Source organism: Janthinobacterium sp. FW305-128 (assembly GCF_020858135.1).
Lineage (GTDB): Bacteria > Pseudomonadota > Gammaproteobacteria > Burkholderiales > Burkholderiaceae_D > Janthinobacterium.
Genome location: NZ_JACYMK010000004.1, coordinates 113,008 through 437,435 on the forward strand (window position 1 = coordinate 113,008; position 324,428 = coordinate 437,435).

The following is a 324,428-nucleotide window of genomic DNA, read 5'->3' on the forward strand; positions in this document are numbered from 1 at the left end:
GCGCGCCTGAATGAAAAGGAAACGGGCCTGAATATCTGGATCCGCGCGGCGCAGCAAGACGGACGCATCAAGGCGGGCGAGACGCTGGAAGTGGGACACCTGCTGATGGCTCCATTGAAGACCTTTGCCTTCTGGCCACAGATCACCCTCGGTGAACCGCTGCTGAGCCCGGCACGCCAGCGCGAAGTGACGGCACTGGCCGTCGATATCTTCCTGTGCTATTACGGCGTGGCAAAACAGACGGCATAAACGGGCGGCAAGTGGGCAGACAGCGTCTGCCAATGTTCGCCCTCGTCGCCCGAATACCAGGCGCCGCCCGTCGTCGACGCCATCAATAAACTGCGCCCGTCGTCGGCCAGCGCCAGCCCGTGGCGGTAGATGAGGTCGTAGCAATGCTGCTGCGGCAATCCCGCGCGCAACACTTCAAACGTTTTCCCGCCGTCGCGCGTGCGCGTCACGGCCAGCGCGCCATCGATGGGTATGCGCAGCACGTCCGCCTGCGCCGGCACGAACCAGGCCGTGTCGCCATCGCGCGGATGCACGGCCACGGCAAAGCCGAAATGCGACAGCGGCGCCGTCGTCACTTCCTGCCAGTGCCAGCCCGCGTCAAGCGAGCGCCAGATACCGTTATGGTGCTGGCACCACAACGCGTCCGGCGTGCCGGCGCTGCGCACGATGCGGTGCGGGTCTTGCACGGCCTCGTTTTCATCGAGTTCGGGCGGCATGTAGTCGGCGCGCATGCCCGTCGCGCTCAAGGCCCAGCTGGCGCCGCCATCAGCCGTTTGCCACACACCGCCGCAGGACACGCCGACCAGCACGGTATTGCTGTCGCGCGGGTCGACGCAGATGCTGTGGATGCCGGGCACGTCGTAGCCGCCGCCAAACCACTGCGCCCGCTGCGGCACGTCCCACAACGCTTCCACCAGTTGCCAGCTGTCGCCGCGGTCGCTTGAGCGGAACAGGCCGCCAGGCAGGGTGCCCGCCCACAGCACGCCGGGCTGGTCCGCGCCGCCGGCCGCCAGCGACCAGATCTGCCGCACCGTCCAGTCCACGCTATCGCTGCTGCCCTCGGGCTTGGCGGGATAGGCGGGCACGGCGACTTCCTGCCACGCGCCGGCGCCCGCGTCGAGGCGGTGCAGCTTGGCGCCGAAGTGGCCCAGGTTCAGGGCTGCGTACACGGTGCCGTCGCGGCCATCGTGCAACAGCATGGAAACGGGATCGCCGGCAAACTGCACCAGCGCCAGCTGCCAGGCGCCGGCCGCATCGACATCGAACCGGAACAGCCCCTTGCGGGTGCCGAGATACGCGCGTTGCGCCCTGCCTGGTCCCATGATTAACCTCCGGAAAGTGCCTGCAAGATGTATACCTGGCTGTCGGGCCGCAAGGCGTCGTCCAGCACGCTGCGCTCGCGGCAGCGCACGCCGTCGATGAAGATCACCACATTGGGACGCAACGCGCCCTGTTCGTCGAGCACGTAGCCGCGCAGGCGCGGCTGCCGGGCAAAGACACTGTCCAAGGCGGCGCGCAGGCGTGGCGCGGCCACCTCCACCGTGGGGACGTTCAGGAAGCGTGCCAGTTGTTGGGTAAAATGCAATTGCGCCATGCTGCCTTCGACGTCATCGGCCTGGACTCATTCTAGTCCGATTCGCCGACGATGCAACGGCGATACCGCTAAAATAACGGCAAGCACACAAGGAGGCCAGGCATGACGATTACCCCGGAAGAACTAGCGGTGCTGATGCAGGAAGTGGAAGTGGCCGATCCCATCGATTTTGCCGACCTGCCCTTCAACGAGCAGGAATTGCGCGGACTGATCGCCAACCACCTGTGCGAGATGGCCGACGCCATGGAAAGTTTCAGCCCGGAAGACCGCAACCTGGCCCTGCTGGCCGTGGCGGCCAAGCTGGTGCTGGAAAACCTCGTATTGCACGTGCAGTTGCTGCGCCGCCACGGCTTGCCCGTCAGCGACGGTGTGGAAGCGCTGCTGCAGCGTTTGAAGAACCCGGGCAAGCCCTGACTACGGCGCGGCAAGCCGCTATTGCAGGTTGATGGCGGTCAACACCATGCTGCTGCCAGGTAAATCCGTGCCTTGGCGGATGTACAGCACGCCATGCCGCGACAGCGCCAGGCTGCCGCCCATGCGGTAGGTCCAGACGGTCTTGCGGCTGGCCAGGTCGATCGCATAGGTATTGTTGCGCCCGCCAACAAACAGCAGATTGCCGGTGACGATCAGATCGCCGCCAAAATACCCATCAAGGGCCGTATCCAGGGGCCAGCGCCATAGGAGCGCACCGTCGGCGAGCTGGCGTGCTTCGAGCGCCTGACCGGCCTGGTTGCCCACGTACACGACGCCCCGCGCCACCACTGGCTGCGTGCTGAACTGCCCCTGCACCGTCCAGCGCACGGCGCGGCTATCCACGTCAACCAGGCTCAAGCTGTTATCCGCCGCCTCGCCGGCCAGCGGTCGCTGATTGAGCACCAGCACGCTGCCCGCCTCGGCCAGCACGGGCGCCTGGCGCAGGCTGCTCTTGTTCAAGCCGCCCAGCACCTGGCCCGGCACCGCCACGCTGAAGCGCGTCGTGCCATCGGCGATATTGAACGCCGTCAATGCCCCTGCCGCATGGCTGTACACCGTGCTCGCATTGACGGCGGGTGTCCACTCATCAACATTGCCCAGCTTGGACAAGCCCAGGCTGGCAGACCAGCGTGTCTGGCCCGTCGCCGCACCGATGGCACTCACGTCGTTATTCCCGCCCAGGTAGACATTGCCGTCCAAAAAGGTGGGCGCCGTCGCTAGGGAAACACCCAGCAGTGCGCCATTCGTATTCGGCGGACGCACGCCGAGCGGCACGCCACCAGCAAGCGCGTCAAAGACATACACGGTATCGCTGCCCGCCATGGCCAGCTTGCCGCCCGACACGGCCGGCGCGCCCAGGTAACCGTCCGACGTGAGCGACTGGGTCCAGCGCGCCTGGCTGTCGCTCTCGCTGAGCGCCGTCACCGTCGACGTGGTCACATATTTGCTGCTGCCTTCCGCCGGCGCGGCGGACTGCTGGCTGACATACACGAGGCCGTTGGCCGTCACCACGGGACTGCCGACGACCGCGCGCGGGGAGCTCGCGCCCAGCCAGGTCCAGCGGCGCGTGAAGCGGCGGCTGTCGAAGGTGGCCGGCACCAGGCCCGTATGCGCGGCATTGCCATTCACGCCTTCCCAGTCGTCCACGCCGGGCAGGGCTTGCAAGGCGCCCATGCTGCCGGCGAGCGGCGCGACAATGACCTTGTAATCCATGCTTTCCGTCTTGTACAGGCCTACCGTGGCGGGCAAGGACAGCTCGATCTTGCCCGTGTACTCGCCGGGAAGCAGGCCAGGCACCGTTTTGAACGTCAGCCGCCAGCTGCCATCGGCCTGCTTCTGGCGGTCGGCCGCCTGCAGCACGAGCGCCGTGCCGCTGGCGGGTTTTTCCTGCGGCTGGGGACGCGCATCGCTCACGCCATCGGCCAGGCGCACTGTCACGCGAATATCATCGCAGGTGGCGCCAGGCTGGGCCGTGCAGCTGCCGCTCACCTCCGCCAGCGTCATGCCGGTTTTTTCCTGCAAGCCAGGCGGCACGCCAACGGCGCTGCCGGAACCGCCGCCACAGGCGGACAAGGTAGTCATGATGGCCAACGCCAATGCGGCGGCCTGCCACAACGAAGGGAATAATGTGCGCATGCAATGTCCATGTTGAGGTTTCATTTCCTCCCCAATGGAGGTGTGCTGGAAACCTGGACTGAATGTTATAGCATGAGAAACATTGTTAAAATCTAACAGATACTCACAACAACGCTTTACTTGCGCACGGCGCGCGCCTGGATGGTGATATCGCTTTCGGCCACGGCCACGCAGGGCAGGATGTAGCCGTCGAGCCGTTCATCGGGGCTGATGCCGGGCCAGTCCACCGTGTAGCGGATCTTTCCTTCGGGCATGTGACAAATGCACGTGCGGCACGTGCCGTTGCGGCAGGAACTGAGCAGGCGGATGCCGGCCAGCTCGGCGGCGGCCAGCACGGTGGTGCCCGCCTCGGCCCGGAATTGCCAGCCTTGCGGGACGATGGTGACGGTAAACGTGGTGGTGGTAAAGGGGAGCGCGCTCATGCGCCCAGTTTAACAGTCCGCCAGGGTGGTCCAGGTAGCGCCCTGCGCATGGCTGCGCAGCACGGCCTCCGCAAAGGCCAGACCCGCCACGCCATCGGCCACCGTCGGCAGCCAGCGCGCCGCTTCCGGTATCGGCGTCCCCGCCTGCAGGGCGCGAATGGCCAGGGCCGCATCCAAGTACAACTGGGCGAACGCTTCCAGGTAACCCTCCGGATGGCCGGCCGGCACGCGCGTGGCGTGGCGCGCGGCGGCGCTGTCGACCCGTCCCGGGCGCAGCAGCTGGCGGTTGCCGCCCTGCGGCGTGAACCATAACGCGTTCGGCTGTTCCTGGTCGAAGTCCAGCTGCGCCTTGCTGCCGAACAGGCGCAAGCGCACCGTGTTTTCGCACCCCGTCGCCACCTGGCTGGCCCACAACGTGCCTTTCGCCCCATTCGCATAGCGCAGCATCACCTGCACGTGGTCGTCCAGGGTGCGGTGCGGTACAAAAGTCGACAGTTCCGCCAGCACGTATTGCGGCGTCAGGCCGCTGACGAATTGCGCCAGGTGGTAGGCATGCAGCCCCACGTCGAGCAGGGTGCCGCCCGGTCCCGCCTTCTGCGGGTCGTTGTGCCAGTTGCCTTCGCTCATGCCACCCGCGTGTATCGCGTCGGCCAGCCAGTCCTGTGAATATTCCACCTGCACAAGGCGCAGCTCGCCGATCTCGCCCGCCTCGACCATGGCTTTCGCGTGGCGCAGCAGCGGATAACCACTGTAGGTATGCGTGAGCGCAAACAGCAGATTTTTCTGCTTGGCCAGCGCCGCCAGCGCCTGGCCTTCCGCCAGCGAGATGCCCAGCGGCTTGTCGCAGATCACGTGGATGCCCGCTTCCAGGAACGCCGTGGCGACGGGCGCGTGCAGGTGGTTCGGCGTGACGATGGCCACGGCCTCGATGCCGTCGGGCCGCAGGCTTTCGGCCTGCGCCATGGCGCGGTAATCGCTGTAGCAACGGTCGGGCGCCAGGTGCAGCGCCGCGCCGCTGTCGCGCGCGCGCTGCGGGTCGGACGACAGGGCGCCTGCCACAAGCGCATATTGGTCGTCGATGCGCGCCGCGATGCGGTGCACGGCGCCGATGAATGCGCCCTGCCCGCCCCCTACCATGCCCAGCCGTAAGCGTCGCTGCATGTCAGTCTCCTAGTCCCTGGCCGGGCCTAGGCCAAGCAAGTGATTGATTTGATGTTGATCCACGGTGCTGCCCGCGAAATCGTCGAATGCGCGTTCGGCCACGTGGATGATGTGATCGCGAATAAAACGCGCCCCTTCGGCCGCGCCATCCTCCGGGTGTTTCAGACAGCATTCCCATTCCAGCACGGCCCAGCCGGGGAAGTCATACTGCGCCATCTTCGAGAAAATCGCCTTGAAATCGATCTGCCCGTCACCGAGCGAGCGGAAGCGTCCGGCCCGGTCCTGCCAGTCGCCATAGCCGCCATACACGCCCTGGCGCCCGTTGGGCCGGAACTCCGCGTCCTTGACGTGGAAGGCCTTGATGCGCGCATGATAAATGTCGATGAACGCCAGGTAATCGAGCTGCTGCAGCACGAAGTGGCTGGGGTCGTACAAAATCGATGCGCGCGGATGGTCGTGGACGGCGGCCAGGAAACGCTCGAACGTCACGCCGTCGTGCAAATCCTCGCCCGGATGCAATTCATAGCAAAGGTCCACGCCGGCCGCATCGAACGCGTCGAGGATGGGCAGCCAGCGCCTGGCCAGTTCCGCGAATGCCGTTTCCACCAGTCCGGCCGGGCGCTGCGGCCACGGATACAGATACGGCCAGGCCAGGGCGCCGGAAAACGTCACGTGCGCCTGCAAACCCAGGCGCCGCGAGGCGGTGGCCGCCCACAGCAGTTGCTGCGTGGCCCAGGCCGTGCGCGCGGCAGGATCACCGCGGACTTGTTCTGGCGCAAAGCCATCGAACAGCGCGTCATAGGCCGGATGCACGGCGATCAGCTGGCCCTGCAAATGCGTCGACAATTCCGTCACCTGCAAGCCATGGCGCGCCAGCAGGGCGGCCACGTCGTCGCAGTACTGCTGGCTGACAGCCGCCTGCTCCAGGTCGAACAAACGCGGCGCCGTCGGCAGCTGCAAGCCCTTGTAGCCCAGGCCGGCCGCCCATTGCGCCAGGTGCTCGAGCGAGTCGAACGGCGGCTCGTCGCCGAGAAACTGGGCCAGGAAGATGGCCGGGCCCTGGATGGTTTTCATGTCAATGTCCTGTTGGAGAAAGCCGGGGTCAGACCCTCAATGCCGCTAACGCAAAAGTCATTGCTGGCGGGCGAGGGGGTCTGACCCCAGAATTTAAAAAGGCGAGTTCGGAAAGTAAAACTGCTTGGCGTTCTCGCGCGTGATCAGCACCGAGGGGATGATCGTGTTGGCCGGCAATTTATCACCTTTCAGGCGCGCTTCCGTCGTCAGCTTGATGGCGTCGTACATGAACTTCGGCGAGTAGGACACGTCGGCCACGATCAGCGGGTCGGAACCGTCCATGATCTTTTTTACCGCGCCCTTCGCGCCCGCGCCGCCGAACACCTGCTTGATGTCCGTGCGCTTGGCTTGCGCGATGGCTTTCTGCACGCCGATGGCCATGTCGTCATCGGCGGCCCAGACGGCGTCGATCTGCTTGAAACGGGTCAGGTAATCCTGCATGACCTTGAAGGCATCGTCGCGGTTCCAGTTGCCGTACTTGGCGTCGAGCACCTTGATCTCGGGATGGCCTTTCATCACGGCGGAAAACGCGTCAAAGCGCTCGTTGTCGAGCGTGGTCGGCATGCCGCGCAGCACGACGATATTGCCCTTGCCATTCAGGCTTTTCGCCAGGTATTCGGCCGGCAGCTTGCCGAAGGCCGTGTTGTCGCCCGCTATATAGGCATCCTGCGACTGCGTGTTCGTCAAGCCGCGGTCCACCACCGTCACATACACGCCCTTGTTTTTCACTTGCGCGACGGGCTGCGTCAGCGAGGCCGACTCGATGGGGAAGATCACCAGGGTGTTGATCTTGTTCACCGTCAACATGTCCTGCAACTGGTTCGCCTGCTCGGGCGCCGTGGCGGCCGTCTTGACGATGATTTTCACGCCAGGATGGGCTTTTTCCAGCTCCGCCTTGGCCTGGTTCACCCACCAGACGATGCCCGAGGTAAAACTGTGCGTGGCCGTGGGGATGGCCACGCCGACGACGAGCTTGTCAGCCGCTTGCGCACTCGGCAAGGCCCACGCCTGCATCACCAGCACTGCCATCCCTGCTACCCGTATAAAGCTCTTCATGCTGCTCTCCTCCAAGGTTGTGGGCGCCCGTTGGCCGCCCTTTCAGAACGCCGCTCTTGTTTTATTTGCGGCCTCGCTGCAGGAAGGCGACGGCGATGATCACCACGCCTTGCACTGCGGCATTCAGGTAGACACTGATGATGCTGGTCAAATTCAGGATATTGCTGATCACGGAGAGCAGGATGGCGCCGATCACGGTGCCGACGATGCGCCCTTCTCCCCCTTTCAGGGCCGTGCCGCCCACGACGACGGCGGCGATCGCTTCGAGTTCCCACAGCAAGCCCGTGGTCGGCGTGGCCGAGCCCAGGCGCGGCACGTACAGCACCGTGGCGATGCCCACGCAGATGCCCAGCAGCATGTAGGTGGCGATTTTCACTCTGTCGACATTGATGGCCGCATAGCGCGCCACTTGCTCGTTGGAACCAATCGCCTGCACGTGCCGGCCAAACGTGGTGCGGTTGAGGATGACGGCGCCAGCCGCGGCGACGAACAGAAAGATCCAGATTGGGATCGGTGCGCCCAGCACGCTCGTGTAGTAGACGGGGCTGTACAGCTCGGACAGCGTGGCGTCCAGGGTCAGTGCGCCGCCATCGGCCAGATATGTGAGCACGGCGCGGAAGATGCCCAGAGTGCCCAGAGTGACGATGAACGGTTCGATATTGCCCTTGCTGATCAACAAGCCGTGCATCAGGCCGAAGCCGGCACCGAGGATCAAGGCCATGGCGATGCCCAGCACCAGCATGGTGATCGGTGCCAGGTCGCCGCCCGCGCCTTGCGCCAGCGCATTCATGAAATAAATCATGCAGCCGGCGATCAGCGCCGCCATGGAACCGACCGACAGATCGATGCCGCCCGAGATGATGACGAAGGTCATGCCGACGGCGATGATGCCGATGAAGGCCGTGCGCGTAAGCACGTTCATCAGGTTGTCCACGGTGGCGAAGTCGCCATTGAGCAAGGTGCCCGCGATGCACAGAGATAACAAGCCCAGCACGGGGCCGAAGCCCTTGATGCGCGCGCCGAATCGGGAGATTGGGGATACGGTGGTGTCAGTGCGTGCCGGTTGCATGGGCAATCAACTCCTCTTCGGTCAGGTGGTCAGCAGACAGGGTGGCTTGCAAGGTGCCGGCGCGCATCACGGTGACCCGGTGGCACAGGCCGATCAATTCGATCAATTCCGATGAAATCACGATCACGGCGCGCCCTTCGGCGGCCAGGCGGTGAATCAGGAAGTAAATGTCGCGCTTGGCGCCCACGTCCACGCCGCGGCTCGGTTCATCGAGCACGACGACACGGGGGTCCGAATGCAGGTATTTGGCCAGCGCCAGCTTTTGCTGATTGCCGCCGGACAGCATGCGCGCACGGCTGTCCAGGTCGCCCGTGCGGATATTGAAATCCCCGACGGCCCTGGCCAGCGCCTGCCTCTCGCCCTTCACGTCGAGCCACGGCCGCGCATAGCGCTCCATGGTCATCATGGTGAGGTTTTCCCGCAAGCCCAGGTTTACGTGCAGTCCTTTTCCCTTGCGGTCTTCGCTCAGGTAGGTCATGCCGTGCTGCATCGCTTGCTTGGGGCTACGGATATCCACGGGCTGGCCATTGAGATGGATCGTGCCCGCGCTGCGCGGACGCAAGCCCAGCAGCGCCTCGAACGATTCCGTGCGCCCCGCGCCCACCAGGCCCGCAAAGCCCAGCACTTCGCCCGCGCGCACCTCGAACGACAGCGCTTTCGCCCAGCCGGGCACGCTCAAGCCATCGACCTTCAGCAGGATCGGGGCATCGGGCGCCAGCGCCACTTTCGCGGGGAACATGTCGGACAATTCGCGCCCCACCATCAGGTTCGCCATCTGCTGGCGCGTGAGGCTGGCCGTCGGCTCGCGCGTGACGAAACGCCCGTCGCGCATGACGATGACTTCGTCCGTGTTGCGTTCCACTTCGTCGAGCTTGTGGGAAATGTAGAGGATGGTGACGCCATCGCTTTTCAGCTGGGCCATCACGGCGAACAGGCGCTGGGTTTCCGACGACGTCAGGGTGGCCGTCGGCTCGTCCATGATCAGGAAGCGGGCGCGGCGCGACAGGGCCTTGGCGATTTCCACCAGCTGTTTCTCGGCGACGATCAGGTCGCGTATTTTGGTGTCGGGCGACACGTCCAGCCCCACCTGTTTCAAATAGCGCGACGCTTCCTCGCGCATGGCGGCCTCGTCGAGCAGCCAGCCGCGCGTCTTTTCGTGGCCTAAAAACATGTTCTGCGCCACCGTCAGGTGCTCGGCCAGGTTGAATTCCTGGTGGATCAGCACGATGCCGGCGGCCTCCGCCGCGCGCGAACTGGCGAAGCGCCGGGGCTGGCCATCGATCAGCAGCTGGCCTTCGCTCACGCCCTCGTAGCCGGCGAGGATTTTCATCAGGGTCGACTTGCCGGCGCCGTTTTCGCCCAGCAAGCCATACACGCGCCCGGGCGCCAGGGTAAAACTGACGCCATGCAAGACGCGCACGGGGCCAAAATCCTTGCACACCCCCTCGAAACCGACGGCAACGCTCACTATGCACTCCCTCGCAAGACCAAGTTATGGTTGAGTAACACCCCAGGTACCTGTGCAGCCGGGTCCGCCAAGCGCTGCAGCAATAATCGCGCCGCCGTCTCGCCCAGCTCGCGCATCGGCTGCGCGATGGTGGTCAAGCCCGGATCGATCTGCGCGGCGATGGCGATATCGTCGAAGCCGATCACGGCCACGTCTTCCGGCACGCGCTTGTTCAGCTGGCGCAGCGCGCTCAGCACGCCGATGGCCAGGGTATCGGAGACGGCGAAGATGGCCGTCGGCGCATCGGGCCCCGCCATCATGCGCAACGTGGCGGCCGTGCCCGCTTCATAGTCGAGGCTTTGCACCGTGTGCACCCATTGCGGCTGCACGGGCAAGCCGGCCGCCGCCAGGGTGTCCAGATAGCCTTGCTGGCGTTGCCGCGCGTACAGATAGCGTTCGTCAGAATTGATCAGGCCGATGCGCGTATGGCCGCGCGACAGCAGATGCGCGACGGCATCCGACGCGGCCCGGTGGTTATCGATGCCGACATAGGGCACGGCCACGCCGGGGTCGAATTCGCAGCAGGCCACCCACGGCAGGCTGACGGATTCATGCGACAGCGCATGCTGCACCGTGTCCGGATCCAGGCAGATGGCGCCATCGGCGCGGTGCATGCGCAGCAAGTCGAAGTAGGAACGCTCGCGGCCCGCGTCGGCACCCGTGTCGCACAGCAATACAAAATAGCCGTGTTCGCGCGCCACCGTATCGATGCCGCGCACGATCTGTGCATAGAAAGGGTTGCCCACGTCAGGCACCATGGTCAGCAGCATGCGGCTCTCGGCCGTGCGCAGGCTGCGCGCCAGGTGGTTCATGCGGTAGCCGAGCGCGGCCACGGACGCGAGCACCTTGTCGCGCGTGGGCGCCCGCACGCCTGCCTGCTCATTCATCACGCGCGAGACGGTGGCCACCGACACGCCCGCATGCGCGGCGACGGCGCTGATGGAGACGGTTTCGGTCGGCAAGGAAGACGGGACGGCTGGCGGCATGGGGTTTTTCATATAAATGTAATCGATTACATTTATAGGCCAGTCACGCGCGCGATGCAAACATTATCGATGCTGCAATGCGCAAAAAACAGGCAGGAAAAGAGAAAAAACGGAGACCGAACGGGGACAAAAACGGCCCTGTGCGGGCCGTCTGACGCAGCTACTTCTGGGCTTGGAAGGTGTTCTGCTGCACGGCAAAACCGGCGCGCACGGCGGACATGGCCGCCACCCACAGGATCAGGCCGGCACCGAGGCAGCCGACGGGATGGATGGGGCCATGGCGCACGGTGAACGGATAGCCGATGGCCCACACGCACAAGGCCATGCCGATGGCCACATGGCGGCGCGCCTTGAACAGCCAGGCCAGCGGAAAGAAATGCAGGCCCACGATCAGGATCACGGCGGGGATGAACCACGCCTGCAAGCCCACGTTTTTCAAGACGTTGCCGACGATGAAGATGGCAATCCATTGCCCCGCGTTCACGATATTGAACAGCCGGCCCGCGCGCTTCGCTTCCGGCGTCTGTTCCGCCGCCGCATGCGCTGCCCGGTGACGGCTGAACTGGCGCCACGCCAGCATGAACAGCAGGACGGTGATGGCGGCAATGGGCAGCAAGCTGAGCAGATGCGCGCCATACGTCTGCACGCACCAGGCGGCAACCCACAGGCCGCCAAACACGGAAAAGAACATGGCGCCGATGGCGCTGCGGGCAAGGGCGGCGGCAGGGTCGGTCTGTGCGGTCTGTGTCAGGGTCATGGCAGGGTCTCCCGGTCAATCAAAGTGATTACTTCATCATCGCGCAAAACGTTTCCGGATTGCCGTCAAGGATGACGCCGCTTGGCCAGCGGTGGCTGCGCTGCTGGGCGCGCAGCAGGGACGCGGCCAGGGCCGAGTCGCCATCGACGGCATACACGAAGACGGGCATGTTCAGGCTGGCCGCATCGGCCAGCAAATTCGGATTGGCATCGAGGCTGCGCGCGTCCACGTGCACGCCCGTGGGCATGCCGATCTGCTGCTGCACGCGCTGCAGCCAGGGCTTGTCCAGCTTGGGCGGACGGGCATTTTTCGCGATATAGCGGCTGACCCGGTTGGCGCCGGCCGCCTGCGCATTGCGCGCATCAAACACGAGCAGACCGAGGTAACCGTGCGGATCGGCGCGGCGCGCGCAAGCGAGGTTGTTCGGCACGCCCGACGTCAAAAACCAGTTGCCATGCTTGATGTTGGCGCGCAACTGCGCCACCAGCGTATTGATGGGCGCGCACGACGGCACGACATCCTTGATTTCCGCATTCAGGGTCTTGGCCGGGAACGCGGTGGCCAGGTCGGCCACATCGCTGACGAACGGCGGCGTTTCCGGCGTGGCCACGCCACGGTTCTTCATGCTGGCCGCGCGCCAGTCGTCGGCCGTCAATTGTTTCACGGTGCGGGGCGATCCCGTGTCGACGACCCGGCCCGTCAGCAGATCGTGGTGCACCACCCAGCTGCCGTCACCGAGCAGCTGCAAATCCGTCTCGACGCCGTCCCAGGTGCCGAAATACGTGTTGCGCAGCGCGCTCAGCGAGTTTTCCGGCGCATTGCCGGCGCCACGGTGGGCATGCACCTTCATGCCCTGGCAGTCGGCCTGGACGGCCGTGCTGGCCATGCACAGCAGCAAGGCCAGGGCGGCCGCCTTATTTCTTTTCCGGGTGATAACCATATTCGAGTCCCTGCAAAATATTGATGCGGATCGCTTCGTTGACGGGGTAGCTGTAGCCCTGCCCCACCGCCACGACGTGCGTGATATTGGCCAGCAAGCCCTTGCCGGCGATTTGCCAGCGCGTGCTGTCGCCGTCGGCCTGGCGGTTCCAGTCCAGCATCTGGCGGAACAGCTCGCTCTTCGTGACATTGTTGTCCGACAGGCTGAAGATGCCCCAGGTTCCCAGGAAGGCGCCGGCCAGCACGCCCGTGGCGATCCAGGCGGAACGGCGGCTCAGCTGGCCATCGGCGCCCGCCTGCTCGCCCCGGCGCGCCGCCAGCACCAGCAAGCCCACGGTGGCGATCAGGTACAGCAGTTTCGAAAAGTGGCCGATGGCGCCCAGGAGCGAAAAGAACAGGGCCACGGGCGGCACGATGGCCGCGCGCGCCGCTTCCTTGCCCTCCGCATAATACTTGCCATGCACTTCGAAGTCGCTGCGGCTGGCGCGGTACTCGACCAGCTTTTCCGCCGTCTGGCGCGCGGCGAACTGGTCGAACAGACGGCTGAACTCGGCGGGACTCGCATACGCGTCCTGCACCACGGCGCCCTTCGGCAGCCGCAAGCCCTTGCTCGCCTCGCTGCCGTCGCCGCCGTCCGGCCCGTCGCGCAGCACGGCCTGTATGCCGGGGCGCGCCACGAAGGCGGGGAAGGACAAGCCCGGCGGAATGCGGTCGCCCTTGATAGTCAAGCCCTTGCCGGCCGCTTCCGACGCATAGCGGCGCTTGACGGCCGCGCGGAAGCTCAATTGATCGGCGGGATGCCAGTTGGCCGACACGGGCACCTTCTTGCGCACATTGTTGACGACGGCCGCCTTGCGCCGCGCCGGCACGGAATGCGGCTGCCAGCCGTGGCGCGACAGGCTTTGCCGGTAATCGTTCCACGCCGATTCCTGCTGCTGGCGCAAGCCCGCGTCGTCGTCGGGAATGATACCCGAATACAATTTCCACTTGTCATGCACTTCGCCGATCGCCTGCTGGTACTTGTCGTAGTAGCCGGCCGCGCCGCCGGCGATCTTGCGGACGTTAAAATTGATCAACTGTTCCTTGGCCGGCTCCATGCGCTCGTCGAGGTGGCCCACCGACACGGCCAGAAACGGAAACAGGGCGAGGAAAGCCTTGCCTTCCGGCTTGGCAAACAGGGTGGCATCGTCGACCAGGCCCTGCAATTGCAGGCTGCCGCCCACCAGCGAGCGCTGCATCAGGGTGGTGTTGAAGGCCAGGCGGCGAAATTGCGCATCGCGCGTTTCCACCAGCACCGTGACCGTCGTCTTCAGGATGCCGAATACGACCGCGGCCGTGGCGATGCAGCAGAAGATGATCTTTTTCCAGCTGGGGCCGCTGCCATTGTTCTTCAGCCGGCGGCGCCACATCAGTTGCAGCACCACCAGCGCGGCGGCGATGCCCGACAGGCTGCGGCCATAGAATTCCACGCCCTCCACGTCGTGCGGCTTGACGTCGCCGCCCACCACGTCGAGCAAACGGGCATTGAAGCCCAGCTCGCAGCACAAATAAATGATCGTCAGGACGATCAGGATCAAGGTCTGCCGGATTTGCAGACTGCGCAGACTCGCGGCCATCTTATTTCCTCAGATCGATGACGACGGGCTTGATCTCTTCAGCCTGGAAGATCATCGGCGCGGCCGCCGGCGCGGCACCGCGCGGGGCGGGCACGCTGATGGCGGGTGCCGCCGCCCTGGCCGGAGTTTCCTGGCGGCGCGGCTTGGCGCTGGCGCGGCTGCCCGCTTTCGGCGCGGCGGCCGGGGCCGATGCCGGGGCCGGCGGGGCCGGGATCACGCGCCCGCTGTCGCTGCCGCTGCCAGGCACGGTGGCGATGACGGGGCCGGTAGCGCGCAAGCCGTCGTCGGCAAACGGCTGGGCGCGCGTATCGACGCCGGGCGGCACGGCCACGCTGGCGTTGAGCAGGCGGTTGTCCGTGTAGATCATGCGCGACAGGCGGTTGTAGTTGGGAAAGTCGATATTCAGCGATTTCGCGTCCGCCGCCAGTTCCACGCGGGGGCGGTCCTTGCAATTGCCCACCGTCCACTGCAGCACGTCCGTGCCCTGGAAAGCCAGCACTTCATAGCGGTAGGCGCAGCCGCGCTCCTGGGTTTCGACGATCACCACCGTGCGCTCGCCCACGTTTTCCACGCGCGCCACGCGGGCCGTCATCGCGTTGGCCAGCGGCACGACGCGAAACGCCTGCGACAGCTTGATCGAATACTTGCCTTGCGGATCCTTGCGCAAGGTGCCTTCCGTGCCGTCGCGCAGGCGGAAGGTGGACAGCGGCGTGCCGAACAGCTCGGCCGTATCGAGGCCCATCATCACGCCGCCACGGCCGTTCGGCGTCATGGCGCAACCCGTCAGCAGGATGCCGGCGGCCACGCTCAGGGCCAGCTTGCGCCAGTGCGCGGATGCAAAATTCTTATACGTTGTCATGCTTGATAACTTTCTCTTATTTCAGGATTCAGGGATTGATGACGGCCAGCGGATTGCCCGGGCCTGGCGGCGGCAAGACTTTCTGGCGGTTGCGCGACAGCACGGTGAAGGCGCCCAGGGTGTCCGGTCCGGCGACGATTTCCAGCTGCTCGCGCTGCAGCCAGGTGCGGATCTCCGCCTCCGTCGCCTCGGCGCGGAACAGCACGCGCGTGCGCACGCCCGTCTCGACGCCGCTGCCACTGCCGCTGCGGAATTCCGCATTGCCGACGACTGCCTGATCTTTCGGCAGGAACAGCCACGCCGATTGCACCACCATCACGCTGGCGGCCACGGCGGTGACGATCTTCAGCCAGCGGTTCGCATTGGCCGCCTTGATTGGCGCCGCCTGTGGCGCGGCGGCATCGGCCGAAGCGATCTGCAACTGCTGCAGCCCCTGGCGCAGCAGTTGCCGGTACGCCACGCGGCCATCCTTGCCCAGCTCGCTCGACAGGGGCGTGCCCGTCAGCGCATAGCCGTCGCCAGGCAAGGCCACGCGGGCGATCACGCCGGGCGCCGCCGTGGCCCCATTGGAACGGCCATGCAGCTCCAGCCAGCGCGCCGCCTGCAGGCGCTCCTGGCTGAACACGCCCAGGCAGGCGCCCAGGTCCGTCACGGCCACAGTCACGGGCATGTCGCACAGCACCAGGCCCGCGCGGGGGTCGGCGGGCGCGTCGCGCTCCTCGACCACGAGGCCGCAGGCATCCGCATACGCCGCGTCCGGCGTGACGAGCCAGCCGCGCCAGCGCTGGCGCGTGCTGTCCCAGGCATCGAGCAGCACGGCGCCAAAGCCGGGGCAACGCGCCAGCAGGTGGATTTGTCCGCCCGCGATGGGCCGCCCGGCCAGGGGCGCCGCGTCGCTGCGGCGCGCAAAGCGTTCCATCAAGTGTTCCGGCACGGCAATGCCGCGCCAGTCGGGGGGAGTACCCGCCACGTCCGCGTCCAGCAGCTCGGCGGAAGTCGGCGGCGATGGCAGGCGCGCGGCAACGATGGCCAGCGAGGGCGTCAATGCAGTCATGCCGGTGGCCTTTCATCAGGGTTCGGGTGGGTGGACACGGGGTCCATGTGCAGGGATAACGCGGCCACGCACAGAATATCCAAAACTATTTGCGCCGCCTGCATATCGCGCGCGGTCAGCGCATCGCCCACGCGCAGCTTGAGCAGGGTCAAGACCCAGCTGCCCAGCAAGGTGGCGCGGTGGGCCGGCTCGACGATCTGCCGTCCCGCGCTGGCGGGCTCGCCCTTCTGCCGGTGCACGAGACCTAATTTTCCGCCGTGGTAATGCGCGGAAGCGATCTGCTCGGCCAGTTCCTTGACGGGCATGCCGCCGCAGCCGCAATGACGCAGCAGCAAGATCAAATCGCGGGGCAAGGTGGCGATAAAAACGTCGGCCGCTTCGCGCACCGATGCCGGAGTCAACTGGTAGTCGCGCAGCGGCGCGGCATAGGCGTCGGGCGCCTGCAAGTCGCAGCCCTCCTGCGCATCGGCGTCGTCGTCATCGCGCTGTTTGCGCAGCTGGTCGATGATGAAGCGCTTGAAGTACAGGAACAAGGCGCCGACGTGGTGGGGCGCGGCGTCGCTGTCGCCGTGCAGGACTTTTTCGATGAAGAACTGGTGGCGCAAGTCGGCCAGCGAGTCGCCGAGCGAGGCCGCCTCGCGCGGGCGGCACGGCGTCAGCGCGGCAATGACGCGCTGGTAAAACTCGCCTAGTTCGCCTTGTGTCAGCCGCTGGCGGCGCGTCCAGAAGTCATGAATCCGTTCAAATTGTTCCGATTGCAAAGCCGGTCCGATCGTGTGTTGGGCGGCACGCGCCACTGGCCGGCGGCGATACCCACCGTGCGCTGGCCAGACAAGAGAAACTTGTCAGTAAGGTAAAATGCATTTAGGCAATTTTCTCATATCACAGTCAAAATCGCTAACTTTTGTTACTTTCACGACAATCCCCGAGACCCCGATGCAACGCCTGATTCCCCTGTTTTTCAGCCTGTTCTTTTTACTGCTCAGCAACGTGGCGCTTGCCGCTGCGGCTCCCGGCAAGCGCATCGCCCTGGTGATCGGCAACGCGGCCTATCCGCAGCCGTTGCTGAACCCTGTAAACGATGCGCGCGCCATGGCCGAGCGCCTGCGCCGCCTGGGCTTTGAAGTGCTGTTGCGCACGGACATCAATGCGCAACAGCTGCAAAAGGCCTCGGCCGAGTTTTCCACGCAGGCGCGCGGTGCCGATATCGCCCTCGTGTTTTACGCGGGCCACGGCGCACAGGCGGGCGAAACCAATTATGTGTTGCCGCTGGGCGCCAACATGAATGCGCTCAGTGCGGCGGCCATCGCCGCGCAGGGCGTGTCCGTTTCCAGCCTGGCGGGCGACCTGCAGCGCACGGGCGCGCGCGGCGCCGTGCTGATCCTCGATGCTTGCCGGCAGGAATATACGCGCGGCGGCGCCGTGATGGTCCCTGGCGGCGGCAATGCGGCCAGCCACGGCTTTGCCGACACGCAAGCGCCGCGCGGCGTGGTGATCGCCTATTCGGCGGGACCGGGCGCCCTGGCGCGCGATTTCTGGTCGCCCGATTCGCGCAACAGCCCGTATACCAGCGCCCTGCTCGACGCGCTCGACGCCCCGGGTCTGCCGATGAGCGACGTGTTCTCGCAAGTGGCGGCCAGGGTCGCCACCATGACGCACGACGTGCAAAAACCGCGCGTGTCATTTGGCGAAACGTCGGCGCGCCTCGTGCTGAACATGGGCAGCGGCAAAGGCGTCAGCCAGCCTCCAGCCAGCGTGCTGGCCGGCGCGCAAGGACAGGGCGGCATGCGCGCACCGGTCCCGGCGCCTGCCCCAGCGGTGGAAAAGCCGGCCGCACCGGGCGCCAGGGTGTGGCCAGGCAATGTGCTGCAAGACATCAACTATGAAATCCGCATGCAGATCGCGGCACGGCCGTTTCCCCGCCAGCAGCTGGAAAAGCGCGCACGGGGCGGCGATCTGGTGGCGCTGACGGCGCTCGGCTACGGCATCGGCGGCGGCGATGCGGGAATAAAACAGCCGAAGGCGGGCATGCAATGGCTGGAAAAGGCGGCCGCGAAAGATTTTCCTATCGCCCAAACCTACCTGGCCGAATTGCTGATGGTCAAGGGTGACCCGGCGTCATTGAAACGGGCGGGCGTGCTGCTGGACGCCGCCTCGCAAGCCGGCTACAGCCCCGCCCATGCGTATAAATTCGACCTGGCGCGGCGCACGGGCGCACCGCCGCAGGATGCGGCCCGCCATTTGCAGGACGCTTTCATGGGCTTGATGAAGGATTACCAGGGCGTCGCCAAGGACGTATTACAGCCGCCGAAAAAATAACTCAAAATAATTTTGGATTTCCCTGAACTGCCCCCGTTATCCGTGGGTACATGCAATACAGCATGACAGTGACCAGGGAAATCTTATGCACACATCCAGCCCGGCAGCAACCATTACCACCGGCCAACGGGGCCGTATCCTCGCCTACCAAGCAAGCGGACAGGGTTCCGTCAGCGTGGCCGGCATCCAGCATGCCTTCGACGTGGCCACCCACTGGCGCTCGGACGTGGCGCCCGCCATCAACGCCGTCGTCGACGTGCGCTTCGACGACGCCGGCGGCCTCGCCACCGTCACGGCCATTCCCGCCCAGCAGCTGGCGCAGGAAGACATGGCCGGCGCCGCCAAGCTGGCGCGCGACAAGGGCCAGCAACTGTGGGGCCGGGCCGTCTCGGCGCTCGGCGTCAAGGTGCTGGGGGCTCTTGGCGTGCTGATCGCCGGCGCCTTCATCTTCAACACCATCGGCATCCGTTTGTTCGCCTCCGTCTCGCGCACCTATTGGCAACTGCTGGGCCTGTCTGCGGACAGCCTGGAAAGCTTTGCCCGCGATGGCGGCAGCGGTTTTACCTCGGCCCAATTCTTCTTCCTGCTGGCCATTACCGCCTGCTGCGCCACCATGGCCAGCAGTCACCCGAAAGCGGCGCTGGGCAAGTGCGCGCCGCTGCTGTTCATCATCGTCCACAGCAGCTTGCTGTTCATCAAGATCAAGGGCGCCGTCAGCGACGCGGGCAACGCCATGGGCGGCATCATGGGCAGCCGCGCGGCCCGCATGGCCGAGCAGATGGCCACCGAAATGCTGGGCCAAGTGTGGCAGGGACTGTCGTTCGGCATCGGCTTTTACCTGGTGCTGGCGGCCAGCATTGTCCTGGCCGCTTACGGCATCGGCGAATACAAACGTAAAACCATCGGCTAAGTCACCTCACACATTCACTAAAGGAAATATCATGAACCGTACCCTGCCCGCCCTGCTCGCCATCGCCGTGATCCTGTCCGCCTGCGGCAAGACCGACACCGCCACACCGGCCGCCTCCGCCCCCGTCGCCGCGAATGTCGCCGACATGGCCGCCAAGGCTCAAGTCAAGGCGGCCGCCGCCAGCCTGCCGCAAGCGGATGCTGCCACGCCAAACGCCAGCTATATCGACATCACCAGCGGCAACCAGTTGATGTACAGCTACATCGCCCTGTCCGGCGTGCCGCCCGACTACGCGGCCGTGGCGCAGCGCATCTCGCGCGAATATGCGGGCAGCAACGACGCCTTCCGCAAGCAGGAAGTGCTCGACGCGCTGAAACCGCAGATCGACGCCAAGGTCAATGAAGCCAAGACGAAACGCTACCTGCGCTACCAGATCAACGGCCAGGGCGCGCTGTCGCCGTACGCCATGGACAAGGCCGCCTTCCCCGCCAAGTTCGCCGAAGCGGGCACGTATTACTACATGTACGACAACGGCGACTACAAGCTGGCGTTCAGCAACGGCGACGGCTACGCGCTGCTGAAGGTGGACCAGGAGGCGGCGCGCAAGATCGAGGCGGCCCGCAGCGGCTACAAGGACTTCGCCATCATCGTGTATGCCTACGCCCAGGAAGCGGACATGGCCAGCAACCAGGTCAAGGCGCAGATCGTCAAGGTGGCGATCAAGCTGAACGGACAGGAAATTCCTGTGCAGCAAGCGCTGTAAACCCAAGGGCAGGTACCGGGGTCGGACCTTCAGGGTCCGACCCCAGCCTTCGCTTGGGTTCACGACCTCGCCACTTGCAGTTACACTATTCGCCAACAACATCGAGAGTGAGACATGGGCGAACAGACACTGGCGGAACAACAGCTGGCCAAGGGCCGGCAACTGCAGCAGCAAGGCAAGCTGATCGAAGCGATCAACGCTTACCAGGCTGCTTACAAGCAAGATCCGGCCCTGGCCGAAGCGCAGCATTTCCAGGGCCTGGCGATGCTGGAACTGGGCCAGGGCACCATCGGCCTGGGCCTGTTGAAACTGTCGCTCAGGCAGCAGCCGGAGAACCCTCTGTTCCACTACAACCTCGGCAACGTGCTGCGCGGCACGGACAGCGAGGCGGCGCTGGCCAGCTACGCCACGGCGGCGCGGCTGGCGCCGCACGAGCACGATTTCGCCATCAGCCATGCGGAATTGTTGATGGGAAAACAGCGGCTGATGGAGACCATCGCCGAACTGGAACGTGCCCACGCCCTGCGCCCCCAGCGCTGGCAAACCCTGCAGGGCCTGGCCGAACTGTATTACCGCACGGGACAGCAGGAACTGGCCTTGGCCCGCTATGCGCAAGCCCTGGCGCTGCATCCGGCGCTGGCGCAAACGTGCTGCATCGGCTTTGCCAGTCCGCAAGCGGAACAGGCAGAAACATTGACGCCGCTCAATGTCGCGGACACCCTGCACGATTTTATCCGTGAAACCGACCTGCACATCCTCGACGATTTCCTGCCCGATCCGGCCGCCTGGCGCGCCCAGGCGCTCAAGCTACCGTTCGAGCAGCAGCGCTATGCGGGACAGAATTATCCGGGCAGCCAGACGGCGGGCCAGCCCAGTCAAGCCATCATGGAGCGCATCGCCACGGCGCTGGGCCGCCCCATCCGTTTTATTTCGCCCGACAACGGTTCGTATCGCCTCAGCTATGCGGACGCCATGGCGCGCACGGATATCCACGTGGACAACGAGACGGGCAACAATTTCAATTTCTATGCGGGCGTGCTGTATCTGAACCCGCCCGAACAGTGCCAGGGCGGCACCACGTTCTGGCGCCACCAGCCCAGCGGCTGGTACCGGCGACTGCCCGAGGCGGACGTCAAGGCGGGCGGCTACGCCAGCTTCAAGGATTTCCAGAAACGCTGGCTGCCGAACAGTAAAGTACAGAAATTCAACGACTTACAGGAACAGCGCGACAGTTGGCAAGCCCTGCTGGAAGTGCCGATGCGCCACAACCGGTTGATCGTCTACAAGGGCCACTACTTTCACTCGATCAGCAATGTGTTTGGCGACACGCCGGAAAATGGACGATTGGTGCAGCTGTTTTTCTTTGAGGTGCCGGATTAGGCGTAACGGGCAATTGTCGGATTACGCCCTGCGGGCTAATCCGACCTACCAGTCACCGGACCATGCGTAGGTCGGATTAGCGGAACGCGTAATCCGACACAACCACCGCCTCGGGTCAATACATGTCGGCGGCCGTCGCCCGTACCGCTTTCAACAGCATATCCGCCCCCGGAGACAGCAAATGATCCTGCTGGCGGATGATGCCGAAGGCATCCATCTTGCACGGCAGTTCGATGGGCAGAATGCTCAGCACGTTCAGCGACTCATAGTAATGGGCGACTTCCGTCGGCATCACGTGCAGCGAGTCCGTCTGCTGCAGCAATGACGTGATCAAGAGCAAGGCCGTCGTGTCGACCACGTCGACGGGCGGCTCCAGGCTGGCGCGGCGGAACATCATGTCGAAACGGTGGCGCAGGATGCTGCCTTGCGGCGGCAATATCCACGGCTGGGCCGCCAGGTCCTTCAATTGCAGATTCTTGCGCGACAGCAGCGGGTGGCCATTGCGCGCCACGGCGCTGGCCGGCTCTTCCGTCAATTCTTCATAGATGAGGCCGGCGCTGCTTTCCTTTTCCAGGATGCGCCCGATCATGAAATCCAGGGTGCCGTGCTGCAGCATGTCCATCAGGGTGTTGCTGTGTTCCAAATGCACGCCGATGCGCATCAGTGGCGCCTGCTGCTTGATGCGGGCAATCGCGCGCGGCAGCAAGGCCATGGCCGGCGTCATGATGACGCCCACTTCCACCTGGCCCGTCAGGCCTGATTTCAGGGCGACGATGTCGTCATGCGCCAAGGATAGACTCGTCAGCGCCATGCGCGCGTGGCGTATCATCGTTTCGCCGTAGATGGTCGGCTCCATGCCGCGCGGCAAGCGGTCGAACAGGCGCACGTCCAGCATCTCTTCCAGGTCCTTGATTTGCTTGGACGCGGCCGGCTGCGTCATGTGCAATTCTTCCGCCGCGCGATGGATGTTGCGCTGCTCGTCAAGGGCGATCAACAGCAGCAATTGCCGCGTCTTCAGGCGGGCTCGCAAGAACCAGTTGGGGTTGAGGGTATCCATGAATAAATCATATCATGATCGATATCAGTTTTTCACTGATATCGACCTTATTGATATCGGTGTGTCTCCTTTTTGTGCGTCGTCAACGAGCGGTCACGATGCCTTGCAGGCGGCGCTGGGATTGGGTGCCGGGCCAGCCGTTTGCTGGATGAATTCGATCGTGCCGTCCGGCTTGTATTTCAGCTCTTCCACAGCCACGGAACGCCGGTATTCCCCGCCGCCGGGCAACTTGTCGTTGTGATAGAAGATGTAGGACTTGCCGTTGAACTCGATGATGGCCTGGTGGATGGTTTTCACGACGGCATTCTTGTCCATGATGGTGCCGCGAAAATGCCAGGGGCCCGTGGGCGTGGGTCCCGTCGAATATGCCGTTTCTTCCGGGAAGTTGCGCGAGTACGACAAGTAATACGTGCCCGCATGCTTGTGCATATAGGCCGCTTCCGTAAACGCATCCATGCCGAAGGTCAATATCGGGCCATCGAGCTCCGTCATGTTGGCCTTGAGCTTGGCGTATTTCAAGACCGTGTTGCCCCAATAAATGTAGGCCTGGCCATCCGTATCGATGAAGACGGCCGGGTCGATGTCGTCCCACGGGATCGCCGTCTGCTTCGTCATGTCATTCGTGATCAGGGCACTGCCGCGCGCGTCGACGAAGGGGCCGGTGGGGCTGTCGGAGACGGCCACGCCGATGGCCTTGCCGGGAATGGTCTTGTGGTCGACGGTCGAATAGAAATAGTATTTGCTGCCGCGCTTGACGATGTCGCCCGCCCACGCATCCTTGCCGGCCCAGGCAAAAGTGGAAAAGCGCACGGGCGAGCCGTGGTCGGTCCAATTGGCCATGTCGCACGAGGAATACACGCGCCATTCGTTCATCCGGTAATCCGTATCCGTGGCGCTCGCTTCATCGTGGCCCACGTACAAATATACCCGGCCATTGTCGACCAGCGCGGCCGGATCGCCCGTGTAGATATTTTTCACGATGGGGTTGGCCGCCTGCGCGCCGCATGCCGCACAGGCGAGCACCGCCGCCATGCCAATGGCGGCACGTGTGTGTTGCTTGAACATCAGATTAACTCCCGTTGGTATTTTTCTGGCCCATGGCCATCAGTCTTTGCACGACGCAAAAGACGAACAGCAGTCCTCCGATGACGATCTTGGTCCACCACGAGCTGAGCGTGCCGTCGAAGGCGATCAGGGTCTGGATAGTGCCCAGCACGAGCACGCCGGACAGGGCGCCCGCCACGTAGCCGTAGCCGCCGCTAAGCAGGGTGCCGCCGATGACGACGGCGGCAATCGCGTCCAGTTCCGTGCCTTGCGCATGCAAGCCATAGCCGGACAGCATGTAGAACGAAAACAGCACGCCGCCGAGCGAAGCGCAAAAGCCGCTGAAGGCATAAATGAAGACCTTGGTGCGGCCCACGGGCAAGCCCATCATCAAGGCCGACTGCTCATTTCCGCCGATCGCATACACGGCGCGGCCGAACGGCGTGGCGTGCGCCAGCCAGATGGCCAGCAGCAGGGTCAGCACGGCGATGACGACGCCGGGCGAGACGAAGCCGCCGAGAAAGCCGAGTTGCGTCTGCGACATGGCGACGAACAGCGGATCGTCGATAGTGATGGAATTGATGCTGATCAAATAGCACAAACCGCGCGCCAAAAACATGCCGGCCAGGGTGACGATGAAGGGCTGCAACTTGAAATAATGGATCAGCGCGCCCATGCCGGCGCCAAACACGGTGCCCAGCGCCAGCACGGTGACGATTACCAGGAGCGGCGGCCAGTGCGCCACGTTCAGCAGCCAGGCAGCGATCATGGTCGACAGGGCCAGCACGGAACCGACGGACAGGTCGATGCCGCCGGAAACGATGACGAAGGTCATGCCGACGGCGATCACCAGCAAAAAGGCGTTATCGATCAACAGGTTAAAGATCACTTGCGTCGACAGCAAGCCCGGATAGGCGGCGCCGCCCAGGCCCAGCATCACCACCAGCAGCAGGACCGTGACGAGCGAGGTGAAATACGGGGTGTGCAGCAAGCCCTTCATGCTTTTCTCCGATGCAGCAATTGCTTGAATTCCGACGATTGCGACAGGCAGACGAGGAACACGACGACCGACTTGACGACCATGTTCACTTCGGGCGGCACGCCAAGCGAATAGATCGTGTACGTCAGGGTCTGGATGATGAGCGCGCCTATCATGCTGCCGACCAAGCTGAACTTGCCGCCGGCCAGGGACGTGCCGCCCAGGGTGACGGCCAGGATGGCGTCCAGTTCCAGCATGAGGCCCGCATTGTTCGCGTCCGCGCTCTTGATGTTCGAGCTGATCATCAAGCCCGACAAGCCCGCGCAGGCGGCGCAAAACACGTAGACAAAGAAAATCAATGTCGCCGTCCGGATGCCGGCCAGACGCGCGGCGACCGGGTTGATGCCGACGGCCTGGATGAACAGGCCCAAAGCGGTTTTCCGCATCAGCACGGCGGTGATGATAAACACGGCCGCGACGAGGAACAGGGAAAAGGGCAAGCCGAACAGGTAGCCGCTGCCGATGAAAAAGAACGGTTGATAGTAGACGGTGACGATCTGGCCATCGGTCAGCAATTGCGCCAGGCCGCGGCCCGCCACCATCAGGATCAGGGTGGCGACGATGGGCTGCAAGCCCAGGCCAGCCACCAGCACGCCGTTCCAGGCGCCGCACAGCAGGGCCGCGCCCAGCGCCGCCGTCAGGGCCCAGCCCATGGGGATGTTGCTGACGTAAGTCGGCACGCCATTCTCCATCACCATGGTGCCGCCGATCAGCATGGCGGCCACGGTGCCGGACAGGGCCACGACGGCGCCCACGGAAATGTCGATACCGCGCGTGGCGATGACGAGGGTCATGCCCAGAGCCGCCAGCATCAGCGGTGCGGCGCGGTTGACGATGTCGATCACGCTGCCGTACAGGTGGTCATCGCGCACTTCCAGATGGAAAAAGCCGGGGATGGCAAAGAAATCGACCAGCAGCAGCAAGCACAGCGCGGCCAGGGGCCGGCTCAGGGGGTGGTGTAAAACGGTATGCACAATGGAAGAATCCGTGGTGGCAGCCGCCCGCGCCGCAGGGGCGGCGGGCGACGGTGTGGTCATGCTCATGCTGTCTCTCCGGCAATCACTTGCAGCACGGAACTGTCATCGAGCTCGCCGCGCGCATAGTCGCCGCAGGCCTTACGGTCGCGCATGACCACAATACGGTCGCTGCAGCGCAGCACTTCGGGCAGTTCGGACGAGATGAACAGAATCGCCATGCCCTTGCGGCACAGCTTGCTGACATAGCTCATGATTTCCTGCTTGGCGCGCACGTCGATGCCGCGCGTCGGTTCGTCGAGAATCAGCATGGCGGGCGACGTCACGAGCCAGCGCGCCAGCAAGGCTTTTTGCTGATTGCCGCCCGACAGGCTGCCGATGGGCGTCTCGATGCTGGCCGTCTTGATGCCCAGCGCCTTCACATATTCGTCGGCCAGCGCCTGCTGGCGTTTGAACGGGATGGCGCGCAGCAAGCCCGTGCGGGCTTGCAAGGCCAGGATGATGTTTTCGCGCACGGACAGCGACAAAATCGCCCCCTCGTGCTTGCGGTCTTCCGAGCAGAAACCGATATCGCGGGCAATCGCGTCGCGCGGCACATTGAAGTGGCGCGGCTGGCCCTGCATGGTGATCGTGCCCGAGTCGGCCTTGTCGGCGCCGAACAGCAGGCGCGCCAGTTCCGTGCGGCCCGAACCGAGCAAGCCGGCCAGGCCCAGCAATTCACCCTGGCGGATGTGGAAATCCATGGGCAGCAAGGCGCCCTTGCGGCCCAGTCCTGTTGCTTCCAGCACAGTCGGGCCGAAGCTGGCGGCGCCCGCTTCTTGCGCCAGATCAAGCTCTTGCGCCACGGTATCGGCCGCCACGCCGATCATCTTGTTCACCAGCGCCAGGCGCGACAGTTCGCTGCACGCATACTCTCCTTCGCGCTCGCCATTGCGCATGACCGTGATGCGGTCGGAAATGGCGTAGGTCTGGTCGAGGAAGTGCGTCACGAACAGGATCGCCATGCCCTGCTCGCGCAGACGGCGCAGCACGGAAAACAGCAGATGGACTTCCGCCTCGTCCAGGCTGGACGTGGGTTCGTCGAGGATCAGCACGCGGGCCGAAATATTCAGCGCGCGCGAAATGGCCACCATTTGCTGGATGGCCAAGGGAAAGCTGGACAGTTGCGCCGTGACATCGATATCGATCTGCAATTGCTGCAGCAAGGCACGCGCCTGTTGCTGCATGGAACGCCAATCGATCGGGCCAAAGCGGGCACCGAAGCGGCGCGGGTAGCGGCCGATAAAGATGTTTTCCGCCACCGACAGGTTCGGACACAGATTGACTTCCTGGTACACGGTGCTGATGCCGAGCGCCTGCGCATCCGAGGTGGACGCGGGGACGATGGGCTTGCCGTCAAACAGAATCTGGCCGCTGTCGGGCGTGTAGACGCCCGTCAGCACCTTGATCAGGGTCGATTTCCCGGCGCCGTTTTGCCCCATCAGGGTGTGCACTTCGCCCGGATACAAGCGCAGGGCAACATCGCTGAGGGCTTTGACGCCGGGAAAGGATTTGCTGATGCCGCGCAACTCCAGCAAGGGAGCTGGCGCGGCCGTGTGATGCGCTTGCGTATTCATCATGCGGCAAGCTTAGTACTTACGGTTCGGAAATTCCTTGGCGGCCACCTCGGCAGGGAACACGCCTTCCACCGTCGTGATGCGCGCTGGCACGGGTTTGCCGGCCACCACATCGCGGGCGATGGACATCAGTTGCGGGCCCAGCAGCGGGCTGCACTCGACGGTGACATTCAGCTTGCCGGCGATCATGGCTTCGAACGCGCCTTTGACGCCATCGATGGAGATGATGATGATGTCCTTGCCCGGTTTCATGCCCGCTTCTTCAATGGCCTGGATGGCCCCGATGGCCATGTCGTCATTGTGCGCGTAGAGCACGTTGATCTTCTTGCCTTCCGCCTTGAGGAACGCTTCCATCACTTCCTTGCCCTTGGCGCGCGTAAAGTCGCCCGTTTGCGAACGGATGATCTTCAGCTTGGGATTCTTGCCGATGACTTCCTGGAAGCCTTCCTTGCGGTCGATGGCCGGCGCGGAACCGACCGTACCTTGCAATTCGACGATGTTCAGTTGCGCGTCCGGGGTTTTCTTGGCATAGTCCAGCAGCCATTGACCGGCGCGGCGGCCCTCTTCCACGAAGTCGGAACCGATGAAGGTCACGTACAGCGATTTATCGGCCACGTTGACGGCGCGGTCCGTCAGGATGACGGGAATCTTGGCAGCCTTGGCTTCGCGCAAGACCGTATCCCAGCCCGATTCCACGACGGGCGAGAAGGCGATCACGTCAACCTTTTGCGCGATGAACGAGCGCAGGGCCTTGACCTGGTTTTCCTGTTTTTGCTGCGCATCGGCAAATTTCAGGGTGACACCATCTTTCTTGGCCGCCTCCTTGATGGAGACGGTATTGGCGGTGCGCCACTCGCTCTCGGCGCCTACCTGCGAAAAGCCCATGACGAGGGGCTTGGCGGCAAACGCGGACGAGGTAGCGAAGGTGGTGGCGGAAGCGGCCAGCAGCATGGCGCTGGCGAGGAGTGTACGGCGTGTCAATTTCATTCTTGTCTCCAGTTTTTTTTTGGAATACCATCACAGCCGGATGCCGGATGGGCGGTTTTTTATGAACCCATGGTAGGAGAAAGCAACATAGCCATCCAATCAATTCTTTTTCGCTTGCGATACCGATTTACGTATCACCTGCCGCCCATCCCCTGCTCCGCTTACCGTTTGGCGGCCGGCAATTCGCGGCTCTGGTAGCGGTTCAAGTCGCGCGGGTCCACCTGCGGCCAGCCCTCCTTGTCCCACGTCATGGGCAATATCTTGAGCTTCTGCAAATAGTTGTCCGCCGTTTCGTAGGCGTGCAGCACCAGGTAATCCTTGCCGTCAAACGTGTAGGCGCTGTTGTGGCCCAGTCCCTGCCAATCCTTGTCGCCTTTCAAGACCACCGTGCCGCCGCCCTGCGCCATGTCGCGGCCCTCCTTGTCCAGATACGGCCCCGTCACGCTCTTGGCACGGCCCACGGCCAGGTGATACGTGCTTTTTTCCTTCTGGCAGCACAAGCCCCAGGAGACGAACAGGAAGTATTCATTGCCGCGCTGAAAGATGAACGGCGCCTCGATTTCCTCGGGCGCGGGCTTGAATTCGCCCGGGCGCGGCGGCAGCGGCATGCGGCGCGCCAGCGAGTGCCACTCTTGCGGTTCCGCAATGGTTTTCCAGTCGGCGTTGAGTTTCACCAGCTTGATGCCGTTCCAGAACGAGCCGAAGGCCATCCACGGCGTGCCTTTGGCATCGGTGACGATGTTCGAGTCGATGGCATTCCACTCGTCGCGCTCGGGCACCGATTGCAGCAGCATGCCCTGGTCGACCCAGCGGTAATCGGGCGAGCGGGGATTCAGGGTGGTGTTGACGGTCACGCCGATGCCGGACGTGTTCTTGCCGAAGCCGGACACCGAGTAGTACAGGTAATATTTGCCGTCATGGAACTGGACGTCGGGCGCCCAGATATGGTCGTCAAACGACGGTGCGGCCGTCTTGGCCCAGGTCGGCTGGCCCGCGAAGACGCGCCCTTCCGGCTGCCAGTCGCGCATATTCTTCGAACTGTAGAAAGTGATGCCGGGGCCCGTGCTGTACAGATAATACGTGTCGCCTTCCTTGGCCATCACAGGGTCGTGCACGCTGACCTGGGCCGCCTGGACGGGGCTGAACGCAAGCATGGCCGCCAAGACCATCATTGTCGAAAATTGCATCGTGTTCTCCACATGGCCAGCCGGCCCGTCATGCGGGCCGGCTGGATACCTCAAAATTGGCAGGTTTATTCGACCGCCACCACCACCACCGCCTTGGCGGGCACCGACACGGTCAGCTTGCCGCCCTGCGCCTGGGCATTGAACGCCACCGGCTGCACGGCTTGCGGTTGCGCAAAGCTGTTGACGGCATCCATCTTGCCTGCGGTCAGCACGCGGCCCGTGACCTTGGCCGCCGGCTTGCCGGCCAGCGCCACGCTCACGTCGACGGCCTTGTGCGGGTTGGTGTTGACCAGGGACAAGTACACCTTGCCATCCCTGGCGCGCGCGGCCGAGGCGCTCACTTCGGGAATGCTGACCTTGCCCAGGCTGTACTTGCCATTGCCGCTAATGGCAACCGGCAAGGACGTGGCATCTTGAAACGGCACATACATTTCAAACGCGTGATACGTAGGCGTGAGGAAATATTTATCCTTGTCCGTGATGATCATCGCCTGCAGCACGTTGACCATTTGCGCGATATTCGTCATGCGCACCCTGTCCGCGTGGGCATGGAAGATATTGAAGTTCAGGGCGGCCACCAGCGCATCGCGCAAGCTGTTTTGCTGGAACAGGAAACCCGTGTTGGTGCCCGGCTCCACGTCGTACCAGGTGCCCCATTCATCGACGTACAGGCCCGTCTTTTTCGACGGGTCGTTCTTGTCGATGGCGGCGAGATTGTTCTTGATCAAGCTATCGATGCGCAGGGTACGGCTCAGGGTGGAAATCCACTCATTTTCGCCAAAGCCCGTGGCGGCGCCCTTCTTTTCCCACACACCGGTCGGCACCGTGTAGTAATGGAAACTGATGGCATCCATCATGTTCGGCTTGATCTCGCGGCTCAGGGTGCTGGACCAGCTGATGTCGTCGTCATTGCCGCCGCTGGCGATGAATTTCGGGCGCGCGCTTTCCGGCGTCTTCATGAAGGTGTGATAGTGCTTGTACAGGTCGGCATAGTACTGCGGGCGCATATTGCCGCCGCACCCCCACGCTTCATTGCCGATGCCAAAGTAATCGACCTTGTACGGCTGGGCGCGGCCATTCTTGCGGCGCAGTTCGGCCAGGGTCGATTTGCTGTCCGAGGTCATGTATTCCAGCCATTCGGACATTTCCTGCGGCGTGCCGGAACCGAGGTTGCCGTTGATATAGGTCTGCGCGCCCAGCAACTCGGCCAGGTCAAAGAATTCATGCGTGCCGACGGCGTTCGACTCTTCCACGCCGCCCCAGTTGGTGTTGACCTTGGTCGGGCGCTTGTCGCGCGCGCCGATGCCATCCTTCCAGTGGTATTCATCGGCAAAACAGCCGCCCGGCCAGCGCACCAGCGGCACGTGCAACTGTTTCAGCGCGCCCAGCACGTCATTGCGCCAGCCCTTGGTGTTCGGAATGCTGGACTCCGGCCCCACCCACATGCCTTCGTAGATGCCGGTCCCCAGGTGTTCGGCGAACTGGCCGTAGATGTTCTTGTTGATCACGGAACCGGGCCTGGCCACGTCGATGGTGACGCTGACGGGCGCGGCAAAAGCGCTGCCGACGGCCATGGCCAGGCTGAGGGCCACGATGCTGGTATGGATGAATTTCATGCTGTCTCCTGTTTTTTAGTGAAAAGCAAGGGCCGGGGGTCAACCCCGGCGCAATCTGGATGTGGCGATGCCTCTCCGGCTACGGAGTGGGAGGCATACACGAATGGGGTAAGGCAGGAAGGCCCGCGGCCGACAAAACGTCCAGGGCTAGGCGCCTTGCCGAAGACAGTACGACAGTACGGCTAGGCAAGGCAACAACGCCCTGGACGTTTTGTCAGACCCAGCCGGCATCGACGATGAATTCCTGGGAGGAGCACATCGCGCCGTCGTCCGACGCAAGGAACAGCACCATGGCGGCGATGTCCTGCGGCATCAGTTTATTGGGCAAGCACTGGCTTTTCTTGATCTCCGCTTCCGCCGCGTCGTCGACCCACAGGTCGATCTGGCGCTGCGTCATGACCCAGCCGGGCGTGACCGTGTTGACGCGGATATTGTGAGCGCCATAGTCGCGCGCCAGGCCCCGCGTGAGGCCCACGACGGCCGCCTTGGTGGTGGCGTACACAGGATAGCCGCCCGACTTCATGTGCCAGGAAATCGAGCTGACGTTGATGATGGAACCGCCGCCCCTGCGCTTCATGCCCTCGAACACCGCCTGGCAGGTGAAGAACATGGGACGTTGATTGATCGCAATGCGCTCGTTCCAGTATTCCAGGGTGACGTCCTGCGCCTGGTGGCGCTGGTCGTTGGCGGCATTGTTGACGAGGATATCGAAGTCGCCCAGCTTCTGCGCCAGTTCCGCCATGACGGCTTGCAAGGATGGAATATCCGTGATGTCGCAATAGCGGAACAGGGGCGCCGTCAGGCCCGCTTCAGCCAGGCGGCGGCACAGGGCCTCGCTCGCTTCCACGGCGATGTCGACAAACGCCACCAGCGCGCCCTGGGCGGCAAACTCCGCCACCAGGGATTCGCCGATGCCGCTGCCGCCGCCCGTGATGAACACGCGCTTGCCCTGCAAGCTGCCATATTTCGCCAATTGCTTCATCTTGTCTCCACCTGTTTATTTTTATGTACACGTGCACCACAGCGTACCGCATTCGATATGCGGCTCGCCGTGTTGTTATTCCTTGCCCAACACGCCGTCCTTGCGGCGCCAGATACTGAGCGGATTATCATCGCGCAGCGACTCCGGCAGCAAGTCCTGCGGCAGGTTCTGGTACGACACGGGACGCAGGAAGCGGTTGATGGCCGCCGTGCCCACGGAGGTGCTGCGGCCGTCCGAGGTGGCCGGGAACGGGCCGCCGTGCACCATGGCCGTCGACACTTCCACACCCGTCGGGAAACCGTTGGCCAGGATGCGGCCCACGCGGCGTTCCAGCACGGGCAGCAAACGGCGCGCGTCTTCCAGGTCGCCCGCATCCATCTGCAAGGTGGCCGTCAGCTGGCCTTCCAGGCTTTCCGTGATCGCCAGCAATTGCTCGATGTCGCGGCACGCCACCAGCAAGGACGCCGGGCCGAACACTTCATCGCGCAAATCGTGCCTGGCCAGGAAGGCCTCGCCCGAGGTGACGAACAGGGCGGCGGCGCCCTTGCCTTCCTCGCCCGTGTTTTGCACCAGCGGCGTCACGTCCGCGTGCTGTGCCAGCGCGGCGACGCCCTTGGCATAGCTGCTGGCGATGCCAGCCGTCAGCATGGTGGCGGCAGGGGCCGGCGCCAGCGCTTCAGCGGCGGCGGCGGCAAACGCCGTGAAGTCAGGACCTTCCAGACCCAGCACGAGGCCGGGATTGGTGCAGAACTGGCCCACGCCCATCGTCAGCGACGCGGCAAAACCGTTGGCGATCGCCGCGCCACGGGCAGCCAGGGCTTGCGGCAGCACAAACACGGGGTTGATGCTGCTCATTTCCGCATACACGGGAATCGGCTGCGGACGTTCCGCCGCCACCTTCATCAGGGCGATGCCGCCCGAACGCGAACCCGTAAAGCCCACGGCCTGGATGGCCGGATGGGCCACCAGCGCCTGGCCGATACCGTTGCCCGTGCCCGTCAGCAAGGCGAACACGCCGGCCGGCAGCTTGCAGATGGCAATCGCTTTCACAATCGCGCGCGCCACCAGCTCGGACGTGCCCGGATGGGCCGAATGGGCTTTCAGGACGACGGGGCAGCCGGCAGCCAAGGCCGAGGCCGTATCGCCGCCGGCCACGGAAAAGGCCAGCGGGAAGTTACTGGCCGCAAACACGGCGACGGGGCCCAGGCCGATCATGCGCAAGCGCAAGTCAGGACGGGGCGGCACGCGGTCGGGCAAGGCCGAATCGATGCGTGCATCGGTCCAGGAACCCTCGCGCAGCAAGCCCGCAAACAGTTTTAATTGACCGACGGTGCGGCCGCGTTCGCCTTCCAGGCGCGCGCGAGGCAAGCCGCTTTCCGTCATGGCGCGCACGATCAAGTCATCGCCCAGTTCGCCGATTTGCGCGGCGATGGTGTCGAGGAAGTCGGCGCGCTGCGCATCGCTGGTGGCGCGGAACGGGTCGAACGCGGCTTGCGCCAGACGGCAGGCTTCGTCGATTTGCGCTACGTCAACCATGTGGAAGGCGGGCGCGATGTGTGCGCGCGCGGCCGGGTCCCACGCTTCGAAGGAGCCGCCATTGCCTTTGACGGCGACGCCGCCGATCAATGCATCACCGGTGATATTGAAACTCATAATGTGCTCACTTTCGCAAATTCGGTTGGGAAGACGTCGAGGCGGTTGCGCAAGGCAGGGCCAAAGGCCGGCGCTTCGATTTCAAAGGTTTCGCCCGGCGCCACGCTCACGCCATCGGCAAAGCTCAGGGTGGCCGTGCCGAAGAAGTGCACGTGCACGTCGCCAGGGCGCTTGAACAGCGGATACTTGAAGTGATGGTGCTCGAGGTTGGCGATCGTGTGCGACATATTGTCTTCGCCGCTGACGAACGCTTTTTCCCAGCGCACATTGCCGGCCGCGTCGAGCACGCGCGAGGTGCCGGCGATATGCGCGGGCAATTCGCCCACCAGCAGGGCCGGGCCCACGCTGCAGACGCGCAGCTTCGAGTGGGCCAGGTACAGATAGTTCTGGCGTTCCGTCACGTGGTCCGAGAATTCATTGCCGATGGCGTAGCCGACCCGGTAGGGCTGGCCGTCATCGCCGATCACGTACAGGCCGGCGATTTCCGGCTCTTCGCCGCCATCGAGGGCAAAGTCCGGCATGCGCAGGGGCTGGCCGCCAGCGCGCACGATGGAGCCGTCGCCCTTGTAGAACCACTCGGGCTGGGCGCCGGCCGTGCCGTCGGCCGGCTTGCCGCCTTCCACGCCCAGGCGGAACATTTTCATCGAGTCGCTCAAGGATTCGGCGTCGCCGCCGATCTTCTTGTGCATGGCGTCGCGCGCGCCGGCGCTGCCCAAATGGGTCAGGCCCGTGCCCGTCACGTAGCAGTGCGCCTCGTCCGCATGGTCGAGCGGCGCCAGCAGGCGGCCGCTGGCGGCCACGTCCGCATACGCATGCGTGGCGTTGCCGACGCTGGCATTGACCAGCTCAGCCAGATTGATACGCTTGCGGATGGCGTCTTGCGCCAGCGCATAGGTCGTGTTGTAGCCTTCGATGACGCGGATGACGTCGTCTTGCAGCAGGCCGACGAGGCGGCCGCCGTTTTCATTCGTAAATTGCAGCAACAGCATAATGGTCTCCGCTTAATGTGAGTGGCGCGGCACGGCGGAACCGCGATTGCCGACCAGGAAGTCGAAATCGCAGCCTTCGTCGGCCTGCAACACGTGTTCGATGTACAGCTGCTGGTAGCCGCTCTTCGGTCCGGGCGCGCTGCCCAGTTCGCGCTTCGCCAGGCGCTCGGCGATTTCCGCGTCGCTGATGTCGATGTTCAGGCTGCCGGCGTGGCAGTCGAGGGCGATCATGTCGCCATCCCTGACGATGCCCAGCGGGCCGCCCGCCATGGCTTCCGGCGCCACGTGCAGCACGACGGTGCCGTAGGCGGTGCCGCTCATGCGCGCATCCGAAATGCGCACCATGTCGGTGATGCCTTGCGCCAGCAGTTTCGGCGGCAAGCCCATATTGCCCACTTCCGCCATGCCCGGATAACCTTTCGGGCCGCAATTTTTCATCACCAGCACGGAGTTCGCATCGACGTCGAGGTCCGGATCGAGGATGCGCGATTTATAGTGCTCGAAATCCTCGAACACGACAGCCTTGCCCCGGTGCTGCATCAAATGCGGCGAGGCGGCCGATGGTTTCAGCACGGCGCCGCGCGGTGCCAGGTTGCCGCGCAGCACGCAGATGCCGCCATCGGCCAGCAACGGGTTGTCCAGGGTGCGCACCACTTCATCGTTGTAGATCGGCGCTTCGACGCAGTTGTCCCAGATCGACTTGCCGTTGACGGTCAGCGCATTCTTGTGCGGCAGCAAATCGCCCTCGCCCAGGCGGCGTATCACGGCCGGCAAGCCGCCCGCGTAGTAAAACTCTTCCATCAGGAAACGGCCCGACGGCAGCAAGTCGACGATGGTCGGCGTGCCGCGGCCCGTCTTGGTCCAGTCTTCCAGTTCCAAAGGCACGCCGATCCGGCCGGCAATCGCCTTCAGGTGGATCACGGCATTGGTCGAGCCGCCGATGGCCGCATTGACCTTGATGGCGTTTTCAAATGCCTCGCGCGTCAGCACTTTCGACAGGCGCAGGTCTTCGTGCACCATTTCAACGATGCGGATGCCCGACATGTGCGCCAGCACGTAGCGGCGCGAATCGACGGCTGGGATGGCCGCGTTGTGCGGCAAGGACGTGCCCAGCGCTTCGGCCATGCTGGCCATCGTCGAGGCCGTGCCCATGGTGTTGCAGGTACCGGCCGAGCGCGACATGCCCGATTCGGCCGACATGAACTGGTGCAAGGTGATCGATCCCGCCTTCATCTGCTCGTGCAACTGCCACACGGCCGTGCCGGAACCGATGTCCTTGCCATTGAGTTTGCCGTTCAGCATGGGGCCGCCGCTGACGACGATGGTGGGAATGTCGACGCTGGCCGCGCCCATCAGCAATGCCGGCGTCGTCTTGTCGCAGCCGACCAGCAGCACGACGGCGTCCATCGGGTTGCCGCGGATCGATTCTTCCACGTCCATCGAGGCCAGGTTGCGCGTCAGCATGGCTGTCGGGCGCAGATTCGATTCGCCGTTCGAGAAGACGGGGAATTCCACTGGGAAACCGCCCGCTTCCAGGATGCCGCGCTTGACGTGTTCGGCCAGCTGGCGGAAATGCGCGTTGCAGGGCGTCAGTTCGGACCAGGTATTGCAGATGCCGATGATGGGCTTGCCGTGAAATTCGTGGTCAGGTATGCCCTGGTTTTTCATCCAGCTGCGGTACATGAAGCCGTTCTTGTCCTGCGAGCCGAACCACTCGGCCGAGCGCAGGGCTACCTTCTTTTTTGTCTCAGACATGCCATTCTCCTGGTTGTGCCATGCCGGATCTAAGGTCGTCGGCCCGGGCAGCGATGTTGGAATACTAAAGAATCCTGCCATGCCTTTCCAATCAATTTTTAATGCGTTCCGATATCGAAAACGATATCAGCATGCCCCAATGAAAACGCCCTGCGGGCGCATGGCGGCAGGGCGTGGAAGGTTTTTGGGGTCTGCGACGATTATTCTGCGGAAAACCGATAGACCGTTTCCGTCTGATACACCTCGCCCGGGCGCAAAATGGTGTTCGGGAAATGCGCCTGGTTCGGTGAATCCGGGAAATGCTGGGTTTCCAGGCACAGCGCGCCGCGGTAAAGGATGGGGCCCTGCTTGCCGTGCTGGCTGCCGTCGAGGAAGTTACCGGAATAAAACTGGATGCCCGGCTCCTGCGTGTACACCTGCATCACCCGCCCCGATTGCGGCTCGCGCACCATGGCCGCCAGCGTCAGCGCCTGGCCTAGCTGTTGATTGAGCACAAAGTTATGGTCAAAGCCGCGGCCGATGCGCAGCTGCTCATGCGGCAAGGCGATGCTGTCGCCGATGACAGTGGGCTGGCGCAAGTCGAACGGCGTGTCGGCCACGTCCGCCAGCTCGCCCGTGGGGATAGACCCCGCATCGACGGGCAGGTAGCGGTCCGCGTTGACCGACAGCACATGGCCGAGGATAGTGCCCTGCCCCGCCAGATTGAAATAGCTGTGGTTAGTCAAGTTGATGGGCGTGGCCTGGTCCGTGACAGCGTGGTAGCGCAGGCTCAGCGCATTGTCGTTGTCCAGTTCATAGGTCAAGGTGACGTCGAGCTTTCCCGGGTAGCCGTCTTCGCCGTCCGGGCTGCTGCGCGTGAACGTGATACCGACGGCGTCGTCCCTGGTGAACGGCGCGGCTTGCCACATGGCCTGGTGAAAGCCCTGGTTGCCGCCATGCAAGTGATTGGGCGGGTTATTCACGGCCAGCTGGTATTCCTTGCCGTCGAGACTGAAACGGCCCGCCGCGATGCGGTTGCCGTAACGGCCGATGACGGCGCCCAGGAAAGCGCTGTTGTGCAAATACGGTTCGAGGCGATCGAATCCGAGCACCACGTCGGCAAACGTGCCGTCGCGGTCAGGCACGTGGATTTCGCTGATGATGGCGCCAAAGTCGAGCACTTTCACCTGCATGCCCTGGCGGTTCGTCAGGGTAAAGGCCGTCACTTGTTGGCCATCGGGCAGGATGCCGAACGGCGCTTGCGTCACTGAAACAGAATCAACTGGGGTCATGGCGTCGGGTCCGGAACGTTACAGGGTCGATGAGCGGCCAAACACGGGCATGCCTTGCGCATCCCAGCGCAGCGGCTTGACAAAGGTGTGGCGATCCGGGTTCCACAGCGGGTCGCCGACGATTTCCGTGTACGTGCGGGCATGGTACACCAGCAACACGCCATCGCCATCGGCGGCCGTCGTGAAACTGTTGTGGCCGGGGCCATAGATGCCGTGCTCGTAGCAGGTGGCAAACACGGGATCAGGCGACTTGGTCCAGGAAAACGGGTCGAGCAAGTCGGCGGACTCGTCAGCCCACAGCAGACCCATCGCGTAGTTTTCATCGGTGGCGCTGGCCGAGTAACTGATGAAGATCTTGCCATGGCGTTTCAGCACGGACGGTCCCTCGTTAACCCAGAAGCCACGGATTTCCCAGTCGAATTCCGGCTTGCTCAGCATGACGGGCGGGCCGGCCAACTGCCACGGCGTGGCCATCGGTGCGATGTAGAGGTTCGAGTTGCCCTCGATCGCGACATCCTTCTGCGCCCACAGGTAGTACAGCACGCCGTCGTGTTCGAACGTGGTGGCGTCCAGGCAGAAGGTGTCGATGCCCGTGTCGATCTGTCCCATGAATTCCCACTCGCCTTCCAGCGGGTTGGCGTTCGTGTTACGGATCGCATACATGCGGTGCTGGAACAGTTTATGTTTGATTTCGCGGCTCGGCGCGGCGGCAAAATACACATACCAGGCGCCCTGGTTGAAGTGCAGCTCGGGCGCCCACACCAGCTCGCTGTACGGCCCCGTGTCCGGCTTGTGCCACACATCGACCGTTTGCGCGTCGGCCAGGCCCGCGATGCTGGCGGCGCGGCGCAGTTCGATGCGGTCGTACTGGGGCACGGAAGCCGTAAAGTAATAATAGCCGTCGCTGTGGCGGTAGATATGCGGGTCGGCGCGCTGTTCGATCAGCGGTTTCAAGATGTCTGCCATGTTGCTTGCTCCATTCAATTATTCTTACGCGGAGACAAAACCGCGCTTGTGCATTTCCGACTTCACGCCGCTGTAGTACGTATCGCTGATGCGGTACTTGAACATCAGCAAGCCCATCAACAGGTGGAAGAAGCCGGGGATGATCGACAGCATCAGGGCGATGCCGTTCAGGGCGAATTGCGTTTGCTCATGGTTGGGCTGGTAGTCGAAATACGCGAGCAGCACGCCCACCAGGCCGCCCGCCACCGCCATGCCCGCCTTCTGGCAGACGGAAATGCCGCCAAAGGCGAAGCCGGAGACGCGCTTGCCCGTCTTGACTTGACCGTAATCAATGGTTTCCGCGATGGCCGACCAGAACACGGGCGCATGCAAATCCACGACAAAGGAGAGCAGGAAATACAGGGCGAAGGCCAGCACGGTATCGCTCGATTTGACGAAGAAATAGATGGCCAGGCTGATCAGTGCGACGCCGATCTGCGTGTAGCGGAACAGCTTTACCTTGCAGTAGAACTTGGTGATCCAGGTCGAGGCGATCATGGCCAGGATGGCGGCCACCACGCCCGTGGTCAAAAAGGCGGCCACGGTTTCCGTGCTGCCCCCCAGATAGTATTTCGCGTAATAAATGGCAACGGAGCCGCGCACCACATAACCGATGGTGCCCGTGACGCACACGCCGCACAGCACCAGCCACTGGTCGTTCTGCAGCAGCACTTTCAACTGCGCCAGCAGCGATTGCTTTTCCACCACGTGCACCACGCGCTCGGTGGTGGAGAAATAGCAGAACAGGAACAGGGCCACGCCCATGACGGCCATCACGGCCATGGCCGCCTGATAGCCGACGGCCGGATTGCCGCCGCCCCAGCGCTGCGACAGGATAGGCACGACGATGGTCACCATGAAGGCGCCGATCTTGGCGAAGAACAGGCGGTAGCCGTTGGCCGACAGGCGGTCCTGCGGGTCGCTGGTCAGGCCGCTGATCAGGGAAATATACGGGATGCCCACGCCGGCCGTCATGATGGTCATCAGGATATACGTCGAGTATGCCCAGATCAGCTTGGCGTCATACTGCCACTCGGGCGTGCTGAAGACGAAGAAGACGCTGACGCCGTACGGCACGGCCAGCCACAGCAGATACGGGCGGTAGCGGCCCGAGGCAAAGCTGTAGCGGTCGGTGATCTGGCCCATGACCAGGTCGGCGATGGCGCCGATGACTTTCACGGCCACGAACAGCAGGGCAAGATCCGTGGTTTTCAAGCCATAGATATCGGTATAGAAAAAGGTGATGATCAGCATCATCGACGAGATGACGACATTGAGCGCCATGTCGCCGGCGCCGAAGCCGACCTTTTCAACGGTGGATAATTTTTGCGTCTCCATGCTTTCCGTCCATTCTTTTGATGATGAATCGTGCGTGACTGCCCAACTGACAGGGGCGTTGCCGGCCGAAACCATGGCAACGCCCTTGATTTTTTACGATGTGATCAACTTACATTTTCCAGCGCAGTGATACGCCAACGGTCCGGTCATAGCGCCGCGTATCGCGCGCATACACGCCCGGCTCGTTCCAGTAATCCTTGAACTTGGTGTCGAGCAAGTTATTCCCATCGAGGGTCACGGTGAACTGCTCGTTGATCTTGTATGACAGCGAACCGTCGAGCTGGGCCGTGGCCGCCACTTTCAAGTCCAGGCCGGGGCCGCCCTGGTTGTAGCTGTCGATGAATTTCGAGCGCCAGTTGTAGGCCAGGCGGCCCGACCAGGCATCCTTTTCGTACAGCAGCACCAGGTTGTAGGCATAGCGCGAGACGCCCGTGATGGCATGGCTGCCCGTCTCGTCGTCGGTGGTGCCGCTCATGTAGGTGCCGTTCGCCTGCAGGCCCAGGCCGCTCAGGATACCGGGCAAGCCGTCATAAAACTGCTGGTAGCCGATTTCCAGGCCCTGCAGCTTGCCGGCGGCCGTGTTGTACGGGCGATCCACGTCGTAGGCCTTGCCGCCGATGGTTTCGCTGGCAATGCGTTGCTGGATATAGCCGTCGAACTTGTGGTGGAACACGGTGGCCGTGACGGAACCGGCTGGCGCGAAATACCATTCCAGCGCGGCATCGACATTGTCGCCCGTCACCGGTTTCAAATTCGGATTACCGCCCGCGCCCGTCGCCTTCACCGTTTCCGTCGAGTTGACAAGGGCCACGCCCGGGTTCAACTGTGCAAAGCCGGGGCGGCTGATGATGCGGCCCGCAGCGAAGCGGCCGACCAGGTCGGAGCGCAGCTTGATTTTCAGGGCCACGCTCGGCAGCACGTCGGTGCTGGCCGTGTCGCTGATGACGGGCGTGTAGACGCCATCCTGCGAACTGTTGCCTTGCAGGCTTTGCTCCGTGCGCACGACGCGCACGCCCACGGTGCCATCGACGGGGTAGGCACCCAGCTTGAAGGCGACCTTCGCCTTGGTATAGATCGAATACGTCTTTTCCGTATCCTTGAAGAATGAGCCCGGGTCCATGGCGCGCGCCGCGCTGCTGCCCGTGACGGCCTGGCGGATCGTACCCGTGTTATTGAGCAGGAAGCTGGCGCACGGCGTGTACCATTGCTTCAAGCCATAATCGGGGCCGCCGCCGGACATCGGTTCCGACAGGCAATTGAGGCCCGGAATCGAGGTCACGCTCTGGCGGCTGAACGGAAACGCGGCACCGGACACGTCCGGTGCTTCCGCATTGCCCTCGAAACTCTTGATCGATTCGGCTTCGCGCTTGACGCCGCGCACGCCGACGCTGATTTCCTTGAAGATGCCGCCGGCGCTCGGCGTGTACGCCAGGTCGGCGCGCACATCGTTCGAGCTGCCCTGGTCCTTGCCGTAACGGTCGAAAAAGCCCTTCAGATAGTAGTTCGACGGGTCTTGCAGATCGATGCCCGTGTAGTCGACGTGCAGGGTGCCGTTCTGGTTGGTATTGATGGTGGCGTTCGGCACGACGGTGATGGCGTCGAGAATCGGATTGCGCCACGCATAAGTGCTTTTGGTGCTGGCCACTTCCGACGTGAAACGCCATTCCGGGTTGATATCCCACAAGCCGCCCACGGCAAACTGCTGCGTCTTCGTCTGGTTCTTGTTCGCCTGCGTCGACATGATGGTGTTGACGTTGGTCGACGTCAGGGTTTGCAGCTGGTTGGTGCCAGGAATCTTGGTCGCCGACACGGGCGTGCCCCACCACGGCAAGCCGACAAAGTAATCGGACTCGGCGTCGAGCAGGAAGCGCGTGGCCATGCCTTCGGCATACAGTTCGACGTCGGCGTTCGGACGCCATTGCAGCACGGCATTGGCGGTCGTGCGGCGGCGGTCGCCCTTGATCGGCAACAAGCCCACCTGGTCCGGCCCCGTCAAGCCCGGCGACAGGAAACTTTTATCCACGGGCGCGGTACTGAACGCGCGTTCCTCATGGTAACGATGCTGCTGCTGCGACAGACCCAGCAGCGCACCCACTTCGCCGATGCCCGTCTTCCAGCGGTTCGCCACCATGCCGCTGATGTTCGGGTCCGTGGCTTTCGATTTGTCGCTGTAGACGGCGCGCGTGTTGACGCTGGCCGTGAAATCCTTGAAGTCGAACGGGCGATTCGTACGCACGTCGATGATGCCGGCCACGCCGCCCTCGACCTGGTCGGCGCCTTGCGACTTGTACACGTCGACGCGCTGCAGCATGGTGGCAGGAATGTCGGCCAGGTTGACGTAGCGGCCCGTGGTGGTGAACAGTTCGCGGCCGTTGAGCAGGGTCGTGACATCGCGCAAGCCACGGATCATGACGGCGCTCGCCTCGCCCGAATCGCGGCGGATCTGGATGCCGGAAATGCGCGCCAGGGTCTCGGCCACGTTGTTGTCAGGGAATTTGCCGATGTCGTCGGCGACGATGGAATCGATGACCTGGTCCGAGCGCATCTTGATCTGCTGCGAGTTCTGCGCCGAGCGGCGCACGCCGCTGACGGTCACGACAGCCACTTCCGCGGCAGGCTCGGCACTGGCATCGGCCGCCACCGCCTCCTGCGCCCAGACCGAAGCCGTGCTCAGCAAGCCGATACCGGCCAATGCCGCAACGGCTGCCTTCAACATGAATGGACGAGGGAAAGTGGCCGCGAGCGGGCCGGTGGCGTTGCGCATCATGAATCTCCAGATATTGTATTGATATTTTTTATGCTGCTTGCATGTCGTGCGCATGCTCGGCGTTTATCTTAGGGGCTGGGCGATAATCTCTCCAATCAATTTTTCCACTGTTTTGATATCAATTTCGATATCGGCGGTGGAGGGGCTTTGGAGGGTGTGAAGCGACAACGGCAGGGGCGTCAGGGACATTTCAGGCGTGATCATGCCTAAAAAAACGGCAGTACACGCTCTAGGACGCGGAGGCATGTATTTAAAGGGGAGGTGGAGCGGTGGAGCGGCTATTGCCGGGTTGCTGAAGCAGACGCTAAAGCAAGGCGACCGCGGAACGCAGCAACGTGCCCAGCTGCGGCAAACCTTGCGCTTCGTAAGTGGCAATCAATTCGGTAGCGGATATGAGGGATTCAATAGATCGCGCAAGGGGGCCGGATACAACACACAGGCATCGAGGACGGCAGTGTAACGGTAGTATCCAGCCATCAGTACCCCAGTTCAAGCTCCTGCGCCTGATCTGCCAAGGCCTGCAAGGCCTGTTGCGAACGCCGTTTGCGCTCATCCTTGTACTGCACCACATCCTCAAAGCGCAGCCGCCTGTGCGTACCCACCTTATGATGGGGAATCTTCCCTGCCTCAAGCAGGCGCACCAGGTAGGGACGTGACATATTCAGGTACATGGCCGCTTCCTGTGTCGTCACGTCATGCTCCTTCGGCATGACCGTCACGGCTTTACCTTGGGCCAAGGTACCTAAGACGTCGGCAAACAGGCGCAACACATTCGGCGGCAAACGCAGCAAGGGAACATCACCCAAGTCCTGCGCGCCCTCTTCCAGAACCGCAATCTGCACGGCACGAGAATGATCAAGCGCACTCACCAGGCAGCGCTGCGCCGCCTTCGCCAGTTCCAGGTCTTCTTTATTGTCCAGACGATCAAGCACATTCGACATGGCATCCTCCCTACTTTCCATTGAAGCTTACGAAGCAAACGCAATAAACGCAACCAAATTAGTATAACAATTTGTGCAAGGACAAGTACGACACGTCGTTTTAACGGCAAGGCGAACAGATACAGGCCGACAGAAAGCCAGTGCCATCAACCGCGACATGGTGGAGAAATGATCTGGAAACGATGAGGAAAATCTTGGTGCGGCTGGCGGGGATCGAACCCACGACCCTTGGCTTCGGAGGCCAATACTCTATCCACTGAGCTACAGCCGCGTAGGGGGAATTTCTGAAGTGATGCGAAGGATACCGTTTTTCTTTACCTACGTCTACGGAAACTGTCGTATCGCTGGCAATTGCATGTCACTGCTCAATTTTTGTGCCTATAATTGTGGGTTTCATAAAGGTTTACATACAAGCATGTAAAAATGCTACCTTACACGGCCATCAGTTTCAAATCTGGACTAAGGACATCATGAGCGACGCACATAACGAACAACAATCAGCGATCAAAACGCCTAAACAATTGCTTGCCGCCGTAGCGGGCTTCTTCCTCGTCACCGTCATCGGCATCATCCTGCTGGTGCAGTTCGTCACGGCGCAAAAACTGACGGGCGCCGGCACGGACAGCCAGTCGCCGGAAGCCATCGATGCCCGCTTGAGCCCGGTGGCCAATGAAGGCTTTACCTTCAAGGATGCCAGCGGCCCGAAAGTGCTGCAAAGCGGTGAAGCCGTCTACACGGCCACCTGCGTGGCTTGCCATGGCGCCGGCGTGGCCGGTGCACCGAAATTTGGCGATGCGGGCAGCTGGTCGGCCCGCCTGGCCCAGGGCTACGATACGGTCCTGAAACACGCGATCGAAGGCTTGCGCGCGATGCCGGCCAAGGGCGGCAATCCCGACCTCGACGATGTGGAAGTGGCGCGCGCCGTGGTCTATATCGCCAACGCGTCGGGCGGCAAGTTCAAGGAACCGGAAGTGCCGGCACCGGCCGCAGCCGCTGACGGCGCCAGTGCACCAGCCGCCGAGCCTGCCAAGTAAGCAGCGCAGCACCCGTATCGAGGAACCGCCCGCAGGGGCGGTTTTTTTTCGCCCGGCGTTTGCGTTACATCCGGCCGTAAAAAAGCCGCCCGGCTTGCGCGGGGCGGCTGGCAACTTATGCCTTGAACTAAGTACCCCCCCAATAAATTATTGTGATTTCTGACTTCTATAACCGGCGCTCTGCAAGGTGGCCGACGAGGCTTGCTCGCCGCTAGCAGTGCTCGCACTGCGTCGCAGTGAGCGCCTTGCATAGCATCCGGTTCTATTCGTCATAAATTCACACTAATTTCCCGAGGATTACTTAGCGTCTTACCACATGATGACGCGGTCTTTCGGCGGCAGATACATCTTGTCGCCCGGTTTCACGTCGAAGGCTTGATAGAAACCTGGCTGGTTGCGCATGGTGCCGTTGGCGCGGAACTGGCCTGGCGAGTGCGGGTCCGTTTTCAACAAGACCAGTTGCTGCGCTTCACGCATCTTCATGCGCCATACCTGGGCAAAGCCCGCGTAGAAGCGCTGTTCGCCCGTGAAACCGTCGATGACGGGGGCTTGCTTGCCGTTCAGCGACAATTTGTACGCTTTGTAGGCAATTGCCACGCCGGAATTGTCGGCGATGTTCTCGCCCAGGGTCAGCTCGCCGTTGACGAAGTGGCCTTTGACGGGGCTGAAGCCGTTGTACTGCGCCACCAGCTGCTTGGTTTTCTTGGCGAAGTTTTTATGGTCGGCCTTGGTCCACCAGTCGCGCAGATTGCCGTCGCCGTCGTACTGAGCGCCCTGGTCGTCGAAGCCGTGGCTGATTTCATGGCCGATCACGCCGCCGATGGCGCCGTAGTTGACGGCGTCGTCCGCCTTGGCGTCGAAGAACGGCGCTTGCAGGATGGCGGCCGGGAAGACGATCTCGTTCAGTTCCGGATTGTAATAGGCGTTCACGGTCTGCGGCGTCATGCCCCACTCGTCGCGGTCGATGGGCTGGCCCAGCTTGTTCAATTCGCGGTTGTAATTGAGCAGGTGCGAACGCTGGATGTTGCCGATCAAATCATCGGGCGCCACCGTCAGGCCCGAGTAATCGCGCCATTTGTTCGGGTAGCCGATCTTGGTGGTGAACTTGGCCAGCTTGATTTGCGCCTGTTTCTTGGTGACAGGGCTCATCCAGTCGAGCTTGTCGATGCTTTGCTTGTAGGCCGTCATCAGGTTTTTCACCAGCGCTTCCATGCGCACCTTGCGCTCGGCCGGGAAATATTGCTCGACGTACAGCTGGCCCACGGCTTCGCCCAGCGCGCCTTCGACGGCGCCCACGCCGCGTTTCCAGCGCGGACGCATTTCCGTCACGCCCGTCAGGGTGGTGCCATAGAACGCGAAGTTTTCGTCGACGTACGCTTTCGGCAAGTAACCGGCGTTAGCATGCAACAAGTGCCACTGGAAATAGGCTTTCCACGTTTCCAGCGGCGTCTTGTTGGCGATCTCGGCAAAACCCTTCAGGTAGCTGGGCTGGCTGACGATCACATAATTGACCTTGCCGGCGATGCCCGTGTCCTTCAGGTAGCGGGCCCAGTCATAGCCTGGCGCCACGCTGGCCAGTTTCGCCAGTTCCACCTTGTTGTAGGTCTTGACGGGGTCGCGGTTCTGCACATTGCTCCATTGGGCCTTGGCCAGCTCCGTTTCCAGCGCGAGGATGGCTTTCGCGTTCGCGGCCGCGTTCGCATCGCCGGCCAAGCTCAGCATTTTTTCCACATGGGCCAGGTATTTGGCGCGCGTGTCGGCCTTGCCCTCTTCCAGATAGTAATCGCGGTCAGGCAAGCCCAGGCCGCTTTGCACGATGTCGGCCACGTATTTGGTGGAATCCTTGGCGTCCTGGTGGATGCCGAAGTCGTACGGCGAGGTCACACCCAGCTTGCTGAAGTGGGCGATCACGGCAGGCAACTCCGCCTTGTCCTGCAGCGCGGCGATCTTCGCCAGTTCCGCGTTCAAGGGCGTCAGGCCCAGGCTTTCCAGCTTGGCTTCGTCCATGAAGCTGTTATAGAAATCGCCGATTTTCTGGGCATTCGAACCGGCCGCGCGGGCCTTGTCAGCGGCAGCGCCTTCGACGATGCCGCGCAGCTGCGTTTGCGTATCGTCGGCCAGCTTGGCAAAGCTGCCCCAGCTCGACTTGTCAGCAGGAATCACGGTTTCCGCCAGCCATTTGCCGTTCAGGTGCTGGAACAAATCGTCCTGCGCGCGCACGGCAGGGTCGACGTATTCGATGGCGATGCCGGACGTCAGCGCGGCCGATGCGGCGGCCGTGGCGGGCGCGGCGGCGGCTTTCTTGGCAGAATCAGCGGCGCCAGCCATGCCGGACACGCCAGCCAGCAAACTCAGGGTCAATGCACTTAACAAATAACGATTCACGGTTGTCCTCTATATTGTATTGTGTGAAATATAAGGGTCAGAAGGCCCTAGGCTTCTGGCCCGGTTTTTGACTGTAGCATACCGGCCGAAATGACAGAAAGAACTTTGACAGAAATACAAAAGAGACCACGCGCGGTGGTCTCTTTTGTTGTGACAAGATAACGTTTACATGACGTAGGTCGGCTTAGCCCGGAGGGCGTAAGCCGACAACATGATGAGCGCCATCGGTGTGTCGGATGACGGTTACCAGATGATCACGCGGTTTTCCGGCGCGACATACATCTTGTCGCCCGGTTTCACGCCAAACGCTTCATAGAAGCCAGGCTGGTTGACCATGGTGCCGTTCGCGCGGTACTGGCCCGGCGAATGGGGGTCGGTCTTGATCTGCACGATCTGCTGCGCTTCGCGCATCTTGCTGCGCCACACCTGGCCAAAGCCCATGTAGAAGCGCTGGTCGCCCGTCAGGCCGTCCAGCACAGGCGCCGGCTTGCCGCCCAGCGAAATCTTGTACGCTTTATAGGCGATCGCCACGCCCGAGTTGTCGGCGATGTTTTCGCCCAGGGTCAGCGCGCCGTTGACGTGATAGCCCGGCAACGGGCTGTAGCCATCGTACTGATTGGTCAGCGCATCGGCCTTGGCGGCGAAGTTCTTGCGGTCGGCCGGGGTCCACCAGTCGCGCAGGTTGCCGTCGCCATCGGACTGGCTGCCCTTGTCGTCGAAGCCGTGGCTGATTTCATGGCCGATGACGGCGCCGATGGCGCCATAGTTGACGGCATCGTCCGCGTTGGCGTCAAAAAACGGCGGCTGCAGGATGGAGGCCGGGAAGACGATTTCATTCATCGTCGAGCTGTAATAGGCGTTCACCGTTTGCGGCGTCATGCCCCACTCTTCGCGGTCGATCGGTTTGCCGAGCTTGGCCACCTGGCGCGCGGAACCGAAGTTGGCGGCGCGCATCATGTTGCCCACCAGGTCGCCCTGGACGATTTGCAGCTTCGTGTAATCGCGCCATTTGTTCGGATACGCGATCTTCGGCGTGAACTTGGCCAGCTTGGCTTGCGCTTCCTTCTTGGTCTCCGGGCTCATCCAGTCCAGGGTGTCGATGCTGTCCTTGTAGGCGGCCAGCACGTTTTTCACCAGTTCCTGCATGTGCGCCTTGCGCTCGGCCGGGAAATATTGCGCCACATACAGCTTACCGACGGCTTCACCCAGCACGCCTTCGACGGCGCCCACGCCACGCTTCCAGCGCGGCTGGTTTTCCGTCACGCCGCTCAGTACCGTGCCGTAGAAGGCAAAGCTCTCGTCGACGAAGTTTTTCGACAGGTAGCTGGCATAGCTGCGCAGCAACTGCCATTCGAAATACGCTTTCAGGGTGTCCAGGTCGGTGGCGGCCAGCACCTTGTCGTAGCCGGCCAGGTAGCTCGGCTGGTTGACGATGACGTAATCGACCTTGTTGGCGATGCCCAGGGCGGCCAAGCCCGACTTCAGGTCGTAGCCAGGGGTCAGGTCGTTCAGTTTATTGATGTCGGTCTTGTTGTAGCGTTTCACAGGGTCGCGGTTCTCGACCTTGGTCCATTGCACTTCGGCCAAAGCCGTTTCCAGGGCAACGACGGCCTTGGCACGGGCGGCGGCGTTCTTGTCGCCCGCCATGGCCAGCATTTTTTCCACGTGCGCCTGGTATTTTTCCTTCACGCCCGCCTGCTTGGCTTCCAGGTAGTAGTCGCGGTCGGGCATGCCCAGGCCGCTCTGGCTCACGTAAGCCGCATATTTCGTCGAGGCGCGCGCATCCTGGCCCACGTAGACGGCGTATGGCGTCGACACGCCCGTCTGGCTCAGGTGGGCGATCAGGGCGGGCACGCCCTTCTTGTCGCGCAGCGAGCGGATGCGGTTCAGTTCGCCGGCCAGCGGCTTCGTGCCCAACGCTTCGAGCTTGGCTTCATCCATGTAGCTGGCGTACAGGTCGGCAATCTTCTGCGCTTCGGAACCGGCCTTCTTGTTCTTGTCCTGTTGCGTGGACTCGATGATGCCGCGCAACTGCGGCGTCGTGTCGTCGCGCAGCTTGGCGAACGAACCCCAGCTCGATTTGTCGGCAGGAATCTCGGTCGTGGCCAGCCACTTGCCGTTCAAATGGGTGAAGAAGTCATCCTGCACGCGCACGGCGGGGTCGATGTACTGCACATCGATGCCGGAAACGACGCCGGCCGCGGCAGGCGCGGCGCTCGGGGCTACGGTCGGCGCGGCCACGGCGGATACGGGTTCGGCGGCATGGGCAAACGCAGCCAACAGGGTCAGGGTCAGACTGCTTAAGAGATAGCGATTCACGAATTGTCCTTATGGGGCATGTCAAAAAGACCGGGCAGATAGCTGCGGGCGGATAGCCTGCCGCGCCAGGCGCTGCAGGAATGTAGCACGCGGCCATGCCCTTTGGCCAATATTGCCCCCTGACTACCCTGAGAATCGCCGCTCAGTTCGGCCAGGCTCAAGGGGCTTTCATTGTCCAGGCAGGCGCGCATGGCGTGGGCTGGAGCTTATCCATACAGATACAGCAAGTCGTCGATCAGCGCCAGCTCCTGTTGCGTGAACTGCGTGTCGTTGAACTGTCCGATATCTTCGAGCACACCCCGAATCGGCACTTGCCGTGACGGATCCTGAACGATGTCGATCAGCAGGCCGGCATCGGGATACCGCCCCCGCAGATACTTTTCAATCAGCGCTGTGAGCGCGGCACGTGCCTGCAAATCAGTTAACATTTTTTATCCGCTGCCAAGGAAGAAGCGCCAGTCTAAATGAGCTTGAACCCGCCGACAAAAAAAAACCTGCGTCCGCGGACGCAGGCAAAACCACTTCGGGTCGAGAATGCGAGTCCACTATAGGGCCGCCGCACACGCTTTTTTTCGACTCTTACAAATGCTTACTCCCCTCAAGACCCCCTATACATCGCATACAAAACCGCAACATATGGCAAGCTGGCAGCCCCGTTTTCGCGCGTAGACTGGGCCAAGGCATGCTTTTTCCGCGGCCGGCCCACGCCGGCAGAGATTCAGGTCTATACTTTCAACAAAGCGCCGCTCCAAGGGGACTGGCGCTTGTGCAAGACACGCTAGCTGCAAAGGTGCAATGATGGGCAAACTCAAAAATACCGGCTTGATCGGCCTGGGCGTGGTGGCCGGCGTCGCCGTGTCGCTGCAATTTTCCGCCATGGCGCAAAAAACCGTCGAGCCGCCCCTGCCGCTGGAAGAGCTGCGCCAGCTGGCCGACGTGTTTGGCCTGATCAAGTCCGATTACGTCGAGCCGGTGGAAGACAAGAAACTGCTGGAAGACGCCATTGCCGGCATGGTCGCCTCGCTCGACCCCCATTCCGCCTACCTGGACAAGAAAGCCTATGCCGAGCTGCGCGAAGGCTCCGAAGGCAAGTTCGTCGGCCTGGGCATCGAAATCGGCCTGAGCGAAGACGGCTACATCAGGATCGTCTCGCCCATCGAGGATTCGCCCGCCTACCGCGCCGGCATCAAGGCCGGCGATTTGATCACCCGCCTCGATGGCCAGCCCGTGAAAGGCGTCAGCCTGGACGACAACGTCAAGCGCATGCGCGGCGAACCGGGCACCAAGGTGTCGCTGACCATTGCCCGCAAGGATGAACCGCAGCCGCTGGCGTTCACCATCACGCGCGAGGAAATCCATCAAAAGAGCGTGAAGGCCAAGATGGTCGAACCCGGCTACGCCTGGCTGCGCGTGTCGCAATTCCAGGAACCGACCGTCGACGACATGGCCGCGCAGATCACGGCGCTATACAAGCAAGACCCGAACATCAAGGGCATGGTGCTGGACCTGCGCAACGACCCGGGCGGCGTGCTGCAGGGTGCCATCGGCGTCTCGGCCGCCTTCCTGCCGAAGGACGCGGCCATCGTCTCGACCAACGGCCAGTTGCCGGACTCGAAACAGGTGTTCTACGGCCGCGCCGAATACTATACCTTCCGCTCGGAAGGCGACGCGCTGGCGAAATTGCCGGCCGCCATCAAGAAAGTACCGCTGGTGGTGCTCGTCAACACGGGTTCGGCCTCGGCCTCGGAAATCGTCGCCGGCGCCCTGCAGGACTACAAGCGCGCCACCATCATCGGCACGCAAACCTTCGGCAAGGGTTCCGTGCAAACCATCCGCCAGCTGACGGCCGACACGGCCGTCAAGCTGACGACGGCCCGCTACTACACGCCGAACGGCCGCTCGATCCAGGCCAAGGGCATCGTGCCCGACCTGCTGGTCGATGAGAATGCGGACGGTGACGGCTTGAACGGCTTGCGCATCCGCGAAGCGGACCTGACCAAGCACCTGAGCAACGACCGCGACCAAGAAAGTGCCAAGGCCGCGCCCGTCAACGACGAGATGGAAGAGCAATTGCGCATCATCGCCCTGGAAAAGACCCGCAAGCCGCTGGAATTTGGCAGCCAGGACGATTTTCAATTGCACCAGGCGCTGAACCACCTTAAGGGCTTGCCGGTGCAGCTGGCCAAGGCCGAACCGGTGGTGGTGCAGGCCGACGTCAAGAAAGAACAGAAAAAGTAGGCAGTTTGGGGTCAGACCCGCCGGGTCTGACCCCATCACACGCAATACCCCCAGCACCCGTCCACGCGACAAAAATCAATCTTCCGCCACCCATCCCCCTGCCCCGCAACACGAAACTCTCTACAGTCGAGCCCGTTTGTGTAAAATTTGCTTCACTTATCGGCGCCACGTCGATTGCCAAATTTGAAAGTTTAACCATGAAACAAGTCGTCATCAGCGGTACCGGACTGTATACGCCGCCCTTTTCGATCTCCAACGAAGAGCTGGTCACCTGCTTCAATGCCTACGCGGAAAAGTTCAATGCCGATAACGCCGACGCGATCGCCGCGGGCGAGGTGACGGCGCTGGAACTGTCGAGCGTGGCCTTCATCGAAAAGGCGTCCGGCATCAAGTCGCGCTTCGTGATGGAAAAGGAAGGCATCCTCGACCCGGCCCGCATGGTCTCGCGCATTGCGGAACGGGGCGATGACGAACTGTCCTTGCAGGCGGAAATGGCCGTCGTCGCCGCCAAAGACGCCCTGGCGCGCGCCGGCCGCACGCCGGCCGACATCGACATGGTGCTGGTGGCCTGCAGCAACATGCAGCGCGCCTACCCGGCCATGGCCGTGGAAGTGCAGGATGCGCTCGGCATCGACGGCTATGGTTTTGACATGAACGTGGCGTGCTCGTCCGCCACCTTCGGCATCCAGCAAGCCGTGGCCGCCGTGCAAAGCGGCCAGGCGCGCGCCGTGCTGGTGTTGAATCCGGAAATCACCAGCGGCCACCTGAACTGGCGCGACCGCGACAGCCATTTCATTTTCGGCGACGCCTGCACCGCCATCATCGTCGAAGCGAAGGACACGGCCGTCTCGCAGCACCAGTTCGAGATCATCGGCACGGAACTGAAAACGCGCTTCTCTAACGCCATCCGCAACAATTTCGGCTTCCTCAACCGTTTTGACGAGTCCGGCGTGGGCAAGGCCGATAAATTGTTCCGCCAGCAAGGGCGCAAGGTCTTCAAGGAAGTGTGCCCGATGGCGGCCGAGATGATCAAGGCGACCCTGGCCAAGGCCGGCGTGGAAGTGGCGCAAGTTTCCCGCTACTGGCTGCACCAGGCCAACCTGAACATGAACCTGCTGATCGCCCGCCTGATCCTGGGCCGCGACGCGGAAGCAAATGAAGCGCCCGTGATCCTCGACACCTACGCCAACACCTCGTCGGCCGGTTCCATCATCGCCTTCCATAAATATCAGGATGACATGGCGGCAGGCAGCACCGGCGTCATCTGCTCGTTCGGCGCCGGCTATTCCATCGGCTGCGTGGTCGTGCGCAAGCTCTGAGCGCATGGGTGTAACATCGCCTGATTGCTGAATTAGGCGATGTTCGTGACGGATAGGCATGCGTTCGCGGCCACCTGGACGAAGATATAGCACAGGTTTTTTGCGATAAAGCCGCAGGAACATTCCGGCAAGGGCTTTGATGCGTTTATACTTGGTCGCTGAGCAACATCTTTTTCTACCCGCACGTCTCCATAAGGAACCCCACACGCATGCCCCATGACATCAGCCTGATCACCACCATCGCCGCCGCCCTCGGGTTCGGCCTCATCTTCGGCTTCATCGCCGCGCGCCTGAAACTGCCGGCACTGGTCGGCTATCTGGCCGCCGGCATCATCATCGGACCGGCCACGCCCGGTTTTGTGGCGGACGCGGAAATAGCGGGACAATTGGCGGAAATCGGGGTGATGCTGATGATGTTCGGTGTCGGCCTGCACTTTTCCATCGAAGATTTGTGGGACGTGCGCAAGATCGCGCTGCCTGGCGCCATCCTGCAGATCGGCGTCGCCACGGCGATGGGCATGGGCCTGGCCCACTGGTGGGGCTGGACCCTCGGTGGCGGCCTGATCTTTGGCCTGGCCCTGTCCGTGGCCAGTACCGTGGTGCTGCTGCGCGCGCTGGAAGAACGGGGCATCCTCGACTCGCTCAATGGCCGCATCGCCGTCGGCTGGCTGGTGGTGGAAGATCTGGTCACCGTCTTGGTCCTCGTGCTGCTGCCGGCGTTCGCCAGTGTGCTCGGCGGCAAGGTCGCGCCCGATACCGAAGCCGTCAGCCTGTGGCAAACCCTGGCCGTGACCCTGGGTCAAGTGGCCGGCTTCATCATCTTCATGCTGGTCGTCGGCCGCAAGCTGTTCCCGTGGATACTGTGGCAAGTGGCGCGCACCGGTTCGCGCGAACTGTTCACCCTGTGCGTGATCGCCGCCGCCGTCGGCATCGCCTACGCCTCGACCAAGCTGTTCGGCGTGTCGTTCGCGCTGGGCGCCTTCTTCGCCGGCATGGTGCTGCGCGAATCGGAACTCAGTCACCGCGCCGCGGAAGAGTCCCTGCCCTTGCGCGACGCGTTCGCCGTGCTGTTCTTCGTGTCCGTCGGCATGCTGTTCGAGCCGACCATCCTCATCGACAAGCCCCTGCAAGTGCTGGCCGTGTGCGCCATCATTATCTTCGGCAAGTCGATCGCCGCCTTCTTGCTCGTGATGGCGCTGCGCTATCCGCCGAAAACGGCCATCATCGTCTCGGCCAGCCTGGCGCAGATCGGCGAATTCTCGTTCATCCTGGCCGCCCTGGGCCTGTCCCTGGGCCTGATGCCGCAGGAAGGGCAAAGCCTGATCCTGGCCGGCGCCATCCTGTCGATCGCCCTTAACCCGCTCGTCTTCAGCATGGCCAAGCCGCTGCTGCGCGTGATCGGCAACAGCGAGTTCGCGCGCAAGTTCGAACGCACCACGGACCCGCTGGCCGAGCTGCCGATGACGGTGCCGCAGGAAAAACTGTCGGGCCAGATCGTGCTGGTCGGCTATGGCCGCGTGGGCCGGCGCATCGCCGCCGCCCTGATGGAGCGGGGCATCCACTTTGTCGTGGCAGAGGAAAACCGTGAGATCGTCGATCAGCTGCGCAAACAGGGCATCCCGGCCGTGGCCGGCAATGCGGGCGAACCGGCCGTACTGATCCAGGCGCACATCACGCACGCCACCATGCTCGTCATCGCCACGCCGGACACCTTCCACGTGCGCGCCATGATCGAGACGGCGCGCGCGCTGAACCCGCACATCCTGACGGTGGTGCGCACGCACAGCGAGGAAGAGGCGGAATTGCTGCGCGCAGAAAACGCGGGCAAGGTATTCATCGGCGAGCACGAACTGGCCAATGGCATGGCCGAGCACGTGCTGCAGAGTTTTGAGACGGCCAGCAAGGGGCATGGCCATTAAGGCTCTTTGATGCCGAATCTGTGACCCATGCAAATGCCGGGGTCGGACCCTGAGGGTCCGACCCCGGTTTTTTTTCAGGGTTACAAACGTGCCGCCAGCTCCGCCCCTTCCCGTATCGCCCGCTTGGCGTCGAGCTCCGCCGCCAGCGCGGCGCCGCCGATCTTGTGGAAACGGGGACCGCCCGCGAGCAGCGGCTTGCCATCCTTGTCGACTGGCGGCATGAGTTCCGTCAGGCTGTCCTGACCCGCGCAGATGATGACGTTATCCACCGCCAGCAGACGCTGCTCGCCGCCGACGGTGATGTGCAAGCCTTGCCCGTCGATCTTGTCGTAGGTGACGCCGGCCAGCATGGCCACGCCGTTGCGCGCCAGCGCCGCGCGGTGCACCCAGCCCGAGGTCTTGCCCAGCCCCGCGCCCACTTTCGACGTCTTGCGCTGCAACAGAAAGATTTGCCGCACGGGATGGGGCGCCACGGGCGGCACCAGGCCGCCGCCCGTCGCCGCGTTCAAGTCCACGCCCCACTCGCCCGCCCAGGTCGATACGGGCTGCGGCAGCGGGTGCGCCGGGTCGTGCAGCAGATACTCGCCCACGTCGAAACCGATGCCGCCCGCGCCGATGATGGCCACGCGCGCGCCCACGGGCTTCTTGGCTTGCAGCACATCCAGGTAGGACAGCACTGTCGGATGGTCGATGCCGGGAATGGCCGGCAGGCGCACCTTGATGCCGGTGGCGATGATGACGTCGTCATAACCGCCGGCCAGCAATTGCTCGCGCGTGACGCGCTGGCCCAGGCGCAGCTTGATAGTCGACAAGGCGATGCGGCGGGCAAAATAGCGGATGGTTTCCGTAAACTCTTCCTTGCCCGGTATCTGCATGGCCACCTTGAACTGGCCGCCCACGCTGTCGCTGCTGTCGAACAGGGTCACCTCGTGCCCGCATTCGGCAGCCACGGTGGCGGCCGACAAGCCGGCCGGCCCGGCGCCGACGACGGCCACGCGGCGCGGCACGGCTTTTTTCGCGTACACAAGTTCCGTTTCATGGCAGGCGCGCGGGTTGACCAGGCAGCTGGCGCGCTTATTGGCAAAGGTGTGGTCGAGGCAGGCCTGGTTGCAGCCGATGCAGGTGTTGATCTCGTCCGCGCGGCCCGCGGCCGCCTTGGCGACAAAGTCGGGGTCGGCCAGGAAAGGGCGCGCCATCGACACCAGGTCGCAGTCGCCCCGCTCGAGGATGGCATTGGCCTCGTGCGGCATGTTGATGCGGTTCGACGCCACCACGGGAATGGTGACTTCGCGGCGCAGCCGGCCCGCCACGCTGGCAAACGCGGCGCGCGGCACCGAGGTGACGATGGTGGGGACTCTTGCCTCATGCCAGCCGAAGCCGGTATTCAGAATCGTTACGCCCGCCTGTTCCAGCGCCTTGGCCACCGTCACCACATCGTCCCAGGTATTGCCGCCCTCGACCAGGTCGAGCAGGGAATGGCGGTACATGATGATGAAGTTGGGGCCGACGGCGGCGCGGATGCGGCGCACGATCTCCACGGGCAGGCGCATGCGGTTCTCGATCGTGCCGCCCCAGCGGTCCTGGCGCAGATTCGTGCGCGCGCACAGGAACTGGTTCAGCAGATAGCCTTCGCTGCCCATCACTTCGATGCCGTCGTAGCCCGCCTTTTGCGCCAGGCGCGCGCAGCGCACGTAGTCGCAGATGGTGCGCTCGATACCCCGTTCCGTCAGGGGACGGGGGCGGAACGGCGAGATCGGCGATTTTTTGGCCGATGCCGAGACGACGAACGGTTGATAACCATAGCGGCCCGCGTGCAGGATCTGCATGACGATCTTGCCGCCCTCCTCGTGCACGGCGCGCGTGACCTTGCGGTGGTTGGGCACGTCGCCGAGGAAGTTCAAGGTGCCGCCGAACGGCAGCAGCCAGCCTTGCCGGTTCGGCGAGATGCCGCCCGTGACGATCAGGCCCACGCCGCCGCGTGCCCGTTCGCGGTAAAACGCGGCAAGCTTGCCATAATGATAAAAGCGGTCTTCCAGGCCCGTGTGCATGGACCCCATGATGACGCGGTTGCGCAAGGTGGTAAAACCCAGGTCGAGCGGGGCCAGCAGATGGGGGTAGGCAGTCATGGTGATCGGTCCGGTAAGGTGGTTGCAGGCCGTACGGTAGCAAGCATTGCCGCTCGCCGCAGCGACTTTCTCTAGACCGGGAGTTCTAAATCGCCCCGCGCGCCCGACGGCGGTGCGTACAGCTTGTGCCGGGCGGTACTTTCCCGTAGGCTAGGTGGCATGAAGCGACTCTTCCTCTGCCTGTTGATGCTGTGCGCCGTCCCCGCTACCGCGCCGGCACAGGCGATACGCCTGGACAAGCTGAAGGTCGAGGTCAAGCGCATCGAGGTCGACGGGCAGCGCATGTATGAAGTCGATGCCAGCGGCAGCGTGCAGGCGCCTCCGGCCTCCGTGTGGAAGACCCTGACCACTTACGAGCGCATGAGCGAATTCGTGCCCGACCTCAGTTCCTGCCGCGTGCTGTCGCGCAACGGCAATGAAGTCATCATCGAGCAGCAGGGCATGGCGCGCTTCCTGTTCATGAACCACCCCATCCACCTGGTGGTGCGGGCCACGGAAACGCCGTTGACGGCCATCGACATCGCCCTGATCTCGGGCGACATGCGGCATTACGAATCGCGCTGGAATCTGTCTCCCGTGCCCGAGACGGGCGGCACGCGCATCGTCTTTTCCAGCCGGCTGATGCCGGGCTTCTATGTGCCCGGCATGCTGGGCACGACCATGATACGCGGCGATATCGAACGCATGATGGCGGCCGTACTCACCCGCATCGACAGCCAGTACGCGGAAAAGGCAGGTTAAATCAAGCCAGATAGGTGTCGCGGTCGCGGATTTCCGCGAAGTTTTCCAGGCTGCCCAGTTTTACGGTGACGGGGTTCAGGCTCGCTTGCGGCTGCATCGAGCGCCAGGCGAACAGCCATTCCTGTTCGGGCGCTTCGGCGCGCGTCTTGGTGAAGGCGGCGCCCAGGGCCGCGCGCTGGCCGTATTCGACCAGGCCATCGATGCCGGCCCAGCTGGGCAAGGTGCGCTGCACGGCGCGGTGCAGGCGTTCGCCGAATTCTTCCGTATTGTGGATGATCAAACAAGCGTCGGCCGGGGCAAACAGGTCGAACAGTTGCTTGTCCCACACTTGCGAAAAACTCAGGGTCAAACAATTGCCCGCTGGCGCCAGGCGGAACTGGCCCAGGCTCAGCGCCAGCTCGAGTTCGCTGCGCTGGCCGTAGCGGTGCAGGGTGGGGGGACGTTTGTAATCGTGCATGCTGGACTCGTTTTTCAATAGTAGGGTAAACCGGCGCGCCGCCTAGCGGGGCGGGCGGATATGGCGCCGGATGCGCTGGGCCCTGGCAGCCAGGTAAATTTCGCGCAGTAAATAAATAAAACAGCCGATCAGGCAAATCACGGCCAGCACAAAGAAGGCCGCGATGTATTTGTCCAGGGTCAGGTTCAGAATATCGCCCAAAAACAGCATGGCGATGATGACGCAGACGAAGAAACCGCACGCCGTGCTCAGCGAAATCGAATAATTGATCAGATGGGTACGCCGATACAGGGTATCTAGCTCATCCATATAGAAATCGTTGTAGCCGATGTCGAGCCGGTCTTCCAGCACGCGCGTGCGGTCGATGATGCGGCCCAGGCGGTTGGTCAGTACCACCAGCATGGTGCCGATACCGGTCAACAGGAAAACCGGCGCAATCGCCAGCTGGATGATATGGCCGATGTCGCCGATCTGTATGTTCATGGATAAAAAGTCGTGGGTTCACACCGGCGCCCGACCCTGGCGCCAGCACAGGCCATAGTGTAGCAGGTGGCGCACGCCGGCTGGCCGCTTTGCCAACCGGCGTGTTGCAAGGTCATGCGAAGCCGCGCCCCGGCACAAAGCGCTCGGTGGCGCGCACCAGCGCCGAAGCGATGCCGTGCTCGAGCGCGCCATGGCCCGCGTCGGGAATCATTTCCAACTGGGAACCAGGCCAGGCTTGCTGCAGGCGGTAGGCCGACAGCGGCGGGCAGATGGCGTCGTAGCGTCCCTGCACGATGACGGCCGGCAAATGCGCGATGCGTCCCATGTTGCGGATCAGCTGGTCTTCTTCGAAGAAACCGAGATTGGCCATGTAATGCGATTCGAGCCGGCCCACGCCCAGATCCAGCGCATCGTTCGGCGCGTCTTCCGGCTGCGGCATCAGGTACACGCGGCGGCCTTCGAAGCGGCTCCAGGCGCGCGCGGCCGGCCAGTACACGGCCGGGTCGCTGCTGAGGATGCGTTGCACGTAAGCCGCCAGCAAGTCGCCCCGCTCCTCGAGCGGAATCGGGGCGGCGAATTCCTCGTACAGTTCCGGATAAAACCAGCGCACGCCTTCGATGAACCAGTCGATTTCCGCCTGCGTGCACAGGAAAATACCGCGCAGCACGAAACCGAGACAGGCCGTCGGATGCGCCTGGCCATATGCCAGCGCCAGGGTCGAACCCCAGGAGCCGCCAAACACCAGCCACTGGTCGATGCCGAACTGGGCGCGCAGGCGTTCGATGTCCTCGATCAGCAGCTGCGTCGTGTTGTTGCGCCATTCGCCCAGCGGCGTGGACTTGCCGGCGCCGCGCTGGTCGAACAGGATCACGCGGTAGCGCTGCGGGTCAAAAAAGCGGCGGTGCTGCGGCGACAGGCCCGCGCCCGGGCCGCCATGCAGGAACAGCACGGGAATGCCGTCGGGGTTGCCGCACTCTTCCCAATAAATGGTGTGGATGTCATCGACGGCCAGCATGCCGTGCCGGTTCGGCGTCAGGGCGGGAAACAGGGGTGACAAAGAATCGGGCATGGCGAGCGGTCCTTGGAATGGCGGTCAGGGCGCCAGGCATGAGGCCTGGCAACTGTTCCAATTATAGTGCGCCGCCGCCGGCTCAGGCCAGCAGCAAGGGCAGGCGGTTCGACGACTTGATTTCGCGCATCGACAGGCTGGACTGGATTTCCGCCACGCCAGGCAGGCGGCGCAGCACGGTCGAGACGAATTCGCCATACGCTTCCAGGTCGCGCGCCACCACTTGCAGGAAATAATCGGCTTCGCCCGCCACATTGTGGCATGACAGAATTTCGGGAATCGTGGCGATCGCTTGCTCGAACTGCGACGGCTGCTCGCCGCCATGGTTGGCAAACACGACGCGTACGAACGCCACCAGGCCGATGCCCAGCTTCTTGCGGTTGAGCAAAGCCTGGTAGCCGGTAATAAACCCTTCCTCTTCCAGGCGGCGCAAACGGCGCCAGACGGGGGTTTCGCTCAGCTTCAAGCGCTCGGCCAGGCGCGCGTTGGACAGCCGTCCTTCATCCTGCAGCAGCCTGAGTATCTGCAAATCGGTGGCATCGAGGCTAACTTCTGGAATTTTCATCTAATTTTTGCTTTGATACGAGTGGAATCTACCCGAATACTAGGGCATGCAGGGCAGGAAAAGCAAGCACATTTCATCGCGTCAAGAACATAATGGGGCCCGGCGAGCAGGCTGCAGCGTGCGCATGCTCCCGCTTTTCTTTTCTACTGAGCCATGTCCGATTCTACCTTCCTGATGTACCTGCTGGCACTGGCCGGCGCCTTTTTATTGCCGGGCCCCGACATGGCGCTGGTGCTGGCGACGGGCGCCGCGCGCGGCGTGGCCACGGCGCTGGTGACGGCACTGGGTATCGCCGGCGCGCGCGCCGTGCACGTGGCGCTGTCGGGCGCGGGCCTGGCGGCGCTGATGGTCACGCATCCGCAAGCCTTGCAGTGGGTCAAATGGGCGGGCGCCGCCTACCTGCTGTACCTGGCGCTGCGCCTGCTGCAGTCAGCCCTGTCGGCCAAAACAACGGAGGAAAAAGCCGCCCCCGCCACGGCGCACAGCGCCCGTGCCAGCCTGGTGCGCGGCTTCCTGACGAATCTGCTCAATCCGAAGGCACTGCTGTTTTGCAGCATGTTCCTGCCGCAATTCGTCATGGGCAGCGACAGCGTGGGCCTGCAATACCTGCGCCTGGGCGCCATCCTGGTATTGGTGGGATTGCTGTTCGACGCCATCTACGCCGTGCTGGCCGCGCGCCTGGCGCGCCGCCTGCGCGGCAAACCCTCGCCTTACGGCAAGTTCGTGCTGCCCACCGTCTTCGTCTTGCTGGCGGGACGGCTGGTGCTGGGCTGAACTTTCAGCGGAACCGGCAGCTGAACCGGCGCCCCGCCGGCAAAGAAGGCGGGGTAATCGTTCAGCAGGCTGCGCTCGAGGTCGTTGACCTTGCGAAATTGCCGCAGCGCCGGCGCCATGGCCCGCCCCGCATCCCAGCTGCGCCAGGCGTTCGGCGCATCGAACTGCGCCAGCAAGGCGTCGCCCAGGTCCTGGTACACGGCCGCCATCTGCGGTTTTGCCTGCAGCACTTGCAGATACAAGGCCGTCGCTTGCGGCCATTGCCCCAGCTTGGCGCGCAAATTCCCCTCGAACAAGGCCAGCACGGGCTGCGCCATCCCCGTTTGCGTCCTTAACTCTTGCACGGTGGCCAGCGCGGCCACGATACCCTGCTGGTCCTTGGCCAGCAATCCCCGCGTCAAATCATGGATGGGCTGGCATTCCTGCATGGCCTGCTGCTGCCGGGGCGTGAGCTTTTCCACCAGCGCGCCTGTGGAAAAATGGTCTTCCAGCATGGTCAAGAAAGCCTCGAAGGGCTGGTCGGTGGCAAACAGTTTTTCCGCTTCGGCCCGCAGCGCAGGGTGTGCCTGAGGCGCCTGGGGTCCCGGCGGCGGTAACAGCGCCGCCTGCGCCAGCACGCGCTCGAGCGGGGGCGCATCGGCCGCCAGCGGACGGGGCCGGTAGGCGGACAAGGTATAGGTGGCCGGTGCGCCCGCCGTCATGGCGCTGATGCGGAACTGCCGCGTCACCGCGCCGCCCACCTCCTGGTAGTGCAAGGTGAAGTCGGCGGGAATGCGCTTGCCGTCGGCCAGCATCTTCAGCACCAGCGGGTGGCCGCCCCAGGTGTAGCGCAGGTACTGGGCAAAGGCCGTCGCGTCGTCGCCGCTGACGGGGCTGCCCGCGATGCCCAGGCGCAGCAGGGGCAGCCCGTCGAGCGACCACAGCACGGCGCCGTCGAGCACTTGCGGCTGCAGAGCGCCGCGCCGCTTGTTGTCCAGCACCGACAAAGACTGCTCCTCATACACGCGAGGCGTTGCGTGCTGCTCCAGGCCGCCCGCCTTCAGCATGCCGCCAAGCCCCTGCCGGTGGCGCAGCTCGGCGGCGCGAAAGCCCGCCACGTCAAACAGCGAATACGTGTCGTAGGTGGACGCCGCCGTATCGATGACGTGGCGGCGGCGCGTGGCAAAGTCGAGCACGGACAAGCGCTTGCCATCGCGTACGCTCAGGTAATGCGGTCCCAGCACGACATCGCTGTCCTGCGTCTCGCGCGCGGGCAGGCTGGTTTTCACGCCGGGCTGGTTGACGCGCTCGGTAACCACCGTGATGTGGAACGCGACGCTGGCCTGGGCCGCGCTGGCGCCCAGGAAAAGGATGGCGGCCACGCTGGCGCGGCGCAAGGCGGGAACAAGGGTCATGGAGATGATGCAGTGGAGAAATGCTGATTCTAAGGCAAATCCGGCGATCTCCTTGTTTTGCTGGCAAGCATAAAAAAAGACAGCCGCAGCTGTCTTTTCTGTTTTACTTCAACAACGATTACGACATGTGCTGGCCGCCGTTGATCGAAATATTCGCGCCCGTGACGAACGCCGCTTCATCGGAAGCCAGGTAGGCGACCAGGCCGGCCACTTCTTCCGGCTTGCCCAGGCGCGCCATCGGAATTTGCGGGATGATTTTGCTGTCGAGCACTTCCTGCGGAATCGCCATGACCATCTTGGTGCCGATGTAGCCTGGCGAAATGGTGTTGACGGTGACGTTCTTGCGCGCCACTTCCAGCGCCAGCGACTTGGTGAAGCCATGCATGCCCGCTTTCGCGGCCGCATAGTTGGTCTGGCCGAAAGCGCCCTTCTGGCCGTTCACGGACGAGATATTGATGATGCGGCCCCAGCCGCGTTCCACCATGCCGTCGCAGACGGGCTTGGTCATGTTGAAGACGGAATCGAGGTTGGTGCTCATCACGGCATCCCAGTTCGTCTTGTCCATCTTCTTGAACGTCATGTCGCGCGTGATGCCGGCGTTATTCACCAGCACGTCGACAGGACCGATTTCCGCTTCCACTGCCGCCACGCAGGCAGCGGCCGAATCGTAGTCGGCCACGTCGCACGGATATGCCTTGAAGTCGTAGCCCATGTCCTTGGTCGTCGCCAGCCATTCCTCGACCTTCGGATTGCCTGGGGAATATGTGGTCACCACGCGATAGCCGAGCGCCGCCAGCTTGAAACACACCGCTTCGCCCAGACCACCCATGCCACCAGTTACCAATGCAACTCTTGCCATTTTCATCCCCTCAGTGTCGTTCTATTGCCAAAAAGTTAATTATTTAGTGAAAGCAACCCAGTTCCGCCGAGAATTACAGCGGCGTACCGCCGCGAACCCCGCCGTCACGCACTGCGCGCGACGGCGGGATTCGGTGCCAGCTACTTAATCGCGCTCGATCGCTAAAGCGACACCCATGCCGCCACCGATGCACAGCGCTGCCAGGCCTTTCTTGGCGTCGCGGCGTATCATTTCGTGGATCAGGGTGACCAGGATGCGCGCGCCCGAGGCGCCGATCGGGTGGCCGATGGCGATCGCGCCTCCGTTCACGTTGATCTTGCTGGTATCCCAGCCCATTTCCTTGTTCACGGCAATCGCTTGCGCGGCAAACGCTTCGTTGATTTCCATCAGGTCCAGCTCTTCATGCGTCCAGCCGGCTTTTTTCAGGCACAGACGCGAGGCAGAGACGGGGCCCATGCCCATGACGGCCGGGTCCAGGCCCGACGAGGCGTAAGCCTTGATGCGCGCCAGCGGCTTCAAGCCCAGTTCCTTCGCTTGCGAAGCGGACATCATGATCACGGCGGCGGCGCCGTCGTTCAGGCCCGATGCATTGCCGGCCGTGACGGTGCCGTCCTTGGCGAACGCAGGGCGCAGGCCGGCCAGCGATTCCAGGGTCGAACCGGGCTTGATGTATTCGTCGCTGTCGAAGACGACCGTGCCTTTTTTGTTGGCGATTTCCAGCGGCAAGATTTCATCCTTGAACTTGCCCGCCTTTTGCGCCGCTTCCGCCTTCAGCTGCGACTGCAGCGCGAATTCATCCTGCTCGGCGCGCGTCACTTCGTATTTCTTGGCGACGTTTTCCGCCGTGATGCCCATGTGGTACTGGTTGTACACGTCCCACAGACCATCGACGATCATGGTGTCGATCATCTTGAAGTCGCCCATGCGGAAACCGTCGCGCGAACCGTTCATCGCGTGCGGCGAGGCGCTCATGTTTTCCTGGCCGCCGGCGATGATGATGTTGGCGTCGCCGCACTTGATCGCTTGCGCCGCCAGGTGCGTGGCCTTCAGGCCGCTGCCGCAGACCTTGTTGATGGTGAATGCCGGGATGGAGCTGGGCAGGCCAGCCTTGATGACGGCCTGGCGCGCGGCGTTCTGGCCGACGGCGGCCGTCAGCACCTGGCCCAGGATGGCTTCGCCGATCAGGTTCGGGTCGATGCCGGTTTGTGCCAGCAAGCCCTTGATTACATGCGCGCCCAGTTCGGACGCAGGAATCTTGGCCAGACTGCCACCGAATTTGCCGACTGCGGTACGGCCGGCGGCCACGATTACGACATCATCCATTTATTTCTCCGATATGCTGGCCACGAGGGCCAAGGTCAAGGTGCTAATAGAATCCAATTGGAATCCAGTGAATCCGGGAAGACGCAGCAAGCTGCGTTTTATTCTAGCGCGGCATGCGCCGCAGTTCCAGCGCCGCACCACTGGCGGCGGCGATGACAGCCTGCTTGCGGTGGCGGCTGGCAACCTGGCGCGGCGGATAGCCGCTGCCGGGCCGCAAAACGCTTAGGCCTGGCGAGCAGGACGCGTGTTTTTATTTTTATCATACCCTTCATCGGCACCGCCGAAAGTGGTTTTTAGAAAATTATTGAAGGGAATAATCAGGGGCACGGGTGTTTGCTTTACCACCTGCAACAGCTCGCCAAATTTTTGACGCGATGCAGCAAACTCACCCTTTGTCACGGTATCGAATTTCTCCTGGGTTTCTTGAGCAACATCCTTTGCCTGGCGGCCATATGCACCGATGCGTTCGATGGCCAGTTGCGATTGGGTGCGCGACAGTTGCAGCAGCGCTTGCGTATCCTTCACGGACAGCAGCTGATTGCCCGCCACCGTAGCGGCAGCCAGCGCCGCGCGGGCCGCATCGAGCTGCAACTCCAGCACGTTGGCGCCGCTGTCGACGGCGGCCTGGGCATACGCTTGCGCGCTGATCAATTGCGCTTCCACCACGGCCTTGCCAGCCAATGCCCATTGTTCGGAAAATGAAAACATGTCGTTCCTCCCCAAAGAGTAGGCAGCGCCATGTTGCGCCGCACAGTGCTCAACTGTAAGCGGTGGTTCATTGCTGAACCTTGATATTTATCAAGCTTTGCTGTTGGTTTGTTTCCACCTCAACGTTGATCAAGACAACAACTTGATACCATCGAGCGTAGCCGCGCACTGCTCGCGTATCACGCTGACGAAATCGCGCACATAGGCCTTGTCCTGCAACGGCTCCGGCACGGACACGTACAAATCGCTCCACAAGCCATGCTCGCCCACCGGGCGCGCCACCACATAATCGTAATCGACGTAATTCTTGATGGCCCAGTTCGGCAAGGCGGCGATGCCGCGCCGGCTCGCCACCAGTTGCAGCACGGCCACCGTCAATTCGGCCGTGCGGCGTTCAAACTGGATGCCGGCCGGCCGCAGCACTTCACGGATCAGGTCGATGCGCTCTTCCGGCACGGGATAGGTAATCAAAGTCTCGCCCGTAAAGTCGCTCGCCGCAAGGCGGCGCTGGGCCTGCAGCCGGTGCTTCTGCGCCATCACCACCAGCATTTCAAAGCGGAACAGGGGAAACACGGTGAAATCGGGGCCGTACGGCGAGCCGATCACGAGGTCCGCCTCGCCCGAACGCAGCAAGTCCGCCGGTTCGCTGTGAAAGCCGGAGACAAGATCGATTTCCACTTCCGGCCAGCGCTGGCGGAACGCATCCATCACGGGCATGAGCCAGTCGAAACAGGTATGGCATTCGAGCGCCACGCGCAGCTGCCCCTTGTCGCCCTGCGACAAACGCGCCACGTCGCGCTCGGCCAGCTCGATCTCGGGCAGCAGCTTGTCGGCCAGCTCCAGCAGCCGGCTGCCCGTGGCCGTGAAGGCGATCGGCATCGACTTGCGCTCGAACAAGGGCGCCTTGTAGCGCTCTTCCAGCAAACGGATCTGGTGCGACAGGGCCGACTGGGTCAGGTTGAGCAGCTGCGCGGCGCGCACCAGGCTGCCGGAGGAACGCAGGGCACTCAAGGTGCGCAGGTGGCGAATTTCTAGCATCGGGAAATTGGAGGATATACGTGAATGATTTTCATGTTATTCGGCAAAATGTTTCGTTTTGATTATAGACCAAGTTGCCGCACACTCTAGCGCATTCACATTAAATCTCGATGACATCATGACCATTCGTACGCACATCCTTGGCTTTCCCCGTATCGGCGCCGCGCGCGAACTGACACTGGCGCTGGAAAGCCACTGGCGCGGCGAGCTGTCCGAGGCGGCGCTGGAAGCGACGGGCCAGCAATTGCGCGCGCGCCACTGGGCCGTGCAAAGGGACGCGGGCCTGGCCTACGTCACCGTGGGCGACTTCGCCTTCTACGACCACGTGGCCAGCCATATCCAGCTGCTGGGCTGCGAGCCGGCGCGTTTTGATTTCGGCGCGGAACAATCGCCGCTGTCGCGCTATGTCACGATGGCGCGCGGCGGTGCAAGCCAAGCGGAGCATGCCGGCTGCCGCCACGGCCATGCGCTGGAAGTGAGCAAGTGGTTTGACACCAATTACCATTACCTGGTGCCCGAATTGTCGCCGCACACCCAATTTTCGCTGGCGTGCGAGCGCCTGCTGGCGGAAGTGGCCGAGGCGCAGGCGCTCGGCCACCAGGTCAAGGCGGCCCTGATCGGCCCCCTCACCTTCCTGTGGCTGGGCAAGGAAAAGACACCGGGCTTCGAGCGCCTGGCGCTGCTGGAACAATTGCTGCCCGTCTACGGCGCCCTGCTCGACCGGTTGAAACAGCAGGGCGTGGCGTGGGTGCAGCTCGAGGAACCGATCCTGGGCCTGGACTTGCCCCATGCCTGGCGCAGCGCCTTCGAGAGTGCCTACTGGCAGCTGAACCAGGTCGGGGTGAACATCCTGCTGGCCACGTATTTCTCGCCGCTGGAAGAAAACCTCAGCCTGACATGCCGCCTGCCCGTGGCCGGCCTGCACGTGGACGGCATCCGCGCGCCGCATGAATTGGTCAGTGTCACGGACTGGCTGCCCGCGCATAAAGTCTTGTCGATCGGTATAGTCGATGGCCGCAATATCTGGCGCACCGACCTCGATGCGGCCCTGGCCGTGCTGCAGCCGCTGGCCGCCAAGCGCAAGGGGCACCTGTGGCTGGCACCGTCGTGCTCGCTGCTGCACGTGCCGTTCAGCCTGGAAGCGGAGACGGACCTCGATGGCGACATCAAGAGCTGGCTGGCGTTTGCCACGGAAAAACTCACGGAAATTGCGTTGCTGAAAGACGCACTGGAAGGCCATCCCGACGATACCGCGCTGGCGAGGTCCCGCCGGGCCATCGCCAGCCGCCGCGCCAGCCCCCGCGTGCACCGTGCGCCGGTCGCGCAGCGCCTGCAGACGCTGTCGCCCACCATCGACCGCCGCGATTCCGGCTTCCCGTTGCGCCAGGCCGCGCAGCATGCACGCCTGCGCCTGCCCGACTTCCCGACGACGACCATTGGCGCCTTCCCGCAGACGCCGGCCATCCGCGCCGAAATCGCCCACGCCGTGGGCCGCCAGGAAGCGCTGGGCCTGGACGTGCTCGTGCATGGCGAAGCGGAACGCAATGACATGGTCGACTACTTCGGCGAGCAGCTGGACGGCTTCGTGTTGACCCGTCACGGCTGGGTGCAATCGTGCGGCTCGCGCTGCGTCAAGCCGCCCATCATCTACGGCGACGTGCAGCGTCCGGCCCCCATGACGGTCGCATGGACGGTCCATGCGCAAAGCCTGACGAGCAAACCGATGAAGGGCATGCTGACGGGCCCGGTGACGCTCTTGCAATGGTCGTTCGTGCGCGACGACCAGCCGCGCGCCGCCACGGCGCTGCAGCTGGCCCTGGCCATCCGCGACGAAGTGCAGGACCTGGAAACGGCCGGCATCGGCATCATCCAGATCGACGAGCCGGCCATCCGCGAAGGCTTGCCGCTGCGCCGCGGCCAGCGGGACGCCTATCTGGACTGGGCCACGCGCGCCTTCCGCATCGCCGCGTCCGTCGTCAGCGACACGACGCAGATCCATACCCACATATGCTATGCCGAGTTCAACGACATCCTGCCGCAGATCGCCGCCATGGATGCCGACGTCATCACGATAGAGACGAGCCGCTCGGACATGGAACCGCTGACGGGCTCAGGCCAGTTCCAATACTCGAACGAAATCGGCCCCGGCGTGTACGGCATCCACTCGCCGCGCATCCCCACCACCGTCGACATGGTGACATTACGGCAAAAAGCCAGCGGCTTGAAGACGCGTGGCTGGCTGGAAACGGAAACAGCGTTGCGTCATATGGTCGAGGCGGCACGGCAGATGCGCGCAGCGTAATCGGTCATGGCGCCTGAGGGCGCATGGGCGGCGGCTTTCGGGGCGGCGCACCGGTTTTCCGGGGCGCCGCCCGTTTTTTTTGACATGAAGTAGGTATTGCTCTGCGGAATAGCATGCGCCAGGCCCCTGACGCTGATTTTTTTGCAGTAGAATGCAAGAAATTTACTGCTCCCATTGTTGCCGTACGGAACATCTGGCCTGCCGCAGTTTCACTTTGATAAATGTTTATGTCCAAAAGCCCGTCGCAGAAGCCTATCGAAATCAAGATTTCCACCGTCGTTGCTGTCTCCGCCATCCTGCATAGCGCCGATACGCAGGCACTCGATGCCGCCTTGCGCGACATGACGGGAGGCGTGGCGGACTTTTTCGAGGACGACCTGGCCGTGCTGGACGTGGCGGCCTTACCGCCCGGCAGCGTGCCCATCGACTGGGCCGCCCTCGTGGCCCTGCTGAAAAAATACCGTTTGAATGCCGTGGCCGTGCGCAATGCGCCGGCCGACATGCATGACGCCATCCTGGCGCAAGGCTTGAGCCTCGACAGCGGCAAGACGCGCGACGATGCGCCGCCCAAGGATGGTCCCAAGGATACACCCACGGCGGCGGCCCAGTCGGGCGCCGACGCCCAGGTGATGGTGATCGACACGCCCGTGCGGGCCGGCCAGCGCATCTATGCGCGCGGCTGCGACCTGATCATCACCGCCGTCGTCAACAATGGCGCCGAAATCATCGCCGACGGCAGCATCCACGTGTATTCCTCGCTGTACGGCCGCGCGCTGGCCGGCGCCTCGGGCAATCCCCAGGCGCGCATCTTCGCGCTGGCCATGGAACCGGAACTGGTCTCGATCGCGGGCGTGTACCGCACGTTCGAGGATGGTTTCCCCGCAGAAATGGCGCGCGGACCCGCGCAAATTCGTTTGGCTGGAGACAGAATCGATATACACTCTGTCAATCCGGTCACTCCCGTGAACCGCTCTTAAGCTGCACAATTCAAGAGATATCTGAAAAGGATTATTTGTGGCAAGAATTATTGTTGTGACGTCCGGCAAGGGCGGTGTCGGCAAGACGACCTCTAGCGCCAGTTTTTCCACTGGCCTGGCCATGCGCGGCCACAAGACAGCCGTGCTCGATTTCGACGTGGGCCTGCGTAACCTCGACCTGATCATGGGTTGCGAGCGCCGCGTCGTGTATGACTTGATCAATGTGATCAATAAAGAAGCAACCCTGAACCAGGCCCTGATCAAGGACAAGCACTGCGACAACCTGTTCATCCTGCCCGCCTCGCAGACGCGCGACAAGGATGCCTTGTCGGAAGAAGGCGTGGAGCGCGTGTTGAACGACCTGATCAACATGGGTTTCGAGTTCATCATCTGCGATTCGCCGGCCGGCATCGAGCATGGCGCGCTGATGGCGCTGACGTTCGCCGACGAAGCCATCATCGTCACCAACCCGGAAGTGTCGTCGGTGCGCGATTCGGACCGCATCCTCGGCATCCTGCAAGCCAAGTCGCGCCGTGCGCAGACGGGCGGCGAGCCGGTCAAGGAACATTTGCTGATCACCCGCTACTCGCCGAAACGCGTGGAATCGGATGAAATGCTGTCCTACCAGGACGTGCAGGAAATCCTGCGCATCCCGCTGGTGGGCATCATCCCGGAATCGGAGCAAGTGCTGGCCGCCTCGAACCAGGGCAATCCGGCCATCCATTTCACGGGCACGGACGTGGCGCAAGCCTATGAAGACGTGGTCTCGCGTTTCCTCGGCGAAGAGGTCGAGTTGCGCTTTACCAACTATGAAAAGCCTGGATTACTCCAGCGCATTTTTGGGGCGAAGTGATATGGCCTTGCTTTCTTTCCTCTTCCCCCCCAAGCCGAAGACGGCCACCGCGGCCAAGGAACGCCTGCAGATCATCATCGCCCGCGAACGCAGCGGACGCGATGGTCCGGACTTCCTGCCCGCCCTGCACAAGGAATTGATCGCTGTCATTTCCAAGTACACGAAGGTGAATGCCGACGACATCAAGATCTCGCTGGACCGCCAGGGCAACCTGGAAGTGCTCGACGTCAACGTGGTGCTGCCGGACGCGTAAGGTTTACTCCGGCCTGACCATGAGCAATTCCTGCGCCACCGCGGCGCAGGCGTTCACGTGCTGGTTGCCGATCTGGCGGAACACGGCGTAGCCGATGGCTGCCGCCACCGCCTGGCCGGCGAACGGCACGAAGCGCGCCACCTGCTTGGTGGCAATCTTGACGCCACTGCGCTTGAGCAGGTGGAGGATCAGTTCGCGCGACACCAGCTTTCCTACCAGCATGCCTCCCATGCCCACCGCCGCGCGGTAGGCCATCATCTTGAACTGCGGGTTCAGGCGCTCGATCTGCTCGGGCGTCAGGCCGAATTCGTGGTTGATATCGTTGATCAACATGGAAAACAGACCCACGTCGGACATCAGGTCGATGCCGGGAATGGGAATGGCCGAAGCGCCCGCCGACATCATGGCGCGCCGCTGCACCAGGCGCCGGCAACGCTCGCGCACTTGCTCGATTTCGGCACGACTGGCCGGTATCAGTGTCCAATCGGTAGTGCTCTTGTCTGGCATGGCCGCTTCTCCGCTAGTAGGGGTAGATGAACAAGTGTAACGTAAAGGATCTGCCCTCCGATTTCACTGGACACAGTTGCAATCTCTGTTATATTTCACTTGAGCATTCCTTAACATTACGATAAGCAGAGCAGGCCGTCTGTTTGTTGCTACACACTCCAGCCAATTATGCGAATTGCCGTACTCGATAGCGACCATAGCCAGGCAGAACTGATATGCCAGGTGCTCACCGCCGCCGGCCACGCTTGCCACGAGTTTCAGAGTGGCAAGGAAATGCTGGGGCAGCTGCGCAAGGACAGTTGCGACATGCTCATCCTCGACTGGCATGTGAGCGATCTGGACGGTGCGGAAGTCTTGCGCCGTGCCCGGGAAAAACTGGCGCCGAAGGCGCCCGTGTTGTTTATGACCAACAGTTCCGGCGAAGACGACGTGGTGGCGGGCATGACGGCAGGCGCCGACGACTACATGATCAAGCCCCTGCGGCGCAGCGAACTGACCTTGCGCACCCAGGCGCTGCTGCGCGTGGCGTACCCGGCCCAGAATGGCGCCGAGTACTTGCAATTTGGTCATTACACGTTCGAAACCCGTCCCGGCCGCCTGTTGCGCGATGGCGAAGTGCTGGATGTGACGCACAAGGAATTCGCCCTGGCGCTGCTGTTTTTCCGCAACCTGGGCCGTCCCCTGTCGCGCGCCTACATCCACGAAGCCGTGTGGCAGCGCGACACGGCCCTGCCCTCGCGCACCATGGATACCCACGTCTCGCGCGTGCGCAACAAGCTGCAGCTGAAACCGGAACACGGCTACCGGCTCGTGCCCGTCTACAGTTATGGTTATCGACTGGAAAAACTGGGCGGCTGAACGGCGGCAAACGGCTGACCTGCTCAAAGCGCGGGCACAAAGCGTTATAATGTCGCCATAAGTCATCCAACAGCCCTGAAATGCAACTGCTCGCCGTCGGTCTCAACCATACCACCGCCCCAGTGTCGCTCCGCGAACAGCTGGCGTTTGCGCCTGAGCACTTGGGCCAGGCGGTGATGGCGGCGCGCACCTGGTTCCAGCGCATCGACTTGCGCGACAACGACGAAGCGGCCATCCTGTCGACCTGCAACCGCACCGAGCTGTATGCGGCCAGCCATGTGCCCAATCCGCTCGACGCCGGTGCGCATTTCCTGGCCGACTACCACCAGCTCAACTACAGCGAGCTGCGCCCCCACTTGTATATGCTGCCGCAGCACGATGCCGTGCGCCACACCTTCCGCGTCGCCTCCGGGCTCGATTCGATGGTGCTGGGCGAAACGCAGATTCTGGGGCAGATCAAGGACGCCATCCGCACGGCCGACGAGGCGGGCGGCCTGGGCACGTATCTGCACCAGTTGTTCCAGCGCAGCTTTTCGGTGGCCAAGGAAGTGCGCAGCAGCACGGAAATCGGCGCCCACAGCGTATCCATGGCGGCCGCCGCCGTGCGCCTGTCGCAGCGTATCTTCGACAAGATCGCCGAGCAGAACGTGCTGTTCATCGGCGCCGGCGAAATGATCGAATTGTGCGCCACGCACTTTGCCGCGCAAAACCCGAAAAGCATCACCATTGCCAACCGCACCATGGAACGGGGCGAGGAACTCGCGCACCGTTTCAACGGCAAGGCGATCCGCCTGGCGGATTTGCCCGAGCAGCTGCACCAGTTCGACATCGTCATCTCGTGCACGGCATCGTCCTTGCCGCTGCTGGGCCTGGGCCTGGTCGAGCGCGCCATCAAGGCGCGCCGCCACAAGCCCATGTTCATGGTCGACCTGGCCGTGCCGCGCGACATCGAAGCGGAAGTGGGCCGTTTGAACGACGTCTTCCTGTACACGGTCGACGACCTGGGCAAGGTCGTGCAGACGGGCCTGGAAAGCCGGCAGGCGGCCGTGGCGCAAGCCGAAGCCATCATCGAGACGCGCGTGCAATCGTTCATGAGCTGGGTCGACGACCGCGCCATGGTGCCCGTCATCCAGCATCTGCATGAAAACAGCGAAACCTTGCGCCTGCTGGAAGTGGAACGGGCGCGCAAGATGCTGGCCAAGGGCGCCGACATCGACGCCGTGCTCGAAGCGCTGTCGAAAGGCTTGACGGCCAAGTTCCTGCACGGCCCGCAGCAAGCGCTGCACCATGCGCAAGGCGACGAGCGCAAGCAGCTGGTCACCCTGCTGCCGAAACTGTTCCGCCCCCGCCGTTAGCGCAGCCCCGCTGGCCGCCCGCGCGCGGCTACCCCTGCCCGCCTGCCGGGCTTGCATCATCCCTACACTCTTTTACCGCGAATCGCTATGAAACCATCCATGCTGGCCAAACTCGATCAACTGGCGAACCGCCTGGTCGAACTCGACGAACTGCTGATGCATCCGGACGCCACGTCGAACATGGACAGCTACCGCAAGATGACGCGCGAGCACGCCGAACTGGGCCCGCTGGTGGCCCTGTACCGCTCCTACCAGGAAGCGGGCAACGACATCGCCACGGCGCAAGAGATGCTGGCGGACCCGGACATGAAGGAATTCGCCCAGGAAGAGATCGAGGCGGCCAAGGCCACCATGGCGCGGCTCGAGCGCGAACTGCAAACCATGCTGCTGCCGAAGGACGTCAACGATGAGCGCAATATCTTCCTGGAAATTCGCGCCGGCACGGGCGGCGATGAATCGGCCCTGTTCGCCGGCGACCTGCTGCGCATGTACACGCGCTTTGCCGAGCGCAACCGCTGGCAGGTGGAACTGGTGTCCTCGTCCGATTCCGACCTGGGCGGCTACCGCGAGGTGATCGTGCGCGTGGTCGGCAATGGCGCGTATTCGAAGCTGAAATTCGAGTCGGGCGGCCACCGCGTGCAGCGCGTGCCGGCCACGGAAACGCAGGGCCGCATCCACACCTCGGCCTGCACGGTGGCCGTGATGCCGGAAGCCGATGAAGTGGAGGACGTCAACATCAACCCGGCCGACCTGCGCATCGACACCTACCGCGCCTCGGGCGCGGGCGGACAGCACATCAACAAGACGGATTCGGCCGTGCGCATCACCCACTTACCGACCGGCATCGTCGTCGAGTGCCAGGATGACCGCAGCCAGCACAAGAACAAGGCGCAGGCGATGAAAGTGCTGGCGGCGCGCATCAAGGACGTGCAATTGCGCGAGCAGCAGTCGAAGGAAGCGGCCACGCGCAAGAGCCTGATCGGCTCGGGCGACCGCAGCGAGCGCATCCGCACCTATAATTTCCCGCAAGGCCGCCTGACGGATCACCGCATCAATCTGACCTTGTACAAGCTCGACTTCATCATGGACGGGGATTTGACGGAGCTGACGAATGCGCTGGCGGCGGAGCATCAGGCAGAGTTGCTGGCGGCGCTGGGCGACTAAACGCTGGCTCCGTTGTGTCGGCTTACGCTGCGCTAAGCCGACCTACGCCGACCTACGCCAACCTACGCCGCAATTTGTAGGTCGGCTTGGCGCGCAGCGCGTAAGCCGACAGCTTTAAGTAGCGGCTAAGCAATAAAAATCGGCCCTTGTGCGAAAATGACCAGCTCGATTCCATCCACCTCACCGTGTCGCCCATGAAAAATTCACGCACCGTCCTCCTGTTGACCGCCGCCCTGTGTTTCCTGATGCTGGGCGTGGCCATGTATTTGCAGCATGCCATGAACATGGCGCCGTGCCCGCTGTGCGTGATCCAGCGCTACCTGTTCCTCGCCATCGGCATCGCCTGCCTGGCGGGCGCCGCAGCCAACCGTCCGAAGATCGGCGCCGGCGTCGGCTTGCTGGCGGCCTTGGGCGGCATGGGCGTGGGCGCCAAGCATTTGTACGTGCTGGCCAATCCCGGCTTCTCGTGCGGCATCGATCCGGTGGAAACGGCGCTGAACAAGGTCTTCACGGCCGAACTCATGCCCTTCATGTTCGAATCGTATGGCGCTTGCGAAAACGCCGGCGAGCCGTTTTTCGGCCTGTCGATTCCGCAATGGGCATTCATCTGGTTCGCCATCTTCGCCATCACCATGTTGTGGACATTGCTGCGCCGCAAACAATAATCAATTATCTATGCCAGAAACACTGATCCCCGCCGGCAGCACTGTCGGCGCCCTGCAAATCCGTCCGCTGCTCGATCCGCTCGACAACCGCATCCTGCTCGGTCACGCGCTGGGCCTGTCGCGCGTCAGCTTGATCACGCAATCGGAGCGTGTGCTCACTCCCGATGAGGCCGAACGTTTATCGGGCTTGCTGGCGCGCCGTCTGCAAGGCGAACCGATCGCCTACATCGTCGGCCAGCGTGAATTCTTCGGCTTGCCGTTCGAAGTGAACGAGGCCGTGCTGATTCCCCGCCCCGACACGGAAGTGCTGGTGGAACTGGCGCTCGAGCGCCTGCCGCCCGGCGGACGGGTGCTCGACATGGGCACGGGCAGCGGCGCCATCGCCGTCGCGCTGGCGCATACGCGGCCTGACGCCGTCGTCACGGCCCTGGACGTGAGCAGCACGGCGCTGGCCGTGGCGCGCCGCAACGCCAGCGCCAACGGCGTCAACATCACCTTCATGGCCAGCGACTGGTTCGAAGCGCTGGGCACGGAAAAGTTCGACCTGATCGTCTCCAATCCCCCCTATATCGCCAGCGGCGACCGCCACCTGGCCGAAGGCGATTTGCGCTTCGAGCCGGCGGGCGCGCTGACCGACCATGCCGATGGCCTGTCGGCCCTGCGCACCATCGTTGCCGGTGCCGCGCGCCACCTGGCGTCGGGCGCCTGGCTGCTGATGGAACACGGCTACGACCAGGCGGCATCCGTGCGCGAGCTGCTGGCCGCTGCCGGCTATAACAAGGTGCAAAGCTGGCGCGACCTGGCCGGCATCGAACGGGTCAGCGGCGCCCGCCTGGGCTGACCGTTGCCACCTGCGCAAAGCTTGACCGGGCGGCGCGCCAGATCCCCCCGCAGTTTGTTAAAATATCAAGCGAATTCCTGACCGAAGCGCCGTCCCCGTTGCCCGGGGCGGACGCTGGCGACGCGGCGTTTTTTGGGCCGGCGCCGACGCATTTGCCAAAATTCGGTTAATCTCAGCACAAATTATTTATATGCTGCACAAGAAAGGAAGCTCAAATTGCCCAACCTGTTGACTCGCCGCCTGGCATTGCTGACCGAAGATGCCAACCGCGCGCTGCTGGGCGGCTTGCGCGGCATCGAGCGCGAAACCCTGCGCGTCGACCAAGCCGGCCATCTGGCTTCCACGCCCCACCCCGCCGCCCTGGGCTCGGCGCTGACGCACCCTGAAATCACCACCGACTACGCCGAAGCGCTGCTCGAATTCATCACCCCGGCCGAAGCCGACATCGCCGTCACGCTCGACAAGCTCGATACCGTGCACCGCCACGCCTACAGCCGCCTCGGCGACGAGTTGCTGTGGAGCCAGTCGATGCCGTGCCAGCTGCCGCCCGAGGAGGACATCGAGATCGCCAACTACGGCAGCTCGAACATGGGCATGCTCAAGCATGTCTACCGGCGCGGCCTGGCATTGCGCTACGGCAAGGCCATGCAATGCATCGCCGGCATCCATTACAACTATTCGCTCGACGAGCAGCTGTGGCAAGTGCTGGCCAGCCATCCGGACACCAGCGCCAGCCCCACGCACGCAGCCGCCACGCCAAAAGACGTACAGTCGGAAAGCTACCTGGCGACGATCCGCAATTTCCGCCGCTACAGCTGGCTGTTGATGTACCTGTTCGGCGCCTCGCCGGCCCTGTCCGCCGGCTTCCTGCGCGGCCGCGCACACAAGCTCGACACCTTGTCCGACGACACCCTGTTCCTGCCGTACGCGACCAGCCTGCGCATGAGCGACCTCGGCTACCAGAACGACGCCCAGTCCGGCCTGCGCCCGCACGAAAACAGCCTCGATGATTACGTCAACGCGCTCACGCACGCCGTCAACGACCCGTATCCGCCGTACGAAACGCTGGGCACGAAGAAGGATGGCGAGTGGATCCAATTGTCCACCAACGTGCTGCAGATCGAAAATGAATACTATTCGACCATCCGTCCGAAGCGCGTGATCCGCACGGGCGAGCGCCCCATCCAGGCCCTGTGCCTGCGCGGCGTGCAATACATCGAAGTGCGCTGCATGGATGTCGATCCGTTCGAACCGGTGGGCATCAGCCTGGAAACGGGCCGCTTCCTCGACGCGTTTTTGCTGTTCTGCGCGCTCGACGACAGCGCGCCGATTTCTGCCGAGCAAAGCGCGTGCTACACGAACAATTTCGCCCGCACCGTCAAGGAAGGCCGCAAGCCGGGCCTGAGCCTGCGCCGCGATGGCGAAGACATTACCCTGCAAGCCTGGGGCGAGGAATTGCTGGCGCGTATTGCGCCCGTGGCGGCCCTGCTCGATGCGCGCCAGGGCGGCACGCAGCACGCGCACAGCCTGGCCGCGCAAGCCCGTAAGCTGGCCGACCCGGACACGACGCCATCGGCCAAGGTCTTGGCCGCGCTGCGCGCCAACGGCGGCTCATTCGCCGCCTTCGGCCTGCAGCAAAGCGAACGCCATGCGGCGTTTTTCCGCGCGCAGCCGCCCACCCCCGAGCAAAGCGCGTATTTCGACGAGATGGCCGCCAGCTCGCTGGCCGAGCAGCGCGCCATGGAAGCAGCGCCGGCCGGCAGCTTCGACGACTTCGTCGCCGCCTACCGCGCCAGCACCCTGTGTTCGCACACCTGATCCTGCCTGACTTTTTGCCTGGCACCCCATGCTGACCTTCTACAATGAATTGCACGGCCAGCACCGGGGCCGCTTCGAGATGTTTCGCGGCACCATGGTGCCCTGCTTCGAGACACCGGAGCGGGCCGACATGGTGGTGGCCGAGCTGGGGCGGCGCAACCTGGGCCGCATCGTCACGCCGCACGGCGTGCCGCTGACCTCCTTGGAGCGCATCCACACGCCCCGCTACCTGCATTTTTTACGCCACGCCTGGCACGACTGGCTGGCGCTCGACCCCGACAACGGGGGCAAGGATGCCTTGCCGTCCGTGTGGCCCGTGCGCACCTTGCGCAGCGATATCGAACCGGACGACTTCACGGCCAAGCTGGGCCTGTATTCGATGGACAACGGCACGCCGCTGACGGCCGGCACCTGGACGGCGGCCAAGACGGGCGCCGACTGCGCCGTCAATGCGGCGCACGCATTGCGCCTGGGCGAACGGGCCACGTTCGCCCTGACGCGCCCGCCGGGCCACCATGCGGGCAGCGATTTCTTTGGCGGCTACTGTTTTCTGAACAACGCGGCCCTGGCCGCGCAGCACCTGCTCGACGATGGCGCACGCAAGGTCGCCATCCTCGACATCGATTACCACCACGGCAACGGCACGCAGAGCATTTTTTATGCGCGCGACGACGTGCTGTTCGCCTCGATCCACGCCGACCCGCGCAACGAATATCCGTTTTACCTGGGTCACGCCGACGAAACGGGCAGCGGCGCGGGGCTCGGCTACAACGTCAATCTGCCGCTGCCGGCCGGCACGTCCACGGCCAGCTGGTTCGCCGCGCTGGAAACGGCTTGCCTGCGCATCAATATGTATGCGCCCGACGCGCTGGTGGTGTCGCTCGGTGTGGACACCTTCGTGGGCGACCCGCTGTCGCATTTCTCCCTGCAAAGCGGCGACTACCTGCGCGTGGGCGAACGCCTGGCGCATTTGAACCTGCCCACCGCCTTCATCCTCGAAGGCGGCTATGCGGTCAAGGAAATCGGCATCAATGTGGTGAACGTGCTGGAAGGTTTTGAGACGGCGGAGTAACTAGCGGAGCTAGTGGGGTCAGACCCTCAACACCGCTAACGTCAAGCTCAGTGCCAACACAAACGGGGGTCTGACCCCGGCTTTACATATTCCGGAACAAACTCATGAACGGCTGGCTCACGGCCAGGGTTTCCGGCCGCGTTTTCAGGCGCAGGGCGCCGCGTCCCACCTCGTCGCGCGTCACCGACGCCACCATCTTCATGTTGACGATGGTGGAGCGGTGGATCTGTTTGAAAATGGCCGGGTCGAGCACGTCGAGCAGTTCGCGGATCGGCTTGCGCAGCAGCGCCTCGCCGTCGGCCGTCATGACGGCCGTGTACTTGGTGTCGGACTGAAAATAGGCGATGTCTTCCACCATGATCAGACGCGTATCCTTGCCGCTGCTGGCCGTCAGCCACACCAGCGGCGGCGACTTGGCCGGCGCCGGCAAGGCGCTGCTCAATTGCTGCAGCAGGCCGGCCAGCGCGCCGTCGCCCGCCCGGGCCTTGCCGGCCCGTGCCCGCACGCGCTGCAGGGTCGCCTGCAGGCGCTCGCGGGCGACCGGTTTCAACAAATAATCGACGGCGCCCTTGTCGAAGGCGTCGATCGCGTACTGGTCGTAAGCCGTGACGAACACCACCTGCGTGGCGGGACTCGCTTCGAGCGCGCCGGCCGCCACTTCCAGCCCCGTCAGGCCCGGCATGCGGATATCGAGGAAGGCGACGTCGGGCTTGCGCGTGGCGATGGCCTCGAGCGCCGTGCCGCCGTCGTCGCAGGCGGCGACGATGCGCAGTGCCGGCCACTCTTCGGCCAGCAGGGCCACGAGCGCATCGCGCAGCAGGGTTTCGTCTTCGGCGATGACGCAGGTCATTTCAGGCGGATGCATACGACACTCCTTGCGCCGTGCTGTCCGGCACCGTGATGGTGGCCGTCACGCCGTCGGGGAAGTTGGCGACGATGGCAAACGCGGCGGCATTGCCGTAGGTCAGGCGCAGGCGCTCGCGCACATTGCGCAAGCCGATGCCCGTGCCGGCGCCGTCGTCGCTGAAGCCCTTGCCGTCGTCGGCCACCGTGACGATCACCGTGCCATTGCCGCTGCGCGCCATGATCCAGATGGTGCCGCCGCCGCTTTTCGGCTCCAGGCCATGCTTGATGGCGTTTTCCACCAGGGTTTGCAGCATCATCGGCGGCAGCTCCACCTGGCGCAGGTATTGCGGTACCTCGATCTGCAGGTTCAGACGCTCGCCCATGCGGATTTTCAGGATGTCGAGGTAGGCGCGCGCCCGTTCCAGCTCCGTGCCCAGGGTCGACATGGCTTGCTCCGTGCGCGGCAGCGAGTGGCGCAGGTACAGGATCAGGTTGCCCAGCATCGCGTCGGCGCGCACGGGGTCGCTGCGCGTGAGCAGCTGCGCGCTGGCCAGCGTGTTGTACAGGAAGTGCGGCTCCACCTGCGCATGCAGCAGGCTCAGTTTGGCCACCGTCAGTTCCTTTTCCGTCACCGTCTGGCGCGCCTCGGCCTGCTCGCCGCGGCGGCGCTGCGCCACCCGGCGCGTGATGGCCCGCGTCACCGCCTCCGCGTTTTCCAGGTTGCTGCCATGGTCGACGAGGAACCAGTCGGTCCACGCATTGCGCGCCGGCTCGCAGATCAGGGTCACGCTGCCCGCCTCGCCATTCGGCGTGACGGTGGCGAGGATCTGATTCGGCCGCGGCTCGAGGAAACCCAGCACGCGCATGCGGGGCAAGCCCGTGTGCGTATACGGCGCCGCGCGGCGCACGCGGGCCTGCACCTGCAGGCTGTCGCGCGCGCTTTCGACCACTTCGCTGCCCGGCAGTTCGCGGATGGCCGCGTCGACCATGTCGAACGCCTCGCCCGCCTCGAACGGGATCTCGATCTGGCGCCGCTGGCGGCTCGACAGGGTGGCGGCATTGACGGCGCCGGCGATCAGGCGCACACGGCGCACGTGCGAAAACGCATTCGTGACGACGGTGCAGGCCAGCAAGGCGCCGATGATGACAAAGAAGCCTTCCGTATTCCCAAAGAGATAGCGCAGAAAGTTCTCGACCAGGATCGCCGTGGCGATGATGTACGTGAGCATCGCGGCCAGGGTGAGGCGCAGGATAAAGAAAAGGCTGGTCATGATTTTTCCTTGGGTATTGAAGTGAGGCCAGCATAATCATCGGCCCCGGCAGCGGTGGCCATTATGCGATGGAAGCCCGGTAGTGGCGACAAAGGCATCAAAATAAAGGTTCAAGACACCTGACCAAACCTGCTGCGCGTCGGTATAGGTGGCCTGCGATGCTCAGCGTACTCAAAGTACGGTTCCGCGTCTCGACCACCTCTCCCTTCCGCTCGCAACGGTTTGGTCAGGTGTCGTGACTTCATGAATAAAATCGCTTGCAATTAAATAGTGCGCGATATATATTGCACACATGGACGCCGGAATTGCTTCTTCAGACGGGCATCCTGGGGCCACGGCCCGCGAAACAAGTAGCACACTATTTAGTAGTCACCTATTTATCTACCTAAAGGAAACCATCATGTCGATCAAACAAGTCCTGTACCGCGCGCAAGCCACCGCCACCGGAGGCCGCGAAGGCCGTGCCGTGTCATCCGACAATGTGCTGGACGTCAAGCTGACGACGCCAAAAGAACTGGGCGGCAATGGCGCCGTCGGCACCAATCCGGAACAACTGTTCGCCGCCGGCTACTCGGCCTGCTTCATCGGCGCCATGAAATTCGTCGGCGGCCGCGACAAGATCGCCGTGCCGGCGGACCTGTCGATCGAAGGCAACGTCGGCATCGGCGCCATCGAGACGGGCTTCGGCATCGAAGTGGAACTGAAAATCTCGCTGCCGGGCATGGACCGCGCCGCCGCCGAAGCGCTGGTCGCCGCCGCCCACATCGTGTGCCCATACTCGAACGCCACGCGCGGCAACATCGACGTCACGCTGACGATCGTGTAATCGGACGGCAACACCCGTCATCCGCCCCCCTCCCCGGCCGCGCAAAGCTGCCGGGGATTTTTTTGGCGTGCCAACGCCGGCTGCCTGGATGCAAGACCAACTTGGTCAAATGGAATTTTTACGCCGGCGCAGTCGTGTCAAGTACATGAGCGCCAAGCCCGCAGGCAACATCAGCGCGACCGCTGGTTCGGGGACTGGCGCTGGCGAAATGCTAAAGCTCGTCTGGTCGGACCAATTATATTGATTTAACCACGCTAAGTTCGAGGGTACATTGCCTCCGCCGGTGTGGAAAAAACTGCCGATATCGGCGCGGCTATACCACCAGTAGATACCAAATTCGTCAGCACCGTTCGTGGCGACGGTATAATCAAGATTACCCGTCAGTGCATAATTGAAATTCTCCACTTGGCACCTCAAATAGGGAGTGCCGCATCCGCCAAAGTCCGGTTCTGCCTTGTCAGACAAGAACGTGATGCCCTGAGATTCAAAATAGCTAAGTTCATCAGATGCAATAACACCGTCCAGATTACGGTCTTCCCCGGTGAAACTCCCAGTGAACTTCACCTGCGGATCGAACAAGCCGGTAGCCGCATCGACAAAACCTTGATAAACAAAACTCCACGTCGTCGCTTCGGCATGGGCCGAAGAAATCCCGGCGACAAATAGGACGGCGCATAACAGCTTCTTTTTCATAGCTTCCTCGTATTTTTGCAGAACATTTTCAAGGGAATTCAGGCCGGTGCCCAAATTACAAGTGACAGTCACTTGCCATAATTATATTAGCATATTTATAATATCCATCCAACTGCGGCTTGCTGCAGAGCGTAGGAAAAAGCTTGCAATTCGCTAGTGGCACGTAACACCACACTGCTCTTGTGCGCCAGCGAGTCAACATCCGGGCTCCGAAGCCGGTAAAATCACGGCCACTCTCAATCAAGGATGAACCATGATCAGCTGGCAATGGAACACGTTCGACGAACTCGGCCCCCACGATTTGTACCAGGTGCTGGCCTTGCGCCAGCGCGTGTTCGTCATCGAACAGCAGTGCATTTATCCGGACCTGGACGGCCATGACCAGCAGGCGATGCACTTGCTGGGCTGGCAAACGGTCGATGGCCAGCGCCGGCTGGCCACCTACCTGCGCGTGCTGGCGCCGGGCGCCAAGTATGTGGAAATGTCGCTGGGCCGCGTGCTGACGGCGCCCGAGGCGCGCAGCAGCGGCGCCGGCAAGCAGTTGTTGCTTGAGGGCATCGCGCGGGCCGAGCGCCAGCATCCGGGCCACGCCATCCGCATCGGCGCGCAGCACTATCTGGAACGCTTTTATCAATCGTTCGGCTTTGTCACCGTCAGCGCGCCCTACGATGAAGACGGCATACAGCACGTCGACATGCTGCGCGCGGAGCCAGCGGCATGACGACGGCCTTGATTTCCTGGAGCGGCGGCAAGGATTCCTGCCTGGCCCTGTGGCGCGCGCGCAACGCCGGCATGGACGTGCCGCTGTTGATCACGGCCATGGATGAAGATGGCCGCAAGTCGCGCTCGCACGGCGTGCCGCCGGAGTTGCTCGAAGCGCAGGCGGCCAGCCTGGGCGCGCGCCTGCAGCGCTATCACGCCAGCTGGGCCAGCTATGAAGAACAGTTCGTCGCCACGCTGCGCGCGGCCAAGGCCGAGGGCATCGAGCACGCCATCTTCGGCGACATCGACCTGCAGCCGCACCGCGACTGGGAAGAAAAAGTCTGCGCGGTCGCCGGCCTGACGGCGCAGCTGCCCCTGTGGGGCGAAGCGCGGCGCGCGCTGGTCGACGAATTTCTCGCCGCCGGCTTCAAGGCTATCGTCGTGTGCATCAATGGCCAGCACTTGCCGCGCGCATTTTGCGGGCGCGAGTTCGACGCCGCCTTTTTGGCCGACCTGCCGCCCGACGTCGATGCCTGCGGCGAAAACGGCGAATTCCACACCTTCGTCTACGACGGCCCCGCCTTCAGCGCCCCCGTGGCGCTGCGCCGCACGCAAGTGCTGCAATATGACGCGCCGGCCAAGCTGGGCGGCGCCACGTATTACTTCCAGGAGCTGGCGCCCGCTTAAACCGGGCCGCCAAAGCAAAAAGGGCGATTCCGTGGAATCGCCCTTTTCATGTGCGCTGCGCGTGCTTACTTTTTCGTCACGCTCACCAGCTTGATCTCGAACAGCAAGCCGGCGTAGCCAGGAATCTTCGGCGCGCTGCCGGCCTTGCCATAACCGAGGTCATACGGAATGGCCAGGGTGCGCGTGCCGCCGACCTGCATGCCGACCAGGCCGCGGTCCCAGCCCAGGATGACCCGGCCGACACCCAGAGGGAAAGTAAAACCGCTGCCTGCCGGGCTCGCATCGAACTGCACGCCCTTGTTGCCCGGCTTGCTTGCGTCATACAGCCAGCCCGTGTAAGTCACCAGCAAGGTGTCGCCCGCTGCCGCCGCCGTGCCGGTGCCGGTCACCGTATCGGTAATGGTCAGTTCTTTCACTTGCGTATTCGGGTCGAGCACGACCGGTTTCTCGGTGTTGGCAGCGGCACCGCAAGCGGTCAGGGCCACGGCGCAAACGAGGGTGGCGATCATTTGAAATACCGATTTCATGGTTTCCCTTTAAATATTGGTGTGTGGCTCAGCCCGTACGGTGCGGACCAGTGCGAGCAGCAGTTTAACAGGAGTCGCGCAGCCAATTTGTAAGCAGACGTAAGCACGGCGGAAGATTGCGCAACAATACAACATTGTCACAAAAACCATTCCGCCGCACTGTCGCGTCTAGATTTCCACCTGCGTGCCCAGTTCGATCACCCGGTTGCTCGGGATCTGATAGTAGTCGGCCGCCGTGCGCGCATTGCGCGACATGGTGACGAACAGGTGCTCGCGCCACGGCATCATGCCGGCGCCCGGCGTCGAAATGATGGTCTGGCGCGCAATGAAGAACGACGTTTCCATCATCTCGAAGTCCAGTCCCTGCTCGGCGCACTGCGCCAGCGCAGCCGGAATGTCCGGTTCATCCTTGAAGCCGTAATGCACGTTGACCTGGTAGCACTGGTGGCCCAGTTCCACCACGCGCACGCGCTCCGATGGCGCCACCCACGGCTCTTCATGCATGAAGACGGTGAGGAAAATGACGCGCTCATGCAACACCTTGTTGTGCAGCAAGTTATGCAGCAACGCATGCGGCACGCCATCCGTTTCGCCGCGCAGGAAGATGGCCGTGCCGGGCACGCGCATCGGCGGCGCGATGAACAGCGACGAGAGGAATTCGTTGAGCGGAATCGCATGCTTTTCCAGATTCTGGAATACCAACTGGCGGCCCCGTTTCCAGGTCAGCATGATGATGAACAGGATGGCGCCCAGCAGCAGCGGGAACCAGCCGCCATGGAACAGTTTCAGGGAGCTGGCGGCGAACAAGTTCACATCGATGATCAGGAAGAAGCCCGTGGCAGCCCAGCACAGCAGCAAATTCATCTTCCAGCGGTAGCGGATGACGAAGAAGGTCAGGATCGTGGTCGCCAGCATGGTGGCCGTGACCGCGATGCCGTAGGCGGCGGCCAGCTTTTCAGACGAACCGAAACCGACGACGGCCATCAGCACCACGGCCAGCTGCAGCCAGTTGACGGCGGGGATGTAGATCTGCCCGATTTCGCTTTCCGACGTGTGGCGCACGCGCATGCGCGGCAAAAAGCCCAGCGCGATCGCTTGCTTGGTCATCGAGAAAGTGCCGGAAATGGTGGCCTGCGAAGCGATGACGGTGGCCATCGTCGACAGGATCACCAGCGGATACACGCTCCACGCGCCCAGCTGCTGGTAGAACGGATTGGAAATGGCTTCCGGATGCGCCAGCAGCAGCCCGCCCTGGCCCAGGTAATTCAGCGCCAGCGCGGGGAAGGCGATCAGAAACCAGGCCATGCGGATCGGCTTCTTGCCGAAGTGGCCCATGTCGGCATACAGCGCCTCGGCGCCCGTCAGCGCCAGCACCACAGCGCCCAGCGACAGGAAGGCGATGCGGCCATTATCCAGCAGGAAGGCCACCGCATGCAGCGGATTGATGGCGGCCAGAATGCCCGGCGACTTGATGATGTTGACCACGCCCATGCAGGCCAGCGCGACAAACCAGATCAGCATGATGGGAGCGAAGAAGCGGCCGATACCGGCCGTGCCGTGCGACTGCACCGAATACAGGGCCACCAGCACCACGATCGTCAGCCACACCACATAGGGACTGAAGGCGGGCGTGGCCACTTCCAGGCCCTCGATGGCCGACAGCACGGAAATGGCTGGCGTGATCACGCTGTCGCCATAGAACAGGGTGGCGCCAAAGACGCCGATCACCATCAGCGGTACATGCCAGCGCGACGACTTGCTGACGGACGACAGCACCAGCGCCATCAGGGCCATGATGCCGCCCTCGCCGCGGTTGTCGGCGCGCAGCACCAGGGTCACGTACTTGAGCGAGACGATCAGGGTCAGGCCCCAGAAGATCAGCGAGACGATGCCCAGCAGGTTGTTATGCGTGACCGCCAGGCCGTGGGCAGGATCGAAGACCGTCTTCAGGGTGTACAGCGGACTGGTGCCGATATCGCCGTAAACGATGCCGACGGCCGCCAGCGTCAAGCCGACCAGGCCGCTTTTTTTGTGTTCCGACGTCAAGATTGCACCCGTTTTTGTTTTGTTGCATCGCACAATATGATAGGTATTAGCAAATAGCAAGAGTATTTTTGCATGGTTCCGCAGCTGCCCCAAAGTCGTGGTTTTGTGCCGCTCCGCCTTGCTGCGCGGGCTTGCGGCCATTGATTTGTTGCCATTCTACGCTTCGCCAGCGGCGCCGGGCAGCCCCCGATGTTTTCAGCCATAATGACAGACTGTCTACTCTCCAGCGAAGCCCATCATGAATCCAGGCATGTTGTACGCCTCCCTCGCCTTCCTGTGCTGGGGCCTGTTTCCCCTGTATTTCCACGCCATCGGCGAGATTGCACCACAGGAAATCCTGGCGCACCGCATGGTCTGGTCGCTGTTGTTTCTAGGCATCGTGCTGACCGTGCGCCGCCAGTGGAGCTGGCTGGGCGCCCTGAAAGGCCAGCCGCAGGTCGTGGCCAGCTTCGTCGCCAGTGCGTTCTTGCTGTCCGCCAACTGGTTCATCTATATCTGGGCCGTCAACAACGGCCACGTGGTCGACGCCAGCCTCGGCTACTTCATTACGCCCCTGATCAATGTCATGCTGGGCTTTTTGCTGCTGCACGAACGCCTGCGCCGCCTGCAGTGGCTGGCCATCGGCCTGGCCGCCTGCGGTGTCGCCTGGCTCACTTGGCAGGCGGGGCAAGTACCGTGGATCGCCCTGCTGCTGGCCGCCACCTTCGGCGGCTATGGCTTGCTGCGCAAGACGGCCGCGCTGGGCGCGCTGGAAGGCTTGTCGTTCGAAACCCTGATTTTATTTCCCCTGGCGCTGGCCTACATGCTGTGGCTGGCCTGGCATGGCCAGAGCGGCTTCGTCAATACGGATTCCACCGCCACGCGCGCGCTGCTGCTGGCGTCCGGCCCCATCACGGCCATTCCCCTGCTGCTGTTCGCCGCCGGCGCGCGCCGCCTGCCGCTGGCCGTGCTGGGGCTATTGCAATACATCGCCCCCACGGGCCAGCTCCTGATCGGCGTATGGGTCTTCCACGAATCGTTCACGCCCGAACGCATGCTGGGCTTCCTCGTCATCTGGACGGCGCTGGGCCTGTATGCGGCCGAAGGCCTGTGGAGTAGCCGCCGCGCGCGCCTGGCCGCCTGATCGGTCCGTTCCGGCAGCGCGCAGCGCTGGCCGGAAGCGGGCGTTTACCGTATCCTGTCCGTCTTTGTATATCACCCGAGATTTCTAATGGCAAATTACGTCTACACCATGAATCGCGTGGGCAAAATCGTCCCGCCCAAGCGCCAGATTCTGAAAGATATTTCCCTCTCCTTCTTCCCAGGCGCGAAGATCGGCGTGCTGGGCCTGAACGGCTCCGGCAAATCGACCCTGCTGAAAATCATGGCAGGCATCGACACCGACATCCAGGGCGAAGCCGTGCCGATGCCGGGCCTGAACATCGGCTACCTGCCGCAGGAACCGCAGCTGGACCCGGCAAAAACCGTGCGCCAGGAAGTCGAGTCGGGCCTGGGCGAAGTGTTTGAAGCGCAAGCCAAGCTGGAAGCCGTGTACGCCGCATATGCCGAGGAAGACGCCGATTTCGACGCCCTGGCCACGGAACAGGCACGCCTGGAAGCGATCATCTCGACCTCCGACGGCGGCAATCTGAATCTGCAGCTGGAAATGGCCGCCGACGCGCTGCGCCTGCCGCCGTGGGACGCCACCATCGGCGTGCTGTCCGGCGGTGAAAAGCGCCGCGTGGCGCTGTGCAAGCTGCTGCTGTCGAAACCGGACATGCTGCTGCTCGACGAGCCGACCAACCATCTGGATGCGGAATCGGTCGACTGGCTGGAACAATTCCTGCTGCGCTTCCCCGGCACCGTGGTAGCCATCACCCATGACCGCTACTTCCTCGACAACGCGGCCGAGTGGATCCTGGAGCTGGACCGCGGCCACGGCATTCCATGGAAGGGCAACTACTCGACCTGGCTGGACCAGAAGCAAGCCCGCCTGAAGCAGGAAGAAGCGACGGAATCGGCGCGCCAGAAAGCGCTGCAGAAGGAATTGGAATGGTCGCGCCAGAACCCGAAAGCGCGCCAGGCCAAGTCGAAAGCCCGTCTGGCCCGCTTCAACGAGCTGTCCGAGCACGAATACCAGAAGCGCAACGAAACGCAGGAAATCTTCATTCCCGTGGCAGAGCGCCTGGGCAATGAAGTCATCGAGTTCAAGAACGTGTCGAAAGCGTTCGGCGACCGTTTGCTGATCGATAACCTGAGCTTTACCGTGCCGCCAGGCGCCATCGTCGGCATCATCGGCCCCAACGGCGCCGGTAAGTCGACCCTGTTCAAGATGATCACCGGCAAGGAAACACCGGACAGCGGCGAAGTGGCCATTGGCCAGACGGCGCGCGTGTCCATCGTCGACCAGAACCGCGACAGTCTCGCTGACAACAAATCCGTGTTCGAAGACGTCTCCGGCGGCGCCGACATGCTGACGGTCGGCCGCTTCGAAATGCCGTCGCGCGCCTACCTGGGCCGCTTCAACTTCAAGGGCTCGGACCAGCAAAAGCAAGTGGGCAACCTGTCCGGCGGTGAACGTGGCCGTCTGCACCTGGCGAAAACCCTGCTGATGGGCGGCAACGTCCTGCTGCTCGATGAACCGTCGAACGATCTGGACGTGGAAACCTTGCGCGCGCTGGAAGACGCCCTGCTGGAATTTGCCGGCAGCGTCATGGTCATTTCCCATGATCGCTGGTTCCTCGACCGTATCGCCACGCACATCCTGGCGTTCGAAGGCAATTCGCAGGTCACCTTCTTTGACGGCAACTATCAGGAATATGAAGCCGACAAGAAGAAGCGCCTGGGTGAAGAAGGCGCGAAACCGAAGCGTATCCGCTACAAGCCTTTGACCACGTAATTTAGGTCCGGCAATGCAAAAAGGCAGTTACCTCGCGGTAACTGCCTTTTTTTTCAGCAAACTTCCAGTAAATTAGAAGTTGTAGCGTGCGCCCAGTGCCAAACCGGTGGCCTTGCGGCCCTGGTCGGCGCTCTTGCCGAAGTGTTCCACTTCCGCCGTCAGCGAGACTTTCTCGTTGATCGCGTACTGGGCACCGACGGAAGCGTACACGCCCGTCTTGTCGTTGCCGCTGATGCCGGTCGACAGGCCTGTGCCGCTCAAGCTGTTCTTGACCTTGGCCACGCCGAGCTTGCCGAACACGCCGACTTTGTCGCTCACGGGCATGGTGGCCTTGCCGGCCAGGTAGTAACCGTGCGAATCGCTTTTCACGGAACCGTTGCCGGCGCCGGTGACATAGCTGTAATCCTTGCTGCCGAAATCGGCGTAGCCGCCCTCGACCGCCCAGGTTTTATCGAAATCGTAACCGGCGAAGATCTTGGCGCCGGCCTTGTAGCCGCTGTGATTATCGGCGCTAGTGGCGCCAGGGATATCGAAGTTGTAGCGGTTGCCCGTGACACCGGCGCCCACATAGGCGCCTTCGGCGTGCGCGGCGCTCATGCCGGTCAGTGCAGTAACGGAAGCGATCATTGCAAACAGGATTTTCTTCTTCATCATGTTCTCTCTCTCAATTAGTGAATGGTGCCTGGATTCGCAGTTCAGCGAAGTGCGATGAGTACACAATAACAGCCGAAAAAAGCTACGTCTTTCTCCATTGCGTAAGAACTGTGACAAGATGTAAGCGGAAATTGCAAACTGACAATAACCGTAAAATGCGCACCGTTGAACGAACTTAAGCTAGACTTAAGTACATTAACGATTTTCAGTCCGAAGGAGCAGTGCATGCACAAACGCCAGTTTCTCGCCGCCGCCATGGCGGCGGCCACCCTGCCGGCCATCGGCCGGGCGGCGCCCGCCGGCCTGCGCGGTCCTGCCCTGCTGACCGTCACGGGCAGCGTCGACAAGCCGAACCGGGGCCCGTTCGACGCCGTGCGCGACCAGATGATGCACAAGCAGAAAATCAGTTTTGAGCGGGCGCGGGCATTCGACTTTGCGGCGCTGACGAACTTGCCGGCACACACGATTCGCCCCACCCTGGAATACGACGGCAAGGCGCATGCGCTGCGCGGTCCGCTGCTGGTCGATGTCTTGAAGGCGGCGGGCGCACCCGAGGAAGGCGAGGTCCGCCTGCTGCTGCGCGCCGTGGATGGCTATGCGGCGGCGCTGACCATGGCGCAGGCGCGCGCACAGCGTTTTATTGTCGCCACCCACCTCGATGGGCAGCCGATGGCGCTGGGCGGCCTGGGGCCGCTATGGGCGATCCACGACGCGGACCGCATCGCGGCCGTGGCGGCCCTGCCCCTGGCCGAGCGCTTCGCCAACTGCCCGTGGGCGCTGTATCATATCGGCGTGGAGGCGGGTTGAAGCGGTTGAGATAAATTACGCGTAGGCTTCGGCCATCGACATCACCCGTGGCGCGATGGTAATGCCGTGCTCTTCGAACAGGGCCGTGATGGCCGCCAGGTTGTGCGTGCACTCCTCGGTTTTCCAGCCCTTGAAGATATCCGTGCCATCCTTCTGGAAATGCAGGTCCAGCACCTTGCCCGAATCCTTGTGCAGGTAGGGCGAACTATAGGTGTTCTCGAAACCGAGCGCCTTCAATTGCTCCAGCAAGGCCAGCGGCGGATGGTCGGGATCGGTGGCAAGAAAAATGCCGAAGGTCTTGCCTGGCGGCTTGGCGGCGATGTCGACCTCGTAGATGCCGGGGGCCTTGCTAACGGACGTACTCTTTAAAAATAACATGCAACACTCCCTGCGCGGAATGTCCCGCGCCTGAAACGGGCGGCAAGACAGGGGGCGATGCGCAATGATTCCCCTCATCAAATCTTATTGCTAATTTGCATCTTTGTCGACAAATCGGCACTTTTATTTGGTAAGTCGTGGTTATCTTGTCGCGTTCGCCAGCATAAATTGTCAATAAAACCAGTTATCATTGCGCCAATATCCGCCCTGCTGCATACTTTTAGCTTGCCTCACCATGGCCTTCCCGCCTGCCACTACCTCGTCTCCATGCGTCTTCTGTCGATCAAATACCGCCTGCTCATCCTCCTGACCCTGATCCTGGGGGCGGGCTTCATGGCCACCAGCCTGGCCAGCTACCTGGCTTCGCGCCAGGCCATCGAGCACGGCATCGCCGACCAGACCTTGCCGCTGACGGGCGACAATATTTACTCGGAAATCCAGAAGGACATGCTGCGCCCCGTCTTCATCTCCTCGCTGATGGCGCACGACACCTTCGTGCGCGACTGGATACTGGCCGGCGAAAACAAGCCGGAACAGATCGTGCGCTACCTGGCCGAAGTCAAGAAGAAGTACGGCGCCATCACCAGCTTTCTCGTCTCGGACAAGAGCAGCAAATATTATTACGCGGAAGGCACCTTGAAATCCGTCAGTCCGCAAGCGACGCGCGACATCTGGTACTACCGCGTGCGCGCCATGGACAAGACCGACTATGAAACGAATGTCGACGTGGACATGGCCAACCGCGACAGCATGACCATCTTCATCAACCACCGCGTGGTCGATTACGATGGCCAGTTCATCGGCGCCACCGGCATCGGCCTGACCCTGGCCACCATGAGCCACATCATCGACCGCTACCAGGCGCGCTTCCACCGCAACATCTATTTTGTCGATGCCGCCGGCTCCCTGGTGCTGGCAGGCAAGAGCGTGCGCAACGGGCACGGCAACATCCGCAGCCTGCCCGGCGTGAACGCCATTGCCGAGCAGATCATCAACCACCGCAGCGAGCCGACGCATCTGTCGTACCAGCTGGGCCGCGCGCAAATCCTCGTCAACTCGCGTTTCATTCCCGAACTGGGCTGGTACCTGGTGGTCGAACAAAACGTCAGCGACGAAGTCCAGTCGCTGCAGCGCGTGTTCATCTTCAACCTGGCCATCAGCTTTGGCGTCACCCTGCTGGTACTGCTGCTGACCCTGCTGACGGTGAACCGCTACCAGCGCCGCATCGAGCGCATCGCCTCGACGGATGCGCTGACCGGGCTATTGAACCGCCAGTCGCTGGAATTGCTGTTCCAGCGCGCGATGTTATTGTCCAAACGCAATGAGCAGCCGATGTCGGCCATCCTCTTCGACATCGATTTCTTCAAGCGCGTCAACGATACCCACGGCCACCTGTGGGGCGACAAGGTCATCCGTGGCGTGGCGGACGTGGCGCGCGCCACCGTGCGCGAAAGCGACGTCATCACGCGCTGGGGCGGCGAGGAATACCTGGTGCTGCTGAATGACTGCAGCCTGGCCAAAGCGGCGGAAGTGGCGGAAAACCTGCGCGCGGCCGTCGAGCGGCACGATTTCGGCCTGCCCGAACCGCGCGTCCCCGTGACGATCAGCCTGGGCGTGACCGAGTACCGGCCGGAGGAAAGCGAATCGGCCTTCTTTTCGCGCGCCGACAGCGCCTTGTACCAGGCCAAGGAGCAGGGCCGCAACCGCCTGCACACCGCTTAAAGCGCAGACTTGCGCCGGGCCAGGTCCTGCGTGGGCGCCACCAGCGCCCGGTACAACTCGCCCGTGGCCGCATCCCAGCTTTGCACGGCCAGCTGCTGACGTTGCACGGTGGCCGAATCGCCGCGCGCGATGGGGCCGGACAGCGCGGGCGCGGCCCCCAGGCGAAACACGTTCGCCACCGCTTCCGTCACCAGCGGCTGCGCCAGTTCGCGCGCCACCGGTTCGGGAATGCCGGCCGCCTGGTAGGCGCGCAAGGCCGCGTCGAGCACCGTCACCAGGTAATTGCTGGCGAAGACGGCAGCGGCGTGATACAGGGTCTTGGCGGCCGGATCGATGGGCACGGGGCGCGCGCCGATGGCGATCAAGGCCGGCGTGAGGAAAACCAGCGCCAGCGGGTCGCCTTCCACGCCGCAAAACGTGCCGTCGAAGGTGGCGGCCACCTGCTGCGGGTCGGCAAAGCTGCGGATCGGGTGGGCGCTGGCGACAAAGGCACCGGCCTGCGTGGCCGCCAGCAGCACGTTCGAGGCCAGCGCACCGCTGCAGTGAAACACGATGGCGCCCGCCTGGCGCCCCTCGGCCACCAGCGCCGCGCAGGCCGGGCCGATCTGGTCGTCCGACACGGCCAGCATGGTGACGTCGGCGTGGCGCAAGGCCGCATAACTGTCGACGGGGGTGCCGGCGCCGATAAAGTCCACGGCCGTCTGCGCCGACGCCATCGAGCGCGTCAGCACATCCTGCACCGCAATCCCGTCCACGCCGGCGAACAGACGGCCCAGCACCTTGCCCACGTGGCCGGCGCCGATGATATTCAATGTCACGTTCATGATGATTGTCTAAAAGCTCGATCCCGGCTGGCGCAAAAATTCCACTTCTTCCGGGGTCGAGGGGCGACCGAGGATGGCGTTGCGGTGCGGGAAGCGGCCGAAGCGGGCGATCACTTCCTGGTGGCGCTCGGCGTAGTCGAGCATGCTGTCAAAACCGGGCTGCGCCTGCGACAAGCGCTGGAACAGCTCGACGGCGCGCGCCTGCATGGCCAGGTCTTCCGCGTGTTCGAACGGTAAATACACGAAGGCGCGCAGCATCGGCGGCAGCTGCTGGTCCAGCCCCTGCTGCGTCATGGCGACGGCCAGCGCCAGCGCCCAGGCGTCGCCGGCAAAGGCGCGCGGCGTGCCGCGGTACACATTGCGCGTAAACTGATCGAGCACGATGAGGCGCGCCAGCGCGCCGTGCGGCGTCGCATCCCATTCACCCAAGCCGCCGGCTATGGCGGCATCGATCAGCGCGCCGAAACGCGCGCGTATCAGCAAATCGAAACCGTCATCCTTGCGGAACCATTCCATGCGCGCCTGGCCGTGGCCGGGGTGATCCGGCGGCAGGAACCAGAAATCGAGTACTTTTTGAGCCTGGGGGTCCATGTCCATCCTTTTCAGTTGCGTGCATGCGACAGCTGGAAGCCGGCGATGCCGTCGAAGGCGGCCAGTTCGGCCGACATGGCCGACAGGCTGGCGCCCGTGTTCTTGCCATGCGCGATGGCGACAAAGCGCCATTCCTGCATGCCGTCCGTGCTGCCGATGGTCAGCGAGCCGCCGGCGATGTCGTAGCCGCGCTTGGCGGCCATGCGCCGCAGCGCATCCTCGCGCGGAATGAAGCCTTGCTTGAAGCGCATGGTGATGGCCACCGCGTGGCGCGACGGCAGCCAGTTCTCCAATTTTGACAGAAAAATCATCGCCATCGCGCACAGAAAGGCCAGGCCCATGGCCGACAGATAAAAGCCGATGCCCACCATGATGCCGATCACGGACGAAGCCCAGATCGAGGCGGCCGTCGTCAGGCCGCTGATATTGAAGCCCTCGCGCATGATGACGCCGGCGCCCAGAAAACCCACGCCCGTGACGATGCCCTGGATGACGCGCGTGGGATCGCTGCCGACGATGGCGCCATGGCCGCCGTACCAGAACTCGGGATAGCCGCCCAGCACGGTCAGCGCGGCCGAGGCCATGCACACGAGGCTGTAGGTGCGCATGCCGGCCGCGCGCCCGTGATACGAACGCTCATACCCCACCAGCAAGCCCAGCAGCAGCGCGCCCAGCAGGTTCAGCAGGATTACGCCATTCGTCGCCAGCTCGGCCGGCGACCAGTAGGCGCGCAGGAAGTCGATGGTCGGCATTTAATCCTGGGGTTTTTTGGTCAGCTGCTTTTCAAACGCCACGTCGAGCTTGCTGACGCGGCGCGCCTTTTGCGGTCCCAGGCCATTGACGAAGGCGACGAAGGCGTCGAGTTCCAGCGGCGGGCACAGGGGCGGCAAGCCGGGGCCTTCCGTGAGGAAGAACAGTTCATCGCCCGTGCGCGCCATCGTGTAGAGGCGGTTGCCGGTGCGTTCCTTGAGCCGCTCGATGGCGGACGTGGCGCGGGTCGAACGCATCAGATGGCTCCCGTGCGCTGTTCCAGCCACGCCAGCGCAGGCGCATCGGCCGGCGCCGCAAGGTGCGGCGCCAGGCGCGCACGCACGGTGGCGTGATAGTCGTTGAGCCAGGCCGCCTCGTCGTCGCGCAACAGCGAGCGTTCCACGCAGCGCGTGTCGATCGGGCACAGGGTCAATGTCTCGAAGCGCAGGAATTCGCCGAAGGGCGTCGTCCCTGCGGGAATGTTGAGCACCAGGTTCTCGATGCGGATGCCCCACTGGCCGGGACGGTAGATCCCCGGCTCGATGGAGGTGATCATGCCCGGTTCCATCGCCGTCTGCGGCTCCGGCATGGCGGACTGCGAAATCGATTGCGGCCCTTCGTGCACGTTCAGGAAGAAACCCACGCCATGGCCCGTGCCGTGGCCAAAGTCGATGCCTTCGGCCCACAGGGGCGCGCGGGCAATCGAGTCGAGCATGGGCGACTTCACGCCGCGCGGAAACTGCGCGCGCGACAGGGCGATCATGCTGCGCAAGACGAGGGTGAAATCGCGCCGGTGTTCTGCCGTGATCGTGCCGACGGGGACCACGCGCGTGATGTCCGTGGTGCCGCCCCAATACTGGCCGCCCGAGTCGATCAGCAGCAGGCCGTCGCCTTCGATGGTGGCCTCGCTGCCCGCATGGGCGTGGTAATGCATGATGGCGCCATGCGCATTGAAGCCGGCGATGGTGCCGAAACTGGGGCTGACAAAACCGGCGCGGCGGGCGCGGGCGGCCGTCAGGTGTTCGTCGACACCGATTTCCGTCAATGGCGCGCGTTGCGGGTCGGCCAGGGTGGCGTCCAACCAGCTGAAAAATTCGCACAGGGCGGCGCCGTCCTGCTCCATGGCGGCGCGCACGTGCGCCGCTTCAGCGTCCGTCTTGCGCGACTTGGCCAGGGTGGTCGGGTTGATGGACTCCACCACGCGCACGCCGTCGGCCACGGCCTGGCGCGTGCCGAACGTGATGCGGCGCGGATCGAGCAGCAGGGTGGCGCCGGCCGGCAGGGCGGCCAGCGCGGCGGCCGCGCGGTCATACGCGGCCACGTCCACGCCTTCGCTCTCCAGCGTGGCGCGCAGGGCCGCTGGCAGCTTGCCGTCGGCGACGAACAGGGTGGCGCGCTCGGGGCTCACCAGCGCATGGGCGAGGAAGACGGGGTTGTAGTTGACGTCGGCGCCGCGCAGGTTGAACAAATACGCGATATCGTCGAGGGTGGAAATGACGTGGTGGCTGGCGCCGTGCGCCGCCATGCCGGCACGCAGGGCCGCCAATTTTTCCATGCGCGACAGCGTTGGATACGCGGCCGCATGCTCGTACACCGGCGCGGCGGGCATGGCCGGACGATCCGGCCAGACGGCTTGCAGCACATCGGTATCCGTGCGCAGGGTCACTTGCGCGCCCAGCGCCTGCTGCAGCAGGCGCGCATTGGCCAGGCCCAGCACGGCGCCGTCGACGGCCACCGTCTGCCCCGGCCGCATGGTCTCGCCCAGCCAGTCGATATACAGCACGCTGGCGCCGGACGGGATTTTCTTCAGGACGATGCCGCTGCCGGCCAGTTCGTCTTCCGCCTGCTCCCAGTAGCGGCCATCGGTCCACACGCCGGCGAAATCCTGCGTCACCACCAGGGTGCCGACGGAACCCGTAAAACCCGACAGCCACTCGCGGCCCTGCCAGCGGGCCGGCAGGTACTCGGACAAATGCGGGTCGGCCGATGGCACGATCAGGGCATCGATGTGCTGCGCGCGCATGGCGCCGCGCAGCTGCGACAAACGGGAGGCGGGAGTGGATTGGTCTGGTGTCTGCATGGGAGCGAAAATGGAGCGGTGCTGGGAAGCGTCTATGATACCGCGATTAGCAGCCGGGTTGCACTCGCTGCAACGCCAGCAGCGCCCCGGCGGCGGCGGCGATTTTTTCCAGCAGCGCCTCGTCGTAGGGCAGCCACGGCACGGCGCCCAGCTTGTTCCCCTGCGCTACCGCCTCGATCACCGCCTCGGCGCCATCCTTCGTGACCCTGCCGGTGGTCAGGTGGATCGCATGCCGGCCCACCATCAGGTGGCGCGCTTCGAGCGTCATCCGGCCATCCTCGATCTGGTCCGCGAATACCTGTTCCAGCACGGCGCGCCGCATGCCCGCCATCGGCCCCGGTGCCAGGTTGGCCAGGTAAAACAGGCGCTGTTCGCGCTCCACGCTTTGCTCTTCCTCCACCAGCGCCAAGGCGCTGACGCTGACCAGCAGGTCCACCGCGCGGCACGCTTCCGAATACGCCACCGGCGCCATCGGCATCATCTGCGCGGGCGCCAGCCCGTTTGACGTGCAGGCGCCGCCCGCCCCCGGATACACGTGTCCCTCGATGCGCAGCGACACGCGCCAGGCACCGAACTGGCGCGACAGGCCTTCATCGTGGTCCAGGTGCCAGCCTTCGCGGCGCGCCAGTCCCAGCAAGGTGGGCAGCGACAGCTGGTAGCCGGCAAATGGGGCGCCGCCGTCGCCGGGCGGTGCATATATTTCGCGATAAACCTGGCGCAGCGGCTGGCGCAGGCGCCGCCGCGCGAGCAGCGCTTGCCAGGCGGCGCGCTCTTCCCCGCTGCCATGCAAGGGGTGCCACAGGCCGATCTCGCCTTGCTCCGGCACATCCACCGGCTGCCCCTGCGCGTCGATGGCGCCCTTCCCGTCGAGCATGAAGGCCAGCCCATCGCCCGTGCGCCAGACCAGCGCGCGCGCCACCGCGTCGATATCGGCATCGTCGCGCAGGCCACGCCATTGGTCCAGGCCAAACCACACCTCGCTGGCGTAGCCCGCTTCCAGGCGGCGCGCCAGCATAGTCTGGCGCCGCTTGCCCATGGGACCCGGCATGCCGATCCTCCAGGCGATATCGGGCCGTTCGGCCAGCGCCCGTTCGGCCGGTTTCAGATTGCGTTCCAGTTTCTTGCGGATGCCCGCATGGCGCACCTGGGCCAGCGCCGCGCGCAGGGCTTGCAGGCTTTCGGGCGTGGGAATGGTTTCCACCGCATGGCCCAGCGCCATCGCCAGCGATTGCGACGGCGCGCTTTTGGCCGCGCCAGGCGCCACGCATGCCAACGGCAGCAGGACGGTAATCACGGGCCTGAACCAGGCATCGTCGCGATAGGACGCCACCCGCGCGGCGCGCGCCAGCACCGGAGAATCTGCCGTGGCAAAGGCGGCATCGGCAGCATACGGCACGCTGCCGTCATGGATGGCGGCGATATGGCGCGCCGCCTGCTCCAGTATCGTGCGCGCAAAATCGACATACACCGCATCGTCGGCCAGCACGTCGGCGGGATCGGCCTCGCCGATGCTGTCGCGGTTCCAGTGGCCGCTGTAGCGCGAGCCGGCCAGCGCCAGCAGCGACGTTTTCGCCAGCTGCGGCAGCACGGTGAGTTCCTGCAAGGTCAAGGGCATCGGGTAGCGCGCATGACGCTCATCCATCATCTGCCCGAACTGGGTTAGGGCGTCGCCGCCGGCCAGCTGCGCCAGCAGCCAGGCGGCAAAATGCTGTTCGCCCCAATGCTTCGGTTCATCGAGGATGCGCAGCGCCAGCTGCGCGCTGCCTTCCGGTGGCGCGCCGCGCAGGCAAGCCACGCAGCCGATTGCGTAGTCCCAGTCGTGCACGCGGGCCGCGTCCAGCGCATCGAGGAACATCTCGCCTGCCAGCGCCGGTGCCAGGTTCATGCTGCTCGCTTGCGCCAATAGCGCCAGCGCCAGTTCGCGCCGAGCATAATCGTCATGGCCGAAGCCCGCCGCGCGGTGCAGCGCACCCCAGACGGCGCCCAGTTCTTCCGGTGTCCAGTCGCTGAAATCGACCGGCGGCCCCGCGAAACGCGCATGGTCGACGGCAGCGCCCTCGAGGCGTGCACGCAGCGCTGCGGCACGGCTGGAGATCTCAGTCTCCATCATCGGCCTCGTAGCGGCGCAAGCCTTCCAGGTCCAGCACGCGGATGCCGCCGTAATCGAGGCGCAATAAACCCTTTTTTTCCAGCACCTGCAAGGCCTGGTTGGCGCGCTGGCGCGAGGAACCGGACAGCAGGCCGATTTCTTCCTGCGACAGCTGCACCAGGGTGTCCACGCTCGGGTACAGGTGCGAGTGGAACATCGAGGCCAGGCAGCGCGCCACGCGCGTGTTCAGGTCGAGCAGGCGCTCGTTTTCCATCATGCCGATGAACTGGCCCAGGCGCTCGTTGAGCTGCATCAGCAGAAAGCGCGTGAATGGCAGGCTCGTTTCCAGCAGCCAGTGGAAGGTGGTGGCGGGCAGGCGCGCCACGCGCGTATCGCGCACGGCGATGGTGTCGTATTTGCGCATCTCGCGCTTGAGCAGCGAACCTTCGCCAAACCAGCTGCCCGGTGACAAGCCCGTAAACGTCATGGCCTTGCCGGAAGCGGAAAAATTATTCATCTTGACCATGCCGCTGATGACGCCGATCCAGTTGTCCACCGGCTCGCCCTTGCGGCAGACAAAGCCGCCTTTCGGCACGAAGGTTTCGAACACATCCGCCTCGACCCGGGCCATTTGCACGGGGTCGAGCAGCTGCGCCCAGTGGGCCGCGCGCACGGCATCCTTGAGGCTGATATCAGGATTGATCATTGTGCGATGCACCATCGAAAAGTGGGTAAATGTCCCCGAAAAGACAACTCGGCAAACTAACGCAGGCTACTATCATTGCACAAACGCCTTACACATAAAAAACACAGAGCGCCATCCAACGAGGTGGGGCCTGAGACAAGCAACAGGGAGACACTGGTGCAAACGCATACCACAGCAGCAATGCCGACTTTTCCGCGGCGCTTATTGCAACACGGGACAGTACGATCCGACAAGCCCGCATTTCGCGAAAAACACCTGGGCATCTGGCAAACCTGGACCTGGTCCGAGGTGAACGAGGAAGTGCGCGCGCTGGCCTGCGGCCTGGCCGCCGTCGGCTTCCGGCGCGGCATGAATCTGGCCATCATCGGCGACAACCGTCCCCGCCTGTACTGGGCCATGCTGGCCGCGCAAAGCCTGGGCGGCGTGCCCGTGCCGCTGTACCAGGACGCGCCGGCCGCCGACATGGCCTACGTGCTGCAGGATGCGGAAATCCGCTACGCCATCGTCGAAGACCAGGAGCAGGTCGACAAGCTGCTCGAGCTCAAGGCCCTGTATCCGCACGTCGCCCACATCGCCTATGACGATGAACGCGGCATGCGCCATTACCGCCAGCCGGAGCTGACGTCCTTTGCCGCCCTGCAGGTGCTGGGCCGCGCCTACGACCGCGAACACCCGGGCTTTTTCGACGCCGCCGTGGCAGCGGGCCAGGGCAGCGACTCGGCCGTGATCTTGTACACCTCGGGTACCACGGGCAAGCCGAAGGGCGTGTGCCAGAGCCATACGGCGCTGCTGGCAGCCGGCGAAGGCGGCGTCGCCTTCGACCAGCTCACCGACAATGAAGACATCCTGTCCTACCTGCCCATGGCGTGGGTCGGCGACTGCCTGTTTTCGCTGGCGCAGGCCATGGTGGCCGGCTTTACCGTCAACTGCCCCGAATCGGGCGACACGGTGATGATCGACATGCGCGAAATCGGCCCCACCTGCTACTTTGCGCCGCCGCGCGTGTTCGAAAACATGCTCACCAGCGTGATGATACGCATGGAAGACGCGAGCAGCATCAAGCGCCGCATGTTCAGCCATTTCATGGACGTGGCCAAGCGCTGCGGCGCGCAGATTTTGGACGGCAAACCAGTCTCGCTGACGGACCGTCTCAGCTACAAGCTGGGCGAGCTGCTCGTCTACGGCCCCCTGAAAAACGTGCTGGGACTGTCGCGCGTGCGCGTCGCCTACACGGCCGGTGCCGCCATCGGCCCCGACCTGTTCCGCTTCTACCGCTCGATCGGCGTCAACCTCAAGCAGCTGTACGGCTCCACCGAAACCTGCGCCTATGTGTGTTTGCAACCGGACGGCAATATCAAGTTCGACAGCGTCGGACTGCCGGCGCCAGGCGTGGAAGTCAGGCTGGCGGCCAATGGCGAAGTGCTGGTCAAGTCGCCCGCCACCATGAGCGGCTACTTCAAGCGTCCCGACGCCACGGCCGAAGTGATCGACAACGACGGCTACTTCCACACGGGCGACGCGGGCGTGTTCGACAGCGAAGGCCATTTGAAAATCATCGACCGCGCGGCCGACGTGGGCAAGATGAATTGCGGCGCCATGTTCGCCCCCAACTACATCGAGAACAAGCTCAAGTTCTTCCCCTTCATCAAGGAAGTGGTGGCCTTCGGCCATGCGCGCGACCAGGTGTGCGCCTTCATCAACATCGACATCGAAGCGGTGGGCAACTGGTCCGAGCGGCGCGGCATCGCCTACTCCGGCTACACGGACCTGGCGGGGCGCGCCGAAACCTATGGCCTGATCCGCGACTGCATCGAGCAGGTCAACGCGGAACTGGCGGCCGACCCCTTGATGGACCGCACGCAGGTGCACCGCTTCCTCGTGCTGCACAAGGAACTCGATCCGGACGACGACGAACTGACGCGCACGCGCAAGGTGCGCCGCAAATTCATCGCCGAAAAATACGCGGTGCTGATCTCCGCCCTGTACGAGGGCAAGGCAACGCAATACATCGAGACCCAGGTGAAATTCGAGGATGGTCGCCTTGGCTCGACCAGCGCCAACCTGCAGATCTGGGACAGCAAAACGTACCGGCCCCAGGGCCTGGCCGCATGATGGAGCACAGCACGATGCAAATGAACGAACCCGACGCCCATTTCGGCACGGCCCGCAAGACGGGCCCCGTGATCCTCGACCTGAAGAACATCTCGCTGTCGTTCGGCGGCGTGAAAGCGCTGACCGACATCTCGTTCGACGTGAAGCAGCATGAAATCCGCGCCATCATCGGTCCGAACGGCGCGGGTAAAAGCTCGATGCTGAACGTGATCAATGGCGTGTACCGCCCACAGCAGGGCGAGATCATCTACCGCGGCGAGCACCGGCGCGGCATGGATTGCTACGCGGCCGCCAAGTCCGGCATCGCGCGCACCTTCCAGAACATCGCCCTGTTCAAGGGCATGACGGTGCTGGACAACATCATGACGGGGCGCAACCTCAAAATGAAGTCGAATTTCCTGCTGCAGGCCCTGTACTTGGGACCCGCGCGGCGCGAGGAAATCGAGCACCGCAAGAAGGCCGAGGAGATCATCGACTTCCTGGAAATCCAGGCCATCCGCAAGACGCCCGTGGGGCGCCTGCCCTACGGCTTGCAAAAGCGCGTGGAGCTGGGCCGCGCGCTGGTGGCCGAACCGGAAATTTTGCTGCTCGATGAACCGATGGCCGGCATGAACGTAGAAGAAAAGCAGGACATGTGCCGCTTCATCCTCGACGTCAACGACCAGCTGGGCACGACCATCGTGCTGATCGAGCACGACATGGGCGTGGTGATGGATATCTCCGACCGCGTGGTGGTGCTCGACTACGGCAAGAAGATCGGCGACGGCACGCCCGACGAGGTGCGCAGCAACCAGGACGTGATCAATGCCTATCTCGGCGTGGCGCACTAGACAAGGAATAACAATGAATATCAATTTTTTCTTTGAAGTGCTGATCGGCGGCCTGCTGTCGGGCGTCATGTATGCGCTGGTGGCGATCGGTTTCGTCCTGATCTACAAGGCCTCGGGCGTATTCAACTTCGCGCAGGGCGCGATGGTGTTCTTCGCCGCCCTCACCTGCGTCGGCATCATGGACAAGTTCGGCCTGTCCTTGTGGCTGGCCATCCCGCTGACGATGGTGACGATGATCGTGCTGGGCATGGCGATTGAAAGGGTGGTCTTGCGGCCCCTCGTCAACCAGCCCGAAATCACGCTCTTCATGGCCACCATCGGCCTGACCTTTTTCATCGAGGGCCTGGCGCAGCTGATGTGGGGCTCGCAGGTGCACAAGCTGGACCTGCCCATCGAAGACGTGCCGATGCCCTTCCTGATGGACCATTTCAATATCATCATCTCGCAGTTCGACATGGTGGCGGCCGGCATCTGCGCGCTGCTGGTGATTTGCCTGGCCTTGCTGTTCTCGAAGACCAAGGTGGGCCGCGCCCTGCGCGCCGTCGCCGACGATCACCAGGCGGCGCTGGCGGTCGGCATTCCGCTGCAGCGCATCTGGGCCGTGGTGTGGGGCGTGGCGGGCCTGGTGGCGATGGTGGCCGGCTTGCTGTGGGGCGCGCGCAACGGGGTGCAGTTCGCCCTCACCTTCATCGCCCTGAAAGCGCTGCCCGTGCTGATCCTCGGTGGCTTTACGTCGGTGCCGGGCGCCATCGTCGGCGGCCTGATCATTGGCGCGTCGGAAAAGCTGGCCGAAGTCTACCTCGGCCCCATGGTGGGCGGCGGCATCGAAGGCTGGTTCCCGTATGTGCTGGCGCTGCTGTTCCTGCTCGTGCGCCCGGAAGGCCTGTTCGGCGAGAAGATCATCCGTCGAATATAAGGCCCCAAGAGCATCGTAGGTCGGATTAGCCGAAGGCGTAATCCGACAAACACCCCAACAGTGAGCAAAGGACACGCCATGATTTACCGTGAAGCAGGACAATTCAAGACCAGCTACCAGGCTGACAACCAGATTTTCCCGATCCGGCAAGACCGCCTGGCGCTGACGGCCACACTGCTCGTTGCCGTCTTCCTCCTGCCGTATTTCGCCTCGCCGTACATGCTGTCGGCGATCCTGATCCCCTTCCTGATCTTCGCCCTGGCGGCATTGGGCCTGAACATCCTGACCGGTTACGCGGGCCAGCTGTCGCTGGGCACGGCCGCCTTCATGGCCGTGGGCGCGTTTGCCTCGTATAACTTCATGGCGCGCCTGCCCGGATTGCCGCTGCTCGTGTCGTTCATCCTGGGCGGCCTGTGCGCGGCCATGGTGGGCATCGCCTTCGGCCTGCCCTCCCTGCGCATCCGCGGCTTTTACCTGGCCGCCTCCACCCTGGCGACGCAGTTCTTCGTTGTCTGGTGCCTGACCAAGATACCGTATCTGACCAACTACAGCTCCTCGGGCGTGATCACGGTGCAGAAGATGACCATCCTCGGCTACCAGTTCGACACGCCGCAAAGCAAATACCTGCTGGTGCTGGCCATCGTGGCCGGCATGGCGCTGCTGGCCAAGAACATGATCCGCTCGAACGTGGGCCGCTCGTGGATGGCCGTGCGCGACATGGACATGGCGGCCGAAGTGATCGGTTTTCGCCTGATGCGCACCAAGCTGCTGGCGTTTGCCGTCAGCTCGTTCTACTGCGGCGTGGCCGGCGCCCTGTATGCGTACGCCTACCTGGGCACGGTGGAGCCGGAAGCGTACAACCTGGACCTGTCCTTCCGCATCCTGTTCATGATCATCATCGGCGGTGTCGGTTCGATCCTCGGCTCCTTCCTCGGCGCGGCCTTCATCGTGCTGCTGCCCGTCTTCCTGAACACCATCGCGCATGGCCTGGCATTGCCGACCAGCGTGGCCTCGAACCTGGAACTGATGGTGTTCGGCGCGCTGATCATCTTCTTCCTGATCGTCGAGCCGCACGGCCTGGCCAGGCTGTGGCAGATTGCGAAGGAAAAGTTGCGACTCTGGCCCTTCCCCCATTAAGTTTTTGCAGTCGATGTCGGTTCACTTGAATACCAAATAAAACAAGAGGAGACACACAATGAAACACATCAAATCGCTCATGCTGGCCGCCGCCATCGCCAGTGCCGCACTCACCATGGCCGGCAGCGCCCAGGCGCAGGACAAGGAACAGTACATCGCCCTGCCCTCCTACCGCGTGGGTCCGTACGCGGCCGGCGGTTCCGGTTTCTACGGCGGCATCATCGATTACTTCAACCTGGTCAACCAGGCCGGCGGCGTCAATGGCGTCAAGATCAGCTGGGAAGAATGCGAAACCGAATACAACCCGTCGCGCGGCGTCGAATGCTATGAACGCCTGAAAACCAAGCAGGGCGGCGCCACCCTGGTCGAAACCCTGTCGACGGGCGTCGCCTACGGCATCCTCGACCGCGTGGCGCAGGACAAGATCCCCATGACGATGATCGGCTACGGCCGCTCGGATGCCGCCAACGGCAAGGTCTTCCCGTATGTATATCCGCTGATCTCCAGCTACTGGAGCCAGGCCGCCGCCATGATCAAGTATTTGGGCGACAAGGATGGCGGCATGGACAAGCTGAAAGGCAAGAAGATCGTCCACCTGTACCACGATTCGGCCTTCGGCAAGGAGCCGCTGCCCGTGCTCGAAGCGCTGTCGAAACAGTACGGCTTCGAGCTGATCAAGATTCCCGTCGCGCCGCCCGGCAGCGAACAGCAATCGCAATGGCTGCAAATCCGCCAGGCCAAGCCGGACCACGTGATCCTGTGGGGCTGGGGCGTGATGAACTCCGTGGCCATCAAGACGGCGCAGCGCAACGGCTTCCCGCGCGACAAAATGCTGGGCGTCTGGTGGGCCGGCTCCGAGGAAGACACGATTCCATCGGGCGACGCGGCCAAGGGCTATACGGCGATGACGTTCAATACGCCGGGCAACTACCCCGTGCTCGACGACATCCGCAAAAAACTCTACGCCACCGGCAAGGGCAACCTGTCGGACCAGTCGCGCATCGGCTCCGTCTACCACATGCGCGGCGTGACGGCCGGCATCCTGTGGGTCGAAGCGATCCGCACGGCGCAGGAAAAATTCGGCAAGGGCAAGCCGATCACGGGCGAGCAGATGCGCTGGGGCCTGGAAAACCTGAACGTCGACGATGCGCGCCAGAAGGCCGTGGGCGCGCTGGGCATGTTCCCCACCGTGAAAACCAGCTGCGACGACCATGAAGGCTCGGGCGCCGTGAAGGTGCAGCAGTGGGATGGCAAGAAGTGGACCGCCATCACGCCGAAATGGATCGTCGGCGACAAGGCCCTGGTACGCAAGCTGGTCGAGGAATCGTCCGGCAAGTACGCCGAAGAGAAAAAGATCACGCCGGCGTGCATGAAGTAAGCGGCTCTCGACGTGGCGTCGGGTTACGCGCTACGCGCTAACCCGACCTACGCCGGCCAACGCCGCATTCACGTAGGTCGGATTAGCGTAGCGTAATCCGACAGCATCGCCAACACATATGAAAACGAAGCAGCCATGACACCCACTGCCACGCAAACACCAGACACCGCGCCGCCCTACCTGTCGGTCAACAATATCGAAGTCATCTACGACCATGTGATCCTGGTCCTGAAGGGCGTGTCGCTGCAAGTCCCGCAAGGCAAGATCGTGGCGCTGCTGGGCGCCAACGGCGCCGGCAAGTCGACCACCCTGAAAACCATCTCGACCCTGCTGCGCGGCGAACGCGGCGACGTCACCAAGGGCGAAGTCCAGTTCAAGGGCGAGCGCGTGGATCAATTGACGCCGAATGAGCTGGTCAAGCGGGGCCTGTCGCAAGTGATGGAGGGCCGCCACTGTTTCGGCCACCTCACCATCGAGGAAAACCTGCTGACGGGCGCCTACACGCGCAGCCTGTCGCGCGGCGAACTGAAAGACGCGCTGGACAAGGTCTACCACTACTTTCCGCGCCTGAAAACGCGGCGCAGTAGCCAGGCCGGCTATACCTCGGGCGGCGAGCAGCAGATGTGCGCCATCGGCCGCGCGCTGATGGCCAAGCCGTCGATGATCTTACTGGACGAGCCCTCGATGGGCATCGCGCCGCAGATCGTCGAAGAGATCTTCGGCATCGTCAAGGATTTGAATCACAAGGAAAACGTGTCTTTCCTGCTGGCCGAGCAGAACACCAACGTGGCGCTGCGCTACGCGGACTTCGGCTACATCCTGGAAAACGGCCGCGTCGTGATGGAAGGGCAAGCGCAGGAACTGGCCAGCAACGAAGACGTCAAAGAGTTTTACCTGGGCGTGTCCAGCGCCGGGCGCAAGAGCTTCCGCGACATGAAGTTCTACCGCCGCCGCAAGCGCTGGCTGGCGTGATCCATCAAAAACCTTGGCTGCAACGCGCCCGGCGGTCCTGATGGCCAGGCGTGCGAATCAACATGCAATGACAATTGGAGAATGACTGACATGACCGATACGCTCGACAGTCTGGAAGCACGCGCCCCCGAAGCGCGCGAACGCGAATTGATGGCCGGCCTGCCGCAGCTGATCGCGCGCGCGCAACAGGCGCCGGGCTGGGCCCGCATCCTCGACGGCGTCGATGCGGCCGGCATCACCAGCCGCGCCGCGCTGGCGCAGCTGCCCGTGACGCGCAAGTCCGACCTCAAGCAATTGCAGCACGCGCAGCTGCCGTTCGGCGGCTTGAACACGACACCGAAAAACGCCCTGTCGCGCGTGTTCGTCTCGCCCGGTCCCATCTTCGATCCGGAAGGCCGCGGCCCCGACTGGTGGCGCTTTGCGCGCCCCATGTATGCGGCCGGCGTGCGCGCCGGCGGCCTGCTGCAGAACTGTTTTTCGTATCACTTCACGCCGGCCGCCTTCATGGTCGAAGGAGGTGCCGCGCGCATCGGCTGCACCGTCATCCCGGCCGGCATCGGCCAGACGGAAATGCAGGTGCAGGCGATGGCCGACCTGAAGCCGGACACGTATATCGGCACGCCGTCGTTCCTGAAACTGATCATCGAAAAAGCGCGCGAAATGGGCGCCGACATCAGCAGCGTCACCAAGGCCGTGATGGGCGCGGAAGCGCTGCCCGAATCCTTGCGCAGCTGGTTTGCCGAGAACGGCGTGCCGCACGTGTTCCAGACCTATGCCTCGGCCGATATCGGCAGCATCGCCTATGAAACGGCCAGCCATGGCAAGCTCAATCCCGGCATGGTCGTCGACGAGAACGTGCTGCTCGAGATCGTCCATCCGGGCAGCGGCATTCCCGTCGCGCCGGGCGAGGTGGGCGAAGTCGTCGTCACCGTCTTCAATGCCGACTACCCGCTAATCCGCTTTGCCACCGGCGATCTGTCGGCCGTGCTGATGGACGCGCCGCAGTCGCCGTGCGGGCGCACGAATACGCGCATCAAAGGCTGGATGGGGCGCGCCGATCAAACCACCAAGGTGCGCGCCATGTTCGTGCATCCGTCGCAGGTGCATGAAATCGCGCGCCGCCACCCGCAAATCAGGAAGGCGCGGCTGGTGGTGTCGGGGCGCATGGCCAACGACGAGATGGCCTTGCATTGCGAAGTCGACGATCCGCATGACGCCAGCGGCGTGGAAGCCATCATCGGTTCGATCCGCGAACTGACCAAGTTGCGCGGCGACGTGGTGCTGGTGGCGGTGGGCAGTCTGGCCCAGGATGGGAAAATCATCGACGACATGCGCGATTACAAATAAGGCCGATTTGCGGGATAATACCGGCATTGACCATCAGCCCCTTTCATCGCCATGCAAGAGTCCATGCAAGAATTTCATCACAACCGTGCCCGTGACCTGATCAAGAACGCGGAACTGCTGTTCGACCAAGATACCGTGCAGGCGTCGATCACGCGCATGGCCGATGTGCTCAACACGCGCTTCAACGCCGAGGATTCGAAAGAGTTCCCGCTGGTGCTGGGCGTGATGGGCGGCGCCGTCGTGTTTACGGGCAGCCTGCTGCCGCAACTGAGCTTCCCGCTCGAATTCGACTACATCCACGTCAGCCGCTACGGCGACGATGACAAGGGTGGCGAAGTGGTGTGGAAAGTCATCCCCCGCTCGAACGTGGCGGGCCGCACCGTCATCGTGCTCGACGATATTCTCGACGAAGGCGAAACCCTGGCGCACGTCAAGCAGCGCTTGCTGGACATGGGCGCCTCCGAAGTCATCCTGGCCGTGTTCGCCGACAAGGCCATCGGCAAGAAAAAGCCCGTACAAGCCGACATCGTTGGCCTGGTGATCCCGAACCGCTTCGTCGTCGGCTTCGGCATGGATGCGTACGGCTACTGGCGCAACCTGCCGGGTTTGTGGGCCATCAAGCCTGAGGATTTGAAACAGGAGTGATTGTGGTGTTGTCGGATTACGGCCTTTGGCCTAATCCGACCTACCAGTGCCCGGTGGCGTAGGTCGGATTAGCGCACCGCGCGTAATCCGACAAACCCACCAGCGTTACAGCTTCAACCGCGCGCGCGCCGCATCGTATTCGGCCTTCAGGCGCGCCACCATCTCTGCCACGCTCGGCACGTCATCCATCAAGCCCACGCCCTGGCCCGCGCCCCAGATGTCGCGCCAGGCCTTGGCGCTGCCGGAGCCGAAATTCATCGCGCTCTTGTCCGCTTCGGGCAAGGCTTCCGGATCGAGCCCGGCCGCTTCGATCGATTTCTTCAGGTAATTGCCGTGCACGCCCGTAAACAGGTTCGTGTAGACGATGTCCGCCGCGGCAGACTCCACGATGGCCTCGCGGTAGCCGTCGCTGACGTTCGATTCCTTGGTCGCCAGCCAGCGCGAGCCGATGTAGGCAAAGTCGGCGCCCATCGCTTGCGCGGCCAGCACGGCGTCGCCCGTGGCGATGGAGCCCGACAGCGCCAGCGGACCGTCGAAGAATTTGCGCACTTCGCCCACCAGCGCGAACGGCGACAGGGTGCCCGCGTGGCCGCCGGCTCCGCTGGCGACCAGGATCAAGCCATCGACGCCCGCTTCCAGCGCCTTTTTCGCGTGGCGGATCGAAATCACGTCATGCAGCACGATGCCGCCATAGCTGTGGATGGCGTCGAGCATTTCCTTGGGCGGCGCGCGCAGCGAGGAAATGATGATGGGGACCCGGTGTTTCACGCACACTTCCACGTCATGCGCGAGGCGGTCGTTCGACTGGTGCACGATCTGGTTGACGGCGATCGGCCCGACTTTTTTATCGGGATGGGCGGCCTGGAAGGCGGCCAGCTCGGCCTGCAGGTCGGTCAGCCACGTGTCGAGCAATTCGGCGGGACGCGCGTTCAGGGCCGGGAAGGAACCGACGATGCCGGCCTTGCACTGCGCCGCGACGAGGGCCGGGCCGCTGGCGATGAACATCGGCGAAGCGATAACGGGTAAGGAGAGGTTTTGCAACGCAACAGGCAATGCCATGGCGGACTCGCTGGAAAGTTGATCGGACGTGAAAGACACACTGAACATTGATTATAGTGCAGAAAAAGTACGATCGTGCTGAATTTATCGCAAGGCCGGTTCAACCCTCGTTGAGCAAGTACTCACCCTCGACCCGCGCCGCTGCCGCCCTGCATAGTTGCGACACGGCCCACTCGGCCAGCGCGGCCGCCTCCTGGCGCAGGAAGCGCCGGTTGGCCTCTTCGAAGACGGGCATGCCGCGCAGCAGGGCCGGTATCCCGGTCAGGGCGATGCGCTGGCGCTCGAGCAGCAAAAATTTCAGCAGCACTTTCACCGCATTCTGCGCATTGCGCACGGGGTCGGACGCCAGGTAATCGAGGCGCGAATACGCACGCTGCAGGGCGCCGGCGGCGTCCTGGAACGGCTGCCCGTGGCCGGGAATGACGACGCGCACGTCCAGGCCGGCGATCAGGTCCAGCGTGGCGCGCGCTTCAGGAAAGCCGGAGCCGCCATCGAGTTCGGGAAAGATCACGCCAAAGCCGTTTTCCCACAGGGCGTCGGCGGAAATCAGGATGCCCTCGCCGGCGCAGTAAAAAATCAGCGAGTGCGGGTCGTGGCCCGGCGCGCCCAGCGCCTGCCAGGCCATGCCGGCCAAAGTCAAGGTGTCGCCGGGCGAGACGGTGGCGTCAAAGCGGAAGCGCGGGCATTGCTGGCCCGTGGCCTGGAAACTGAGGGCATCGACATCCCACGCGCGCACCTTGTCCGCTTCCGCCACGGGAATGGCCGTATGGCAGCCGTATGCGGCTTGCAGCAGCGCGTTGCCGCCGCAATGGTCGGAGTGCAGGTGGGTGTTGAACAGGCGGTCCAGCGGCCGGCCGGCCAGGCTGTGGCGCAGCAGGGCCAGGGTTTGCGGCGCATGCGTGACATAGCCGCTGTCGATCAGGGCCGTGTCATCCTTCCCCTGGAACAGGATGTTGTTCGACGACAGCCAGCCGCGTTCGAACACCTGCATGGCATCGGGAAACAGCGCTGGCGATCGCGGCATGGCTTCCTCAGTAGTCGGGCTCGAAATCGAGCAAAGATTCGCGGCCGGGCAATTCGGCCCACACGGCGCGCTTGAAGTCGTCGTCGGCCTTGCTCCAGGCGATGATCTCGTCGAGCGTGCGCAGGCAGCCTTCGCACAAGCCGCTGTTGCGGTTCATCTTGCACAGGCTGACGCAGGGCGACGGCACCGGCGACGGCAAAGAAAGCGGAACGGCTGGCGGAGGTGGGGGAGCGACCATCATGGAGCGGCATCGGTAAACGTGAAGACTTTCATTATGCCGCGAAACGGCGCCGGCGAGTCGATGACATCGCCCTGCAATGTTTCCGTGAATATATTTTCCAGCGAAACAATGCTCAACAACCGCTGTTCCGGAAATATATTTTTCACACATTCTCACTCTGCGGGTGCCCGTCCTACAACACGATCAGCCCAGATCCTGCTTGACTTGAGTCATTTCAGAACTATACTACCATCCATACAGATGGCAAATGGATGCCACGTGGAGTTTATGGAGAGATATGGCCAAGCAAGACAGCAAGCCCAAAATTGGGGAATCCGAGAAAATCACGATCAACCTCGGCTTGATTGACCTGGGGCAGATCGATCTGCTGGTCCAGGAGGGATTTTATTCCAACCGCACGGATCTGATCCGTACGGCCATCCGCAACCAACTGGGTATCCACGCCGACGTGGTGAAACAAACCGTGGCCCGTAAAAGCCTGGTATTGGGCATGCAGCATTACTCGCGCGCCGACCTGGAAGCGATCCAGGCAGCCGGCCAGCGCCTGCAGATACAGGTGCTGGGACTGGCCAGCATCGCCAGCGACGTTTCGGTGGAACTGGCACTGGCCACCATCGAGTCGATTTTCGTATTAGGTGCCCTGCACGCCAGCACCGTCGTCAAGACGGCGCTCGCAGGGCGAATTCACTAGCGTATTGGTTCGCGGCGATGACCCGGCCGATGCGCGGCACCGTTAAGGATGGTCATGAAACTACCTCTCAACATGTTGGCGCAGATGCGCACAGCGACCCGTAATCTGATGGGCAGCGGCCCCGCCGCCGCCACCGAAGCGATCCAGCAGGCGCTGTCTGCGGCCGGACTGACGCCGCAAGCGGCCGCCACGCAAGCGCCGCCACCGCAGCCGATGCGTGATATTAATCCGCCACCTGCGCCGCCACCTGCACCAGCGCAGGCCCGGGCCGGGCAGCCGCAAGCTGACGCCGCGCCGGAAGCGGCATCGGTGCCGCCCACGCCCGCGCAGGCGGCGCAGGAGTTCGCGCAGGATTTCATGGCGCGCCTGGGCGTGCCGGCCGGCCTGGGCCAGCACAGCTTCGACATGCCCAGCTTCGAGCTGCCGAATTTCCACCCGCCCGGCTTCAACGCGCCGGCCGCCACGCCGGTGGAAATCCCCGCCGGCGCGCAGTTCATCGATGGCGTGTACCGCAACCATGCGGGTACGCGTTCGTACAAGCTGTATATCCCCAGCAGCTACCACGGCCAGGCCATGCCGCTGATCGTCATGCTGCACGGCTGCACGCAAAATCCCGACGATTTCGCCGCCGGCACGCAGATGAATGCGCTGGCCGAAGAAAAGGAGTGTTTTGTCGTCTACCCGGCGCAGACGCAGGGCGCCAACAGTTCGCGCTGCTGGAACTGGTTCAACGCCATCGACCAGCAGCGCGACCAGGGCGAACCGTCGCTGATCGCCGGCATCGCCCAGCAAGTCATCGACGACTACCCGGTCAACGAGCGTGAAGTGTTCGTCGCCGGCCTGTCGGCGGGCGGCGCCATGGCCGTCATCGTCGGCACCCTGTACCCCGACCTGTTTGCCGCCGTCGGCGTGCATTCCGGCCTGCCCTTCGCCTCGGCGCAGGACTTGCCGTCGGCGCTGGCAGCCATGAAGGGCGGCGCCATGCCCAATGCCCAGCGCAAGGCGCCAGCCGGCGGCGTGCCCATCATCGTTTTCCACGGCGACCGCGACACCACCGTCAACCCGCGCAATGGCGATGAACTGATCGCGCAGGGCGTGCGCAGCCAGGCGGGCGGCAAGGCGGCCAAGGCCGCATCCGTCGACGGCAGCGTGCCGAACGGCCACCGCTACACGCGCACCACGCACAGCCAGGCCGACGGCTCGCCGCTGGGCGAACACTGGGTCATCCACGGCGCCGGCCACGCGTGGTCCGGCGGCAGCGATAACGGCAGTTATACGGACGGCAAAGGGCCGGACGCCAGCCGGGAAATGCTGCGCTTCTTCAAGACCGTCAGCTGATATTCTCGGTGTAGGGCGCGATCTGCCGCTGCTTGTCGGCGATCTCGCATACGCCGTCGGCATAACGGTTGGAGATGGCGATGAACTGGTCCTGGATCTGCAGGAAGGCGTCGACGATCTCGGCGTCGAAGTGCGAACCGCGTCCCTCGACGATGATCTGCACGGCCTGCGCGTGGTCCATGCCCTGCTTGTAGATGCGCCGGCTGATCAGGGCGTCATACACGTCGGCCAGCGCCATCAGGCGCGCCGAAATCGGGATGGCTTCGCCCGCCAAGCCTTGCGGGTAGCCGCTGCCGTCCCATTTTTCATGGTGGCTGTAGGCGATCTCTTTCGCATACTTGAGGAAATCGACTTCGATGCCCAGTTCGTGCTCGGCCGCCAGGATGGCGTCGCGTCCCAAGGTGGTGTGCGTCTTCATGATGGCCATTTCATGCGGCTCGAAACGTCCCGGCTTGAGCAGGATATGGTCGGGGATGCCCACCTTGCCGATGTCGTGCAGCGGCGCCGTCTTGAACAGCAGTTCGATATTCTTGTCCGTCAAAAAATCGCGGAAACGCGGCAAGTTGCGCACCTTCTCGGCCAGCGCCTTCAGGTAGTGCGAGGTGCGGCGGATATGGTTGCCCGTCTCGCTGTCGCGCGTCTCGGCCAGCGAGGCCATGGCGTGGATGGTGACGTCCTGCAGCGCCGCCACTTCCTGCACGCGGCGCTCCACTTCCGTTTCCAGGTACTGGTTCTGGTCGCGCAGGAAATCCTGCATCTGCTTCATCGCCAGCTGCGTCTTGATGCGCGCCAGCACGATGGGCGCCGAAATCGGCTTGGTGATGTAATCGACGGCGCCCAGGGCCAGGCCCAGCTGCTCGTCGGCCACTTCGCTCATGGCGGTCACGAAAATCACGGGGATGCCTGCCGTGGCGGCATCGGCCTTCAGCGCGCGGCATACATCGTAGCCGCTCATGCCCGGCATCATGATGTCGAGCAGGATCAGGTCGGGCTGGTCGCTGCCGGCGGCAATCTTCAGGGCGCGCTCGCCATTGACGGCGATCTTGGTGCGGTAATCGTCTTCCAGCACCGCGCGCAGCAGATCGATATTGTCTGGCGTGTCGTCGACTACCAGGATGGTTGGCTTGCTTGCCGGCGCTCTCATACCCGTCCTTCGTTCTGCATAGTTATCCTTCTCACAGTGTCAGCTCCAGCGCATCGGCCACTTCGCCCAGCTGCGCCAGCGCACCTTCGAAATCGTATTGTCCCAGCATGCGCTTCAACTGGCGCGCATGTTCCGCCTGCCCCGCCGCGACCAGCACGGGACCGATGCCGTCGAGGTGCTTGACGGCCTGCGCATCGTCCTGCTGCAGCAGCTGCGACAATTCGCGCAAGCCCGCTTCCAGGTATGCCCGGTCCACCGGCGCCACGTGCGCCACCGCCGCGCCGCCCGCTTCGGCAGCATTGCCGCGCGACTGCATGGCCAGCACGATCTTCGGCACCAGCTCGTCGAGCGCCAGGGTACAGGCGGCCAGTGCCTGCGGCAAACCGTCGTGCGAACCCAGGCTGAGCAAGTGCTCGACCCGCGCGGCGCTGTCGGCCAGACCGCCGGCGCCGATATTGCCGGCCAGGCCCTTCAGGGTATGCGCTTCGCGGATCGCCGTCTCGAGCTGGTTGTTCTCGATGGCGGCAACGATGCGCTGCATGGCGTCGAACTGGGTTTCCACAAAACGGTCCAGCAATTTTCGCATCAAAGCGGCATTGCCGCCCACGCGGCGCATGGCGTCCGTCATTTTCAGGCCGGCGATCACGGGCAGCTCCGCTTCCGGCTGCGCCGCTACCGACGTCATTGCCTGCGGCGCGGCCGGCGCGATCCAGCGCGCCAGGGTGCCGAACAGCTGCGCCACGTCGATCGGCTTGGCGATGAAATCGTTCATGCCGGCGTCCAGGCATTTCTCCTTGTCGCCCACCATGGCATTGGCCGTCATGGCGATCACGGGCAAATTCGAATAACGGGGGTCCTGGCGCAGCTTGCGCGTCGCCTGGTAGCCATCCATCACCGGCATCTGACAATCCATCAGTACGCCGTCATAGGCGTTTTCCTCGATCTTCGCCAGCGCGATGGCGCCATTGCCCGCGATGTCGACGCGGATGCCGGCGTCGTTGAGAATATGCTGCGCCACTTCCTGGTTCACTTCATTATCCTCGACCAGCAGCAGCCAGGCGCCGCGCAGGGCGCGCTCGTCGTCGCGGTAGCTGCTCTGGCGCTGCGTCTTGCGGCTCTGTCCCGTCACGCCGCCAAACACGAACGATATCTGGTCGAGCAGGGTCGAGGCGCTGACCGGCTTGTTTAATATCCCGTCGAGCGGCAAATCGCGCTGACGCGCCGCCTCCAGCAGCGCTTCGCGATGGAAGGCCGTGACCATGATGCAGGCCGGCGTCGCATCGATGCCGGCGGCATCGGCACGGATGCCGGCCAGGGTATCGAGGCCGTTCATGCCCGGCATTTTCCAGTCCATCAGCACCAGTCCGTACGGACGCCCCTCGGCGCGCGCCTGCGCCACGGCGCCGATGGCCAGCACGCCGCCAGACACGGCACGCGCCTCGAAGCCCAGCGCCGCCAGCATGCTGACGAAGATTTCACGCGCGCTGGGGTTGTCGTCGACCACCAGCACGCGCAGGCCCTGGAACTGCTGTTGATGTTGCAACTGCGGCAGATTATCGCGCGGCACGGCGGCCAGGCCGAAGCGGGCCGTGAAGAAAAAGGTGCTGCCCACGCCCGCTTCGCTGACCAGGTCGATCTCGCCTTCCATCATTTCCACCAGGCGTTTGCTGATGGTCAGCCCCAGGCCGGTGCCGCCATGGTGGCGCGTGGTGGAGGTGTCGGCCTGGGTAAAGGCCTGGAACAATTTGCTGCGCTGGGGCGGCGTCAGGCCGATGCCCGTGTCGCGCACGTCGACGCGCAGCACGGCCGCATGCTCTTCCAGCTGCTGCAAGCGGATGGTGACGACGATCTCGCCCTTGTCCGTAAATTTGATCGCGTTGTTGGTCAGGTTGATCAGCACCTGGCCCAGGCGCAGCGGGTCGCCCTGCAAGGCGTTCGGCACGTCGGGGGCGATGTCGAACAGCAGTTCAAGCCCCTTGTCCTGCGCGCGCATCACGGACAGGTCGGCGATCTGCGCCAGCACGTCCTCGAGGAAGAAATCGACTTTTTCAAAGGCCATCTTGCCCGCCTCGATCTTCGAGAAATCGAGGATGTCGTCGATGATGGCCAGCAGGTTCTTCGAAGCCGATTCCACCTTCTCCAGGTAGTTGCGCTGGGTCGACGTGAGCTCCGTCTGCAGCGCCAGATGGGTCATGCCGATGATGCCGTTCATCGGCGTACGGATTTCGTGCGACATATTGGCCAGGAAGTCCGACTTCATCTTGGTCGCATCCTCGGCCACTTCGACGGCGTGACGCAGGTCCTGCTCGACGGCCAGGCTGGTGCTCATGTTCTTGAGCGCCTGCAGCAATTCGCCCGTCTCGTCGCGCGACGTCACCTCGATGACGGAACTGAAGTCGCCATTGGCCACGCGCGTGGCGATCGCCACCGCCTCGCCCAGCGGACGCGTGATCGAGCGCGCCGACCAGGCAAAGGCCAGGCCCGTCAGCAGTGCCGCCAGGCCGATGCCGCCCATCAGCAGCAGCGAAGTGTCGATGTCGTTGCGTATCCTGGCCGCGCTGTCGCGGATCAGCTGTTGCTGCAAATCGTCGAGCTGGCCCACGTACAGCAGCACTTTTTCAAGCATCGGCAAGGTCTGCGTCTGCATGGCCTGCTCGGCGCGGGCATCCTCGCCGCGCTCGACCAGTTCGAACATCGTCTTGAGCGAGCCGTAGTACTCGGCGCGCGCCAGGTGCATCTGTTCCAGCAGGCGCCGTTCCTCGGGCCGCGCATCGAGACCGTCGAGAATGCGCACCTGCTCATCGATGCCTTGCTTGATCGCTTCCAGGCGCGCCTGGTTCGCCTGGCGCAGCGCCCGCTCGTGCTGGTTCGGCAGATTGCCGATGCGCGTGGCCGCCTCGCGCGCCAGCCCGTGGATCTTGCTGGTGGCCTTGGCGGCGACCCAGTCGCGCTGCAGGATATCGTCGGTCTCGGCGCGGATGGCGTAGATGCGGCTGCCGGAAAGGACGATGACGACCAGCATCAGCACGATCAACATGGCATAACCGGCATTGATGCGCACGCCGATACTGATATCCCTGAAGCGCATAACTTTCCTATAAGAAATTCTTGAAAATCGAAGTCTGAACGTATTCCCCTACGAAATGCAAGGTTTATTGCAAAGCAATTGCATGCTGAAGCACTTATTTAGCCGACGTTAGGCTTGACAGGAGGTGCCAGGGTGGCGATATGGGCTTGCAGGCAGGCGGGGCACCAGCAGCCCACGGCGGCGCTGCCGGGCACGGGCATGGCGGGCGGCAGGGCCGTGCACCAGCACGGTCCGCTGGCCTGCGGGTCGGTCTGGCCGCATTGGAAGGTGGCGCCGCACAGGCTGCACTGGCTCATGGCTGTGTTTGAATTGGCAAGTGTGTGTCACGCTGCGCCGGGACGCGACGCAGATGTAACGGGCAGTAAAAGGGCTGGCTGGGGAACATATCGGGCCAGACTATAGGATCATCAGGGAAAATACAACAAGATCGCCCTATAATGCCTCCAGGATTTTCTTCTTCCCTGTAAAATCGCACAAATCTATTTTCCGGACTCGCCATGAATCAACTAGCTAACTTGAACCTGGACATGAATGACGACTTGACGGCGGTGTCGCCGCAAATCAAGGCGCAGATTCTGGCCGAGGCCCTCCCTTACATCCGCAATTTCCACGGCAAGACCATCGTCATCAAATACGGTGGCAACGCCATGACGGACGAACGCCTGAAGCACGGCTTCGCGCGCGACGTCATCCTGCTCAAGCTGGTCGGCATGAACCCGGTCGTGGTGCACGGCGGCGGACCGCAGATCGACAACGCGCTGAAAAAAATCGGCAAGCAGGGCACCTTCGTGCAAGGCATGCGCATCACCGATGAAGAAACCATGGAAGTGGTGGAGTGGGTGCTGGGCGGCGAAGTGCAGCAGGATATCGTCATGCTGATCAACCATTACGGCGGCCAGGCTGTCGGCCTGACGGGCAAGGATGGCGGCTTGATCCGCGCGCGCAAGATGCAGATGCCGGACCGCGAACATCCGGGCGAATTCCTCGACATCGGCTTTGTGGGCGAGATCGACGCGATCAACCCGGCCGTCGTCAAGGCGCTGCAGGACGACGCCTTCATTCCCATCATCTCGCCGATCGGTTTCGGCCAGGATGGCCAGGCCTACAATATCAACGCCGATGTGGTGGCGGGCAAGATCGCCGAAATCCTGAAAGCGGAAAAGCTGATCATGATGACCAACATCGCCGGCGTCCAGGACAAGCAGGGCAACCTGGTGACCGACCTGTCCGCGCGTGAAATCGACGAGATGTTCGCCGATGGCACGATCTCGGGCGGCATGCTGCCGAAGATCTCGTCCGCGCTCGACGCCGCCAAGTCCGGCGTGAACACGGTGCACATCATCGACGGCCGCATCGAACACTCATTATTGCTGGAAGTGTTGACCGAGCAGGCTTTTGGTACTATGATCCGTTCGCACTAAAAATAATTCGGCGCAATTCACCCAGCGCCGATTTTTTATGCCCTTGTAGCTCAGTGGTAGAGCACTCCCTTGGTAAGGGAGAGGCCACGTGTTCGATCCACGTCAAGGGCACCAGCTTTATATCCCCGCAGCTGAAAAACTGTCCATGGCGGCGTTGTCCTTCCTCGCCGTACATGCGTACTGTCTTCGTCAGTCCGCCTTGCCCTGAACATTTTTCCATCTGCTCTGCCGTCATCTCCTCATAGTAAAAAATGTCCATGGCTGCGTTGCCTCGCCTCGCCGTACATGCGTACTGTCTTCGTCAGTCCGCCTTGCCCTGAACATTTTTCCATCTGCTCTGCTATCCGTCGCCCGCATCTCCTCCGCGTTTCAATACACCCGCTCGACCTTCAAGCCCTTCTGACGCAGTAAATCCGGCACGCTTTTTTCTCCGACCAGGTGCAGCACGCCGATGGCGGCCAGGCTGTGCTTTTCGCGCGCCAGGAGTTTGGCGATGCCGTCGGCCAGGGCCGGGTTGCGGCCGTCCAGCAACACCTTTTGCACGAACTGCGCGGCGAACGAGGGGTCCGTCGCTGCCTTTGCCGCCAGCTTGTCGAAGGCGGCCGCGTCGGCGTTGCGCCACGCATCGGCGATCTCGCGCGCTTCCTGGCTTTGTTCCTGATCCTCGATCGACGCCACGCCGTCTTCCAGGAAGCGGCACTGCTCAAACGGCGACATGGCGCCAAACAGCGCCATCTGGCCTTCCATCGATTCGAGTTCCACCACGGGGATCTTGCGCGCCTTGGCCTGCTGCGACAGATAATTGTCGACGGCCAGGTCGGAGCGGTAACCGAGGGTGGAAAATTCGCCGATGGCCAGCACGCTGGCGAGCATCCATGGCTTCATCGGCGCCACCGATTCGGCCGGAATGCCGTATTTTTGCAACAGCGGCGCCAGGCGCGGGGCCAGGGTCTGGCGGCAGTCGGCCGGCACTTTGCTGCCCGGCGCCTCCATGCCGTATTTCAGCACGGCGCTCACAGCCTTGCGCGGATCGGCGCCGGGGTCGATCTCCAGCGCCAGCGCCCCGGCCCGGTGCAGCGCCTGCGTTACTGTCGGCTCGAGCGGGTAAAAATCGGGCGCGCCGACATGGATGGTGCCGAACAGATACAGGGTGTGGACCGCGTCCTGCACCTTGAACAGCGCGCCGCGGTTTTGCGCCACGGGCGGCGCTTCGGCGAAGGCCGCCTGCAACGGCAGCAAGAATAATCCGCAAAACATCACTATAATCTGGCGTCGCATGGTTTTCCTGATTATTGAATTTTTCATCTTCTCTCGCTAGCAAAGACTCTCGTGCCTGTGTCCCATCTTAACCGCTCGTCGCCGGTCTGGCTGTTTGACCTCGACAACACGCTGCACAATGCCTCGCACGCCATCTTCCCCACCATCACGGCCAATATGAACACGTATATTGCCCGGGTGCTGGGCGACGGCGTGACGCCGGCCGACGACGCCATCGTCAATGCGGCGCGCGCGGCCTACTGGCGCCGCTATGGCGCCACCTTGCTGGGCATGGTCAAGCACCATCAGGTGCAGGCCGCGCATTTTTTGCACGAGACGCATGCCTTCGACGATTTACGCGCCATGATACGCGCCGAGCGGGGACTGGGGGCTTTACTCAAACGCCTGCCTGGCCGTAAAATTTTACTCACCAACGCGCCGCTGCGCTATTCGAGCGACGTGATGCGCCATCTGGGACTGCGCCGGCACTTTTCACACCACGTCGCCATCGAAGCGATGCAGGTGCACCGCCAGCTGCGGCCCAAGCCATCGACGCTGATGCTGCGCAAACTGATGCGCAAGCACCAGATCCGCCCTGGCCGCTGCATCCTGGTGGAAGACACCCTCGCCAACCTGAAGGGCGCAAAAAGACTGGGCCTGCGCACGGCCTGGGTCACGCAATACCTGAAAATGGTCGACCCGATCGGCGTGGCGAAGTTGCCCAAGGCGTTAAATCGCCCCGCTTACGTCGATGTCAAAGTAAAATCTGTCCGGCATTTGGCACGCCGCCTTCACCGTCTGCGTTGAAGGGGACTCCTGGACTTCCGGCTGACGCCGGAAGCCGCACCGCTAGCGGCGGTGACGGACTTCCCCATCAAGGCAGCATTTTTTTTAACGACAAGAGAAAATATGGCAAGCACACCGCCGGGCCAACGCAGGCTACAAATTCTTCAGGCCCTCGCCGCAATGCTGGAGCAGCCGAAAGGCGAAAAGATCACCACCGCCGCACTGGCGGCCAGACTGGCCGTCTCGGAAGCGGCCCTGTACCGCCATTTCGCCAGCAAGGCGCAAATGTTCGAAGGGCTGATCGAATTCATCGAGTCAAGCGTCTTCGGCCTGATCAACCAGATCGCGGAAAAGCACAGCGACGGGATGACGCAGACGCGCGACATCATCGGCATGCTGCTCAATTTCGCCATCAGCAATCCGGGCATGACGCGCGTGCTGATCGGCGATGCGCTGGTCAATGAGGACGAGCGCCTGCAAGTGCGCATGAACCAGTTCTACGACCGCGTGGAGCTGGCGCTCAAGCAGGCCTTGCGCGTGGCCGCCGCCGAAGGCCATGGCAAGGAAAGCGAAGTGGCGGCGCGCGCCACCCTGATCGTCAGCTTCGTCATCGGACGCTGGCACCGCTACGCCAAGAGCGGCTTCAAGATCAATCCCTCCCAGGAAGCGGCGCTGCAAATCGCCATGCTGCTGGGGTAAGTCACCGCCGCGGCTGTCCCCATGCATACCGACTGTTTCGCCCTGCTCGACGACGCCAGCACGCCCGGCGCCGCATCGCGCCTGTACACGGGCCTGACGGCGGTCTTGCGGTGCAGCGAGGGGGAACAGTGGCCGGCCCTGCTCGAAGGGCTGCAAGCGGCCTTGGAACGCGGCCAGTATGCCGTCAGCGTGTGCAGCTACGAACTGGGCGCGCACTTGCTGGCCATGCCGCCGCGCGCGGCGGATCCCGGCGCACCGCCGCTGGCGCAGGTGCTCGTCTTCGAACATTGCACCCAGCTGTCGCAGGACGAGGTGCTGCAGTGGCTGGCCGCTCGTACGCCGGCGGCGGAAACGCCGGCCGGCATCGCCGGCATCAGCGCCAACGTGGATCAGGCCGAATTCACGCGCGCGCTGCAGCGCATCCACGACTACATCGTGGCCGGCGACACCTATCAGGTCAACTATACGTATCGGCTGCGCTTCGACGCCTTCGGCTCGCCCCTGGCCCTGTATGCGCGGCTGCGCGCCCGCCAGCCCGTGCCGTATGGCGCGCTGGTGATGCTGCCCGATGGCGGCGCCCTGCTGTCGCTGTCGCCGGAACTGTTCGTGCGCCATGCGCAGGGCGAGCTGACGGCGCGCCCGATGAAAGGCACGGCGCCGGCGGCGCCGCCTGAACAAACGGACGAGAACGCGCGCCGCGCGGCCGTCCTGGCCAGCGACCCGAAGAACCGCGCGGAAAACCTGATGATCGTCGACCTGCTGCGCAACGACATCGGCCGCATCGCCGCCACGGGCTCCGTCAAGGTGCCGGCCCTGTTCCAGGTGACGCGCTACAGCAGCGTGCTGCAGATGACGTCCACCGTGCAGGCGCGTTTGCGCGACGATGCCAGCCTGGCCGACATCTTCCAGGCCTTGTATCCGTGCGGCTCGATCACGGGCGCGCCCAAGCGCCGCACCATGGAGATCATCGCCGAACTGGAGCCGGCGCCGCGCGGCATCTACACGGGCGCCATCGGCTGGTTCGATCCGCCAAGCGCCGGTAGTGCTCACGCCGTGGGCGACTTCTGCATGTCCGTGCCGATACGCACCCTGGCCCTGCAGCCGGCTGGCCCTGGCGGCCTGCGGCGCGGCGAAATGGGCGTGGGCGCCGGCATCGTCTTGGACAGCGACCCGCACGAGGAATTTGCGGAATGCCAGCTCAAGGCCCGCTTCCTGACGGGGCTGAGCAACGACTTCGAACTGTTCGAGACCCTGCACGCGAGCCGCGCCGGCGGCTGCCGCCAGCAGGAGCGCCACCTGGCGCGCCTGGCCGCCTCCTGCGCCTACTTCGGTTTTGCCTGGGATGCGGACGCGGCCCGCGCCGCGCTGCAGGCGGCCTGCGCCGCGCGCCCCGACGATGCGCCCTTCCGCCTGCGCCTGGCGCTGCGCCAGGACGGCCAGTTTACGACGCAAAGCGGCGCCCTGTCGCCCTTGCCGGAGACGGTCAACATCCTGCTGGCGCCCGAGGCCACGAATGCCGACGACCTGTTCCTGCGCCACAAGAGCAGCGTGCGCGCGCGCTATGACGCAGCGTGGCGCGCGGCCGAGGCGCAAGGGGGCTTCGACATGCTGTTCTTTAACGAGCGGGGCGAGCTGACGGAGGGCGGGCGCAGCAATGTCTTCGTCCGGCTCGATGGCCGCTGGCACACGCCGCCCCTGTCCTGCGGCCTGCTGCCCGGCGTGCAACGCGCAGCCATGCTGGCCGATCCCGCCTGGGGGGCGCAGGAAACCATCATCACGCGCGCCATGCTGGCGCGCGCCGAGGCCATCGTCGTGTGCAATGCGCTGCGCGGGGCGCTGCCGGCTGCTCTTATTTAAAGATCCACACGCATCTCGTAGCCGCCGTAAATCATCCGCTTGCCATCGAACGGCAGCTTGGCCGGGTCCATCATCTCGGCCAGGCGCGGGTCTTTCATGACCTTGTCGTTGATTTCATCGCGCTTGGCGCGCGACTCATACACAATCCATGAAAACACCACCACTTCGCCATCCTGCAAGTCCACCGCCTGCGGGAACGAAGTCAGCTTGCCCGGCTTGACATCGTCACCCACGCACTCGCGAAATTCCAGCGCGCCATATTCGCGCCAGACGGCGCCGCAACTGCGCGACATGGCCAGGTAAGCATCGAGCTTGGCTTTCGGTACGGGCACCACAAATCCATCGACATATGCCATGATGATCTCCTTTGTTGTGACAAACGCGAACAACCAGCTTAGGATAATGATGGCAAGACGACAAGCACGGCATTAAAAAAAAAGCAGGCGTTCCAGCCTGCTTGGGTGTCGGCAACTTACATCGCCAGCGCTTTTTCCACCGCGCCAACGAGTTTCTTGTCGTCCGGCGTCACCTTGCTGGGGAAGCTTTCCACCACTTTGCCATGGCGGTCGATCAGGTATTTGTGGAAATTCCAGGCCGGCGTCTTGCCCGTCTGCTTGATCAGGTCCACATACAGCGGGTTCGGATTGGGGCCGGAGACGACGGACTTCGAAAACATGGGGAACTTCACGCCATAGGTGTTGTAGCAGAAATCGGCGATTTCCTTGCTGTTGCCCGGCTCCTGCTTGCCGAAATCGTTGGACGGAAAGCCCAGCACCACCAGGCCCTTGCTGCCGTACTTGGCGTACAGCGCCTCAAGCCCTTCATATTGATTGGTAAAACCGCAATAACTGGCCGTATTGACCACCAGCACGACCTTGCCTGCGTACTGGCACAGGTTTTGCGGCGCTTCATCCTGCAGGCGGTTGAAGGTCTGCTTGAGGATGGCGGGGCAGGCGGCCGGAGCTATGGCAGCTGGCGCGGTTTCGGCGGCATGGGCCGGCATGGCCAGGCTGGCGCCGGCGGCAAGGGTGGTGAGCGCAAACAGCTGGGCAAGGGTCTTGGACATGAGGGGCACCATGGTTGAACGAAAAAAAACCATTCTATGTCAAACGCCGCGCGCGCGTACAAGACGGACAACAACAGCGATAGCTTGAGCGACATCAACGACGGTGCAGTACTTGCCCAGCGCACAGTTTTTTTACCTATGCTCGGCCTTCCTGTCCATGCCTTGTGGAGTTGCCATGCCCTACCCGCACCTGACCGCATTACCCACCGCCCTGCTGGCCGCCAGCCTGCTCATCCTGGCGCCAGCCAGCACGCACGCCGCCACGACGGCCAAAGCCGTCAAACCCGCCGCAACCAAGGACGCCCCCGCCCTGCCCGGCTACCAGGCCGATCTGAGCCAGACCACGGTGTCCGGCCTGTCCTCGGGCGGCTTCATGGCGGCGCAGTTTGCCGTCGCCTACTCGGCCACCGTCGCCGGCGCCGGCATCATCGCGGGCGGCCCGTATTTCTGCTCGGGCCAGCCGGGCCGCTTCCCGTATATTCCCTACCTGACGAATGCCCTGACCACCTGCATGAATCCAGGCAGCGCGCAAGTGGCGCCGCCCGTGGCCAGCGAATTGCTGCGCGCGGCGAACGATTTCGCGCAGGCCCGTCTCATCGACGACACGGCCAACCTGAAACGCCAGCGCGTATATCTGTTCAGCGGAACGAAAGACCAGACCGTGACGCGGCCGGTGGTGGAACAGGTGGGGAAATTCTATCAACTGGCAGGCACGCCGGCGGCGCAGATCCGCTTCGTCGACACGCTAGGCGCGGGCCACGCCATTTTGACCGACAGCAATCAGGACAAGCCGTGCGCCGTGACGGAGTCGCCGTTCATCAACGACTGCGACTACGTCCAGGCGCGCGACATCCTGCAGCACCTGTACCCGGACCTGCAACCGTCGTCGACCACCCTGACGGGCAAGCTGATCGCCTTCAACCAGCGCAGCTTCATCCAGAACGCGTATTCGAGCATGAACAATACGGGCTATGCCTACATCCCGAAAGCGTGCGACAGCGAGAGCTGCCGCGTGCACGTGGTGTTCCACGGCTGCCTGCAAACGACGCAGGCGATCGGCGACCGTTTCTATACCAGCACCGGCTATAACCAGGTGGCGGACGCCAACAAGATCATCGTGCTGTATCCGCAGGCCGAACCGAGCCCCGTCTATCCGTACAACCCGAAAGGCTGCTGGGATTTCTGGGGCTACACCAGCATCAACCCGATCGACCCGGATTTCTACCGCAAGAGCGGCACGCAGATGGAAGCGGTCAAGGGCATGCTGGACCGCCTCGCCGCGCGCCGCGGCTCGCGTTAAGCGGCCTTAGATGCCGCCCATGCAGATGTACTTGATGACGAGATAGTCTTCGATACCGTAGGTCGACCCTTCACGGCCCAGGCCCGATTGCTTGACGCCGCCGAAGGGGGCGATCTCGTTCGAGATCAGGCCCGTGTTGACGCCGACCATGCCCGTTTCCAAGCCTTCTGCCACGCGCCAGATGCGGCCGATGTCGCGCGAATAGAAGTAGGCGGCCAGGCCGAATTCCGTGTTGTTGGCCAGGGCGATGACTTCATCGTCCGTCTTGAAGCGGAACAGGGGCGCCAGCGGGCCGAAGGTTTCCTCGGTGGCCACGCGCATGTCGTTCGTCACGTCGGCGATGACGGTCGGCTCGAAGAAGCCGTTGCCCAGCGCATGGCGCTTGCCGCCGGCCAGCAGGCGGCCGCCCTTGCCCAGCGCGTCGGCCACGTGCTCTTCCACCTTGGCGACGGCCTTGGCGTCGATCAGCGGGCCTTGCGTGACGCCCGCCTCGATGCCATTGCCGACTTTCAGCTTGGCCACGGCGGCCACCAGCTTGTCGGCAAACGCGTCATACACGCTGTCCTGCACGTACAGGCGGTTGGCGCATACGCAGGTCTGGCCCGCGTTGCGGTATTTCGAGGCGATGGCGCCTTCCACGGCCGCATCCAGGTCGGCGTCGTCGAAGACGATGAACGGCGCATTGCCGCCCAGTTCCAGCGACAGTTTCTTGATCGTCGGCGCGCACTGTTCCGCCAGCAAACGGCCCACCTGCGTGGAACCTGTAAACGTCAGCTTGCGCACGATGGGGTTCGACGTCATTTCGCCGCCGATGTCTTTCGGCGCGCCCGTGACGATGCTGAACACGCCCGCCGGTACGCCCGCGCGCTCGGCCAGCACGGCCAGCGCCAGCGCGGAAAACGGCGTCGCTTCGGCCGGTTTGAGGACCATCGGGCAGCCGGCGGCCAGGGCCGGGCCGACTTTGCGGGTGATCATGGCGGCGGGGAAATTCCACGGCGTGATGGCGGCGCACACGCCGATCGGCTCCTTGGTGATGACCAGGCGGCGGTCCGGCCACGGCGATTGCAGGGTATCGCCCGCCACGCGCTTGCCTTCTTCGGCAAACCACTCGATGAACGAGGCGCCGAACTGCACTTCGCCCTTCGCTTCCGGCAGGGGCTTGCCCTGCTCGGTGGTCATGATCAGCGCCAGGTCGTCGGCGTTTTCCAGGATCAGGTCATGCCAGCGGCGCAGCACGGCCGCGCGCTCCTTGGCCGTCTTCTTGCGCCAGGCGGGCCAGGCGGCATTGGCCGCCTCGATGGCGCGGCGCGTCTCGGCCGCGCCCATCAGGGGCACCGTGCCGATATGCTCGCCGGTGGCGGGATTGCTCACATTAATCGTCTGGCCACCATCGGCATCCGCCCAGGCTCCATTCACGTAAGCCTGGTGACGCAACAAGGTAGGATCTTTCAACTGCAGCATATGGATCTCCGGTCTGGTTTGAATTATCGACGAGGGATACTATGCCACAGCGCGGCCGATTCCGCAGGCGATGGGCGGAACTACTCGACCTTGAAAGACGACAGTTTCGGGTCCGGCGCTGGGTATTCGAGCTTCATGGCCTGCAGCGTTTCCAGCAGCAGCGAGGCCACCACCAGGTTGCGCTGCGTCTTGGAATTCGATGGCACGACGTACCACGGCGCGTGATCGGCATCGGTCTCGCGGATCGCCGTTTCATAGGCGCGCTGGTAGCCATCCCACTTCTTGCGCTGGGCGATATCGTTGGGATCGAACTTCCACTGGCGGTCGGGATCGTCGAGCCGCTCCTGCAGCCGTCCCCGCTGCTCGTCCTTCGAAATATGCAGGAAGACTTTCAGGATGACGGTGCCCGTCTCGCTCAGCATGCGCTCGAAATCGCGGATCTGCGCGTAGCGGCGCTGGCATTCGGCCTTGTCGATCATGTCCTGCACGCGCGTGATCAGCACATCCTCGTAATGGCTGCGGTTGAAGATGGCGATCTCGCCCTTCACCGGCACGTGCTGGTGCACGCGCCACAGGTAGTCGTGCGCCAGTTCGATATCGGTGGGGCCCTTGAACGCCACGGCGCGGATGCCCATTGGGTTGATATTGCTGAAGATGGCCTTCACAGTGCCATCCTTGCCCGAGGTATCCATGCCCTGCAGGACCAGCAGCACCTTCTTCTTGTGCTGCGCGTACAGCATGCTCTGGCACTCGGCGATCTGCGCCGTCAACGCCACGGTTTCCTCGCGGTCCAGGGCCTTGCACTGGGCTGGCGTCAGCTTCTTGTTGGCCGCCTTGGTGGCCGCACCCAGCAGGCGCTTGCCGGCGAATTCCTCGTTCAGATCAAAACCTTTGCCGGCCCGGAATTGCGTGCGCGCCTTCATACCGCCACCGCCAGCTTGCGGTGCTCGATTTTTGTGCAATGGTCCATCACCACGTCCAGGCCCGCCGCCCGCGCCAGCTGCGCCGCCTCCTCATTGATGACGTCGAGCTGCAGCCACAGGCAGCCCGCCTTGACGGCGATGGCTTCCTCGGCGATGGGCAGGATATCCGCCGGCTTGCGGAAGCAGTCGACGATGTCGATGCGCGCCGGCGCGACGGCAGCCGCAGCCTCCGTCAAGGTGGCGTAAGCGCGCTGGCCCAGCACGTCGCGCCCGGCCAGGGCCGGATTGACGGGCAATACGCGATAGCCATGCCGCAGCAGGTAGTCGGCCACTTCGTGGCTGGCGCGTTCGGGCTTGTCGGACATGCCGACGATGGCGATGATGCGGCTGTCTTGCAGGATGCGGGCGATGTTGGACATATTCTGGTCTATGAGGCGTGCGACATTGCCCGCCTAGCGTAGCAGATTCCCGTCCCGCCGGGAGCTAGCCAGAAGACTTAGAGCCTATCCCGGTAGGGAGCGTCTTCTGCTGGCAACGCATCAGGAGCGCGGACAAGGCGTGAGGAGGACGCGTGGCGAGCCACGCGACGACGATCAACGCAGTCCCCGCTCCTGAGGGGCGTCAGCAGGGGATGTATTCATCTACTGGGATAGGCTCTTAGCCATACGCACGACCGCCATCTGCGCGACAAAAGCCTGCGCGCGCGCCGTCACGGCCGCGTAATCTCCCGTGGCGCCCGGGCCACTCAGGCTGCTGCCGATGCCCACGGCCACGGCGCCGCTGGCAAACCATTCCGGCAGGTTCTCCACCGTCACGCCGCCCGTCGGCATCAGCGGCGCTTGCGGCAACGGGGCGCGCAGGGCCTTGATGTAGGCGGGGCCGAACATCTCGGCGGGGAAAACCTTGACGATGTCGGCGCCCGCCTGCAGGGCCGTGACGATCTCCGTCGGCGTCATCGCCCCCGGCATGGACAGCACCTGGTAGCGCTGGCACAGCGTAATCGTCTCCACGTTCACGCCGGGCGAGATGATGAACTGGGCGCCGGCCAGGATGGCGGCGCGCGCCGTCTCCGTATCGAGCACCGTGCCCGCGCCCAGCAGCACGTCATGGCCGTGGCGTTCGCGCAAGGTGCGCAGCACGCCCAGGGTGTCGGGCGTGGTAAATGCCACTTCCAGGGCCGTGATGCCGCCGGCGATGCACGCCTCGGCGATCTGCAGCGCCGCATCGGACGAGTCGGCACGCACGATACCGACCATGCCCCGCTCGAGGATGCCATTGAAAACCATGTGCTTTTGCATCTGCTCTCTCCTGTCAGGCCGGCAGGGCGCCAAAGCGCACTTCCGGCAAACCGCGCACGCCCACCTGGCGCGCATGAAACAATCCGCCGGCCAGCGGTTCGCCCGCCAGCTGGGCCGGGGTCAAGCTTTCCTGCGCCGTCGTGACGAACAATTCATCGTAGTGCGGGCCGCCCAGGCTCACGCAGCTGGGCTGCGAGACGGGCAAGGCTATCGCCCGCTCGACGCTGCCGTCCGGCGCGAAGCGCAAGACCCTGCCGGCGCCCCACTGCGCGCTCCACAAGTGGTCATCCGCATCGATGGTGGCGCCGTCGGCGGCGCCCGGCCCCGGATCGAGCACGGCAAACACACGTACCCGGCTGGCGTCGCCGCCCAGGTAATCATCCCAGCGGTAGATCGCCTTCTTCATCGAATCGCAAAAATACATGGCCGTGCCATCGACGCTGAAGCAGATGCTGTTCGAGATGGCGATCTGCGGCAGCGGCAGCCGTTCCAGGCTCAAGTCCAGGTTGAGGCGATAGAAGCTGGCGATCGCATCGCGGCACGGGCGTTCATCCAGCGTGCCGAAGACAAAGCGCCCCTGGCGGTCGCAGCGGCCATCGTTCAGGCGCGTCATGGGCAGGTCGCCCTCCACCGTGTGCAAGGGTGTGACGGCCCCGCTGCGCGCGTCGAACCAGGCCAGGCGCGAGGCCAGGCCCAGCAGCAGCACGTCGTCGCGGTCCGTCAGCGCGAAACAGGCCAGGCGCTCGGGCATGTCCCAGCGCTGGCGCTCCCCCGTGCTCAATACCAGCGCATGCAGCTGGCAGCCTTCGATATTCGTCCAGAAAACGCGGCCGCTGCGTTCGCACCAGCGCACGCCCTCGCCCAGGAAGTTCTGCGCATCGACCAGTAATTGGGCCTGTGTCCCCATCATTTCTTTCCTTTAACTCTGTATAACGCATGATAAAACCGTCGCGAGCGGAAGTCAGTTGTGGCCGAGACGCGCAGCAGGTTTGATCGTGCGTTATCAATGTGACTCGCGCGGAACGGCCGAACCACGGCAGCCGACGAGGAAATCGAGGTCCGCGCCTTCGTCGGCCTGCGTCACGTGCTTGATGTACATGGACTGGTAGCCGCCCTTCATGGCCGGCTCGGGGGCGCGCCATTCTGCGCGCCGGCGCGCCAGCTCGGCCTCGTCGACGTCGAGGTGCAAGCGCCGTCCCGCCACGTCCAGTTCAATCATGTCGCCATCGCGCACCAGGGCCAGCGGCCCGCCCACGGCCGCTTCCGGCGCCACGTGCAGCACCACCGTGCCGTAGGCCGTGCCGCTCATGCGCGCGTCCGAGATGCGCACCATGTCGCGCACGCCCTGCTCCAGCAGTTTTTTCGGCAATCCCATATTGCCCACCTCGGCCATGCCAGGGTAGCCCTGCGGGCCGCAATTTTGCAGCACCATCACGCAGCTGGCGTCGATGTCGAGCGCGGGATCGTCGACGCGCTTTTTGTAATGCTCGATGCTGTTGAAGACGACGGCGCGGCCACGGTGCTGCATCAGCTCGGGCGACGCGGCCGAGGGCTTGATGACGGCGCCGCGCGGGGCCAGGTTGCCCTGCAGGACGGCGATGCCGCCCTCGTCCTTGAATGGCTGCGCCAGCGGCGTGATCACTTCGGGATTGAAATTTTCCGCTTCGGCCACGTTGACGGCCATGGTCGCCCCCGTGACGGTGAGCGCCCCGCCATGCAATTTGCCCAGCAGGTCGCGGATGATCACGGGCAGGCCGCCCGCATAATAAAAATCTTCCATCAGGTACTGGCCCGACGGCATCAGGTTGAGCAAACAGGGAATGTCGCGGCCCAGGCGGTCCCAGTCGCCCAGGCGCATGTCCACGCCGATGCGCCCGGCAATGGCCAGCAGGTGGATCACGGCATTGGTCGAGCCGCCGATGGCGCCGTTGACCATGATGGCGTTTTCAAACGCTTCGCGCGTGAGGATCTGCGACAGTTTCAGGTCTTCATGCACCATGTCGACGATGCGCCGGCCCGTCAGCTGCGCCTGCAGCTTGCGGCGCGCATCGACGGCGGGAATGGCCGCGTTGCCGGGCAGGGTCACGCCCAGCGCTTCGACCATGCTGGCCATGGTCGATGCCGTGCCCATGGTCATGCAGTGGCCGGCGGAGCGCGACATGCACGATTCGGCCTGCTTGAATTCGTTTGAGGTCATGCGCCCGGCGCGCACGTCTTCGGAAAACTTCCACACGTCCGTGCCCGAGCCGATCGGCTTGCCCCGGTAGTTCCCGTTCAGCATGGGGCCGCCCGACAGCACGATGGTGGGCAAATCCACGCTGGCCGCGCCCATCAGCAAGGCCGGGGTGGTCTTGTCGCAGCCCGTCAGCAGTACCACGCCGTCGATGGGGTTGGCGCGGATCGATTCCTCCACATCCATGCTGGCCAGGTTACGGAACAGCATGGCCGTCGGGCGCAGATTCGTCTCGCCCAGCGACATGACGGGAAATTCGACGGGAAAGCCGCCCGCTTCGAGCACGCCGCGCTTGACCATCTCGGCCAGGTCGCGGAAATGGCCATTGCAGGGCGTCAGTTCGGACCAGGTATTGCAGATGCCGATGACGGGACGGCCATCGAAAGCGTCGCTGGGATAGCCCTGGTTCTTCATCCAGCTGCGGTGAATGAAACTGTCCTTGTCGTCGCCGCCAAACCACGCTTGCGAACGCAAGGGACGCTTGTTCTTGTTGCTGCTCATACTGTCTCCTGCGGGGAAATCAAGCCGCGCGCGGCGGCGATCAGCAGCGCACCGTGACCGGCCAGATAGTCTTGCTGCTGGTCGTCGACGATGATGCGCTTGCCATAAAAAAATCCGTGTTCTTCGATCAGCAAGCCGAGCGCCTGGCGCAGCATGGGCTTGCCCGTAATGACGAGCGGCGTATCGGGCCGCATCTGGATGGCGGTGCTGTTGCGCAGCGCCAGCAGGTCGCCGCTGAGGACGGCGCCCATCAGGAAATTGGCCCGCTCATTGCATTCGATGGCGCTGAACTGGCCCAGGGTGCGCACGCTGAAACAGGCGCGCGCCAGCCCTGTTTTTTGCGCCGCGGCCGCGCCGGCCAGCAGCATTTTCGGCACCAGGGTCTGGGCAAAACCGCCATCGACCGATTGCTTGATCAGGGTGTGCTGCGTGATCGCCTGCAGCAATTCCCCGGCGATGGTGGTGCTGCAGCCGAGGATGCGGCGCTGCTCGTCCACGCTGATCAATTTGGTATGCGAGCCGGGCATGATCAGGGTCGCCGCGCCGCGCAACTGCAGGCGCTCGAGCAGCGCGACGACTTCCGTCTCTTCGCCGCGCATCATGTCCATCGCTTCGACGTTATGCAGGCCGACGGCGCCATGCTGGTTGCGCACGCCGGGAATCAGCCACAGGGGCTGCGCCAGCACGTCGGGCAAGTCCACCACCTGCATGCCTTGCGCCAGCTGGGCCAGGCCGGCGGGCGCCGGCAAATGCGGCACTTCCCGCACGCCCATGGGCGAACTGATCATGCCCGAAGCGAGCGCCAGGTCCACAGCCGACGGCGCGATGCCGGCGCTGGCCAGCACGCTGGCGATGGTGTCGCGCAGCGCCTGTTTCAGCGCGCCGTTATGGCCATCGATGGCGGTATTGCGCACGCCCGTTTCCAGCTGCGCCTGGGCGACGACAGCGCCGCCGCGCCACAGCAAGGTACGCGTATTGGTGGTGCCGGCATCGATAGTGAGTATGTTCATGGCAGGTTGGCAGCGTCGGTAAGGGCAAAAATAAATGAGGGAAAAACTACCCCATGGTAGAACTGCCCCGCATATCTGACCAATCACTTATTTGACATCATTGATACCGGTTCGGATATGTCAAACGCATCGATATCTTGCACGCCCAAACGGTAGGCGAGCTGGAACCGCCTCACCTGTCCCGGCTGCAATTGCACGCCCTGCGCCAGCAGGGAAAAACAGCGCGCATCGGAATACAGATGACAGCTGTCCTGGGTGCTGGAAAAACGCAGGACGCGGCCGGAAGCGGGGTCGGCAACCTGCGCCGCCTCGCGCAGCTGGCCGCTGCCCGTCCAGTAAAAGTCATGCCGGAATCCCGCCGATTGCGCCAGCGCGGGCCAGGCCAGGCGCGAAGCAAGCGGCGCCGGCTGGCGGAAGTCAAACGCGCTGCCCGCCACATCGAGCGGATCGCTGCAAGAGTGGCCGCCAGGCCAGTAGCGGTCCGCCGCCAGGCGCAGCACATGGTCGCCCACGGCGGCGCGGCCGCCCTGCAGATTGAAGCGGGGCGCGGCAAGCGCAAAACGGGAAACCGTATCGGCCGTGGCGGCGCAGTCGAGGTGCAGGCTGCCATCGTCGTCAAGCCGGTAGGCCAGGCGCACCGACAGGCCGTCGTGCGCCAGGTGCAGCAGCAAGCGGCCGTCGTCCGGCGGCGCGCACTGCCAGACCGTGGACGACCGACACGCAGGGGGCGCGGCGCCCAGCACGTCGGCCAGGCGGCCATAACGGTCGGGCGCCCACCACGCCCGCACGCTGGCATCGTGCGCGTCGATGGCCACGCGCATGCCGCGCGCATTGCGCAGCAGATGCATCATGGCGCCTGCCCGGGGGCTGGCGGTGGCCGGCTGCGCTGCTGGAATTCGCGCGGCGTGCAGCCGAGTTCGCGCTTGAAGACGGCGTGCATGTACTGCACCGTGGTAAAGCCGCAACGCACGGCCACCTCGGCCACCTGTCCCGGACCGCGCGCCAGCAGGGTCTTGGCCGCATCGAGCTTGAAATGCAGGATCTCGTCGTGCACGCTGCGCCCCAGCTCGTGACGGAAGTGCGCTTCGAGCGAGGAGCGCGACACGCCCACGTAATCGGCCACCTGCTCCGTCTTGATGCCCTGGCAGGCGTACTGGCGGATGAAGTGGCGCGCCTGCATCACCTGCGGATGCTGGAAGGGCTGGTGGCGCGTGGACGCGAGCACGTTCAGGCCCGCCGGCGGCACGAGGATGCGCGTGCCGGACAGGCGCGCGCCGTTGAGCATCTGGTGCAGCAAATGCGCGGCCGTGCGGCCCATTTCCTCGGTACCCTGGATCACGGAACTCAAGGGAATGCGCGTGAGCATGCGCGCCAGCGGGTCGTTGTCGATGCCGATCAGGGCCACTTGCTCCGGCACGGCGATGCCCGCATGCATGCACGCTTGCAGCAGCTGGCGCGCGCGCGCGTCGCTCACGGCGATGATGCCGACGGGTTTTTCCAGGCTGTTGAGCCAGGCGATCTGCTGCTCCACCGCTTCGTCCCACGACGGCGCGCTGGTGGCCACGCCCCGGTACACGTCGGCGCGCATGTGGTCGCGCTCCATCAGGGCGCAAAACGCCGTTTCGCGCTCCTGCGCCCAGCGGTTGACATCGGCCTCGGGCAGGCTGAAACAGGCAAAGCGGCTCAGGCCCGCTTCCACCAGGTGTTCATAGGCCAGCTTGACGATCTTGAAGTTGTCGGTCGCCACGTACGGGATGCCGGCCGGGTAATCGTCCTCGCGCGCATACGAGCCGCCCACGGCCACCACGGGCAGGCGGCTGTGCGCCAGCGCCGCGCAGACGGCGGGATCGTCGAAATCGGCGATGATGCCGTCTCCCTGCCAGCGCTCGATGCCGGGCAGGCGGCAACGGAAGTCCTCTTCCAGGAACAGGTCCCACGACACGCGCGTGGTGTTCAGGTAGGCGGCGATGCCCGCGATGATGTCGCGGTCGTAGATTTTATTCCCGTTAAACAGCAGCGCGATCCGGTGCGCGGTCGGCATCTTCATGGTGTCTCCTCCCGTGCCAGATCGTTTCACGGCTATCTACGCCCCGCTCGCGTGCTGACATCGACCCACACGGCGAGGGTGAGGATACTGCCTTTCACGATCATCTGCCAGTAGGTGTCCACGTCCAGCATGGACATGCCGTTATCGAGGCTGGCCATGACCAGCGCGCCGATCAGGGCGCCGTACACGGTGCCCGAGCCGCCGCGCATCGAGGTGCCGCCGATGAAGCAGGCGGCAATGGCGTCGAGTTCGCTGAAGGTGCCGGCGGACGGCGAACCGGCCGCCAGGCGGCCCGTGTTGATCAGGCCGGCGAGCGCGCACATCAGGCCCATGATGCCGAAGATCCACAGCTTGACGGCTTTGACGTTGATGCCGGACAGGCGCGTCGCTTCCATATTGCTGCCGACGGCGTAGATGCGCCGGCCGAACACGGTCTGGCTGGTGATGTAGCTGAACAGCCCCAGCAAGGCCAGCAGCAGCAGCACGGGCAGCGGAATGCCTTCATAACCGTTCAGGGTCCGCACGAAGGCATACAGCACGGCGCCGATGACGGCCAGGCGCAGGCCATCGGCCCAGGACGCCGTCTGCGGCAAGCCATGCTGGGCGCGGCTGGCGCGCGCGCGCCACGTCAGGAAGGCGGCCAGCAGGAACAGGCCGATGCCCAGCACGATGCCGGGCACCGCGGGCAGGTAGCCCTGCCCCAGGTAGACCATCGGCTCGGAGACGGGCGCGATCGTGATGCCGCCCGTGATGCCCAGCAGGATGCCACGGTACGCGAGCATGCCGCCCAGGCCCACGATGAAGGACGGGATGCCCCGGTACGCCGTCAGGTAGCCATTGAGCAGGCCGATCACCAGGCCGCAGCCCAGCACCGCCATCAGGTTCAGCGCCAGCGGCCAGTGCTGCGTGACGTCCAGCACGGCGGCGATGCCGCCGAGCAGCCCCAGCAGGGAGCCGATCGACAGGTCGATCTCGCCGGCGATAATCACCAGCACCATGCCGCAGGCGAGGATGCCGGTGACGGACATCTGGCGCAGCAGATTCGACAGGTTGCGCGGCGTGAGGAAGCTGCCCTCCGTTTTCCACGAAAAAAAGGCCCAGATCAGCGCCACGGCGATCAGCAGGGCCAGCATCTTGTATTGGGTGAACAGCTGTTTGATACTGTGCGGTTTCATGCTGCGGGTTCCTTGTTTGCGGTGTTGGCGGCGGGCGCCGGGCGCTGGTCCAGCGCCGCCGCCAGCACGGTTTCCTGGCTCAGGCCATCGTTGCTAAAGTCGCCGCGCAGGCGGCCTTCGCCCATCACCAGCACGCGGTCGGACACGCCCAGCACTTCAGCCAGTTCCGACGAGACCATGATGATGGCCACGCCACGGTCGGCCAGCGCCAGCATCAGTTTGTAGATTTCATATTTGGCGCCCACGTCCACGCCGCGCGTGGGTTCGTCGAGGATCAGCACGCGCGGGCGCGTCAGCAGCATCTTGGCCAGCACGGCCTTTTGCTGATTGCCGCCCGACAGGCTCGTGATGGACAGCGACGGGCTGGCCGCCTTCAGTTCCAGCTGCGCGATTTCGCCGCGCACGGCCGTCAATTCCGCCTCGCCATCGATGCGCGTGGCGCGCGAAAATTCCTCCAGCACGGCCAGGGTGATGTTCTGCCCCACGTCGAGGTCGGGCACGATGCCGTGATGCTTGCGGTCTTCCGGCACCATGGCCAGGCCCATGGCAATCGCCTTTTGCGGAGACGAAGTGTCGATGCGGCGGCCATCGAGCCACACTTCGGCCTGGCACGGCCCCTGGTAGGCGCCGAACAGGGCAGAGACGAGCTCCGTGCGCCCCGCCCCCACCAAGCCGGCGATGCCGAGGATCTCGCCCTTTCGCAGGGTGAACGACACATCGTCGACCCGCTTGCGCTGCGGGTTGTCGGCGTCGATGCAGCTTACGTGGCGCGCCTCGAACAGCACTTCGCCGATAGGTGCCGGCTGCGCACGCTGCGGATACAGCTGGCTCATTTCGCGGCCCACCATCTGCGCGATGATGCGCTCGACGTTCATCTGCGCCATCGGCGTGGTGGCGATATGCTTGCCGTCGCGGATGACGACGATGGTATCGCAGATGGCCGCCACCTCATCGAGCTTGTGCGAAATATAGATGCAGGTGACGCCCTTGGCCTTCAGCGCGCGCAGGATATCGAGCAGCACGGCGATTTCCGACGCCGTCAGCGACGACGACGGCTCGTCGAGGATCAGCAATCGCGCATTCTTGTTGAGCGCCTTGGCGATTTCCACCAGCTGCTGGTGGCCGCCGCCGTAATTCATCACGGGTTGCGCTACGTTCAGTTCGGGAATTTTCAGTTCGCGCAGCAGCTCGTCGGCGCGCTTGTACATGGCCGCGTAATGCATGCGCCCGCCGGGCAGGGTAAGCTCGCGGCCCATGAAGATATTCTCGGCCACGGACAGCTGCGGCACCAGCATCAGTTCCTGGTGGATGATGATGATGCCCGCGTCTTCCGTGTCGCGGATCGATTGCGCGCGCAGGGGCTGGCCATCCCACAGGATCTCGCCATCCCAGGTGCCGTGCGGGTACACGCCGGACAGCACCTTCATCAGGGTCGACTTGCCGGCGCCATTCTCGCCGCACAAGCCGATGCACTCGCCGGCCCGCACCTGCAGGTCGATGCCGTCGAGCGCGCGGACACCGCCAAACTGTTTGACGATGCCTTTCATTTCAAGCAGATAGTCGGACATGCTCACTCTCGTTGCGGATACGGGGGAAATGTCGGATTACGCGGCGCCCATGGCGCCGCTAATCCGACCTACGGTCGATGCAGACGACCGACACCACCACCGGCGTTTCCGGAGCCGGCGATTGTCGGATAACGGCCGATGCGGGCAATCGTAGGTCGGCTTAGCGCGCAGCGCGTAAGCCGACAGCAAGCGGGTAATCAATTACCCAGCTGCGCCTTGGTATAGAAACCGTCGTCGACGAGAATGTTCACGTTCGCCTTGGTCAAGGGCGTGGGTTTGAGCAGCACCGTGCTGACTTTTTTCAGGCCGTTGTCATAGCTGGAGTTGTAGGCGGGCTTTTCATTGCGCGCCAGTTGCACGGCCAGCTTGGCCGCTTCGGCGGCGATGGTTTTCAGGGGTTTGTAGACGGTCATCGATTGCGTGCCGGCGATGACGCGTTTGACCGCCGCCAGATCGGCGTCCTGGCCCGAGACCGGCACCTTGCCGGCCAGTTTTTGCGCGGCCAGGGCCTGGATGGCGCCGCCGGCCGTGCCGTCGTTCGAGGCGACGATAGCGTCGATCTTGTTGCCGTTGGCCGTCAGCGCGTTTTCCACGATGGACAGCGCTTCGGTGGCGCTCCAGTCCTTCACCCACTGCTGGCCGACGATCTTGATATCGCCCTTGTCGATGAACGGTTTGAGCACCTTCATCTGGCCTTCGCGCAGCATCTTGGCATTGTTGTCGGTGGGCGAGCCGCCCAGCAAATAGTAATTGCCCTTCGGCTGCAGCTTGGTCACGCCTTCGGCCTGCATCTCTCCCACTTTCTCGTTGTCGAACGAGATATACGCATCGATATCGGCGTTCAGGATCAGGCGGTCATACGACAACACCTTGATGCCGGCCTTTTTCGCTTCCTTGACGGTGTTGTTGAGCACCGTGGCATTGAACGGCACGATCACCAGCACATCGACGCCGCGCGAGATCAGGTTTTCGATCTGCGAAATCTGGCGCTGCTCGCTGGCGTCGGCCGACTGCACGAAGACCTTGGCGCCCTGCTTTTCGGCGGCGGCGATGAAGAAATCGCGGTCGCGCGTCCAGCGTTCCACGCGCAAGTCGTCGATGGAAAAGCCGATCTTCGGGTTTTTCGCATCGGCCAGGGCGGCGCTGCTGCTCAATGCCAGCATGGCGGTCATGATGGCTGCACTGATGATCTTGTTCATTGTGTGTCTCCTTGTGGATTTTTTAGCTACATTTTTTAACTGCGGGTACTGCTGAAAATTTTATGTCTGTGGTGGTGTCGGGTTACGCGCGCAGCGCTAACCCGACCTACGTGCTGCGACTGCTAATGGTTGTGGCGCGGCAGGGTCTGGCCCACAGCGCGGTATTTCAGGGCCAGCTCCATGCAGGCGCCCGTTTCCAGCTGGCCCACGCTGGCGCGGTAGATTTCCTGCCACGGCGTGGCGCTGCCGTTGACGGGCGGCGGCAGTTCCTGGGCGCGGCGCGCCAGTTCAGCCGCATCGACCAGCATGTCGCACTGGCCCCCGTTCAGGTCCACGCGGATGATGTCGCCCGTGCGCAGCAGCGCCAGGCCGCCGCCCACGGCGCTTTCCGGCGACGCGTTCAGGATCGAGGGGCTGTCCGAGGTGCCCGACTGGCGCCCATCGCCCAGGGTCGGCAGGTTCAGAATGCCCGCCTTGAGCAAGGCATCGGGCGGCTGCATGTTGACCACCTCGGCCGAACCGGGCCAGCCGACAGGGCCGGCGCCGCGCATGATCAGCATGCAGCTGTCGTCGATATTGAGTGCCGGGTCGTTGATGCGCGCGTGATAGTCGCTTGAACCGTCAAAGACGATGGCGCGCGCCTCGAACACGCCCTCGCTGCCGGGGCGCGACAGGTAGCGCTCGCGGAAGGCGGGCGAGATCACGCTGGTCTTCATGATGGCGAAGTCGAACAGGTTGCCCTGCAAGGCCATGAAACCAGCCTTTTCCTTCAGCGGCGCGGCAAACGGGCGGATCATCTCGCGGTCCGCGCTCTCCCGGCCTTGCAAGTTGGCCGCCATGCTCTGGCCCGTGACCGTCAACCGGTCCGCATGCAGCAGGCCCGCCTGCTGCAGCTCCCACATCACGGCCGGCACGCCGCCGGCGCGGTGGAAGCGCTCGCCCAGATACTTCCCGGCCGGCTGCATGTTCAACAGCAGCGGCACGTCGTAGCCATGTTCCATCCAGTCGCTCGAGTGCAATGCCACACCCGCATGGCGCGCCATGGCCATCAGGTGCGGCTGGGCGTTGGTGGAGCCGCCGATGGCCGCGTTGACGATGATGGCGTCCAGGAAGGCCTCGCGCGTGAGGATGCTCGACGGGCGCACGTCGTCATGCGCCATGCCGACGATGCGGCGCCCCGTTGCATAGGCGATCTGGCCCCGTTCGCGGTACGGCGCGGGGATGGCCGAGCAGCCCGTCAGCGACATGCCCAGCGCTTCGGCCAGCGCATTCATCGTCGATGCGGTGCCCATGGTGTTGCAGTGGCCGGCCGACGGCGCCGAGGCGGCGGCGATCTGCAGGAATTTGTCGTTGTCGATCAAGCCGGCGGACAGCTGGCGGCGGCCCTTCCAGATGGCCGCGCCGGAACCGACCAGTTCGCCGTCCATCCAGCCGTCGAGCATGGGGCCGCCCGACAGCACGATGGCGGGAATGTCCACCGTGGCCGCGGCCATCAATTGCGCCGGCGTGGTCTTGTCGCAGCCCGTCGTCAGCACCACGGCGTCGATCGGATAGCCATGCAGGATCTCCACCAGGCCCAGATACGCGAGGTTGCGGTCCAGCGCGGCCGTGGGACGGCGGCAGTTCTCGAAGATCGGGTGCAGCGGGAATTCCATCGGGATGCCGCCCGCGTCGCGGATGCCGTCGCGCACGCGCTGGGCCAGCTCCAGGTGGATGCGGTTGCAGGGACTGATATCGCTGCCGCTTTGCGCGATGCCGATGATGGGCCGGCCCGAACGCAGTTCCTCGGCCGTGATCCCGTAGTTCATGAAGCGCTCGAGGTACAGCGCCGTCATGTCGATGTGGTCGGGATTGTCGAACCAGTCCTGCGAGCGGAAGCGCCGCGCCTGGCGGTTGCCTGGGGTACTCATGCGCCGTACCAGCCTGCGTCGACATAGTATTCGCGTCCCGCGCACTTGGCCGCGTTGTCGGACGCGAGGAACAGCGCCAGCGCCGCCACGTCTTCCGGCTCCACGCGCAGCTGCAGGCATTGACCCTGCAGGATCACGGCTTCCGCTTCCGGCGTATGCCACAGCCGCTCCTGGCGCGGCGTGCGCACGGCGCCGGGAATGATGCAGTTGACGCGGATGCCGTCGGCACCCAGGTCGCGCGCCAGGCCGCGCGTCAGCCCTTCGATGCCGGCTTTCGCCGTCATGTAGATCGACAGGTTCGCTTGCGCCAGGTGCCAGGAAATCGAGCCCAGGTTGAGGATCACGCCGCTGCCCTTGGCGCGCATGGCCGGCGCCACTGCCTGGGCGCAGAAATACTGGTGGCGCAGGTTGACGGCCATGCGCTCGTCCCAGTAGGCGGGCGTGACGTCCTGCAGCTGGTGGCGGTCGTCATTGGCCGCGTTGTTGACGAGGATATCCGTGGCGCCCGCGCTGTGTGCGATCTCGGCGAAGGTGGCGGCCAGGGCGCCCAGGTCCGTCAGGTCGCAATAGCGGAAAACGGGCGGCTGCGCCAGGTGCGCCAGCTTTTCCTGCAGCGCCAGCGACGCCTCGCGGGCGATGTCGAGAAAGGTGACGTGGGCGCCCTGGCGCGCGAACGCCTCGACGATGGCCACGCCGATGCCGGTGCCGCCGCCCGTGATGACGACGCGCTTGCCGGCCAGGCTGGGGTAAGTTGCATGCTGCATGGTGTCTCTCTTTTTAAAATAATCGGATCAAAGCAAGCCGCGTTGCGCCAGGTTCTGGTACAGCGCGCGCACGCCGAACGTCCAGGGGGCAATCGCATCGCAGCGCTGCACTTCGTTGACCAGCGCACCCAGCGCGGCGCTGGCAATCGTCACGCGGTCGCCCAGGTGGTGCGTAAAGCCGCCGCCCTGCGCGCCGCGGTCCTTTACGGGCGAGAACATGGTCCCGAGGAACAGCATGAAACCGTCCGGATACTGGTGGTACTGGCCTGCCGTCTGGCGCACCAGGTCAAGCGGGTCGCGGCTGATTTCGCGCATGAAGCTGGCGCCTTCGAGCACAAAGCCGTCGTCCGCGCCTTCGATCAGCAGCGACACTTCCGCCTCGCGCACGGTGTCGAGCGTGAAGTGCTCGTCGAACAGGCGGATGAAGGGGCCGATGGCGCAGGAGCCGTTGTTATCCTTGGCCTTGCCCAGCAAGAGGGCGCTGCGCCCTTCGATGTCGCGCAGGTTGACGTCGTTGCCCAAGGTCGCCCCCAGCACCTCGCCACGGCTGTTGACGGCCAGGACGATCTCGGGCTCCGGGTTGTTCCAGGCGGACGATGGCAGCAAGCCCACCTGCGCGCCGCAGCCGACCGACGACATCGGCTGCGCCTTGGTAAACACTTCCGCATCGGGGCCGATGCCCACTTCCATGTATTGCGACCAGGCGCCGCGTTGTTGCAGCTGCTGTTTCAAGCGCTGCGCCGCCTCCGAGCCGGGTTTTAATGCGGACAAGTCGCCGCCCAGCGTCGTTTGCAGCGCGGCGCGCAAGCTTGCCGCGCGCGCCGCGTCGCCGCCCGCCTGTTCCTCGATCACCCGTTCGAGCAGGCTGACGGCGAAGGTCACGCCGCAGGCCTTGACGGCCTGCAGGTCGCACGGCGCCAGTAGCAGCGGCTCGCCGGCCGGCGCGGCCAGCGCCTGCTCCAGCAGCGCCTGCACGGGGCCGAGCGCGATGCCGGGCGCATGGCGGGCGATATCGAGCGCATCGCTGCGTTCGAACAGCTCGGCCACCGTCGCTACCGTTTGCGTGATGTCGACCACCTCGCCGCCGCGCACGGCGACGACGCAGGGGCCGTCACGCCAGATGCGGCCGATGAGGAGAGCCTGCGCCAGGTCGGCGGGCAACAGGGAGGCGGGGGAAATCGGCTGCATGGCAAGCTTTCAAAAGGTCGTGACGGGATGGCTGGTCTTCAAGTTCGGACCGATTCTGCGCGCCGCCCTGTGTCGCCGCAATTACGAAAATCACCAAATTGAATGATGATTATTGGTATTGCAGCGCACCAAAAAAAGCCGCCGCCCGGCCCCCGTTCCCGTCCTTTCCGCAGGCGGGAAAGCATGCAATGGCGCATTGCATCAATTGGCCTATCGATATCGTTTTGGATATCGGCTATGCGAAAAAAGTGATTGGTGAGGGATGGATGGACAAACTAGTATCAGCCGTGGCCCGCAATCGGCCATTCGCACGGAGCCCGCCCGCTGGACGACGGCCCTGGCACATTCAACTATCGAAGACGGTGGAGACCTGAAATGAAAACAACAATGAAAATGCTGACCGCGAGCCTGGCGCTGGCCATCTCCGGCATGGCGGTAATGCCCGTGGCAAGCGCCGCAGACAAGGGCGCGATCGGCATCTCGATGCCGACCAAGTCGTCCATGCGCTGGATCGCCGACGGCGACAACATGGTCAAGGTATTCAAGGAGCGCGGCTACAAGACGGACCTGCAGTTTGCCGACGACGATATCCCGAACCAGCTGGCGCAGGTGGAAAACATGATCACCAAGGGCGCCAAGGTGCTGGTGATCGCCGCCATCGACGGCACCACCTTGTCGAACGTGCTGCAAAAGGCGGCCGACAAGGGCATCAAGGTCATTTCGTATGACCGTCTAATCCGCGGCACGAAAAACATCGATTACTACGCCACCTTCGACAACTTCCAGGTCGGCGTGCTGCAAGCGGGCTATATCGAATCGGCGCTGAAACTCAAGGAAGGCAAGGGTCCGTTCAATATCGAACTGTTCGGCGGCTCGGCCGACGACAACAACGCGCACTTCTTCTACAACGGCGCGCTGTCGGTCCTGAAACCGTACATCGACAGCGGCAAGCTGGTGGTGCGCTCGAAGCAGATGGGCATGGAAAAGGTCGCCACCCTGCGCTGGGACGGCGCCGTGGCGCAAGCGCGCATGGACAACCTGCTCAGCGCCTACTACGGCAATGCGAGAGTCGACGCGGTGCTGTCGCCGTATGACGGCTTGAGCATCGGCATCCTGTCCTCGCTCAAGGGCGTCGGCTACGGCACGCCGAAACAGCCGTTCCCCGTCGTGACGGGCCAGGATGCGGAAATCCCGTCGGTGAAATCGATCATTCGCGGCGAACAGGCATCGACCGTGTTCAAGGACACGCGCGAACTGGCCAAGGTGACGGCCAACATGGTCGACGCGATGATGAGCGGCAAGACGCCGACCGTCAACGATACCAAGACCTATAACAACGGCGTGAAAGTCGTGCCGTCCTACCTGCTGAAACCGGTCACCGTCGACAAGGCGAACTGGAAGCAGGTGCTCGTCACCGGCAGCGGCTACTACACGGAAGCGCAAGTGAAATAAGCATCCAAGGTACTGAAGGCCCGGCACTGCCGGGCCTTTCGCTTCACGCACGATCAAGAACAAGACTGCCGCACGGCCGCTGCCCACCAGCGCGGCCGTGCCAGAGAGGTTATATGACGAACACTATCCTGGAAATGCGCGGGATACGCAAAACATTCCCGGGCGTCGTTGCGCTCGACAATGTCAACCTGCGGGTACGCAGCGGCGAGATCCACGCCATCGTCGGCGAAAACGGCGCCGGCAAATCGACCCTGATGAAAGTGCTGAGCGGCGTCTACGGCCATGGCAGCTATACGGGCGACATCGATTACCTGGGCCAGACGCGGCACTTCCGCGGCATCAAGGACAGCGAAGAAATCGGCATCATCATCATCCACCAGGAACTGGCGCTGGTGCCCCAGCTGTCGATCGCCGAGAATATCTTCCTCGGCAACGAACCGTCCCGCATGGGCGTCATCGACTGGGAATACGCGCAAGCGAAGACGCGCGAACTGCTGCAGAAAGTCGGCCTGAAGGAGTCCCCGGACACCCTGATCACCAATCTGGGCGTGGGCAAGCAGCAGCTGATCGAGATCGCCAAGGCGCTGTGCAAGGACGTCAAGCTGCTGATCCTCGACGAGCCGACGGCCAGCCTGAACGAGAGCGACAGCGCGGCCCTGCTCGACCTGCTGCTGGGCCTGAAAGCCCAGGGCATCGCCTCGATCCTGATTTCGCACAAGCTCAATGAAATTTCACGGGTCGCCGATGCCATCACGGTGCTGCGCGACGGGAACACGGTCGACAGTTTCGACTGCCGCACGGAGCCCGTCAGCGAAGACCGCATCATCGAAAAGATGGTCGGGCGCGAAATGGCCGACCGCTATCCGCCGCGCACGCCCACCATCGGCGAGACCATTTTCGAAGTGCGCGACTGGCGCGTCTTCCATCCCGAGCATGCCGACCGCCCCGTCATCAAGGGCATCAATATGCACGCGAAAAAGGGCGAGATCATCGGCATCGCCGGCCTGATGGGCTCCGGGCGCACGGAACTGGCGATGAGCCTGTTCGGCCGCGCCTACGGCCAGCGCATCAGCGGCACGGTGCTCAAGCACGGCCAGGAGATCGACGTCAGCACCATCGGCAAGGCGATCGCCCATGGCCTCGCGTATGTCACGGAAGACCGCAAGGGCCTGGGCCTGATCCTCGAGGAAGACATCCAGAAGAACACCAGCCTGGCCAACCTGGACGCGATTTCGCGGCACATGGTGATCGACGAGCAGCGTGAATTCGGCGTGGCCGAGGAGTTCCGCCGCAAGCTCAAGACCCGTTGCTCGAGCGTGGCGCAGAAGGTGGTCAACCTGTCCGGCGGCAACCAGCAGAAAGTGGTGCTGGCGAAATGGCTGTTTTCGCGCCCCGACGTGCTGATCCTCGATGAACCGAGCCGCGGCATCGACGTGGGCGCCAAGTACGAGATCTACAGCATCATCAGCGAGCTGGCCGCCGAAGGCAAATGCATCATCATGATTTCCTCGGAAATGCCGGAATTGCTGGGCATGTGCGACCGGATCTATGTCATGAACGAAGGCCGCTTCGCGGCAGAACTGAGCGCGGCAGAAGCATCGCAGGAACGCATCATGCGCGCGATCGTTACACACGGAGAAAACAATGGACAATAAATTGACAGCAGGCGCGCCGACAGCAGCAGCGCCAGCGGCCGCGCCGCAAGCGAAAAGCTATGCCGGCTTCCTGAAAAACAATATGCGCGACTACGGCATGCTGCTCTCGCTGATCGTCATCATGGGCTTTTTCCAGTACATGACGGACGGCACCCTGATGCAGCCGCTGAACCTGACTAACCTGGTGCTGCAAAACAGCTACATCGTCATCATGGCGCTGGGCATGCTGATGGTCATCGTGGCCGGCCATATCGATTTATCCGTCGGCTCGGTGGTCGGCTTCGTCGGCGCGCTGGCCGCCGTCCTGATCGTCAACTACCACATGCATTTTGTCGCCGCCAGCATCCTCTGCCTGCTGGCCGGCGCCGTCATCGGCGGCGCGCAAGGCTATTTCGTCGCCTTCTTTAAAATCCCGTCCTTCATCGTCACCCTGGCCGGCATGCTGGTGTTCAAGGGCCTGACCCTGGCGCTGCTGGCAGGCCAGTCGGTCGGTCCCTTCCCGGAAGGCTTCCAGATGCTCAGCTCCGGCTTCCTGCCCGACCCGTTCGGCGGCGACAACCTGCGCGGCCTGTCGCTGCTGCTGGGCGTGATCGCCGCCGCGGCGCTGATCGTCACCTCGCTGCGCAGCCGCGCCAAGCAACTGAAACACGGCATGGAAAACGAGCCGCGCGCCTTCTTCCTGCTGAAAAATGCCATTTTCGCGGCCGTGATGGTGTATTTCAGCTACCTGCTGGCGTCGTACCGCGGCTTTCCCAACGTGCTGGCCGTGATGTCGCTGCTCATCGTCGCCTACACCTTCATCACCAACCGCACCGTGCTGGGCCGCCGCGTGTACGCCGTGGGCGGCAACGAAAAGGCGGCGCGCCTGTCCGGCATCAAGACGGAACGGGTCAGCTTCTACACCTTCGTCAACATGGGCATGCTGGCCGCGCTGGCCGGCCTGATCTTCGCGGCGCGCCTGAACACGGCCACACCGAAGGCCGGTACGGGTTTCGAGCTGGACGTGATCGCCGCCTGCTTCATCGGCGGCGCCTCCGCCTCGGGCGGCGTGGGCAAGGTGATGGGAGCCGTCATCGGCGCCTTCATCATGGGCGTAATGAACAACGGCATGTCCATCATGGGCATCGGCATCGATTACCAGCAGGTGATCAAGGGCCTGGTGCTGCTGGCGGCCGTGTTCATTGACGTGATTAATAAAAATAAATGAGAAGAACAAGGAAGCACAGGTTCGAGCCTTAGGGGGCTCTGGCCGGCGTTCGCGCCGGCCTTTTTTATGCGGCAGCCAGCCGCGCAGCCCTATCCCCCCACCACGCCGCTTCCTCGAACACGGAAAAGCCCGACAAATCCGCATGCGCGAACAGGATGGCGCCGTCGTGCTCGCGCAAGGCCTTCAAGCCCGCGTTGCTGCGAAATCCCGGCAAGGGCGCCGCCATGGCGTGGCCGCGCACGGTGATGTCGACGCGCTCGACGCAGCTGGCAAAATCGCGTCCATACGCCGTCTTTAAATCGACGCTGGCCAGCGCCAGCAGTTCTTCGGGGCTGGCCACATCTAACCATTTGCGCGCTTGCTGCGGCGTGCGGTCGGACAGGGCCACGTAGGCGCTGAAGACGGTTTTCTCGGGCGGGCGCACGCGGATGTCCTGGTGGGTCGAGACGACGTAGCCGAGGCCCGGTTCCTGGTACACCACGTTGTCCCAGCACAGGGGCGCATGCGGCAGTTCGTCGGGAAAGCGTTTCAGTAAAAAATTCGCCACCAGCCACGGCGCATACGCGGGCGTATCGCGTTTCGCGTCGAAGCCATACTCGGCGATGTTCTTCACCACGCGCGATGCCACGTACAGCGGCATGGCGCAGATGGCCTTGCGCGCCTTGACCAGGTAGGTGCGCGGCTGGCCGTCGACCAGTTCCAGGCACAGCGCTTCCACGCCGTTGACCGTCGTCGTGAGGGAAACCACCGTGCCCGCGTGGCGCCGGACCTTGGACGCCTGTTCCATGGCCGTGGCGACCGGTTGCATGCCGCCCGGCCAGGTCAGCCAGGCGCCATTGCCCGCATTGGCGGCCTGGCCCCAGCGGCTGCAGTAGTAATGCAGGCCGGCCCAGGCCGAGACCTGGTCGTAGCGCGTGCCGTAATCGTCGCGGCAGCAGTAATTCAGATACCAGTGCAGGGTGGGCGAGGTATAGCCTTCGCGCTCCATCCACTGCTTCAAGGTGATGGTGTCGAGCGCCTGCCAGGCCGGATCCTGCGACGACTCCACGGTAGGAAAGACGAAGACGCGCTTGCCATCGTTGCCATGCGCCTGGCGCAAACGCCGCACCTCGGCAAAGAAGCGTTCATGCTGCGCCAGTTCCGCAGGCGGCACGCCTTCGGTGGGAATGAAGCCGTCCTGCCAGTGGCCGTTGAACAGCAATCGCTCTTCCGGAGCGTGCAGGATGTAGCGCTCGTCGTAATATGGCTTTTCCGCCTGCGGATCGTGCTGGATAATCCCCAGGTCGAACAGGATCTCTCGCACATGGGTCGATTCGGGCGACGGCAACGGCAGGTAATGGCCACCGGTCGGATAGGCCAGGTCGCCGAAGTGGCCGCCGGCCGCGTTGCCATACGGCTGCGGGCCATCGATCATGAGAAAATCCCTGTGCCCCAGCTTGTTCAAACGCCAGGCGGCCGTCAGGCCCGCGATGCCGGAGCCGAGGATGGCCACGTCGGTCGTCAAGGTGCGTGCAGGCGGCGGCAGCGCCGTGCCCTCGCGCAGCAGCTTGCGCAAATAATGCCCCTCGCTGCGGCCCGGATACAGCACCTTGGGCGTGATTTCCTGCCAGCGCAGATACGCGGCGATGCTGCCGATGCCGGCCGCCGCCGCCGCGGTGCCGCCGGCGGCCCACAGCATGAAGGAGCGGCGCTGCATCAGCGGATCACCCGGTTCCAGTCCTGCTCGAATTCATGCACGAGCGACTGGGTATTCAAGCGGTTCGGCGCCATGGGCAGCGGCTGCATGTCGGGCGGGAAGATGAACATCTCGCGCGTGGTGTCCGCATTCAGGTAGCGCATCGGCAGGCGGTATTGCGTCGGCGGTGCGTAGTCGAGCTGGGGCGAGGCAAGGATAAAACCCCATTCACCGAACGAGGGCACGTAGGCGTGGTAGGGCCAGGTGCGCATGCCCACTTCGCGCAGGGTCGAATTGATGGTCCAGTAGGCGTGCGGGGCAAAGAACGGCGACGTCGATTGCACCACCATCAAGCCCTTGGCCGCCAGGTGCTTTTTCACCAGGTCGTAGAACGGCACCGAATACAGTTTGCCGAGCGCGAAGCTGGACGGATCGGGGAAATCGACGATGGCCGCGTCGAACATGTCGCCGTTGTTGCGCAGCCAGACGGCGGCATCGGCGTTGACGACGGTGACGCGCTTGTCCGAGAACGCGTTGTTATTTAACTTTGCCAGTTCCGGGCGCGTGGTAAACGCGGCCGTCATGGCAGGATCGAGGTCGACCACGGTGACGTGTTCGATCTGTGGATAACGGAGGATTTCGCGCAGCGCCAGGCCATCGCCGCCGCCCAGCACCAGCACGCGGCGCGCCCACGGCAGCGCTTCGAGCACGGGGTGCACCAGCGCCTCGTGGTAGCGGTACTCGTCGCGCGAGGAAAACTGCAGGTTGCCGTTGATGTAGAGCCGCGTATCGTCCTTCCAGCGCGTGATCACCAGGCGCTGGTAGGGCGTGGTGGTGGAATACACGATCTGGTCGCCGAACAGGCCGTGCTCGCCCCAGGCCACCATGCGGTCGGACATGGCAAAGCCGGCGACCAGCACCAGCATCACGGCGCAGGCGCGCAGGAAGCGCCCCGTGAGGTTCTTCAGCTCCGCGCGGAACACGTAAATCGTCCACAGGCCCACGCCCACGTTGAGCATGCCGAACAAAAAGCCCGTGCGCACCAGGCCCAGGTAGGGCGACAGCACCAGCGGAAACAGCAGGGAGACGGCCAGCGCCCCCAGGTAATCGAAGGTGAGCACGCGGCTGACCAGCTCGGAAAACTCCGTCTGGCGCGAGTTCAGGGCGCGCATCACCAGCGGCACTTCCATGCCGACCAGTGCGCCGATCAGGAACACCATCACATACAATAAGGTCCGAAAGGGCGCGGCCATCCACGAGAACGTCATGAACAGGATGGCGGCCGACAAGCCGCCGATCAGGCCCACGGCCAGCTCGATGTCGACGAAGCGCGAGAGCACGTCGTCGTCCCGCACATACTTGGAAAAGTGGGCGCCCACCCCCATGGCAAACAGGTAGCAGCCGATGATGGTGGAAAACTGCAGGATGGAATCGCCGAGCAGGTAGCTGGACATGGCGCCGGCGATCAGTTCATACGCGAGGCCGCAGGAGGCGACCACGAAGACGGACAAAATCAGAATCTTTTTGTTCATTGGACTTTTTTTTGTTCTAATATGCGTTGACGTTATCAAATACTCATTGCGAGGAAAGCCGTGCCCGCCATCCTAAACTATCTGATCCATCTTATACTGGCCGCCGCGCTGCTGATTGCCTTTTTTATCATCTACACGCGCGTCACGCCGTATAACGAAGTGCTGCTGATCCGACAGGGCAACCAGGCGGCGGCCCTGTCGCTGGGCGGCGCGCTGCTGGGCTTTTCCGCCACCATCGCCTCGTCCCTGATGCACACGGCCAACTACCAGCAATTCTTCGCCTGGGCCTTCGGTGCCATGGTGGTGCAATTGCTCGCCTATGTGGTCACCACGCGCCTGCTGCGCATGTCGAAGGATCAGATCGAATCGAACAACAGCGCCTTCGGCGGCCTGCTGGGCGCCATTTCGCTGTCGATCGGCGCCATCAACGCCGCCTGCATTTCCTGACACCGCTTTATCTTATTCAAGGACATCCATCATGAGCCTCGGCAGCTTTATCAAGAAGCAGTTTATCGACGTACTGCAGTGGAACGAAGAGACGGAAGGCGTGCTGGCCTGGCGCTTCCCCATGCAGGATTTCGAGATCCAGAACGGCGCCATCCTGAATGTGCGCGAATCGCAGGTCGCCGTCTTCGTCAATGAAGGCAAGATCGCCGACGTCTTCGGTCCCGGCACGCACAAGCTGACGACGCAGACCTTGCCGCTGCTGACCAACCTGAAAAACTGGGACAAGCTGTTCGATTCGCCGTTCAAGTCGGACGTGTATTACTTCAGCACGCGCGTGCAGACCGGCCGCAAGTGGGGCACGCCGCAGCCGATCACCATCCGCGACAAGGATTTCGACATGATCCGCGTGCGCGCCTTCGGCATGTATTCGTACCGCATCGCCGACGCCCGCACCTTCTTCACCGAGATCAGCGGCACGCGCGAAGTCTATACGCGCGACGAGGTGGAAGATCAATTGCGCGGCATTCTGATGTCGAGCATGGCCAGCTCGCTGGGTGGCGCGAATGTCCCCTTCCTCGACATGGCGGCCAACCAGGCGCTGATGGCGCAAGAGGTCAAGGATGGCCTGGCGCAGGCGTTTGCCCGCTACGGCGTGGGCCTCGATGAATTCAACGTGGCCAGCATCAGCCTGCCCGAGGAATTGCAGGCGGCGCTCGACGAACGTATTTCCGCCGGCATGAAGGGCGGCCTGGGCGCCGACAAGATGAGCGGCTACACCAAATTCCAGGTGGCCAACGCGATCCCGCTGGCGGCGCAGAACGAAGGCGGCATGGCCGGCATCGGCGCGGGCCTCGGCGCCGGGCTGTCGATCGGCCAGGTGATGGCGCAAAGCATGGGCGGTGCGCTGCAGCAGCCCGCCCCGGCCCCCGCTCCGGCGGCGCCACCGGCACCCGCGGAAGAACCGATCGAGGCGCGCCTGGAAAAACTCAAGGGTTTATTGGACAAGGGACTCATTTCGCCCGCCGACTACGACGGCGCCAAGGCTGAACTGCTGAAAAAACTGATCGGCTGATTAGGGCGAAATACGACTGCATGCAAACTGTTTCCTGTCCCAGCTGCGGCGCGGAAGTGCATTTCCGCTCGCACGCTTCCGTGCTCGCCGTGTGCGAGTACTGCCACAGCACCATCCTCAAGGACGCCGATTCCGTCAGGGACGTGGGCAAGATGTCGGCCGTCCTGGAAGACTATTCGCCGATCCAGATCGGCACGGCCGGCGTACACGACGGCGTGCACTTCACCGTCGTCGGGCGCATCCAGCAGCGCTACAGCGCCGGCACGTGGAACGAGTGGTATCTGCTGTTCGACGACGCCAGCACGGCGTGGCTGGGCGACTCGTCCGGCCTGTACACGCTGACGCGCGAGCGCGGCACGCAGGATGCCTTGCCCGCCTTTGGCGAGCTGGCGCCGGGCAGGCGCTACACGATCTGCGGCGAACCGTACACGGCCGCCGAGATCCGCAGCGCCGAATGCATCGCCGGCCAGGGCGAGCTGCCCTTCAAGGTGGGCGCCGGCTGGCGCATCCAGGTGGCGGACTTCCGCAACTACGCGAGCTTCGTCACGCTCGACTACACGGATGGCCCGCAACCGGTCGTCTACCAGGGCGTCGCCGTCACCCTGGACAGTTTGCAATGCCAGCTGCTGCGCGACGACGAGGCCATCGCCAAAAGCGCCGGCAAGTACCGCGGCAAGCTCGATGCGCTCGACTGCCCCTCCTGCGGCAGCGGCATTCAATATGTGCCGGGTGCGGCGGCGCAGCTGGTGTGTCCCGCCTGCCATGCGCAACTCGACGCCAGCGGCCCGGAAGCGCAGGTGCTGGCCATCGGCAAGCAGGTGCACGAGAACGCCGACATCACGCTGGAACTGGGCGCCAGCGCGAAGATCAGCAATGTGGATTTCACGGTGATCGGCATGATGCGCCGCGCCGACGACGAAGGCAGCGAGTGGAACGAATACCTGCTGTACAACGCGCGCGCCGGCTTCTTCTGGCTGGTGGAGACGGACGAGGGCTGGTCGCGCTCGAACGTGCTGCCGAACTGGCCCAACTGGGCCTCGCTGGACGCCGCCGGCTGCACGCTCGATGGCGCCACCTACCGCAAACTGTATGACTACGGCTCGCAGGTCGTGTACGCAGCGGGCGCCTTCAACTGGAAGGTGGCCGTCGGCGACAGCACGCGCGTCTATGAATTCGAGCAGGGACAGACCAAGCTGGCGGCGGAACTCACGGGCGAGGAAATGACCTGGTCGCGCTCCGTGCCCGTCGCCTACGACCAGATGGCCGCCTGGTTCGGCGCCGCCTTCCATGGCGCCATCAAAACGACGAATATCCAGCTCAGTCACCGCGGCATCGCCAAGGTCTTCATCGTCATCGTGCTGGTCTTGAATGCGATCCCCATGTTCGTGTCGTTCTCCAGCACCTTGATGTGGAGTTTGCTGGGCTGCCTGGCGCTGTTCCTGCCCGCCGCTTTTCTCGACAAGAATGCAAAGAATCCCCATGAGTAAATACGTGATCTACGCCCTGATGGTGACGTTTTCCGTCACGGCCGCCAACTGGGTGCGCATGTTCAAGGTGGCCGGCAGCGGCAGTAGCGGCGGCAGCAGCTGGAGTTCGCGCACGGGCGGCGGCGGCGGCAGCTATGGCGGCGGCTCCAGCGGCGGCAGCCACAAATAAGCATGGCGTCCGCACCGCATCTCCCCCTGGGTACCCATCTGCTGGCCGACCTGTCGGGCATCGCACCGGAACGCCTGCGCGACTGCGCCGCGCTCGAGCGCCTGCTGCGCGACGCTGCCATCGCGGCCGGCGCGCAAGTACTGCACGGCCATTTCCACAGCTTTGGCCCGGGCCAGGGCGTCACGGGAGTGCTGCTGCTGGCCGAGTCGCACATCTCGCTGCATACCTGGCCCGAAGTGGGCTTTGCTGCCGTCGACATCTTCATGTGCGGCGCGGCCCGGCCGCAGCTGGCGCTGGACATCATCCAGGCGGCGCTGCAACCGGCGCATTGCCAGCTGCAGTCCGTGCGGCGCGCCCCGCCCGGGTAGGCCTGGCGTCGCTGGTGGATCGCGCGGGGATCGCTTACACTGTCGGCTGATCCCCCAACCGTGACTCCCATGCGCCGTTCCGCCCTCCTTGCCCTACCCCTGCTGCTGGTTTCCGCCTGCGATGACTACACGGCGCCCAGTCTGTACCAGGCCACCACGCCCGAGTGCAAGACGTGGACGGATGGCTCGCGTTTCGAACTGCCGCGCGGTATCAGCATCTACGCCACGCCACCTGTCACCTTGAAGGAAGGCGGCACGGAGCTGGCGCTGATTTTTACCTTGCCCGTCGGCACCCAAGCCAGTTTTACGCGCCTGTCCTTCCTGCTGGAAGAACCGAAAAAGCCGCCTTTCGCGGAAGCCAAGATACTCACCATTTACCAGCGCGGCATGAACCAGAAGGCGGAGATCGTCGACGTCATCGAGCAGTTGCCCATCATGTTTGCCGCCGTCGGCAACAGCAAGGAAACCCAGTGGCGCTTGCGCCTGCAACTGCCGCGCCAGCTGCCGCAGCGCTTTGATCTGTCCATGCCCGACATGCTCGTCGGCGGCAAGCGCTACCCGGTACGCACGTTTACGTACCGCTATTTCCCCGAACGCCAGGCATACGGCATGTGCAGCTGAGCCACACCATCCATTGACGGCGGCGCATGCCGCTGGCACACTGGCGTTTTCCATCACACAACAGGAGTAGACAACATGCGCCATTCGGATACTGCCGTGCTGTCGGCTGCCTGATCACTGTTTTTCCCTGCTAAGCCCCTTAGCTCGCCATTCCCCATACGCGTGATCGCGTAGCCGACTTCCCTTCTTTCGTGCCAGTCATCGCGACTGGCGGTGCCTGCACGCGCAGGCTATACGTCCGCACGCGGACGACAGAATTTGGAATCACGCTACCATGATCGCATTCGATTTTGCGCAACTACGCCTTATCGGGCTGCAGCAGGCTATCGCCGGCGCAGCCACCCAACTCAACGTATCTTCCCCCGCCGCGCAGCTGATGCGCGTGAGCGCCGTGCACCGCGACAGCATCGGCGTGCACGACGGCAGCCTGGAACAGCCGGCGCAGATCCTGCCGCGCCTGCTGCACGCGCTGCTGGAACACGACACCATCCTTGCTGTCGGCGACTGGATCGCCGCCGAACCCGATCTTCACGGCGCGCTGTGGATAACGGCGCACTTATCCCCAGTCACGCAGATCGCGCGGCGCGGCAATGACGGCCGGCGCCAGGTGCTGGCCAGCAATGTCGACACGGCCCTGCTGGTGATGGGACTCGATGAGGATTTTAATCCGCGCCGCCTGGAGCGTTATCTGGCCATCGTGCTGGCGGCCCAGGTCAGCCCCGTGGTGGTGCTGAGCAAGGCCGACGTGGCCGACGACGTGCCGGGCAAGCTGGCGCTGCTGAAACAGCGCCTGCCGCCCCACGTCCCGCTGTTCGCCATCGATACACGCCATGCGTATGACGTGGCCATCCTGGAACCCTGGCTGGGTGCCGGCCAGACCCTGGTACTGCTCGGCTCATCGGGCGCGGGAAAGTCCAGCCTGACCAATACCTTGTGCGCGGCGGATCAAGCGACCAACGGCGTGCGCCACGGCGACGGCCGCGGCCGGCACACGACAACGGCCCGCTCGCTGCACCTGTGTGCGGATGGCGCCTGCATCATCGACACGCCGGGCTTGCGCAGCTGGCGCGCCGACGCCGATGCGCAGACCCTGGCGGCCACGTTCGACGACATCGCGGCGCTTGCCGCAACGTGCCAGTTCCGCGATTGCCAGCATGCCAGCGAACCCGGTTGCCAGGTGCGTGGCGCCGTCGACGGGGACCGCCTGCGCAACTATCACAAGCTGCTGCGCGACGCGCGCCGCAGCGAGGAGACGCCGCTCGAGCGCATTGCCGCGCGCGCCAAGTGGAAAGTGACGATGAAGGCCTTCAGGCAACGTGACAAGGATGGAATGGCGTGAACAGCCGAGCCGCAGCCAGGATGCTGGAATATATCAAAGTTGCAATTGAGAAATATGCAAGGTATAGTCAAATGCACTACCAACAGAGATGCCCCGCACGCAATGCGCGCGGTCCGCCAACCATGACATGAGGATGCACTGTGTTCAAGGGAAAAACCGTTTTACTACTGAGTACATTGTCAGCTTGCCTGTTCGCCAGCAGCTCGCTGTTCGCGCAGAAGCTGATCGTGCCGCAAGAGATTCACCATGCCGACAAAGTCTACACGCTGGCGTTTACCGCGCCGCAGGGTCGCAACAGCAAACGGGCCTTGTATGAATATACGACGAATGGCGAAGCGGTGGAAAAATGGAGCAGCCTGATTACCATACTCTACGAAGGCAATTCCAAGACCGATCCCTTGGACTTCTCGGCCGCCCTGCTCAAGTCGCTGGCAGCCACCAAGCCGGAACCCATTTCCTCCGTCACTGTCGAGAACGGCCACGTGCTGATGCGGTCGGTATATGAACCGGATGCGGCCAACCCCGTGTATGAATCGAACGTCAGCAAGAGCTTTCATGGCGCTGCCGCCTGTGGTGGCCTGCTGCAGTTTCAATATGCGGTAAAGACACCGGCGGGCGCGGACCAGTCAGCGGCGGGCAGGCAGGCTAGCCTGAAGCTGGTCAATGAGGGCAATGCCAGCCTGGCTGCCCAGTTGCGCGATAGCGCCTGGCAGCCAAGCTGCGAATAAGCCAAGCGGCTGAAGCATAAAAAAGGCAGCCCGCAGGCTGCCTTTTTGTATTACTGCATGCGAGCAAATTAATGCTTGCGCAGCTTCTGGATCGCTGCCAGCTGCGCAATCGCGCTGGCCAGCTCGGCTTGCGCTTGCGCGTAGTCGATGCCCGAATCCTTGTTGTGGATATTTTCTTCCGCCAACTTCTTCGCTTCCAGCGCTTTCGCTTCGTCGAGGTCGTGACCGCGGATCGCGGTATCGGCCAGGACGGTCACGGTATCCGGTTGCACTTCCAGCAGGCCGCCGGCAACGAAGACGAACTCTTCTTCAGCCTGGCCGACTACCTTGATGCGGACCGCGCCCGGACGGATGCGGGTAATCAAAGGCGTGTGGCGTGGGTAGATACCCAGCTCGCCCTGTTCACCCGGCAACGCGACGAATTCTGCTTCGCCTGAAAAAATCAGTTCTTCAGCGGAAACCACGTCAACGTGAATTGTGTGTGCCATGTGTGTCCTATCGGGTTGAAGAACCCCGCCGTCTAACGGGCGGGGTTAGGCCCAGACTTAACTTAGTTAAGTTTCTTGGCTTTTTCGATTGCTTCTTCGATCGTGCCGACCATGTAGAACGCTTGTTCCGGCAGGTGATCGAGTTCGCCCGAAGCGATCATTTTGAAGCCCTTGATCGTGTCTTTGAGCGAAACGTATTTACCAGGCGCGCCGGTAAAGACTTCAGCGACGTGGAAAGGCTGCGACAGGAAACGCTGCATCTTACGTGCACGGGCAACCAGCAGTTTGTCTTCCGGTGCCAGCTCGTCCATACCCAGAATCGCGATAATGTCGCGCAATTCCTTGTAGCGTTGCAGGGTCGTTTGCACGGCACGCGCGGTGTCATAGTGCTCTTGACCAACGATCAACGGATCGAGCTGACGCGAGGTCGAATCCAGCGGGTCCACGGCTGGGTAGATACCCAGGGAAGCGATGTCACGCGACAGCGCAACGGTCGAATCCAAGTGAGCAAACGTGGTAGCAGGCGACGGATCGGTGTAATCATCGGCTGGAACGTAGACGGCCTGGATCGAGGTGATCGAACCGGTCTTGGTCGACGTAATACGCTCTTGCAGACGGCCCATTTCTTCCGCCAGGGTCGGTTGGTAACCCACAGCCGACGGCATACGGCCCAGCAGTGCCGACACTTCGGTACCGGCCAGCGTAAAGCGGTAGATGTTGTCGACGAAGAACAACACGTCCTTGCCTTCATCACGGAACGATTCAGCGATCGTCAGGCCGGTCAGCGCGACGCGCAGACGGTTACCTGGCGGTTCATTCATCTGACCGTAGACCATCGCCACTTTGGAGTTCTCCGGGTTTTCCAGATCAACCACTTTCGCGTCAGCCATCTCGTGGTAGAAGTCGTTACCTTCACGGGTACGCTCACCGACGCCGGCGAACACGGACACGCCGCTGTGCGCCTTGGCGATGTTGTTAATCAGTTCCATCATGTTCACGGTCTTGCCTACGCCAGCGCCGCCGAACAGACCAACTTTACCGCCTTTTGCAAACGGGCACACCAAGTCGATCACCTTGATGCCGGTTTCCAGCAGTTCTTGCGATGGCGACAATTCGTCGTATGCAGGAGCGGTGCGGTGGATCGACGCGATCTGCTCGTGCGACACGGGGCCGCATTCGTCGATCGGGTTGCCCAGCACGTCCATGATGCGACCCAGGGTTGCTTTACCGACTGGCACCATGATAGGTTTGCCGGTATTTTGAATCATCATGCCGCGACGCAGGCCATCGGACGAGCCGAGTGCAATGGTACGGACAATGCCGTCGCCCAACTGCTGTTGTACTTCCAGGGTCAGTTCCGAGCCTGCCATCTTCAAGGCATCAAATACCTTAGGCATCGCGTTGCGGGGAAACTCAACGTCCACCACAGCGCCGATACACTGAACGATTTTGCCATCAGCCATGTTCGTTCCTTCAATATAGTTAAATTCGTTTAAACCGCAGCCGCACCGGCGACGATTTCGGAGAGTTCTTTGGTAATCGCAGCTTGGCGGGTCTTGTTGTAGATCAGCTTCAATTCGCCGATCACACTACCCGCGTTGTCGCTTGCAGCTTTCATCGCGACCATCCGTGCCGATTGCTCGGACGCCAGATTCTCCGCGACTGCCTGGTACACCAGCGCTTCTACATAGCGCTCCAGCAATTCGTCGATGATGCTTTGTGCATCCGGCTCGTAGATGTAATCCCACGAGTGTGCGCTCTTGTCGGCGACCATTTTGTCAGCCGTCAACGGCAGCAACTGTTCGACCACTGGTTCCTGCTTCATCGTGTTGATGAATTTGGTGTAGCACAGGTACACTGCGTCGAGCTTGCCAGCCTGGAATTCTTCGAGCATGACCTTGACAGGTCCGATCAATTTATCCAGGTGCGGCGTATCACCGGTTTGAATGGCAGAGGCGACGATCTTGACGCCGATGCGATTCAAAAAACCCAAACCCTTGTTACCGATGGCAACTGCTTCAATCCGGTTGCCAGCTGCTTCCAGCTCGCGCGACTTCGACGTCACCTGGCGCAGGATGTTGGTGTTCATGCCGCCGCACAGACCTTTGTCGGTCGTGACAACGATGAAACCCACTGCCTTCGCTTGCGTACCCTGGGCAACTGCCAGGAACGGGTGCGTGTATTCCGGATTGGCGTTCGCCAGATTGGCGGCGATATTCCGAATCTTGTCACTGTAGGGACGAGCGGCCCGCATCCGGTCTTGCGCCTTGCGCATTTTGGACGCGGCGACCATTTCCATCGCCTTGGTGATCTTCTTCGTATTCTCTACGCTCTTGATCTTGCCTCGTATCTCTTTGCTTGATGCCATGAGTCCTTACTCCTTCTGCGCGTAGGGCGGCGCCTCACTCGAGGCGGGCGCCGCCTGGCCGCTTAATATGCGCCGGATTTCTTGAAATCAGCAATGGCCGCCGACAGAGTTGCTTCGCTGTCTTTGTCGAGTTGCTTGGTTTCTTCGATCTTGGCCAGCAGAGCAGCTTGCTTGGTCTTCATGTAAGCGTGGACACCAGCTTCGAACGACAGCACTTGCTTGACTGGCACGTCGTCCATGAAGCCTTTGTTCACCGAGAACAGCGATACGGCCATCAGCGAGATCGACAGTGGCGAGTATTGGGCTTGCTTGAGCAATTCCGTTACGCGGGCACCACGGTCCAGCTGCTTGCGGGTCGATTCATCGAGGTCCGAAGCGAACTGCGCAAACGCGGCCAGTTCACGGTACTGCGCCAAGTCGGTACGGATACCGCCGGACAGGTTTTTGATGACCTTGGTCTGGGCGGCGCCACCGACGCGCGATACGGAAATACCGGCGTTAATCGCAGGACGGATACCGGCGTTGAACAGCGAGGTTTCCAGGAAGATCTGACCGTCGGTAATCGAAATCACGTTGGTTGGAACGAATGCGGACACGTCGCCAGCTTGCGTTTCAATGATCGGCAGTGCCGTCAGGGAACCGGTCTTGCCTTTGACGGCGCCGTCGGTGAACTTCTCGACGTAGTCGGCGTTCACGCGTGCTGCGCGTTCCAGCAGGCGGCTGTGCAGGTAGAACACGTCGCCTGGGTACGCTTCGCGACCTGGTGGACGGCGCAGCAGCAGCGAGATTTGACGGTATGCAACAGCTTGTTTGGACAGATCATCGTAGACGATCAGTGCATCTTCACCGCGGTCACGGAAGTATTCGCCCATGGCGCAACCGGAGTACGGCGAGATGTATTGCATGGCGGCCGATTCCGAAGCGGAAGCGGCGACAACGATGGTGTATTCCATCGCGCCGTGCTGTTCCAGCGAGCGCACGATGTTCTTGATCGACGAGGCTTTTTGGCCAATCGCGACGTAGATACATTTCATGCCCTGGCCTTTTTGATTGATGATCGCATCAATCGCCACGGCCGACTTGCCGGTTTGACGGTCGCCGATGATCAGTTCGCGCTGGCCGCGGCCAACGGGAACCATCGCATCGATCGACTTCAGGCCGGTTTGCATTGGTTGCGAAACGGATTCACGGGCGATCACGCCCGGAGCGATTTTTTCAATCGCGGCCGTCAGTTTGGTCTCGATGGCGCCTTTGCCGTCGATCGGCTGGCCCAGCGCGTTGACAACGCGGCCGAGCAGCTCAGGACCGACTGGCACTTCCAGAATGCGGCCGGTGCATTTCACCGTGTCGCCTTCGGAGATGTGCTCGTAGGCACCCAGAATCACGGAACCGACGGAGTCGCGTTCCAGATTCATTGCCAGGCCAAACGTGTTGCCTGGGAATTCCAGCATCTCGCCTTGCATCACGTCCGACAAACCGTGGATGCGGCAGATACCGTCGGCGACGGAAATAACCGTGCCTTGATTACGCACTTCAGCGCCGCCGTCAAGACCTTGGATCCGGCTCTTGATCAACTCGCTGATTTCAGATGGGTTGAGTTGCATACTAACTCCTAAAAGTGTTTCTCTCAGCTTGCGCGAGGGGTAAGGGTCTGTCTAAGCTGGCCTGCCGAAGCGCGTGTCTTACGACACCAGTGCAGCGTGCAGTTGCTGCAGCTTGGCGCGCACCGAGGTATCGAGCACTTGGTCGCCAACAACCACGCGCACGCCGCCGAGCAGCGATGGATCCACTGTGACGGCAGGGTTGAGCTTACGACTGAATTTCTTTTCCAGCGTTGCGACCAGCTCGGCCGTTTGGCCTTCGCTCAGATCGAAAGCGCTCGTGATCTCGGCGTCAGCCGCACCTTCCAGGCCATTTTTCAAGGCATGGAATTGCGCGCCGATTTCCGGCAGCAGGCTGATGCGGCCATTTTCGATCAACATCGTGACGAAGTTTTTCACTTCCTCATTGAGCGGCGATTTCAACAACGACAGGATGGTGGCGGCGACGTCGCTTTCCGAAACCTTCGGATTGCGCGCGTACGCCTGTACCTCGGGGTGGCTACCGATCTGTGCCAGTTCGGACACCAGCTCGGACCACGCCGCGAGGTTGCTTGACTCCTTACCAGCTTGGGCTACGCGGAACAAAGCTTCCGCGTAGGGACGGGCGACGGTTGCGAGTTCTGCCATGATTACAGCTCGACAGCAAGACGCTGCAACATTTCGGCGTGAGCCGTAGCGTTGACTTCACGCTTCAGGATCTGCTCGGCACCCTTGACAGCCAGGTCAGCCACCTGAGCGCGCAATTGTTCGCGTGCTTTCGACAGTTGCTGTTCGGCGTCCGACTGGGCTTGCGCAATGATACGCGCAGCTTCAGCTTGTGCATTTTGCTTGATCTCTTCAGCAACCAGCTGCGCGCGCTTTTCAGCGTCCGCAACGCGTTGCGACGCTTCTTCACGTGCACTGTTCAATGCCTCTTGCGCACGCTTTTCAGCGACTGCCATCGAAGCCTGACCTTGATCGGCCGCAGCCAATCCATCCGCGATTCGTTTGGCACGCTCATCCAGCGCGTTGTTCAGCGCTGGAAATACGAACTTCATCGAGAACCAGACCAACACCGCGAAGGTGATCATCTGGCCGATGAGCGACATATTGATGTCCATACCTTTGCTCCTAACTAAAAGTTTCTCCTAGGGTTGGAGCGAATTACTGAGCAACAGCCGTCAGAGCGGACAGGAACGGGTTAGCGAACGTGTACAGCAGAGCAACACCAACGCCGATCATCGAAATAGCATCCAGCAGACCAGCGATAACGAACAGTTTGGTTTGCAGTTGTGGCATCAGTTCTGGTTGACGTGCCGAAGCTTCCAGGAATTTGCCACCCAAGATAGCGAAGCCCAGAGCGGTGCCGATTGCGGCCAGGCCGATGATGATTGCTGCTGCCAGAACGGTCATGCTTTGTACTTGTGCGATCAGAGCTTGCATAAAATTCTCCTAAATTTAAAAACGAAAGATACTAAAAAAACAAAATATAAAGTTAATGATTAATGTTTCTCAACCGCAAGGCTCAGATACACAACCGTCAACGCCATAAACACAAAAGCTTGCAAAGTTACAATCAAGATATGGAAAATTGCCCATGGACCACCCAACGCCCACTGTGCCCACCAAGGCAACAACGCGATCAAGATGAAAATCAGTTCGCCGGCATACATATTGCCGAACAGTCGCAGCGACAGGGAGATCAGTTTTGCAACCAGCTCAACCATTTGCAGCAAGAAATTGACAGGTGCCAGGGCGATCGTGCCGATCAGGCCGCTCGCATGGAACGGTGCCGTGAACAGTTCCTTGATCCAGCCGCCCAGGCCCTTGGCCTTGATCGAGAAGGCGATCACGCACAGCACGACCGACAGCGACATGGCGAATGTGTGGTTGACGTCGGCGGTCGGCACGGCGCGCAGTTTATGCACGCCAAACCAGCTCAGGATCTTCGGCAACAGGTCAACCGGCAGGAAGTCCATCGCGTTCAACAACCAGACCCACACAAAAATAGTGATGGCCAGCGGCGCGATGACCTTGCTTTTCGCGTGGAAGGCCCCATTAATAGTGTCATTGACGATTTCCATGACCATTTCGACGAAGTTTTGCAACTTGCCAGGGACACCAGCCGTCGCGCGGCGCGACGCCATATAGAAAACAGCCAGGAAAACAAAGCCCAGAATGGCCGAAATCCAGAACGTATCCAGATTGATCATGCCGTCGGCACTTCTCAGGTGGGCCAGATGGTGACTGATGTATTCTGTGGCGTTGGCCGGGGCAGCATGGCCCGCTTCAATAGCGTGTTCTGTGGTCATAATGAATTTAGATTTGTCGTTTCAGAGCTCAACAGGCCCCAAAACCAATGATTAAACAGCGAGCAATGAAAACCAGTATGCTAAGGTTGCCACCGCGAAACCCAAGATCAGCCATAACCAGGCGGCCGACTGAAACAACACCAGTGCCAATATAAACAGCACCGCTGTGATAAATATTTTCACCACTTCTGCGCGCAAATGCGCCCGGAATGCCTTGTTGGCGTCGCTAGAACCGCGAACCACCAACAGGGCATACACCAGGCTACCGATGACTGCGATAGCGCCGCCGTATGCGGCGGACCAGCCTCTGACACTGCCACCGAAAAACAGGGTGACCGTGGCAAAACTGATAGCGATTGCTAGCTGCAATGCAACTACTTTGTAGACTGGCTTGGCAATACTTTGTTGTGAATCACTCAATTGCCAAGTTCCCAGAAAAATCTACACACGCAAAGACACGGGATTATAGTTGGCTTTGATCTATAGAGTCAAACGTTGGTGCACCGCAGCAGGGCAATTGCTGCGTGAAACTGACGCTTTACCGACTATTCGCCGCCATTTGCACCACTATATGGCAAAGTCGCTTGTCTGGCCGCTTCCAGCCGTGTTATCAAGGAATCACGTGGTGCATCTGGAAAGCATGGCCGGATCGGCCACACCCGCATGGCCCCTGTCTTTGCAGCTTGCTATTTAACCACGCAAACGTGTCAACAAGCCATCGAGCACGTCAAGATCGGCAAAATCGATGACCAATTGGCCACGGCCTTTGTTGCCCATCTTGAACACCACGGGCGTGGCCAGCGCATCGGACAGCTCTTCTTCCAGGCGCGCGATGTCGCCGGACTTTTCCTTTTGCCGCGGCTCAACCGGGTTGGCCGCTTCCTCGAGCGTGCGGGTGACGAGCTTTTCCGTTTCGCGCACCGACAGGCGCTTGGCCACGACCTGGTTCGCCAGGGTGATCTGGCTGGCCGCATCGACGGCCAGCAGCGCGCGCGCATGGCCCATGTCGATATCGCCGGCCATCAGCATGGTTTGCACGGGGTTGGCCAGGTTCATCAAACGCAACAGGTTCGACACGGCGCTGCGCGAGCGTCCCAGCGCAGTGGCCGCTTGCTCATGCGTAAAACTGAAGTCGGCGATCAGGCGGTGGATGCCCTGCGCCTCTTCCAAAGGATTGAGGTCTTCGCGCTGGATGTTTTCGATCAGCGCCATCGCGGCGGCGGCCAGATCGTCCACGTCGCGCACCAGCACCGGCACTTCCGTCAGGCCGGCCAGCTGCGAGGCGCGGAAACGGCGTTCACCTGCGATAATTTCATATTTGACAAGTCCGCTCAGGGTGTCCTGCCCGATCGGGCGCACCAGGATCGGCTGCATCAGCCCTTGCGCCTTGATCGAAGCGGCCAGTTCATTCAAGGCCCCCTCGTCCATGCGCGTGCGCGGCTGGTACTTGCCGGCTTGCATTTGTGATACGGGCAAGTTCGACGGTTGTGTCGTGTCCGGACTGGCAAAATCGCTGCCGCCGCCCAACAGGGCGTCGAGTCCGCGACCCAGTCCTTTTAATTTTTTCGTAGCCATGCTGTCCTAATCGTGTTTTCAGAGTAAGCGCTTACATCAAACCGTGCAGGCGCCCGCCTCTTGTTTACATATGTTTGATGCGCTCGACCATCTCGGCGCCGAAGGCGATATACGCCTGGGCACCTTTCGAGCTGGGGTCGAAGGTCACGCCGGGCAAGCCGTACGACGGCGCTTCGGCCAGGCGCACGTTGCGCGGGATGATGGTATTGAAGACCTTGTCGCCGAAGTGCTGTTCCAGCTGCGCCGACACTTGTTGCGATAATGTCATGCGCGGATCGAACATCACGCGCAGCAAGCCGATGATCTTCAAATCCGGGTTCAGGTTCGCATGCACCTTCTTGATGGTGTTGACCAGGTCGGACAAGCCTTCCAGCGCGTAGTACTCGCACTGCATCGGGATGATCACGCCATGCGCGGCGCACAGACCGTTCAGGGTCAGCATCGACAATGCCGGCGGGCAATCTACCAGGATGAAATCGTATTCGCCGTCCACTTCGGCCAGCGCATCCTTCAGGCGGCGTTCGCGGTTGTCGAGTTCGACCATCTCCACTTCGGCGCCGGCCAGCTCGCGGTTCGACGGCAAGACATCGAAGCGCCCCGCTTCCGAACGCTGGCGTGCCGTCTTCACATCGGACTCGCCCAGCATGACTTCATAGGTCGACGCCTTCAGGCCGGCCTTGTTGATGCCGGCGCCCATGGTCGCATTGCCCTGCGGGTCGAGGTCGACCAGCAGCACGCGCTGGTTCAACTTGGCCAGACCGGCGGAGAGGTTGACGCTCGTTGTGGTTTTACCAACACCACCCTTTTGATTTGCTACACAAAAAATTTTGGCCATGTATCTTCTAGTTGTAAAGAGATGCAAACTTCATCGTGCGCCCCGGCATCTGGCCGAAACGATTTATACTGTTTATTTTATTTATACGATATAAATCGTTTATACGGTTTATATTATTTATACCGTATAAACTGTTTATATCATTTATTTCGACTTTTAAATTCTTGCTATAAAGACCAGATGACGCTCTGCATTTAGCCCTGGCACCTGGATCGCCCGTAATTCCGTCACTTTCCAGTCTGCCGGCAGTCGCTCGCGCTCGTCTGGCGGCGCCACCCCTTTCAAGGCGATGAATTGCCCGCCCTCGGCCAGCACGTGGTGCGACCAGTTGACGAAGTCGGACAGGTCGGCAAAGGCGCGCGAGGTGATCACGTCGAATTTTTGCGCCACTTCCAGCTGTTCCACCCGTTTCGTGTACACGGTGACGTTGGCCAGGCCCAGTTCCGCCTTCACTTGCGTCAGAAAAGCCGTCTTTTTATGCACGGTGTCGATCATCGACACCTTCACATCGGGCCGCGCGATGGCCAGGACCATGCCCGGCAAGCCGCCGCCGGCGCCCACGTCGAGCACATGCTTTGCATCCGCGAACGCCGGCACGGCGGCCAGCGAATCGAGCACGTGCAGGGTCAGCATCTGCATCGGATCGCGCACCGACGTCAGGTTGTACACGCTGTTCCATTTGGCCAGCAAGGCTAGGTAATCGAGCAGTTTTTCCGTCTGATCCGCGCTCAGGTCCAGCCCCAGCGCGGCGATGCCTTCATTCAAAATGGGGGCCAATGCGGCCCGGTCAAACTGCTTCATTCAACAACCTCGTCCTTTAAAGTGGTGGTCTGTATTTCGGCTTGCCCTGCGCCAAAACCGCGCTTTTTCAGATGCACCAGCAGCAGCGAAATCGCCGCCGGCGTCACGCCCGATATGCGCGATGCCTGGCCCAGGGTTTCAGGGCGCTGCTTGTCGAGTTTTTGCCGCACTTCGACCGACAGCGCGCCGATATCGAGGTAATTGAAACCTTCCGGCAAGGCCAGGTTTTCATAGTGTTCATGGCGCTCGATTTCCTTGCTCTGGCGCTCGATGTAGCCCGCATATTTGAGCTGGATTTCCACCTGCTCGCGCACGGCGGGGTCTTCCACGCCGGGGCCGGCCAGGGCCTGGCCTTCCATGCCCGTCATGCTCATCAGGGTGTCGTAGGCCACGTTCGGGCGGCACAGCAGGTCCGCCAGCGAGTACTCGCGCTCGATGGCCTGGCCGACGATGCGTTCCGATTCGGCGGCCGCCAGGATGCGCGGATTGACCCAGGTGGAACGCAGGCGTTCGAGTTCGCGCGCCACCGCTTCGCGCTTGGTCTCGAACGCTTGCCATTGGGTGTCGCCCACGCAGCCCAGCGCGCGCCCGATTTCCGTCAGGCGCATGTCGGCATTGTCTTCGCGCAGGCTCAAACGGTACTCGGCGCGGCTGGTGAACATGCGGTACGGTTCCTGCACGCCCTGGGTGATCAGATCGTCGACCAGCACGCCCAGATAGGCCTCGGAGCGGCCCGGTACCCAGGCTTCCTTGTCCTGCGTCAGCAAGGCCGCATTCAGGCCCGCCAGCATGCCTTGCGCGGCCGCTTCCTCGTAGCCCGTGGTGCCGTTGATCTGGCCGGCGAAGAACAGGCCCGCGACGGCCTTCGTTTCCAGCGACGCCTTCAAGCCGCGCGGGTCGAAATAATCGTATTCGATGGCATAGCCGGGGCGCAGGATATGGGCGTTTTCCATGCCCTTCATCGACTGTACCAGGGCGATCTGCACGTCGAACGGCAGGCTGGTGGAGATACCGTTCGGATAGAACTCGTGCGTCGTCAAACCTTCCGGCTCGAGGAAGATCTGGTGCGATTCCTTGCCCGAGAAACGGTGGATCTTGTCTTCGATCGAGGGACAGTAACGCGGGCCCACGCCTTCGATGACGCCCGTGTACATGGGGCTGCGGTCCAGGCCAGCGCGGATGATGTCGTGCGTCTGGCTATTCGTGTGCGTGACCCAGCACGGCACCTGGCGCGGATGCATGGCCGTGTTGCCCATCACCGAAAACACGGGCACGGGATCGAGGTCGCCCGCCTGTTCTTGCATCACGGAAAAGTCAATCGTGCGGCCATCGATGCGCGGCGGCGTGCCCGTTTTCAGGCGCCCTTGCGGCAGTTTCAGCTCTTTCAGGCGGGCCGACAGCGAGATGGCGGGCGGATCGCCGGCGCGGCCGGCCGAATAGTTATTCAAGCCCACGTGGATCTTGCCGTCGAGGAAAGTGCCGGCCGTCAGCACGACGGCGCGCGCGAGGAACTTCAGGCCGATCTGCGTCACGGCGCCGACGACCCGGTCGCCTTCGACGATCAGATCATCGACCGCTTGCTGGAACAGCCACAGATTCGTCTGGTTTTCCAGGCGCGTGCGAATGGCGGCCTTGTACAAAATACGGTCGGCCTGGGCGCGCGTGGCGCGCACTGCCGGGCCTTTCGAGGAATTCAGGATGCGGAACTGGATGCCGGACTCGTCGGTGGCAATCGCCATCGCGCCGCCCATGGCATCGACCTCCTTGACCAGGTGGCCCTTGCCGATGCCGCCGATGGAGGGGTTGCACGACATCTGGCCCAGTGTCTCAATATTATGCGTGAGCAATAGCGTCTTCTGCCCCATGCGGGCCGAAGCGAGGGCCGCCTCGGTACCGGCGTGACCACCACCGACAACGATGACGTCGAATTCTGTAGGAAATAACATGATAAATAGGTAACAGTGCAAGTAAAAATGCGGGAAGAGAGCTCCGATTATAGAGTCTTTTTGCGAACGCAACCTTCCATGGGCCAATTTTTGCTTAATTTTTACTCAGCGAGGGCAAGTCGACAGCGATTTTTGTTTCACGTGGAACACGCAGCGGTGCCAGGACAGGCCCGCGCCGCGCTGCGGGGTCCGGCAATGTTTGCTACAATTGCCGCATCGTTCGCCTCCGTGCTCACGCCAGTGGCCAGCGCGACGATCATCCAGGAGGACGGCCTCCCCCATCATGGGAACACACCGGGACGGCCCGCTCTGTATAGGAGCCGCCATGGCCTGGATACTGTTAATAATTGCCGGCATGTTTGAAGTCGTGTGGGCATACTCGATGAAACTCTCCGAGGGTTTCACCAGACTCACTCCCTCCGTGATTACCGTGCTCATGATGATGGCCAGCTTCGGCTTGCTGTCGCTGGCCATGCGCACCCTGCCCCTGGGCACGGCTTACACCATCTGGACGGGCATCGGTGCCGTCGGCGCCTTTATCGTTGGCATCGTCTTTCTGGGCGAGCAAGTCAATACCATGCGCGTGTTCGCCGCCGTCCTCATCGTGTGCGGCATCGTGCTGATGAAACTGTCATCGAGCCACTGAGAGGAATCCCCATGCTCCTCGAACACTATTTTCCCGTCCTGCTGTTCATTCTGATCGGCATCCTGGTCGGCATCGTGCCCATGCTGCTGGGACGCGTACTGGGGCCGCACAAGCCCGATCCGCAAAAAATGTCACCGTACGAATGCGGCTTCGAGGCGTTCGGCGACGCGCGCATGAAGTTCGACATCCGCTTCTACCTGGTCGCCATCCTGTTCATCCTGTTCGATATCGAGGTGCTCTTCCTGATGCCGTGGGCGGCCAACGTCAACGAACTGGGCTTGCCCGGCTTCTGGGCCGTCATGGGCTTTCTCGGCGTGCTGGCCATTGGCCTGGCCTATGAATGGAAGCGCGGCGCGCTCGAGTGGGAGTAAGCGCCGCTTTTGGTTCCACGTGAAACAGGCACGGGGCAGGAAAGCGGAGTATGCTGGACTTCTGTCCTTACTGTCAGGAGCATGCATGTCCGCCTTCCAGTTCCGTACCGTGCCGCATCTGATCGTTGAACCGGGCGCCGCCGCCCAACTGGGCGCCCATATCGCCCACCACTTCCCCGCCGTGCGCCGCGCCCTGCTCGTCACCGACGCGGGCTTTTTGCGCACGGGTCTGGCCGATGCACCGTTGCGCAGCTTGCAAGCGGCCGGCATCGAGGCGCATGTCTTTTCCGATGTACAAGCCGATCCGCCCGAAGCCGTCGTGCTGGCTGGCGTGGCCCAGGCCCAGATGTTTCACGTGGAACTGATTATCGGCCTTGGAGGCGGCAGCTCACTGGACGTGGCCAAGCTGATCGCCGTGCTGGCGCCCGGTCACCAGGAACTGGCCCAGCTGTACGGCATCGGCAATGTGCACGGTCAGCGCCTGCCGCTGGTGCAATTGCCGACGACGGCCGGCACGGGCTCGGAAGTCACCCACATCGCCATCGTCACCACGGGCGCCACCAGCAAGATGGGCGTCGTCGCGCCGCAACTGTATGCGGACCTGGCCATCCTCGACGCCAGCCTGACCCTGGGTTTGCCGCCCGCAGTGACGGCCGCCACCGGCATCGATGCCATGGTGCATGCGATCGAAGCGTACACCAGCCGCCTGCTGAAAAATCCCTTGTCCGACATGCTGGCCACCCAGGCGCTGTCGCTGCTCTCCAGCAACTTGCTCGCAGCCTGCCGCGATGGCAGCAACTTGCCGGCGCGGCAAGCCATGCTGCTGGGCGCCATGCTGGCCGGCCAGGCGTTTGCCAACGCACCCGTGGCTGCCGTACATGCGCTCGCCTATCCCATCGGCGGCCTGTTCCACGTGCCGCATGGCCTGTCGAACGCGCTGGTGTTGCCGCACGTGCTGCGTTTTAATCTATCCCATGCGGCGCCCCTGTATGCGCAACTGGCGACCGTATTGCAACCCGGCATCACGGGCAGCGAGGAAGCGCGGGCCGAGGCCCTGATCGACGCCATGCAGGACATTGCCGTCGCTACCGGTATCGCGCGCACCTTGCGCGAAGTGGGCATCACGTCCGGCGACCTGGACCGCCTGGCCGATGAAGCCATGCTGCAAACGCGCTTGCTGGGCAACAATCCCCGTCCCCTCATGCGCGCCGATGCGCGCGCCATCTATGCGGCCGCACTGTGAACCAGCAGACGGAATCTGCCAACCCGCCCAGCTACACTGACGCCATGACGCCTCCCGACATCCCCATTCATCCCGACAGCACCCACTTTCCGTACGGTGCCTGTGCCGGCTGCCATGACAGCGCGCCGCTGCCGTTTGCCTTCGAGTATGCCTATCAGCCCATCGTCGACCTGGCCACGCGCAGCATCTATGCGCACGAGGCGCTGGTGCGCGGCCCGAACGGCGAAAGCGCGGCCAGTGTGCTGGCGCAAGTCAACGACGCCAACCGCTACCGCTTCGACCAGGCGTGCCGCGTCAAGGCCGTGGCCGGCGCAGCGCGCCTCGGCATGCAGGGCTTCCTGTCGATCAATTTTTTGCCCAACGCCGTCTACCGCCCGGAAGTGTGCATCCGCAGCACCCTGGAAGCGGCCAGGCTGCACCGCTTCCCTACCGACAAGATCATCTTTGAAGTGACGGAAGGCGAACGGGTGCAAGACCGTCCCCACCTGGTCGAGATCTTCCGCGCCTACCGGCGCTTCGGTTTCCAGACGGCCATCGATGATTTCGGCGCCGGCTATGCGGGCTTGAACCTGCTGGCCGAATATCAGCCCGACATCATCAAGATCGACATGGACCTGGTGCGCGGCATCGATACGCAGGCGCCGCGCCAGGCGATCGTGCGCGCCATCGCCAGCCTGTGCCATGAGCTTGGTATCCGCGTGCTGGCCGAAGGCATCGAGACCCGCGCCGAGCGCGACTTCCTGGCCAGCTGCGGCATTTCCCTGATGCAGGGCTACTGGTTTTCCAAGCCCGTCTTCCAGGGACTGGGGCAGATCGCCGAGTCGGCCTGGGAATAAAAAGGCCACGTGAAACGTGGCCGCAGGTTCCACCAACGATACTGGCTAGTTGGGAATATCGACGACAGTCCCCGTCACGCTGATGGCATTAGCAGGCGCCGGCGTTGCCGCGATCGCCGGCACGTTGACATTCGTGATCAGTGTCGACGCATCGGCGCGCGTCACCGTGCGCACCACCTGCGATGGCGGCAAGGCTTGCTTGGCGTTCAAGTGCGCATACATGGCGTCGAGCGCCCGGTTCAGGTACACGTGCAGCGGTACGATCAGGGTCGGCAAGGCGCTGCTGAAGGAATCGAAATGGTTGGCATTGGTCACCTCGATATAGCGCAGCTGACTATTTGCCCCTTCCACGGCGGCGTTCAGGCCAAGATAGGCGCGCGAGGCGTGATTGACGGGAATCAAGGTGTCGCTGCGGCCATGCACGATGATGGCCGGCTTGCCCTGCAACTTTCCGCTGGCCGCGACTTCGGCCATGCCGGCCCGCACGCGCACGCTCTGCCCGCCCAGGGTGCCCTGCAAGTTGGCGCCGCTGACGGCGTCGCGCCCCGTCGCCAGGCTGCGCAGGCACAGGAAGCCGTCGAGCGACTGGTCCGCCAGGCTGGTCGATGGCGACACGCCGGCCGTGTAGACTTTGGCGCCGCCCACGCTGTTCTCGTACACGACATTGCCGAGGATGCCGTTTTGCGCGGCAAAGCTGGCCGCCTTTTGCGCTGTGGTAAACGCGATCGGATTGCCGCTGCCGTCCGTCTGCGCAAACGTGAAACCGCACACTTTATCGGTCACGGAAAATTTCCCGTAGGCATACGCATACGTGACGGCCACGAGGATGTTCGTGCCCGCGTGCGAAGCCTGCAGCGGATCGGAATCGACCAGCCAGCCATACGCGCGCAAGCGCTGCTTCGCGTCCGCCTGCTGCGCAGCCAGCTCGGCGCCGTTCAATAAGCCCTTGGCAACCAGCGCCGTGCAGCGTCCCGCATTGCCGGCCACGGAAGCGATGCACGGCTGATACAGGGCCGCATAGGTGGCGTAGTCGAACAGCGCGCGGCCCGGATTGGCGACCACTGCCCCGCCCTGGCGCACGCTGTAGGCGTTAGATGCCGCCGGCTGGATTTGCGGTTCGCTGGCCGCCACGCCGCTGATCAAACCTTTCGTATCCTGTTCCGCCGCCAGCAGGGCCGAGCCGGCGCCGTTGGAAATGCTTGAGGCGATCGTGATGGTGTTCTTCGGCGTCAGGCGCACGATGCGCGAACTGCCGTCGCGGGCCAGCACGCCGTAGCGTTCATTCAAGACGTAAAACGCCATCTCGACCGCCTGCAAGGTGACCTTGCCCCAGTCCTTCTCCGGGTTTTGCTGCGAGTGCGCATGCTTGAAGGCGATGCGGTTCGGATAGGCGCCAGACCAGGCCAGCCGGTCCGCGTCGCTCAAGTCGGGCGCGAAGAGCGCGTTCTTGCCGGCGGCGACCCTGCCCGCGCGCACGCCGTTCTGCAGGTTGACGCTGTCGTCCTCGAACACATACAGGCCCGTGCCAGAACCCTTGTCCGCATACGCCACGGCGCAACCTTTTTTCAGGCCCCATTCGCCCGAGCTGCCGATGGCGCCGTAAATGCCGCGCGAGCCGCTGGACGTGCCCGTGACGATGCAGGCGCGGTCCGGGTCGAAGCTGGCCGGCACCTGCACCATCAAGGTGACGTTTTTCTTGCCCGTGCCATCATCGGCATAGGCGATGTATTCGCTGCCCGCGACCAGGCCCTCACCCGCGCCCACGTTGCCGGCCGCATCCACGTTCGGCCCGTACAGGGTGCCGTAGCCGCTGTTGGCGGCGATGTCGAGCACGGCGCGGTAATTGGCATAGATCGCATTGCGGCGCAGCTCGAGCGGCGTCGGCTGTTCCGCATTCGCATACGCGGGGGTGGCGCCCGCCAGCCCCGTCTTGCCCAGCCCTGCCGTCAGCAGATCGTTCGTCTTGCCGTCGTAGTCGGCGCGCGCAATCGTCCCCAGGTAGCTGGGCATCTGGTTCAGTTCTTCCGGCGCATGGTTGCTGCCGCAGGCTGCCAACGCCAGCAGGGTGCACAGGCTCGTGCCAACAGTGCCCGCGCGCGTGATCGTCATTTGCATGGTGGTTCTCTCCGTTGAAGTAACAGTGGACGCACAATGAAAAACGCCGGACGAATCGTCCGGCGTTGCTTGAAAATCAGACAGCGGCTTTGGCCGCCCTGCCGCCGAAACGCGCGATGGCTTCGCCGACGATGCCGCGCCGGAACAGCAGCACGCAGATGACGAAGATCACGCCCGTGACCATGCCCACCGATTCACCCAGGGTGCCGAACCACTCGATGCCCGTGTGCGTGGCCAGGTAGGTGCCGACATCGCCCAGCTTGTTTTCCAGCGCGATGATCAATACGGCGCCGAGGATGGGACCGGACAAAGTGCCCATGCCGCCCACCAGGGTCATCAGCACGACCAGGCCCGACATGCCCCAGTACACGTCGGTCAAGGTCTCAAAGCCCAGCACCAGCGTCTTGGTGGCGCCGGCCAGCGCGGCCAGCGACGCCGACAGAACGATGGCCATTAGCTTGTACTTGTTGACGTCGTAGCCGAGCGAGATGGCGCGCGGTTCGTTTTCCTTGATCGCCTTGAGCACTTGTCCGAACGGCGAATGGATGGTGCGCACGATCAGGGCGAAGCCGGCGACAAAAATGGCCAGCACGACGTAGTACAACACCGTGTCGTTGGCCAGGTCTATCGTGCCCAGCAAGGTTCCACGTGGAACACCCTGCAAGCCATCCTCGCCGCCCGTGAACGGCAGGCGCAAGGCCAGGAAGTACACCATCTGCGCCAGCGCCAGGGTGATCATCGTAAAGTAGATGCCCTGGCGGCGGATCGCCAGGCCGCCGATCACGAGGCCCAGCAAGGCGCCCGTGGCGACGCCGGCCAGCAAGCCCAGTTCCGTCGGCCAGCCCCAGGTGCGCAGCGCGTAACCGGTGACATAGCCGGCGCCGCCGAAGAAGGCCGCGTGGCCGAACGACAGCAAACCCGTGTAGCCGATCAACAAGTTGAACGCGCAGGCAAACAGGGCAAAGCACAGCAACTTCATCAGGAAGACGGGGTAGCCGTAAAACGGGGCCGCCAACGCCAGCAGCAGGGCAATGGCGTAGCCTACATTCTTATTCATCGTGGTAGCTCCAATACATGACTGATGAGGATTACTTTTCTTTGCCGAACAGGCCGGCGGGACGCAGCAGCAGCACGATGACCATCACCACGAACACCACGGTGGCCGAGCCTTCCGGGTAGAACACGCGGGTCAGGCCCTCGATCACGCCCAGGCCCAGGCCCGTCAGGATGGAACCCATGATGGAACCCATGCCGCCGATCACCACCACGGCAAACACGACGATGATCAGGTTCGAGCCCATCAGCGGCGAAACCTGGATGATCGGCGCGGCCAGCACGCCGGCGAAACCGGCCAGCGCCACACCGAAGCCGAAGGTCAAGGTCACCATCAGCGGCACGTTGATGCCGAACGCTTCCACCAGTTTCGGGTTTTCCGTGCCGGCCCGCAGGTAGGCGCCGAGCTTGGTTTTCTCGATGACGAACCAGGTGGCCAGGCAAACGGAAAGCGAGGCGATCACGACCCAGGCGCGGTAGTTCGGCAAGATCATGAAGCCCAGGTCCGTCGCGCCGGCCAGCGCTTCGGGTACGGCATACGGCTGACCCGAGACGCCATAGAACGAGCGGAACACGCCCTCCATGATCAGGGTGATGCCAAAGGTCAGCAGCAAGCCATACAGGTGGTCGAGTTTGTACAGCCAGCGCAGCATGGTTTTTTCGATCAGGATGCCGAGCAGGCCGACGAGGATCGGGGCGATGACCAGCATGGCCCAGTAATTGATGTCGAAATAGCTGAGGCCCATCCAGGCCAGGAAGGCGCCCATCATGTACATGGCGCCGTGCGAGAAATTAATAACGTTGAGCAAGCCGAAGATGACGGCCAGACCGAGGGACAACATGGCATAGAACGAGCCGTTGACGAGACCCAGCAGCAGCTGGCTCATCATCGCTTGTAATGGAACGCCGAAAATTTCCATGGCATCACAGTATAAAAAGCACCGCCGGGTAGCGGTGTGGTATCAAGGGAAACGCGCCACCGCAAACGGGTGCGGCGGCGCAAGGCGAACCCTGCGAGCGAAGCGCATGCAGGACAGAGCGCCCGCGCGGCGGCGGGCGATCCACAGGGATTGCTACAGCGTTACTTCCACAGCGAACACTTCGATTCGGCCTTGGTCACATACGCCTGTGCACCGGGCACGGTGGCGACCACCTTGTAGTAATCCCATGGGTATTTCGACTCGGACGGTTTCTTGACTTCCATCAAATACATATCGTGCACCATGCGGCCATCGGGGCGTACTTCGCCATTCTGGGTGAACATGTCGTTGATCTTGGTCTTTTTCAGGTAGGCCATGACCTTGTCCGTATCATCCGTGCCGACGGCCTTGACGGCTTTCAGGTAGTTCGCCGCGGCCGAATAGTCGGCTGCCTGCAGCATCGACGGTTCCTTCTTCATTTTGGCGAAATAGCGTTTCGACCAGGCACGCGTTTCAGGATTCAAGTCCCAGTACCAGCCGTCCGTCAGGTACATGCCCTGCGTCAGGTTCAGGCCCAGCGAATGGATGTCATTGATGAAGATCAGCAAGCCGGCCAGTTTCATCGATTTCGTCAAACCGAACTCGTTGGCCGCCTTGATGCTGTTGATGGCGTCGCCACCCGCATTGGCCAGACCGAGGATCTGCGGTTTGGCTGCTTGCGCCTGCAGCAGGAAGGACGAGAAATCGGACGCGCCCAGCGGATGCTTGACGCTGCCCAGCACCTTGCCGCCGGCCGCCTTGACGACCTCGGCCGTGTCTTTTTCCAGCGAATGGCCAAACGCATAGTCGGCCGTCATGAAATACCAGTTCTTGCCGCCCTGTTTGACGATGGTGCCGCCCGTGCCGCGCGCCAGCGCCACTGTGTCGTAGGCGTAATGCACGGTGTACGGCGTGCATTCTTCATTCGTCAGGCGTGAGGAGCCGGCACCGATGGCAATGAAGATTTTTTTCTTTTCCGCCGCGACCTTGGCCATGGCCAGGCTGGCGCCGGAATTGGTGCCGCCGATCAGCATGTCGACGCCCTGTTGGTCGAACCATTCACGTGCCTTCGAGGCGGCGATGTCGGCCTTGTTTTGATGGTCGGCGGAAATGAATTCCACCTTTTTGCCGGCCAGTACCACGCCGGCATCGGCGATCGCCATCTTGATGGCTTCCGCGCCACCGAGGCCGTCGACGTCGGAATACACGCCCGACATGTCGGAAATAAAACCGATCTTGATGGTATCGCCCGATACCTGGGCGTGCGCGGCGGCGGAAAAGCCCAGGGCGCAAAGAGTGGCGGTGGCAATGGCGATAGCGTTACGTTTCATAGTGTCTCCGTTGGGATTATTGTTTGCTATTTAAACGATTGCTCGACGACGATACGGAACTACATGGGCATTACACGCCAAGCAGCTCGGTCAATACCGGCATCTTGGCTTCCAGTTCGGATGCAGCAAAAGTCTCGACGATCTGACCGTGCTCCATCACATAAAACCGGTCCGCCAGCGGCGCGGCAAACCGGAAATTCTGTTCCACCATGACGATGGTGTAGCCCTTTGCCTTCAGGGTGGTAATCATGCGCGCCAGGCCCTGCACGATGACGGGTGCCAGGCCTTCGGAAATTTCATCGAGCAGCAGCAAACGGGCGCCCGTGCGCAGGATGCGCGCCACGGCCAGCATCTGCTGCTCCCCGCCCGACAATCGCGTGCCCTGGCTGTGGCGGCGCTCCTGCAAATTCGGGAACATGGCGTAGATTTCCTCCACCGACATGCCCTTCTCGCCGCTGGCCAGGGTCGGCGGCAGCAGCAGGTTTTCCTCGGTCGACAGCGACGAGAAAATGCCGCGCTCTTCAGGACAGTAACCGATACCCAGGTGGGCGATTTTGTGCGTGGCCAAACCTATCGCTTCGCTGCCATTGACTTTGATGGAGCCCGTGCGTGCGCCCGTCAGCCCCATGATGGCGCGCAAGGTGGTCGTGCGGCCGGCGCCATTGCGGCCCAGCAAAGTCACCACTTCGCCCTGCTCCACTTTCAGATTGACGTCGTGCAGGATGTGCGATTCGCCATACCAGGTGTGCAGTTGCGAAATTTCCAGCGCGGGTGCGCCGCCATTTACTTGTGTCGCCATCAATGCGCCCCTTCCAGTTCGGCGTGGGTGGTACCCATGTAGGCTTCCATCACTTGCGGATTGCGCGACACTTCCGCGTAACTGCCTTCGGCCAGCATGGCGCCGCGCTGCAGGACGGAAATCTTGTCGCAGATGCCAGAGACCACGCTCATATTGTGTTCCACCATCAAAATCGTGCGGCCGGCCGACACCTTTTTGATCAGCTCGGTGACGCGGTGCACGTCTTCGTGGCCCATGCCTTGCGTCGGTTCGTCGAGCAGCATCATTTCCGGCTCCATCGCCAGGGTGGTGGCGATTTCCAGCGCCCGCTTGCGCCCGTAGGGCATGTCGACCGTGATGGTGTCGGCAAACTCCGTCAGGTCGACTTCGGCCAGCAAGGCCATGGCACGGTCGTTGAGCTGGTTCAAGGCGCGTTCGCTTTGCCAGAAATGGAACGAGGTACCGAGCTGGCGCTGCAAGCCGATGCGCACATTCTGCAGCACGGACAGATGGGGGAAGACGGCGGAAATCTGGAAGGAACGGATCACGCCCATGCGCGCGATCTGGGCCGGTTTGGCGGCCGTGATATCTTTCCCATTGAACAGGATCTGTCCGGATGTGGGGACCAGGAATTTGGTGAGCAAGTTGAAACACGTGGTCTTGCCGGCGCCGTTAGGACCGATCAAGGCGTGGATATGGCCCCGCTCTACCTTCAGGTTCACCTCGCTCACAGCGGTGAAACCCTTGAATTCCTTGGTCAAATTTCTTGTTTCCAAGATTACGTTTGACATCGTGTCTCCTAGTTGTACTTTTTGTACTACTTAGTCATTTTTATAATACACAACTTAAATTTAACGCACAATACAGTATAACTACGGGGATTTTTCGCCAGCCCGAATGGCGCAAACTCGCACGCTTGCCGCGCTATTTCCAGGCCGCATGTATCATTTGCGCCGCTTTTTCCGCGATCATCACGGTGGGCGAGTTCGTGTTACCAGAAGTAATGTACGGCATGATCGAGGCATCGACGACACGTAAACCATCTACGCCGATCACGCGCAAGGAGCTGTCGACCACGCTAGAGGCCTCGCTGGCCAGACCCATGCGGCAGGTGCCCACCGGGTGGAAGATGGTCGTGCCGATCTGGCTGGCCGCCTGCGCCAGCTCTTCCTGGCTCTGGAATTGCACGCCCGGCTTGTATTCTTCGGGAGCGAATTTTTTCAGGGCCGGCGCGGCGGCGATGGCCCGCGTCAGGCGCAAGGCGTTGGCCGCCACGGCGCGGTCCTGCTCGGTACTCAGGTAATTGGGCACGATCTTCGGCGCCGCATAACTGTCGGCCGACGCGATGTGCACATGGCCACGCGAAGTCGGGCGCAGATTGCAGACGCTGGCCGTAAACGCGGGAAACGCGTGCAAGGGTTCGCCGAATTTGTCCAAGGACAAGGGTTGCACGTGGTATTGCAGGTTCGGCGTGGCTTGCTGCGGATCGGACTTGGCGAACGCGCCCAGCTGCGATGGCGCCATCGACATGGGTCCGCTCTGAAACAGCGCATATTGCAAGCCGATCTGCATTTTTCCGACGATATTGCTGGCCATCACATTCAAGGTCTTGACGCCCTGCACTTTGTACACCATGCGCAGCTGCAGATGGTCTTGCAAATTGCCGCCCACGCCAGGCGAGTCCAGCACGGGCGTGATGCCGTGTTCGCGCAGCAAGGCGGCCGGGCCGATGCCGGACAGTTGCAGCAATTGGGGCGAACCGATGGCACCCGCCGTCAGCAAGGTTTCCCGTTTGGCCGTCGCCTGCCACTGCGTGCCGCCGCCCGTGAACACGATGCCCGTGCAACGGGGCCCCGACTCCGAAGCTTCAATCAATAGACGTTCCACGTGGCAGCCCGTCATGATGGTCAGGTTCGGGCGGCGCGCGGCCGGTTTCAAGAACGCTTTCGAGGTATTCCAGCGGATGCCGCGGCGCTGATTGACGTCGAAATACGCGCTGCCGCTATTGTCGCCGCCATTGAAATCGCTGGTTTTCGGGATGCCCACCTGCTGCGCCGCGTCGCGGAACGCATTCAAAATATCCCACGACAGGCGCTGTTTTTCCACGCGCCACTCGCCACCGACGCCATGGTTTTCCGAGGCGCCGCCGTAATAATCCTCGCTTTGTTTAAATAGCGGCAAGACCTTGTCCCAGCGCCAGGAGGCGTCGTCCGTCAAGTCGGCCCAGTGATCGTAATCGCCGGCCTGGCCCCGCATGTAGATCATGCCGTTGATGGACGAGCTGCCGCCCAGGACTTTGCCGCGCGGATAGATCAGGCTGCGCCCGCCCAGTCCCGCGTCCGCCTGCGTGGAATACAGCCAGTCCGTGCGGGGATTGCCGATGCAATGCAGATAGCCGACGGGGATGTGAATCCACACGTAATCGTCCTTGCCGCCCGCTTCCACGAGCAAAACGTTGGCATCCTTGTCGCGCGTGAGCCGGTTCGCCAGCACGCAACCTGCCGTGCCGCCGCCCACGATGATGTAGTCGTATTCGCCTGCCGATTCCAATGAAGCTCCTTTCGGTATGCCATCAAGCTGTCGCGCGGCGTGTCTCCCCGCCGCGTCCCTTTACCAGAGTCTGTCTTTCTTCATGCATGCATGGCTGCTGAGCCGTCTTGAGATTACCACCAGTGCCGGGCCAGGGCGACATTAATCGTGGCCAGCGATATGGGCGAGCGTCACGATAAGCTCAAAAACAAGGCCGCCAAGCTGTGGATAACCGTATGGATATCCACAGGTACGATATGTGAGTAAACGAAAATTTTTTTGGACGCTTTTTTTTATCCCAAAACCATCCCCGGCAGATACAACCCTTACTCAGCGTTTATCCGTACGCCAAGCGATTGTTTACAAGGATAAATCAGGACTTATCCACAGAAGATGTCGCCGTTAACTACTATTACTATTCTTGTATACGATCTTGTTAAGGTAAACCCGACAACGCGCGCTTTGTCTGCCCTTTCCTTCGGGAAGATTCACAAACCTGTCTTCAAAAAAAAACGGCGAGCTGCTTTGACTGACAAAAAAAAATCGCGCCAACAACTGAGCGACGAAAACCGGCACGGCCGGCATCACGCGCACTGCACTGCCAAACCGTTTTGCAAAATGGAAACGTCAACCGTCCTGGCCAGGTATTCGGCCAAGAGACGGTGCGATGTCGAAAAGAGGGGGTATTTGAGACGATTGTGGATAAGTCACTTGATATCCACAGGATGACTTGTGAGTAAACACGAACTTTTGCGCAGGTCCGCATTTTATACAATTTTGCTCCTCGCGGGATACAGCGATTATGCACGCTTTATTTTGCGCGTAAACGGTTGATCCTGTTGAAAAAAAGTGACTTATCCACAGAAAAAAACGCGTTTACTATTACTACTATTTTTATATATAGCTCTATTGTAAAACGACAAAAAAAAGCGGAAGTCCGGGGATATTTCCAAAAAGCATGCAAAAACCGTCAAAAAAAAAGCCAACGGCAACAGTGCTACCCACTGCCAAACCGTCTTCCAGGAAGTACCTGGATGCCGATGTTCGTGAAAGAAGCGCGTTCATGATCGCTCAGCTTCGATTGCCAGACAGGAGTCAGTACACACAAATCCCGTCAAACATGTCACTGCAGCAAGAAAAAACGCGATTTTTGCTTGCCGGTGTGGATAAGTGCCTGCATATCCACAGGATGAGATGTGGGAAAAGTCGATCTTTGTCCACAAACCAATTTTTATCCCAAACAAGTCCTCGCTGGATACAATGCTTGTGCGCCTACTTTTTTGTGCGCTAAGTCGATGATTTTTCGATGGTATACCGACTTATCCACAAAAAAATGGCCGTTTACTATCACTACTATTTTTATGTATACATCTTTATTTAAAACACAGAGACAAACGCGCACGGTGGAAAAGTCACCGAAACGGCTGTTTTCACCCTGTAAACCGTTTTGCAATCTCAAAAACCTGTAAAAACAGCATGAATTCACACAAAAAAATGCGTTTAGGCATCATCAGTGCCTTGCACGAAGAACAGCAGGGGCTGGTAGAAGTCATGCAAGGCCCCCAGAGGCGTTCGCACGGCATGCGTGACTACACCCTGGGGAACCTGTGGAATATCGACGCTGTGTGCGTCCTGTCGCGTCTGGGCAAGGTTGCCGCTGCCATGACAGCTTCTATCCTTGTGGAAAAGTACGGAGTTACCCACATCGTCTTCACCGGCGTGGCCGGCAGTGGGGATAAACACGTGAAAGTGGGCGACATCGTCGTGGCCGAATCGCTGCTGCAGCATGATATGGATGCCCGACCTTTATTTCCCCGCTTCGAAGTGCCGCTGACGGGCTTGCGGCGCTTCGCCACGGACCTGGAACTGAGCACGCAACTGGCCGCCGCCGCGGAAGATTTCCTGCGTGACGATGTTTCCAGCGTGCTCAAGGCGGCCGATATCGCGGCATTTGGCTTGCAGCACGCCAAAGTACACCGCGGCCTGATCGCCAGCGGCGACCAGTTCATCAGCAGCGCCGCGCATATCAACCAGCTGAAAGCGGATATCCCCGACTTGCTGGCCGTCGAAATGGAAGGCGCCGCCGTGGCGCAAGTGTGTTTTGAACTCGGTGTGCCGTTTACGGTCATGCGCACCATTTCCGACAACGCCAATGAAGACGCTGCCGTCGACTTCATGCGTTTCGTGCAATCCGTCGCCTCGCCGTATGCGTTTGCGGTGATTCAGCAGCTATGCCAGCGCCTGGCTGGCTGATGTTTCAGCTAGCGTGCATAAAAAAAGGGCAGAACCACTGGTTCTGCCCTTTTTGCGTTGATGACCTGCTTAAATATTAGACGCTGAGCATCATCAAACTCGCGTTACCACCGGCCGCCGTCGTATTCACGCACAGCGCCCGCTCAGCGACCAGGCGCCACAGGGGGATGGCACCGTCTTGCGTGGTGGCGATGGTGGCCACCAGGGCCCCTTCCCGTGCCGCCAGCAGCGGTTTGAGCTGGCCATCGAGGCTAGGCTCGATCATGGCGATCTGGAAATCCTGCTTGACCGACTCGAGGCTGCTGACGATCTGGATGCGGTCCTTCAGCGCGGCCGGCAAGTCGCCCGGGATCAGGTCCGGCGCTTGCGCCAGCACCAGGGCCTGATTGCCGGTGGCCAGGACGGCCGCCAGCTGGTTCATCAAGGTGCCGGACGTGGCCGCCGCGCACAGAATAGTGCCCCGTGCGGCAAAACTCAGGGTATTGCGCTCGCCTGTCGGGCCTGGCAAGACGGTGGTGCTGCCCAGCAAGGTGGTGCGCGCATAGTCCTGCGCCAGCTGCTGTACCTTGTCGTGGCCATGCATCTTCGCCCACACGGTCAGCGCGTCGAGCGCGGGCGGCGCTTGGCGCTGGTGCTGCGCGTCGGCCGGCGCATTGCGCTGCAGGCGTTTCAGATACAGGGGGCCACCGGCTTTCGGTCCCGTGCCCGATTTGCCTTCGCCGCCGAACGGCTGCACGCCGACGACGGCGCCGACGATGTTGCGGTTGACATAAATATTGCCCACGTGCGCGCGCTGGGTGATGAAATCGATGGTTTCATCGATGCGCGTATGGATGCCCAGGGTCAAGCCATAACCGCTGTCGTTGATCGATTGCACCAGTTGCGGCAGTTCGGCCCGCTTGTAGCGGATCACGTGCAGCACGGGGCCGAAGACTTCCTGCGTCAATTGCGCCAGCGACTTGATTTCCAGCACGGTCGGGGCAACGAACGTGCCTTTGACGGTCGGCAAATCGAGCGAATAATGGTCGATGGCCATGGTTTTCATCTTGTTGATGTGCGCCAGCAAGTTACCTTGCGCTTCCGCATCGATGACGGGACCGATATCGGTCGCCAGGCGGTCAGGATTGCCAACGCGCAATTCCTGCATGGCACCTTTCAGCATATGGATGGTCTTGTCGGCGATTTCCGTTTGCAGGAACAGCACGCGCAAGGCCGAGCAGCGCTGGCCGGCGCTGTCGAAAGCGGACGACATCACGTCCTGCACCACCTGTTCCGGCAAGGCCGACGAATCGACGATCAGCGCGTTCTGGCCGCCCGTTTCGGCGATCAGGGGAATGTCGATGCCTTCGGCCACGGCGCGCGCGGCCAAGTTGCGGTTGATCAATTGCGCCACTTCCGTCGAGCCCGTGAAAATCACGCCTTTCACGCGCGCGTCGTTGCACAGGCCGGCGCCAACCACTTCTCCGCTGCCGGGCAAGAATTGCAGTGCGCCGCGCGGCACGCCCGCCGCATGCAGCAATTGCACGGCGCGGTGGGCGATCAGCGGCGTTTGCTCGGCCGGCTTGGCCAGCACCACGTTGCCGGCGGCAAGCGCGGCCGCCAGCTGGCCCGTAAAGATGGCCAGCGGGAAGTTCCACGGGCTGATGCAGGTGACGGGACCGAGCGCCAGGGTGTTTGGCGCATGTTCCACCTGCGCCGCGTAATAGCGCAGGAAGTCGACGGCTTCGCGGATTTCCGCGATCGCGTTCGGCAGCGACTTGCCCGCTTCGCGCACGGCCAGGGCCATCAGCTCGATATGGTGTTCCTCGAACAGGTCGGCGGCGCGCAGCAACGCTTGCGCGCGGACCGACGGTTCCGTCGTTTGCCAATCCATGGCATACGCGCTGGCGCTGGCCAGGGCCGTTTCCACGTCCGCCGGACCGGCTTCCATGACCTTGCCCACGACATCGTCGTGCTGGGCCGGATTGTGGATGACTTGCATCGGCGTATTCAGGCTGACGGCGCCATCGATCAGCGGCGCCGCCTGCCATGTCTGCTGCTGCGCCAGGCCGGTGGCCAGGGTGCGCAAGGTGTCTTCATTCGACAGGTCCAGGCCGGCCGAGTTCCTGCGCTCGCTGCCAAACATGTCCAGCGGCAGCGGAATCGACGGGTGCGGCAAGCCGCCCTGCAGGCGTGCCTGTTCCAGCGGATCGCGGATCAGACTATCGATGGCCACGCTTTCGTCGACGATCTGGTTGACGAACGACGAGTTGGCGCCGTTTTCCAGCAGGCGGCGCACCAGATAGGCCAGCAGGGTTTCATGCGAGCCGACGGGCGCGTAGATGCGGCACGGCTTGTCGAGATTGTCGGGGCCGACGACCTGGTCGTACAGGGTTTCGCCCATGCCGTGCAGGCACTGGAATTCATAATCGGTGATGCCGTCGCGTTTTGCCCAGGTATAGATGGTCGACAGGGTTTGCGCGTTGTGCGTGGCAAATTGCGGGTAGATCAGGCTGCTGGCAGCCAGCAGTTTTTGCGCACACACGAGGTAAGAGACGTCCGTGTAGACCTTGCGCGTGTAGACGGGATAGCCCTCCTGGCCATCGACTTGCGCGCGCTTGACTTCCGCATCCCAGTACGCGCCCTTGACCAGGCGCACCATGAACTTGCGGCCGCTGCGGCGCGCCAGGTCGATCAGGAAATCGATGGCGAACGGGCAGCGCTTTTGATACGCCTGCACCACGTAGCCGATGCCGTCGAAGCCGGCCAGGTCCGCATCGAACGCCAGTGCTTCCATCAGGTCCAGCGACAGTTCCAGGCGGTCCGTTTCTTCCGCATCGATATTGAAGCCGATGTTGTACTGTTTGGCCAGCAACAGCAACGCTTTGACCTTCGGCAACAATTCTTCCATGACGCGGGCGCGCTGGGCGCGGCTGTAGCGCGCGTGCAGGGCCGACAGTTTCACGGAAATGCCGGGGCCGTTGCGGATGCCGCGCCCGTTCGATGCCTTGCCGATCGCGTGGATCGCCGTTTCGTACGAGGCGTAATAGTTGGCCGCGTCGGCTTGCGTCAGGGCCGCCTCGCCCAGCATGTCGTACGAGTAACGGTAGCCGCGCGTTTCATTCTCGCGGCTGTTCTTCAACGCTTCCTCGATGGTCTGGCCCGTCACGAACTGGTTGCCCAGCATGCGCATGGCCAGGTCGACGCCCTTGCGGATCAGCGGTTCGCCGCCTTTGGCGATGAGCTTGGTCATGGCCGAACCGAGGCCCGATTCGCTGCTGGTACTGACCAGTTTGCCCGTAATCAGCAAGCCCCAGGTGGCGGCATTGACGAACAGCGACGGCGATTCGCCCAGGTGCTTCTTCCAGTCGCCCTTGCTGATTTTGTCGGCGATCAAACGGTCGGCCGTTTGACTGTCGGGTATACGCAACAGCGCTTCAGCCAGACACATCAATGCAACACCCTCTTCCGACGACAGCGAGAACTCGTGCATCAGTGCATCGACACCGGACGCGCGTGTGCGTTTTTGGCGCACGTTCGAGACCAGGCGATGCGCCAGCGCTTGTCCTTCGGTGATCGTTTCGGTACTGCTGGGGCGCACTTGTTGCAACAGCCACTGCACGGCGGAAACCTCATCGCGCCTATAGGCGGCAGTGATGGCGGCGCGTTGTGGTGTCGCTTCGGGCAGGATTTCTGCCTGGAACGCAGCAAAAGGAATCGGGGTAAAAGCCGAGGGGCCTGCAGGGTGCATAAGTGCTCTTTACAAGGAAAAAGGGGACGAAAACTGACGTAATTCTTGCTCTTTTTTGGTGCAAAAAAATACAGAAAGTCGGACGTTAAGATGATTCGATTGTAAAGGGGATTCTTATGGATTAATTCTGGTAATACAGGGGACTAGCAATAGATAGTTTTTGATGCGACAATTTAACCAAATAATATTAATTTGGGGGTGATAGGAATGCTGGACAAGATCAGTAAGAAAATCTTGATGGAATTGCAGAGCGATGGACGCATCAGCAATGTGGAGCTGGCCGCGCGCGTGAACCTGTCGCCGGCCGCGTGCCTGGAGCGCGTGCGCAAGTTGCACGAATCCGGTTACATCATGGGCTATACGGCCCAGTTGAACCCGCAGTTGCTCGACGTGTCGTTGCTGGTGTTCATCGAAGTGGTGCTCGATCGCACGACACCGGAAGTGTTCGACGCCTTCAAGCATAGCGTACAAATCATTCCAGAGGTACTGGAATGTCATATGGTGGCCGGCGGCTTCGATTACCTGGTCAAGGCGCGCGTCAAGGACATGGCCGCCTACCGCGAATTCCTGGGCAAGACGCTGTTGCAGAAAGGTGTGCGGGAAACCCACACTTATGCCGTCATGGAAGAGGTCAAAAACACCACCAAATTGCCAATTAAGTGACCTTGGTGTAGCCGCCCCACTTTTCTGATTGAGCTATCGGAACAAATGTTGTAGGGTAGAACCACAATTCTGCTATCCGGTAGCCGCCTGAAACGCCGCATAGACGTGACGTTCAGGGTGCAAGGCGGGCAATCGTGCCCACCCGCATACGGTTACAGCACGTCCCTTCAACGGGACGTGACGGGTTCGCGCAGCGGGGGACAAATGAAGCAGTTGCAGCATCAGCTGGTGCGTTTCTTTGTATTCACGATCCTGGCCATGGCCATCGCCTGTTGCCTGGCCTATCTGCTGCTGCTCTCGGGCGGCGACCATCCGTATCTGATCGCTTGCGTGGCCGCCGCCATCGGCGCCGCGCTGCTGGCGTTCGCCAGCCGTGCGCGCGGCGAGCCGGGCTTGCACGAGTTCGCCGGCACCGTGGGCAACGCCATCGACGCCATCATGATCGGCGCAGCGGAAACTTCGTATTTTGTCGATTCCGTCAAACAGAAGGTGGAACTCGACGTGCGCACGGCCAGCGACATTGCCGACAGCTCCGTGCAAAATGCCGCGATGACGGAAAAGATCGCCGCCAATGCGGAACGGGCCGCCAAAGTGGCCGCCGGCGTGCGCGTGGAAAGCGTGGCGGCGCGCGCCGAAGTGGACCAGGGCTTGCGCCGCATCAATCATGCACGCGAGGAAGCGCAAGGCGCCTCCAGCAACATGCTGAGCTTGCAGGAAAAATCCAAACGCATCACCGGCTTTACGGAAGCCATTTCCGATATTTCCGCGCGCACCAACTTGCTGGCGCTGAATGCCGCCATCGAAGCGGCGCGCGCCGGCGAACACGGGCGCGGTTTTGCCGTGGTGGCCGGCGAAGTGCGGCAATTGGCGCAGCGCACCAAGGAAGCCTCCGATGAAATCAGCGTGATGGTGCGCGAAATCAATGAACAGGCGGAAAAAGCCGCACGTGGCATGAGTTCGCTGGCGACCGGTGTCACGGAAGCGGCGCGCAATGTGGAAAGCGTGCATGCCTCGCTCAGCCATATCGAGGAATCGTCGGGCGAGTCCGAGGACGAGATCGGGCAAATCGCCCGCGCCTCGCGCGAGCACGTCGACACGACGCAGCTGATCGCCGACGCCATCCTGCAAATCCGCGACAGCATGTTGTCGACGAATGCCGAATTGCCGCGCGCCACGCAGTCGGCCATGGCCCTGGCCGAGCGGGCCGAAGTGATCGCCGGCGCGCTGGGCGAATCGAGCGTGGCCACACCGCACGACGAGATCCGCGAGGCGGCCCAGCGCGCCGCGCGCGAAGTGGGCAAACTGTTCGAGCAGGCGATCGCCTCGGGGCGCATCACGCGCGAAGCCCTGTTCGACCGCCACTACCGCCCCATCCCGAACACCAATCCGCCCAAGCACAACACCAAGTTCGACGCGTTTACGGACAAGGTGCTGCCCGACCTGCAGGAAGGCGTGCTGGCCGCGTTACCCCATCTGGCCTATGCGGGCGCCGTCGACAACAATGGATATTTTCCAACGCATAACAAGAAGTTTTCCCAGCCGCTGACGGGCGACTACGCGACCGATATCGTGAATAACCGCACCAAGCGCATCTTCAGCGACCGCACGGGCAAGCGCTGCGGCAGCAACACCAAGCCCTTCCTGTTGCAGACCTATAAACGCGACACGGGCGAAGTCATGCACGATTTATCCGTGCCGATTCACGTCGAGGGCAAGCACTGGGGCGGTTTCAGAATCGGTTATCGGTCCAGCAATCACGCATAAAAAAAACGCCTGAGACATCAGGCGTTTTTTTTGTTACGTACAGGTGTTATTCGACGTGCGGCTTGGGCGCCACGCCGCCGCCGGCCGCCGTGGCCGTCCGTAACGTGGGCGTGTTCATGCTTTCCAGGTGGTTGCGCAGCCATTTGTGGGCGGGGCTGCGGGCGTCGCGTTCGTGCCACAGCATGTCCAGGTGGACGGCCGGCAAGGTCAACGGCAAATCCTTGTACAGCAGAGACTCCGTCATGCCCGTCGAGGCGATCAGATGGCGCGGCAAGACCGTGATCAGGTCGGAATTGGCGACGACGCGCCCGGCCGTGAAGAACTGGTTGACCGTCAACAAAATGCGCCGTTCGCGGTGGATCTGCGACAGCGCTTCGTCGATCAAGCCATGCGCGCGGCCGGAAAAGCTCACCAGTAAATGGTTGGCCGCGCAATAGTTATCCAGGGTCAATTCCTTGTCGGCCAGCGGATGGCCGCGCCGCATCACGCATACATATTTGCCGGAATACAGGCGCTCGTGGCGGATGGGCGAACCCGTTTCGCTCGACAATTGCGCCGCCACGCCGGGAAAGAAGCCCACGGCCAGGTCGATATCGCCGCGCAGCAGCATCGGGCGCGGTTCGCGCGTCGTCAGCGGCATCATGCGCACGTTGACACCGGGCGCTTCCCGTTCGATCGAACGCATCAATGAAGGCAGCCAGAACGCGGCCGTCGCGTCGGCCATGGCCATGCGGAAGGTGGCGTGGGTCTTCGACACGTCGAAAGTTTCCGGCGTGACAGCCGCTTCCAGGCTGGCCAGGGCCGAGCGTACGGACGGCCACAGCGCTTCGGCGCGGGGCGTGGGTTTCACGCCATACGCCGTGCGGATCAGCAATTCGTCACCGAGGCTCTCGCGCAGGCGTTTGATGGCGTTCGATACCGCCGGCTGCGTCATCGCCAGGTGGCCCGCTGCGCGCGTCAGGTTTTGTTCCGTCATGACGGCGTCGAAAACACGCAGCAAGTTCAGATCCAGCGTCAGAAAACTCATGGAAAGCCCAAGATAAAAGTTGAATTGATTACTTAAAATTGATTACTTAGGAGTGTAAACCGCGCCGGGCACGAATATTTTCACTCGTTAAAAAATATTACAGTTTTCCATTCACGATTCATATAATTGGTATCAAGAAATGGAATTAGATTTATATGTTGCACTGCACTATAGTACTGGCAAATTCTATAATGCACTGGAACAGTATGTCTACCTTCGCCTCCGCCCTGTACGCAGTATCCGCACCCGTGCTGGAGATTTCCCTGCTGAACGCCCTGCAACTCGTGCTGGTGATCGTTGCCGTGGGCGCCTTCGCCCTGCTGTTCAAGCCATTGCTGGTGGGCATTGCCCGCGCCATGGTGCTGGTGGTGCGTCCCAAGCTGAGCCGTGAAGAGCGCCTGGCGCGCCAGCAGATGCGCGAAGCGCAAGCCTTGCAACGTACCTTGGGCAAGATGGATGGCGTGTCGCCAAGCAACGCCGCCGAATTGCGCGCCCTGTCGACGCGCGCCTGAGCGGTCAACTGTTGTAAATGATAAGCCGGCCTGCGCCGGCTTTTTTTACGCCCGCCGCCATCCGATCACGCCACGTCGCCCAGCAAATGCGCGCGTAACACCGTGTCGGCCGGATGAGCGCCGATCCAGATTTTCAGCAGCGCATTGTAAAAAGCCAGGTCCGGCACCATGTCGCCCACCTGTTTGCCGTTCAGCTTGCACAAGGTCCCCTCTTCCGGCAGCCAGTCCACGGTGAGAATATCGCCCTTTTTCAGGCCGGGCACCATTTCGAACATGGCGCCGAACTGCATCGTCTGGCTCAGCAGGCGCGTGCGGTCGGCCTGGTCGGAACTGCGCTTCAAGCCCTGCATGAACGCTTGTCCCAGCTCGTCGGACGTGATGTCGCGCAGCATGACGATTTCCAGGCGGCGCGGCCCGGGCAGTGCCAGGATGTCGGCCAGCTGGGTTTTCTTTTCCGGCAGGTACAGCGCAATCGTGTAGACCTTGAAGATGACCTTGTAGCGCACGCCGGCGCCGTTGAGTTTCAACTCGCGGCTGGCCAGCTGCACCGTGTCGTCCAGCTTGACGCCGCCCACTTCGACGGCCAGCGCAGGTTGCGCCAGGGCGGCGCACAGGCAGGCGGCGGCCAGGGAGCGGCCCCAACGGGATGTGCGTATTTGCATCTTCTGCCTCCGTAGAGAAACATGTGCTGTGGATAAGTCCGCACAAGCACACAGTGTAGAACAGTTGGCAGAAGCTGGCGCCACGCAGAAGTGGCGAGGAAGAAATGCTTAGGGTTTGGCGGCAGGCAGTTCCGCCTGCAGGCGTTCGTACTTGGCCATCAATTGCTCCGGGCTTTCGCGCCAGGCGGGATTGAAGGGGATGCAGCTGACAGGGCACACTTGCTGGCATTGCGGCTCGTCAAAGTGGCCCACGCATTCGGTGCACTTGTTGGGATCGATTTCGTAGATTTCCGCGCCCATGTAGATCGCGTCATTCGGGCACTCGGGCTCGCAAATGTCGCAATTGATGCATTCGTCGGTGATCAGTAATGCCATGATTTCACTCTTACTTATTGCGATGAGGCAGCGTTGGCGGCAATCTTGTTTTGCAGCCAGCGGTTCACCGAGGGGAAGACAAACTTGGAGACGTCGCCGCCCAGCGCCGCGATTTCGCGCACGATGGTGCCCGAAATGAACTGGTACTGGTCGGATGGCGTCAGGAACATGGTTTCGACATCGGGCAGCAGGTAGCGGTTCATGCCCGCCATCTGGAATTCGTATTCGAAGTCGGAGACGGCGCGCAAGCCGCGCACGATGACCCGCGCTTCATGCTTGCGCACGAAATCCTTGAGCAGGCCGGAAAAGCTTTCCACTTGCACATTCGGATAGTGACCGAGCACTTCGTTGGCGATTTCCAGGCGTTCGTCGAGCGAGAAAAACGGCTGCTTGTTCTTGCTGTCGGCCACACCGACGATCAGCTTGTCAAACAGACCCGATGCGCGGCGCACCAAATCTTCATGACCGCGCGTGAGCGGATCGAATGTTCCTGGATAAACGGCTACAACCATTGCGGCTCCCTGATGATGCACCAATATAGACGCGCATTATGCCTGAAATTGGTGACTACCTTGGTGCTGCGCCTCGGGCCAGGGAGCTTTTTTGCCTCATTTATAGGCAGATTCAGGCAGTTGCCGACACTTTGTTGTAAGTTAGCAAATGATAATAAACGGTGCCCGCCTTGTCGGCGCGGATGACTTCCCACGGCGCCATCCACTCGGGCTTTTCCAGTGCGCTGGCTTCATCGAAGACCAGCGGCAAGCCCGATTCCGCGTACACGATGCCGCCTTCCTTGAGCAGGTTGGCGCACATCGGCAACACTTTCGCCAGGAAATCCTGCTGGTAAGGCGGATCGAGGAAGATCAGGTCGTAACGCTGGCCGCGCGCTGCCAGGCCTTGCGCCGTCAGCAGGGCGTCGCCGCGCAGCAATTGCACATTGTCGGCGCGCAATTTCGTCTTGTTTTCTTCCAGCTGGCGGATCACGGGCGTATGCGTATCGACCATGGTGACGGATGCCGCGCCGCGGCTGGCCGCTTCGAAGCCCAGTGCGCCGCTGCCGGCGAACAGGTCCAGCACCTGGGCGTTGGCCCAGTCGCCGTCGCGCAAGTGGTTGATCCAGTTGAACACGGTTTCGCGCACGCGGTCCGGTGTCGGGCGCAAGCCCAGTGCCTGCAAAACAGGCAGCACGGAGCGCTTCCACTGGCCGCCGATGATGCGCACCTGGTTCGGTGGCGGCGCGTGGTGGACGGGGACTTTGGCGGGTTTCTTGATCTTTTTTTGCATGTGGATTTCTTCAATTCGATGGCGGCCACTATAGCATATGGCCCCATCCCCCCTGCTGGCGCTGGCTGTCTATTTGGCTTGCGTGGCCAGGGAATTGAAATCGTCGATCCAGCCCTGCATGCGCTTGACGGCATGGGCTTTTTGCGCCGGTGTGGCGATCTTGATCACCGTCATGACCATCTGCGCCGTGCTGCTTTCGTAGGCGTCAAAAAAGGCCTTGCGCTCCGAGTGTTCCAGGCGCTCGAAACTGTCCTTGATCAGGGTCGTGATCAAGGCTGCGGCCGCTTCCTTGCCGAGTTTTTCTTGGTGGACTTTCTTGACCAGGGTCAACACATTCTGCTGGCGCCGCATGCGTTCGTCGAGCCAGATCTCATTGTTCAGCGGACGCGCGTCGGACGCCTTGCGGATGATGGCTTCCTGCTCGCTGCTGAAGCTGCCGAACCACAGTTCGAATTGCTCCATGGCTTTCTTGTAACGCAGTTTTTGGCGCTTGTCCTGGTCGCCGCTCAGGTATTTCTTGCGGTAATCGTCATTGTTCGACTTGAACTTCTTTTCCATCTGCGCGATCTGCTCGGGCTTGAGCGAGCGCGCCAGGTCGGCCAGGTCGGGCGCCGCCTTCAGCAGCAGCGCCTGGGTGCGCTGCTTGATCTCGCCGTAGTCGGCCATCAGGTCTGCCTGCGTGATATTGCCTTGCAGCTGTTTCTGGCCCGTGCGCAAGATTTCCACGTAATCCTTCAATTGCGTCTTGCGGTGCCAGTCGAACAGCTTGTCGATGTCTTCGCGCACCCAGCCCTTTTGGTCGCGGTCGAGGTCGACATACGCATTTAGCCACCAGTACAGCACGGTATCGCCGTTGTTGTAGGCCAGGCGCAAGCCGCTGCAGCCGGCCATGACGACGAGCATGATGGCCAGCACGGCATAAGTAAACCGCTGGAAGGACGTGGAAGACGGGGCCTGCGTGTTAAACTTTTTCATATTCTTAACTTATAAAATTACGGTCTATGAACGTTGTCATTCTCGCTGCCGGTATGGGCAAACGCATGCAGTCGGCACTGCCCAAGGTATTGCACCCGTTGGCGGGCAAGCCGCTGTTGTCGCACGTCATCGACACGGCGCGCGTCCTGGCGCCGTCCCGATTATGCGTGATTTACGGCCATGGGGGCGCAGCGGTGCTGAAGTTGCTGGACGGCTACAAGACCAAGCAGGACCTGGCGATCGACGCGGCGGAACAAACGCAGCAGCTGGGCACCGGTCATGCCGTGCAGCAAGCCGTCGCTTTGCTGGACGACAGCGTGCCGACCCTGATCCTGTACGGCGACGTGCCGCTGACCAGCGCCGCCTCCCTGCAGCAACTGGTGCAGGCGGCCGGCAAGGACAAGCTGGCCATCCTGACCGTGGAACAGGACGATCCCTTCGGCCTGGGCCGCATCGTGCGCGAGCACGGCGCCATCGTGCGCATCGTCGAGGAAAAGGATGCCACGCCAGACGAGCGCGCCATCCGCGAGATCAACAGCGGCATCATGGTCGCGCCCACCGTGCAGCTGAAGCAATGGCTGTCGGCCTTATCGAATGACAATGCGCAAGGGGAATACTATCTGACCGATATCGTTGCCCAGGCCGTCGCCGACGGCGTGGCCGTCACCTCGGCCCACCCGGCGGCCGTGTGGGAAGTGGCGGGCGTCAACAGCAAGGTGCAACTGGCCCAGCTGGAACGCATCCACCAGAACAATATCGCGCAAGCCTTGCTCGAGCGCGGCGTGACCTTGCTGGACCCGGCCCGCATCGATGTGCGCGGCGAACTCATTTGCGGCCGCGATGTCACCATCGACGTCGGCTGCGTGTTCGAAGGCCGCGTGGAACTGGGCGACGGCGTGCGCGTGGGCGCCAACAACGTCATCATCAATGCCACCGTGGCCGCCGGCGCGCACATCAAGCCCTTCTGTCATCTCGAGGACGCCGTCGTCGGCGCCGCTTCCATCATCGGCCCTTACGCGCGCCTGCGCCCGGGCACGGTTCTGGCGGAAGACGTGCACATCGGCAACTTCGTCGAAGTGAAAAACAGCCAGATCGCCGCGCACAGCAAGGCCAACCACCTGGCCTACATCGGCGACGCCACCATCGGTTCGAAGGTCAACATCGGCGCCGGCACGATCACCTGCAACTATGATGGCGTGAACAAGTTCCGCACGGTGATTGAAGACGACGCCTTCATTGGCAGCGACAGCCAGCTGATCGCGCCCGTCACCGTCGGCAAGGGCGCCACCCTGGGCGCCGGCACGACCTTGTCGAAAGATGCGCCAGCCGGCAAGCTGACGGTGTCGCGCGCGCGGCAAGTGACCATCGACGGCTGGACGCGTCCCGTGAAAATCCCCAAGTAAGCGATATCGCCCTCACCCGGCATGACGCCGCCAGCCTGTCCGGGTTGGCGGCGTTTTTTTGCGCCTGTGGATAATCCTGTGGAAAGCTGGCTGGTAACCTGGGATAAGTCGCAGCTTTATTTCCATCAAGTATTTCTGCTGTATTTTGGTGTGTGGATAAACATGTGAACAAGCAGGCGGACAAGCGATGGATAAGCCCGGTATAAGCTGCGTATAAATGGTGAAAAACCTGTGGAAAAGACGGGATAAGTTATCTGGCGAAGTTTGGCGCCTGAGGAGGCAAGCTAGTCTCGCAGGCTATGAAAGTAGCCTCATATTTTTGCTTGTCTGGATTGTGGATAAGCTTGTGCGTAATTGGATAATAAGTCATGAATAACTTATAAGTCATTGTATTTCAAGGATATTTAAGACAAATTTGTAAAGCCTTGCTGTGGGTAAAGCTGTGCAAAAGCCTGTGATTAAAGCGTGGGCAAACGCTGGATAAGCCGGGATAAGTTCTATCCGGGAACTGATGTCTATTTATTGAAAGGCCTCATGCGCGGCTGGATGGCGGCGGCCGTGGAAATCCACGATTTTCATACTGTGGATAAACTTGTGCATAAGCGGGCGGAAAGGCTGGGATAAGCGGGGATAACTTCTCTTCCAGCCGGATTTATACCGCGATGCGCGTCTCGAACTTGCTGCGAAACGTGGAAAAATAGCTTTTTACGTTGCGCACATTCGCGTGCGCGGCAAACAGGCGGTGCGCCAGCGCGTGGTAGGCGGGCATGTCGGCCACCTGCACCATCAGCACGAAGTCGGGCCCGGGCGAGACGCGGTAGCATTGCAGCACGGCGGGCTCGTCCGCCACGAGTTGCTCGAATTCGGCCATGCGTTCCGCTGCCTGCGCGTCGAGCGTGATTTCCACGATGGCCGTCAGGCGCGCGCCCACCAGCTGCGGCGCGACGATGGCCACTTGCCGCTCGATGACGCCGCTTTCCCGCAAATGCTTGACCCGCCGCAAACATGTGGGCGCCGAGACGTGTACGGCTTGCGCCAGCTCGCTGTTGGTTTGCGACGCATCAATTTGCAGGGCATTCAGGATGCGACGATCGATTTCATCGAGGGTAATATTGTGCTCGCTCATGATTTTGATGAATTGGAAAATATATCGAGTATAAATGAAATAATATTTCACAGTGAAATAGTCATGAAATATTCGGTCAAAAATATACGGATTTAGAAAGCATATTTCACGCACTCTGCATTAGCATGCGTGCATTGATTAAATTTTAGACAGAGGTTTCCATGTGCGGCATCGTCGGCGCGGTAGCGCAACGTAATATCACTCCCATTCTGGTCGAAGGCTTGAAGCGCCTGGAATACCGCGGCTACGATTCCTGCGGCATCGCCCTGCATGCGGATGGCCGGCTGCAGCGTTCGCGTTCCACCGCGCGTGTGGCCGAGCTGGAAAAGCAGATCGCCGAAGAAGGCTTGAGCGGTTTTACGGGCATCGCCCACACGCGCTGGGCCACGCATGGCGCCCCGGTCTCGTTCAATGCCCACCCGCACTTTTCCCCGACGGAAGAGAACGCCCGCGTGGCACTGGTGCATAACGGCATCATCGAAAACCATGACGAACTGCGCGCCGAACTGACGGCCCTCGGTTACGTCTTCCAGAGCCAGACGGACACGGAAGTGATCGCCCACCTGGTCGAGCACATGTATAACGGCGACCTGTTCGAAACCGTGCAGCAGGCCGTGAAACGCCTCGACGGCGCGTATGCGATCGCTGTCTTCTGCCGCGACGAGCCGCACCGCGTGGTCGCCGCGCGCCAGGGCTCGCCCCTGATCGTCGGCCTGGGCAATGGTGAAAACTTTGTCGCGTCCGACGCCATGGCGCTGGCCGGCACGACGGACCAGATCATCTATCTGGAAGAAGGCGACGTGGTCGACCTGCAACTGTCGCGCTGCTGGATCGTCGACGTCGACGGCAAGCCCGTCGAGCGCGAAGTGAAAACCGTGCACGCCCACACGGGCGCGGCCGAGCTGGGCCCGTACCGCCACTACATGCAGAAGGAAATCTTCGAGCAGCCGCGCGCCATCGGCGACACGCTCGAAGGCGTGACGGGCATCATGCCGGAATTGTTCGGCGACGACGCGTATAAAATCTTCAAGCAGATCGACCGCGTGCTGATCCTCGCCTGCGGCACCAGCTCGTATGCGGGCATGACGGCCAAGTACTGGATCGAGTCGATCGCCAAGGTGCCCGTCAGCGTGGAAGTGGCCAGCGAATACCGCTACCGCGACAGCGTGCCGCATCCGAACACCCTGGTCGTCACCATTTCGCAAAGCGGCGAAACGGCCGACACCCTGGCCGCCCTGAAACATGCGCGCAGCCTGGGCATGCAGCACACCCTGACCATCTGCAACGTGGCCACCAGCGCCATGGTGCGCGAATGCGCGCTGGCCTACATCACGCGCGCCGGCGTGGAAGTGGGCGTGGCGTCGACCAAGGCGTTTACGACGCAGCTGGCCGGCCTGTTCCTGCTGACGCTGTGCCTGGCGCAAGTCAACGGCCACCTCTCCGAAGAACAGGAAGCGGCGCACCTGAAAGCCATGCGCCACCTGCCCGTCGCCATCGCGTCCGTGCTGGCGCTCGAGCCGCAGATCATCGCCTGGTCCGAAGAATTCGCGCGCAAGGAAAACGCCCTCTTCCTGGGCCGCGGCATGCACTACCCGATCGCCCTGGAAGGCGCGTTAAAGCTGAAGGAAATCTCGTACATCCACGCCGAAGCGTATCCGGCAGGTGAACTGAAGCACGGCCCGCTGGCCCTGGTGACGAATGAAATGCCCGTCGTTACCATCGCGCCGAACGACGCCCTGATCGAAAAGCTCAAATCGAACATGCAGGAAGTACGTGCCCGCGGCGGCCAGCTGTACGTCTTCGCCGACGTGGACTCGCGCATCAGCTCCGGCGAAGGCCTGCACGTCATCCGCCTGCCCGAGCACTACGGCGATTTGTCGCCGATCCTGCACGTGGTCGCGCTGCAATTGCTGGCCTACCACACGGCGCTGGCGCGCGGCACGGATGTCGACAAGCCACGGAATCTGGCGAAGTCGGTGACGGTGGAGTAAGCCGGGCGGGGGCCGCCCCGGGCCACCAGGAATAGAGAGAAAACGCCGCCTCCGGGTGGCGTTTTCTTTTAGTCTGGAAAAACCATGCGCGTGACTTTTTTCTGCCGCCGCTGAATCCATTGTGCGAGAATGCCCCTCCCCCTTCGATGGTGCGCATGATGACCAAACTCGCCGCAATCCTGACTGGAATGACACTCGTGCTGGCAGCTTGCAAGCCCGCAGCCACGGCACCTGCGCACGACATTCCTGCGGCCATGCGCCAGACCGCGACCGCCCTGCTGCAGTCGCCATTGCTGCACGCGACCTCGATTGCTGTCGTGTATCGCGGCAAGGAATTCATTCTGCATCAAGGTGAGCTGGAGACCGGCAAAGCCAATCCGCCGAACGATACGACGCTGTATGAAATCGGCTCGGTCAGCAAGACTTTTGCCGGCCTGCTGCTGGCGAATGCCGTGCTCGACGGAAAGGCGGCGCTCGACGATCCCATACAAAAGTACCTGCCAGCCGCCTACCCGAACCTGCAGTCGCAGGGGCAGCCCATACGCTTGCGCCATTTGGTCACGCACACGAGCAATATGCCTGGCATGCTGCCCTTGCAGGTGAACACCGTCTTGCAGGATTTCACGGCACATGCCACGCCGGCAAAGCTCAATGCCGCCTACGCCGATTACGGACAACCGCAATTCTGGCAGGACTTGCACACAGTCAGCATCAAGGGGCCGCTGGGCAAGGACTACGCCTATTCCAGCGCCGGTACCGAACTCGTTGCGCACACGCTCGAAACAATCTATGGCATGCCCTATGAAGTCCTGCTCACGCAATGGCTCGCGCGCGAAGCGGGCATGCAGGATACCAGGCTGAGCATCACCGCCGCGGATGCCGGCCGGCTGGCGCCGGGCTACCACAGCGACAATCCCGTCGTCACCACGCCGATGCCGCAACTGCCCTGGGGGGCGGCAGGCAACCTGAAGTCGACGATGCCGGACATGGCGAAATACCTGCGCCTGCAATTGAGCGCCCATCCTGCCGTCGTTGAATCGCACAAGCCTTTGGCGCGCTTTCAGGACGACTTCAGCATCGGCTATTTCTGGAACATCGGCAGCAATCGCCAGCTGGGCACGCATTATGTCCACCATGGCGGCGTGCCCCGTGCGCAAAGCTACGCCTACGTCGTTCCCAAATATCAGCTTGGCGTCTTCATCATCACCAACCAGAGCGGCGACGCTACGGCCGGCGCCATGGAAAGCGCGCTGGCGCATATGTTCGACACCGTGGAAGCCATGGAAGGCGCGCGGTAGCCGGCCCCCAGTGAACACGCGCGCGTGCTTAGCTTCCCGGCGCAACGACAGGCTGGCGCGCCAGTGCGATGAAGGCGCGCACGTAGTCGATGGCGGTGTCCGTCTCGCGTGCGCCCAGGAAGATCTGCTTGGCGATGCCGCGCGCGCCCAGGCGCACCGGCACCACGTCCATCTTGGCCGCGTATTCCTCGACCAGCCAGCGCGGCAGGGCTGCCACGCCGCGGCCGCTGGCCACCATCTGCAGCATGATGTCGGTCGTTTCGATGGCTTTATGGCGCTTGGGCGTGACACCGGCCGGCAAGAGGAATTGATTGTAAATATCCAGGCGCTCGATGTCGACGGGGTAGCTGATGAGCACTTCCTGCGTCAGTTGCCGGGGCTGCACATACGCCGCTGAAGCGAGTGCATGGCCCTTGGCCACGACGAGCACCTGCTCGTAGTCGAACACGGGTTCGAAGGCCAGCCCCGGCTTGTACAGCGGGTCGGGCGTGACCAGCAGGTCGATCTCGTAGCCGAACAGCGCGCCGATGCCGCCGAACTGGAACTTCTGCTTGACGTCCACATCCACGTCGGGCCATGCGGTCAGATACGGCGACACCACTTTGAGCAGCCATTGGTAGCAAGGGTGGCATTCCATGCCGATGCGCAACGCACCGCGCTCGCCCTGCGCGAACTGGCCCAGGCGCTCTTCGGCCAGGTCCAGTTGCGGCAGCACCCGGTTCGCCACCGCCAGCAGATACTGGCCGGCCTGCGTCAGGCGCAAATTTCTCCCTTCGCGCAGCCAGACGTCGGTGCCCAGCTGCTGTTCCAGCTTCTTCATGCTGTGGCTCAGGGCCGACTGGGTCAGGTGCAGCACGCCTGCGGCGGCCGTCAACGAGCCCTGTTTTTCGACCTGCTGGACGATGCTGAGGTGGATGCGTTCAAGCATTAGAATGAGCCATATTCATGGATGTATGAAATATGACCATTATACTTCATCGATTCCTCCCGCTATCATCCACTTCCCTGTTGCCGGCGTTCTTCGCCTTCGCGCATCACTCCCTATGAAAGCAACCATGACACGTCCATTGCGTATAGTCGCCGTTTCCGGCGGGCTGCAACGCCCTTCCAAGGCGGCAGCCCTGGCCGAGCACCTGATGGACCTGATCGCCGACGAAGTGCTGTGCGAACAACGCCTGGTCGAACTGGGCCAACTGGCGCCGCAGCTGGCCGGCGCCGTCTGGCGCTCGCAGCTGCCCGAGACGGTGGAGCGGGAACTTGCGGCGGTCGAGCAAGCTGACATCGTGGTGGTGGCAACCCCGGTCTATCGCGGCGCCTACACGGGACTGTTCAAGCACTTCTTCGACTTCATTCATCAGGATGCCTTGATCGACAAGCCCGTGCTGCTGGCGGCCACCGGCGGCAGCGAGCGCCATGCCCTGATGATCGATCACCAGCTGCGGCCCCTGTTCAGCTTTTTCCAGGCACGCACCTTGCCGCTGGGCGTCTATGCGACCGACAAGGATTTCCTCGACTACCGTCTGCAGGACGAGGCGCTGCTCCAGCGGGCCGCACTGGCGGTGCAACGGGCCTTGCCCTTGATCGCATTGACGCGCCATGCGAGTTCTGCCACGGCTGACGAGCTGGCCGTAGCCTGAGACGCATCACCGCGGGTACCAAGCAATTAACACATTCACCTTTTCGCAGAAATCAGGACAGCAGATCACCATGAGCAACGACTTTGTATTCAGCATCAAGAGCATTGTTTTCGATGAAAACTATCACCCATCGGACAATACGCGCCTGACGACCAACTTTGCCAATCTGGCCAGGGGAAAGAGCCGCCAGGAGAACTTGCGCAACACCCTGAAAATGATCGACAGCCGCTTCAACAGCCTGGCGCATTGGGACAATCCGAACGCGGACCGCTACTCGGTCGAACTCGAAATCATTTCCGTCGAGTTGAATATCGATGTCAAAGGCGGCAATATCCCGCTGATCGAGATATTGAAGCCGAATATCCTGGATAAAAAAACCGGCCAACGCATCGATGGCATTGCGGGGAATAACTTCTCCTCTTACGTGCGCGATTACGACTTCAGCGTGCTGCTGCCAGAGCACAACAACAATCAATCCGCATTCAGCGCACCCGATGATTTCGGCGATTTTCATGGCAAGCTGTTCAAGCACTTTGTCAGATCCGATGCTTATCAAGAGCGTTTCAGCAAGCCGCCGGTCATCTGCCTCAGCGCTTCGAGCAGCAAGATCTATCAACGCACGGAAAACCAGCACCCCATCCTGGGCGTCGAGTATCAGCAAAACGAGTTCTCCTCGACGGATGCCTATTTCGAAAAAATGGGCATGCAGGTGCGCTATTTCATGCCGCCAAACAGCGCCGCGCCACTGGCTTTCTATTTTATCGGCGACCTGCTGGCCGACTACAGCAATCTTGAACTGATCGCCACCATCAGCACGATGGAAACCTTTCAAAAGATTTACCGGCCCGAAATTTACAACGCCAATGCCGCGGCGGGAAAATGCTATCAGCCCAGCCTGAAGAATCAGGATTATTCGTTGACGCAAATTGTCTATGACCGGGAAGAGCGCAGCCAGCTGGCTGTCAAGCAGGGCAAATATACGGAAGAGCACTTCATCAAGCCGTACAAGCATGTTCTTGAACAATGGGCTGCCGCCACGCTCGCTGATTAATCCCAATACACGAAATCACCATCATGAAAAAATTATTGCCTACGTCAACTGCCGGCAGCCTGCCCAAACCTTCCTGGCTGGCGCAGCCTGAAAAACTCTGGTCGCCGTGGAAATTACAGGACGAGGAGTTAATCGAGGGCAAACAGGATGCGCTGCGTTTGTCGCTGCAGGAGCAGCAGCAGGCAGGCATCGATATCGTCAGCGATGGCGAGCAAACCCGCCAGCATTTTGTCACCACGTTTATCGAGCATCTGAGCGGCGTCGATTTTGACAAACGCGAGACCGTCCGAATCCGTGACCGCTACGATGCGAGCGTGCCGACCGTCGTGGGCGCCGTGAGCCGCAGCAAGCCGGTGTTTGTCGACGACGCCAGGTTTTTACGTCAGCAAACCAGCCAGCCGATCAAATGGGCGCTGCCAGGTCCGATGACGATGATCGATACGCTGTATGACAGCCACTATAAAAGCCGCGAAAAACTGGCCTGGGAATTTGCCAAGATCCTCAATCAGGAAGCGCGGGAACTGGAGGCGGCCGGCGTCGACATCATCCAGTTTGACGAACCCGCCTTCAATGTGTTCTTCGATGAAGTGAACGATTGGGGCATCGCCACCCTGGAGCGGGCGATCGAAGGGCTCAAATGCGAAACGGCCGTGCATATTTGCTATGGTTACGGCATCAAGGCCAATACGGACTGGAAAAATACGCTGGGGTCCGAGTGGCGTCAATATGAGGAATCGTTCCCCAAGCTGCAGCAATCGAATATCGACATCATCTCGCTCGAATGCCATAACTCGCGCGTGCCCATCGACCTGATTGAACTCATACGCGGCAAAAAAGTGATGGTCGGCGCCATCGACGTGGCCAGCAATACTATTGAAACGCCGGAAGAAGTGGCCAACACCCTGCGCAAGGCGCTGCGCTTTGTCGATGCCGACAAGCTCTACCCCAGCACCAACTGCGGCATGGCGCCCTTGGCGCGTGGCGTGGCAAGAGGCAAACTCAATGCGCTCAGCGCGGGTGCGGCAATCATCCGCGGAGAACTCGCCTAAGTAACCCCCAATAAATTATTGTGATTTCTGACTTCCATAACCGGCGCTCTGCGGCGTTGCCCGCTGCTAGCAGTGCTCGCACTGCGTCGCAGCGGGCGCCTTGCATAGCATCCGGTTCTGTTCGTCATAAATTCGCAATAATTTCCTGAGGATTACTTAGCAGGAGGTGAAATACGGTCCCGGTGCGTCTTCCGGGGCGACGCACCGATTCCTTTCCCGACATCCCCAATATGTTCGGGTATCCGATTAACCCGGCACGCGTCTACGCCAGCGTCAAGGTGTGCACCTGGCTGTTTTCGCAGTCGATATCGATCAGCCGGCCCGCGTCGTCGCACAGCAGGATGTGGCCGTCATTGACATGCACGCGTGCCGCATCGCATTCGTCCAGCCGCAATTGGGCCAGGACGGTTCCCGTTCCGCCATCGGCCACCAGGCATTCCATGGGGCTGTCGTCGTCGAGGTGGCTGCGCACCATCAGCAAGCCTGCCGCCTGGGTCACCTCGGGAACCGAGGCAATCGCCTGCAACGGTAGCGTCAAGGGCGCAGTGGCGCCGCCGTGATGCACTTGCAGGTAGCGAGGCCCGTCATCCCCCATGATGCAGACCAGGGTGGGCGCATCGCGCGCGCTATGCGGCAGCAGCGCCAGCACTGGATCGCGTGGATGCGGGAAGCTGTCGCGCTGCAGCAGGCGGCGCGCGGGCAATTGATAGCGCCATTGCTGGATGCCTTCTGCCGTCGCCAGCAGCAAGGTCTGTACGCCAGGCTCTTCCTGGAAGGCGACCACCCGCCCTGGCAAGTCGGCCACTTGCCAGCTCACCGCCAACTGATCCTTGCTGCTGTCGATGGCGACGAGGCGGTTGTCGATCACCGCGTTCCAGATCAGGCCGTCATAGTTGTCGGCCCAGAAGCGCAGTGGCTGGATGATCCAGTCCGACACTTTGCGCGCGATCAAGTCGATGCGGCTGACGCGCCACATGCTGTCGCGCTGCACCAGCGCCAGCGCACGCTGGCCGCCGGCCGCCATCACCAGCCGCGTCGCCGGCACTGGGAACTGCGCCAGTTGCCGGCCATGCCGGTCGATGCGCACCACGCCGCCCTCGCCCAGCGCCAGCAGGTAATGGCCGTCCGGCAGGCGCCGGGCATCATGGATCGTCAACAGGCCGCGTTCGGCCAGATGCACCCGCAGCGGCTTGCGGCGCTTGCGCAGCTCCTGGGGCGGCACCATGGCAGGCAGGGTCAATGCCGACAGATCGGCCCGCAGGACGGCGCCGTCGGACAGTGACAGCAGCTTGGTCATTGCCTTCTTGTCGAATGCGATACGTTCGCCCATGCGGTCGGCCAGCAAGGGGTGCATGAGTTCCGCCGCCACGCGTCGGGTGGCGGGCGAATGCAGCGACAGCGCCAGCAATTCCGTGCCCAGGCGCATGCGCTGCTGCGCGCCTTCGTCGCTGTCGTCGTCGAGCAGCTGCAGCACGGCCGCTTCGCTGTCGGCCAGGCTGGCTGGCAGCAAGGCCAGCTTTTTGAGGAGGGCACGCATGCCCAGCACGCCCCCCGTGCGCTCGCCTTCCAGCAGCCATGCCAGCGCCTTGTCCTGCTGCTCCGGCAATGGCCAGATGGCTTCCGCCGCTTCGCTCAGCTGGCCGCGCATGGCCAGATCCTCGGCCCATAGCAAGCGCATCTCCGGTGCCTGCGGACTCTTGCGCCGTTCCAGCAACTGGACCGCCGCGGCAAACGCTTGGCCGAGCCGGGCCAGCTTCACCGCCCGTTCGACGTCGCCTGCCATGCACCACAGGCGCACGGCGACTTCCGGCGCCAGCTCCATGGTTTCCGCCAGTTGCGCGGCTTGCTTGATGCGGCCCTTTTTCTCCAGATAGTCGACTGCCTCGCTACCGCACTTGAGCAGTTCCGCCAGCACGTAGGTGGCTTCGTCGATCTTGCCTTCACGATCGAGCCGCTCAAAGGTGGCGCGGTAGGTCGCGCGCAAGTATTGCTCCAGCTCGCCGCCGAGGCTGATCGAGCTGATCGCCTGGCCGGGGCCGGAAATTTCCAGGCTGGTGCGCGGGCGCGGCGTGCCGAAGGCGGGACGGCGCGCTGGCGACAGGGTGTCGAGCGGGATCGCATGGCGCAGGGCTTCTTTCATGTCGCCCTGTTCCAGCAGCTGCATCATCTTGCGCAGATAAGCGGCCTGGCGCCAGCCGATCACCGTGGAGGCGCGCGTCATGATCGCCAGCCGGGTCGCCAGCGCGGCCAGGCGCTGCTGCAGCGCCGATGGCGGTCGCTGTTGCCGGCCGCTGTCCGCCTGCGCGGATGCGGCCTGCTTGCCGCCGCCGAACAGCTTGATCAAGCCCAGCGGTATGGCGCCCAGCAGGACGGCCGCCACGCCCGTCACCGCCAGCGCGATGCCGGCGCCGCGCCGCATGGCCTTGGCGCCGTGCTGCGCCTTGTCCATCTGGCGTAGAAACGCTTCGCGTTTGTCGCTGGGCGGTGCCAGCGCGCCTGCGAAGATGTCGCGCACGGGCAGCGTTTCCAGCAAGGCCGCAGTTGCCGCAGCCGCAGCGGCTGGCGGCGGGCGCAATGGCGCATGCAGGGGAATCGCGCGCAGATCGAGCCAGGCGGCCGGGTCGATACGCGGCGCCGCCGCAAGGCTGATCAGCTGCGCCTGCGCCGCGCGCACCAGCCAGATGCCGGACGGAGGCGTGACCGCCCGTTCGTCCGCCGCCAGTGGCGCGCTGCTGAGGATGCCCGCCTGTTCGCACAGCGGCAAGCCGTCCAGCGCGGCGCACTGGCCGTAGCGCGGCGTCGCCAGCAACAACAGGAAACCATCGTGCACCCGGTGCAGTCGCGCGCCCGGCGCCCAGTGCCGCAGCACGCGGCGGCGCACCTCGGCCTCGCCCAGCAGGGCCAGGTCGAACCACAGCGCATGCACCAGCTGCATGCCGTCATACAGGGGGCGGCGTATCTTATGACTCATCAATGTCTCGATCGCAGGAAATTTGCAACAGCGGCTGCTCGTCATCGATATGGCGCACGACGAGGGTGCTGCTCTTGGCCGTGATCCAGGCGATGCGCGCGCTGGCAGGATCCATGCTGGCTTGCTGTATCGCTTCGGGTGACGTGGCCAGCGTGTAGCGCAGATGGCCGACCCGCAATTCGATGCGGTAGCGGCCCGGATGCAGCACCACCAGGCCGGGCTTGGGGTGTTTTTCGCTGATGGCCACGCCCAGCACGGCGGCGTTGTCGTCGATGTCCATCGCTTCGCCCATGGCGTGGCTGCCGACCCACCAGCGGCTCGGGCCGGTTTTGAGCGCCAGCAGGTTGCCGCTGTGCCCGGCGTGCTCGCCTTTCAAGGCGCCATGCAGCAGCCTGCTGCCTTGTTGCGCGATCCGTTGCATCTTGTACGGGGTCGCATTCTGGCGATGCCAGTGATACAGCTGCACGCCGTCGCCATCGGCGCAGCCGATATACAGCGAGTCGCCCAGCTGGTCAGCGCCGATCACATTGTCGAGCACAGCCCGGAAGGAAACCGTGGACGCCACCTTGTGCGATGCCGCCGGAGCCGCCTGCCAGCAAACCAGCCGTCTTTTGGTATCGAGTACAACGACATGTTCGTAGCAATTGACGTTGTGGTTGGCCAGCAGATAGAACGTCTGCAACCATCGTCCCATGCCGGGCGGCGCATGGAATTGTTCCAGCGGCGGCCGGTCGCACATGATCGGTTTGCTGGAAAACAGGGGACCGGGAAAGTTGTGAAAACCCAGCGTGCCGCCGGCCGAGGTAATACAGGACAGCGCCGGCTTGAACACGCCGGCTGCCAGGATGGCGCCATGCTTCGGCGCGGAGATGATGCGCGGCTTGCCGGGTTTGACGGACGCCGACTGGGGCACGTGATAGACGATGGCGCCGCCATTGAGTTGCGGCGCGCACACGAGATTGCCGCCGCTGGCGAAGCGCGGCGCCTGTGCGCGTGACGGCTGGTGGCCGTGGTGATGGATCACGCCCGCTGGCGCGCGCGGCGCAAACGGTTTTCGCAGCAGGCGCACGCCTGTCGGCGCGTCGGGCAATTCCAGTTGCACCGTGCGGTAGTCATGCCGCTGCCGCAGGCTGACATTCAGATGGTTGCCGCAGAGGGCGCGGCGAATCGCCACCCGCTCACGCGCCTGCCTGGGCGCCTCGCCGGCAACGCCGATCAGCCAGCAGTCGGCCAGGTCGCCGCCAAGCCTGGTTTGCCACTGCTCGCGCGCGTTGGCGGGCGCTGCGTGCAGGGTGCGCGACTGGATCAGCTTGCGCAAGCCTTCTTTTTTCGTGTCTTCGGACAGGATACCGGGCAGCTGCCAGATGCCCCAGCTGAACCGGGCGCCAGCCTGCTGCGCGCGGCGCGCCAGCAGGATGAACAGCGCCAAATGTGCGAGACGCGGCTCGCCCAGCTGGGATGGCCCCGCGTCGAACAGCACCACGCTGTGCAGCGAGCGCTGGTGTACCGCCGGCTCGGGGCCGTTGAACAGCAGCTCGCCACTGGCGGCGCGGCGCAGGAATTCATCCGGCTCGGCATCGGCATACACCCATTGCGTCATCAGCAGGCGCTCGTACTGGCCGCGCCGCACGATGTTGCCGATACCGGCCGGATCGGCACCGCGCTCCAGGGTGGCGGTACTGAGTTTGCCGACCAGCGGATGCAGGCGCAGCAGCAGTGCGCCGACGGCGGGCGCCAGGTCGGGCGGAAACAGCGTGAGCCATGGTGCCCACGGCTCGAGTGCGGTTGGCAGCGAGGTCATGCCAACTCCTGGGCCAGCCAGTCCAGCAAGGATGGTGTCAGTGTCTGGGCCGCAGCCAGCGGGAGCAGCAGCTCCGGCGCGGGCCACAGCAGTACCGGGCTGCTGCCGGCCCGTTCGATCAGATTGGTTTGCACCAGGTCTGCCGGCAGCGCCGGCTCCAGATGCGTGGGCGTCCACAGATTCGGGGCTTGCGGATGCGGGGCGCAGTAGCGCGCGCCGTCGACCCATGGCAATGCATCGTTCGCGCCCAGCAGCACCATCAGGTCACGCGTCGCCACCACCGACAAGGCCAGCAACTGGCTGGCAGTGCAGGTGCGCAGGCGCGCCAGCAGCACGGGGGCCAGCGTCGCTGGCGCCACCATGCCGGCCGGCGCCAGCGCGGTGACGCGCGTTTGCCATGCCATCACCGGCATCAGACTGTGCTCGCCGCGGCGATCAACTGCTGGCGGCGCTGCGCCAGTTGCTCGGGTAGTTGCGCGGCATCAAAGTTGGCGTCGATTTCGCGCAGCAGCGCTTCGATGCGCGGGCGGGTATCACCAGCGCCGCTGTTCGCCAATAGCAGGTCGGCGCTTTCGGCCAGGCGCGCCAGCCGCGCCATCGGCTGCTGGGCGGCCTGCTCGACCACCGCGTGCAGCAGTGGATGGCTGGCTTCCGCCAGCAGTTCGCGCAGGATTTCGCGCGCGCTGAGCTGGCCTGCCGCCGTCGGTATCACGTACAGCAGCGGCCACAGGTCGGCGCGGGTGGCCGCCTTGCGGCCGGCCAGCACGGCCGCCGCCGCGATCAGCTGCTGGGCCTTGACGATGCGGCGGTCCGACAGTTGTACCTGGGCCTGGCGCAGCAGGCGGATCGCCTGTGCCAGCGCCAGCCGCACGCCCTCCATGTCGACCTGCGGCACGGCCTGGTTCAGCACGTCGAGGCTGGACAGGTCGAGCATGGCCGTCACCTGGTGCTGGCCGGCAGCCCAACCGCCTGCCAGCAGATCCTCCAGACGGTTGTCGGGCACCGGCTCGACAAACACGTGTAGCAGGAAGCGGTCGGCGAACGCTGCCAGGCCCTCATCCTCGGGTAGCGCGTTGGCGGCGCCGACACAGACCCGCAGCGGGCACTCAATGCGCGTATGGCCGCGCCGGAACTGGCGTTCGTTCAGCAGTCCCAGCAAGGTATTGAGGATGGCGGTCGAGCCAAGGAAAACTTCGTCGAGGAAGGCGATTTCCGCTTCAGGCAGCATGCCGGCGATATCGGTTTCCACCTGGCCCACGCGCAGTTTGCTCAGGTTGACGGGGCCGAACAGCTCGGATGGCTCCGTGAAACGGCCCAGCAGATATTCGAAATACTGTCCGCCAAGGCTCTGCGCCACGCGCCGTACCACAGCGCTCTTCGCCGTGCCGGGGGGACCAATCACCAGCAAATGTTCCCTTGCCACGGCCGCCAGGATCATCAGTTCGGCCAGTTGTTCGCGATCGACCAGGCCTGCGGTGGCCTCGCGAATGGCGGCTCGTAAATGCTGCGCGGCTTGATTCACAGGCAATGTCATGGGTGCTCGCGTTGATATAGAGAATAATTTAATATTTTAACAAGAAGCTGATATATTGTCTTGTGGAAATTTTTTTGTAAACATCAAGACCATTGCGGTCCCTGGCCGCCGCTTTTGCGGGCCGCCGGACGGGCATGATACGGGATGGAAATGGCGCCCTGCGGCCGCTGGCTGGCACGGGCTTGCTCTTGCCGCACGAAAATATCCGTCAGCGATCGCAGGAGTGCGCTAGTCTGTCGATGTTTGCCGTACAGTTCAGCAACTCCCGTACTACCCGTCGTTTCCGGCCCCCTGCAGAGGCATTTCACAGCCGCGCACGCCGGTGCGATGCCGTCTTGATACCACTTGTCTCACCTGGCCCATAGGACCGCATGATTTCATTCCGTACCCCCCACTGTTTGTCCGCGCGCCGGCGCGGCTGGCTGCTGCCGCTGCTATTGAGCCTGCTGCTGGCTTGTTCCTTATCAACACCTGCCGCCTGGGCGCAACCAGTCGATGACGCCGCCACGGCCGACCAGCGCCTCGATGGCTTGCGCAAGCAGATTACAACCATCCAGAAGGCGCTCGATGGCGAGGCGGAACTCGATGACGCGACCCTGTCGCAGATGCGCGCCGATGCGCTGGCGGCCAGCGCCGAGGCCGACAAGGTGGCCGATGCGCTCGTGCCTACGCTGTCGAGCGTGCAGGCGCGGCTGGCCGAGCTGGGCAAGCCGGTGGCGGGCACGAAAGACGCCCCCGACGTGGCGGCCCAGCGCAGCCAGCTGGACCGCACCAGCAGCGCGCTCGATGCGCAGGTGAAATTGGCGCGCTTGCTGGCCGTGGAAGCGACGCAGGCGTCGGAGCAAGTGTCGACGGTGCGTCGCGCGCAGTTGCAGGCGCGCCTGGGTGAACGCACGGCGTCGATACTGGCCGGCTCGTTCTGGAAGCAACTGCATGCGGAATTGCCGCAGAATCTGCAGCGCCTGCGGGCGCTGGAGGGGGAATTGACGAACGCGGCAAGCGCCACGCCGTGGTCGGCCTGGGGTGGCTTGTTGGCCGGCATCGTGGCCGTGTTCGGCGCCAGCGTCTGGGCTTCGCGCTATCTGCTGGTGATCACGGCCACGCGCGTGCCGCATGGCCGTTTGCGCCGTTCGCTGCATGCGCTGGCCGTGCTGGTGCTGGCGGCGGCCACGCCGGGCCTGGTGGCCGAATTGCTGGCCATGGGGCTGCGCTGGGATGGCGGTCTGTCCGAAAAAACCTCGACTTTCCTCAGCAGCTTGATCGGCATCATCTGTTTTGCCGGCTTTACGGCAGGGCTCGGCCACGCGCTGCTGTCGCCACGCCGTGTATCGTGGCGCTTGCTGCCCCTGCCCGATGCGCTGGCGCACCGCATGCGCAATTTTCCATCGATGTTTTCCTTCATCGTCGTGCTCGTGTGGGCGACGGAACGGGTCACCATCGTCATCAATGCGGGCCTGTCGACGGCCGTGGCCGTCAATTGCATCGTCGCCCTCGTGATGAGCACGACCATCGCCTACGGCCTGATGCGGGCCGAGCGCTGCTGGCGCCAGTTGCGCGAGGCCGATCCCGCCACCCTGGTCACGCCCCTGTGGCTGCGCTGCGTCACGGTGCTGCTGTGGCTGGCGCTGGCATCGAGCGTCATTAGCTTGCTGGTCGGCTATGTGGCGTTCGGCAGTTTTATTGCCAAGCAAATCGCCTGGGTCATCGTGGTGCTGTGCAGCACCTATCTGCTGACGGTACTGGTCGACGATATCTGCATGCTGCTGGCCTCGACCCCGCCCCCGCCGGACGCCGCCCATCCTGTGCTGGCCACGCCCAAGGCGCGCGACCAGGCGGCCGTGCTGCTGTCGGGCATCGGCCGCGCCATCGTCGTACTGCTGGCCCTGATGCTGCTGCTGGCGCCGTTTGGCGAAGGTCCGGGCGAGCTGTTCCAGCGCGTGGGCAAGCTGCAGGATGGCCTGGCCATCGGCGAGGTGGCGATCCGCCCGGCCGCCATGATCCAGGCGCTGCTGGTGCTGGTCGTCGGCTTTATCGCGCTGGGCCTGTTCAAGCGCTGGCTGCAAAACAGTTATTTGCCGACCACCAATCTCGATACCGGCATGCAAGTGTCGTTCATCACCCTGTTCGGCTACATCGGCGGCGTGCTGGCCGTGGCGCTGGCCCTGTCGGCGGCCGGCATCGGCCTGGAACGCATCGCCTGGGTGGCGTCGGCCTTGTCGGTGGGTATCGGTTTCGGCTTGCAGGCGGTGGTGCAGAACTTCGTTTCCGGCTTGATCCTGCTGGCCGAGCGCCCTGTGAAAGTGGGCGACTGGGTCTCGCTCGGCGGCGTGGAGGGCGATATCCGCCGCATCAATGTGCGCGCCACGGAAATTCAGCTGAGCGACCGTTCGACAGTGATCGTGCCGAACTCGGAATTCATTACCAAGACGGTGCGCAATGTCACGCTGGCCAATCCGCTGGGCCTGGTGCAAGTCAAGCTGCCGCTGCCGCTGGGCACGGATGCGCAGGAGGCGCGCGCGCTGATCCTGTCCGTCTTTGTCGACAATCCCGACGTGCTCGATACGCCGGCGCCCAGCGTGCAGCTCGATGGCATTGACAATGGCCTGTTGTTGTTCAACGCCACCGGCTTTGCCTCGTCGCCGCGCCTGACGTCGGGCATCCGCAGCGCGCTGCTGTTCGAACTGCTCAAGCGCCTGGACGATGCGCACATCGCGATCGCCAAGCCCAGCACGATGGTGCTGAGCACCTTGCCGGCGCAGCCCGAGGCGCCGGCCATGTCAGCGGTGGCCGCCGCACCGGCACCGGCGCCCGTGCCGCCGCTGACGAGCTAGTCGGCACAAGTCAGCGCACGGTCGACCACAGCAGGGCCGCCAGGTACAGGCCGATGCCGAACGCCGTGTGCGCCATCAGGCTGCGCAGGCGGGCGGCCGCCGGATGCGGCGTTTTGCTGGCGGCCAGGCCGGCGCCCATGCCCGGCTGCAAGATGCAAAACGGCGCGGCCACGCTCACCAGGCCCGCCAGCAAGGCCGGCGCGAACGTCGGCCCTTGCACCCACTCCCGTCCCACCAGCGCCAGCAGCACGGCCGCAAACAGCACGCCGATGGCGTAATGGGCCGTCCAGCCCAGGATGGCTTCATCGCGCACGGGCGCCGCCTGGGCGATGTTGACGTGGGTGAAAGTACCGCGCGGGAGATGGCCGAGCCAGCGTCCCACCATCGCCAAGTTCAGCGAGGGTATGCACCAGAAGCGCTTTAACGCCACCGCCCACACATCCATCACCGCCGTCGCGCCCACGCCGATCGCCAGGGCATCGAGCCAGAGTATTTGCATCGTGTCTCCCTTATAACATTCAATTGATTGCTTGAATGTTATAAGGGTGCTAGCATCGTGTCAATGAAAAATGCCGATATTGAATTGCTTGCCGGTTCCGCCGGGTTTGCCCATATTTTAGGCAGCGCGCCGCGCTTGCGCCTGCTCGAGCAGATCGCGCACGGCGAGTATGCGGTGGAGCAACTGGTGGAGTTGACGGGCTTGTCCGTGGCGAATACCTCGCAGCATTTGCAACAGTTGCGGCGCGCCGGTTTCGTGCAGGCGCGGCGCGACGGCAAGCGCGTGCTGTACCGGCTCGGCAACGGTCCTGTCATGCAGTTGCTCGCTGCGCTGGACGTGTATGCGCAGCACCAGCGCAGCGAGCTGCAGGCGCTGGGCCGGGGCGACCATGTGGAAGCGATCACGGGCGACGAACTGCGGGAACGCATGCAGGAAGCCAGCATCACCGTGCTCGACGTGCGGCCCGCGCAGGAATTTGCCGCCGGCCACTTGCCCGGCGCGATCAATATTCCGTTTGACGACTTGCAGCGCCGCCTGGGCGAATTGCCCGCGAACGCGGAGATCGCCGCCTACTGCCGCGGCCCGTACTGCGTGCTGTCCGTGCAAGCCGTGGCGGCCCTGCGCCAGCACGGCTTGCAGGCGCGCCGTCTGGGCAGCGGCTACGACGACTGGCAGGCGGCCGGCTTGCCTGTCGTGAAGGCGGCATGATGGCGATTCCGAACAGCAAGCAGGAACTGGTCGACGCCATCAACAGCACGTACGCCAAGCTGATGCAGGAGCTGGCACGCGTGCCGCCGGCCTTGGCACGCGATCCCGTGCTGGAGGGGCAAGTGAAAGGCACGCGCATGAGCGTGTGCGATCTGCTTGCCTATCTGGTGGGCTGGAACGAGCTGGTCTTGCACTGGCACGCCCAGCTGCGCGACGGCAAACGCATCGAGGATATCGCCTTTCCCGCCGAAGGTTTCACGTGGAACGCTCTGGGAAAACTGGCGCAGCGCTTTTATGCCGACTATGCTGAACTGGGCATGGACGACTTGCTGCAGCGCCTGGAGCAGGCGAAAAACCAGCTGCTGGCGCTGGTCGACGCGCACGACGACGCGCAATTGTATGGCCAGCCCTGGTACACGCATTACACGATGGGGCGCATGATCCAGTTCAATACGGCGTCGCCGTATGCGAACGCGTGCACGCGCTTGCGGGCCTGGCGCAAGACCTTGTAGCGCAGCGACTGGCAGGCTTGCACGATTGCATCAGTACGCTCAGAAAACTTTTCAGGCAGGATAGTGGTTTCAAGCGGAACCAATTGAAGGATCACCATGCTGACCATCGCCCTTGCCCAGATGAATCCCACCGTGGGCGACTTCGACGCCAATGTCGCCGCCATCACCGCGCGCATGGCCCGCGCCAGCAGCGATGGCGCCGACTTGCTTGTGTGCCCCGAACTGTCGCTGTGCGCGTACTACCCGGGCGACCTGTTCGAAGATGCCGCCTTCCTGCGCGGCCTGCAGCAGGCGCTGAACAAGCTGCTGCAAGCGTCCACGCGCTGGCCGGCGCTGGTCACCGTCATCGGCACGGCGCGGCCCAACCCCGGCGTCGGCAAGCCCTTGTACAACGCCTTGCTGGCCATCCGCGACGGGCGCATCGTGGCCGAATACTACAAGCAGCTGCTGCCGACCTACGGCATCTTCGACGAGGGCCGCCATTTCGAGCCGGGCCCGCCCGGCGCCTGCACCCTCGATATCGCCGGCTGCAAGGTCGGTTTCATGATTTGCGAGGATGGCTGGAACGACGACGGCCGCACCTACGCCGTCAACCCGTTTGAAACCTTGCATGCGGCGCGGCCCGATCTCATCGTCAGCATCAATGCCAGCCCGTCCGACATCGGCAAGCGCGCGCAGCGCCACGCCGTGTTTGGCGCCGCCTGCCAGCGCGTGAATCTGCCCCTGCTGTTCGTCAACCAGGTGGGCGGCCAGGATCAGCTCGTGTTCGACGGCGCCTCGTTCGCCATCTCGCCGGGCGTCGGCGTGCAATTCGAGGCGGCCCGCTTCGTCGAGGATTTTCAATTGCTGCGTTTTGCCGATGGGCGTTTCGCGCAGAAGGACGGCGCGGCGTTTCCCGTGCCGGACCCGGACGGCATCCCCGCCGTCGAATTTGCGCGCCGCCAGATCGTGCTCGGCTTGCGCGACTACGCGCGCCGCTGCCGCTTTACGCAAGTCGTCGTCGGCTGCTCGGGCGGCATCGATTCGGCACTGACCCTGGCGCTGGCCGTCGAAGCGCTCGGCGCGGACAACGTGGTGGCGATCACCATGCCGTCCGTGTTTTCCAGCGCCGGCTCCGTCACCGATTCCGTCGCCCTGTGCGCCAACCTGGGCATCGCCCTGACCACGCACCCGATCCGCGACATCGTGGCGCAGTATGAAGCCGGCTACGCGGCCGCCTTCGACGGCAAGCTGCAGGGACTGCCGCTGGAAAACCTGCAGGCGCGGGTGCGCGGCACGATATTGATGGAATACTCGAACGCGTTCGGCGCCCTGCTGCTCACCACCGGCAACAAGAGCGAAATCTCGGTCGGCTACTGCACCCTGTACGGCGACACGAACGGGGGCCTGGGCTTGATCGGCGACCTGTATAAAACGGAGGTCTTCGCCCTGTCGCGCCACCTCAACGCCAGCGCCGGGCGCGAACTGATTCCTGTGGCCGTGCTGGAGAAACCGCCGTCGGCGGAGCTGGCGCCGGGCCAGCGCGACACCGACAGCTTGCCGCCATACCCGGTGCTCGATGAAATTCTGAAGTGGCATATCGAGGGACGGCGTTTGCCGGCGGCCGAAAGCGCACAGGCGCTGACCCTGGTCGACCAGCTGCGCGAGACGGACGAGGGGCGCGCGCTCGTGACGCGCATCCTCGGCATGGTCGCCCGCAACGAATACAAACGGCGCCAGGCGGCGCCCATCATCCGCGTGCGTTCGCGCGCCTTTGGCAGCGGCCGTCAATTGCCGATCGCCGCCCACTACCCGACCGGAGACGACGCATGACCTTATCCTATGGCGCCGACGCGGCCATCCTGATCGGCCGTTTCCAGCCTTTTCATAACGGCCATGCCGGCTTGCTGCAGAAGGCACTGACGACGGCCGCGCAAGTGGTGGTGGTGCTCGGTTCCGCCTTCCATGCGCGCAGTCCTAAAAACCCGTTTACGTGGCAGGAGCGGGCCGCCATGATCGCCGCCACCCTGCCCGAGGATCAGCGCGCGCGCGTGCATTACGTGGCCGTGCGCGATTACTACGACGATGGCCTGTGGGCCGACGCCGTGCGGCGCGCCGTGGCGGGCGCCGTGGCCACGGCGCAGCGCATCGCCCTGGTGGCCTGCTTCAAGGACGCCACCAGCTATTACCTGCACCACTTCCCCCACTGGCAGTTACTGAATCTGGAGATCGACCCTGGCGCACCGATAGGCGCGACGGCGATCCGCAACGTGCTGTTCGAGGCGGAAGACGTCGACGTGTCGCTGAGCGCCGTGGCGCAGCTGCTGCCGCCGGCCATCGGCCAGTATCTGAAAGCGTGGACCTTGTTGCCGTGGTACGCGCCGCTGGTGCAGGAATACCGCGCCATCGAGGCCTACAAGGCGCGCTGGAAAGTGGCGCCGTATGCGCCCATCTTCACGACCGTCGATGCGCTGGTGCAGACGGGTGGCCACGTGCTGCTCGTGCGCCGTGGCGGCTATCCGGGCAAGGGCCTGTGGGCCTTGCCGGGCGGCTTCCTCGAGCCGCGCGAACGGCTGCTGCAGGGGGCGTTGCGCGAGCTGGCGGAAGAAACCCAGCTGGGCGTGCTGGCGCCCACCCTCGTCGAGGCGCTGGTGGGCGTGGCCGTGTTCGACCACCCGGACCGCAGCCAGCGCGGGCGTACCATCACGCACGCGCATTATTTCGACCTGAAGACGCGCCAGTTGCCGGCCGTGACGGCGGCCGACGACGCGGCGCTGGCGCAGTGGGTGCCCGTGGCGTCGCTGCCGGCCATGGAAGAGCAATTCTTCGAAGACCACTTCCACATCCTGAACCACTTCCTCAAGCTCACGCAAGAGGGGCGCTGAGGGGCGCAAACCCCTCAGCGCGTCAGGACGTCATGCGTTCCCAGCCATGCTTGATGGCCGCCTTGAAGTTGTCCCACGCCGACTGGGGATACGTGTGCTCCCACGTGGAACGCAGGTCCGCTTCCACCTCGTCCCATGGACGGCCCCGGTAGCTGTCGCTGTTGGCCATGGAATGGCCATAGCGGTAGGCGGGATCGTAGTCCTCGAAGCGCGCGCCGGTGGCGACATAGGTGGCGCTCCAGTGGCTGCGGTAGTACTGCTCGTCGTCGTAGCTGGTGCCGGGCAGGTTATCGGCGCCGGGATAGCGGCGCACGTTGGCGCCCGCGCCGGACGACGGCGGCGGCGACGCCATGTCGCTGGCAAACTGCTGCGACCCTGGCGCCTCGTTCATATTGCCGGCGGACGTGCCTTGCTGCGATGGCGCGCCGGACTGCATGCTGGCGCCCTGGCGCCTCGCGCTGTCGTCTTGCGGCGCGCCTTGCCAGCCGCCGGCGCGCCAGTGCTCGGCGTGCGCATCGATGTCGAGCGGCGCGTAGCGCTCGACGAGGTCGGTGGCGCGCTGGATATCGGCGTCGCTCGCTCCTTCCAGGGTCAGCACGACATGCCCGCGCCGCACGGCTTCCGCATAGATGTGGCGGTCGGCGTGGCTGCCGAACAGGTCCGTGAAGAAATGCTTGATGTTGTCGAGCAGGCTGTCGCTGTCGTCGCGGCGGATATTTTCCGTGGCGGAAAATTCGTCGCTGCCCGCATCGTGCAGGCGGATGTTGGCGCTGGGAAATCCCGCCGTGATCAGGTCGTGCCGGGCGCGCTCGGCCATGTCGCGCACGGCGAAAACTGCTGCCAATGTATGTGCCATGATGGTCTCCATTCGATGAACAACGTCCCTTCAGTGTAGGCCGTGCACACCGAAAGGGGCGCCCGTTTGCCCCTTGGAAATCGTTGCAGTGATCAAATATTGACGAATTGAAATCTCAGTCGGGCGCGCCCACGAACGCGCGCAAAAAGTCGATAAAGGCGCGCACCTTTTCCGCAATATGCTGGGTGTTCGGATACACGGCATACACGCCCTGTTCCGGGAAGACGACGTCGGGCAGCAGGCGGCGCAGGCGTCCCGCGCGCACCTCCCCCTCCACCAGCCACTGCGGCAGCAGGGCCACGCCGCAGCCGCCCAGGGCAAAGCCCAGCAGCGCCGAGGCGGAGTCGGAATGGATGGCGGCGTCGTCCTGCACGGCGAAGGCGGCGGGGCCGTCGGGTGTCTGCACGTCCCAGCGCAGGGGTGAGGCCAGGCGGCTGTGCGCCAGCCAGCGCGCGCGCTGCAAGTCGTCCAAGGTGGCGATCTTCGTGCCGGGCCGGCTGGCCAGGTAGGCGGGCGAGGCGACGGGCCAGATCGCGTACGGCTCGATCAGCGCGGCGCGGTAACTCGAATCGTTGAGGGAACCCATGCGGATGGCCAGGTCATAGCGGCCCGAGATCAGGTCTTCGTGCGACGATGAAGACGAATGCTGGATCTGCAGCTGCGGGTGGGCGGCGGCAAAGGCGATCAGCGCGGGGATCACCGTGCGGCTGCCGTATTCGACGGTGGTGGTCAGGCGCAGGGTGCCGCGTAAGCCTTGCTGGCCCTGGCGCGCCGTCTCGATGGCGCCGTGCGCCTCGCTCAGCACGCGCTGGCAATCCTCGTAAAAGCGCCGTCCCACGTCCGTCAGCGCCAGGCTGCGCGTGCTGCGCGTGAGCAGCGACACGCCCAGTTCCGCCTCCAGCTGTTTCAAATTAAAACTGACGACGGCCTTGCTCTGGCCCAGCACGGCGGCGGCGGCCGTCAGGGAGCCGGCGTCGACGATGGCAATGAAAATACCCAGGCGGTCAAGACTGATCATAAATAAGAAGAGATGCGGGTTGCGGGGCTTTGTCAAAATAGGTTTGACAGTGTAATCGGCGCTGGCCCGTTACGCAAATGACGATGGGCGCTTAAGCTGGCCGTTTGCCATTTGGAGCACCATGGACTATCGCAAAAAAGTGGCGGCCATCTATCTGCTGGGGTTTTTCGTCGACCTGATCAACATGTTCATCACCAGCGTCGCCTACCCCGACATCGGCCATGCCCTGCACGCCTCGGTGGCGCAGCTGGCCTGGATCAGCACCGCCTACATCCTCGGCCTGACCATCGTCATTCCCGCCAGTGCCTGGCTGGCTGCCTGTTATGGCAGCAAAACCGTGTTCATGGCATCGTTGCTAACTTTTTTATGCGCGAGCATCGGCGCCGGTCTGGCCCCCTCGATCGAGGCGCTGATTGCCTGGCGCTGCGTGCAGGGCCTCGGCGGCGGCCTGCTCATTCCGCTGGGGCAAAGCATGACCTACCAGCTATATCAACCTGCGGAGCGCCCCGGCCTGTCCTCCGTCATCATGCTGGTGGGCTTGCTGGCGCCCGCGCTGTCGCCCGCACTGGGTGGCGTGATCGTCGACAGCCTGTCGTGGCGGGCGATTTTCTATTTGAACGTACCGTTCGCGGCGCTGGCGCTGCTGCTGGCCGCCTGCTGGCTGCGTCCCGATCCGCCGCGCGCGGCCGTGCCCCGTCTCGACGTGGGCGGCCTGCTGGCGGGCAGCATGGCGATTTTGCTGCTGCTGCTGGGCTTGACCATGCTCGGTACGCCGGGTGAGTTGCTGACCGGCGCCGGCGTGCTGGCGCTGGGCGCCGCCTGCGCGTGGGCCTACGTGCGCGGCGCGCTGCGCAAGTCGACGCCGCTGCTCGACCTGCGCCTGGCCGCCGAGCCGCTGCTGCGCATTGCCATGCTGATGTACCTGCTGGTGCCGGGCGTCTTTATGGGCGTGAGCCTGTTGGCCATGCTGTATCTGCAGGGCGTGCTGGGCATGCCGGCATCGACGGCGGGCGCCTTGATGCTGCCGTGGGCGCTGGCCTCGTTTGCGGCCATTTCGCTCACCGGCAAAAGCTACCGCCGCGTGGGGCCGCAGCCGCTGTTCATCGCGGGCGCCCTGCTGCAGGCGGCGGGCATGCTGATGCTGCTGCGGGTGGACTCTGCAGATCAATTATTCTGGCTGGCCGGCGCGTATGCCGTGATGGGTTTTGGCGGCGGCTTGTGCAGCAGCACGGCGCAAAGCACGGCGTTTTTGCGCACACCGGACGCGCAGCTGAGCCAGGCCAGCGCCGTGTGGAATATCAACCGCCAGCTGGGCTTTTGCCTGGGCGTGGCGCTGCTCAGCGTACTGCTCAATGGCTTGCTGGCGGCGCACGGTATCGCATCGCTGGACGACCCCGCCCTGCATGCGCGCGCGGCGCAGGTGTTTCACTGGTGCTTTGCCTTGGCCGCCAGCGCGTGCGTGCTGCCTTTGGCGCTGTGCCTGCGCATCGACAACCGCGCCGTTCTCGACCTGTTACATCACCATGGAGCAAGCAAAAAATGAATGCTACAAATCTTTATTTTGACGACGTCTTATCCACGCATGTGCTGATCCGCGAGTGGCTCGCCGGCGCAGCCACGGCACCCGAACATTGCGCCGGTTTGCTCGCGCGTTTTTCATCCGGTTTCACGATGGTGTCACCGGGCGGGATGCGGCTCGACGGCGCTGGCCTGGCGGCGTTTTTCCGCGCCGCCGGCGGCAGCCGTCCGGGCTTGCAGATGCGCATTTCGGATCTCGTTCTGATACAGGAAAGTGCGGCCGGCGCCACCGTGTCCTACCGCGAATTCCAGTCGCTGCCCGGCGCGGAAAACACCGAGCGCTGGTCCACCGTCGTGTATGAAAAAACGCCCGATGGCGCTTTGCTGTGGCGCCACCTGCATGAAACGTGGGCCGTGCGGGCGGATTGATCCTACAGCGTGGCGGCGGGCGCGCCGATGGACAATGGCGCTGCGGCGGCTAGGCTGACAGCGTCCCCTCGTTCATCAGGAGCGCCTCATGACCAAGCAAAAATCACAAGCTGGCCAGAACCGCCAATCGGCCGGCCCCACGGAAGAAAAAAGCGACACCGGCAACGACAATGCCAGGCGGGGCAAGGAGGCGGCCAGCCATACCAAGGCCGGTACCGGCAAGGGCGCCGGCGGCGGCAAGAAGCAGGGCCGCAAACACTGACGCAAAGACGGCGATGCGTGCTCAGGCCGGCTTGGCCGTCATCAGGTAAAACACGACGATGAGGGCGAAGAAGGCGGGCACGCCCAGCGCGGCCCAGATGCGCAGGTAGCGCCAGTACAGCGCGGGCAAGTCCTGGCCGTCGCGCGCGCTGGCCTGCGCCATGTCGCGCATGCGCATCTGCAGCCACACGACGGGCAGCCAGCAGGCGCCAGCGACCAGGTACAAGGCCACTGACCAGACGATCCAGCCGCTGCTCAAGGGAAAACCGGCCAGGTGCACCAGGTAAAAGCCGCTCAGGGGCTGGAATACCACCGTGGTGGCCGTAAACAGCCAGTCGGCCCGCACCACGTGGCGGCTGACGACGGCGATGGCGCGCACATCGCGGCTCAGGCTCGCGAACAGCAGGTAGAAGGCCGAGCCGATGCCGGTGCCGAAAAGCAGGGTGGACGAGACGATGTGCAGCCACTTGATGGTCAGGTATTCCATTCCTTTTCCTCCAGTTGGTACAGCAGCCACAGGGCCGCCAGCATGGGCAGGTTTTTCGTCAGGGGGCCATACGGATGCCACAGGAATTCGGGCAGACGCATGGCGATCCAGACGGTATAGAACAGGATCAGCGCGCCCTGTGCCGGCCATAGCCAGCGCCGCCACGGCGGGCGCAGGACCATGGTGGCCAGGCCGAACAGCAGGTCGAGCAGGCAGGCGCCGGCCAGCAGCAGCGGCGCCCAATCGGGCGGCACGCCGCTGCGCGCGAGCAGGCGATAGCTGTCTTCCACGGGATAGACGCCTGCCGAGACGATGGCCGTGACGATCCACACGATGGCCAGCGACAGGCGCAGTATCGGCAGCAGCCAGTCCAGCTGGGCGCGCACGGCCGCGCCGCGCGCGTCGCTGATGAACTGCGCCACGGGCCGCGGCGCGCGCCCCAGTAAACGCCGCGTGAGCCCCGCATCGGCGGCATTGCCCCGTTCGAGCATGTCGAGCGTGTCGCGGTCCGGCATGGCAAAGCCCAGCAGCCTGGCCAGCAGCAGCACGGGCGGCAGCAGCCGCCGGGGCAGCGGCACGACGCGCAGCCGTCCCAGGCCCATGGCCGCGCGCAGCGCCGCCAGGTAGGCCGTAAACGGCAGAGCCTGCGGTCCCACGACGGGCACGCGGCGCGTCTTCTGGCCGCCCAGCGCGCCCGCGCCGCGCACCAGCGCCACGATGACATCGGTCAGGTCGTCCACGTGCACGGGCTGCACCAGCTGCGGCGCGCGGCCGAAGCGGGGATAGACGGGCAGGCTGGCCAGCATGCGGAACAGGCGCGCGCTGCCGCCCTCGTCGCCATACACGAGCGAGGGCTGGACGATGACGGCGCGCAGCGGCAGGCTGGCGAGAAACTCGTCGGCCGCCTTCTTGCTCAGGTGGTAGGGCGAGACGGCGCCCGCGTCGGCGCCCAGGGCCGACAGCTGGATTACCAGCTGCACCTCGCTTTCGGCGCAGGCGGCGAACAGGGCGCACGGCGTTTGCGTGTGCAAGGCGGCAAACGTCTGCGCGCCATGCTCGGCGATGATGCCCACGCAATTGATGACGACGTCGATGCCGTCCAGGCGGGGCAGCCATGCGGCCTTGGCCGTGTCGCGTGCGAAATCGGCGTCGATCAGGCGCACGCGCGGCTCCGCGCCGATGCGGGCATGGGGACGCGCACGGTGTGTCGTGCACGCGAGCTGGAAACCTTCGGCCAGCAGCGCGGTCGAAACATGCGTTCCGATGAAACCGCTCGCCCCCGTCAGCAGTATGCGCATGCATGCCCCCTTCTGATGGGGATTGGATAGGCCTTTTGCGTTTCAGTTCACTGTGCACATACACCACTGGAGAAAAACCATGCCTGCCTTGCCACTGGCCCTGCGTTATGGCGCCCTTTCGGGCAGCCTTGCCTCCCTTTTGTCCGCCGTCGCCCTGGCCGTTTGCGGCCGGCGCGAAACGGGCAGCATGTTCTCTGCCGTCAACGCCATCAGCCACTGGCTGTGGGGCGACCGGGCGGCGCGCAGCGATGACGCCACGCTGAAGCACACGGTGCTCGGCTACGCCATCCACCATTGCAGCGCCATGTTCTGGGGCGTGCTGTTCGAGCGCTATGCGGCGCGCATCCTCGACCGGCGCCGCGCGGCGTCGACCGTGGCGGCGGCGGCCGGCGCCACGGCCATCGCCTGTTTCACCGACTACCAGCTCACGCCGCACCGTTTGCAACCGGGCTACGAAATGCGCTTGTCGCGCCCGTCGCTGCTGCTGGTGTATGGCGCTTTCGGCATCGGCCTGGCCGCGGGCGCGCTGTGGCTGCGGCGGCGTTGACGCACGGGATGCTTTCCTACATGGCGCCACGCCGCGCGCCTATCTTGCCGGCGCGTGCGCGCCAGTAGCATGGTGCTTCCCTCATCACGTCAGGAGAATCCCATGCAGGAAAAACACGGTAATACGCCCCAGCATCCCACCGACCAGGGCCGCAATACGCGCATGGACAAGACCGACGCCGGCAAGGCGGCGGGCGACGCCTACGCCGGCCAGGGCGGCGGCAAGCTCGCCAGCGGCAACGTCAACAGCGGGCACTGGGCGAATGACGTCATCACGCCGCAGGGCGGGCCCGATCCCGTGGAGCAGGAAAACATGGCCACCCTGGGACAGCCCGAGCATCGCGACCACGTCAAGGGCGTGAGCCAGCAGCCGCAGAGCGAAGCGGGCAAGCTGGCCGACGACAGGCCGGGCCGCAACGAGTCGAAGGACATCCACAGGTCATTGAACCAGCACGAGTAGGCTGCGTGCCGGGAATGAGGAGAGCACCATGTTTGCACACAACAAGCGACTGCAATATACGGTCAGGGTGGAGCAGCCCAATCCCGGGCTGGCCAACCTGATGCTGGAACAATTCGGCGGCCCGCAGGGCGAGCTGGCGGCGGCCTGCCGCTACTTCACGCAAGCGTTGGCGGAAGACGACCCGGGCCGCAAGGACATGCTGTTCGATATCGCCACCGAAGAGCTGAGCCACCTGGAAGTGATCGGCAATATCGTCGTCATGCTCAACAAGGGCGCCAGGGGACGCCTGGCCGAGGGCGTCGACCAGGCCGCCGAGTTGTACCGCAATATCACGGGCGCGGGCAACGACAGCCATGTGACGCAAGTGCTGTATGGCGGCGGCGCGCCGCTGGTCAATTCGGCCGGCGTGCCATGGTCGGCCGCCTACATCGACACCATCGGCGAACCGACGGCCGACCTGCGCTCGAACATCGCCGCCGAGGCGCGCGCCAAGATCGTCTATGAGCGCCTGATCAACCTGACGGACGATCCGGGCGTGAAGGAGGCGCTGGGCTTCCTGATGACGCGCGAAGTGGCGCACCAGAAGTCGTTTGAAAAAGCGCTGTATTCGATCGAGCCCAATTTTCCACCGGGCAAACTGCCAGGCGACCCGCAGTATGCGGATGTGTATTTCAATATGTCGCAGGGGCCGGGCGAGGAACGGGGGCCGTGGAACCAGGGCGGCAAGTGGCAGTATGTTTCCGATCCGCGCCAGCAGATGGCGGTGGACGGCGGCACCGGCGAGGCGGAAGTGAAATTGCCGAAGGACGAACTGGCCACCGTGCAGCAGATGGCGGCGCGCACGGCATCGAATCCCGATGCCGATCCGCTGACGGGCGCGGAACTGGGGATGCGGCCCAACGGCCGCAACAATGGCGCTGCGCCGGACATGCCGCTGTAGGCCGTGCGGCGGCAGCGCCCGGCAGTGAGCAGGCAGCGCACCCTGGCGAGCGTAGCCAGGCAGCTGTCCGGCTGGCGCCTGCCAGGCCTTGCCCTGTGCGGCGGCGCCACCCTGCTCCTGCTGGCGGCGGCCCTGGGCGAACTGACATGGCGCCACGCCGGCGTGCCTGCAGCGCTGCTGGGCGGCGGCGTGGCCGCTGGCGCCACGGCACTGGGCACCTTGCCCGTGCTGCTGTCGCACAGGTTTTCACAGCGCGGCTACGATGGTTTTCTCGGCTTCGGCGCCGGGGTGATGCTGGCGGCAACGGCATTCTCGCTGATCTTGCCGGCCCTGGCTGCCGCACGCGCGCACGGCGCCACGCCCATGGCGGCCAGCCTGACGGTTGCCATGGCCATGGGCGCAGGCGTGGCGCTGATCATCGCGCTCAATCTCGCCGTGCGCCCGCACGTGCAGGCCGATGCGCTCGATGCCGCCGCTGCCAGCAGCCTGAAACGCGCGTGGATTTTTGTCTTGGCCATCACCTTGCATAACCTGCCCGAAGGGCTGGCCATCGGCGTCGGCTATGCGGGCATTGATCTGGACAAGGCCAATGCGCTGGCGGCCGGCATTGCCATCCAGGACATCCCGGAAGGGCTGGTGGTGGCGCTGGCGCTGCGTGGCGTCGGTTATGGCCGGCGCCTGTCTGTGGCCATGGGCGCCGCCTCCGGCCTGGTCGAACCCGTGGCGGCCATGGCGGGCCAGGCGCTGATCGGCATGTCCTCGACCCTGCTGCCGTGGGGTTTGGCCGCCGCCGCCGGCGCCATGCTGTTTGTCATCGTGCACGACGCCATTCCCGAGACGCACCGCAGCGGCCATGGCGGTGTTGCCAGTACCGCACTGGTGTTCGGATTTCTCCTGATGATGGTGCTCGATACTGCCTTGAGTTGATGGCACTGTGCTCGTGCGCTGCCTGAAGGACGATGCACGTATCATGCGATGCCTGCACTCGGAGAAAACAAACATGCGCATAGACACGACATCGGACTCGCCAAGCTGGAGCAAAGTCTTTGACATTGCTGATGAACTGCAGCAGCTTGGTCCCGTGATGGAAGAAAAATATCCTGATCTCGACTGGGAATTGTTTGTCTGCCTGCGCTGCCTGCCGAAAGACTTGCAGAGAAAAACCTTTTGCCGTTACTACGCCGGCGATAAAATGTTTGGCCTCGATATCGCCATGGATGAGGAAGACTTTGTACCGGTGAAAAAAAAACACGCCGGCACAACGCCAATTGATCGGCGCCGCCTTTTTCACTTTTTTTGTGGCAAGCATCCAGAAATACGAGAAAAAACTCCCGGGACTCCAGCCTGTTTCAGCGCAACTGATCGCCGATGTGCGGCAATGGTGCGTCGACAATCACTGGCTCGATGCCGCCGTCTGACGCGCCATGCACACGCCGGCGCTCAAGTGAGGTCGTGCAGGTCCTTGCGCTGCACCGGACCCACCGTAAAATGCGAAAACGCGACCTCGAGTCCGCCGCGTTCCGGCGTGCAGCACATGGGGCCCACGCGGTAGCGGCCAGACTCGGGAAACGGCGCCAGGCGCAGCAGCGGCCACAGCTTGCCATCGGTCGAATACTGCACCCGGATGACGCCCTTTTCCACCGTCACGCGCAGCCAGAAACCGTCCGGCATGGCGGGCGCCAGGCTGACGGCCCAATCCGATTTGTCCACCGTCAGCACGGTGCTCAACAGCAGCTGGCCGTCGGAAAATTCGACGCCGCATTTGATCCAGTGTTGCTCGTCGATGCGCACCATCATGCCGGCCTGGTCGTACAGCGCCGCGTACTGCGCGGCCACGTGCAGCTGCGCCGTGAAATCGCCATCGACTTCCGTGCCGAAAAAGTGGCCGCTGTCGCGGATAAAACCATACGAGGTCTTGCGCCAGAAATCCGTGTTCGCATCCGTCGTCACGCGCAGCTGCGCGCCGTCGGCGGACCAGTTTTCCGGTGGATTGAGCCAGCTGCCTTGCGTGAACATCGGATTTCCTCCTGATCGAAAAATGCTACATAGTTTGCCCCCATCCCAGCGCCTTGTACAGGGCAATCGCATCGATGTAGGACGCCGTCTCCGCCAGCAGCGCTTCGCGCCGGATATCGTACAAGGCGCGCTGGTTTTCCAGCACGGCCTGGTAGCTGCCGGCACCGCCCGCATAGCGCGTGCTGGCGATGCCGAGGGCCGCGTTGCCGTGGCGCGCCGATTCCAGCAGGGAGGCCAATCGCGTCTGGTTTTCCGCCAGCTGCGTGACGGCGTTTTCCACGTCTTCCTGCGCGACTAACAGCGTCTGTGCATAGCGTGCCAGGGCGCCCTGCGCCTCGGCCTGCGTGCCGCGCAAGCGTGCCCTGACGCTGCCCAGGCGGAAGGCCGGATAGCTGACGGAGGGTGCCACCTCGAAAGCGCGCGCGCCGCCGTCGAACACGCCGCTGCCGCGCAGTGCGAAGAAGCCCAGGAAACCGCCGAGGCTCAGGCGCGGATACAGGTCGGCCGTGGCGGCACCCACGTCTTCGCTGGAGGCGGCCAGCAGGCGCTCGGCGCGCACCACGTCGGGCCGCTGCTTGATCAGCTGATTCACGTCACCGAGGGGAAGCTGGCCGGCCAGCGGCGCCTGCTGGCGCGGTGTGGTCGCCAGCGCGATGGCGCCAGGCGCTTGCCCGCTCAGCACATCGAGCCGGTACTGCGCCTGGCGCAGGCCCGCCTGCAACGGTGGCAATGCCGCCTCGCTGCGCGCCAGGTTGGCCAGCGCATTGTGGCGTTCTTCCGGCAAGCCGCTGCCGGCACGGATGCGCGCGTCGATCAATGCCACCGTATCGCGCCAGCTTTGTACCTGCGCCTGCGTCAGCGCCAGGTTTTGCTGGTAGCCCAGCGCCTCGTAGTAATTGCGCGCCACCTCGGCGGCTATCGTCAGCCGCACTTGCCGCAAGTCCGCCTGCGCCGCGTCGGCGCGCGCCTGCGCCGAACGGGAAATATGCGCCAGGCGGCCGAACAGGTCGATCTCCCATTGCGCGTCGAATCCCACGCGCGTGCTGGCGCTGGCGGTGCGGCTATCGGGCGTGTTTTGCTGCACCGTGCGCTGCCAGCCCGCCTGGCCCGTGACAGCGGGCAGTTCGTCGAGCCGGCGCTCGTCGAAGACGGCGCGCGCGGCCAGCAGGTTGGCCTGCGCCTGCGCGATATCGAGGTTGTGTGCGAGCGCGCTGGCGATCAGCTGCGACAGCCGTGCATCATCGAAAAACGTCCACCACGCGGCCTCGCTGACGGCGCCCGTGCCAGCTGCGAATTGCGCTTGCTGCGGGCTGGCCAGGGTGATGGCGGGCGTGCCCGGCGTGACGTAGGCGGGGCTGACGGCGCAGCCGGCCAGCACGGGGAAAAGGGCAATAAGATAGCGGTAATTTTTCATGGGGATTCCTTCAGCGCCTGCGACAGGTCGCGGGCGCGCGGCGTGGCATGGTCGGCCGTGTGGCGGCGGGCCAGAAAGGTGTACACGGTGGGCAGCACGAACAGGGTGAAGAAGGTGCCGATCAACATGCCCGAGACGATCACGACACCGAGGCCGAAGCGGCTGTTGGCGCCCGCGCCGGAAGCGAACAGCAGCGGCACGAGGCCCACCACCATGGCGGCCGTCGTCATCAAGATCGGGCGCAGGCGGATCTGCGCCGCCTTGCGGATGGCCGTGATGCGGTCGAGCTGTTCATGTACCTGCAATTCGTTGGCAAATTCCACCATCAGGATGCCGTGCTTGCTGATCAAGCCAATCAGGGTCACGAGGCCGATCTGCGTGTAGATGTTGACGGTGGCATAGCCGAGCGCCAGCGGAATCAGCGCGCCGCAAATCGACAGCGGTACCGTGATCAGGATGATCAGCGGGTCCGTCAGGCTTTCGTACTGGGCCGCCAGCACCAGGTAGATGACGACGACGGCCGCCAGGAAGGCCAGCAGCAGGGCATTGCTTTCCGTGGCGAACTGGCGCGCATCGGACTGCCAGTCGTAGCTGAAGCCGGGTGGCAAAGTCTTCGCCACGCCGTCGAGGAAGGCGACGGCGTCGCCCAGGGTCACGCCGGGCGCCGGCACGCCCTGGAAGGTGGCTGCGTTTTGCTGGTTGAACTGGGTCAGCATGTTCGGCTCGATCTGTTCGCTCACCGAGACGACGGCGGACAGGGGCAGCAGGCTGCCATCGTCGGCGCGCACGTACTGCTGCGTCAGGGTTTGCGCCGTGAGTCGCTGTTCGCGCGGGCTTTGCGCGATGACGTCATAGGCGCGGCCATCCATGCCGAAGCGGTTCAGATAATTTTCGCCCACCAGCACGGCCAGCGATTCGCCGATGTCCTGCATGCGGATGCCCAGGCTGTTCGCTTTCGAGCGGTCCACGCGCACTTTCACCACGGGGTTGTTGTAATCGAGATCGCTGTCGACGACGGCAAACAGGCCGCTATCGCGCGCGCGCTGCTTGACGTCTTCCATGGTGCGGAACAGGGTGGCGTAATCCTGCGCGCTGCGCAGGACCATCTGCACGGGCAAGCCGCCGCTCGATCCCGGCAAGGGCGCCAGCTGGAAGGCGAAGATGCTGGTGCCTTCCACGTCGCCCACGGCGTGCTGCAATTCGGCCTGGATGACGGCCGCGTTGCGCGCGCGTTCGGCCCACGGCGTCAGGTTGATGCCGCCGATGCTCGATGCCGGACCTTCGCCGCCGTTGATGATCCAGCGCGAGTGCGTTTCGGGGATATGCTTGTAGATGGCATCGAGCTTGTACGAAAAGCGCTCGACATAATCGAGGTTGGCGTGCTGCGGCGCCTTGATCGCCGTCAGCACGCTGGCCTGGTCTTCCGCCGGCGCCAGTTCGCGCTGCGGCAGCAGGTACAAAAACGGCAGGCTCACCATCACCAGCGCGGCGAAACCGGCACTGAGCCAGCGGTGGTGCAGCGAGCGGTCCAGCAGGCGCGCATAGCGGCTGGTCAAACCCTCGAAGAAATGCTCGGCGGCGCGGGCCATGCGCCCTTCCGATTGTTTCGGCTGCAGCAGCAAGGAGCTCATCACGGGCGACAAGGTCAATGCCACCACACCCGACACCACCACGGCGCCGGCCAGGGTCAGCGCGAATTCCTTGAACAGCGCTCCCGTGAGGCCCCCCATCATGCCGATCGGCGCATACACGGCCGCCAGCGTGATCGTCATGGCGATCACGGGGCCGGCCACTTCGCGCGCACCGACCAGCGCGGCGGCCACGGGCGTCTTGCCCTCCTCGATATGCCGGTGCACGTTTTCCACCACGACGATGGCGTCGTCGACCACCAGGCCCACGGCCAGCACCATCGCCAGCAGGGTGAGCAGATTGATGCTGAAGCCGAAGGCCAGCATCAGCGCCGCCGCGCCCAGCATCGACAGCGGAATCGTCACGACGGGAATCAGCACGGAGCGCAGGGAACCCATGCACAGGTAGATGACGATGACGACGATCAGCAGCGCTTCGAGCAGGGTGTGCGCCACCTCGTCGATGGATGACTGGATGAAGCGCGCCGTCTCGAACGCCAGCTCCACTTTCACACCGGGTGGCAGGGTTTTCTGGATCTCGGGCAGCAGCTTCTTGATGCCGTCGACGATCACCAGCGGGTTGCCGCCGGGCGTGGGCGACAGGCCCAGGTACACGGCCGGCACGCCATCCATGATGCCGCTCGTTTCCGTGGCGGCCGCGCCCAGTTCCACCGTGCCCACGTCCTTCAGGCGCACGAGCGACGCGCTGTCATCGCCGCCCTTGCGGATGACCATGTCGCGGAACTCGGCCACGCTGGTCAGATCCGTGTTGACGCTGATGTTGGAGACGACGAATTGTCCCTTCACCTTGCCCGGTGCCGCCTGGTAGTTATTGCGCCGCACGGCGTCGGCCACGTCGGCCGCCGTCAAGCCGCGCGCCGCTAATTTTGCCGGGTCGATCCACAAACGCATGGCCAGCTGCTGGCCGCCATACACGTCGACCTTGGCCACGCCGTCGATGGTGGCGAACATCGGCTGCACCACGCGCGCCAGGTAGTCCGTCAGCGCGGGCGCCGAGACGCTCTCGCTGGCAAAGCCCACGTAGGCCACGGCCGAGGAATCGCCGGCCGAGCGCTCGATGACGGGGTCAAAAGCACCTTCGGGCAGCTTGTAGCGCACCTGGTTGACCTTGGCCATCACTTCCGTCAACGCCTGCGTGGAATCGCGGTTCAGTTCCATGCGCACGGTGACGGTGCTGCTGCCCTGCACCGACGACGAGGTCAGGTAATCGATGCCTTCCACGGACGACACGGCTTGCGCGATCGGCTGCGTGACAAAACCCTGCATCAGTTCCGCCGAGGCGCCCGGATACGTGGTTTTCACCGTGATGGTCGATGATTCGAGCATCGGATACTGGCGTATCGGCAGCTGCAGGATGGCGATCACGCCCAGCATCAAAATCAGGGTGCTGATCACCAGCGCCAGCACGGGGCGGCGCACGAATAAATCGGTAAATTTCATCGTGTGCGCTCCTTAGGAACCGGCCTTGGGCGCGGCGCGCTTGGCCTCGTCCAGGGTATTGGCCACGGCTTGCACGGCCATGCCGTCGGCCAGTTTCAGCTGGCCCGAAGCGACCACGCGCTGCCCTTCGCGCAAGCCGTCGATAATGGCGACACGGCCCCCTGCCCGCTCGCCCAGTTTGACGCCCACGCGCTTGACGGTGAGCGGCTGTTTGCCCTCCTGCTGCGCCACAAAGACCGTGTCGCCGTAGGCGCTGTAGGTCACGGCCGTTTCCGGTACCGTCAGCTGCTGGCCCGCCTCGCGCGCCACGCGCACATTCGCGTACATGCCGGCTTTCAGGGCGCCGCGCGGATTGCTGAGCGCCGCCTGTACCTGCACCATGCGCGAGCGGGCGATCAGCGGGTCGATGGCGTTGATCTTCGCCGTAAAGACGTCGCCCGGATACGCGTCCACCAGCACTTGCACGGCCTGGCCCGGCGCCAGCTTGGCGCTGCTCTGTTCATCGAGGGCGAAGTTCACCATCAGCGACTTCGTGTCGATCAGGCTGGCCACCGTGTCGGCCGCGTTCAGGTACTGGCCCGCGTGCACCTTGCGGATGCCCAGCTGCCCCGCGAACGGCGCGCGGATGGTCTTTTGCGCGATCAGCGCCTCCGTCTGGCGCACGTCGCCCAGGGCCGCATCGCGCGCGGCCAGCGCAGTGTCGAGCTGCTCCTGCGTGGCCGCCTTTTCCTTGACCATCTGCAGCGTGCGCGCATGGCTGCTTTCCGCGTTTTTCAGCTGCGCGCGCTGGCGCAGCAGCATTGCCTGTTCTTGGGCGTCATTGAGCTGTACCAGCACGGCGCCGGCCGCCACGTTCTGGCCCGATTCGAAGCGGATGTGCGTGATCCGGCCGCCCGTTTCGGCGGCCACCTGCACCTGGCGCGCCGCTTCCAGCTCGCCCACGCCGGTGAAGTAGCGCTCCTGCGTGCCCAGCACGACGGGGACCAGCGCCACCTTGGTGGCCGGGTAGGCGGCGGCATCGGCCGCATGCGAGTCTGCGCGCGGGTACAGCGCGGCACCGGCGACGGCCAGGGCGATGGCCAGCGCGGAGGCGCCGACGATTTTCGTATTCATGATGAAGTCCTTTACAGCAGTACAAAGGGAAAAGTACAAAGGGAAGAAGAGGCGCAGCGGAGGCTGGTCAGGTCCGCTGCGCGTTGAAGAGTACAAACAGGGCTATGGTCCACAGCAGCAGCACCAGGTGCGTCGTCTGCAAGCCTTCCTGCGCGATCCAGTAGCCGAACCACAGGCCGCCCAGGTGCATCAGCAGCAAAAAGGTGGCCATCGCGCACAAGGCCAGGTTCAGCCAGGGCAAGCCAGCGGCCAGGCCGCCGCCGAACAACAGCGCCACGCCCGTCCAGGCGGCGATGGCGGCCAGCAGTTGCAGCGCCAGCACCACGCCCAGCGAGAGCCGGTGCAAGGTCAATGAGGTGAGCGCGCGGCGCAGCAGCGGCGTCTGGATGGTCGGGTCCTGGCGCAGCGGGTCCATGCGCATGGTGTTGCCGATGGCCCAGACGGAGCCGTGGAAGGCGTGCAGGTTGTTGATGGCAGCCAGGGTCAGCCAAGTGGCCAGGCCGGTAGCGAGGATGGCGTGAAACAGCCAGATCGAGTGAGACAGTTGCATGGGAAAATCCTGTCAAAAGAGTACCTTGCCGGCATGCAGGCGTGGAAACTCCTCGACAGCGGGGAGCTACCGGCCTATTATGCAAGCAATTAGTTGGTTAACTGGCCCCATGATAGTTGAGCGAAATGAATTACACAAGTAAACGTTTGGATAATAGCGAAGCGCCGCAAACGACGGAGCGCATCCTGTATTTCATCAAGACCAAAGGACCCGTCTCCACGGCGACCCTGGCCAAGACCCTGGACATGACGGGCGAGGCGGCGCGCCAGCAAGTGCAAAAGCTGGTGGCGGCGGGCCTGATCGAAGGACGCCAGGAGGCGCAGGCGGGCGCGGGACGGCCGCGCCAGAACTGGGTCTTGACGGAAGCGGGCAATGCGCGCTTTCCCGACACGCATGCGCAGCTGACGATCAAGCTGATCGGTTCCGTGCGCCAGCTGTTCGGCGAGGCGGGGCTGGATAAACTGATCACGCAGCGCGAAGAGGAAAGCCGCAGCGCGTACGCCTTGGCGTGTTCGGCGCCGGACTTGCCCACGCGGCTGCAGCAGCTGGCCGCCGTGCGCGATGAAGAGGGGTATATGGCGCGCGTGGAAGCGGACGGCGACGACTGGCTGCTGATCGAAGACCACTGCCCCATCTGCGCCGCGGCGCGCACCTGCCAGGGCTTTTGCCGCTCCGAACTGCAGCTGTTCCAGGAAGTGGTGGGGCCAAGCGCCAGCATCGTGCGCGAGCAGCACGTGCTGGCGAACGCGATGCGCTGCGTTTACAGGATTTCGCCGCTTTCTTAAGGCTTCGGAAACAGCGGCCAGGTCAGCAGCGCCACCAGTCCCGCCAGCCACCATACGACGGGCCAGTTGCTGGCCGCCAGCAGGTGCGGGATGGCCATCGGCGTGAGGAACAGCCCCACGTAGACGGCCGTGTTCGCCATGCCCAGGGCCGTGCCCGCGTTGGCGCCGCCCGCTTCCGTGGCCAGCTCCGTGTAGGCCACGCCATGCCAGGCGGACACGGCGATGCCGGCGAGCACCACGGCGGCCATCAGCAGCCAGCCCGGCGACTCCAGCCAGGCGATGCATCCCAGCAAAATGAATGACGCCAGCGCCACCAGGGCCGAGCCGCGCAGGTAGGCGGGCCGGTTCGCGTGGCGGTCCGTATGGCGTCCGCTCCAGATGCGCATCACCATGGCGCCCGCCTGCAGGGCCACCATCACGGCCGTGATGGCCGCCAGGCCCAGGCCGCCATGGTCGTGCAGGAAGACGGTGGCGTAGCTGAGCACGGCAAACTGGGGCACGCACAGCAAGCCGATGGCGGCTACCATGCGCCAGACCTTTCGATTGCGTAACGGTGGCAGTGGCTTGATCCCGGACAGGCTTTTGGACGCATTGTGCGGCCCCTTGGCGGCCTCGGCAGAGAAATCGGGCTCATGCATCCAGCGCCACGTAAAAAACGCCGACAGGCCGCATACGAGGGCCAGGGCGCCAAACACGGGCATGAAGCCGTAGCGCGATGCCAGGCTGGGCAGGATGAGGGCGCCGAGGCCGCCGCCCAGCGGCACGGCCGTCTGGCGGATGCTCATGGCAAAACCCCGTTCGCCGGGGCCGAACCAGCGCATCACGGCGCGGCCGCTGGCGCCGTTCACGCTGCCGCCCAGCACGCCGACCAGCGCCAGCCCCGCCGCCAGCGCCCATAAGGGCGGCACGGACCCGCCAGCGGGCGTAATCCACAGCAGCAAGGCCAGCAGCGCCAGCATGGTGCCCAGCAAGCCGGTCAGCAGCACGGGGCGGTCGCCCCAGCGGTCGGTGGCCATGCCCCATGGCAATTCGGTCAGGGCCACGCCCAGGCCCATGGCGCCCAGCGCCACCCCCAGTTCTGTATTGCTCAGGTGATAGCCGCTGCGCAGCCAGATGGCCGTGGTGGGCATGCCGTTGGCGGCGGCGGAAAAGCTGGCATTGGCCGCCACGCCGACGGCGAGCACTTTCCAGCGGTGGGCGTCGCCCAGCACGGGCGCGGTGACGGGGACAGGAACGGGAATGGCTTGGCAACTGGTGTTCATGGCAGGGAGAGAAAAGTGGTTGACCCTGACAGTGTGGCGCGCTACGATCATTCTGAATATCAGATAATTTACGCTGTACCATCCCAAAAAACCGGACGATTGCTTCCACGCCATGAGCCTGCTTAATTTCGACATCGCCTTTCTGCGCAGCTATGTGGCTGGCATCGAGCTGGGCAGCTTTGCCCGCGCGGCCGACAAGGTGGGCCGCTCCACCTCGGCCGTCAGCGCGCAGCTGAAAAAACTCGAGGAGCAGGCGGGCATGCCCCTGTTCCGCAAGGATGGCCGGGGCCTGGCGCTGACGCCGGCCGGCGACGTGCTGCTCGGCTATGCGCGCCGTCTGCTGGAACTCAACGATGAGGCAGCCGTCGCCTTGCGCGGCGCGGAGCTGGAAGGGTGGATCCGGCTGGGCTTGCAGGAGGATTTTGGCGAAGCCTTGCTGCCCGACGTGCTGGGGCGTTTTGCCCGCGCGCATCCGAAAGTGCGCATCGAGGCGCACGTGGCGCGCAACACGGCCTTGATGGAAGGGCTGGCAATGGGCCAGCTGGACCTGGCCCTGCTGTGGGGCGGCGCCTGCATCGCTGACGTGGCCGAATATCCGCAGCAGCAGCGCCAGCATATTGCCGAACCGTCCATGCGCTGGATCGCCTCCTCCAGTCTGGCCTGGCGCCCCGAGTCGGGCGAGCCTTTGCCGCTCATTACGTTCGACCGCGAATGCCTGTTCCAGCGCTGCGCCACGCAGGCGCTCGACGGGGCCGGCATCGCCTGGCGCACGGCGTTTACCAGTCCCAGCCTGGCGGGACTGTGGGCGGCGGCGGCGGCCGGGCTGGGCGTGACGGTGCGCACGGGCCTGGGCTTGCCCTCGACCGTGCGCGCGCTCGATCACGTGGAAGCGGGCTTGCCCGCCCTGCCTCCGCTGTCGCTGGAATTGCTGCGCGCCTCAAGCGTGTCCAGGCCGCCCGTCGAGCGCCTGGCCGGCTTGATCATCGAATCGCTGCAACAGGATGCCGCTTAAAATGCCTGCGCCGTCGGGCGCAGCACGATCTCATTGATAGCCACGTCGGCCGGCTGCTCGATCGCATACGCGATGGCGCGCGCCACGGCATCGGCGGGAATGGCGATCTGGTAGAACTCCTTGACGGCCTTGGCGCTCTCGGCGTGGCTGCTGCCCTGGCTCAATTCCGTGTCGACGGCGCCCGGCGCAATGACGGTGGTGCGGATGGTGCCGCCGCTGGCCGCCAGCTCGTGGCGCAAGCCTTCCGAAATGGCGCTGACGGCAAACTTGGTGCCGCTGTAGACGGTACCGCCCGGGCTGAAGACTTTTAGCCCCGCCACCGACGAGATATTGATGAAGTGGCCGCTGTTTTGCGCCTGGAAGTATGGCAGGACGGCGGCGATGCCGTTCAACACGCCTTTGATGTTGATATCGATCATGTTGTTCCACTCGTCGACTTGCAAGGCGCTCATCGGCGCGATGGCCATCAGCCCCGCATTGTTGATCATCACATCGACTTTGCCGAACACGGCCAGGGCCGTGTCGACCAGGCGTTTCAGGTCGCCCGCCTGAGTGACGTCGGTCTGGGCAATGGCGGCCTGGCCGCCGGCGGCCGTGATTTCCTCGGCGATGGTATTAAGCAAATCCATGCGGCGCGCACCGAGCACGACGCAGGCGCCCAACGCGGCCAGATGGCGCGCGGTGGCTTCGCCCAGGCCGCTGCTGGCACCGGTGATGAGGACGACTTTCCCTGCAATAGCTTGACTCATGATGGGTTCCTTGTGAAGGCAGCACAGTGCTGCGGATGACATCGATCAATGCCGGCACAGCTTAGCGCATTTGCGTCCTTTTTTGCTATAAAAAAGATAATTACCAAATGGTAATTGTTAGGCACGAACAATCAGCACCTGCACGGGCGCCATGGGAAAATCGCTGGCGCCGTATTGCTCCACTTGCCGCCAGCCCGTGTCGCGCAGCAGCTGCGCCAATTCACCGTGCCGTGTCACCGTGCGGCCCAGCATGCGCATCGGCAAGTAATACGGCAGCACCCGCGCCGCGTCGCCCGGCGCCGCCGCGATTTCCGCCTGCACGCAGACGAGCACGCCACCGGGCTTCAAGGCCGCCTGCATCTTGCGCAAGGCAGCCGCCATGTCGGGCACGAAATGCAGCACGGACGAGCACCAGATGAGGTCGTAGCCGCCGCCGATATCGTCGCTGTCCAGGTCGCCGCCCAGGGTCTCCAGGCGGTCGGATAGCTGGGCATGGGCGATGTTCGCGGCCGCCACGGCCACCGTTTCCGGCCAGTCGAAAACGCAGCCGTGCACGCCCGCATGGGCTTGCGCCAGCGCAATGGCCACCCAGCCGGGACCGCCGCCCGCGTCGAGCAGCCGTAGCGGCGTGTTGCCGTCCGCAAACGGGGCGACGCGCTGCATCACGCACAGGGCGGCGCGCATGGTGACGGCGCGCTGCTCCTGGCCGATCTGCTGCTGCGCGGCGGCGGCCCAGTTGACCCCGCTCGCCGTGCTGTATGGCGTTACTTTTCCGCCGTCGCGCACCAAGGTGTTGAGCTGCGTGGCGAAATGGCGCAGCGCGTGCAGCCGGTACAGCCAGGCGTCGCCGCAAAAGGCAACAGCGTCGCGGCAGAAATACTGCAAGGTGGTGGCCGTGCAGCGGTAGCGTAGTGCGTTCGCATCCGTATCCGCATCGGCCCCATCGCGCTCCAGCACCTGCATGCTCCAAAGCAATTCCAGCAGCAAGGCCGTGTGCGGCCCATGTAGCGACAGGACGTCCGCCAGTTGCGCCGGCGTGTGCGGCGTTGCCAGCACCTCGAAAATACCCAGTTCCAGGGCGGCGGCCAGTCCATCGGCCTGGACGGGCGCGACGGCCAGGTCCCAGTACGGTTGCAAGGCGTGTTGCGTATCGAATGACATGATCTTCCTTTCGGCGAGGTGGGCATCAGCATCATTTTATGCAACAATGAGAATAATTATCATTTGCATTTGTATGCGCGGCGGCGTATTTCGTATGCGGGACGGCGCGCGGGAAAACGGGGAGGAGCGATGAGGGGACAGGAGAGGGAAGCGGCAGGCTGGACGCGGCGCCAGCTGGACCCGGGGTTGAAAGAGTGCCGCGCCGACCAGCGCCAGGTCGACCAGGGTTTGCTGCTCGTGCATTCCGACTACCGGCCACGGCTTGCGCTCGTCGAGCAATCGCAGCATGACGACGGGGGCGGCATGGTGATCACCATCGGCCTGGAAGGCGCGTCCGCCTACGCCACGCGCGATGGCGAACAATTGCGCTTCCAGGGCGGCCATACGACGATGACGGTGTTTCGCCACGTCAGCGGCGAGCGCCGTTTCGAGGCGCATCAACGGGCGGCGCAGTTGCGCGTGCTGGTCGATGAAGACGCGCTGGCGCGCTACTGGCCGGAGGGATTGGCATCTCTGCTGCCCCACGGCGGCGCGCGCCAGCTGGCGCATGCGGCCACCACGGCGGCCGCTACCCTGCACGCCCGCTCGCTGCTGCGCGCGACGGACCCGCTGGCCGTGCATATCAGCGTGCTCAGTATCCTGGCGGAACAGCTGCGGGGACTGCGGCCTGCGCCCGTTCTTGTACCGCGCTGGTCCGAGGCCGACATCGTCAAATTGGAACGCGTCTACGCGCTGATGCAGGAGCAGATGGCGCAGGCACTCACGCTCGATTACCTGTGCGCGCAAGCGGGCTTGAGTTTGTTCAAGCTCAAGCAGGGATGGCGCTACCGCTACAACGACAGCCCCCAGCGCACCCTGCTGGCGCTGCGCATGCAGCGGGCAAAGTTACTGCTGGAAAATGGTTGCCAGGTGGCGCAGGCGGGCTGGCAAACGGGCTACCGTCACCCGGCCAATTTCAGTGCCGCCTTCAGCCGCTATTTCGGCTATGCGCCGAAGACCGTGGGCCGCGCGGGCGCGTAAAAAGCCGGTGTAGAATCGGCGGGCAGCATCCATAACTACGACCCACAAGGAGACATGATGGCCCGCAAAATCTTTGTCAATCTGCCCGTCCAGTCGCTGGAACGCTCCGTGGCGTTTTTCACGGCGCTGGGCTTCAGTTTCAATGCCCATTTCACGGATGAAACGGCGACGTGCATGATCGTTGCCGACGATATCTTCGTGATGCTGTTGACGCACGACAAATTCAAGCAATTCACGCCCAAGCAGCTGTGCGATACCAAGGTGGCGACGGAAGTGCTCGTGTGTTTGTCGGCCGAGAGCCGGGGCGAAGTCGATGCGCTGGTGGCAAAAGCCGTCCAGGCGGGCGGCAGCATCTACAAGGAGCCGATCGATTTCGGCTTCATGTATGGCCACAGTTTCCAGGACCCCGATGGGCATCAGTGGGAATTGATGTACATGGAAGCAGGCGCCGTACCTGGCTGATCGGTGGTGGTGTCGGATTACGCGGCGTGCCGCCGCTAATCCGACCTACGCTACGGCTCAGGCAGATCGGGTAGGTCGGATTAGCGCGGCAAAGCCGCGCGTAATCCGACGTCTCCGGCCAGCTTAGGAAGCCAGCGCCAGCAAATCGACCACGTCCAGGCCGGCCAGGTCTTGCGTCGTATTGCCCGCAAACGCGGCGCGGCTTTGCTGGCCGTTTTTCAGCCAGGTGCGCGTGACGTCCTTGATCTGCGCCAGGGTGCAATTGAGCACGCCGGTACGGAACTGCTGGCGCACGGCTTCCGTCGTGCCCCGCTGCTGCATGTTCCACGCCGTCAGCGCTTCCGCGTACGGCGAGTGCGGCTTGTCGAGGCCCTTGATGACGCAGATGATCGCTTCTTCCACCTGCTCTTGCGAGAAATCGCCGTCGAGGATCTGGTCGAGCGTCGTGCCGAAGTCGGCGAACGTGCCGGCCAGGCGCGGATCGCGGTAGGAGCTCAGCGTGAACGTGCCGGCGCCGGCCGCGTAGCTGGCGCTGCCGCCATACGCGCCGCCTTTTTCGCGCAGGGCCGTATGCAGCACCTGGTTGGTCATCAGCTCGGCGGCCACGGCCAGGGCCGCAGCGTCCGGATTGTGTACGCCTGGCACGGCCCAGGAAACGAAGCAATGGTTGATCTGGCTCGTCGCATGCAGGGCCGTGTTGGCCAGTGGCAAGGCAGCCGGAGCGGCGGCAACGGCTGGCGCGGCCGCATCTTTGCTGGCCGCTGGCAACTCGAGCAGACGTGCCAGGGTGATGCCATCCTGCTCCAGGCCCGCGCACAGCACGGTCGGCGGCTGGGCGATGATGTGCGCATGCAGGGTGTCGAGTTCGCGCGCGATTTCCTGCAAGCCTGCCGACGTCTTGCTCAACTGCTGCAAACGGCGGTAGAACGGCAAAGCTGCCGGGCCGCCGACGATGTCGTCGAAGCGGCGCGTTGGCGACAGCGGGGCCGCCGACGCCAGCATGGCGTAGCGGTTGCCCGATTCGGCCAGGCTGGAGAGTTTGTCCTGCACCAGGCTTTCGATCAGGAAGGCCAGGCGCTCTTCTTCATCGAAGCGTGGCTTGGCGATCCAGGCCGACAGCACGGCGGCGATGGCCGCGTGTTCTTCGCGCAAGCCGCTGGCCGAGAACGACAATTCCACGCGCATCGCTTGCTGCGGGCGCGGGATGGCTTCCAGGCCGATGTGGAACGACGGCACCATGCTCTGGCGCCAGGCGCTGGCGTCATCGAACGACATGTCGCCCACGCCCAGTTCCGGCGCCAGGTCCGTGTACAGGCGCAGCCAGGGCCACGACGCTTCCGGCAAGCCCGATACGTCGTACAGCACATTGGCATAGCTGATGCCGTTCGAGGCAATGCTGAACGCCACGGCGCCATCGACGGCCGGTGGAATCGGCAGGGCCGGGCGCGGCGCGGCGCTGACGTCGCCCGGGCGGATGCGCGGCAGCACTTCCGAATTCGACGGCAGTTGCTGATGCGCTTCCAGCGCGGCGGACTCGGCCACGATGTGTTCGCGCTCGGCATCCGTCAGCTTTGCCTGCAGGGCCGCCAGTTTGGCGTCTTCCTGCGCGGCGCGGTCCGTAAAATAGGCGCTGTCGGGCACCACGTGCGTCGTCAAACGGGTCGGGTTGGCGATCAGCTCGCGTACCAGCTGCTTGAAGAAGGCCGGGTCGTCGATCTGCTGTTCCAGGGTTTCCAGGATGGCCGCATTGTCGAAGGCATCCATCACGTTGCCGTCGTACATGGCCAGCGGCAAGGCGTGCAGCAAACGGCCCAGGCCGTAAGGCATGCGGCCGCTGCTGATTTCGCGCTGGCTGTATTTGATGTCGCGCAAGGCCGCGTGCAGCACGGCGGCGGGTATGCCCTCTTCCGCCGTTTCTTCCAAGGCCGTCCAGATGCGCTGGTGCGCATCGGCGATCTGTTCCTGCGTCAAACCTTCCATGCCGATGTGGAACACCATCTGGCGGATGCCCGCGTCGCGGCCATTCATGTCCGATGGGCGGCCATAGCCGGCCGATTCCATGGCGCGCATGACGGGCGCCGACGATTCGCCCAGCAAGCCGTGCGACAGCAAATGCGCGTGGTAGTAGGCGATGGGGTCGCTCGATTCGCCCATCAGCCAGGCAAATTGCAGGCCGAATTCATCGTCGCGCGCTTCCTGCGACGGAATCTTGACGATGTTTTCCTGCGGTGCCGTCCACGCGGGCGCCAGCTGCGGCAGGCGGCGCGGGCTAAAGCCGCTGAGCTTGGACAGCACGCGCTCGGCGACCTGCTCCTGCACGGCCGACGCTTCGATATTGCCGGAGGTCATGATCACGGCTTGCGAAGGATGGTAGTGACTGGCGTGGAATTCTTTCAGCATGGCATGCGTCAGCTCGGGGATATTCAGCGGATCGCCGCCCGATTCCACTTCATACGTCGTGCCCTTGAGCAAGGCGCTGGCGATGCCGCTGTCGAGTGCGCGCATGGGGCTGTTGAAGGCGCCCTTCATTTCATTGAAGACGATGCCCTGGTACACGAGCTTGTCGCCTTCGAAGGCATGGCGCCAGCCTTCCTGGCGGAAATTCAGGTAATCGAGATTCGGGAAGAAGGCCGCATCGAGGTACACGTCGAGCAGGTTGAAGAAATCCTTGCGGTCGGTGCTGGCGAACGGATACACGGTGCGGTCCGGATAGGTCATCGCATTCATGAAGGTGGCCGTCGAGCGGCGCAGCATCGAGAAGAACGGGTCGCGCACCGGGTAGCGCGACGAACCGCACAGGGCCAGGTGTTCGAGGATGTGGGCGCGTCCGTCGCTCACTTCCGGCACAGTGGGAAAGGCCACCAGGAACACCATCTCAGCCTGCTCGGTATGCATGTGGATATGGCGCATGCCCGTTGCTGGCTCGACATATTGCTCGATGGTTGCCTGCAAGACTGGAATGAAGTTGCTGCTGACTTTTTCAAATGTGCTCATGCGGTATGGGATCTCTTCGGTAGGTGATTCGGAGTGTCGGTGGGGCTGCATCACATGTGGGGGCAAAGTGGCGCAATGCCAGGGCCGTGGGCTACTTTGATGCCTGCGTGAAGTTTTTCCCTATTGTACTAGGAGTATTCGTGCGCCGCCGCCGGGCCTTGCTTGTTCGCCGGAAAAGCAACAATGTTGCAAAATAAACTATTTTTGGACAGGTGGCGCCCCGGGATGGGGGCTTAGCGTACCATGCGCCTTTTGCACTCCAGACTGAACCGAAGGCGCCTACCTTGTCCCGACTTTCCTTTCGCCAACTGTTATTTGCCGCCTTCATTTTGACGACGGGTATCTTGACGGCTACTTCCGTGCAAGCCCTGCTGACCCTGGAGCACCTGGCCCGGCTGGGGCGCGAGACGGCGGCGCAGGCGATCGCCCTGACGGAACAGTCGCAGCGCCTGTCCGAGCGCACCCTGGCCATGGAGCGCAGCGCGCGCCAGTTCCTCGTGCTGGACGACCCCGTGTTCCGCGAGCGCTACGCGGCGGCCCGCGAGGAAGCGACGGCGGCACTGCAAGTGCTGAACCGCGCCACGCCCGAGTTCGCTCCTCAGCTGGCCGACGAATGGACGGCGCAGGCGCAATCGGCGTGGGAAGTCTTGCAAGCTGGAAAACGCCGCAAGCGCGATGGCCACGCCGTCGTGTACCGCGCGTTTGCCCGCATGGCGCAGATCAATGACAGCCTGGCGCGCGAAAGCAAGACGGAAATCGGCAGCCGCAATGACGCCCTGCTGGCCGAGCTGGAGCGCCAGCGCCGCCTGCTGGGCCTGCTGGTGGGCGGCGCCGTGCTGCTGGCGGCCGTGCTGGCCACCTGCTTCGGTTTTTTACTCTCGCGCCCGCTGCGCCGCATCGAGACGGCCATCGAGCGCCTGGGCGAGAAGCGCTACGACCAGCCCATCGTCGTCGGCGGCCCGGCCGACACGCGCCGCCTGGGCCAGCAGCTGGACTGGCTGCGCCAGCGCCTGGCGGACCTCGATGCCGACAAGGAACGTTTTTTGCGCCACATCTCGCATGAGCTGAAAACTCCGCTGGCGGCCCTGCGCGAAGGCGTGGCCTTGCTGGAAGACGAGGTGGCCGGCAAGCTCAGCGACAGCCAGCGCGAAATCGCCGGCATCCTGCAGCAAAACACGGCCTCGCTGCAAACCCAGATCGAAGACTTGCTGCGCTACAATACCGCCGCTTTTGACGCCCAGCATCTGGCGCACAGCAAGGTCGACTTGCTGGTCTTGCTGCAAGATGTGGTGGCCGCGCAGCGCCTGCAATGGCTGGCGCGCCGTTTGACGGTCGAGGTGCAGGGCGAATCCCTGATCGTGCAGGCCGACCGCGACAAGCTGGCCACCGCCCTGGCGAACCTGCTGTCGAATGCCGTGCGCTTCAGCCCGGAAGGCGGCACTGTACGCTTCAGCTTGTCTTGCGAAGGCGGCCGTGTGCGCATCGATTGCATCGACGAGGGCGCCGGCGTGGCGCCCGAGGATGCCGCGCGCATTTTTGAACCGTTTTACCAGGGAGTGCGCCAGGCGGCCGGCGCGCGCAACGGCAATGGCATCGGCCTGTCCATCGTGCGCGAATATATCGCCGCCCACGATGGCAGCGTCACTCTTTTACCGCGCCAGGCTGGCGCGCATTTTCGGATAGAACTGCCCTTATGATGACGAGAACTTCCCTGGCCGGCATGGCCGCCTGTGCGCTGCTGTTGGGCGCTTGCGCCGCCAAGCCCCCCACCCAGACGCCCGTGCTGGTGCAGACGCCGCCGCGCGTGGTGGTCGTGGCCGACCCCCAGCTGGCCGAACTGCTCGCGTATCAGAGTGCCTTGCGCCTGATGACGCCGTCGGAACTGGCGAAAGCGCAGCTGGACCTGGCGAAAGCCGATCATGCGCCGCACAACACGCTACGCCGCGCCATGCTGCAGGCGACCGTGCGCGGCCCCGGCGATCTGGCCCGCGCGCAAGCGTTGCTGGAACCGCTGGCCACGGCCACGGGCAAGGATGCGCAGCTGCTGGCGCCGCTGGCGCAATTGCTCGGCAGCCAGTACGCGGAACTGCGCCGCCAGGAAGAGATTATCGACAAGCTCAACACGCAGTTGCGCGACGCGCAGCGCCGCATCGACTTGCTCAATGAAAAACTCGAGGCACTGAAAAACATCGAGCGCAGCCTGTCCGTGCGCCCTGCCGCGGGAGCGGCGAAATGAGCGAGCACGCCCACATTTTATTGGTCGACGACGACCCCGACCTGTTGCGTTTGCTGACCATCCGCTTGAAGGCGGGCAACTACCGCGTGACGGCCGTGGGCAGCGCGGAAGCGGCGCTGGCGCGCCTGGCCGTGGAATTGCCGGCCCTGGTCATTACCGACGTGCAATTGCCGGGCCGCGACGGCCTGGCCCTGTTCGATGAGATCCGCCGCCAGCACGCGGCCCTGCCCGTCATTTTGCTGACCGCGCACGGCACCATTCCCGACGCCGTCGACGCGACGGCGCGCGGCGCGTTTGCGTATCTGACGAAGCCGTTCGACGGCAAGCTCTTGATGGAAAAGGTGGCGTACGCCATCAACTTGTCCACCGTCATGCCGGCGCCCGCGTCCGGCGACGAAAGCTGGCGTGCCGAACTGATCAGCCGCAGTGCGCAGATGGCCGAGCTGCTGGCCGAAGCCAAGCTGGTAGCGGGGTCCGACGCCAGCATCCTGATCCGCGGCCCCAGCGGCACGGGGAAGGAATTGCTGGCGCGCGCGCTGCACAACGCCAGCCGCCGCGCCAAGGCGCCGTTCATCGCCGTCAACTGCGGCGCGATTCCCGAACAACTGCTGGAATCGGAACTGTTCGGCCACGTGAAAGGCTCGTTTACGGGCGCCGTGGGCAACCGCGAAGGTTTATTTCAGGCGGCCGATGGGGGCACCCTGTTTCTGGACGAGATCGGCGACATGCCGCTGCCGCTGCAAGTCAAATTGCTGCGCGTACTGCAGGAGCGGGCCGTGCGGCCCGTGGGCGCCGACCAGACGCGGCCCGTCGACGTGCGCTTATTGTCCGCCACGCACCGCGACCTCGATGTGGCCATGGTGGAAGGGCAATTCCGCGAAGACCTGTATTACCGCCTCAACGTGGTGACCTTGACCTTGCCGCCGCTGGCCGAGCGCCGCGAAGACATCGCCTTGCTGGCAAACCATTTTCTGCAGAAACTGGCCGCCAAGTACCAAAAAACCCTGAACGGCTTCGCGCCCGACGCCTTGACGGCGCTGGTGGCGGCGCCATGGCCCGGCAACGTGCGCCAGCTGGTCAATGTCGTCGAGCAAGTATGCGCGCTGGCCACGGCGCCGCTGGTGCCCTTGTCGCTGGTGCAACGGGCCTTGCGCGTGCCGTCGCTGGAAGCGCTCAGCTATAACGAAGCCAAGCAGCGCTTCGAGCGCGACTACCTGATCCAGCTGCTGCGCCTGACGGACGGCAACGTGGCCGACGCTGCCCGCCTGGCTGACCGCAACCGTACGGAGTTCTACCGTTTACTGCAGAAATACGAGCTGACGCCGGCCCTGTTCCGGGCCGACGGCGACCCTGTCGCTGATTAGCGACAAAAATAAAGCGTTAAAAATCAGCGGCTTAGCCTGAAACATTGATATTGTTGCCACATTCTGTCGCTGACAGGCGACAAAAAGCCCCGTTTTTCGGGCCAGATCCGGCGGAAACAGCCTGGAAAAATCGAGTTTGCATGTAAGTCGTTGATTTTGAATGAAATTTAAAAGCTGGCACGGTGCTTGCTGTATGGGTAGATGTGACGCTTCAAAGTGTTGCTTTATCCAAGTAAGAAGCTTTTAACTTCATTGAGAGGAACTACCATGCAAACATCGAAACTGTTCAATACCCTGGTCGCCGCTATCGTACTGTCGGGCGCCTCGATCACCGCTTCGCATGCAGCTGACTCCGCCCCAAAAGCACAAGCTCCTGCTGACACCGTCGTGGCCGCCAACGCCGCCGCTGCCGTCCCTGATGAAACCATCACTTCCTCGGCCAAGGCCGCCCTGAGCGCCGATGCGCAAGCCGCTGCCCTGCCAGTCAAGGTAGCAACCCAGCAAGGTGTGGTCGTCCTGTCGGGCGACGTGCCGAGCGCCGAAGCGGGTGACCGCGTCGTGCAGATCGTCGCTTCCGTGAGCGGCGTGAAAGAAATCAAGAACGAGCTGAAAGTCAAAGCCGCCGGTTAATCCCTCGCGCTGTACTTTACTCCGGGTTGCCCTGTCTGCGGACAGGGCATTTTTTTTGTGCCATTGTGTCCACAAGCCACGCTTGCTTCCAGGCAGGTAGTCCGGCGATAGGGTTAGAATAGCCAGCACTGGCGCCGATTCCGGCGCTTTTTGTCATCCATGGCGCAGTGTTGCAAGGCTGGGCCGCTACCAGGCTACCGCATGTCTTCTTTTTCTTCCGCCGCCCTGCTGCGCAATCTGAAACCCGACAACTTCACCATCGCCCTGCTCGTCACCGTGGCGCTGGCCAGCTTCCTGCCCTGCACGGGCCAGACGGCCGTGGTCTTCGGCAATATCACCACTGTTGCCATCGGCGCCCTGTTCTTCCTGCATGGCGCCAAGCTCTCGCGCGAAGCCGTGGTGGCCGGCGTCATGCACTGGCGCCTGCATTTGCTGGTGCTGGCCAGCACGTTTATTTTGTTCCCCCTGCTGGGCCTGGCCCTGCGGCCGCTGGCGCTGACCTTCCTCACGCCCGAGCTGTACGTGGGCATCCTGTTCCTGTGCGCCTTGCCGTCGACCGTGCAATCGTCGATCGCGCTGACGGCCATGGCGCGCGGCAATGTGCCAGCCGCCATCTGCAGCGCTTCGGCCTCGAATTTCATCGGCATCTTCCTTGCTCCCATCCTCGTGGGTTTGCTGGTGGCGAAAGGCGCGGAAAGCAAGTCGTCGGTCGACGCGGTAGTGTCGATTGTCATGCAATTGCTGCTGCCCTTCCTGGCCGGCCAGTTCCTGCGCCGCTGGATAGGCCGCTGGGTCGACCGCCACAAGGCCATGCTGAAATTCGTCGACCAGGGTTCCATTTTGCTGGTGGTCTACACGGCCTTCAGCGAAGCCGTCAGCGAAGGCCTGTGGCACACGATCTCGGTGGAAACCCTGGTCGCCCTGGGCGTGTTCAGCATCGTGCTGCTGGCCCTGGTCCTGGGCCTGATGACGTTCATCAGCCGCCGCCTGGGTTTTAACAAGGAAGATGAGATCGCCATCGTCTTTTGCGGCTCGAAGAAAAGCCTGGCCAGCGGCGTACCGATGGCCAAGGTCTTGTTCGCCACGCACTCGCTGGGCATGGTGATTTTGCCGCTGATGCTGTTCCACCAGATTCAATTGATGATCTGCGCCGTGATTGCGCAGCGCTATGCGCGGCGCGATGAGGCGCAGGAAGTGCCGGCGGCGACGCCGTGATGCGGCTCCTGCAGTAGCCGCAGCGCCTGCCGCAAGCCATCGACAATCACCGCGTAGGCCTGGCGCCGGCTCTCTTCGTCCCGTGCGCGCAGCACATATGACGGGTGATACACGGTCACCACCCAGCGCTCCGCATGCTGGATGGGCGTGCCGATCAGCGGCGTCATGCTGGCCGCGCCATCTTGCAGCACGGATTTCAATGCCGTGCTGCCCAGCGCCACGATCACCTGTGGTTTGCCACGTTCAATCTCTTCTTCCAGCCAGCCATGACAGGCGAGGATTTCGCGCTGCGCAGGCGTCTTGTGCAGGCGGCGCTTGCCGCGCGGTTCCCACTTGAAATGCTTGACGGCATTGGTCAGATAGATGCTGTCGCGCGCCAGGCCCGCTTCCCGCATGGCCTGGTCCAGCAGCGCACCGGCCGGGCCGACGAACGGCAGTCCGGCCAGGTCTTCCTGGTCGCCCGGTTGTTCACCGACGAGCATGATGCGGGCGGTGTGCGGGCCTGTTCCGGGCACCGCTTGCGTGGCGTGCTGCCACAGCGCGCAGCGTCGGCACTGGTCCAGGGTAGTCGCTACCTCGCGCATCGGCTGGGCCCGCTCTGCGCTGATCGGGATCATGGCGGCGCCCTGCCGCTGTCCCACGCTGGCCGTCTGGCCCGTGCGCCGCTCGCCGTTGGCCGCGCCGCTCAGCATGGCGGGCACGATGGCGCCTTCGGGTAAATTTTTCCAGAAACGCGAGGGAATATGGCTGTGCAGCAAGTCGGCATTCACGCGCGCGGGGTTGAAGATGCTGCGGTAGTACGTCAGCCACAGCGCTTCGCCTGCATCGTCGATGTCTGCCGCGCCACGCAGCAGGGCCGGTCCCGCGTGCAAGGTGGCGCCATCCCACAGCATGCTGGCGCCGGGCGTGGCGATCATCCAGCTGGCCTTTCCCATGCGGCGCGCGAAGTGGCGCGCCACCTGCGGCAGCACCGCGTGCGTGGGCTCGAACCAGGCGACAAAACGGGGCGCGCCGTCACTTTCGGGCCGCTCGCGGAAGCGCACGTAGGCATGCATGTCGTGCTCCTCGCGGTGCACGGCCTTGACCATGGCGTGCAGGCGCGCGCCGTCCGCGTCGGCCGGGGACACCACGTCGTGCTGGCCCTGCTGCCAGCGCCACAGCACCTGGTACAGGAAGGCCCAGCGGTCATGCACGTTGAAACAGGCGGCGCTCTCCAGCAGTTCCACCAACTGGCGGGGCAGGCGCAGCGGTGGCGCGCCGGTATCCGTGGCCTCTGGCGTGGAGGAAAACAGGTCGCCGTCGCCGGGCTGCGATTGCCAGGCCACGTCGGCAGGCGGCACGCCGCGCGCGATCAGTTCGCGCGCGGCCGCGCGCCACGCGTCGAACGATTGCGCCAGCCGCACGAACGTACTCATGCTGCCTGCAGCTCCGGCCATAAGTTCAATTGCTGCGGTGCGTCCGCCATGGCGCGGCGCAAGTGTTCGGAGGCGGTGGTGTCGCGTGCGGGAAAGTAGTCGGCCGTGATGATGAAGGGGGCAATCTTTTTCATGCTGCAGCGCAGGCGCGACAGGTCGGCATAGCGCACTTGCCGCAAACGGCGCAGGTCGACGATGCGCTGCGCGTTACGCAGGCCGATGCCGGGCACGCGCGCGATCATGTGCTGCGCCGCGCGGTTCAAGTCCAGCGGAAAATGTTCGCGGTGCGCCAGCGCCCACGCCAGTTTCGGATCGATGTCGAGCGCCAGGTTGCCGCCGCTGGCGGGCAGCAGTTCGCTGGCCTGGAAACCATAGCTGCGCAGCAAGAAATCGGCCTGGTACAGCCGGTGTTCGCGCAGCATCGGCGGCGGCGCCAGCGGCACGCTTTTCGGGCTGTCGGGGATGGGGCTGAAGGCCGAGTAGTACACGCGCTTGAGTTTATAGCTGCCGTACAGGGTCTCGGCCGTGGCGAGGATCTGCTGGTCGTCGCTGGCGTCGGCGCCGACGATCATCTGCGTGCTTTGCCCGGCCGGCGCGAAGCGCGGCGAGCGCGGTTCTTCGGCCTTTTCATCGAGCTTGCGGCGGATGGCGCCCATGGCCAGCTTGATCGTGTGCACGCTCTTTTCCGGCGCCAGCTTCTGCACGCTGTCCTGGGTCGGCAATTCGATGTTGACGCTGAGCCGGTCGGCATAGCGGCCCGCCTGCGCGACCAGGGCCGGATCGGCGTCGGGGATGGTTTTCAGGTGGATGTAGCCGCGGAACTGGTGCACCTCGCGCAACTCGCGCGCCACCTGCACCAGTTGCTCCATCGTGTAGTCGGCCGACTGGATGATGCCGGAACTGAGGAACAGGCCGTCGATGTAGTTGCGCAGGTAAAAGTCGCTGGTCAATTTCACCACTTCGGCCACCGTGAAGCGCGCGCGCGGCACGTTCGAGGTACGGCGGTTGACGCAGTACTGGCAATCGTACAGGCAGTAATTGGTCAGCAGTACCTTCAGCAGCGAGACGCAGCGCCCGTCCGGCGTGTAGCTGTGGCAAATGCCCATGCCCGAGGCGGCGCCAAAGCCGTCCTTGCCGATGGAATCGCGCTTCGGCGCACCGCTGCTGGCGCAGGACGCATCGTACTTGGCCGCGTCGGCCAGGATTTCCAGCTTGTCCGTCAATTCCATGGTGCACCTCGATATACTGTGTTTATATACAGTATATCAGGGAATCGGCCTGGTACCGGCTTGATCTGTGCAATGGCAGAACGCTATATATCGGTGTATATTACGGACCTGGTTCTTTTCTCATTCAGGATACGCTCATGTGCCTCACCTTGCGCCTCACCTCCCTCGCCCGCCTGCTTGGCGTCACCCTGCTCGCCACTGCCGCTACCTCCGCCCTTGCCGGCGAAGTGGTCGTGTCGGCCGCGGCCAGCCTGACGAACGCGTTCAAGGATGCGGCGCAAAGCTACGAGGCGCAGTATCCGGGCAGCAAGGTGTCCCTGAACTTTGCCGCCTCGGGCGTGCTGCTGCAGCAGATCGTCAAGGGCGCGCCCGTCGACGTGTTTGCCTCTGCCGACCAGGAAACCATGGATGCGGCGCAAAAGCAGGGCCTGGTATTGCCGGTCGACCGCATGGACTTCGTCGGCAACAGCCTGGTGCTGATCGTGCCGCACGATAGCAAGCTGGGCATCAAAGCTTTGGCCGACCTGACGCACAAGGGCGTGACCCGCGTGGCCATCGCCAACCCGGCCAGCGTGCCCGTCGGCCGCTATTCGGAAGGCGCGCTGAAGAAGGCGAAGCTGTGGGAAGCCGTGCAGCCGAAAGCCATCGGCACGCAAAACGTGCGCCAGTCGCTCGACTATGTGGCGCGCGGCGAAGTCGATGCGGGCTTTGTCTACGCCACCGACGCGGCCATCATGAAAGACAAGGTGAACGTGGTGCTGGACGTGCCGCTCGACGCGCCCGTGCTGTACCCGATCGCCACCATCAAGGGCAGCGGCAATGCCGCCGAAGCGAAGCGCTTCGTCAGCTACCTGCAAACGGCGCCGGCGCAAGCCATCCTGGCCAAGTACGGCTTCAAGAAACCCTAACGCCACCGCGCCCGCATGGATATCGCCTGGACCGCGCTGGCCCTGTCGCTGAAAGTTGCGGCCTGGGCCACGGCGCTCAATTTGCTGTTCGGCATCGGTACGGGCTATCTGCTGGCGCGCACGCGTTTTCCCGGGCGCGAGCTGCTCGACGCCCTGTTGACCTTGCCAATGGTGATGCCGCCCACCGTGCTCGGCTATTACCTGCTGGTGCTGCTGGGTCGGCGCGGCACCTTGGGCATCTGGCTGCAGGACAACTTCGGCATCAACCTGATCTTTACGTGGCAGGGCGCCGTGATCGCTTCCACGGTGGTCGCCTTTCCCCTCGTCTTCAAGCCCGCGCGCGCCGCCTTCGAAGCGGTTGACGGGCAGCTCGAGCAGGCGGCCCGCGTGCTGGGCATTTCGGAGCTGGCGATTTTCTTCCGCGTCACCTTGCCGCTGGCCTGGCGCGGCATCCTGGCCGGCGTGCTGCTGGGCTTTGTGCGCGCGCTGGGCGAATTCGGCGCCACCCTGATGGTGGCCGGCAGCATTCCCGGCAAGACGCAGACTTTATCCGTCGCCGTGTATGAAGCCGTGCAGGCGGGCCAGGATGACGTGGCCAATACGCTGGTCGTGATTATCTCGCTAGTCTGCATCGTGGTGCTGCTGTCGGCTGGCCGCCTGGCGCCCGGGCGCGTCGCGCACAAATGAGGCCTATGATGACGTCCATGCAACTCGACCTTGACATTCGCGCTACCTTGCGCTCCGGCAAACGCCGTTTCGACCTGCACGTGCAATGCACCTCAGGCAGCCAGCGCATCGCCATGTATGGCCCGTCCGGCGCCGGCAAGAGCATGACCCTCAAAGCCATTGCCGGACTGTTTACACCGGACGCGGGCCATATCCGCCTGAACGGGCGTACCCTGTTCGATTCGGCCGCCGGCATCAACTTGCCGCCGCAGCAGCGCAATGTCGCCTACCTGTTCCAGGACTACGCGCTGTTCCCGCACCTGACGGTGCGCCAGAACGTGGGCTTCGGCCTGGCGCGCGGCTGGTTCAATCCGCGTGCGCGCGAAAAATTGCAGAGGGTCGAGCATTGGCTCGATGCATTCCACTTGCAGGAACTGGCGCACCAGTTTCCCGACGAGTTGTCCGGAGGCCAGCGCCAAAGGGTGGCGCTGGCGAGGGCGCTCGTGGCGGAACCGGCCGCGTTGCTGCTCGACGAGCCGTTCGCCGCCCTCGATCCGGCCCTGCGTGTCAAAATGCGCCTGGAACTGAGCCAGTGGCAGCAGCGCCTGGACGTGCCCATGATCCTGATCACCCATGATCCGGAAGATGCGCGCATCCTGGGCGAGCATGTGCTGTACTTGCGCGACGGACAGATCGATAACAGGGAAGAACACATGGCATTGGGTGAACGCATTGGATAAATCAGCGGCAGCGGAAATCGGCCTGCAAGGCTCGGTATGGATGACGGTGGGCGGCGAGCACCTGGGCGGCGCCGGCAGGGTGGAATTGCTGGGCGCCATCGCCGAGTGCGGCTCCATCACGCAGGCGGCCAAGCTGGTGAAGATGAGCTACAAGGCGGCCTGGGACGCGATCGACGCGATGAACAACCTGGCCGGCGAGCCGCTGGTCGAACGCCTGACGGGCGGCAAGGGCGGCGGCGGCACGCGGCTGACGCAACGGGGACGCCAGCTGGTCGACAATTTCCGCATCATCGAGCGCGAGCATGCGCGCTACCTGCGCCAGCTGGGCAGCCAGGCCGAAGGCATCGCCGACGATCTTTTACTCATACGGAGAATGGCCATGAAAACCACGGCACGCAACCAATTCCTGGGCAAGGTGGCCGAACTGAAACAGGGCGCCGTCAACGACGAAGTCACGCTGGAATTGCCCGGTGGCCAGCACATCGTGGCCATCGTCACGCAAGGCAGCAGCGCAAGTCTGGGCCTGGTGCCGGGCGCGGAAGCGTTTGCGCTGATCAAGGCATCGTCGATCATCCTCGTGGCCGACAGCGCAGGCGCGCGCTTTTCCGCACGCAACCAGCTGGCCGGGCAGGTGACGCGGGTGCAGACGGGCGCCGTCAACACGGAAGTGGTGCTGGACCTGCCGCGCGGCGGCACCATCGCCGCCATCATCACCAACCAGAGCAGCACCGAGCTGGGCATCGAGATCGGCAGCAAGGTGACGGCGATTTTCAAGGCGTCCAGCGTAATTCTGGGCGTGCCAGCGTAAATGGGGTAGGTCGGATTAGCGCGCAAGCGCGTAATCCGACAAGGTTCTGGGGTCTGACCCCAGTTTTACGTTGCAGGCTTAATCCTTCAGCCTGGACAACCAATCGGCCGCCGCCGCCAGCGCCTGCTCCAGTTCCTGCGCCGTCTGCGCCAGCAGCGCCGGCACCTCGTCGAGGCGGCCCGCATCGATGGCTTCCTCGGTGGCGAACGCGGTGCGGATCAGGCGTTTCGTGCCCAGGGTGCCGACGGAGCCGCGCACGCTGTGCAGGATGCGCGCCACGTCGCTGTGGCGGCCTGCCTGCAATGCTGTTTCGGCATCGCGCATGGGCGTCATGCCCTTGTTCAGCGCGTCTTCCACCATGCGCCGCAGCACGCCGCGCCCTTTCGCGTCGCGCCCCATCACGCGCATCAGCGGCGCCATGGAAAACACTTCCTCATCGGCGACGGGCGCCGGCCCCGCCGTCTGCACTGGCGGGCGCTTGGGCAGGTGGCGCAGGATCACTTCCATCATCTCTTCCACCACCACGGGCTTGGCGATGAAATCGCTGATGCCGGCCGTCATGCAGCGCTCGCGCTCGGACGCCAGCACGCCGGCCGTCATGGCGATCACGGGCAGGCTCAAGCGTAGTTCCGTGCGGATGATGTGGGTGGCGCTGAAGCCGTCCATGACGGGCATCTGCATGTCCATCAGCACGATGTCGTAGCGCAGCGCTTCCGTGCGCAGCCGTTCCACGGCCTGCAAGCCGTCGCCCACCACGTCGAGGGTGGCGCCCATGTGTTCGAGGATGCCGCGCGCCACGGCCTGGTTCAAATGGTTGTCTTCCACCAGCAGGAAATGCACGCCGGCCAGTTCCGTGCCCAGCGGCTGTTGCAGCATGCGCTGCTCGCCGCCGTCGTGCTTGGTAATCAGCGCCTGGTGCAGGGCGTCGAACAGGCTCGAGCCCGTGATCGGCTTCATCAGCACGACGTCGGCCTCGGCCGCGCTGGAGATTTCCTCCAGGTGGTTGCGGGCGAAGGCGTTGACCATCACCACGATGGGCTGGCGCTGGCCGCTGGCTGCCTGGCGGATGGCCTTGGCCGTGGCCAGGCCGTCCATCACGGGCATGTGCCAGTCGGCCAGCACCACGTCGTACGGCTGCTGCTGCGCCAGGCGCTCGCGGTACAGTTCGATAGCGGCAAAGCCGGAGTCCACTTCGTCGGCCAGCCAGCCCCACGCCTCGATCAGCTTGACGATCAGTTCGCGCGTGGTGCGGTTGTCGTCGGCCACCAGCAGGCGCAGCTGGCCCAGGGTCGGCGTGCGCCGCGTTTCGGCCGGCTGCGCCAGCATCTCGAACGGCACGCTGAACCAGAAGCGGCTGCCCTTGCCTTCGCTGCTGGCGACGGCGATGTCGCCGCCCATCATGTGGATCAGCTGTTTGCTGATGGCCAGGCCCAGGCCCGTGCCGCCGAAGCGCCGCGTGATGCTCTGGTCGCCCTGCGAAAACGCGGCAAACAGCTGCTGTTGCTGCAGTTCCGTCATGCCGATGCCCGTGTCGCGCACTTCGAAGCGCAGCCAGGCACGGCCGTTGTCCTTCTCGGCCAGGCTGACGGCCACCACCACTTCGCCGCTCTCGGTAAACTTGATGGCGTTGCCAGCCAGGTTGACGAGGATTTGCTGCAGGCGCTGGGCGTCGCCCATGAGGCGGCGCGGCACGTCGGGTTCGACGGCAATCGCCAGCTCCAGTTCCTTTTCGCCCGCATTCATCGTCATCGTCGTGGCCAGCGTGTTCATGACTTCGTCGAGGTCGAATTCGACGGGCGACAATTCCATGCGGCGTGCCTCGATCTTCGAATAATCGAGCACGTCGTTGAGGATGCCCAGCAGCGACTGGCCCGCCACGCGCACCATGGTCAGATACTTGCGCTGTTCCGTATCGAGCTTGGTATTGCCCAGCAAATACACCATGCCCAGCACGGCATTGAGGGGCGTGCGGATTTCATGGCTCATGTTCGCCACGAAATCGCTCTTCGCGCGGTTGGCCGCCTCGGCCCGGTCGCGCTCCTGTTCCAGCTCCGCCGCGCGCGATTCGAGCTCCTGCTGCAAGCGGTCGCGCTCGCTCATCAGGCCGTTGAACGCTTCCGTCAGCTCGCCGATCTCGTCGCGCTGCTGCACGGGCACGGGAGTGAAACGGCTGCCGCTGGTGCGCAGCGCCTGCAGGGTGTCGCGCAGGCGCACCAGCGGCGAGAGCAGGCGCACGGTGACCCAGCCCAGCACGGCTGCGGCCAGCAGCGAGGCGAGGATGCTCCACAGCACCAGCCGGTACAGCACGCCGTCGAACGGTTCGAAGGCGTCGTCGAGGGGCAGCGAGGCGGCCAGCAGCCAATTTACGGATTTCAGGCGCTTGAAGCTGTTGACGGCCGTGATGCCGCGGCTGTTGGTGCTGACCATGGTGCCTTCGCCATCGTCCTTCAGCAGCCGGGTGGTCGTCAGGTTGGCGTTCGGCAGGCGCGGCTGCAGCAAACGGCTGGTGTCGGGATGCAGCACATAGCGCGGCACGGCGCCGCGCGTGAGGACGAAGTAATAGCCGCTCTTGCCGATCTTTTCCGAGCGCAACCTCCCCAGCAGGTTATCCTTGTACAGGCGCAGCACGCCGATCACCACGCCGGCCACCTGGCCATCGGCGCCCAGCACGGGCGCGACCATCTGCACGATGGGCATGCCGCTCGATTTGCCCAGCATCGGCTCGGTGATCATGGGCTGGCGCGTGCGCAGCACGGTCTGGAAATACTCGCGCTCGGCGACGTTGATGCCGGCGCGCCCCGCCACTTCCGGCATGTCGGCCACGACGGCGCCGTGCGCGTCGAGCACCAGCACGTCGTCGAACAGCACCAGCATCGAGCGGCGCGAATAGTAGTCGCGCAGTTGGGCGGGCTGGGTGATCAGTTCCGGCGGCTGCTGCCGTGCCGTCAGGGTGACGATCTGCAGCAGCATGCCCAGCTTGTCGTCGAGCTCGGCGGCGGTGCGGCTGATCAGGGACGACTGCTGGCTCAACAGTACCTTGGTGAAATCGTCGCGCATGTGCTGCACCTGGATCATGGTGACCAGCGCGATCATGGCGATCGAGGTCAGGCTGGTGGCCAGCGCGACTTTTGCTTTGATGCCGAGAGGCTTCATGATTTCCTTTTCAGTACCGGGCGGCACAGGCGGCAGATAATGCTGTCAGGAATTTTCCTATCAATACCCCAGCTTGGCAAGCGCCGCCACGCAAATTGCCCTCTCCGCATGGGCTTTTGACGATGTTGCCATATAATTAAAGTCGGAACGTAGTTTATTCAGCGAAATTGCGGTGAAATTGGCACACGGCAACCCTGTATGCAGTAAACTTGTTGTTGCATTTTCTAAAAGGTACCGACATGACTGAAGCGCTACTCACTCCAACCTCGCCCACAGTGACCGTGGAAGCGTTGCGTGCGCGATGCTCGACCTGCAGCATGCATCAATTGTGTCTGCCGATGGGCCTCGACGTGGGCGACATGGACAGACTGGACCAGATCATTGGCCGCCGCCGCAAGATCGTGCGCGGCGCTTCGCTGTTCCGCATCGGCGACTCGTTCCAGAACCTGTATGCGATCCGTCTGGGCCACTTCAAGACCTACCAGATCAATCCGGGCGGCGAAGAGCAGGTGACGGGTTTCCAGATGGCGGGCGAACTGCTGGGCATGGACGCCATCAGCGCCGACCGCCACCACTGTAATGCGGTGGCGCTGGAAGACAGCGAAGTGTGTGAAATCCCGTTTTCCAGCCTGGAACAATTGCTGGGTAATATGCCGACCCTGCTGCGCCATTTCCACCGCATGATGAGCCAGGAAATCACGCGCGAGCAAAGTGTCATGCTGTTGCTGGGCAATATGCAGGCGACGCAGCGTTTTGCCGCCTTTATCGTCAACCTGGCGTCGCGCTATGAAGCGCGCGGCTATTCGGCCAGCAAATTTCAGTTGCGCATGTCGCGCGAGGAAATCGGCAACTACTTGGGCCTGACCATCGAAAGCGTCAGCCGTTTATTGTCGAAATTCAAGAAGGAAGGCTGGCTGCGCGTCTCCAACCGCGAGATCGAGATCTTGCAGCCGGCCAAGCTGAAAGCCATTACAGCCGGCACCGACGTCTGCAAGTAACAGCACCGTCAAAACCTACTGCGCGTCGTGCTTTGCGGCCTGCGATGCTCGCTGTGCTATAGCACAGCTGTGCTTCTCAGCCACAAATCACTGCCGCTCGCTACGGTTTTTTCCCGGCGCTGTACGTTATAACTCTTCATCCGCATGCAGCGCGATGCTGCGTTGCACGGGCCAGGTCCAGATGCCGGACAGGCGCCACTCGCGTTTGTCGTTTTCCACCAGCACTTGCCAGCGGCTGCGCTCGAGCATCGGCAGCGCCACGGAAAAATTGCCGGCCGCATCGGGCTGCACCAGCAGCTTGATATCCTTTTCCGGCAGGGTCGCATGCGCCAGGTGCAGCTGCAAAGGCCCCTGGTACGCCTTGCCGAAGCTGTGCACGGAGCCGCTCAGGCGCGCTGCAGCGACGTCATACGACAGGGTCGTGTCCATGGCCAGGTCGCTGGCGATCGTGTCGCGCTTCAAATCCTGGTTGATCGCCTTGCCCTGCTTGTAATAGTCGCCCACCACCAGCGCGTCGGGCTGCGTAAACGCGATATAGCCCATGAAGCTGCCGACGACCACGGACAGGCCGGGACCGATCATCAGCAGCCATGGCCAGCGATGCTTGTACCACGGGGCAACGGGAGGTTGCAGTTTCAGACTGTCGGACATTGTGTTCTCCTTGGGGGCGGACCCTTTGGGTCCGACTCCAGCTTTTGCTTCCGGGTTGAAAATCAAGTGACCCTAACGCATGATTGATGATACCCCTACGGCGAAATAACGGGGTCGGACCCGGAGGGGCCGACCCCAAATCAACATCACCGCGGCACGATGAACACCGCGCTTTCGCGCACATGCAGCGACGGGTCGTCCAGCGAGTGCAATTCGATCGCAATCTTGTTCGAGCCCTTCTCGCCGACGCCGTGCGGCACGCGCAGGCGGATCGGCCAGCCCAGCGTTTCCGTCGGCTGCAAGGTCACTTCGTCGCGCGTCAGCAAGGTCAGACCCGGCAAGCCGGAAGCGCTGATTTTGAAATGCTGGCTTTGCTCCGAGGTGTTCATGATCTGCAGACGATAGACGTTTTCGATCATGCCGTCTTCCACCTCGCGTCCCATCGAACCGCGGTCGCGGATCACGTCCATTTTCAGGGGCGTGCGCAGGGCCAGCGACGTACACACGGCGATGATGATCAGGGCCAGGATGGACGTGTAGATCAGCACGCGCGGGCGCATGGCGCGCTGGCGGATCTGCTTCGAATTGAAGTTGTTTTCCATCGCATGGTCGGTGCTGTAGCGTATCAGGCCACGCGGCCGCTCGACCTTGTCCATCACCGTATTGCAGGCATCGACGCAGGCGGCGCAGCCGATGCATTCATACTGCAGACCGTTGCGGATATCGATACCGGTCGGACACACCTGCACGCACAGGGTGCAATCGATGCAGTCGCCCAGCTTGTCGTTGTTGCCGGCCTTCTTGCTCATGGCGCCGCGTGGTTCGCCGCGCTTGGCATCGTAGGTGATGATCAGGGTGTCCTGGTCGAACATGGCGCTCTGGAAGCGCGCGTAGGGGCACATGTATTTGCACACCTGCTCGCGCAGCCAGCCCGCGTTGCCGTAGGTTGCCAGACTGTAGAACAAGACCCAGAACCATTCCCAGGGACCGAAATTGAGGGTGGTCACTTCGCGCGCCAGTTCCTTGATCGGCGTGAAGTAGCCGACAAAGGTAAAGCCCGTCCACAGGGCGATGGCGCCCCATACCAGGTGCTTGGCCGTCTTCTTGAACGCCTTGCGCACGGAGGGGCCCTGCTTGTCGAGGGCCATGCGCGCGCTGCGCGTGCCCTCGATGCGGCGTTCGACCCACAGGAAGATTTCCGTGTATACCGTTTGCGGGCAAGAAAACCCGCACCACACCCGCCCGGCAATGGCCGTGACGAGGAATAACAAATACGCACAGATGATCAGCAGGGCCGCCAGATAGATGAAATCCTGGGGCCACAGCACGACGCCGAAAATGTAGAACTTGCGCGTGGTCAAATCGAACAGCAGGGCTTGCCTGCCATTCCAGGTCAACCACGGCAAGCCGTAGAACGCGAGCTGGGTAAGCCATACGCATACCCATCGCCAGGTAGCGTAGCGTCCTTTGGCCTCGCGAGGGTAGATTTGCTCGCGGGCCGCATACATCTTGATGACTTGAGGTTCCATTACATCATTTCACGGGCGTCTGGGGATTCGACAGGCTCCAGACATACGCCGACAGCACGTGTACCTTGGATTCGCCGAGGAAGTCGCTGAAGGCCGGCATGGTGTTGTTGCGACCCTTGCGCACGGTTTCCATGATGGTATCGGCGCTGCCGCCGTACAGCCAGATCTTGTCCGTCAGGTTAGGCGCGCCGAGCATCTGGTTGCCCTTCGCATCGGCGCCGTGACAGGCCATGCAGGCGCCGAACTTGGCCTTGCCCAGCACGGACTTGACGGGGTCCGACGTGGAACCGGACAGACTCAGCACGTAATGGGCCACGTTCTCGACATCTTTTTCGGAACCGAGCGCGGCGCCCATCGGCGGCATCTGCCCATTGCGGCCGTGCATGATGGTGGTCTTGATGATGTCGGGATCACCGCCATACAGCCAGTCCTTGTCCGTCAGGTTGGGGAAGCCCTTGTTGCCGCGGGCATCCGAACCGTGGCATTGCGCGCAGTAGGTCAGGAACAGACGCTGGCCGATCGCTTGCGCCTGCGGATCGGCGGCCACCGTCTTCAAGTCCTGGCTCAGGTACTTGTTGAACAGGGGGCCGTAGTCGGCTTCCGCCTTCTTCAGCTCTTCCTCGTACTGGCCCGTCGATTTCCAGCCCAGGCTGCCGGCGTAGGTGCCCAGGCCCGGGTACAGGAACAGGTAGGCCAGCGCGAAGACGATGGTGATGTAGAACAGCCACATCCACCAGCGCGGCATCGGCGTATTGAGTTCCTTCAAGTCCTCGTCCCACACGTGGCCCGTGGTGCCGTCGGCGGGGGCGCCGGCGGCCACTTTCACTTTCGACTGCGAGTACAGCAGCACGCCGCAGCCGATGATGCCCAGCAGGGACAGCACGACGATGTAGATATTCCAGAAGCCATTGGTAAAGTCAGCCATGGTTGCGCTCCCCTTGTGCCGGCGCGGCATCGGCCGGATAGTCGAGCGCCTCGTCGGCGAACGGCAGGCGTGCCGCCGCGTCGAAGTCGCCATTGCTGCGGCTGAACGTCCACCACAGGATGCCCACGAATGTCATAAAGGAAACCACCGTCATGACGCTGCTGGCGCTGTCAAACAGGTTTTCGATTGCCATGCTAATTCCTTGTTTTGATTAATGTACCGAGGCCTTGCAGATAGGCGACCAGGGCGTCTTCTTCCGTCTTGTCCTGCAGCTGCGCGGGGCCGGCGGCGATCTCTTCGTCGCTGTACGGCTGGCCCAGGCGTTTCAGGGCGCGCATCTTCGGCATGATGTCGTCAGGCACCAGCTTGGTCTTCGCCAGCCATGGGTAGGCCGGCATGTTCGACTCGGGCACCACGTCGCGCGGGTTGTTCAAGTGCGTGCGGTGCCATTCGTCGCTGTAGCGGGCACCCACGCGGGCCAGGTCCGGCCCCGTGCGCTTGGAACCCCACTGGAACGGACGGTCGTAGACGAACTCGCCGGCGACCGAATAGTGGCCATAGCGTTCCGTTTCCGCGCGCAGCGGACGCACCATCTGCGAATGGCAGTTGTAGCAGCCTTCGCGCACGTAAATGTCGCGGCCCGCCAGGCGCAGCGGCGAATACGGCTTCAGTCCGGCGACGGGCTCCGTCGTGCTCTTCTGGAAGAACAGGGGGACGATCTCGACGGCGCCGCCGATGCTGATCACCACCGTGACCAGGGCGATCAGCAGCCAGGGGTTTTTCTCAATCCATGCATGTGAAAATTTCATTTGCTTTCGCTCCTATCAGGCGTGCGCCGCGTTCAGTTCCGGAATGCGGGCGACGGGGAGTTTGCTGCCGCGCAGAGTCATCCAGGTGTTGTAGCCCATGATGCACATACCCGACAGGTACAGCAGGCCGCCGGCCACGCGCACCACGTAGTACGGATACGTTGCTTTCACGCTCTCGACAAAGGTGTAGGTCAGGGTGCCGTCCGGATTGACCGCGCGCCACATCAGGCCCTGCATCACGCCGGCGATCCACATTGCGGCGATGTACAGCACGATGCCGATGGTGGCCACCCAGAAGTGCACGTCGACCAGGCGCGTGCTGTGCATCTGCGTGCGGCCCGCCAGGCGCGGCAGCAGGTAGTAGATCGAACCCATGGTGATGAAGCCCACCCAGCCCAGGGCGCCCGCATGCACGTGGGCAACGGTCCAGTCGGTGTAGTGCGACAGCGAGTTGATGGTCTTGATCGACATCATCGGACCTTCGAAGGTGGCGATGCCGTAGAACGACAGCGAGACGATCATGAATTTCAGGATCGGATCGGTGCGCAGCTTGTGCCAGGCGCCCGACAGGGTCATGATGCCGTTGATCATGCCGCCCCAGCTTGGTGCCAGCAGGACCAGCGAGAAGACCATGCCGATCGATTGCGTCCAGTCAGGCAATGCCGTGTAGTGCAGGTGATGCGGGCCCGCCCACATGTAGGTGAAGATCAGCGCCCAGAAGTGGACGATCGACAAACGGTACGAGTACACGGGGCGCTCGGCCTGTTTCGGGATGAAGTAGTAGACCATGCCCAGGTAGCCGGCGGTCAGGATGAAGCCCACCGCGTTATGGCCGTACCACCACTGGATCATGGCGTCCTGCACGCCCGCATACGCGGAATACGACTTGGTGAACGAGGCTGGCATGACGGCGCCATTGACCACGTGCAAAATCGTCACGGCCAGGATGTAGGCGCCGAAGAACCAGTTGGCCACGTAGATGTGCTTGACCTTGCGCTTGATCAGGGTGCCGAAGAAGACGATGGCGTAGGCGATCCAGACGACGGCGATGAGGATGGCGATAGGCCATTCCAGCTCGGCGTATTCCTTGCCGCGGGTCAGGCCCATGGGCAGGCTGACGACCGCGCACAGGATTACCGCTTGCCAACCCCAGAAGGTAAAGGCGGCCAGTTTGTCGGAAAACAGGCGCACCTGGCAGGTGCGTTGCACGACGTAGTACGAGGTGGCGAACAGGCCGCAGATGCCGAAGGCGAAAATCACCGCATTCGTGTGCAGCGGACGCAAGCGTCCGTATGTCAGCCATGGTATGTCGAGGTTCAGGGCAGGCCAGGCCAGCTGAGCGGCGATGATAACGCCAACCAGCATGCCGATGATGCCCCATACCACAGTAGCGACCGCGAATTGCTTCACGATCTTGTAGTTATAGTTCAGCGATTGATCCACAAAGACTCTCCCTGGAATTACTATTTATGATGGTGGCCAGAGAGTAAGTGTTTGACCGCGAAAAAACTTTGATGTGGATCAAAATTCCCCGGATGAAATAAGCGTAGCGAACTGGCATCGAAATAAAGTGATATTTCGATCAAAAAAGCCGTACAAGATCCCTGCAAAAAGGGCATGTGGAGCAGACGCGCCGGCCATGGCGTGCGGGACGCCGGCCGGGCGGTGAGGTCAGGGATGCGGTTCGCCGGGCGCCGGCTTGACCGTCGTATCGTCGTCCTGCAGCACGCGCAGGCCCGGTCCGACGAGGTCGTCGAACTGGCCGCTGTCCGAGGCCGTGAAATACACCCACAGGGCGATGAAGACGACCACGACGCTCAGGGGGATGAGGAGATACAGTGCTTCCATGTTCAGGCTTTCCGCAGGCGCAGGGCGTTGGCGATGACGACCGCCGAGCTGGCAGCCATGCCGACGCCGGACAGCCAGGGGTTTAAAAAGCCCAGCGCGGCGGCCGGGATGGCCGTCAGATTGTACAGCGTGGCCCAGCCCAGGTTCTCGCGGATGATGCGCATGCTGCGCGCGGCCGTCTTGGCCGTGTCGAGCACGGACACCAATTGGCTCGACAGCAGCACCGTGTCCGCATGCGCTTGCGCCAGCGCGGCGCCGGAGCCCATGGCGAAGGACACGTCGGCACCGCTCAGCACGGCGGCGTCGTTGATGCCGTCGCCCACCATCGCCACCACGGCGCCCGTCGCCTGCAATTGCTGCACGAAATCGAGCTTTTCATCGGGCAGGCATTCGCCGCAGGCCGTGGCGATGCCCAGCTCCGCCGCCACGCTTTGCGTCAGCGCTTCCTGGTCACCGCTCAGCAGCACGACTTGCTTGCCGTGCCGGTGGAAATACGCGACCACGTCGCGCGCTTCCGGGCGCAGCGCGTCGCTGAGCAGGAAACGCGTCAGCCAGCGCCCCTGCGTGCCCAGGTACAGCGGCGTCATGCCCTGCATGCCGACGGCCGTGTCACCCAGCGGCGGACCCGCGATGGCGGCGACAAAGGCCGCATTGCCCAGGCGGTAGCGCACGCCGTCGACGATGCCTTCGAGGCCCTGGCCCTGCACTTCCTGCAGGTTTTCCGCATGCGTGCGCGGTGTTTCTCCCGCTGCTGCCAGGATCGCCTGTGCCAGCGGATGGGCGCTGCCCGCCTCCAGCGCGGCGGCCACCTGCAGACAGTCGTCTTCCGTCATGCCGTCCAGGCCCTCGATCTGTTTCAGCACGGGCCGGCCCAGGGTCAATGTCCCCGTCTTGTCGAAGACGATGTGGGTGGCGCGGTGCAGGGTTTCCAGCACGTGCGGCTGGACGATCAGCACGCCGCGCCGCAGCAGGCTGTCGGTGGCGGCCGCCAGCGCCGTCGGCGTGGCGAGAGACAGCGCGCACGGGCACGACACGACCAGCACGGCGATGGCCACGGGCCACGCCTGCGACGGGTCGTGCCAGCTCCAGAAGGCGAACACGGCGACGGCAAACAGCAGCAGGCCCAGCACGAACCAGGCGGCGACCTTGTCGGCCCACTGCGCGATCTGCGGCTTGCCGCTGCCGGCCCGCTCGATCAGCTTCAACAGGTCGGACAAGGTGCTTTCGCGCGCCGGTTTCAGTACGCGCAAGATCAGTGCCGCGCTGGCGTTGATGGCCCCGCCCGGCACCCGCTCGCCCAGTTTGCGGCGCTGCGCCGCGCTCTCGCCCGTCAGCAGCGATAAATCGAGCGCGCTCGTGCCTTCGATGATGACGCTGTCGGCGGCGATCGCCTCGCCCGGCTTGACCAGGATGATGTCACCGACGGCCAGGCTGCCGGCCGGCACCAGGGTGGTGGCGCGGTTGTCGGGAAAGCCCGCCATCAGCGAGGCGGACGCGGGCAAGGCGTGCTGCAAGCGCTCGAGGGCCGAGGCGGCCTTGCGGCGCGCCTGCAGCTCGAAATAGCGGCTGCACAGCAGCAGGAAGATGAACATCGTGGCCGAGTCGTAATACACCTCGCCGCGGCCCGTAAACGTCGCCACCACGCTGCCGAAGAACGCTGCCAGGATGCCCAGCGCCACGGGCACGTCCATGCCCAGGGTGCGCGCGCGCAGGCTGGCCCAGGCGCCCTGGAAAAACGGCATGGCCGAATAGCAGATGGCGGGCAGGGTCAAGAGCAGGCTGGCCCAGCGCATCAGGCTGGCCATATTGTCGTCCAGCGTGCCGTCTTCGGCCGCCAGGTAGGCGGGTGCCACGTACATCATCACCTGCATCATCGACAGGCCGGCCACGAACAGCTGGCGGCCCAGCGTCTTGCTGGCTTTTTGCAGGCGTTCGCCATGGCGCACGGCGTCATACGGATAGGCCGTGTAACCGACTTGCCGCACGGCTTGCAGGATGTCGCCCGGCTCGCACTGCGCGCGGCTCCAGCGCACGTACAGGCGCTCCGTGGCGACGTTCAGGCTGGCCGCCTGCACGCCGGGCAGGCGCGTCAATTGACGTTCGATCAGCCAGACGCAGGCGGCGCAGCGGATGCCCTCGACGGACAGGGTCGCTTCGCAGCTGCTGGCGTCGCGCGCGAATTGCGCGTCGTCATTGCTGTACAAACGCAGTTCGGGCGGCACCATGGTGGCGTCAGCCGCGTTGACGGCGTATTCGTCGCGGTCGCGGTAGTAGGCGCTCTGGCCGATGTCGACGATGGTTTGCGCCACCGCTTCGCAGCCGGGGCAGCACATGGCGCGCGGCACGTCGTCGATGGTGACGAGCCAGTTGGAGCCGCTGGGCACGGGCAAGCCGCAATGGAAGCAGGCGGAGGGTTGTAAAACTGCATTCATAAGTTTGTTTTCATGCGTCTTTTCATGGATGGCCCGTGACGCACAGGGCGTCGAGCCAGCCCAGCGAGACGCCATTCGCGGCGCGCAGCAGGCCCAGCAAGCCAAAGCCCAGCACCAGCAAGCCGCTGGCGATGCGCACGGGGCGGCGCTGCATCTGTGCGCGCAGGCGCGTGCCCAGCAAGCCCATGCCCAGCAACGTGGGCAGGGTGCCCAGGCCGAAGGCGGCCATCGTGGCCGCGCCGCTCAGGGCCGAGCCTTGCATCATGGCCGTCAGCAGCGCGCTGTAGACCATGCCGCACGGCACCCAGCCCCACAGGCCGCCCACGGCCAGCGCTTTTAGAGGGGTATCCATGGGCATCAGCGGTTTCAGCAGGGGGCGCACGCGGCGCCAGACGACGTTGCCCGCCGCTTCCAGGCGGGCCAGGCCGCGCCAGGCATCCATCAGGTACAGGCCCAACGCCACCAGCATCAGGTTGGCCAGCCAGTAGCCGGCCACTTGCAGTGACGCCATGTGCAGCATGCCCGCGCCGGCAAGGCTGCCGGCCAGGGCGCCGGCCAGCATGTAGCTGCCTATGCGCCCGCCGTTGTAGGCCAGCACGCGCAGCACATTGGCCTGCACGGTTGTCTGCAATGCCGGGCGCGCCACGGCGATGGCGATCACCGGGCGCGCTGGCGCGGGAGCGGCACCGCCGCTGATCGACAGGGCGCCCACGATGCCGCCGCACATGCCGATGCAGTGCACGCTGCCGGCCAGGCCGACCAGGAACATGGGCACGAGGCTGAGGGCGTCCATCGGGCGGTGTTACACCGTTTTCGAGTAGCGCAGCGGCTGCACCGCGTCCGGCGCCGCGTTGGCGCGCGCCATGGTCAGGTAGCGGTCGAAAACCATGCAGATATTGCGGATCAGCAAGCGCCCTTTCGGCGTCACCGTCAGCCAGTCTTCCTCGATGACGAGCAAGCCGCCACGCGCCAGTTCGCGCAGCTTTTCCAGTTCCGTGGCGAAGTAGCTGCGGAATTTCACGGGGTGCGCCTGCTCGATGGTGGCGATCGACAATTCGAAATTGCACATCAGCATCTGGATGATGATACGGCGTAATAAATCGTCCGTATCGAGCTTGATGCCGCGCGCGATCGGCAGCACGCCTTCGTCGAGCTTTTCATAGTACGCGTCGAGCGTCTTTTCATTCTGGCTGTAGACGGCGCCGACGGAACTGATGGCCGACACGCCGCAGGCGATCAGGTCCGCTTCCGCGCGCGTGGAATAGCCCTGGAAATTGCGGTGCAAGCGGCCCTGGCGCTGCGCCACGGCCAGGTCGTCCGTCGGCTTGGCGAAATGGTCCATGCCGATGTAGACATAGCCGGCGGCGGTCAGGCGCGCGATGCACAGGCCCAGCATGGCCAGCTTGGTGGCGCTGTCGGGCATGTCGGCGTCGAGGATGCGGCGCTGCGGCTTGAACAGGTGCGGCATGTGCGCGTAGTGGTACAGGGCGATGCGGTCGGGGCTGGCGTTGATCACCTTGCGCAAGGTTTCCGTCATCGTGTCCAGGTTTTGCTTGGGCAGGCCGTAGATCAGGTCGATGCTGATCGAGCGGAAACCGGCGTCGCGCGCCGCTTGCATGATGGCCACCGTTTCCGCTTCCGGCTGGATGCGGTTGACGGCTTTTTGCACGTCCGCGTCGAAATCCTGCACGCCCAGGCTGATGCGATTAAAGCCTTGCGCGCGCAGGGAAAACACGCGCTCGCGCGACACGGTGCGCGGGTCGATCTCGATCGAATATTCGCCGTCTTCATCGGACGCGAACTCGAAATGCTGGCGCAGGTGCGCCATCAGTTCGTCCATCTGCTTTTCGCTCAGGTAGGTGGGCGTGCCGCCGCCGAAGTGCAATTGCTCGATCTGGTTCATGCCGGCAAACAGCTTGCCCTGCATGGCGATTTCCTGTTTCAGGTAGCTGAGGTAGGTGGCGGCCTTGCTGCGGTCTTTCGTGATGATCTTGTTGCAGGCGCAGTAGTAGCACAGGGTGTCGCAGAACGGCACGTGCACGTACAGCGACAGCGGACGTCGGCCGCCGCGCATGCGCAGGGCGGCCAGCGCTTCGAGGAAATTGCCGTAGCCAAAGTCGGCACTGAAACGGTCGGCGGTCGGATACGACGTGTAGCGGGGGCCGGACTGGCTCATCTTGCCGATGATGACCGGGTCGAATTCGACGACGGCGTCCAGGTCGGCGGAAGCACTGCTGAGGAGTGTAGGCATGATGTGTTTTGATGTCTTGAAAGGTTTAGGCGGCCAGGCGTTTCATGGCGGGTTTGCCGGCGTTCGCGGCGCCGCCCTTGCCGCCGGGCATGGCGACGCGGCGCGGTGGCGGCATCTTGCCGAAATTGAACAGGCTCACGGCTTGCGACAGGCTGGCTGCTTCTTCCGCCAGGCGCGTGGCGGCCGCGGCGGCTTCTTCCACCAGGGCCGCGTTCTGCTGCGTCACCTGATCCATGTGGGCGATGGCCTGGTTGACCTGGTCGACGCCGATGCTCTGCTCGCGCGAGGCGATGGAAATTTCCTGCATGATCGCCGTCACCTGCTTGACGGAGCTGACCACCTGCTCCATGGTGGCGCCCGCGCGGTTCACCTGCAGCATGCCGGCGCCCACCTTGCCGACGGAAATTTCGATCAGCTGCTTGATGTCCTTGGCCGCCACGGACGAGCGCTGCGCCAGGTTGCGCACTTCGCCCGCCACCACGGCAAAGCCCCTGCCCTGCTCGCCGGCGCGCGCCGCTTCCACGGCCGCGTTCAGGGCCAGGATGTTGGTCTGGAAGGCGATGCCTTCGATCAGGCCGATGATGTCGACGATCTTTTTCGACGAGGTGTTGATGTCGTCCATGGTGGTGATGACCTCGGAAACGATCTCGCCGCCCTGCACCGCCACTTTCGAGGCGGCCACGGCCAGTTCATTCGCCTGCACCGAGTTGTCCGCGTTCTGTTTCACCGTCGACGAGAATTCCTCGATGCTCGACGCCGTCTCTTCCAGGCTGGCCGCCTGCGATTCCGTACGGCCCGACAGGTCCATATTGCCGACGGCGATTTGCTTGGTGGCCACGGCCATGGTTTCCACGTTGATGCGCACGTCGCGGATGGTGGCGATCAGGTTGCTGTTCATCTGTTGCAGGGCGCGCAGCAGCTGGCCCATTTCATCCGTGCTGTCCGTTTCAAAACTGCCCGACAGGTCGCCGGCGGCAATGGCCCGCGCGCCGTTCAGGGCCTTGCCCAGCGGCTTGAGCACGGACATGCGCAAGGTGTACCAGAGGAAGACGTTGATCAGGAAACCGAACAGGGTAGCGCCGAAGATGGCGTAATTGGTGATCTTGCCGCCGCTGGCGAACAGGCTGATGATGCACACCAGCAGCTGCAGGCAGTTGACGATGGAGGTGGCGGCCCAGATGCGCAGGTTGAGCGACATGTGCGTCAGGTTGTGCAGCAGGTGCGCCAGGCCCGGGCGCACGATCTGGCCATGCTTGATGACGATGTTGCCGCCTTCCTTGTTGCGGATGGCCGCGTAGGCTTCCTCTGCCGCCTTGACCTGGTCCTTGTCGGCCTTCACGCGCACCGACATGTAGCCGATGGTCTTGCCCGCTTCGCGGATGGGCGTGACGTTGGCGCGCACCCAGTAAAAATCGCCGTTCTTGCAGCGGTTCTTGACCAGGCCCGTCCACGGCGTGCCCGCCTGGATCGACGCCCACAGGTCGGCAAACGCCTCGGCCGGCATGTCCGGGTGGCGCACGATGTTCTGGGGCGAACCGAGCAGCTCTGCCTCGCTGAAGCCGCTGACCTGGCTGAAGTACGGATTCACGTAGACGATATTGCCGTTCATATCCGTTTTCGACACGATGGCCTGGTCGTCCTGGACGAGGACTTCACGGTTAGTCACTGGCAAATTTTGTCGCATGGTCGCGGCTTCCTGGTCGGTTAAATGAGCAATTGGTAAGTAAGACTTGCACGATTGCAAGAATGGAGATCAGTGTAAGGAGTCGCCTGCGCAAATTTATTGATGTAGATCAAAATCCTCCAGATTGGCTCGGGTAATTTGCCGCAGCTCTCAAGCCAGTCCCATTTCGTCCCGGCAGCTTTTCGTTTATAGTGCCAAATTGGCTATTTCTTTTGCTAAGCTGCACTATTTTCCAGAGCAGCGGTCCTTTTCAGGAGACGCATGGGTTTATTCGATTTTTTCCGCAGCCCTCCCTCGCGCGATGCCTTTGCGCAGATCGTCCTGCGGCAGATCGGCCAGGATGGCCTGGCATCCGACAGCCGCTATGAACGGGAACAGTTTCGCATCGTGTCGGGCAGCGACGACGGGCATGTTTTCAATCTGGACAATGCCTACCGCGACTATTGCGCCGCGCCGCGCAAGCAGCGTGCACACGTCGTGCAGCACTACCTGAGCATCTATTCGGCTCCCGGCGTGCCATCCAGCTTTGCCGACGCCCGCGCCAGCCTGATGCCCGTACTGCGCAGCCGCCGGCAGGGCGACCATCTGCGCCTGCTGGCGCAGACCGAGCCGCAGCGTCCGGCATTTGCCACTGCCTGCCAGGACTTCAGCGAGGATGCGGTCGTCATGCTGGCCTACGATACGGAAGCGAATATGGCCACCATCGGCCAGGCTACGCTGGCGCAGTGGGGCGTGACGTTCGAACAGGCGCTGGCGGCGGCCATGGACAATTTGCGCGACCGCACGGCGCACAGTTTCGTCGCGTTGGGCAACGGCTTGCTGCTGGGCGACTGGAACGACGCCTATGATTCTTCGCGCCTGCTGCTGCCGGACTTGCTGTACCGCGCCTGCGAAGGCGGCGAACCGCTGGTGATGGTGCCCACGCGCGGTCGCTTCCTGCTGGCGTCGTCGCACCATGCGGCGGGACAGCTGGCCATGGTGGCCCTGGCCGACCAACTGGCGCGCGACGAGGGGCGGCAGGTCTCGACCGCCCTGTATGGCGTGCGGGATGGGAAAATCGTCGCCTGCGAACCGGCCGATGCGGCCGTCGCCACGGCGCTGCGGCGTTTCCAGACGATCGTGCGCGCCGATCTCTACAACCAGCAGAAGGAAGAGTGGGAGCAACTCAACACGAGCACGGGCGAAGATGTCTTCGTCGCCAGCTGCCTGCTGATCGAACGGCAGCCGGGCGAGCGCGTCGTTTCCGTGAGCAGCTGGGCCCGCGACGTGCATACCTTGCTGCCGCGCACCGATGTCGTGGCGCTCGAGGTGCGCGACGAGCATGGCGAGCGCAGCGGTAGCAAGCTGCTGGCGTGGGACGAGGCGCAAGCCATCGGCGGCGGCCTGATGGAGCAAATCGATTGCTACCCGGTGCGCTACCGCGTGCGCGCGTTTCCCGATGCGCAGTGCGTGGCGGCGGCGCCGGCCTGCGAGCTCTGAAGCCTGGCCGCTAATCCACGCCCGCCGTCAGCGGCCGCAAGCCGCCCACGGCGTAGCCTTGCGCATAGTCGATGCCCAGCTCGCGGATGACGGCCAGGGTGGCTTCGTCTTCCACGTATTCGGCCACCGTTTGCAGGCCCATCACGTGGCCCACTTCATTGATGGCCTTGACCATGGCGCGGTTGATGGCGTTGGTGGCGATGTCGCGCACGAAGACGCCGTCGATCTTCAGATAGTCGACGGGCAGGGCCTTCAGGTAGCCGAACGAGGAAAAGCCGCTGCCGAAGTCGTCGAGCGAGAAGCGGCAGCCCATGGCCTTGAGCTGGCGCATGAATACTTGCGCCTTGGGCAGGTTGGCGATGACGGCCGTTTCCGTGATTTCAAAACAGATTTGCTCGGGCGCAATCGCGAATTGCACGAACTGCTCGGTAATGTAGTCGTGCAAGCCCGTGTCGGCCAGCGACATGCCCGACAGGTTGACGGAATACAGGGCCGGTGCGCGGCGCCGGCTTTCGGCCAGCGCCTCGAGCGGCGGCAGGCTGTCGCGCACGCTTTCGATATGCGCGCAGACGGCGCGGATGACCCAGCGGTCGATGGGCAGCATCATGTCGTAGCGTTCGGCGGCGGGAATGAAGGCGCCGGGCAGTATCAGGTCGCCCTTGCTGTTGCGGATACGGATCAGCACTTCGTCGTGGTGTTCCTCGCGGTCGTGCAGGTGCACGATGGGCATGGCGTACAGGCGGAAATAATCGTGTGCGAACGCTTCGTTCAGACGCGAAATCCACAGCATTTCGCCGTGCCGCTGCGCCAGCATGACGTCCGATTCCTGGTAGACATGGATGCGGTTGCGGCCCTGCTCCTTGGCCAGGTAGCACGCCTGGTCGGCAGCGCTTAGCAGCTCGCTCATGGACTTGCTGTCCTGGTTGATTTCCACGATGCCGATGCTCACGCCCAGCTCGAAGCTGCGGTTATCCCAGGCGAAGCGGAAATCGCGGATGGACTGGCGCAGCTGTTCGCCGATCTGCCGCGCATGGTCGAGCGGGCAGTGGGGCAGCAGCACGCCCAGTTCGTCGCCGCCGAGGCGCGCCAGGATGTCGCTGTCGCGCATGCGCCCCTGCAGCATCTTGGCCAGCAGCTGCAGCAGCACGTCGCCGGCGCCGTGGCCGCAGGTGTCGTTGATGACCTTGAACTGGTCCAGATCCAGGTACAGCAGTGCATGCGTGTGGCCGTCCTGCTTGGCCGTGTGCAGGGCGCCGGCCACCAGATGTTCGAATTCGCGCCGGTTGATCAGGCCCGTCAGGGCGTCGTGCGTGGCTTGCCACGACAGCTGCTGGCTCAGCTTGCGTTCGTGGCTGACGTCGCGAAACACGACGACGGCACCGAGGATCTCGCCGTCGCGCGACCAGATGGGCGCGGCCGAGTCTTCCACGGCGATATGCCGCCCTTCGCGCGTGACCAGCTGCGCATGCGTGGAAATGCCGATGGCCTGGCGCTGGCGCAAGCACTTGATGGCCACGTGTTCGAGCGGCGCACCCGTGTGTTCATCGACGAGCTTGAGGGTTTCCCAGATGTCCAGGCCCTGCGCCAGCTCGTTGCTCCAGCCCGTCAATTGCTCGGCCACCCGGTTCAGGTAGCGCGTCTTGCCCTGAGGATCGGTGGTGATGACGCCATCGCCGATGGAGCTGAGCGTCACTTCGGCCAGTTCCTTGCTTTCGGCGATCAGAAGTTCGCGCTCCATGTGCTCGGTGATATCCCAGATAATGCCCAGGGTGCGTTCGGGATGCCCGTCGGCATCCATGAAAATTTGCGCCTTGGCCGCCAGCCAATGTTCGCTGCCGTCGGGCCAGACGACGCGGTATTGCAGGGCGTAGCCTTCGCGCCGGCGCACGCCGTCCTGCAGCACGGTCATGACCTTGTCGCGGTCGCTGGCGTGCACGCAGTCGAGAAAGGCGCGAAATGGCTGCGTCAGCGCGCGTTCTTCCAGGCCCAGCAAGGCAGCGCCCTTGGCTGACCAGCTGACCGTGCCGTCGATGACCTGGCCATCGACGATGCGCGAATCCCAGATGGCCATGTGCGCCGCCTCCAGTGCCATCTGCAAACGTTTCTGCTGGTCGCCCATCATCCCCTCCCGACATGGATACGGAGATAGACGGGGCGGTGGCGTTTAAGTTCCCGCCACGTCCTGCGGCGCGAGCGGCGTGGCGCGCGCCACGTCGCGCACGTTCTTTTGCACGGCCACAGCGGCGAAAAGGCTGAGTAAAAACGCCATGGCATAGAACCCTTTTTCGCTGTTTTGCAGGGTGGCGTTCCACAGGCCGACAGTCAATAACAGCAAGGCCAGCAGCACGGAAATCCAGCACAGGCCAAAGTAAATCCCCGTCACGGCGATGCCTTCGGCGCGGTCGCGCACGGATTTCTGCAGCGAGATGGCGGCGAACAGGCCGTACACGAGGATCGTGAAGTAATAGCCCTTCTCGTTGAGGGCCATGCTGGCGTTCCACAGGCCGGACAGGTAAGTGACGATGCCGATCAGCAATGCCGCCCAGGACGCGCCGATAAAGGCGCTGCTGGGGCGTGGGGCGGGGGAAGTCTGCATAAGGTCTCCATGGGCAGCGGGCGCCGCCGGCATGGCCGGGGCGGCAGGCACGGATGCGCCTGCCGCCTCATCAGACCAGAAAGTTTATTTGCTTGGCTTGATCATTCGCAACAAAGCGGACACGGCGGTGACGCCTGCCAGCACCAGGCCGCCGGCGATCAGGCCGGCCACCGCGTTGATCAGGCTGGGCGTGACGGCGGCCAGCACGGGGCCGATGCCGGCCACGCTGCCCACCGCTTCTTCCGCATGGTGCAGCATGGCGCTGGCCCACGGCCAGCCGTGCGTCAGGATGCCGCCGCCGACCATGAACATGGCCAGCGTGCCCACGACGGACAGGAATTTCATCAGTTTCGGCGCCGCCGACACGAGCATGCGGCCCAAGCCGCGCACGCCATCCATCAGCGCGCCTGCACCCTTGCGCGCGGACAAATAAAAGCCCGCGTCATCGAGCTTGACGATGCCGGCCACCAGGCCGTACACGCCCACCGTCATGATGATGGCAATGCCGACGACGACGGCCACCTGCTCGGCAAAGGTGGCCGCGGCCACGGTGCCCAGCGCGATGACGATGATTTCCGCCGACAAAATGAAGTCGGTGCGGATGGCGCCCTTGATCTTGTCCTTTTCCAGGGCGACGAGGTCGACCTGCGGGTCGCGCAGCGCCTGCGCCAGCTCGGCCTTGTGGCTGTCGTCCGGATGCAAATACTTGTGGGCAATCTTTTCGAAACCTTCGAAGCACAGGTAGGCGCCGCCCACCATCAGCAATGGCGTGATGGCCCACGGCGCAAACGCGCTGATGGCCAGCGCGGCGGGCACGAGGATGGCCTTGTTCTTCAGCGAACCGACGGCGACGGCCCAGACGACGGGCAGTTCGCGCTCGGCGCGCACGCCGGCCACTTGCTGCGCGTTCAGGGCCAGGTCGTCGCCGAGCACGCCGGCCGTCTTCTTGGCGGCCACCTTGGTCATCAGGGAAACGTCATCGAGGATGCTGGCGATGTCGTCGAGCAGGGCCAGCAGGCTGGAGCCGGCCATCTCAGCGCGCTCCCACGGTAGCGGCAGGAAATTGTGGAGCGAGGAAAGTGTTGTTTTTCATGATGTTATTCTTGGTTGTACGGCAAGGAAGTGTGTGACTGCGATCTTACCTCAGGGCGGGCCGGCAAGGCCGCACCGACCGGGTTAAAATTGCTCATCGTCACCATTTTTTGGACACCGCATGCACTTCGCCACCTGGATCACCTTTGTCATCGCCGCTTCCATCATCGCCGTCTCGCCCGGCTCGGGCGCCGTGCTGTCGATGTCGCACGGCCTGTCGTACGGGGTGAAAAAGGCCAGCGCGACGATTCTGGGCTTGCAGCTGGGACTGCTGGTGGTGCTGGGCATCGCCGGCGCCGGCGTCGGTTCCCTGCTGCTGGCCTCGGAAGTGGCGTTCAATATCGTCAAGACGGTGGGCGCCCTGTACCTGATCTATTTGGGCCTGTCGCAATGGCGCGCCAAGGTGGCCGTCACGGGCGACCTGCATGCCGACGCCGTGGTGCCTTCCATGGGCCGGCGCGTGCTGACGGGCTTTCTGACCAACGTGACGAATCCGAAAGGCATCATTTTCATGGTGGCGGTGTTGCCGCAATTTATCAGCCCGGCAGCGCCGCTGCTGCCGCAGCTGCTGATCCTGGCCGTCACCATGTGCACGATCGACCAGATCGTCATGCACAGCTACGCCTTCCTGGCTTCCTCGATGCAGCGCTTTTTCCGCGATGCGCGCGCCGTGAAAAAGCAGAACCGCTTCTTTGGCGGCTTGCTGATGGCCGTCGGCGCGGCCCTGTTCTTCGTCAAGCGGGGCAGCCAGGCGGCATCCTGAACGAAGTCAATATGCAAACATTTGTAAGCCCGCTTGCGAGGTCCGTCGAATGCGGATGTAATCGGTGGCAATCATCCCTGTAAGTCCTGCCTGGAGCGCTGCCATGCGTCCGACCCTGACTCTCCCCTTCCTGCGCACCGTGTGCGCCGTGCTGCTGTCGTCGGCGTGCACCTTCGCCCTGGCGCAGGACCCGCCCGCCCGCGTGGGCCGCATTTCCACCGTCGAAGGGCAAGTGCTGGTGCGCGCCGGCGATGGCGAGGCGCAAAACGCCCTCTTGAACTGGCCCGTCACGACGGATAACCGCTTGAGCACCCTGCGCGGTGCGCTGGCCGAATTTCGCGTGGGCGCGGCCGCCGTGCGCCTCGATGGCGATTCCGAGCTGGAAGTGAGCGACCTCGATGACGACAGTTTCAAATTGCACCTCAGCTATGGCACGGTCAGCGTGCGCGTGCGCAACCCGGACGCGCTGCGCGGCTTCGAGCTGACCACGGCCCAGGCCCGCGTGGTCCTGACCCAGCCGGGCTGGGTGCGCATCGAGGCGGGACGCCAGCCCGGCACCAGCGTCGTCAGCGTGCTCGACGGCGCGGCCGACGTGGATGGCGCGACGGGCAGCGTGACCTTGCGTGCCGGCAAGCGCGCCGAGTTGACGGACGAAGAATTGCGCACGGGCGCCGTGCAGCGCGTGGCGTTCGACCACTGGCCCGAAGCCTTGCCCGCCGCCGCGCCGGCCTTGCGCTATGTCACGGACGATACCACCGGCTATGAAGAGCTGGACCGCTACGGCGCCTGGCAGGAAGACGCGCAATACGGGCCCCTGTGGCTGCCGAGCAGCGTGCCGGCCGGCTGGGCACCGTACAGCGACGGGCGCTGGACGTGGATCGCGCCGTGGGGCTGGACCTGGGTCGACAATGCGCCGTGGGGCTATGCGCCCTCGCACTACGGCCGCTGGGTGCTGCTGGGCCACCGCTGGGGCTGGGCGCCGGGCCGCGAGCGCGTGCGCGCGCCGTGGGCGCCGGCCCTGGTGGGCTGGGTCGGCGGCAACCACTGGCAGCAGCACGGCCAGCGGCCGGGGCCCGGTATCGGCTGGTTCCCCCTGTCGCCGCACGACCACTACGTGCCCGGCTACCGCGCCAGCGCGGACTATGAACGCCGCATCAACCGCGTGGCCGAGGGCCGCCGTTTCGTGGCGGGCGAACGCGAACGGCGCGAAGGCATGACGATGCTGCCGGGCGAACGTTTTGGCGGCGCGCGCACGGTCGACGTGCCGCGCCGCAACCGCACCACCATGCCGCCGCCCGTCATGCAAAGCTTGCCGTTGAGCACCGCGCCTGCACCGGCCGGCAACTGGCAGCGTCCCGTTGAGGCGCCGCGCGGCGACCGGGAGCCCCGGCGCGACTGGGGCAGCCGCCCTGGCCGCCTGCAGACGGACGACGGCCAGACGCACCTGGCGCCGCATCCCATGCAGCCGAACCGCCCGCCCGTGCCGGCCCAGCCGCAGCAGCCACCCATGCCGGCGCAGCCCGTGATGCCGGCGATGCCGGTCTTGCCACCGGTGCATGACCATGTGGCCCGTCCCGGCTGGCGTGGTGAGGAGCGGCCCCGCGCCGACTGGCCCCGCGCCGAGCGTGGCCCCCGCCGCGAGGTGCTGCAGACGGCGCCGCCGCCCTCCCTGCCTGCGCCGCCGCCCGTGGCACAGCCGCGCCCTGCGCCGCCGATGCCAGCCCCTGCCGCCCGTCCGGCTCAGGAGGCGCGCAGCGCCGAGCGTCCCAATCCGCCGCGTGAACGCAACAATGAGCGCAACAACGAGCGCGGCGGTCCCGGCCGCAATGGCCGGATGCAGGAAGCGGAGCGCTGACGGCCGTGCCGTCTGTCGCGCCGTATCGACGTTCAAGCCGCGAAATGCGCAGTTCGTCACATACCGGAGGTAAAGCTGCCGTGGTTTGGCTACAGTACGGCCACTGCTTATCCTCCAAGTGACAGCATCGACTTTTCCGGCTATTTTGTCCAAACGAAATAGTTTTCGCCAGCTTACCCAGCTGGCTTTTTTTTTCCGCGCCCCTGGGGCCATGGCGGCCGGCGCAGGCGCTGCAAAAGTTGGCTACAATACGCCTTTATGCAGCCGCCGCGCGATAAGCGCTGCCTGTTCTGACCGGCACTGATTGGATTTCCCATGCAAACCACCCCACCGACCGAAGTGACGATTCCTCCCAGCGAATCGCTGATCGAATACCCGAGCGATTTTCCCATCAAGATCATGGGTCCGACGCATGTCGATTTCGCGCCGACCATGCTCGAGCTGGTCATCAGCCACGATCCGACCTTCCATGTGGGCCGCATGGAAGAGCGTCCATCGGGCAAGGGCAATTACACGGGCCTGACCGTGACCGTGCGCGCCATCAGCCGCGAGCAGCTCGACGCCCTGTACATGGCGCTGTCGGGCCACCCGATGGTCAAGATCGTCATGTAAGGCTGGCTGCCGCCACGCTGGCCCGGCTCTTCGTGAGCAGCCAGACGCCGGCAAAGGCGCCGCTGGCCGCCGCCGTCACCCACAGCAGCGGTTTTTCGCTGCCGTCCGTGATGGCGGCGATGACGGCGCCGCAGGCGGCCGTGATGGCCATCTGCACGAAGAAGAACAGGCCCGAGGCGCTGCCCGCCTGGGCGCCATACGGCTGCAGCACGGCCAGCTGGCAGGCGGGAATCGCCATGCCTACCGACACCATCACCAGCAGCATGGGCGCCACCAGCGACGCCACGTGCTGCGGCGCCAACGTACCCGCCAGCAACAGGCTGGCCGCCCCCGCCACATTCAGCAGCACCGCCACGCCCAGCATGTGATCGGCGCCCAGGCGCGGTCCCAGCGCCCGGAACAGGCTCGACCCCGCGATATAGCCGCTCACCGTCAGCCCGAACACCAGCGCATACGCGCCGGGCGACAGGTGCATGCCCCTTTGCAACAGCACGGACGATTCCGCAATGAAGGGGAAATACGTGCAATACACGCAGCCGATGGCCAGCGCATAGCGCAGGAAATATCTGTCGCCCAGCAGGCGGTAGTACAGCGCCAGGGTATTGCCCTGTGGTACGACGCTGGCCGGCTTGGTTTCCGGCACCCAGGCGGCGATCAGCCACAGCGACAGCGCACCCAGCAGGCACAGCACGCCAAACACGGCGCGCCAGCCGAACGCCGCGTCGAGCACGCTGCCGGCCAGCGGCGCCAGGATCGGTGACAAGCCCATCGCCATCGATATTCTGCCCAGCATGCGCGCCTGCGTGGCGGGATCGAAGCGGTCGCGCACCATGACCCGGCCGATGATGGTGCCGCTGCAGCCGCCGAACGCCTGCAGCACGCGCGCGGCGATCAGCACGTGCACATCGCTGGTGAAGGTGCAGACGATGCTGGCGAGCACAAAAATGCCCGTGCCGGCCAGCAGCACGGGTCGGCGTCCGTAGCGGTCGGCCAGCGGCCCGCAGGCGAGCATCGAGGCGGCGGAGCCGGCCATGAACAGGCTCAGGGTCAGTTGTAACTGGGCATCGCTGGCATGCAGGGCATCGGCCATGGCCGGCAGCGAAGGGAGATAGATGTCGATGCTGATGCGCGACAGGCAGACCAGCAGCAGCACGATGCCGCCCCAGGCCCATAAAGCGATGTGTTTCTGCATTGTTTTATACGATCCTTGCAAACGTGCGCCCCGCTGGCGCACCGGAACGGTGAGAGTAGGTTGGTTGTGGTGTAATGCGAAGTGCCACTCATCAGAAAACTCATTGGACCACTTGGACGATCATCATGCCGCGAGGAAAATCACCGCACGCCCTGGACTTGCCTCGTCCCACCAGCTGGCTCGACAAGGCAGGCGTCAACAAGCAGGATGGCGCGTATGAAGCGCTGCGCTCGGCCATCCTGACGAAGATGCTGCCGGCGGGCAGCCGGCTGCCATCGAGCCGCACCCTGGCCGAACGGTGGGAGTTGTCGCGCGGCACCATCGAAACCGTGTTCGACCGCCTGCACGCGGAAGCGTATGTGACGCGCGTGCCCGGTTCCGGCACGCGCGTGTGCGCAGTGGTGCCGGAGCGCTTCCTGATGGCAGGCTTCGGCGATGCCGCCCCGGCCGCGCCGGCCAGCGTGCCCGCGCCCGCCCCGGACACGGGTGTGCGCGACGGCTTGCCCTTCGTGGCGCGGCGCGCCGACGCCAGCCTGTTTCCCATGGCAGCCTGGTCCAAGTGCGCCACGCGGGCGCTGGCGGCCGCCACGCCGGAGCAGCTGTGCAGCGCTGATCCGGCCGGCTTGCCCCAGCTGCGCCAGCAGATCGCCGACTTCCTCGCCAAGTACCGTGGCATCCGCTGCGACCCGCAAGATATCGTTGTCACGACCGGCATCCGCCACGCGATCGACTTGCTGGCGCGCGGCATCGTGCGCGATGGCGACAAGGTGTGCCTGGAAGAACCGGGGTACCCGGCTGCGCGCGCCCTGTTCGCCCTGGCCGGCGCCGTGCCCGTGGATATTGCCGTCGACGCCGAGGGCATCGATTGCGCCGCCCTGGCCGCGCACACGGACGCCAGCCTTGCCTATGTGACGCCGGCGCACCAGTCGCCGCTGGGCGTGACCATGTCCGTCACGCGCCGCCTGGCCTTGCTGGAATGGGCGAACGACAGCGGCGCCTGGGTGGTGGAAGACGATTACGACAGCGAATTCAATTACCACAGCGCGCCGCTGGCGGCCCTGAAGGCACTGGACCAGTACCAGCGCGTGATTTATTGCGGCAGTTTCAACAAGACCCTGTTTGCCGGCCTGCGCGTGGGCTTCATGGTGCTGCCGCCCGCCTTGCGCCCGCAGCTGCTGCGCATCGTGCAATTGACGGGCAGGTCCGTGGGCGTGACGGAACAGCTGGCGCTGGCCGCCTGGATGGAAGAAGGCGCTTTCGTGCGCCATCTGCGCCAGGCGCGACTGGCCTACAAGGAGCGGCGCGACCTGCTGCTGGCCTGCCTCGAGCAGACGGCGCCCGGGCGCTACACGATTTCCGGCCAGCAAGCGGGTTTTCATTGCGTGCTGTGGCTGCCGACCGATGGCGACGAACGGGCGTTTTGCGCGCGCGCGGCGCAGGACGGGCTGGCGCTGCAGCCGCTCGGCGACTTTTGCCACAGCGCCAGGCTGGCGCCGGCCGTGCTGCTCGGTTACACGGCCCTGAGCCTGGCCCAGGTGCGCCACGCTGCACAAAAATTGGGCAGATTGCTGTTGTCGCCGGCGCCCGCGGCTGAATGAAACGGCGGCCTGGCTTATAATCACGGCTTCGCCGCAGCGTCCGCAGGGCGCCGGCAGCTGATTACAGAATCTGTCATGACCACCACCCGCACCGAAACGGCGCTGATCCGCGAGCTGGGCCGCGTCGATTACGAGCCGACCTTTGCCGCCATGCGCGCCTTTACCGACGCGCGCACGACGGACACGCGCGACGAACTGTGGATCGTCGAGCATCCGCCCGTCTTTACGTTGGGCCTGGCGGCCGACCGCGGCCATCTGCTGGCCGGCGCCGAGAGTGTGCCCGTGGTGCAGACGGACCGGGGTGGCGAAGTCACCTTCCACGGCCCCGGCCAGGTGGTGATTTACCTGCTGATGGACTTGCGCCGCAACAAGCCGGGCGGCAAGCTGTATGCGCGCCAGTTCGTGCATAAAATCGAGCAAGCCATCATCAACGTGCTGGCGGCGTATAATCTCGCTGGCGAGCGCATCGATGGCGCGCCAGGCATCTATATTGCCGGCGGGCCAGACAAGGGTGCGAAGATCGCCGCGCTGGGATTGAAAGTGCGCGGCAACGGCTGCACCTACCATGGCGTATCGCTCAACGTGGCGATGGACCTGGCGCCGTTTTCCTGGATTAACCCTTGCGGCTATTCCGGCCTGAAGACGGTGGACATGCGCAGCATGGGCGTCACGGCGCCGCTGGCCGAGGTGCAGCGGGCCCTGGCCCAGGAATTGACCGTATTACTCGATGTAAGCGAAGTAAACAGCGCCGCAGGCGCGCCTCAGGCAGCGGATGCCTGAGCAAACAAACCAACATGCCCGTCAAGGGCTTGCAGCCATGACTTCTGAGACCATTTCCAGCACCGCCCCCGCCGCTCCCGCCTACAACCCGAGCGAAAAGCAAAAAGGCGCCAGCAAGACTTCGCGCATCCCGATCAAGATCGTCCCGATCGAGCAGATCGAGCGCCTGAAAAAGCCGGACTGGATCCGCGTCAAGGCCGCTTCGGCTTCGACCCGTTTCTATGAAATCAAGGACATCCTGCGCGAAAACAAGCTCGTGACCGTGTGCGAGGAAGCCAGCTGCCCGAACATCGGCGAGTGCTTCGGCAAGGGCACGGCCACCTTCATGATCATGGGCGACAAGTGCACGCGCCGCTGCCCGTTCTGCGACGTCGGCCACGGCCGTCCGGACCCGCTGGACAAGGAAGAGCCGGCCAACCTGTCGAAAACCATCGCCAAGCTGCGCCTGAACTACGTTGTCATCACCTCCGTCGACCGCGATGACTTGCGCGACGGCGGCGCCGGCCATTTCGTCGAGTGCATCCAGCAAACGCGCGCCCTGTCGCCGAACACCCGCATCGAAGTGCTGGTGCCCGACTTCCGTGGCCGCCTGGAAAAAGCCCTGGATCTGTTCAAGGATGGCTTGCCTGACGTCATGAACCACAACCTGGAAACGGCACCGCGCCTGTACAAGGAAGCACGCCCTGGTTCCGACTACATGCACTCGCTGAAACTGCTGAAGGATTTCAAGGCCATGTACCCGGACGTCAAAACCAAGTCCGGCATCATGGTGGGCCTGGGCGAGACGGACGAGGAAATCCTGCAAGTGATGCGCGACATGCGCGAGCACGACATCGACATGCTGACCATCGGCCAGTACCTGGCGCCATCGAACAGCCACCTGCCCGTGCGCCGCTACGTGCACCCGGACGTGTTTAAAATGTTCGAAGAGGAAGCCTATAAAATGGGCTTCACCCACGCCGCCGTGGGCGCCATGGTGCGCAGCTCGTACCACGCGGATGAACAGGCGCACAGCGCCGGCGTGGAATCGGCGCTGAATTTCTAAGCCGTTTGCGCCACATCAAAGCCGCCCGCGATAGCGTGGCGGCTTTTTTTTTTGCCTGTTCGTATCGTGTCCACCTCATGCGGCTGAGCGTCCTATACTGGCATGCTGGAAAAGCATGGTTGATGAATAAGCTATGAGGTGACGCATGGACGTACGCATCGACGCATCGTGGAAGGCGCGGCTGGAGGGGGAGTTTGCCCAGCCCTACTGGGAGCGCCTGGCCGCCTTCGTGAAGGAAGAGTACGCGGCGGGGCCGTGTTTTCCTCCGGGTAAATACATTTTTCGCGCCTTCGACCTGACGCCGTTCGAGCAAGTCAAAGTCGTGATCCTGGGGCAAGACCCGTATCACACGCCCGGTGCCGCCATGGGGCTGTGCTTTTCGATTCCCGAAGGCACGCCGCCGCAGCCTAGCCTGCAGAATATCTTCAAGGAATTACACAGCGACGTGGGCGTGGCGCGCACGCGCACGGATTTGTCCGATTGGGCGCAGCAAGGCGTGTTCCTGCTCAACAGCGTGCTGACGGTGCGCGCGGGGGCGGCCGGTTCGCACGCGGCCAAGGGGTGGGAAAAGCTGACGGACAGCGCCATCCGCCACCTGTCCGCCGAGCGCGAACACCTCGTGTTCATCCTGTGGGGCGGCTATGCGCAAGCCAAACGCACCCTGATCGACCCCGGCAAGCACCTGGTGCTGGCAGCGCCCCATCCATCTCCCTTGTCGGCCAGCAAAGGTTTCTTTGGCAGTAAGCCGTTCAGCCAGGCAAATGCGTATCTGCAGGCGCATCATCATGCCGAAATCAAATGGGGCAATGAATAATGGTGACATTTTGTCTCCAGTAAGGGTTGCTTTGTCCCCATCATGTGCTATGCTCATTGGGATACCCGACGACACCCGAACAAACCCGACGACACGAGCTAAATAATGAGTGTGACTGAAGAACGCGGCCGTATTACGGCCAGGGTTTCCGGCTCAATTGCCGAGAAACTTCAAGAAGCGGCTGAGCTGACTGGCGCTACCTTGAATCAATTCCTCGTGCAAGCTGCATTGGAAAAGGCGGAAATGATCATCGATCGCGAATACCTGATCCGCTATTCCCGTCGTGACGCCGCCATGATGATCGATTTGCTGGAAAACCCGCAGGGGCCGAATGCGGCTTTGACGAAGGCTTTTGAAAATTATGCACAGAAAGTAGAGAATGGCGTACTTCGTGACAGCACTGAAAGCAATACATGATGTAACAAGGTTTCATTGCGGCACACCGGTATTGGATACGTGGTTGCAGACAATAGCAAGGCAGCATCAGCGGCATGGCGCATCGCGAACGTTCGTGCTGGTCGATGAAACTGATCCTACGGAAATTATTGGCTATTTTTCACTGGCGATTCGTACCATGACCCCCAGAGAGGCTATTCCCATCGCCATGATGAAGAAGTTGCCCAGCAACGTACCCGGCTTTACCTTGGCGCGGCTTGCTGTCGCGCAGCGGCATCAGCGTCGCGGCTTTGGCCGATTGCTGCTGGTAGCGGCCATGAAGCGTGTGCAATCGGTCGCAGCGGAGGTGGGCGGTTTTGCCCTGTTTGTCGATGCCAAAGAGCCGCAAGGCACGCAGTTTTATCAACAGTATGGTTTTACGCCCCTCCCCGATGATCCGCTGACCATGCTGCTACCCATCGCCGATATTCCCCATTAAAACAGCATCCCGATAGACGCCACGAGATCGTTTCTTAACGGCAACCGACAGCGGCAGGCGTTGCTCCCTGCCGCTGTCTTCGCGCGACTTACAACACCTGGACAGAACCGTAGCGAGCGGATGTGCGGCGTGGCCGAGAAGCGCAGCTGTGCTTTAGCACAGTGAGCATCGGAGGCCGCGCCCCACGCCGCGCAGTAGGTACTGTCAGGTGTTAAAAACTGGTGGACAGGCCGGCGTAGATGCTGCGGCGGGCGCCATACTGCGGCGCTCCCACGCCCACGCCGGAACCGTCGCGCAGCAAATACGACTTGTCGAACAGGTTGATCAGGGCCAGCCGTCCTTCCACCTTGCCCACCGGCGTGTTCTTCCACGTGTGCGTGAGCGCCGTGTTGACGGTGAAGTAACTGGGCAAATGGCCGGAATTCGGTGCGCCGCCCTCCGGCGTCATGCGCAGGCCGCTGCCGTAGAGGAAGTCAGCGCTCACTTGCGAATCGCCGAAGTGATAGTGGCCGCCACCCGACAGCGTGTATTTCTGGTCATGATCGAGGTAGACATAGTGCTGGCTGATGTAGTTCAACTCATCGGCGCCAAACAGGGCTTGCCCCGAATTGATGTTGCGGCCCTGCGCCTTTTGCGTGCTGGCGTTGAGGAACAGGCCCCAGTTTTTCTCGCTGTAGATGGCAGACAGCTCCAGGCCCTTGGCGTAGCCGTCCGCATAGTTGAACGGCGTCAGGATCAACGCCTGGCCGAACTGGCCTTCGTCGAGCAGATTGTTGATCTTTTTATAGTACACATCGGCCGTCACGGTCAGTTTTGAATTGACCTGGTGGCTGATGCCGATATCGTAGTAATGCGTGCGCTCGGCCTTGACGTTGTCGGACCGGCCGATTGCCGGCGCATTCGTCGTGTTCGCGTACAGGTCGATGCTGCCCTGGGCGGCCAGTTCCTGCGGCGGCGGCGTGAAGTAGCGCGAATAGCCGGCGTGCAGGGCCGTGCCCGGCGCGATCTGGTACGCCAGGTTGACGCGGGGGCTCCATTGCTGCTCGTTCGTGTAGGCCGAGACCTTGTCGAAGCGCACGCCGTAGTTCAGGGTCAGCGGTTTGCTGATATGCCATTCATCCTGCAGGTAGACACTGGCCAGGGTGCCTGTCTTGCCGCTGTTGTCCAGAATGCTGATCGGCGTGGTGGAAGTTTGCGCGCCGTCCATGGCGGGGAAGACGGCCACCGTGTTGTCGCTGGTCGTTTTCTGGCGCGTGTAGGCCAGGCCGGCGCGCACGGTGTGGTCCTGGTGCAACTTGTAGCTGATGTCGAACTGGGCACCGGAAGCGCTGTTCGCGCGGCGCGAGTCCGAGGCCACGCCGTTGTAGATCAGGTCGCCGATGGCGTCGGGCGTGAAGTGCAGTTCCGAATACTGGTGGAAGGCCGACACCTGATAATTGACGTCGCCCAGGCTTTTTTGCAGCGACAGCACGAGAAAACGGTTCACTTCGCGCTGGTTTTCATTCAGCTGCGAGGAAGGGATGCTGGACGTGCCCGCCTGCGCATTGCTGTGGCCGGCCAGCGAGAAGCCCGGCGCCTGGTCCGGGTTGTTCGGGATCTGGAAGCGGCCGTTATAGGTGCCGAACATGGCGCCCAGGCGCGTGTTGTCATCGAGGAAATACGACAGGCTGCCGAACGATTTGTTCTGGCGCGTCTTGTCGTGCAGGGCGCTGCGCGTGGCTTGCGGGTTTTCCACGCCCAGGGCATTGCCCAGATAGCTGCCGGACAGGTAGTAATTGAACTTGCCCACGCTGCCGAAAAATTCGGCACTCGGCTCCACATGGTCGTGGCTGCCGACCATGATGCCGATGCGCCCGCCCGGCGTCATGCCGCCCTCCTTCGTTTCAATATCGACGATGCCGGCCGTGCGCAGGCCGAACTGGGCCGGCAAGGCGCCCGTCATGAAATCCGTCTTGTCGATCAATCGCGTGTCGATCGACTGGCCGAAGCCGCTGATGCTTTCGGGCAACTGCACGCCGTTGATGCGGTATTGTACGTTGGCATGGTCGTCGCGCACGTGCAGGGCGCCGGAGCCCTTCGAATCCTGCGACACGCCCGGCAGGCGCAGCAGCACTTCATTGAACGGCGTGTTGTCGCCCTGGCCCAGCATGTCGACCATGTGGCTGTCGATGCTGTAGATGGTGGTGCCGACTTTCGGCGACAGTTCGATGCGCGCGCTTTTCAGATGGGCGGAGGTGACTTCCACCTTTTGCATTTCCGGTGGGGCGGTATCGCTACTGGCTTCGGCAGGCTCGGCGGCATGGGCGGAAACGGTAAACAGGCTGGCAAGGGCGAGCGACAGCGCGCTCAGACGTGGAGTGTGTTGCATGGTAAACCTCGAAAATAGTCAACGCCAGGCGGCCCGGCGCGCATCAAAGCGCGGCAAGGGGCAGCCTGAAAAGGATAAAAACAGCGTGGGAACTACAGTGAGGCGGCAGGCGGGCCGCGCACGGGCGGCAGGACGAGGACGGCGACGGGCGCCAGGGTAGCGGGCGCGAGGGCCAGCAGGCGGTACGGCAGTAACTGGGCGGGCGGCTCGGCGATGGCCGGCGGCACGGCGATGTCGGCCACCTTGTCGATGACCGTGGCGCACAGCGCGCACTCTTCCGCGTCGAGCGTCGTCTTGTGCAGGTGCGAGGCGGCCGTCGACAGCAGGAACACGAGGGCCAGCGCACTGAACAGCGCCACGCACAGCTGCCACGGCGTGCGCGCGAGGGCGGACGCCGGGTAAGGCTTGCGGGATGGCTGGCGGGAAGACATGGGCGCATAGTAGCAAGAAAATCGCCGCGCTGTCAGCGCTTGTTGCTTGATTTGCGCCAGAGCGGGCTTACAAGGTGGCGCGCAGGTCGCGCGGCGACAGGCCGTAATGCTGGCGGAAACGGGCCGCGAAGCGCGATGGCGAGGCATAGCCGCAGGCGGCGGCGATGTCGCCGATGGGTAAGATGCCAGATTGTAATTCCTGCAAGGCCAGTCCCAGGCGTACGTCTTCCAGGATGGCGCGGAAATGGCGCTGTTCCAGGGCCAGCTGGCGGCGCAGGGTGGAGGCGCCCAGGTGCAGATGGCTGGCGACCTTGGCCACGCTCCAGTCGGCGCCCGGGTCCAGCAGCAGCACTTGCTGCACGCGCGCGGCCAGCGGATCGCGGCGGTCCAGCAACAGCGGGCCGCAATGGCCGCCCAGTGCCAGGGCCAGCAGCAAGCCTTCCGCCTGGTGCGCCAGCAGCGCGGGCGGTGTGCTGCTCGCCAGGCTGGCCGTCAGCTGGTCCCAGGCCAGTGCCGCGTGCGGGTCGAGCGGCACGCACAGGCTGGCCGTGGCCGCCTGGCGCAGCTGGGTATCGACGAGGCCGCCATGGCGCGCGCGGAAACGGGCGATCAGGGCCGGCGAAAAACTCAGCACTTCCGCGCGGTAGCCTTGTGCGCCGGGCAGGTTGGCCACGCCCAGTTCCTGCCCGGCCGGCATCAGCACCACGTCGTGCGTGCCGGCGCGCGCCTGGCGCGCACCCCATTCCAGCAATTTCGTTCCCTGCCGCACGCGGCACAGGGCGCTCTGGAAGACGGGCACGCGGCGCAGGGTTTGCGCGCGGCGCGCCTCGATGGTGCCGTGGGCGATGCGCAGCTCGCTCAGGGCCACCGCTTCCATGTCATCTGCCATACAGTCCCGTCAGCTGTGCCTTGCCCAGCGCGTTGGCGTTGAGCATGTAGCCCAGCATGGCGCCGCTGGCGCCCTGGTCCAAGGGCAGCTTGTCCGTTTTCAGCGCCCACACCGTGATCTGGTAGCGGTGGGCCTGGTCGCCCGGTGGCGGGCAGGCGCCGCCATAGGCGCTGTCGCCGTAATCGTTGCGCCCTTGCACGGCGCCGGCCGGCAAGGTGGCGGTTGTCGTTCCCGCAGGCAAGGACGTGGTGCTGGTCGGCACATTGAACACGCTCCAGTGCCACCAGCCGCTGCCCGTGGGCGCGTCCGGATCGTACAGGGTGATGGCGTAGCTTTTCGTGCCGGCCGGGGCATTGCTCCACGACAATTGCGGCGACAGGTTGCCGCCCGTGCAGCCGAAGCCCTGGAACACTTGCGCGCTCGCCAGGCGCTGGCCGGGGGCGATGTCGGTGCTGGTGACCGTGAAATCGGTGGCGTGCGCGCCCAGGTGCAGAGCGAGGCCCAAGGTGGCGGCGAAGAGGCGGGAGGGGGTCATAATTTTCCTTTCGATAAGTATATGGGAAAGTGTATGTCGCGCAACATAACCGCGCGATGCCGATGCGCTCGCTGATGGTGCCGAAACGCTCGTTTTATCCTATTTCAGACGTTCGCATGAGCGTGTTGTTCGGTTTGCCGCTTTCTGACCGTGCATGATTTTCACTGTGGGGCTTTCATGCTATCGTTTCGCAGCCCAAATTTCCCAAAGTTTCCATGTCACAACGCTCGATCAAGTGGTTGCTCAGCAAACTGCACCTGTACGTGGGGCTGTGGTTCGGCGCCCTGTTCGTCCTGCTGGGCTTGACGGGTTCCGCCATCGCCTGGATGCCGGAACTCGACGCTTACCTGAATCCCAACTTGTTACAGGCGAGCACGCCCGCACCTGGCCAGGTGTTCCAGGTGACGCCGCGCACGCTGCAGACGGTGGTGGATGAGCTCACGGCCGACCCCGCCTATGGCAAGCCGAGCCAGCTCAATCCGCCCGCCGACGCGCGCGACGTGTACGTGGCCTCGTACCGCCAGCCAGGCAAGCCATCCCTCTTCAGCCAGGCCATCGTGCGCCAGGTGATGGTCGATCCCTACACCTTGCAAGTCAAAGGCGAGCGCGACTGGGGACGCTTCGGCCTCTCGCGCCCATTGCTGATGTCGGGCATGTTTCATTTGCACCGCTATTTATTGTCCGGCGACGTGGGCAAGACCATCACGGGTATCTCGGGCGTGATGCTGCTGCTGATGGCCTTGAGCGGCATTTACCTGTGGTGGCCGCGCCTGCAGTGGACGGCGATCAAGCGCGCCCTGACGGTGTCGCATGGCGGCTCCTGGCCGCGCTTTCACTATACGATGCACAAGGCGGCCGGCTTCTTTGCCGCGCCCGTGCTGGCCGTGCTCGCCTTTTCCGGCATCTATTTCAATTTGCCGCAATTGATCGTGCCCCTGGTGGAGCTCGTGTCAACGGTGCCGGACACGGCAAAACTCAAGAATGTGCAGCAGGACGGCGCCGTGCTCGATGCGGGCCAGGCCATGGCCACCGCGCAGCAGCTGTATCCGCAGGCGCGCGTGTCGCGCATCGTGTTGCCGGCGAAAAAGGACCAGCCGTACGACGTGCGCGTGCGCCAGCCCGGCGAAATCGCCGAGGGCGATGGCGCCACGCGCATCACCCTCGATGCGCGCAGCGGCTTGCCCCTGCGCATACGCGATCCCTTGCGGGCGCCGGCCGGAGACGTTTTCCTGGGCTGGCAATACCCCCTGCATTCGGGCCAGGCCTTCGGCGTGGCCGGGCGCGCCTTCATTACCTTGTTCGGCCTGATGCCCTTGCTGTTCCTGCTGACGGGGACCCTGGTGTGGTGGAAACGGCGGCGCGGCAAAAAATAACTGCGCTCAAACCGTTGCGGGGAAAGTTGCTATCATCATAGTATTTTCCGGCAGATCCGCTGTCCGGACTCACCCGCACAAGGACCAGCATGAGCAATCCCGACATCACCGTAGCAATGTTGAATGAACGCGGCACGGGCCGCCTGCCCGGCCACCTGGGCATCGTCATCACGGCCGTGGGCGACGGCCAGCTGACGGCGGAATTGCCCGTGCTGCCCCACCTGCTGGCGCCGAACGGCTACTTGCACGCGGGCAGCGTCGTGACCCTGGCCGACACGGCGTCCGGCTATGGCTGCATCGTCAACCTGCCCGAAGGCGCGACGAATTTCACCACCATCGAACTGAAATCGAACCACCTGGGCACGGCCCGTGAAGGCACGCTCACCTGCACGGCCAAGGTCGAGCACAAGGGCCGCAACACGCAAGTGTGGGATGCCGTGGTGAAAAGCAAGGAAACGGGCAAGACGATTGCCCTGTTCCGCTGTACGCAGATGATTCTGTATCCAAAGTAAGGTAAGCAACCCAAATCAACTGCTGGGGTCAGACCCGACGGGTCTGACCCCGGATTTTTGCGTTAGGGTTAAATTTTTACCCAGTTACCTTTATACAAGATTGGTCCCGTCGGTCCGTTCGGATTCGGCGAACCGCCTTTCGGCTCCAGGGTGACGGCCAGCAAGGCCACGTCGTTGCCGATGGCGCGCTGGGACAGGGCCAGTTTCACGTTGCCCTTGTCGGCGAGTAAACCCAGGGAGCGCGGCTTGCCGCTCTTCGGCACGGCCCACAGTTCCAGGTCGCGGTCGGCAGGCACGGGAGCGTTGCCCACCATGCGCACTTCGAGCGCGCCGTGGCGGCTGTCGGCCGTCAGCAGCAATGCCGTTTGCGCCTTCTCGTCCGTCAGGCTGGCGATATAGCTGATCTGCGGCGCGTCCATCACGCGCGTGGCCACGACGATCACCAGCAGCGCGGCGATGGCGCTCGACGCCATGCCCAGGCCACGCCAGAACGACAGCGAATCGCGGAACAAGGACCAGCCGCCCTGCGGCTTCAGGTGCAGGCGCTGCTCGATCTGCTGCCACACGCGCTTGGGCGGCGCCACGGGCGTGGCGAACTCCGCCATCGGTTCCAGGCGCTGGCGCCATTCGGCCGTGATATTGCGCAAGTCGGCGTCGTTGTGCAGCCAGCCTTCGAAACGCCGCCGCGCGCCCCCTTTCAGGGTGCCCAGCACGTATTCGGACGCCAGTTTCTGGCGCAGCGCGTCATTGCCGCGGATATTCATGATGCCTCCCGTTTCGCCAGGCACGTGCGCAGCCGTTCCAGGCTGCGGCGTATCCAAGTCTTCACGGTGCCGATCGGCAGCGACATCTGCTGCGCCACTTCGCTGTGCGACAGGTCGTGATAGAAGGCCAGGGCGACCACCTGCCGGTGCAGCCCTTCCAGGGCCGACATGCAAAACGCCAGCGCCTTGGCGTCACCGCTCAGCTGCAGTGATTCGATCGGCGTGGCCTGGGGGTCCCGGAGTGCATTCATGACTTCGCTATCAAACTGTTCGGCATCGATTTCCACGGTATCGTCGCTGCGCCGCAGCACATCGAACGCCTTGTTGCGCACGATGGTGGCCATCCAGGTCATCGGCGCGGCCAGATGGCTCTGGTAAGCGGCGGCGTTGTTCCAGATGGCGACGAAGCCCTCTTGCAAGGCTTCTTCAGCGAGCTCTTGCTTATGCAATATACGCAGCGCGAAGCCAAACAGTTTCGATGAGGTGGAGTTATATAGCTGGCGGAACGCCGTGGCGTCCTTGTTCCCGGTGGCAAGCAGCCAGGTTTTCAGTTGCTGCGGGTCGAGCGATTGAGCGGCTGGGGACACGGCTGGCCTTCACAAGGTGAATGGGATCACGCCTGGGAAGGTTATAACAGATTGACAACGCTTGGCAACAGGGTTTTGTGCCGTGTTATCCCGCGATGGCCGTTTCGAGCAACTTATGCAGTTCGGCAAATTCCGGCTTGCCCACGTAGCGCTTGAGGATCTTGCCCTGTTTGTCGAGCACGAAGGTGGTGGGTGTGAGGGCGACGTCGCCGTAGGCCTTGGCCGCTTCGCCCGTCACGTCGAGCGCCACCTTGAACGGCAGCTGGCGCGTTTCGGCGAAATTCAGCACGTAGTTGGCCGGATCGTATTTCATGGCCACGGCCACGAATTCCAGGCCCTGCCCCTTGTACTTGTTGTAGGTGTCGACCATGTCCGGCATTTCCGCCACGCAGGTGGTGCACGAAGTGGCCCAGAAATTGACCATCACCACCTTGCCGCGCAGGCTGGCCGAGGTAATTTTCTCGCCATGGATGCCGTGGAAAGTCACGTCCGGCGCGCGTTGCTTGTCGTTCAGCGACAGATAGCCGGCCGCCGCCACGCCCGCCACGAACACGGCGATGAGGGCTGGCTTGATCCAGGACTTGCTTGCGGAGGGCGAAGTGGACATGGCAAAGTTTCACTAATGTAGAGCAACGATGCGGCCATTATAGACGCATCGTCAGTCTGGCGCCGTAGGTCAAACGGCGGAGGCGTTTATTGCTGGACCGTATCGCTGACCGTGCTGGTCGTGCGCTGCTGCGGCGGATCGGGCTGCAATTGCTTCAGTTCCGCTTCCGAAATGTAGTCGAACAGCTTGACCACTTTCTGCACGCCGCCCACGCCGCGCGCCACGTCGGCCGCGACCGTGCCTTCGCGCTGGGTCACGCGGCCCATCAGGAAGACGGTGCCGTTTTCCGTGACGACCTTGAACGAGGCGGCCGAGATGGTTTTCATGTCGACCAGGCTGGCCTTGACCTTGGTGGTGATCAGCGCGTCGTTCGAGCGCGAGGTATAGCTGGCCGGGCCGGCGATGATCAATTCATTGGCCACCGACTCCACGCCCTCGATATTGCGCACTTCGCGCTCGACGGCATTTTTCATCGCCTCGTCGCGCACTTCGCCCGTCAGCAGGACGCGGCGGTTGAAGCTGGTGACATTCACGTGGCCCGCATCGCCGACGATGGACGGGATGCGCGCCTCGCCCTTGACGGCGATCGACTTGTCTTCGGTCTGGGCGCCCAGGGTGCGGCGGTCCGCCGCGGCAACGCCGCCCATCACCGCGCCGCCGACCATCAGTTCGATGCAGCCGGTGAGCGAAGTGAGCATGGCGCCGCACAGCAGTGCGGTGGCCAGCGGGCGTTGTACGCGTTTCCAGCCTGGGCCAGTACCGAATTTAGTCATTCACGTCTCCTCCGAATAGCGCGACGTCGATGCCGTCGCAGATGCAATGTATGGTGGTCAGGTGGACTTCCTGGATGCGCGCCGTGCGCTCGGCCGGCACGCAGATATGCACGTCGGCGTCCGTCAGCATCTTGCCGATGGCGCCGCCGTCCTTGCCCGTCAGCGCCACGACGCGCATTTCGCGCTCGAGCGCCGCTTCCACGGCCGCCATCACGTTGGCCGAATTGCCCGACGTGGAGATGGCCAGCAGGATGTCGCCGGCCTGGCCGAAGGCCTGCACCTGCTTCGAGAAGATCTCGCGGTAGCTGTAGTCGTTGGCCACGGCCGTCAGGATCGACGTATCCGTCGTCAGCGCCAGGGCCGGCAGCGGAAAGCGCTCGCGTTCGAAGCGCCCGACCAGCTCGGCCGCGAAATGCTGGCAATCGGCGGCGGAACCGCCGTTGCCGCAGGCGAGGATCTTGTTGCCGTTGGACAATGCATAAAACATCAGGTCGATCGCCTGCGCAATGGGTTGCGCCAGTACGGTGGCTGCCTGGATCTTGAGTTCGGCACTTTCGTGGAAGTGCGAGAGGATGCGTTGATTATTCATAGTCTGCCGATTATAGTGCAGGCGCGCGGCATGGCGGACAAGCACTGTTAAAAATGCTTACATATCGAGGATGTTCTTCAGCCAGCTGATGCGCCCGCCATCGATGGCCAGCGCGTCGAAGCGGCATGGCGGCACGGTTTTTTGTCCCAGCAGCCAGGTTTGCGCGGCCACCACCATGCGCCGCTGCTTGGCGGGCGTGATGCTGGCCAGGGCGCCGCCGAAGCTGGCACTGCTGCGCAGCCGCACTTCGACGAAGACGACGGACGGCCCATCGCGCATGATCAGGTCCAGTTCGCCGCCCTTGCACAGATAATTGCGTTCCAGCAGCACCAAGCCTTGCAGCAACAGATACGCGAGCGCATCGTCTTCCCCCTGCCGTCCCCGTTCCCGTTTGTTCCAGAAGGGCGGCATGGCGGTGTCCTTATTGTACCGGCGGCATGGTGGCAGGTGGCGGCGGAGCCGGTGGCCAGGTGCCCAGCACGCCCTGCTGGTAGGTGGCGGCCTGTTCCGTGCGTTCGAACACGCTTTGATCATTCTCAAAGCGCACGGCCAGGCGGCCCGTCACGCCGTCGAGCGTGAATGGCGCGTTTGGCCGCAGCGCCACTTCGCGCGCCACGCGGAAGGCGTCGATGCCCAGCGCGTACAGGCGTTCCATGTCGGCCGTCAGGCGGGCGTCGGCCGGTTGCGGCGGTTGCGGATACACCATCACTTGCGGATGGTCGCGCCGCACCTGCCATGGCAGGTCCAGCAGGCGCGCGCCGTCGAGTTCGGGACCGCTGGCGCCGCGCCCGGCGCCGGGGTTCAGTGACGAGGTGCCATACAGGGGCAGGTCGCTGCCGATGGCCACGCGCAGCTGGCGCGCCTGGTCGGCGTCGAGCGCGGCAAACAGCAGGCCCGGCGGCGTGGCGGCCAGGCGCGCGCGCAGCTGCACCAGTTCCGCATCGCTCAGGTAGCCATTCGTGGCCGTCAAGTCCATCACATCGACTTTGCCGCCTTGGCGCAGCCATTCCTGCTTGAAGGCGGCGCTGATGCGGCGCTGCGAAGGCGAACCGGCCGACAGGATCAGCGCGCTGGCGCCCGGCTGTTCGCTGGCGGCCCAGGCGGCGACCTGGCGCGCTTCCGCCTCGATCGACAGGCCCATCACCAGCAGCTTGGCCGGCAGGCGCGCTTCGCCGCGGTTGTCCGGGTGGTTCAGGGCGATCGTCGGCTTGCGTACCAGATCGCTGTTCGCCACGGCCGTCACGGCCGAGCGCGACAACGGTCCGACGACGACGTCCTGTTCCTCTTGCGCTTGCGCAAACTTGTTCAGCACGTCGCTGCTGCCGTCGCCCGTGTCGATCACCGTTACTTCGAAGCCGCTGCGGTCGCGCTCATACGCGGCCATGAAACCGGCGCGCAGCAGTTCGGCGGCCGGGCCCAGGGACGCCGAGCGCAGCGGCAGCAGCAGGCCGATGTGGTGCAGATTGCCGTCGGACGGCGCCGGTGCCGTGGCGGCCGGCATGTCCTGCGGCGTGCCCGTTGCCGGCTTGGTGGTGGTGGGCGCCAGCGGCGCGCCGCTGCCGTCGTACGCGGTAATATCGGGCACGGCCACGGCAAACGTGACCGGTTCGGGCGCGGGCGGCTTGGGCGGCACGGGAGGCGGCAGCGGCTTCGGTGGCGGCAGCGCCCTTGTGTTAGATTCAATAGGCGCGCACAATTGCCCGGGCGCGTCGCAAGGCGTGCTGCAAGCGCTCAGCATGCCGGTCGCGGCACAAACAAGCAGTAACTTCACACTATTAGCAAGCATTCAACCTCCAAAATGACCGTACAAGAAATCAGTTCCATCGCCAGCCTGCCCATCATGACAGAGGCGGCGCACCAGGTCTATCCTATCGCAACATTGTATATAGTGGCCACGCCCATCGGTAATGTGACCGATATCAGCCTGCGCGCGCTGCACTTGCTGAGCCTTGCCGATGCCGTCGCCTGTGAAGATACGCGCAACACGGCGCACCTGCTGACGCGCTTCGGCTTGAACAAGCCATTGATTGCGGCGCATCAACATAATGAGCGCGAAGTGGCGCAGACCTTGATCGCGCGCCTGCACGCCGGCGAGCGCATCGCCCTCGTTTCCGACGCGGGCACGCCCGCCGTGTCCGACCCCGGCGCGCGCATCGTCGACGCCGTGCGTGCGGCCGGTTTGCGCGTGCTGCCCCTGCCCGGCCCGTCGGCGGCGATCACGGCCATCTCCGCCAGCGGCTTGTTGAATGACCAGTTCTACTTTGTCGGCTTCCTGCCGGCCAAGGCCAAGCAGCGCGAAAACATCTTGCACAGCCTGCGCGGCGTGACGGCGACCATGGTGTTCTATGAAGCGCCGCACCGCATCCTCGATTGCGCCACGGCCCTGGTGGAAGCGTTCGAGCCGACGCGCCAGGTGGTGTTCGCGCGCGAACTGACGAAACTGTTCGAGGAAATCCACCGCTGCCCCCTGTCGGAAGCGGAAAGCTGGATCCGTGCCGACGCGCACCGCGAAAAGGGAGAGTTCGTCGTCCTGCTGGAAGGCGCCACGCAAGCGCAGGACGCGGAAGACGTGGAAGCGGAACGCATCCTCAACATCCTGCTGGCCGAATGCAGCGTCAAGCAGGCGGCGAATCTGACGGCGCAAATCACGGGGCGCAAGAAAAACGCCCTGTATGAGCGGGCGTTGCAGTTGAAGGGGCAGGAATAAGGCGATTAGCTTGGCGGCTGGACATTGAGTGCACTTGCCGCCGCGAGCAATTGTTCCACATGCTCGATCAACTCGTCGACAAAGCCCTGCGTGACATCCAGCTCGCCCTCGTATTCGGCCAGGTTGCGCTTCTTGTGGGCCTGATTGAATAGCAGCCATTGCTGCGGCGTGAAACTCAGCGTGTGTTCCAGGCTTTGAAAGACGAGATAGCGGTTGTCGCTGCGATAACCATGTTGACGCAGCGCAGACAAGGCGGCAGCATGCGCCGCGTTATACGCGAGGTCGAAGCGGCTTTCCAGCGACAGTATCGGCTGCCTGGCATCGTGCGGGCGCACGGTGGCCGAGCGCAGCAAGCCCGCCCGTTCGCGTGCGTCCGGTGGCTCAGCCTTGAGCTGGCCGATGCGCGCCAGGTTCGCCAGCGCCTGTGAGCTTGAGGAGGTCATCATTGGCCCCTTTGACAAAAATTTTGGGCTGTTCGAGGACGCGCACGGCGAACGACTTGCCGTCGTCTATTCTTTGCCGCCATTCTTCATGTGTGTACAAGGTGGGGTTGATGCTGCGCCCCAGTTGCTGCTGCGCTGGCTGCAGCGCTGCCAGCAACTGGGCATTCGATGCCATGTTGCCGATGACCATCAGGTCGATGTCGCTGTGCGCCTGTTCCGTGCCCTTGGCCATCGAACCGTACACAAACGCCAGGTCGACTTCCTGCCAATACGGTTGCAGGGCCACGCGCAGCACATCGGCGACGCCAAAGGTTTTCAGCACGATGCTGCGCAGCTCGTCGAAGATCGGCGCATCATGATTTGCCTGGTAATGCTTCTGGTTGCCCACTTTCTTGACGGTCACCAGGGCCGATTTCGCCAGCTTGGCCAGTTCGCGTTGCACGGCGCCCGAGCCGATGGCCGCGAAGGCGATGATTTCATTCGCATAGAAAGAGCGCTGCGCCTGGCCAAAGAGCAAAGCCAGCACGCGTTGCTGTGTTTTGGAAAACAATGTGTCTGCATATATACCCATATTGGGTATGTTAATACCCAATATGGGTATAGTCAAGCAAGCCCTCACCACTTGCAACCGCTATCCTTCTTGTCCAGCAACATCAGCACGGGCGCCAGCAAGCCCGCCCCTGCATAAGCGGTGCGGCAATCGCCGCGCTTGCCTTGGGCGATGTCGCGCGCCAGCTGGGTTTCCGTTTGCAGCGGCTTGTCGGGGATTTGCCCCACGGCCGTGCCCACCTTGGACGGATCGCGCTCGCCCGCCATCTTGCGCGCCGTCTTCCTGGCCGCTTCCATGTCGAACTTCGGCGTTTCCGCAGTTTCTTGCCTGAAGGTGTCGGGACTGGCCGTCGGCGTGGCTGGTGAGGCCGGCACCACCGTGATGGCTTGCGGGCTGGATGCCGGCGCGGTGGCTGCCGCCGGCGTTTCCCGGACAGCGGCGCGTTTCTGCTTGCTGATGGGCTTGGGTTCGCGCTTCGGCTTGACGACCTCGACAGGCGGCGGGGGCGGCTTGGCGGCCAGTGGACGTATCCACACGGCGATCGATTCCACGCGCGGGGCCGTGTCCGGCGGCACAGGCGGCTGGACGTGGCGCCACAGATAGATCAAGGCGCCATGCAGCAGCAAGGACACGCCGACGCCCAGCGCGATGCCGCGGCGATTTGGCATGGGCTGGCCGCCGCCGCTGCTTCTTTCTATCCTGAACTCCATTGCCGTCGTCGCCTTCATGTCTGATCGGGAAAACTTGCAAACCCAGTGTCGCATACTTCAATCGTTTTGAAAAATACATGAGTCCCAGTGCCGCGCGTAAATAATTTACACAGAGTTTCACCTGACCCTTGACCGAAGTCGATACGGCCTGTATTATCTTGGTCTTCGGAGTGTGGCGCAGCCCGGTAGCGCACCTGGTTTGGGACCAGGGGGTCCAAGGTTCGAATCCTTGTACTCCGACCAAATTTGTAGAAAAAAACCCAAGAGTTTCGGCTCTTGGGTTTTTTTTCGTCTGTACGGTTCGGGTAGGTCGGATTAGCGCGCAAGCGCGTAATCCGACAACACCAGGATCATGGCCAACATTGTTGTCGGGTTAAGCGCTACGCGCTAACCCGACCTACGCCGCGAGGCGTTTCGCCGCCAGTGCATTGCCGGCGCGGCTGGAGCCCTTGCGCCCCAGCTGCTGCGCAATGAACTGGCCCGCATCGACCACCAGGTCCAGGTCGATGCCGGTGTCTATCCCCAGTCCCTGCATCATGTACAGCACGTCTTCTGTCGCCACGTTGCCCGTGGCGCCCTTGGCGTACGGGCAGCCGCCCAGGCCCGAGACGGACGAGTGATAGATCGTAATGCCCGTTTCCAGGCTGGCGTAGATGTTCGCCAGCGCCTGGCCGTAGGTGTCGTGGAAGTGGCCGGACAGGCCGCCCACGTGGAAAGCCGCGATGGCGCGCTGCATCACCGCCTGCGTCTTTCTCGGCGTGGCCACGCCGATGGTGTCGGCGATGTCGATCTCGTCGCAACCGAGGTCGCGCATGCGGCCCACCACGTCGGCCACGGCGTCGAGCGGCACGTCTCCCTGGTAGGGGCAGCCGAAGGCGCAGCTGATGCTGCCGCGCAGGCGCAGGCCGTGTTCCTTGGCCGCTTTCGCCACGCCTTCGAAGCGGGCGATCGATTCGGCGATCGAGCAGTTGATGTTCTTTTGCGAGAACGCCTCGGAGGCCGAGCCGAAAATCACCACTTCATCGGCTTTTGCCGCCAAGGCGGCATCGAAACCCTGCATGTTCGGCGTCAGCGCCGAATAAATGGTGCCTGCGCGGCGCGCGATTCTCTCCATCACTTCCGCGCTGGTGGCCATCTGCGGCACCCATTTCGGCGAAACGAACGACGCCGCCTCGATGTTGGCGAAGCCAGCCAGCGTCAGGCGGTCGACCAGCTCGATCTTGACGGCGGCGCTGATGGTGTCCTTCTCGTTTTGCAGGCCGTCGCGCGGGCCCACTTCGACGATCTTGACCTGCTTGGGCAAACTGGTAGTAGGGTTCATCTCAATATCCTTGCAAACGGTTGACGATGCCGGCCACAAGCTCTCCGGCGTGCAGGCGGCGCATCTTGGCGGCGATCTGCGCCACGCTTTCGCGGCGCAGGGTGGCGGCCGAAATATGCGGCGTGATGGTGATGCGCGGTTCTTGCCAGAACGGGTGCTGCTGCGGCAGCGGCTCGTTGCGGAACACGTCGAGGGTCGCCCCGGCGATATGCCCGGAGCGGATCAACGTCAATAAGTCCGGTTCGGCCAGATGCGCGCCGCGTGCCACGTTGATGACGTAGGCGCCCGGCAGCAGCATCGACAGGCGGGCGCGGTCGAGCAGGTTGTGCGTGTCCGGCGTGAGCGGCAGCATGCACACCAGCACGCGCGTGCCGCGCAAAAAGGCATCGAGCCCCTCCTCGCCCGCAAAACACTGCACGCCATCGACGTGCTTCTGGCTGCGGCTCCATCCGCGCAGCGGAAATTCGAACTGCGCCAGCGCTTCGAGCACGCGCGTGCCCAGCACGCCCATGCCCAGCACGCCGACGGGAAAATCCAGCTTGTCGAAGGCGGGCAGCGGCTGCCAGATGCCGGCGCGGCCCTGCGCCTCGTAATCGTCGAAACGGCGGAAGTGGCGCAGCACGGCGTGGCTCACATATTCGGCCATCTGCACGCCCATGCCCGCGTCGTCGAGGCGCACCAGCGGCACGTGGGCCGGCAGCGCGTCGCCGAACTTCAACAGCGCGTCGACGCCGGCGCCCGTGTTGAAGATGGCTTTGACTTCGCTCAATGCCGGCAGCATGGCGGCGGGCGGCTGCCACACGACGGCATAATCGCATGGCGCGAACGTCTCGCCTTCGCGCCAGAAGTGGATTTCAGCTTCGGGCAGCAAGTCTTTAAAATCGGCGATCCACGCCGCTTCCTTGCCGTCCGAGCGTTGTAAAAGGATGCGCATCGTGGCTGCCTCTATGCGGCAGCCTTGAAAGCCAGCAGCGGCGCGCCATCGGCCACCTGGTCGCCGACCGCGTACAGCACGTCTTCCACCAGGCCGTCGTGCGGCGCGGCGATCGTGTGCTCCATCTTCATCGCTTCCATGATGACCAAAGGCTCGCCCTTCCTGACGTCCTGCCCTTTGTTGACCAGCACGGCGACGACCTTGCCCGGCATGGGCGCCGTCAGGCGGCCGCCTTCCGCTTCCACTTCGCCCGCATGCGCCATCGGGTCGCTGTAGTGCAGCGTGTAATGCAAGCCGCCGGTGAATACGTGGAACTGCTCGCCGTCGCGCAGCACCGTGCCATGCACGGCACGTTCACCGAGCTTGATGTGCAGCTCGTTGCCTGTGCGCGCCGTCAAGCTCAGGGGCTGGCCGTTGAACAGCCAGCCATCGGTCTTGTAGGCGATGCGCGCGGCATAGGTTTTGTCGTCGCTGGCCAGTGCGAATTCATCGGCGAACGACAGGCTGCGCCCCAGAGTGCTGTTCAAGCGCCAACCCAGGGCGTTGCCCCACGGGTCGGCGCGGTTGGCCGACTGCGCTTCGGCGGCCGTTTTTTCTTCCAGCAGCAGGGCGACGGATGCCAGCGCCAGGGCCGTGTCGGGTGCCGGCTGCAGGGCGGGGAACAGCGACGCCTGATTGCGCTCGATCAAACCCGTATCGAGATCGGCCGAGCTGAATGCCTGGCCTTCGACCAGGCGCTTCAGGAAGGCGATATTGCTGGCCAGGCCGACGATCTGGTAGTCGGACAGCGCCTGCGCCATGCGCGCCAGCGCTTCGCGGCGGTCCGCGCCCCAGACGATCAGCTTGGCGATCATCGGGTCGTAGAACGGCGAGATGGCGTCGCCTTCGCGCACGCCCGAATCGATGCGCACGGCGGCGGGAACCAGCGTGCCGCCCAGTTCGAACGTCACGGCCGATGGCGACTGCATGTGGCGCAGGGTGCCGATCGACGGTAAAAAGCCCTTTTCCGGGTTTTCCGCGTAGATGCGCGCCTCGATGGCGTGGCCGTGGATCGTCAATTCATTCTGTTTTTTCGGCAGCGGCTCGCCAAAGGCGACGCGCAATTGCCATTCCACCAGGTCGGTGCCGGTGATCATTTCCGTCACCGGGTGTTCCACCTGCAGGCGCGTGTTCATCTCCATGAAGTAGAACGAGCCATCCTGGTTGGCGATGAATTCCACCGTGCCCGCACCCACGTAGCCGACGGCCTTGGCGGCGGCGACGGCCGCCTCGCCCATGGCCGCGCGGCGGTCAGCCGGCATGCCCGGCGCCGGCGCTTCTTCCAGCACCTTCTGGTGACGGCGCTGCACCGAGCAATCGCGCTCGAACAGGTAGATGCAGTTGCCGAGCGTGTCGGCAAACACCTGGATTTCGATATGGCGCGGACGCGACAGGTATTTTTCGGCCAGCACCTTGTCGTCGCCGAAAGAGCTGATCGCTTCGCGCTTGCACGAGGCCAGCGCCGCCTTGAAGTCGGCGCTGTTTTCAATGACGCGCATGCCCTTGCCGCCGCCGCCGGCGGATGCCTTCAGCAGCACGGGATAGCCGATCTTGTCGGCCTGGCCGTGCAAAAATTCCGCATCCTGATTCTCGCCGTGGTAGCCGGGCACCAGCGGCACGTTCGCTTTTTCCATCAGCGACTTGGCGGCCGATTTCGAGCCCATGGCGCGCATGGCGGACGCCGGCGGGCCGATGAAGACCAGGCCCGCCGCGTGGCAGGCGTCGGCGAAATCGGCGTTCTCGGACAAAAAGCCGTAGCCGGGGTGGATCGCCTGGGCGCCAGTGGCCAGCGCCACGGCGATGATCTTGTCGCCGCACAGATAGCTTTCCTTGGCTGGCGCGGGGCCGATCAGCACCGCTTCGTCGCAGACGGCGACGTGCTTGGCGTTGGCGTCCGCTTCCGAATACACGGCGACGGTCTGGATGCCCATGCGGCGCGCGGTGGCGGCGACACGGCAAGCGATTTCGCCGCGGTTGGCGATCAGGATTTTAGTGAACATGGTCTCTCTCTATTCTCTCAAAAAGGGGCAGCTGTCTCTTGTCATGGACGTTGTGTGCTGGCGTGTCGGCTTACGCGCTTTGCGCTAAGCCGACCTACGCATTGGTGAGGCGGTATTCGCAGGTCGGGTTAGCCGGCACGGCGTAACCCGACAGGGCTGGATCAGCAGCCGCACTTCTCTTTCTGTACCGATTCCAGCATGGCGCCGCGCGTCTGCAAGCCCAGTTTGTTCAACAAGACGCGGTCGTCTTCCGCTTCCGGGTTGTCGGTGGTGAGCAGCTTGTCGCCATAGAAAATGGAGTTGGCGCCGGCCAGGAAGCACATCGCCTGCACGGCTTCGCCCATCTGGCGCCGGCCGGCCGACAAACGCACGCGCGCCTTCGGCATGGTGATGCGGGCCACGGCGATCGTGCGCACGAATTCGAACGGGTCCAGCGCTTCCAGGCCGAACAAAGGCGTGCCTTCCACCTGCACCAGGTGGTTGACGGGCACCGATTCCGGGTACGGATTCAGATTGGCCAGCTGAGCGATCAGGCCCGCGCGCTGCAAGCGCGTCTCGCCCATGCCGACGATGCCGCCGCAGCATACTTTCAAGCCCGCTTCGCGCACGCGGCCCAAGGTATCGAGGCGGTCCTGGTATTCGCGCGTCGAGATGACGTTGTCGTAGAACTCGGGCGCCGTATCGAGGTTATGGTTGTAGAAGTCCAGGCCCGCGTTTTTCAGGCGGTCCGCTTGTCCTTCTTCCAGCATGCCCAGGGTGGCGCAGGTTTCCAGGCCCAGCGCTTTCACTTTGCTGACCATCTCTTCGACTTTGTCCATGTCGCGATCCTTCGGGCCGCGCCAGGCGGCGCCCATGCAGAAGCGCGTGGCGCCATTGGCTTTCGCCTGGCGGGCCGCGTCGAGCACCGTGTCGATGTCGAGGATTTTCTTCGCTTCGACGCCCGTGTCGTAGCGGGCCGCCTGCGGGCAGTAGCCGCAGTCTTCCTCGCAGCCGCCGGTCTTGATCGACAACAGGGTCGCCAGTTCCACGTCGCCGTCGGGGAAGTTGACGCGGTGGGTTTGCTGGGCCTTGAACATCAAGTCATTGAATGGCAGGTCGAACAGGGCCAGCACGTCGGCGACGGGCCAGGTGGCCGCTTCCGGCACGGTGATGCGCGCCGCTGGGCGGTGCAGTTCGACGGTTTTTGCTGCTTCTTGGACGTGAGACATGTGATTCCTTCGTTTCTATTTTTGAATGCGTTTAAGTGTTGGGATGCTGCGCCGGCCAGTTGGGCAAGCCGGTGAAATCGAGATACGCCGCCGCCGCTTCCGCCGTGGGTTGCGCCAGGCGCGGCACCCTGCCCAGCAGCGGCGCCGGGATGCGCTCGATCAGCGCATCGATATTTTCGTCGAGGAAGCGCATTTCCACTTCCAAGGTGTTGGCGACCCAGCCGATCACCGTCAGGCCGCGCGCCTCGATGGCTTCCACCGTCAGCAAGGCCTGGCTGATGCAGCCCAGACGCATGCCGACCACGAGGATCACGGGCAGGTCGAGCTGCTGCGCCAGGTCGGCCGAGTCGAAACCTGGCGACAGCGGCACGCGGAATCCGCCCACGCCTTCGACCACGACCGCGTCCGAGGCGGCGGCGATTTCCAGGTAGGCGGCCAGGATGGGTACGGACTCGATGCTCACGCCTTCCAGCGCGGCGGCGATGTGCGGCGCGGCCGGTTCCTTCAGCATGTAGGGCGTGGTCAGGCTGCGCAGCATGGTGACGTTGCCGGCGGCGATCAGGCTGTCGGCGTCTTCATTATGCAGCTCGCCGTCGCGCATCTCGGCGCCGGCGGCCACGGGCTTCATGCCGCAGGCGCGCACGCCGCGCGCCACCAGCGCGTGCAGCAGGGCTGACGAGGTCAGGGTCTTGCCGATTTCCGTGTCGGTGCCGGTGACGAAACAGGCAAAGCGCGAGGGCAGGCCGATGGTGGCCGGCGCCGGCTGCACGGCCGGCGCCAGGTCCGCCAGCACCTCGGCCACGATAGGGTCATCAAGGCTCATGGCGAGTCCTTTCCAGGGTGTTGACTGCGTTGATCAATTGCGCCACTTCCTGCGCCGTATGGCCGGCCGACAGGGTCACGCGCAGGCGCGCCGTGCCGGCAGGGACCGTGGGCGGGCGGATGGCGCCGACCCACAGGCCTTGCTGGTACAGATTCGCGGCGACGGCCAGCATGTCCGCGTTCTCGCCGATGATGACGGGCTGGATGGCGGACAGCGATGGCAAGGCTTGCCAGTGCTGCAGCTGCAAGCCTTCGTTCCACTGCGCCACCAGCGCCGCCAGGTGCATCCGGCGTTGTTTTCCTTCTTCACCGGCGATGATGTCCAGGCTGGCCAGCAGCGCATGCGCGAGCGCGGGCGCGGCGGCCGTGGTGAAGATGTAGGGGCGGGCCTTCTGGATCAGCGTCTCGATCACGGCCTCATGCGCGCAAACGAAGGCGCCGCCCACGCCGGCCGATTTGCCCAGGGTGCCCACGTAGACCAGATACGGCGAATGCAGGTCGAAGTATTCCAGCGCGCCGCGGCCATTCTCGCCCAGCGCGCCGAAGCCGTGCGCGTCGTCGACCACCAGCCAGGCGCCATATTGTTCGCACAGGGCCAGCAGCGCGGGCAGCGGCGCCAGGTCGCCATCCATGCTGAAGACGCTGTCGGTGACGACGATTTTCGTTTTGGCTTTGCTTTCCGCCAGCAGGGCCGCCAAGGCGTCGAGATCCGCATGCGGATACACGCGCGTCTTGACGCGGGACAAACGCGTGCCGTCGATCAGCGAAGCGTGGTTCAGCGCTTCCGAGAAGATCTCGGCTTCGGCATCACCGGCCGCCAGGGCCGTCAGCACGGCTAAATTGGCCATGTAGCCGGTACAGAAATACAACGCGCGCGCCTGTTCCAGGTTGGCGCCGACAAACGCGGCCAGGCGCTCTTCCAGCTGTGCGTGGGCGCGGCTGTGGCCACTGATCAGGTGCGACGCGCCGCTGCCGGCGCCATACAGGTCGGCGCCCTCTTTCAGGGCATCGACGATGCGCGGATGCGCGGCCAGGCCCAGGTAATCATTGCTGCAAAAGGCCAGCATGTCGCGGCCATCGACCGTCAGGCGCGGCGCGCACGGCGTGTCGACGGTGCGGCGGCGGCGGATCAGGCTGCGCTCTTCCAGCCCCTGCAACTGCTGCTTCAAGCGTGTGAGCAGTTCCATCTCAGGCTCCGATCACTTTGTTGAAGACGGCCAGCGTCTGCTGGCCCAGGCCCGCGATTTCGGCGTCGTCGAGGATGTACGGCGGCATCAGGTAGACGGTGGAGCCGATGGGGCGCATCAGCAGTTCGTGTTCCAGTGCCGTGCTGAAGAAGCGGCGCGAAAAGTCGGGCGCAGCGTCCACCGCATCGAAGGCCCAGATCATGCCCTGCTGGCGGAAGTGTTTTACGCGCTCGTGCTGCGCCAGCGGCGCCAGGGCGCGCGTGATTTTCCCGGCGCGTTCGCGGTTGGTGACCAGCACGTCGTCTTCCTCGAAGATCGACAGGGTCGCCAGCGCCGCGCGGCAGGCCAGCGGGTTGCCCGTGTACGAGTGCGAATGCAAAAAGCCGCGGCGCACGTCGGTGCTGTAGAACGCCTGATAAATATCTTCGCGCGTCATCACGAGGGACAGCGGCAAATAGCCGCCGCTGATGCCCTTGGACAGGCAGACGAAGTCGGGCCAGATGCCGGCCTGTTCGCACGCAAAGAAGGTGCCCGTGCGGCCGCAGCCGACGGCGATTTCGTCGAGGATCAAATGGACTTGATAGCGGTCGCACAGGGCGCGCACGAGCGACAGGTACAGCGGGTCGTGCATGGCCATGCCGGTGGCGCACTGCACCAGCGGCTCGATGATGATGGCGGCGATTCTTTCGGACTTTTCCTGGAACAGCCGTTCCACGTCGGCCGCGGCGCGGCGCGCCACGTCCTGCGCCGATTCGTTGTCTGCCGCCTGGCGGAAGTCGGGCGACATCACCGTCTGCGAGGCACGCAGCAGGGGGCCGTAGGCATCCTTGAACAGTGCCACGTCCGTAACGGCGAGGGCGCCGATGGTTTCGCCGTGGTAGCTGCCCTTCAAACAGACGAATTCCTGCTTTTCACCCTTGCCGCTGTTGCGCCAGGCGTGAAAACTCATTTTCAGGGCGATTTCCACGGCCGAGGCGCCATCGGACGCATAAAAACTGTGACCGAGCACGCCATTAGTGAGCGCGGAGAGCTTTTCCGACAGCTCGATCACCGGTTCATGCGTAAAACCGGCCAGCATCGCGTGTTCCAGGCGGTCCAGTTGATCCTTGAGTTCCGCATTGATGCGCGGGTTGGCATGGCCGAACAGGTTCACCCACCAGGAGCTGATGGCGTCCAGGTAGCGTCGGCCCTCGTGGTCATACAGCCAGGCGCCGCGGCCATGGCTGACGGGGATGAGGGGAACCGTCTCGTGATGCTGCATTTGCGTGCACGGATGCCACACGCTGCGCAGACTGCGTTCGACCCAGCCCGATTGTTTTTCTGCTTTCAAAACTGCTCCAATGATATTCTTAGTCCATGAGCTTTGGACTATTAACTAGCCCATGAGCCAACCCGGCTTGCGCTTGTCGAGGAAGGATTGCACGCCTTCGCGTCCCTGCTCCGAGGCGCGGATCTGCGCGATGCGCTCGGCGGTGTCCGCCAACAGCGCGTCATCGACCGGCTGGCCGGCGATCTCGCGCACCAGCGTTTTCGCTTGCGCCACGGCGTGCGGGCTGTTGCCCGTCAGGGCTTTCAGTACCTCGGCGGTTTTCGCGTCCAGCGCGCTTGCCTCGACTACCTCGTGGGCAAAGCCGATGCGCAGCGCTTCCTGGGCGGAGAATCGCTCCGCCGTCAGGAAATAGCGGCGTGCCGCGTTTTCGCCCATGGCCTTGATGACATACGGTGAAATAGTGGCCGGGATCAGTCCCAGCCGCACTTCGCTCAGGCAGAAATGCACGTCTTCCGCAACCAGAATGATATCGCATGCGGCGACGAGGCCCATGCCGCCCGCATAGCAGTCGCCCTGGATCTTCGCCACCACGGGTTTCGGACACAGGTAAATCGTGCGCAGCATCTGCGCCAGCTGCAGCGCGTCGGCCTGGTTTTCGGCATGCGTGTAGCCTGCCATCTTCTTCATCCAGTTCAAGTCCGCGCCGGCGCAAAAGGCGGCGCCATTCGCGGCCAGCACGATGGCGCGCACCATGTCGCTGCGCCCCAGGCCCTCGAAGGCGCGCGCCAGTTCGGCAATCGTCGTCTCGTTGAAGGCATTGCGCACGTCGGGGCGGTTCAGGGTCACGGTGGCGACGTTGCCTTCGATGACCAGCTTTAAGGTTTCAAATTCCATTATCTTCTCCCTGAATGCCGCTTACATGCGGAATACGCCGAACTTCGTGTCCGGGATTTCCGCGTTCAAGGCGGCCGACAGGCCCAGGCCCAGCACCATGCGGGTGTCGGCCGGGTCGATCACGCCATCGTCCCACAGGCGCGCGGTGGCGTAATACGGGTGGCCCTGGTGTTCGTATTGATCCTTGATCGGCTGCTTGAAGGCCGCTTCCTCGTCCGCGCTCCATGCGCCGCCCTTGCCTTCGATGCCGTCGCGCTTGACCGTGGCCAGCACGGAAGCGGCCTGGTCGCCGCCCATGACGGAAATGCGGGCATTGGGCCACATCCACATGAAACGGGGAGAGAACGCGCGGCCGCACATGCCGTAATTGCCGGCGCCGAAGCTGCCGCCGATGATCACCGTGAATTTCGGCACGGCGGCCGTGGCCACGGCCGTCACCATCTTGGCGCCATTGCGGGCGATGCCCTCGTTTTCGTATTTGCGGCCCACCATGAAGCCCGTGATGTTTTGCAGGAAGACGAGCGGGATCTTGCGCTGGCAGCACAATTCGATGAAATGCGTGCCTTTCAGCGCCGATTCGGAGAACAAGATGCCGTTATTGGCGATGATGCCGACTTTGACGCCATAGATGTGCGCGAAGCCGCAGATCAGGGTGGTGCCGTAGCGGGCCTTGAATTCGTCGAAATCGCTGCCGTCGACGATGCGCGCGATCACCTCGCGCACGTCGAACGGTTTGCGCGTATCGACGGGGATCACGCCATACAGTTCCTGCGTCGGGTATTTCGGTTCGACGGACTCGCGCAGCGCCATCTGCTGCGGTTTTTTACGGTTCAAATTCGAGACGATGGTGCGCGCCAGCGACAGCGCGTGCAAATCGTTCTGCGCCAGGTGGTCGACCACGCCGGACAGGCGCGTGTGCACGTCGCCGCCGCCCAGGTCTTCCGCCGTCACCACTTCGCCCGTGGCCGCCTTCACCAGCGGCGGGCCGCCGAGGAAAATAGTGCCCTGCTCCTTGACGATGATCGACTCGTCGCTCATGGCCGGCACGTAGGCGCCGCCCGCCGTGCAAGAACCCATCACGACGGCGATTTGCGGGATGCCCTTGGCCGACAAATTCGCCTGGTTATAGAAAATGCGGCCGAAATGGTCGCGGTCGGGGAAGACGTCGTCCTGGTTCGGCAGGTTGGCGCCGCCCGAGTCGACCAGGTAGATGCAGGGCAGGTTGTTCTGGTCGGCGATTTCCTGCGCGCGCAAATGCTTTTTCACCGTCATCGGGTAATAGGTGCCGCCCTTGACGGTAGCGTCGTTACACACGATGACGCATTCCTGGCCCGAGACGCGGCCGATGCCCGTGATGATGCCGGCGCTCGGGGCCGCATCGACGCCCTTGGCGTCCTGGTACATGGCGTAGGCCGCCATCTGTGAAAACTCGAGGAAGGGTGTGCCGGGATCGAGCAGCATCTGGACTCTGTCGCGCGGCAGCAGTTTTCCGCGCGCCAGGTGCTTGGCGGCAGCCGCTTCGCCGCCGCCGGCCGCGATCTTTTCCACCTTGTCGCGCAGATCGTCGACGATGGCTTGCATGGCCGCGGCATTGGCCTTGAAATCTTCACTGCGCGGATTGAGTTTGCTTTCGATATGCGGCATTGCGGTTCCTTTTTATGATCGCCCGGTCTCTCGGGTCGCGCTATTCGGGAAAACTGCCGTCGAGATAAAACCAGCGCAGGGCACCACCGCCCTCGCCCGCCTCGCGCACGAAGCGGCTTACCTCATGCAGGCGGTGCGCGCGGCCGTTGACCTTGTAGCGGGCCACGAATTCGACGGTATCGCGGTGTATCTCTTCGGCTTGATCTGCTGATTCTGCTTTACGTTGACGTAAACGTAAAGCAGATTTTACCTCAAGTCCCAGCCAGTGGACTTTTTCTTCTTCGGCAAATAAAGCGTCGGCGGGACGGGTGCTGGCGTGCCAGGTGGCGCGCAGATACGCTTCATCGCGCAAGGTGAACGCCGTGTAGCGCGAGCGCATCAGGGCTTCGGCCGTGGGCGGCAAGGCATCGCCCGCGATATACGGGCCGCAGCAGCTGGCGTAGGAGGCGCCGCCGCAGGGGCAGGCGGAAGATGTCGGAGGTGTGGGCATGCTGTGGCGGACTGGGAACACGAAAGTTCCGCAATTATCCGCCATATCGGCAGCGGCGCGTGCGCGCCGCCCTGGCCGGCTATTGTTTCGGGCTGAGGAAGTCCAGCGCGAACGGCGGCGCCTTGCCGGCCATGAGATCGGCGAGGATGCGCGCCGTGCCGGCGGCAAAGGTAAAGCCCAGCGGGCCATGGCCCACGTTGAGCCACAAGTTCGCAACTTTGCTGGCGCCCACCAGCGGCGCGCTGTTCGGCGTGGCGGGGCGCAGGCCAGCCCAGGCCGTAGCCTGGTCGTAGTCCGCGCCGTGCGGCATGGCTTCGCGCGCCAGCCGCGTCAGGCCGGCGATGCGGTTCCAGTCGATGCTGTTGTCGGCGCCCACCATGTCGACCATGGCGGCCACGCGCAGGTCGCCGCCTATGCGCGCATACAGCACCTTGCGCTCGAAATCCGTGATGCTGATCTCGGGCGCCCGGTGCTGCGCGCGGATGGGCGCCGTCAGGCTGTAGCCTTTCAGCGGATACAGGGGCAGGTAGATGCCGGCCGTGGCGGCCAGGTCACGACTCTGGATGCCGGCCGCCAGCACATAGTGATCTGCCTGCAACAGGCCCAGGCTGGTGTCGACGCCCGTGATCCTGCCCTTGTGCGTGAGGAGACGGCGTGCCTCGCCTTTTAACAGAAGTGAACAATTCGGGTGCTGCAGCAGGCGCGCTTCCAGCGCCAGGCAAAAGGCGTGGCAATCGGCCACCGCCTCGCCCTCGGTAAAGATACCGCCGGCCAGCGCGCCCTGCAGGGCGGCCAGCGCCGGTTCGCGCTGCACGGCTTCCTGCGGCGACAGTACGACGCGCGCCTCTTCCGATTCGGGCCGTGCCACGGCCCGCTGGAAGATGGCGGGCGAGCGGTAGACGATGAGTTTGCCCGCATCGCGCCAGGCATACGCCTCGGGAGGTACGGTCAACTCCAGCTGCGCCATGCCGGCGCGGCTTAACTCTCCCAGTTGCAGCAGCTTGGCCGTCGTGCGGGCATTGCTGGCTGCATTGCAATTGCGCAGGAAACTGGCCAGCCAGCGCCATTGGCGCCAGTCCGCCTCGGGACGGAAGCGCAGCGGACCATCCTTCTGCAGCAGCCATTGCAGGGCTTTGAAGGGCACGCCCGCGTCCGCCAGCGGGGCTACATAGCGATAGCTGAGTTGGCCGCCATTGCGGTAGCTGGCGGCGATCGCCACCTGTTCATTGCGTTCCAGTACTGTGACCTTGTAGCCGGCCTCGGCCAGCCACCAGGCCGATGTCAGACCGACGACGCCGCCGCCGATGATGATGACGTGTTGCTGCATGTTGCCTCGCTGCGTTGCGCTCCCATGGTGCGGGAGCATTCGATGAGAGCTTAGAGGCTGGCCATCACGGGAGCCAATGAAACATCATGGTGCAGCCATAACTTTCAGGAATGCACCATTTCAATGCAAGGGCTAGTTGTTGTCAATCGCACCACGGTATAGCGCGGTGAGTATCAATTCCTCGCTGCGCCCCATGGCGGAATACGTGCCCGGATAACGTTCGGGATCGCTGCCCGTACCGCCCACCAGCATCACCATGCCATTCTTGTGCTTGAAATCGAGCACGAAGGCGGAGACCAGGCCATACGCGTCGCCCAGGTGGCCCACGGCCGTGAAGCTGGCGCCTTCGACCAGGCCGTTGCCCTGCTCGATATCGGCATCGAATTGCTGATTACCCAGGCCCCAGACACGGTACAAGCCCCGTTCGCTGTTGCCATTGCATCCGTCCGGCGCCAGCTGCCATTGGCGGCCAAACATCAGCGCGATGCTGGCCGGCTGCAATAGTTGCTTTCCCTGATAGCGGCCACCGTCGAGCAGCATCTGCATGACGGTGCCCAGTCCCGCGGCGGAGATGCGCAAGCCGCCCGTGGGACTGAAGACGGTGGCGTTGCTGCCGATCACATAGTTGGCCAGGCCGGTCGGTGGATGCTGGTCAAAATCGTCGGCTTGCGCGATCCAGGGGCCGTGCGGCCGCCACTCTTCCGTCTCCAGCGTGCGCTTGCGGTACAGGGTGGCCGTGTCCGCCAGCTCTGCCTGAGAGAATGCCGCCGGATGGTAGCCGCCGCGTACATCGAGGGGATCGAGCAGCAGGCGCCGCATCAGCAAGTCGAAGCGCTCGCCCGTGACTTGCTCCATCACCGTGCCGATCACGCCCCAGTTCAGGTTGGAATACGTAAAGTAGCGGCCGGGTGCCGCGCTGGAATCCCACATCGCGTCGCCGCCGGCCGTAAACACGTCGCGCAGGCTGCGCTCGGGGCCCCAGGCATAGCCGCCCGCATCGCGCAGCGAGGAAGTGTGGCTGAGCAGGCTGCGCAAGGTCAACGGTTGCAGGGGGAAATGCGGGTTGCGCAGGGAAAACCCCAGATAGATGCCCACATCCTGATCCAGGCTCAGCTTGCCCTGCTCGACCAGCCGCATCAGGCCCACGGTGGTCATCATCTTCGAGACGGAAGCGATGCGGAACAGGGTGGCCGGCGTGACGGGCAGGTTCTCTGCCGGCGTGGCGCCGATGTGCCGGTAGCCAAATTGTTGTTGATACGACACCTTGCCGTGGCGGATGGCGAGTACGGACAGGCTGGCCAGCGGGTGGGCCGCATCATCGACAATGGCGGCCAACGTGGCATCGAGCGCGCGCTGCTGGTCCTTGCCGCTGCCGGGCGGGGCGGCCAACGCGCTCCAGGTTGTGCCCAGCAGCAGCAAGCCCAGCAAACCCGTCATTTTATTATGCATGTTTCCCTGTTTCGCGATGTGGTGGAGGCATCGCCAGCATAGGGCGGGATCGTTTCCCAGGCTAATGAAAATTGCTTATTTATCTATAATGCAAAGCTATACGTACGGTAAAACATTGTTTTTTTAAATGTATAACCGTTATTTATGGTCATTTTCCATTTATTCATGGGTGGACGGGATACGCACAAGCGCCATCGCTATTACACTAGGAGGACAAGGAGAACTGTATGAGCCAGACCAGCGTAGAACTCAAGGTCGATTTAAATGACAATTCGCCTTTATATATGCAGATCGCCCGCAAGCTGAGCGATGACGTACGCAACGGCCGCTACCAGGTAGACCAGGCCCTGCCATCCGAACGTACCCTGTCCGAACTGCTCGACGTATCGCGCGTGACTGCCCGCAAGGCCATCGATCAATTGGTCGAGCAAGGCCTCGTCGTGCGCCGCCGCGGTTCGGGCAACTATATTGCCCCGCGCATCGAGCAGCCGTTGTCGAACCTGTCGAGCTTTTCCGAGCAGCTGCAGCAGCGCGGTTACCGTCCCGGCTCGCGCTGGCTCAAGCGCGAAGTCGTCATCGCCAGCAGCGACGAGCAGCTGAGCCTGGGCCTGGCGCAGAACACGAAAGTGGCGCGCCTCGAGCGCCTGCGCCTGGCTGACGACGTGGTGATGGCGTATGAAGTGAGCGTGCTGCCCTTCAGCGTCGTGCCGGACCCGGCCGCCGTGGGCGACTCGCTGTATGAATACTTGAGCAGCATCAAGAAGGCCCCCGTGCGCGCCTTGCAGCACATCCGCGCCATGAATGCGACGGACGTGCTGGCCGAGCAACTGGGCATCCCCGATGGCCAGGCCGTGCTGTTCATCACGCGCATCGCCTACCTGGAAACGGGCGAGGCGGTGGAACTGACGCATTCGTATTGCCGCAGCGACCATTACGACTTCGTGGCCGAGATGCGCCGCGCGCCGTAATAAGGCGGCCGCCACGATCCGCGTGCACCCATAAACTCCCGTTATGCCCGCCCGCCATCCTTTCATGGCTGATCTTGCTCGTTGGTATTAAACTGGTTTCACCTTCAACCATGTTCTGAAATCATGTTGAAAACTGAAACCCCGAGCCGGCGGCATCCGGATCTGGACCTGTATCCGGTGGAGCAACTGGTGGCGGCGCTGGTCGACGACCAGTTCTGGGCCGTCGAAGCCGTGCGGCTGGCCTCGCCGCAAATCGGGGCCGCCATCACGGCCGCCCTGCCCCGCATCGCGGCCGGCGGACGCTTGCTGTACGTGGGCGCTGGCACGTCGGGACGTCTGGGCGTGCTCGACAGCGTTGAATTGACGCCCACGTTTTCCTGGCCGCCCGAGCGGGCCGTCGCCATTCTGGCCGGCGGCGCGGGCGCCATGTTCACGGCCGTGGAGGGGGCGGAAGATGATGTACAGCAAGGCGAACGCGATGTGCTGGCCCTGTTGCCGCAAGAAAATGATGTCGTGATCCTGCTGGCCGCCTCCGGCGCCACGCCGTACGTGCTGGGCGCCCTGCTGGCCGCGCGCAAGGCGGGCGCCTTGACGATAGGCATTGCCAACAATGTGGACGCCCCCGTGGCGCACGAGGCGCAATGCGGCATCGTGCTCGACACGGGCACGGAAGTCATTTCCGGCAGCACGCGTCTGAAAGCGGGTACGGCGCAAAAAATCACCCTGAACACGATTTCCAGCGCCCTGATGGTCGGTTTGCACAAAACTTACGGAAACTTGATGGTAGACTTGAAGCCGACCAACGCCAAGCTGATCTGGCGGGCCGTGCGTCTGACCATGCATGCCACCGGCGCCAGCGAGGTGCAGGCCAGGACCGTGCTGGAGCAATGCCACTATCACGTCAAGGTGGCGATTGTTGCCTTGATCAAAAAAATCAATACAAACCAGGCACAGGCATTGTTGGCCGGCGCGGGCGGCAGTGTGCGGGCGGCACTGGCGGCGTGATCCGATGGCGCGGCATTCTTCTGTCTGGGAGACCAAGAAGGATGTATGGAGCTAGTGAAACAACCCGCCCCGGCGCGTAAAAATAATCCGTGGCTGTGGATCCCTTCCCTGTATTTCGGCCAGGGTATCCCCTATGTAGTGGTCATGACCTTGTCCGTGATCATGTACAAGAACTACGGTTTCAGTAATACCGATATCGCGCTGTACACGAGCTGGTTGTACTTGCCATGGGTCATCAAACCGCTGTGGTCGCCTTTCATCGATATGTACCGCACCAAGCGTTTCTGGATCGTCGGCTTGCAGCTGGTGATCGGCGCCGCGCTGGCGCTGGTGGCCCTGACGACGTCCTTGCCCCACTTTTTCCAGATCAGTTTGGCCATCTTCTGGCTGATGGCCTTCAGTTCCGCCACGCATGATATCGCCGCCGACGGCTTTTATATGCTGGGCCTGGAAGAGCACCAGCAGGCGGCCTTCGTCGGCGTGCGCAGCACGTTTTACCGCCTGGCGATGATCGCCGGCCAGGGCGGCCTCGTGTATCTGGCCGGCTATCTGACGCATGCGACGGGCAATGTGCAGCTGGCCTGGTCCGTCGTGTTCGCGATTCTGGCGGGCCTGTTCATCGCCCTCTTCCTCTACCACTATTTTGTCTTGCCGAAACCCAAGGACGACCGCCCCAGCATCCAGGACGCCGGCATTTCTCCGCTGCAAGAGTTCATCGCCACCTTTGCCGCGTTTTTCCGGAAGAAGGATATTGTCGTCATCCTCGGCTTTTTGCTGCTGTTCCGCCTCGGCGAAGCGCAACTGCTCAAATTGGCCGCGCCCTTCCTGCTCGACCCCGTCGCCAAGGGCGGCCTGGGCCTCACGACGGAACAGGTGGGCCTCGTCTACGGCACCATCGGCGTGATCGCCCTGACCCTGGGCGGCTTGCTGGGAGGCTTCATCATTTCCCGCTTCGGCTTGAAGCGTTGCCTGTGGATCATGGTGCTGTCCGTCCACTTGCCCGACCTGGTGTTTGTCTACCTGGCCAGCGCCTTGCCCAGCAACATTTATGTGATCGCGGGGGGCATTGCGTTGGAGCAATTCGGTTATGGCTTCGGTTTCGCCTCGTACATGTTGTACATGATCATGGTCTCCGATGGCGCGCATAAAACGGCCCATTACGCCATTTGCACGGGCTTCATGGCCCTGGGCATGATGTTGCCGGGCATGGCCAGCGGCTGGATCCAGCAAATGCTCGGCTACCAGCACTTCTTCATCTGGGTCTGCATCGCCACGATTCCCGCTTTCATCATGGCCGCGCTGGTCAAGATCGATCCTGAATTCGGCAAGAAGGCCGAGGCCTGATTCTTTTGAACCGTGCGCCCGCAAGGATGGCGGGCGCACAGTAAAATGCCCGCACCGATAGACCTGCGCTTTACCACTGCAAGGAATTGTTTTGTTGTCTACTTTCAAAAAACGCCTGGGCGCCACGGCCGGCGTGCTGGCCGCCTTGGCCACCGCCACATTGCTCAGCAGCTGTACCAGCACCAGAATGCCGTCCGCAGTGACGCCAGGCGAAGCGGGCTTGCCGGCCGTGCCGCCCGTGCAGTACATCACGGGCGAAGTGCCGCCGCCGGCGCCGCGCGAGTTCCGTGCCGCCTGGGTCTCGACGGTCGCCAATATCGACTGGCCCAGCCGCAGCAATTTGCCTGTCGCCAAGCAGCAAGCCGAAGCGATCGCCATCCTCGACCGCGCCAAGTCCTTGAATCTGAACGCGATCGTGCTGCAGGTGCGTCCCAGCGCGGACACGATTTACCCCTCGCAACTGGAGCCATGGTCGGAATATCTGACGGGCAAGCAAGGCCAGCCGCCATTGCCCATGTATGACCCGCTGGCCTTCTGGGTGGCGCAGGCGCATGCGCGCGGCATGGAATTGCACGCCTGGTTCAACCCGTACCGGGCCCGTCACGCGACGGCCAAGTCGCCGCTGGCGCGCGACAGTTTCGCGTCCACCAACCCCGCGTCCGTCAAACAATACGGCCGCTACCTGTGGATGGACCCGGGCGATGCGGCCGCTTCGAAGCACACGACGGACGTGGTGCTGGACGTGGTGCGCCGCTACGATATCGATGGCGTGCACATCGACGATTACTTTTATCCATACCCGATCGACGCGCCTGGCGCCGGTGCGGGAGCCGAGACGGCCGCGCTGGACGCGGGCAATGGCGGCGCCAAGCGCGAACTGCCCTTCCCCGATGAGCCTTCCTGGCAGCAATATCTGCTGGCCGGCGGCGATCTCGACCGCGCTTCCTGGCGCCGCCAGAACGTCAACCAGCTGATCGAAGCTTTATATACCGGCATCCACCGCGAAAAGAGCTGGGTGCGTTTCGGCATCAGCCCGTTCGGCATAGGCCGTCCCGACCGCCGCCCTGCCGGCATCGTCGGTTTCAGCCAGTACGATAAATTGTATGCGGATGCGGAACTATGGCTGGCCAAGGGCTGGCTCGATTACCTGTCGCCGCAGCTGTACTGGCCCGTGGCGCAGGCGCCGCAAGCGTTTGGCGTGCTGCTCGACTACTGGCTCGCGCAAAATCCGTATGGCCGTCACGTGTGGCCCGGTTTATATACGAGCCGCATCGACAATTCCGCCAAGTCCTTCACGCCGCAAGAGATCATCAAGCAGATCGAAGTGACGCGCACGCGCCCCGGCGCGAATGGCCAAGTGCATTTCAGCATGGTGCCCCTGATGCAGAACCGCAAAGGTGTTAGCGAGCAACTCAAGGCGAGCGTGTATCAAAGCCCGGCCCTGATCCCCGCCACGCCATGGCTGGGCAAGGAAGCGCCGGGCACGCCGGTGCTGGCTTTGCGCCGCGATTCCAGCAGCCTGAACGTCAAATTGACGTCGGGCGGCGGCAAACCCGTGGCGCAATACGCCATCTGGGCCCGCTATGGCGAAGACTGGCGCTTCACCGTGGTCACTGGCGTGCAGGCTGAACTGACCCTGGTTGATGATGGCATCGGTAAAGTCAATGCAGTGGTGGTCAGCGCCGTGGACCGCCTCGGCAATGAAAGCCCTCGCGTCACCGTGCGCGCACCGTTTACGGGCCCCGCCAAGTAATTGCTGACCGTTCACCGCTAGTCCATAACCTGCAGGCATGAAACATGCGCAAGCTTTCATGCCTGCAAGCTCCGCTTGGCTTTACACTCATGCCATGATTTCCTTCCCTGCAACCAATACTGATACTGCCGTGCTCGGGCTGGGCATCGACGCGGGCGGCACGCAGACGCGCTGGGCGCTGGCTACCGGCGACGGCACCATCGTGGCCGACGGGGCCGTGGAAGGCTTGTCTGCCTTGCAAATGGGCAGCGATGCGGGCCGCGCCGCCGTGCACGCCACGTTTGCAACATTGTGCAAGCAAGTGCTGGCCGTTGGCCAACCACGTGCCGTGGTGGCGGGCTTGACGGGTTTTGGCGGCGATGATGTTGTGCTGGCGCAAACCTTGGCCAGCCTGCTGGCGCTGGATGCCGCTGACGTCAGCCTGGGCAACGACATTGAAATCGCCTATCGCGACAGTTTTGAACCTGGCGAAGGTTATCTGGTCTACGCTGGCACGGGTTCGATTGCCGCCTGGATCGATGCGGACGGCGTGTTTCACCGCGCGGGCGGGCGCGGCGTGCTGCTCGACGATGGCGGCGGCGGCTACTGGATCGCGCGCGAAGCCTTGCGCCACATCTGGCGCCGCGAAGACGAGGCGCCCGGCAGCTGGCACAGCTCGCCCATGGCCGAAGCCGTGTTTGCGCAACTGGGCGGCAGCGACTGGTCGCTGTCGCGCGCCTTCATGTATGGCCAGGACCGGGGCGCCATCGGCCGGCTGGCGCTGGCCGTGGCCGCCAGTGCAGATGCCGACCCGCTGGCGCTGGACATCTTGCAGCGCGCGGGACAGGAACTGGCGCGATTGGCGCTGGCGCTGACGGCGCGCTACGGCCCCCGTCCCGTGGTGCTGGCCGGGCGCGCGGCGCAATTGCACCCGGCCATCGCGGCTGCCATGTGCGCCGCTTTGCCTGTATCGTTGATGATGGAGCAAAAAGTTGCCCGTTCGCATGAGGCTGCGGCCAAGCTGGCGGCCAGGACGGCGAGCCAGCGTACTGGCAAGAACTGAACATTTTATTAACCCGAACACGGATCTTTCATGAAAAAAATCGCCCTCGCCCTGCTGGTGGCACTGCTTTCCGCGTGTACCACGCCCGCGCCGCACCTCGACCATAGCTTGACGGCGCGCAGCCAGAGCCCGCGCGTGAAATTCATCGTCATCCATTACACGGTCAGCGACCTGCCCCGCTCGATCAAGATCCTGACGGAACAAGTAGTCAGCAGCCATTATTTGCTGACGGACACGGATAAGCCGAAGTTTTACGTGCTGGTCGACGAATCGCGCCAGGCCAATCACGCGGGTGTGAGTAACTGGAAGACTTATACACAGTTGAATGTCAGCTCGATCGGCATCGAGATCGTCAACCCTGGCTACAAGGACACGCCGGAAGGCCGCCTCTGGTATCCCTTCCCCCAGGCACAGGTCGATGAACTGATTCCGCTGTTGAAAGATATCCAGGCCCGCTACAACATCGCGCCGGAAAATATCCTGGGCCACAACGAAATCGCCCCGCAGCGCAAGCAGGACCCGGGTCCGCTGTTTCCATGGCGCCAGCTGGCCGATGCGGGCCTGATCGTCTGGCCCAATGCCAACCGCGTGGCCGCGCAGCGCCTCATTTTTGAGCAGCAAGTGCCGGACGCCGTCTGGTTCCAGAAAAAGCTGGCCCAGCACGGCTATGCGACGCCAAATACGGGCATATTCGATGAAGCGACGCGCAATGTGCTGATCGCCTTCCAGATGAAGTACCGCAATACGCGCTTTGACGGCATGCCCGACGGCGAGACGGCAGCCCTGCTGGAAGTGCTGACGACACCGGCCACAGCTGTTGCAACAAAGTAGCATGGCCGTTCCAGCCCATGACTTTTTCTTATATGCTGAACATTACGGCCCAGGCGGCCACGGCAAGGTAAAGGAATAGCTCATGCGGCTGCGTCATATCGAAGTGTTTCACGCCATCATGCAAGTTGGCACCATCAGCGGCGCCGCCCAGGTGCTGCATATCTCGCAGCCGGCTGTGACCAAGGTCTTGCAGCATTGCGAGTTGCAACTGGGCATGCCGCTGTTCGAGCGCGTGCGGGGCAAGCTGTACCCGAAGCCCGAGGCGCACCGTTTGTTTGTCGAGACGGAAAAGCTCAACCGCGATTTATTGGGCATCCGCCGTCTGGCGGCCAGCCTGAAGGGCCACGCGGTGGAAACCATCCGTTTGGTCTCGACGCCGACGCTTGCCATCAGCGTCTTGCCGTTTGCCATGACGGAGTGGCGGCGCGACTTTCCTCACACGCGTTGCCAACTGGCTACCCACCACACGGGCGAGATCGTCAATACCCTGCGCCTCGGTGAAGCGGACCTGGCCGTATCGCTGCAAGACCCGCGCCATCCGGGCATCGTGGCCGAACCGATCGCGCAGGGTGTCATGACGGTGATCGCCCCGGCCGGCACCTGGCATGCGGCCGATTGCGGCACACCGTTGACGGCGCATGGCCTGAACGGCGAGCTGATCGGCCATGCGGACAACGATCCGCTGGGCGAACTGGTGGTGGCCGCCTGCGAGGCGCAGGATATCCACCCCGTCTTCAGTACCGTGGTGCAGACCTATCAAATCGCCCGTTCCCTGGTGGAAGCGGGCGCCGGCATGGCCGTGGTCGACCCGTTTACGGCGGCGTCCGGCTCGCCCGAGCGGCTGCAGCGCCGTCCCTGGGCGCCCACCATTCCGATCCAACTGTATTTATTGACGGCGAGCCACTCGCCGCTGTCGCATGGCGCGCGGCGCCTGGCCGACAGCATTGGCGTGGCGGCGCGCAACTGCCTGGAAAGAGGAGTCTGATGTCTGTTGCAAGTTTGCAATTGGAAGCGGTCGGCAGCGATCCGCAATTTCGCCATCTGAGCAGCATCGTCGGCATCGCCGTCGACTTGCGCTATGCCACGCCCGACAATTTCGTTGGCCGCGACCTATACAGCCCCATCGATTGCGCCTGGCTGCATCGCGACGCCGCCGCCGCGCTGGAGCAGGCCGTGGCTTGGCTGGCCGTGCATCGCCCCGATCATCATCTCTTGGTGCTCGACGCCCTGCGCCCGCAGCGGGTGCAGCAGCAATTGTGGGATGCGCTGCAGGGAACGGAGTTGCTGGGCTACATCGCCGAGCCGTCACGCGGTTCCATCCACTCGTTCGGCATGGCGCTCGACATCACCATCGTCGGCCCGGACGGCCGGGAATTGGACATGGGCACGGGTTTTGATGATCTGAGTGAGCGCTCGCACCCGGCACTGGAGCTCGTCTTGCTGGAAAAGGGGGAAATTACCGAGGAGCAAGTGGCGCACCGCCGCTTGTTGCGCGACGCCATGTTCCAGGCGGGCTTTTTTGGCATCAACAGCGAATGGTGGCATTTCGATTGCGGCGACCGGGTGCTGGTGCGCCAGACCTACACCCGGGTACTCTGATTAGAAGACCTTTAATCCCTTCAGCATCACGATCAGGATCAGCACGGGCGAGACAAAGCGCAGCAGGAACAGCAGCACGTGCGCCAGAGTTTGATTTTGCAACTGGCCATGATTGCTGATCGCCTCGATGAAATGCTGCTTGCCCCAGGCCCAGCCTGTAAACAAGGCAATCGCGATGCCACCCACGGGCAGGAAGATATTCGACGAGACGAAGTCGAACAGATCAAACATATTCAAATTGAATAGCTTGAAGTCCGCCAGGGTGCTGTTACTCAGCGCGCACACGGAACCGAGCACGGCCAGCAGCAGCATGGTCACGATGGTGGACTTGGTGCGCGTCCAGCCGAAGCGTTCATGGAAAATCACCACGGGCACTTCCATCAGCGACAGCATCGCCCCCGTGGCAGCCACGGCGGCCAGGATGAAGAACACCACCATCAGCACTTGTCCCATGGGAATTTGCGAAAACACGGCCGGAATCGTGATGAACACCAGCGACGGTCCCGCGCTGGGGGCGAAGCCAAACGTGAACACGGCGGGGAAGATGGCGATACCGGCCAGCATCGATACACCGAGGTCGGCCGCCATCACCCGCAAAGTGGTGACTGGGATATTCTGGTCATCGCGGAAATAGCTGCCGTAGGTCATCATCGTACCCATGCCGACGGATAATTTAAAGAAGGCTAGGCCCATGGCCGTCAGCACGACGGAAGCCGTCAGCTTGGAAAAATCAGGGCGGAACAGGAAAGCCAAGCCTTCGCCCGCCTTATCGAGCGACAGGCTGACCGCGCACAGCAGCAGTAACAGCAGGAACAGCAGCGGCATCAGTTTCTTGGCGATCGCCTCGATGCCCTTGGTCACGCCCAGCATCAATATGCCGCCGATAAACAGCAGCACGCCCCATTGCCAGAACAGCGATTGCAAAGGATTGCTGATCAGCGAGGCGAAAGCCGCTTCCGTCACCAGCTTGTCGCTGCTCAAGATGGAGCCGTCGATGGCCTTGGCGATGTACGCAAACACCCAGCCCACCACTTCCGAATAAAACGCGACGATCAGGAAGGCGGCGACCATGCCGATAAAGCCGACCAGCCACCAGGGCTTGCCCTTCGGTGCCAGCTGTTCCATGGTGGAAATCGGGTTGACCTTGGCGCGGCGCCCGAGGGTGATTTCCGCGATCATCACGGGCAGTCCTACTAGTAAGGTGGCGAGCAGATAGATGAGCAGGAAGCCGGCGCCGCCATTGGCGCCTGTTAGATAGGGGAACTTCCAGATATTGCCGAGACCGACTGCGGAACCGAGGGTGGCGGCGAGCACGCCGAAGCCAGTGGTAAAGCCAGCTCGTTTCAGGGTCAGGCCTGATCCTTGAGCTTGTTGTTTCATGGTGAATCTTCTATGGTTCTATATATAGACAAGCGCCGTTTGGCGCGGAGGGGGCGAAATTGTAGCAGTTGGCCGCAAAAGCCCCGGAAAAGCCTTGCTTCCGCTGGGGCGCTTTGCTATAGTTCGCCTCCCCAATGAGACGCAGTCAAATGCGGCAGTTGAGGATCCCCGGAAACGGCGATGCAGTAAAAAGAAGGAGTTGACGATTGTGCTGAAATGCTTCATACTCTTCCTTCTTCGCAGCTGACAAACACAACGCTTTGTCGATAGCGCGAAAGTAGCACCGAATACAGTTCTTTAACAATTAACAGTCGATAAGTGTGGGCATTTGATGCAAGTGCAGCGCTGCGTAAGCAGCGTAAAACTTAAAATATCAAATGTTCACAAGAAATAATGAAATAGGCGCTACGAAAGTAGTGGCCTGTCAGTTTTTTGAGTGAGCGACCCGTCGCAAGACGGTGCCAATAAAATGGCAAAGTAACAGAGATTAAACTGAAGAGTTTGATCCTGGCTCAGATTGAACGCTGGCGG

The 324,428-nt window shown here is 63.4% G+C and carries 298 protein-coding genes and 3 tRNA genes (1 of these 301 running past the window's edge); 120 read left to right on the forward strand and 181 right to left on the reverse strand.

Features of this window, described 5'->3' with window-relative positions:
• Positions 1 to 249, forward strand: partial view of a TetR/AcrR family transcriptional regulator gene (locus IGS60_RS10390; protein WP_070219059.1) — the 3' portion only. 375 nt of this gene lie to the left of the window's left edge; only the last 249 of its 624 coding nucleotides appear in the window; its start codon lies beyond the left edge, outside the window; the stop codon is at positions 247 to 249.
• On the opposite strand, the gene IGS60_RS10395 is transcribed toward IGS60_RS10390, so the two are convergent.
• Together IGS60_RS10395 and IGS60_RS10400 are read right to left on the reverse strand one after the other, a co-directional pair.
• The gene (locus IGS60_RS10395; protein ID WP_070219058.1) at positions 222 to 1,331 is read right to left on the reverse strand and encodes a sialidase; all 1,110 of its coding nucleotides are present in this window, start codon (positions 1,329 to 1,331) and stop codon (positions 222 to 224) included. The genes IGS60_RS10390 and IGS60_RS10395 overlap by 28 nt on opposite strands.
• A 2-nt stretch (positions 1,332 to 1,333) precedes the next feature.
• Positions 1,334 to 1,603: a MoaD/ThiS family protein gene (locus tag IGS60_RS10400; RefSeq protein WP_230504170.1), complete on the reverse strand. Its 270-nt coding sequence runs from the start codon at positions 1,601 to 1,603 to the stop codon at positions 1,334 to 1,336.
• Positions 1,604 to 1,705: 102 nt separating this feature from the next.
• Between IGS60_RS10400 and IGS60_RS10405 the strand changes: the two genes are divergently transcribed.
• On the forward strand, positions 1,706 to 2,017 hold the full coding sequence (locus IGS60_RS10405; protein ID WP_070219056.1) for a hypothetical protein: 312 nt from the start codon (positions 1,706 to 1,708) through the stop codon (positions 2,015 to 2,017).
• Positions 2,018 to 2,035: 18 nt separating this feature from the next.
• Here IGS60_RS10405 and IGS60_RS10410 read toward each other — a convergent pair whose 3' ends face one another.
• The 14 genes from IGS60_RS10410 to IGS60_RS10475 form a co-directional block, all read right to left on the reverse strand.
• Entirely contained in the window at positions 2,036 to 3,712 is a 1,677-nt protein-coding gene (locus tag IGS60_RS10410) for a PQQ-binding-like beta-propeller repeat protein (protein WP_230504172.1), read from the reverse strand.
• 116 nt (positions 3,713 to 3,828) lie between these two features.
• Entirely contained in the window at positions 3,829 to 4,134 is a 306-nt protein-coding gene (locus IGS60_RS10415) for a 2Fe-2S iron-sulfur cluster-binding protein (RefSeq protein WP_230504174.1), read from the reverse strand.
• Positions 4,135 to 4,143: 9 nt separating this feature from the next.
• Positions 4,144 to 5,295, reverse strand: a complete 1,152-nt coding sequence (locus IGS60_RS10420) for a Gfo/Idh/MocA family protein (RefSeq protein WP_230504176.1) — start codon at positions 5,293 to 5,295, stop codon at positions 4,144 to 4,146.
• Between the two features lie 9 nt (positions 5,296 to 5,304).
• Positions 5,305 to 6,369: a sugar phosphate isomerase/epimerase gene (locus IGS60_RS10425; protein ID WP_230504178.1), complete on the reverse strand. Its 1,065-nt coding sequence runs from the start codon at positions 6,367 to 6,369 to the stop codon at positions 5,305 to 5,307.
• 93 nt (positions 6,370 to 6,462) lie between these two features.
• Positions 6,463 to 7,398, reverse strand: a complete 936-nt coding sequence (locus IGS60_RS10430; RefSeq protein WP_230504503.1) for a substrate-binding domain-containing protein — start codon at positions 7,396 to 7,398, stop codon at positions 6,463 to 6,465.
• A gap of 88 nt (positions 7,399 to 7,486) precedes the next feature.
• On the reverse strand, positions 7,487 to 8,494 hold the full coding sequence (locus tag IGS60_RS10435) for an ABC transporter permease (RefSeq protein WP_230504180.1): 1,008 nt from the start codon (positions 8,492 to 8,494) through the stop codon (positions 7,487 to 7,489).
• Positions 8,475 to 9,962: a sugar ABC transporter ATP-binding protein gene (locus IGS60_RS10440; RefSeq protein WP_230504182.1), complete on the reverse strand. Its 1,488-nt coding sequence runs from the start codon at positions 9,960 to 9,962 to the stop codon at positions 8,475 to 8,477. Before IGS60_RS10440 ends, IGS60_RS10435 begins: the two co-directional genes overlap by 20 nt.
• Positions 9,962 to 10,987 carry a LacI family DNA-binding transcriptional regulator gene (locus tag IGS60_RS10445; protein ID WP_230504183.1) on the reverse strand — a complete coding sequence of 342 codons (1,026 nt, stop codon included), beginning with the start codon at positions 10,985 to 10,987 and terminating at the stop codon, positions 9,962 to 9,964. The genes IGS60_RS10440 and IGS60_RS10445 overlap by 1 nt, the downstream gene beginning before the upstream one ends.
• Positions 10,988 to 11,147: 160 nt before the next feature.
• On the reverse strand, positions 11,148 to 11,744 hold the full coding sequence (locus IGS60_RS10450; protein ID WP_230504185.1) for a hypothetical protein: 597 nt from the start codon (positions 11,742 to 11,744) through the stop codon (positions 11,148 to 11,150).
• A 28-nt stretch (positions 11,745 to 11,772) separates the two neighbouring features.
• On the reverse strand, positions 11,773 to 12,684 hold the full coding sequence (locus tag IGS60_RS10455; protein WP_230504187.1) for a glycerophosphodiester phosphodiesterase: 912 nt from the start codon (positions 12,682 to 12,684) through the stop codon (positions 11,773 to 11,775).
• Positions 12,659 to 14,299 carry a hypothetical protein gene (locus tag IGS60_RS10460; protein WP_230504189.1) on the reverse strand — a complete coding sequence of 547 codons (1,641 nt, stop codon included), beginning with the start codon at positions 14,297 to 14,299 and terminating at the stop codon, positions 12,659 to 12,661. The genes IGS60_RS10455 and IGS60_RS10460 overlap by 26 nt, the downstream gene beginning before the upstream one ends.
• Before the next feature lies 1 nt (position 14,300).
• Entirely contained in the window at positions 14,301 to 15,158 is an 858-nt protein-coding gene (locus tag IGS60_RS10465) for a hypothetical protein (RefSeq protein WP_230504191.1), read from the reverse strand.
• Between the two features lie 28 nt (positions 15,159 to 15,186).
• Positions 15,187 to 16,212 carry a hypothetical protein gene (locus IGS60_RS10470; protein ID WP_070313057.1) on the reverse strand — a complete coding sequence of 342 codons (1,026 nt, stop codon included), beginning with the start codon at positions 16,210 to 16,212 and terminating at the stop codon, positions 15,187 to 15,189.
• Positions 16,209 to 16,973 carry a hypothetical protein gene (locus IGS60_RS10475; RefSeq protein ID WP_230504193.1) on the reverse strand — a complete coding sequence of 255 codons (765 nt, stop codon included), beginning with the start codon at positions 16,971 to 16,973 and terminating at the stop codon, positions 16,209 to 16,211. Before IGS60_RS10475 ends, IGS60_RS10470 begins: the two co-directional genes overlap by 4 nt.
• Before the next feature lie 175 nt (positions 16,974 to 17,148).
• On the opposite strand from IGS60_RS10475, the gene IGS60_RS10480 reads away from it, so the two are divergent.
• The 4 genes from IGS60_RS10480 (at position 17,149) to IGS60_RS10495 (ending at position 21,584) form a co-directional block, all read left to right on the forward strand.
• Positions 17,149 to 18,531, forward strand: a complete 1,383-nt coding sequence (locus tag IGS60_RS10480; protein ID WP_230504195.1) for a caspase family protein — start codon at positions 17,149 to 17,151, stop codon at positions 18,529 to 18,531.
• A gap of 85 nt (positions 18,532 to 18,616) precedes the next feature.
• Complete coding sequence (locus IGS60_RS10485; protein ID WP_230504197.1) at positions 18,617 to 19,441, forward strand: hypothetical protein; 825 nt, start codon at positions 18,617 to 18,619, stop codon at positions 19,439 to 19,441.
• 31 nt (positions 19,442 to 19,472) lie between these two features.
• Complete coding sequence (locus IGS60_RS10490; RefSeq protein ID WP_230504199.1) at positions 19,473 to 20,204, forward strand: hypothetical protein; 732 nt, start codon at positions 19,473 to 19,475, stop codon at positions 20,202 to 20,204.
• A gap of 114 nt (positions 20,205 to 20,318) precedes the next feature.
• Complete coding sequence (locus tag IGS60_RS10495; protein ID WP_230504200.1) at positions 20,319 to 21,584, forward strand: DUF6445 family protein; 1,266 nt, start codon at positions 20,319 to 20,321, stop codon at positions 21,582 to 21,584.
• Between the two features lie 115 nt (positions 21,585 to 21,699).
• On the opposite strand, the gene IGS60_RS10500 is transcribed toward IGS60_RS10495, so the two are convergent.
• The 18 genes from IGS60_RS10500 to IGS60_RS10585 form a co-directional block, all read right to left on the reverse strand.
• Positions 21,700 to 22,641: a LysR family transcriptional regulator gene (locus IGS60_RS10500; protein WP_070219038.1), complete on the reverse strand. Its 942-nt coding sequence runs from the start codon at positions 22,639 to 22,641 to the stop codon at positions 21,700 to 21,702.
• Positions 22,642 to 22,734: 93 nt separating this feature from the next.
• On the reverse strand, positions 22,735 to 23,706 hold the full coding sequence (locus tag IGS60_RS10505) for a glycoside hydrolase family 43 protein (RefSeq protein WP_230504202.1): 972 nt from the start codon (positions 23,704 to 23,706) through the stop codon (positions 22,735 to 22,737).
• A gap of 4 nt (positions 23,707 to 23,710) precedes the next feature.
• On the reverse strand, positions 23,711 to 24,685 hold the full coding sequence (gene yjfF, locus IGS60_RS10510) for a galactofuranose ABC transporter, permease protein YjfF (RefSeq protein ID WP_070289435.1): 975 nt from the start codon (positions 24,683 to 24,685) through the stop codon (positions 23,711 to 23,713).
• The gene (locus IGS60_RS10515; RefSeq protein WP_230504205.1) at positions 24,682 to 25,767 is read right to left on the reverse strand and encodes an ABC transporter permease; all 1,086 of its coding nucleotides are present in this window, start codon (positions 25,765 to 25,767) and stop codon (positions 24,682 to 24,684) included. The genes yjfF and IGS60_RS10515 overlap by 4 nt, the downstream gene beginning before the upstream one ends.
• Positions 25,764 to 27,317: a sugar ABC transporter ATP-binding protein gene (locus IGS60_RS10520; RefSeq protein ID WP_230504206.1), complete on the reverse strand. Its 1,554-nt coding sequence runs from the start codon at positions 27,315 to 27,317 to the stop codon at positions 25,764 to 25,766. Before IGS60_RS10520 ends, IGS60_RS10515 begins: the two co-directional genes overlap by 4 nt.
• Before the next feature lie 9 nt (positions 27,318 to 27,326).
• The gene (locus tag IGS60_RS10525) at positions 27,327 to 28,301 is read right to left on the reverse strand and encodes an ABC transporter substrate-binding protein (RefSeq protein ID WP_121670845.1); all 975 of its coding nucleotides are present in this window, start codon (positions 28,299 to 28,301) and stop codon (positions 27,327 to 27,329) included.
• 161 nt (positions 28,302 to 28,462) lie between these two features.
• Positions 28,463 to 29,488, reverse strand: coding sequence for an arabinan endo-1,5-alpha-L-arabinosidase (locus tag IGS60_RS10530; RefSeq protein WP_230504208.1), 1,026 nt, complete (start codon positions 29,486 to 29,488; stop codon positions 28,463 to 28,465).
• 65 nt (positions 29,489 to 29,553) lie between these two features.
• Positions 29,554 to 31,104 (reverse strand): alpha-N-arabinofuranosidase, encoded by a 1,551-nt coding sequence (locus IGS60_RS10535; RefSeq protein WP_306798478.1) that lies wholly within the window; start codon positions 31,102 to 31,104, stop codon positions 29,554 to 29,556.
• A gap of 214 nt (positions 31,105 to 31,318) precedes the next feature.
• Positions 31,319 to 32,086, reverse strand: a complete 768-nt coding sequence (locus IGS60_RS10540) for an SDR family NAD(P)-dependent oxidoreductase (RefSeq protein WP_230504210.1) — start codon at positions 32,084 to 32,086, stop codon at positions 31,319 to 31,321.
• Positions 32,087 to 32,161: 75 nt separating this feature from the next.
• Positions 32,162 to 33,739: an aldehyde dehydrogenase (NADP(+)) gene (locus IGS60_RS10545; protein WP_230504212.1), complete on the reverse strand. Its 1,578-nt coding sequence runs from the start codon at positions 33,737 to 33,739 to the stop codon at positions 32,162 to 32,164.
• Complete coding sequence (gene araD1 / locus IGS60_RS10550; protein WP_230504214.1) at positions 33,736 to 34,728, reverse strand: AraD1 family protein; 993 nt, start codon at positions 34,726 to 34,728, stop codon at positions 33,736 to 33,738. Before araD1 ends, IGS60_RS10545 begins: the two co-directional genes overlap by 4 nt.
• Positions 34,729 to 34,740: 12 nt before the next feature.
• The gene (locus IGS60_RS10555) at positions 34,741 to 36,483 is read right to left on the reverse strand and encodes an IlvD/Edd family dehydratase (protein WP_070313069.1); all 1,743 of its coding nucleotides are present in this window, start codon (positions 36,481 to 36,483) and stop codon (positions 34,741 to 34,743) included.
• 200 nt (positions 36,484 to 36,683) lie between these two features.
• Positions 36,684 to 37,754 carry an aldose epimerase family protein gene (locus IGS60_RS10560; RefSeq protein WP_230504217.1) on the reverse strand — a complete coding sequence of 357 codons (1,071 nt, stop codon included), beginning with the start codon at positions 37,752 to 37,754 and terminating at the stop codon, positions 36,684 to 36,686.
• A gap of 18 nt (positions 37,755 to 37,772) precedes the next feature.
• On the reverse strand, positions 37,773 to 38,720 hold the full coding sequence (locus tag IGS60_RS10565) for a family 43 glycosylhydrolase (RefSeq protein ID WP_230504219.1): 948 nt from the start codon (positions 38,718 to 38,720) through the stop codon (positions 37,773 to 37,775).
• A gap of 24 nt (positions 38,721 to 38,744) precedes the next feature.
• Positions 38,745 to 40,097, reverse strand: a complete 1,353-nt coding sequence (locus IGS60_RS10570) for an MFS transporter (RefSeq protein ID WP_230504221.1) — start codon at positions 40,095 to 40,097, stop codon at positions 38,745 to 38,747.
• A 109-nt stretch (positions 40,098 to 40,206) separates the two neighbouring features.
• Positions 40,207 to 42,864 carry a TonB-dependent receptor gene (locus IGS60_RS10575; protein ID WP_230504222.1) on the reverse strand — a complete coding sequence of 886 codons (2,658 nt, stop codon included), beginning with the start codon at positions 42,862 to 42,864 and terminating at the stop codon, positions 40,207 to 40,209.
• 476 nt (positions 42,865 to 43,340) lie between these two features.
• Positions 43,341 to 43,805 carry a helix-turn-helix domain-containing protein gene (locus IGS60_RS10580; protein WP_230504224.1) on the reverse strand — a complete coding sequence of 155 codons (465 nt, stop codon included), beginning with the start codon at positions 43,803 to 43,805 and terminating at the stop codon, positions 43,341 to 43,343.
• 195 nt (positions 43,806 to 44,000) lie between these two features.
• Positions 44,001 to 44,076 (reverse strand) — tRNA-Arg (locus IGS60_RS10585).
• Positions 44,077 to 44,275: 199 nt separating this feature from the next.
• Here IGS60_RS10585 and IGS60_RS10590 point away from each other — a divergent pair.
• Positions 44,276 to 44,839: a cytochrome c5 family protein gene (locus IGS60_RS10590; protein ID WP_070219012.1), complete on the forward strand. Its 564-nt coding sequence runs from the start codon at positions 44,276 to 44,278 to the stop codon at positions 44,837 to 44,839.
• 309 nt (positions 44,840 to 45,148) lie between these two features.
• On the opposite strand, the gene IGS60_RS10595 is transcribed toward IGS60_RS10590, so the two are convergent.
• The 3 genes from IGS60_RS10595 to IGS60_RS10605 form a co-directional block, all read right to left on the reverse strand.
• On the reverse strand, positions 45,149 to 47,224 hold the full coding sequence (locus IGS60_RS10595; RefSeq protein ID WP_368858613.1) for a M13 family metallopeptidase: 2,076 nt from the start codon (positions 47,222 to 47,224) through the stop codon (positions 45,149 to 45,151).
• Between the two features lie 243 nt (positions 47,225 to 47,467).
• Positions 47,468 to 49,543 (reverse strand): M13-type metalloendopeptidase, encoded by a 2,076-nt coding sequence (locus IGS60_RS10600; RefSeq protein ID WP_230504226.1) that lies wholly within the window; start codon positions 49,541 to 49,543, stop codon positions 47,468 to 47,470.
• Positions 49,544 to 49,749: 206 nt separating this feature from the next.
• Complete coding sequence (locus tag IGS60_RS10605) at positions 49,750 to 49,971, reverse strand: hypothetical protein (RefSeq protein WP_230504228.1); 222 nt, start codon at positions 49,969 to 49,971, stop codon at positions 49,750 to 49,752.
• Between the two features lie 367 nt (positions 49,972 to 50,338).
• Here IGS60_RS10605 and IGS60_RS10610 point away from each other — a divergent pair, with 367 nt between their 5' ends.
• The 3 genes from IGS60_RS10610 (at position 50,339) to ybaL (ending at position 55,019) form a co-directional block, all read left to right on the forward strand.
• Positions 50,339 to 51,781, forward strand: a complete 1,443-nt coding sequence (locus tag IGS60_RS10610) for a S41 family peptidase (protein WP_230504230.1) — start codon at positions 50,339 to 50,341, stop codon at positions 51,779 to 51,781.
• A gap of 197 nt (positions 51,782 to 51,978) precedes the next feature.
• Complete coding sequence (locus IGS60_RS10615; protein WP_230504232.1) at positions 51,979 to 53,100, forward strand: beta-ketoacyl-ACP synthase III; 1,122 nt, start codon at positions 51,979 to 51,981, stop codon at positions 53,098 to 53,100.
• Positions 53,101 to 53,309: 209 nt separating this feature from the next.
• Positions 53,310 to 55,019 (forward strand): YbaL family putative K(+) efflux transporter, encoded by a 1,710-nt coding sequence (gene ybaL / locus IGS60_RS10620; RefSeq protein WP_230504234.1) that lies wholly within the window; start codon positions 53,310 to 53,312, stop codon positions 55,017 to 55,019.
• An 80-nt stretch (positions 55,020 to 55,099) separates the two neighbouring features.
• Here the strand turns inward: ybaL and IGS60_RS10625 are convergent, their stop codons facing one another.
• Positions 55,100 to 57,145 (reverse strand): NADPH-dependent 2,4-dienoyl-CoA reductase, encoded by a 2,046-nt coding sequence (locus IGS60_RS10625; protein ID WP_070289414.1) that lies wholly within the window; start codon positions 57,143 to 57,145, stop codon positions 55,100 to 55,102.
• A gap of 159 nt (positions 57,146 to 57,304) precedes the next feature.
• Here IGS60_RS10625 and IGS60_RS10630 point away from each other — a divergent pair, with 159 nt between their 5' ends.
• On the forward strand, positions 57,305 to 57,886 hold the full coding sequence (locus tag IGS60_RS10630) for an SRPBCC family protein (RefSeq protein WP_230504236.1): 582 nt from the start codon (positions 57,305 to 57,307) through the stop codon (positions 57,884 to 57,886).
• A 1-nt stretch (position 57,887) separates the two neighbouring features.
• Here IGS60_RS10630 and IGS60_RS10635 read toward each other — a convergent pair whose 3' ends face one another.
• From IGS60_RS10635 to IGS60_RS10650, 4 genes are all read right to left on the reverse strand, one after another.
• Positions 57,888 to 58,343, reverse strand: a complete 456-nt coding sequence (locus IGS60_RS10635; RefSeq protein ID WP_034752899.1) for a hypothetical protein — start codon at positions 58,341 to 58,343, stop codon at positions 57,888 to 57,890.
• A gap of 42 nt (positions 58,344 to 58,385) precedes the next feature.
• The gene (locus IGS60_RS10640; RefSeq protein WP_070219003.1) at positions 58,386 to 58,826 is read right to left on the reverse strand and encodes a DUF2721 domain-containing protein; all 441 of its coding nucleotides are present in this window, start codon (positions 58,824 to 58,826) and stop codon (positions 58,386 to 58,388) included.
• A 112-nt stretch (positions 58,827 to 58,938) separates the two neighbouring features.
• Entirely contained in the window at positions 58,939 to 59,895 is a 957-nt protein-coding gene (gene pip, locus IGS60_RS10645; protein WP_230504238.1) for a prolyl aminopeptidase, read from the reverse strand.
• Between the two features lie 82 nt (positions 59,896 to 59,977).
• Positions 59,978 to 60,460, reverse strand: a complete 483-nt coding sequence (locus IGS60_RS10650) for an Lrp/AsnC family transcriptional regulator (RefSeq protein ID WP_034783718.1) — start codon at positions 60,458 to 60,460, stop codon at positions 59,978 to 59,980.
• Between the two features lie 153 nt (positions 60,461 to 60,613).
• Between IGS60_RS10650 and IGS60_RS10655 the strand changes: the two genes are divergently transcribed.
• On the forward strand, positions 60,614 to 61,234 hold the full coding sequence (locus IGS60_RS10655; protein ID WP_230504240.1) for a LysE family translocator: 621 nt from the start codon (positions 60,614 to 60,616) through the stop codon (positions 61,232 to 61,234).
• On the opposite strand, the gene IGS60_RS10660 is transcribed toward IGS60_RS10655, so the two are convergent.
• The 5 genes from IGS60_RS10660 to IGS60_RS10680 form a co-directional block, all read right to left on the reverse strand.
• On the reverse strand, positions 61,171 to 62,628 hold the full coding sequence (locus tag IGS60_RS10660; RefSeq protein ID WP_230504242.1) for a hypothetical protein: 1,458 nt from the start codon (positions 62,626 to 62,628) through the stop codon (positions 61,171 to 61,173). The two genes, IGS60_RS10655 and IGS60_RS10660, sit on opposite strands and share 64 nt — an antisense overlap.
• Positions 62,629 to 62,746: 118 nt before the next feature.
• Positions 62,747 to 63,487, reverse strand: coding sequence for an acetoacetyl-CoA reductase (gene phbB, locus IGS60_RS10665; protein WP_070219113.1), 741 nt, complete (start codon positions 63,485 to 63,487; stop codon positions 62,747 to 62,749).
• Positions 63,488 to 63,631: 144 nt separating this feature from the next.
• On the reverse strand, positions 63,632 to 64,810 hold the full coding sequence (locus tag IGS60_RS10670; RefSeq protein WP_034783723.1) for an acetyl-CoA C-acetyltransferase: 1,179 nt from the start codon (positions 64,808 to 64,810) through the stop codon (positions 63,632 to 63,634).
• Between the two features lie 222 nt (positions 64,811 to 65,032).
• Positions 65,033 to 65,518, reverse strand: a complete 486-nt coding sequence (locus tag IGS60_RS10675) for a phasin family protein (protein WP_230504244.1) — start codon at positions 65,516 to 65,518, stop codon at positions 65,033 to 65,035.
• A 129-nt stretch (positions 65,519 to 65,647) separates the two neighbouring features.
• Positions 65,648 to 66,556, reverse strand: a complete 909-nt coding sequence (locus IGS60_RS10680) for a LysR family transcriptional regulator (RefSeq protein WP_099408112.1) — start codon at positions 66,554 to 66,556, stop codon at positions 65,648 to 65,650.
• A 118-nt stretch (positions 66,557 to 66,674) separates the two neighbouring features.
• Here IGS60_RS10680 and IGS60_RS10685 point away from each other — a divergent pair, with 118 nt between their 5' ends.
• The 4 genes from IGS60_RS10685 (at position 66,675) to minE (ending at position 70,941) form a co-directional block, all read left to right on the forward strand.
• Positions 66,675 to 68,858 carry a 5-methyltetrahydropteroyltriglutamate--homocysteine S-methyltransferase gene (locus IGS60_RS10685; RefSeq protein ID WP_230504246.1) on the forward strand — a complete coding sequence of 728 codons (2,184 nt, stop codon included), beginning with the start codon at positions 66,675 to 66,677 and terminating at the stop codon, positions 68,856 to 68,858.
• Positions 68,859 to 69,085: 227 nt separating this feature from the next.
• Positions 69,086 to 69,835: a septum site-determining protein MinC gene (minC, locus tag IGS60_RS10690; RefSeq protein WP_070289408.1), complete on the forward strand. Its 750-nt coding sequence runs from the start codon at positions 69,086 to 69,088 to the stop codon at positions 69,833 to 69,835.
• Between the two features lie 37 nt (positions 69,836 to 69,872).
• The gene (gene minD / locus IGS60_RS10695) at positions 69,873 to 70,688 is read left to right on the forward strand and encodes a septum site-determining protein MinD (protein WP_034752889.1); all 816 of its coding nucleotides are present in this window, start codon (positions 69,873 to 69,875) and stop codon (positions 70,686 to 70,688) included.
• A gap of 1 nt (position 70,689) precedes the next feature.
• Complete coding sequence (gene minE / locus IGS60_RS10700) at positions 70,690 to 70,941, forward strand: cell division topological specificity factor MinE (protein WP_034752886.1); 252 nt, start codon at positions 70,690 to 70,692, stop codon at positions 70,939 to 70,941.
• 3 nt (positions 70,942 to 70,944) lie between these two features.
• Here minE and IGS60_RS10705 read toward each other — a convergent pair whose 3' ends face one another.
• The gene (locus tag IGS60_RS10705) at positions 70,945 to 71,448 is read right to left on the reverse strand and encodes a hypothetical protein (RefSeq protein ID WP_070218997.1); all 504 of its coding nucleotides are present in this window, start codon (positions 71,446 to 71,448) and stop codon (positions 70,945 to 70,947) included.
• Between the two features lie 168 nt (positions 71,449 to 71,616).
• On the opposite strand from IGS60_RS10705, the gene IGS60_RS10710 reads away from it, so the two are divergent.
• The 7 genes from IGS60_RS10710 (at position 71,617) to IGS60_RS10740 (ending at position 79,221) form a co-directional block, all read left to right on the forward strand.
• Complete coding sequence (locus tag IGS60_RS10710) at positions 71,617 to 72,306, forward strand: response regulator transcription factor (protein WP_046681910.1); 690 nt, start codon at positions 71,617 to 71,619, stop codon at positions 72,304 to 72,306.
• Between the two features lie 80 nt (positions 72,307 to 72,386).
• Positions 72,387 to 73,661, forward strand: a complete 1,275-nt coding sequence (hemA, locus tag IGS60_RS10715; RefSeq protein ID WP_070313089.1) for a glutamyl-tRNA reductase — start codon at positions 72,387 to 72,389, stop codon at positions 73,659 to 73,661.
• A gap of 87 nt (positions 73,662 to 73,748) precedes the next feature.
• Entirely contained in the window at positions 73,749 to 74,825 is a 1,077-nt protein-coding gene (prfA, locus tag IGS60_RS10720; protein ID WP_070289405.1) for a peptide chain release factor 1, read from the forward strand.
• 146 nt (positions 74,826 to 74,971) lie between these two features.
• Positions 74,972 to 75,490 carry a disulfide bond formation protein B gene (locus tag IGS60_RS10725; RefSeq protein WP_306798479.1) on the forward strand — a complete coding sequence of 173 codons (519 nt, stop codon included), beginning with the start codon at positions 74,972 to 74,974 and terminating at the stop codon, positions 75,488 to 75,490.
• A 10-nt stretch (positions 75,491 to 75,500) separates the two neighbouring features.
• Positions 75,501 to 76,331: a peptide chain release factor N(5)-glutamine methyltransferase gene (prmC, locus tag IGS60_RS10730; protein ID WP_230504248.1), complete on the forward strand. Its 831-nt coding sequence runs from the start codon at positions 75,501 to 75,503 to the stop codon at positions 76,329 to 76,331.
• 216 nt (positions 76,332 to 76,547) lie between these two features.
• A complete protein-coding gene (gene gshA, locus IGS60_RS10735) occupies positions 76,548 to 78,149 on the forward strand; it encodes a glutamate--cysteine ligase (protein ID WP_230504250.1) in 1,602 nt (533 codons plus the stop codon).
• 28 nt (positions 78,150 to 78,177) lie between these two features.
• Complete coding sequence (locus IGS60_RS10740) at positions 78,178 to 79,221, forward strand: histone deacetylase family protein (RefSeq protein WP_230504252.1); 1,044 nt, start codon at positions 78,178 to 78,180, stop codon at positions 79,219 to 79,221.
• 82 nt (positions 79,222 to 79,303) lie between these two features.
• On the opposite strand, the gene IGS60_RS10745 is transcribed toward IGS60_RS10740, so the two are convergent.
• Both IGS60_RS10745 and IGS60_RS10750 read right to left on the reverse strand, forming a co-directional pair.
• On the reverse strand, positions 79,304 to 80,086 hold the full coding sequence (locus IGS60_RS10745; RefSeq protein WP_230504254.1) for a LytTR family DNA-binding domain-containing protein: 783 nt from the start codon (positions 80,084 to 80,086) through the stop codon (positions 79,304 to 79,306).
• Positions 80,073 to 81,338: a histidine kinase gene (locus IGS60_RS10750; protein WP_070218991.1), complete on the reverse strand. Its 1,266-nt coding sequence runs from the start codon at positions 81,336 to 81,338 to the stop codon at positions 80,073 to 80,075. The genes IGS60_RS10745 and IGS60_RS10750 overlap by 14 nt, the downstream gene beginning before the upstream one ends.
• A gap of 400 nt (positions 81,339 to 81,738) precedes the next feature.
• Here IGS60_RS10750 and IGS60_RS10755 point away from each other — a divergent pair, with 400 nt between their 5' ends.
• Positions 81,739 to 82,164, forward strand: coding sequence for an organic hydroperoxide resistance protein (locus IGS60_RS10755; RefSeq protein ID WP_070289401.1), 426 nt, complete (start codon positions 81,739 to 81,741; stop codon positions 82,162 to 82,164).
• A gap of 105 nt (positions 82,165 to 82,269) precedes the next feature.
• On the opposite strand, the gene IGS60_RS10760 is transcribed toward IGS60_RS10755, so the two are convergent.
• Complete coding sequence (locus tag IGS60_RS10760; RefSeq protein ID WP_230504256.1) at positions 82,270 to 82,857, reverse strand: PEP-CTERM sorting domain-containing protein; 588 nt, start codon at positions 82,855 to 82,857, stop codon at positions 82,270 to 82,272.
• A gap of 253 nt (positions 82,858 to 83,110) precedes the next feature.
• On the opposite strand from IGS60_RS10760, the gene IGS60_RS10765 reads away from it, so the two are divergent.
• Entirely contained in the window at positions 83,111 to 83,578 is a 468-nt protein-coding gene (locus tag IGS60_RS10765) for a GNAT family N-acetyltransferase (protein WP_230504258.1), read from the forward strand.
• Positions 83,575 to 84,246: a diphthine--ammonia ligase gene (locus IGS60_RS10770; RefSeq protein WP_230504260.1), complete on the forward strand. Its 672-nt coding sequence runs from the start codon at positions 83,575 to 83,577 to the stop codon at positions 84,244 to 84,246. The genes IGS60_RS10765 and IGS60_RS10770 overlap by 4 nt, the downstream gene beginning before the upstream one ends.
• Positions 84,247 to 84,311: 65 nt before the next feature.
• On the opposite strand, the gene IGS60_RS10775 is transcribed toward IGS60_RS10770, so the two are convergent.
• On the reverse strand, positions 84,312 to 84,773 hold the full coding sequence (locus IGS60_RS10775) for an FKBP-type peptidyl-prolyl cis-trans isomerase (protein ID WP_230504262.1): 462 nt from the start codon (positions 84,771 to 84,773) through the stop codon (positions 84,312 to 84,314).
• Between the two features lie 168 nt (positions 84,774 to 84,941).
• Positions 84,942 to 86,819 carry a potassium transporter Kup gene (locus IGS60_RS10780; protein ID WP_230504263.1) on the reverse strand — a complete coding sequence of 626 codons (1,878 nt, stop codon included), beginning with the start codon at positions 86,817 to 86,819 and terminating at the stop codon, positions 84,942 to 84,944.
• 238 nt (positions 86,820 to 87,057) lie between these two features.
• On the opposite strand from IGS60_RS10780, the gene rarD reads away from it, so the two are divergent.
• On the forward strand, positions 87,058 to 87,942 hold the full coding sequence (rarD, locus tag IGS60_RS10785) for an EamA family transporter RarD (protein ID WP_070218983.1): 885 nt from the start codon (positions 87,058 to 87,060) through the stop codon (positions 87,940 to 87,942).
• Between the two features lie 87 nt (positions 87,943 to 88,029).
• A complete protein-coding gene (gene ettA / locus IGS60_RS10790) occupies positions 88,030 to 89,697 on the forward strand; it encodes an energy-dependent translational throttle protein EttA (protein ID WP_034752850.1) in 1,668 nt (555 codons plus the stop codon).
• A 72-nt stretch (positions 89,698 to 89,769) separates the two neighbouring features.
• Here ettA and IGS60_RS10795 read toward each other — a convergent pair whose 3' ends face one another.
• Positions 89,770 to 90,351: a porin family protein gene (locus tag IGS60_RS10795; RefSeq protein WP_070218982.1), complete on the reverse strand. Its 582-nt coding sequence runs from the start codon at positions 90,349 to 90,351 to the stop codon at positions 89,770 to 89,772.
• A gap of 225 nt (positions 90,352 to 90,576) precedes the next feature.
• Here IGS60_RS10795 and IGS60_RS10800 point away from each other — a divergent pair, with 225 nt between their 5' ends.
• Positions 90,577 to 91,158, forward strand: coding sequence for a molybdopterin-dependent oxidoreductase (locus IGS60_RS10800; RefSeq protein WP_230504265.1), 582 nt, complete (start codon positions 90,577 to 90,579; stop codon positions 91,156 to 91,158).
• Between the two features lie 15 nt (positions 91,159 to 91,173).
• On the opposite strand, the gene IGS60_RS10805 is transcribed toward IGS60_RS10800, so the two are convergent.
• Positions 91,174 to 91,536, reverse strand: a complete 363-nt coding sequence (locus tag IGS60_RS10805) for a hypothetical protein (protein ID WP_070218980.1) — start codon at positions 91,534 to 91,536, stop codon at positions 91,174 to 91,176.
• Between the two features lie 225 nt (positions 91,537 to 91,761).
• Here IGS60_RS10805 and IGS60_RS10810 point away from each other — a divergent pair, with 225 nt between their 5' ends.
• Entirely contained in the window at positions 91,762 to 93,258 is a 1,497-nt protein-coding gene (locus tag IGS60_RS10810) for a sensor domain-containing diguanylate cyclase (RefSeq protein WP_230504268.1), read from the forward strand.
• Here IGS60_RS10810 and IGS60_RS10815 read toward each other — a convergent pair.
• From IGS60_RS10815 to IGS60_RS10845, 7 genes are read right to left on the reverse strand one after another with little or no spacing between them, the layout of a single operon-like run.
• Complete coding sequence (locus IGS60_RS10815) at positions 93,255 to 94,082, reverse strand: Rossmann-like and DUF2520 domain-containing protein (protein WP_070289392.1); 828 nt, start codon at positions 94,080 to 94,082, stop codon at positions 93,255 to 93,257. The two genes, IGS60_RS10810 and IGS60_RS10815, sit on opposite strands and share 4 nt — an antisense overlap.
• 9 nt (positions 94,083 to 94,091) lie before the next feature.
• Positions 94,092 to 94,679 (reverse strand): DUF924 family protein, encoded by a 588-nt coding sequence (locus tag IGS60_RS10820; RefSeq protein ID WP_230504270.1) that lies wholly within the window; start codon positions 94,677 to 94,679, stop codon positions 94,092 to 94,094.
• Between the two features lie 5 nt (positions 94,680 to 94,684).
• Entirely contained in the window at positions 94,685 to 95,425 is a 741-nt protein-coding gene (locus IGS60_RS10825; protein ID WP_070313099.1) for an MgtC/SapB family protein, read from the reverse strand.
• A complete protein-coding gene (locus IGS60_RS10830) occupies positions 95,426 to 95,680 on the reverse strand; it encodes a hypothetical protein (RefSeq protein WP_046681889.1) in 255 nt (84 codons plus the stop codon).
• A complete protein-coding gene (locus tag IGS60_RS10835) occupies positions 95,680 to 97,503 on the reverse strand; it encodes an aminopeptidase P family protein (protein WP_230504272.1) in 1,824 nt (607 codons plus the stop codon). Before IGS60_RS10835 ends, IGS60_RS10830 begins: the two co-directional genes overlap by 1 nt.
• A 46-nt stretch (positions 97,504 to 97,549) precedes the next feature.
• Positions 97,550 to 99,613 carry a DUF4132 domain-containing protein gene (locus IGS60_RS10840; RefSeq protein ID WP_230504274.1) on the reverse strand — a complete coding sequence of 688 codons (2,064 nt, stop codon included), beginning with the start codon at positions 99,611 to 99,613 and terminating at the stop codon, positions 97,550 to 97,552.
• Positions 99,600 to 100,298, reverse strand: coding sequence for a Crp/Fnr family transcriptional regulator (locus tag IGS60_RS10845; RefSeq protein WP_070289386.1), 699 nt, complete (start codon positions 100,296 to 100,298; stop codon positions 99,600 to 99,602). The genes IGS60_RS10840 and IGS60_RS10845 overlap by 14 nt, the downstream gene beginning before the upstream one ends.
• A gap of 180 nt (positions 100,299 to 100,478) precedes the next feature.
• Between IGS60_RS10845 and IGS60_RS10850 the strand changes: the two genes are divergently transcribed.
• The 8 genes from IGS60_RS10850 to IGS60_RS10885 all read left to right on the forward strand — a co-directional run bounded on the left by IGS60_RS10850 (position 100,479) and on the right by IGS60_RS10885 (position 109,635).
• Positions 100,479 to 102,410, forward strand: coding sequence for an AMP-binding protein (locus IGS60_RS10850; RefSeq protein WP_230504276.1), 1,932 nt, complete (start codon positions 100,479 to 100,481; stop codon positions 102,408 to 102,410).
• 14 nt (positions 102,411 to 102,424) lie between these two features.
• Entirely contained in the window at positions 102,425 to 103,240 is an 816-nt protein-coding gene (locus IGS60_RS10855; protein ID WP_230504278.1) for an ABC transporter ATP-binding protein, read from the forward strand.
• A gap of 19 nt (positions 103,241 to 103,259) precedes the next feature.
• Entirely contained in the window at positions 103,260 to 104,156 is an 897-nt protein-coding gene (locus IGS60_RS10860) for a branched-chain amino acid ABC transporter permease (RefSeq protein ID WP_230504509.1), read from the forward strand.
• A 78-nt stretch (positions 104,157 to 104,234) separates the two neighbouring features.
• A complete protein-coding gene (locus IGS60_RS10865; protein WP_034752817.1) occupies positions 104,235 to 105,293 on the forward strand; it encodes a branched-chain amino acid ABC transporter permease in 1,059 nt (352 codons plus the stop codon).
• A 58-nt stretch (positions 105,294 to 105,351) separates the two neighbouring features.
• Positions 105,352 to 106,671, forward strand: coding sequence for an ABC transporter substrate-binding protein (locus IGS60_RS10870; protein ID WP_070218969.1), 1,320 nt, complete (start codon positions 105,352 to 105,354; stop codon positions 106,669 to 106,671).
• A 135-nt stretch (positions 106,672 to 106,806) separates the two neighbouring features.
• Complete coding sequence (locus tag IGS60_RS10875) at positions 106,807 to 107,643, forward strand: ABC transporter ATP-binding protein (RefSeq protein WP_058049338.1); 837 nt, start codon at positions 106,807 to 106,809, stop codon at positions 107,641 to 107,643.
• A gap of 81 nt (positions 107,644 to 107,724) precedes the next feature.
• Positions 107,725 to 108,990, forward strand: a complete 1,266-nt coding sequence (locus IGS60_RS10880) for a phenylacetate--CoA ligase family protein (RefSeq protein WP_230504280.1) — start codon at positions 107,725 to 107,727, stop codon at positions 108,988 to 108,990.
• Positions 108,991 to 109,053: 63 nt separating this feature from the next.
• Positions 109,054 to 109,635, forward strand: coding sequence for a hypoxanthine-guanine phosphoribosyltransferase (locus IGS60_RS10885; RefSeq protein WP_070218966.1), 582 nt, complete (start codon positions 109,054 to 109,056; stop codon positions 109,633 to 109,635).
• Positions 109,636 to 109,740: 105 nt separating this feature from the next.
• Here the strand turns inward: IGS60_RS10885 and IGS60_RS10890 are convergent, their stop codons facing one another.
• The 4 genes from IGS60_RS10890 to IGS60_RS28495 all read right to left on the reverse strand — a co-directional run bounded on the left by IGS60_RS10890 (position 109,741) and on the right by IGS60_RS28495 (position 112,105).
• Positions 109,741 to 110,694, reverse strand: a complete 954-nt coding sequence (locus IGS60_RS10890) for a nitronate monooxygenase family protein (protein ID WP_230504282.1) — start codon at positions 110,692 to 110,694, stop codon at positions 109,741 to 109,743.
• 100 nt (positions 110,695 to 110,794) lie between these two features.
• Positions 110,795 to 111,718 (reverse strand): MBL fold metallo-hydrolase, encoded by a 924-nt coding sequence (locus IGS60_RS10895; RefSeq protein ID WP_230504285.1) that lies wholly within the window; start codon positions 111,716 to 111,718, stop codon positions 110,795 to 110,797.
• Positions 111,719 to 111,725: 7 nt separating this feature from the next.
• Positions 111,726 to 111,959, reverse strand: a complete 234-nt coding sequence (locus IGS60_RS28490) for a DUF1289 domain-containing protein (RefSeq protein ID WP_368858614.1) — start codon at positions 111,957 to 111,959, stop codon at positions 111,726 to 111,728.
• Positions 111,956 to 112,105: a hypothetical protein gene (locus IGS60_RS28495; RefSeq protein WP_230504289.1), complete on the reverse strand. Its 150-nt coding sequence runs from the start codon at positions 112,103 to 112,105 to the stop codon at positions 111,956 to 111,958. The genes IGS60_RS28490 and IGS60_RS28495 overlap by 4 nt, the downstream gene beginning before the upstream one ends.
• A 131-nt stretch (positions 112,106 to 112,236) precedes the next feature.
• On the opposite strand from IGS60_RS28495, the gene IGS60_RS10910 reads away from it, so the two are divergent.
• Positions 112,237 to 112,650 (forward strand): CopG family transcriptional regulator, encoded by a 414-nt coding sequence (locus tag IGS60_RS10910; protein WP_034783786.1) that lies wholly within the window; start codon positions 112,237 to 112,239, stop codon positions 112,648 to 112,650.
• 54 nt (positions 112,651 to 112,704) lie between these two features.
• Entirely contained in the window at positions 112,705 to 113,988 is a 1,284-nt protein-coding gene (locus tag IGS60_RS10915) for a PHB depolymerase family esterase (protein WP_230504291.1), read from the forward strand.
• On the opposite strand, the gene IGS60_RS10920 is transcribed toward IGS60_RS10915, so the two are convergent.
• The 3 genes from IGS60_RS10920 to IGS60_RS10930 form a co-directional block, all read right to left on the reverse strand.
• Complete coding sequence (locus tag IGS60_RS10920; protein WP_070218963.1) at positions 113,981 to 115,132, reverse strand: two-component system response regulator; 1,152 nt, start codon at positions 115,130 to 115,132, stop codon at positions 113,981 to 113,983. The two genes, IGS60_RS10915 and IGS60_RS10920, sit on opposite strands and share 8 nt — an antisense overlap.
• 31 nt (positions 115,133 to 115,163) lie before the next feature.
• Positions 115,164 to 118,220: a response regulator gene (locus IGS60_RS10925; RefSeq protein WP_230504293.1), complete on the reverse strand. Its 3,057-nt coding sequence runs from the start codon at positions 118,218 to 118,220 to the stop codon at positions 115,164 to 115,166.
• Positions 118,221 to 118,318: 98 nt separating this feature from the next.
• Positions 118,319 to 118,516 (reverse strand): cysteine-rich CWC family protein, encoded by a 198-nt coding sequence (locus IGS60_RS10930; RefSeq protein ID WP_070289374.1) that lies wholly within the window; start codon positions 118,514 to 118,516, stop codon positions 118,319 to 118,321.
• A gap of 231 nt (positions 118,517 to 118,747) precedes the next feature.
• Here IGS60_RS10930 and argB point away from each other — a divergent pair, with 231 nt between their 5' ends.
• Together argB and IGS60_RS10940 are read left to right on the forward strand one after the other, a co-directional pair.
• Entirely contained in the window at positions 118,748 to 119,641 is an 894-nt protein-coding gene (gene argB / locus IGS60_RS10935; protein ID WP_010393729.1) for an acetylglutamate kinase, read from the forward strand.
• Positions 119,642 to 119,680: 39 nt separating this feature from the next.
• Positions 119,681 to 119,755: transfer RNA gene (locus IGS60_RS10940), tRNA-Thr, on the forward strand.
• Positions 119,756 to 120,010: 255 nt separating this feature from the next.
• Here the strand turns inward: IGS60_RS10940 and IGS60_RS10945 are convergent.
• Complete coding sequence (locus IGS60_RS10945) at positions 120,011 to 120,880, reverse strand: TraB/GumN family protein (RefSeq protein WP_230504296.1); 870 nt, start codon at positions 120,878 to 120,880, stop codon at positions 120,011 to 120,013.
• 90 nt (positions 120,881 to 120,970) lie between these two features.
• On the opposite strand from IGS60_RS10945, the gene IGS60_RS10950 reads away from it, so the two are divergent.
• The 3 genes from IGS60_RS10950 (at position 120,971) to pabB (ending at position 124,240) form a co-directional block, all read left to right on the forward strand.
• Positions 120,971 to 121,705: a pyrimidine 5'-nucleotidase gene (locus tag IGS60_RS10950; RefSeq protein WP_099408139.1), complete on the forward strand. Its 735-nt coding sequence runs from the start codon at positions 120,971 to 120,973 to the stop codon at positions 121,703 to 121,705.
• Between the two features lie 102 nt (positions 121,706 to 121,807).
• On the forward strand, positions 121,808 to 122,383 hold the full coding sequence (gene slmA, locus IGS60_RS10955) for a nucleoid occlusion factor SlmA (protein ID WP_070313104.1): 576 nt from the start codon (positions 121,808 to 121,810) through the stop codon (positions 122,381 to 122,383).
• A 21-nt stretch (positions 122,384 to 122,404) separates the two neighbouring features.
• On the forward strand, positions 122,405 to 124,240 hold the full coding sequence (gene pabB / locus IGS60_RS10960) for an aminodeoxychorismate synthase component I (protein ID WP_230504298.1): 1,836 nt from the start codon (positions 122,405 to 122,407) through the stop codon (positions 124,238 to 124,240).
• On the opposite strand, the gene IGS60_RS10965 is transcribed toward pabB, so the two are convergent.
• Together IGS60_RS10965 and IGS60_RS10970 are read right to left on the reverse strand one after the other, a co-directional pair.
• Positions 124,237 to 124,596 (reverse strand): DUF1428 domain-containing protein, encoded by a 360-nt coding sequence (locus IGS60_RS10965; RefSeq protein ID WP_070218957.1) that lies wholly within the window; start codon positions 124,594 to 124,596, stop codon positions 124,237 to 124,239. The genes pabB and IGS60_RS10965 overlap by 4 nt on opposite strands.
• A 116-nt stretch (positions 124,597 to 124,712) precedes the next feature.
• On the reverse strand, positions 124,713 to 125,306 hold the full coding sequence (locus IGS60_RS10970; protein ID WP_070219106.1) for a glutathione peroxidase: 594 nt from the start codon (positions 125,304 to 125,306) through the stop codon (positions 124,713 to 124,715).
• Between the two features lie 175 nt (positions 125,307 to 125,481).
• Here IGS60_RS10970 and IGS60_RS10975 point away from each other — a divergent pair, with 175 nt between their 5' ends.
• Positions 125,482 to 126,606, forward strand: a complete 1,125-nt coding sequence (locus IGS60_RS10975; RefSeq protein WP_230504300.1) for a poly(3-hydroxybutyrate) depolymerase — start codon at positions 125,482 to 125,484, stop codon at positions 126,604 to 126,606.
• A 6-nt stretch (positions 126,607 to 126,612) separates the two neighbouring features.
• On the opposite strand, the gene gabD is transcribed toward IGS60_RS10975, so the two are convergent.
• The 15 genes from gabD to IGS60_RS11050 all read right to left on the reverse strand — a co-directional run bounded on the left by gabD (position 126,613) and on the right by IGS60_RS11050 (position 143,883).
• Positions 126,613 to 128,067 (reverse strand): NADP-dependent succinate-semialdehyde dehydrogenase, encoded by a 1,455-nt coding sequence (gene gabD, locus IGS60_RS10980; protein ID WP_230504302.1) that lies wholly within the window; start codon positions 128,065 to 128,067, stop codon positions 126,613 to 126,615.
• An 80-nt stretch (positions 128,068 to 128,147) separates the two neighbouring features.
• Positions 128,148 to 128,990, reverse strand: a complete 843-nt coding sequence (locus IGS60_RS10985) for a PPK2 family polyphosphate kinase (RefSeq protein WP_121670809.1) — start codon at positions 128,988 to 128,990, stop codon at positions 128,148 to 128,150.
• The gene (locus tag IGS60_RS10990; protein ID WP_230504304.1) at positions 128,987 to 129,409 is read right to left on the reverse strand and encodes a CoA-binding protein; all 423 of its coding nucleotides are present in this window, start codon (positions 129,407 to 129,409) and stop codon (positions 128,987 to 128,989) included. Before IGS60_RS10990 ends, IGS60_RS10985 begins: the two co-directional genes overlap by 4 nt.
• Positions 129,410 to 129,631: 222 nt before the next feature.
• Positions 129,632 to 130,288: a bifunctional 2-keto-4-hydroxyglutarate aldolase/2-keto-3-deoxy-6-phosphogluconate aldolase gene (locus IGS60_RS10995; protein ID WP_230504306.1), complete on the reverse strand. Its 657-nt coding sequence runs from the start codon at positions 130,286 to 130,288 to the stop codon at positions 129,632 to 129,634.
• 13 nt (positions 130,289 to 130,301) lie between these two features.
• The gene (locus IGS60_RS11000; RefSeq protein WP_230504511.1) at positions 130,302 to 131,195 is read right to left on the reverse strand and encodes an SMP-30/gluconolactonase/LRE family protein; all 894 of its coding nucleotides are present in this window, start codon (positions 131,193 to 131,195) and stop codon (positions 130,302 to 130,304) included.
• Between the two features lie 96 nt (positions 131,196 to 131,291).
• On the reverse strand, positions 131,292 to 133,022 hold the full coding sequence (gene araD / locus IGS60_RS11005; protein ID WP_230504308.1) for an L-arabinonate dehydratase: 1,731 nt from the start codon (positions 133,020 to 133,022) through the stop codon (positions 131,292 to 131,294).
• Complete coding sequence (locus IGS60_RS11010) at positions 133,019 to 134,032, reverse strand: 2-dehydro-3-deoxygalactonokinase (RefSeq protein WP_230504310.1); 1,014 nt, start codon at positions 134,030 to 134,032, stop codon at positions 133,019 to 133,021. The genes araD and IGS60_RS11010 overlap by 4 nt, the downstream gene beginning before the upstream one ends.
• Positions 134,033 to 134,115: 83 nt before the next feature.
• Complete coding sequence (locus IGS60_RS11015) at positions 134,116 to 134,883, reverse strand: hypothetical protein (protein ID WP_230504311.1); 768 nt, start codon at positions 134,881 to 134,883, stop codon at positions 134,116 to 134,118.
• Positions 134,880 to 136,079: a DNA-binding transcriptional regulator gene (locus IGS60_RS11020; RefSeq protein ID WP_070218948.1), complete on the reverse strand. Its 1,200-nt coding sequence runs from the start codon at positions 136,077 to 136,079 to the stop codon at positions 134,880 to 134,882. The genes IGS60_RS11015 and IGS60_RS11020 overlap by 4 nt, the downstream gene beginning before the upstream one ends.
• 32 nt (positions 136,080 to 136,111) lie before the next feature.
• On the reverse strand, positions 136,112 to 137,254 hold the full coding sequence (locus IGS60_RS11025) for a sugar ABC transporter permease (protein WP_230504313.1): 1,143 nt from the start codon (positions 137,252 to 137,254) through the stop codon (positions 136,112 to 136,114).
• Positions 137,251 to 138,822, reverse strand: a complete 1,572-nt coding sequence (gene xylG, locus IGS60_RS11030) for a D-xylose ABC transporter ATP-binding protein (protein ID WP_230504315.1) — start codon at positions 138,820 to 138,822, stop codon at positions 137,251 to 137,253. The genes IGS60_RS11025 and xylG overlap by 4 nt, the downstream gene beginning before the upstream one ends.
• A 197-nt stretch (positions 138,823 to 139,019) precedes the next feature.
• The gene (xylF, locus tag IGS60_RS11035) at positions 139,020 to 140,021 is read right to left on the reverse strand and encodes a D-xylose ABC transporter substrate-binding protein (protein ID WP_034752745.1); all 1,002 of its coding nucleotides are present in this window, start codon (positions 140,019 to 140,021) and stop codon (positions 139,020 to 139,022) included.
• A gap of 122 nt (positions 140,022 to 140,143) precedes the next feature.
• Positions 140,144 to 141,931: an IlvD/Edd family dehydratase gene (locus tag IGS60_RS11040; protein WP_230504316.1), complete on the reverse strand. Its 1,788-nt coding sequence runs from the start codon at positions 141,929 to 141,931 to the stop codon at positions 140,144 to 140,146.
• Positions 141,928 to 142,695: an SDR family NAD(P)-dependent oxidoreductase gene (locus IGS60_RS11045; RefSeq protein ID WP_070218944.1), complete on the reverse strand. Its 768-nt coding sequence runs from the start codon at positions 142,693 to 142,695 to the stop codon at positions 141,928 to 141,930. Before IGS60_RS11045 ends, IGS60_RS11040 begins: the two co-directional genes overlap by 4 nt.
• A 27-nt stretch (positions 142,696 to 142,722) precedes the next feature.
• Positions 142,723 to 143,883, reverse strand: a complete 1,161-nt coding sequence (locus tag IGS60_RS11050) for a fumarylacetoacetate hydrolase family protein (RefSeq protein WP_070218943.1) — start codon at positions 143,881 to 143,883, stop codon at positions 142,723 to 142,725.
• A 375-nt stretch (positions 143,884 to 144,258) separates the two neighbouring features.
• Between IGS60_RS11050 and chvE the strand changes: the two genes are divergently transcribed.
• From chvE to mmsB, 3 genes are all read left to right on the forward strand, one after another.
• The gene (gene chvE, locus IGS60_RS11055) at positions 144,259 to 145,335 is read left to right on the forward strand and encodes a multiple monosaccharide ABC transporter substrate-binding protein (RefSeq protein WP_034783821.1); all 1,077 of its coding nucleotides are present in this window, start codon (positions 144,259 to 144,261) and stop codon (positions 145,333 to 145,335) included.
• A 113-nt stretch (positions 145,336 to 145,448) separates the two neighbouring features.
• Positions 145,449 to 146,990 (forward strand): multiple monosaccharide ABC transporter ATP-binding protein, encoded by a 1,542-nt coding sequence (gene mmsA, locus IGS60_RS11060; RefSeq protein ID WP_230504318.1) that lies wholly within the window; start codon positions 145,449 to 145,451, stop codon positions 146,988 to 146,990.
• Entirely contained in the window at positions 146,980 to 148,197 is a 1,218-nt protein-coding gene (gene mmsB / locus IGS60_RS11065) for a multiple monosaccharide ABC transporter permease (RefSeq protein WP_230504320.1), read from the forward strand. Before mmsA ends, mmsB begins: the two co-directional genes overlap by 11 nt.
• A gap of 64 nt (positions 148,198 to 148,261) precedes the next feature.
• Here the strand turns inward: mmsB and IGS60_RS11070 are convergent, their stop codons facing one another.
• On the reverse strand, positions 148,262 to 149,893 hold the full coding sequence (locus IGS60_RS11070) for an NAD(P)/FAD-dependent oxidoreductase (protein WP_230504322.1): 1,632 nt from the start codon (positions 149,891 to 149,893) through the stop codon (positions 148,262 to 148,264).
• Positions 149,893 to 151,404, reverse strand: coding sequence for a polyamine aminopropyltransferase (locus tag IGS60_RS11075; RefSeq protein ID WP_070218937.1), 1,512 nt, complete (start codon positions 151,402 to 151,404; stop codon positions 149,893 to 149,895). The genes IGS60_RS11070 and IGS60_RS11075 overlap by 1 nt, the downstream gene beginning before the upstream one ends.
• Before the next feature lie 60 nt (positions 151,405 to 151,464).
• Here IGS60_RS11075 and IGS60_RS11080 point away from each other — a divergent pair, with 60 nt between their 5' ends.
• The 8 genes from IGS60_RS11080 (at position 151,465) to IGS60_RS11115 (ending at position 157,635) form a co-directional block, all read left to right on the forward strand.
• Complete coding sequence (locus IGS60_RS11080; RefSeq protein WP_070218936.1) at positions 151,465 to 151,851, forward strand: DUF350 domain-containing protein; 387 nt, start codon at positions 151,465 to 151,467, stop codon at positions 151,849 to 151,851.
• 31 nt (positions 151,852 to 151,882) lie between these two features.
• Positions 151,883 to 152,923, forward strand: a complete 1,041-nt coding sequence (locus IGS60_RS11085) for an SPFH domain-containing protein (RefSeq protein ID WP_131686869.1) — start codon at positions 151,883 to 151,885, stop codon at positions 152,921 to 152,923.
• Positions 152,924 to 152,943: 20 nt separating this feature from the next.
• Positions 152,944 to 154,410, forward strand: coding sequence for a DUF4178 domain-containing protein (locus IGS60_RS11090; protein ID WP_230504324.1), 1,467 nt, complete (start codon positions 152,944 to 152,946; stop codon positions 154,408 to 154,410).
• Positions 154,403 to 154,579, forward strand: coding sequence for a hypothetical protein (locus IGS60_RS11095; RefSeq protein WP_157792409.1), 177 nt, complete (start codon positions 154,403 to 154,405; stop codon positions 154,577 to 154,579). Before IGS60_RS11090 ends, IGS60_RS11095 begins: the two co-directional genes overlap by 8 nt.
• 2 nt (positions 154,580 to 154,581) lie before the next feature.
• Positions 154,582 to 154,947: an adenosylmethionine decarboxylase gene (speD, locus tag IGS60_RS11100; RefSeq protein ID WP_230504326.1), complete on the forward strand. Its 366-nt coding sequence runs from the start codon at positions 154,582 to 154,584 to the stop codon at positions 154,945 to 154,947.
• A 69-nt stretch (positions 154,948 to 155,016) separates the two neighbouring features.
• Positions 155,017 to 155,568, forward strand: a complete 552-nt coding sequence (locus tag IGS60_RS11105) for a hypothetical protein (protein WP_230504328.1) — start codon at positions 155,017 to 155,019, stop codon at positions 155,566 to 155,568.
• A gap of 274 nt (positions 155,569 to 155,842) precedes the next feature.
• Positions 155,843 to 156,907 carry a ribosome small subunit-dependent GTPase A gene (gene rsgA / locus IGS60_RS11110; protein WP_230504330.1) on the forward strand — a complete coding sequence of 355 codons (1,065 nt, stop codon included), beginning with the start codon at positions 155,843 to 155,845 and terminating at the stop codon, positions 156,905 to 156,907.
• Positions 156,908 to 157,047: 140 nt separating this feature from the next.
• Complete coding sequence (locus IGS60_RS11115; RefSeq protein ID WP_139143704.1) at positions 157,048 to 157,635, forward strand: hypothetical protein; 588 nt, start codon at positions 157,048 to 157,050, stop codon at positions 157,633 to 157,635.
• Positions 157,636 to 157,703: 68 nt separating this feature from the next.
• Here IGS60_RS11115 and IGS60_RS11120 read toward each other — a convergent pair whose 3' ends face one another.
• The 13 genes from IGS60_RS11120 to mnmG all read right to left on the reverse strand — a co-directional run bounded on the left by IGS60_RS11120 (position 157,704) and on the right by mnmG (position 169,540).
• Positions 157,704 to 158,123, reverse strand: a complete 420-nt coding sequence (locus IGS60_RS11120) for a F0F1 ATP synthase subunit epsilon (protein ID WP_065307860.1) — start codon at positions 158,121 to 158,123, stop codon at positions 157,704 to 157,706.
• 62 nt (positions 158,124 to 158,185) lie between these two features.
• Entirely contained in the window at positions 158,186 to 159,586 is a 1,401-nt protein-coding gene (gene atpD, locus IGS60_RS11125; protein WP_034752705.1) for a F0F1 ATP synthase subunit beta, read from the reverse strand.
• Between the two features lie 29 nt (positions 159,587 to 159,615).
• On the reverse strand, positions 159,616 to 160,491 hold the full coding sequence (gene atpG, locus IGS60_RS11130) for a F0F1 ATP synthase subunit gamma (protein ID WP_070218929.1): 876 nt from the start codon (positions 160,489 to 160,491) through the stop codon (positions 159,616 to 159,618).
• Between the two features lie 62 nt (positions 160,492 to 160,553).
• Positions 160,554 to 162,095, reverse strand: coding sequence for a F0F1 ATP synthase subunit alpha (atpA, locus tag IGS60_RS11135; RefSeq protein WP_034752701.1), 1,542 nt, complete (start codon positions 162,093 to 162,095; stop codon positions 160,554 to 160,556).
• A 78-nt stretch (positions 162,096 to 162,173) separates the two neighbouring features.
• Positions 162,174 to 162,719: a F0F1 ATP synthase subunit delta gene (locus tag IGS60_RS11140; protein ID WP_034752699.1), complete on the reverse strand. Its 546-nt coding sequence runs from the start codon at positions 162,717 to 162,719 to the stop codon at positions 162,174 to 162,176.
• Between the two features lie 2 nt (positions 162,720 to 162,721).
• The gene (locus IGS60_RS11145; RefSeq protein ID WP_034752697.1) at positions 162,722 to 163,192 is read right to left on the reverse strand and encodes a F0F1 ATP synthase subunit B; all 471 of its coding nucleotides are present in this window, start codon (positions 163,190 to 163,192) and stop codon (positions 162,722 to 162,724) included.
• Between the two features lie 43 nt (positions 163,193 to 163,235).
• Positions 163,236 to 163,514 (reverse strand): F0F1 ATP synthase subunit C, encoded by a 279-nt coding sequence (gene atpE, locus IGS60_RS11150; RefSeq protein WP_034752695.1) that lies wholly within the window; start codon positions 163,512 to 163,514, stop codon positions 163,236 to 163,238.
• A gap of 59 nt (positions 163,515 to 163,573) precedes the next feature.
• A complete protein-coding gene (gene atpB, locus IGS60_RS11155) occupies positions 163,574 to 164,383 on the reverse strand; it encodes a F0F1 ATP synthase subunit A (RefSeq protein ID WP_046681851.1) in 810 nt (269 codons plus the stop codon).
• A 51-nt stretch (positions 164,384 to 164,434) separates the two neighbouring features.
• On the reverse strand, positions 164,435 to 164,803 hold the full coding sequence (locus IGS60_RS11160) for an ATP synthase subunit I (RefSeq protein ID WP_034752692.1): 369 nt from the start codon (positions 164,801 to 164,803) through the stop codon (positions 164,435 to 164,437).
• A gap of 270 nt (positions 164,804 to 165,073) precedes the next feature.
• On the reverse strand, positions 165,074 to 165,958 hold the full coding sequence (locus IGS60_RS11165; protein WP_230504332.1) for a ParB/RepB/Spo0J family partition protein: 885 nt from the start codon (positions 165,956 to 165,958) through the stop codon (positions 165,074 to 165,076).
• Positions 165,959 to 166,022: 64 nt separating this feature from the next.
• Positions 166,023 to 166,793 carry a ParA family protein gene (locus IGS60_RS11170; protein ID WP_034752687.1) on the reverse strand — a complete coding sequence of 257 codons (771 nt, stop codon included), beginning with the start codon at positions 166,791 to 166,793 and terminating at the stop codon, positions 166,023 to 166,025.
• Positions 166,794 to 166,949: 156 nt separating this feature from the next.
• Entirely contained in the window at positions 166,950 to 167,594 is a 645-nt protein-coding gene (gene rsmG / locus IGS60_RS11175) for a 16S rRNA (guanine(527)-N(7))-methyltransferase RsmG (protein WP_230504334.1), read from the reverse strand.
• Entirely contained in the window at positions 167,591 to 169,540 is a 1,950-nt protein-coding gene (gene mnmG / locus IGS60_RS11180) for a tRNA uridine-5-carboxymethylaminomethyl(34) synthesis enzyme MnmG (RefSeq protein ID WP_230504337.1), read from the reverse strand. The genes rsmG and mnmG overlap by 4 nt, the downstream gene beginning before the upstream one ends.
• A gap of 325 nt (positions 169,541 to 169,865) precedes the next feature.
• Here mnmG and sugE point away from each other — a divergent pair, with 325 nt between their 5' ends.
• The 4 genes from sugE (at position 169,866) to IGS60_RS11200 (ending at position 172,636) form a co-directional block, all read left to right on the forward strand.
• The gene (gene sugE / locus IGS60_RS11185) at positions 169,866 to 170,186 is read left to right on the forward strand and encodes a quaternary ammonium compound efflux SMR transporter SugE (protein WP_070312716.1); all 321 of its coding nucleotides are present in this window, start codon (positions 169,866 to 169,868) and stop codon (positions 170,184 to 170,186) included.
• Positions 170,187 to 170,197: 11 nt separating this feature from the next.
• The gene (locus IGS60_RS11190) at positions 170,198 to 170,557 is read left to right on the forward strand and encodes an NADH-quinone oxidoreductase subunit A (protein WP_230504339.1); all 360 of its coding nucleotides are present in this window, start codon (positions 170,198 to 170,200) and stop codon (positions 170,555 to 170,557) included.
• Between the two features lie 85 nt (positions 170,558 to 170,642).
• Positions 170,643 to 171,800, forward strand: a complete 1,158-nt coding sequence (locus IGS60_RS11195; protein WP_230504341.1) for an iron-containing alcohol dehydrogenase — start codon at positions 170,643 to 170,645, stop codon at positions 171,798 to 171,800.
• 44 nt (positions 171,801 to 171,844) lie between these two features.
• Positions 171,845 to 172,636 (forward strand): EAL domain-containing protein, encoded by a 792-nt coding sequence (locus tag IGS60_RS11200; RefSeq protein ID WP_230504343.1) that lies wholly within the window; start codon positions 171,845 to 171,847, stop codon positions 172,634 to 172,636.
• A gap of 45 nt (positions 172,637 to 172,681) precedes the next feature.
• Here the strand turns inward: IGS60_RS11200 and IGS60_RS11205 are convergent, their stop codons facing one another.
• The 7 genes from IGS60_RS11205 to IGS60_RS11235 form a co-directional block, all read right to left on the reverse strand.
• A complete protein-coding gene (locus IGS60_RS11205) occupies positions 172,682 to 174,751 on the reverse strand; it encodes a D-(-)-3-hydroxybutyrate oligomer hydrolase (RefSeq protein WP_230504345.1) in 2,070 nt (689 codons plus the stop codon).
• 76 nt (positions 174,752 to 174,827) lie between these two features.
• Positions 174,828 to 175,808, reverse strand: coding sequence for a branched-chain amino acid ABC transporter permease (locus IGS60_RS11210; RefSeq protein ID WP_070218920.1), 981 nt, complete (start codon positions 175,806 to 175,808; stop codon positions 174,828 to 174,830).
• Positions 175,809 to 175,839: 31 nt separating this feature from the next.
• Complete coding sequence (locus IGS60_RS11215; RefSeq protein WP_070218919.1) at positions 175,840 to 176,724, reverse strand: branched-chain amino acid ABC transporter permease; 885 nt, start codon at positions 176,722 to 176,724, stop codon at positions 175,840 to 175,842.
• Between the two features lie 161 nt (positions 176,725 to 176,885).
• The gene (locus IGS60_RS11220; RefSeq protein ID WP_070218918.1) at positions 176,886 to 178,094 is read right to left on the reverse strand and encodes an ABC transporter substrate-binding protein; all 1,209 of its coding nucleotides are present in this window, start codon (positions 178,092 to 178,094) and stop codon (positions 176,886 to 176,888) included.
• 70 nt (positions 178,095 to 178,164) lie between these two features.
• Complete coding sequence (locus tag IGS60_RS11225) at positions 178,165 to 178,893, reverse strand: ABC transporter ATP-binding protein (RefSeq protein WP_230504347.1); 729 nt, start codon at positions 178,891 to 178,893, stop codon at positions 178,165 to 178,167.
• Positions 178,893 to 179,663: an ABC transporter ATP-binding protein gene (locus tag IGS60_RS11230; protein WP_035823437.1), complete on the reverse strand. Its 771-nt coding sequence runs from the start codon at positions 179,661 to 179,663 to the stop codon at positions 178,893 to 178,895. Before IGS60_RS11230 ends, IGS60_RS11225 begins: the two co-directional genes overlap by 1 nt.
• 133 nt (positions 179,664 to 179,796) lie before the next feature.
• Complete coding sequence (locus IGS60_RS11235; RefSeq protein ID WP_230504348.1) at positions 179,797 to 181,422, reverse strand: GMC family oxidoreductase; 1,626 nt, start codon at positions 181,420 to 181,422, stop codon at positions 179,797 to 179,799.
• A gap of 1,473 nt (positions 181,423 to 182,895) precedes the next feature.
• Between IGS60_RS11235 and IGS60_RS11240 the strand changes: the two genes are divergently transcribed.
• Positions 182,896 to 183,654, forward strand: a complete 759-nt coding sequence (locus tag IGS60_RS11240; protein ID WP_230504512.1) for a 5'-methylthioadenosine/adenosylhomocysteine nucleosidase — start codon at positions 182,896 to 182,898, stop codon at positions 183,652 to 183,654.
• A gap of 76 nt (positions 183,655 to 183,730) precedes the next feature.
• Here IGS60_RS11240 and putA read toward each other — a convergent pair whose 3' ends face one another.
• Entirely contained in the window at positions 183,731 to 187,384 is a 3,654-nt protein-coding gene (gene putA, locus IGS60_RS11245; RefSeq protein WP_230504350.1) for a trifunctional transcriptional regulator/proline dehydrogenase/L-glutamate gamma-semialdehyde dehydrogenase, read from the reverse strand.
• Between the two features lie 207 nt (positions 187,385 to 187,591).
• Here putA and IGS60_RS11250 point away from each other — a divergent pair, with 207 nt between their 5' ends.
• Complete coding sequence (locus tag IGS60_RS11250; RefSeq protein WP_010393827.1) at positions 187,592 to 188,047, forward strand: Lrp/AsnC ligand binding domain-containing protein; 456 nt, start codon at positions 187,592 to 187,594, stop codon at positions 188,045 to 188,047.
• Between the two features lie 204 nt (positions 188,048 to 188,251).
• A complete protein-coding gene (locus IGS60_RS11255) occupies positions 188,252 to 189,811 on the forward strand; it encodes a methyl-accepting chemotaxis protein (protein WP_230504353.1) in 1,560 nt (519 codons plus the stop codon).
• 46 nt (positions 189,812 to 189,857) lie between these two features.
• Here the strand turns inward: IGS60_RS11255 and IGS60_RS11260 are convergent, their stop codons facing one another.
• Complete coding sequence (locus IGS60_RS11260; protein ID WP_034783859.1) at positions 189,858 to 190,838, reverse strand: LysR family transcriptional regulator; 981 nt, start codon at positions 190,836 to 190,838, stop codon at positions 189,858 to 189,860.
• A 206-nt stretch (positions 190,839 to 191,044) separates the two neighbouring features.
• Between IGS60_RS11260 and IGS60_RS11265 the strand changes: the two genes are divergently transcribed.
• Complete coding sequence (locus tag IGS60_RS11265; RefSeq protein ID WP_070218913.1) at positions 191,045 to 191,350, forward strand: hypothetical protein; 306 nt, start codon at positions 191,045 to 191,047, stop codon at positions 191,348 to 191,350.
• A 65-nt stretch (positions 191,351 to 191,415) separates the two neighbouring features.
• Here the strand turns inward: IGS60_RS11265 and IGS60_RS11270 are convergent, their stop codons facing one another.
• The 5 genes from IGS60_RS11270 to IGS60_RS11290 form a co-directional block, all read right to left on the reverse strand.
• Positions 191,416 to 192,012, reverse strand: coding sequence for a chalcone isomerase family protein (locus IGS60_RS11270; protein WP_230504355.1), 597 nt, complete (start codon positions 192,010 to 192,012; stop codon positions 191,416 to 191,418).
• A 108-nt stretch (positions 192,013 to 192,120) separates the two neighbouring features.
• Positions 192,121 to 192,387 (reverse strand): YfhL family 4Fe-4S dicluster ferredoxin, encoded by a 267-nt coding sequence (locus tag IGS60_RS11275; protein WP_070218911.1) that lies wholly within the window; start codon positions 192,385 to 192,387, stop codon positions 192,121 to 192,123.
• A gap of 14 nt (positions 192,388 to 192,401) precedes the next feature.
• Positions 192,402 to 192,899 (reverse strand): pantetheine-phosphate adenylyltransferase, encoded by a 498-nt coding sequence (coaD, locus tag IGS60_RS11280; protein WP_034752633.1) that lies wholly within the window; start codon positions 192,897 to 192,899, stop codon positions 192,402 to 192,404.
• A 112-nt stretch (positions 192,900 to 193,011) separates the two neighbouring features.
• On the reverse strand, positions 193,012 to 193,671 hold the full coding sequence (rsmD, locus tag IGS60_RS11285; protein ID WP_070288913.1) for a 16S rRNA (guanine(966)-N(2))-methyltransferase RsmD: 660 nt from the start codon (positions 193,669 to 193,671) through the stop codon (positions 193,012 to 193,014).
• 69 nt (positions 193,672 to 193,740) lie between these two features.
• A complete protein-coding gene (locus IGS60_RS11290) occupies positions 193,741 to 194,646 on the reverse strand; it encodes a DUF6279 family lipoprotein (RefSeq protein WP_230504357.1) in 906 nt (301 codons plus the stop codon).
• 26 nt (positions 194,647 to 194,672) lie between these two features.
• On the opposite strand from IGS60_RS11290, the gene glmU reads away from it, so the two are divergent.
• On the forward strand, positions 194,673 to 196,049 hold the full coding sequence (gene glmU, locus IGS60_RS11295; protein WP_230504359.1) for a bifunctional UDP-N-acetylglucosamine diphosphorylase/glucosamine-1-phosphate N-acetyltransferase GlmU: 1,377 nt from the start codon (positions 194,673 to 194,675) through the stop codon (positions 196,047 to 196,049).
• A 652-nt stretch (positions 196,050 to 196,701) separates the two neighbouring features.
• Here the strand turns inward: glmU and IGS60_RS11300 are convergent.
• On the reverse strand, positions 196,702 to 197,175 hold the full coding sequence (locus IGS60_RS11300) for an Lrp/AsnC family transcriptional regulator (RefSeq protein WP_230504361.1): 474 nt from the start codon (positions 197,173 to 197,175) through the stop codon (positions 196,702 to 196,704).
• Positions 197,176 to 197,336: 161 nt separating this feature from the next.
• On the opposite strand from IGS60_RS11300, the gene glmS reads away from it, so the two are divergent.
• Together glmS and IGS60_RS11310 are read left to right on the forward strand one after the other, a co-directional pair.
• A complete protein-coding gene (gene glmS, locus IGS60_RS11305) occupies positions 197,337 to 199,166 on the forward strand; it encodes a glutamine--fructose-6-phosphate transaminase (isomerizing) (RefSeq protein ID WP_070288915.1) in 1,830 nt (609 codons plus the stop codon).
• Positions 199,167 to 199,321: 155 nt separating this feature from the next.
• Positions 199,322 to 200,464 carry a serine hydrolase gene (locus IGS60_RS11310; RefSeq protein ID WP_230504362.1) on the forward strand — a complete coding sequence of 381 codons (1,143 nt, stop codon included), beginning with the start codon at positions 199,322 to 199,324 and terminating at the stop codon, positions 200,462 to 200,464.
• A 28-nt stretch (positions 200,465 to 200,492) separates the two neighbouring features.
• On the opposite strand, the gene IGS60_RS11315 is transcribed toward IGS60_RS11310, so the two are convergent.
• Positions 200,493 to 201,392 (reverse strand): LysR family transcriptional regulator, encoded by a 900-nt coding sequence (locus tag IGS60_RS11315; RefSeq protein WP_070288916.1) that lies wholly within the window; start codon positions 201,390 to 201,392, stop codon positions 200,493 to 200,495.
• Positions 201,393 to 201,519: 127 nt separating this feature from the next.
• Here IGS60_RS11315 and msuE point away from each other — a divergent pair, with 127 nt between their 5' ends.
• The 3 genes from msuE (at position 201,520) to IGS60_RS11330 (ending at position 204,201) form a co-directional block, all read left to right on the forward strand.
• On the forward strand, positions 201,520 to 202,101 hold the full coding sequence (gene msuE / locus IGS60_RS11320) for an FMN reductase (RefSeq protein WP_070223326.1): 582 nt from the start codon (positions 201,520 to 201,522) through the stop codon (positions 202,099 to 202,101).
• A gap of 70 nt (positions 202,102 to 202,171) precedes the next feature.
• On the forward strand, positions 202,172 to 203,152 hold the full coding sequence (locus IGS60_RS11325; RefSeq protein ID WP_230504364.1) for a DUF1852 domain-containing protein: 981 nt from the start codon (positions 202,172 to 202,174) through the stop codon (positions 203,150 to 203,152).
• Positions 203,153 to 203,175: 23 nt separating this feature from the next.
• A complete protein-coding gene (locus tag IGS60_RS11330) occupies positions 203,176 to 204,201 on the forward strand; it encodes a methionine synthase (RefSeq protein WP_230504366.1) in 1,026 nt (341 codons plus the stop codon).
• A 262-nt stretch (positions 204,202 to 204,463) separates the two neighbouring features.
• Here IGS60_RS11330 and IGS60_RS11335 read toward each other — a convergent pair whose 3' ends face one another.
• From IGS60_RS11335 to IGS60_RS11350, 4 genes are read right to left on the reverse strand one after another with little or no spacing between them, the layout of a single operon-like run.
• Positions 204,464 to 207,172, reverse strand: a complete 2,709-nt coding sequence (locus IGS60_RS11335) for a bpX6 domain-containing protein (RefSeq protein ID WP_230504368.1) — start codon at positions 207,170 to 207,172, stop codon at positions 204,464 to 204,466.
• Positions 207,162 to 208,973: a hypothetical protein gene (locus IGS60_RS11340; protein ID WP_230504370.1), complete on the reverse strand. Its 1,812-nt coding sequence runs from the start codon at positions 208,971 to 208,973 to the stop codon at positions 207,162 to 207,164. The genes IGS60_RS11335 and IGS60_RS11340 overlap by 11 nt, the downstream gene beginning before the upstream one ends.
• Positions 208,970 to 209,386, reverse strand: a complete 417-nt coding sequence (locus IGS60_RS11345; protein ID WP_070288922.1) for a hypothetical protein — start codon at positions 209,384 to 209,386, stop codon at positions 208,970 to 208,972. Before IGS60_RS11345 ends, IGS60_RS11340 begins: the two co-directional genes overlap by 4 nt.
• Positions 209,386 to 210,507 carry an AAA family ATPase gene (locus IGS60_RS11350; protein ID WP_230504372.1) on the reverse strand — a complete coding sequence of 374 codons (1,122 nt, stop codon included), beginning with the start codon at positions 210,505 to 210,507 and terminating at the stop codon, positions 209,386 to 209,388. Before IGS60_RS11350 ends, IGS60_RS11345 begins: the two co-directional genes overlap by 1 nt.
• Positions 210,508 to 210,878: 371 nt before the next feature.
• On the opposite strand from IGS60_RS11350, the gene IGS60_RS11355 reads away from it, so the two are divergent.
• On the forward strand, positions 210,879 to 213,338 hold the full coding sequence (locus tag IGS60_RS11355) for a DUF3772 domain-containing protein (RefSeq protein WP_230504374.1): 2,460 nt from the start codon (positions 210,879 to 210,881) through the stop codon (positions 213,336 to 213,338).
• A gap of 10 nt (positions 213,339 to 213,348) precedes the next feature.
• Here the strand turns inward: IGS60_RS11355 and IGS60_RS11360 are convergent, their stop codons facing one another.
• Positions 213,349 to 213,837: a DUF2938 domain-containing protein gene (locus IGS60_RS11360; RefSeq protein WP_070223321.1), complete on the reverse strand. Its 489-nt coding sequence runs from the start codon at positions 213,835 to 213,837 to the stop codon at positions 213,349 to 213,351.
• 63 nt (positions 213,838 to 213,900) lie between these two features.
• Here IGS60_RS11360 and IGS60_RS11365 point away from each other — a divergent pair, with 63 nt between their 5' ends.
• The 4 genes from IGS60_RS11365 (at position 213,901) to IGS60_RS11380 (ending at position 217,921) form a co-directional block, all read left to right on the forward strand.
• Positions 213,901 to 214,545: a metalloregulator ArsR/SmtB family transcription factor gene (locus IGS60_RS11365; protein WP_099408188.1), complete on the forward strand. Its 645-nt coding sequence runs from the start codon at positions 213,901 to 213,903 to the stop codon at positions 214,543 to 214,545.
• Entirely contained in the window at positions 214,542 to 215,057 is a 516-nt protein-coding gene (locus IGS60_RS11370; RefSeq protein WP_275527878.1) for a ClbS/DfsB family four-helix bundle protein, read from the forward strand. The genes IGS60_RS11365 and IGS60_RS11370 overlap by 4 nt, the downstream gene beginning before the upstream one ends.
• A gap of 96 nt (positions 215,058 to 215,153) precedes the next feature.
• Positions 215,154 to 216,869: an NAD+ synthase gene (locus IGS60_RS11375; RefSeq protein WP_230504376.1), complete on the forward strand. Its 1,716-nt coding sequence runs from the start codon at positions 215,154 to 215,156 to the stop codon at positions 216,867 to 216,869.
• Positions 216,866 to 217,921: a bifunctional nicotinamide-nucleotide adenylyltransferase/Nudix hydroxylase gene (locus IGS60_RS11380; RefSeq protein WP_230504378.1), complete on the forward strand. Its 1,056-nt coding sequence runs from the start codon at positions 216,866 to 216,868 to the stop codon at positions 217,919 to 217,921. The genes IGS60_RS11375 and IGS60_RS11380 overlap by 4 nt, the downstream gene beginning before the upstream one ends.
• 22 nt (positions 217,922 to 217,943) lie before the next feature.
• Here IGS60_RS11380 and IGS60_RS11385 read toward each other — a convergent pair whose 3' ends face one another.
• Entirely contained in the window at positions 217,944 to 218,777 is an 834-nt protein-coding gene (locus tag IGS60_RS11385) for a hypothetical protein (protein ID WP_162995800.1), read from the reverse strand.
• Positions 218,778 to 218,892: 115 nt separating this feature from the next.
• Entirely contained in the window at positions 218,893 to 219,795 is a 903-nt protein-coding gene (locus IGS60_RS11390) for a LysR family transcriptional regulator (RefSeq protein WP_070223312.1), read from the reverse strand.
• Positions 219,796 to 219,916: 121 nt separating this feature from the next.
• On the opposite strand from IGS60_RS11390, the gene IGS60_RS11395 reads away from it, so the two are divergent.
• From IGS60_RS11395 to IGS60_RS11405, 3 genes are all read left to right on the forward strand, one after another.
• Entirely contained in the window at positions 219,917 to 221,338 is a 1,422-nt protein-coding gene (locus tag IGS60_RS11395) for an MFS transporter (protein ID WP_230504380.1), read from the forward strand.
• On the forward strand, positions 221,335 to 221,742 hold the full coding sequence (locus IGS60_RS11400) for a DUF4440 domain-containing protein (protein ID WP_230504382.1): 408 nt from the start codon (positions 221,335 to 221,337) through the stop codon (positions 221,740 to 221,742). Before IGS60_RS11395 ends, IGS60_RS11400 begins: the two co-directional genes overlap by 4 nt.
• 88 nt (positions 221,743 to 221,830) lie before the next feature.
• Positions 221,831 to 222,004, forward strand: coding sequence for a hypothetical protein (locus IGS60_RS11405; protein WP_230504384.1), 174 nt, complete (start codon positions 221,831 to 221,833; stop codon positions 222,002 to 222,004).
• 21 nt (positions 222,005 to 222,025) lie between these two features.
• Here the strand turns inward: IGS60_RS11405 and IGS60_RS11410 are convergent, their stop codons facing one another.
• Entirely contained in the window at positions 222,026 to 222,490 is a 465-nt protein-coding gene (locus IGS60_RS11410) for a DUF2269 domain-containing protein (protein WP_230504386.1), read from the reverse strand.
• Positions 222,478 to 223,788 carry an SDR family oxidoreductase gene (locus IGS60_RS11415; protein WP_230504388.1) on the reverse strand — a complete coding sequence of 437 codons (1,311 nt, stop codon included), beginning with the start codon at positions 223,786 to 223,788 and terminating at the stop codon, positions 222,478 to 222,480. Before IGS60_RS11415 ends, IGS60_RS11410 begins: the two co-directional genes overlap by 13 nt.
• A gap of 79 nt (positions 223,789 to 223,867) precedes the next feature.
• On the opposite strand from IGS60_RS11415, the gene IGS60_RS11420 reads away from it, so the two are divergent.
• The 5 genes from IGS60_RS11420 to IGS60_RS11440 all read left to right on the forward strand — a co-directional run bounded on the left by IGS60_RS11420 (position 223,868) and on the right by IGS60_RS11440 (position 227,152).
• Positions 223,868 to 224,335, forward strand: a complete 468-nt coding sequence (locus tag IGS60_RS11420) for a hypothetical protein (RefSeq protein ID WP_230504390.1) — start codon at positions 223,868 to 223,870, stop codon at positions 224,333 to 224,335.
• A 102-nt stretch (positions 224,336 to 224,437) separates the two neighbouring features.
• The gene (locus IGS60_RS11425; protein ID WP_230504392.1) at positions 224,438 to 224,794 is read left to right on the forward strand and encodes a hypothetical protein; all 357 of its coding nucleotides are present in this window, start codon (positions 224,438 to 224,440) and stop codon (positions 224,792 to 224,794) included.
• Positions 224,795 to 224,822: 28 nt separating this feature from the next.
• Entirely contained in the window at positions 224,823 to 225,734 is a 912-nt protein-coding gene (locus IGS60_RS11430; protein WP_230504393.1) for a manganese catalase family protein, read from the forward strand.
• 24 nt (positions 225,735 to 225,758) lie between these two features.
• Entirely contained in the window at positions 225,759 to 226,661 is a 903-nt protein-coding gene (locus tag IGS60_RS11435; RefSeq protein ID WP_230504395.1) for a ZIP family metal transporter, read from the forward strand.
• A gap of 341 nt (positions 226,662 to 227,002) precedes the next feature.
• On the forward strand, positions 227,003 to 227,152 hold the full coding sequence (locus IGS60_RS11440) for a hypothetical protein (RefSeq protein WP_230504397.1): 150 nt from the start codon (positions 227,003 to 227,005) through the stop codon (positions 227,150 to 227,152).
• Between the two features lie 22 nt (positions 227,153 to 227,174).
• Here the strand turns inward: IGS60_RS11440 and IGS60_RS11445 are convergent, their stop codons facing one another.
• From IGS60_RS11445 to IGS60_RS11465, 5 genes are all read right to left on the reverse strand, one after another.
• Positions 227,175 to 227,750 carry a DUF1349 domain-containing protein gene (locus tag IGS60_RS11445; RefSeq protein WP_230504399.1) on the reverse strand — a complete coding sequence of 192 codons (576 nt, stop codon included), beginning with the start codon at positions 227,748 to 227,750 and terminating at the stop codon, positions 227,175 to 227,177.
• A 25-nt stretch (positions 227,751 to 227,775) separates the two neighbouring features.
• Positions 227,776 to 229,164, reverse strand: coding sequence for a TolC family protein (locus tag IGS60_RS11450; RefSeq protein ID WP_306798481.1), 1,389 nt, complete (start codon positions 229,162 to 229,164; stop codon positions 227,776 to 227,778).
• Positions 229,161 to 232,253, reverse strand: a complete 3,093-nt coding sequence (locus IGS60_RS11455; RefSeq protein ID WP_230504401.1) for a MexW/MexI family multidrug efflux RND transporter permease subunit — start codon at positions 232,251 to 232,253, stop codon at positions 229,161 to 229,163. Before IGS60_RS11455 ends, IGS60_RS11450 begins: the two co-directional genes overlap by 4 nt.
• Before the next feature lie 12 nt (positions 232,254 to 232,265).
• A complete protein-coding gene (locus IGS60_RS11460; protein ID WP_230504403.1) occupies positions 232,266 to 233,366 on the reverse strand; it encodes an efflux RND transporter periplasmic adaptor subunit in 1,101 nt (366 codons plus the stop codon).
• A 67-nt stretch (positions 233,367 to 233,433) separates the two neighbouring features.
• Positions 233,434 to 233,916, reverse strand: coding sequence for a DUF2165 family protein (locus IGS60_RS11465; RefSeq protein ID WP_230504405.1), 483 nt, complete (start codon positions 233,914 to 233,916; stop codon positions 233,434 to 233,436).
• 125 nt (positions 233,917 to 234,041) lie between these two features.
• Between IGS60_RS11465 and IGS60_RS11470 the strand changes: the two genes are divergently transcribed.
• Entirely contained in the window at positions 234,042 to 234,701 is a 660-nt protein-coding gene (locus tag IGS60_RS11470) for a metalloregulator ArsR/SmtB family transcription factor (protein ID WP_070223362.1), read from the forward strand.
• Here the strand turns inward: IGS60_RS11470 and IGS60_RS11475 are convergent.
• Complete coding sequence (locus IGS60_RS11475; protein WP_230504406.1) at positions 234,698 to 235,963, reverse strand: MFS transporter; 1,266 nt, start codon at positions 235,961 to 235,963, stop codon at positions 234,698 to 234,700. The genes IGS60_RS11470 and IGS60_RS11475 overlap by 4 nt on opposite strands.
• 112 nt (positions 235,964 to 236,075) lie before the next feature.
• Here IGS60_RS11475 and IGS60_RS11480 point away from each other — a divergent pair, with 112 nt between their 5' ends.
• On the forward strand, positions 236,076 to 236,975 hold the full coding sequence (locus tag IGS60_RS11480; RefSeq protein ID WP_070223293.1) for a LysR substrate-binding domain-containing protein: 900 nt from the start codon (positions 236,076 to 236,078) through the stop codon (positions 236,973 to 236,975).
• Here the strand turns inward: IGS60_RS11480 and IGS60_RS11485 are convergent.
• On the reverse strand, positions 236,972 to 237,724 hold the full coding sequence (locus IGS60_RS11485) for an SDR family oxidoreductase (protein ID WP_230504408.1): 753 nt from the start codon (positions 237,722 to 237,724) through the stop codon (positions 236,972 to 236,974). The two genes, IGS60_RS11480 and IGS60_RS11485, sit on opposite strands and share 4 nt — an antisense overlap.
• Before the next feature lie 117 nt (positions 237,725 to 237,841).
• A complete protein-coding gene (locus tag IGS60_RS11490) occupies positions 237,842 to 238,885 on the reverse strand; it encodes a methyltransferase domain-containing protein (RefSeq protein WP_230504410.1) in 1,044 nt (347 codons plus the stop codon).
• A gap of 129 nt (positions 238,886 to 239,014) precedes the next feature.
• On the opposite strand from IGS60_RS11490, the gene IGS60_RS11495 reads away from it, so the two are divergent.
• Positions 239,015 to 239,905: an AraC family transcriptional regulator gene (locus IGS60_RS11495; RefSeq protein WP_121670768.1), complete on the forward strand. Its 891-nt coding sequence runs from the start codon at positions 239,015 to 239,017 to the stop codon at positions 239,903 to 239,905.
• 57 nt (positions 239,906 to 239,962) lie between these two features.
• Entirely contained in the window at positions 239,963 to 240,367 is a 405-nt protein-coding gene (locus IGS60_RS11500) for a VOC family protein (RefSeq protein ID WP_070223284.1), read from the forward strand.
• 123 nt (positions 240,368 to 240,490) lie between these two features.
• Here IGS60_RS11500 and IGS60_RS11505 read toward each other — a convergent pair whose 3' ends face one another.
• On the reverse strand, positions 240,491 to 243,361 hold the full coding sequence (locus tag IGS60_RS11505; protein ID WP_230504412.1) for an insulinase family protein: 2,871 nt from the start codon (positions 243,359 to 243,361) through the stop codon (positions 240,491 to 240,493).
• Positions 243,362 to 243,645: 284 nt separating this feature from the next.
• Between IGS60_RS11505 and IGS60_RS11510 the strand changes: the two genes are divergently transcribed.
• The 5 genes from IGS60_RS11510 to IGS60_RS11530 all read left to right on the forward strand — a co-directional run bounded on the left by IGS60_RS11510 (position 243,646) and on the right by IGS60_RS11530 (position 248,806).
• Entirely contained in the window at positions 243,646 to 245,058 is a 1,413-nt protein-coding gene (locus IGS60_RS11510) for an ATP-binding protein (RefSeq protein ID WP_230504414.1), read from the forward strand.
• Positions 245,055 to 245,597: a hypothetical protein gene (locus IGS60_RS11515; protein ID WP_230504416.1), complete on the forward strand. Its 543-nt coding sequence runs from the start codon at positions 245,055 to 245,057 to the stop codon at positions 245,595 to 245,597. Before IGS60_RS11510 ends, IGS60_RS11515 begins: the two co-directional genes overlap by 4 nt.
• Complete coding sequence (locus IGS60_RS11520; protein ID WP_230504419.1) at positions 245,594 to 246,961, forward strand: sigma 54-interacting transcriptional regulator; 1,368 nt, start codon at positions 245,594 to 245,596, stop codon at positions 246,959 to 246,961. The genes IGS60_RS11515 and IGS60_RS11520 overlap by 4 nt, the downstream gene beginning before the upstream one ends.
• 267 nt (positions 246,962 to 247,228) lie before the next feature.
• Complete coding sequence (locus IGS60_RS11525; RefSeq protein WP_034752546.1) at positions 247,229 to 247,591, forward strand: BON domain-containing protein; 363 nt, start codon at positions 247,229 to 247,231, stop codon at positions 247,589 to 247,591.
• Between the two features lie 201 nt (positions 247,592 to 247,792).
• Positions 247,793 to 248,806, forward strand: coding sequence for a bile acid:sodium symporter family protein (locus IGS60_RS11530; RefSeq protein ID WP_230504421.1), 1,014 nt, complete (start codon positions 247,793 to 247,795; stop codon positions 248,804 to 248,806).
• Here IGS60_RS11530 and IGS60_RS11535 read toward each other — a convergent pair.
• Together IGS60_RS11535 and IGS60_RS11540 are read right to left on the reverse strand one after the other, a co-directional pair.
• Entirely contained in the window at positions 248,758 to 250,221 is a 1,464-nt protein-coding gene (locus IGS60_RS11535; RefSeq protein WP_230504423.1) for a UdgX family uracil-DNA binding protein, read from the reverse strand. The genes IGS60_RS11530 and IGS60_RS11535 overlap by 49 nt on opposite strands.
• Entirely contained in the window at positions 250,218 to 251,450 is a 1,233-nt protein-coding gene (locus IGS60_RS11540; protein ID WP_230504425.1) for a putative DNA modification/repair radical SAM protein, read from the reverse strand. Before IGS60_RS11540 ends, IGS60_RS11535 begins: the two co-directional genes overlap by 4 nt.
• 137 nt (positions 251,451 to 251,587) lie before the next feature.
• On the opposite strand from IGS60_RS11540, the gene modA reads away from it, so the two are divergent.
• The 4 genes from modA to IGS60_RS11560 are packed head-to-tail and all read left to right on the forward strand — an operon-like array spanning position 251,588 to position 254,572.
• Positions 251,588 to 252,358 (forward strand): molybdate ABC transporter substrate-binding protein, encoded by a 771-nt coding sequence (modA, locus tag IGS60_RS11545; protein WP_230504427.1) that lies wholly within the window; start codon positions 251,588 to 251,590, stop codon positions 252,356 to 252,358.
• 15 nt (positions 252,359 to 252,373) lie between these two features.
• A complete protein-coding gene (gene modB, locus IGS60_RS11550; RefSeq protein ID WP_070312679.1) occupies positions 252,374 to 253,045 on the forward strand; it encodes a molybdate ABC transporter permease subunit in 672 nt (223 codons plus the stop codon).
• Positions 253,046 to 253,062: 17 nt separating this feature from the next.
• On the forward strand, positions 253,063 to 253,764 hold the full coding sequence (locus IGS60_RS11555) for an ABC transporter ATP-binding protein (RefSeq protein WP_121671254.1): 702 nt from the start codon (positions 253,063 to 253,065) through the stop codon (positions 253,762 to 253,764).
• A 40-nt stretch (positions 253,765 to 253,804) separates the two neighbouring features.
• A complete protein-coding gene (locus tag IGS60_RS11560; protein WP_230504514.1) occupies positions 253,805 to 254,572 on the forward strand; it encodes a TOBE domain-containing protein in 768 nt (255 codons plus the stop codon).
• A gap of 78 nt (positions 254,573 to 254,650) precedes the next feature.
• Here IGS60_RS11560 and IGS60_RS11565 read toward each other — a convergent pair whose 3' ends face one another.
• Complete coding sequence (locus tag IGS60_RS11565; RefSeq protein WP_230504430.1) at positions 254,651 to 257,725, reverse strand: response regulator; 3,075 nt, start codon at positions 257,723 to 257,725, stop codon at positions 254,651 to 254,653.
• 239 nt (positions 257,726 to 257,964) lie between these two features.
• Between IGS60_RS11565 and fnr the strand changes: the two genes are divergently transcribed.
• Positions 257,965 to 258,723: a fumarate/nitrate reduction transcriptional regulator Fnr gene (gene fnr, locus IGS60_RS11570; protein WP_070223259.1), complete on the forward strand. Its 759-nt coding sequence runs from the start codon at positions 257,965 to 257,967 to the stop codon at positions 258,721 to 258,723.
• A gap of 126 nt (positions 258,724 to 258,849) precedes the next feature.
• Here the strand turns inward: fnr and IGS60_RS11575 are convergent, their stop codons facing one another.
• The 11 genes from IGS60_RS11575 to IGS60_RS11625 form a co-directional block, all read right to left on the reverse strand.
• Positions 258,850 to 259,374, reverse strand: a complete 525-nt coding sequence (locus IGS60_RS11575) for a FixH family protein (protein WP_070223257.1) — start codon at positions 259,372 to 259,374, stop codon at positions 258,850 to 258,852.
• 146 nt (positions 259,375 to 259,520) lie between these two features.
• A complete protein-coding gene (ccoG, locus tag IGS60_RS11580) occupies positions 259,521 to 260,903 on the reverse strand; it encodes a cytochrome c oxidase accessory protein CcoG (RefSeq protein ID WP_121670761.1) in 1,383 nt (460 codons plus the stop codon).
• Between the two features lie 4 nt (positions 260,904 to 260,907).
• Positions 260,908 to 261,828 carry a cytochrome-c oxidase, cbb3-type subunit III gene (gene ccoP / locus IGS60_RS11585; protein ID WP_046681778.1) on the reverse strand — a complete coding sequence of 307 codons (921 nt, stop codon included), beginning with the start codon at positions 261,826 to 261,828 and terminating at the stop codon, positions 260,908 to 260,910.
• Positions 261,821 to 262,021 carry a cbb3-type cytochrome c oxidase subunit 3 gene (locus IGS60_RS11590; RefSeq protein ID WP_070223255.1) on the reverse strand — a complete coding sequence of 67 codons (201 nt, stop codon included), beginning with the start codon at positions 262,019 to 262,021 and terminating at the stop codon, positions 261,821 to 261,823. Before IGS60_RS11590 ends, ccoP begins: the two co-directional genes overlap by 8 nt.
• Before the next feature lies 1 nt (position 262,022).
• Positions 262,023 to 262,637: a cytochrome-c oxidase, cbb3-type subunit II gene (gene ccoO / locus IGS60_RS11595; protein WP_070223252.1), complete on the reverse strand. Its 615-nt coding sequence runs from the start codon at positions 262,635 to 262,637 to the stop codon at positions 262,023 to 262,025.
• Positions 262,638 to 262,652: 15 nt separating this feature from the next.
• Positions 262,653 to 264,080: a cytochrome-c oxidase, cbb3-type subunit I gene (ccoN, locus tag IGS60_RS11600; protein WP_046681775.1), complete on the reverse strand. Its 1,428-nt coding sequence runs from the start codon at positions 264,078 to 264,080 to the stop codon at positions 262,653 to 262,655.
• 228 nt (positions 264,081 to 264,308) lie between these two features.
• Entirely contained in the window at positions 264,309 to 264,485 is a 177-nt protein-coding gene (gene ccoS, locus IGS60_RS11605; RefSeq protein ID WP_046681774.1) for a cbb3-type cytochrome oxidase assembly protein CcoS, read from the reverse strand.
• 2 nt (positions 264,486 to 264,487) lie between these two features.
• Positions 264,488 to 266,917: a heavy metal translocating P-type ATPase gene (locus IGS60_RS11610; protein ID WP_230504432.1), complete on the reverse strand. Its 2,430-nt coding sequence runs from the start codon at positions 266,915 to 266,917 to the stop codon at positions 264,488 to 264,490.
• 22 nt (positions 266,918 to 266,939) lie between these two features.
• Positions 266,940 to 267,710: a sulfite exporter TauE/SafE family protein gene (locus tag IGS60_RS11615; RefSeq protein ID WP_230504434.1), complete on the reverse strand. Its 771-nt coding sequence runs from the start codon at positions 267,708 to 267,710 to the stop codon at positions 266,940 to 266,942.
• A 9-nt stretch (positions 267,711 to 267,719) separates the two neighbouring features.
• A complete protein-coding gene (hemN, locus tag IGS60_RS11620; RefSeq protein WP_230504436.1) occupies positions 267,720 to 269,168 on the reverse strand; it encodes an oxygen-independent coproporphyrinogen III oxidase in 1,449 nt (482 codons plus the stop codon).
• Positions 269,169 to 269,193: 25 nt separating this feature from the next.
• On the reverse strand, positions 269,194 to 270,852 hold the full coding sequence (locus tag IGS60_RS11625; RefSeq protein ID WP_070223242.1) for a PAS domain-containing methyl-accepting chemotaxis protein: 1,659 nt from the start codon (positions 270,850 to 270,852) through the stop codon (positions 269,194 to 269,196).
• Positions 270,853 to 271,113: 261 nt separating this feature from the next.
• Between IGS60_RS11625 and IGS60_RS11630 the strand changes: the two genes are divergently transcribed.
• Positions 271,114 to 272,331, forward strand: coding sequence for a hypothetical protein (locus IGS60_RS11630; protein WP_070288952.1), 1,218 nt, complete (start codon positions 271,114 to 271,116; stop codon positions 272,329 to 272,331).
• A 10-nt stretch (positions 272,332 to 272,341) separates the two neighbouring features.
• Here IGS60_RS11630 and IGS60_RS11635 read toward each other — a convergent pair whose 3' ends face one another.
• From IGS60_RS11635 to IGS60_RS11645, 3 genes are all read right to left on the reverse strand, one after another.
• Complete coding sequence (locus IGS60_RS11635; protein ID WP_230504438.1) at positions 272,342 to 274,453, reverse strand: EAL domain-containing protein; 2,112 nt, start codon at positions 274,451 to 274,453, stop codon at positions 272,342 to 272,344.
• Between the two features lie 42 nt (positions 274,454 to 274,495).
• Positions 274,496 to 274,927 (reverse strand): inner membrane protein YiaA, encoded by a 432-nt coding sequence (gene yiaA / locus IGS60_RS11640; protein ID WP_230504440.1) that lies wholly within the window; start codon positions 274,925 to 274,927, stop codon positions 274,496 to 274,498.
• 84 nt (positions 274,928 to 275,011) lie between these two features.
• A complete protein-coding gene (locus IGS60_RS11645; RefSeq protein ID WP_121670757.1) occupies positions 275,012 to 275,959 on the reverse strand; it encodes a DUF808 domain-containing protein in 948 nt (315 codons plus the stop codon).
• Positions 275,960 to 276,140: 181 nt separating this feature from the next.
• Between IGS60_RS11645 and IGS60_RS11650 the strand changes: the two genes are divergently transcribed.
• From IGS60_RS11650 to IGS60_RS11660, 3 genes are all read left to right on the forward strand, one after another.
• Complete coding sequence (locus tag IGS60_RS11650) at positions 276,141 to 276,782, forward strand: LysE family transporter (protein ID WP_070223237.1); 642 nt, start codon at positions 276,141 to 276,143, stop codon at positions 276,780 to 276,782.
• Positions 276,783 to 276,885: 103 nt separating this feature from the next.
• Positions 276,886 to 278,637 carry a FecR family protein gene (locus tag IGS60_RS11655; protein WP_230504442.1) on the forward strand — a complete coding sequence of 584 codons (1,752 nt, stop codon included), beginning with the start codon at positions 276,886 to 276,888 and terminating at the stop codon, positions 278,635 to 278,637.
• 315 nt (positions 278,638 to 278,952) lie between these two features.
• Positions 278,953 to 279,249, forward strand: coding sequence for a DUF493 family protein (locus tag IGS60_RS11660; protein WP_070223235.1), 297 nt, complete (start codon positions 278,953 to 278,955; stop codon positions 279,247 to 279,249).
• Here IGS60_RS11660 and IGS60_RS11665 read toward each other — a convergent pair.
• Positions 279,242 to 280,441 carry a multidrug effflux MFS transporter gene (locus tag IGS60_RS11665; protein WP_230504444.1) on the reverse strand — a complete coding sequence of 400 codons (1,200 nt, stop codon included), beginning with the start codon at positions 280,439 to 280,441 and terminating at the stop codon, positions 279,242 to 279,244. The genes IGS60_RS11660 and IGS60_RS11665 overlap by 8 nt on opposite strands.
• Before the next feature lie 125 nt (positions 280,442 to 280,566).
• Here IGS60_RS11665 and IGS60_RS11670 point away from each other — a divergent pair, with 125 nt between their 5' ends.
• From IGS60_RS11670 to IGS60_RS11695, 6 genes are all read left to right on the forward strand, one after another.
• Complete coding sequence (locus tag IGS60_RS11670; protein WP_230504446.1) at positions 280,567 to 282,039, forward strand: PLP-dependent aminotransferase family protein; 1,473 nt, start codon at positions 280,567 to 280,569, stop codon at positions 282,037 to 282,039.
• Positions 282,040 to 282,114: 75 nt separating this feature from the next.
• A complete protein-coding gene (gene lipB / locus IGS60_RS11675; protein ID WP_230504448.1) occupies positions 282,115 to 282,819 on the forward strand; it encodes a lipoyl(octanoyl) transferase LipB in 705 nt (234 codons plus the stop codon).
• Positions 282,820 to 282,856: 37 nt separating this feature from the next.
• The gene (gene lipA / locus IGS60_RS11680; RefSeq protein ID WP_101483288.1) at positions 282,857 to 283,864 is read left to right on the forward strand and encodes a lipoyl synthase; all 1,008 of its coding nucleotides are present in this window, start codon (positions 282,857 to 282,859) and stop codon (positions 283,862 to 283,864) included.
• 145 nt (positions 283,865 to 284,009) lie between these two features.
• A complete protein-coding gene (ung, locus tag IGS60_RS11685) occupies positions 284,010 to 284,678 on the forward strand; it encodes a uracil-DNA glycosylase (RefSeq protein WP_070288957.1) in 669 nt (222 codons plus the stop codon).
• A gap of 105 nt (positions 284,679 to 284,783) precedes the next feature.
• Positions 284,784 to 285,095 (forward strand): DUF1778 domain-containing protein, encoded by a 312-nt coding sequence (locus IGS60_RS11690; RefSeq protein WP_071650246.1) that lies wholly within the window; start codon positions 284,784 to 284,786, stop codon positions 285,093 to 285,095.
• Positions 285,070 to 285,552, forward strand: a complete 483-nt coding sequence (locus IGS60_RS11695) for a GNAT family N-acetyltransferase (protein ID WP_230504450.1) — start codon at positions 285,070 to 285,072, stop codon at positions 285,550 to 285,552. The genes IGS60_RS11690 and IGS60_RS11695 overlap by 26 nt, the downstream gene beginning before the upstream one ends.
• Positions 285,553 to 285,763: 211 nt before the next feature.
• Here IGS60_RS11695 and IGS60_RS11700 read toward each other — a convergent pair whose 3' ends face one another.
• The 4 genes from IGS60_RS11700 to IGS60_RS11715 all read right to left on the reverse strand — a co-directional run bounded on the left by IGS60_RS11700 (position 285,764) and on the right by IGS60_RS11715 (position 289,775).
• Entirely contained in the window at positions 285,764 to 287,920 is a 2,157-nt protein-coding gene (locus IGS60_RS11700; protein WP_230504452.1) for a TonB-dependent receptor, read from the reverse strand.
• A gap of 92 nt (positions 287,921 to 288,012) precedes the next feature.
• The gene (locus IGS60_RS11705; RefSeq protein ID WP_070223211.1) at positions 288,013 to 288,351 is read right to left on the reverse strand and encodes a hypothetical protein; all 339 of its coding nucleotides are present in this window, start codon (positions 288,349 to 288,351) and stop codon (positions 288,013 to 288,015) included.
• A gap of 67 nt (positions 288,352 to 288,418) precedes the next feature.
• Positions 288,419 to 289,240, reverse strand: coding sequence for a helix-turn-helix transcriptional regulator (locus tag IGS60_RS11710; protein WP_230504454.1), 822 nt, complete (start codon positions 289,238 to 289,240; stop codon positions 288,419 to 288,421).
• Positions 289,230 to 289,775 carry a YbhB/YbcL family Raf kinase inhibitor-like protein gene (locus tag IGS60_RS11715; protein ID WP_230504456.1) on the reverse strand — a complete coding sequence of 182 codons (546 nt, stop codon included), beginning with the start codon at positions 289,773 to 289,775 and terminating at the stop codon, positions 289,230 to 289,232. Before IGS60_RS11715 ends, IGS60_RS11710 begins: the two co-directional genes overlap by 11 nt.
• 215 nt (positions 289,776 to 289,990) lie before the next feature.
• Here IGS60_RS11715 and IGS60_RS11720 point away from each other — a divergent pair, with 215 nt between their 5' ends.
• Both IGS60_RS11720 and IGS60_RS11725 read left to right on the forward strand, forming a co-directional pair.
• Complete coding sequence (locus tag IGS60_RS11720; RefSeq protein WP_230504458.1) at positions 289,991 to 291,148, forward strand: PepSY domain-containing protein; 1,158 nt, start codon at positions 289,991 to 289,993, stop codon at positions 291,146 to 291,148.
• A gap of 89 nt (positions 291,149 to 291,237) precedes the next feature.
• Positions 291,238 to 291,660: a PaaI family thioesterase gene (locus IGS60_RS11725; protein ID WP_070288962.1), complete on the forward strand. Its 423-nt coding sequence runs from the start codon at positions 291,238 to 291,240 to the stop codon at positions 291,658 to 291,660.
• A 68-nt stretch (positions 291,661 to 291,728) separates the two neighbouring features.
• Here IGS60_RS11725 and IGS60_RS11730 read toward each other — a convergent pair whose 3' ends face one another.
• The 7 genes from IGS60_RS11730 to IGS60_RS11760 all read right to left on the reverse strand — a co-directional run bounded on the left by IGS60_RS11730 (position 291,729) and on the right by IGS60_RS11760 (position 296,613).
• Positions 291,729 to 292,424 (reverse strand): anti-sigma factor, encoded by a 696-nt coding sequence (locus tag IGS60_RS11730; protein ID WP_230504460.1) that lies wholly within the window; start codon positions 292,422 to 292,424, stop codon positions 291,729 to 291,731.
• Positions 292,421 to 293,011, reverse strand: coding sequence for a sigma-70 family RNA polymerase sigma factor (locus IGS60_RS11735; protein ID WP_070312662.1), 591 nt, complete (start codon positions 293,009 to 293,011; stop codon positions 292,421 to 292,423). Before IGS60_RS11735 ends, IGS60_RS11730 begins: the two co-directional genes overlap by 4 nt.
• An 85-nt stretch (positions 293,012 to 293,096) precedes the next feature.
• The gene (locus IGS60_RS11740) at positions 293,097 to 293,618 is read right to left on the reverse strand and encodes a peroxiredoxin (RefSeq protein WP_070223196.1); all 522 of its coding nucleotides are present in this window, start codon (positions 293,616 to 293,618) and stop codon (positions 293,097 to 293,099) included.
• 86 nt (positions 293,619 to 293,704) lie between these two features.
• Positions 293,705 to 294,391, reverse strand: a complete 687-nt coding sequence (locus tag IGS60_RS11745; RefSeq protein ID WP_070223194.1) for a BON domain-containing protein — start codon at positions 294,389 to 294,391, stop codon at positions 293,705 to 293,707.
• Positions 294,384 to 294,980, reverse strand: a complete 597-nt coding sequence (locus IGS60_RS11750) for a phosphoheptose isomerase (RefSeq protein WP_034752465.1) — start codon at positions 294,978 to 294,980, stop codon at positions 294,384 to 294,386. Before IGS60_RS11750 ends, IGS60_RS11745 begins: the two co-directional genes overlap by 8 nt.
• Before the next feature lie 57 nt (positions 294,981 to 295,037).
• Positions 295,038 to 295,391: a YraN family protein gene (locus IGS60_RS11755; RefSeq protein ID WP_070223192.1), complete on the reverse strand. Its 354-nt coding sequence runs from the start codon at positions 295,389 to 295,391 to the stop codon at positions 295,038 to 295,040.
• 10 nt (positions 295,392 to 295,401) lie between these two features.
• Entirely contained in the window at positions 295,402 to 296,613 is a 1,212-nt protein-coding gene (locus IGS60_RS11760) for a penicillin-binding protein activator (RefSeq protein ID WP_230504463.1), read from the reverse strand.
• A gap of 165 nt (positions 296,614 to 296,778) precedes the next feature.
• On the opposite strand from IGS60_RS11760, the gene rsmI reads away from it, so the two are divergent.
• The gene (rsmI, locus tag IGS60_RS11765) at positions 296,779 to 297,687 is read left to right on the forward strand and encodes a 16S rRNA (cytidine(1402)-2'-O)-methyltransferase (protein ID WP_070223188.1); all 909 of its coding nucleotides are present in this window, start codon (positions 296,779 to 296,781) and stop codon (positions 297,685 to 297,687) included.
• Between the two features lie 5 nt (positions 297,688 to 297,692).
• On the opposite strand, the gene IGS60_RS11770 is transcribed toward rsmI, so the two are convergent.
• The 3 genes from IGS60_RS11770 to IGS60_RS11780 all read right to left on the reverse strand — a co-directional run bounded on the left by IGS60_RS11770 (position 297,693) and on the right by IGS60_RS11780 (position 299,348).
• Positions 297,693 to 298,133, reverse strand: a complete 441-nt coding sequence (locus IGS60_RS11770) for a hypothetical protein (RefSeq protein ID WP_230504465.1) — start codon at positions 298,131 to 298,133, stop codon at positions 297,693 to 297,695.
• Positions 298,069 to 298,680, reverse strand: a complete 612-nt coding sequence (locus IGS60_RS11775; RefSeq protein ID WP_230504466.1) for a nucleotidyltransferase domain-containing protein — start codon at positions 298,678 to 298,680, stop codon at positions 298,069 to 298,071. The genes IGS60_RS11770 and IGS60_RS11775 overlap by 65 nt, the downstream gene beginning before the upstream one ends.
• 65 nt (positions 298,681 to 298,745) lie before the next feature.
• Positions 298,746 to 299,348: a hypothetical protein gene (locus IGS60_RS11780; RefSeq protein ID WP_230504468.1), complete on the reverse strand. Its 603-nt coding sequence runs from the start codon at positions 299,346 to 299,348 to the stop codon at positions 298,746 to 298,748.
• A gap of 208 nt (positions 299,349 to 299,556) precedes the next feature.
• Here IGS60_RS11780 and IGS60_RS11785 point away from each other — a divergent pair.
• Positions 299,557 to 299,633 (forward strand) — tRNA-Pro (locus IGS60_RS11785).
• A gap of 154 nt (positions 299,634 to 299,787) precedes the next feature.
• On the opposite strand, the gene IGS60_RS11790 is transcribed toward IGS60_RS11785, so the two are convergent.
• From IGS60_RS11790 to IGS60_RS11845, 12 genes are all read right to left on the reverse strand, one after another.
• Complete coding sequence (locus IGS60_RS11790) at positions 299,788 to 300,711, reverse strand: hydroxymethylglutaryl-CoA lyase (RefSeq protein ID WP_230504470.1); 924 nt, start codon at positions 300,709 to 300,711, stop codon at positions 299,788 to 299,790.
• Between the two features lies 1 nt (position 300,712).
• Positions 300,713 to 301,645 carry a glyoxylate/hydroxypyruvate reductase A gene (locus IGS60_RS11795; RefSeq protein ID WP_230504472.1) on the reverse strand — a complete coding sequence of 311 codons (933 nt, stop codon included), beginning with the start codon at positions 301,643 to 301,645 and terminating at the stop codon, positions 300,713 to 300,715.
• An 11-nt stretch (positions 301,646 to 301,656) separates the two neighbouring features.
• Complete coding sequence (locus IGS60_RS11800) at positions 301,657 to 303,684, reverse strand: acetyl/propionyl/methylcrotonyl-CoA carboxylase subunit alpha (RefSeq protein ID WP_230504474.1); 2,028 nt, start codon at positions 303,682 to 303,684, stop codon at positions 301,657 to 301,659.
• 161 nt (positions 303,685 to 303,845) lie between these two features.
• Positions 303,846 to 304,892 carry a biotin synthase BioB gene (gene bioB / locus IGS60_RS11805; RefSeq protein ID WP_070223174.1) on the reverse strand — a complete coding sequence of 349 codons (1,047 nt, stop codon included), beginning with the start codon at positions 304,890 to 304,892 and terminating at the stop codon, positions 303,846 to 303,848.
• Between the two features lie 31 nt (positions 304,893 to 304,923).
• Positions 304,924 to 305,715 (reverse strand): dethiobiotin synthase, encoded by a 792-nt coding sequence (gene bioD / locus IGS60_RS11810; protein WP_070288974.1) that lies wholly within the window; start codon positions 305,713 to 305,715, stop codon positions 304,924 to 304,926.
• A complete protein-coding gene (bioF, locus tag IGS60_RS11815) occupies positions 305,705 to 306,901 on the reverse strand; it encodes an 8-amino-7-oxononanoate synthase (RefSeq protein WP_230504476.1) in 1,197 nt (398 codons plus the stop codon). The genes bioD and bioF overlap by 11 nt, the downstream gene beginning before the upstream one ends.
• Before the next feature lies 1 nt (position 306,902).
• Positions 306,903 to 308,231, reverse strand: a complete 1,329-nt coding sequence (gene bioA / locus IGS60_RS11820) for an adenosylmethionine--8-amino-7-oxononanoate transaminase (RefSeq protein WP_230504479.1) — start codon at positions 308,229 to 308,231, stop codon at positions 306,903 to 306,905.
• 45 nt (positions 308,232 to 308,276) lie between these two features.
• Entirely contained in the window at positions 308,277 to 309,065 is a 789-nt protein-coding gene (locus IGS60_RS11825) for an enoyl-CoA hydratase/isomerase family protein (protein WP_076564571.1), read from the reverse strand.
• A gap of 21 nt (positions 309,066 to 309,086) precedes the next feature.
• Positions 309,087 to 310,709, reverse strand: coding sequence for a carboxyl transferase domain-containing protein (locus tag IGS60_RS11830; protein WP_070312650.1), 1,623 nt, complete (start codon positions 310,707 to 310,709; stop codon positions 309,087 to 309,089).
• A 40-nt stretch (positions 310,710 to 310,749) separates the two neighbouring features.
• Positions 310,750 to 311,199 (reverse strand): YchJ family metal-binding protein, encoded by a 450-nt coding sequence (locus tag IGS60_RS11835; RefSeq protein ID WP_230504481.1) that lies wholly within the window; start codon positions 311,197 to 311,199, stop codon positions 310,750 to 310,752.
• Between the two features lie 79 nt (positions 311,200 to 311,278).
• Positions 311,279 to 312,565, reverse strand: a complete 1,287-nt coding sequence (locus IGS60_RS11840; RefSeq protein ID WP_268994029.1) for a D-amino acid dehydrogenase — start codon at positions 312,563 to 312,565, stop codon at positions 311,279 to 311,281.
• A 93-nt stretch (positions 312,566 to 312,658) separates the two neighbouring features.
• Entirely contained in the window at positions 312,659 to 313,975 is a 1,317-nt protein-coding gene (locus IGS60_RS11845; protein WP_230504485.1) for a serine hydrolase, read from the reverse strand.
• A gap of 227 nt (positions 313,976 to 314,202) precedes the next feature.
• Here IGS60_RS11845 and IGS60_RS11850 point away from each other — a divergent pair, with 227 nt between their 5' ends.
• The 8 genes from IGS60_RS11850 to IGS60_RS11885 all read left to right on the forward strand — a co-directional run bounded on the left by IGS60_RS11850 (position 314,203) and on the right by IGS60_RS11885 (position 322,517).
• Positions 314,203 to 314,943 (forward strand): GntR family transcriptional regulator, encoded by a 741-nt coding sequence (locus IGS60_RS11850; protein ID WP_070223163.1) that lies wholly within the window; start codon positions 314,203 to 314,205, stop codon positions 314,941 to 314,943.
• Positions 314,944 to 315,066: 123 nt separating this feature from the next.
• A complete protein-coding gene (locus tag IGS60_RS11855) occupies positions 315,067 to 315,948 on the forward strand; it encodes an N-acetylmuramic acid 6-phosphate etherase (protein WP_230504487.1) in 882 nt (293 codons plus the stop codon).
• 45 nt (positions 315,949 to 315,993) lie between these two features.
• Entirely contained in the window at positions 315,994 to 317,292 is a 1,299-nt protein-coding gene (locus IGS60_RS11860; RefSeq protein ID WP_230504489.1) for an MFS transporter, read from the forward strand.
• Between the two features lie 91 nt (positions 317,293 to 317,383).
• Positions 317,384 to 319,045: a glycoside hydrolase family 10 protein gene (locus tag IGS60_RS11865; RefSeq protein ID WP_230504491.1), complete on the forward strand. Its 1,662-nt coding sequence runs from the start codon at positions 317,384 to 317,386 to the stop codon at positions 319,043 to 319,045.
• A gap of 94 nt (positions 319,046 to 319,139) precedes the next feature.
• Complete coding sequence (locus IGS60_RS11870; protein ID WP_230504493.1) at positions 319,140 to 320,087, forward strand: BadF/BadG/BcrA/BcrD ATPase family protein; 948 nt, start codon at positions 319,140 to 319,142, stop codon at positions 320,085 to 320,087.
• Between the two features lie 30 nt (positions 320,088 to 320,117).
• Entirely contained in the window at positions 320,118 to 320,918 is an 801-nt protein-coding gene (locus tag IGS60_RS11875; RefSeq protein WP_230504495.1) for an N-acetylmuramoyl-L-alanine amidase, read from the forward strand.
• 82 nt (positions 320,919 to 321,000) lie between these two features.
• Positions 321,001 to 321,903, forward strand: coding sequence for a LysR family transcriptional regulator (locus tag IGS60_RS11880; protein ID WP_099408255.1), 903 nt, complete (start codon positions 321,001 to 321,003; stop codon positions 321,901 to 321,903).
• Positions 321,903 to 322,517, forward strand: a complete 615-nt coding sequence (locus IGS60_RS11885) for a M15 family metallopeptidase (protein WP_230504497.1) — start codon at positions 321,903 to 321,905, stop codon at positions 322,515 to 322,517. Before IGS60_RS11880 ends, IGS60_RS11885 begins: the two co-directional genes overlap by 1 nt.
• On the opposite strand, the gene IGS60_RS11890 is transcribed toward IGS60_RS11885, so the two are convergent.
• A complete protein-coding gene (locus tag IGS60_RS11890) occupies positions 322,518 to 323,897 on the reverse strand; it encodes a sodium-dependent transporter (RefSeq protein WP_070223147.1) in 1,380 nt (459 codons plus the stop codon). It abuts the gene before it with no gap.
• Positions 323,898 to 324,428: the final 531 nt, after the last annotated feature.

Excerpts from the sequence above, each read along its gene's own strand:
- IGS60_RS11210 (WP_070218920.1), bottom strand. The coding sequence starts at position 175,808 with ATGAATAAGAATGTAGGCTACGCCATTGCCCTGCTGCTGGCGTTGGCG.
- IGS60_RS10545 (WP_230504212.1), bottom strand. The coding sequence starts at position 33,739 with ATGAGTTTCAATATCACCGGTGATGCATTGATCGGCGGCGTCGCCGTC.
- IGS60_RS11425 (WP_230504392.1), top strand. The coding sequence starts at position 224,438 with ATGCAGGAAAAACACGGTAATACGCCCCAGCATCCCACCGACCAGGGC.
- atpB (WP_046681851.1), bottom strand. The coding sequence starts at position 164,383 with ATGACCACAGAACACGCTATTGAAGCGGGCCATGCTGCCCCGGCCAAC.
- IGS60_RS10850 (WP_230504276.1), top strand. The coding sequence starts at position 100,479 with ATGCCGACTTTTCCGCGGCGCTTATTGCAACACGGGACAGTACGATCC.
- IGS60_RS11355 (WP_230504374.1), top strand. The coding sequence starts at position 210,879 with ATGATTTCATTCCGTACCCCCCACTGTTTGTCCGCGCGCCGGCGCGGC.
- IGS60_RS10750 (WP_070218991.1), bottom strand. The coding sequence starts at position 81,338 with ATGACCAGCCTTTTCTTTATCCTGCGCCTCACCCTGGCCGCGATGCTC.
- gabD (WP_230504302.1), bottom strand. The coding sequence starts at position 128,067 with ATGCTGCAGTTGAAAGATCCTACCTTGTTGCGTCACCAGGCTTACGTG.
- IGS60_RS10995 (WP_230504306.1), bottom strand. The coding sequence starts at position 130,288 with ATGCAAAAGCACATGGTTTTCAATGGCATCCTCGAGCGGGGCATGGTC.
- IGS60_RS11455 (WP_230504401.1), bottom strand. The coding sequence starts at position 232,253 with ATGAAATTTACCGATTTATTCGTGCGCCGCCCCGTGCTGGCGCTGGTG.
- IGS60_RS10615 (WP_230504232.1), top strand. The coding sequence starts at position 51,979 with ATGAAACAAGTCGTCATCAGCGGTACCGGACTGTATACGCCGCCCTTT.
- IGS60_RS11415 (WP_230504388.1), bottom strand. The coding sequence starts at position 223,788 with ATGCGCATACTGCTGACGGGGGCGAGCGGTTTCATCGGAACGCATGTT.
- mmsA (WP_230504318.1), top strand. The coding sequence starts at position 145,449 with ATGACGAACACTATCCTGGAAATGCGCGGGATACGCAAAACATTCCCG.
- IGS60_RS11515 (WP_230504416.1), top strand. The coding sequence starts at position 245,055 with ATGATGACGAGAACTTCCCTGGCCGGCATGGCCGCCTGTGCGCTGCTG.
- atpG (WP_070218929.1), bottom strand. The coding sequence starts at position 160,491 with ATGGCATCAAGCAAAGAGATACGAGGCAAGATCAAGAGCGTAGAGAAT.
- IGS60_RS11850 (WP_070223163.1), top strand. The coding sequence starts at position 314,203 with ATGAGCCAGACCAGCGTAGAACTCAAGGTCGATTTAAATGACAATTCG.
- IGS60_RS11540 (WP_230504425.1), bottom strand. The coding sequence starts at position 251,450 with ATGGAATTGACGGACAAGCTGGAAATCCTGGCCGACGCGGCCAAGTAC.
- IGS60_RS10870 (WP_070218969.1), top strand. The coding sequence starts at position 105,352 with ATGAAACACATCAAATCGCTCATGCTGGCCGCCGCCATCGCCAGTGCC.
- IGS60_RS10580 (WP_230504224.1), bottom strand. The coding sequence starts at position 43,805 with ATGTCGAATGTGCTTGATCGTCTGGACAATAAAGAAGACCTGGAACTG.
- IGS60_RS11300 (WP_230504361.1), bottom strand. The coding sequence starts at position 197,175 with ATGAGCGAGCACAATATTACCCTCGATGAAATCGATCGTCGCATCCTG.
- IGS60_RS11755 (WP_070223192.1), bottom strand. The coding sequence starts at position 295,391 with ATGCCGCCCTTCTGGAACAAACGGGAACGGGGACGGCAGGGGGAAGAC.
- IGS60_RS11615 (WP_230504434.1), bottom strand. The coding sequence starts at position 267,710 with ATGGACGCCCTCAGCCTCGTGCCCATGTTCCTGGTCGGCCTGGCCGGC.
- IGS60_RS11710 (WP_230504454.1), bottom strand. The coding sequence starts at position 289,240 with ATGGCAGATGACATGGAAGCGGTGGCCCTGAGCGAGCTGCGCATCGCC.
- speD (WP_230504326.1), top strand. The coding sequence starts at position 154,582 with ATGGCGTCCGCACCGCATCTCCCCCTGGGTACCCATCTGCTGGCCGAC.
- IGS60_RS11470 (WP_070223362.1), top strand. The coding sequence starts at position 234,042 with ATGAATTACACAAGTAAACGTTTGGATAATAGCGAAGCGCCGCAAACG.
- IGS60_RS11325 (WP_230504364.1), top strand. The coding sequence starts at position 202,172 with ATGAGCAACGACTTTGTATTCAGCATCAAGAGCATTGTTTTCGATGAA.
- IGS60_RS11275 (WP_070218911.1), bottom strand. The coding sequence starts at position 192,387 with ATGGCATTACTGATCACCGACGAATGCATCAATTGCGACATTTGCGAG.
- yjfF (WP_070289435.1), bottom strand. The coding sequence starts at position 24,685 with ATGAAGGGCTTGCTGCACACCCCGTATTTCACCTCGCTCGTCACGGTC.
- xylG (WP_230504315.1), bottom strand. The coding sequence starts at position 138,822 with ATGTCCGACTATCTGCTTGAAATGAAAGGCATCGTCAAACAGTTTGGC.
- IGS60_RS10640 (WP_070219003.1), bottom strand. The coding sequence starts at position 58,826 with ATGAACATACAGATCGGCGACATCGGCCATATCATCCAGCTGGCGATT.
- IGS60_RS11740 (WP_070223196.1), bottom strand. The coding sequence starts at position 293,618 with ATGTCCACTTCGCCCTCCGCAAGCAAGTCCTGGATCAAGCCAGCCCTC.
- IGS60_RS11650 (WP_070223237.1), top strand. The coding sequence starts at position 276,141 with ATGCACTTCGCCACCTGGATCACCTTTGTCATCGCCGCTTCCATCATC.
- IGS60_RS10425 (WP_230504178.1), bottom strand. The coding sequence starts at position 6,369 with ATGAAAACCATCCAGGGCCCGGCCATCTTCCTGGCCCAGTTTCTCGGC.
- IGS60_RS10535 (WP_306798478.1), bottom strand. The coding sequence starts at position 31,104 with ATGAAATTCATCCATACCAGCATCGTGGCCCTCAGCCTGGCCATGGCC.
- IGS60_RS11730 (WP_230504460.1), bottom strand. The coding sequence starts at position 292,424 with ATGAATATCCGCGGCAATGACGCGCTGCGCCAGAAACTGGCGTCCGAA.
- IGS60_RS10570 (WP_230504221.1), bottom strand. The coding sequence starts at position 40,097 with ATGGAGACGCAAAAATTATCCACCGTTGAAAAGGTCGGCTTCGGCGCC.
- IGS60_RS10830 (WP_046681889.1), bottom strand. The coding sequence starts at position 95,680 with ATGCGTTCGACCCGCGCCACGTCCGCCATCGAGCGGCTCAAGGAACGC.
- IGS60_RS11635 (WP_230504438.1), bottom strand. The coding sequence starts at position 274,453 with ATGATGGGCGACCAGCAGAAACGTTTGCAGATGGCACTGGAGGCGGCG.
- ccoO (WP_070223252.1), bottom strand. The coding sequence starts at position 262,637 with ATGAAATTTTCACATGCATGGATTGAGAAAAACCCCTGGCTGCTGATC.
- IGS60_RS11645 (WP_121670757.1), bottom strand. The coding sequence starts at position 275,959 with ATGGCCGGCTCCAGCCTGCTGGCCCTGCTCGACGACATCGCCAGCATC.
- IGS60_RS10525 (WP_121670845.1), bottom strand. The coding sequence starts at position 28,301 with ATGAAATTGACACGCCGTACACTCCTCGCCAGCGCCATGCTGCTGGCC.
- IGS60_RS10465 (WP_230504191.1), bottom strand. The coding sequence starts at position 15,158 with ATGACAACGTATAAGAATTTTGCATCCGCGCACTGGCGCAAGCTGGCC.
- IGS60_RS11085 (WP_131686869.1), top strand. The coding sequence starts at position 151,883 with ATGAGCCTCGGCAGCTTTATCAAGAAGCAGTTTATCGACGTACTGCAG.
- IGS60_RS11475 (WP_230504406.1), bottom strand. The coding sequence starts at position 235,963 with ATGAACACCAGTTGCCAAGCCATTCCCGTTCCTGTCCCCGTCACCGCG.
- IGS60_RS10875 (WP_058049338.1), top strand. The coding sequence starts at position 106,807 with ATGACACCCACTGCCACGCAAACACCAGACACCGCGCCGCCCTACCTG.
- IGS60_RS10985 (WP_121670809.1), bottom strand. The coding sequence starts at position 128,990 with ATGAAGGCGCGCACGCAATTCCGGGCCGGCAAAGGTTTTGATCTGAAC.
- IGS60_RS11215 (WP_070218919.1), bottom strand. The coding sequence starts at position 176,724 with ATGGAAATTTTCGGCGTTCCATTACAAGCGATGATGAGCCAGCTGCTG.
- phbB (WP_070219113.1), bottom strand. The coding sequence starts at position 63,487 with ATGGCAAGAGTTGCATTGGTAACTGGTGGCATGGGTGGTCTGGGCGAA.
- glmS (WP_070288915.1), top strand. The coding sequence starts at position 197,337 with ATGTGCGGCATCGTCGGCGCGGTAGCGCAACGTAATATCACTCCCATT.
- IGS60_RS10710 (WP_046681910.1), top strand. The coding sequence starts at position 71,617 with ATGCGAATTGCCGTACTCGATAGCGACCATAGCCAGGCAGAACTGATA.
- IGS60_RS11255 (WP_230504353.1), top strand. The coding sequence starts at position 188,252 with ATGAAGCAGTTGCAGCATCAGCTGGTGCGTTTCTTTGTATTCACGATC.
- atpA (WP_034752701.1), bottom strand. The coding sequence starts at position 162,095 with ATGCAACTCAACCCATCTGAAATCAGCGAGTTGATCAAGAGCCGGATC.
- IGS60_RS11020 (WP_070218948.1), bottom strand. The coding sequence starts at position 136,079 with ATGAAGATGCCGACCGCGCACCGGATCGCGCTGCTGTTTAACGGGAAT.
- IGS60_RS11165 (WP_230504332.1), bottom strand. The coding sequence starts at position 165,958 with ATGGCTACGAAAAAATTAAAAGGACTGGGTCGCGGACTCGACGCCCTG.
- rsmG (WP_230504334.1), bottom strand. The coding sequence starts at position 167,594 with ATGAAGCAGTTTGACCGGGCCGCATTGGCCCCCATTTTGAATGAAGGC.
- atpE (WP_034752695.1), bottom strand. The coding sequence starts at position 163,514 with ATGCAAGCTCTGATCGCACAAGTACAAAGCATGACCGTTCTGGCAGCA.
- araD1 (WP_230504214.1), bottom strand. The coding sequence starts at position 34,728 with ATGCTGTTGCTGCAATTTACGAATGAAAACGGCGGCCGCCTCGTCGGC.
- IGS60_RS11315 (WP_070288916.1), bottom strand. The coding sequence starts at position 201,392 with ATGCTTGAACGCATCCACCTCAGCATCGTCCAGCAGGTCGAAAAACAG.
- IGS60_RS11495 (WP_121670768.1), top strand. The coding sequence starts at position 239,015 with ATGAGGGGACAGGAGAGGGAAGCGGCAGGCTGGACGCGGCGCCAGCTG.
- IGS60_RS11690 (WP_071650246.1), top strand. The coding sequence starts at position 284,784 with ATGAGTGTGACTGAAGAACGCGGCCGTATTACGGCCAGGGTTTCCGGC.
- IGS60_RS11565 (WP_230504430.1), bottom strand. The coding sequence starts at position 257,725 with ATGAAGCCTCTCGGCATCAAAGCAAAAGTCGCGCTGGCCACCAGCCTG.
- IGS60_RS10515 (WP_230504205.1), bottom strand. The coding sequence starts at position 25,767 with ATGAGCATGACCACACCGTCGCCCGCCGCCCCTGCGGCGCGGGCGGCT.
- IGS60_RS11505 (WP_230504412.1), bottom strand. The coding sequence starts at position 243,361 with ATGAGCACATTTGAAAAAGTCAGCAGCAACTTCATTCCAGTCTTGCAG.
- IGS60_RS11630 (WP_070288952.1), top strand. The coding sequence starts at position 271,114 with ATGGGTTTATTCGATTTTTTCCGCAGCCCTCCCTCGCGCGATGCCTTT.
- IGS60_RS11250 (WP_010393827.1), top strand. The coding sequence starts at position 187,592 with ATGCTGGACAAGATCAGTAAGAAAATCTTGATGGAATTGCAGAGCGAT.
- IGS60_RS10745 (WP_230504254.1), bottom strand. The coding sequence starts at position 80,086 with ATGCATCCGCCTGAAATGACCTGCGTCATCGCCGAAGACGAAACCCTG.
- IGS60_RS11390 (WP_070223312.1), bottom strand. The coding sequence starts at position 219,795 with ATGATCAGTCTTGACCGCCTGGGTATTTTCATTGCCATCGTCGACGCC.
- IGS60_RS10820 (WP_230504270.1), bottom strand. The coding sequence starts at position 94,679 with ATGGACATGGACCCCCAGGCTCAAAAAGTACTCGATTTCTGGTTCCTG.
- IGS60_RS10845 (WP_070289386.1), bottom strand. The coding sequence starts at position 100,298 with ATGATCAATCCTGATATCAGCCTCAAGGATGCCGTGCGCGCGGCCCAC.
- IGS60_RS11825 (WP_076564571.1), bottom strand. The coding sequence starts at position 309,065 with ATGGAATTTGAAACCTTAAAGCTGGTCATCGAAGGCAACGTCGCCACC.
- modB (WP_070312679.1), top strand. The coding sequence starts at position 252,374 with ATGGATATCGCCTGGACCGCGCTGGCCCTGTCGCTGAAAGTTGCGGCC.
- IGS60_RS11265 (WP_070218913.1), top strand. The coding sequence starts at position 191,045 with ATGTCTACCTTCGCCTCCGCCCTGTACGCAGTATCCGCACCCGTGCTG.
- IGS60_RS10450 (WP_230504185.1), bottom strand. The coding sequence starts at position 11,744 with ATGACCCTGACACAGACCGCACAGACCGACCCTGCCGCCGCCCTTGCC.
- coaD (WP_034752633.1), bottom strand. The coding sequence starts at position 192,899 with ATGGTTGTAGCCGTTTATCCAGGAACATTCGATCCGCTCACGCGCGGT.
- IGS60_RS11335 (WP_230504368.1), bottom strand. The coding sequence starts at position 207,172 with ATGAGTCATAAGATACGCCGCCCCCTGTATGACGGCATGCAGCTGGTG.
- IGS60_RS11610 (WP_230504432.1), bottom strand. The coding sequence starts at position 266,917 with ATGAATGCAGTTTTACAACCCTCCGCCTGCTTCCATTGCGGCTTGCCC.
- IGS60_RS11370 (WP_275527878.1), top strand. The coding sequence starts at position 214,542 with ATGATGGCGATTCCGAACAGCAAGCAGGAACTGGTCGACGCCATCAAC.
- putA (WP_230504350.1), bottom strand. The coding sequence starts at position 187,384 with ATGCACCCTGCAGGCCCCTCGGCTTTTACCCCGATTCCTTTTGCTGCG.
- IGS60_RS11395 (WP_230504380.1), top strand. The coding sequence starts at position 219,917 with ATGGACTATCGCAAAAAAGTGGCGGCCATCTATCTGCTGGGGTTTTTC.
- IGS60_RS11430 (WP_230504393.1), top strand. The coding sequence starts at position 224,823 with ATGTTTGCACACAACAAGCGACTGCAATATACGGTCAGGGTGGAGCAG.
- IGS60_RS10890 (WP_230504282.1), bottom strand. The coding sequence starts at position 110,694 with ATGGCATTGCCTGTTGCGTTGCAAAACCTCTCCTTACCCGTTATCGCT.
- IGS60_RS10975 (WP_230504300.1), top strand. The coding sequence starts at position 125,482 with ATGCCCTACCCGCACCTGACCGCATTACCCACCGCCCTGCTGGCCGCC.
- IGS60_RS10835 (WP_230504272.1), bottom strand. The coding sequence starts at position 97,503 with ATGCAGACACCAGACCAATCCACTCCCGCCTCCCGTTTGTCGCAGCTG.
- IGS60_RS10765 (WP_230504258.1), top strand. The coding sequence starts at position 83,111 with ATGATCAGCTGGCAATGGAACACGTTCGACGAACTCGGCCCCCACGAT.
- IGS60_RS11860 (WP_230504489.1), top strand. The coding sequence starts at position 315,994 with ATGGAGCTAGTGAAACAACCCGCCCCGGCGCGTAAAAATAATCCGTGG.
- IGS60_RS10560 (WP_230504217.1), bottom strand. The coding sequence starts at position 37,754 with ATGACCCCAGTTGATTCTGTTTCAGTGACGCAAGCGCCGTTCGGCATC.
- IGS60_RS10990 (WP_230504304.1), bottom strand. The coding sequence starts at position 129,409 with ATGTCCAACATCGCCCGCATCCTGCAAGACAGCCGCATCATCGCCATC.
- IGS60_RS11375 (WP_230504376.1), top strand. The coding sequence starts at position 215,154 with ATGCTGACCATCGCCCTTGCCCAGATGAATCCCACCGTGGGCGACTTC.
- IGS60_RS11670 (WP_230504446.1), top strand. The coding sequence starts at position 280,567 with ATGCCGCGAGGAAAATCACCGCACGCCCTGGACTTGCCTCGTCCCACC.
- IGS60_RS11385 (WP_162995800.1), bottom strand. The coding sequence starts at position 218,777 with ATGGCACATACATTGGCAGCAGTTTTCGCCGTGCGCGACATGGCCGAG.
- IGS60_RS10460 (WP_230504189.1), bottom strand. The coding sequence starts at position 14,299 with ATGGCCGCGAGTCTGCGCAGTCTGCAAATCCGGCAGACCTTGATCCTG.
- IGS60_RS11780 (WP_230504468.1), bottom strand. The coding sequence starts at position 299,348 with ATGCCAAATCGCCGCGGCATCGCGCTGGGCGTCGGCGTGTCCTTGCTG.
- IGS60_RS11575 (WP_070223257.1), bottom strand. The coding sequence starts at position 259,374 with ATGTCCGACAGTCTGAAACTGCAACCTCCCGTTGCCCCGTGGTACAAG.
- IGS60_RS11240 (WP_230504512.1), top strand. The coding sequence starts at position 182,896 with ATGCGTTTAGGCATCATCAGTGCCTTGCACGAAGAACAGCAGGGGCTG.
- mnmG (WP_230504337.1), bottom strand. The coding sequence starts at position 169,540 with ATGTTATTTCCTACAGAATTCGACGTCATCGTTGTCGGTGGTGGTCAC.
- chvE (WP_034783821.1), top strand. The coding sequence starts at position 144,259 with ATGAAAACAACAATGAAAATGCTGACCGCGAGCCTGGCGCTGGCCATC.
- IGS60_RS11040 (WP_230504316.1), bottom strand. The coding sequence starts at position 141,931 with ATGAGTACCCCAGGCAACCGCCAGGCGCGGCGCTTCCGCTCGCAGGAC.
- IGS60_RS10540 (WP_230504210.1), bottom strand. The coding sequence starts at position 32,086 with ATGAAGCAATTGGCGAAATATGGCAGCTTGCAGGGCAAGCGCGTGTTC.
- IGS60_RS10680 (WP_099408112.1), bottom strand. The coding sequence starts at position 66,556 with ATGCTAGAAATTCGCCACCTGCGCACCTTGAGTGCCCTGCGTTCCTCC.
- IGS60_RS11835 (WP_230504481.1), bottom strand. The coding sequence starts at position 311,199 with ATGCCCACACCTCCGACATCTTCCGCCTGCCCCTGCGGCGGCGCCTCC.
- ybaL (WP_230504234.1), top strand. The coding sequence starts at position 53,310 with ATGCCCCATGACATCAGCCTGATCACCACCATCGCCGCCGCCCTCGGG.
- IGS60_RS10675 (WP_230504244.1), bottom strand. The coding sequence starts at position 65,518 with ATGTTTTCATTTTCCGAACAATGGGCATTGGCTGGCAAGGCCGTGGTG.
- IGS60_RS10760 (WP_230504256.1), bottom strand. The coding sequence starts at position 82,857 with ATGAAAAAGAAGCTGTTATGCGCCGTCCTATTTGTCGCCGGGATTTCT.
- IGS60_RS10805 (WP_070218980.1), bottom strand. The coding sequence starts at position 91,536 with ATGTTATTTTTAAAGAGTACGTCCGTTAGCAAGGCCCCCGGCATCTAC.
- IGS60_RS11720 (WP_230504458.1), top strand. The coding sequence starts at position 289,991 with ATGTCACAACGCTCGATCAAGTGGTTGCTCAGCAAACTGCACCTGTAC.
- IGS60_RS11350 (WP_230504372.1), bottom strand. The coding sequence starts at position 210,507 with ATGACATTGCCTGTGAATCAAGCCGCGCAGCATTTACGAGCCGCCATT.
- IGS60_RS11345 (WP_070288922.1), bottom strand. The coding sequence starts at position 209,386 with ATGCCGGTGATGGCATGGCAAACGCGCGTCACCGCGCTGGCGCCGGCC.
- modA (WP_230504427.1), top strand. The coding sequence starts at position 251,588 with ATGTGCCTCACCTTGCGCCTCACCTCCCTCGCCCGCCTGCTTGGCGTC.
- IGS60_RS10865 (WP_034752817.1), top strand. The coding sequence starts at position 104,235 with ATGATTTACCGTGAAGCAGGACAATTCAAGACCAGCTACCAGGCTGAC.
- IGS60_RS11170 (WP_034752687.1), bottom strand. The coding sequence starts at position 166,793 with ATGGCCAAAATTTTTTGTGTAGCAAATCAAAAGGGTGGTGTTGGTAAA.
- IGS60_RS11705 (WP_070223211.1), bottom strand. The coding sequence starts at position 288,351 with ATGTCTTCCCGCCAGCCATCCCGCAAGCCTTACCCGGCGTCCGCCCTC.
- IGS60_RS11045 (WP_070218944.1), bottom strand. The coding sequence starts at position 142,695 with ATGCAGCATGCAACTTACCCCAGCCTGGCCGGCAAGCGCGTCGTCATC.
- IGS60_RS11410 (WP_230504386.1), bottom strand. The coding sequence starts at position 222,490 with ATGGAATACCTGACCATCAAGTGGCTGCACATCGTCTCGTCCACCCTG.
- IGS60_RS11145 (WP_034752697.1), bottom strand. The coding sequence starts at position 163,192 with ATGGACATCAATATGTCGCTCATCGGCCAGATGATCACCTTCGCGGTG.
- IGS60_RS11230 (WP_035823437.1), bottom strand. The coding sequence starts at position 179,663 with ATGTCAAACGTAATCTTGGAAACAAGAAATTTGACCAAGGAATTCAAG.
- IGS60_RS10655 (WP_230504240.1), top strand. The coding sequence starts at position 60,614 with ATGTCCGATTCTACCTTCCTGATGTACCTGCTGGCACTGGCCGGCGCC.
- pabB (WP_230504298.1), top strand. The coding sequence starts at position 122,405 with ATGCATACCGACTGTTTCGCCCTGCTCGACGACGCCAGCACGCCCGGC.
- IGS60_RS11105 (WP_230504328.1), top strand. The coding sequence starts at position 155,017 with ATGCGCCGTTCCGCCCTCCTTGCCCTACCCCTGCTGCTGGTTTCCGCC.
- IGS60_RS10610 (WP_230504230.1), top strand. The coding sequence starts at position 50,339 with ATGATGGGCAAACTCAAAAATACCGGCTTGATCGGCCTGGGCGTGGTG.
- IGS60_RS11500 (WP_070223284.1), top strand. The coding sequence starts at position 239,963 with ATGGCCCGCAAAATCTTTGTCAATCTGCCCGTCCAGTCGCTGGAACGC.
- IGS60_RS10485 (WP_230504197.1), top strand. The coding sequence starts at position 18,617 with ATGCACACATCCAGCCCGGCAGCAACCATTACCACCGGCCAACGGGGC.
- IGS60_RS11095 (WP_157792409.1), top strand. The coding sequence starts at position 154,403 with ATGAGTAAATACGTGATCTACGCCCTGATGGTGACGTTTTCCGTCACG.
- IGS60_RS11750 (WP_034752465.1), bottom strand. The coding sequence starts at position 294,980 with ATGAATAATCAACGCATCCTCTCGCACTTCCACGAAAGTGCCGAACTC.
- IGS60_RS11000 (WP_230504511.1), bottom strand. The coding sequence starts at position 131,195 with ATGGGGACACAGGCCCAATTACTGGTCGATGCGCAGAACTTCCTGGGC.
- IGS60_RS11195 (WP_230504341.1), top strand. The coding sequence starts at position 170,643 with ATGTCCGCCTTCCAGTTCCGTACCGTGCCGCATCTGATCGTTGAACCG.
- IGS60_RS10840 (WP_230504274.1), bottom strand. The coding sequence starts at position 99,613 with ATGATGGAGACTGAGATCTCCAGCCGTGCCGCAGCGCTGCGTGCACGC.
- IGS60_RS11875 (WP_230504495.1), top strand. The coding sequence starts at position 320,118 with ATGAAAAAAATCGCCCTCGCCCTGCTGGTGGCACTGCTTTCCGCGTGT.
- argB (WP_010393729.1), top strand. The coding sequence starts at position 118,748 with ATGAATGACGACTTGACGGCGGTGTCGCCGCAAATCAAGGCGCAGATT.
- prfA (WP_070289405.1), top strand. The coding sequence starts at position 73,749 with ATGAAACCATCCATGCTGGCCAAACTCGATCAACTGGCGAACCGCCTG.
- IGS60_RS10685 (WP_230504246.1), top strand. The coding sequence starts at position 66,675 with ATGACCATTCGTACGCACATCCTTGGCTTTCCCCGTATCGGCGCCGCG.
- IGS60_RS11845 (WP_230504485.1), bottom strand. The coding sequence starts at position 313,975 with ATGCATAATAAAATGACGGGTTTGCTGGGCTTGCTGCTGCTGGGCACA.
- atpD (WP_034752705.1), bottom strand. The coding sequence starts at position 159,586 with ATGGCTGATGGCAAAATCGTTCAGTGTATCGGCGCTGTGGTGGACGTT.
- rarD (WP_070218983.1), top strand. The coding sequence starts at position 87,058 with ATGAATCCAGGCATGTTGTACGCCTCCCTCGCCTTCCTGTGCTGGGGC.
- IGS60_RS11880 (WP_099408255.1), top strand. The coding sequence starts at position 321,001 with ATGCGGCTGCGTCATATCGAAGTGTTTCACGCCATCATGCAAGTTGGC.
- IGS60_RS10520 (WP_230504206.1), bottom strand. The coding sequence starts at position 27,317 with ATGATGAATACGCAAGCGCATCACACGGCCGCGCCAGCTCCCTTGCTG.
- IGS60_RS11205 (WP_230504345.1), bottom strand. The coding sequence starts at position 174,751 with ATGCAAATGACGATCACGCGCGCGGGCACTGTTGGCACGAGCCTGTGC.
- IGS60_RS11120 (WP_065307860.1), bottom strand. The coding sequence starts at position 158,123 with ATGGCACACACAATTCACGTTGACGTGGTTTCCGCTGAAGAACTGATT.
- yiaA (WP_230504440.1), bottom strand. The coding sequence starts at position 274,927 with ATGCAGACTTCCCCCGCCCCACGCCCCAGCAGCGCCTTTATCGGCGCG.
- lipA (WP_101483288.1), top strand. The coding sequence starts at position 282,857 with ATGACTTCTGAGACCATTTCCAGCACCGCCCCCGCCGCTCCCGCCTAC.
- IGS60_RS11310 (WP_230504362.1), top strand. The coding sequence starts at position 199,322 with ATGATGACCAAACTCGCCGCAATCCTGACTGGAATGACACTCGTGCTG.
- ccoP (WP_046681778.1), bottom strand. The coding sequence starts at position 261,828 with ATGGCTGACTTTACCAATGGCTTCTGGAATATCTACATCGTCGTGCTG.
- ccoS (WP_046681774.1), bottom strand. The coding sequence starts at position 264,485 with ATGGAAGCACTGTATCTCCTCATCCCCCTGAGCGTCGTGGTCGTCTTC.
- bioB (WP_070223174.1), bottom strand. The coding sequence starts at position 304,892 with ATGTCTCACGTCCAAGAAGCAGCAAAAACCGTCGAACTGCACCGCCCA.
- IGS60_RS10575 (WP_230504222.1), bottom strand. The coding sequence starts at position 42,864 with ATGATGCGCAACGCCACCGGCCCGCTCGCGGCCACTTTCCCTCGTCCA.
- IGS60_RS10405 (WP_070219056.1), top strand. The coding sequence starts at position 1,706 with ATGACGATTACCCCGGAAGAACTAGCGGTGCTGATGCAGGAAGTGGAA.
- IGS60_RS11840 (WP_268994029.1), bottom strand. The coding sequence starts at position 312,565 with ATGCTCCCGCACCATGGGAGCGCAACGCAGCGAGGCAACATGCAGCAA.
- IGS60_RS10775 (WP_230504262.1), bottom strand. The coding sequence starts at position 84,773 with ATGAAATCGGTATTTCAAATGATCGCCACCCTCGTTTGCGCCGTGGCC.
- IGS60_RS11140 (WP_034752699.1), bottom strand. The coding sequence starts at position 162,719 with ATGGCAGAACTCGCAACCGTCGCCCGTCCCTACGCGGAAGCTTTGTTC.
- sugE (WP_070312716.1), top strand. The coding sequence starts at position 169,866 with ATGGCCTGGATACTGTTAATAATTGCCGGCATGTTTGAAGTCGTGTGG.
- bioD (WP_070288974.1), bottom strand. The coding sequence starts at position 305,715 with ATGAGCCTTGATGACCCTATCGTGGCCGAGGTGCTGGCGGACCTGGCG.
- IGS60_RS11830 (WP_070312650.1), bottom strand. The coding sequence starts at position 310,709 with ATGCCGCATATCGAAAGCAAACTCAATCCGCGCAGTGAAGATTTCAAG.
- IGS60_RS28490 (WP_368858614.1), bottom strand. The coding sequence starts at position 111,959 with ATGATGGTCGCTCCCCCACCTCCGCCAGCCGTTCCGCTTTCTTTGCCG.
- IGS60_RS10530 (WP_230504208.1), bottom strand. The coding sequence starts at position 29,488 with ATGCAATTTTCGACAATGATGGTCTTGGCGGCCATGCTTGCGTTCAGC.
- IGS60_RS11290 (WP_230504357.1), bottom strand. The coding sequence starts at position 194,646 with ATGAAAAAGTTTAACACGCAGGCCCCGTCTTCCACGTCCTTCCAGCGG.
- fnr (WP_070223259.1), top strand. The coding sequence starts at position 257,965 with ATGACTGAAGCGCTACTCACTCCAACCTCGCCCACAGTGACCGTGGAA.
- msuE (WP_070223326.1), top strand. The coding sequence starts at position 201,520 with ATGACACGTCCATTGCGTATAGTCGCCGTTTCCGGCGGGCTGCAACGC.
- IGS60_RS11480 (WP_070223293.1), top strand. The coding sequence starts at position 236,076 with ATGAGCCTGCTTAATTTCGACATCGCCTTTCTGCGCAGCTATGTGGCT.
- IGS60_RS11420 (WP_230504390.1), top strand. The coding sequence starts at position 223,868 with ATGCCTGCCTTGCCACTGGCCCTGCGTTATGGCGCCCTTTCGGGCAGC.
- IGS60_RS11855 (WP_230504487.1), top strand. The coding sequence starts at position 315,067 with ATGTTGAAAACTGAAACCCCGAGCCGGCGGCATCCGGATCTGGACCTG.
- IGS60_RS11795 (WP_230504472.1), bottom strand. The coding sequence starts at position 301,645 with ATGCGCATCCTTTTACAACGCTCGGACGGCAAGGAAGCGGCGTGGATC.
- IGS60_RS11025 (WP_230504313.1), bottom strand. The coding sequence starts at position 137,254 with ATGAAACCGCACAGTATCAAACAGCTGTTCACCCAATACAAGATGCTG.
- IGS60_RS10555 (WP_070313069.1), bottom strand. The coding sequence starts at position 36,483 with ATGTCTGAGACAAAAAAGAAGGTAGCCCTGCGCTCGGCCGAGTGGTTC.
- IGS60_RS11460 (WP_230504403.1), bottom strand. The coding sequence starts at position 233,366 with ATGAATACGAAAATCGTCGGCGCCTCCGCGCTGGCCATCGCCCTGGCC.
- IGS60_RS10630 (WP_230504236.1), top strand. The coding sequence starts at position 57,305 with ATGAAGCGACTCTTCCTCTGCCTGTTGATGCTGTGCGCCGTCCCCGCT.
- IGS60_RS10565 (WP_230504219.1), bottom strand. The coding sequence starts at position 38,720 with ATGGCAGACATCTTGAAACCGCTGATCGAACAGCGCGCCGACCCGCAT.
- hemN (WP_230504436.1), bottom strand. The coding sequence starts at position 269,168 with ATGCCTACACTCCTCAGCAGTGCTTCCGCCGACCTGGACGCCGTCGTC.
- bioF (WP_230504476.1), bottom strand. The coding sequence starts at position 306,901 with ATGGAACTGCTCACACGCTTGAAGCAGCAGTTGCAGGGGCTGGAAGAG.
- IGS60_RS11010 (WP_230504310.1), bottom strand. The coding sequence starts at position 134,032 with ATGAACATACTCACTATCGATGCCGGCACCACCAATACGCGTACCTTG.
- IGS60_RS10800 (WP_230504265.1), top strand. The coding sequence starts at position 90,577 with ATGCACAAACGCCAGTTTCTCGCCGCCGCCATGGCGGCGGCCACCCTG.
- IGS60_RS11330 (WP_230504366.1), top strand. The coding sequence starts at position 203,176 with ATGAAAAAATTATTGCCTACGTCAACTGCCGGCAGCCTGCCCAAACCT.
- IGS60_RS11715 (WP_230504456.1), bottom strand. The coding sequence starts at position 289,775 with ATGACCCCCTCCCGCCTCTTCGCCGCCACCTTGGGCCTCGCTCTGCAC.
- IGS60_RS11015 (WP_230504311.1), bottom strand. The coding sequence starts at position 134,883 with ATGATGCATCTGCTGCGCAATGCGCGCGGCATGCGCGTGGCCATCGAC.
- IGS60_RS11340 (WP_230504370.1), bottom strand. The coding sequence starts at position 208,973 with ATGACCTCGCTGCCAACCGCACTCGAGCCGTGGGCACCATGGCTCACG.
- glmU (WP_230504359.1), top strand. The coding sequence starts at position 194,673 with ATGAACGTTGTCATTCTCGCTGCCGGTATGGGCAAACGCATGCAGTCG.
- IGS60_RS10770 (WP_230504260.1), top strand. The coding sequence starts at position 83,575 with ATGACGACGGCCTTGATTTCCTGGAGCGGCGGCAAGGATTCCTGCCTG.
- IGS60_RS11530 (WP_230504421.1), top strand. The coding sequence starts at position 247,793 with ATGTCTTCTTTTTCTTCCGCCGCCCTGCTGCGCAATCTGAAACCCGAC.
- IGS60_RS10435 (WP_230504180.1), bottom strand. The coding sequence starts at position 8,494 with ATGCAACCGGCACGCACTGACACCACCGTATCCCCAATCTCCCGATTC.
- IGS60_RS10420 (WP_230504176.1), bottom strand. The coding sequence starts at position 5,295 with ATGCAGCGACGCTTACGGCTGGGCATGGTAGGGGGCGGGCAGGGCGCA.
- IGS60_RS10490 (WP_230504199.1), top strand. The coding sequence starts at position 19,473 with ATGAACCGTACCCTGCCCGCCCTGCTCGCCATCGCCGTGATCCTGTCC.
- IGS60_RS10970 (WP_070219106.1), bottom strand. The coding sequence starts at position 125,306 with ATGTCCAAGACCCTTGCCCAGCTGTTTGCGCTCACCACCCTTGCCGCC.
- IGS60_RS11225 (WP_230504347.1), bottom strand. The coding sequence starts at position 178,893 with ATGGCGACACAAGTAAATGGCGGCGCACCCGCGCTGGAAATTTCGCAA.
- slmA (WP_070313104.1), top strand. The coding sequence starts at position 121,808 with ATGGCAAGCACACCGCCGGGCCAACGCAGGCTACAAATTCTTCAGGCC.
- IGS60_RS11555 (WP_121671254.1), top strand. The coding sequence starts at position 253,063 with ATGCAACTCGACCTTGACATTCGCGCTACCTTGCGCTCCGGCAAACGC.
- IGS60_RS10445 (WP_230504183.1), bottom strand. The coding sequence starts at position 10,987 with ATGCCGCCAGCCGTCCCGTCTTCCTTGCCGACCGAAACCGTCTCCATC.
- IGS60_RS10480 (WP_230504195.1), top strand. The coding sequence starts at position 17,149 with ATGCAACGCCTGATTCCCCTGTTTTTCAGCCTGTTCTTTTTACTGCTC.
- IGS60_RS11200 (WP_230504343.1), top strand. The coding sequence starts at position 171,845 with ATGACGCCTCCCGACATCCCCATTCATCCCGACAGCACCCACTTTCCG.
- IGS60_RS11625 (WP_070223242.1), bottom strand. The coding sequence starts at position 270,852 with ATGCGACAAAATTTGCCAGTGACTAACCGTGAAGTCCTCGTCCAGGAC.
- IGS60_RS11220 (WP_070218918.1), bottom strand. The coding sequence starts at position 178,094 with ATGAAACGTAACGCTATCGCCATTGCCACCGCCACTCTTTGCGCCCTG.
- minC (WP_070289408.1), top strand. The coding sequence starts at position 69,086 with ATGTCCAAAAGCCCGTCGCAGAAGCCTATCGAAATCAAGATTTCCACC.
- IGS60_RS10740 (WP_230504252.1), top strand. The coding sequence starts at position 78,178 with ATGCTGACCTTCTACAATGAATTGCACGGCCAGCACCGGGGCCGCTTC.
- IGS60_RS10590 (WP_070219012.1), top strand. The coding sequence starts at position 44,276 with ATGAGCGACGCACATAACGAACAACAATCAGCGATCAAAACGCCTAAA.
- IGS60_RS10925 (WP_230504293.1), bottom strand. The coding sequence starts at position 118,220 with ATGCGCTTCAGGGATATCAGTATCGGCGTGCGCATCAATGCCGGTTAT.
- IGS60_RS11770 (WP_230504465.1), bottom strand. The coding sequence starts at position 298,133 with ATGATGACCTCCTCAAGCTCACAGGCGCTGGCGAACCTGGCGCGCATC.
- IGS60_RS10430 (WP_230504503.1), bottom strand. The coding sequence starts at position 7,398 with ATGGCAGTGCTGGTGATGCAGGCGTGGGCCTTGCCGAGTGCGCAAGCG.
- IGS60_RS11260 (WP_034783859.1), bottom strand. The coding sequence starts at position 190,838 with ATGAGTTTTCTGACGCTGGATCTGAACTTGCTGCGTGTTTTCGACGCC.
- IGS60_RS11535 (WP_230504423.1), bottom strand. The coding sequence starts at position 250,221 with ATGAGTACGTTCGTGCGGCTGGCGCAATCGTTCGACGCGTGGCGCGCG.
- IGS60_RS10670 (WP_034783723.1), bottom strand. The coding sequence starts at position 64,810 with ATGGATGATGTCGTAATCGTGGCCGCCGGCCGTACCGCAGTCGGCAAA.
- IGS60_RS11090 (WP_230504324.1), top strand. The coding sequence starts at position 152,944 with ATGCAAACTGTTTCCTGTCCCAGCTGCGGCGCGGAAGTGCATTTCCGC.
- IGS60_RS11380 (WP_230504378.1), top strand. The coding sequence starts at position 216,866 with ATGACCTTATCCTATGGCGCCGACGCGGCCATCCTGATCGGCCGTTTC.
- IGS60_RS10910 (WP_034783786.1), top strand. The coding sequence starts at position 112,237 with ATGGCCAAGCAAGACAGCAAGCCCAAAATTGGGGAATCCGAGAAAATC.
- IGS60_RS11365 (WP_099408188.1), top strand. The coding sequence starts at position 213,901 with ATGAAAAATGCCGATATTGAATTGCTTGCCGGTTCCGCCGGGTTTGCC.
- IGS60_RS10705 (WP_070218997.1), bottom strand. The coding sequence starts at position 71,448 with ATGCCAGACAAGAGCACTACCGATTGGACACTGATACCGGCCAGTCGT.
- IGS60_RS10495 (WP_230504200.1), top strand. The coding sequence starts at position 20,319 with ATGGGCGAACAGACACTGGCGGAACAACAGCTGGCCAAGGGCCGGCAA.
- hemA (WP_070313089.1), top strand. The coding sequence starts at position 72,387 with ATGCAACTGCTCGCCGTCGGTCTCAACCATACCACCGCCCCAGTGTCG.
- ccoG (WP_121670761.1), bottom strand. The coding sequence starts at position 260,903 with ATGGAACCTCAAGTCATCAAGATGTATGCGGCCCGCGAGCAAATCTAC.
- IGS60_RS11800 (WP_230504474.1), bottom strand. The coding sequence starts at position 303,684 with ATGTTCACTAAAATCCTGATCGCCAACCGCGGCGAAATCGCTTGCCGT.
- IGS60_RS11655 (WP_230504442.1), top strand. The coding sequence starts at position 276,886 with ATGCGTCCGACCCTGACTCTCCCCTTCCTGCGCACCGTGTGCGCCGTG.
- rsgA (WP_230504330.1), top strand. The coding sequence starts at position 155,843 with ATGATCGCATTCGATTTTGCGCAACTACGCCTTATCGGGCTGCAGCAG.
- IGS60_RS10395 (WP_070219058.1), bottom strand. The coding sequence starts at position 1,331 with ATGGGACCAGGCAGGGCGCAACGCGCGTATCTCGGCACCCGCAAGGGG.
- ung (WP_070288957.1), top strand. The coding sequence starts at position 284,010 with ATGGACGTACGCATCGACGCATCGTGGAAGGCGCGGCTGGAGGGGGAG.
- IGS60_RS11590 (WP_070223255.1), bottom strand. The coding sequence starts at position 262,021 with ATGGCAATCGAAAACCTGTTTGACAGCGCCAGCAGCGTCATGACGGTG.
- ettA (WP_034752850.1), top strand. The coding sequence starts at position 88,030 with ATGGCAAATTACGTCTACACCATGAATCGCGTGGGCAAAATCGTCCCG.
- prmC (WP_230504248.1), top strand. The coding sequence starts at position 75,501 with ATGCCAGAAACACTGATCCCCGCCGGCAGCACTGTCGGCGCCCTGCAA.
- IGS60_RS10500 (WP_070219038.1), bottom strand. The coding sequence starts at position 22,641 with ATGGATACCCTCAACCCCAACTGGTTCTTGCGAGCCCGCCTGAAGACG.
- minE (WP_034752886.1), top strand. The coding sequence starts at position 70,690 with ATGGCCTTGCTTTCTTTCCTCTTCCCCCCCAAGCCGAAGACGGCCACC.
- IGS60_RS10885 (WP_070218966.1), top strand. The coding sequence starts at position 109,054 with ATGCAAGAATTTCATCACAACCGTGCCCGTGACCTGATCAAGAACGCG.
- IGS60_RS11070 (WP_230504322.1), bottom strand. The coding sequence starts at position 149,893 with ATGCAGCGCCGCTCCTTCATGCTGTGGGCCGCCGGCGGCACCGCGGCG.
- IGS60_RS10660 (WP_230504242.1), bottom strand. The coding sequence starts at position 62,628 with ATGACCCTTGTTCCCGCCTTGCGCCGCGCCAGCGTGGCCGCCATCCTT.
- IGS60_RS11360 (WP_070223321.1), bottom strand. The coding sequence starts at position 213,837 with ATGCAAATACTCTGGCTCGATGCCCTGGCGATCGGCGTGGGCGCGACG.
- mmsB (WP_230504320.1), top strand. The coding sequence starts at position 146,980 with ATGGACAATAAATTGACAGCAGGCGCGCCGACAGCAGCAGCGCCAGCG.
- IGS60_RS11745 (WP_070223194.1), bottom strand. The coding sequence starts at position 294,391 with ATGACTAAATTCGGTACTGGCCCAGGCTGGAAACGCGTACAACGCCCG.
- IGS60_RS11890 (WP_070223147.1), bottom strand. The coding sequence starts at position 323,897 with ATGAAACAACAAGCTCAAGGATCAGGCCTGACCCTGAAACGAGCTGGC.
- IGS60_RS10825 (WP_070313099.1), bottom strand. The coding sequence starts at position 95,425 with ATGCCGACCATCGACTTCCTGCGCGCCTACTGGTCGCCGGCCGAGCTG.
- IGS60_RS11490 (WP_230504410.1), bottom strand. The coding sequence starts at position 238,885 with ATGTCATTCGATACGCAACACGCCTTGCAACCGTACTGGGACCTGGCC.
- IGS60_RS10895 (WP_230504285.1), bottom strand. The coding sequence starts at position 111,718 with ATGCCGCGATCGCCAGCGCTGTTTCCCGATGCCATGCAGGTGTTCGAA.
- IGS60_RS11525 (WP_034752546.1), top strand. The coding sequence starts at position 247,229 with ATGCAAACATCGAAACTGTTCAATACCCTGGTCGCCGCTATCGTACTG.
- IGS60_RS10505 (WP_230504202.1), bottom strand. The coding sequence starts at position 23,706 with ATGTTCAAGCAACACACACGTGCCGCCATTGGCATGGCGGCGGTGCTC.
- IGS60_RS10755 (WP_070289401.1), top strand. The coding sequence starts at position 81,739 with ATGTCGATCAAACAAGTCCTGTACCGCGCGCAAGCCACCGCCACCGGA.
- pip (WP_230504238.1), bottom strand. The coding sequence starts at position 59,895 with ATGCCCGATTCTTTGTCACCCCTGTTTCCCGCCCTGACGCCGAACCGG.
- IGS60_RS11790 (WP_230504470.1), bottom strand. The coding sequence starts at position 300,711 with ATGAACCCTACTACCAGTTTGCCCAAGCAGGTCAAGATCGTCGAAGTG.
- IGS60_RS11870 (WP_230504493.1), top strand. The coding sequence starts at position 319,140 with ATGATTTCCTTCCCTGCAACCAATACTGATACTGCCGTGCTCGGGCTG.
- IGS60_RS10920 (WP_070218963.1), bottom strand. The coding sequence starts at position 115,132 with ATGAGAGCGCCGGCAAGCAAGCCAACCATCCTGGTAGTCGACGACACG.
- IGS60_RS10915 (WP_230504291.1), top strand. The coding sequence starts at position 112,705 with ATGAAACTACCTCTCAACATGTTGGCGCAGATGCGCACAGCGACCCGT.
- IGS60_RS11700 (WP_230504452.1), bottom strand. The coding sequence starts at position 287,920 with ATGCAACACACTCCACGTCTGAGCGCGCTGTCGCTCGCCCTTGCCAGC.
- IGS60_RS10635 (WP_034752899.1), bottom strand. The coding sequence starts at position 58,343 with ATGCACGATTACAAACGTCCCCCCACCCTGCACCGCTACGGCCAGCGC.
- IGS60_RS11665 (WP_230504444.1), bottom strand. The coding sequence starts at position 280,441 with ATGCAGAAACACATCGCTTTATGGGCCTGGGGCGGCATCGTGCTGCTG.
- IGS60_RS10855 (WP_230504278.1), top strand. The coding sequence starts at position 102,425 with ATGCAAATGAACGAACCCGACGCCCATTTCGGCACGGCCCGCAAGACG.
- IGS60_RS11725 (WP_070288962.1), top strand. The coding sequence starts at position 291,238 with ATGAGCAATCCCGACATCACCGTAGCAATGTTGAATGAACGCGGCACG.
- IGS60_RS10880 (WP_230504280.1), top strand. The coding sequence starts at position 107,725 with ATGACTGACATGACCGATACGCTCGACAGTCTGGAAGCACGCGCCCCC.
- IGS60_RS10410 (WP_230504172.1), bottom strand. The coding sequence starts at position 3,712 with ATGCGCACATTATTCCCTTCGTTGTGGCAGGCCGCCGCATTGGCGTTG.
- IGS60_RS10625 (WP_070289414.1), bottom strand. The coding sequence starts at position 57,145 with ATGACTGCCTACCCCCATCTGCTGGCCCCGCTCGACCTGGGTTTTACC.
- IGS60_RS11405 (WP_230504384.1), top strand. The coding sequence starts at position 221,831 with ATGACCAAGCAAAAATCACAAGCTGGCCAGAACCGCCAATCGGCCGGC.
- rsmD (WP_070288913.1), bottom strand. The coding sequence starts at position 193,671 with ATGCAAAAAAAGATCAAGAAACCCGCCAAAGTCCCCGTCCACCACGCG.
- IGS60_RS11660 (WP_070223235.1), top strand. The coding sequence starts at position 278,953 with ATGCAAACCACCCCACCGACCGAAGTGACGATTCCTCCCAGCGAATCG.
- lipB (WP_230504448.1), top strand. The coding sequence starts at position 282,115 with ATGACCACCACCCGCACCGAAACGGCGCTGATCCGCGAGCTGGGCCGC.
- IGS60_RS10965 (WP_070218957.1), bottom strand. The coding sequence starts at position 124,596 with ATGGCATATGTCGATGGATTTGTGGTGCCCGTACCGAAAGCCAAGCTC.
- araD (WP_230504308.1), bottom strand. The coding sequence starts at position 133,022 with ATGAGCAGCAACAAGAACAAGCGTCCCTTGCGTTCGCAAGCGTGGTTT.
- IGS60_RS11560 (WP_230504514.1), top strand. The coding sequence starts at position 253,805 with ATGACGGTGGGCGGCGAGCACCTGGGCGGCGCCGGCAGGGTGGAATTG.
- IGS60_RS11450 (WP_306798481.1), bottom strand. The coding sequence starts at position 229,164 with ATGAAAAATTACCGCTATCTTATTGCCCTTTTCCCCGTGCTGGCCGGC.
- IGS60_RS11520 (WP_230504419.1), top strand. The coding sequence starts at position 245,594 with ATGAGCGAGCACGCCCACATTTTATTGGTCGACGACGACCCCGACCTG.
- IGS60_RS11075 (WP_070218937.1), bottom strand. The coding sequence starts at position 151,404 with ATGAACAAAAAGATTCTGATTTTGTCCGTCTTCGTGGTCGCCTCCTGC.
- IGS60_RS10470 (WP_070313057.1), bottom strand. The coding sequence starts at position 16,212 with ATGACTGCATTGACGCCCTCGCTGGCCATCGTTGCCGCGCGCCTGCCA.
- IGS60_RS11885 (WP_230504497.1), top strand. The coding sequence starts at position 321,903 with ATGTCTGTTGCAAGTTTGCAATTGGAAGCGGTCGGCAGCGATCCGCAA.
- IGS60_RS10605 (WP_230504228.1), bottom strand. The coding sequence starts at position 49,971 with ATGTTAACTGATTTGCAGGCACGTGCCGCGCTCACAGCGCTGATTGAA.
- IGS60_RS11485 (WP_230504408.1), bottom strand. The coding sequence starts at position 237,724 with ATGAGTCAAGCTATTGCAGGGAAAGTCGTCCTCATCACCGGTGCCAGC.
- IGS60_RS11400 (WP_230504382.1), top strand. The coding sequence starts at position 221,335 with ATGAATGCTACAAATCTTTATTTTGACGACGTCTTATCCACGCATGTG.
- IGS60_RS11270 (WP_230504355.1), bottom strand. The coding sequence starts at position 192,012 with ATGCAAATACGCACATCCCGTTGGGGCCGCTCCCTGGCCGCCGCCTGC.
- IGS60_RS11445 (WP_230504399.1), bottom strand. The coding sequence starts at position 227,750 with ATGTTCACGCAAGGCAGCTGGCTCAATCCACCGGAAAACTGGTCCGCC.
- IGS60_RS10815 (WP_070289392.1), bottom strand. The coding sequence starts at position 94,082 with ATGAACGTGACATTGAATATCATCGGCGCCGGCCACGTGGGCAAGGTG.
- rsmI (WP_070223188.1), top strand. The coding sequence starts at position 296,779 with ATGACCGTACAAGAAATCAGTTCCATCGCCAGCCTGCCCATCATGACA.
- IGS60_RS10455 (WP_230504187.1), bottom strand. The coding sequence starts at position 12,684 with ATGGTTATCACCCGGAAAAGAAATAAGGCGGCCGCCCTGGCCTTGCTG.
- xylF (WP_034752745.1), bottom strand. The coding sequence starts at position 140,021 with ATGAACAAGATCATCAGTGCAGCCATCATGACCGCCATGCTGGCATTG.
- IGS60_RS11190 (WP_230504339.1), top strand. The coding sequence starts at position 170,198 with ATGCTCCTCGAACACTATTTTCCCGTCCTGCTGTTCATTCTGATCGGC.
- IGS60_RS10930 (WP_070289374.1), bottom strand. The coding sequence starts at position 118,516 with ATGAGCCAGTGCAGCCTGTGCGGCGCCACCTTCCAATGCGGCCAGACC.
- IGS60_RS10415 (WP_230504174.1), bottom strand. The coding sequence starts at position 4,134 with ATGAGCGCGCTCCCCTTTACCACCACCACGTTTACCGTCACCATCGTC.
- IGS60_RS10795 (WP_070218982.1), bottom strand. The coding sequence starts at position 90,351 with ATGATGAAGAAGAAAATCCTGTTTGCAATGATCGCTTCCGTTACTGCA.
- IGS60_RS10400 (WP_230504170.1), bottom strand. The coding sequence starts at position 1,603 with ATGGCGCAATTGCATTTTACCCAACAACTGGCACGCTTCCTGAACGTC.
- IGS60_RS11050 (WP_070218943.1), bottom strand. The coding sequence starts at position 143,883 with ATGCAGCCGATTTCCCCCGCCTCCCTGTTGCCCGCCGACCTGGCGCAG.
- IGS60_RS10650 (WP_034783718.1), bottom strand. The coding sequence starts at position 60,460 with ATGAAAATTCCAGAAGTTAGCCTCGATGCCACCGATTTGCAGATACTC.
- IGS60_RS11465 (WP_230504405.1), bottom strand. The coding sequence starts at position 233,916 with ATGCAACTGTCTCACTCGATCTGGCTGTTTCACGCCATCCTCGCTACC.